Below are 380,000 nucleotides of genomic sequence, written 5' to 3'. Positions count from 1 at the left end.
CATTAAAACGTGACCGTCAAAGTCTATTCACTAGGACCCAAATCTCTCCAGGTCCCGCAAGCTTCGCCGCCCACGTTTCTCTTTCTTCTCATATTCAATTGTCAAAAAACAGACCACTTCAAAGCAGTCAAATAATCAAACTCCGAAACCACAAGGCCCCGAAACCAAACAAGCAATCCGCTCATTCCTTGATTTTCTTAGAACGAAAGACTTCGTCGCCAGCAGCGCCGCCGCCCTCGTTCAGTGAGCGGACTTATAAGAGAACCTCACCAAACAAGTCAACACACCCATCGTCAAAAAACTGACATTTTTCGTAACTAACTGATTTTAATAGATAGTTTTGGAGAAATGCGTCAGGGACAATGGGAGGGGCAGATTCTCTACCTGTTTTCGCGACGCACCGGACGGCGCCCCTTTCATACCTTATTGCAAATGACCTGAAGAGACCGGGCATTGGCCGGCAGGCCACTTGCCCGGCCTTTACATATGACTGTCAAAGCGCCAGTCCGTGCATTAGAAACGGCATATAGGACGCTTAACACCACGAGATCGCCGCAGGCCCTTTGCATGACCAGAACGCCCGTTCCCATAAAGACCGAATTGCCCGAACTTCCCGTCAGCGCCGTATTGGGGGATATTGCCCAGGTGTTAGCCGCAAAGAAGCGCGCAGTTCTTTCGGCTCCGCCGGGGGCGGGCAAGACCACGCTCGTGCCGCTTCATCTTTTACACGAGGACTGGCGGGGCGACGGCAAGATCATTCTTCTTGAACCACGCCGGCTCGCTGCCCGGGCTGCGGCCGGACGCATGGCCGAGCTGCTTCGTGAGAATGTCGGGGAAACCGTCGGTTATCGCATGCGGCTCGACAACCGCGTCTCCTCGAAAACCAGGATAGAGGTGGTGACCGAAGGTGTGTTTGCCCGGATGGTTCTCGATGACCCCGAGCTATCAGGCGTTTCCACGGTAATTTTCGACGAATTTCATGAGCGCTCGCTCGACGGCGATTTCGGGCTGGCGCTGGCGCTCGACGTACAGGCGGGGTTACGGGAGGATCTGTGCATTCTCGTGATGTCCGCCACGCTCGATGTGGAGAGTATCAGCGCGCTGATGGGCGACGCGCCGGTCATTCAGAGCCTTGGCCGGACGTTCCCGATCGACATTCGATATGAAGAACGGTGGCAAGGTATCCATGTCGATGAAAAAGTCGCCAAGGCGATTACAGAGGCCCACGCATCCGAAACCGGTTCGATTCTGGCCTTCCTGCCCGGCCAGGCGGAGATCACCCGCACAGCCTCGCGGCTGGAGGGACGCTTTCCTGATGATACGGACATTATCCCGCTTTACGGCAACCTGTCGCAAAAGGAGCAAGATGCCGCGATCAAGCCGGCACCGGGCGGACGGCGCAAGATCGTGCTTGCTACGTCAATCGCCGAGACATCCATTACCATCGATGGCGTGCGGGTGGTGATCGACAGCGGTCTGCAGCGATTGCCGGTCTTTGAGCCGGCGACCGGAATCACCAGACTGGAGACCGTGCGGGTGTCGCGGGCTTCCGCCGACCAGAGGGCCGGCCGCGCTGGGCGAACGGAGCCCGGCATTGCGATCCGGCTTTGGCATCAGGGGCAGACGGCGGCGCTCAATGCCTTTACGCCACCGCAAATTCTGGCGAGCGATCTTTCCGGTCTCGCCCTCGATCTCGCCCACTGGGGCGTTCACGACCCTTCCGCGCTCGCATTTCTCGATGCGCCGCCTGAAGCCGCACTGAAAGAATCGGTGGTGCTTCTCAAAAACCTCGGTGCCCTCGATGACGGCGGTGGGCTGACGCGACAAGGTCGTCTGATGCGCGGCCTTTCACTGCCGCCGCGGCTTGCAGCCATGGTGATTGCCTCGGCGGACGAAGGTGCCGGGAAAAAAGCGGCGATGCTCGCCGTCATGCTGACGGAACAGGGGCTGGGTGGCAACGACATCGATCTAGATGAAAGGCTGCGGCGCTTTTTTTCCGAGAGAAGTGAGAGAGCGCAGGCGGCGCGCAAGCTGGCATCGCGGCTGCTCGATGCTATCGGCTACAAGACCGCGAAGGCTGAAACGCCGAGCGAGGCCGGTGCTCTGCTGCTGCACGCCTATCCGGACAGGATTGCGCTTCAACGCGGCGCGCGGGGGCGTTACGTGATGGCCAATGGGCGGGGCGCGGAGCTGGCCGAGACCGAACGGCTGGCGGCGAGCAAAATGCTCGTCGTGGCCGATATTACCGGACGGGCGGCGCAGCCACGTGTTCTTGCGGCGGCGGCTATCGAAAGGGCTGATATAGAAGAGCGGATGCCGCATCTTATCGTCCAGCAGGAACAGTTGCTGTTCGACAAGGCGAGCGGTCAGGCGCGGGCGCGAAAAGTGACACGCCTTGGTGCCATCATTCTCGACGAGACACCCCTGCCCAGACCCGATGGCGAACAGGCGGCGCGGGCACTTGCCAATGGCGTCAGGGAATTCGGCCTCGACATTCTTCCATTTTCGAAAGAAACCCTGCAGCTGCGTGACAGGATCGGTTTTCTGAATGCCAGCATCGGCGATCCGTGGCCTGACGTTAGCGATGCGGCGCTGCTTGCACGGCTGGAGGAATGGTTCGTTCCTTTCCAGAACGGCGCCCGCAGCCTTCAGGACATCCGGCCCGGCAGCCTCTCCGAGGGAATCCTGTCGCTGGTGCCGCATGAGGTGGCACGAGATCTCGGGCGGCTGGCACCGACGCATTTCGAAGCGCCGACGGGTCAGCGGCACCCCATCCGTTACGACGCCAACGAACCGACGCTTTCCATTCGCGTACAGGAGCTTTTCGGACTGAAGGCCCACCCCGCCATTGCGCAGGGGCGCCTGCCGCTGCTCCTGGAATTGACCTCCCCGGCGCACAGGCCGATACAGACGACACGCGATCTTCCCGGTTTCTGGACGGGCTCGTGGAAGGATGTGCGGGCGGATATGCGCGGGCGGTATCCGCGCCATCCCTGGCCGGAGGATCCGGCCTCGGCCCTGCCGACCAGCCGTGCGAAACCGCGCGGGACGTGACGATGATGAAAAGGGTAAAGGAGAAGACGGTGGCTGGCCATCCGATCGAAACCACCAGGCTTGGCCGCGCCAGCCGCAGGATAAGGCTGCAGACCATCATCTGGCTGCGCTGGCTGGCGGTGGCCGGACAGACGGCGACGATCCTGTTTGTCGCTTTCGCGCTGAATTTTCCCCTGCCGCTTCTCGCCTGCGGACTTCTGATCGCGGCGCTGGCGCTTGCCAATCTGTTTCTCACCGCCCGTTTTCCGTCCACCTATCGTCTGGAGCCGTGGGAAGCGACATTGCTGCTCGCCTTCGACCTGCTGCAACTGACGGCACTGATCTATATTACCGGTGGACTTTCCAATCCCTTCGCGCCGCTGATCTGCGTGCAGGTCATCATCGCCTTTGCCTCGCAGCCGCTGCGGCATTCGCTCATCCTGCTCGGCTTTGCCGTCATCTGCTCGACGGCGATCGCCTTTTCGCCCTTTCCTGTCCCCTGGTACCCCGAAGAGGTTTTGCCGATCCAGCTTCTGCTGCATGTCGGCACCTGGGTTGCGATCATCGCCACCACCTCTTTCGCGGCCTTTTATGCCTATCGCGTTTCGCATGAAGCCAATCAGCTGGCTGATGCACTGGCGGCAACGGAGTTGGTGCTAGAGCGGGAAAAACACCTTTCCCAGCTCGACGGGCTGGCGGCAGCGGCAGCGCATGAGCTCGGCACGCCGCTTGCGACAATCAGCGTCGTCGCCAAGGAAATGGAACGGGAACTGGGGCATGATGAGAAATACGGCGAAGACATAGCGCTGCTGCGCAGCCAGAGCGAAAGATGCCGCGATATTCTGCGCCGGCTCACCTCGCTCTCCGCCGACAACGAGGAGCATATGAGCCGTCTGCCGCTTTCCTCGCTGATCGAGGAGGTGATGGCGCCGCATCGTGAGTTCGGCATTCGCCTGGAACTGGTGGAAAAGACTGGTCGTGCCGAGGAGCCGGTCGGTGTCCGCAACGCCGGCATTATCTACGGGCTGGGCAACCTCATCGAAAATGCCGTGGACTATGCGCGTGAGAAGGTGACCGTGACGGTGGATCACGATGCCCAGAACGTCGCCGTCATCATAGAGGATGACGGGCCGGGTTATGCCCATGACGTGCTTGCCCGTATCGGCGAGCCCTATGTGACCGAACGTCACAATGATACCCGCGCCGGCGGGCTTGGCCTTGGGCTTTTCATCGCCAAGACCTTGCTGGAGCGTTCCGGCGCGGCTGTTACCTTTGAAAATCGCGCATCAAGCAAAAGCGGGGCGCGGGTCACAATCGTCTGGCCTCGGGCGCTGATGGACGATAAAAGAAGCCGTTGACTTTACCATCCACGTTGAAGCGGCGATAAGAAGAAGAAAATCAAGCCGATGAAGTTGCCGGAAGGCCGGAAACATGAAGATTGAAGACCAGACCCCAGCCACCAGCAAACCGGTGGACGATATCGATCCCATCGGACCCGACAGATCGCTGCTGATCGTCGACGATGACGGCCCGTTTCTGCGCCGGCTTGCCCGGGCCATGGAAACACGCGGCTTTGCCGTCGATACTGCCGAGACGGTGAGCGAGGGCATTGCCCGCTCCAAGGCCGCGCCGCCGAAATATGCGGTCGTCGATTTGAGGCTTGCTGATGGCAACGGGCTGGAAGTGATCGAAGCCATCAGGCAGAACCGGGACGACACGCAGATCGTCGTTTTGACCGGCTACGGCAATATCGCCACCGCCGTGACCGCCGTGAAGCTCGGCGCGCTGGACTATCTCGCCAAACCCGCCGATGCGGACGATGTCTTTAATGCTCTGACACAGCGCAAGGGTGAAAAGACCGAGGTTCCCGAAAACCCGATGTCGGCAGACCGCGTGCGCTGGGAGCATATTCAGCGGGTTTATGAAATGTGCGAGCGCAATGTTTCGGAAACGGCGCGTCGGCTCAACATGCATCGGCGCACCCTTCAGCGCATTCTCGCGAAACGCGCTCCGAAGTGAAGCATTTCCAGTAAAAGTGCGCAGTGGTTTTACGTCCGGATAATGGGCTGGAACCGAAAGCTATTCCCCGAAACTGCGCCCGGTCGTCCATTCAGCCAACATAAGCCGGGTTGCAGCGGTTCTTGAAAAATCCAGCATTACCGATTTGCGGGTCGCCGGCGGCAATTTGTGCTCCGGCGCATCTCGCAGCATGTGTGCTCCATAGCCATCCGAGAGGATCAGCCCACATTCCTCAGGGAATATGTCGGTCGGAACTTCCGGATGAGTGGCGAAAAATAGCCGGTCGCAATGCAGGCGATAATCCGGCCATTTACGATCGACGCGGAAATCCTCGATCGAGGATTTGATTTCGATGATCCAGATTTCACCCTTGGCCGACAGGCTAATGAGATCGGCTCTGCGTCCGCTCGCAAGCGGCAGTTCCGGCAGAACCGAATGGCGCATCTCATGCAACAGCACCTGTACGCCGCGACGTACCAGCATCGCCTTGTCCGACTGGCGGCCGTCGATTAACGGATTATTGTTGGTAAAGGAAAGAATAGTCATGGATAAAGGCTGCTGAAGCGTTTGGCCTATTGTTGCAAAAAGGCAATCAACCGGCAATTTTAAAGGCGTTGCCGTTTCGCGGCTGCACAATGGCTTGCCAAGTGCGACTTAATGGAAAATAACCGATTTATCCAATTAAGCCTACTCCTTCGCACAATTTGGCGAATTTTCCGCGAGAACGACATGCGCATCCGCACCCCATTGACCCTACTCGGTCTGACGGCAGCACTGGCACTGGCCGGCTGCGCCGAAACGACTTCCCAATCCTCCGCTCCGACCTCCGGCAAGATCGCGGCGTCAGTGCCGGTTGCTGACCCCGTTCCGGCGAAGGTCGAAACGGTCCAGATTTTCAACGATGTCTACGGTCCCGTGACCGATGCGGGTTATGCGCTGCCGGCCATTCCGATCAATCGCGTGAATGAGAAGTACCGCCGCCAGATCGTCGAGTTCCAGACATCCGAGCGTCCCGGCACCATCATCGTCAATACGCGCGATCGTTACCTCTATTATATCATGTCCGGTAACCGCGCTGTGCGTTACGGCATTGGCGTCGGCAAGGCGGGTTTTGCCTGGGCCGGTGAAGCCTATGTGGCCTGGAAGCAGGAATGGCCGATGTGGCACCCGCCGAAGGAAATGGCCGACCGCAAGCCGGAAGTAGCGAAATATGTCGAGGCCGGCATGGGCCCGGGCCTTTCCAACCCACTCGGCGCGCGCGCCATGTATCTCTTCAACGAAAAGGGACAGGACACGCTGTTCCGCATCCACGGTTCGCCCGAATGGGCTTCGATCGGCACTGCTGCCTCTTCGGGCTGCATCCGCATGATCAACCAGGATGTGATCGATCTCTATAGCCGCGTCCGCCCCGGCCGCAGCACCAAGGTCGTCGTGATCCAGTAAGGGTTACATCAGATCAAGAAAAAGCCGCCGAGGATTTTCCCGGCGGCTTTTTTGTTTATGGAAACGCTAGAGAATTTCCGGTGAAAACGGGATCACCTGCAATGCTCTATCTCTTTTGTTTTCAGCATTTCCGGACGTAAAACCGCTAAGCACTCTTACCGGAAATGCCAGGAGGCGGCTTCAGGCCACCTGCTTCGCTTTCAGCTCCAGACGGCGGCGGTGCAGAACCGGTTCAGTGTAACCGTTCGGCTGTTCACGGCCCTTCAGCACCAGCTCGACAGCAGCCTGGAAAGCCACCGATCCATCGAAATCCGACGCCATCGGCAGATAGGCCGGATCGCCGGCATTCTGCGCGTCCACCACGGCGGCCATACGCTTCATGGTCTCGATGATCTGAGCCTCCGTCACCACGCCGTGGCGCAGCCAGTTCGCCATGTGCTGGGCGGAAATGCGCAGCGTGGCGCGGTCCTCCATCAGGCCAATATTGTTGATGTCAGGCACCTTGGAGCAGCCGACACCCTGATCGACCCAGCGAACGACATAACCGAGAATGCCCTGGGCGTTATTATCAAGCTCGCGCTGGATTTCCTCCGGCGTCCAGTTGGGACGCGGTGCGACCGGCACCGACAGGATATCGGAGAGCTTTGCGCGACCACGGCTTTTCAGGCTTTCCTGAACGGCTGCGACGTCGACCTTATGGTAATGCGTGGCGTGCAACGTCGCCGCCGTCGGCGACGGCACCCAGGCGGTATTGGCGCCGGCTTTCGGATGCGCGATCTTCTGCTCCAGCATGGCAGCCATCAGGTCCGGCATGGCCCACATGCCCTTGCCGATCTGGGCGTGGCCGGAGAGACCGCATTCGAGGCCAATATCGACGTTCCAGTTCTCATAAGCCGCGATCCATGCAGCCTGTTTCATGTCGCCCTTGCGGATCATGGGGCCTGCTTCCATAGAGGTATGGATTTCGTCGCCGGTGCGATCGAGGAAGCCGGTATTGATGAAGACTACGCGATCCTTCGCCGCGCGAATGCTTTCCTTGAGGTTGACGGTGGTGCGGCGCTCCTCATCCATAATGCCCATTTTCATGGTGTTCGGCGCCATGCCCACAAGATTTTCGACGCGGGCGAATATCTCGTTGGCGAAAGCAACCTCTTCCGGTCCGTGCATCTTCGGTTTGACGACATACATGGAGCCGGCGCGGGAATTCTGGCGTCGTCCGGACGGGCCGACATCGTAAAGCGCGATCAGCGCCGTCACGACGGCATCCATAATGCCTTCCGGCACGTCGCGGCCATCCCTGTCGAGGATCGCCGGATTGGTCATGAGATGACCGACATTGCGCACCAGCATCAGGGAACGGCCCGGCAGCGTGAGCGCGGAACCATCGGGAGCGGTATAATAACGATCCGGGTTGAGGCGGCGGGTGAAAGTGTTGCCGCCCTTGGAGACGGCTTCCGTCAAATCGCCGCGCATCAGGCCAAGCCAGTTGCCGTAAACCAGCACCTTGTCCTCGGCATCGACGGCGGCGACAGAATCCTCGCAATCCATGATAGTCGTCAGCGCCGATTCGAGGATGACGTCCGATATGCCTGCTCTATCGCTTTTGCCGATTTCGGTCGAGGGATCGATGACGATTTCCGTGTGCAGACCGTTCTTGCCGAGCAGGATCGTGGCGGGCTTTGCCGCTTCACCGCTAAAACCCTTGAATTGAGCTGCATCCTTGAGTCCCGTCGTGACAGCACCGATGGCAAGCTGCAACAGGCCGTCAACGATTTTGAAGCCTATGACGTCGGACCAGCTTCCGGTCTCGAGCGGTGCGGATTCATCAAGGAAGTTGCGCGCCCAGGCGATGACCTTGTCGCCACGCTTCGGATTGTAACCCCTGCCCTTTTCCGCACCATCAGCATCAGAAATGGCGTCCGTGCCGTAGAGCGCATCATAAAGCGAGCCCCAGCGGGCATTGGCGGCGTTCAGCGCATAACGCGCATTCATGACGGGAACAACGAGCTGCGGACCGGCGACGACGGCAATTTCCGGGTCGACATTGCTGGTTTCCACCTTGAAGCCGGGACCTTCCGGCAGCAGGTAGCCGATCTCCTTGAGGAAGGCCTCATAGGCATCGAAATCCGAGGGAGCGCCGTTCTCACGGTACCAACCATCGATTTTTTCCTGCAGCGCATCGCGCTTGGCAAGCAGTTCACGATTCTTCGGAGAAAGCTCATGGACGATGGCCGAAAAACCCTCAAAGAAGGTCTCGCTGTCCAGACCTGTGCCCGGAAGCACCTCGTCCGTCAAAAAGGCATACAGCCTGTCGTCAATGGAAAGACCGAATTTATCCGTGCGGCTCACATGCGCCTCCTTATATTCTGAAGGCATAGATTGGACGCTGAGGCGGTCGCTCGTCAATCGCGGCATCCAGCCAAATATTATTTCCTTTTTGGAAACAATATGGCGGATAATAGTCTTTTTCTACAAAAGCGCCTGCAGATCCTTGATGCGGTCGTTCACCAGCCAGCCGTAATAATTTTCTTCCGGCAATAGCGGCTGCTCGCCGCCTCCGGCGCGTTGGCGGTTCTTCTGTGCAAGCGCAGCCGCACGCTGCTGCGAACCGCCGACATTATAAAGCGTGGAGGTCACACCAGGATTCTTCGAAATATCCATGTCGGCGATCGATCGGTAGTCGTCGATCGACTTGCGGATGGAGGCTGCCATGAAGGCGAGCGAGCGGTCCGGATCCATGATAGCCGTATAAACGGCAGTGGCATCGTTTTCATCCAGCTTTTCGTAACCGGAGGTTCTCGACACCATGTCGGACAGCATCAGCGCCGTTAGCGGGTTGATCTGGCCGAGACCGAAGGTCTGGCCGGCATAAAATGGCTGGAAGAAAACGGCGCTGAAACGGTTGTTCGGATAGGCCACGCCGTCGACGGTCTTACCACGGAAGCTGTCGTCCCAGACATCTTCGCGGCAGTTCCAGAGGCTGTAGGAATCCTTCTTCGCCTGGCATTTGGAAAATTGCGCATGCGTCAGAAACTGCGCAATCGTCTCATCCTTGTAGCCGAAGCGGAAACTGCTACCGGCATAGGAGGCCGCCTTGACGTAATAGGACTGCAGACGGTCATAGGCATCGACATTATAGGTGTGTTCGCCGACGATCGCGCCGACCATATGAATTGGATCGATGCCGTAGCGTCCGGCGGTCGACTTGATCTTGGCGATCAGCGCCTTGTCGGAGGACAAAAGGTCGATCACCTTCTGGTACTTGCGTTCGAAAGAGCTGTTGGACGCCTTGGTTCTGCGGGCGGAAGCGCCGGGAACACCCGGCTGTTCGGCATTGCGATTGCCCGGGGGAACAACCGTCGCGGCCTCGGCATAAGAAGACGAAACGGCGGAAACCGCCAGAGCCACGACAAATGCCAGAAGAATTTTGCGCACGAGCGACTGCCTTTTCTCGAGCCGGCCCTTCCCGGCATGACAAGCGGGAAAACCGGATCATTCCACGAAAGCGGTTCCAACCGGAATGCAGCCCTTCCCATAAACAAAATGCGGGCTGAATGCGAGATGAGGCAGATAAAATAAAAGAGTGCGGCAAATATGGCCGCACTCTTCTTTCGTTGTCCCTGAAGTCTTCAGAGAATGTAACGCGACAAATCCGTATCGGCGGCAAGATCGCCGACATGTTTTTTGACGTATTCCTGATCAATGTTGACGGCGGAGCCACCACGATCCGGTGCGTTGAAGGAGATCTCGTCGAGAACGCGCTCCATCACAGTCTGCAGGCGGCGCGCACCGATGTTTTCGACCGATGAGTTGAGATGAACGGCGACATCGGCCAGTGCATCGATGGCGTCATCTGTGAAATCGAGATCAAGTTCTTCCGTTGCCATCAGCGCCTTGTACTGGCGGATAAGGCTTGCTTCCGTCTCGGTGAGGATACGGCGGAAATCCTCCTTAGTCAGCGGCTTCAACTCGACGCGGATCGGCAGGCGACCCTGAAGCTCCGGCAGAAGATCCGACGGCTTCGCCACATGGAAGGCTCCAGAGGCGATGAAGAGAACATGGTCGGTTTTGACAGGGCCATATTTCGTCGAAACCGTCGTGCCTTCTACAAGCGGCAGGAGATCGCGCTGCACACCCTCGCGGGAGACGCCGGCGCCCATGCCGCCATCGCGGGCGGCGATCTTGTCGATCTCGTCGAGGAAGACGATGCCGTCATTTTCCACCGACTTCACCGCCTCGCGCTGGATCATTTCATTATCCAGCAGCTTGTCGGATTCGTCGCGGACAAGATCGGTATAGGACTTCGAGACCGTGGTGCGCACCTTCTTGGTACGTCCGCCCATAGCCTTGCCGAACATTTCCGACAGGTTCAGCACGCCGATATTGGCGCCCGGCATGCCGGGAATTTCGAAACCGGGCATGCCCGAGCCGCTATCCGCCACCTCGATATCGATTTCCTTGTCGTCCAGCTCACCGTCGCGCAGCTTTTTGCGGAAGCTCTCACGCGTGCCCGGCGATGCGGTCGAGCCAACAAGTGCATCAAGCACCCGTTCCTCGGCGCTCTGATGCGCTTTGGCCTGGACTTCGGCGCGCTTCTTTTCGCGCACGAGACCGATACCGATCTCCACCAGATCGCGGATGATCTGCTCGACATCGCGGCCGACATAACCGACTTCGGTGAATTTGGTGGCTTCGACCTTGATGAAAGGCGCGCCGGCCAGCTTGGCGAGGCGGCGGGAAATCTCCGTCTTGCCGACACCGGTCGGCCCGATCATCAGAATGTTTTTTGGCATGACTTCGTCGCGCAGGCTCTCATCGAGCTGCTGGCGGCGCCAGCGGTTGCGGAGCGCAATCGCGACCGCACGTTTTGCATCATGCTGGCCGATGATGTGGCGGTCGAGTTCCGAGACGATCTCCCGGGGAGAAAAAGTGGTCATTCTATCCTCTCGGCTTTCCTGCTCCGGCCGGCCATTCCGGCCCGGCCCACAGGACCCTTGGGTGAGAAATGGGGGTGAGAAATTCGCTTATTCGGCGTCGAGCGTTTCGACGACGAGATTATGGTTGGTATAAACGCAGATATCGGCGGCGATATCGAGCGACTGGCGCGCTACCTCTTCGGCCGACTTGTCCGTGTCCATCATGGCGCGGGCGGCGGCGAAGGCATAGTTGCCGCCGGAGCCGATGGCGATTGCGCCGTGTTCCGGTTCCAGCACATCCCCATTACCGGTGATGGCAAGCGTGGTCGATTTATCGGCCACCAGCATCATCGCTTCGAGATTGCGCAGATATTTGTCCGTGCGCCAGTCCTTCGCAAGCTCCACGGCGGCGCGCATCAACTGGCCGGGATATTGCTCAAGCTTCTTTTCGAGACGGTCGAGCAGCGTGAAGGCATCCGCCGTCGCACCGGCAAAACCGGCAATCACCTCACCCTTGCCGATACGGCGAACTTTGCGGGCATTGCCCTTCATGACGGTCTGGCCAAGGCTTACCTGCCCGTCGCCAGCCATGACGACCTTGCCGCCCTTCCTGACTGTAATAATTGTTGTCATCAAACACCTGTCTGCCCTGACGGGCCTGGGGTTAACGGGCCGGGACACGGCCCTCTGCGGTTCTATGTAAGTTTGCTTTTCACGATTGCAATCTTCGGGGCGACGCACCGTTTTCGGCCCGTCACGCAAGACGATGGAACAACTGGATATTTGTGTCCCGTGCTGATAAGGAACGGCAACATTTTCACGGAGCGGCCAAAATGGCAGAACGTAAAGGCGAGATTATCCGCAAGACCAACGAAACCTCGGTTTCGGTCCGCGTGGATGTCGACGGCACCGGCAAATCGAAAATTTCCACCGGCGTGGGATTTTTCGACCATATGCTGGACCAGCTCAGCCGCCATTCGCTGATCGACATGGACATCGAAGTTCAGGGCGACCTGCATATTGATGACCACCACACCGTGGAAGATACCGGCATCGCCATCGGCCAGGCAATTGCCAAGGCGCTGGGCGACCGGCGTGGGATTACCCGTTACGCCTCGCTCGATCTGGCCATGGACGAGACGATGACCAAGGCTGCCGTCGATATTTCCGGTCGGCCGTTCCTTGTGTGGAACGTCAATTTCTCCGCGCCGAAGATCGGCACCTTCGATACCGAACTGGTGCGCGAGTTCTTTCAGGCACTCGCGCAGAATGCCGGCATTACGCTGCATATCCTGAACCATTACGGCGCCAACAACCACCATATCGCCGAAACGTGCTTCAAGGCCGTTGCCCGCGTTCTTCGCACGGCAACCGAGATCGACCCCCGGCAGGCAGGCCGCGTTCCCTCGACCAAGGGTATGCTGGCCTGACGCCAAAGCTGTCAGGAAGCCCATGACAAGCTATCTCGTTCTGGAAGCCCCCAACGGGCCGGACAGGGACCACAAGACGACCCGCTTCATTGCAGACCGTTTCGTCTGGCTGGCACTGATTGCGCCTTGGTTATGGCTTGCCGTCAACCGGCTGTGGCTGACGACGGCGGTTGTTGTCATTGCCACGCTTGTGGCCGGGCAAATCTCAATGTTAGCCGGATTCGAACCCGTCGGCATTCTCCTTGGTTTCGCCATCGGGCTTATCACGGCGCTGGAGGGGCGTGATTTTCTCGTCCGGCACCTGATCCGCAAAGGCTGGACGCTGACTTCGGTCATTTCCGCCCCTGATCTTTCGAGCGCGGAAGATATATATTTCTCCAGTCTCTCCGAAAACGCCGACAAGGCGGAACAGTTGTCCCAGCCGGTCTGGACCACTTCTGCGCAAAAGAGCGGCGGCAAAAACTTCGTCGACGATCCCGCCGGATCGTTTCTTTTCGACTTGAATGGAAGGCGCTGACATGCGTGTCGCGATTATCGACTACGGTTCGGGCAATTTGCGTTCGGCCACCAAAGCTTTCGAGCGTGCCGCCCGCGAGGCTGGCATCGACGCAACCATCGATCTGACCGACAAGCCGGATCACGTCGCCTCGGCGGACCGTATCGTTCTGCCGGGCGTCGGTGCCTATGCGGATTGCAGTGCGGGTCTGAATGCCGTGCCCGGTATGCACGAGGCGCTCATCGAAGCCGTCGAGAAAAAAGCCCATCCTTTCCTCGGCATCTGCGTCGGCATGCAGCTGATGTCCTCACGCGGACTGGAAAAGACCGTCAGCACCGGGCTCGGCTGGATCGAAGGGGACGTCGTGGAAATGACGCCGTCCGATCCTACTCTTAAAATCCCGCAGATCGGCTGGAATACGCTGGAAATCCGCCACGCGCACCCGCTGTTCGACGGCATAAAGACCGGTGCGGATGGGCTGCATGCCTATTTCGTGCATTCCTATCATCTGGCGGCCAAGCACTCGACTGACGTCATCGCCACCACCAGTTATGGTGGCGCGATGACGGCTTTCGTCGGCCGCGACAACATGGCGGGCGCGCAGTTCCACCCGGAAAAAAGCCAGACGCTCGGCCTTGCCCTGATTTCCAATTTCCTGCGCTGGAAGCCCTGACATGATTCTTTTTCCCGCAATCGATCTCAAAGACGGTGAGTGCGTTCGCCTGAAACTCGGCGATATGGAGGAGGCAACCGTCTATAACGAGGACCCCGGTGCGCAGGCGAAGGCCTTCGAGGACCAGGGCTTCGAATGGCTGCATGTGGTTGATCTCAACGGCGCTTTTGCCGGTGAGACAGTCAATGGTGCAGCGGTTGATGCCATTTTGAAATCCACGAAAAACCCGGTGCAGCTGGGCGGCGGTATTCGCACACTCGACCATATCGAGGCTTGGCTCAGCCGTGGGCTTGCCCGCGTCATTCTCGGCACCGTGGCAGTGCGCGATCCGGTTCTGGTCATCGAAGCCTGCAAGCGTTTCCCCGGCCAGGTCGCCGTCGGCATCGACGCCAAAGGCGGCAAGGTGGCGGTGGAAGGCTGGGCGGAAGCCTCCGAACTCGGTGTCATCGAACTTGCCAAACGTTTCGAAGGCGCTGGCGTTGCCGCCATCATCTATACCGATATCGATCGTGACGGCATTCTGGCCGGCATCAACTGGGCCTCAACGCTGGAACTGGCGGATGCCGTCTCTATCCCGGTTATCGCTTCCGGCGGCCTTGCCTCCATCGATGATATCAAGCGCATGCTGCAGCCGGATGCCGCAAAGCTCGAGGGTGCGATTTCAGGCCGTGCGCTTTACGACGGGCGTATCGACCCCACCGAAGCGCTTGACCTCATCAAGGCCGCGAAGGAGGTACGTGCATGACCCTCAAAGCCCGCATTATTCCCTGCCTCGACGTGAAAGACGGCCGTGTCGTCAAGGGTGTGAACTTCGTCGACCTGATCGATGCCGGCGACCCGGTCGAGGCAGCAAAAGCCTATGATGCGGCGGGTGCGGATGAACTCTGCTTCCTCGACATCACCGCGTCCTCGGACAATCGCGACACCATCTTCGATGTCGTCTCGCGCACTGCGGACCATTGCTTCATGCCGGTGACGGTCGGTGGCGGGGTTCGCAGCGTCGCGGATATTCGCAAGCTGCTCCTCTGCGGCGCGGACAAGGTCTCGATCAATTCCGCAGCCGTCAAGGATCCCGATTTCGTTGCACAGGCAGCCGACAAATTCGGCAACCAGTGCATCGTCGTTTCCATCGACGCCAAGCGAGTTTCGAAAGATGGCGAAGCTGGCCGCTGGGAAATCTTTACCCATGGCGGACGCCAGCCGACCGGCATCGACGCCGTGGAATTTGCCATCAAGATGGTTGAACGGGGTGCCGGCGAATTGCTTGTCACCTCGATGGACCGCGACGGCACCAAGAGCGGTTATGATATCGGCCTGACGCGCAGCATTGCCGATCAGGTTCGCGTGCCCGTCATCGCCTCGGGCGGCGTTGGTACGCTTGATGATCTGGTGGCGGGTGTTCGCGATGGCCACGCGACGGCAGTGCTTGCCGCTTCCATCTTCCACTTCGGCACCTATTCGATCGGCGAAGCCAAGAGCTACATGGCCGAGCATGGCATTGCCATGCGTCTCGATTGATTGCAGGAACATCCCATGAGCGCATTTTCCCTTTCCGATCTGGAACGCATCGTCGCGAAGCGTGCCGCTGCATCCCCTGATGAATCCTGGACGGCAAAGCTGGTTGCTGCCGGCCAGGAGCGCGCAGCAAAGAAGCTGGGCGAAGAAGCGGTTGAAGCCGTCATCGCTGCCATCGCACAGGATCGCGACGGGCTTAAAAACGAAGCAGCCGACCTGCTTTACCATCTGCTGGTGGTGCTGAAGATCGCCGACATTCCCTTGAGCGATGTTTTTGCCGAGTTGGAGCGCCGCACAGGTCAGACCGGCCTTGCGGAAAAGGCGGCGAGGCCGACACCATGAAGATCGAGGCAGGCAGCGGGGAGAGAGGCATGCCAGGCACACTCGATCATTTTCGTGCGGACGAATATTCGCCCTACCACTTCTTCAGTTCCGAAGAATGGGCCAAATTCCGCGCCGACACGCCACTGACGCTTTCCGCCGATGAGGTGAAGCGGCTGCGATCGCTGGATGACCCCATCGATCTGGATGAAGTGCGGCGCATTTACCTGTCGCTGTCGCGCCTCCTTTCATCGCATGTGGAAGCGTCGCAGCTGCTTTTCGAACAGCGCAACCGCTTTTTGAATATGGGGAATGTCAACAAGACGCCCTTCGTCATCGGCATTGCCGGATCGGTGGCCGTTGGCAAATCGACGACAGCGCGTATCCTGAAAGAGCTTCTGGCCCGCTGGCCTTCCAGCCCGAAGGTCGATCTCATCACCACCGACGGGTTTCTTTACCCGAACGAGGTGCTGCGGCGCGAAAACCTGATGGAGCGCAAGGGCTTTCCGGAAAGCTACGATATCGGCGCGCTTCTGCGCTTTCTTTCGGCGATCAAGGCGGGCCAGCCAAATGTAAAGGCTCCGCGTTATTCGCACCTGACCTATGACGTGTTGCCGAACGAATTCACCGTCATCGACCAGCCGGATATCCTGATCTTCGAAGGCATCAACGTGCTGCAATCCCGTGACTTGCCAGCGGGCGGGCGCATCGTGCCGATCGTTTCCGACTTCTTCGATTTCTCGATCTATATCGATGCCGATGAGGATTTCATTCACAACTGGTACGTGAACCGGTTCATGAACCTGAGACAGACCGCCTTCCGCGACCCGAACTCATTCTTCAACCGGTACGCGTCGATCAGCGAAGAGGCGGCACTCAGCATTGCCGAAGGGCTCTGGCAGAACATCAACCTGAAGAACCTGCGCCAGAACATCGTGCCGACGCGCCCGCGCGCCGATCTTATTCTGCGCAAGGGAGAGAACCACCTGATAGATACGGTGGCGCTGCGAAAGCTCTGACAAACTGGGTGCTTGCGGGTTAATCGCCCGAGGGTTTGCCGCGCATTTTCTTGATATCGGAACGACCGGATTTTGCCTTGAGGCGGCGTTCGACAGATCCCTTGGTGGGTTTGGTGGCCTTGCGCACCGGCGGCGGCGGGGCGGCAGCTTCCAGTATCAGCTCCTTCAGCCGCTCGCGCGCATCTTCACGATTGCGCTCCTGACTTCGAAACCGGCTGGCCTCGATCATCAGCACACCCTCTTTCGAAACACGTCGACCGCCAAGCCTGAGGGCATTGGCCTTCACCCGATCCGAGAGGGACGGTGAATTGGCAATATCGAAAAACAGCTGAACCGCCGTCGAGACCTTGTTGACGTTCTGGCCGCCCGGCCCGCCGGCCAGCACGAATTGCTCCGTCAGCTCCCAGCCGGCGATGGTGATACGGTTGCTGATGTAAAGCGGGTCGCTGGCCATGATCTTTCTCCGCGCCGGTGATGCCACAGAACGCAAAAAATGAAAACAGCGGACAAAACGAAAGAATCCGGCAAAAAGAAACCCGGCACTGGGCCGGGTTCCCTCCTCCTCACGAATGAGACTTTATTCATTCGGCCGCGAGCAGAAGGCCCGGGGCTGCATCGCGAACCTTGCTGTCGACGTGATCTTCGAACTTGGTGAAGTTCGAAACGAACATCGATACCAGCTTCTTCGCCTGCGCGTCGTAAGCTGCGCCATCGGCCCAGGTGGAACGTGGATCAAGGATCGCACCATCGACGCCGTCGAGCGACAGCGGCACGGCGAAACCGAAATTCGCATCGGTACGGAATTGCGCATTCTTCAGGTCGCCGGTAAGTGCGGCGGTCAGAAGTGCGCGCGTTGCCTTGATGGGCATACGCTTGCCGATGCCATAGGCGCCGCCGGTCCAGCCGGTATTGACCAGCCAGCAATCGACGCCGTGCTTGCCGATCAGCTCACGCAGCAGGTTGCCGTATTCCGCCGGATGACGCGGCATGAAGGGTGCACCGAAGCAGGTCGAGAATGTCGCTTCCGGCTCGGTCACGCCCTTTTCCGTGCCGGCAACCTTGGCGGTGTAACCGGAGAGGAAGTGGTACATGGCCTGTTCCGGCGTCAGCCGCGCGATCGGCGGCAGCACGCCGAAGGCATCCGCCGTCAGCATGATGATCGTCTTCGGATGGCCGGCAATGCCGGTTTCCGATGCATTCGGAATGAAGTGCAGCGGATAGGCGCTGCGGGTGTTTTCCGTCAGCGAATTGTCGTTGAAATCAGGAACCCGGCTTTCATCCAGCACGACGTTTTCGAGAACCGTGCCGAAACGGTTGGTCGCGGCATAGATTTCCGGCTCGGCCTCGGACGAAAGCTTGATCGCCTTGGCATAACAGCCGCCCTCGAAGTTGAAGATGCCGTGTTCGCCCCAACCATGTTCGTCATCGCCGATCAGCGTGCGCGCCGGGTCGGCGGAGAGCGTGGTCTTGCCGGTGCCGGAGAGGCCGAAGAACACGGCGGAGTCACCCTCAGGACCGACATTGGCCGAGCAATGCATCGGCATCACGCCCTTGGCCGGCAGCAGGTAGTTCAGCACCGTGAAGACCGACTTCTTGTTTTCACCGGCATAGGACGTGCCGCCGATGAGCACCAGGCCATTCGTCAGATCGCAGGCAATGACCGTTTCCGTGCGAACGCCGTGACGGGCCGGATCAGCCTTGAAGCTTGGCAGGTTGATGATGGTGAGCTTCTGGCTGAAGCCCGAAAGCATCTCCCGCTTCGGCCGGATCAGCAGATTGCGGATGAACAGCGAATGCCAGGCAAGCTCGGTGACGACGCGGGTCGGCAGCGCATTTTCCTCATCGGCGCCGCCGATCAGGTCCTGCACGTAAAGCGTCTTGCCGGCGGCATGGGCCAGCATGTCCTGACGCAGCAGCTCGAAATTTTCCGGCGACAGCGGCTTGTTGTTGTCCCACCAGATGGTGTTCTCGGTGGAAGCATCACGAACGACGAATTTATCCTTCGGCGAGCGGCCCGTATGCTGGCCGGTGACGGCGCGCAGCGCGCCGTCGATGGTCAGTTCGGCTTCGCCGTTACGGATCGCGTGTTCGTATAATTCGCTCTCATTGAGGTTATAAAAGACGCGGGAGGCCTCGCCCAGTCCGAGTTCCGCAACTCCATTGGCAGGATTATGAACCCCAAGCTCGTTCATGACGCGTTCCTTGTAAATGACGATAAGGCCGTTGAAATTTTCACGGAAAATACGTGGCAGCTTTTGGAAACGCAAGAGCCTGACTTTAAAAAACTTAGTGATTTCAATATATTAATCGATTTAAAAGATTTTATTTCTTTTTAAATCGGTTGAAGACGCATTAAAATCCAGCCGCAGGGTTTTTACGAAATTCTCTCGCCGCACCCCAGCGATTTCAGGGCGAGTTTTCCTTTGCCACAATTTGTTCCACCTTTATACTCAAGAGAGTGGCTCGCGGCGCGCAACCTGGCTGGGTGGATGTCGGGAGTTACGAGAAAATGACGATGGAGACCAACTACATGCAGACGATCGCGCTTGTCGACGATGACCGGAATATTCTCACTTCGGTATCGATCGCGCTCGAAGCCGAAGGCTACCGGGTCGAAACGTATACGGACGGCGCCTCCGCGCTTGACGGGTTGATCGCCCGTCCGCCGCAGCTCGCCATTTTCGATATTAAGATGCCCCGCATGGACGGCATGGAGCTTTTGCGACGCCTTCGCCAGAAATCGGATATTCCCGTTATCTTCCTCACCTCGAAGGATGAGGAGATCGACGAATTGTTCGGCCTGAAGATGGGTGCAGACGATTTCATCACAAAGCCCTTTTCGCAGCGCCTTCTGGTGGAACGCGTCAAGGCCATCCTGCGCCGCGCCAGCAGCCGTGAGGCGTCCGCTGCAACCGGCGGCACGCTGAAGCCGACCGCGGACCAGCAGGCGCGCACGCTGGAGCGTGGACAGCTCGCCATGGACCAGGAACGCCACACCTGCACCTGGAAGGGTGAGCCGGTGACGCTGACCGTGACCGAATTCCTCATCCTGCATTCGCTTGCACAGCGGCCGGGCGTGGTGAAAAGCCGCGACGCGTTGATGGATGCCGCCTATGACGAACAGGTCTATGTGGACGACCGCACCATCGACAGCCACATCAAGCGCCTTCGCAAGAAGTTCAAACTGGTCGATGGCGACTTCGATATGATTGAAACGCTTTATGGCGTAGGATATCGCTTCCGCGAAGCGGCTTAAAGAAGCCGACTCAAGCAGAAGGGACCGCCCGAACCGGGCGGTGAGGACTTTAATACGTGTTGAAGAAAACGCCGGAAACCGTCTCGGACAGTGACGATGCCGAAGAACGCGGCAGCGAACGCCGCCATCGTATCCATCCGCTGACGATCATCCGGCGCATTTTCGGCAATGCGGTGTTTTCCAGCCTCACGCGCCGTATCCTCTTCTTCAATGTCGCCGCGACCGTGGTTCTGGTCGGCGGCATTCTCTACCTCAACCAATTCCGTGAAGGGCTGATCGACGCGCGCGTGGAAAGCCTGTTGACGCAGGGCGAAATCATCGCCGGCGCGGTCTCCGCTTCCGCCTCGGTCGATACCAACTCGATCACCATCAATCCGGAAAAGCTGCTCGAATTGCAGGCGGGACAGAGCATCACCCCTGCCCCCAATGATGAGGATCTGAGTTTCCCGATCAACCCGGAGCGGGTGGCGCCGGTTTTGCGGCGGCTGATTTCGCCGACACGCACGCGCGCGCGGCTGTTCGATGCCGATGCAAACCTGCTGCTCGATTCTCGCCACCTTTATTCACGCGGACAGGTTCTGCGCTTCGATCTGCCGCCGGTGACGCCGGAAACCCAGACCTGGGGCGACTGGTTCACCAGCATGTTCAACCGCATGCTGCAGCCGAGCAGCCTGCCGCAATACAAGGAAGCGCCGGGTGGCGATGGCTCGATCTATCCGGAAGTGATGAATGCGCTGACAGGTGTTCGCGGCGCGGTCGTGCGCGTGACTGAAAAGGGCGAGCTGATCGTTTCGGTCGCCGTGCCGGTTCAGCGCTTCCGAGCGGTGCTAGGCGTATTGCTTTTGTCCACCCAGGCGGGTGATATCGACAAAATCGTGCATGCGGAGCGCCTTGCCATCATGCGCGTCTTCGGCATCGCCACGCTGGTCAATATCGTGTTGTCACTGCTTTTATCCTCCACCATCGCCACGCCGCTAAGACGCCTTTCGGCGGCCGCGATCCGCGTGCGCCGCGGGGCGAGAACGCGTGAGGAAATACCGGATTTCTCGGCCCGCCAGGATGAGATCGGCAACCTCTCCATAGCATTGCGTGAAATGACGACGGCGCTCTACGACCGTATCGACGCCATCGAAAGTTTCGCCGCCGATGTCAGCCACGAACTCAAGAACCCGCTGACCTCGCTGCGCAGCGCCGTGGAAACCCTGCCACGCGCCAAGACCGAAGAGTCCAAACAGCGGCTGACCGAAATCATCTTCCATGACGTTCGGCGCCTCGATCGCCTGATCAGCGATATTTCGGACGCGTCGCGCCTCGATGCCGAGCTGGCGCGCGCCGATGCTTCGCCGCTCGACCTCGATGTGCTGATGAAGGGTCTGGTGGACATATCCCGCCAGATCAGCACCAAGAAAAAGAGCGTGGCGATCGATTACGTCGCCGACCGGAAGGCTGGAGCCAAAACCTCTTTCGTGGTGAACGGTCACGATCTTCGTATCGGGCAGATTGTCACCAACCTTATCGAGAATGCACGTTCTTTCGTTTCGGAGGAAAGCGGCCGCATCACCGTGCGCCTTTCCCGCCACAAGGACCGCTGCATCGTGCAGGTGGAAGACAACGGTCCCGGCATTCAGGCAGAAGATATCGACCGGATTTTCGAGCGGTTTTACACCGACCGGCCGGCCAGCGAAGGTTTCGGCCAGAATTCCGGCCTTGGCCTTTCCATCAGCCGCCAGATCGCGGAAGCCCATGGCGGCAGCCTCCGGGCGGAAAACGTGGTCGACAAATACGGCGTGATATCAGGCGCGCGCTTCACCCTGTCGCTGCCGGCGGCCGAAACCCATGAACGCTGAACGCTTCAACCTGCATGCGACCGCCATCGTCGTCGACAACACCGGCATCCTCTTCACGGGTCCGTCGGGAAGCGGCAAGAGCGAGCTCGCCTTCAGCTTCCTGACAGAGGCGGAACGGTGCGGATTGCCGGCGGCCCTGATCGCGGACGATCAGATTTTCGTGTATCGCGACGGCGAAACCATCATCGCCGAGCGGCCGGAAGCAATCGCCGGACTACTGGAATTGCGCGGCAGCGGCATTGTTTCCGTCAAAAGCGTCCCGAGTGGTATACTACATTTCGCCGTCACAACAGTTCTTTCACCGGAAAATCCAAGACTTCCCGAAGATGACGAAGCGTTGTTAATGCCCTGCGGTGGGCATCTTCGGCTTCTGCGTATTCCCCTCTCCAGTCTTGTGCCCTATGGAAAGTTTGCTGCACTTGCTCAGAATCTTTTTAAAACGAATGTGAAGTGACCGTGATTCAGGCGATTTTAGGCTTGCGATTCGCATTTTCCTCATCAAGATGAAATCCCACCGATGGACAGGATTGCCGCGTTGCGATAGTCGGCAATGAGAGTGCGTGTGCAAGGGAGCATTTCATGATCGGACTAGTGCTTGTCACCCATGGCAAGCTGGCTGAGGAGTTTCGCCATGCGTTGGAGCATGTCGTCGGTCCCCAGAAATTGATCGAGACGGTCTGTATCGGTCCCGAAGACGACATGGATCAGCGCCGGCAGGATATCATCGACGCCGTCGCGCGCGCCAATGATGGCAACGGCGTCATCATTCTGACTGACATGTTCGGTGGCACGCCGTCCAATCTCGCGATCTCAGTCATGAATAACGGCAATGTCGAAGTCATCGCCGGGGTCAATCTTCCCATGCTTATCAAGCTTGCAGGCGTTCGCAGCGAAGATAATATGGACAAGGCCCTTCAGGATGCGTCCGATGCCGGCCGCAAATATATCAACGTCGCCAGCCGCGTTTTAAGCGGCAAATAAGAAGTCAGCCCATGTCGCCTCTCTCCCGGGAATTGCCCATCATCAACAAGCGCGGTCTCCACGCTCGGGCATCCGCGAAGTTCGTGCAGATGGTCGAGGGTTTCGACGCCACGATCACGGTTTCCAAGGACGGCATGACCGTTGGCGGCACATCCATCATGGGCCTGATGATGCTGGCGGCAAGCCCCGGATGCAGCGTCTATGTCGAGGCGAGTGGCAATCAGGCGGTAGAGGCGCTGGCCGCACTGGAAGCGCTGGTCGCCAACCGCTTCGGAGAAGAGGCCTGAGACCGCCCCATATAAAGACATAAAGACTTCTTTATATCATTATTGCCAGATCGGTTGTGGCCTGCTAAACCGCTGCTACGTTTAAGAGCCGGGCCGTCAGGCGCGGCGTTTCTGATCTGGAGAACCTTATGAGCCTTGAGAAGGACTACATCGTCGCCGACATCAACCTTGCCGCATTCGGCCGCAAGGAGCTGGACATCGCCGAAACCGAAATGCCGGGCCTGATGTCCTGCCGCAAGGAGTTCGGTGAAAGCAAGCCGCTGAAGGGCGCACGTATCACCGGCTCTCTTCACATGACGATCCAGACCGGCGTTCTCATCGAAACGCTCAAAGAACTGGGCGCGGAAATCCGCTGGGCCTCCTGCAACATCTTTTCGACCCAGGACCATGCGGCAGCGGCCATTGCAGCAGCCGGCATTCCGGTCTTCGCCGTCAAGGGTGAAAGCCTGACGGAATATTGGGAATATACCGACAAGATCTTCCAGTGGACCGATGGCGGTCTCTCCAACATGATCCTCGATGATGGCGGCGATGCCACCATGTACATCCTGCTTGGCGCACGCGCCGAAGCCGGTGAGGATGTGCTTTCCAACCCGGGTTCGGAAGAAGAGGAAATCCTCTTCGCGCAGATCAACAAGCGCCTCAAGGCTTCCCCCGGCTGGTTCACCAAACAGCGTGATGCGCTGAAGGGCGTGACGGAAGAAACGACGACCGGCGTTCATCGTTTGTACGATCTCGCCAAGAAGGGCCTGCTGCCCTTCCCGGCCATCAACGTCAACGACAGCGTTACCAAGTCGAAGTTCGACAACAAATACGGCTGCAAGGAATCGCTCGTCGACGGCATTCGCCGTGCAACCGACGTGATGATGGCCGGCAAGGTTGCCGTGGTCTGCGGTTACGGCGATGTGGGCAAGGGTTCCGCGGCCTCGCTGCAGGGCGCCGGCGCCCGCGTGAAGGTCACAGAAATCGACCCTATCTGCGCACTTCAGGCCGCGATGGACGGTTTCGAGGTGGTTCGCCTGGAGGACGTGGTTTCCTCCGCCGATATCTTCATCACCACCACCGGCAACAAGGACGTGATCCGCATCGAGCATATGCGCGAGATGAAGGACATGGCTATCGTCGGTAACATCGGCCACTTCGACAATGAAATTCAGGTCGCCTCGCTGCGTAACCTGAAGTGGACGAACATCAAGCCGCAGGTCGACATGATCGAGTTCCCGAAGGGCAACCGCATCATCCTGCTTTCCGAAGGCCGCCTGCTGAACCTTGGCAATGCCACCGGTCACCCGTCCTTCGTCATGTCGGCATCCTTCACCAACCAGGTGCTTGGCCAGATCGAGCTTTTCACCAAGCCGGGTGAATACAAGAACGAAGTTTACGTGCTGCCGAAGCACCTCGATGAGAAGGTCGCGCGCCTCCACCTCGAGAAGCTCGGTGTGCGGCTAACCGAACTTTCCGACCTTCAGGCAGATTATATCGGCATCTCCAAGCAGGGTCCGTTTAAGGCTGAACACTACAGATATTAATATCATAGTTAATATCCACTGAAATTACACAATATCTAGATGCCGTGCGCTTGACAAAGCGCGCGGCATCTTTTTTGCGCGCTCCCTTCCCGCAGATTTATGAAGACGGTATTGTCATCGGACTTGATTCGGACACACCAAAGGGCGGCGTGGACGAAATGGGATGTCTTGTCGAAGATGCGGCACATAGGACGGAGACAGACCGGGGATGACGGTTCACAATTCGGATCTGCGCGAGCAGACAGTTCAACGCGTTGAAAACACGCACGCAAGCGTGGCATCAAGCACGCAGGCGTTGGAGCGTTTCTGCGTCTTTCCGGATGGAAAACCGACGCCCACTTTTTCTGGAAATGCTTTGGCACGTTGCCGGCTGGTAATCCGCGCGATCCGGACCGGTTTTTCGCGGGCGCGTATCCTGCTTTCGGGTACGGTTCTCACCGGCTCGAGCACCGTTGCGATGGCCCAGGACGGCCTTGTGGCAAAGACCAGCGCACGGCTGTTCTCGTCTGGAGAAACCATCACCTATTCGCTTTTCGTCGGTATGCTTTCGGCAACGCTGTTTTCCGTCGTCTGGCTGGTGCGCCAGCGCGGCAATATCGAGGCGGAAAGCAGCGAATACCGTCAGGCACTCGCGCAATCCCACCACAAGATCGCGAAATACGAGGCGCTGATCTCCGATAAGAGCCGCCGCATCGTCATCTGGGATGGCGTGGATAAACGCCCGGAATTTCTGGGACAGCTGCCGGCCGAGACCGGTGTGCCGCAGGCGGACCAGGATTTTCTGGCATTCGGCCGCTGGCTGAAACCGGCATCCGCGGGCCACCTTGAAAAATCCATCGAGAAACTGCGCAGCCACGCCCAGAGCTTCGATCTGACCATCGAGACGCAGCGCGGCGAAGTGATTGAAGTTCAGGGACGTGTATCCGGCGGCAACGCCTTTGCGCGCTTCATCGCGCTCAACAATCTCCGCGCCGAACTCGCCGAATTGCAGGTGGAACGCGAGCGTCTGCTTGCCTCCGTATCGACATTTCAGGAACTTCTCGATTCCATCGAACAGCCCGTCTGGCGGCGTAATGGCGAGGGTGAACTCACCTGGGTCAACCACGCTTATGCCCATGCGGTGGATGCGCGAAATGCCGAGCAGGCCGTTCAGGAAAAGCGCGAACTTCTGAACACGGTTACCCGACAGAAGATACGCGCGGCCGCGACGCCGGAATCGCCCTATCACGACCGCATTTCGACAGTCGTTTCCGGTAACCGCAGCTTCTTCGACGTTGTCGACATCAAGACAGCGGGCGGATCAGCTGGTATCGCCATCGATGCCACCGAAGCGGAAACCATCCGCGAAGAACTCAAGCGAGTTCTGAAAAGCCACGCCGAAACGCTCGATCATCTGGCGACGCCCGTTGCCATTTTTGACGGCCGGCAGCGGCTGCAATTCTACAATCAGGCTTTTGCCAGCCTGTGGGGCTTCGATCTGGTTCTCCTCGAATCCGGCCCTGACAATTCCGAGCTTCTCGACAGGTTGCGTAGCGCCGGCAAATTGCCCGAGCAGCTGAACTGGAAGAACTGGAAGGAAACGGCGCTTTCCTTCTACCGGTCGCTCGATACCAAGACGGATCTCTGGCACCTGCCCAACGGCCAGACCCTGCGGGTGATCGCCACGGCCCATCCGCAAGGTGGCGCGACCTGGGTTTTCGAGAACCTGACCGAGCAGGTCGACCTGCAGATGCGCTATAACACCCTGGTGAAGGTGCAGGGCGAAACCATCGACCATCTGGCCGAAGGTGTCGCCGTGTTCGGCGCAGACGGGCGCATTCGCCTCTCCAACCCGGCATTCCGGGCTCTCTGGGGCGTGACGGCCGATGAGGCGGAAACAGGCACGCATATTCGCGCAATCGAAACCGCCTGCGCTCAATCCTATGATGGGCCGGATGGCTGGCGCGCCTTCAGCCAGTTCATCACCAGCTTCGATGACGAACGGCCATCGCGGCAGGGCACGCTCGAACTGCTTTCCGGTCTCGTGCTCGATTATGCGATCATTCCGCTTCCCGACGCTCAGACCATGCTGACCTTTGTCAATATGACGGACAGCGTGCGCGCCGAGCGGGCGCTCAAGGAAAAGAACGACGCGCTTCTGAAGGCCGATGAACTGAAGAACGATTTCGTGCAGCATGTTTCCTACGAGCTGCGCTCGCCGCTGACCAATATCATCGGCTTCACCGATCTCCTGAAGACGCCCGGCATCGGCCAATTGACGGAACGGCAGGCGGAATATCTCGACCATATTTCCACCTCGTCTTCGGTTCTCCTGACCATCGTCAACGATATTCTCGATCTCGCGACCGTCGATGCCGGCATCATGCAGCTCAATTATTCGGATAATGATCTGAACGAGCTGCTCGACGATGTTTCGGTGCAGATCGCCGACCGGCTGCAGGAAAGCGGTATTTCGCTCGAGATCGTCGCGCCTGCCCATCTCGGCAGTCTGGTGGCGGATCACCAGCGGTTGAAGCAGATTCTCATCAAGCTCCTGACCAATGCGATCAACTTCGCACCCGAAGGTTCCTCCGTGCAGCTCTCCTGCCAGCGCAGCGAAGGCGACTTCGTATTCTCCGTTGCAGATAAGGGTCCGGGCATTCCCGAAGACATGCTGAAGAGCGTGTTCGACCGCTTTGCGACGCGTGGCAATGGCGGACGGCGCACCGGTGCAGGGCTCGGTCTTTCCATCGTGGAAAGCTTCGTCAGCCTGCATCATGGCACCGTCAGCATCGACAGTCGGCCCGGCAACGGCACCATCGTCACCTGCCGCATTCCCTCCGCCACACTGCCGCACTCCATCGCCGCAGAATGAGCAAAGACATCTTGCCGATCACCATTTCGCTGGCGGGAGAAAAGGACACCATAAGGCTCGGTGAAGACCTGGCCCTGGCCCTGAAACCCGGCGATTGCCTGGCGCTGATCGGCGATCTCGGCGCCGGCAAATCAACGCTCGCCCGCGCCTTCATCCGGGCGATGGCGGATGAGCCCGATCTTGAGGTTCCAAGCCCCACCTTCACCATCATCCAGACCTATGCCACCCGCATCCCCGTCGCCCATCTCGATCTCTACCGGCTTTCGGATGTTTCGGAGCTGGATGAACTCGGCATTGACGAGATGCTGGAGGACGGTGTCTGCCTGATCGAGTGGCCCGACATCGCCGCTGAGGTTCTGCCACCGGAACAGACGATCACCCTGCAGCTGACACATTCGGGTGAAGGTCGCGTGGCCGTGATAGAGGCGCCGGCACAACAGAAAGCGCGGCTCGACCGTGTTTTCGCCATTCGTGAATTCCTGGCGAAAAACGGCAGAGGCGATGCGACTCGCCGTTTCCTGAGCGGTGATGCCTCCACACGCGCCTATGAAACGATCTCGACCGATGGCCCCGACCTTATTCTGATGGACTGGCGGCGCCCCATGAGGGGAGCGATCGTTGCGGACGGCAAAACTTACGCGGAAATCGTCCATCTTGCCCAGGATGCGCGCTCCTTCGTGGCAATCGGCGATTATCTGCGAAACAGCGGTTTCCGTGCGCCGGAGATTCTGGCCGCGGATATCGATCAGGGCATTCTCCTTCTGGAGGATCTCGGACGGGAGGGTGTACTTGCTGCAGATGGCACACCGATAGAAGAACGTTATCTTCAAAGTGTCGCCTGTCTCGCCGCCCTTCATCAGACACCGTGCCCGGCGTTGCTGCCGATGCGTGATGGCAGCACCTACGACATTCCTTCCTTCGACCGGCAAGCGATGAAGATCGAAGTCTCGCTGCTGGTGGAATGGTATCTGCCCCACAAGCGCGGCAAAGCGCTCACCGATGGCGAGAAGCAGGATTATTACGTCATCTGGGACGGCCTGATCGATGCGCTCGCCGGCTGCGAAACGGGACTTCTGCTGCGTGACTTCCATTCGCCGAATATTCTCTGGCAGGCGCAGAATAGCGGCATCGGCCAAGTTGGCCTGATCGATTTTCAGGATGCGATGATTGGCCCCACCGCCTATGATCTCGCTTCCATCGTGCAGGATGCGCGGGTCACCATCCCCCCCGAACTACAAACACGCCTCATGTCGCATTATCTCGACAGCAGAAAAGCGACGCCCGCTTTCGATGAGGCCACATTCCTCAAGGCTTTCGCCATCATGTCGGCGCAGCGCAACTGCAAGCTTGCAGGCATCTGGGTGAGGCTGTTGGAACGGGACAAGAAACCCGGTTATATGAAACATATGCCGCGGACGTTCCGTTATCTCGCTGACGCGCTTTCGCATCCCGAACTCGCGCCACTCCGGGAATGGTGTGTCCGTATGGGCATGGACTTTAACGACTAACACGGTTGACCACGATGACGATCAAAAACGCGATGGTGCTGGCCGCCGGGCTTGGCACGCGCATGCGCCCGATCACGGATACGATCCCGAAGCCGCTTGTGAAGATCGCCGGCAAGCCGATGATCGATTACGCGCTCGACGCCCTTGTCGAAGCCGGGGCTGAAACCATCGTCGTCAATGTGCATCACCATGCCGAACAGATGATCTCCCACCTTGGACATCGCACCGATGCGGAAATTCTGATCTCGGATGAACGCACGCAGCTGATGAATTCCGGCGGTGGGCTCGCAAAAGGCCTGAAGCTTCTGAAACCCGGCCCGGTCTTCGTCATGAACGCGGATCTTTTCTGGATTGGTGAGCGGCTGAACGCCGTCAGCAACCTGCGCAAGCTAGCTCAATTCCTTGACCCGGCGCGTATGGACATGGCGCTGCTTTGCGTCGACATGGATCGCACCACCGGCCACAACGGCAAGAGGGATTTCAACCTTGCCGGCGAGGGAAAGCTGACGCGCTATCGCGATGGAGACGCTAATCCGGTGGTTTATGCCGGCGCCATCGCCATGGACTCGCGGCTGCTTGACGATGCACCGGCGGACGCTTTCAACCTTAATATCTATTTCGACCGCGCCATTGAAAAAGACCGGCTTTTCGGCCTGTCGCTGGATGGCCACTGGATCACCGTGGGAACGCCTGACGCGATTGACGATGCGGAAAGCATCATCCGGCAATTCAGAGAAAAACGTTTCGCATGACGCTCACCCACCACGCAAAGCGCGTCCTGACGATCGCTGCGGGAACACCGTTTCTCAAAACGCTCGCGGAAACGCTGTGTGACGGGCGGCTGACAGCCGGCTATAGATATGATCCGACCGATCCTCTTTCGCTTGCGAGCGTGACGATCTATGTGCCGACGCGGCGCTCTGCGCGCGTGCTGCGCTCCGAATTCGTCGATCTTCTGGGCGGCCGATCCGCCATTCTGCCGCTGATCCGGCCTCTGGGTGAAACGGATGACGATAGCGGTTTCTTCGATATCGAAAATCCCGAGATCATGGATCTGGCGCCACCGATTTCCGGCACCGGCCGGCAGATCGAACTGGCGCGCCTCATTCTCGCCTGGCGCAACAGCCTGCCCGACGCCATCCGGGCGATCCATTCGGATTCACCGCTCGTCGCTCCCGCCAGCCCCGCGGATGCCATCTGGCTGGCGCGTGCGCTCGGCGAGGTGATCGATGCGATGGATACCGAAGAAAAGGACTGGGAAGCGCTGCAGCATCTCGATACCGGCGAACATGCGCAATGGTGGCAGCTGACGGCGGATTTCCTGAAGATCGCCAGCGTCTTCTGGCCAGCGCGGCTTGCAGAACTCAACCGTTCCTCCGCGGGCCGGCATCGCAACGCCATCCTGCGGGCAGAGGCGGACCGGCTTGCCAACCTGCCGGATACGGGGCCGATCATCGTGGCTGGCTCCACGGGCTCCATTCCGGCCGCCGCCGATCTCATCGCCGCCGTCGCAGCCCTGCCGCAGGGAACCGTTGTGCTTCCGGGGCTCGATCTTGCGATGTCCGAAGAACAGTGGCAGGCGATTGCCGAGGACCCCACCGATCCTTCGAGCCGCACCCATCCGCAATATGGGCTTTATATGCTGCTGCAGAAGCTCGGCATGTTCCGCGACGAGGTGGTTCAGATCGGCGCCCTCGACCGTGATCTCGAAAAGCGCGCGGCCGTATTTTCGGCAGCACTCGCACCCGCCAAGTCCACAAGCGACTGGAACGGCTGGCGCGAAGGCCGGGATCCCGGATTTTTCGATGAAGCCTTCGCAGCGGCCACATTGATCGAGGCCGCCAATCAGCGTGAAGAGGCGACCGCCATCGCGGTGGCGCTCCGGCTGGCGCTGGAGGCCCCGGGTCCTGGGCGGCCGTCTCAGGCGGCACTGATAACGCCCGACCGCGGACTGGCGCGGCGGGTCGCGACGGAGTTGCAACGTTTTGGCATCGAGGCAGACGATTCGGCCGGGACGCCGCTTTCCGCCACGCCGCAGGCAGGGCTGACACAACTGGCGCTGGAAGCCATTCTCAGGCCCGGAGACCCGGTGCCAATCATTTCGCTCCTGAAGCATCCCCTCGCCCGCTTCGGGCTTTCCGGTGACGCTTTTACCAAGGCCTCGAAAGCGCTGGAACTGATCGCTCTGCGCGGTGGCCGCGTCGAAACCGAAATAGGCAATCTCGAAGTGGTTCTGGACGCGCAGCTTCTGGCCCAGCGTGACAACAGGCACCCGCCCGCCTGGCGGGTGGCGCTGCCGGAGGGAAGTGTTGATGCGGCCCGCGATCTGGCCCGGCGGATCGCCATCGCTACGGAGCCACTCGGCTCCGCGTTCATCCGTCGTGACCGCTCCGGGCGCGCCTTCACCGATAAATTGCCGCTTTCCGATTGGGCTGGGCGGACAGGCCGAGTGATCGAGGCCATCTGTGCCGACGACAGCAATGATCTGGCCGCATTGTGGTCTGGCGAGGCGGGAGACAAACTCTCAAGTCTCTTTGCGGAACTGATGGAGAGCGGCGACATCCTCGACGCGGACGGGCCGCAATGGATCGATATTTTTGCAGCGCTGGTGGCAGGCGAATCGATCAAGCCGCGTTCCATGCGCCATCCGCGCATTTTCATCTTCGGCGCGCTGGAGGCACGGCTGCAAAGCGTCGACACCGTCGTCATCGGTGGTCTCAATGAAGGGCTCTGGCCGGGCCAGACGGCCAATAATCCGTTCCTGTCCCGCAGCATGAAGACCGCCATCGGGCTGGAGCCGCCGGAACGGCGCATCGGCCAGCTCGCGCATGACTTCGAGATGGCGAACGGCACCCGGCAGATCTTTTACACCCGGGCGCTGAGGCAGGGCTCCACCCCCGCCGTCGCCTCCCGCTGGCTGCAAAGGCTCCTGGCTCTGGGTGGCGAGAATTTCGCCGAACAACTGAGGAAGCGCGGCGAGACCTATCGCCATTGGGCAGGTCTGATGGATGAGAGCATCGATCAGGAGACGGTAAAGCGCCCTGCCCCCAAACCGCCGGCTGATCTGCAGCCGAAGAGCTACTCCTTCAGCGAAGTAGGGCGGCTGCGGCGGGATCCCTATGCGATCTATGCGCGGCGCATCCTGAAGCTCGATCCGCTCGATCCGTTCAACCGCGACCCGACCGCCGCCGATCGCGGCACGCTTTATCACGGGATTATTGAGCGCTATTCCCGTGAGGGGCATATTCCCGGCACACCGGCCTCGCTTGAGGCGATGCAACGCATTCTCGACGACTGTTTCGACGCGGAAAACCTGCCTGTGCATGTGGATGTCATCTGGCGTCCGCGTTTTGCGGCGGTGGCCCGCGCCTTCATCGATTGGGAGAAAGAACGGCACCCCTCCATCCGCCGCAGCTTCTTCGAAGCACGGGCCGGGCAGGAGATCGCCGAGGCGGGCATCCGGCTGACCGGCGTTGCCGACCGTATCGACATCAAGACCAGCGGCCAGGCGGATATTATCGACTACAAGACCGGTCTTGCTCCATCAGTCAATCAGGCGCGAGCGTTGCTCGACCCGCAGCTGGCGCTGGAAGCGGCGGCACTGATGCGCGGTGCCTTCCGCGAAACAGGTTCGCCCACGCCCGAAAACCTCATCTATGTACGCCTGCGGCCGGGAGACCGATTTTTTGCCGATCAGGTGAATAACGAACATTCCAACCGAAGCGGCAAGAGACCGCCGAAATCCGCTATCGAACTGGCAACGGAATCGATCGACCAGCTTGCCAAATTCGTGCGCTCGCTGCGCGACGGTGAAAACGGTTTCGCCTCCCGGCTGGTGCCGGAAGAGCAGCAATCCTATGGCGGGGAATATGACCACCTCGCCCGCGTTTCAGAATGGTCGACGGCGGAACCGGGAGACGGCGATGACGATTGATCCCATCGACGCCGGACCTGCCGCCGATACACCTGAAAGCTGGATCGACTGGACCAGTGCCCGGCAGCGGCTTGCCTCCGATCCCGCAAGCTCGGCCTGGGTGTCGGCCAATGCCGGCTCCGGCAAGACCCATGTTTTGACCCAGCGCGTCATCCGCCTGCTTCTGGCCGGGTGCCGCCCCTCGGCGATCCTCTGCCTCACCTATACCAAGGCCGCAGCATCGGAAATGTCGAGCCGCGTGTTCGACAGGCTGGCGGAATGGGCAACGTTGCCGGATTCCGATCTCAAGGACCGCATCACCGCCATCGAAGGCAAGGTGCCGGATCGCATAAAGCTCGCCGAAGCACGGCGGCTGTTCGCCAAGGCGCTGGAAACACCGGGCGGGCTGAAAATCCAGACCATCCACGCTTTTTGCGAAGCCCTGCTGCACCAGTTCCCGCTGGAGGCCAATGTCGCCGGCCATTTCTCGGTTCTCGATGATCGCGCCGCCACCACGCTTCTGGCCGAGGCGCGCCGTTCGCTTCTGACGGCGGTTTCGACTGAGGACGACGCGGAATTGGCGCAGGCGCTCGCCTATGTGCTCGATCTTGCCGATGAAAGCGGCCTGGAAGCGCTGCTTTCCGCCATCATCGCCAATCGCAGCGCGCTTCGCTCTTTCCTGCACGAGGCAAAACAGTCGGTCGGCCTTGATGCCCGTTTGCGGCAGGAGATGCAGATTGCTGCCGGGGAGACCGAGGAAACGGCGGCTGAAGCCTTCTGGCCCCTGCCCGGTCTTTCCGGGTTGGCACTCGACACTTACCTCACGCTTGCGGATGAGGTGGGAGGATCGCGTGTCATCGAGGTCGCTTATGCGCTCCGGGAAGCAAAACGGCAGATGGACCCGGTGCGGCGGATGGAATTCATCGAAGTCGCGCTGCTGACGGCCAAGGGCGAGAAAAAATCGGACGCCTATGTCATCAACAAGGGCATGCAGAAATTTGCACCTGATCTCGTTGATGCGCTGACGCTGGCCCGCGACCATGTCGTGGCCTGCCGCAATCGCTATCGTCTGGTGCGCATGCTGGTGGCAACTAAAAGTGCCCTTGTGCTGGCCGAACGGTTGATCGGCGATTTCGAAGACCTGAAAAAGCAGCGAAGCCAGCTCGATTTTGAAGATCTGATCGAGCGCGCCGCCAATCTGCTCAATCGCGATACGGCAGGTGCATGGGTGCATTACAAGCTGGATCAGGGCATCGACCATATTCTGGTCGACGAGGCGCAGGACACCAGCCCGGTGCAATGGTCAATCATCCAGTCGCTGGCAGCGGATTTCTTCAACGGTGAAAGCGCCCGCATGGGGCGGCGCACACTCTTTGCCGTGGGTGACGAAAAACAGTCGATCTATTCCTTTCAGGGCGCGCGACCGGAACGGTTCTCGCAGGAGCGCGATGAGACCAAAAGGCGTGTCGATCAGGTGGAGCAGGCCTTCCACCGCATCCGCCTGCCGCTCTCCTTCCGCTCCACTGAAGATGTGCTGGCTGCCGTCGATCAGGTCTTTTCAGACCCGAAAAACGCGAGCGGCCTCAGCGCCGACAATGAGCCCGTCGAACACCGTTCCAACCGCGCCGGCCATCCCGGCACCGTGGAAGTGTGGGATATGGTGGCACCGGAAACCACCGAAGATGAAGAGGACTGGACCGCCCCCTTCGACGCGCTGCGGGAAAGCGCGCCGGCCACCATCGTCGCCCGGCGTATCGCCGCGCGCATTGCCGATATGATCGGAAACGAAACCATCATCGAAAAGGGCGTGGAGCGCACCGTCGAACCCGGCGATATTCTCGTGCTTGTCAGAAAACGCGCTGCCTTCGTCAACGCGCTGACCCGCGAGTTGAAGCGGCGTAAGAACATTCCCGTTGCCGGTGCCGACCGCCTCCGCCTGACCGATCACATCGCCGTGCAGGATCTTCTGGCGCTCGGCCGGTTCGTGGTGCTGCCGGAGGATGATCTTTCGCTGGCGGCCCTGCTGAAGAGCCCGCTTTTCAACCTGACGGAAGACGATGTCTTCGAGATCGCCGCGACGCGATCCGAGACGGAGAGTGTGTGGCAGAGGCTGCAAGTCCTTTCAGGCGAAGAAACCAGCCGTCTATCCATCGTCACCGACAAACTTCGGCATTTCATATCACTGTCGAAAACCGCCACGGTGCATGATTTTTTCGCGGCGGTTCTGACCCTGCATGACGGCCGCAAAAAATTTCTTGGCCGTCTTGGCAACGAGGCGAGCGACGTTCTCGACGAGTTCCTCTCCTTCGCGCTGGATCACGAAAGAACCGGCCTGCCCGGTCTTCAGGCTTTTCTCTCGGTTCTGGAGACCGATTCACCTGAAGTGAAGCGCGAGCAGGACAAGGATCGCGGCGAAGTGCGCATCATGACCGTGCATGCGTCCAAGGGGCTTGAAGCACCGGTGGTCTTTGTCGTGGATGGTGGCTCGAAGGCCTTCAACCACAGCCATGTGCCGAAACTGCGCTTCGTGGAGGGGGATGGCGATGCCTTTCCGGTCTGGCTGCCCGGCAGCGGTTTTTCCAATCATCTCATTCGCTCGGATGAGGAACGCCTGAAAACGGCCGCGGAAGATGAATATCGTCGGCTGCTTTATGTGGCGATGACCCGCGCCGCCGATCATCTTGTCGTCTGCGGTTATCGCGGCCAGAAGGAAAATCCCGAATGCTGGCACGCTATCGTCAAGGTGGCGCTTGCGGAAAATCAGGATCATTGCCAGCCGCAGCTGTTCAGCGCCGATGGCGAGGAATGGCAGGGGCTTGTCTGGCGTAAGTCCGAAGCACGCCCGGCACTTGCACCGCACAAGCCCGCAGAACCCCGGCAGGAAGAAGACCACACGCTTCCGCCGGGCCTTCTTGCCCCCCTGCCCGCCCTGCCCTCCCTGCCAAGGCCGCTCAGCCCATCGGGCGCGGGAACCATCATTGATGACGGTGCGGACGATCTGGCCGTGCGTTCACCGCTGTTCGGAGAAAAAACCGAGGCCTCCAGCCTTGCCCTGCAACGGGGTAAGCTGGTGCATCGAATGCTGCAGGCCCTGCCGGATTTTGCGGAAAGCGAGCGGGAAGAGGCAGCCCGGCGTTATGCCGAGCGCGCAGCGCGTTTCTGGCCCGCCACTGAGCGGGAACATTTGATCCAGGCGGTTTTGCGGGTCCTCTCCGAACCAGCGGTTCAGCCAGCCTTTTCCGCCAACAGCCGTGCGGAAGTGTCGATTATGGGCACGATGACCCTCGGCCGGCAGCACTATGCCGTCTCCGGCCGCATCGACCGGCTGGCGGTGGAGGGTGATCGGGTCATTCTGGTCGATTACAAGACAAACCGCGTGCCGCCGCGCGAAGCACGCGAGCTTCCCTTCTCGCACGTCGCGCAGCTTGCCATTTATCGCGAAATTCTGGCGCCGCTTTACCCCGGCAAGGAATTTGTCTGTGCGCTGATTTATACGGAAAGTGCCGCTTTTGTGCGGGTTGACGACGATGCCATGGCAGAGGCCCTTGCCGCAATAAAGACAAAGTGAGATACCGGGGCATTGAAATTTCGACGCGCCCGCATCACATCGATAGCGGAAAAGATTTACTGAAAGGAGAGCCAGATATGGCTACCGTAAAAGTCGATGCCGCCAACTTCCAGTCCGAAGTCCTCGAATCCGCCGAACCCGTCGTGGTGGATTTCTGGGCCGAGTGGTGCGGTCCGTGCAAGATGATCGCGCCGAGCCTTGAGGAAATTTCCTCCGAGCTGGCTGGCAAGGTCAAAGTTGCGAAGCTCAACATCGACGAAAACCCGGAGCTGGCCGCTCAGTTCGGCGTTCGCTCGATCCCGACGCTTGCCATATTCAAGGGTGGCGAAGTGGCTGATATCAAGGTAGGTGCTGCACCCAAGACAGCGCTTTCCGCCTGGATTTCCAGCGCTGCTTAAGCCGTTTTTATGGAATGAAAAAAGCCCGGCATGATCGCCGGGCTTTTTTATTGGGGAACGGTACCGTTGAAAGCAAGGGCGTTTCCGGCAAGATAAAGCGATCCGCCGATAAGGATGCGCGGCGGCGGTCCTTCGGGATCTACACGGCGCGACAATTCTTCCAGAGCATGGGTCAGCGTCGATGTGGGCGCGGCCACCAGACCGGCATCAAAAGCGGCATGGGCAAGCACGACAGGGTCGATCGCCGCATCCGTGCCGCCTATCGGCACGGTGAAGACATATTCGGCAATATCGGCGAAAGCCTTGAAATAACCTACCGGGTCCTTGGTATTGATCATGCCAGCGATGATGAAGAGTGGGCGCGGCGTCTTTTCCTCAAAACCTGCCATGGCCTCGGCAATCACCTCACCCGCGCCGGGGTTGTGACCGCCATCGATCCAGATCTCGGCACCCTTCGGGGCGATTTCAGCGATTTTGCCGGTCAGGATGCGCTGAAGACGGCCGGGCCATTCCACTGAAGTCATGGCCTTTTCGATCATCCGCTCCGTCACTTCGAAACCGGCTGCTTTCACGGCGCGGATCGCTGCGGCAGCGTTAGCGAGCTGATGGCGGCCGGGAAGACGCGGCAACGGCGCATCGGCCAAGCCGAATTCATCCTGGTAGACCATGCGGCCGAATTCTTCATGGGCGGAAAAATCCTGTCCGTAGACAGAAACCGGGCAACCAAGCCGCTCGGCCGTAGCGACGAGCGTTTCACGCGCCGCATCATATTCCTGATGGCCGATGACGACGGGCGAACCCTTTTTCATGATGCCAGCCTTTTCGGCGGCAATCAGTTCCACGCGGTCGCCGAGATAAGCTTCATGGTCGAGCGAAATCGGCATGATGATGGAAACGGCAGGGCTATTGATCACATTGGTGGCATCGAAGCGACCGCCCAGTCCAACCTCGACGATCGCAGCATCAGCGGGATGCTCCGAAAAAAGCAGGAACATGACAGCCGTCAAAATTTCAAAAACGGTGATCTTCTGCCCATCGTTCGCGACTTCGATGCGACGCAGGGCGTCCGCGAAGACAGCGTCTTCAACAAAGCGGCCCCTCTCCCCGGCAACGCCGAGACGATAGCGCTCATGCCAGTTGACGAGATGCGGCTTGGTATGGACATGAACAGGAAGTCCGGCCGCTTCCAGCAAAGCCCGGCAAAAGGCGCTAACGGAACCCTTGCCATTGGTGCCCGCCACATGGATCACCGGCGGCATTCTGTTTTGCGGATTGCCGAGTTTTTCGAGAAGACGGGAAATTCTGTCGAGTGAAAGATCAAACCCTTTGGGGTGAAGCTGCATCAGCTCCTCAATGATCTTTTCGGCCTCACCGATCGCGGGCTTCGTCATGTCTTCCGTTCGCCTTTCAGGCGTTTTGTTTGCCATTTGTCCGCTGCCCCAAAAATGAAATCAGGCAACGTATAGCATCATCCCGAAGGCAGTTTATGCCTCCGGGCGACATATTTTTTTCCTCAGGCCGAAGCGGCCAGCGGAACGACGGCGTTCGCGTTATCGGCAGGCGCCTTGGTCATGATCTTGAGCATGCTGGCCAGCGTGTCCGGGATTTCGCGACGATCGATGACCATATCCACCATGCCGTGTTCCAGCAGGTATTCGGAGGTCTGGAAGCCTTCCGGCAGCTTTTCGCGAATGGTCTGCTCGATGACACGCTTGCCGGCAAAGCAGATTTCCGCGCCCGGCTCGGCAATATGGACATCGCCCAGCATGGCGTAGGAAGCCGTGACACCGCCCGTGGTCGGGTTGGTCAGAACCACGATATACGGCATGCCTGCCTCTTTCAGCATATTCACCGCAACCGTGGTGCGCGGTAGTTGCATCAGCGACAGAATGCCTTCCTGCATACGGGCGCCACCCGAGGCCGGGAACATGACGAGCGGGCAACGCTCCGAGATGGCGCGCTCGAAAGCCTTGACGATCGCTTCGCCGGCGGCAATGCCGAGCGAGCCGGCCATGAACTGGAATTCATGCACGACGGCGACGATCTTCAGGCCTTTCAGAAGACCAACGCCGGCAAGGATCGTATCTTCCTGCTCGGTCTTTGCGCGGCTGTCGCGCAGGCGATCGGTGTATTTCTTGGAATCGCGGAATTTCAGCGGGTCCTGTGCCACTTTAGGCTGGGCCAAGGCCTCATAGATGCCACCATCAAAAAGATCGGCAAGGCGCGCCTTGGCCGGCATCTTCATGTGGTAACCGGAAGCCGGGATGACCCACTTGTTGTCTTCCAGATCCTTGTGGAAGACCATCTCGCCCGTTTCCGGGCACTTGATCCACAGGTTCTCCGGAACCTCCGGGCGGCGGCCAAGCATGGAATTGATCCGCGGCCGAACGTAATTGGTGATCCAGTTCAACTGTCTACTCCTGACTGGGCCGCGCGCTTATTCCGCAGCGGCGAGGCGCGATGCACGCACGCCCGTTGAAAGTCCTTTTACCAGCGTCGTAACGGCCGGCACGGTGTCGGCGGTCGCCTGCCCGTCCTTGGTCAGGCTGCCCGCAATCTGGTTGACGATGGCTGAACCCACCACCACACCATCCGCCACGGCACCGATCGCCTTCGCATGATCGGCCGTCTTGACGCCAAAACCGACACAAACCGGCAGTTCCGTATGCGCCTTGATACGACCGACAGCGCCCGAGATCAACGAGGGATCGGGAAGTGCTGAGCCGGTGATACCGTTCATCGAGACGTAATATACGAAACCTGAGGTATTTTTAAGGACGGCCGGCAGGCGCTTGCCATCCGTGGTCGGCGTTGCCAGACGGATGAAATTGATGCCGCGCGCAAGCGCCGGAATGCAGAGTTCATCGTCCATTTCCGGCGGCAGGTCGACCACGATCAGGCCATCGATGCCACTGGCAATTGCGTCGTCCAGAAACTTTTCAACGCCATAGATATAGATCGGATTATAATAGCCCATCATCACGATCGGCGTTGCATTATCTTGCTTGCGGAACTCGCGGGCGAGATCGAGCGTGGTCTTCAGTGTCTGTCCACCCTTCAGCGCGCGCTGGCCGGCCAGCTGAATGGCCGGGCCATCCGCCATGGGATCGGAAAACGGCATGCCGAGTTCGATAACGTCGGCGCCTGCTTCCGGCAGTGCCTTCATGATGCCAAGCGAGGTCTGGAAATCCGGGTCGCCGCCCATGAAATAGGTGATCAGGGCGGGGCGATTTTCAGCGCGCAGATCGGCAAAGCGCTTGTCCATACGTGCAGTCATGATCTTATACATCCATTCCAAGGAACTTGCTGACGGTGTGGACATCCTTGTCGCCACGGCCGGAAAGGTTCATCAGGATGATTTCATCCTTGCCCATTTTTGGCGCGCGCTTGATGACTTCGGCCAGCGCATGGCTCGGCTCCAGCGCCGGAATGATGCCTTCGAGGCGGGTCAACATCTGGAAGGCGTCCAATGCCTCGTGGTCCATGATCGGCACATATTCGACGCGGCCGATATCGTTCAGCCAGGAATGTTCAGGCCCGATGCCGGGATAGTCAAGACCTGCGGAAATCGAATGACCTTCCTTGATCTGGCCGTCCTCATCCTGCAGCAGATAGGTGCGGTTGCCATGCAGCACGCCGGGCGAACCGGCGGTGATCGAGGCACAGTGTTCTTCGCCAGACAGGCCTTTGCCACCGGCTTCGACGGCAACGATACGCACGCTCTTGTCATCAAGGAAAGGATGGAAAATGCCGATGGCGTTCGATCCACCGCCGACGGCCGCGATAACCATATCCGGCAGGCGGCCTTCCGCCTCCAGCATCTGCGCCTTGGCTTCCTCGCCGATAACTGCCTGGAAATCACGGACCATTTCCGGATAGGGATGCGGGCCGGCTGCGGTGCCAATCAGGTAATAGGTATCCTCGACATTGGTGACCCAGTCACGCAGTGCCTCGTTCATGGCGTCCTTGAGCGTGCCATGGCCGGCCGTGACCGGCTTCACCTCGGCGCCGAGAAGCTTCATGCGAAATACGTTCGGGGCCTGACGGGCGACATCAGTGGCGCCCATATAAACCACGCAAGGCAGGCCGAAACGTGCAGCAACCGTGGCCGAGGCAACGCCGTGCTGGCCGGCACCGGTTTCGGCAATGATGCGGGTCTTGCCCATGCGCTTGGCAAGCAGGATCTGGCCGAGACAATTGTTGATCTTGTGCGAGCCGGTATGGTTCAACTCTTCGCGCTTGAAATAAATCTTCGCGCCGCCAAGTTCCGCCGTGAGACGCTCCGCGAAATAAAGCGGGCTCGGGCGGCCGGTGTAATGCGTGCCGAGATATTTCAGTTCGGCCTGAAACTCGGGATCGCTCTTGGCCTTGTCCCATTCCGCCTGCAAATCCAGGATAAGCGGCATCAGCGTTTCGGCAACGAAGCGTCCTCCGTAAATGCCGAAGCGGCCGTCCTCATCGGGACCAGCACGAAAAGAATTGGGTGTTGGCGCGTCGTTCACTTCAAACTCCCTTTGGGCCTTTCGACCAATCATTCACCACATCGAAAAATGCGTCGATCTTGGACAAATCCTTGACGCCCGGCGCGCTTTCAACACCAGACGACAAATCTAGTCCGCTCGCCCGGGTTTCCGCCAGAGCCTCGGCGACATTGTCCTTATTCAGCCCCCCGGAAAGCATGTAATCCACACTTTCGTCAAGTGAGCGCAGGATCGTCCAGTCGAACGAGACGCCGTTGCCGCCAGGCAGATCAGAACCGGCAGGCGCCTTGGCATCCAGCAGGAAACGGTCGGCTATGCCAATATAAGGCTCTATTTTGGCAAGATCCGCGGCATCGCGAATGGAAATCGCCTTCATCACCGGCAGGCCGTAAAGCGCCTTGATATGCAGCAGCCGCTCCGGGCTTTCGCTGCCATGCAATTGCAGAATATCCGGCCTGACAAGATCGACGATTTCATCGAGATAATCATTATCAGCATCGACAGTGACGGCAACCACTTTGGCGGCGCCACGGGCGGCTTCGGCCAACCGGCCGGCAAGGTCCGGCTCGATATAGCGGGGGCTTTTTTCAAAGAAAATAAAACCGACATGGGACGCACCGCGCCGGACGACGCGCTCCAGCGTTTCCGGTGTCTTCAATCCGCAAATCTTGATATCCGGTTTCATACCCGCGACCTGACATGAAATGCGACAAGAGTCGAGCCAAATCGCATCCCTTTTCGATGGAATGTTTCACGTGAATCCAGATGGCGATGCACGCCGCCAGTTTCAATCGAAATCGATGGCGTGCAGTTTGGAGCCATGACGTTTCAGCCATTCCTTGGCTTCACTTGTGTGTGGACAGAGCTTTTCACACAGCGCCCAGAATTTCGGGCCATGGTTCATTTCGCTCAGATGCGCGACCTCATGGGCAGCGAGATAATCGATGACCCTGTCCGGAGCCATGACGATACGCCACGAAAAGCTCAAATTTCCATCATGGGAGCAGGAACCCCAGCGGCTGCGTGTATCCTTCATGCTGATGGACCGCACCGGCCGGCCGGCAGCGCGGGCGTGAATGGCGACCAGACGTTCCAGATCGGCCTTTGCTTCCTTTTTCAGGAAGGTCGCGATCCGCCGTCTCAGATGCTCCGGCGCGCCGCTGACTTTCAGAACAGCCACACCATCAGCGTCTTTCCCGATGTGGGTCAGGCCCCTCAGGCTGCCGGTGTGCTCGATGCGATGAGAGATGCCTCTGATATCGATGGTCCCACCGGGACGAAGACCGTCATCAGGGCTGAACTTCAGAAGCTTGCCTTCCAGCCAGCCCTGGTGTCTTTCGAGAAAGTCATCTACCTGACGGTGATGCAGGCCCATCGGGATCGTCAGCTTCAGCGCCCGACCGCCCGGTTCGATGCGCAATGTGATGCGCGTTGCCCGCGGGTTTTCCCTGACCGTGATCGGCACTTGCCGTCCCGCAACGGAAACGGTGCGCTGGCTCGGCACGACCTTTTTGGGCGCCGGTGACTTCAGGGATTTTCTGAGGAGCGAAAACATGAAGCCTTCATAACCGATTCGTCCATCCCTTGGCCATGCAAATGCGCGGCACCACCTGCCGTTTCACGCTTAGGCCATCTGGTGTTTGCCGATGAAATCCAGCATGCGCGGCACGATTTCCTTGCGGAAGCGCGAACCGTTGAAGACGCCATAGTGCCCCACATCCGGCTGCATGTAGTGGGCGCGCTTGTCTTCAGGGATGTTCCGGCAAAGATCATGCGCCGCCTTTGTCTGGCCGACACCGGAGATATCGTCATTCTCGCCTTCGACCGTGAATAACGCGACATTGTGGATCGCGGTAGGATCAACCGCCCTGCCCCGGTGCAGCATGTTTCCCTTCGGAAGCGCATGGTCGATGAAGACGGTTTCCACCGTCTGGAGATAGAATTCCGCCGTCAGGTCCATGACAGCAAGATATTCATCGTAAAACTCGCGGTGTTTTTCGGCGGAATCGCCGTCATTCTTGACGAGGTTCAGGTAAAAATCCTTATGCGCCGTCATGTGCTTGTCGAGGTTCATCGACATGAAACCCGATAGCTGCAGGAAACCCGGATAGACATTACGCCCGAAAGCCGGCTGCGGCCACGGCACCTGCATGACGACATTGTCGCGAAACCATTCGATCGGCTTGGCCGTGGCAAGACCGTTGACGGCGGTGGGGTTGATGCGCGTATCGATCGGTCCGCCCATCAGCGTCATGGAGGCCGGCGCAAACGTGTCGCCATCCGCCTCCATCAGGGAAACGGCAGCCAGAACCGGCACGGATGGCTGGCAGACGGCGACCACATGGGCGCCGGGGCCGATATGCCGCAGCATCTCGATGACATAGTCGATATAATCGTCGAGGTCGAAGGTTCCCTCAGTTGCCGGTACGATACGGGCATCGGCCCAATCGGTGATGTAAATATCGGCCGAGGGCAACAGGGCTTCCACCGTCCCGCGCAGCAGAGTCGCATAGTGGCCGGACATCGGCGCGACGAGCAAGACTTTCGGATCCGGCTTGCGGGTCGGCTCCAGGTCGCGGTTAAAATGAACAAGGCTGCAGAACGGGCGCGACCAGACGGTCTCTTCTGTGACAGCAATGGTCTGGTCATCGACGACGGTGGAGCGGAGGCCGAATTCCGGCTTGACGTAACGGCGCGTCAGACGTTCGAAAACCTCGAAACCGGCATCGAGGCTTCTGCCGAAAGCGGTGCTGGACAGCGGATTGAGAGGATTGTTGCAGGCCTGGCGCATCATGTCCGCGCCGGCACGCAGCGGCGCCATGGCCGCATGGTTCATTTCATAGAGGTGGTAGAACACTGATGACGCCTCCCTCGCGATCACGCTCTTTTTCTGACCATAGCAGCTTTTCGCAGGTGCACAAAATTTAAGGCGCCAGCGGTTTCCCGCCGGCGCCTCACTTTTCGTTGAATGCCTGCCGGCGATCAGATGTCAGCGACGAAAGTCTGCTTCTGGGAACCGAGGCCCTCGATGCCGAGTTCCACGATGTCACCAGTCTTCAGGTAACGCGGCGGCTTTTGGCCCATGCCGACGCCGGGAGGGGTGCCGGTGGAAATGACATCGCCGGGATGCAGCGACATGAACTGGCTGAGATAGGAGACAACGTGGGCGACGCCGTAAACCATTGTCTTGCTGGAACCGTCCTGCATGGTCTGGCCATTGACCTTCAGCCACATGCCGAGGTTCTGCGGATCCGTGATTTCGTCCTTCGTCACCAGCCAGGGGCCGATGGGGCCGAAAGTGTCGCAGGACTTGCCCTTTGTCCACTGACCTGCACGTTCTGTCTGGAAGGCGCGCTCGGAAACGTCGTGCGATACGCAATAACCGGCGACATAATCGAGGGCGTCCGCTTCCGAGACGTATTTCGCGGTCTTGCCGATGACGACGCCAAGCTCGACTTCCCAGTCGGTCTTTTCCGAGCCGCGCGGAATGGTGACGTTATCGTTCGGACCGACGATGGCCGAGGTCGCCTTCATGAAAATGACCGGTTCCGGCGGTACGGTAGCACCCGTTTCAGCCGCATGGTCGGAGAAGTTGAGGCCGATGCAGATGAATTTTCCGGTACCCGCAACGCAGGCGCCAATGCGCTCTTCGCTCAACACCGGCAGGGTGGCGAGGTTGATCGCGGCGATCTTCTTGAGACCCTCGGGAGAAATCGCGTCGCCGCCGATATCTTTCACATGGGCGGACAGATCGCGGACTTTTCCTTCCGCATCGAGAATGGCTGGTTTTTCCTGGCCGGGCTGGCCAACACGCATCAATTTCATGGAACTCTCTCCCGGTTGTCAGACAAGGTGATGCATATATGAACGATGCATTCATACTTGTCACCCCTTGACTGCGCCAAGTTTCGAAAAATACCTTTTCCTTCCCGGCAATCAAAAGGACATCGCCCGTGACGAATAGCAATAACAGGCAATCCGAATATCCCGTCGATCCCCTCTTCCTCGACCGCTGGTCTCCGCGCGCCTTCGATGGCAGCCCTATGCCGAAAGAGCATCTGTTGACCATTCTCGACGCGGCCCACTGGGCGCCATCCGCCTCCAACCATCAACCGTGGCGTTTCGTTTATGCCCATAAGGACAGCGAAGACTGGCCACTCTTCGTGGACCTGTTGATGGAGGGAAACCAGAAGTGGGCGAAGAACGCCTCCGTGCTGCTTTTCGTCATCTCCCGCGACCACACCATTTCGCGCGAAGGCGAGAAGAAGTCATCCGCCACTCACTCCTTCGATGCCGGCGCAGCCTGGTTCTCGCTCGCCATGCAAGCTCATCTGCTTGGCTATCATGCGCATGGGATGGGCGGTATCTTCAAAGACCGGATCGTCGAAAAGCTTGATATCCCTGATGGCTTCAAGGTGGAGGCCGGGGTTGCGATCGGGACGCTGACGGATAAATCCATTCTTCCCGATGATCTGGCGGAGCGCGAGGTGCCCAGCAAGCGCGTACCTCTGGCAGATGTCGCTTTCGAAGGCCGCTTCACCGGCAAGGCCGATTAATCTCGCCCGACACCATCAAACAAAAGGCCCGGCGGAAATTCACCGCCGGGCCTTTTGTTAAATTTTCGTTTCACGTGAATCGTTACGCGAAACACCCCACAGGATTAAATGTCGAGGTTGGCGACATTCAACGCATTTTCCTGAATGAAGTCGCGGCGCGGCTCCACTTCATCGCCCATCAGGCGGGCGAACAGGCCATCGGCATCGGTCGCGTCGTTCACCCTCACCTGCAGCAGCGAGCGGACATTGGCGTCGAGCGTGGTTTCCCACAGCTGCTCAGCATTCATCTCGCCGAGGCCCTTATAACGCTGCATGGAAAGGCCTTTGCGGCCGGCGGCGAAAATCGCATCCAGAAGCGCGCGTGGTCCGGCCAGCTCCATGCTGCCATCCTTGCGCTGCAGAACCGGCGGCGTCGCGTAGATATCGCGGGTGCGCGCTACCAGCTGATCGATATGGCGCGCATCGGCTGAACCGAGCAGGCCCATATCCAGCGTCGAGATTTCCTTGACGCCGCGTACCATGCGCTCGAAGCGCAGGCCGCCATCCTCCAGAACTACGCCCGACCAGCCGCGCTCGGTTTCTTCCGCAATCATGTCCAGACGCCGGGCCACTTCGGCAACGGTTTCCTGAGCACGGGCCGAATCGGCCGAAAGCTCCGGGTTCAGCGCGCCGGCAATGGCCGCCTGTTCCACGATCGAGCGGCTGTAGCGGGAATGCAGACCATCGATCAGCGAGCGCATGCGCAGCGCATCGAGAATGACTTCGCGCAGATCGGCGCCGACTCGGACCTCACCGGTGCCGAGCGTCAGTGACGCTTCCTCGATACCCATGGAGATCAGGTATTCTTCCAGCGCCTTCTCATCCTTCAGGTACTGCACGGATTTACCGCGCGTCACCTTATAAAGTGGCGGCTGGGCGATATAGAGATGGCCGCGCTCGATCAGTTCCGGCATCTGGCGGAAGAAGAAGGTCAATAGTAGGGTACGGATGTGGGCGCCGTCGACGTCAGCATCCGTCATGATGATGATCTTGTGGTAACGCAGCTTGTCGGCATTGAACTCGTCCTTGCCGATCGATGTGCCGAGCGCGGTAATCAGCGTGCCGATTTCCTGGCTGGACAACATCTTATCGAAACGGGCGCGCTCCACGTTGAGAATCTTCCCGCGAAGCGGCAGGATGGCCTGCGTTTCACGCGAGCGGCCTTGCTTGGCGGAACCACCGGCGGAGTCGCCCTCGACGAGAAAGAGTTCGGATTTGGCCGGATCGCGCTCCGAGCAATCGGCAAGCTTGCCGGGCAGAGAAGCGATATCGAGCGCGCCTTTGCGGCGCGTCAATTCGCGAGCCTTGCGGGCGGCTTCACGGGCGACGGCCGCTTCCACAACCTTGCCGATGAGTATCTTCGCTTCGGAAGGGTGCTCTTCGAGCCAGGTGGAGAGCGCTTCGTTAACGAGGCTTTCCACGACCGGTCGCACTTCCGACGAAACGAGCTTGTCCTTCGTCTGCGAGGAAAACTTGGGATCGGGAACCTTGACCGAAAGAATGGCCGTCAGGCCTTCACGGCAGTCCTCACCCTGCAGGCTCACCTTTTCTCTTTTCATGATGCCGGATGTGTCGGCATAGGAGGTGACCTGGCGGGTAAGCGCCGCGCGGAAACCGGCCATATGGGTGCCACCATCGCGCTGGGGAATGTTGTTGGTGAAGCAGAGCACATTCTCGTGGTAGCTGTCGTTCCACCACAGCGCGACTTCGACGGTGATACCGTCCTTCTCGCTGTGAATGGCGATGGGTTTGTCCACCAGCGGCTTCTTGGCGCGGTCGAGATAACGGACGAAGGCTTCGAGGCCGCCGTCATACAGCAATTCCTGCTGCTTGACGTCCGAGTGGCGTTTGTCGGTGAGCAGGATACGGACGCCGGAATTCAGGAACGCGAGTTCGCGCAGGCGATGCTCCAGCGTGCCGTAATCATAATCCGTCATGGTGAAGGTTTGCGGGCTGGCCAGGAAGGTGACTTCCGTGCCGGACCGGCCTTCATATTCGCCGATGACCGACAGCGGCGCATCGGCAACGCCGTGGGTGAAGCCGATTTCGTGCAGTTTGCCATTGCGGCGGATTCTGAGCTTCAGCCAGACGGAAAGAGCGTTCACCACCGAAACACCAACGCCGTGCAGACCACCGGAAACCTTATAGGAGTTCTGGTCGAATTTGCCGCCCGCATGAAGCTGGGTCATGATGACTTCGGCGGCGGAAACGCCTTCGGAGGAATGGATGTCGGTCGGAATGCCGCGTCCGTTATCGGTCACCGTCACGGAACCGTCGGCATTCAGCGTCACTGTTACCAGATCGGCATGGCCGGCGAGCGCCTCATCGATGGCGTTGTCGACGACTTCGTAGACCATGTGATGCAGGCCGGAACCGTCATCGGTATCGCCGATATACATGCCGGGCCGTTTGCGCACGGCATCAAGGCCCTTGAGGACCTTGATCGAATCGGCTCCATATTCCGCGTTCGCGCCGACTTCGCTTGACGATGTTTCGGTCATAAGTACTCTTTCCAAAGTTTTCTCGGGCCAGGCGTTTCAGTGAGAAGGCCTGAAGCCAGCGAATCACTCAAATCCGACATGCGACTATAGAAATTCTACACCCAATCCCAAAGGCCGCATGCTTCAGGATGCTGAATAAAGCAGGGGATAGAGGGGTTTCAATCGCAAGAACGGCTTTTTTGCAGCACGGCTGACAGTTCCTCTACCACACTCGGCGGCAGCTTGCGAATATCCCGTGCGAGACGGTTGGCGAAAGCCGTATATTGCGGCGGCAGGCCCACCGTATCGATCACCACCTTCGGGTCTGACGAACCGGCCAGAAAGAACAATTCCTCCGCCTCATCCCAGATGATGTTGAAATAACCGGCAATGCGCTGCAGCAGATCGAAGCTCGGTTTGCCCCGCTTGCCATGCTCCAGCGCCGAAAGATAGGCCGGTGACACACCGATTGCCGCGGCCATTTCCTTCTGCGTCACGCCCTTGCGTTCACGAAGCTGCCGCACGGCCTCCGCAAAAGGCGTCATGATTTTTCACCGCGCCGCCGCGAAAGCCGCACATAAAGCGCACCGTCACCGCCATGATTGGCCGACGCATCCTCATAGGACGAAATCAGGTAGCGATATTCCGGTTTGGCGAACCACATTGGCACTGCCCTTTTCAGCGCACCATCGCTACCGATGGAACGCCCCTTGCCGGTGATGACCAGCACATGGCGAAGGCCTCGTTCATGCGCCCGCAGCAGGAAATCCAGGAGCACCGCATGGGCTTCGCTCTGGAACATGCCGTGCAGATCGATCCGCCCTTCCAGCGGCAACCGGCCACGGGTGAGCTTGCGCTTGACCGGCTTTTCCATCGGCTGATGGGTCTTCGGCTTTTTATCCGGTGACGCAGGCAGTGCTTCCGCCGTCTCCACAATCATGCGCGGAAATGCGCTTTTACCAGTTTGCGGAACGCTGGGTTCCAGCGGATGTTCTTCTACATCGTCGAAAGCCAGCAAATCTTCCAGCCTGCCGGAAATCGGCCGCGTGGTTTTTACGACCCTTCCCCACAGAACGCGTTCTTCCTTGCCGAGCTTGCGACTGCCTTTCATCGCCGATACCTTTCCGCAGCAATCCGCGGCAGCAGTATATAAAAATCGGCTTCGTTGCGCACCGTGCCGGCAAGCTCTCCCGCTTCGAAACCCGAGCCGGTGAAAATATCGCCGCGCGCCGGGCCGACAATGGCCGAGCCGGTATCCAGCGCCAGCATCAGCCGGGCGAATGGTTTTCCATCGTCCAGATGGGTCAGCGTCGGCGCGTGGATGAAGAAGGGCAGGCCGAAGGTGTGGATCAGCCTGTCGACCGCAAGCGCACGGCCCGCAACCAGCGGCACCTTGGCGGCGGCGATCGGCCCCATGTCCAGACCGGCGACATCCGCCTCCCGGAAAAAAATGTAGGAGCGGTTGTGCCACAGCACCCCGTCCACCTCATCCGGATGGTCGCCGAGCCATTGGCGGATCGTCTGCATCGAGATTGTTTTCGGATCGAGCTCACCGCGGTCGAGAAGCAGCCGGCCGATCGGCGAAAAGGCATGCCCGGCCTTGGCCGCGTAGGTGATCCGCTTTATCGCGCCATCCGGAAATACCAGACGCGCCGCACCCTGCACGTGGACAAAGAAGAGGTCGACCTTCGATCTTGCCCAGGCAATCTCAAGACCCCTGCCCCGCAGACACCCTTCATCGATGGCGCGGCGATCGGGAAAATAGGAAATGCCCTCTTCATCCGCCTTGCCGAAAGCATAGGACGGATCAAAACCATCCGGCCGGTTAGCATCGTTAATATCCACCAGATCCGGCGGCCGGCGGTAGATCGGATAACGCCACACATCATCTGGCGTGGCGGAGACTTCCAGTTCGGGCTCGTAAAAAGCGGTCACGAAACCGCTTTTGCCCTGAGCCGGAGAAATCCTGAAAGGCACAGAATTGGTTTCGAAAAACTGGCGCGCCTGCTCCGGGCTGTTTACCTGGCTTCTTTCGGCGAGCTCCAGAAGTGAAACCAGCTCCGCCGCCGTTATCCCGAGCGCTCCGGTCCGGTAGGGTTTCGCATTATGAAGATGCGACAGGATCGTTGCCATCGCCGGAAAAAGCTTGCGGGGGTCGTCCTGCCCCCATCCGGGCAGATCGCGGAAAGAAACCTCGTCGATCGAAAAGGGCGTATTCATTGCTCGGATTCGGTGGCGATCAGCTTCCAGTTCGGATCGCGCGAGCGGATGTCGCGCGAGAAGGTCCAGATGTCATCCACCTCCGCAACCGCATCCGGGTCGCCATCCACCAGCTTGCCGTCCTTGTCATAGGTCGCCGAAATCAGCTGGCTGACAATCCTCAGCGTCACCTGCACTTCGGAATCGCGAACGCCCGCCTGGGTGATGTCGGCCTTCTCGATGCCAACGAATGTGGATTTCACCACTTCGCCACGGCTTTCCCGTTCGGAGATCGCCGCCTCGAAACCGTCAAACACCTCCTTCGACAGAAGGTTCTTCAGTGTCTTGCGGTCGCCGTCGGCAAAACCCATGACGATCATTTCGTAAGCCATGCGAGCACCGTTCAGGAATTCCTTGGGCCTGAAGGACGGGTCCTTGGTCATCACATCGCGCAGCGATGCATTGAGTGGGGTGTCAGCAGGGGCAAGCGCGTCTGCCTCGGCAAAGCGGTTGTCTTCTTCCGCCTCGCCGCGTTTCGGCAAGGTCACGACCTTGTTATCGTCAGCGACGGGCCCCTTTGCCACATCACGGGGGCTATAGGGGTCGAATGGCGGCTTTTCATTGCCGGTGCGGCGGCCAAGGACACTGCGCAGCTGAAAGAAGATCAGCACCGCTGCAACGAGAAAAAACAATGTGATAAAGTCGCTAAAGCCCATGTTTTACCAAAACCGCCATTTAAAATCAAAAACCTCACCATCATATAGTCTGCATCTTATCATCATTCAAATGTGCAGATTCAATCATTGGTGTCCCGGGAACCGGCAATCTGCCAGAGATGCACACGCAAGGCTAGAAGATGCGTTTTTCCTTTCTCCCCATCGTCATCCTGATGATGCCCATTCTCGAAATTGCCGGCTTCATCATCGTCGGCAAGGCGATCGGTCTATGGCTGACATTGGCGCTCATCCTGTTCACGTCATTCCTGGGGTTACTCATACTGCGCCTCGGCGGCATCGGCATGGTGCGAAATCTTCAGGCTGCGGGCCGCACTGGCGCGCAGCCGGCGGATGAGCTCGTTAACGGGGCCATGCGCGTCGTCGCAGGCATCCTGCTCATCATTCCCGGTTTCATCACAGATATTCTCGGCCTCCTGCTTCTATCGCCGGCCATTCGCCGGTTTTTCTGGAAAGCCTTCGGCCCGCGTGTCGTCGTTTCTGGCTCATTCAGGCAGTCCGGCCCCCAGCAAGGTGACTATTCCGGATTTCGTAATGGCCCCGGGCCTGCGGGCGATTCGAAGGTGGTGGATCTAGACGAAGAGGAGTTTCACCGCGAGGGCCCGAAGGACTCTCCCTGGTCGAACAGGCCTGATGATCGTGACCTTCCCAAACCCTGACGACCGCGTGGAATGGATGGCGATGACGCGATCACGAAGGGTTGTAAGCCCCGGGTCGAAATGATAGACCGCCTTCCACGAATTCACGCCGCGAGGAACCGTAATGACCGCTGAAAATGGCGCACAGGGCGCAGTTAGCCCTTCTCTCAATATTCTTGCCCAGTACATCAAGGATCTCTCTTTCGAAAATCCGGGTGCTCCTCGTTCGCTGCAGGGCCGTGAGAATGCGCCGGCGATCAACATCAACGTCAATGTCAACGCAAACCCGATCTCCGGTTCGGATTTCGACGTTGTGCTGACGCTGAATGCGGAAGCCAAGGATGGCGACAAGGTTCTGTTCGCGGCCGAGCTGGTTTATGGCGGCGTGTTCCGCATTGCCGGCTTCCCGCAGGAACACATGCTGCCGGTCCTCTTCATCGAGTGCCCGCGCCTGCTCTTCCCCTTCGCCCGCCAGATCATTGCCGATGTCACCCGCAATGGCGGTTTCCCGCCGCTGATGATCGACCCGATCGATTTCTCGCAAATGTTTGCGCAGCGCGTTGCCGAAGAACAGGCCAAGGCCCAGGTTCAGGCTGTCCCGAACTAAACGGGCACGCACCGCTTTTCATTGCAGACAAACAAAACCCGGGTTCTTCGCCCGGGTTTTTCTTTGGCCGAGTTGACATTTCAAAGTCTGGGCACGCTTCAGTTCTGGTAGCGGTTCCAGATCGCCTTATCGCCCATGCCGAGAACGAGTTTGCCGTGGGCCGCGACCGTTTCCGCATCCAGCCTCGAGGGCAGAGCACTTGGCCTTCGCAATGGCTCAAGGGGCAAGTCTTCTTCAACGACAATCGTTTCTTGCCTTGCGGCAGAGCCGAAACCGAGCGCCGTCTGGCGACCGCCGATCATTTCAATATAGACTTCGGCCAGAAGTTCGGAGTCGAGCAGCGCCCCGTGTTTGGTGCGATGGGAATTATCGATACCATAACGCCGGCAAAGCGCATCCAGCGAATTCGGCCCCATCGGGTTCTTGCGACGGGCGAGTGAAAGCGTGTCCGTCACCAGCTCGGCGGAAACCGGGTCGATGCCAAGACGCGCGAATTCCGCATTGATGAAGCCCATATCGAAGGTCGCATTATGCGCCACCCAGCGCGCGCCGTCGAAGAAGTCACGGATCTGGTCGACGACTTCTGCGAATTTCGGTTTGTCCTTCAGAAATTCATCGGTGATGCCGTGAACGGCAAGCGCGTCTGGATGAACCTTGCGATCCTCCGGGCTGATATAAAGATGCAGCGTGCGACCAGTGGGAAAATGATTGATCAGTTCGATGCCGCCGATTTCGATCACGCGGTCCAGCTTCGATTCGAGGCCCGTGGTTTCCGTATCGAAAATGATCTCACGCATTCATCTCTCCGCGGCGCGACTCAAGCGCCCAGTTTCTGCAGAATTTCTTTTACCTGATCCCGTGCCGCTTCGACACCATTTCCCGAATCGACGACAAAATCGGCGCGCTGGCGCTTTTCCGCATCCGGCATCTGCCGGGCAAGGATCATTTCGAATTTCTCCTCCGTCATGCCGGGCCGGGATAAAACGCGCTCGCGCTGGATTTCCGGCGAGCAACTCACCACCACAACTTTATCGACGCGGCCTTCCGCCCCCGTTTCAAACAGCAAGGGTATGTCGAGCAGCGCAAAAGCCCGATCGTCTTTCCTTGCCTTTGCCAGAAAGGCCTCCTGTTTGTTACGCACCAGCGGATGAACGATCTCTTCCAGCCTGGTAAAATTAGCCGGATTCTTCCGCAAGATATCACCGAGTTTCTGCCGGTCGACCATGCCGGACATGGTAGTACCTGGAAAAGCAGCCTCAATCAGCGGAACGGCTTCCGCACGATAAAGCCCGTGCACGACCTCATCGGAATCAAGAACTGGAACACCCTCTTCGGCGAAGAGCTTCGCCGTCGTGGTTTTTCCCATTCCAATCGAGCCGGTGAGACCGATGACGATCATCAATGTTTCTCCATATCCGCGATGATCAGGGAGCGAAGGGTTTTATCCACCTCGGGCATCCTGCCGAACCATCGCCTGAAACCGGGTTTTGCCTGATGAAGCAACATGCCGAGCCCATCGACGGTTGCGATGCCCTGCTCTTGCGCCATGTTGAGGATCGGCGTTTTCAACGGCACGTAGACGATATCGGTCACCACCGCATTGGCAGCGAGCTGCGAAAAATCGAGGCGCGGCGCTTCGGTTCCATCCATTCCGAGCGATGTCGTATTCACGAACAGCCCGGCGCCCTGCATCACCTCCTGAAGCGCCGCCTGAGCATGGGAAAAGACCCGGGGGCCAAAGCGGTCGGCCAGTTCACGAGCGCGCTCGACCGTGCGGTTCACGACGTGAATTTCCGCGACACCCCGATCACGCAGCGACTGAATGACGGCCCGGCTTGCGCCGCCGGCACCGAAAACCACCGCGCGGTCGGTCTTATCCCAGCCCGGATGCCGCTCGTCCAGGTTCGAGACGAAACCGTAACCATCCGTATTGGTAGCGTGGAGTTTACCCTCCTCCATCCAGATGGTGTTGGCGGCGCCGAGTTCTTCCGCCAGGGCATCGGGGCGATCCGCCAACCGGTAAGCCGCCTCCTTGTGCGGAATGGTGACGTTGCCACCCACCGCTGTACCCGGCTTGCCTTCCTTCAGCGTTGCAATGAAATTCGGGAAATCGTCTGGAGAGACCTCAACGGCCTTATAGGAACCAGCGATACCGAATTTTTTCAGCCAATAGGAATGGATGATTGGCGACCGGGAATGCTTGATCGGGTAGCCGACAACGAAGGCATTTATAGTTAATGTTTCACGTGAATCAGCCATCGATGACATCCATGTCGCGTAGTTTCGCTAAAAGAGGCAGAAGCGGCAGGCCGAGGATTGTGAAATAATCCCCCTCGATGGAGTTAAATAGCTGGATTCCTTCGCCTTCAAGCTGGTAAGCGCCGACGCTGCTGAGCGCCTTTTCTCCCACCCGCTGCAGGTGACGGGACACAAACTCAGCACTCAAGATTCGAACGGCGAGCTCTGCACAGGAAACGGTCTGCCAGACCACCTCGCCCTTTTGAACGAGAGCAGCCGCGCTGTTCAGACGATGGATCTTGCCGGACAATGACAGCAGATGCGTTGCGGCTTCCGCCATGGTTTTTGGCTTGTGATAAACGCGTGTGCCGAGCGCCATGGTCTGGTCGCAGCCAAGGACCAGCGCTTCCGGATGGAGCGCACTGACTGCAAGAGCCTTGGCCCGCGCAAGTTCCAGCGCAACTTCTTCGGGGCTGGCGCCGTCTCGTTCCAGTTGCTCATCAAGCGCACGCTCATCAATATCCGCGGGTATTGCCGAAAATGTCAGCCCCGCATTGCGCATCAGCATCTGCCGGGATGCGCTGGATGAGGCGAGGATCAACTCTTGTTTCATCAACTGTCTGCTCCTGATGATGCGATTCGGATTATCGCGTCCTCGGGCGCAGGGCAAGGATCGCCGCGGCTGTTTCCTCGATGGAACGGCGCGTGACATCGATCAGCGGCCAATTGTTGCGGGCGCAGAGCGCACGCGCATATTTCAGCTCTTCCATGATGGTCGCGCGATCCGTGTAACGGCCACCGTCAAATCCGCCGGTTGTACCCAGTTCCCGGTTCTCACGAACCTGCGATATGCGATCCGATGTCGCGACGAGACCGACGATCAACGGCCGGGTCGCGGCATATAGGCTTTCGGGCAAAGGCACATTGGGAACGACCGGGATATTGGCAGTCTTTATGCCCCTGTTAGCAAGATAGATGCTGGTTGGTGTTTTCGACGTGCGGCTGATGCCTATGATGACGACATCCGCATCGTCATAGGTCTCCGGCATCTGCCCGTCATCATGGTCCATGGCGAAATTCAGTGCTTCGATCCGCGCGAAATAATCGGCATTCAATGCGTGTTGCGCACCCACCCGCCGCCTGGACGGCGCGCCGAGATATGTCTGGAAGATGCCGATGATTGGTTCGAGAACGTTGACGCAGGGCACACCAATCGCATGGCAGCGCAAATCCAGGAATTCGGCCAGCTGCTGGTCAACGATCGTATAAAGAACAATGCCGGGCTCCTTGTCGATGAGATCGATGACCTGTGCGAGCTGCTTCTGGTTGCGGATCATCGGATAGACATGTTCCACCGGCATGGATGTATGGAACTGCGCCGAGACGGCACGGCCTGCCGACATCAGAGTCTCTCCCGTCGAGTCCGAAATCAGGTGCAGATGGAAGAAGCTTTTTTTGTTCTCCACGCTGTTTTTCTCCCCCTGTTGATAAACCGGGACAAATCTCCGAATTGTCCGACGGGCCGAGCCGCGGGGTGAATAAGGTGGTGTTTTTCCACAATCTGCAAGTGGCGTCTCTCGTCTTTACGGCGCCTGTGAATTACTGGAATAAGACGGAACTGTTCAAAATTTCCCCCAGATTGTCCACAGATTCGAGGAACTTTTGTAAGGAAATAACTATTTGAAATTATTTATCTAATTCCTGTTTTCCCAATTATCCGCAAATACTTGCCCTGTCGGTATCATCAGGCACTGTTGATATATCTTCGCTGCGGCATTTCGACTGGAATGATTTTAATCCTTGCTACCCACAGACTCTAAGAAATAGAAAATCTTTTAAATCTCTTTGTTTTTATTTTTTAGAAGCTGGGTGCCATGAGCGAACGCAAGGTTATGACTGTTTTGAACGGGAAGACGGTTACGCCGCCGCCAATATGGCTGATGCGCCAGGCTGGGCGTTATCTTCCGGAGTATCGGGAAACGCGTAAGAGTGCCGGAAGTTTCCTGGATCTCTGTTATAATCCCGAGCTGGCGAGCGAAGTGACCCTTCAGCCCATTCGCCGGTTCGGGCTGGATGCGGCCATCCTCTTTTCCGATATTCTTGTCATTCCCGACGCGCTTCATCGCAATGTGTCCTTCAGCGAAGGCAAGGGCCCGGCCATGGATCCGATCGATGTGAGCGGTATCGAAAAGCTCGATGCGTCTGATGTCATGGCGCATCTTTCGCCCGTTTTCGAAACGGTGTCGCGGCTGCGCACCTCATTGCCGAATGAAACGACGCTTCTCGGTTTTTGCGGCGCGCCCTGGACGGTTGCGACCTATATGATCGCCGGGCATGGGACGCCGGACCAGGCGCCGGCGCGGCTGTTCGGTTATCAGGAACCGGCCGCGATGAAAAAGCTGCTGGCTTTCCTCGCTGAGGTCTCAGCCGATTATCTGGTGGCGCAGATCGATGCCGGCGCCGACGCGGTTCAGATCTTCGATTCCTGGGCTGGCGTGCTCGGCGAAAATGAATTCGAGGAATATGCGATCAAGCCGGTCGCCAGGATTATAGCGTCTGTGTGCGCCCGCCGACCTTCGGCAAAGATCATCGCTTTCGCCAAGGGCGCTGGTTATCTGCTGAGGGATTATCGCCGCAAGACGGGTGCTGACGCCATTGGCCTCGATTGGTCCGTGCCGTTGAGCTTCGCCCGGGATTTGCAGAAGGAAGGCCCGGTGCAGGGTAATCTTGACCCGATGCTGATGGTAGCCGGTGGCAAAGCCTTGCAGGATGGCATCGATGCCGTGCTGCAGTCGCTTGGGCAGGGTCCGCTGATCTTCAATCTCGGCCATGGCATCACCCCGCAAGCAGACCCGGAAAACGTCACCCGGCTGGTGCAGCGGGTGCGCTCGGTTGGGGGTGCTGGATGAGCGAGGAAAAACAGACCTCGGCCCGCTCCGGAAACAAGGCGGCCTTGCGTGCTGGCGTCGCACTCGGTGTCTTTGCCGCTTTCATCGCGCTGCTGTTTTACGCCGATCCCGCCGATCTCTATCTCTGGATCAAGGCGCTGCATATCATCGCCGTGATCTCATGGATGGCTGCGATTTTTTACCTGCCGCGGCTTTTTATCTATCACACCGATGCCCCCGTCGGTTCTCAGCAATCCGAAACCTTCAAGGTAATGGAGCAGCGGCTGATCAGGGTCATCATGAACCCGGCTATGATGATATCCTGGACATTGGGGCTATATCTCGCATGGTCGGTTTATGGTTTTTCCGGCGGCTGGCTGCATGCGAAGATCGGGCTGGTCGTGCTTCTGACCGCCACCCATGTTTATTTCAGCCGCAGCGCGAAACGTTTTGCGCGGGACGAAAATACAAGACCGGCCCGTCACTGGCGGTTGATGAACGAAGTTCCGACCGTTCTGATGATCCTGATTGTCATACTTGTGGTTGTGAAACCCTTTGGTTAAGACGGTGCGACGATAAATTTCGCGGAATTCGTGCTTTCCTCTTGCAGCGGCCGTGTTCAATCGCTATTTTCAGTCCACTCATCTTCGTGGCATGTGAATTATTCAGTCATCTGCGGTATCTCCACAGCATCTGATTCGCGAACACGCCCTCCCCCGACATTACATTATCAAACGGTCTTCCCTTCATGGCTGAAATGAAGCTTCAGGAACTTAAGAGCAAATCGCCTACCGACTTGCTGACTTTTGCCGAATCCCTGGAAGTTGAAAATGCGAGCACCATGCGCAAGCAGGAGCTCATGTTCGCAATCCTCAAGATTCTCGCGAGCCAGGACGTCGAAATCATCGGCGAAGGCGTCGTTGAAGTCCTTCAGGACGGATTCGGGTTCCTGCGTTCTGCAAACGCAAATTACCTGCCCGGTCCAGACGACATCTATATTTCGCCCTCGCAGATCCGCCGCTTCTCGCTGAAGACCGGTGACACTGTTGAGGGACCGATCCGTGGTCCGAAGGAAGGCGAAAGATATTTCGCACTTCTCAAGGTCAATACGATCAATTTCGACGACCCGGAAAAAATTCGTCACAAGGTTCACTTCGACAATCTGACGCCGCTTTACCCGAATGAGCGCTTCAAGATGGAACTGGAAGTTCCGACATCGAAGGATCTGTCGTCGCGCGTTATCGACCTCGTCGCACCGCTCGGCAAGGGCCAGCGCGGGTTGATCGTGGCGCCGCCGCGTACCGGTAAGACGGTACTGTTGCAGAACATTGCTCATTCCATCACGGCGAACCATCCGGAATGCTACTTGATCGTTCTGCTGATCGACGAGCGTCCGGAAGAAGTGACCGACATGCAGCGTTCGGTGAAGGGTGAGGTTGTGTCCTCCACCTTCGACGAACCGGCTGTACGCCACGTCCAGGTCGCCGAAATGGTCATCGAAAAGGCGAAGCGTCTGGTCGAGCATGGCCGTGACGTCGTCATCCTGCTCGATTCCATCACGCGCCTTGGCCGCGCCTACAACACCGTTGTTCCCTCCTCCGGCAAGGTTCTGACCGGTGGTGTGGATGCCAACGCCCTGCAGCGCCCGAAGCGTTTCTTTGGTGCTGCGCGTAACATCGAAGAAGGTGGCTCGCTGACAATTATTGCGACTGCGCTTATCGATACCGGTAGCCGCATGGATGAAGTCATCTTTGAAGAATTCAAGGGCACCGGCAACTCGGAAATCGTGCTTGATCGCAAGGTTGCCGACAAGCGTATCTTCCCGGCACTGGATATTCTGAAATCCGGTACGCGTAAGGAAGATTTGCTGGTGCCGCGTCAGGACCTGCAGAAGATTTTCGTTCTTCGCCGCATTTTGGCGCCGATGGGAACGATGGACGCCATCGAATTCCTGATCGACAAGCTGAAGCAGACGAAGACCAATTCGGATTTCTTCGAATCGATGAATACCTGATCCGAATTTTAGTCGGATTCATCATAAGAGCTTTAAAGCCGTATCCGTTCATTCGGGTGCGGCTTGACTGTTTTAGACCGAGGTAAACCATGCTAGCTTCCGCCGATACGATTTATGCGCTGTCCAGCGGTGCACTGCCGGCTGGTGTCGCGGTTATCAGAATCAGCGGCGCAAAGGCGCTTGATGCTCTGGAGATGCTGACTGGCCGGGAGTTTCCTTCACCACGAAAAGCGAGCCTCTGTTCGATTCGGAATCGAAACAATGAGATCATCGACCAGGGCCTGGTGATTGTCTTTCCGGCTCCGAATTCCTTTACCGGTGAAAATTGCGTCGAAATTCACAGCCACGGTAGTCGCGCGGTCATGGCTTCCATTTTCGCCGAGCTTGACAATCTCGAAGGATTGCGGCCCGCGGAGGCAGGCGAGTTTTCCCGCAGAGCCTTTGAGAATGGCAAGATGGACCTGCTGGAGGTTGAGGGCCTGGCCGACCTGTTGCAGGCGGAAACGGAAATGCAGCGGCGTCTGGCGGTGGAGCAGAGCAGCGGCCAGCTATCAGCTCTCTATGACGGCTGGGCCAATCGCCTGACCCGTGCCCGCGCCCTGATCGAGGCGGAACTGGATTTCGCCGACGAGGAAGACGTGCCAGACTCTGTTGCTACTCAGGTTTGGGAGGCAATGGCGGCGCTAAAGGGCGAGATCAATGCTCACCTCCAGGGCGGCGGGAATGGCGAAATCATCCGCGACGGTTTCAAGGTTGCGCTTGTAGGCGAACCGAACGCGGGTAAATCCACCTTGCTTAACGCATTGAGCGGTCGTGACGTGGCAATCGTTACCGACATTGCCGGCACGACGCGGGACGTTTTAAGCGTCGATATCAATCTGGACGGATATCTGGTGCGGATATTCGATACGGCGGGAATTCGCGAGACACAGGATGTTGTGGAGCAGGAAGGCGTGCGGCGTGCAGTTCTGACCGCGGAAACTGCAGATCTCATTTTAATCCTGCAGGATAATGATTCGACCCCGAAACAATCTATCGGCTCGTTCGATAATCAGAGATCCTTGCGGGTGAGGACAAAAACAGCGCTCCGCTCACGCGCGTCTGATTATAAATTTGATCTCTTGGTCTCAGCAAAAGAAGGCATTGGGCTGGATGAACTGCGTGGAGCCCTCAAGCGGGAGATAGAAAGACGGGTCGGTGCCGGCCAGACACTGGTTCCCGCCCGCGCGCGTCATAAAAAACGACTTGAAGAGACGCTGAATTATGTTAGTGATGCGCTCGATTCTGAGACCCTGGACCTTGCGATAAGGTCGGAATATCTAAGGCTCGCCGCAACATCGCTCGGACGGATCACCGGCCGCGTTGATGTGGAAGATTTGCTGGGCGTGATCTTCTCGGAATTCTGCATAGGAAAATGATTCACGTGAAACATCGGCACTCTGTATGGTGATGTCGATGAATTAGAACAGGGCGCAGCAATATGCATCAGTCATTCGATGTCATTGTTATTGGTGGTGGTCATGCGGGCAGCGAAGCTGCGGCGGCCGCTGCGCGACATGGTGCAAAAACCGCTCTTGTTACCCACAAGCGTGAGACAATCGGGGTCATGTCCTGTAATCCAGCGATCGGTGGCTTGGGAAAGGGGCATCTCGTTCGTGAGATCGATGCGCTGGACGGATTGATGGGCAGGGTCGCAGATGTTGCGGGCATTCAATTCCGTATGCTCAACCGGAAAAAGGGTCCGGCCGTTCGTGGGCCTCGCACGCAAGCTGACCGCCGGCTCTATCGTGAAGCGATGCAGCGGGAAATCGATGCTATTGATAATCTGACAATTATCGAGGGCGATGCTTTTGATATTGAAATGGACAATGATCGGGTCGCTGCAGTTATCATGAAAAACGGTAGCCGGATTCGTAGCGGCGCCGTGGTGCTCACCAGCGGGACTTTTCTGCGCGGTCTTATCCATATCGGTTCCGAAAAGATTCCAGCCGGCCGCGTTGGCGAAATGCCCTCTCTCGGCCTTTCTGACACGCTATCGCGTCTTGGTCTCGCAATGGGTCGGCTCAAAACCGGCACTCCCGCCCGTTTGGATGGACGTACAATCGATTGGAATGCGGTAGATCGGCAGGCAGCTGATGAGGATCCGGTCCCGTTCTCATTTATGACGGCCCATATTCTTAATCCGCAAATCGAATGTGGTGTGACCCGCACGACCCCGGCAGGTCACAAGATCATCCAGGATAATATTCACCTCTCTGCCATGTATTCCGGGCAGATCGAAGGCGTTGGCCCGCGTTATTGCCCGTCAATCGAGGATAAGATTACCCGTTTCGGGGAACGGGACGGCCACCAGATATTTTTGGAGCCGGAAGGCCTCGATGATCATACCATTTATCCCAATGGTATTTCGACATCCCTGCCCGCTTTTGTTCAGGAGCAATTTATCCGGACGATACCAGGCCTTGAACAGGTTACGATTCTGCAGCCGGGTTATGCGATCGAATATGATTACGTCGATCCCCGGGAGCTGAAACCGTCTCTTGAGTGCCGCAGGATTCCGGGGCTGTTTCTGGCTGGTCAGATCAACGGCACGACTGGTTATGAAGAGGCGGGCGCCCAGGGTCTTGTTGCTGGTCTGAATGCCTCGCTTTATGCCGGCAGTGCCGATCCGCTTCATTTTAGCCGGACAGAATCTTATATCGGCGTGATGATCGACGACCTGACATCCAAGGGCGTCAGCGAACCATATCGTATGTTTACGTCAAGGGCGGAGTATCGTCTTTCCCTGCGCGTGGATAATGCCGATCTCCGACTGACACCCGTCGCCCAGAAGGCAGGTATTCTAGGACGAGAGCGCCAGCAGCGCTTTACAGACTTCTTGTCCGATCTTGATAGCGGTCGTGCGTTGATGAAAGAGCTCTCCATCAGCCCGTCCCAGGCGGCCAAGCAAGGTTTGAAACTCAATCAGGATGGTCAGCGTCGTTCCGTTTATGAGCTGCTTGCCTATCCTGACATGACACTGCAGGCGCTCACAGAACATTGGCCTGAACTCAACAGGCTTAACGCTAAGGTCGCGGAGGTCTTGCAGATTGAAGCGAGCTACGCCGTTTATATGCAACGGCAGAGCGCTGATATTGTCGATATCAAAAGGGATGAAGACAGAAAAATCCCTGACGATTTCGACTTTCAAAGTCTGTCCGGCCTCTCCAACGAGCTTAAACAAAAGCTGGAAAAAGCCCGCCCGGAGAATATTGCACAGGCCGCTCGTGTTGACGGCATGACGCCAGCTGCGATATCGCTGCTGCTCGCACTTCTGCGGAAAGGTACCGCAACGCGAAGTGAACAATTGCGCATGCACCAATAGCGAGTCGGATTATGAAGATAAACGGCCAGAGTGTTTCACGTGAAACACAGGAGAGGCTCGAGCATTTTGTCGAGTTTTTCAAGAAGTGGAATAAGACCACGAATCTGGTAGCGCCCTCCACGCTGACGGAGCTTTGGAGCCGGCATGTTGCTGATAGCGCGCAAATCTTCCAGCTTTCTCCTCAACCAAAAAAATGGATTGATCTCGGCAGCGGCGGTGGGTTTCCCGGTGTCATCACGGCGATTTTCTTGGCAGAACTAGGCGACGGTTGGGTCGATCTGGTGGAAAGCAACAATAAGAAGGCTGCATTTTTGCGAATCGCTCTTAAGGAAACCGGCGCCAGAGGTGCGGTTCATCCTGTCAGAATCGAGACGGCGTCGGAAATTATAACAACTTGTGATGCCGTTTCCGCCCGTGCCCTTGCAGATCTGGATTTGCTTTTTGAGTATATTCATCCCTGGGCGCAGAATAATCCCAATCTCAAGGCTTATTTTAATAAAGGCCGGGATTATGATTCTGAAGTGCAGAAAGCGCATGGTCGCTGGCAGTTTGATCTGATAAAACATCGGAGTGCCATTGAGGCAGATTCTGTTGTTCTTGAAATCAGCAACCTCGTTTTGAGACGCTGACAAGCTGGCCAGGTGCGGCATGACCTTTGAAAAAAACCGAATTATCGCAGTTGCGAACCAGAAAGGCGGCGTTGGCAAGACAACAACCGCTATCAATCTGGCGACCGCGCTTGCGGCTATTGGTGAGCGTGTGCTGATCATCGACCTGGACCCGCAGGGCAATGCGAGTACTGGGCTCGGAATTGACCGCAAAGAGCGCAAGCTTTCTTCCTATGATCTTCTGGTAGGAGAACATGGGATTGCGGAGGTTGCTGTACCCACGGCGGTGCCGAATCTCGATATCGTGCCCTCCACAATGGATTTGCTCGGTTTCGAGATGCAGGTCGCGAATGTCGCAAACCGCGTTTTCCTGCTGCGTGCGGCAATGGAAACGCCGGAAGCCAGAGGCTATTCCTATATTCTGGTTGATTGCCCGCCATCTTTCAATCTTTTGACGATGAATGCGATGACGGCCGCGCATTCTGTGCTGGTGCCGCTGCAATGCGAGTTCTTTGCCCTGGAAGGTCTCAGTCAGCTGCTGGACACGGTTAGCCAGATACGCGGCTCGGTCAACCCGCAGCTTGATATACAGGGCATCGTTTTGACGATGTTCGATGCGCGGAACAATCTCGCGCAACAGGTCGTTTCGGATGTGCGTAGCCATCTTGGCGAGAAGGTTTACCATACCCTCATTCCGCGCAACGTTCGTGTGTCGGAAGCGCCGTCCTATGGTAAGCCGGCCATTCTCTATGACCTGAAATGCGCCGGCAGTCAGGCCTATTTGCAACTGGCATCCGAAGTGATCCAGAGAGAGCGCCTGCGCAAAGCCGCCTGACATTTGCGGACTGTATGGAGTAATATCTTATGAGTGATGATCTTTCGAAGCGTCGATTAGGGCGCGGTCTTGCCGCATTGATCGGTGAAATGGATCAGCCCGTGCCGGTCGGCGAGCCTCAGCGCGCGGTTAACGCTGATCGTACCATTCCGATCGAATTTATCGCCCGAAGCCACAGAAACCCGCGGCGCCATTTCGATGAAAACGAGCTGCAGGATCTTGCCGCCTCCATCCGACAACACGGAATCGTTCAGCCAGTAGTAGTGAGAACGGTTGGAGTCAACCGATACGAGATTATCGCCGGTGAGCGCCGCTGGCGCGCGGCACAGCTGGCTGGTTTTACCGACGTCCCCGTTATTGTTCGCGATGTGGATGATCGTACTGCTCTGGAACTTGCCATCGTCGAAAACGTCCAGCGTTCCGACCTCAATCCGCTTGAAGAGGCGATGGGTTACGAACAGCTGATCGCCGAACATGGTTATACGCAGAATGATCTCGGCGAAATCATCGGTAAGAGCCGAAGCCATGTTGCCAATAGTCTGCGGCTTCTCAAGCTGCCCGATCCGGTCCGGGATATGCTGGCGGATGGTTCGCTTTCCGCCGGTCACGCGCGCGCGCTGGTCTCCACTTCCGATCCGGCGACTCTGGCACGCACGATTGTTTCCAAGGGACTTTCGGTGCGTGATGCCGAACGTCTGGCGCAAAACGATATCAAATCGCAGGGTGAGATTGCTGAAAAGCGTCCGGCTGGGGAAAAGGATTCGGATACGATTGCGCTCGAACGCAGTCTTTCAGACGCTCTTGGCCTCGATGTGAAAATCAGCCACAAGGGTGGATCGGGGCAGATTCGTATCGGTTACCGCACACTTGAACAGCTTGAAGCCGTCTGCCGGCTGCTGGAGCAGAAATAATTAAATATCTGTTTTAATTGATAAATACCCGCCAAAGGTGGGTATTTTCGTTTTGCGGCCCTCAAAAATCGATAGCCCTGCCTTTTATTTCGTAATCACCAAAACGAACGGGTTCTGCGCCACCGCGACCGCCAGTCTCCGGCGGCAATTGAAGATCAGCCTGCTGCTGGCGCCGTTCTTCCGCTTCCTCCAGCGCTCGCTGCGCTGCGGGCGAAAGTCGCCTCACCTGCTCCGCGCCCTCTTCGGCACCATTGTCATTATCTGCATTCTGCATGAAATCCTCCCAATGACGGGATATTGAAATATGTTTGCCGCTTACCAGATTATATAATCTAAGGGGTTTTATAAACCCCACAATATTTCAGGCGAGAGAAGGAGAGTTCAACGGATGAACATGATGCGCACGGCAATGCTTCTGGCCTTCATGACCGCATTGTTCATGGGTGTCGGTTTTCTGATCGGCGGTAAAGGCGGCATGATGATAGCGCTGCTGATTGCGGCCGGTATGAACCTTTTTTCCTATTGGAATTCGGACAAGATGGTCCTTTCGGCCTATCGCGCCCGGGAGATCGATGAGGTGAATGCGCCTGAGTTTTTTAACATGATACGGGATCTCTCGCAGAATGCGGGTCTGCCCATGCCGAAGGTCTATATTTACGACAGTCCGCAGCCAAACGCCTTCGCGACGGGTCGAAATCCTGAGAACGCCGCTGTTGCGGCGTCGACCGGACTGCTGGAGCGTTTGACGCCCGAGGAAGTGGCCGGCGTCATGGCGCATGAACTCGCCCATGTGCAGAACCGCGATACCCTGACCATGACAATCACCGCCACGCTCGCGGGTGCGATCTCCATGCTCGGCAATTTTGCCTTCTTCTTTGGCGGCAACAGGGAGAACAACAATAACCCCTTGGGCTTCATCGGTGTGCTGGTGGCGATGATAGTGGCGCCGCTTGCGGCAATGCTGGTGCAGATGGCTATCAGTCGCACCCGGGAATATTCTGCCGACCGGCGCGGCGCGGAAATCTGCGGCAACCCGCTCTGGCTTGCCTCTGCCCTGCAGAAGATTTCAGGCATGGCACAGCAAATTCACAATGACGATGCTGAGCGGAATCCGGCAACGGCGCATATGTTCATCATCAATCCGCTCTCCGGCGAGCGTATGGACAATCTTTTTTCCACCCATCCGAACACGGAAAACCGCGTGGCGGCGCTGCGCGCGATGGCGCAGGAGTTTTCTCCGCGAGCATCGACGCCGCCGCCATCGGGTGATAGACCGGTGCGCAAATCAGGTTCCGTTCCCAAAACGGGCTGGGGACGAGGCAATGAAAACGAGCGCAAGGGGCCGTGGTCTTGACATCCGATATTCAGAATAAGCCGGCGCGGTCCAGAAAACCGAAGCCAGCGCACGCAAGGGGCCGTGAAGACGGCCCTTCGTCTTTCGAGGACAAGCCGGGTCTTGCAGCGCGCATTGCTGCCACCCGCATTCTCGCGGCCGTTCTGGAAAAAAAGACCTCGATGGATGGGATGCTCGACAGCGAAAACGGCAATCCCGTCTATCGTGCCTTGTCGCTTGCTGACCGGGCACTGGTGAGGGCGATCGTCAATAGTGCGCTTCGTCACCTCCCGCGCATCGAGGCGGCATTGTCGATGTTGTTGGATGGGCCATTGCCGCAAGGCGCGCGGTCGCTGCATCACGTCCTCGTCGTTGGTGCTGCGCAGATGCTTTACCTCGATGTACCGGATCATTCCGCTGTCGATCTCGCCGTGGAGCAGGCGCATCGCGATCCGCGCAACCGGCGTTTCGTCAAGCTCGTCAATGCCGTGCTTCGGAGGCTCGGCCGTGAAAAAGCGGAGATCGAAAAGGCTATCGCTGACGTTCCAGTCTTGCCAGACTGGTTCTATGCGCGGCTTGTTTCGGCTTATGGCGATGAGGTGGCTCAAAGGATCTCGCAAGCGCAGCTGACACCGTCCTGCATTGACCTGACGGTGAAGGCCGATCCCGCTCTTTGGGCGGAAAAACTGGGTGGCACGCTTATGCCGAATGGCAGCGTGCGTCTGGGTGAATTCGAAGGCCAGATCCCCTCGCTCGACGGTTTCGCCGAGGGCGCATGGTGGGTTCAGGATCTCGCAGCCAGCATGCCGGTAAGGCTGCTGGGCGATATCTGCGGCAAGCGCGTCGCCGATCTTTGCGCTGCCCCCGGCGGCAAGACCGCCCAGCTTGCGCTGGCGGGCGCCAGGGTAACGGCGCTGGATCAGTCCGGCAACCGTCTTCGCCGCCTTCGGGAAAATCTCGACCGACTTGGTCTCCATGCCGAAACGGTGGAGGCCAATATGCTGAAATACCAGCCGGACGAGCTTTTCGACGCCGTGCTGCTCGATGCACCCTGTTCGTCAACCGGGACTTTGCGCAAGCATCCCGACGTCTGCTGGACGAAAGACGAGAACGACATTGCCAAACTTGCGGCACTTCAGGGCCAGATGCTGCGACATGCGCTAACGCTCGTCGGGCCGGGGGGCCTCGTGGTCTTTTCCAACTGCTCGCTCGATCCTTCCGAAGGGGAAGAGATGATTGCCGAGGTTCTGGCGGAAAACCCTGATGTGGAGCGTGTTGTCGTCCACAGGGAAGACTGGCCCGGAATGGAAGCGGCCATCAGCGCTGCGGGTGATCTTCGCACGACCCCGGATATGTTCGGTGGCGTCGATGGGTTTTTTAGCAGTGTCTTGCGTAAGAAGTAGAAAAAAGCCAAGCTCTCGCGAATCATTAGATATTTATCGAAAACGTTCCGATCATCGCGGTTCACTGATAAAAACAAAACATGTGAAACGGGAAACACAGCTTGTTAGGGTCCTTCGCAGGCAGCATGAATGCCGCCGGTCTTCTTTCGCGGATGGCTTATCGTCATCTGTGTGTCGGCCTTACCCCGTTGCGTCTGCATCTATCGCGATTCACCAACCGCGTGCCCACTGGCCTGGTGGCTGCACCCACCGATCTGAGAGCGATCGATCCCTATTTTGCCGAGGAGTTGTTGCGCGGTCGCATCGCGCTTGCCGGGCGCGTCGTTGAAACAGGCGGCGCTTCGCCGTTTCAGGTAGATTACCCTTCAGCAGTTTTTGAAGAACGGCTGCAAGCATTCACCTGGCTGCGGCACATTCGTTCCGATAAATCGAGCGAGGCCTGCAAGCGTGCGCGTCGCATCGTTGCCGAGTGGATGGTGTTGCATGGCAAGCGCGTTACGGGCACGGCCTGGTCACCTGACATTGCGGCGCAGAGGCTGATAGCCTGGCTCTCGCATTCTCCCGTGGTTTTATACGAGGCCGATGCGGGCTTTTATCGCCGTTTCCTGAAGAGCCTCGCCTTTCATGTGCGTTACCTCGAGCGGATCGTCAAACATGCGCCGGATGGTGAAGCGCGGCTGCGGATCAGAATAGCGCTTGCGATGGCCTCCATCGCCATGCCCACACGGCTGTCACGGATCAACCGGAACGGAACGAAGCTGGCTCAGGAAATGGAACGCCAGATTCTCCCCGATGGCGGGCATGTTTCCCGCAATCCAAGGGTTATGCTGGATCTCCTGCTGGATCTCCTGCCGCTGCGGCAAAGTTATATTAATCTTGGCCATGACCTGCCCTCCGGACTGGTGCCGGCGATAGACCGCATGTTTCCGGCGATCCGGTTCTTCCGGCACCAGGGCGGCGATCTTGCGCTGTTTAACGGCGCCACGGCGACGCTCGCCAACGAGCTTGTTTCCGTGCTGCGTTATGATGAAACGGCCGGCCGGCCTTCCAAGGTCCTGACGGATGTGAATTACCATCGGCTCGCGACAGATGAGACTGTTATCATCGTGGACACCGGTTATCCCGGTTCAGCGGAACTGTCGCGCAGCGCCCATTCGGGGTGTCTCTCTTTCGAAATGTCCTGCGGTAAGAACCGGTTTATCGTCAATTCCGGGTTTCCGCGTAATGCCGCACCGGAATATCAGCGCGCCAGCCGTTCCACGGCGGCGCATTCCACCGTCACGCTTGCCGACACTTCGTCCTGCAGATTGTCGCGCTCGAGGTTGCTTGGCCCGATCATGGTTTCGGGCGTCAGCCAGGTCGATAGCCGACGTGGAACGGATGCAAATGGCAATGACATCCTTTGGGCGTCGCATGATGGTTATTTGCAGAATTTCGGCTGCTACCATGAGCGGGAAATAGAATTGAATGCGGCGGGCACCAAGATAAAGGGCCGAGACCTGCTTCGCGCTGACGAAACCGTGGCGAAAGCGCAATTGCAATCCGTGTCAGCGGTTTCCCGTTTTCACATCCACCCCCATATCCAGCTACACCAGCGGGATGAGGAGTCGGTTTATCTGGAGGCCGCGGATGGCACCACCTGGCTGTTTTCGGCGCCCGGACTGGAGCTTTTCGTGACCGATGATGTCTTCATGGCGGATGCATCCGGCATGCGTCCTTCGCAGCAGATCGAATTACCCTTCAATCTCGTCAATACCCGGGAAATCCGCTGGCTCATCGAACGCATGGGCTGACGGCTTTTAGGCCAGGCAGGGTAAAAACCGCCATAGTTTTTGCCGTTCGGCATCCTCGCTGTTTATTAATGCGGTAAGCTGTGTTAACGCGGCGGCAATCGCTGGATCATTCCCCTTCCAGCCTGTCCTCCCTATTATACGGAGTATGCCCGATGGCCGTGGTGTCCAAGAAAATTCCCGCCCCCGATAAGGTCAAGATTCGTACGGCGCTTCTTTCCGTGTCCGACAAGACCGATATTATCGAGTTGGCAACGGTACTCTCCAAGCTCGGCGTCAAGCTCCTGTCGACTGGCGGTACGGCAAAGGCCATTGCCGAAGCGGGCCTTGCGGTCACGGATGTCTCCGACGTCACCAATTTTCCCGAGATCATGGATGGCCGCGTCAAGACGCTGCATCCCAATGTTCATGGCGGGCTTCTGGCAATCCGCGACGATGCCGAGCATGTCGAGGCCATGAAGGCGCATGGTATCGAGGCGATCGATCTTTCCGTGATCAATCTCTATCCGTTTGAGGAAGTGCGCGCCAAGGGCGGCGATTATCCGACGACGGTTGAGAATATCGATATTGGCGGCCCGGCGATGATCCGCGCTTCCGCCAAGAACCATGCCTATGTCACCGTTGTTACCGACCCTTCCGACTACCCTGCGCTGGTGGAAGCCCTGCAGGCCGATGACGGACAGACCTCCTATGCGCTGCGCCAGCGTTTTGCCGCCAAGGCCTATGCCCGCACGGCTGCTTATGATGCCGTGATTTCCAACTGGTTTGCCGAAGCACTGGCGATCGAGACGCCTCATTACCGCGCCATCGGCGGTGTGTTGAAAGAAAAGATGCGTTATGGTGAAAACCCGCATCAGAGCGCCGGTTTCTACCTGACCGGTGAAAAGCGCCCCGGCGTTGCAACGGCGACGCTTCTCCAGGGCAAGCAGCTCTCCTACAACAACATCAATGATACCGATGCGGCTTACGAGCTGGTGGCGGAGTTCCTGCCGGAAAATGCGCCGGCCGTTGCCATCATCAAACACGCCAATCCCTGTGGCGTTGCGACCGGCCCTACCCTTGCAGAAGCCTATCGGCGGGCGCTGGCATGCGATTCCGTTTCCGCCTTTGGCGGCGTCATTGCGCTCAACCGCACGCTCGATGCGGAAACGGCGGAAGAGATCGTCAAGCTCTTCACCGAAGTCATCATCGCGCCTGACGTGACCGAAGAGGCCAAGTCCATCATCGCCCGCAAGCCCAACCTGCGCCTTCTGGCCGCCGGTGGCCTGCCAGACCCGCGCGCGGCTGGCCTCACAGCGAAAACCGTTTCCGGTGGCCTGCTGGTGCAGAGCCGTGACAATGGCATGGTCGAGGATCTCGAACTCAAGGTCGTAACCAAGCGTGCACCAACGGCGCAAGAGCTTGAGGACATGAAGTTCGCTTTCAAGATCGCCAAGCATGTGAAATCCAATGCTGTGATCTATGCGAAGGACGGTCAGACGGCGGGTATCGGCGCTGGCCAGATGAGCCGTGTGGATTCCGCCCGCATCGCCGCCCAGAAGGCGGAAGATGCAGCCAAGGCTCTTGGCCTTGCCGAACCATTGACGCGCGGCTCTGCCGTTGCGTCGGAAGCCTTTTATCCGTTTGCGGATGGTTTGCTTGCTGCAATCGCTGCGGGCGCCACCGCTGTCATCCAGCCGGGTGGCTCCATGCGCGATCAGGACGTGATCGACGCTGCAAACGAGCATAATGTGGCTATGGTCTTCACCGGCATGCGCCACTTCCGCCATTAAGCGCGCGATATAGACAGAAATGACGAAGGCCCGGAAAGTGATTTCCGGGCCTTTTGTTTCACGTGGGACAGTCGTTGGTGTTGCGGTTTCAGGTCACCGCGCCGACCTGCCACGGCACAAATTCATTGTCGCCGTAGTCATAAATTTCGCTCACCGTCTTGTCGCCGGAAGCGACCGCCAGAATATGCTCGAAGATTCGTTTGCCGGATTCTTCGATGGTTTCCGTTCCGGTGACGATCTCACCGCAGTTGATATCCATGTCTTCCTTCATGTGTTCATACATTTCGGAATTGGTGGCGATCTTGATGCAGGGAGAGGGCTTGAAACCTGAAACCGAGCCACGGCCGGTGGTGAAACAGATGACGTTGCAGCCGCCGGCGACCTGGCCGGTGACGGCAACAGGGTCATAGCCGGGTGTATCCATGAAGACGAAGCCTTGCTCCGTCACGGTCTCGGCAAATTCATAAACCGCCTTCAGCGGCATGGAGCCACCCTTGGCGACCGCGCCCAGCGATTTCTCCAGAATGGTAGTCAGGCCGCCGAGCTTGTTGCCGTGCGAAGGATTGTTGTTGAGTTCGTCGCCATTGCGGGCGGTATAGTCCCGCCACCAGTCGATGCGCTGCAGCAGTTTTTCGGCGACCGCAGGTGTGACGGCGCGTTTGGTCAGCAGGTGCTCCGCGCCGTAGATTTCGGGCGTTTCGGAAAGCACGGTCGTGCCGCCATTGCGGACGATAAGGTCGGATGCATAACCCAGAGCCGGATTGGCGGAGATGCCGGAATATCCATCCGAGCCGCCACATTCCAGTGCGACCTTCAGCTTGGAAAGCGGTTGCTCGGTGCGGCGGGCGGCGTTCACCATCGGCAGCATCGCCTTGATTTCTGTGATTGCCGCATCGATGGTCTTACGGGTGCCGCCATGCTGCTGGATGGTCATGGTGCGCAGCCGTTCGCCCTCTTCCATCTTGTAATGTTCGAGGATGGGGGCAATCTGGTTGGTTTCGCAGCCGAGGCCGATCAGCAGAATGCCGCCGAAATTCGGATGGCGCGCATACCCCTGAATGGTGCGGATCAGAAGGCGGTAACCTTCCGACTTGGTATTCAGCGCACAGCCGCCACCGTGGGTCAGCGCCACGACGCCATCGACATTGTCGAAGCCGTCCAAACCGCCCTGTTTGTTGAAATAGTCGGCGATGTAGCGCGACACAGTGGCGGAACAGTTCACCGAGGCGATGACGCCGATATAGTTGCGTGTGCCAACGCCGCCGAGACCACGGTCATAACCCATGAAGGTCCGGCGCTCGGCTTCCGGCACCATGCCCTTTTCCTCGATGTCGACGCTGAACTGATGCGCATGTTCTGACGGCACCATGGCGAGATTGTGCAGGTGCACATGCCGGCCAGCTTCAATGTCCTGGGTCGCGATGCCGATGACCTGCCCGTATTTCAGCACCTCGTCTCCGGATTTGATGAGTTTGAGGGCTACCTTGTGCCCGCGTCCGATCAGCTCGAGTGCCGCCAGATCACCCCTGCCCGTCGCTCCGCCAGCTGGGATAGACCGACGCGCCACCGCGACATTGTCGTTGGCGTTCAGCAAAATGGTTGCCTCGGAATTCTCACTCACGGGTTTTCCTCCTCCCGGTACATTGCCTGCTATGTTTGTCATTCAGCTATCCACCCAGCGGCGTTTCGAACCTTCCAGATGGATATGCATGGCGGCCTGCGCCAGCAGCGGATCCTTGAGTTCCAGCGCCGCCAGAATAGCTTCGTGCTCCTGCAGGGCGCGGGTCCAGGTGTCGCGATCTTCAAATTTGACGCGAAGCTGGGCTGAAATGGGGCTGTGGCGCTCATCGAAGAGGTTGGCCACCAGTCTCGCCAGAACGCTGTTGCCGGATTGCTCGGCAATGGTCACGTGAAACAGGCGATCCTGATCGAGGGGTTTGCGGCCAGCCTCGATTTCCTTTTGCATGGTGTTGAGAATCTGACGGAGGGCCGCGATCGTCTCATCGGTCATCCGGCTGGCTGCCAGCACGATGGTCGCCCCCTCCAGCGCGGCTCGCGCCTGCATCAGTTCGGAAGGGCTGTCTCCCAGCGACTTGGTGTGATGGGTCGTCTGAAGCGCTTCGGTAGATACATAGACGCCGGAACCCATGCGAATTTCGACGGTGTTGTCGATTTCAAGCGCAATCAGCGCCTCACGCAACGAGGGTCTCGACACGCCGAGTTTCTGTGCCAGTTCCCGTTCGGCGGGAAGCCGCGTTCCGGGCAGAAATTCACCCACGTCGATGAGTTCGCGTATCTGATCCGCAATCTGCTGATACAGCCTGCGCGGTTCCGCTATTTTGGCCTGACCACTCATGTGTTTTTTACTGAAGCCTTCGTGATACTTATATTTGGCCTTACCGTAACGTCAAGCGTGCCAATACGCAAGAAATTACTTAAATAATTGAAAATACGATGTTATTATGAATTTTCTTGTACTGACTTTCCGTTGCCTCCAAAGCGCGTCTTCAATTTTTGACCTAATTGGCTTGACCATTATAAAAAACCGGCCTAACCATTTGCCCTGTTCAAGGCCCCCGGTGGAGCGGGGAACAGGGTGGAGGTTTCCAGATGTCGCAGGGCGCATCGACAATTCGGGGCGATTTTTCGCCTGAGGAGATGGCGCGTGCGGAGCGTTCGGTCCTTCTGCGTCTCGAGAACATCAGCAAGGAATTTCCAGGCGTAAAAGCGCTGTCGAACGTTCATTTCGATCTGCGCAGCGGCGAAGTGCATGCCGTCTGCGGCGAGAATGGCGCGGGAAAATCGACACTGATGAAGATCATCAGCGGTGTCTACCAGCCGAGTGAAGGAACGATCCTGCACAAAGGCGAGAAGGTGCAATATGCATCGCCGCTGCAATCCGAAGCGGCCGGCATCGCCATCATCCATCAGGAACTCAACCTTGTTCCGCATCTTTCCGTTGCCGAGAACATTTATCTGGCGCGTGAGCCGCGCCGGGGTTTTCTCGTGGACCGCAAGAAACTGCGACTCGATGCCAAACGCTGTCTCGACCGGCTGGGGGTCGATATCAACCCCGACCAGCTGGTCCGCAGTCTTTCCGTCGCGCAATGTCAGATGGTGGAAATCGCCAAGGCGCTCTCTCTTGATGCCGAAGTGCTGATCATGGACGAGCCGACCTCCTCGCTGACCGAGCAGGAAACCCGGCTTCTGTTCAAGGTTATCCGCGATCTCAAGGCCTCCGGCGTCGGTATCGTTTATATTTCCCATCGTCTCGATGAGATGGCCGAGATCGTCGATCGCGTGACGATCCTGCGCGACGGACGTTATATCTCAACCGACGATTTCGCCTCGATCACTGTTGATGACATTGTCACGCGTATGGTCGGGCGTTCGCTGGAAGACAAATTCCCCGAACGCACCTCGCGCCCGACGGATGATATTCTCTTTTCCGTCGAAGGGCTGACGCGCAATGGCGTGTTCAGTGACGTCAGTTTTTCACTGCGGCGTGGCGAAATCTTAGGTTTTGCCGGACTTATGGGCGCGGGACGAACGGAAGTTGCGCGGGCAATCTTCGGGGCCGATCCGCTCGATGCGGGTAAGATCGTTTTCAACGGGCGCGAACTTTCGATCGGCTCGCCGCAGGACGCTATCGAGGAAGGCATTGCCTATCTCTCGGAAGATCGCAAAAGCGATGGCCTCGCCATCAAGATGTCGGTGGCGGCCAATACGACGCTCGCCAATCTCGGCGAGGTTTCCAACCGTTTCGGGCTGATCGATTTCAAGAAGCATGACGATGTGGCGAAGCGTTACGTCGATCTGCTGAATATCCGCACTCCCTCGATCGATCAGACCGTGCGGCTGCTTTCGGGTGGCAACCAGCAGAAAATCATCATCGGCAAATGGCTGTTCCGGCAGTCGCGCGTGCTGTTCTTCGACGAGCCGACGCGCGGCATCGATGTTGGCGCGAAGTTTGCGATCTACAAGATCATGGACGAACTGGCCGCGCAGGGCATCGGCGTCATTCTCATCAGTTCGGAACTGCCGGAAATTCTGGGACTGACGGATCGTATTGCGGTGTTCCATCAGGGCCGTATCACCGGCGTGCTCGAAACCGCCAAGACCAATCAAGAAGAAATCATGCGGTATGCGTCCGGTTACGGCCGGGCCGCGCAGTGAGGAACGACATGGCCAATATTGCAGAACCCAAGAAGGGCTTCGCCGTCAGCGATCGCCAGAAGGACATCATCCAGAAATTTGCGGCGCTCGGCAGCCTCTTTGCGCTGGTCGCGGTCTTCTCCGCGACCAGTAACGCCTTCTTCACCGTCAATAATGGCATGACGATCGCGCTGCAGGTGACTTCTATTGCGCTGCTCGGCATTGGTGCCACCTGTGTCATCATCACCGGCGGCATCGATCTTTCCGTCGGTTCGGTGCTTGCGCTTGCCGGCGTCGTTGCCGCCCTTGCGGTGAAGGAACTCGGCATGCCGGTGCCCATCGGCATGTTGCTCGGCATTCTGACGGGGTCGCTTTGTGGCCTCATCAACGGTCTTCTGGTGACGCGCTTCAAGCTGCCGCCCTTCATCGCCACTCTTGGCATGATGCTGATTGCCCGCGGTGTGGCCCTGCAGATCACCGGTGCGCGCGCCGTATCCGGCCTTGGCGAGTCCTTCGGCGAACTCGGCAATGGCGCACTCTTCCGCATCGTCACTATCGGTGACGATGGCTTTCCGAATGTCGTGTTTCCCGGCATTCCCTATCCGGTCATCCTGATGGTGGTGATTGCGCTTGCGGTTTCCTTCATGCTCAACCGATCCATCCTCGGCCGCCACATCTATGCCGTGGGTTCCAATGCGGATGCTGCCCGGCTTTCCGGCGTCAACGTCGCCCGCGTTACCAATTTCACCTACATCCTGTCCGGCACGCTCGCCGGGCTGACGGGCTGCGTGTTGATGTCGCGCCTCGTTACCGCCCAGCCGAACGAAGGTGTGATGTATGAGCTGGACGCCATTGCCAGCGCGGTCATCGGCGGCACGTCGCTGATCGGCGGCGTGGGCACGATTTCCGGCACGGCCATCGGCGCCTTTGTCATCGGCATTTTGCGTAACGGCCTCAATATGAACGGCGTTTCCGCCTTCACGCAACAGATCATCATCGGCCTCGTCATTCTGGTCACCGTTTGGATCGACCAGCTGCGCAACCGCCGCTGATCAAAAGGGCTGCGGACCCTTTCCGCAAACAAGATCGGCTGGGGAGGCCCGGATGCCGACATCACGGAGGAAGAAATGAAGAAAATTACGACTGCCCTTCTGACATCCGCAATCGCGCTGTGGAGCGTTTCCACCGTGCAGGCCGGTGAAATCGCCGTTATCGTCAAGACCGTCAACTCCACCTTCTGGCAGAACGTCCAGAAGGGCGCTGACGCGGCGATGAAGAACTCTTCCGGCAACACCATGACCTTCCAGGGCCCGGCTGCCGAATCGGCGATTGCCGACCAGGTCAACATGGTCGAAAACGCCATCAACCGTAAGGTTGCGGGTATCGTTCTGGCGCCTTCCGATCCGGATGCGCTGGTGCCTGCCGTCAAGAAGGCCTGGGAAGCCCGTATCCCGGTGGTCCTGATCGACTCTCAGCTCGCCAAGGGCTCTGAGCAATATTATCAGTCGTTCCTGGCGACCGACAACAAGAAAGCCGGCGAACTGGCAGCGCAGGCGCTGATCGACAAGGTCGGCACGGAAGGCAAGATTGCCGTCATGTCCTATGTCGCCGGTGCCGGTTCCGAAATCGGCCGTGTCGGCGGTTTCACCGATTACATCCAGATGCATTCGAAGCTTCAGATCGTTGGCCCGTTCTATTCGCAGTCGCAGATGGCGACGGCGCTGAACCAGACCACCGACGTGCTGGCCGCCAATTCCGACCTGAAGGGCATTTTCGGCGCCAATGAGCCGACCGCCATTGGTGTTGGTCGCGCGCTTGCCCAGTCCGGCAAGGCCGGCAAGGTCATCGCCATGGGCTTCGACGGTAACCAGGACCTGCAGAGCTTCGTCAAGGACGGCACGCTGGCCGGCATCGTGGTTCAGGGTTCGTACCAGATGGGTGAAAAGGGCGTGGAAACCGTGACCAAGCTCATCAACAAGGAAAAGGTTGAGAAGTTCGTCGATACCGGCGTCGTTGTTGTCACCAAGGACAATATCGAAAAGCCTGAGGCCAAGAACGTGCTTTACTGATACTGACGGCGCGCCGCCGAAGGGTGGCGCGCCTCATCACCTGCGTGCGGTTTAACCCACCGCTCCATTTCAAGAATTCGGGAAGTGCCTGCGATGAAAGTCTCCGATACACGTCAATTGCCGAACCGTCCGGTAGAGGTCACAATCATGGGCCTTGGTTGCGCCCAGATGGGCAATCTCTACCGTGTTACGCCCTATGAGGAATCCAAGGGTGCGTTCGACAAGGCGTGGGAAAGCGGCATGCGCTATTTCGATACCGCGCCGTTTTATGGCTATACGCGCTCGGAGCGTCGCCTAGGCACCATGGTGACCGAGCATGACCGCGGCGACTATACGCTCAGCACCAAGGTCGGCCGTGTGATGGTGCCGGATGAGACCGTGGGCCCGGAGGAGGATGCCTATATTGCGCCCCTGCCGTTCCGCCCGGTCTATGATTATTCCTATGACGGCATTTTGCGGTCCTTCGAGGCAAGCCAGCAGCGGCTGGGTATCTTGAAGCCGGATATTCTTTATGTGCATGATATCGGTTCCCATACCCATGGCGAAAAGCACCAACACTATTGGGAGCAGCTGACCACCGGCGGCGGGTTCCGCGCGCTTGGCAAACTGCGCGACGAAGGATCGACCGGGGCAGTCGGCCTTGGCGTCAACGAGTGGGAAATCATCAACGACGCCATGGATGTCTTCGATATCGACGTCGCCATGCTGGCCGGCCGTTATACGCTGCTCGAACAGCAAAGCCTTGCTTTCATGAACCGCTGCGCTGAAAGCGGCGTAGCCATCATTGTCGCAGGCGCTTTCAATTCGGGCATTCTGGCTGGCAACCGCAAATTCAACTATGCCGATGCGCCTGCCGATATCCTTAAGCGCGTGGATGCGCTGCACAGCGTATGTGAGGAGCAGGGTGTCTCGCTGCAGGCCGCCGCGCTGCAGTTTCCGCTTGCCCATCCGGCGTCGGTCACGGTCGTTTCAGGTGCGCGCAATGCGCAGCAGCTCGCCGCCAATATCGAGTGGTTCGAACAGTCCATCCCGGATGAATTCTGGTCGGAGTTGCATAAGCGCGGCTTGATTGCCGACGGTGCGCCCGTGCCGGGCGGAGAGGTCTGAGGCAATGCTCATCGACGCCCACCAGCATTTCTGGCTGATGAAGGATCACGCCGGGCAATGGCCGCCGCCATCGCTGGCCGCTATCTACCGGGATTTTCTTCCTACCGATCTGTCGCCATTGCTGACGGCCGCCGGGGTTTCTGGCACGGTGCTCGTGCAGACGATGGAGACGGCGGACGACACGGATTTCATGCTGGAGCTTGCTGAAAACACCGATTTCATCAAGGGCGTTGTCGGCTGGGTGGATATGAAGTCTGCCGAAATGACCGAGGAGATCGCCCGCCGGGCGAAACATCCTGCCTTCAAAGGCGTGCGCCCCATGCTGCAGGGTATGGAAGACGTCGCTTGGATAGACGATCCCGCGCTGGACGCTGCCGTTGAAGCGCTTGTGAAGCACGGTCTGGTGTTTGACGCGCTGATTCTACCGCCCAATCTGCCGCATCTCCTCTCCTTCGCGCGCCGGCATCCCGAGTTGCCAATCGTGATCGATCATGGCGCGAAGCCTCTGATTGCCACTGGTCAATATAGTGACTGGCGGCGCGATATGGCGGCTCTCTCTGCCCTTCGCAATGTCCATTGCAAGCTATCTGGCCTGCTTACCGAGCGTGGTGAGCAGCGTCCGGAAGCGGTGCGGCCCTATGCCGAGACCATTCTGGACCTATTCGGGGGCGATCGGGCGATCTTCGGCAGTGACTGGCCCGTGCTGCGCCTTGCGGGTGACTATCAGGGCTGGCTGGATTTCTGCCGTGACATCGTGCCGGCCAAGGACCATGCGGCAGTTTTCGGCGGCAACGCCATTCGTTTTTACTCCCTTACTGACAGGTGATGCATGCTGGCGATTTTCTGTGACACTCCCGGTCAACTAACCGCCAAGGATCTGCCGCAACCCGTGCGCGGCGAAGGTGAAGTGCTGGTGCGTATTCGCCGGATCGGCGTTTGCGGTACGGATCTGCATATCTTCACCGGCAACCAGCCCTATCTTTCCTATCCGCGGATCATGGGTCACGAACTTTCCGGCACGGTTGAGGAGGCACCCGCTGGCAGCCACCTTTCCGCTGGCGATGTGGTGACCATAATTCCCTATATGTCCTGCGGGAAATGCAATGCCTGCCTGAAGGGTAAGAGCAATTGCTGCCGCAATATCGGGGTGCTTGGCGTTCATCGCGATGGCGGCATGGTGGAATATCTGAGCGTGCCGCAGCAATTCGTGCTGAAGGCGGAGGGGCTGAGCCTCGACCAAGCAGCCATGACGGAATTTCTGGCGATCGGTGGCCATGCGGTGCGTCGGGGTGCCGTCGAAAAAGGGCAAAGGGTCCTGATCGTCGGTGCCGGCCCGATCGGCATGGCGGTTGCTGTCTTTGCGGTTCTCGATGGCGCGGAAGTGACGATGATCGACGGTCGCACCGACCGGCTGGATTTCTGCAAGGACCACCTCGGTGTCGCTCATACGGTCGCCCTCGGCGACGGTGACACGGATCGTCTGTCCGACATCACCGCTGGCGATTTCTTCGATGCGGTTTTTGATGCGACCGGCAATCCGAAAGCCATGGAGCGCGGTTTCTCCTTCGTCGGTCACGGCGGCTCCTATGTTCTGGTGTCCATCGTCGCCAGCGATATCAGCTTCAACGACCCGGAATTTCACAAGCGCGAGACGACGCTGCTCGGCAGCCGCAACGCGACGCCTGATGATTTCGAGCGAGTGCTTCGCGCCTTGCGCGAAGGGAAAGTGCCGGAGGCGCTGATCACCCATCGCATGACACTTGCCGATGTTCCCTCGAAGTTCGCCGGCCTGACCGATCCGAAAGCCGGAGTCATCAAGGGCATGGTGGAGGTCGCATGACACCCGATACGCCCATCCTGCAATTCGGCACCAGCCGCTTTCTTCTCGCCCATGCGGATCTGTTCGTTTCGCAGGCGCTCGATAGTGGCGAGGCGCTGGGCCGCATTGCAATCGTCCAGACGACCGGCAATGCCGAGAGCCTGAAGCGCGTTGCGGCGCTGAACAGCGGCGCACCCTACCCCGTGCGTATTCGCGGTATCAGCGATGGGCAGGAAGTTGACGAGGAAATTCAAGGCAAGGCAGTCGCGCGGGCTTTGACCGCGGCGACCGATTGGGCCGCGGTGCGCCGTCTCGCCTGTGTGGCCGAGGTCATTCTATCCAACACGGGCGATCGTGGTTATGAGCTGGATTCGGGCGACGGACCCGAGCTTGCCGCCGATTTCACCATCGTGCCGAAAAGCTTTCCGGCGAAGCTTTGCATGCTGCTGCTGGAGCGTTTTGAGCTTAATCCGGAAGCGCCCGTCTCGATTTTCCCCTGCGAGCTCGTGCCGCGCAACGGCGAAAAGCTGAGCCAAGTCATTCGCCGGCTTGCAGACGAATGGCAATTGCCGGCGGGTTTTGCCTTCTATCTGAATGAGAAGTGCCGTTTCGCCAATAGTCTGGTGGACCGCATCGTCTCCGAGCCGATCGATCCTGTCGGCGCCGAGGCGGAACCCTATGCACTCTGGGCGATCGAGAAACAGGAAGGTCTCGTCCTTCCCTGTACCCACCCCGCGGTGGTGCTGACAGATGATCTCGACCACTATGAAAAACTGAAGTTGTTCCTGCTCAATCTCGGTCACTCCTATCTGGCGGAGCGCTGGGTGCAGGATGCACGCTCGAAGGACGAGACGGTGCGGCAGGCCATGGCCGACGACGCTCTGGTGGCGGATATGGAAGCGCTCTGGCACGACGAGGTTCTGCCGGTCTTTGCAGCTGAAGGCATGGGAGACGAGGCGAAAGCCTATATCGGCCTGTTGCGGGAGCGTTTGCGCAATCCCTTTCTCGCGCATCGCCTTGCCGATATCGCCGGCAACCATGACGAAAAGAAGCGCCGCCGTTTTGCCCCGGTCATTGCCGCCGCCGAAAGGCTGGAATTGAAACTGCCGCAGTCGAAGCTGCGGGCGGCGCTTGCCGCCATCAAGCAATAATGGAGTTTTTCATGCAGCGCATGGGCATGGTCATCGGCGTCAAGCCTGAGATGATCGCGGAATATAAAAGGCTGCACGCCGCGGTCTGGCCGGAGGTTCTGGCATTGATCAGCGAAAGCAACATTCGCAACTACACGATCTTCCTGCGCGAGCCGGAAAATCTGCTGTTCGGCTACTGGGAATATCACGGCAGCGATTTCAGCGCCGATATGGCGAAGATAGCTGCAAGCCCAAAGAACCAGGAGTGGTGGTCTTTCACCATTCCCTGCCAGCAACCACTCGAAAGCCGCAAGGAAGGTGAGTGGTGGGCAATGATGGAAGAAACCTTCCACCTCGATTGAACGATTTTCTTTGACTCTGACCGCGAGTAACCGGCCATGACCAAAATTACAGATCTGCGTGTTTTCGACCTGCGTTTCCCGACCTCTCAAAGCCTCGACGGTTCGGATGCGATGAACCCCGACCCGGATTATTCGGCGGCTTACGTCATTCTGGATACGGACGAGCCGGGCCTGAAGGGCCATGGCCTGACCTTCACCATTGGCCGTGGCAATGACATTTGCTGCATGGCCATCGAAGCGATGCGCCATCTGGTCGTCGGCACCGATCTTGCTACTGTCACTGAAAACCCCGGCAAATATTGGCGGCATCTCACCAGCGATAGCCAGCTGCGCTGGATCGGCCCGGATAAGGGCGCGATGCATCTCGCTACCGGCGCAGTGGTCAACGCGGTGTGGGATTTGCTGGCCAAGAAGGCCGGCAAGCCGGTCTGGCAGCTTGTTGCCGATATGAGCCCGGAAGAGATCGCCGATATCGTTGATTATCGGTACCTCACCGACGTGCTGACCCGCGATGATGCGCTGGCGATCCTCAGAAGGGCCGAAGCGGGCAAGAAGGAACGCATCGAGACACTGAAGAACGAGGGTTATGCCTGCTATACGACGTCGGCCGGCTGGCTGGGTTACGACGACGCCAAGCTTCGCCGTCTCTGCCAGGAGGCAATCGATGCCGGTTTCAACCATGTGAAGATGAAGGTCGGCCGCGATCTGGAGGACGACATCCGTCGTCTCACCATTGCCCGTGAAGTGATTGGCCCTGATCGTTACCTGATGATCGACGCCAACCAGGTATGGGAAGTGGATCAGGCGATCGAGTGGGTGAATAAGCTCGCCTTTTCCAAGCCCTTCTTCATCGAAGAGCCGACCAGCCCGGATGATATCGCCGGCCATCGCAAGATTCGCGCCGCCATCGGCTCGGTGAAGGTGGCAACCGGGGAAATGTGCCAGAACCGCATCATGTTCAAGCAGTTCATCGCCGAAGGCGCGATTGATGTCGTGCAGATCGACAGCTGCCGCATGGGCGGCCTGAACGAGGTACTGGCGGTTCTGCTGATTGCTGCCAAATACAATCTGCCGGTCTGGCCGCATGCGGGTGGCGTCGGCCTTTGCGAATATGTGCAGCACCTGTCGATGATCGACTATCTCGTGGTGTCAGGCACCAAGGAAGGCCGCGTGATCGAATATGTCGACCATCTGCATGAGCACTTCATCGAGCCCTGCGATATCCGCAACGCGGCTTATATGCCGCCGAAGCTGCCGGGCTTCTCCATTGAAATGAAGCCGGAGTCGATCGAGCCCTACACTTTCGAGGAGTGATCGAAAGATCGCAGCGCCTCTTCGAGACGCTGCCACTCCGCTTCGCTGCCGGGAAGGCCGAAACGCATGTCATCAGGCCTTTCGTCAAAGATACGCACCAGAATGCCCTGACGGCCGAGATGCTCGAACAGTACCCCGGCGCGCTCGTCCCGCACCAGCGTGAAGAGGGACGTGCCGCCGGCGATTTTCAGTCCCGCCTTTTCCAACAGCTCGTTCATGCGCCTTGCTTCCTCCGCAAGCCGCAGACGCATGGATGATTGCCACTCCCTGTCCGTCAAAGCTTCGGTCGCGATATGCAGTGCCGGACCGGAAACGGCCCAGGGGCCAAGCCTTGCTTCCAGTTCGGCAGCGATCTCGGGATGCGCAATTGCGAAACCCAAACGCACGCCGGCCATGCCGTAAAATTTACCGAAGGATCGCAGGATCGCCAGCGCTTCGCCATTGGTTGCATCCGCAAGGCTTTCGGCGCTGCCCGTTTCGATGAAGGCTTCGTCCACGACGAGCAGACCGCCTTTGCGGCCCATCTCTCCCGCTAGCGCGAGTAAAGCTTCGCGGTCTGTAATGCGGCCATCGGGATTGTTGGGATTGACCACCACCGCATAGCCGGAAGCCGAGAGATCGCCGATGTTTTCCACTTCGGTGACGGTAAGCCCCGCCATGCGGGCGGTGCGGGCATGTTCCGCATAGGCAGGTGAAAGCACGGCACCGTTTTGGGCTCCACGATTGATGGCGATTTGCGCCAGCAGAGGCATCAACATCTGGGTGCCGGGAGAGAGCGTCACATGCTGCGCGGAAGGCGCGCCGAAATGGGCCGCCGCCAGCTGTTTCAGCTCCTCGGTGGCGCCGGGTTCCGGCAGGCGGGCGAATGCGCTGGCGGGAATGGGCGAATGTGGATAGGAGTGCGGGTTGATCCCGGTCGAAAGGTCGATCCACGGTTCAGGTACTTGCCCAAACATCAGGCGTGCCTTGCCGAGATTGCCGCCGTGAGGGATCTCTCCTTGAGCTTTTTCTGGTACTGTCTCGCCCATGTTCTTTGCTCTCGCTTTCCTGTCTCTCGTAATCGAACGACTGACCGGCTATCCAGACTGGCTGTTCAAACGCATCGGCCACCCCGTCACCTGGATCGGTTCGCTTATCGCGCTCATTGACAAAAAATGGAACCGGGAGCGCGCGTCATTTTCTCAGCGCAAAGCCGCAGGTGTTGCGGCGCTGGTTGTTTTTGTCGGGCTGACGGTGATCCTTGCATGGTTTGCGCAATCGGTTCTGCTCGTTCTGCCCTTCGGACTCTTGGCTGTGGCGATATTCGGCGCGTCGCTTCCGGCGCAGAAAAGTCTGGAACAGCATGTGGAGGCTGTCGCCACGGCTCTGGAGCGCGAGGGGGTGGAAGGCGGCCGCAAGGCGGTGTCGATGATCGTCGGGCGCGATCCGCAAAAGCTAGATGAGGCAGCGATCTGCCGGGCGGCGATCGAAAGTCTCGCCGAGAATTTTTCCGATGGCATCGTCGCTCCTGCCTTCTGGCTCGGATTTCTGGGCCTGCCTGGTGGTGCGGCTTACAAGGCGATCAATACGGCAGACAGCATGATCGGTCATCGTTCGCCCCGCCATGAGGCCTTCGGCTGGGCCTCGGCCCGGCTGGATGATCTCGTTAATCTACCGGCCTCAAGGCTGAGCGGCAGCCTGTTTGTGGTCGCCGCTTTTTTTGTCGAAGGCGCGTCGCCAAAAGCGGCCATTGCCGCGATCCGTCGCGATGCGCGCCACCATCGCTCTCCCAACGCCGGCTGGCCGGAGGCGGCGCTTGCCGGTGCTCTCGGTTTTGCCCTTGCCGGGCCGCGTTCTTATGGCGGACAGATGATCGAGGCGCGTTTCATGGGCGAAGGCGGGAGGTCCGCACTGGTTGCCGGTGATATTCGCAAGGCACTGCGGCTGACGCGGATCGCCGACCTGTTGCTGATCAGCCTGTTCGGACTTCTGGCGATCCTTATCGCGCTATAGCAAGCAGCCTGTCGAGATCGAGGTGTTGCTCCATATGCGCAGCCAGACGGTCGAGAATCGCATCAACCTGCGCATCATAGTTCAGGTCCGTGCCTTGCCCGCCGAGTCGCTCCAGCCATGCGCTGCGCTGGCGGTCATCCGCAAAAAGACCGTGAATATAGGTGCCGAAGACGCGGCCATCGGGTGAGATGGTACCATCGTTGTGCCCGTCGATCGTCGAAAACACCAGACTACCCGCTATTCCCGTGGTTTCACCGACATGCATTTCGTAGCCGGATAAACCAACGCCGTCGAAACTCGTGCCACGAACGGAAACGAGCCGTTTGTCGCTCGTCAAAACCGTGTCGACGTCCAGCAGGCCGAGCCCCTCGACAGTCGCCGGCGGTCCCTCGATGCCGTCAGGATCGGCAACGGTTTTTCCAAGCATCTGATAACCGCCGCAAAGGCCGAGAACGTAGCCGCCGCGTCTCACATGCGCCTTTATGTCAATGTCCAGGCCCGCATCTTTCAGCACGGCGAGATCGGCAATGGTCGATTTCGAGCCGCACAGCAAAACCAAACGGCAATCGGCGGGGATCGTCTCACCTGGGCGGACCCGGATCAGTTCCACATCCGGCTCCATGTCGAGGGGATCGAGATCGTCGAAATTGGAAATATGCGGCAGGATCGGCACGGCGATGCGGATTTTTGCGCCGGGCTTCCGTTGGGCTGGGCCGGAAAGCCCCAGAGCATCCTCCGCCGGCAGTTTCGCCGCATCGGAAAAATGCGGCAGCAGCCCTATGGAGGACCAACCGGTCTTTTCCGCAATCATCCGCATGCCATCGGAAAACAGCGCCGGATCGCCGCGAAATCGGTTGACGATGAAACCTTCGATCATCGCCGCGTCATCGTCGTCGAGCACCTCTCTGGTGCCGACGAGGCTGGCGATGACACCACCGCGGTCGATATCGCCGATCAGGATCACTGGCGCATCGGCCGCTCGGGCAAAACCCATATTGGCGATGTCATTGGCGCGGAGGTTTATTTCCGAGGCGCTGCCTGCCCCTTCCACCAGCACCAGATCGGCCAGTTGTTTCAAGTGCTCGAAACTATCAAGCACGCGCGGCATCAGCCCGGCCTTCATGTGCTGATAATCGGCCGCCTTGGCGTTGCCGACGATCTTGCCCTGCACTACCACCTGTGCGCCGGTTTCGCTCTGCGGCTTCAGGAGCACCGGGTTCATGTGTACGGAAAGCGGCACGCCCGCTGCCCGCGCCTGTAGCGCCTGCGCACGGCCGATCTCGCCACCATCCGCGGTAACTGCGGCATTGTTCGACATGTTCTGCGGCTTGAACGGCATGACGGCGAGGCCGCGCCGGGTGAATGCACGGGCAAGGCCGGCCACCATCAGCGATTTGCCGACATCGGAGCCGGTTCCCTGAAACATCAGCACTCGTGCTGCCATGTCAGAATTCTATCCCGGCTTGGGCCTTCACGCCCGCCTTGAAGTGATGTTTCACCAGCGTCATTTCCGTCACCATATCGGCGGCGTCGATCAGGGATTGCTTCGCGTTACGACCGGTCACGATGACATGCAGATCGGGCCTGCGACTGGAGAGCGTTTCGACAACTTCTTCCAGCGGCAGGTAATCATAGCGCAAAGCGATGTTCAGCTCGTCGAGGAGCAGAAGACCGATTGTTTGATCGGCCATCAGGGCCTTGGCCTCTTCCCAGGCCTTTGCCGCGGCCGCGACATCGCGTTTGAGGTCCTGCGTGTCCCAAGTGAAGCCCTCCCCCATGGTGCGCCAGACGACCTTGTCGCCGAAGAGTGTCAAGGCCTGCTGCTCTCCCGTCGACCATGCACCCTTGATGAATTGCACGACGCCAACTCGCCGCCCGGTGCCGAGCATGCGCAAGGCGAGGCCGAAAGCGGCCGTGGACTTGCCTTTGCCGGGGCCGGTATTGATCATCAGCAGCCCTTTTTCGATGGTCTTTTCCGCAACTTCGGCGTCCTGCACCGTCTTGCGGTTGACCATTTTCTGCCGGTGGCGTTCGGCTTCGCTGTCGCCGATGTCGCGGGTCATCGCTCGTTCCTTCTCATCCTGCGGCGCGAGACCTTGTGCCCCGGCCATTCGGAGCGGCGACTATACTCAATTTGCCGCACCCGGCAATGCGCCGGTCACGGGCACGCGGCATTGACCCTCACACCCGTTCAGCCTAAGGGTAAGCGACTGACGGTCTTTTCCCGGCAACGGGAAAAGCTAAGAGGGAACACGGTTCCGCCCTGAGAAAGGGCCATTCCGTGGCTGCCCCCGCAACTGTAAGCGGTAAGCCCGCACCGTAAAGCCACTGAACCTTTATGATCGGTTCGGGAAGGCGGTGACAGGGTGTTGATAGCCGCAAGCCAGGAGACCTGCCGTTTCAGGAAAAAGCGTCTGCCGGGCGGGGTGCTCCGGTCAGTCGGTCAGATCGAACAGCGGGTTTGCGCCTGTCGCACACCGTTTTCGATAGCCGCACCCCGATGAATTTTAACGTGGCGCGGGAACGGGACGGTTTGGATATTTCAGCGACATCTTCAGGTTCAAACGGGAACCCGCAGGACGAAACCGCGCCGGACGTTACCGTCTTCGTATGCCGCAGTTGTCGCGATGATGTCGATCCCAATGCCGAACCGCGCCCCGGTTCGCGTCTTGCCGATGCCGTCATTGAAAAGGCGCAGGAGAGCGGCATTGCCGTTCGCTCTGTTAATTGCCTTGCCAATTGCAAGCGTGGTCTCAGCGCCGTTCTGCGCAGCGCCGATGGCTGGTCTTATGTGTTTGGCGGGCTGACGCCCGGTGATGCGGAAGACCTGCTGACCGGCGCTCGGCTGCTTTCCGCCGCCCCCGATGGCCTGATGCCCTGGCGTGGCCGCCCCGAACCCCTAAAGCGCGGCATGCTGGCGCGCATTCCCCCATTCGATTTTACCGAGGAGAGATCATGAGCACCCTTCTGGACCGCGTTCCCTGCACCATCGTCACCGGCTTTCTGGGCGCCGGAAAAACCACGCTGCTGCGCGGCCTTCTCGAAAAGCTTGACGGCAAGCGGCTCGCCATCATCGTCAATGAATTCGGCGATATCGGCATTGATGGCGAAATTCTGAAAGGCTGCGGCATTGAAAGCTGCCCGGAGGAAAACATCGTCGAGCTGGCCAATGGCTGCATCTGCTGCACGGTGGCGGATGATTTCCAGCCCGCCATCGAACAAATCCTTAGCCGCCAGCCGAAGGTGGAGCATATTCTCATTGAGACCTCCGGCCTTGCCCTGCCGAAGCCCCTGGTGCAGGCCTTCCAGTGGCCGGCCATCAAAAGCCGCGTGACTGTCGATGCCGTGGTCGCCGTGGTGGATGGTGCGGCTCTGGCCGAAGGTCAGGTCGCCCACGACATGGAAGCGCTTGCTGCCCAGCGTGCCAACGACGAAGCGCTCGACCATGACGATCCGGTCGAAGAGGTCTTCGAAGATCAGGTCGCCTGCGCCGATCTTATCGTGCTCACCAAGGCCGATCTTCTCGACGATGCCGGCCTCGAGAAGGCCAAGGCCCATATCCTCGAACATCTGCCAAAGGCGGCGAAGATCGTTGTCGCTTCGAATGGTGCCATCGATCCGGCCGTGCTGATCGGTCTCGGCCTTGCGGTGGAAGAGGATATTGAAAACCGCCGCACCCATCATGATGGTGAACTCGACCACGAACATGATGATTTCGACAGCTTCGTCGTCGACCTGCCGGCCGTTACCGATCCGGAGGCGCTCGCAGCCCGTATCGCGCAGACGGCCGCTGCCGAGAATGTGCTGCGCATCAAGGGCTTCATCGAAGTCGCCACTAAGCCCATGCGTCTGCAGGTGCAGGCTGTCGGCAGCCGCGTCAACCACTACTACGACCGCCCCTGGGCGGCGGGTGAAGAGCGCCGCAGCCGTCTCGTCGTCATCGGCGAAAAGGGCATTAACCGCGAAAAGATCGAACAGATGCTGGCCGCCTGACATAAGCCATTTGCGCATTGTCCGGACGCAAAACCGCTGCGCACTTTTACTGGAAATGCTTTAGATGCATATTCTCGCCACCACATCCTCGTCTCTGGACGACTTGATCGAGCCGGTTGATCTCAACCAGCCTCGCTCGGATGTGGTGGCGCTGTCTTTTTCGGCAAGCGATCTTGCCGGGCTTGAGCGGGCTTGGCGGCAGGCGGGAGATCTCCCGTCCCTCTCCGCCGCGAACCTGTCCGAACTTCGACATCCGATGTCGGTCGATCTCTGGATCGAAAAAACGGCGGAACATGCCCGCGTTATTCTTATCCGGATTCTCGGTGGCGCGGAGCGCTGGCGCTATGGGGTCGATCAGCTGGCTATTCTGGCGCGCAGGCGGGGCATCAAGCTTCTGCTTTTGCCCGGGGAGTGCAGCGAAAGGGATGAAAAGCTCGAAGCGGCCTCTACCGTCGATAAGCCCATGCTGGCTTCCGTTCTCTCCTTCTTTCGCGAAGGTGGAAGAGAGAATATGGGCCGTCTGGCCGCTGGCTTGGCTGTTCTGGCGGATCGAGGAGAATGGCCGGATATAAAGGCCGAACCCCTGCCGAAAGCCGGCTTCTATCGGCCGGATCTGGGTGTCGCGGGGCAGGACGAGGCTTGTGCCGGGTTTCCTGCCGGTGCGTCTGTTCTGCCCATTCTCTTTTACCGCTCCATGCTTCTGGCGGAAGATGCTGCACCCGTCGATGCGCTGTTTCAGGCGCTCTCTGCGCGCGGGTTTGCACCCCTGCCGATTTTCGTCAGCGGGTTGAAGGACGGGGAAGCGATCCGTTTTCTTGAAACGGTGCTGCCCGCTCTCCAGCCCGCCGCCATCATCGCCGCTACGGCCTTTGCCAGCCATACGGATGATAGGGGCGAGACGTTGTTCGACCGTCTCGGCGTTCCGGTTTTCCAGGCGGTGATGGCGACCACCCGGCGCGTCGGCTGGGTGGAAAACGCGCGCGGCCTCAATCCGTCCGATCTTGCCATGCATGTCGTCTTGCCTGAATTGGACGGGCGGATTCTCACCGGGGCGATTTCGTTCAAACAAGCGCGGACGGATGGCGGTGTCAGTCTTGTGAATGTGCCGGAGGCGGATCGTATCGAGCAGGTGGCGAACCGCATCGCGGCCTTTCTGCGAATGAAATCTGCGCCACCGCGGGATCGCCGCATCGTCATTCTGATGCCGGATTATCCCGGTGCCGCGCCGGGGCGCACCGGTTATGCCGTTGGTCTCGATGTGCCGCAAAGCGTGCTGGAAATGCTGCGCGATCTCGCCGATGCCGGTTATGCGGTGGAGGAGATTCCTGAAACAGCGCGGGCGCTGCTCGATCGTATCGAGAGCCAGGAAGCGACCGTCGATCTTTCCACCTATCGGGATTTTTTTGCGGGTTTGACTGAGACCGCCTCCAGCTCGGTGAATGCGACGTGGGGAGCTGCGGAACAGGACGACGCTTTCGCCGACGGCACCTTCCGTTTTCGCGTTGCCCGCTTCGGCCAGGTCTTCGTAGCGCTCGCGCCGGATCGGGGGCGGAACGAGGATCGTCGGGTGGATTATCACGACCCTGCCATGCCGCCACGCCACGCGCTCGTTGCCTTCGGCGCATGGATGCAAAGTGTTGTGGCGGCGCATGCCATCGTGCATGTGGGCGCGCATGGCACGCTGGAATGGTTGCCGGGCAAGACGGTTGCGCTTTCCCGCGATTGTTTCCCGGAAATCGTCACCGGCCCGCTGCCGGTGGTCTATCCGTTCATCGTCTCCAACCCCGGTGAAGCGGCGGTGGCAAAACGGCGGATTGCTGCCGTCACCATCGGCCATGTTCCACCGGTGCTTGTCAATGCCGGGCTTTCGCCGCAACAGTTGGCGCTGGAACAGCTGGTCGATGAATATGCGCAGGCGGATGGCCTTGATCGCCGCCGCCGTGACCGGCTGGCGAAGCTGATCGTTGAAAAGGCGCTGGAAACCGGGCTGGCGGCCGAGGCGGGCGTTGGCGCGAAGGATGATGCCGATAAGGCCCTTTCACGCATCGATGCCTTTCTCTGCGACCTCAAGGATTTTGCCATCAAGGACGGCCAGCATGTTTTCGGCCGTTCCCCCGAAGGGGAGGCGGATCCTCTCCGGCTTCAGAGCGCGAAGGCTGAGAAAGCCGCGGTGCTTGCGGCGCTCGATGGCCGGCACATCGCCTCCGGTCCTTCCGGCGCGCCGGCGCGAGGGCGTCTCGATGTGCTGCCCACCGGCCGCAACCTTTATGCCGCCGATCCCCGCACCATGCCGACGCCGACAGCTTTCGAGCTCGGCCGCATGGCGGGCGAAGAAGTGCTTCGCCATCATCTGCAGTCCCATGGTGATTGGCCGAAACATCTGGTGTTCGATCTCTGGGGCAGCGCCAGCCTTCGCAACGGCGGCGAGGATGTGGCGCAGGCGCTGCATCTGATGGGGGCAAGGCCGATCCATGATCCTGCCACGGGCCGGGTCACCGGCATTGAGGTTCTGCCACCCGCGAGCCTCGGCCGCCCGCGGGTCGATGTGACTTTTCGAATTTCCGGCCTGTTCCGCGATATGTTTCCGGCGCTCATCGCGCTTCTCGATGCCGCTGCCAAGGCAGTTGCGCGGCGGGACGAAGCGCCGGGCGACAATCCGCTGGCGGAAGAGGCGGCAGCGCTTGGGCATATCCCTGCGCGCATCTTCGGTTCCGCACCCGGAACCTATGGTGCCGGTATCGAGGAAAAGCTTGCCAGTGGTGCGTGGGATGAACGCGAGGAGCTGGGGCAGGCCTATCTCGATGCGGCGAACCATGCATTTGGCGGCGCCGATGGCCTCGAGATCTTCGAGGATACCGGCTTTACGGAACTGGTGCGCCGGGCCGATCTTCTGGTTCATACCGGCGACGATCCCGGTCGCGATCTTCTCGACGGCTCTTCGGATGTCGCCTTTATCGGCGGTTTTTCCGCCGCGAAGGCAGCACTTGGCGGTATCGCGGATATCGTCGCACTGGATACGACCGATCCGGCACGCCCGCGTGCGAGATCTATGACACAGGCGCTGACGCGGGTGGTGCGCGCCCGCGCCGTCAATCCGCGTTTCATTGCCGGACAGATGCGGCACGGCCCACGCGGGGCGGCGGAATTTGCGGAAACGGTGGACCGGCTGGTCGGCTTTGCCGAAACCACCCATACGGTATCCTCCTTGCTGATCGAGGCGCTTTACGATGCCTATTTCGGCAATGAGGAAGTCCGCGATTTCATCCTGCGGGAAAATCCGAAGGCGGCCGAGGTGATGGCCGCGCGCTTTTTATCCGCCCGCCGCCGCGGCCTGTGGCACAGCCGCCGCAATGCGGTGGATGCGGAGCTGGAAATGCTGATCCTGCCTCGATCCGAAAGGATAGGTGCATGATGGCGGCCGCTGCCGATCCCATTCAGCCATTTGGCCGCCGTGGTTGGTGCCCGGCCTTGTCCGCCCCCATGCAAACCGGCGACGGTTTTTTGTCGCGGGTTGCTTTCGAGGCGGATATCTCGCCCCGTGCGATGGTGACGCTTTGCGGTCTCGCCGAGCGCTACGGCAACGGGTTGATCGACATTACGGCGCGCGGAAGCCTGCAATTTCGTGGCCTGACGCCGGAAAGCGCCTGTGCCCTCGAAAAAGATGTTCTGGCGCTTGATCTGCCACTACGCGAAGGGCTTGCGGTCGAGACTTCGCCGCTTGCCGGTCGGGATGATGCGGAAATAGCAGATGGCCGTTTTCTCGCCGAGGAGATCAGAAACGGCGCTGGCGCCCTGGCGCTGCATGACAAACTCGCGGCTAAAACCTCTGTTGTCATCGATGGCGGCGGACGCCTCGCAATGGGCGATTTGCTGGCCGATATTCGTTTGAAAGCAATCCGGCTGGAAGGTCGGACCTTCTGGCAACTGCTTGTTGGCGGGCCGGAAAGCAAAGCGTTGAAGGCGGGGCTGGTTGAGCCGGTTGCGGCGGCCGCTGTGGTTCTGTCACTTCTTGGTTTTCTGGCCCAAAAGGGACCGTTTGCCCGCGGCCGCGATCTGGATCAGCAAACGGTGACGGCGATTTGCGGTGAGCGTCTGCTGGGTTGGGGAAGCGGGGGCGAAGCCCGGACCCCTTCGTTGCCCTTGGGTTTGATGATGACGGGAGAGAGCCGCTTCGCCGTTGGTGTCGCGCCTGCTTTTGGACAGGTTCGAGGTGCCGACTTGGCGCATCTCTGCGAGCGGGCTGACACGTTCGGTATCGAGGCTCTGCGTCTATCGTTAAACCATAGCCTGCTATTTTTTGGATCGTTGTCGGCCTGTGAGGCTTTGCGTGAGGCAGCGGTGGCCTCCGGCTTCGTCACGATGGCCGGCGATGCGCGGTCCTCCATCGCCGTCTGTCCCGGCGCGCCGGGCTGTGCTTCGGCTTTCCTTCCCACGCACGACCTGGCGGGTTTTGCTGCCGAAGAATGTACCGCGTTGCTGGACGGTTCCTTCACGCTGCATGTTTCCGGCTGCGGCAAGGGCTGTGCACATCCCGCCCCTTCGCTCTTCACTCTCGCGGGTACTTCGGATGGCCTGGCATTCTCGATTTCCGGCCGCGCCGGTGACCCGCCAGAAGGGATTTTGCCCTTCGAGCAACAGAAGACCGCGCTTTCGCGGCTTGCCCGTCTTTACGAAAAAGAACATAAGCCCGGTGAAAACGCCGCCATCTTTTTTGCCCGCCTGGGCCGGGAGGAAATCGGTGCGGCGCTTCGACAGGATAACCAATGACCGACTATGATTATATTCGCGATGGCAACGCGATCTATGAGCGCTCTTTCGCCATTATTCGCGAAGAAGCGGATTTATCCGCCTTTACCGCAGAGCAGGCGGATATCGCCATTCGCATGATCCACGCCTGCGGGCAGGTGGAGGCGGCAGGCCATTTCCGCTTCTCGCCGGATTTCGTTTCGGCCGCGCGCGGCGCCTTGCTTGCCGGCAAACCCGTTCTGTGTGATGCGCAAATGGTTGCCCATGGCGTGACGCATGCAAGACTTCCGGCTGATAATGCTGTCATCTGCACGCTTCGCGATCCACGCACGCCGGAGCTTGCAAAAAACATCGGCAACACCCGCTCGGCTGCTGCGCTCGATCTCTGGGCGGATTATCTCGACGGTGCCTTGGTCGCTATAGGCAACGCGCCAACGGCTTTGTTTTATCTTCTGGAAATGCTGGAAAAAGGCGGCCCGCGTCCGGCTGCCATCATCGGTATGCCGGTTGGTTTTGTCGGTGCGGCGGAATCGAAAGATGCGCTGGAGGCAAGTGCGCTTGGCATTCCCTATGCTATCGTCAAGGGACGTTTGGGCGGCTCGGCCATGACGGCCGCCGCCATCAACGCGGTTGCGAGGGCGGGCCTGTGAGTGCTGCGCTTTTTGAACATGCCAAGGGTAAGCTTGTCGGCGTCGGCACTGGTCCGGGTGATCCTGAGCTGCTGACGCTGAAAGCCGTGCGCGCCATCGAAAATGCCGATGTTCTCGCCTTTTTCTGCAAGAAGGGCAGCGCCGGCAATGGCCGTGGCATTGTCGAAGCCTTTATTCGACCCGGCACGCTTGAAATGCCGCTGGTCTATCCCGTCACTGTCGAAAGCGACAAGAACGGCGAAGATTATCGCGGCGCGATTGCTGGATTCTTTGATCAGTCCGCGAAGGATATTGCCGTGCATCTCGATGCCGGGCGCAATGTGGCCGTGCTCTCTGAAGGCGATCCGCTGTTTTACGGCTCCTATATGCATCTCCATCTGCGGCTTGCGCCGTCCTATGAGGCGGAAGTCGTCGCCGGCATCACCGCCATGTCCGGTTGCTGGTCCATGGCCGGCCTGCCGCTCGTGCAGGGCGACGATATTCTGAGCGTGCTTCCCGGCACGCTGGCAGAAGAGGTGCTCGCGGAGCGACTTTCCGGCACGGATGGCGCCGTGATCATGAAGGTCGGCCGCAATCTGCCGAAAATCCGCCGCGCGCTGGAAGTGGCCGGCAAGCTCGAAGAGGCGCTGTATGTCGAGCGCGGCACCATGGCGAACAGCCACGCGGTGCGGCTCATCGAGCGTGATGCCTCGCCCGCGCCCTATTTTTCGCTGGTTCTGGTACCAGGCTGGAAAACCAGGCCAGCAGGGAGCGAAGGGTCATGACCGGCAAACTCGTTGTTATCGGCCTTGGTCCCGGCAACGGAAATCAGGTGACGCCTGAGGCGCTGGCCGCTGTCGAGTCATCGGAAGATTTTTTCGGTTACATCCCCTATCTCGACCGCCTTTCGCTTGGGCCTCACCAGCGGCGTCATGCTTCCGACAATCGTGAGGAAATCTCCCGCGCCGAACAGGCGCTCACGCTTGCGGCCGAAGGCGGCAACGTCTGCGTGGTGTCAGGCGGTGATCCCGGTGTTTTCGCCATGGCGGCGGCGATTTGCGAGGCGATTGAAAACGGCCCTCTCGAATGGCGTGACATCGACTTTTCCGTCGTGCCTGGTGTGACCGCCATGCTCGCCGTCGCTGCAAAGGCCGGTGCGCCACTCGGCCATGATTTCTGCGCCATTTCGCTTTCAGATAACCTCAAGCCCTGGGGCATTATCGAAAAACGGCTGATTGCAGCGGCCGAAGCCGGATTCGTGATGGCTTTCTACAATCCTGTTAGCAAGGCGCGGCCGCACCAGCTTTCTACCGCCTTCGACCTGTTGCGCAAACATTTGCCCGGCTCGGTACCGGTGATATTCGGCCGCGCCGCAGGCCGGGTTGATGAACGTATTCGGGTGGTGCCCCTGTCGGAGGCGTCGAGCGACATGGCCGACATGGCCACCTGCATCATCGTCGGCTCGGTGGAAACCCGCCTGATCGCGCGTTCCGGCAAGGAACCGATCGTTTATTCGCCACGGTTTTCGAAAAGGGAAAGCTGATGGCGTATGGCGGTGAGCGCAGTGGCGATATCCGGCACGGTCACATTATTCGCGGGCGTATCGTTCAATTGTTGCGGCCGTTCGATCATGATGACCGGCAGGCCGAGCCGTCTCGCTGCTTCGATCTTGCCGTAACTGGCGCTGCCGCCCGAGTTTTTCGATATCACCACCTCGATGCGGTTTTCCTCCAGCATGCGGATTTCATCTTCCGTTACGAAAGGACCACGCGCGGTGATATAGCGCGCATCCGGGGCCCTCAGCGGCGGTTCCACCGGGTCGACGCTGCGGATGAGATAACTGTGCTGAGGTGCTGCTTCGAAAGGAAGAAGCTCCTGACGGCCAAGCGCCAGAAACACACGTTTGCCCGTAGTGCCCAGCGCGGTGACGGCCTGTCCGACGGTGTGGACGCTCTGCCATGTGTCACCCGGCTGACGCGGCCAGACGGGACGCGAGAGCACGACCAGTGGTATATTGGCAAGCCTTGCCGCCTCGACGGCATTGGCGGAAATTCTGGCCGCATAGGGATGAGTGGCGTCCACGAGAATATCGAAACCCTCTGCGCGAATGAAATCCGCCAGTCCTGCCGCGCCACCAAACCCGCCGCTGCGCATCGGCACGGGCTGTTCCACCGGCGAGAGCGTGCGCCCGGCCATGGACAGCAGAATTCGGTAGCCGGAGTCTTCCGCCAGCCGGCCGGCCAGAATGCGGGCATCCGCCGTGCCGCCAAGGATGAGTATGGAGCGTGTCATGACATCTGAATATTCCGGAACGGCAAAGGCTTCCACTGAAAAGAACGAAAAGCCGTGGCTGTCCATTGTCGGTATAGGCGAGGACGGGCTTCAGGGGCTGGGTGAAAATGCGCGTCAGGCGATAGAGGCAGCCGAGGTGGTTTTCGGCGGCAAACGCCATCTGGAACTGGCGGCTGGGGCCATTCGCGGCGAAGCGCGGGCCTGGCCGGTGCCGTTTGATGTGGACATGAACGATGTTCTCGCATTGCGCGGCCGCCTGGTGTGTGTGCTGGCATCGGGCGATCCGTTCTTCTATGGTGCGGGGGTCACGCTTCTGCGGCGGATTCCGGCGGAGGAAACGGCTTGTTATCCCTCGCCTTCCGCCTTTTCGCTGGCCGCCTCGCGGCTTGGCTGGGCCCTGCAATCGGCCGAATGCGTTTCGCTGCATGGGCGCTCAATCGATCTGTTGCGGCCACATCTGCATCATGGCGCGCGGATCATCGCGCTGACGTCTGATGAGCGCGACCCAGCCTTGATTGCCCGGCTGCTGTCCGATGCCGGCTTCGGCCGTTCGGAATTCATCCTGCTTGAAGCATTGGGCGGAGACCGGGAAAAGCGACGGCAAATCCGGGCTGCTGATTTTGGCTTTGAAGATATTGATCCGCTCAATGTCGTCGCGATCGAGGTCGTGGCGGATGAGGGTGCGCGCCTCCTGCCTTTTGCTCACGGGCTTGATGACGGCCTGTTTGAACATGACGGGCAGATCACCAAGCGCGAAATCCGCGCGGTGACGCTTTCGTCACTCGCCCCCCGTCGGGGAGAACTGCTGTGGGATATTGGTGCGGGCTCCGGCTCGATCGGCATCGAATGGATGTTGTCGCATCCTTCGCTGCGCGCCATCGCCATCGAGCAGCATCCGGAAAGGGCTGAGCGGATTGCCCGCAATGCTGACGCTTTTGGTGTTCCGGGGCTTGAGGTCATGATCGGCACGGCTCCGGCGGCTTTTGAAGGCTTGTCTTCACCGGATGCGATCTTTATTGGCGGCGGCGGCAGTGAGACGGGTGTGCTGGAGGCCGCCATGGATGCTCTGAAACCGGGCGGGCGGCTGGTGGCCAATGCGGTGACGCTGGAAATGGAAGCGGTATTGCTTGCTGCCCATGCGAAATTCGGCGGGTCGATGATCCGGCTGGAAGTTTCGCGGGCTGCTGCTGTCGGTTCCATGTCCGGCTGGCGTCCGGCTATGCCGGTGACACAATGGAGCTGGGTCAAGCCATGGTGACCGTGGCTGGCATAGGCTGCCGCAAAGGTGCCGCCTCGGACGCGATCATTGCGGCTGTGCGGGCGGCGGAGCGTGCTTTTGGCGTGACGGTTGACTATCTGGCGACTGCGCCGCTAAAGGCCGACGAGGCCGGCCTTGCGGAGGCGGCGAAGGGTCTGTCTCTGTCGCTTGAAATCGTGGCGCAGGAACGGCTTGAAGCGGTTGCCGCCGAGACAATGACATTTTCACAGGCCAGCCTCGATCACTCAGGTTCGCCAAGCGTCAGCGAAGCGGCAGCACTTGCTGCTGCTGGTGCAGGCGCAAGGCTGGTCGCGCCACGCCTCGTGGTCGGTGACGTCACTGTGGCTATCGCAATGACGCACCACGCGCCGCATGGTAGCTGCAGCGCCATTGAATACGGAGAACAAGAATGACGGTTCATTTCATTGGCGCTGGTCCGGGCGCTGCCGATCTCATCACGGTGCGCGGGCGCGATCTTATCGCGGCCTGCCCGGTCTGCCTTTACGCCGGTTCGCTGGTTCCGAAGGCCTTGATCGATTATTGCCCACCGGGTGCACGCATTGTCGATACGGCAGCACTTTCGCTTGACGAGATCGAGGCGGAGTTCGTGGCGGCCGCCAAGGCTGGCAAGGATGTCGCGCGGTTGCATTCCGGCGATCTTTCGGTCTGGAGCGCCATGGGCGAGCAGATCCGCCGCCTGGAGCGCCTGGGTCTCGATTATACCGTCACCCCCGGTGTGCCCTCCTTCGCTGCCGCTGCTGCCACCCTGCAGCGGGAGCTGACGGTGCCGGAAGTGGCGCAGAGCCTGGTGCTGACCCGTATTTCCGGCCGCGCTTCAAAAATGCCTGAGGGTGAGACATTGAAGGGTTTCGGCGCGACAGGCGCGACACTCGCCATTCATCTCGCCATCCATGCCATCGGCAAGGTGGTGGAGGAACTGACACCGCTTTATGGCTCCGATTGCCCGGTCGCCATTGTCGTGCGTGCCTCCTGGCCGGATGAACGGATCATTCGTGGCACGCTTTTTGATATCGAGGGCAAGCTTGTGGCCGAGCCGGTGGAACGTACGGCGCTGATCTTCGTCGGGCGTGGTCTGGCCTCAACGGATTTCCGCGAAAGTGCGCTTTATAGCACCGATTATGTACGCCGGTTCCGGTCCGCGAAGGAGGATGCTGCGGGCTGATGCGACGGCGTGGAGGTGGTGCGCCCCTTGAGTGCACCCTGACGGTCAAACACCAGAATATCGAGCGCGATCGCCGGCGTTTTCAGTGCCGCGGCGGCGGTCACCCAGGCTTTTTCCGCCACGACCGCGCCGAGGTCTATTCCTACGCTTTCGGCAAGCTGAAAGGCGTGCGCGACCATGTTGGCCTGACGGATGGCAACGGCGAGATTGTCATCCCCTCCCGCCTCGGTGGCCAATGCCGCCAATGCTTCAAGGTCGGCAAGGCCCTTTTTGGAGTGTACGTCGAGCATGCCCTGGGCGAGCTTGGTCATCTTGGCAACGCCACCGGCGATCGTTACCCGCTCGACCGGGTGGCTGCGCAGATATTTCAGCATGCCGCCGATGAAATCGCCCATGTCGATCAGCGCGGTTTCCGGCAGGTCGTAAACGGCTTGGCCGGCCTTTTCGGATGTATTGCCGGTGGCGCCCAGAACATGGGTGCAGCCGGTCGCCCGCGCCACGTCGATGCCGCGCCAGATGGAGTGAATCCAGGCCGAGCAGGAAAAGGGAATGACAACGCCGGTGGTGCCGAGAATAGAAATGCCGCCGAGGATTCCAAGCCTGCCATTCAGGGTTTTTTCTGCCAGTTTCTCGCCGTCGCGGACGGAAATCTCGACCTCGAAATCGGCATTCTCGCCGGCCACTTCGCGAATGGCGGTCTCGATCATCCTGCGCGGAACGGGGTTTATCGCGGGTTCTCCCGGTGGCAGGGGCAGGCCCGGCCTCGTGATGATGCCGACGCCCTTGCCGGCCCTGAAAGTGATGCCGCTTCCCGGTTCGCCCCGTCTGACCGTGCTTTCGATCAGCGCGCCATGGGTGACGTCAGGATCGTCGCCGGCATCCTTGACAACGCCGGCGCGCGCGAAGTTCTCACCTTTTTCCTCGGTGGCGAGGGAAAATGCCGGCCTCGCGCCGCTTGGAAGTTCCACGTCTACAGGGTAAGGAAACTCGCCGGTCAGAAGGGCGGCGCAAGCCGCCTTCGTGGCGGCTGCCGCGCAGGTGCCCGTGGTCCAGCCGCGGCGAAGGGTCTTTCCATCCGTTTCCATATGCATTCCTATAGCCGGGACGGCTTTTTCCGTCATCGTTAAAAAGCAGCCAAGAACAATGTCGATACCGCAGATTTTGAACAGCATCGCCGCAAAAGGTCCGGTCTTTGAAGCCGGCCACGTTTGGCTCGCGGGCGCGGGGCCGGGCGATGTGCGGTATCTGACGCTCGAAGTGGCGCTCGCGCTGTCGCAGGCCGATATCATCGTGCGTGATGCGCTGGTGAGCGATGATGTCGTGGCGCTCGGTCCGCAGGCGGAAGTCGTCTTTGCCGGCAAGCGTGGCGGCAAGCCCTCCGCGACGCAGGATGACATTACCGCGTCGCTGATCGATTTTGCTCTGCAGGGCAAAAAGGTGCTGCGGCTGAAGGGCGGCGATCCCTTTATTTTCGGGCGTGGCGGCGAAGAGGCGGAGGCGCTTGTCCATGCCGGCATTCCGTTTCGCATATTGCCGGGCATGACCTCGTCGTTTACCGCGCTCGCTTCGGCACGCATTCCTGCCACCATGCGCGGCATGAGCCGCGCCGTGACGCTCGCTACCGGCCACGCGGCGGGCACCGAACAGGATCTCGACTGGCTGGCACTGGCGAAAACGCAGGAACCTATCGTCGTTTATATGGGGCTGAAGAATATCGGCACTATTGCCGGTCTTCTGATGCAGGGCGGACGTTCGGGAAAAACGCCGGTCGCCGTCATCATGTCGGCAACTACTGCGCAAGAACGGATTTTCATCGGTACATTGCAAAGCATAGCTGACGATGCAAAGCGGGAAAGCTTCGAAGCGCCGGCTTTGATTATTATCGGCGAGATTGTTTCGATGCGGGATCGTCTTGGAGTGTCGGGCTCATGACGGCGCGGGCAATCATCATCGGCGCGCCGCGCTCGGGCTCCGGCAAGACCAGTGTGACCATCGGCCTGCTCCGGGCCTTTGCGCGCCGCGGGGTGAAGGTGCGCGGCATCAAGACGGGGCCGGATTACATCGATCCCGGTTTTCATGCCTTCGCCACCGGCACATCCGGTCTCAATCTAGATAGCTGGGCCATGCAGCCGGACCTGCTGCGACATCTGTTTTCGCAGCAGACCGAGGATGCGGAACTCATTCTCATCGAAAGCGCCATGGGCCTGTTCGACGGTATTCCCATGGCGGAAAACCGCACCGGCTCGGCGGCGGATCTGGCGCGGTTGTTCGGCATTCCGGTGCTGCTGGTGCTGGATGTCTCCGGCCAGTCGCAGACGGCGGCTGCCATTGCGCATGGTTTCGCCCACTACGATCCCGATGTCACCATGGGAGCGGTGGTGTTGAACCGGGCCGGCAGCGAAAGGCACCGGACGCTGTGCACCGAAGCCATCGAAAAAATCGGTCTGCCGGTTGTCGGCTGCGTTCTGCGTGATCCTTCCCTCATCCTGCCGGAGCGACACCTGGGGCTGGTGCAGGCGAGCGAACATCCGGAAATTGACGCCCATATAGACCGGCTCGCGGATGTGATGGAAAAATCCATCGATCTTGATGCCTTGTTTTCGCTTGCCGCGCCGGTGGATATGCCCTGCGGTTCGGCGGAGGCGGCGATTGCGCCGCCCGGTCAGCGCATCGCGCTGGCGGAAGATGCGGCCTTCACCTTCCTTTATCCGCATCTCAGGAAGCATTGGCGTGCGGCCGGGGCAGAGATCGTGCCGTTTTCGCCGCTCGCCGATGAGGCGCCCGATGAGAGCTGCGATATTTGCTGGCTGCCGGGTGGCTATCCCGAGCTTTTTGCCGGAAAACTTGCCGCTGCTGTCGGCTTCAAGGCGGGTATTGCCCGTTTTGCAGAGACAAAGCCGGTGCATGGCGAGTGTGGCGGTTACATGGTGCTCGGTGAGGGGCTGGAGGATGCGGATGGCGTGACCCATGCCATGACTGGTCTCCTGTCGCACGCCACGAGCTTTGCGACGCGCAAGATGAATCTGGGCTATCGGCAGGCCACGATTGCGGCAGACAGCCCGCTCGGCATGGCGGGGGACGTTCTGCGCGGCCATGAGTTTCATTATGCCCGGGTCACCGATCCCGGCCGTGATGAGCCCTTCGCCCATATGGCTGACGGGCAGGGTCGCCCGCTCGGGCCATCCGGCGGCAGGAGAGGTTTTGTCTCGGGCACGTTCTTCCATGCAATCGCCAGAGGCGGTTGATCGTTTGCGGTTCCGGTCGGGGTGACCTGCGGCAAAGTGGAGCAAGCTGCGAAAGTTTCTAGGCTCCGATCACGGGAAAGTGCTATAGGTCTCTTCATGGGATATGAAAAAGCGGAGTGAGCTCCGGTTATCCATATCCGGTGAAGCGCGACGGGACCTTAAACCGCTTCAAATTTCCCGGTCCGAAGCTGTTATCGCGCATTTTATTTCGAGCGTGCCTGCCATGATGAAACCCGGATTTTTTCTCTCTGCCGCTCTCGCTGCAGCCATTCTGCTGGCTCCTTTGGGCACCGGGGTCGACGGCATTGCCGCCCATGGCGGTGAAGATTATGCGACGCTGGAAAAGCTTGGCGCGGTCCTCTTTGACGATCACAATCTTTCGATGAACCGCACCATGGCCTGTTCCACCTGCCATATGCAGGCGGCCGGGTTTTCCGATGCACGGGAGAGCGAAAAGGTCGGGCGGGATGTATCGCTTGGCGATGACGGGACTTCTCTTGGCGACCGCAACGCGCCAACCGCGGCTTACGCGAAGTTCACGCCGCCTTTCGGCAAGAACGCGGCGGGAGAGTATGTCGGCGGGCAATTCTGGGATGGCCGCGCCTCCCTGCTGGAAGATCAGGCGGGCGGGCCACCGCTCAATCCCGTCGAAATGGGCATGCCGGACAAGGCGGCTGTCGTTAAAAGGCTCAGGGAGAACCCCGATTACGTCGCGGCCTTTGGGACGCAGTTCGGCAAAGATGTGTTCCAGAGCGATGAAACGGCCTATGCCGCGATGACCAAGGCGCTGGCGAGCTTCGAGCGCTCGGACGAATTTTCCACCTTCGATTCCAAATATGACCGCTTCCTGCGCGGCGAGGAAAAGCTGACCGATCAGGAGGAGCTGGGCCGCGTTCTGATTTCGTCGACGCAGTTCACCAATTGCAATACCTGCCACGAAATCCGTGGTGCCAAGGGTCTGGAAGACGGCCTCTTTACCAACCACAAATATTTCAACATCGGTGTTCCCGCCAATACATCCGTCAGGGCTGTGAACGGCTCGAAGCCGGATGCTGTCGATCTCGGGCTGGCGCAGAACCCGGCCGTTGCCGGCGATCCAGCCCAGCGGGGCAAGTTCAAGGTGCCGACGTTGCGCAACGTCGCCGTGACCGGTCCTTACATGCACAATGGCGTGTTCAGGGACCTGCGCACAGTGGTGCTGTTCTATGTAAAATATAAGAGCAAGAAGCCCAGCCGTCAGATCAATCCGGAAACCGGCAAGACGTGGGATGCACCCGAGGTGCCCGAGAATATCGCCATGACGGAACTGACATCGGCACCGGCGCTGGACGACAAGCGGGTGGATGCCATCGTGGCATTTCTGAAGACGCTGACCGACCGTCGTTACGAGCATCTTCTGCCAAAGGAGGACGGGCAGACGGCGATGCCCCCTGCCCAGCCCGTTTCAAGCGTTACGCCGAAAGCGCCTTGAATTCGGCGAGAACCGCGTCACCCATGTCAGACGTGCCGACCTGACGGCAACCATCGGCCATGATGTCGGCGGTGCGGATGCCCTTGTCCAGCACGTTGGCGATCGCCGCCTCGAGCTTGGTGGCTTCATCCACCATGTTGAACGAGTAGCGCAGGCACATGGCGAAGGACGCGATCATGGCGATCGGGTTGGCGATGCCCTTGCCGGCGATGTCAGGAGCCGAACCGTGCACCGGCTCATACATGGCCTTGCGCTTGCCGGTCTTGGCATCAGGTGCGCCGAGCGAGGCCGAGGGCAACATGCCGAGCGAGCCTGTCAGCATGGCGGCCACGTCGGAGAGCATGTCGCCGAAGAGGTTGTCGGTGACGATCACGTCGAACTGCTTGGGCTTGCGCACCAGCTGCATGCCGCCGGCATCGGCTAGCATATGTTCTAGCTGCACGTCCTTGTATTTGGCCGCGTGGGTTTCGGTGACGACCTGGTTCCACAAAACGCCTGATTTCATGACGTTGCGCTTTTCCATCGAGCAGACGCGGTTGTCGCGGGTGCGGGCCAGTTCGAAAGCGACGCTGGCGATGCGCTCGATCTCGAAGGTGTCGTAGATCTGCGTGTCGATACCGCGCTTCTGGCCGTTGCCGAGATCGATGATCTGCTTCGGTTCACCGAAATAGACGCCGCCGGTCAGTTCGCGAACGATGAGGATATCGAGACCTTCGACCAGTTCCGGCTTCAGCGAGGAGGCGGCGGCGAGCGCCGGATAGCAGATCGCAGGGCGCAGGTTGGCGAAAAGTTCGAGGTCCTTGCGCAGGCGCAGCAGACCCGCTTCCGGGCGATGCTCATAGGGAACGCCGTCCCACTTCGGGCCGCCAACGGCACCGAACAGGATTGCATCGGCGGCAAGCGCCTTTTCCATGTCCGCATCGGAAATCGCGACGCCATGCGCGTCGTAAGCGGAACCGCCGACGAGGCCCTCAGAAACGGTGAAGCCGGCATTGTGCGCGCTGTTCATATATTCGATCAGCTTGCGGACCTCAGTCATGGCTTCAGGGCCGATACCATCACCGGGGAGCAGGAAAAGCGAACGGACTGTCATGAGAACCCTCCTTGGGCGGCGCGCCGGAAAACATCACGAAGGGTTTTCGATGGCGGCGAGCGCGGCGTCAAACTCGTTCCGTCCTGCGCATGCCAAGTCGTATCGCAGCCGGACGGGATCGAGGGCTTCTTATCTCCGCCTCAAAGGCTTTTCAAGCAAAGCAAAAGCCGATCCGGTACTGTTTGGTACGGGATCGGCTATTTTTTAAAGAGCGGAAATGTGATCAGGCCCAGGGACGGACCGAGGCGTTCGCCTTTTCGAACGTGTCGATAGCGCCCGCGTGTTCCAGTGTTAGGCCGATATCGTCGAGACCGTTCAGCATGCAGTGTCGCTTGAATTCGTCGATCTCGAAGGTGATCGTGCCACCATCCGGGCCGCTGATTTCCTGGCGCTCCAGATCGATGGAGAGAACGGCGTTCGAGCCGCGCGAGGCGTCGTCCAGCAGCTTTTCGAGGTTCTCTGGGCTGACGACAACCGGCAGGATGCCGTTCTTGAAACAGTTACTGTAGAAGATGTCGGCGAAGCTGGTGGAGATGACGCAGCGGATGCCGAAATCGAGCAGTGCCCATGGTGCGTGTTCGCGCGACGAGCCGCAGCCGAAATTGTCACCGGCAACAAGAATCTGGGCGTTCTGGTAGGCGGGCTTGTTCAGCACGAAATCGGGATTGGGCGAACCGTCTTCGAGATAACGGGATTCGGCGAAAAGACCCTTGCCGAGACCGGTGCGCTTGATGGTCTTCAGATAATCTTTCGGAATGATCATGTCGGTGTCGATATTGACGACCGGCATGGGCGCGGCGACGCCCGTCAGCTTGGTGAATTTTTCCATCTGTCGCTTCCCGTGTTTCCCTTGAACAAAATCTGGCACTGACAAAAGCCTGCCGGATGTTTTCTCAGGGGAAATACTGCAAAACCAGGCGCTTTAGAAGCGCAAATACTCATTCTTCGGTACGCCCGTCAGGCGTTATCGCATCCTGACTGGATTACACGATCTCAGAGATCGATAATTGTGCCCTTGCCGTCGTTCCAGACACGCATGTCGCGCTGGTTACGAGGCTTGACCGGAATGGGGGCCGGCTTCAGACGCGCGGAAAGAAGGCGGGCGGCACTCAGGACCGCAAGCACACCAATGAAAGCTACCGTCAGCGACGCGGTGAAAAGAGCGACCATCGCCAGAATGGCAATTCCAGATGCGGCGATGAAAAACGAACGTATGCCTTGCATGATCCAAACCTTTCTATCGAGACGAATGTGGGCCTTCTTCTACCGGCTTGCAAGATGATTCAGTGGATTGTCAGCTTGCAGATGTCACAAAAGCTTGACACAAGTGCGGCATCGTCAATTTTTCCGAAAATATTTCCGTGAGACCACGTCGTTCCCTGCTGTCAGTTCCGGCCATCAATATCCGGGCACTCGAAAAAATCCGGGAGCTCGATTGTGATGGCGTGATCCTCGATCTGGAGGATTCGGTTGCGCCCGACATGAAGGGCAAGGCGCGGGAAAATCTGGAAAAGCTGTTCTCCGGTTCGTCTTTCGACGGAAGGGAAACCGTTATCCGCATCAATCCGCTTTCGACACCTGATGGAAAGGCAGATCTGCAGCTTGTGCTTTCATGCCGGCCAGATGCGGTTTTATTGCCGAAGGTGGAGCAGCCTTCCGATATTCATGACGTGGCCGATCTTCTGGCCGAGGCGGACGCGCCCGAGCATCTGAAAATCTGGGCGATGATCGAGACACCGCTTGGTGTCTTGAATGCCGCCTCAATTGCCGACGCTGCCCATACGCCGAATGCCCGTCTTGCCGCTTTTGTCATCGGGCTCAACGATCTACGCAAGGAAACGCATGTCCCACGCCTTCCCGGCCGCACCTATCTCGTGCCGTGGATGATGCAGGTGATTCTTGCCGCGCGGGCCTACGGGCTCGATGTTATCGACAGCGTCTCGAATGATTTTCGCGATATCGAGGCTTTCGAAGCCGAATGCGAACAGGGGCGCGCCATGGGCTTCGATGGCAAGATGCTGATCCATCCGGCCCAGATCGAAGCGGCCAACCGGCACTTCGGTCCGGATGAGGCGACGCTTGCGGAAGCACGCGCGATTATTGCCGCTTTCGCAAAACCGGAATCTGCGGAACTGAACATCATCAACATGAACGGTCAGATGATCGAACGGCTGCATGTGGGGCAAGCCGAAAGGCTGGTCGCCATGGCCGATATCATCGCGCAAAGAAAGGCAAAAAAGACGTGAAGGTCTATCGTTTCATAACCGGTCCCGACGACGCAAAATTCTGTCACCGGGTCACCGAAGCCCTGAACAAGGGATGGGAACTTGCGGGTTCACCGAGCTATGCCTTCAACGCCGCAAGCGGTGTGATGCATTGCGGCCAGGCCGTGACCAAGGTCGTCGAAGGCAAGGAATACCATCCGGACATGAAGCTCGGCGAGCAATAAGACGCAACGCGGCGGGCCTATCGCTCCGCCGCGGCCTCGTCCGCGCTTTCTTCGATCCGCTCCATGTCGTCATCCGACAGGCCGAAATGGTGGCCGATTTCATGGATAAGGACGTGGGTGATGATATCGCCAAGCGTTTCCTCGTTCTCGGCCCAATAATCGAGAATGGGACGGCGATAGAGCGTGATGCGGTTTATCATCTCGCCCGTTTCCATGGTGAAACGTTCGGAAATACCGCGCCCTTCGAAGAGACCGAGAAGATCGAAGGGTGTTTCAAGCGCCATGTCTTCGAAGACGTCATCGGTCGGAAAATCGGCGATCTCGATGATGAGATCCTTCGTCAGTGCGCGAAATTCCTCCGGCAGGTGGCCATATGCCTCAATCGCAAGCGACTCGAAGGCGGAAAGTGTCGGCGCGTGGCGGTCCCGCCAATCGTCGGTCTGGTCTATGCGGGCCATTTCTGCTCCTTGTTGGAAGGCCCATATAAACACTTGCGGGGCAAATTTCGAGACCCGTCTGCTTCACCCGCCGAAAAAGCATGAAATTCTTGGCGTTACAGTTACTTTTCAAGCCGTCGTCATCTTGACATAAACAGGCGTCTCGCGTAATCGGCACCCAAATTGGTGGCGTAGTGCGCCCTCCGTTTATTCCGCCCCTTAAAAGGCGGCTTCACCGGCAGACATTCAAAGGGACTTCTGTCCTAACGGGTTTCTACCAAATTCCGACTGATAAAAAGACGGCCAGCTTGCATTTGCGGGCAGAGCCGGAACGAACATGAAAGGATAAACAATGTTCGCAGTCATCAAGACCGGCGGTAAGCAGTACCGCGTAGCGGCCGACGCCGTGCTGACCATCGAAAAGCTGGAAGCCGAGGCAGGCGCAACTGTAGAATTCACCGAAGTTCTCGTGATCGGCGAAGGCGCCGACGCTCAGTTCGGTGCTCCCTTTGTCAAGGGTGCTATCGTCAAGGCTGAAGTTGTCGAGCACAATCGCGGCAAGAAGGTCATCGCCTTCAAGAAGCGTCGTCGTCAGAACTCCAAGCGTTCGCGCGGCCATCGTCAGCATCACACTGTCGTCCGCATCACGGACATCGTTGCTGCCTGATCGGCGCGACACGGGAAACAAGGTTTAAAGGAGAACTCCAATGGCACACAAAAAAGCTGGCGGTTCCTCGCGTAACGGTCGCGATTCCGAATCCAAGCGCCTTGGCGTAAAGAAGTTCGGCGGCGAAGCTGTCATTCCAGGCAACATTATTCTGCGCCAGCGCGGCACGCAGTGGCATCCGGGCGCCAATGTTGGCATCGGCAAGGACCACACGATTTTCGCACTGACCGCAGGTAACGTGAACTTCCGTACGAAGGCCAATGGCCGCGTATTCGTATCCGTGGCTCCGAAAGCGGAAGCCGCAGAATAAGCCGGTAAGCGTCATATGCAGCCGGTGTCCCATCGACCCGGCTGAGACGTATCAGGTTCAGTCAAGAAAACAGGGGAGATGGGGCACCACCCAACTCCCCTTTTTCTTTACCCCCAAGGAGGGACTGAACCATGCAAGCTGAATTGTTGAGGGTTGACCAATCACGGTCACCCGAAGAGCGGCCGAGGCCCGATCGGTCGAGGAGCGATTGCCCCGTTTTACTGTCGCAGAGGCTGGTTTTACGCAAGCCTCACGAAGAAGACATCGACGCCCTTGCCCATCTTGCCAACAATGCCAATATCGCGACCATGGTATCGCGTATGCCGCACCCGTACACGGCCAAAGACGCCGCGGACTTCGTGCGACGCTCCAAAGCTGGCGAGATTGGCAAGTGCGTCTATGCGATTACCCGCATGGACAATGGCGAGTTTTTAGGCTGCTGCGCGCTCGAACCCCAGGAAGACGAAAAGACGCTGGAAATCGGTTACTGGCTAGGGGAGCCCTACTGGAACCGCGGCTACATGACCGAAGCGGCGCATGCGCTGATCGACATGGCCTTCCGCACGCGTGAAATCGACCACATCGATGCCCGTTGCCGGGTCACCAACATTGGCTCGCGCCGCGTCATCCAGAAATGCGGTTTCCAGTTCCAGGGCTCCGGCATGGTCGGTTCGCTGGCGCTCGGCGGCATGGTGCCCGTCGAATGGTACCGGCTTGACCGGAAGACGTGGGTTTCGCTGAAGAGCTGGGGGGACATGGGATGAGCGCGCTCGAACTGACCCGTCGCCGGACTGCTACGACCATGGCACCGCCCGGCCCCTGCCCCGTCGTCGAGACGTCGCGTCTGGTGCTGCGCCCGCAACGGCTTTCCGATGCCGGCAGCATCGCGGAATCGCTCGGTGATTTCGCCGTGACCAGAATGCTCGCCCGCGTCCCCGCGCCCTATCACAAGCAGGATGCGCTGGAATGGCTGGTTTTGCGCACCTCCGGCACCCTACCCGACTGGGATTTCGCCATCACCAGTGGTGACGATACCCTGATCGGCGTTGTCTCGGTGGAGTTGCGGCACGGCGAGTGGCATCTCGGCTACTGGCTGAACCGCTTTTACTGGGGCAAGGGCTACATGACCGAGGCGGTAGCCGCCGTGGTCGAGCGGTTCTTCCGTCGCATGCCGGGGGTGACCCTTCATTCCGGCGTGTTCGCGGATAACCCCGCTTCGTTGCGTGTGCAGGAAAAACTTGGCTTCCGGGTGACCGGCTGCCACCAGATCTACGCCACGGCGCGCGCCACCATGGTGGCGCATATCGATACGGTGATCACGGCTGAGGATTTCATCCGGCTGCACCGCTGACACTGAGGAGCCTCGGGCCGAAAACAGAGAGAGTTTTCGGCCCGAGGCATTAAACGAAGCCGGTTTGAAGCAGACCGGCCTTGTCCCGCGCAGGGGCTTGCCGCACGATAGTCTTTGACGTTGCGGAGAAGCGCTTGTATTCGAAACGACGATATTTTTGTTTGGCGCGGCACGATTGGTTGGTGCGCCCGCAAACCGACAGAACGGCAGTCCGATGAAATTTCTCGATGAAGCAAAAGTCTATATCAAGTCCGGTGATGGCGGCGCGGGCGCCGTGTCGTTCCGGCGCGAAAAATTCATCGAGTTCGGCGGCCCTGACGGCGGTGATGGCGGACGCGGCGGCGACGTCTGGGTGGAAGTGGTCAATGGCCTTAACACGCTGATCGACTTTCGCTTCCAGCAGCATTTCAAGGCTTCTATCGGACAGCATGGCATGGGCAAGACCCGCACCGGTGCCAAGGGTTCGGATGTCGTGCTGAAAGTGCCTGTTGGTACCCAGATTTTCGAGGAAGACAATGAAACGCTGATCATGGACCTTACGAAGGAAGGTCAGCGCTTTCGTCTTGCTGCCGGCGGCAATGGCGGTTTCGGCAATGCCTACTTCAAGTCGTCCACCAATCAGGCGCCTACCCATGCCAATCCGGGCCTGGCAGGTGAGGAAAAAACCATCTGGCTGCGGCTTAAGCTGATTGCTGATGCCGGTCTCGTTGGTCTGCCGAATGCGGGTAAATCCACATTCCTGGCGACCGTGACCCGTGCGCGTCCGAAGATCGCCAATTATCCCTTTACCACGCTGCATCCCAACCTTGGCGTTGCGACCATCGACGGTCGTGAATTCGTGCTGGCCGACATTCCCGGTCTTATCGAAGGCGCGCATGAGGGTGTCGGCATCGGCGACCGCTTCCTCGGCCACGTGGAGCGCACGCGTGTGCTGCTGCACCTCGTCTCCGCCCAGGAAGAAAAAGTCGGCAAGGCCTATAAGACGGTCAAGGCCGAGCTGGATGCTTACGGCGGTGGGCTGACCGACAAGCCGGAAATCGTGGCGCTGTCGCAGATTGACGTGCTGGACGAGAAAGAACTGAAGAAAAAGGCGAAGGAACTGGAAAAGGCCTGCGGCCGTCCGCCGCTCCTGCTATCCGCTGCCGCCCATATCGGCATGACGGAAGCACTGCGCGCCCTTCGGGACATCATCGTTTCGGCAAGCAATGGCGGCGATACCGCCCTTCCAGACCGGTCGATGCCGCATGAGAGCGAGGTCGAGGAAGAGGACGACCGCCTATGAGCCTGACGCGCAAGCCGCTGGCGAGCCACCACCGGATCGTCATCAAGATCGGTTCGGCGCTTCTGGTGGACCGGAAAAGCGGCCTGAAGAAAGACTGGCTGGATGCCATCTGCGAGGATATCGCCGCGCTGAAAAAAAACGGCGCGGATGTCCAGGTCGTGTCTTCTGGCGCCATTGCGCTTGGCCGCACCGTGCTCGGCCTGCCTTCCGGTGCACTGAAGCTGGAAGAAAGCCAGGCGGCGGCGGCAGTCGGCCAGATTGCGCTGGCGCGGGCATGGTCGGAAAGCCTGTCGCGGCACGAGATCGTTGCCGGTCAGATTCTGCTGACGCTATCCGATACCGAGGAGCGTCGGCGTTATCTCAACGCGCGTGCCACCATCAATCAGCTTTTGAAGATCGGCGCCATTCCGATCATCAATGAAAACGACACGGTGGCGACCACCGAAATCCGTTATGGCGACAATGACCGTCTGGCCGCGCGCGTGGCTACGATGACGGGTGCCGATCTCCTGGTGCTGTTGTCGGATATTGACGGGCTCTACACCGCCCCACCGCATCTCGATCCCGATGCGAAATTTCTCGAGACGATTGCCGATATCACGCCTGAAATCGAAGCCATGGCGGGTGGGGCGGCCTCCGAGCTTTCGCGCGGCGGCATGCGCACCAAGATCGATGCGGGCAAGATCGCGACCGCTGCCGGGTGCGGCATGATCATCGCTTCGGGCAAGACGCTCAATCCGCTGAAGGCAATCGAAAACGGCGCGCGCTCCTCGTGGTTCGCGCCGTCGGGCACGCCGGTGACGGCGCGCAAGACCTGGATTGCTGGGCAATTGCAGCCGGCCGGCGAAATCCATGTGGATGCCGGGGCCGAAAAGGCGCTTTATGCTGGGAAAAGCCTGCTTCCCGCTGGCGTGCGGCAGGTGAAGGGCAATTTCGGACGCGGCGATGCCATTGCCATCATGGGCGCTGAAGGCCGTGAAGTCGCTCGTGGTCTTGCGGGTTACGATGCAGAGGAAGCGCGCCTTATCATCGGCCACAAGTCCAACGAGATCGAGACGATCCTCGGTTATGTCGGACGGGCGGCGATGATCCATCGCGACGACCTTGTGATGACCGGTGCTGCCGTCAAAGTGAAACATGCAAAGAAGGATGAGGTCCATGCCTGAACAGGCCGTGAAGCAGAGCCATGATATCGATGCGCTGATGATGACCATCGGCGCTCAGGCGAAAGCTGCTTCGCGACCGTTGTCCATTGCCGGCACGGACCAGAAGAACCGTGCGCTGCTTGCCATGGCATCTGCCATCGAGGCTTCGAAGGAGGCGATCCTTGCCGCGAACGGTAAGGATCTGGCCGCTGCGGAAAGCGCCGGCCTTGCCGCTTCGTTCGTCGACAGGCTGACACTCAACGATGCGCGCATCGCCGGCATTGCCGAAGGCATCCGCTCGGTTGCCGCGCTGGCCGATCCGGTGGGTGAAGTCATCGCCGCCTGGGATCGCCCCAACGGGCTGAAAATCGAGCGCGTGCGCACGCCGCTCGGCGTTATCGGCGTGATCTACGAAAGCCGCCCGAATGTGACGGCGGATGCGGGCGCGCTGTGCCTCAAGGCCGGCAACGCCGTGATCCTGCGCGGCGGCTCGGATTCGCAACATTCATCGCGTGCTATCCATGCCTGTCTCGTGCAGGGCCTGAGGATCGCCGGTCTTCCGGAGAATGCCATTCAACTCGTGCCGGTAACCGACCGTGCCGCTGTCGGTGCGCTTCTCAGCGGCTTGAACGGCACGGTCGATGTCATCGTGCCGCGCGGCGGCAAAAGCCTGGTGGCGCGGGTGCAGTCTGAAGCCCGTGTGCCGGTCTTCGCGCATCTGGAAGGCATCTGCCATATCTATGTCGACAAATCCGCTGATCTCGACATGGCAAAAGCCATCGTCGTGAATGCAAAGATGCGCCGCACCGGCATTTGCGGGGCGGCCGAAACCCTGCTGGTGGATGCGTCTGCCGCCTCCACTCATCTCGAGCCAGTCGTCAAAGCCCTGCTTGACGCGGGTTGCGAAGTACGCGGTTCGCAGGCGGTTCGTAATGTGGTTGAGGGGCTGGAGGCCGCTACGGAAGAGGACTGGCGCACCGAATATCTCGATGCGATCATTTCGGTTGCCGTGGTGGACGGTATTTCAGGTGCGATCGATCATATCGGCACCTATTCCTCCAACCATACCGAGGCGGTGATCGCAGAAGACCCTCAAGTGGTCGAGCGTTTCTTCAACGAGCTCGATTCGGCCATTCTGCTGCATAATGCCTCGACGCAATTTGCCGATGGCGGCGAATTCGGCATGGGTGCGGAAATCGGCATCGCCACCGGCAAGATGCATGCGCGCGGCCCTGTCGGCGTCGAGCAGCTCACTTCGTTCAAATACCGTGTGCATGGCACCGGCCAGACACGGACCTGATATTTGCCGACTGAGAAGCGCCTTGACCGACGTTATCTCACCATGCCGCATGCGGAGCGCGGCATGGTTGTTGGCCTGTTCGGCGGCTCTTTCAATCCGCCGCATGCCGGCCATGCGTTGGTGGCCGAGATCGCGCTGCGCCGCTTGGGTCTCGACCAGCTCTGGTGGATGGTCACACCGGGCAATCCGCTGAAAAGCCGTTCCGAACTGGCGTCCCTTGAAAACCGTATAGCTGCCTGCGAAAAACTCGTGAGTGATCCGCGCATCAAGGTAACGGCCTTCGAAAAATCGCTGGGCATCAGCTATACGGCCAATACGCTTGCCAAGGTGAAGGCGAAAAATCCGCATGTTCGCTTCATCTGGATCATGGGGGCCGACAATCTAAAAAGCTTCCACCGCTGGCAGAAATGGCGAGAGATTGCCGAGACCTTTCCCATTGCGGTGATCGACCGGCCGGGTTCCACGCTGTCCTATCTCTCCTCCACCATGGCGCAGGCTTTCAGCCAGGCGCGGATAGACGAGGACGATGCGGGGGTTTTATGGAAAAAACGGGCTCCCGCCTGGGTCTTTATCCACGGTCCGCGTTCGACGCTCAGCTCCACGGCACTGCGCAATAATCACAAATGATGTATGCGGCGGTCGTTGAAGGGTCCATATCTTGAAAAGTTAATGCTTTGATGCCACCTTCATAAAGCGGCGCAGAGAATCGCGTCGCCCAGTATCTGTTTTGTCATTCTTGGAAAGGGAAAACCTCTGACAACAGTACACACCAAGGGAAAAGCATTTGTTGCTATCCCGAAGGGCCAGGACAGTGGCGACGATGCCGCCGATCATGCCCTCGAAACCGTCCTCGCGAGCCTCGAGGACTCCAAGGCTGAAGATATCGTATCTCTCAACATTGCCGGAAAATCGGCGCTTGCTGACTACATGGTCGTAGTCTCCGGGCGATCGAACAGGCACGTTTCGGCGATTTGCGAACATCTTCTCAAGGATATGAAGGATGAGGGGTTCGGCAACGCCCGCGTCGAAGGTCTGGAGACCGGAGACTGGGTGCTGATCGATGCCGGCGATGTCATCGTTCATGTGTTCCGTCCGGAAATCCGCGCCTTCTACAACATTGAAAAAATGTGGGCGACGCCGGAAATGTCGGAAGAAACGCTGCATTGATGCGGTGAGCCTTTGATCGAGTGCATCGTGTTTGCCGAAGGTCACGCCTGACTTCGGAAAAGGTGTCTCTGGCCGGAAATCAGACCGGCCGCATAGGAATCCACAGGCTATGCTGTTAAGAGCGGGACCCTGTTGGTCACGACGAATGCAGGTTTGCGATGCGGATTTCAATTTTTGCGGTGGGACGGCTGAAATCCGGCCCTGAAAAGGATCTTGCGGCCCGTTATATCGAGCGTCTGGCCAAGACCGGCCCGGCGATCGGGCTGGAGTTTTCCCGGGTGATCGAGGTGGGCGAAAGCCGTGCTTCCAATGCCGAGACCCGCAAGCGCGAAGAGGCGGCGATGCTGGAAAAACATCTGGCTGACGGCCCAGTCCTCGTCTTGCTGGACGAGCGCGGGAAAGCCCTTGATAGTCCTGCCTTCGCTTCGTTTTTTGGCGATCTGCGCGATAGCGGCAAGCGTGACCTCGTGATCGCCATAGGCGGGGCAGACGGGCTCGATCCCGCGCTTTACGACAAGGCGACGGCGGTTCTCAATCTCGGCAAGCTGACCTGGCCGCATCAGATCGTTCGTATCCTGATTGCCGAACAGCTTTACCGCGCCGTCACCATCCTTTCCGGCCATCCCTACCACCGCGTTTGAACGGGTTTCGATTCCAAAAATCGTCTCAATTTCAACATGAAACTCCGCAACACCGCTGGCTGCAAGGGACTTTGACGGCAGCCTTTTTCAGGCCCCTTGGAAGATCGCGACAAAATCCGTAATATCGGCGCTTCCGCTTCGGCAGCAAAGAAAGTTCAAATGGATACTGAGCCTCAACGACAACGGCACGCTGCCCTTGCGGGCGCGGTTATTGCTGCTTTCGTTTTAGGTGGTAGCCCTGTTCATGCGCGTGATGATGCGGGAGCCGTTCCTGCGGCGACCGACGATTCGTCCCCCGCCGCGCTTCAGGCGCTGGAAAAGCGTCGGGATCAGAACCGGCAGGATCTGGAAGAGCTGGTCGACAGCATCGGCCTCTCGGAGGACAAGACAAGGACGCTCGAGGAAAGCATCGCTTCCCTCAATCAGGACAGCGCCCGCATCCGCGAAGAACTGATCGCATCGGCCGCCCGGCGCAAAGCGCTGGAAGCCAAGATCAGTGACGGCGAAGATCGTCTGGCCAAGCTTTCTGTGCGCGAGGATGACGTCAAGGCATCGCTGCGGGAAAGACGTGGCGTGCTGGCGGAGGTTCTGGCGGCGTTGCAGCGAATGGGCAGAAACCCGCCCCCCGCCCTTCTTGTTTCGCCGGAAGACGCGCTTGCTTCGGTCCGTAGTGCCATTCTTCTCGGCGCAGTCGTGCCCGGCATTCGTGGTGAAACCGACAAGCTGGTCGCCGCTCTCAAAGAATTGACCGATGTCAGGCAGGCAATCGCTCGCGAAAAGGATGATCTTACGGGTATGATGACGGCAAGTCTGGAAGAGGAAAAACGCCTCGACCTGCTGATTGCCGAAAACGACCGCAAGAACACCCAGACGGCGGCGCAGCTGGAGGCGGAACGCAAGCGATCTGAAGAGCTTGCGGGCAAGGCGACGAGCCTTGAGGGACTGGTTAGCTCGCTTGAAGGCGAGATTACCTCGGTGCGTGAGGCGATGGAAAAGGCGCGGGCGGAAGAGCAGCGCCTGGCCCGTCTTTCCGAAGCGGAACGCGAGAAGGAGCGTGCTGCGGCCGAGGCCGGAATGCCCGATAAAAACCGCATTGCGCCCGCATATCCCTTCGCGAGTTTGAAGGGAAAGCTGGAGCTTCCGGTTACCGGCGAGGTGTTGCGGCGCTTCGGCGATGCGGATGGTACGGGCCACTTTTCCAAGGGAATTGTTGTGGCGAGCGGACCAGAAGCCATCGTGACAGCGCCTGCGGATGGCTTCGTGGTGTTTGCCGGAGATTTTCGCAGTTACGGCCGGATGATCATCCTCAATACGGGTAACGGATATCATGTGGTGATGACGGGCATGGACAATGTGAGGACGCGACAGGGCATGTTTGTGTTCTCCGGAGAGCCCATCGCCTCCATGGGTGCAAAAAGAGTAGCGAGTGCAGCAGCATTGGCGCTGGAAACCGACCGGCCAACGCTCTACATTGAGTTCAGGAAAGATGGTGTGCCGGTTGATTCCCAACCATGGTGGACCGCAAAAAATACCGGAAGGGCGCACAATGATTCGTAAGGTTTCGCTTCTCCTTATCGGTGGGCTTATGGGCGCCACGGCGATGAGCGTGATTTATTCGGCGAGCATGCCGGCACAGGCGGCCGGGCCTTCGACCTATAAGGAACTGTCGATTTTTGGCGACGTGTTCGAACGCGTGCGCGCACAATATGTGACGCCGCCCGATGACGAGAAGCTGGTTGAAAATGCCATTAACGGCATGCTCAGCTCGCTCGATCCGCATTCGAGCTTCATGAATGCCAAGGATGCCAACGACATGCGCACTCAGACCAAGGGTGAGTTCGGCGGTCTTGGCATCGAAGTGACCATGGAGAACGAGCTGGTCAAGGTCATCTCGCCGATGGACGACACACCGGCTTCGCGTGCAGGCATTCTCGCCGGTGACTATATTTCGGAAATCGACGGTACGCCGGTTCGCGGCCTGAAGCTGGAACAGGCCGTCGAAAAGATGCGCGGTGCCGTCAAGACGCCGATCAAGCTGACGGTGATCCGCAAGGGTGCCGACAAGCCGCTCGAATTCACCGTCGTGCGTGACGTGATTGCCGTGCGGGCCGTCAAGTCTCGCGTCGAGGGGGACAATGTCGGTTATCTGCGCGTCATCTCCTTTACCGAGAAGACCTATGACGATCTCGAAAAGGCGATCAAGAAGATCAAGGCGGATGTGCCGGCCGACAAGCTGAAGGGCTATGTCCTCGACCTGCGCCTCAACCCCGGTGGTCTGCTCGATCAGGCGATCAATGTCTCCGACGCTTTCCTCGAGCGCGGTGAGGTTGTTTCGACCCGTGGCCGCAATCCCGATGAGACTCGCCGCTTCAATGCGACGGCCGGCGATCTGACCGATGGCAAACCGGTGATCGTGCTCGTCAACGGCGGTTCGGCTTCGGCTTCGGAAATCGTCGCGGGTGCGTTGCAGGATCTGCGTCGTGCGACCGTGGTCGGTACGCGCTCCTTCGGTAAGGGTTCGGTGCAGACGATCATTCCGCTCGGTGAAGCGGGCGCGTTGCGCCTGACCACGGCGCTTTATTACACGCCGTCGGGCAAGTCGATCCAGGGTACGGGCATCGAGCCCGATATCAAGGTGGAGCAGCCGTTGCCGGCAGAATTGCAGGGCCGTGTGACGGCTGAAGGCGAATCCAGCCTTTCCGGTCACATCAAAGGCCAGAGCGAGACCGACGAGGGTTCTGGTTCTTCCGCCTACGTCCCGCCGGAAGCAAAGGACGACATCCAGCTCAACTATGCGCTGGACCTGTTGCGCGGTGCCAAGACGGATCCGTCTTTCCCGCCGAACCCGGACAAGGCTGTGGTCAACAAGCAGTAAGATGATGCGCTGGTTCGCCGGCGCGTTCTCTCCATTGCCCAACCATTTGGACGGACTGTTTATTGTCTTCGGACCTGCGAAAACCGCTTCTGGGTCGTCAGAAAAAAAGCGCCGGTATCAACCGGCGCTTTTCCGTCATTACGCTTCTGTCTGTGCTTGCCGTTCTGTCGATCGGTGGCCTGTCCATCTACACGGCGCTGTCGCCCGGTAATCTGCAGAAAACGGCGGCCGGACCGGATGGACAGCCGCAGCTTGCCGAAAAGGCCCCTGAAAAGGCCCAGGTCGATGTGCCTGCTGCTGGTGACACCGCCGGGCTGCAGCCGCAAAGCGGTCGCTCCGGCGCCAATATCAATCGGGCGACTTTGCCCGATGGTAATGTCGTATCGGTTTATTCTCCCCGGCCCCGTGACAGTGACGGCCCTGTGCTGATGAGCGGCCAGACCTATGGCCAGGATCCGCGCATGGCGACGCGGCCCAATGAGGAGCTGCTGGAGGAAACCACCTTCGGTCAATTGCCCGTTGTCGGCACGGATGGCCTGCGGCCGATGGAGCAATATGCGCGGCCATGGTCCGGCGCACGCGGCACCCGGGTGGCAATTGTGGTCGGCGGTCTCGGTCTCAGCCAGACAGGTTCGCAAAAGGCGATCCGGGATCTGCCGCCGGAGGTAACGCTTGGTTTTGCCGCCAGCGGCAACAGCCTGCAGCGCTGGATGCAGGACGCGCGCCGTGAGGGGCATGAGATCCTTCTGCAGATACCGCTGGAACCCTTCGGTTATCCCGGCACCAACCCCGGTCCTGACACCTTGCTGGCGGGCGACCCTGCCAAGGTCAATATTGACCGGCTGCATCGCTCCATGGCGAAAATCACCAATTATACCGGCGTCATGAATTATCTTGGCGGGCGTTTCCTGGCCGAACAGTCCGCGCTGGAGCCGGTCATGCGAGATATCGGCAAACGTGGATTGCTGTTTCTGGATGATGGCTCCTCGGCGCAGTCGCTGAGCGGCGGGATTGCGAAAGCCATTTCCGCGCCGCAGGGTTTCGCGGATGTTCTGCTTGACGGTGAAGTCACCGAAGCCTCCATTCTGCGTAAGCTGGACGATCTGGAGCGGATTGCGCGCCGCAACGGCCAGGCGATCGGGGTGGCCTCGGCATTCGATGAGAGCATTGCGGCGATCTCGAAATGGTCACGCGAGGCTGGTGGGCGCGGCATCGAGATTGTCGGCATTTCTGCGCTTGTTTCTGGGCAGGCGGGGCAGTAAACCTTGCCTGCGTCCGTTTCCGGCGCTGAGACAGTGCGGGTTTCCCATGACAATCAAAGCAGAAGATTTGCCTTACCGTCCCTGTGCGGGAATAATGGTTTTGAACGCTCAGGGCCTCGTCTGGGCCGGCCGGCGCATCAAGGAGGGCAACTCCGAATATGATGGCTCGCCGCAATTGTGGCAGATGCCGCAGGGTGGCATCGATGATGGCGAACGGCCTTTGACGGCTGCCATTCGTGAACTCTACGAAGAGACGGGCATGAAGACTGTGACCCTGCTTGCGGAGGCGAGCGACTGGATTCACTATGATCTGCCGCCCGAACTGATCGGTATCGGCCTCAGGGGCAAATATCGCGGCCAGGCGCAGCGCTGGTTCGCGTTCCGCTTTGAGGGTGATGAAAGCGAAATCCAGATCGATCCGCCGCCCACCGGACATTCGGCCGAATTCGACGCCTGGGACTGGAAGCCGATGGAAAGTCTTCCGGAACTGATCGTGCCCTTCAAGCGGGCGGTCTATGAAAAGGTCGTGGCAGAGTTCCAGCACCTTTCCGGCAAATAAAAAAGGCGGCCAAGGCCGCCTTTTTCGTTCTGGCGCCAGTGCTTATTCCGCTTCGTTGGCAGAATCGGCGTTGAGCTGGCCGTATTTTTCCGCGCCGATCTTGCCGAGCAGCTCGAGCTGGGTTTCGAGGAAGTCGATATGGCCTTCCTCGTCGATCAGCAGGGCTTCGAACAGCTTCATGGAGACGTAGTCTCCAGCCTCGGAACAGATATCACGCGATTTCTTGTAGGAAGTCCGTGCGTCATATTCGCCAGCCAGGTCGGCTTCAAGCACTTCCTTGACGTTCTGGCCGATGCGCAGCGGAGCCAGAGTCTGGAGGTTGGGATGACCTTCCAGGAAGATAATACGATCAATGATCTTGTCGGCGTGCTGCATCTCTTCGATGGATTCGGCACGCTCCTTCTTTGCGAGCTTGGTGAAACCCCAATCATTCAGAAGCCGGTAGTGAAGCCAATACTGGTTTACTGCACCGAGTTCTAGAAAAAGGGCTTCGTTAAGCCGCTCGATGACTTTTGTGTCGCCTTTCAATGTCCGCTCTCCTGTTCTCTTCATGGAATCGCTTCAAGCGGGACATAAAATCAAAAACATCGGCCTCAGTCGAGTGGCGACGGGCGTGATATTCTTCCGTGGTTTTGATGATCAGGTCGACAACGGTCGGAAAACAGCCGCAGCAGCGACCGCGTTTTTCCATGGCATGATACACTTTTGCAGGAACGATAAGCTGCCAACAGTCCTCATCGAGGAGTTCGTTGATGACGTCCCGGATATCGTGATCGGTAATGTAATTGCAGCTGCAAACCAGCATGATGGACTGCCTGTATGACGCAACACGTTGTTTTCATTCTTAAACCAAAACAGGACAGCAAATGTCAAGAAAAACCTCCAATAGTGCGACGGCAAGCTCTCTAGACTCGTTCTAAACTATACGAAAACCCTCGTATTTTCATTGGTTTAGCAGTTGCTTATTGCGGTATTCTGCGTTCAAGTTTTTGTGCGCAACAAAATATCCAGCATCATTATCACGAAAATTTTACCATCGGCGTCCGGCCGGATGGTGAGGACGGGCTGTCTCAGGCGAAATATTGCCCGCCATTGGCTGTCATCGTGGAGCCGGTGATGAAACCCGCCTCGTCCGACACGAGAAACAGGACGCAACGCGCGATTTCTTCCGGTTCACCCAGGCGTCCGACGGGAATTTGCGGCACGATCCGTTCCGCCAGAACCTTTTCCGGTATCGCCCGCACCATCTCCGTGCCGATATAGCCGGGGCAGATGGCATTGACGGTGATGTTGCGGCTGGCGCCTTCCTGGGCAAGCGCTTTGGTGAAGCCGATATCACCCGCTTTCGAGGCGGAATAATTGACCTGTCCCGCCTGTCCTTTCTGGCCGTTGATGGAGGAAATGTTGACGATGCGGCCGAAGCCGCGCTCGCGCATGCCCGGCCAGACGGGGTGTGTCATGTTGAAGACGCCGGTGAGGTTGGTGTCGATCACCTCTCGCCATTGCTGCGGCGACATCTTGTGAAACATCGCGTCGCGGGTGATGCCCGCATTATTGACGAGCACTTCGACCGGTCCGAAGGTTTTCTCAACCTTCGTTATGCCGTCGACGCAGGCGTCATAATCGCGAACATCCCACTGAAACGCCGGGATGCCGGTTTCTTTCTGGAATGCTTCGGCCCTGTCCGTCGTGAAGGCGTAGTTGACGGCCACGCGGTAGCCGGCTGCCTGCAGGGCGCGGGCGATTGCAGCACCTATGCCGCTCGTCCCGCCGGAAATCAAAGCAACCCGGCTCATATCGGCCTCCATGACCTGTCAACGAAGCGCCTCAACATGCTAGCGCTCCCAACTATTGCGGAACTCGTTCGTTGTGCTCAACGGCCATAGAAATACGGCCAATGGGAGGCCGCTTCTACCCTATTGTCTGGCGAATCGGAATTGCTTTTGGGAAGCCGTTCGAGGGTTTTTAGAGCGCCTCGATGCACATGGCGACACCCATGCCGCCGCCGATGCAGAGCGTTGCGAGACCCTTCGACACGTTGCGGCGACGCATTTCGAAAATCAGGGTGTTCAGGACGCGAGCGCCGGAAGCGCCGATTGGATGGCCGATGGCAATCGCCCCACCATTGACGTTGACGATGTCAGGGTTAAGGCCCAGCTCGCGCACGACCGCGCAGGATTGGGCGGCAAAGGCCTCGTTGGCCTCGACAAGGCCGATATCGTTTATCGACCAGCCGGCTTTGGCCAGCGCCTTGCGGGAGGCGGGGATGGGACCGGTGCCCATGATCTGCGGATCAACGCCGGCCGTTGCCCAGGAGGCTATGCGCGCCAGCGGTTTGATGCCGCGCTTTGCCGCTTGCTGTTCCGACATCAGAAGCGTGGCGGCTGCGCCGTCATTCAGGCCGGAGGCGTTACCGGCCGTGACCGTGCCTTCCTTGTCGAAGGCGGGACGCAGCTTGGCCATGGTTTCGAGCGATGCGCCATGACGGATATGTTCGTCCGCATCGATGACGATATCGGCCTTGCGGCCCTTTACCGTGAAAGCCACGATCTCGTCAGTGAAGCGACCGGCGTTCTGCGCGGCTTCGGCCTTGTTCTGCGATGCGACTGCGAACTGGTCCTGCTCATCGCGGGAAAGCTGCCATTGGCGGGCGATGTTTTCGGCGGTGATGCCCATCGGGTATCCGTAAAAGGCGTCGGTCAGACCGTCCTTCATCATGGTATCGATCATCTTGAAGTCGCCCATCTTCACGCCGCCGCGTAGATGGGCGCAATGGGGCGCCATGGACATGGATTCCTGGCCGCCGGCGATGATGATGGCCGCATCCCCCGTCACGATCTGCTGCATGCCCAGCGCCACGGCGCGCAGGCCCGAACCGCAGAGCTGATTGATGCCGAAGGCAGTTGCCTCCTGCGGAATGCCGGCCTTCATTGCTGCCTGCCGCGCCGGGTTCTGCCCCTCGCCTGCCGTGAGCACCTGGCCGAGAATGACCTCATCCACTTCATTGGCCGCGATGCCGGCGCGTTCCAGCACCGCACTGATGACGGTGGCACCAAGTTCATGGGCGGGCGTGTTGGCGAAGTGGCCGTTGAAAGAGCCGACGGCGGTGCGCGCGGCGCTGGCAATCACGATTGAAGGCAGGGTCATTTCTCATCTCCTCACATGCGGGCGGAGACTGGCAAAGCTTTCAATACAAGTCAAATGCCGAAAGTTGCTTTAAAAGATGTTGCTAAATCACGTCGGAATCTTTCAAAAAATTGCTGCGCAAAAAACAAACTGTTGCGATGCACAAAACATTTGTCAGACAGCGTATTTTGCGCATACACTTTGCGCCGGGAAGAGCAAGAAAAACAAAAACAAGAAAATACCATCATCGCGAGGAGGCGGGCATGGCGAAACACGACGGCGAAACAATCATTAAAAAATACGCCAACCGGCGGCTCTATAATACCGGCACGAGCACGTATGTGACGCTCGACGACCTGGCGCAGATGGTTAAGCGCGGCGAGGACTTCAAGGTTCAAGACGCCAAGTCGTCTGAGGATATCACCCACGCGGTGCTGACGCAGATCATCGTCGAACAGGAGGCCAAAACCGGCAATACGCTGCTGCCGACGGCGTTTCTGCGGCAATTGATCTCCTACTACGGCGACCAGATGCAGATGGTCGTGCCGACATTTCTCGAACATTCGATGAAAACATTCTCCGATCAGCAGAGCCAGATGCAGGAGCATATGGCCAAAGCTTTCGGTGACGGTTCGCTTGCCCGCAACTTCCAGGCGCCGCTGCAGATGATGGAGGAGCAGATTCGCCGCAACACGGAACTCTTCCGGCAGGCGATGCAGGGTTTTACGCCTTTCGCAATGCCGCAGGCGCCGAAGGAAACCCGCAAGCCGAATGCGTCCGAAATCGATGAGCTGAAGGCGCAACTGCGCGCATTGCAGCAAAAACTCGACCAGCTCTGATCCTGTCTTTCGGGCCGATGCTGGATTGAACAACCGCATCGGCTGCTGCTCCAGACTTTCAGCCTGCCGTTTTCTCCGGCACGCGCAGCAGAAGCAGAAACCCAGCCCCCAGGAACACGATGAGCGTCGCCATGCCGATATGGGCGGAGCCGCTTATAGTGGTTGCTATGGAAAACGACACCGTTGCCATGAAACTCGTGGCGCGCCCGGAAAGCGCATAGATGCCGAAATAACGGCCCGCTTCCGCCACGGTGATATTGCGCGCGAGATAAGAGCGTGACGAGGCCTGGACGGGGCCGAAGGCAAGGCCGATCAGCACGCCATAGAGCAGATAGGCTTTTTCCGCGCCTGTCGCGAAGATGCCGCCATTATCCGCGGTCGATAATTGCACCCAGCCGAACAGGGTGGAGCCCTTTTCCGTGGAGACGATGCCGATGGTGGCCAGCAGCAGCAGCACCAGGCTGATGAGGATGGTGATGCGCGAGCCGAGTTTCTGATCGAGTCGCCCGGCGGCAAAACAGCCCGCGATGGCAACGACATTGAGCAGGATGCCGAAGAGACCGATTTCCATCGTCGCCCAGCCGAACATGCCGGCGGCAAAGGCCCCGCCGAGGATGAGCACGCCATTGACGCCATCCTGATAAAGCATGCGCGCGATCAGGAACCGCAACAGCACGGGGCGGTAACGGAGTTCGCGGAGCGTAATCTTCAGTTCCCCAAGTCCAGAGCGGATCGCGGCTGCAAAGGGCAGACCCTTTTCGGCATCGGGGGTCAACAGGAACATCGGCAGAATGAAGACGAGATACCAGAGGGCGGCAAGCGGTCCGGTTATTCTGGCATCCTCGCCGGTGGCGGGGTCGAGACCGAAAAGCGGTTTGATGCCGGCAATCGTCAGCCCCGTCTGCGGGTTGGCGGCGAGAAGCGTCACCACGGCAATCAGCACCACCATGCCGCCGAGATAACCGAGCCCCCAGGCAAGATTGGAGATGCGTCCGACATTTTGCGGATTGGTCAGTCGCGGCATCATGGAATCGTTGAAGACAATCGAGAATTCCGCGGCGATGGAAGCGAGGATCATGCAGATGATGGGTAGGATGATCGGCGACCCCGGCGCTGCAAACCAGAGGAAAAACAGGCTGACGATCTTGATGACGGCAAAAAAGGCGATCCACGGTTTGCGGGCGCCGGATTGATCGGCGATGGAGCCGAGGATGGGGGAGGAGAGGGCGATGATGATCGAAGAAACCGTCGCCATGTTGCTCCACGTCGCCTGCGCCGAAATTGGATCATCGGTGAGGCGGGCGACGAAATAAGGACCGAAAATGAAGGTGGTGACAACAGTGAAAAACGGCTGCGCCGCCCAGTCGAACATGACCCAGCCCCAGATGCCGCGTTTGGCAACCACTGTTTCCGCGTTCTGGGAGGGGACAGTCATTCATCGTCCTATCGGATAATCGGGAAGTTCGTGATGTTGGCCGTTCACGTCGTTGGTCGCCACCCGGATCGATGACCCGGATGACGTTTTTGAGATTCCGCTCAGCGTGCCTGAACAATATCGCCAAGCAGCCCCGCCGCCACGGTAAGGCGCGCGAGGTTGGTGTCGCCGCTTTCGCTGAGCGCGCCGAGCTCGGAGACGATGCGGTTGACGCGCACGCGGTCAGCCGCATACCAGGCCTGAACCGGGTCTTTTTCCTTCGCATACTCGGTGAGAGCCGAAATGACGATGCGGCGTCTTGATGAGGAAATCTGGTCCTGGCTGCGCAGGAGAGCCAGACTCTCATAATGATCCGCTGGTGTTATGCGCTGGCTGGCATCCAGCAGACGCGCAACACGGAAGGTCGAGGACACGGTGGCGTAGCTTTCGGCGGCGCGGGCAAGCGTTGTGCCGGCACTTTCGGCAATGCGCATGATTTCAGGCACATAAACCAGCAGGGAAAGCGTATCCAGCTCTTCCAGAAGAGCGGAGGGCACGCCTGCTATTTCCGTGACGCCAAGCTCGCGGCGATATTTCGCCGCTGCCGGCGACAGCGTCTTGATCGCGGTTTTCAGACGATCGATCTCGCTTGTCATGTCACCCGTTGCCGCACTGGCGCTGCCGGTTTGCAGGTAAAGCCTGCTTGCATCGGAGAAGATGCGGGTGATCGTTGCATAAAGCCCGTTCTGGACTTGGCCGCCGACCTTGCCGTCAAGTGCATCGACCTCCGCCCAAAGGCGCTTGAGACCGAAACCATCTTCAACAATGACTGCCGCTTTCACGACGTCTGCCGCCAATAGTCCGCTCGCATCGGCGAGTTTCTGCACGAAGCCCGGACCACCACGATTGACGACGGCATTGGCGAGCGCGGTTGCGACGATCTCGCGGTGCAGGCGATGCGCCTTGATATCATCAGCATAGTTCTTCTGCATCTTGGCCGGGAAATAGTCGAGCAGCAGATGCTGGAGATAGGGCTCATCCGGAAGCGGGCTTGCCACCAGCGCATCGAACAGTGTCAGCTTGGCATAGGAGAGAAGCACACCAATTTCCGGCCGGGTCAGCGGTTTGCCGGAGGCATACCTCTCGCTGAATTCGGCATTGTTAGGCAGGGTTTCCACCTTGCGATTCAGCTGCCCTGTTGCCTCCAGCGCACCCATCAGGCGGCCGAGCTCCTCACGGTTCGCCAGTCCCAGCCGCTCCGTCAGCGAGATCGCCAGCGATTGCAGATAGTTGTTGCGCAGCACCAGCTGCGCCACATCAGGCGTCATGGAAGCGAGAAGCTGGTTGCGTTTCGACATCGGCAGGCGACCGCTATTGACGGCGGAAGCGAGTGCGATCTTGATGTTCACCTCGACGTCGGAGGAGTTGACGCCTGCCGAATTGTCGATGGCGTCGGAGTTGCAACGCCCGCCCGCAAGCGCATAGGCAATTCGGCCCTTCTGGGTGATACCGAGATTGGCGCCTTCGCCGATGACCTTGGCGCGCAGCTCCGTGGCGTTGACGCGGATCGGGTCGTTTGCCCTGTCACCCACCTCGGCGTTGGTTTCCACCGCCGCCTTGATGTAGGTGCCGATGCCGCCGAACCAGAGGAGATCGGTCGGCGCCTTCAGAATGGCGGTCATGATCTCGAAGGGTGTGGCGACAGACTTGTCGAGGCCGATGGCGGCCACGGCTTCCGGCGTTAACGTCACCGATTTTTCGGAACGCGAGATGATCATCGCGCCGGCCGAGAGGGTCGAGCGATCATAATCCTGCCAGCTGGAACGCGGCAGTTCGAAAAGCCGCTTGCGTTCGGCAAAGGATTTGTCGGTATCCGGGTCTGGATCGATGAAGATATCGCGGTGATCAAAGGCCGCGATCAGCCTGATCTTTTCCGACAGCAGCATGCCATTGCCGAAAACGTCGCCGGACATGTCGCCCACACCGGACACGGTGAATGGCGAGGTCTGGATATCGGTATCCATTTCACGGAAATGGCGCTTTACCGTTTCCCATGCGCCACGGGCGGTGATGCCCATCTTCTTGTGGTCATAACCGGCGGAACCACCCGATGCGAAGGCATCGTCCAGCCAGAAACCGGCTTCATGGGCAAGACCGTTCGCCGTATCGGAGAAGGTGGCCGTTCCCTTGTCGGCGGCAACGACGAAATAGGGGTCGTCGCCATCCAGCCTCAGTGTATCGGCCGGCGGCACGATGGCGTCGTCAACGATATTGTCGGTGATCGAGAGCAGGGTGCGGATGTAGGTCTTGTAGGCCTCGCGACCGGCATTAAAGACCTCGTCGCGGGAGCCGCCGGCGGGCAGGTTCTTCGGGAAGAAGCCGCCCTTGGCACCGACAGGCACGATGACCGCGTTCTTCACCTGCTGCGCCTTGACGAGGCCGAGCACTTCGGTGCGGTAGTCCTGGCCACGATCCGACCAGCGCAGACCGCCGCGCGCCACCTTGCCGAAGCGCAGATGTACGCCTTCGACCTCGGTGCCGTAAACGAAGATTTCGCGGAAGGGGCGGGGATCGGGCAGGCCATCCAGGTGTTTCGGATCGAACTTGAATGCCAGGAGGTCACGTGGGGTGCCGTCGGCATTCTTCTGGAAGTAGTTGGTGCGCAGCGTCGCATCGATGGCGTTGACGTAACGCCGCAGCGTGCGGTCCTCATCGAGATTGGGGACGCCGCTCAGCGCCGCTTCAATCGCCTTGTGAATCTCCGCGAGTTTCTTCACCCGCTTCTTTTCTTCGATAGACGGATCGAAGCCAGCCTTGAATAGCGCAAAAATATTCCGGGAAATGTCAGGGTATTTATAGAGCGTTTCGGAAATGTGCTCCTGCGAATAAACGATGCCGGTCTGGCGCAGATAACGGGCATAGGCACGCAGCACGGAGACTTCGCGCACGTTCAGGCCGCAGGCAAGGATCAGGCGGTTGAAGTTGTCATTGTCCACCTTACCGGAGAAGGCGGCAAGGAAGGCTTCCTCGAGTTTCGGTCCGTAGTGCGGGAGATCGAGCGTCGTGCCGGCAGCGATTGACAGTTCCATGTCATGCAGCACGATGTCGCGCTTTTCGCCTTCTGAAACGACACCAATATCGAAGGTGCGTTCGCTGATGACGTTGAAGCCGAGATTTTCAAGCAGGGGCACACGGCGTGAAAGCGGCAGGTGGCCGTCACGGTGGAAGATTTTCAGCGACAGCGTGTCGGCCGACTGGTCTTCCTGCTGGTAGAATTCAATGCGGACCGGCTCGCCATTGGCGGCCGCCAGAATGTCCGGCATGTCGCCGATCGCTTCTTCGGGCGTGAAGGCTTCCTGATAGGCCTGATCGACGTCCAGTACCGGCGCGCCCGGTTCGGAGAGGGCGACGAAATGGTCTATCCAGCGTGCCGCAATATCACTGACGGCATCTTCCAGCTTGTCCTGAGCGATGCGCGGCGTCTTGCCTTCCGTGCGGCCGACGATGAAGTGCACGCGGGCGACCGCCCCTTCGGGGAAGGCGGGATAATAGGCGGAGATATGCCCGTCATAAACCCTGCTCAGATAATCGCCGATCTTCTCGCGGACGTAAGAATTATATTCCTCACGCGGCACGAAGATGATGGCGGAGACGAAGCGGTCGAAACGGTCGATACGTGCGAGCACCCGCACGCGCGGACGATCGCTCAGTTCCATGATCTGCTCGATGAAGCGGATCAGAAGGTCGGTCTCGATCTGGAAGAGATCGTCACGCGGATAGGCTTCCAGCGTGTTTTGCAGGATACGGCCGGAATGGCTGTTGGGGTCGAAGCCAAAATGGCGCTCGACGTCGGCGACCTTGGCGCGCAGCAGCGGTATCTGCTTGACCGAGCGCGTATAGGCAGTGGCGGTGAAAAGGCCGACGATGCGCAATTCGCCGATGACATTGCCGTCCTCGTCAAAGCGCTTGATACCGATGTAATCCATATAGGCGCGGCGATGGACTATGGACTTCACATTGGCCTTGGTGACGATGAGGAAATCCGGACCGTCGAGGAAGGCGAGAATTTCAGGGGTTGTCGTCACCGCATTCTTGCCGAGACGCAGAACGCGCACATCCGGGTCGCTGAGGCTGCCGAGACCGACGCCATCACCGCGTTCGATCTTCGCGTTCTTTCCCTTGCCGGAATAGGTGTAGTCGCGCATGCCGAGGAAGGTGAAATTGTCGTTGCGGAGCCAGTTGAGGAATTCGACAGCTTCGGTACGTTCGGTCTTGCGCCGCGACGAGCCACGCTTCGACAATTCATCCAGCGCTTCATCGAGCTTCGCCAGCATCGGCCGCCAGTCGCGATAGGCGGATTGCACTTGTGTCAGCACGAAGCGCAGCCGCTCTTCCAGCGCTGAGGCGGCCTGCGGCGTCAGCGGCGCGATATGCAGCTGGATAAGGCTGATATTCTCAGCGGGATCGTCCTCGGGCTCGGCAAGGCGGTAACCGGCCTGCGCTTCGTCATCGCGAACGAGGATTGGGTGGACCGCCAGATAGAGACCGCGATAGCTGCTGGTGACTTCGCCCATCACGGAATCGTAAAGGAAGGGCATGTTGCGGCCGATAATCGTCAGAACCGTGACTGGAATATCCCGCGGCGAAACGCCTTCCACCGTGGTGATGCTGATGTGGGGCGCATCCCCGGTCCAGTGCGAAAGCGCCTCGAAACTGTGAGCCGCACTCGCTGCCAGCATCTCCGCGGAATAATATTCTATATCGTCGGCACTTGCCCTTCCATAAAGAATACCTGGATCAAGAAATTGGACATTTTCGGCAATTGCCTGCTGGCGCGCTTTTTCGATCTGTTTTTCGCGTTTTGGATTGTTTCTGTAGCCCATTTGACGTGGATTCCTCCAAAAATCACACTTTAATATAAAAAAGCACCGCCAATTTACGGATTTTGCCTTTTCAGTCGAATCGGATATTGGCGTGGAATTACGAAGAGTTTAAGAGGCTTTCGTGTTTCTTCAGTCGGTAAGTGAAATTTTTTTGCTTCTTTTGCCATGAGGGTCTGTCGCGAAGCATTTTACAGTATTTTAGCGGCTAAATTTTAGGCGGTTCTAGAGCTGCCATGTGATGTTGCGGCCACGGTCGAAGCAAATTATTGATTTGCACCTATTTTTGTGGTACACCAACGATACTGATCCACAGCGTGGCATTTGTGTGCCCAAAAACACCACGAAAGCAACACCTCTTTTGCACGCGGTTTCCGTGACATATCGAGCGTTTACGTTATCGAACCCCGTAAGACGGGTAGGTGTTTTTTTGCGTGCACGGCTGGACCAGTGCGGAGTCACCTGACGGTTCCCCCGTCTCATCAGGGCCTGACCGACCCAACCCCGGCATCCCCGGGTATGTAACAGGGAGTTTTTAGAACGAATGACGACCCAGCAGAAGAAATCTCCAGCACATCACGGCTTTAAAACCGGTGAAGCGATTGTGTATCCCGCTCATGGTGTCGGTACCATTTCTGCCATCGAGGAACAAGAAGTCGCCGGCATGAAGCTTGAGCTTTTTGTCATCGATTTCGAAAAAGACAAGATGCGTCTTAAGGTTCCCGTCGCCAAAGCCGTCAGCATCGGCATGCGCAAGCTTTCCGAAGGCGATTTTGTCGAGCGGGCGCTGAAAGTGGTGCAGGGCAAGGCGCGTGTGAAGCGGACCATGTGGTCGCGCCGCGCGCAGGAATATGATGCAAAGATCAATTCCGGCGATCTCATCGCGATTGCGGAAGTTGTACGCGATCTCTACCGCGCTGAAAACCAGCCGGAGCAGTCCTATTCCGAGCGTCAGCTTTACGAAGCTGCTCTCGACCGCATGGCGCGCGAAATCGCCGCCGTCAACAAGATGTCCGAAACCGAGGCTGTCCGCCTGGTGGAAGTCAACCTTGCCAAGGGCCCCAAGCGTGGCAAGACCGTTGAAGAGGACGATTCTCAGGACGAAGCCGCTTAATCACGGCCTTTTCCTTCTAAAAAAACCCGCCTTGATGGCGGGTTTTTTGTTGCTTGCGTGGCTGCATGCACATCACAGGATACGGATTTTCGTTCCCTTGCGCATATGGGGCAGGATGCGCCTGATGTCGCGGGGGTGGAGGGCAACGCAGCCCGCGGTCGGCTCGTATCCCGGCCGGATCATATGCATGAAGATCGCCGAGCCGCGGTTGCGGCTTCTCGAGGTGATATTCCAGTCCAACACGAGACAGATGTCATAGAGGCTATCCTTGCGCATCATTTCTTCATGGCTTGGCGTGAAGGGTGCCTTGACCAGCCTGTTGTAATTGGGATTGCGGGGCTCGTCGCACCACAGCATGGACTTTGACGTCCGTTGCATCGGCAATGCCGTTGCGGTCGCGGACATGCGATCGCCACGATAAAATCCGTGCAGCAGGCGGGTGATGGAAATCGGTGATTTCCCGTCTCCCTCGCGTTTCAGCATGGTGCGGCCATTACGCCCGATGGCGGCGGGAAAGGTGAGATGCCCAAGTTGGACGATCGCCCGGCTGATTTTCATGGGAGCCGGCCGAACCATGAGCGTCGATACGCGTTTACGTTGTTCTGGGGGAGGTTTGCTCATGTTTTTCACGAGATTTTGCTTTGCAGGTTATTTAACGTGAAGTCATAGCACTTCATCATGTGATGGCAATGGGTTGACCTTTTACCGGCAAATCGCTGAATTGGCTGACGATTAAAGTAAGAAAGGCTGAGAATCCGAATGACGGCTCGCACTATCCTTCTGGTGGACGATGACGACGATCTTCGGGAGACGCTGACCGAGCAATTATCTCCCTATGAGGAATTCTCGCTGTTGAGCGGCGCAAACGCCGCGCAGGCGATGCAGACTGCCAAAACCGCCCAGGTCGATCTCTTGATCATGGATGTAGGCCTTCCTGATATGGACGGCCGCGAAGCGGTGAAGCTGTTGCGCAAGGGCGGCTTCAAGGCACCGATCATCATGCTCACCGGGCACGACACCGATTCCGATACGATTCTGGGGCTGGAAGCAGGCGCAAACGACTACGTGACGAAGCCGTTCCGCTTCGCCGTGCTTCTTGCGCGCATCCGGGCGCAACTGCGCCAGTATGAACAGAGTGAGGACGCGGTTTTCACCGTCGGTCCTTATCAGTTCAAGCCCAGCCAGAAGCTGCTGACGACCGAAGACGGCAAGAAAATCCGTCTCACGGAAAAGGAAGCGGCGATCATCCGTTATCTCTACCGTGCCGGCAGCGCGGTGGTAACGCGCGATGTTCTGCTGGAAGAGGTCTGGGGTTACAATTCCGGTGTGACGACGCATACGCTCGAAACGCATGTCTATCGTTTGCGCCAGAAGATTGAACGGGATCCTTCCAACGCCGAAATCCTGGTGACCGAGAACGGTGGTTACAAGATCGTTCCCTGAGATCGGGCTCGTTCATCGCCGCAAAACTCACGCCGCGCCTCCTGAAAAGATGCGCGGCGTTTCAACGTCTTGTATTTTGACGACCGATATTGGAAAACCGCTATAGTAATGCAGGCGGCTTTCCGGAGTAGTGATCGACATGGCCTTGACGGACGATATCATTCTGCTGGGGCAAGTGCCGTTATTTGCGGGATTCAGCGACGATCAGTTGCGGCTTATCGCCTTCGGTGCGGAACGCCGCCGTGTATCGGCCGGGCAGACATTGTTCCGGGAACATTCGCCGGCTGAATGCGCCTTTGCCGTGACATCGGGTCATTTCGAACTGTTCACGGCTGGTAGAGATGGCAAACCCCTGTTGCAGGCAACGCCCGGCAAGGGTGCGCTGCTTTCGGAGCTCGCGCTTTTCACCCTCTGTGAAAGAAAGTTCACCGCCATTGCCGTGGAAGACTCCGAAGTCATCCGGATAACGCGCATCCTCTTTCACCGGCTGGTGGAGGAGTTTCCTGAGGTTGCCGATATCGTGTCGGCGCGTATTCGCGACAATATTGCGGCGCTGGCGGCGGGTGCAGCCCGTTTGCAGAACCGCTTCGTCTGAAGCCGGCTCTAGCGTTCAGAAGCGGAAATGAGCCGTGACGGGGACGTGGTCCGATGGCCGGTTCCAGCCGCGGGCTTCACGCAATATCTCGATTTTTTCAAGCGAGGAACCGAGGTCCTGTGAGGACCAGATATGGTCGAGACGGCGGCCGCGGTTAGCGGCTTCCCAATCCTTGGCGCGGTAGCTCCACCACGTATAGATCTTTTCCGTCTCCGGCACGTTCAGGCGCATCAGATCGAGCCAGTTGCCCTTCTTCATGATATCCAGCATGCCTTCGGTTTCGACGGGTGTATGGCTGACAATCTTCAGAAGCTGCTTATGTGACCACACGTCATTTTCGAGCGGTGCGATGTTGAGATCGCCGACGAGAATGGAGGAGGTCCCGGGCACGCCATCGGCGCGCAGTGCCTTCATTTCCTCGATGAAATCGAGCTTGTGGCCGAATTTCGGATTGATCGACCGATCCGGCTCGTCGCCGCCAGCCGGAACGTAGAAATTATGCAGCCGCACGCGGCGCGATCCGACCTGGAAAATCGCGGAAATATGCCTGGCATCGCCGATGCCGCAATAATCCTGCCTGTGGTCTTCGGTCAGCGGGATTTTCGAAGCGATCGCCACACCATGATAGCCTTTCTGACCATGGATGATGACGTGCTCGTAACCGAGCGCTTTCAGCGGTTTCATCGGAAACTCGCCATTCGGGCATTTCGTTTCCTGCAGGCAGAGAATGTCGGGTTTATAACGCACCAGAAACTGCTCGACGATCGGCATTCTGAGCCTGACCGAGTTGATGTTCCAGGTGGTTATCGAAAACGACATACATGGGCTCCGTTTCTATCGCCTTGAGGTAGAGCCTCAAGGTATGGTTTCGGGGCGCAGGCTTATAACATCGCGATGAAAACGGGAATGTGTTTTAGCGGCAAAATAAAAAAGGCGACCTGAGAGCCGCCTTTCGAAGAGCTTGTGTGGGCAAACAGCGTCAGCCGCGCTTGCGTACTTCCTCATAATTAATGTTGAAGACCCGTTCATCGAGGTTCACGCCGGTCTGGACGTTGAAGATCATGACTGTCGTGTCCTTGTTCTGGGCGTCGGTGGTCGTCCATTGCCTCAGATCGAAGGTTTTCGGATCGAACATCAGGGTAATGGTCGAATCGCCGAACACGCTCTTGTCGCCGAGGACAATGGTGGTCAGGTCGGATTCTTCCTTCACATCCCGGACCTTCTGGTTGCCGAGATCGATCTTGTCGGAGAGAAGCAGGCTGAGCGGGGTCTTCGAAAGCGGATAGAGATCCCATGTCTTCAGCTTCATGTTGCCGATGACGACATTCTTGCCATCGGAGATGACGCGCATGGGCGAGGGGTCTTCGTAATTGAAGCGAAGCTTGCCGGGCCGTTCAATGTAGAACTTGCCGCCGGTCTGTTCCCCGCGCGGGCCGAACTGCACGAATTCGCCCATCATGGTTTTGACCGAAGAGAAGTGATTGGCGATTTTCTGCGCGGTTGCGCCATTGCCGGCTGCTTGGGCAAATGCGTTAAGCGGCGACAGGCCGGCGATCACCGCAGCCATGGAAAATGCCGTCAGCACCCCACGCCGCGTCACGCCATTTTGCGCAGTGCTTGCATTGGCCGTTTCGCCGGTGGTCAGATCGTTCATTCTGTTCTCCTTCATCGCAGCGATTGTCCGCATAAAAGGCGGCGGCTTCATGACGTGAAAGCGTGTAATAACGCTTCGCAGCCCCGCTTGGTTGCGGATTTATCGCTCGATGATGTCTGCTTCTGTCGGTACGAGAATTTCGCGTTTTCCGGCATGGTTGGCGGGGCCGATAATGCCCTCCTGCTCCATGCGCTCGATTAGCGATGCGGCGCGGTTGTAACCGATGCCGAGACGGCGCTGCACATAGGAAGTGGAGGCTTTTCCATCGCGAAGAACGACGGCCACGGCCTGATCGTAGGGGTCTTCGGAATCGGAGAAGTTGCCAGCGCCAGCCGGACCGCTGCCAGCGCCGTCTTCGTCTTCTTCTTCGGTGATCGCTTCCAGATATTCCGGCGACCCTTGCGTCTTCAGATAGGCGACGATTTCTTCGACTTCATTGTCGGAGACGAAGGGACCGTGCACGCGCTGGATGCGTCCGCCGCCCGCCATATAGAGCATGTCGCCCATGCCGAGCAGCTGTTCAGCGCCCTGCTCGCCAAGAATCGTGCGGCTGTCGATCTTCGAGGTGACCTGGAACGAGATACGGGTCGGGAAGTTCGCCTTGATCGTACCGGTGATGACGTCGACGGACGGGCGCTGGGTGGCCATGATGACGTGGATGCCGGCGGCACGCGCCATCTGCGCCAGGCGCTGCACCGCGCCCTCGATGTCCTTGCCGGCCACCATCATCAGGTCGGCCATTTCGTCGATGATGACGACGATATAGGGCAGGGGCTTCAGATCGAATTCTTCCGTCTCGTACATCGCTTCGCCGGTCTGACGGTCGAAGCCGGTCTGCACCGTGCGGGTGAGGATTTCGCCCTTGTCCAGCGCCTGCTGCACACGGCTGTTGAAGCCGTCAATGTTGCGCACGCCGATCTTTGACATCTTCTTGTAGCGCTCTTCCATCTCCCGCACCGTCCATTTCAGGGCCACAACGGCCTTTTTCGGATCGGTGACAACGGGGGAAAGCAGATGCGGAATGCCGTCATAGATCGACAGTTCCAGCATTTTCGGGTCGATCATGATCAGGCGGCACTGTTCCGGCGACATGCGGTAAATAAGCGACAGGATCATCGTGTTGATGGCGACGGACTTGCCCGAACCCGTGGTGCCGGCGACGAGAAGATGCGGCATCTTGGCGAGATCGGCGATCACAGGTTCGCCACCGATGGTCTTGCCGAGCGCCATGGCGAGCTTGGCCTTGCTGTTTTCGAAATCACGGCTGCCGACCAGTTCTCGCAGGAACACGGTCTCACGCGTCTGGTTCGGCAGTTCGATGCCGATGGCATTGCGGCCGGGAACTACGGCGACGCGGGCGGCGATCGCGCTCATGGAGCGGGCAATATCGTCTGCAAGGCCGATGACGCGTGAAGACTTGATGCCGGGCGCGGGCTCCAGTTCGTAAAGTGTCACCACCGGGCCGGGGCGGACGTGGATGATCTCACCCTTGACGCCGAAATCCTCGAGGACGCCTTCCAGAAGACGAGCATTCTGTTCGAGCACTTCTTCGCTGAGCGTGTTGTCGCGCACGACATTCTTCGGTTCGGCCAGAAGATGGACGGTGGGCAGCTGAAAACCATCGGCGGCGATGAAAGAAGCCTGGGCCTCTCTTGCCACGCGCTCGCTTGGCTTGGGACGGGCGGAAGGCGCGGTTATTCTGGGCTGTCCACGTCCCGGGGCTTGCCGGGCAGTGAATTTATCGTCGGATTCGTCGTCAGAAAGAATGCCGTTCGGCAGCCGGCGTCCGTCCGCGTCGAAAGGCGGCTCGTCATCCGTGTCGTTGTCATGATCGAGCGCAATGGAGGGAGGCGACATTTGCCGGCGCGATGCGGCGCGTTCTTCGAAAGACGGTTCCGAGCGCTGGTCGAGACGATTGATCGCCGTCTTCAGGCGAGAGGGTTCGTTCAGGGTACCGAATTCATATTCGTTGAAATCATAGGGATGTTCGAATTCGGTGTGCAGCGATTTCGACTTCAGGCCGAACAGGCGGCGCAAGCGCGCCTGGGTGATGTACCAGTAATGCGCAATAGCGCCAAAGGCGAGCATGTTGGCGAAGAAGCCTTCGCCATCGTCCTCATCATCCTCTTCGGCTTCACGGGCAGCGCGGGCCTTGCTGGTGGCGACGGGCACAGCTTCCTCCCGCTCCAGCTCGTCGTCCAGACCGCCGACGATACCGGCGGCAAACAGCATGAGCCAGGCAGCGGGCGCCGCGAATATGACGCCGAGCACTGTGGCGATGGTGCCGGTGGGGTAAGCGCCGATGAAAAGTGCCGGGAAGCGCAGGATCATGTCACCAATGACGCCGCCGATGCCATTTGGAAGGGGCCATGTGACGGGTGCCGGAAAACAGCCGAGCGAGGCGGCGCAGACGATGGCGCCGGCAACCCATGCGACGAGACGGGCGGGTATGCGATTGAACTTGCGTCCGGCGATAAGCGCGATCGCCCAGGCGATGATGGGCAGGAATGCAATGATTGCGGAAAGACCGAGGAACTGCATGACGATATCGGCAAAGATCGCGCCGCTGTAACCCAGAAGATTGGTGGGCTGGTTCCCCGTGGCATAAGAGAGGCTCGGATCAGCGACATTCCATGTGGCGAGCGCGGCAATGCCGAGCGCAATCGTCGCCAAAAGAGCAAAACCGGCGAGAGCCATGATCTGACGCACGAAAAACGCCGTCAACACGAAGCGCGTGTGACGACCATCGAATGTCGGAGAATGCATTCTGCCCATGTCCCTGAACCCGTTGTTTTGTGGTTTCGGCAAGATCCGGCAGGGTAACCTGATCCCGGATTGACAGGGAAAACTAACCGCTCGCTGGTTAATGTCGTGTTAACCATGCGACTTTTTGAGGCCGAGCGCGGATTTGCGGCAAAGAAAAAGGCCCGCCGGAGCGGGCCTTCTTGCGGGAGAGGGGATGGAGAACCCCTTTTCCCTGATATCAGGAGTGGTAAGCGGCTTCGCCGTGGGTCGCGAGGTCGAGACCTTCGCGTTCGGCTTCGACCGGGACCCGAAGACCAACGATCACGTCGACGATCTTGTAGAGGATAGCCGAAACGACCGCGCACCAGACGATGGTGATGGCGACGGCAACGAACTGCGTCCAGAGCTGCGAGGAGATGGAGAAGTCGGCCTTGCCGGTGCCGCCAAGCAGCGGCGAGGTGAAGATGCCGGTGCCAAGGGCGCCGATGATGCCACCGATGCCGTGGACGCCGAAGACGTCGGCAGTATCATCATAACCGAACTTGTTCTTCACCACGGAGACGAAGAAGTAGCAGATCGGCGAAACGATGAGACCGAGAACGATCGCACCCATCGGGCCGACGGAGCCGGCAGCAGGCGTGACGGCAACGAGACCGGCGATCATGCCCGAAGCAGCACCCAGCATGGAGGCCTTGCCGCGGGTGAAGCTTTCAACCAGCGACCAGGAGACGATGGCTGCAGCGGTTGCGAGGAAGGTGTTCATGGTTGCGAGAACCGCACCGCCCGATGCCTCGAGGTTGGAGCCGGCGTTGAAGCCGAACCAGCCGAACCACAGCATGGCGGCGCCAACCAGCGTCAGCGTCATGGAGTGGGGAGCCATCATGTCCTTGCCGAAGCCGGTGCGCTTGCCAACCATGATCGCGCCGATCAGGCCAGCGATACCGGCATTGATGTGAACGACGGTGCCGCCGGCGAAGTCGAGGGCGCCCATGCCGAAGATCAGGCCGTTCGCGTCCCAGACCATGTGCGCGATCGGGAAGTAGACGAAGGTGGCCCACAGGATGGTGAAGAGGATGACAGCGGAGAACTTCACGCGTTCTGCAAAAGCACCGATGATCAGCGCCGGCGTGATGGCCGCAAAGGTCATCTGAAACGCGATGAAGGTGTATTCGTAGATCACGACACCCTGCGAGAAGGTGGCAGACGTGCTGTCAAGCGAAACGCCCGACAGGAACAGCTTGCCGAAGCCGCCGAAATAAGGACCGGTGCCGCCGCCGAAGGCGAAGGAGTAACCGTAGATGACCCACACCAGCATCATGACTGCGCCGATGACCGTGCACTGCATGAGAACGGAGAGCATGTTCTTGGTGCGGACCAGACCGCCGTAAAACAGCGCCAGACCAGGAATGATCATGAACAGCACGAGGATCGTTGCGATATACATGAAGGCGGTATCGGCTTTTTCCGGAACAGGAGCCGCTGCCGCTACTGCTGGCGCTGCATCCTGGGCAAAGGCGATGGCCGGGGCCATCAGGGCCGTTGCTGCGGCGCCCAGCTTGCCGAGCGTCAAAAACTTGTTGAGTTGCATAGTTGGAAAACTCCCCTGTCAGCCGTGCTTAAAGCGCTTCTGTGTTGGTTTCGCCGGTACGGATGCGCACGGCCTGTTCGATAGAGTAGACAAAGATCTTGCCGTCACCGATCTGCCCGGTCTTTGCCGCAGACGCGATCGCCTCGACGGCCTTGTCGACGACGTCGGATGGAACTGCGATCTCGATCTTCAGCTTGGGAAGGAAGCTCACCGCGTATTCCGTGCCGCGATAAATCTCGGTATGCCCCTTCTGACGTCCGTAACCCTTCACCTCGGTCACGGTCAGGCCCTGGATGCCGACGCCGGTGAGTGCTTCGCGCACCTCATCCAGCTTGAACGGCTTGATAATGGCCATCACAATTTTCATCTGGTTTCCCATCCTTTGTTTGTCCTCGGCATGGAGCCGACTCTCCTTGCCGCTGGCAGATCAGTAACAGCGACTGCGGACATACATTCAAAGGGCGTGCCAGTTTTGGTACAGGGGCGTAATTTATTGAAATATAAAGATTATATGACGGGCGTCTGAAAAAGGGGCATTTGTCGCCCAAAAAAGCGTCTATAAAATGTGCGATTTTTTAAAAAAGCGTATTATTTAATCATTTGCCCTTTTGCGGATCAAACCCTCCTGCGCAACGGAGGCGACGAGTTCACCCTGCCTGGTGAAAATATTGCCACGGGTGAGCCCCCGTGCGCCGGACGCGCTGGGGCTGTCCTGGGTGTAGAGCAGCCAGTCATCCAGCCGGCAGGGGCGGTGGAACCACATGGCGTGGTCGAGACTCGCCACCTGAATGGATGGATCGAAGATCGTCGTTCCATGGGCATAAAGCGAGGTGTCGAGCAGCGTCATGTCCGAGAGGTAGGCGAGAATGGCCGATTGCAGACGCGGATCAGCAGGCACCTCGCCGACGGCGCGAACCCAGATATCCTGCTGCGGCTCCAGCTTTTCCTTCGAGATGTAATGGGTCAGCGAAACCGGCCTTATCTCGATCGGCCGCTTGTTGCTCCAGTATTTACGGATCGATGCGGGCGCCTTGGCGAGGAAGGCCGCCTGCATCTGCTCCTCGCTCATCAGTTTTTCAGGCGGCGTCACATCAGGCATCTTGATCTGATGGTCGAAGCCGTCCTCGAAGATCTGAAATGACGCCGACATGGAAAAAATCGCCTTGCCGTGCTGGATGGCGACCACGCGGCGGGTGCAGAAGCTTGCGCCGTCGCGGATGCGCTCCACCTGGTAGACGATAGGCACCAGCGGATCGCCGGGGCGCATGAAATAAGCATGCAGCGAATGCACGAAACGGTCGTCATCCACGGTTCTTTGCGCGGCAATCAGGGCCTGTGCGATGACCTGGCCGCCAAAAACCCGCTGCCAGCCGATCTGCGGGCTTTCGCCCCGATAGAGGTTCTCTTCCAGCTTCTCGAGATCGAGCGTGGCAATGAGATTGACCATCGGGTCTGACGTTTGCGAAGGATGCGACATTTTTTCGGCCTGCTCCGGCTGTAGGAAGACGTCACATGGTCTATAGTGTGCCGATGATGTGTGCACAAGATTTGAGGAGAAGCGCGATGCTCGACGTGGTAGTTGCAGGTGGCGGATATGTGGGTCTTTCCGCTGCTGTTGCGATCAAGCAGGCGGCTCCGCACCTCAATGTACAGGTGATTGAAGCTGCTCCTGAGGATGTCTGGAAAAAGGATGTCCGGGCTTCCGCCGTCATTGCGGCGGCCACGCGCATGCTCGATGTTTTCGGCATATGGAACGAGATCGAGCCTGAGGCGCAGCCGATCCACAAGATGGTCGTCACCGATTCGAAGACCGCTGATCCCGTCCGCCCTGTCTTTCTGACCTTTGACGGCGCTGTGGAGGAGGGCAGGCCTTTTGCCCATATGGTGCCCAATGTTGCGATGGTGAGTGCACTGCGTGGCCTTTGCGAGCGTATTGGCATTAAAATCCGCCATGGTATCAGTGTTTCCGGTTTTACTGCGGGGCCGCAATCGACAGCGATCACCCTTTCCGACGGTACATCGCTGGAAGCGCGGTTGCTCATTGCCTGCGACGGTGTTCGCTCGGCTCTGCGGGATATGGCCGGTATCAAGACGGTGCATTGGGCCTATGACCAGTCCGGTATCGTCACGACCGTCGAGCACGAACGGCCGCATGAGGGCTGCGCGGAAGAGCATTTCCTGCCCTCCGGCCCCTTTGCCGTCCTGCCGTTGAAGGGAAACCGCTCCTCGCTTGTCTGGACCGAGCGCACGGCTGATGCCGACAGGCTGGTCGCCTCCGACGATCTTGTCTTCGACGAAGAGCTGGAGCGCCGGTTCGGCCACAAGCTCGGGCCCGTCAGTCCGGTCGGTCCACGACGTGCCTTTCCGCTGGGCCTGACGCTGGCGCGCTCATTCGTCGCGCCGCGTTTCGCGCTTGCAGGTGACGCGGCGCACGGCATTCATCCGATTTCCGGACAGGGCCTCAATCTCGGCTTCAAGGATGTAGCGGCGCTTGCCGAAACCGTGGTCGAGGCCGCCCGTCTCGGCCTCGATATTGGCTCTCTCAACGTTCTCGAGCGGTATCAGTCCTGGCGGCGTTTCGACACGTTGCGGATGGGTGTGACGACGGATGTGCTGAACCGGCTTTTCTCCAACGATGTCGGCCCCATCCGCGTCATGCGCGATTTCGGTCTGGGAGTGGTCGATCGGTTGCCGGGTCTCAAGTCCTATTTCATCGGTCAGGCCGCCGGTACGACGGATGCGAATGCGCCGCGCCTTCTTGCCGGCGAGGCGCTTTGACTGGGACCCTTCGCTAAGGGTGAATAGCGCCACCCGCAATTGTCGCTTGACAGGCCACTACGGTATTTTCCGGGAATGGAAAGCTGAATCCGGGCAAGGACTTACCCGGATTCACAATCTGGTATGGGGCATCAATTTTCCAACCAGATATTGCGGAGAACAAAAACGGAATCAGGGCGAGTCAGCGATTCGTATTCGATTCGTTCGCAGACTGTTCCGCAGCCGAATCGATTCCATCTTCGCCGGATTCTTTTTGAACCATCAAGTCGCTGAATCTGAACGGAAAATTCACCAGAGAAGCCCTCCTCCGCTACTTTGCGGATGAGGGCTATTGCCTTTGTCGGCGCGCATTGCCATGTGTGGTGCGTGCGGCCCGCATCCGGTGATGCCGGGCGGCACGGCAAGCAGATGAAGTCGATTCGCGGATGCTACGTTGAATTTTCGCCCCATGATCCTGAGCGGCCGCGGTGTCACGGCCGTTCTCGGCCCCACCAATACCGGCAAGACCCATTACGCGATCGAGCGGATGGTGGCGCATGGCAACGGTGTCATCGGCCTCCCACTGCGCCTTCTGGCGCGGGAGGTCTATACCCGTCTGGTTGAAAAGGTGGGGGCGCCGAATGTGGCGCTGATAACCGGCGAAGAAAAAATCTCACCGCCCAAAGCCAAATATTCCGTCTGCACCGTGGAAGCCATGCCGCGCGAGACGACCGCCGCCTTCGTCGCGATCGACGAGGTGCAGCTGGCCGGCGATCTTGAACGTGGCCATATCTTCACCGACCGGGTGCTGCATCTGCGCGGGCGGGAGGAAACGCTGCTTCTGGGTGCCGGCACGATGCGTCCGATCCTCGAAAAGCTGCTGCCGGGAATAACCGTGGTCGAGCGGCCGCGCCTGTCGCAGCTTTTTTATGCGGGCCAGAAGAAGATAACCCGCCTGCCGCAACGTACGGCGATCGTCGCCTTTTCGGCGGAAGAGGTCTATGCCATTGCCGAGCTGGTGCGACGCCAGCGCGGTGGCGCCGCCGTTGTAATGGGTGCGCTTTCGCCGCGCACGCGCAATGCGCAGGTGGGGCTCTACCAGTCGGGCGATGTGGAATATCTTGTCGCGACGGATGCCATCGGCATGGGTCTCAACCTTGATGTCGATCATGTCGCCTTCGCGCAGGACCGCAAATTCGACGGTTACCAGTTCCGCAACCTTAATCCGGGTGAAATCGGCCAGATTGCCGGTCGCGCCGGTCGTCATCTTCGCGATGGCACATTCGGCGTGACGGGGCGTGTCGATCCGTTCGATGACGAATTGGTCGAGCGCATCGAAACCCATCAGTTCGATGCGGTGAAGGTGCTGCAGTGGCGGACGAAAAACTTCGATTTTTCCTCCATTGCCAATCTGCGCCTGAGCCTTGATGCCGCGCCGACGATCCAGGGGCTTTCGCGCGCCCTGCCGGCGATCGACCAGCAGGCGCTGGAATATCTGTCGCGTTATCCTGAGATCATCGACGTAACGACAACGGATGCGCGGGTGGAAAAACTCTGGGAGGCCTGCGCGCTGCCCGATTATCGCCGCATCGCCCCCGCACAGCATGCCGATCTGATCTCCACGCTCTATTTCGATCTGGTCAAACGCGGGACCGTGAACGAAGATTTCATGGCCGAACAGGTGCGCCGTGCTGACCGAACAGATGGAGAGATCGATACCTTGTCTGCAAGGATTGCGCAGATCAGAACATGGACTTATGTATCGAACCGCCCAGGATGGCTTGCCGATCCGACACACTGGCAAGAAAAGACGCGGGAAATCGAGGATCGATTGTCCGATGCGCTACATGAAAGGTTGACGAAACGCTTTGTTGATCGCAGGACATCTGTGCTCATGAGGCGCCTGAGAGAGAATGCGATGCTTGAAGCTGAAATCAGTGTAAATGGTGATGTCTTCGTAGAAGGACATCACGTCGGCCAATTGGCCGGATTCCGGTTCACGCCGGTGTCGGGAATGGAAGGGCCGGATCAGAAGGCCGTGCAGGCTGCGTCGCAGAAGGCGCTGGCGCTGGAGTATGAGGCGCGCGCTGCGCGTCTGCATGCCAGCGGCAACGGCGATCTCGCTATGAGCTCCGATGGTCTGGTTCGCTGGCTTGGCGAGCCGGTTGCCCGCCTGGCGGCAGGCGATAACATCATGAAGCCGCGGGTAATCCTGCTGGCCGACGAGCAGTTGAGCGGCAATGCCCGCGATCATGCGCTGGCGCGCGTCGAACGTTTCGTCAATCATCAGATTGCGACCGTGCTGAAGCCGCTCGACGATATTTCGCGCGCCGAAGACCTTCAGGGTCTCGCAAAGGGACTGGCGTTCCAGCTGGTCGAAAATCTGGGCGTGCTGTTCCGCCGCGACGTCACCGAAGACGTGAAGTCGCTGGATCAGGATGCGCGCGCCTCCATGCGCCGCTACGGCGTGCGTTTTGGCGCTTATCACGTCTTTCTGCCCGCATTGCTGAAGCCGGCCCCGGCCGAGCTTGTCACGCTACTCTGGGCGCTGAAGAATGATGGTCTCGGCAAGCCGGGTTACGGCGATCTCATTCCGGTGCTGGCCGCCGGCCGCACCTCGGTCGTAACGGATGCGAGCTTCGAGCGGATGTTCTACAAGCTCGCCGGTTTCCGTTTCCTCGGAAAGCGCGCCGTGCGTATCGACATTCTCGAGCGTCTGGCCGATCTGATCCGTCCACTGTTGCAGTGGAAGCCCGGTCAGCAGCCGCGCCCGGAAGGCGCTTATGATGGCCGTCGTTTCACGACGACGACCGCCATGCTTTCCATTCTCGGCGCAACGCTCGACGACATGGAAGAAATCCTCAAGGGCCTCGGTTACCGTGCCGATCAGGTCACGGCGGAAGAGGCGCAGGCCTTCCTCGCCAGCCACGTTGGCGCCGCCGCTCCTGTCGCCGCAGAAGCGGTGACGGGCGAAGAGGAAAGCGCTGAGACCGAGCAGGACGAACCGGCTTCCGAACAACAGGAAACCGAAACGGCGGCTGTTGCTGAAGGCGACGCTTCCGAGGCGCCGGTCGCGGAAGCTGTCGGTGAAGAGGTTGCCGCAAGTGAGGCCGTGTCTGTCGAAGGTGCGGAGCCTTCCGAACCGAAGCCCGTTCTTCTGTGGCGTCCGGGTGGCCGCAACGAAAATCAGCGCGGCGAAAACCGTCGTCCCGGCCATCGCGGTCAGGCTCGTGAAGGCGCACGCGAGCAGGGCGAGCGTCGCGGCGAAGGCCGTCGCGACAATCGTGACGGTGCAAATCGCGACAATCCAAATCGCGACGGTGCAAATCGCGAAGCAGCCAATCGCGGTGGCGATGGTGAGCGCAAGCGTGACGGCGGTCGCCCCGATCGCGGCAACAACCGCAACAATGATCGCGGCGAGCGCAAGGACCGGCCGGAGCGCAACGACCGTGGCGGAAAGCCGCAGGGTCAGCAGCGCTTCGAAGCCAAGCCGCCGCGCAAGGAGAAGCCGATGGATCCGGATTCGCCTTTCGCAAAGCTCGCTGCGCTCAAGGAGCAGCTGAAGAAGTAAGCCCATGGGAAGCAACGAACAGCCACTGGAAAGCACGCGTCAGCGTCTGGACAAGTGGCTGTTCTTTGCTCGCATGGCCAAGTCCCGATCGCTGGCCCAGAGTTACATCCAGTCGGGCCATGTAAAGGTCAACGGCGCTCCCATCCGCCAGCCCAGCCACATGCTGAAGGTGGGGGATAGGCTGGACATCGGCTTTGAGCGGATGGACAAGGTACTCGTCGTCAAATCCGGCGGAGTGCGACGCGGACCTTATGAGGAAGCCCGGCTTCTTTATGACGACCAGACGCCACCGCGGAAGCCGTCCGACAGGTTGACCCCTCTCGAGCAGGCGCTGCGCGAGCCCGGCAGTGGGCGTCCGACCAAAAAAGAGCGCAGGGCGCTCGACAGGTTTCTGTCTGACAGTGACGGAAGCAAAGAATAGAATAAACCTCCAGGTCTGCCCCGTTTTTCAGAATTGTTATCCTTGCTATCTGCTGGCAAAGGCATTACGTCACTTGCGAAATTGCCCTGTCCGAATTCCGGGCGACGGCTTGTGTTCCGAAGCCCAAAGACCCGGCCTGCATATTCTGGAGTTCATCATGACATATGTCGTGACCGACAATTGCATCCGCTGCAAATATACCGATTGCGTTGAGGTCTGCCCTGTCGACTGCTTTTACGAGGGTGAAAATTTCCTCGCTATCAATCCCGATGAATGCATCGATTGCGGTGTGTGTGAACCGGAATGTCCTGCTGAGGCCATCAAGCCAGATACGGAGCCGGGTCTCGACAAGTGGTTGAAGATCAATACCGAATATGCGGCCATCTGGCCGAATATCACCATCAAGCGTGATCCGATGCCGGAAGCCAAGGAAATGGACGGGGTCGAAGGTAAGCTGGAGCTTTATTTCTCTGCTGAGCCCGGCAAGGGCGACTGAACCAGAACGTTTCTGGATCAAAATTCGAAAAGCCCTCGTTGCATCAGCACGAGGGCTTTTTTGTTTATCCACCGCGACCGGACTGAAGCGTGGTCGACAGTAACGTCAGAAGAGCCACGCTTTCCTCCAGGCTTTGCCGCTGGCGGCTTTGCAAGATGGCTGCCTGCAGACGGTTCATCTCACGGGCAATCGCCGCTGGCTGCCATGTCCGCAGCGCTCTTTCGATGATCGGTTTCCGGCGAAAATGGATATGGCGTCCGAGTGTCTGCATGACCTGGCCGGCCTGCTGCTTTTTCTCATCCATCTCGGCGCGCATCTGGTCGAGCAGCTGGAATTGCTTGAGGCATCCCTGCAGGACGAGGAAGATCGGCGTTTTCGATGAAATGATCTTCTGTGTGGCGTGGAAAAAGGCGTTCCTGTCGCCTTTCAGGATGGCGTCGACGGCATCGTCGGCCGAAACCGTGCTGGCATCGCCGATGATGGCCAGAATATCATCTTCCTCGATCACGTCGGCCCCGAGGCAATAGAGCGCCAGCTTGCGGATTTCGTTGCGCGAGGCGATACGGTCGCCGCCGAGCTGCTCGATCAGCCTTTGTCGTGCAGCCGGTGCAATGCGCAGATTATTGGCGGAGAGTTCCTGATCGATCAATGCGTTTAAGGAGCGCGCATCGTCCGCATAACAGGGGATTGCCGCGATGGAGCGCGCCGGCTCCGCTATCTTACGCAGCCCCGTGCCCTTTTTGATGTCGCCCGCTTCGATGATCAGGAAACTTGCTTCCGGCGGTGTGTCTGCCAGAATCTGAAGCGCATCCACCAGCGCCTTTTCAGCGGAGGCGCTTTTGACCCACACCAGTTTTTCGCCACCAAAAAGGCCGATGGCGTTCACTTCATCAAGCAGGCGGCCAGGGTCGCCCTGCAGATCGGATGCCGTCAGTTTCAGCGATGCGAAAGCGTCATCGGGGTCGATACCCGTCTTCTTGGCGATGAGGCCTGCCCGCTCCGATACCAGACCACGATCCGGTCCATAGAGTACAAAAACGCGAAAGCGCTCCGCCGGATTTTCGGCGAAGCGCTCGAACTCATGGGACTTTATCTCCGCCACGGCCGCCGCTCTCAGCGGCCGAGGGTGGCGGCGACATCAGTGCGGATGATTTCAGCCAGCTCGCGGGCCGCACGGTTTTCGGCGTCGCGGATCGCCCGGATCTTGGCGAATTCCTGCTGCGGCAGATCCACCTGCGCCGTCACGCTGCGGCGTGCGGAGCGCAGGATCTGACCGTCGGAGACGCGCGTCAGGACATATTGACCACTCATCACGACACGGCCCGGATAAGGACCGTCGTAATTGTTGTTCGCGCGGGTCGTCAGATCGTAGTTCTGCACCTCTGTGGTCGTGGCGCTCGAGCTTACGGCAATCTTGACATTATATTGCGCCGTGGCCGGTTCTCCTGCACCGCCGGACATCAGGAAGATCAGCTGGTTGCGTACTTCCAGCCCAGCCCGACCGCCGATCTGGGAGACGCTGACGGCCGCCAGCCTTTCCTTGGTTCCGGAAGCTTCGCCATAAAGCGGGCGCACCTGGCAGCCCGCCAGAAGACCAGCCATCATCACGACGGAAATTGCTGCCGCAACGCGGCTCCATCTCGAAAAAACGTCAGACAACAATGTTCACAATCCTCTGCGGAATCACGATGACTTTCTTGGGCTCGCCACCGGCAAGAATCGATTTGACGGCGTCCAGCTCAAGGGCAGCCGTGCGGACCACATCTTGATCCGCATCGCGCGCGATTGTCAATTCACCGCGCTTCTTGCCATTGACCTGCACGGGCATGACCACGTCGTTTTCCTCGACCAGCGAAGCCACGAAGGTCGGCCATGGCGTCTCAGCCACCAAGCCTTCATTGCCCAGCGCGGACCAGCATTCTTCCGCGAGATGCGGCGTCATGGGCGCGATGATGCGGATCAGGATTTCAACGGCGTCACGCGCGGCCGCCTTGACGTCATCAGGTTTGCCGCCGGCAGCGACATCCGCAAGCGGACCGGCGAGGGCATTGACCAGTTCATAGATGCGGGCGATGGCCTTGTTGAAGGCGAGCTTGTCCAGATCTTCCTGAACAGCCTTCAGCGTCTTGTGGGCTGCCTTGGAGGCTGCCAGTCCTTCGCCTTCGGTCGCCGGCTTCGCTTTCACACCCTTCAACTGTTCGGCGGCTTCACCGATGATGCGCCAGACACGCTGGACGAATCGGTTTGCACCTTCCACGCCGGCTTCGGACCAGATGACGTCGCGATCGGGTGGAGAATCCGAGAGGACGAAGAAGCGTGCGGTATCGGCGCCATAGGATGCGATGATATCGTCAGGGTCGACCACGTTCTTCTTCGACTTCGACATTTTTTCGATGGAGCCGATCTTAACCTCTTCGCCAGAAGAGAGCAGGAACGCCCGGCGCGTGCCGTCGTTTTCCTCGATCCTCAGTTCCGCAGGCGGCACCCATTCGCGCGTCAGGCCTTCACCGCGGCTATAGGTCTCGTGGACCACCATGCCCTGGGTAAACAGGCCCTTGAAGGGTTCCTTGACGCCGACATGACCTGTCTCGCGCATCGCGCGGGTGAAGAAGCGCGAATAGAGCAGGTGCAGGATGGCATGCTCGATGCCGCCGATATACTGGTCAACCGGCAGCCAGTGATTGGCAACTTTGGGGTCAGTCGGCTCGTCTTCCCACGGCGCTGTGAAGCGGGTGTAATACCAGCTGGAATCGACGAAGGTGTCCATCGTGTCGGTTTCGCGCCGAGCGTCATGGCCGCATTGCGGGCAGGAAACGTGACGCCAGGTGGGATGGCGATCCAGCGGGTTGCCGGGTACGTCGAAAGTCACATCATCGGGCAGCTTGACCGGCAGGTCCTTTTTCGGAACCGGCACCACGCCGCAGACTTCGCAGTGAATGACCGGGATCGGGCAGCCCCAGTAGCGTTGACGGGAAATGCCCCAGTCGCGCAGGCGGAAATTGACCTTACGCTCGGCCTGGGGTGCGTTGCCCAGCATCTCGGCCGACAGCTTCTGCACGACGGCTTCGAAGGCGTCAGCCGTCTTCATGCCGTTCAGGAAGCCGGAATTGATCATTACGCCGTCATCGGTGAAGGCGGTGTCTTCAACGGTGAAGCTTGCTGCGTCGGGACCTTCGGGTGCGACGACGGCGACGACCGGCAGACCGTATTTGCGAGCGAAGTCCAGATCACGCTGGTCACCCGAAGGGCAGCCGAAGATTGCGCCGGTGCCGTAATCCATCAATACGAAATTGGCGACGTAAACGGGCAGTTCCCAGCTGGGATCCAGCGGGTGCACGACCTTGACGCCGGTATCGATGCCCTTCTTTTCGGCGGTTTCCAGCGCTGCCAATGAGGTGCCATGGCGGCGGCATTCGTCGCAGAATTCGGCAATGGCAGGGTTGCTCGCCGACAGTTCCTTTGCAAGCGGATGGTCGGCGGCGATTGCCAGGAAGGACGCACCGAACAGCGTGTCGGGACGCGTTGTATAGACGGTAATGTCGGAGAAACCTTGCGGCGCCGTGTCAGCGACGGTCTGCCAGCGCAGCGACAGGCCTTCGGAACGGCCGATCCAGTTCTTCTGCATCAGGCGCACTTTTTCAGGCCACTGATCCAGTTCGTCCAGTTCGTCCAGCAGGTCCTGGCTGAAATCGGTGATGCGGAAGAACCATTGCGTCAGTTCGCGCTGTTCGACCAGTGCGCCGGAGCGCCAGCCGCGGCCGTCGATCACCTGCTCATTGGCCAGAACCGTGTGGTCGACCGGGTCCCAGTTGACCTTGGACTGCTTGCGGTAAACCAGACCCTTTTCCATGAAGTCGACGAACAGCGCCTGCTGGCGATGGTAATATTCCACATCGCAGGTGGCGAATTCGCGGGTCCAGTCCAGCGACAGGCCCATGGATTTCAGCTGGCCGCGCATGGTGGCGATGTTCTGGTAGGTCCAGTCCTTGGGATGGACCTTGTTCTGCATAGCCGCATTTTCAGCGGGCATGCCAAAGGCGTCCCAGCCCATCGGGTGCAGGACGTTGAAACCACGGGCGCGTTTGTAACGGGCGACGACGTCACCCATGGCGTAGTTGCGGACATGGCCCATATGGATGCGTCCCGAGGGATAGGGAAACATCTCTAGAACGTAATATTTCTCGCGCGGATCGCTGTTATCGGTGACGAAAACCTTGTCTTCGTTCCATTTCTGCTGCCAGCGCGGCTCGGCGTCGCGAGGATTGTAACGTTCGATGGCCATTATCTAAAATTCCGGGTATCGAGGGGAAAAATTTGCGCTGACCTTCACCATGAAACGACCGGGGCGTCAAGTTTGGCGGGGCATTCGGGCGTTCAATCTTGGCCAGCGTGCCTCAAATGGTGCTAAAGGCGCTTGGCATCAAGGCAATCGGCGTCTAGTTAGCGGTTTGAACGGTTTAAAAAAGGTCTTGTGATGGAAATCGAAGCACGTCTTGAGGATGTCAGGCAACGCATTGCGGATGTCGCGGAAAAATCCGGTCGCAAGGCGGCGGATGTTGCCTTGGTTGCGGTCTCCAAGACCTTCGATGCAGAAGCGATCCAGCCCGTCATCGATGCCGGCCAGCGCGTGTTTGGCGAAAACCGCGTGCAGGAAGCGCAGGGCAAGTGGCCTGCGCTCAAAGAAAAGACATCCGATATCGAGCTGCGTCTGATCGGACCGCTGCAATCCAACAAGGCGGCGGATGCCGTCGCGCTGTTTGACGTCGTCGAGAGTATCGACCGGGAAAAAATAGCTCGCGCGCTTTCCGAAGAATGCGCCAGACAGGGCCGCAGCCTGCGGTTTTTTGTGCAGGTCAACACCGGCCTTGAGCCGCAGAAGGCCGGCATCGATCCGCGTGAAACCGTCGCCTTCGTGGCTTTCTGCCGGGACGAATTGAAACTGCCGGTCGAGGGATTGATGTGCATTCCGCCGGCGGAGGAAAATCCGGGGCCGCATTTTGCGCTTCTGGCGAAGCTTGCCGGGCAATGCGGCCTTGAGAAGCTTTCCATGGGCATGTCCGGCGATTTTGAGACGGCCGTCGAATTCGGCGCGACCAGCGTGCGGGTCGGCTCGGCGATCTTCGGCAGCCGGTAAAACCCTGAAAACACAAAACCCGGCACTGCGGCCGGGTTTCAAATGTCGGAAAGACTTCGATCAGTATTGATCGTCCTCGTCTTCGTCCTTCGGTACGGACTTCAGCGAAGAAAGCTTCTTGAAGACGGCGTCGGCGTCGATCTGCTGTTCTTCCTCGCGCTGGTAGCTGTTGTAGTCCAGACCTTCCGTCGCCGTTGCCGGCTGCAGCGTGTTGCCAAGCTCTTCGGCGGTCGGCAACGGGCGGCCGCGAGAAGCGCGTTCGACTTCGAGGTCAAGATCGATCTGGCTGCAGAGGCCGAGCGTTACCGGATCCATCGGCGTCAGGTTGGCCGAATTCCAGTGGGTGCGGTCGCGAATCTGCTCGATGGTGGATTTGGTGGTGCCGACGAGGCGCGAAATCTGCGCGTCCTTCAGTTCCGGATGGTTGCGCACCAGCCAGAGAATGGCGTTCGGGCGGTCCTGGCGCTTGGAAACCGGCGTATAACGCGGGCCACGGCGTTTGGATTCCGGCACGCGCACCTTCGGCTCGGAAAGCTTGAGCTTGTGGTTGGGATTGCCTTCAGCGCGGGCGATCTCGTCGCGGGAAAGCTGTCCGGTCGCGATCGGATCGAGACCCTTGATGCCCTGCGCGGCTTCGCCGTCGGCAATCGCCTTGACTTCGAGCGGATGCAATTTGCAGAACGTGGCTATCTGGTCGAACGACAGCGCGGTGTTGTCGACCAGCCATACAGCAGTTGCCTTTGGCATGAGCAATTGTTGAGCCATAGATACAGTCCTTCTGTCCGTCCGCGCCGGGGTCGCGGGCGTGGTATCAACCACTGATTTCCGGGATATTGGCGCTCTATAACCGGATTGCATCATAATTGCAATTCTTTGCGAAACAAATGCCTTTGTCTAATTGCCGTCAGTCATTGACCTGCTATGAATTCACCACATGCCTGAGGTGGGAGTCTCAAGGCGCGCAACAAGACATACTTGGTTCAGGAGGAGTTCATGTCTGCCAAAATCTACCCGGTGCTCAAATCGGCGAAAGCCCGCACGCTCATCGACAATGAGCGTTACCAGAAATGGTATCAGGAGAGCGTCGAGGATCCGGAAAAATTCTGGGACAAGCACGGCCGGCGGATCGACTGGTTCAAGCCCTATACCAAGGTCAAGAACACCTCATTCAAGGGGCGTGTGCCGATCAAGTGGTTCGAGGATGGCCTGACGAACGTCTCCTATAACTGTATCGACCGGTATTTGAAGACGCATGGCGAGCGCACGGCGATCATCTGGGAAGGCGACAATCCCTATATCGACAAGAAGATCACCTATAACCAGCTCTATGATTATGTCTGCCGTCTGGCCAATGTGTTGAAGAAGCACGGCGTCAAGAAGGGTGACCGCGTCACCATCTACATGCCGATGATTCCCGAGGCGGCCTATGCCATGCTCGCCTGCGCCCGCATCGGCGCCGTGCATTCCGTCGTCTTTGGCGGCTTCTCGCCCGAAGCGCTGGCCGGTCGTATCGTTGACTGCGAATCGACCTTCGTCATCACCTGCGATGAAGGCGTTCGCGGCGGCAAGCCGATCCCGCTCAAGGAAAATACCGACAAGGCGATCGATATCGCCGCCAAGCAATATGTCATCGTCAACAAGGTTCTGGTCGTGCGCCGCACTGGCGGCAAGACCGGCTGGGCGCCCGGCCGCGACATCTGGTACCATCAGGAAATCGCCACCGTGAAGCCGGATTGCCCGCCGGTGAAGATGCGGGCGGAAGATCCGCTGTTCATCCTCTACACTTCAGGCTCCACCGGCAAGCCCAAGGGTGTGTTGCACACCACGGGCGGCTATCTCGTCTATACGTCGATGACGCATGAATATGTGTTCGATTACAAGGATGGTGAAGTCTTCTGGTGTACGGCCGATGTTGGCTGGGTTACCGGCCATTCCTACATCGTCTACGGGCCACTCGCCAATTGTGCGACAACGCTGATGTTCGAGGGTGTTCCCAACTTCCCGGATCAGGGGCGTTTCTGGGAGGTCATCGACAAGCACAAGGTCAATATCTTCTATACCGCGCCGACGGCGCTCCGATCGCTGATGGGGGCGGGCGACCAGTTCGTTCAGCGCTCGTCGCGCGAAAGCCTGCGGCTTCTCGGAACGGTGGGTGAGCCGATCAATCCGGAAGCGTGGGAGTGGTATTACCATGTGGTCGGCGAGGACAAGAGCCCGATCGTAGACACCTGGTGGCAGACGGAAACGGGCGGCATTCTCATCTCGCCGTTGCCGGGTGCGACCGATCTGAAGCCAGGGTCGGCAACAAGGCCGTTCTTCGGCGTGCAGCCGCAGCTTGTCGATGCCGAGGGCAATGTGCTGGAAGGGCCGGCGGACGGCAATCTCTGCATCATCGACAGCTGGCCGGGCCAGTCGCGGTCCGTTTATGGGGATCACCAGCGATTCGTCGACACCTACTTCTCGACCTACAAGGGCAAGTACTTCACCGGTGACGGCTGCCGGCGCGACGAGGACGGTTATTACTGGATCACAGGTCGCGTCGATGACGTGCTCAACGTCTCCGGCCACCGCCTAGGCACGGCCGAGGTAGAATCGGCACTGGTCTCGCATCATCAGGTTTCGGAAGCGGCGGTGGTCGGTTATCCGCACCCCATCAAGGGGCAGGGCATTTATTGTTATGTCACGCTGATGGCGGGGCAGAGTGGCGATTATGCGCTGCGCGAGGAGCTGGTAAAGCATGTGCGCAACGAGATCGGACCGGTTGCGACGCCCGACAAGATCCAGTTTGCGCCCGGCCTGCCGAAGACCCGCTCAGGCAAGATCATGCGGCGCATTCTGCGCAAAATCGCCGAGGACGATTTCGGTGCGCTTGGGGATACGTCGACGCTTGCCGATCCGGCGGTGGTGGAAGATCTCATCGCCAACCGCCAGAACCGCACGGCGTCCTGATCTTCTGGAAAGGCTGCTTCGGCAGCCTTTTCTTTCCGCAAACGAAAACACCCGGAAGCAAACTTCCGGGTGTTTTTTATTCAATACAGATAGGCTTACTGGCCGCGGATTTTCTTCAGGTCGGCCAGAACGGCGTCAACGACATCAGCGCCGATTTCAGCCTTGTGCTTTTCGTAAACGACCATCGACTTTTCGCGGATACGGGTCTGCTCTTCCGGAGACAGCGTGTTGACCTCGAGGCCGGCAGCCTTGATCTTTTCCAGCGACTTCTGGTTCAGTTCGCGGATGACCTTGCGCTCTTCATCGCGACCGACGACTGCGCATTCACGCAGGGCCGTCTGTTCTTCGGGCGTGTAGCTGTCGAAGATCGGCTTGGAGAAGAGGAAGAGGAACGGCGTGTAGGCGTGGTTCGTCTCGGTGACGTATTTCTGCACCTCGTAGAACTTGGAGGTGTCGATCGTCACATAGGGGTTTTCCTGCGCGTCGATCGCATTGGTTTCAAGTGCTGAGAACACTTCACCAAAAGCCATCGGCGTTGCATTGGCGCCGAGGTTCTGGAAGGTGTCGAGGAAGATGTTGTTCTGCATCACGCGGACCTTGAGGCCCGAGAAATCTTCCCACTTGTTCACGGCGTGCTTGGAGTTGGAAAGGTTGCGGAAGCCGTTCTCCCAGTAGGCCAGGTTCACGAGGCCCTGTTCTTCCAGCTTCTTGTTCATCATGTCGCCAAAGGCGCCGTCCATCACGGCATCGGCTTCTTTGTCATTGGCAAAGAGGAACGGCAGGTCGAAGACGCCGAGCGACGGAATGAGACCGACGAGCGGCGAGGACGATGTGACGACGGCTTCCTGAACGCCGGAGCGCAGGGCCTGCGTCGCCTGAAGGTCGCCGCCGAGAGCGCCACCCCAGAATGCCGTCAGCTTCAGCTTGCCGCCCGACTTGTCGTCGAGGCAGGCCTGCATGGCCTTGATGCCGTTGCCGACAGGATGGTCCTGGTTGATGCCGTTCGAAACACGGATGTTGCGGCTGTTGAATTCGGCCATTGCCGGGGCAGCGGCGCCAACGGCGAAGGCGATTGCCGTGGTGGTCAGAAGAAGCTTTCTCATAATATCCTCCCTTGGATTGTGGTCGAGAAGCGGTTGCGGATTAACGAAGGTACTGCAGCGGAACCAGAACGATGTCCGGGAAAATCACCAGCAATGCCAGCACGATGGTCTCGGCGACGAGGAACGGCCAGACACCGACCGTGACCTTGCCGAGCGGGATGCGGCCGACGCCTGAGACGACGTTCAGCACGACGCCAACCGGTGGGGTGATCAGGCCGATCGCGTTATTGATGATGAAGAGGACGCCGAAATAGACCGGATCGATGCCAGCCTGCTTGACGATCGGCATCAGGACAGGCGTCAGGATCAGGATGGTCGGGGTCAGGTCGAGCGCGGTGCCGACGATGAAAACCAGAACCATCATGGCGGCCATCAACAGCATCGGGCGGTCGATCAGCGGCTCGATATAGCCCGCGACTTCGTTCGGAATGTTTGCAGCCGTGATGAGCCATGCCGAGACGAGTGCGGCGCAGACCAGGAACATGATGATCGAGGTGCTCTTGGCGGCGCGCAGCAGGACGTGGAAGAGGTCTGCAGGCTTCAGCTCGCGATAGATGACCATGCCGACGAAGAGGGCGTAGGCGGCAGCGACGACGGCAGCTTCCGTCGGCGTCATGATGCCGGCCTTGATACCGCCCAGAATGATGACCGGCATGCCGAGCGCCCAGCCGGCACGCGCTGTAACCAGCAGGCGTTCCTTGCCAGACGTTTTTGGCAAAGGCTGTACGTTGTCCTTACGAACCACAATCAGCCATGCGATAATAAGCGATGCACCCATCATGATACCGGGTACGATACCGGCAAGGAAAAGCTGGGTGATCGAGACGTTGGCGGCGACGCCGAAGACGATGAAGGCCATGGAGGGCGGAATGACCGGGGCAATGATGCCGCCCGCAGCAATCAGGCCGCCGGAGCGCGGAATGTTGTAACCGGCTTTCGCCATCATCGGGATGAGGATTGCGGCAAGGGCTGCGGTGTCGGCAGCGGCCGAACCGGAGATGCTGGCCATGATGATGGCCGCGACGATCGCCACGATGCCGAGGCCGCCACGGATATGGCCGACGAGCGCAATCGCAAAATCGATGATACGGCGGGAAAGACCACCGGAGTTCATCAGTTCACCGGCCAGAATGAAGAAGGGGATGGCGAGCAGCGTGAAGGTATCCGCGCCCGAAATCATGTTCTGGGCGATGATCGCCGTGTTGAACATGCCCACGTACCACATTAGCACGACGCCGCAGAACATCAGCGAGAAAGCGACGGGAACGCCAATCGCCATGGCTCCGAGAAGAGAGCCGACAAAAACGAAAAGTGTCATGGTATCAGCGCTCCGAAAGCTGTTCGATCGTGAGGTTCTCGCCGGCGAACTGGGCGATTTCGTCCTCTGTCACGCCGCCCGTCACATACCGATAAAGGCGTTCAAGGGCGATGATGAACATCAGGCCGCCGGTGAACATGCCGATGCCGTAGACCCAGATCATCGACAGCTTGGTGACAGGGGCGTGCATGCTGGCATTGATGGCGGACTGTTTCCAAGTTCCCCAGAAGAAGATGGCGGAACAGCCCAGAATGATGATATTCGACACGATCATGCAGACGATGCGGGCGCGGCGCGACAGGAACATCACGAGCGTTTCGATGCCCATGTGGCTGTTTTCGCGGAAGGTCAGAACGGCGCCGAGGAAGGTCAGCCACACGAAGAAATAACGCGACAGCTCTTCCGAGACGTTGATGCCGGAATTCATCGTGTAACGCATGACGACGTTGACGAAGACCATGATCGACATGCCGGCGAGCAGCAGGACGAGAATGATTTCGAGAATCCGGTAAAAGAGATTGATGGTCTTTTGCATTTTCCCCTCCCGAAGAAATATCTGGAGCATTTTCAGCGAAGGATCGCCTTCAATACTCCACCTATTGGTTTTCGCAATTCTGGGTGCAAAACCGAAATGCGGTTTTGCGGGATTGCCTAGAGCAGTCCGCGTTTCGCCAGGTTGCGCATCAGGGCCACGGTGCCGAATGTCCATTCCGGGCATTCGTCAGTCGTCGTTACCCAGTTGATCAGCTTGCCGAGCTTGGGTGTCGAGATTTCGACGCGGTCGCCCTTGGAGTGGGTGAAGCCGAGACCCGGGCCATGGCGGTCCTTGACCGGCGCGAACATCGTGCCAAGGAAGAAGACGGCGCCATCTGGATATTGATGGTTGCGGTTCAAGAGCTGGGACGCAAGGTTTTCCGGCGTGCGGCTGATTGCCTGCATCGCGCTGACGCCCGTCATGGTGAAACCGTCTTCGCCCTCGACCAGAAGCGAGATCTGCGACTTCTTCACGTCTTCAATGGTGAAATTGCCATCGAACAGGCGAATGAAAGGACCGATCGCGCAGGATGCGTTGTTGTCCTTCGCCTTGCTGAGCAGGAGGGCGGAGCGGCCTTCGAAATCGCGCAGGTTGACGTCGTTGCCGAGCGTCGCGCCAACGATGCGGCCATCGGAAGCGATGGCAAGCACCACTTCCGGCTCCGGGTTGTTCCACTGCGATTTCGGGTGAACGCCGATCAGCGCGCCGCAGCCGACGGAGGCCATAGCCTGCGCCTTGGAGAAGATTTCCGCATCCGGGCCGATACCAACTTCCAGATATTGCGACCAGAGGCCCATTTCCTGGAGCAGTTTCTTCACTTCAGCGGCTTTTTCCGAACCGGCCTCAAGTCCCTTCAGATTGTCGCCGAGAACCGGAGCGAGCCGTCCGCGGATTTCCTGCGCGCGCAGCGGATCACCCTTGGCCTGCTCCTCGATCACTCGTTCCAGCATGCTGTCGGCAAAGGTGACGCCGGCGGCCTTGACGGCTTGAATGTCGTTGGGGGCAAGAAGCTCGCCAGCGGAACCGTCCAGAAACGCGTCAAGCGCGCCGAGCGCGACGAAAGTGCTGGTGTCGGCAAGCTGCTCCACCAGATCCGTCTTTTCCAGAAGTTCGGACATGGTGGGGGAAAGCGAGGTGAGGTCATAAAGCACGCCGCCCTTGAGCAGCACGGGGCAGGGCCCGCCTTCGCTTTTCGACCAGACGCGGCCGACGAGCAGCGCGTTTTCGAAATCGTCAGGCAAAATTGCGGTAGCGTCGATGGACCTTGTGCCGGTCATATAGTCCTCCCCTTCAGCATCCCACAGGCCGCCTCCTGCGGTCTTATTGTCTGGATGTCTGACAACCTAATCTCATTCTTCTTAGTATGACTTTTGCGGCGAGTCTAGCGGTGCATCAGACAAAAATTCGCCTTATTCGCCATCGCCATCCAACAAATGCGGCAAAGCTGTCCTATAGCTTCAATACCAACGGCGTCCAAAGATCAGAAGATGTCGAGATCAATGTTCAGCCGTCGGGCGGCGCCTAAAATGTGCTGACGCATGGCATCTCGCGCCAGCGCAACATTTCGCGATGCAATGGCGTCCCGCAGCACGACATGCTCGTTTATGGTAATTTCCAGGATTTCGCCGTAAACGGCCCGCGAAAAAGCGGTATTGATGGCCGAACTAATGCGTTGGGCAATGAAGCCAAGAAAAATCAGGAAATATTCATTACCGGTGGCTTGCGCCATGGTGCGATGGAAATCGAGATCAGCTTCGACCCCGTCCTTGGACCATTCGATAGCATTGCGCATGCCGTAAATGGCCTTGTCGAACTTTTCCAGATGTTCGGGTTTGTGATGTAATGCCGCAAGGCCTGCGGCATCGATCTCCAGCGACATCCGAAGTTGCATCAGGTCTCGGAAGTTTTCGGGATCGTTCAGGGTGGATTGCTCGATCCGGATCGACAATCGTTGCCGCGGATCGGTTACAAAAGCGCCTACCCCTTGCCGGGTTTCAACGAAACCTTCGTTGCGCAGTTGCGCGATCGCCTCGCGTATGACCGAGCGGCTGACGCCGAAGGTTTTCGCGAGAACATGTTCCGTCGGCAGCCTGTCGCCCGGCCCGAGTTTCGAATCATTGATTTCGCGGGCGATCTCCGTGGCGATACGGCCGGGCAGATGATCGTTGCGATGTATCTGATTGAACTCCAGCGTCATGATTGCTCCCGTTCCCCAGAAACGATTGGTTCGTTTTTCCGCGGCAGCGACTTCCTCCTTCGCCGCCAGCGGGTTTTCAAAGGCGGCGTGTTCAAGCCGCCTTTGTTATTTCTCGATTAGCTATCCGGTTGCAGGGTTATCTGGCAACCGGGATTCATTCGCAAATCGGGATCGAAGACATTTTTCAAACCCGTGATCATCCGACGCTGCACATCCGATAGCCGGCTTTCGAAATCGGAGCGTTTCAGGCGGCCAATGCCGTGTTCGGCACTGATGCTGCCGACGTAACGGTCGAGGACTTCGTTCACGAGTGTCTTGGACTTGTAGATAAAGGCCTCACGCTCCTCCAGTGTTGCGCCGTTGGGCGGCAGCACGTTGAGGTGGACATTGCCGTCTCCGACGTGACCGTAGGAAACCGCAAGGCATTCGGGGAGTTTTTCCGCCAGTTCGGCTTCCGCCTCGGCCACGAAAGCCGCGAGTTTGGAGAGCGGCACCGAGATATCGGTGCGCATATGGCTGCCGCGCAGCGCCTGGCCTTCGTTCATGCCTTCGCGGAACAGCCAGAGCGACTGCGCCTGTGCGCGGGAGGAGGCGATGACGCCGTCCAGCACCAGGCCATCTTCCATCACGCCCTCGAGGAAACGCCCCATAAGGTCGGCCGTATCCACCAGCCCTGAGCCGGAAATCTCCATCAGCACATAAGCGGGATAATCGCCGGCGATCGGCATCTTCAGATCGGGAATAGCTTCGATCGCCAGCGTGAAGGCGACGGGCGGCATGAATTCGAATGCGGACATGAGGTCGCAGCATTCGCGGCGGGCGCGGCGGTAAAGCTTTATGGCGTCATCAAGCGAATTGAGGCCGAGCAGCGCCGTCTCGACATGTTCGGGATTGGGGTAAAGCTTTACGGCAACGGCGGTGATGATGCCGAGGGTTCCTTCCGCACCGATGAAAAGCTGCTTCAGGTCAATGCCGCGATTGTCCTTGCGCAGGGTCGACAGGCCGTTCCAGATGGTGCCATCCGGCAGCACCACTTCAAGACCCAAAACCAGTTCGCGGGTCATGCCATAACGCAGGACATTGATGCCGCCGGCATTGGTGGAGACGTTGCCACCAATGCGGCAACTGCCCTGCGCGCCAAGCGAGAGCGGGAAAAACATGCCCTTGTCCTGAACCGCATCCTTGAATTCCGAGAGGATGCAGCCGGCTTCGACCACGGCCGAAAAATCGTCGCTGTCTATGGTGCGGATGGCGTTCATACGCTCAAGGCTTAGCACGACCTGGTGTTTGGGCGCATCGGGAATGCCGCCGAGCACCAGCCCGGTATTTCCGCCCTGGGGAATGATGGCGAGGCCGAGTTCGGCGCAGGCGAGCACCGTATCGGACACTTCCTTGGTTGAGCGGGGGCGGATGACGGCCACGGCCGAGCTGGTGACGTCGCCGTGCCAGTCGCGGCAATAACGCAGCATGTCTTCCTGAGAGGTCAACAGTAGAGCCTCACCCAGCCTGTTCTTCAACGAGAACCGCAATTCCTCGATATCGTGTTCGCTCAATTCCACCCTCTCCGTCCAATCCGCCCTAAAATACCCACGCAAGAGTCTTTCGCCCTTGCTTTTACCGGTTTGTGAAAAATACTATTTTCAATCGGATCATATAAGGTTATCAGACAACCTTACAAGCTAATTTATCGGTCACTAGGCCGATGGTGATTTTCGGTCCCGGGAGAATGGCCGGGACATAGAGGAGGAAGACATGCATATCGCAATCATCGGCGCCGCAGGCATGGTTGGCCGCAAGCTGACGCAGCGTCTCGTCAAGGACGGATCGCTCGGCGGCAAGCCGGTCGAGAAGTTCACGCTCATCGACGTGTTCCAGCCTGAAGCTCCCGCCGGCTTTTCCGGTGCAGTCGACGCGCGGGCGGCCGATCTCTCGGCGCCGGGCGAAGCCGAAAAGCTGGTCGAAGCCCGTCCCGATGTCATCTTCCATCTTGCCGCCATCGTCTCCGGCGAAGCCGAGCTTGATTTCGACAAGGGCTACCGCATCAATCTCGATGGCACGCGTTATCTCTTCGACGCCATCCGCATCGCCAATGGCAAGGATGGCTACAAGCCGCGCGTGGTCTTCACCTCGTCGATCGCCGTCTTCGGTGCGCCGCTTCCCTATCCGATCCCGGATGAATTCCACACCACGCCGCTGACCAGCTATGGCACGCAAAAGGCGATCTGCGAGTTGCTGCTTTCCGACTACAGCCGCCGCGGTTTCTTTGACGGTATCGGCATTCGTCTGCCGACAATCTGCATTCGTCCCGGCAAGCCCAATGCTGCCGCCTCCGGCTTCTTCTCCAATATCCTGCGCGAGCCGCTGGTCGGCCAGGAAGCGGTTCTGCCGGTTCCGGAGAGCATTCGCCACTGGCATGCCTCGCCGCGTTCCGCCGTCGGTTTCCTTATCCATGGTGCGATGATCGACGTGGAAAAGGTCGGCCCGCGCCGCAACCTTTCCATGCCGGGCCTCAGCGCCACCGTTGGCGAACAGATCGAGGCGCTGCGCAAGGTTGCCGGTGAAAAGGCCGTTGCGCTCATCCGCCGTGAACCGAATGAGATGATCATGCGCATGTGCGAAGGCTGGGCACCCGGCTTCGAAGCAAAGCGCGCCCGCGAGCTCGGCTTTACGGCTGAAAGCTCGTTTGAAGAGATCATTCAGGTTCATATTGAGGACGAGCTGGGAGGTTCACTGAAATGAGTGTCGGCGGGGAGGAGAAGAAGCGGTCTGTCGCCTTTATCGGCACGGGCCTGATGGGCGGGCCGATGGCCCGGCGTTTGCTGGGTGCCGGCTTTTCGGTCAAGGTCTGGAACCGCAGCGTCAATAAGGCGCAGGCACTGGTTGCCGATGGTGCCGTTCTGGCGGCCTCTCCGGCGGAGGCCGCAAGGGGTGCCGATATCGTCATCACCATGCTGAGCGATGGCAATGCCGTGGGCGAAGTGCTGTTCGAGGCGGGCGTGGCCGAAGCGCTGGCAAAAGGTGCCGTCGTGATCGACAGCAGTTCGATTGCGCCGCCTATTGCGCGCGAACACTCTTCCCGCCTACAGGCAATGGGTATTCATCACGTCGATGCACCGGTTTCCGGTGGTGTGCCCGGTGCAACGGCTGGCACGCTTGCCATTATGGCGGGCGGTGACGAGGCATTGATATCTGGACTTGCGGATGTCTTCGCGCCGATGGGCCGGCTCACCTATGTCGGCCCTTCGGGGGCGGGCCAGCTTTGCAAGCTCGCCAACCAGCAGATTGTCGCCATTACCATCGGCGCCGTTGCCGAAGCGATGATGCTGGTGGAAGCGGGCGGCGCCTCCCGTGAAGGGTTTCGCAATGCCATACGCGGTGGTTTTGCCGAAAGCCGGATCCTGGAACTGCATGGCGAACGCATGGTGAAGCGCAATTTCGTGCCGGGCGGTCCGTCAAAGTTCCAGCTCAAGGATCTGAACGGCGTGCTGGCGACGGCCAAGGATCTCGCTCTCACCCTGCCGCTTACCCAACAGGTCACGCGGGAATTCGATGATTTCGTCGGTGATGGCGGGGCGGATATCGATCATAGCGGCATCCTGCTCTACCTCGAAAAACTCAACAATCGTGAACAGGGCTGAGGCGGGCTGATGAGCGACAACAAGACACCCATGCGCCGCCTGCGATCCCAGGACTGGTTCGATAACCCCGATCATCTCGACATGACGGCGCTCTATCTGGAGCGCTTCATGAATTACGGGGTGACGCCGGAAGAGTTGCGCTCCGGCAAGCCTGTCATCGGCATTGCGCAGAGCGGCAGTGATCTGACGCCCTGCAACCGGGTCCATGTGGAACTGGTCAAGCGGGTGAGAGATGGTATCCGCGATGCGGGCGGTATCCCGATCGAGTTTCCGACCCATCCGATGTTCGAAAACTGCAAGCGCCCAACGGCGGCGCTTGATCGCAATCTCGCTTATCTCAGCCTCGTGGAAGTGCTTTACGGCTACCCGCTCGATGGTGTCGTTCTGACAACCGGCTGCGACAAGACCACGCCTTCGGCGCTGATGGCGGCGAGCACGGTCGATATTCCTGCTATCGTGCTTTCCGGCGGGCCGATGCTCGACGGGTATCATGACGGCGATCTGGTCGGTTCCGGCACCGTCATCTGGCGCATGCGCCGCAAATATGGCGCGGGCGAAATCACTCGCGAGGAGTTTTTGCAGGCAGCGCTGGAATCGGCTCCGTCGGTCGGGCATTGCAACACCATGGGCACCGCATCCACCATGAATGCCATGGCGGAAGCGCTCGGCATGTCGCTCACCGGCTGCGGCGCTATCCCGGCCGCTTACCGCGAGCGTGGCCAGATGGCCTATCGCACCGGCCGTCGTGCCGTCGAACTGGTCATCGAGAATATCAAGCCTTCCGACATCATGACACGCGAAGCGTTCCTGAATGCGATCCGCGTCAACTCGGCGATTGGCGGTTCCACCAACGCGCAGCCGCATCTGGCGGCGATGGCGAAACATGCCGGTGTCGAGCTTCGCGAAGAGGACTGGCAGGCTCACGGCTACGATATTCCGCTGTTGGCCAATGTCCAGCCGGCCGGCAAATGGCTGGGCGAAAAATATCACCGCGCCGGTGGTACGCCCGCCATCATGTGGGAGCTTCTGCAGGCGGGCAAGCTCGACGGAAGCTGTCCGACCGTGACCGGCAAGACGATGGCGGAAAATCTGGACGGGCGTGAATCGACCGACCGCGACGTGATCCTGCCCTATGACAAGCCGCTCAAGGAGCGCGCCGGTTTCCTCGTTCTCAAGGGCAATCTTTTCGATTTCGCCATCATGAAGACGAGCGTGATCTCGGCGGAGTTCCGCCAGCGTTACCTCAGCGAGCCGGGCCGCGAGGGGGTATTCGAAGGCAAGTGCGTCGTATTCGATGGTTCGGAGGATTATCACGCCCGCATCAACGAGCCGTCGCTGGATATTGACGAGCGCACCATTCTTGTCATTCGTGGCGCGGGGCCGCTCGGCTGGCCGGGTTCGGCCGAGGTCGTCAACATGCAGCCACCGGATGCGCTTCTGAAAAAGGGCATTACCAGCCTGCCGACGATCGGCGACGGTCGGCAGTCGGGAACGGCGGACAGCCCGTCGATCCTCAATGCTTCCCCGGAAAGTGCGGCGGGGGGCGGGCTGGCACGGCTGCGCACCGGCGATGTGATCCGCATCGACTTCAACAAGGGCGAATGCAACGCCCTGGTGCCGCAAGCCGAGCTGGATGCCCGCAAGGCCGACGGTATTCCTGCCGTGCCTGCGGATGCAACGCCGTGGCAGCGTATCTATCGTCAATCGGTGACCCAGCTTTCCGATGGCGCGGTTCTGGAAGGGGCGGCGGATTTCCGTCGGATCGCCGAAAAAATGCCCCGGCACAATCACTGACCGAATATGACAAAATCCCCGGCCAGCACCGGGGATTTTTCTTTTGGAGGCGGTTTCGCATTTGATCACGACCTCCTAATGTAGCCTGAGATTCCGCATTAGATCCGCTTACCGGGGGCAGGGCATGACAGATATTTCGATGATCGAGGCGGCGCGTGAGCGCATCGGCAACCATGCGGTGCGAACACCGCTGCTCACATCGCCTTTTCTCGACGAGATTGCCGGGCGAAAGTTATTCGTAAAGGCGGAATGCCTGCAAAGGACGGGATCCTTCAAGTTTCGCGGCGGCTGGTCGGCGGTATCCGGCTTGCCGGCGGATGTGCGCGCCAAGGGTGTGATCGCCTTTTCCTCCGGCAACCATGCGCAGGGCGTGGCGCTCGCGGCCCGCCTGCATGGCATTCCCGCCGTCATCATCATGCCCTCGGATGCGCCGAAGATCAAAATCGACAATACCCGCGCCTATGGCGCCGAGGTGGTGCTTTACGACCGGGCGAATGAAGACCGTGACGCCATTGGCAACCGGTTGTCGAGCGAGCGCGGTCTGACCCTGATCAGGCCTTACGATGAACCGCTGGTGATTGCGGGGCAGGGGACTGTCGGGCTGGAAATCGCTGAGCAGGGCGCCGAACTCGGTATTGGTACTGCCGAGGTTCTGGTGCCTTGCGGCGGCGGCGGCCTCACCTCCGGCATCTCTCTTGCACTCGATGCGAAAGCGCGAAATTATAAGGTCAGGACGGCAGAACCGGAGCGTTTCGATGACGTGGCGCGCTCCCTTGCGGCGGGCAAGATCGAGCGGAATGCGACGACATCGGGTTCGATCTGTGATGCAATCGTCACGCCGCAGCCTGGCAATATCACCTTTCCCATCATGGCAGGGCTTTGCGGGAAAGGTATCGCCGTCAGCGAGGAGGAAGCGTTGAGGGCCATGGTGCTCGCCTTCAACCGGCTGAAGGTCGTTATCGAGCCGGGTGGTGCTGTTGCGCTTGCCGCAGCGCTTTTTCATGGCAAGGAACTGGAAAGCGAAACCGTGATTGCAGTTGCCTCCGGCGGCAATGTCGATCCCGGGATCATGGCAGACGCTCTGTCACGCTTCGGTTGATATCAGGCCTCCAACCGTGCGGCGATCTCGCCGGCAATCGCCAGCGAGGCGGTCAAACCGGGGCTTTCTATGCCGAACAGATTGACGAGGCCGGGAAGACCATGGGTTTCCGGCCCATCGATGCGAAAGTCCATGGCTGGTTCGTCCGGTCCGGAAATCTTCGGGCGGATACCGGAATAGGCAGGGGCCAGCGCGTGTTCCGGCAGCCCCGGCCAATAACGCCTTATGGCGTCGCCGAAACCCTCCATGCGGCGGGGATCAACGGCATAGTCGATGGTATCAACCCATTCCACATCCGGCCCGAACCGGGCCTGACCGGCGAGATCCAGCGTCAGGTGCACACCAAGACCGTGGGTGTGCGGTGCAGGATAGATCAACCGTGAAAAAGGCGATTTGCCTGTCAGCGAGAAATAGCTGCCCTTGGCGAAACGTGCCTGCGGGATCGCCTCTGACGGCAGCCCCTCGATCATGGCTGCCGCCATCGGCGCGGCAAGGCCGGCGGAATTTATGAGCAGCCGGCATGTGAGGCTGACGGGTTCTTTGCCGCCGACATGGACCCGGAAACCGTCGCTCATCGCCTCCGCCCGTTCGAACGGCGCGTTGAGCGCAAGGGCCGCGCCATGGTCTTCCGCCTCGCCAAGCAGTGCCAGCATATAGCCGTGGCTGTCGATGATGCCCGTCGAGGGTGAGAGCAGGGCTGAGCTGCAGGCAAGGGCAGGCTCGAGTGAAAGCGCGTGTCGTTGGTCGATCAGCTCCAGATCGTCGCAGCCATTGGCTTTGCCTTTTGCGCCGAGGGCAACGAGCAGGGGCGTTTCGTCATCGCTCGTGGCGACGATGAGTTTACCGCAATGGCGGTGCGCAACGCCGTGGCTCTCGCAAAAGTCATAAAGCCGCTGCCTGCCCTCGACACAGAGCCTCGCCTTGAGGCTTCCGGCTGGATAATAAAGCCCCGCATGGATGACTTCGCTATTGCGGGACGAAGTGGCCGAACCGAATTCCGTTTCGCTTTCCAGAATGATAACGGAAAGGCCGTGCATCGACAATTCGCGGGCCGTCGCAAGCCCGATCACGCCCGCTCCGATGATGATGGCGTCGATGTCAGTCATGTCTTCCTGTCCGCGGAAGGGCCGTTTGAACCAACTCCCTCCCGACGCGTTAATAGTCCGCGATGGGTAGATTGATGCTTGTTGGGAGGCAAGTGACGACCCCTATTTTTCCCAATTGGCACTTCTTATGGAATTTTATCTCTACTGAAACAGTGGGGAATAAAGCTATTCTCTACCCCAGATGAGCAATGCCCGTTTCAAGGGCCGAGCAGGAAGGGAGTGTACAATGTCTTATTCCAAGGCAGGAAAAGTAAAAGACTTTGTTTCGCAGCCCCAGTCGCCTCGCAACTGGAGAGATTCCGTTCATGCGGCTCTTGTCGGCGTGTGCATGGCCTTCGTTGCTGCTGTCATATTCGGTCTCGTTCCCTGATCCTCCCTGGTTTTCAGGCAAGTTGAGAATAAAGGCCGGCCGCTCCTCCGACCGGCCTTTTTATGTTTATCGCGCCTTCAGATAATCCTCCGCCAGATCCACCCAGAAGGTGGTTCCGATCGGCAGAATTTCGTCGTTGAAATCGAATTTCGGATGGTGCAGTGGCGGATCGTTATCGGTGCGCGCGGTGCCGAGGAAGAAATAGCAGCCCGGCCGCTTCTCGAGCATATAGGCGAAGTCTTCGGCACCCATCGATGGACGCTTCATTTCCAGAACCTTCTCCGGTCCGGCAAAACGACGGGCGAGATCGGCGACATAATCCGTCTCCGCCTTGTGATTGACGGTTGCGTTATAACCGCGCTCGTAATCGATGGTGACGCTCATGCCGTAGCTTGCTGCCTGGCCTTCGGCGATGGCCCGGATACGCTTTTCCAGCTCGTCGCGCACGCCCGGATCGAAGGAGCGGATGGTCAGCAACATCTCTGCCGTTTCGGGAATGACGTTGCTCGCCATGCCAGCATGGAATGCGCCAACGGTCACGACCGCCGACAGTTGCGGGTGGATATTGCGGGACACCACCGTCTGCAACGCCATGATGATGCTCGCGCCGGCAACGATGGGATCGGCCGCATCCTGCGGTTCGGCGCCGTGGCCGCCATAACCTCTGACAGTGATTTTGCATTCGTCGACGGCGGCAAGGATCGGCCCGTCGCGCAGCACGAATTGTCCGAAGGGCAGGCCGGGATCATTATGCAGGGCAAAGACTGCATCGCACGGGAAGCGCTCGAACAGGCCGTCTTCGATCATGATGCGGGCGCCGCCGAAATTTTCCTCGGCCGGCTGGAAAATCAGATGCAGGGTGCCATCGAAATTCCTGCGTTCGGCGATGATCTTCGCCGCTCCGAGCAGCATGGCCGTGTGGCCATCGTGACCGCAGGCGTGCATGACGCCCTGATGGGTGCTGGCATAGTCCGCCCCGGTTTCCTCGTGGATCGGCAGTGCGTCGATGTCGGCGCGAATGCCGAGCGCGCGGGTGCTGTCACCGTTTCGGAGCGTCGCGACGATGCCGGTCCCGGCAAGCCCGCGCGTCACCTCGTAGCCCATTTCCACCAGCTGTTCGGCAATGAAATCCGACGTCTTGAATTCCGAAAGACCGATCTCGGGGTGGCGGTGCAGATGGCGGCGGATCGCCACCACGTCTGGCATATGGTTGGCAAAGGAGGCGATGTTTGCGGTCTGTCTGGTCATTTTCGAAGTCCCCGGCTAGGCCGTTCTGTCTCGGTGTATTTCCCATCGGACATATCAGCATATAAATTTATTCTAAAGTGCTCTTCGCCATGGCGAAAGCCCTTGAAATTCGGCGCTTGCATCGCATCGCCACAGGTGGCATGGAACTATTGACGTCCTGGGGCATTAGCTCCTTTCGGATGTAGCGCAGGCTTTATCGGCCCCGCGTTGCCCTTCAGGTGTCAAAGGGGGACTATCGGACGTTGCGCCAACAATTTTCGCCGTGGGGGAAGGTGAGAAATCCGGTGGGAACGGCTTTGCCGGGCCGGAGGACAAAATTTTCCTGTCGTCGAAACCCCGTTGTTCGCACTAATGCCCGGCTTTGCAGGGAGATGCGACGGACTGCGCCGCCAAATGCCATGCCTGAGGATATTCACCGTTTGACGATCCGCTTCCTGCGGCGGCTCTGCCGGTTCACCGAAGGTTCAGGATAAGTCATAAATATAGCGTGGCCCGATTTCGTGCGCGTTCCCGCCGTGAACGAAATGCCGGTCAAGTCGAACAAGTTTCCATACAGTTCAGAATACGAGCCCGATGTCATTTCATATCACCCCGACCGCCGCCGCCCGTGATTCCGAGACGAAGCAGATCGATCACAACGATTCGATCCGTGCGTCCTATATGACGATCGAGGAACTGCATGATGCCGGTGCCGCGCTTTCCCGCGACGGTGCCGACAGTCTTCCCGGCTTCATGGAATTCGATTTCTTCGAGCGTCACCGCGAGAACGAAAAGGAAATCCTGCGGGTTTACCGCACGACGGCCGTCGACGCCGAAAATGGTGCAACGATCACGCCGGCGGCGGAATGGCTGCTCGACAACCACTACGTCATCGAAGAGGCGATTCAGGAAGTACGGCGCGATTTTCCGCGCAAATTCTATCGCCAGCTGCCGACGATGACAGTGGGCGGCGTGACCATTCCGCGCGTCATGGCGCTCGGCTGGCTGTATGTCGCGCATACCCACAGCACGGTTTCGCGTGAGAACATGACGGCGCTGGTGGATGGATACCAGACTTCGCAAACGCTGCAGATCGGCGAATTGTGGGCACTGCCCTCCATCATCCGCTTCGTCCTCATCGAAAATCTTCGCCGTATCTCCATCCGCGTCGAGCGCTCGCGCCGTATGCGCCAGAAGGCGAATGAGGTCGTCGACGAGATCATCCGGCTGAACGATGCCGAAGCGTCGGCCGCACTTCTGAAACAGGTCGATTCGCTGGTCGATGATCCGACCTTTGCGACGCAGTTCCTTTATCGTCTGCGTAACGGTTCGCAGACATCGGGCTTCGCTGTTGCCTGGCTCGAAGAGCGCCTGCATGCCGCCGGCACCGATGCCGAAAACGTCATGATGTCGGAACACAACCGCCTGGCGTCCGGCAATGTGACGATGGGCAACATCGTCAAGAGCCTGCGTGAAATCGACGATACCGAATGGTCGGTGTGGTTCGAGGAAGTCAGCCATATCGACAAGGTCCTGCGCGAGGAAACCGACTACGAGATTCTCGATTTCGGTTCGCGCAATACCTATCGTAACACGATCGAACTTCTGGCCCGCCGCTCACCCAGGACCGAAGTTGAGGTGGCGCGTGCCGCCGTCGAAATGGCGCGGTCCGATCTGCCGGCAGGCGCTGACGAGAACCATCGCGTCAATGTCGGTTCGGTGCTCGTCGGTCAGCGCCGCTTCGAGCTTGAAAAGGCGCTGGGGTATCGGCCGCTCGCATCGCAGCACATCGTCCGCTCGATGCGCAAGTTCAACTGGCTCGCCATCGCCGCGCCGGTGCTTCTCATCACGGCGGTCGCCATGCTCGCGGTCGGCTGGTTCCTCGCAAAGGCGGGCATGCCCTGGTATGTCGTCACTGCCTTCCTGCTGATGTTCGCATTGCCGGCATCCGAAGGCGCGACCGGCCTCTTCAACACGCTCGTCACCTTCTTCGTGAAGCCGTTCCGGCTCGTCGGATACGAATTCAAGAACGGCATCCCTGAGGACGCCCGCACATTGGTCGCCGTGCCCTGCATGCTGACCAGCCGCGACAGCGTCGACGAGATGATGCGCAATATCGAGGTGCATTATCTCGCTAATCCGCATGGCGAGATTTATTTCTCGCTCGTCAGCGACTGGCGTGATGCGCCATACGAGCAGTCCGATGAGGATCTCGAAATCCTCGACTATGCCAAGCGCGAGCTTGCGGCACTGAACAGCCGTTATGCCTTTGACGGCAAGACACGTTTTTACCTGCTGCATCGCCGCCGTATCTATAATTCGGCCGAAGAGTGCTGGATGGGCTGGGAGCGCAAGCGCGGCAAGTTGCATGAGCTGAACATGCTGCTGCGCGGCGACAAGGATACGACCTTCCTCGGCGGGGCGAATATCGTGCCGGCCGATGTCAAATATGTCATGACCCTTGATGCCGATACGCGCCTGATGCGCGACGCGGTGACCAAGCTCGTCGGCAAAATGCACCACCCGATCAACCGCCCCAAGATCGACCCGGTTTCCGGTCGTGTCGTGGAAGGTTACGGCCTGTTGCAGCCGCGTGTTACACCTTCGCTGACGACCGGCAAGGACGCTTCCGTCTTCCAACGCGTCTTTTCGATCAATCGCGGTATCGATCCTTATGTCTTCACCGTTTCCGACGTCTACCAGGATCTGACCTCCGAAGGCACCTTCACCGGCAAGGGTCTTTACGACGTGGACGCCTTCGAGGCGGCGCTGAAGGGCCGGATCGAAGAAAACTCCATCCTCAGCCACGATCTGCTCGAAGGCTCCTTCGCGCGTTGCGCGCTGGTGACCGATGTGGAACTGGTCGAGGATTTCCCGACCCGCTACGAGGTGGAAGTCTCGCGCCAGCACCGCTGGGCGCGTGGCGACTGGCAACTGCTTCCCTTCATCATTGACCGTGCCCGTGGCGTTACCGCCATCGGTCGCTGGAAGATGGTCGATAACCTGCGTCGCTCACTGACACCGATCGCCTGGTTCTTCGCCTCGATCCTCGGCTGGTATTTCATGGATCCGCTCGGCGCGCTGATCTGGCAGATCCTGCTGATCTTCTCGCTGTTTGTCGCGCCCACGCTCTCGTTGCTCTCCGGCCTTGTGCCGCGCTCCACCGACATCGTGCCGCAGGCGCATTTCCACACCATCTGGTCGGAAATCCGCGCCACCAATGCGCAGGTTGCGCTGCGTATCGTCTTCATTGCCGATGCCGCCTGCATGATGACGGATGCGATTGTGCGTTCGCTTTATCGCCTGCTCGTCAGCCACAAGCTGATGCTGGAATGGCGCACGGCCGCCAGCATGCAGTCCAGCGCACAGGGCAGCATCGTCGATTATTATCGCCAGATGTGGCATGCGCCTGTCGTGGCCATGCTCGGCCTGCTGTTTGCAGCGCTGCCGGGCGACAATGCCTTCCTGATTGGCATTCCCTTTACGCTGCTCTGGGTTCTGTCTCCGGCCGTTGCCTGGTATGTCAGCCAGTCGGCGGAAACCGAAGACCGGCTGTTCGTTTCCGAACACGTTTCCTTCGAACTGCGCAAGATCGCCCGCCGAACCTGGCGTTATTACGAGGCTTTCGTCACGCCGCAGGAAAACCACCTGCCGCCGGACAATTTCCAGGAAACGCCGGAGCCGATCGTTGCTTCGCGCACCTCGCCCACCAATATCGGCGTCTATCTGCTCTCCGTCATCTCGGCGCGCCAGTTCGGCTGGATCAGCTTTGCCGATACGCTGGAGCGGATCGAAAACACGATCCAGACCGTCGAAAAGATGGAGAAGCATCGTGGCCATCTCTACAACTGGTACCATACCGACACTTTGCAGACGCTTGGACCGCGTTATGTTTCGGCCGTGGACAGCGGCAACCTCGCCGGTCACCTGATTGCGGTTTCGTCTGCCTGCCGCGACTGGGCGGAAGCGCCGTCAGCCCATCTTCAGGGCAATCTGGATGGTATCGGTGATGTCGCCGGTATTCTGCGCGAAACGCTGAAAGCCCTGCCTGATAACCGCAAGACCCTGCGTCCGCTGCATCGCCGTCTCGAAGAGCGCATCATCGGCTTTTCCAATGCGCTGGCCTCCGTCAAGCGCGAGCATGAATTCGCCTCGATCCGCGTCATCAATCTTGCGGTGCTGGCACGCGATATCCAGAAGCTCGCAACCAATGTCGATCATGAGGTGAAGTCTGCGCAGAGCGCGGAAGTGACCCGCTGGGCGCAATTGCTGGTGGAATCCTGCGAAGCGCATATTTCCGACAGTGCCATCGACCTCACCAATATGGAGCCGCTGCGCCAGCGTCTGGCATCGCTGCGTGACCGCAGCCGCAATCTCGCTTTCTCGATGGATTTCACGTTCCTTTACCGCAAGGATCGTCGTCTTCTGTCGATCGGCTATCGCGTCGAAAGCAAGGAGCTGGACGAGGCCTGTTATGACCTTCTGGCCTCCGAATGCCGCCTGACCAGTCTGTTTGCCATCGCCAAGGGCGATCTACCGACCGAGCACTGGTACCGTCTCGGCCGCCAGGTCGTGCCGATCGGTGCGCAGGGTGCCTTGGTCTCCTGGTCGGGCTCGATGTTCGAATATCTGATGCCGCCGCTGGTCATGCAGGAGCGTCAGGGCGGCATCCTCAATCAGACCAACAATTTGATCGTCAAGGAACAGATGAACCACGGCCGCCGTCTCGGCACGCCTTGGGGCATTTCCGAAGCGGCATTCAACGCCCGCGATCACAACATGAACTACCAGTACACCAACTTCGGCGTACCGACGCTTGGCCTCAAGCGCGGCCTCGGCCAGAATGCGGTGATCGCGCCTTACGCCTCGATCCTCGCCAGCCAGTATGACCCTGACGGTGCATTGGAAAACCTCGACAAGCTGCGCAAGCTTGGCGCGCTCGGCCAGTATGGTTTCCACGATGCGGTGGACTTCACGCCGACACGCGTGCCTGACGGCAAGGTCTGCGCGGTGGTTTACAACTATTATGCCCACCACCATGGCATGTCGATTGCGGCCGTCGCCAACGTTGCCTTTGATGGCGTGTTACGCGAACTCTTCCACTCCGATCCGGTGATCGAGGCGGCCGAGCTGCTGCTGCAGGAAAAGGCACCGCGCGAAGTGCCGGTCATGAGCGCCAAATACGAGCCGGAAACCCCCGGCAAGGAACAGGCCGACCTCTTGCGTGCGGAAGTGCGCTCCATTGCCGATCCGGCGGTGCGCGACCGCGAAGTGGTGTTCCTCTCGAACGGACATTATTCGACCATGCTCACCTCGACGGGTGCCGGTTATTCGAAGTGGAACGGACAGGCGATTTCCCGCTGGAAGGCGGATCCGACCGACGATCGGTGGGGTACCTTCATCTTCCTGCGCGACACCACCAATGGACAATGGTGGAGTGCGACGGCGGAGCCGCGTGTCATCGAGGGTGAAAAGACCAAGACGATCTTCACCGACGACAAGGCAGAGTTCCACAAGACTATCGGTGATCTGCAGAGCGTGGTCGAGTGTATCGTCGCCACCGAGCATGACGCCGAAGGCCGCCGTATCACCCTGCTGAACGTCGGTTCCGAGGATCGCTACATCGAAGTGACCTCCTATATGGAGCCGGTCATCGCGTCTGAGGATGATGACAACGCTCATCCCCTCTTCTCACGCATGTTCGTGCAGACAGAAATCGGCCGCCGCGGTGACGTCATCCGCGCCTGGCGGAACCGCCGCAGCCCGAACGAGCCCGGCACCGTCATCGCGCATCTGGCCGCCGACAATGCCGGCCCGTCGCGCCCGACTGAGTTCGAAACGGATCGCGCCAAGTTCACTGGTCGCGGACGCTCGTTGCGCGAAGCGGCGGCATTCGATGCCGGTGCGACGCTCTCCAGCTCCGACGGTTTCACGCTGGATCCGATCCTGTCGCTGCGGCGCACCGTGCGCGTGCCGGCCGGCAAGAAGGTGAGCGTGATCTTCTGGACGATCGCCGCGCCGAGCCGCGAGGAAGTCGACAAGGCGATCGACCGTTACCGTCATCCGGATGCTTTCGCCCATGAACTCGTGCATGCCTGGACGCGCACGCAGGTGCAGATGCGCCATGTGGGCGTCACCTCGCAGCAGGCGGCCGCCTTCCAGCATCTCGGTCGTTATCTGACCTATCCCGACATGCATCTGCGTGCGGATTCGGAAACGCTGAAAACGGGCCTCGCCTCGCAGCGTGCCCTGTGGCCGCTTGCCATTTCGGGCGATTTCCCGATCTTCAGCCTGCGCATCAATGACGACATGGACATGGATATCGCCCGTGAGGCGCTGAGCGCCCACGAATATCTGCGTTCGCGCGGCGTGATCTTCGATCTCGTCATCGTCAACGAACGGGCTGCATCTTATGCACAGGACATGCAGCATGCGCTCGATCATATTTCCGAGACGCAGCGCCGCATCAATCCTGCTGATGGCGGTCGTCCGCACGTCTTCTCCGTGCGGCGAGATTTGATGGATGAAGAGACATGGAGTGCTCTTCTCGCCGCTTCCCGCGTCGTCCTGCATGTGCGCAACGGCAAGATTGTCGACCAGATCAACCGCGCGGTCTCGCTGTTTGCGGCCAATCGCGGTCCTGACGGCTCCTCTGATGCTGCGCAGGCCCGTCTGCCCGTGCCGGCCTTCCCGGTTGCGGAACCGGTCGAGGATGCGGGCGATCTCGATTTCTGGAACGGTTTCGGCGGCTTCGCCAAGAACGGCCAGGAATATGTGGTGCGCCTGAATGGCGGGCAGTCTACACCGCATCCATGGATCAACGTTATCTCGAATGAGAATTTCGGCTTCCATATTTCAGCCGAAGGCGCCGGTTTCAGCTGGAGCCGCAATTCACGCGACTACCAGTTGACACCCTGGACCAATGACCCGGTCATCAACCGGCCGGGCGAGGCCTTCTATGTCGCCGATGTGGAAACAGGAAAGCTTTATACGCCCTGTGCCGCGCTGTCGCGCGATCCCGAAGCCATGTTCGAAACCCGTCATGGTCTCGGTTATTCGATCCTGACCGGCGTGGCGGATACGCTCGAAGTCGAGCTGACGCAGACTGTTGACCGTGAAAAGCCGGTCAAGTTCTCGCAGGTCATCGTGCGCAACAAGGGTTCGAAAAGCCGCCGTCTGAAGGTCTATGCCTATGTGGAGTGGGTGCTCGGCAATAACGGCCAGAAATCCGCGCCATTCATCCTGAGCAGGCATGATGCAGGCAGCAACGCGATCTTTGCCTCGAACCCCTACAGCATCGACTATAGCGCCCGCACCTCGTTCCTGACACTCGACAGCGAGGCAAGCGGCTTTACCACCAGCCGCCGGGAATTCATCGGCCGCTTCGGTTCGGCGCAGGCCCCGCAGGGCATCGTGTCCGGCGCGGCGCTGAGCGGCACCACCGAGGTTGATGGTGATCCCTGCGCGGCGCTGATGCAGGAAATCCACCTGAAGCCGGGCGAAGAACGGCACATGACCTTCATTCTCGGCGATGCCGACAATGCGGAAGAGGCCGAAGCGCTGGTGAAAGATGCCCGCCAGGCGGACTTCCAGACGGTATTGGACGCGAGCAAGGCATTCTGGACGGGCTTTACCGGCCAGTTGCAGGTCTCTACGCCCGATGCCGGCTTCAACCACATGGTCAATAGCTGGCTGCCCTATCAGGCGCTGGCCTGCCGCATTCTGGCGCGCACCGCCTTTTACCAGTCGAGCGGCGCCTTCGGCTTCCGCGATCAGTTGCAGGATACGCTGGCATTCCTGCTCTATCAGCCGGATCTCGCCCGCACGCAGATCCTGCGCGCGGCAGGCCGCCAGTTCCCGGAAGGCGATGTGCAGCACTGGTGGTTGCCGCTGACGGGTGCCGGTGTCCGCACGACCATCTCCGATGACGTGGTCTGGCTCGCTTATGCCATCAACCAATATGTCTCGGCCACGGGCGATGCCGCCATCCTCGATGAAAGCATTCCTTTCCTCAAAGGGCCGGCATTGATGCCAGGTCAGCACGATGCTTTCTTCCAGCCGGAAACGAGTGAGAGATCTGCCACGCTTTACGAACATGCGGCGCTGGCGCTCGATCTTGCTATCCATCGCACCGGGGAGAACGGTTTGCCGCTGATTCTCGGCGGCGACTGGAACGACGGCATGAACCGTGTCGGCGTTGGCGGCAAGGGCACGAGCGTCTGGCTCGGCTGGTTCCTGGCCGGTGCGCTTCGTGATTTCATCGAGATCGCCGAGAAGCGCGGCGATACCGACCGGGTCGGGAAATGGGCCTCGCACCGGGAAAAGCTGCGCCATGTTCTCGAAACAGCCGGCTGGGACGGCAGCTATTACCGTCGCGGTTATTTCGATGACGGCACGCCGCTTGGTTCGGCCAGCAGCGAGGAATGCCAGATCGATTCGCTCGGCCAGAGCTGGAGCGTTCTCTCCGGCGAGGGCGAGGAAGGCCGGTCACGCCAGGCGATGGATGCCGTCATGGAGCATCTGGTCGATGAAAAGACCGGTATCATCCGGCTGTTCACACCGCCCTTCTCGCGTGCGTCGCACGATCCGGGTTACATCAAGGGATATCCGCCGGGTGTGCGGGAAAACGGCGGACAATATACCCATGCGGCGACCTGGGTGGTTCTTGCGCTTGCCAAGCAGGGCCGCGCGCAGGAGGCGTGGAACTGCTTCAAGCTGCTCAACCCGGTCAACCATGCGCTGGATGCGGCATCGTCGGAAACCTATCGGGTCGAACCCTATGTGGTGACCGCCGATGTTTACGGTGAAGGCGCCTATGCCGGCCGTGGCGGGTGGAGCTGGTACACTGGTTCTGCCGGTTGGCTCTATCGTGCCGCTGTCGAGGGTATTCTCGGCATCACCCGTACCGACGGCAAGCTTCATGTTTCGCCGTCGCTTCCGGAAGACTGGAGCGGTTTCTCGATCAGAATTACGCTCGACGGCAAGGCAAGAGACATCGCCGTCAGCCGGAAGGCTGGCACGGCGGACGTCTCCGTGTCCGTCGATGGTAAGGATCTGGCGGCCGGTGATGGGGTTATACCCTTCGACTGAGACGACATGTCTCTGTCCGCCTTTAGACACAGGCTCCTGCGGTGACGCAGGGGCCTGAATTTTTTGTGGGTGGCCTTTGCCTCTGTTTCGGCATTTTAACCGGACCCATAGGCTCGCTGCAGCCGCTTTCGAAGGCATTGGCTGAAAAGCAGCGGCAATAAGACCGGCGTCCACGAGAGGCATGATCAATGGTGCCGGATTGTCAGGTCACGATTGTCAATCACGTCGGGCAGAGACAGCGGTCGCAAGCGTGCCAAGCCCTAAAGATGTTCCACGACAGGAAGCCGGCATGTATGGTCCTTTTTAGAAAACGACCGTAACACTGGAGTTCCCATGGGTCTCTTGATGACATCGTGGGTCGGGGAGGAGGAGCTTTGCAGTTCAGCGCGTCTTTCACAGAAACCGCCCTGTTGGCATCGCTCGCCATTCTCTCCCTGGCGCTGTCGTGCTGGTTGGCACGCTATCCTCGCACAACGAGTGTTGGAATCCTGCTTGGCGTGCTTCTCGGGATTTTCGTATTCAACGCCGCAGCAGGTTTTGTTGCCTTCCTGGGAAATGTCCTTCCCTTCGGGCAGATAGATTTTTGGCTATCAAGCTTTTTGACCGGAATTTTCCGATAGGCAATTCCTGGCTCACCCGGTCCCCGGAAAGCGGGCAAAGAAAAAGGGCGGACAATGCTGCCCGCCCTTATCTTTGTTGCCTCGGCCAAGGCCTCAGGAGGCTATGGCCTTCGGTCGCGGCTGCTGACCTTCGTCTTCCGTCAGCAGGCCGCTGGTGCGCAGCAGCGAGGTGAAGCGGCCCCCGCGCTGGGTCAGTTCATCGAAAGTGCCCTTCTCGATGATCCGGCCCTGATCGAGGAACAGGACGAGATCGGCATCGCGGACCGTGGAAAGGCGGTGAGCGATGATGAAGGTCGTGCGGTTCTTTCGCAGCGCGTCCACGGCGGCCTTCACGCGGGCCTCGGTTTCCACGTCCAATGCACTGGTCGCCTCGTCGAGAACCAGAATAGGCGCGTTCTTCAGGATCGCACGGGCGATGGCGATACGCTGGCGCTCGCCGCCGGAAAGGCGGTTACCGCGCTCGCCCACCTGCGTCAGGTAGCCGTTGATGCGGCTGTCGATGAAATCCGTTGCCGCTGCCGCTGCTGCTGCTTCCACCACTTCCGCATCGGTGGCCGTTTCTCGGCCGAGGCGGATGTTTTCGCGGATGGAGCGGTTCAGCAGGCCGGCATCCTGGAACACGGTCGCGATGGAGTTGCGTAGCGAGTTTTTCGTCACCGTCGAAATATCGGTGCCGTCGATCAGAATCTGGCCGGAATCAGGGTCGTAGACACGTTGCAGAAGGTTGATCAGCGTGGTCTTACCGGCACCGGTCGGTCCGACGATCGCAACGGTCTCGCCGGCCTTGGCCGTAAACGAGACGTCGTGAACGCCCTGCTTGGTGTTGGCGAAACCGAAATTGATGTTGCGGAACTCCACGGTGCCCGAGACATTCGAGAGCTCGCGGGCATCGCCGGGCTCTTCCCGTTCCTTGACGGCATCCTCCAGCACGAAGAAGTCCTCGAGCTTGGCGCGGGCTTCGAAAATCTGCGTCACGAATTGCCGCATCTGGTCCAGACGGCCGATCAGGAGATTGGCGAAACCGATGAAGGCGATGACATCACCCACGCGCAATTCGCCGTTCTTGACCAGCACGGTGCCGATGACGAGGATGATCATCATCGAAACGGTGGAGGCAGTGCGGTTCAGCGCACTGGCGAAGGCCCACCAGTCGAGCACCGGATATTGCGCGCTCAGCAGCTTTTCGGTGAAGGATTTCAGCGCCTTCGTTTCAGCCTCGATGCGGTTGTAGCTGTGCAGCACCGACACGTTGCTGATGGAATCGCTGACATGGGCAAAAACGCTGTGATAATGCTCCTCGACTGAGGCCTGGCCGTCCTTGGTGCGGCCCATCACCCACTTGCCGATGAACCAATAGACGATGCCGAGGCCGATCAGGACGAAGCTCAGGCGCAGGTCCATGGCCATGGCGGTCGGGATGAGCAGCACCAGCGCCACGAAGGTGGCAAGATGCGTGCGCATGAATTCCAGCCACAGGCCGAACAGCGTTTCGCTGGCGCGCAGCAGCGTGTGCAGCGCATTGGACGTGCCGCGCAGATGATGCCAGGAGAGCGGCATCGAAATGATGCGCCCGAAAGCTTCCGTCAGCAGCGTTGCGCGCCGACCATGGGCCAGACGGTCTGCCTCGCGGGCGACCGCGACATAAGCGACGGTATTAAAGACGCCGAAACCCGCCCACAGAATAAGAATGGGCGTAACATTGGTGCCGGAGGAAATGGCGTCAATGATACGGCCGAACAGAACGGGTTCGGCGATGGTGATCGCTGCAAGAATGACGTTGGCGATGACGACAACGGCCACACGCCATTTATGAACGGTCAGATAGCGCAGAGCGCGTGTGTAAACCTGAAACAAGGTCAAATTTTCAATCCAGTCCGAGCGTCTTTTCAAGCGGTTGATTGTTCGGCCTCAACGCAATGCCACTTTAGCAAGGTTGCATGAGACGGCGAAATTTGTGTAATTATCGCTCTTTCTGTCTGAATGGCGGCTTAACAAATTGGCCCCCTGTGCGACCGAAAAAACGAACCCGATGTTTTCCGGGTGCCTGCCACCACAAGATTTCGCATCTTCGTTTCAGGGATTGCTAACGACGATATGTTCAATCTGAACCGAGCGGCGCCCGAGTAACATGACGTCATCGCGGGACCATGTCCTTCGTGCCATCTCCTCAAGCCAAGCCCGGATCCCGTGTCTTTATGCATGATATTCTTCACTTCATCTCTGCGTGTTCTCAGGCAGGAAGCGCCGACCGCGTTCGCTCCGAATTTGCCAAGCTCATTCGCGAATATGGTTTCGAGTATTTTCTCGTCAGCAGACGCATGACCGGGGAACTTGCCTCTGCCGGCCAGATTCTCGCAGAGCATCTTCCTGACGGCTGGCTGGAGGTATACAGAGCCAAGAAATACAATCTCGTTGATCCCGTCCGCAAGGTGATCGGCATGGTACACAAGCCGTTTCAGTGGAAAGAAGCGCTTGAGGGCCTGCCACGTGCGATGCATCGCAAAAGGGCAAGCGTGTTTTTTAACGATGCCGGGCGATACGGCCTGCAGGGCGGTTATGCCTTTCCCGTGCATGGCCGCGCGGGATTTATCGGTGCGGTCTTCATTGGGGGCCCAGATCGGCAATTGCCCTCCCTGCACGTCGAACTCCTCGATGCGGCCACCCGCGCCGTCTTCTGGCGGCTGCTCGATCTTTCCGGGCAGGCCCATGGCTTCAGCAACGCCCCTGACGTTTCCGCCCTCGAACTCACGCGACGCGAAATGGAGGTGCTGGCGCTGATGGCGGATGGCATGACCTCCACCGAAATCGGACGCCAGCTATCGATCTCAAACCACACGGTCGATTGGTACATCAACGGAATCCAGCGTCGTTTCAGCGCCAAGAACCGGCAGCACACCGTAGCGCTTGCTTTTCGCCACGGTCTGTTGAGCTAGCGCAAACAGGACAGTTCTCGCCGGAATTGCCCTTTCCAAGACTTGGTTTTGCTGCTTTATTCCGCAGTGCAGCAGAATTCTGTTTTGGCGTGTGGGGAGACCGTCTTGAAGATATCGAAAATACTTGTTGCCAACCGATCCGAAATTGCGATCCGCGTTTTCCGGGCAGCGAACGAGCTTGGGATCAAAACCGTTGCGATTTGGGCGGAAGAGGACAAGCTGTCTTTGCACCGCTTCAAGGCGGATGAATCCTATCAGGTCGGCAGGGGTCCGCATCTCGCCAAGGATATGGGGCCGATCGAGAGTTATCTTTCGATCGAGGAGGTTATCCGCGTGGCCAAGCTCTCCGGAGCGGATGCGATCCATCCCGGTTATGGTCTTCTGTCTGAAAGCCCTGAGTTCGTGGAGGCCTGCAACAAGGCCGGCATCACCTTCATCGGGCCGACACCGGACACGATGCGCCAGCTCGGCAACAAGGTCGCCGCCCGCAATCTGGCGATTTCGGTTGATGTCCCCGTTGTTCCTGCCACCAATCCTCTGCCTGACGATATCGCGGAAGTAGAGCGTATGGCCGAGGAAATCGGTTATCCCGTCATGCTGAAAGCCTCCTGGGGCGGCGGTGGCCGCGGCATGCGTGCTATTCGCAAAAGGGAAGATCTCGCCCGTGAGGTGACGGAAGCCAAGCGCGAGGCGAAGGCCGCCTTCGGCAAGGACGAGGTTTATCTGGAAAAGCTCGTCGAGCGCGCCCGCCATGTCGAGAGCCAGATTCTCGGCGATACGCATGGCAATGTCGTGCATCTGTTCGAGCGGGATTGTTCGATCCAGAGACGCAATCAAAAGGTCGTCGAGCGCGCGCCTGCACCGTATCTGTCAGAAGCGCAGCGCCAGGAACTGGCCGCCTATTCCCTGAAGATCGCAGCCGCGACCAACTACATCGGCGCCGGCACTGTCGAATATCTGATGGATGCCGATACCGGCAAATTCTACTTCATCGAGGTCAATCCGCGTATCCAGGTGGAGCATACCGTCACCGAAGTCGTGACCGGCATCGACATCGTCAAGGCGCAGATCCATATTCTCGAAGGAGCGGCCATCGGCACGGCGGAATCCGGCGTGCCCAAGCAGGAAGATATCCGCCTCAACGGCCATGCGCTGCAGTGCCGCATTACGACGGAAGACCCGGAACACAATTTCATTCCGGACTATGGCCGTATTACCGCCTATCGCTCGGCTTCCGGTTTCGGCATCCGTCTGGATGGCGGCACGTCCTATACCGGCGCCGTCATCACCCGCTATTACGATCCGCTGCTCGTCAAGGTCACGGCCTGGGCGCCGCAGCCGGATGAAGCGATCAGCCGCATGGATCGAGCGCTACGCGAATTCCGTATCCGCGGCGTTGCGACCAACCTGACCTTCCTCGAAGCCATCATCGGTCACGACAGTTTCCGCAACAACACCTATACGACGCGCTTCATCGATTCGACGCCGGAGCTGTTCGCGCAGGTCAAGCGTCAGGACCGCGCCACCAAGCTTCTGACCTATCTGGCCGATGTGACCGTCAACGGTCACCCGGAAACCAAGGGTCGTGCGAAGCCTGCGGACAAGGCGGCAAAGCCCATCGTGCCCTATATCGATGCGCCGACGCCTGACGGTACCAAGCAATTGCTGGACACGCTCGGCCCGAAGGGCTTTGCCGACTGGATGCGCAACGAAAAGCGCGTGCTGGTCACGGATACGACCATGCGCGACGGACACCAGTCGCTGCTGGCCACCCGCGTCCGTACCCATGATATCGCCCGCGTTGCCAGCGTTTATTCCAAGGCGCTGCCGCAGCTTCTGTCGCTGGAATGCTGGGGTGGTGCGACCTTCGACGTTTCCATGCGCTTCCTGACGGAAGACCCGTGGGAGCGCCTGTCGCTCATCCGCGAAGGTGCGCCGAACCTGCTGTTACAGATGCTTCTGCGTGGTGCCAACGGCGTCGGTTACAAGAACTATCCCGATAATGTCGTGAAGTATTTCGTCCGTCAGGCGGCAAGAGGCGGGGTCGATCTCTTCCGCGTCTTCGACTGCCTGAACTGGGTGGAGAACATGCGGGTGTCGATGGATGCGATTGCCGAGGAGAACAAGCTCTGCGAGGCAACCATCTGCTACACCGGCGATCTCCTGAATTCGGCACGTCCGAAATATGATCTCAAATATTATACCAACCTCGCTGTCGAGCTGGAAAAGGCCGGCGCCCATATCATCGCCGTCAAGGATATGGCGGGCCTGCTGAAACCGGCTGCCGCCAAGGTTCTGTTCAAGGCGTTGCGCGAGGCGACCGGTCTGCCGATCCACTTCCACACTCATGATACGTCGGGCATTTCCGCCGCGACCGTTCTTGCGGCCGTGGATGCTGGCGTCGACGCCGTCGATGCCGCGATGGATGCCTTCTCCGGCAATACGTCGCAGCCCTGCCTCGGCTCGATCGTGGAGGCACTCTCCGGATCGGAACGCGATACGGGTCTCGATACCGAATGGATTCGCCGCATTTCCTTCTATTGGGAAGCCGTGCGCAATCAATATGCAGCGTTCGAGAGCGACCTCAAAGGGCCTGCCTCGGAAGTCTATCTGCATGAAATGCCGGGTGGCCAGTTCACCAACCTCAAGGAACAGGCACGTTCGCTGGGTCTCGAAAGCCGCTGGCACGAGGTGGCGCAGGCCTATGCCGATGCCAACAGGATGTTCGGCGATATCGTCAAGGTGACGCCGTCCTCCAAGGTCGTCGGCGACATGGCGCTGATGATGGTGAGCCAGGACCTGACGGTGGCCGATGTCGAAAACCCTGACCGTGAAGTGTCCTTCCCGGACTCGGTGGTATCGATGCTGAAGGGCGATCTCGGTCAATCGCCGGGCGGCTGGCCGGAAGCGCTGCAGAAGAAGGCGCTGAAGGGTGAAAAGCCTTACACGGTTCGTCCGGGTTCGCTTCTGGAAGATGCCGATCTCGATGCCGAACGGAAGGTGATCGAGACCAAGCTGGAGCGCAAGGTCGATGACTTCGAGTTTGCCTCCTATCTGATGTATCCGAAGGTGTTCACCGATTTCGCGCTGACCGCGGAGACATACGGCCCGGTCTCCGTGCTGCCCACCCATGCCTATTTCTACGGCATGGAGGATGGTGAAGAGTTGTTTGCCGATATCGAACGCGGCAAGACGCTCGTCATCGTCAATCAGGCTTCGTCCGGCATTGACGATAAGGGCATGGTGACTGTGTTCTTCGAAATCAACGGCCAGCCACGCCGCATCAAGGTGCCGGATCGCGCCCATGGTGCCTCCGGCTCTGCGGTGCGCCGCAAGGCAGAACCCGGCAATGCGTCCCATATCGGCGCGCCGATGCCTGGTGTCATCAGCCGCGTCTTCATCAACCAGGGTCAGGAGGTCAAGGCCGGCGATGTGCTGCTCTCGATCGAGGCCATGAAGATGGAAACGGCGCTGCATGCCGAACGCGACGGCAAGATCGCTGAAGTTCTGGTGAAGCCCGGTGACCAGATCGATGCCAAGGACCTGCTGATCTCCTACGCCGAATAACGGCGTAGCTCATCAGCAATAGAGTTACAGATGCCCGCCTTCCCGGCGGGCGTTTTTTATTGCGCTCCGGCGGAAACTTGATTATGCATGTTTGTGCACGTTTATTCTTGTTTACGCATGAGTCCCGATGAGTGATCATTTTGTCAGTGAGCGGCAGGCGCTCATCCTAGCGCAGTTGCGGCAAAGTGGCCGTGTGCTGGCGCAGGATCTGGCCCAGAATTTCGGCGTTTCCGAAGACACGGTGCGCCGCGACCTGCGCGAGATGGCAGCGCGGGGGGAATGCCTTCGCGTTTATGGCGGAGCGCTGCTTTCCGACAGCACGACAGTACCGCTCAAAACCCGGATTACCGAGGATGCTGACCGCAAGGCCACGCTGGCGCGTGCCGTCGTTCCGCTCATTGAACCGGGCATGGTGGTTTTCATCGATGCCGGATCGACCAATCTTGCCATTGCACGAGCGATACCGGCCGGGCTCAATCTGACCGTGGTGACGAATACGCCCGCCATAGCCGCCGATCTGACGGGGCGTGCCGATATCGATCTGGTGCTGATTGGCGGCAAGGTCGATCCTGCCGTCGGTGCGGCGATCGATGCGATGGCGCTTCGGCAGCTTGAACTGATGCGGCCCGATCTGTGCGTGCTCGGTGTTTGCGGCGTTGCGGCCGAGACGGGCCTTTCGGCGGATGTCTTCGAGGATGCGGTGTTCAAGCGGCTTGCCTGTAGTGCCAGCCAGCGGGTCATCGCCGCCATCACCACGGAAAAGCTCGGCCATAAGGCTGCTTTCCACGTCCATGATTTTTCCCCACCGCTTTGCCTCGTGCTGGAACGGGATGCCGACCGTGCATTGGTCGAGTCGCTTTCGGCACAAGGCGTAGACGTTTATTGCGGCGAAGATGACGCTGCCCCGTTTTCTCATGGTCAAGTCTGAAGGATATTGCCGATGAATGGCCCCACGACATTTTCACCGACAGGCACTCGCTCATCCTATCTGACGCGGCACAGGCTTGGCGTTTCGCTGCTGTTTTTGATGAACGGCTTCATGATGGGGTCATGGGCACCGAAGATTCCGGAATTTGCCGCACGCCTGTCCCTCAGCGAAAGTGCGCTCGGCCTGATCATTCTGGTTTTCGGTATCGGTTCGCTGGTTTTCATGCCGATTGCCGGGTCGCAGATCGCCCGTTTCGGCTCGCGCACGGTGAGCCTTGTCACCGCCGCGATCTTCCTGCCGACGCTGCTTTTCATCTCTTGGGCCGGCACCGTCTGGGCAGGGGTGATTGCGGTTTTCCTGTTCGGCGGGCTGACGGGGGCGATGGATGTCGCCATGAATGCCAATGCCGTGGCGGTGGAGCGCGATATGCGCCGGGCGATCATGTCGTCCTGTCATGCTTTCTGGAGCCTCGGCGGCCTCATCGGGGCCGGTCTCGGCGGTTACCTCATCACTGCCATCGGCGTACAGGGTCACGCGATTGCACTCACCATCATCGCGCTCGTGCTTCTGGTCATTGCGTGGCCGCGGGTTCTGGCGGACCGTCCGCACCCTGAGGAGGAGCGCCCGAAAGGTGGCCTGCCACTGACACCGCTGCCCTGGATCATAGGTCTGATGGCGCTGTTCTCGATGATCCCGGAAGGGGCCATTCTCGACTGGGGTGCGCTTTATCTGCGCAATGAACTCGGTGCCTCGGTATCGCAGTCCGGTTTTGCCTTCGCAGCCTTTTCCATGACCATGGCGGCGATGCGGTTTGCCGGCGATCTGGTGCGTGACAAGTTCGGCGCGGTCAACACTCTGCGGTTCTGCTCGGCCATGTCGATCATCGGCCTCATCATTGCCGGTGTTGCGGGCAATTCCACCATCGCCATCATCGGTTTCGCGATTGCCGGCATCGGCATTTCCAATATGGTGCCAATTGCCTTTTCGGCCGCAGGCAATATGCCGGGGCTGGCACCGGGAATCGGCCTTTCGGTCGTTACCACCATGGGTTACTCCGGTATCTTGGTGGCACCGTCCGCCATCGGCTTCATTGCCGAACATACCGGCCTTGCCAGTGTCTTCATGGCGCTGCCTCTGCTGCATGTGGTGGTTTTGCTGCTTTCGCGGCTCGCTCGCCATGCGGATGGTGCGGGCAAGGAATAGGCGTCTCGAATTTTGCCATGATTGCGGTAAAGTAGAAGCTCCAGCGCGTTGGGTGTTGACAAGCAAGCCCCCTTGTTTCACCTCAATTGCAAGACCTTGCCGCAAGCTCCAGAGACCGCCATGAATTCACCTGCCGATTACGACCCGAAGCCCCGCCGCGCATCCGTCGCTGTCGACGTAGGCGGCGTTATCGTGGGAGGCGGTGCACCCGTCGTGGTGCAGTCGATGACCAATACCGATACGGCTGACATCGACGCCACCGTCCGCCAAGTGGCGGCACTTTTCCAGGCCGGTTCGGAAATGGTGCGCATTACCGTCGACCGAGACGAAAGTGCGGCCGCCGTGCCGAAAATCCGCGAGCGGCTGCTACGACTTGGCATGGACGTGCCGCTGATCGGTGATTTTCACTATATCGGCCACAAGCTTCTGGCCGATCATCCGGCCTGTGCAGAGGCGTTGGCCAAATATCGCATCAATCCCGGCAATGTCGGTTTCAAGGACAAGAAGGACAAGCAGTTCGGCGAAATCGTCGAAATGGCGATCCGTTATGACAAGCCCGTCCGCATCGGCGTCAACTGGGGGTCGCTCGATCAGGAACTGCTGACGACGCTGATGGACAGAAACAAGGAGCAGGGTTTTCCGCTCTCCGCCCGTCAGGTGACGCGGGAAGCCATCGTTCAGTCGGCACTGATTTCCGCCGAGCTTGCCGAAGAGATCGGCCTGCCGCGCAACCGCATCATCCTGTCGGCCAAGGTCAGTCAGGTGCAGGACCTGATCGCCGTTTATTCGATGCTGTCGGAACGATCCAACCACGCCCTGCATTTGGGCTTGACCGAGGCGGGCATGGGTTCGAAGGGCATCGTCGCTTCGTCAGCTGCCATGGGTTACGTGCTGCAGCATGGCATTGGCGATACGATCCGCGTATCTTTGACGCCTGAGCCGAATGGCGACCGCACCCGCGAGGTGCAGGTGGCGCAGGAACTGCTGCAGGTCATGGGCTTTCGGCAATTCATTCCTGTTGTTGCGGCATGTCCCGGCTGCGGGCGCACCACGTCCACGGTATTTCAGGAACTGGCGCAGAACATCCAGAACGACATTCGCAAGAACATGCCGATCTGGCGTGAGAAATATCCAGGGGTCGAGGCGCTCAACGTCGCCGTCATGGGCTGCATCGTCAACGGCCCCGGTGAAAGCAAACATGCCGATATCGGCATTTCACTGCCCGGAACCGGCGAAAGCCCGGCTGCACCTGTTTTCATCGATGGCGAAAAGGCTCTCACCCTGCGTGGTCCCAACATCGCCGCCGATTTTGAAGCGCTTGTGATCGATTACATCGAAAAGCGTTTTGGCCAGAAAGATGCGGCGGAGTAATGCGTAAGTTGCAACGGCCTGAATTTCACTGTCATACCTCCTGAACCTCTCGGAGCATCCAGAAAAATGATCAAAAAAATCGCGATCGTCGCCCTTTGCGGCACCTATCTTTCCGCCTGCACCACCACTGATCCCTATACGGGCGAGCAGAAGATGTCGAACACGGCCGGCGGTGCCGGCATCGGCGCTGTCGTTGGTGCTCTCGGTGGTTTGGCTGTCGGCGGCTCGCCGGTTGGTCGCCGCAACGCCGCGCTGATCGGTGCGGGCATCGGTGCTCTCGCTGGCGGCGCCATCGGCAACTACATGGACGGGCAGGAAGCCGAGCTTCGCGCCCAGCTTCAGGGAACCGGCGTTTCGGTGACCCGCCGCGGTGACAGCATCGTCCTCAACATGCCATCCAACATCACCTTTGCCACGGATCAGGACCAGGTCATTCCGCCGTTCTACCAGACGCTCGATTCTGTCGCCATCGTACTGAACAAGTTCAACCGTACGCTGATCGACATCAACGGCCACACCGATTCCACCGGCAGCCTGCAGCATAACCAGGCGCTCTCCGAGCGTCGTGCTGCCTCTGTCGCCAATTATCTCGGTGCACGCGGCGTCGACCAGCGCCGTATTTCGACGCTCGGCTTCGGCCCGTCTCAGCCGATTGCTTCGAATGCCACGTCGGATGGTCGTGCGCAGAACCGCCGCGTCGAAGTGCTGATTTCGCCGCTCAAGGGCTGATTGGATGATGAAAAGCTGAGAGGTCAGCTTTTCCGTTCGGCGATGAATCTTGCGGCCGCGATGAGAATCGCGGCCTTTTCGCCGTAGGGGGCAAGGAGTTCGCTGGCTTCCGCCACCTGCTCCTGAAGCTTTTCGCGTGCCCATGTTTCACCGCGTAAGGCCACCAGCGTGCCCTTGCCGCGTGCGGCATCCTTGCCGGTCGCCTTGCCCATAGTGGCGGCATCGGCGGTCAGATCCAGAAGATCGTCGGCAAGCTGGAAGGAAAGGCCAATCTTTTCGCCGAAGAGGCGCAGTCGCTGCCTTTCGACTTCATCGCTGCCAGCAATGATCGCGCCTGCCTCGCAGGCGAAACGCAGCAAGGCGCCGGTTTTCATAGCCTGCAATGTAATGATGCCGCCCTCATCAGGCGTTTTCTTTTCGGCGGCGAGATCAAGGGCCTGCCCGCCAGCCATGCCACCAATACCGGCGGCACGGGCGAGGGAGAGAACGAGGGCGGCCTTGCGCTCGGCCGCCAGCGGATTGTCATCCGAGGCGATGATGTCGAAAGCAAGCGTCAGCAGGCTGTCACCGGCGAGGATGGCGGTTGCCTCGTCAAATTTGCGGTGCACGGTCGGCTGGCCACGGCGCAGGTCGTCGTCGTCCATGGCTGGCAGATCGTCATGGACAAGCGAATAACAATGGAGGCATTCGAGTGCTGCGCCGACATAGAGGCCGGCTTCGGCATCTCCGCCCAGAAGGGCGACACTTTCGATAACGAGAAAAGGCCGCAGGCGTTTGCCGCCGTTCAGCACGCCATGGCGCATGGCCTCTAGCAGGTTTTGCGGGCGTGTGATCTCGTCCGCGCGTGCTTCGCCGGAAAGCAGGTGGCCAAGCAGCGCTTCGGTTTTCGCCGCGTTTTCGCGCAGCCGCGTTTCGAAATTCGTCATCTGAGCGTCCATGCGCGCTCTTTGGCATGCCGGGCGAATGCAGGCAAACCTTTTCGTGATTCCTGGGTCGCAACGGTGTGACCGGACTCGCCTTGAAGACGGCAATGGACTATGAAAGGCTTCAATTGGCGTGGGCGCGGGGACGGATATTGAGCAGTACGCCTGAAAGCGACGCAGAATACGCCGTGCTGGCGGAAGACCGGAGCAGTCCGAAGGTGGATTTTCGCACGTTGGCAAAGCGCATCATCATGACCTTGCTGGCTTTGCTGATCCTGCCCTATTTGCTGATCCCGGTTTATGCGTTGCCGTTCATCCGGCCTGTTTCAACGCTGATGCTTGCCGATCTCGTGACGCTCCAGGGTTATGACAGGCGCTGGGTGCCGCTTGAGGATATTTCGCCGCGCCTCGTGCAATCCGTGATGATGTCCGAGGATGGGCAATTCTGTTTTCACGGCGGTGTGGACTGGAACCAGATGCAGTCTGTGGTCAGCAATGCGCTGGATGGGGCCTCCACCCGCGGTGCCAGCACCATTCCGATGCAGACGGCCAAGAACCTGTTTTTATGGAACGGACGCTCATTCCTGCGCAAGGGACTGGAATTGCCGCTGGCAATCGCGGCTGATTTCGTCTGGTCGAAAAAGCGGATGATGGAGATCTATCTCAACGTCGCCGAATGGGGGCCGGGCATCTACGGTATCGAGGCGGCAGCCCAGCATCATTTCAAGATACCGGCTGCCAAGCTCAGCTCGCGTCAGGCGGCGTTGCTGGCCGTCTCCCTGCCCAATCCGATTGACCGGGTTGCGAGCAAACCCGGGCGCGGCCTGCAGCGGCTGGCCGGCCTTATCGAGCGTCGGGCCCGCGCCTCGGGCGGCTATGTCGGCTGCGTGCTGGACTGATCCTGCGTGCTTGACTGATCTCTGCCATCTGCCTCAGCCCTTCCTGAAAATATAATCCGTTTCCTGACGCAGCGTTTCGCCCGGCCGCAGGATGGCGTGCGGAAAATCCGGGTGATTGACGGCATCGGGCCAAATCTGCGTTTCAAGGCAGAAACCGGCGAAGGGGCCATAGTGGCGGCCATCGAGGCCCGGAACGGGAACGTCGAGCTTGAAGGCTGAATAGAACTGCACACCGGGCTCTGTCGTGTGGACTTCAAGGGCAATATCGGAGGCAGGTGAATAGGCGCGGGCGACCTTGCGCTTGGCGCGACGCTCGGGCGAAAGGCAGAAATTGTGGTCGTAGAGAACCTGTTCGCCATTCTCCTTGCGCCGCATCGGCGTCGGGTGGCGCAGGTCGAAGACGGTGCCTTCGACGGAGCGGATTTCGCCGGTCGGTATCTGCTGTTCGTTGGTCGGCAGGTAAAAGTCAGCGGCGATGCTGATCTCATGGCCAAGTGCGGTATCCGCGCCGTCGAGGTTGAAATAGGAGTGCTGGCACACATTGGCGATGGTCGGCTGGTCGGTCACCGTTTCATAAACAACCGAAAGCACGCCGCCATCGCGGATCGTATAGGTAGCAGTGACCGTGCAATTGCCGGGATAACCGGCGCGTCCATCGGGGTCGATAATCTGCAGGACGGCGTGGCTTTCGCCATGCTCCATCAGCATCCAGTTGCGCTTGCCCATGCCGTCGCTGCCGCCGTGCAGATGGGTCACGCCCTTTTCGTTCAGTTCTAGCTGGTATTCATGGCCGTCGATCGCGAACCTGCCGTTGCCGATACGGTTGGCATTGCGGCCGGGCGTGGCGCCGAAATAGGAGGAGTATTTGTAATCCTCGAATTTGTCGAAGCCAAGCACCAGCGGGGCCTGGTGGCCGTCAAGCCGCAGATCCTGGATAACAGCGCCCCAGGTGATGACTTTCGCCGTCAAACCGTCTTTCGAGATGGTGACGCGTTCGACCTTTTCGCCGGTCGCCGTGAAACCGAAATCTTCTCGTGCCGCACCGTCGCTCATCTTGTCATTCTCCCTGGTATCGCGAATTGCCGGGCGGACGTTGCGTCATTTTCCAGCAATTCGCAATCCTGTAGTTTACGCGGCCAGTTTCCCGATGGCTTGGGGGTCATAAGGCGTCGTCTGGTATATCTCGTTGATCCAGTTTCCGAAAAACAGATGGGCGTGGCTGCGCCAGCGGTTCAGCGGGGCAAGCTCCGGATCATTGTGCGGAAAATAATCATGAGGCAGCTTGATGGGGACACCGGAGTTCACATCACGGAAATATTCATCCGCAAGCGAAGTGGAATCATATTCAACGTGGTTAAACATATAGAGCCGATTTCCGGCTTTCTCATGCGCCAGGCACACGCCCATCTCGTCGGACTCCATCAGGATTTCCAGCTCGGGGTGTTTTTCGATATCGGCGCGGCGCACTTCCGTCCAACGCGACACCGGAACCTGAAAATCGTCTGAAAAACCGTTAAGGTAAATCGATGAGGGGCTAAGGTTGCGGTGGCGATAAACCCCGAAAGCCTTTTCCTTCAACTCGTATTTCCGCACCCCGTGGAAATGGTAGATGGCGGCCATTGCGCCCCAGCAGACATTCAGGGTCGAATGGACGTTGGTCTGCGTCCATTCGAAAATCTGCTGCATCTCGTTCCAGTAGGTCACGTCTTCATAATCTAGCAGTTCGATCGGTGCGCCGGTGATGATGAAGCCGTCGAACTTGCGGTGACGGACCTCTTCCCAGGTCTGGTAGAAGGAGAGGAGATGTTCTTCCGGCGTATTCTTGGCGCGGTGACCGCCGATGCGGATGAGCGACAATTCCACCTGCAGCGGCGAGGCGCCAACAAGACGTGCCATCTGGATTTCCGTCTTGATCTTGTTCGGCATGAGGTTCAGAAGCCCGATCTGGAGCGGGCGAATATCCTGCCGGATGGCCGCCGTTTCGGTCATGACCCGCACACCCTCATGAACGAGGGTCTCAAAGGCGGGAAGGGTATCGGGAATCTTGATTGGCATGTCGAACTCTCTTTTCGGATGACGTAAAGAACGTTGCGAAAACAAAAAAACCGGCAGCGAAATCGCGGCCGGTCCCAGGAAATTGCCCTTTTCCTCGACCCTTTAGCGACTTCTTTAAAGTGGCTGCAAGCCGGTCGGCAAATCACCACTGAGGCGTTTCATAATCCCGAAGCCGGCGAAAATCAATATAGGCTGATTTCATCGGGGTTTCGGCTTTCCATTTTCGGCCGAGGTGCGGTAAGGCAAGGCATGAACAAAGAGCGCTTCACCATTCTGCTTGGCGGCGATGTCGCGGTGACCGATCGTCTGAAACGGGCGGTCGTCAATAGCCGTGTGATTGCGGCCGATGGCGGCATGCGCCACGCCACGCCGCTCGGTCTCACGCCCGAACTGTGGGTCGGGGATTTCGATTCCGCCAGCCAAGAGCTGCTCGATGCCTGGCCGGATGTGACGCGGCAACCCTATCCGGCGGCAAAGGCCGTGACGGATGGTGAGATCGCGGTGTCCGAGGCACTGTCGCGTGGCGCGCATTCGCTGTTGCTGGTGGGAGCGCTCGGCGGCGCGCGAAGCGATCATGCGCTTCAGCACCTTCTTTATGCCGTGGCGCTGGCGGAGCGTGGTTTCGAGGTGACGCTGACCTCGGGTGAAGAAGAGGCGAGGCCGCTGCTTGCCGGTTCGCTCTCCATTGATCTTCCGGCTGGATCGCTGTTCTCGGTTGCCGGCTTCACCACCCTTGAAGGGCTCGATATCGGCAATGTCCGCTATCCACTTAACGATTTCGCGCTTGCTTTCGGTTCCTCCCGCACTATTTCCAATGTCGCGAATGGCGGCCCTGTGCATTTCTCGCTGAAAAGCGGCAAAGCCATCGTGCTCGCCCGCCCCTATGACCTGACCGGAGCCTGACGCCTTGGCACCCCCAATTCTGAAACTCGACGATATCAAGCTGACCTTCGGCGTGACCCCGTTGCTCGACGGCGCCAACCTCCAGGTGGAGCCCGGTGACCGCATCTGCCTTGTGGGGCGCAATGGCTCGGGCAAATCCACGCTGATGAAGATCGCCGCCGGCCTGGTCGAGGCACAGTCGGGCGAGGTTTTCCGGCACCCCGCGGCCACCATTCGTTATCTGGAACAGGCACCGGATTTTGCCGGTTACGCCACCGTTCAGGCCTATGCGGAATCGGGGCTCGGGCCGGGCGACGATCCCTATCGCGTGACCTATCTTCTCGAGCATCTGGGTCTTACCGGGCAGGAAAATCCGGAAAGCCTGTCAGGCGGTGAAGCGCGCCGTGTGGCGCTTGCCCGCGTGATGGCGCCGGAACCCGATATTCTGATGCTGGACGAGCCGACCAACCATCTGGACCTACCCACGATCGAATGGCTGGAAGGCGAGTTGCAGCAGACGCGCAGTGCGCTGGTGCTGATCTCGCACGACCGGCGCTTTTTGGAGAAGGTCTCGACCTCCACGGTGTGGCTCGATCGCGGTCAATCACGCCGTCTCAATCGCGGCTTTGCCCATTTCGAGGAATGGCGCGACAAGGTGCTGGAAGAGGAAGAACTGGAACAGCACAAGCTCGGCAAGGCCATCGAGCGTGAAGAGCACTGGATGCGCTACGGCGTGACCGCAAGGCGCAAGCGCAACATGCGCCGCGTTGGCGAGCTTCAGGCCATGCGTGCGGACTATCGCGGCCACAAGGGGCCGCAGGGTTCCGTGCAGGCGACCGTCACGGAAGGGCGGGAATCCGGCAAGCTGGTCATCGAGGCCGACGCCATCACCAAGGCTTATGGCGAGCGCGTGATCGTGGCGCCGTTCTCGCTCAGGGTTCATCGTGGAGATTGCATCGGCCTCGTCGGGCCGAACGGTGCGGGCAAGACGACGCTTCTGAAGATGCTGACGGGCGAGCTTGAGCCCGATAGTGGCACGGTGAAGCTTGGCACCAATCTGGAGATCGCCACGCTCGACCAGAAGCGCGAGGATCTCAATCCCAACGAAACGCTCGCGCATTATCTGACCGACGGCCGTGGTGATAATCTTCTCGTCAATGGCGAGGTGAAGCATGTGACGGGTTACATGAAGGACTTCCTGTTCCAGCCGGAGCAGGCGCGCACGCCCATCCGCAATCTCTCCGGCGGGGAGCGCGCCCGTCTTATCCTGGCGCGCATTCTGGCCCGGCCGACCAATCTTCTGATCCTCGACGAACCGACAAACGATCTCGATATTGAAACGCTCGATCTGTTGCAGGAGATCGTTGCCGGTTTTTCCGGCACGGTCATTCTCGTCAGCCACGACCGTGATTTTCTCGACCGCACCGTCACCTCCACCATCGCACCCGCCAATCCCGATCAGCCGGATGGGCGCTGGATCGAATATGCGGGCGGCTATTCGGACATGATGGCACAGCGCAAGGGTGCGGCGGACGAAAAACGCAAGGCCGAAAGGCAGGAAAAGGCCAAGGCCGTATCCTCAGCCTCGCCGTCGCAGGAGCCAGCGAAGGCCAAGGGCAAACTTTCCTTCAAGCAGAAATTCGCTCTCGAAAACCTCCCGAAGGAAATGGAAAAGACCCAGGAAGAGATCGCAAAACGCGAACAGCGCATGGCTGACCCGCAACTCTTTGCCAAGGATCAGGTCACTTTCAACAAGCTGGCGCAGGAAATGGAAAAGCTGCGCGAAAAGTTGGAAACCATGGAAGAGGAATGGCTGGAACTGGAGATGCTGCGCGAGGAACTTGAGAGCTGAAGCCAGGCACTCTCCGTTCGAGCAGTCCTTCGTCGGCCTTTGACAGGCAAGCGGAATTACCGTTCTATGACCCCGCTCGTTTGGAGGAGATCTGAAAATGCGCATGATTTTTGTCAATCTGCCGGTCAAGAATATCGAGGTGTCGAAAAGCTTCTTCACGGCCCTCGGTTTCAGTTTCAATCCGGAATATTCCGACGACCGCACGCTCTGCATGATCGTGGAGGAGAACATTTTCGTGATGCTTCTTCAGGAGGAACGGTTTCGGGATTTCATTAATGGCGATATCGCCGATGCCAAACAGAGCACCGAGGTTCTGACCTGCCTTTCCGCTGGAAGCCGGGAGGAGATCGACGGGATGATCGCAACCGCGCTTGCCTCCGGCGGTAGCAGCTGGAAGCCGGTTCAGGACCATGGCTTTATGTATGCCGGCAGCTTTCAGGATCCCGACGGTCACGTCTGGGAGCTGGTGCATATGACGGGACAGGGCTGATCTCGCCCATCTTGCCAATCACCGACGACGGGACTAAACCGTCATCTTGATCTAACGGGGTGTCTTCTGTGCTTTGTGCAGAAGGCTGAGAGGCTTGCCAACCCGAAGAACCTGATCCGGTTCATACCGGCGGAGGGATTAGACGGCTTAAAGGCAAGCGGCTATTCCTTCTCGTTTTTTGAGGAGATACCCGTGCGCCGTCGTCTTTTCCTGAATTCCGTCATTGCCGCCTCGCTGTTTCTGCCCGGTTTAGCCGCGGCGCAGGACAAGCCGGAACTGACCGTCTACACCTATGAAAGCTTCGTTTCCGAATGGGGCCCCGGCCCCAAGGTGAAGGAAGCCTTCGAGAAGGTTTGCGGCTGCACGGTCAATTTTGTCGGTGTCGCGGATGGCGTGGCGCTGCTCAATCGTCTGAAACTTGAAGGCGCAGGATCCAAGGCGGATGTGGTCGTTGGTCTCGATACCAATCTTGTCGCGGAAGCCAAACAGACCGGCCTTTTTGACGCCAGCGGCATCGATGTATCGGCTGCCAAGGTGCCGGGCGGTTACAAGGACGATGTTTTCGTACCCTATGATTATGGGCATTTCGCTGTGATCTATGACACGCAGGCGGTGAAAAACCCGCCGGCGAGCCTTAAAGAACTGGTGGAAGGCGACTCCGCGCAGAAGATCGCCATTCAGGACCCGCGTACCTCCACGCCTGGGCTTGGCCTGCTTTTGTGGGTAAAGTCGGTTTATGGCGACAAGGCGCCGGAGGCTTGGGCAAAGCTCAGGAAGCGCATTCTCACCGTCACGCCCGGCTGGTCGGAATCCTATGGCCTGTTCACCAAGGGAGAGGTGCCGATGGTGCTCTCCTACACCACCTCGCCCGCCTATCACATGGTCGCCGAAAAGTCGGACCGTTATCAGGCTGCGGCCTTTTCGGAAGGGCATTACATCCAGATCGAAGTGTCCGGCCTTCTCAAAAATGCGCCGCACAAGGAGCTGGCAAAGCAGTTTCTCGCTTTCACACTGACATCAGGTTTTCAGGATGCCATTCCCGAAAACAACTGGATGATGCCGGTTGCGGCAACGTCGGCGCCCTTGCCCGAGGCATTTTCCAAACTCGTCGTGCCGCAGAAGACCTTTCTGATGGATCCCGAAGAGGTGGCGAAGAACCGCAAGGCCTGGATCGACGAATGGCTTTCGGCCATGAGCATGAACTGAGGAAGAGGCACGCCCGCGCATGATGCTGCGTCGCGATTATCGGCGGTCGATCATTTTTGGGACGGCGGCTTTTGCCGCCGTTTTCCTGTTCATGGCGCTCGCGGTTTTCGCGCTATTGTCCTTTGATGCCGGCGCATCCGCCGCCGGTGTCATGGATGCCTATACGCTGCGCATCCTGCGCTTCACGCTGTACCAGGCGACGTTGTCCACCCTTTTGTCCATCGTTCTTGGCCTGCCCGTCGCTCTGGCGCTCGCCCGGCGGAAAGAGTTTCCCGGAAGGATTTGGATCATCCGGCTGATGGCGGTGCCGATGGGGCTGCCGGTGATCGTCGGCGCTTTCGGCATCATCACCATCTGGGGCAGGCAGGGCGTGCTGAATAGCGCGCTTGTTTTTGCCGGGGCGGATGAGCCTTTCAGCATTTACGGCCTTTCCGGCATTCTCATCGCTCACGTCTTCTTCAATCTGCCGCTTTGTGTGCGGCTGATGCTGGCGGGGCTGGAGCGTATTCCGGGGGAATATTGGCGCATGGCGGCAAGTCTCGGCATGGGGCCGGTTTCGGTTTTCCGTTTCATCGAATGGCCGGCGGTCTCGCGGCTCATTCCCGGCATTGCCGGGCTAGTTTTCATGCTGTGCGCCACCAGTTTCACGCTCGTGCTTCTTCTCGGCGGCGGGCCGGCGGCGACAACGCTGGAGGTGGCGATCTATCAGGCGCTGCGATTCGATTTCGATCCGCAGCGGGCGATTGCGCTTTCGGTTCTGCAGATCGTCCTCACCGCAGTCCTGCTCGGACTCCTTGCCTTTTTGCCATTGCCGGAAGCGGAAATCTCCTCGCTTGGTCGCAACATCCGCCGTTTCGACGGCAGAACTACAGGCGCGCGGCTGTGGGACGGTGCGGCAATCGTTTTTGCCGTCTTCCTGGTCGGGCTGCCGCTTGTCGCCATAGCTGTTTCGGGGCTGCAGGCCGATCTGTCGCGTCTGCTCATCGCGCCGATCTTCCTGCGTGCCGCGACGACCAGTCTTTTAATCGCCATGCTGTCGGCAATTCTCGTCGTCCTCTGCTGCATGGCGATCATCGGCGCACGCCAGGCCATCGGCTCCAGACGCCAGGTGGCGTGGCCTCTCGGCCTGCTTTCTGCCCTGCTTGGGGCGGGGTCGTCGCTGGTGCTGCTTGTTCCGCCCGTCGTGCTGGGAAGCGGATGGTTCCTGCTGTTGCGGGTGTTTGGTGATGTCAGTTTTTATGCGCCCGTTCTCGTGGCGCTCATCAATATGCTGATGGCCCTGCCGCTTGCCATGCGGGTGATGGAGCCGGCCTTCACCAGCCATTTTCTGCGCACTGGTCGCCTTTCCGCCAGTCTCGGGCTTCAGGGCTATTCGCGGCTGCGGTTTGCCGATCTGCCGGTTCTGTGGCGGCCCGTGCTGATGGCACTTTCTTTTGCCATGGCGCTATCGCTCGGCGATCTCGGGGCAGTTGCACTGTTCGGATCGGAAAATTTCGTGACCTTGCCCTGGCTGGTCTACAGCAATATGGGCAGCTATCGCACCAACGATGCGGCCGGTTATGCCTTCCTCCTCGGTGTCGTTTGCCTGCTGCTTGCGGCAGGCGGTACTTCACGGCAATCCCCATCAGCAAGGGCTGGTATATGACAGGCGATGATTTTGCCGTTGCGCTGGACAAGATCAGGCTGCGGCTCGGAACGCAGGACTTCGATCTCGGTTGCACCTTTCCGCAAGGTCAGGTGACTGCGGTTGTGGGTGCCTCCGGTTCGGGAAAATCGACGCTCCTCAATCTCGTTGCCGGTTTCGAGGTGCCAGATTTTGGCCGTGTGGTTATCCACGGACAGGACATGGCGGCATCGGACCCTTCGGAAAGGCCGGTTTCATCGATCTTTCAGGACAATAATCTTTTCGCCCATCTCGATATTTTCACCAATGTCGCTCTCGGAGTCAGCCCCGGCCTGAAATTGCGGGCGGAAGACCGGCAGAGGATCGAGGTGGCGCTGGCGCGCGTCGGTCTTGCGGGTTTCGACAAGCGCCTGCCGGGCACGCTTTCCGGCGGCGAAAGACAAAGGGCGGCGCTGGCGCGTGCGCTGGTGCGGCAAAAACCGGTCATGCTGCTCGATGAGCCCTTCGCCGCGCTTGATCCGGGACTGCGGGCGGGCATGACGGCTTTGCTTCTCGACTTGCACGCCGAAACAAAAAATACGGTGATTATTGTCACGCATCACCCCGACGACATAAAAAAGCTGGCGCAACGGGTGGTTTTTCTTGATCGCGGCCGCGTTGTCTATGCAGGCTCGACCGCAGATTTCTTCGCCACACAAAATGTGAAGGCGGTAGACAGTTTTCTGAATGGCTGATCGCCTTATTTTCGACGCGTGCCGCTGGCAATCGCTTTAGATAACTTCAATGGCGCTAATTTGCACTTGCCAGTTTCAAGTTGTTGCCCGAGAAAAGATGGGAATTATTGCGTTCTTCAGGAATATTCCGGACTTGATGGATCGTTTTTACCGTTTTGGCATTCATCGCCCGTTGGGGCGAATCTGTTATTCTGGTCTGCAATTAACGGATGATCAGGAACGTTAAGGGGCAGGCATAGAGAATGAAAAATAGCATGACTGCACAGCGGAGGCTTTTCTCCGGTTCAGGCCTTCGCCGTTCCGGCCGGCTTGCTGCGGCGTGGTCCGCGCTGACGGCGTCTGCCGTGCTGCTGTCATCGTGCCAGTCCCTGTTCAGCCCGGCCTACCAGTCCACATTGCGTCCCTCTGACAATCCGCAGACCGTGGAGCAGGTACAGAAGAACGATCCGCGTGCCCAGATGGGTGCGCGCGAACATCCGCGCATCGTGGCAAGTTATGGCGGCGAATATCGCGACGCCAAGACGGAGCGGCTGGTCGCCCGTATTGCCGGCGCGCTGACGGCTGTCTCGGAAAATCCGCAGCAATCCTATCGGATTACCATTCTCAATTCGCCCGCCATCAACGCTTTCGCCTTGCCCGGTGGATATCTTTACGTGACGCGCGGGCTTCTGGCGCTCGCCAATGACGCCTCGGAAGTGGCGGCCGTGCTGTCGCACGAGATGGGCCATGTGACCGCAAACCACGGCATCGAACGCCAGCGCCGCGAAGAGGCGGAGGTGATTGCCAGCCGCGTGGTTGCGGAAGTTCTGTCGAGCGATCTTGCGGGCAAGCAGGCGCTGGCCCGCGGCAAGCTGCGGCTTGCGGCCTTCTCCCGTCAGCAGGAATTGCAGGCGGACGTCATCGGCGTTCGCATGCTGGGCGAGGCCGGTTACGACCCCTATGCATCGCCACGCTTTCTGGATTCCATGGCGGCCTATGCACGGTTCTCCTCGGCCGATCCCGAAAACGACCAGAGCCTCGACTTCCTTTCCAGCCACCCCAACACGCCGCAGCGCATTGAGCTTGCGCGTCGTCACGCCCGTGCCTTCGGACAGGAAGGGCAGGTCGGGGACCGGGGCCGCGACTGGTTTCTGGATGGCATAGACGGCCTGCTTTACGGGGACAGCCCACAAGAGGGTTATGTCCGCGGCCAGACATTCCTGCATGGAACGCTGGGTATCCGTTTCGACGTGCCGGAAGGGTTCGTCATCGACAACAAGGTGGAGGCCGTTCTGGCGACTGGCCCGGGCGACATGGCCATCCGTTTCGATGGCGTGGCCGATCCGAAACAGACGAGCCTTGCCAATTACCTCACCAGCGGCTGGGTTGCCGGCCTGTTGCCGGAAACCGTCAAGGAAACGCAGATCAACGGTCTGGAGGCTGCGACAGCCCGCGCCAGCGCCGATAAATGGGATTTCGATGTGACCGTCATTCGTGTCGGTCAACAGATTTTCCGTTTCCTGACAGCGGTGCCGAAGGGCAATACCCAGCTCGATTCCATCGCCAATGTGCTGCGCACCAGCTTCCGTAAGATGACGCCGCAGGAGATTGCCTCGTTGAAGCCGCTCAGAGTACGCGTAGTGACTGTGAAGCCCGGTGAAACTGTGGCGACAATGGCGGCGCGGATGATGGGAACGGAGCGGAAGCTCGACATGTTCCGCATGATTAACGCAATGAGCGCCACGGCCACGCTTCAGCCCGGCCAGCGGGTCAAGATCATTTCGGAATAGAGCCAAAGAAAAACCCCGGATCGCTCCGGGGTTTTTTGTTGTCTGGCATCTTTTAGAATTATTGCCACTCGCGCACGTCGACGAAATGACCGGCGATTGCCGCAGCTGCAGCCATGGCCGGCGAGACGAGGTGGGTGCGGCTCTTATAGCCCTGACGGCCCTCGAAGTTGCGGTTCGAGGTGGAGGCACAGCGTTCGCCGGGCTTCAGGCGATCGTCATTCATGGCAAGGCACATGGAGCAGCCCGGTTCGCGCCATTCGAAACCAGCGTCGAGGAAAATCTTGTCCAGACCTTCCTTTTCCGCCTGTTCCTTGACGAGTCCGGAGCCGGGTACGATCATGGCCGAGACGGTGGAAGCCACCTTGCGGCCATCGACGATCTTTGCCGCCGCCCGCAGATCCTCGATGCGGCCATTGGTGCAGGAGCCGATGAAGACACGGTCGATGGCGATATCGGTGATGCGCGTACCGGGTTTCAGGCCCATATAGTCAAGCGCGCGCCACTTGGAGGTGCGCTTGTTTTCTTCCTCGATATCATCGGGATTGGGAACGATGCCTTCAACGGAGGTCACATCCTCCGGGGACGAACCCCAGGAGACAATTGGCGGCAGGTTGGCTGCATCGAGGATGACAACCTTGTCATAATGGGCGCCCTCATCGGATTTCAGCGTCTTCCAATATGCGATGGCCTGTTCCAGCGTCTCACCCTTCGGCGCACGCGGTTTGTCCTTGATGTAATCGAAAGTCGTTTCATCGGGTGCGATCAGACCGGCGCGGGCGCCGCCCTCGATGGTCATGTTGCAGACCGTCATGCGCCCTTCCATGGAGAGCGAGCGGATCGCCTCGCCAGCAAATTCGATCACATGGCCGGTGCCGCCGGCCGTGCCGATCTCGCCGATAATGGCAAGGATGATGTCCTTGGCGGTCACGCCTTCCGGAAGCTTGCCATCGACACGCACCAGCATGTTCTTGGCCTTTTTCTGGATCAGCGTCTGGGTGGCCAGAACATGCTCCACTTCCGACGTGCCGATACCGTGCGCCAGAGCGCCGAAAGCGCCGTGGGTGGAGGTGTGGCTATCGCCGCAGACGATCGTCATGCCGGGCAGGGTGAAGCCCTGCTCGGGGCCGACGATGTGGACGATGCCCTGGCGCTTGTCGCGCTCGGAATAATATTCGACACCGAACTCCTTGGCGTTCTGCGCAAGCGCTTCCACCTGAATGCGGCTTTCCTCGTTCTTGATGCCTTCCAGCCGGTCGGCTGTGGTCGGAACGTTATGGTCGACCACGGCGAGCGTGCGGGTCGGCGAATGCACGGGTCGGCCGGCAATGCGCAAACCTTCGAAGGCTTGCGGGCTCGTCACCTCATGCACGAGGTGACGGTCGATGTAGAGAAGACAGGTGCCGTCCGGGTCACGATTGACGACGTGGTCGTCCCAGATCTTGTCATATAAGGTGCGGGGTGCGCTCATGGCTCTATGCCTTGTCATGGAAAAGGGTAATCAGGGTTCAGAAAGGTGGTGGACAGCGGGTGCTGTCAGGCGAGCCTAAGTCGGCTGTTGAGCGCCCCGGAAATGCGCGCAAAGAACCGTGCCGGCAGACGCTTGTGGTCCTGCAGCACGTAAACATTCTGAGCGAGACATCCGAATTTAGATCCCATGGCAACTTTCATAGCAGATCGATGGTTTTACGGCAATATGAATGCTTGGGAGACGCGCCGAAGGATGGAATAGTTTCGTTCATATGCGCTGCACCACGGTTGGATCGCCTGCGCTGCAACGCTTTGCGATCGATATGGTGCGACGCAACTTGCCTATTTTGCGGCGCACATATAGATGGGTTCCCTTATCATTTGCATTCGACGAGAAATCGAAGGGAGGAAAGCACATGGTATCCGAAAAGGCCCTCATATCGAAGATCACCTGGCGGCTGATGCCGTTTCTTGGCCTTCTCTACCTCATCGCTTATATTGACCGCCAGAATGTCAGCTATGCCAAGCTGCAGATGGTCGATGCGCTGAGCCTGAGCGAATATGCCTACGGTCTTGGCGCTTCGCTGTTTTTCATCGGTTATTTCCTCTTCGAAGTGCCGAGCAACCTGTTCCTCAACCGTTTCGGCGCCAGCAAATGGTTTGCCCGCATTCTGGTTTCCTGGGGCGCCGTCACCATCGCGCTTGCCTATACGCAGAACGCCACGATGTTTTACATCCTGCGTTTCCTGCTCGGGCTTTGCGAAGCGGGCTTCTTCCCCGGCGTGCTGTTCCTCATGACGCTCTGGTTTCCGCGTGATTATCGCGGACGCATGATCGGGCTCTTCATGATCTTCAGCGCGCTCGCCAACGCGGTCGGTGCGCCGCTCGGCGGCATGCTGCTCGATCTCGATGGTTTCCTCGGTTATGCCGGATGGGAATGGGTCTTCCTGGCGACCGGCATACCTGCCGTCATCGCCGGCATCGTCACCTTCTTTTATCTGGATGACACGCCTGATAAGGCGAAGTTCCTCACCCAGGATGAGAAGGACTGGCTGAAGAACCGGCTGGCCGAAGAAAACAAGGGCATGGAAGAACATGCGGAAGACGGTTTCAAGGCTCTGGTCAACCCGCGCGTTCTGTTCATGGCGCTGTGCTATGTCGGATTTCCGCTGGCTGCTTATGGGCTTAGCTACTGGCTTCCGACGATCGTGAAGAGTTTTGGTGTTTCCAACACCACCAACGGCTTCATCAATATCATCCCCTGGATTATCGTCGCCATCGCCCTGTTCGTCGTGCCTTCCGCGGCCGACAAGGCGAAGAACAAGACGCCCTATATTGTTGGTCCGGCTTTCGTTGGCGCTTTCTGCCTGCTGATGTCGGCATTACTCAGCGATCCGGTGTTGCAGTTCGCCTTCCTTTGTGTCGCTGCCGCAGGTATCTTCGCCGGCCAGCCGGTGTTCTGGAGCCTGCCCGGCCGTTTCCTCAAGGGAGCGGGTGCGGCTGCGGGTATCGCCGCGATCAATTCCGTCGGCAATCTCGGTGGCTTCGTGGCGCAGAATGTCGTGCCGTGGATCAAGGATCAAACCGGCAGCACCATCGCGCCGATGTTCTTCCTTGCTTTTTGCCTCGCGCTTGCAGGGGTGCTGGTCATCATCGCAACGCGAAAAATGGGCAATCAGCTCAAGGCTGCCTGACTTTGGAAGATTGCGACAGCTGACGCGATTGCTCACAGTTGCACATATAAAAAATTGTGGCCCGGAGGTTTCCGGGCCACATTCATTTTAAGCGGCAATAGATGAGGTTCTCTTTGAGAGAATTATGCGGTGAACCAATCGTTACCGGTGAGGTGAACATTGGAAAGAATGATCTTCTCGCCCTTGTGGTCGCCAGAAACGTTGTAGCTGAGGATGGTGTCGTTGTCTTCGAACCTCACTGCCCAACTATCGATGGTCGTATTTACCAGCTTGAGCTTGTCCACGGCGGCGTTGAAACCATCGATCGTGTCAGTGACAATGCTCTTGGCCATATCACCGAGATTGAATACAAAGGTATCGGCGCCACCGCTTGCGATGATGTGATCGATTCCCTTGCCGCCGGTCACTAGCGACGAAGCCAAGTTCACACCGCTCAGGTCGATGGTGTCGTTACCTGCACCCGCGTCGATCTTGACGGACGTGAAGCTTCCGTCTGTGACGCCGGCACCGCCGTTAACGACATTGGTTCCGGCAGCGATACCGCCGGCACCAGCTTCGTTAAATGCAGTGCCAGCCTTCACGACAATCGTATCGTTACCGGCACCCGTATCGATGTTGAAGGCATTTACCCAGTTCTTGTCGTTGGAAACGACCGAAACGGTGACGGTGTCATTGCCTGCACCCGTCGAGATGTTGCCACGCTTGGCATTGGAAACGTCTACGTTGGACGAACCGGTGCCGCCGAGATGAACGTCGACCTGAACGAAATCCTTGAAGATAAGGTTTTCAGAGGTGTCTGACTGGGCAAGAGCGTTCTTTACCGAGTTCCATGCCGAAGACACGTCGAACTTAAAGGCGTTTGCGGACGCGTCGTAGCCAACATCAACCGTACCGCCAGCACCCGTGCCGGGAACCGACACGGAACCGACGTTGACACTGCCGGTTTCCATCGAGGAGCCATTCTTAACCTGGGCGGTCGATTCCGTGAGGAGCTTATAAGCTTCCTGATCAATGAGGCTTGTAAGCGAGGAAACCGAAGCGGCGCCGCCATTACCAAACGTTACTTTTAACGCCATTTTAAACTCCTATAAATTTTTGAGAAATCGATGAATTGAAATTAAGTTTCTGTTAATTGTTGCGGGTAACATTTAATACATAAAAAACCATAATACAATATAAGAAAACGGTATTTTCAAAAAAATCGCGTATTTGGTGTGTTGAAAATTTTTCTATTTTTTGCTTAATAAGTAAGAAACTATTCCTGCACGAAGGTCTTTTTGAGTCTGTCCTGGAATGGCTTCACAAAATAGGACAGAACACTTCTCTCGCTGGTCTGGATAAATACTTCCGCCGGCATGCCAGGATACAACTTCCCGCCAGGTAGATGCCCCATGCCAGCTTTGTTGGGTCTGATGCGCAGGACGTAATAAGATGTGCCAGTTCGGGAATCTGTCTGCAGATCAGGGGCGACGACAGCAACTTCCGCGCTCAAGTCCGGTGTCGTGCTTTGATTAAACGCCGTGAAGCGAACGGTGACCGGCTGCCCGACGTAAATCTGATCGATGTCTCGCGGCGTTATATTGGCTTCGATTGCAAGCTCATCCTTGTCAGGAACCACCAGCATCAGCACTTCACCGGGTTGGATGACGCCGTTTATGTTGTGCACTGAAAGTTGATAGATACGACCTGCAATCGGTGAGCGGATGTCGAGACGATCTAGCTGGTCGCGTGTTGCCGCCAGCCGTTCTTCATATTCGGCAACGGTTGCTTCGATCGATGTCAGATCTTTCGTGACTTCCGATTTTCGGTCTTCGTCGAGTTGAAGCAATTGCAGGTCCAGTTCGCTCAGCTTGCCCACGGTCTGCGCACGAGCCGCGATATATTGGCCCTGCTGACCTTCAAGATTGGAAAGCTGGCGCTTCAGGAGATTGAGGCGCTGGAGCGTGACGAGTCCTTTTTTCAAGAGCTCATCTGTCTTGGAGACATCTTCCTTCACAATGGCGAGTTCGTTTTCCGTGGCCTCAACCTGGACGTCGAGGCCGCGTGCCTCGTCGGCCAGTTGAAGCTTGCGTGTGGCAAGCTGCTTTTTCATGCCGATCAACGCGTTGCGACGACTGTTGAAAAGGTTCTGTTCGCTATTGATGAAGGTTTTGGCCGACTTCGAACTCGTCAGTGCCGTCAGGTCTTCGGTCACGGTGAAAGAGGGTTCTTCGGCAATCTCTGCCCGCAGGCGCGCCCGACGCGAATAGAGTTGCGCAAGCGTATTCTCAATAATTGAGAGGTTTGCCTGAACGACCGTGGCGCTCAGCCGTAACAGAATCTGACCAGCCGCGACCCTGTCGCCTTCGACGACATTGATCTCACTGACGATGCCGCCGGAAAGATGCTGGATTTTTTTGGAATTGCCTTCAACGACCACACGGCCCGTGGCCACCACGGCGCCGGCAAGCTTTGCGAAAGCCGCCCAGCCGCCCATTCCGACGAGAAGGCCGAGACCGAGAACGACCACGGCGGCCGAATGCCTGAGAATGGATGAATTCGTCGTACCGGTTTTTTCTGCATCAGCCATTTTCGCTCACCCGGTTTTCAATCTTGCGCGTTTCTTCCCCCTCGGGCACCTGGCGGATATTCTGCCGCAGGATTTGCGCAAGCACCTCTTCCTTGGTGCCGAAGCGCAGCATCCGGCCATTGCTCATCACCATCACCATATTGATGCTTTCGAGGGCGCTGGGGCGGTGTGCAATGACGACGACAATGCCGCCACGCGCCCTGATGTCGCCGATGGCATTGCGAAGCGCCGCCTCGCCTTCGCTGTCCAGGTTGGAATTCGGTTCATCGAGAAGGACGAAGAAGGGCTCGCCGAACAGCGCGCGGGCAAGGCCGATGCGCTGCTTCTGCCCGCCCGACAAAGCCTCGCCGCGATCGCCTATAGAGGTATCGTAGCCATTCGGCAGGTTGAGGATCAGCTCATGCACCTGAGCGGCCTTGGCGGCGGCAACGATCGATTCCGCAGTCGCATTGCGGTCGAAACGCGCGATGTTCTGCGCGACCGTTCCCGGCATCAGTTCCACCTGCTGGGGCATGTAGCCGATGGATTTGCCGAGGAACTCGAAGTCCCACTGGTTGAGTGCTGCTCCATCGAAGCGGACGGAGCCGCGCTCATAGGGCCAGATGCCGGTCATCAGACGCGCCAGGGTGGATTTGCCCGAGGCGCTTGGACCGATGATGCCGAGCCCATCGCCCGCATTCAGCGTGAAGGAGATGTCGGCGACCGTATCGCGCGCGCCATTCGGCGGGCCACCGGTGACACGATCGACGGCAACGGTAAATTGCGGACGCGGCAGGGAGAGCGGTGGGGCGGGCTCCGGCACAAGCTCCAAAAACTCGTTGACGCGTTTCCACCCCTGCCTGGCGGTCATGAAGCTGCGCCAGTTCGCGATCGCATGTTCGACAGGGCCGAGTGCCTTTGCAGAAAGGATCGATCCTGCGATGATGCTGCCTGCCGAGGCGTGGCCGTCGATGACAAGCACGGCGCCGATGGCCATGACGCCGGATTGCAACAACAGGCGGAATGTTCGCGACATGGCGCCGAGCATGCCTGCGGTATCTGACGTCGACAGGGTCACGGAGCGATATTTGGAGTGCAATTCGTCCCACATCGACGTCACCGCACCCATCATACCCATGGTCTTGATGGATTCGATGTTGCGCTGGCTGCTGCCGACAAGCACGTTTCTCTGGCCTCGCGCGGTATAGGCCTGCTTCGTTGCCCTTTCGGTCAGCCAATTGGTCAGAAGCGTCAGCACGACGAGAACCACGGCCCCGCCGAGCACCGCAAAACCGATCCAGGGATGCAGGGCAAAACAGATCAGGAGATAGATGGGCAGCCAGGGAATATCGAAAAAGGCTGCCGGGCCCGGTCCGGAGAGAAACTGGCGGATCTGATCGAGGTCACCGACGATCTGCAGCCCGTCGATCTTGCTGGAGGCGAGAAGCGGCGCGCTGATCGATGCCCTGAAAAGCTTCTGATTGAGCGCATCATCCATATTGTCGGAGATGCGCGCCAATATACGGCCTCGCAATGCGTCGAACCCCATCAGAAACGCGTAGAGAACGATTAGGAGAACGACCAAAGCCACAAGAGATGGAATGCTCTTGCTGGGCAAAATGCGATCGTAAACTTCCAGCATGAAAAGCGAGCCGGAAAGATTAAGGATGTTCATCAACGCGCTGGCGAGGCCAACCGCGAAAAAAGCGGACTTATTTTTTGTTAAAAAAGAATTAAATAAAAACATAATAACACCTAAAACAGCAAGAAAATTGCACAATAAAAGGGATTAGGCAATGCTATTCGAGGATGGGCTAAAACACCCGCCTGAAAAATCTAAGTAAATATCTGTTATCTGTTTGGAATCTGTTGGTTTATCCAGAAAAAAACTGAAGTGGGACCAGCAGACGGGAAGAAGCGACGGCGTTTCTTAAGGTTTCTGGCCCGCCGCCGTAATTCGGGCCAGGTATCCAATTGGCAGTTTGCGGCCTGCGGTTTGCGATTGGCAGCCTGAGACCACAAAAAAGGCGACCCGAAGGCCGCCTTTCGTGCATCCATCGAAATGGAAATCTTATTCCGCCGTAGCTTCTGCAGCCTTTGCTGCTTCTTCCGCTGCCTTGGCTTCTGCGGCTTCGGCTGCTGCCTTTTCGGCGGCGAGAGCCTGTGCTGCTGCTACCTTTTCAGCTTCCAGACGTGCCTTTTCTTCGGCAGCTGCCTGGCGTTCGGATTCGTTCAGCTTGCGGGCGCGCGTACCGGTGTTTTCAACGATACGGGCAGCCTTGCCGCGACGGTCGCGCAGGTAGTAGAGCTTCGCGCGGCGAACCTTACCACGGCGAACGATTTCAACGCCTTCGACCAGCGGGGAGTAGATCGGAAATACGCGCTCGACGCCTTCGCCATAGGAGATCTTGCGAACGGTGAAGCTTTCGGAAAGGCCGCCACCAGAACGGGCGATGCAAACGCCTTCGTAAGCCTGAACGCGGGTACGGTTACCTTCCGTCACACGAACGTTGACGCGCAGCGTGTCGCCCGGAGAAAACTCAGGCAGGGTGCGCTTTGCTTCGATCTTGGCAGCCTGTTCGGCTTCCAGCTGCTGAATGATATTGGTCATGTTAACCTCTGATTTCTTCTGAAACAGCCAGAGCGCTCAACGGTTCGCCTGTCGGTCAATGCCTTCAGACCATGCCTTGCGGCAGGAGCGGGTTCGCCATTCTTTGCTTGCGGTTAAAGGGGTAAACCCCAATTCCAAGCGCGCACATATACTAGCAAGCGCCATTTGTCATCCCTTTCGTGACAATATTTTATCAATTAAGCGCCGCGCTCCGGCAGTTGCGAAGCGGCTTGCTGCCGGATATGGGATGAGAACCTTGGGAGGGGCCATGTCAGTTTTCATCGTTCTCATGTTGTTTGCGACCGGTTTTTTGTCTGGTGTCGTTAATGCGATCGCCGGTGGCGGCACCTTCCTGACCTTCGGGGCAATGACGCTGGCAGGCTTGCCGCCTATCGTCGCCAATGCCACCTCGGCGATCGTGCAGTTTCCGGGCTACATCACCTCGGTGATCGCCTATGGGCCGGAAATCCGTGCTCATTGGCGCGAAGCGGTCTCGCTGTCTGTCGTTTCCGTCGTGGGCGGGCTTGCGGGGTCGCTTCTGCTGCTGTCGCTCGACAATCCTGCCTTCCGCCAGCTCGTGCCATGGTTGCTGCTGGCCGCCACGGCGGTTTTTGCTGCGGGCCCGTGGCTCAGGCCGAAGGCGAGTGCGGAGCGCTCTCCCGGCAATCTGCCGAGCCTCGTCTTTCAGGGGCTCGCTTCCATCTATGGCGGTTTTTTCGGGGCGGGCATGGGCATCATGATGCTCGCCATCCTCGGGATAACCTCCGGCGGCAGCTATCATCATCTGAACGCGCTAAAGAACCTGCTATCGGTGGTGATTGCCGTCATCGCCATTACGATCTTCGTCAGCGGCGGCGTCGTGTCCTGGTGGGCGGCGCTCATCATGTTTCCGGCGGCAGCACTTGGCGGCTATGTGGGCGTGCACACTGCAAGACGGGTGCCGCAATGGATCATCCGCTGGCTTGTCATTGCAGTCGGGCTAGTACTGACGGCCTATTATTTCGTCTCGGCCTGAGTTTTTTCCAGCAGATCCGGCCGTCTTTCCTTCGTCAGCGCCAGCGCCTGCTCGTGCCGCCACTTGTCGATAGCGGCGTGATTGCCTGACGTGAGGATGGCGGGAATATCGCGGCCTTCCCAGAGTTGCGGGCGGGTATAATGCGGATGCTCCAGCAACCCGCCCTCGAAGCTTTCATGCACGCCCGAGAGATCGTTGCCCATGACGCCCGGCAGGATGCGGACGACAGCATCCAGCAGCGTCAGCGCCGCCGGTTCGCCGCCGGAGAGAATGTAATCGCCGATCGATACTTCCTCCAGCCCGCGTGCCTCGATGACGCGCTGGTCCACGCCCTCGAAGCGGCCGCAGACGATGATCGCGCCGTCGCCGGCCGCCAGTTCGCGCACGCGGTTCTGGGACAGTGGTTTGCCGCGCGGGCTCATCAGCAGCCGTGGCCGGGTGTCGCCATTCGAAACATGATCGATGGCCGCGGCCAATACGTCGGGTTTCAGCACCATGCCGGCGCCGCCACCTGCCGGCGTATCATCGACGCTTCTGTGCCTGTCGGTGGCAAATTCGCGGATTTGTATGGGGTCCAGCGACCACTGCCCTCGCTCCAGCGCCTTGCCGGCTAGCGAATATTGGAGATGCCCCGGAAACATTTCCGGGTAGAGCGTCAGAACGGTCGCCTTGAAGGTCATGGATTTATTTCTTACCGAACGGCGACATGCCGTTTTGGTCCTTGTCGTCAGGATTGTCGATCAGGCCGGCGGCCATTGGGTCGATGAGAATGCGCCCGGCCTCCAGATCGATCTCCAGCACCGCAGCCTCGGAAAACGGAATGAGGGCAGGGCGGCGGCCGGCGCCTTTCAGTTCCAGCAGATCACCCGCGCCGAAATCGTAGACGGCGCTGACGGCGCCGTAGCTTTTTCCTTCGGCATCAACGGCTTCCAACCCTTCGAGATCGGCGTAATAGAATTCGTCATCGTCGAGTTCATCATCCGGCAGATTGTCGCGTTCAATGAAGAGTTCCAGCCCGTTCAGGCTTTCGGCCGCATTGCGATCGTTGATGCCACGGAAACGGACGACGACGACATTCTTGCCCTCGCGAACTTCCAGAATTTCAAAGACGCGGCCATCGGCGGTGACCAGATTGCCGTAATCGCCCAGCGCCATCGGGTCGTCCGTATAGGTGCTGACGCGGACTTCGCCGCGCAGGCCCTGCGCGCCGCCGATCTTTGCCATGAGTATCGGGTTTTCCAGCTTTGCCATCGGGCCGTCCGTCTTCTGGTGTTGGTTGCGTCAGCTTTAAGGTTTGTTGACGCCAAAATAAACAAAAAACGGGCGGCATGGAAAACCATGCCACCCGTTCTTCAAAAGTTTCCGTGCAGATTATTCTGCAGCAGAGGCTTCCGCAGCAGCAGCGGCTGCATCTTCAGCCTTCTGCTTCTTTTCAGCAACGCGTTCCAGAGCGCGCTTGCCCGGCAGCGCCTTTTCCGGGTTGCTGCGAGCGGCGCGCTCGGCAAGACCTGCCTCTGCGAGGAAGCGCAGAACGCGGTCGGTCGGCTGTGCGCCCTTGGCGATCCATTCCTTGATGAGGTCAGCCTTCAGCTCAACGCGCAGCGGGTTGTCCTTGGCAAGCATCGGGTTCCAGGAACCGACCTTCTCGAGGAAACGGCCGTCGCGGGGCGAACGGGCGTCAGCAACGACGATCTGGTAGTACGGGCGCTTCTTGGAACCACCGCGTGCGAGACGAATTTTCAGTGCCATTTGATTTACTCCTTAAGATGGCTTGTCCGCCGGTCAGGCGGTCTTTTCATGACCGCCATGTTCGGCGGCTATTGCTTCATGATGCCGGATGACTTCCTTGATGACGAAGTTTAAAAACTTCTCGGCGAAATCCGGGTCCAGATTGGCGTCCTTCGCAAGACGGCGAAGGCGTTCGATCTGGTATTCCTCGCGCGCCGGGTCGGCCGGCGGCAAACTGTATGTTGCCTTCAATACGCCCACCGCCTTGGTACAGCGGAAGCGTTCGGCAAGAATGTGAACCAGTGCGGCATCGATATTGTCGATCGACTGGCGGTATTCGGAAAGCTGGGCTTTCACCTCTGTATTGTTCATTGGCGTCACCCTCACTTCTTTTTCGGGAAACCAGGCAGGCCCGGCATGCCACCAAGACCCGGCAGCTTTGCCCCACCGAGACCGGGCAGTCCGCCAGGCAGACCACCCAAGCCAGGCATTGCACCCGGCTTGCCGAGACCGGCGGCTTCAGCCTGTTTCTGGAGCGCCTCAAGCTGCTTCGGATCGATGTTCGACAGATCAGGCATGCCGCCGCCCATCATGCCACCAAGACCCATCTTGCCGGCAAGGCCGCCCATCATCTGTTTCATGATGCCGCCTTTGCCCTTGCCGCCCATGGCCTTCATCATGTCGGCCATGCCGCGATGCATTTTCAAGAGCTTGTTGATTTCGGCGGCATCGGTGCCGGAGCCGGCGGCGATGCGCTTCTTGCGGCTGTGTTTCAGAATATCCGGATTGGCGCGCTCGGCCTTGGTCATGGAAGAGATGATGGCGATCTGGCGGTCGAACATCTTGTCGTTCATACCGGCCGAAGCCATCTTGTCCTTCATGCCGGCCATGCCGGGCATCAGTCCCATGATGCCGCCCATGCCGCCCATCTTCTTCATCTGACCAAGCTGGTCGGCCAGATCGTTGAGGTCGAACTTGCCCTTGGCCATCTTCTCGGCCATGGAGCGGGCTTTTTCCGCATCGATGTTTTCGGCGGCCTTTTCGACCAGCGAGACGATGTCGCCCATGCCGAGAATACGGTCGGCGATACGGCGCGGATGGAACTCGTCGAGTTCGTTCATGCGCTCGCCGATACCGATCAGCTTAATCGGCTTGCCGGTGACGGCGCGCATGGAAAGGGCCGCACCGCCGCGTCCGTCGCCGTCCATACGGGTAAGCACAAGGCCGGTGATGCCGACACGCTCATCGAAATTGCGCGCGAGGTTGACGGCGTCCTGACCGGTCAGCGAATCCGCTACCAGCAGGATTTCATGCGGGTTGGATTTCTTCTTGATGTCGGCCATTTCCAGCATCAAGGGTTCGTCGATGTGCGTGCGGCCGGCAGTATCGAGAATGACGACGTCGTGGCCGCCGAGTTTCGCAGCCTGTACGGCGCGTGCGGCGATATCTGTCGGCGACTGGCCGGCGATGATCGGCAGCGTATCGACGCCCGTCTGGACGCCGAGCTGGCGCAGCTGTTCCTGTGCGGCCGGACGACGCGTGTCGAGAGATGCCATCAGCACCTTCTTCTTGTCGCGGTCGGTCAGGCGCTTGGCGATCTTGCCAGTTGTGGTGGTTTTACCCGAGCCCTGCAGACCCACCATCATGATGACGACGGGGGCGGCCGCATGCAGGTCGATAGAAACGCCTTCGGTGCCAAGCATTTCGACAAGCTCGTCATGCACGATCTTGACGACCATCTGGCCGGGCTTGATGGATTTCAGAACCGCTGCGCCGACGGCCTTTTCACGCACCCTGTCGGTGAAGGAACGCACGACTTCCAGCGCCACGTCCGCTTCCAGAAGCGCACGGCGAACCTCGCGCAGGGCGGCGGCAACATCGGCTTCCGTCAGCGCGCCACGGCCGGTCAGTCCATTCAGAATGGAACCAAGGCGGTCCTGGAGGTTTTCAAACATCGTTTCTTCCTTCTTCGTTCCGGGGTTTCCGAAACGTCGGTGCTTTCGCTGGCAAAAACAAGACGCAAAGCCAAAAAGCACCCGAGGGCGCATCGCGCTGTCGGGTGTTGACCTCCGGGATCTCTTTATACCTTTTCGGGTCCCGGTCGGCGGCTTGGAGTCGTGAAACTGCCAGCTGATGGGCGGGATAAACAGGAAAGTGCGGGAAAAGTCAAGGCGGTGCCGGTTTCCGGCCGACGAAGCCCGCAAGTCATCTTTGCGTGATCGGCTACAGGCCTCTATTGGCAGCGCTTGAACGGGGTCATTGCGCTTCCTATACCTTTGTCATGAAACGTCGAAACTTTTTTCGTTTTTCCGCACTTGGCCTGCTCGCTCTGGCGGGCGGGGGCCTTTATGCACGCCGTTCGAGCGCTAGCGCCTATTATAGCGGCCCGATCTCCGATCATTTTGACGGAGTCCGCTTCTTCAATCCCGGCGGTACACCGCCTGGCAATTTCATGGGCCTTTTGAAATGGCGCTTTAATGGCGAGCGCGCCACATGGCCGGAAAGCTATCCGAGCCCGTTTCCCTTCGCGAAACCGGAGACCCGGATCGAAGGCAGGGATATCCGCGTCACCTTCGTCGGCCATGCCTCCTTTCTCATACAGACGGCGGGGCTGAATATTCTTGTTGATCCGGTGTGGTCGCAGCGCACCAGCCCGTTCAGCTTTGCCGGCCCCAAGCGGGTTAATCCGCCGGGCATCCGTTTCGAAGACCTGCCGCCCATCGATCTGGTACTGGTGACGCATAATCACTATGACCATCTGGATATGGAAACGCTGAAGCGCCTGCATGTGGCGCACAAGCCGCTTTTCATCACGCCGCTCGGCAATGACGCCGTCATCCGTACGGGCGTCGAGGCGGCGCGCATCAAGGTGGGGGACTGGGGCGATGTGGTGGAGACGGGTTCGGTGAAAATTCACTTCGAGCCGTGCCATCATTGGTCGGCGCGCGGTTTGAACGATCGACGCATGGCTCTCTGGGCTGCCTTCGTCCTCGAAACGCCCGGCGGCAAGATCTACCATATTGGCGATACCGGTTTCCACGAGGGTCTCAATTACGCTGCTGCTCGCAAGAAGCATGGCGAGTTCCGCCTCGCCAACCTGCCTTTCGGCGCTTACGAACCGCGCTGGTTCATGAAGGGCCAGCACCAGAACCCGGCAGAAGCCGTGGAGGGTATGAGGCTTTGCGCTGCGGCGCATGCCTGCGGCCACCATTGGGGTACGGTGCAGCTCACCGATGAGGCGGTGGATGCACCGCTTGCGGCTCTCAAGGCAGCACTGACGGAGCAGGGTGTGGAGGAGAGCCGTTTTCGGCCGATGCGCCCGGGTGAGGTTTTCGACGTGCCTTCCGCCTGAAGGCCGCCCCGTTTGCGCTGCAACAGTCTGGTAATTTGTCGGCCTTTCCGCCATATAGGGCGAAAGCGCGGGAAAATCCCGCATGCAAACCAGTTTCAGGCAGTTTTTAGGTTTAAGGCAATGGCGGACACGGTCGAATTTGCGAAGATGAACGGGCTTGGCAACAAGATCCTCGTTGTCGATATGCGCGGCCGCAAGGATATGGTCACGCCAGCGGCTGCCATCGCCCTCAATTCCAATCCCGCCACGCAGTTCGACCAGATCATGGCGATCCACGATCCACGTATCAGTGGCACGGATGCTTTCATCGATATTCTCAATTGTGATGGCACCAAGGCACAGGCTTGCGGCAACGGCACGCGCTGCGTGGTGCAGGCGCTGTCTTCCGAAACCGGCAAGACCAGCTTCACCTTCCAGACGGTCGCTGGCATTCTGAACGCCGTCGAGCATGAAGACGGCATGATATCGGTTGATATGGGCCTGCCGCGTTTCCGCTGGAGCGACATTCCGCTGTCTGAAGAATTCCACGATACGAGCCGCATCGAATTGCAGATCGGGCCGATCGATGCGCCGATCCTGCATTCGCCTGCGGTCATGTCCATGGGCAACCCGCATGCGATTTTCTGGGTTGATCGCGATCCGATGACGTTTGATCTCGAACGTTTCGGGCCGCTTCTCGAAAATCATCCGATGTTTCCGGAAAAGGCCAATATCACGCTGGCGCAGGTGATTTCCGACAGCGCGCTTCGCACCCGCACCTGGGAGCGCGGCGCGGGGTTGACGCTTGCCTGCGGTTCCGCCGCCTGTGCGTCGGCCGTTTCCGCTGCCCGCACCGGCCGTACCGGCCGAAAGGTCACCATCGATGTTGCCTCAAGCCCCATCCGCGTGCCGCTGACCATCGACTGGCGTGAGGATAACCACGTCGTCATGACCGGCCCGGCCGAATGGGAATGGTCGGGTTCCGTCGATCCCGTCACCGGCGTCTGGGCGCGGGATGCGGTCGAGCGGGGGGCTGTATGAGTGGCGTCGAGGTCATAACCTTCGGCTGCCGTCTCAACACCTATGAATCGGAAGTGATGCGGGCGGAGGCCGAAAAGGCGGGGCTCAACAATGCCGTGCTGGTCAATACCTGCGCCGTGACGGGCGAAGCGGTGCGGCAGGCGCGTCAGGCCATCCGCCGCGCCCGGCGGGATAATCCGCATGCACGCATCATCGTCACCGGCTGCGCCGCCCAGACGGAAAAGCAGACCTTCGCCGACATGCCGGAAGTGGATGCGGTGCTGGGCAACGAGGAAAAGCTGAAAAGCACCTCTTATCGCGCGCTGCCTGATTTTGGTGTCTCAGCGGAAGAAAAACTGCGCGTGAACGACATCATGAGCATCAAGGCGACCGCGCCGCAGATGGTGAAGCACATTGACGGGCATGTGCGCGCCTTCATTCAGGTGCAGAATGGCTGCGATCATCGCTGCACCTTCTGCATCATTCCCTATGGGCGCGGAAATTCGCGTTCCGTGCCGATGGGTGCGGTGGTGGATCAGGCCCGCAGGCTGACGGAAAGCGGCTATTGCGAAATCGTGCTGACCGGTGTGGATGCCACGAGTTATGGGGCTGATCTGCCGGGCGAACCGTCGCTCGGTTACCTCGCCAAGACATTGCTGAAGCAGGTGCCTGATATTATTCGTCTCCGGCTTTCCTCGATCGATAGTATTGAGGCAGATCATCATCTGATGGATCTGATTGCCGATGAGCCGCGTTTCATGCCGCATCTGCACCTGTCCCTCCAGCATGGCGACGACATGATCCTGAAACGCATGAAACGCCGTCATTTGCGGGCCGATGCCATTCGCTTCTGCAACGAGGTGCGATCGCTGAGGCCCGATATCGCCTTCGGTGCGGATATGATCGCCGGTTTCCCGACCGAAACGGAAGAGATGCTCGAAAACGCCGCGACGCTGGCGGAAGAATGCGACATTTCCAGCCTGCATGTCTTCCCCTACAGCCCGCGTGCCGGCACGCCAGCGGCGCGCATGCCGCAGCTGGACCGGGCGCTGGTGAAGGAGCGGGCGGCACGGCTTCGGGCGCGCGGCGAGGCGCTCAAGCAGGTGCATCTGCAAAACATGGTTGGTTCGGTGCAGACGGTCCTCGTCGAAAACAACGGTTTTGCCCATACCGACAATTTCACGCTGGTGGCAGCGCCTGATCTTGCCCCGCGCACTCTTGCGCAGGTTGCGATTACCGGCCACAACGGCAAACATCTGAACATGAAGCTTCTGGCGGCGGATGCGGCCTGAGGCGACCAAAGAGAAAAGACACGGGAACAACCATGGCCCTCGGCTTCATCAAAAAAGTCTTTTCGTTCGGCAAGGACAAGGCCGAAACGGAAGAGCGGCCGCAAGAGGATGCTGCGCTTGAGCGTGGCAATGAAAATGCCTCCTTCGAAGCCGCGCTGAGTGACGCTGAAGCGCATGACGCTGTCGACAAGGACCCGGTGTCCGAACTGGAGATGGAGACGGCCGGCGGGCCGGCTGCCGACGAGGCCGTCGATGTTGCCCCCGCTGAAGACGATGAGGAAGAGGACGCGCCGCTTCTTCCAGGCGCCGAGCTTTCCGGCGATATGGGTTTGGTGCCCTTATCCTTGCTTCAGGCGGAAGCCGCTGCCGAGGAGCAGGGGGAACCTTTGCCGGAACCCCTGGATGCCGGGCTCGATGCGGATGCGATGGATGCATTGCTCGATGAGGCGGAAGCCGCAAGCGCGGTCGAATCGCCTGCCATTCCTTCAGTCTTGCCCAAGGGCTTTTCATCGGCAAGCGAACGGGAGGAACCTGTTCCTGTCGCACCCCAGGTAAAATTGACCTGGTTCCAGCGCCTGCGGGCGGGTCTTGCCCGCACTTCGTCGCAGCTGACCACGCAGATTTCGGCCCTCTTCACCAAACGCAAGCTGGATGGGGATACGCTCGACGAGCTGGAAGATCTTCTCATCCAGTCCGATCTCGGCGTCGAGACCGCCATGCGCATCACCGGCGCCCTGTCTTCGGAACGCTACGGCAAGGATGTGAGCGGCGAGGATGTGGCGCGCATCATGGCGGGCGAGATCACCAAGGTTCTGAAGCCTGTTGCCAAGCCTCTGGAGCTCGATCTTTCGCACAAGCCGCATGTCATTCTCGTTGTCGGTGTGAACGGTACCGGCAAGACGACGACCATCGGCAAGCTTGCCGCCAAGCTTTCCGGCTCGGGTCTCAAGGTGATGCTGGCAGCTGGCGATACGTTCCGCGCCGCGGCGATCGAGCAGCTGAAGATATGGGCGGACCGCACGGGCTCGGAATTTATCGGCACCAAGCTCGGTGCGGATGCGGCGGGTCTTGCCTACGACGCTTACGAGCAGGCCCGGGCGCAGAAAAGTGATGTGCTCATCATCGATACGGCCGGCCGTTTGCAGAACAAGACTGAATTGATGGCGGAGCTGGAAAAGATCGTGCGCGTGCTCGGCAAGCTTGATCCGGATGCGCCGCATACCGTGCTGCAGACGCTGGATGCGACGACGGGACAGAACGCCATGAACCAGGTGGAGATATTCCGCAATGTTGCGGGTGTTTCGGGCCTGATTATGACAAAATTGGATGGCACGGCGCGGGGCGGTATCCTCGTCGCTATCGCTGCCAAACATAAGCTGCCGGTTTATTTCATCGGTGTGGGTGAAGGCGTTGAGGATCTGGAGCCCTTCGAGGCGGAAGATTTCGCCAAGGCCATTGCGGGAGTTTGAGTATGGATATTGAAAGCAATTCCAAGGAAAGCGAAAAGATGGTGGCGGAAATCAGCCCGCTGTTGAAATTCGTGCTCGAGCTTGGTCCGCTCATGGTGTTCTTTTTCGCCAATTCCCGGGGCGAATGGCTCGCTTCCACCTTCCCGGTGCTGACGGAATTCGGGGGTCCGATCTTCATCGCTACCGGCCTTTTCATGATCGCGACGGCCACCGCCTTGACCGTGTCCTGGATTTTGACGCGGAAGCTGCCGATCATGCCGCTAATATCTGGCATCGTGGTGTTCGTATTCGGCGCGCTGACGCTATGGCTGCAGAACGATACCTTCATCAAGATGAAACCGACCATCGTCAACACGCTGTTCGGTGTCATTCTGCTGGGCGGCCTGTTCTTTGGCCAGTCGCTGCTGGGTTACGTCTTCAATTCGGCCTTCAAGCTGACGGACGAGGGCTGGCGCAAGCTGACGCTGCGCTGGGGCGTGTTTTTCCTCTTTCTCGCGGTGCTGAACGAGGTGGTGTGGCGCATGTTCACCACCGATACCTGGGTGGCCTTCAAGGTGTGGGGCACGATGCCGATCACCATCATCTTCACCATGGCGCAAATGCCGCTCGTCATGCGCCATTCTGTCGAACCTCTCGGCAAGGACGAAAAATGACAGTTGCGGAAATGTCGGCTTCCCGTTCGCGTTCGCTTAGATGGTTCGGTGTGGCTGCCGGGCTGCTTCTGCTGCAGATCGTCATTCTCTACGCCATGGGCCGTATTCCCATCTGCGAATGCGGTTATGTGAAGCTGTTCGAGCCGGGCGTGAACACGCCGGGCAATTCCCAGCATTTGGCGGACTGGTATACGCCCTCGCATATCATTCACGGATTCCTGTTCTACTGGCTCGCCTGGCTGCTGTTCCGCAAAAAACCGTTTTCCATGCGGCTATCTTTCGCGGTTCTGATCGAGGCGGCGTGGGAACTTCTCGAAAATTCGCCTATTGTTATCGATCGTTACCGCACGGCGACCATGGCGCTGGGTTATACCGGCGACAGCATCCTGAATTCGGCGATGGACACAGTTTTCATGGCGCTGGGTTTCCTCTTTGCCGCGCGCGTGCCGGTATGGCTGACCGTCCTGATCGCCATCTTCTTCGAAATCTTCACGGGCTGGCTGATCCGCGATAATCTGACGCTGAACGTCGTGATGCTGGTCTGGCCCGTCGACGCGATCAAGGAATGGCAGAACGCGCTCCCGCAAATGTGAACTGGTCCATCGGAATTCCAGCCGGAAAGCCGCAAAAGCATCTTTTTATATGCAGGTTTTCTTAATGGCGTTCCGCTAACGTCGGGATACAAAGCTCGTCTCTTTCCCCGGCAGACCCCGTTGCAAGATAATTTCGCCTATCTTCTCCCCTTCATCATGCTGACATTCGGCGTGGTGTTCCTGTTCCTGCATAGGATCGGCCACGCTTCGGCGCGATATTGGGGTATCGGATATCTTGCGGCGGCTTTTGGTTTCGCCACACCTCTGGTGCTTGGCAGCCTGCCGTTCGAAGTCCAGGCGATTCTTTCGAACCTGTTGTTCTTCTCCGCCTTCTTCCTTTATGGCCACGCGCTGCTTACCCATTTCGAGCGGCCGCTTTATACCAAGGCGCGGCTGTCGATCGTGGCAGTGGCGGTATTGCTGGTCTCGTTCCATGTTTTCGTCACGCCGGATCTGAAACGCGAACTCGTCATCGGCGATCTCGTCTGCGCTCTGCTGCTCGCCTTTCCGGTCTGGCTCGTGCGCAAACGGCCCGTCGCGCTCGCTGACAGGCTGATGGTGGCCATCGCCTCGCTCGTGGTGCTGGAGACGCTGGTGCGCATCGGCATGCTGCTGGTAATGACGCCGGGTGGCTCGATGATCGAGCTCAGCGAATTCTTCGAGTCGGACTATGCTTTTTACATGCAGCTCGCCGCCAGCATCTTCGGCTTCCTGCTGGCACTGTCCGTGCTCGCAAGCCAGATTTCCGTCACCGTCGACCGTCACCTGCATGCGGCGGAACATGATCCGCTGACGGATGTGTTGAACCGCCGCGGTTTCGACCGGCGCGTTCCTGACTTTCGCAACGATACGCCTGACGGCGCGATCATCGCCTGCGACATAGACCACTTCAAGCGCATCAACGATGTTTACGGTCATGCGGCTGGCGATATCGTGCTTATCGGCCTTTCCGATCTCCTCAGGCGAAACGCGCCTGACGATGCGCTGGTGGCGCGTTTCGGTGGTGAGGAATTCGTGGTCTTCCTGCCCGGACAAACGGCTGCTGCGGCCGGTCAGCTTGCCAATGGCATGCGCACGGGTCTTTCGTCGCTCGACTGGCGCAACCGCGGCGTCACCAGCCAGATCACCGCAAGTTTCGGCGTCTCGGCTGTTGCGAGGGGCGATCATTCCATTCACGATGCCATCAAGCGGGCCGATGACAGTCTTTATGCCGCAAAGCGCGGCGGTCGCGATCAGGTCGTGCTGGAAGGCATACGTTTGCCTGCGGAAGGGCCTGCGCTCCGGGTTATTACCAAGGCGTGACATCCTTTTGGCGCGGCGGCTACTTTCCAGTCGCTGCCGCGATGGCCGGCAGCAGGTCAAGCTCTATGCTGCGGGCGTCGAAGGGCCCGACCTTTTTATAAAGGATCGTGCCATCGGCGCCGACCAGATAACTTTCGGGAATGCCATAAACACCCCAGTCGATTGCCGCCTTGCCGTTCGGATCGATGCCTATCGCGGCAAATGGATTACCGAGTTCGCCGAGGAAGCGCAGCGCATTGTCCGATTTGTCCTTGTAATTGATGCCGACGACGGTGATGCGGCTATCCTTTGACAATTCCTGAAGCAACGGGTGCTCTTGCCGGCAGGGAATGCACCAGGAAGCGAAAACATTGACCAGCGTCAGCTTGCCCTTGATAGCGGCGTCGGTGAGCGCCGGCAAGTTGGAGCCTTCCAGCGGCGGCAGTGACAAGGCGGGTGCCTTGGTGCCGATGAGTGCGGAGGGAATAGCGCTGATATCCAGCCCGTTCACGTCCTGATCGTAGAGCATCTTGCCGGCAATGAGGGCAAAACCACCAAACAGCAGAAGCGGCAGCAGCGCCAGCGCATAACGGGCGCGGCCCGTTGTTTTGGCCTTGGTGTCGTGGTCGGCCTGCGTCATTGCGCATCACCCGCGGAAGCGGCTCTCGCCCGGCGGCGAACGCCGGATGCTTCGAGTTGCTTCAGCTCCCGTTTGCGCGCCTGGCCATCAACGACGACCCAGGCGATGAGACAGAGAACGACAAGGCCGGTCGCCGCATAGGACATGCCGATATAAAAGGCGTGTGTCATCACCTCAGCCCTCCCGGTTGGCCATGCGCGCGGCAAGCCGCCGCTGCGCGGCCACGCGCCTGCGCCAGATTTCATTGCGCATGGCGGCGATGTGCAAGGTGAAGAACAGCAGCGTGAAACCGATCGCCATGGTCAGAAGCGGCCACAGAAACTCTGCATCGATGGCGGAACCGCCCATGCGGATGACGCTTGCCGGCTGGTGCAGCGTATTCCACCACTCGACCGAAAACTTGATGATCGGAATATTCACGAAACCGACGAGGATCAGCACGGCGCTGACACGGGCTGCTCTGGATGGGTCATCCATGGCGCGGTTGAGCGCTATCAGCCCGAGATACATCAGGAAAAGCACAAAAACGGAGGTGAGTCGCGCATCCCACACCCACCAGGTGCCCCACATCGGTTTGCCCCAGAGCGAGCCGGTGATGAGCGCAATCAGCGTGAAGGCAGCACCAATGGGGGCGGCGGCCTTGTGGCTGACATCCGCCAGCGGATGACGCCAGACGAGCGTCCCGATGGCAGAGACCGCCATGACCGAATAACACATCATCGCCAGCCAGGCAGAGGGCACATGCACATACATGATGCGCACGGTGTAACCCTGCTGGTAGTCACCATCAGTGGTGAAGGAGAGATAAAGACCAGCGGCCAGAACCAGCGCCGTGAGCCCAGCGAGCCAGGGCAGAATGCGCGCCGCCAGCGCCAGAAACCGGGTGGGGTTGGCGAGATCGCTGAATTTGGTGATGGTGAAGATCTGCTCGTTCATGCCGTTTGTTTAACCCGAGAATGGCCGTCCCGCAATTGATCCCTGTCAACAGGGGATCGTCCATCACGGTTTCGTCAATCCATAACATTGCGCAGTGCCAAAGCGGCAAAGAAAGGGCCGGTCACGGCTGAAAATAACGTGATCGCGCAGAGAATGAAAAATGGCGGCATGAAGGGCGCGGGGTCCTGCACCGCCGCATAGGAGGCGCTGACGCCGAAGATCAGCACCGGAATGGCGAGCGGCAGGACGAGGATGGAAACCAGAAGGCCACCTCGCGGCAGGGCAACGGCAACCGCCGCGCCCACCGCGCCGATGAAGGTGATGGCGGGTGAGCCGACGAGAAGCGTGAGCATCACGGCACCGATCGCCACCTCGTCCATGTTCATGAACAGGCCGAGCAATGGTGATGCCAGCACCAGCGGCAGCCCGGTTCCCACCCAATGCGCCAGACATTTGACGAAGACGGTCAGTACCAGCGGGGTTTCCTGCATCAGGATCAGATCGAGAGAGCCGTCATCCCGTTCAGCCTGAAACAGCCGGTCGAGGCCGAGAAGGGCGGACAGAAGCGCGCCGATCCAGACGATGGCGGGGCCGATGCGGGCGAGCAGGTTGAGATCGGGGCCGACGCCAAAGGGGATAACGGCAACCACGGTCATGAAGAACAGCACGCCGATCAGCGCACCGCCGCCGGCGCGGATGGAGAGTTTGATGTCGCGGAGGAAGAGGACGGTCATTGGGGTCGCTCCGCGTCTGGGGCCTTACCCCCCTTTGCCCTGCCGGGCATCTCCCCCTCAAGGACGGAGATCGATATGCGGATAAGTCTCGCCCATCTCAACGTTTGCGAATGAAGTGGTGGTAGCGCTTCCTGCCGATCTCCCCCCTTGAGGGGGAGATGCCCGGCAGGGCAGAGGGGGGTGGGCTCCGCGCACATCACCATCATGCCCAAGCCTCCACACCCGCAAACCCCGTCATCTGCAATTCCTGCGCCTTCTCCAGTCCCAGAGGCTGATGGGTCGCAGCCAGGACGATCCCGCCTTTTCCGAGGTGGCTTTTCACGAGATCGGTAAACATGGCGTCCGCAGCCCTGTCGAGCGCCGCCGTTGGCTCGTCGAGAATCCACACCGGCCGCCAGGCGACCAGGAGTTTCGCCATGGCAAAACGCCGCTGCTGGCCGGCCGAGAGATAACCGAAGGGCAGGTGGGTGATGCCGGCGAGACCGACGATCTCCGCTGCCTCATCGATGGCCACGCCCGTGCTGCCGGGAAAATCACCGAGAAAGTCCTTCCAGAAGCGCAGATTTTCCGCGACGGTCAGTTCGGTTTTCATCGCATTGCGATGGCCGAGATAATGGAAGGCCTCCGACGGCCGCATCTCGGCGTCTATTCCTTCGCCGGCTATCTTAACTCGCCCCTGTTCGGGACGCAGCAGGCCGGTCACCGTGCGCAGAAGCGTGGATTTTCCCGAGCCGTTGCGGCCGGTCAGTACCAGTGCCTCTCCGTCGCTTAACTTGAAGGAAATGTTCATGAATATGAAATCTTCGCCACGTCGCACGCCGAGATTTTCCGCCGTCAAATCCATGCTGCGATTCCGTTTCAGATTTCGTCGTCTCGATAAAAAAATCGATTAGCTTCGTGGAATGGTCTGGCACGTTTCTCCGAAATTATCTATATGGGTGTCAACCACGCCAGCGGCCGGCGTGAACATCATCTTGCGCCGGACTTGACGATTGCGAGGAGCAATTTTCACGTGCGGACAGCGGAAATGGTCGTACCCGCATCCTGATGTGCATGAGTGCATAGGTGTCCGCACGAACGTGTTGGCTATCAGTGTAAGCGGGGTTTTAATCCATGCCCAAGTCACTCGACAGTTTTCAATGTCGTTCCGTCCTTACCGTTGATGGTAAGGACTATGTCTATTTTAGCCTTCCCAAGGCTGAAGCCAATGGCCTGAAGGGTGTTTCCAAGCTGCCCTATTCCATGAAGGTTCTTCTGGAAAACCTGCTGCGTTTCGAGGATGGCCAGTCTGTCACCAAGGCGCACATCATTGCGGTTTCCGAATGGTTGAATAACAAGGGCCTGACCGAAACCGAAATTGCCTACCGCCCCGCCCGCGTTCTCATGCAGGACTTTACCGGCGTTCCCGCCGTGGTCGACCTTGCCGCCATGCGTGATGGCCTTAAGGCTCTCGGCGGCGATCCGGAAAAGATCAATCCGCTCGTTCCGGTCGACCTCGTCATCGACCACTCTGTTATCGTTGATGAATTCGGCACGCCGAACGCCTTTGCCCGCAACGTGGAACTCGAATATGAGCGCAACGGCGAGCGCTACCGCTTCCTGAAGTGGGGCCAGCAGGCGTTCAAGAACTTCCGCGTCGTTCCGCCCGGCACCGGCATATGTCACCAGGTCAACCTCGAATATCTCGGCCAGACCGTGTGGACGAAAGAAGAGGAAGGCGAAACGATCGCTTATCCGGACACCTGCGTCGGCACCGACAGCCACACGACCATGATCAACGGTCTCGGTGTTCTCGGCTGGGGTGTTGGTGGTATCGAGGCTGAGGCGGCCATGCTCGGCCAGCCGGTTTCCATGCTTCTGCCCGAGGTTATCGGCTTCAAGCTGACCGGCAAGGTGAAGGAAGGCGTCACCGCGACCGACCTCGTGCTGACCGTCGTGCAGATGCTGCGCAAGAAGGGCGTGGTTTCCAAGTTCGTCGAATTCTTCGGTCCCGGCCTTGATTCGATGTCTCTCGCCGACCGTGCGACCATCGGTAACATGGGCCCGGAATATGGTGCGACCTGCGGCTTCTTCCCGGTTGATGGCGAAACCATCAATTACCTGACGATGTCCGGCCGTGCCAAGGACCGTATCGCCCTCGTCGAAGCCTATTCGAAGGCACAGGACATGTGGCGCACCGGCGATGGTTCCGACCTCGTCTTCACCGATACGCTGGAACTCGATCTTGGTGACGTCGTGCCCTCCATGGCTGGCCCCAAGCGTCCGGAAGGCCGCCTGCCGCTTGAAACCATCGCGCCCAACTTCGCGACGGCACTTGAAAACGACTACAAGAAGCCCGGCCAGCTCAACAGCCGCTATGCGGTTGAAGGCGAAGCTTTCGATCTCGGCCATGGCGATGTGGCGATTGCCGCCATCACCTCCTGCACCAACACCTCCAACCCCTCGGTTCTTATCGCTGCCGGCCTTCTCGCCCGCAATGCGGTCGCCAAGGGGCTGAAGTCCAAGCCATGGGTGAAGACCTCGCTGGCACCGGGAAGCCAAGTCGTTGCCGAATATCTCGACAAGTCAGGTCTGCAGAAGGATCTCGATGCGATCGGTTTCAACCTCGTCGGTTTCGGCTGCACCACCTGCATCGGCAATTCCGGTCCACTGCCGCCTGCGATCTCCAAGACGATCAACGACAAGGGCCTGATCACATCAGGCGTTCTCTCGGGCAACCGCAACTTCGAAGGCCGTATTTCGCCTGACGTTCAGGCGAACTATCTGGCATCGCCGCCGCTCGTCGTGGCCTATGCCCTTGCCGGCACGGTCCAGAAAGATCTGACGAAGGAGCCGATCGGCGACGACCAGAACGGCAATCCTGTTTATCTCAAGGATATCTGGCCGACCTCGAAGGAAATCCAGGAATTCATCCTGAAATACGTCACCCGCGAGCTTTATGAAACGAAGTATGCCGACGTGTTCAAGGGTGATGCGAACTGGCAGGCCGTTCAGGTTCCGCCGGGCCAGACCTATGCCTGGGACGACCAGTCGACCTATGTCCAGAACCCGCCTTATTTCGTCGGCATGGGCAAAAAGGGCACCGGTCTCAAGAACATCAAGGGCGCGCGCGTCCTCGGTCTCTTCGGCGACAAGATCACCACCGACCATATTTCTCCGGCCGGTTCGATCAAGGCTGCATCGCCTGCCGGCGCCTATCTGACGGAGCACGGCGTTGCCGTGGCCGACTTCAACCAGTACGGCACGCGGCGTGGCAACCATGAAGTGATGATGCGCGGCACCTTCGCCAATATCCGCATCCGCAACCACATGCTTGGTCCGAACGGCAAGGAAGGTGGCTACACCATCCACTATCCGTCCAAGGAAGAGATGTCGATCTATGACGCTGCCATGAAATACAAGGCGGAAGGCGTTCCGCTCGTCATCTTTGCCGGTGTCGAATATGGTAACGGCTCGTCCCGCGACTGGGCGGCGAAGGGTACAAACCTGCTCGGCGTGAAGGCTGTGATTGCGCAGTCGTTCGAGCGTATCCACCGCTCCAACCTCGTCGGCATGGGTGTTGTTCCCTTCGTCTTCGAAGAGGGCACGACCTGGGCGAGCCTCGATCTCAAGGGAGACGAAGTCGTTGAGATCGATGGTCTCGAAGGCGAAATCAAGCCGCGTGAGAAGAAGATCGCCAAGATCACCTATAGCGACGGTTCGGTGAAGGAAGTTCCGCTTCTTTGCCGCATCGATACGCTGGACGAGGTAATCTACATGAACAATGGCGGCATTCTGCAGACCGTTCTTCGCGATCTGGCTGCCTAAAGCTTGAACGATTTAAGGCGCCGGGAGAAATCCCGGCGCCTTTCAATTTCTTGGTCTCGTTTTTTGTGATTGTCGCTCACCCCTTCGTGACTTTCTATTGAAGGGCAATAGACGTTATTTTCCGGTTTGCATCCCGGCAGGATTGATCTCATCAATTCGTCTGGATCTCTTCCGGACAAAGGTTTTTGTAATGCCGCTGAAATTCCCCCTGTCGATATGTCTTCTCGGCACGTTCCTTGTCACCTCCGCGCAGGCGCAGGAGGCCGTGAAAGGCGTCGTCGAATTGTTCACATCACAGGGATGCGCCTCCTGCCCGCCGGCGGATGAGGCCCTGCGCAAGATGATCCAGAAGGGTGATGTCGTCGGTCTTTCCTACCATGTCGATTATTGGAACTATCTCGGCTGGACAGATTCGTTGGCATCGAAGGAAAATACCGAACGGCAATATGGTTACATGCGCGCACTCGGCCGCAACGGGGTCTATACGCCGCAAGCCATTCTGAATGGTCGCGACCACGTCAAGGGTGCGGATGTCCGCGGGATTTACGACAGGCTCGATGCTTTCAAACGCGAAGGCCAGGGGCTGAACGTGCCGGTCTCGTCGAAATTTGCCGGTGACGAGGTGGAGATCGATATTGGCGCGGGCAATGGCAAGGCCGATGTCGTGGTCGCCTATTTCACGCGCGAGCAGACGGTAGATGTGCAGAAAGGCGAGAACCAGGGCAAAAAAATGTCCTACTGGCATAGCGTCTATGATGTGCAGACGGTCGGGATGTGGGATGGCTCACCGATGACGGTGAAGCTTCCGGCAAGTGTCGTGGCCAAGGTGAAAAAGGGTGGCTGTGCCGTGCTGTTGCAGACGGCTAATGCCAGCGGCGATCCGGCGGCTATCGTCGGCGCAAGTATTCTGCTGGGGAATGAAACACAGTAATCGCCACTCTGGCGATGGAAGATCCGATCCGGGCATTGGGGGCTGGGGGTAAAGGGTCAATGCACCGGACCGGGTCATCTTGGTGCCTAGGCATCAATTGACAATGAGACTATTCCACCCAATTCAGGCCATGGTTTGACCGAAATACGGCAGGCTCCCCTAAAATAGGTGCCTAAATGGTTACCAATTTTTACCTCTGCTTTTACGGCGTTAGCCTCTCTGCGGAGCTTTGGCAGCAGGTCCGGTCACGCCTCCTGCTTGCCCATTGCTGCCTGAAGCCTGTCAAACCCTCCCGATGGCGCAAGGCTTGCAATTTTGCTGCCTCAGGCTCACATTGCTCTGATGATTTGGGTGGATTCGGAGGTATTGGATGACCGATCAACCGGATGTGCAGCGGGTGCAGACCGCTTCACGCGACAATTCCACCGTTATCGATCTCCGTGAATATAAGACGAACAAGGACCCTTTGCCGGTCACTTTTCATCGCCGTGAGCTGGATGCGATTCTGCGTATCTACGGCCGCATGGTGGGGGAGGGAGAATGGCGTGACTACGCCATCGACCATCTGAAGGAGAAGGCGGTGTTTTCCGTCTTTAAACGTTCGGGTGAAATGCCGCTTTACAGGATCGAGAAGAACCCCAAGCTGGCGACGAAACAGGGCGCCTATTGCGTGGTGAATGTGGATGGCCGCATTCTCAAGCGCGGCCATGAGCTGCCGCAGGTTCTCAAGGTTTTCGACAAGGTTCTGAAGCTTATCGAGTGATTTTAACTGGCTGGTCTACCTCCGAGGGAGGGCAGGCAGGCTGACGTGAGGGGACTATTCCCCAAATAAAAAGGCGGCCGAAGGGCCGCCTTTCGCATGTTTGTCTCAAAGCCTCTCAGCCTTAGTCGTTGCGGTTACCGAGGAACTGCAGCAGGAAGGTGAAAAGGTTGATGAAGTCGAGATAGAGCGTCAGGGCGCCCATGATAGCCTTGCGGCCAGCCACGGCGACATCGTCGGCATCGAAATACATTTCCTTGATCTTCTGCGTGTCATAGGCGGTCAGGCCTGCGAAGATCAGTACGCCGATCGCCGAAATCGCGAACTGCAGGGCACCGGAACCAAGGAAAATATTGACGATGGAGGCGATGATGAGGCCGAACAGACCCATGATCAGGAACGAACCGATGCCGGAAAGGTCCTTCTTCGTCGTATAACCGTAAAGCGAGAGTGCGCCGAACGAAGCAGCGGTCACGAAGAATGTCTGTACGATGCTTCCTTCAGTATATCTGAGGAAGATCGAGGACAGCGACACGCCCATCAAAGCGGCATAAACCCAGAAGGTCGACTGAGCGGCGGAAACGCTCATGTTCTGAATGCGGAAGCTAAGGAAGAAGACCAGTCCGAGCGGTGCCAGCATGACGACCCAGCGCAGCGGAGACGCATAAACAAGGGCACCCAGGGAGGTCAGCATCTTGCCATTCGGCAGCGTTGCGACCGCGGCGGCGGGATCAGTTGTCGTGGCAAGCATGGCAAAGCCGAACGCCGCGACACCGGTGATGACCAGAGCCAGCGCCATCAGGTTGTAAACCTTCAGCATATAGGCGCGAAGACCTTCATCGATCATCGCACCAGACTGTGCACGCGTCTGCGCCATGCGGTTCTGGTAGTTATTGAAGTCAGCCATTGTTTCCTCTTTTGAGCTCCGTGATTGCTACGGTGTCGGGATACCTCCCGGGCGCCGCTGCGGAGCTTCAGCAAGCCTGCTCACGAATATGATGGCAGAACGTGTCCGATACAAGGCCTTTTACTGCCGAAAAGACACCATATGCGCGAAAAGCACTCACGTTTTGGCGATCATTACAAAGAATTAATCGTTAAAGTTAAGCGGCGCACAACCGATGATCATTCCCCCGCCTGCCGCAGAACCGGTGCCGCCTTCTGCCCGAGGATCCGCCACGTACCGATGAGACCGATCCCAACGGTCATGACGAGGGCAATGACAAGCGTGCCGATCGCCACATCCGGCAGGAAGGTGGATGGCAGTTTCATGATGCGGGCGACCACGAACCACGCGGAAACGCCGCCGGCAAAAAGCGCGAAGACGGCAGTTGCGAGGCCGAGCATCATATATTCATATGAGAAAGCGCGGATGAGCAGGTTTCGCGTGCCGCCCAGCGTTTTCAAGATAACCGCGTCATGGGTTCGGGCGCGGTTACCGGCGGCAAGGGCGCCGGCGAGCACCAGAACGGATGCGATGAGCGCAACGGCCGCCGCCGCGCGGATGGCGGTGGCGAGCTGGCCGACCAGCCGGTTGACGACATCAAGCGCGTCCTTCACGCGTACGCTGGTGATGGTTGGGTAGGTGTTGGTGACGGCGCGCAATATGCGGCCCTCGTCGCCGGCGGTTGCGGAAGGATCGGCAAGGGTCGCAAGCCAGGCATGCGGTGCGCCGCGGAAGGTATTGGGAGAAAACACCATGACGAAATTAATTGAGAGAGATTCCCACTCGACATTGCGCAGATTGGCGATCTTGGCAGTGATGCTGCGGCCGAGCACGTTGACGGTGACTTTATCACCGATCTTGAGGCCCAGATCCCCCGCCTCTTTCGCTGCGAAAGAGACCAGCGGTTCGCCGCTGTAATCCGGCTCCCACCATGTTCCCTCCGTCAGCGTCGCGTTTTCGGGCCTATTTTCCGAATAGGTTATGCCCCGGTCACCGCGCAACAGCCATCGTCCTCCCGGCGGCACCTCCATTTTCGTCACATCCGTGCCGTTCAGGGCCATGATACGGCCGCGCAGCATCGGCACTTCGGTCAGGGTTCCCTCGGGCGCTTCGCGCTTCACGAGGTCGCGGAAACCCTGAACTTCGCTGCCCTGAATATCCACGAAGAAGAAATTCGGCGCCTTTTCCGGCAGGCTGTCCGTGAGTTCGCGGCGCAGATTACCGTCGATCAGCGTCAGCGTGACGAGCAAAGTGAGGCCGAGGCCGAGGGATAGGACGACCGAGGGGGTAAGCGCGCCGGGGCGGTGAATATTGCCGATCGCCAGCCGAAGGGCGGCCGAATGAACGCGCGGACTGCGTTTGGCGATGGCCTTGACGCCCGAAGCCACCAGCCGCAGCACCACGAAGGCAAAAGCGATTGCGGCAAGGAACACCGAGGCGATGAAACGGTCTTCCGCCGAAAAAATGGCGAGTGCGGCGAGCGCCGCCAGAAGCAGGCCGGTTGCGGCGAGATAGGGCCAGGACGGCCAGCTGCCCTCTTCGAAACCCTGTTCGCGGAAAAGTGCCGTTGCCGGAACTTCACGCGCCTGCCCGAGCGGCACAATGGCGAAGGCGAGCGTCGTCAACAGGCCGAACAGGGCCGCGAGACCCAGCGCGCCGGGATAAAAGGCAAGCCCTTCCGGCACCGGCAGCACACCTTCCAGAAACCGCATGGCGACAAGCGGTGCGACGGCGCCGACCACAAGACCGATCACGATACCGACGGCGGCAATGAAGGCGATCTGGAAGAGATAGGTCATGGTGACCACGGAGGCCGGTGCGCCCAGGCATTTCAGCGAGGCGATCGTGGTGCGCTTGGAATCGAGAAAGGCGCGAACGGCGTTGGCGACGCCGACCCCGCCGACGATAAGGGCGGTGAGACCCACCAGCGTGAGGAATTGCGAAAAGCGGTTGACGTTTTCGGTGAGCGAGGGCGCTGCCCGGTCGCTGGTGCGAATGGACCAGCCGGCCTGGGGAAGGGCCTTGTTGGCTGCTTCGGTCATGGTTGCCCGCGCCGCCGGGTCGTTCAGCTTGATCTTGTAGGCATGTTCGACGAGGCTGCCCGTCTGGATGAGGCCCGAAGCGAAGAGGGCGTCGCGGCTGACGACAAGCCTCGGGGCAAAACCGAAACCATCGGATAGCGCATCCGGCTCGTCGACCACGGTGCCGGTCAATCTCAGCTTGGCATTGCCGAGCAGGATTTCATCACCGACCTTGATACCAAGCCGTTCCAGCAGAAGCGGTGCTGCGACGGCGCCATAGGTATCGCCGCTGCCGGCCAGAAGCTCGCCGAGTGGCCGATTTGGGTCGGCGACGAAGGTGCCAAAGAGCGGATAGCCGCTGTCAATGGCTTTCACCTCCGTCAGCGTCTGTTCGGAGCCGTCGGCAAGGCGGGCCATGGAACGCAGTCCGGTGGAAACAGCGACGGTTCCGAGGCCGTCGAGATAGGACCGCTCTTCTGCCGTCGCCTCCCTGTTACGCAGTTCGAAACGCACGTCCCCGGCCAGAATGGATTGGCCCTCGGTGGCAATGGCGCTGGTGACCGCGCGTGACACCGAGTTGACGGCGGCGATGGCGCCGGTTCCCAGCGAGATACAGGCGAGGAAAATATAAAAACCGCGCAAACCGCTACGAATTTCACGCCGGGCCAGCCTTGCGGCGTTTCTGATGTTGGTAAAGGACGGGAAAATGGAACCGATCATGCCGATACTGCCCGTGCCATCTGCGGGCGGGCGCTATCGCCCTCGATCTCGCCGGAGCGCACCTTGATCTGGCGCGAGCAGCGGGCGGCGAGCGACGGATCATGGGTGACGAGCACCATGGTCATGCCGCGCTCGGCCTGTTTGGCAAACAGAAGGTCGGCGATCTGTTTTCCGGTATCGGTATCGAGATTGCCGGTCGGTTCGTCGGCGATCAGCACGGCCGGTGAGGGGGCAAGCGCGCGGGCGATGGCGACACGCTGCTGCTCGCCGCCGGAAAGCTGACCGGGATAGTGGTTGAGACGTTCACCAAGCCCGACGGCGATGAGTTCTCGCTTGGCGATCTCGAAGGGATTGGGGGTATTGGCCAATTCCAGCGGAACCGCCACATTCTCCAGCGCCGTCATATTGGCGATGAGGTGGAAGGACTGGAACACAATGCCGATATTCCGGCCGCGAAAATCCGCCAGCGCATCTTCGCCGAGCTTGTGCAGTTGCGTATCCGCAATGACGATTTCACCACTGTCGAGCCGCTCCAGACCGGCAAGCACCATCAGCAAAGTCGATTTTCCCGAACCGGAAGGGCCGACGATACCGACCGCTTCCCCTTCGTCGATGGAAAGATCGATGTTCTTGAGAACGTGAACGGAGGCGGCGGCGTTACCGAGGGTGAGGTCGGCCTTCTTCAGCTTTATGATGCTTTTCGTCACAATTCTCGTTCCTATATAGGGTGATGAAGCGGTCTGGCGGTCGATGCGGTCGGTGTTTCAGACAATGTGAACCAAGTTAGGAAAGCCGTGATGAGATTTAAAGCTGCCCTGTTTCACTTCATCGTCATTCTCGCGGGCGCCTTCTCCGTCGCTTCCGCAGCGGCGCAGGAGCGGACATTGCAACTGGTTGGCTTCGGCGACAGCCTGATGGCCGGGTATCAGCTCCCCCCCACCGACAGCTATACGGCACAGCTTGAAGCTGCATTGAAGGCAAAGGGCATCAATGTCGCGATCACGAACGCCGGCGTCTCCGGTGATACCTCCTCCGGTGGTCTCGCCCGGTCGGAATGGTCGGTTCCCGATGGAACTGACGGGGTCATTCTGGAGCTCGGCGCCAATGACGCGCTGCGGGGCATTGCGCCGGAACAAACGGAAAAGAACCTCGATACCATTATTTCCGGTTTCCAGAAACGCAACATAGCCGTGCTGCTGGTCGGCATTATGGCGCCGCCGAATATGGGTGACGATTACGCCAAGCGGTTCAACCCGATCTTTCCAAGGCTGGCTAAAAAATACAACCTGCCGCTTTATCCCTTCTTTCTCGATGGCGTCGTGACGGATGATGCCTTGAAGCTCGAGGACAAGATGCACCCCAATACCAAAGGGGTGGCGGTGATGGTGGAGAAATCTTTGCCGGCTGTTGAAAGCTTCATCAAGACAATCGGTGCGCAAAAAAAATAAGCACTTGCGCCCATCTGCATTGCATGATTCGCTATGCTTGTTCTGCCAAAAGATTCGGGGAGCTCGCCATGCCGAGACTGTTTACCGCCCTCGAAATTCCGCGCAATGCGGCGATGAGCCTCTCATTGTTGCGCGGTGGTCTGCCGGGAGCCCGGTGGATCGATGTGGAGAATTATCACATAACCCTGCGTTTTATCGGTGACATCGACGGACGGACCGCCGATGAAGTCGTGGACAGGCTGGATCGGATCGAAAGACCGGAGTTCCAGCTTAATCTCACCGGCATTGGTTCCTTCGGCTCCAAGAAACCGCATTCCATCTGGGCGGGGGTTTCTCCCTCACCGGAAATGCATGCGCTGCAGGCGGAAGTCGAGCGAATTTGTCAGAGGATCGGCCTTCCACCCGATCCGCGCAAGTTCATGCCGCATGTCACGCTGGCGCGGCTGCGCTCCTCGCGTGTGGATGATGTGGTGCATTATCTTTCCGGACGCGGCAACTTCCGCACCTCGCCCTTCACGGTCGGCCGTTTTGTGCTGATGTCGTCGAAGGAATCGGTGGGCGGCGGCCCGTATGTCGTCGAGGAGGCTTTCCCGCTTCACGAGGCGCGGTCCAGCTCCATCTTTTCGAGCAACGATCTGCATCCTGCCAAGAGCATGTTATAGACATCAAGGAACCCGTCCTTGGCCCCGTAATAGGGATCGGGGACGTTCTCCCGGTAGCCTGCGGCATAATCCATGAAGAGATGGATTTTGTGCCGGTGCTTTTCGGGGCTCAGTTGAAGCAGGTTCGCCAGATTGTTTTCGTCCATGGCGAGGATGAGGTCGAAGGCCTCGAAATCAGCCCGCGTCACCTGTCTTGCCCGTTGTCGGGAAATATCGATGCCGTGTCGCCGCGCCATGGCGATAGATCGCGGATCGGGTGCGTCGCCCGTATGCCAGCCGCCGGTGCCGGCGGAATCAACGGTGATCCGGTCGGACACGCCTTCACCATCGGCGAGGTCAGTCAAAACCCCTTCGGCAAGCGGCGAGCGGCAGATATTGCCCATGCAGACGAAAAGAACGGTGATATGTTTCATGAACGATGCGTCGATCCGGTCGTTGAGGCGTTAGTGGTTATCAAGCGAGGTAAGATTCATGAAATATCCCAGACTCGAACCGGACGCCATCCGGCAGGCATTGTCGAAACTCGAGGGCTGGTCGCTGCGTGAGGACGGGGCGGCGATCGTTCGCTCCTTCAAGTTTTCGAGTTTTGCCGAAGCCTTCGGTTTCATGGCCGAGTCTGCTCTTGCGGCGGAAAAGCTCAATCATCATCCTGAATGGTCAAACGTCTATTCGCGCGTGAAAGTCTGCCTCACCACCCATGATTCACAGGGTGTGACCGAGCGGGATTTTCTTCTGGCCGAAGCCATGCAGAAGGCGGCTGCGGGCCGGGGGAATTGAACGACAGGCGTTTAATCCCATATAATAACCGTGACCGGAGGACCGTCGATCATGGATGATGTGAAAATCGGTGAAATTCTTCTGCCGGGTGAAACCGACAAGCAGCAGGAGCGTGAGAATGTCGTGCGCGCTAAATTCTGGCCCAAGCTGAAGCGGGTGATGACGAAGGTTCCCTTCGCGCGCGACGCGGCGGCGGCCTATTATTGCGCGATCGACCGTGACACGCCGTTGCGCGCAAAGGGTATTATTCTGGCTGCCCTTGCCTATTTCATCATGCCCATCGATGCGGTGCCGGACATGCTGGCGGTCGTCGGTTTTACCGATGATATCGCGGTCATCACCGCGGCGCTCGCCATGATCCGAGCCCATATCAAGATGGAACATTACGAGGCGGCTGACGCCATGCTGAAGCGACAGCAGGAAGCCGGGTAACGTCTCTGTGATGTGTCCGTCCGGCATAGCCCGGCGGGTGACAAATTCTTGCCTGAATTTATGTGTTTTACACACGAGGGAAGGGCGTGCCACGCCGTTCTCCTCAGGGCGTCGGGAAGTCGCCAATCTGTAACACCGCAGGACGTTTCCGGCATTTTATGCGTGTTGTTGACGGTTTGGTAACCGCTTTCCGACCACAATGAGAAAAGACGATCCGCACCTGAACGTGGCCGATCCAGAATCTGGGCTCGCCGCTGCTTCGGGCCAATGGAAGACAATAACCCGGCAGGAAATTCTATGTTTGTAAGAAGTGTAGCAACCGCAGCGGCCATTTTGCTGACCAGCGTCGGCGTAGCATCTGCACAGTCGCCCACGCGCATCCAGCAGTTCAATGCCTGGGGTGCCTATTCGTACAAATCGGGCAACAGCACCGTCTGCTACGTTCTTTCCATCCCCACCTCCAAGGAACCGGCAAGCGTTGACCACGGCGATATCTTCTTCATCGTCTCGCAGCGTCCTGGCCAGAACATCTCCTACGAGCCGCAGGCGATGGTTGGCTATACGCTGAAGCAGGGCTCCAAGGTCAATGTGACGATCGACAACAAGAACTTCGTCATGTTCACCAAGGACAAGGCTGCCTGGGTTGAAAACGCCGCTGAAGAGCCGGCTCTCGTCGCCGCTATGAAGGGCGGCAAGTCGATGACCGTCAAGGCGGTTTCCGGCCGCGGCACTGCGACGTCCTATTCCTATTCGCTGTCGGGCATTTCGGCTGCTTTCAAACAGATCGAGAGCTGCAAGTAATCCTGACGCTTTGTCAGATTTGTGATTGGCCGGTCCTCGACCGGCCATTTGCGTTTTTGCCAGTTTGATGCTAAAGGCGCGGCAACATTGACAGGCGGATGCGCGAAAAGTGCTCCGCCTTTGATTTTCTCGACATGCAGACGATTTTCCGCCTTTTCGACAGGCTGGTCGTGCGATGCATGGAACGATGGGATAACGTGATGTCCGTAATGCAAGCTCCTGCCGGCCTGGCAGTCAAAACCCCGTTGATCGCCAACAGCGATCTCATGTCCGGCAAGCCGACGCTGATCGGCCTGACGCGTGAGGAAATGGGCGAGGCGCTGGCCGAGATCGGTGTGCCGCAGAAGCAGGTGAAAATGCGCGTCAGCCAGTTGTGGAACTGGCTCTACGTGCGTGGCGTCTCCGATTTCGACAATATGACAAATGTCGCCAAGGAACTTCGCGAGAAGCTGAAAGCGGCCTTCACCATCGCCCGCCCGGAAATCGTCGAGGAGCAGATCTCCAATGACGGCACCCGCAAATGGCTGATGCGTTTTCCGCCGCGCGGCGCGGGCCGTCCCGTCGAGATCGAGACGGTCTATATTCCCGAAGAGGGACGCGGCACGTTGTGCATATCGAGCCAGGTGGGCTGTTCGCTGACCTGCTCTTTCTGTCACACCGGCACGCAGCGGCTGGTGCGCAACCTGACGGCGGAGGAAATTCTCTCCCAGCTTTTGCTCGCCCGCGACCGGCTGGGTGACTTCCCTGATGGGTCGACGCCGGTCGGCGCCTATGTGCCGAGCGAAGGCCGCAAGGTCTCCAACATCGTGATGATGGGCATGGGCGAGCCGCTCTATAATTTCGAGCATGTGAAGACCGCGCTTCTGATCGCCACCGACGGTGACGGCCTGTCGCTTTCCAAGCGGCGGGTGACGCTCTCCACATCAGGCGTCGTGCCGGAAATCTTTCGCACGGGTGACGAGATTGGCGTGATGCTGGCGATTTCGCTGCATGCGGTACGTGATGATCTGCGCGACATGCTGGTGCCGATCAACAAGAAATATCCGCTGAAGGAGCTGATCGAGGCTTGCCGCAACTATCCGGGTCTTTCCAATGCCCGCCGCATCACCTTCGAATACGTGATGCTGAAGGATGTCAATGACACCCTGGAAGACGCCAAGATGCTGGTTCAGCTTCTGAAGGGCGTTCCGGCCAAGATCAATCTCATTCCGTTCAATCCCTGGCCGGGTACGAATTACCAGTGCTCGGACTGGGCGCAGATCGAAAAATTCGCCGACTTCATCAATCAGGCGGGTTATGCGTCGCCGATCCGCACGCCGCGCGGCCGCGACATTCTCGCCGCCTGCGGCCAGTTGAAGTCGGAATCGGAACGCATGCGCAAGACTGAAAGACTGGCTTTTGAGGCAATGATGATCGCCAACCACGGCGCAGATGACTGAATAAGCCGCATTTGCCCCATAAAGCTGGTTTTCCGGCGGTTCTCCGATTGATTTCGGTCTGTCTTGTTCCTAGAAAGACGAAAACAGGGAACCAACAGGAGGATATCCATGCGCGCATTCATTCTGGCTCTCGCTGCCGCGAGCGCCATCGTTCTGCCGGCCAAGGCTGAAAACGTCACCGTTGCCGTCACCGCCATTGTTGAACATCCGGCGCTCGACGCCGCTCGTGATGGCGTCAAGGCTGCCCTTGCCGAAGCCGGTTACAAGGAAGGCGAGAACCTCAAGTTCCTTTATGAGTCCGCACAGGGCAATCCTGGCACCGCGGCGCAGATTGCGCGCCAGTTCGTCGGCGATGCCCCCGCCGTCATCGTGCCGATCTCCACGCCGTCGGCCCAGGCTGTCGTTGCGGCCACACGCGACATTCCGGTCGTCTTCACGGCTGTTTCCGATCCTGTCGGCGCACAGCTTATCAAGAGCATGGAAAAGCCCGGCGGCAACGTGACCGGCCTTTCCGACATGCTGCCGGTTGGCGAACATCTGGCGCTCATCAAGGAAATCTCTCCGAACGCCAAGTCCATCGGCTTCATCTACAACTCGGCCGAAGCCAACTCCGCCTCGACGCTCGCCCTGCTGAAGGCCGAAGCTGACAAGGCCGGCCTGAAGGTCATCGAATCCGTCGCCACCAAGTCCGCTGAAGTTCAGGGCGCAACCCGCGCGCTGGTCGGCAAGGCTGACGTGATCTACGTTCCGACCGACAATACCATTGTTTCCGCATTTGAAGCGGTAGCCGGTGTTGCCTCCGAGGCGAAGATCCCGCTTTACGCCGCCGATACGGATTCCGTTGCCCGTGGCGCGGTTGCAGCCCTCGGCTTCAACTATTTCGACGTTGGCAAGCAGACCGGCGCAGTCGTTGTTCGCATCCTCAAGGGCGAAAAGCCGGGCGATATTCCGGCCACCGTGGCTGTTGGTACGGATCTCGTCATCAACAAGAAGGTTGCCGAAAAAGTTGGCGTCACCTTCCCTGAAAGCGTGACGAAGCGCGCCACCAAGGTCATCGACTGAACCGAAACCAGACTGAATTGCGGGCGGCGGCATTCCGCCGCCCGTTTTACGTGGCACGAGACGGTGCCCGTATCCGCCTGATGGCGGCAATAACAAGGACATTACCGTGAGCCAAATCGCCTTCTGGGGTGCCGTGGAGCTGGGACTGGTCTTCGCTTTCGTGGCGATCGGCGTTTATCTCGCTTTCCGCGTACTTGATTTTCCTGACCTGACCGTGGACGGTTCGTTTCCGCTTGGCGCTGCCGTGGCTGCCGTGCTGATCATCGCCGGTCTGAATGCCTGGGTCGCGACGGCGATTGCCATGGTTGCCGGCGCTGCCGCGGGTATGGTGACCGCAACGCTCAACGTTCGTTTTAAAATCCTCAACCTGCTTGCCTCGATCCTGACGATGATCGCGCTGTTTTCCGTCAATCTCAGGGTGATGGGAAAGCCGAATGTGGCGCTGCTCAATCAGGACACGATGGTATCGCCGTTTTATGGCCTCGGCCTTTCCGAATATCTGGTGCGGCCGCTCTTCGTCGGCGTGCTGGTGCTGATCGCGGTCCTTCTCGTCTGGCGTTTTCTTGAAAGCGATGCGGGCCTCGCCATGCGGGCGACCGGCGCCAATGCGCGGATGGCGCGGGCGCAGGGTGTGAAGACCGGAAACCAGATCTATCTCGGCATGGCGCTTTCCAATGCGCTGGTGGCTCTCGGCGGCGCATTGTTTGCGCAGACCAATGGTTTTGCGGATGTGACCTCCGGTGTCGGTACCATCGTCGTCGGGCTTGCGGCCGTCATCATCGGTGAGACGCTGTTTGGCGCACGCGGCATCCTGATCGCGCTGATCGGCTGTGTCTTCGGCTCCATCGCCTATCGTCTCGCCATCCAGCTTGCCCTGTCGAGCGATGTGCTGGGTCTCAAGGCGTCCGATCTCAATTTCGTAACGGCGGTATTGGTGGCCATCGCATTGATCCTGCCGCGACTGCGCCGTGGGGGAGCAACATCGTGATTTCGCTTTCCGACATTCAGGTCGTCTTCGGGCGCGGCACGCCGCTGCAAAAGCAGGCGCTGGCCAAGATCGATCTCACCATCGAGGATGGTTCCTTCGTCACCGTTATCGGCTCCAATGGTGCGGGCAAATCCACACTTCTCGGTGTTCTGGCCGGCGATGTTCTGCCAACGGCGGGCAAGGTGATGATCGGCGGCGCCGATGTCACCCGCAAGCCGACCGCCAGCCGGGCGGGACGGGTGGCGCGCGTGTTTCAGGACCCGCTGGCGGGCAGCTGCGGTGCGCTCACCATCGAGGAGAACCTGGCGCTTGCGGCGTCTCGCGGCGAGCGTCGCGGGTTGTCGTCGGCGCTTGGACGCGGCAGGCGGGATTTCTTTAGGGAACGTATCGCTTCGCTTAACCTCGGTCTGGAAAATCGTCTGAAGGATCGTATGGACCTTCTGTCGGGTGGGCAGAGGCAGGCGGTTTCGCTTGTCATGGCGACGCTATCCGGTTCAGACGTGCTGCTCTTGGATGAACATACGGCGGCACTCGATCCCGGTATGGCGGAATTCGTGATGGAACTGACCCGCAAGGTTGTGTCGGAGCGCAAGCTGACGACCCTGATGGTCACCCATTCCATGCGTCAGGCGCTGGATTATGGTACGCGAACGATCATGTTGCATGCCGGTGAAATCGTGCTCGACGTCTCCGGTGACAGCCGCAAGGATCTCGAGGTCGAAGACCTGATCGAGATGTTCCGCAAGATACGCGGCCAGACGCTTGACGACGACGAACTGCTGATCGGCTGATTGCAAAAGGCGCCTTTGGGCGCCTTTTTATTTGCCCTCAGCGCGTTTGCGTGAAGAAAATCTTGACCGCGAAAAGCGAAAAGACGCCGGCGATCGTATAATCGAGTCCGCGCAGAACTTTCCGGTTGCGCTGCAGCCAGGCGGAAAGAACATCGGCGGCGACAACGATGCCGATGCCGATCGGCAGTGCCACGATGATGGACCAGATGCCGAGGAAGATCAGCTTGCCGGTGACGTGCGGATCGGTTGCGCTGACAAATTGCGGGAGGAAGGTCATGAAAAAGATGATGACCTTGGGGTTCAGCAGATTGACCCAGATGCCGTTCAGCAAGGCCGATTTCAGGGAGGCCTGTGCTTTTTCACCGGTGCTTTTCACCATCACGAAATCCGAGCCCTTGCGGATTGCCTGTATGGCGAGCCAGACCAGATAGGCCGCACCACCGGTTTTCAGGATCATGAAGGCGGTCGGCGAGGCGACGATGAGAGCCGCGACACCAAAAGCGACCAGCAACGTATGCACGGTGATGCCGATATTGGTTCCGACCAGCGTCATGAAGCCCGCCGCCCGGCCTTCGCGCAGCGAGCGGCTGATCCAGAGCGTCATGTCAGGCCCCGGCGTCACCGCCAGAAGCAGAATGGCAATGGTGAAGGCGATCAATGTTGGCAGGCTCGGAACGAAATCCATCGCGGCACCCGTAAAATCTGGAGAATGCGGTTGCTTAACGCGGTTTCGTGTTTCTGCCAATGTTTTTGAGCGATGACGCGCCTGCGAGGGGGAAATAGCCGCCGCACCCTTCTAGGCACGGCGGCTGGAGCTTCAGTTTTTAAGGAAGCTGGTGAAGGCGGCGGAATATTCCGTATGCCAGCGTGAGAGCGGCGGGCGGTTCTGGACGATGTCCTGGGCTGCCCAGAGAATGCGCTTCTCATCCGTCGGGCGGTCCACCTCGCCATCCGGGCAGAGAATGTAGAAATCGCCGCGGCCGATACTCTCGATCATGAAATCGACGGTTTGCTCGCCGGTCCAGGCACCCTGCGGCTTTTCGGTCCTGCCATGGGCGGTCAGGCCGGTGAAGACGAAGCCGGGGATCAGGAGATGGGCGGAAGCCGCGCCGTTCGGAATATTGCGCAATTCGTGCTGAAGCGCTTCCGTGAAGGTTTTCACACCGGACTTCGAGACGTTATAGGCCGGATCGCCCGGAGGCGTGGTGATGCCCTGTTTCGAGCCGGTATTGATGATCAGCGACGGTTCGCCATGGGTGATCATGCCCTGGCCGAAGACGCGGCTGCCATTCACGACGCCCATCAGATTGACGCCGATAATCTTTTCCCAATTGGCCTGCGGCCCGAAGATGGCGCTGCCCGGCTGGATGCCGGCATTGTTCATGAGAACGTGGACACGGCCGAAACGCTGGATCACGGCACGTTCCAGCGCCTCCAGCTCATCGAGTTTCGAGACATCGGTCGGTATGGCGACGATCTGCGCTTCGCCATCCTTGGCGATGTTTAGAATATCCGCATGCGCTGCGGCGAGTTTTTCGCCGTCGAGATCGACGAGCACGACGCTCATGCCGAAACCGGCGAATTTACGGGCGGCGGCTAATCCGATGCCGGACGCCGCCCCTGATATGACAGCGACATTATCTTCCTTGAATGCGGGGTGGATGGTCGTCATAGGTTTCTCCTTCGCGTCGTTTCTGCTGTTTCCAGCGGTTTGCAACGTTGCCTGAACCTGAGTGGCTTCATTCACGGTCTTCAAGTCGATCGCGCCGCTTTATGATAAAGCGCGAATTTTCTAAATGCATGTGACAATTGCTTCGTTCCCATCCGCGCGGCCGTTCGCCATCCGTCATCATGCGCGCCCATCAATTGTTTTGTCGCTTATCTCACGGAAAAGCGCTTCACACATTTCGGGTTGCACTGTAAAAGTGCCGAAATCCCAAGGAAATGGCGGTGCCCCGATGCCGTCATCATGCAGATGGACATCATTATGGCACTCCCGAAAGACGTTAAGAAAGTCGTTCTCGCCTATTCCGGCGGCCTCGACACCTCGATCATCCTGAAATGGCTTCAGACGGAACTCGGCGCCGAGGTCGTGACCTTCACCGCCGATCTCGGCCAGGGCGAAGAGCTTGAGCCGGCACGCAAGAAGGCTGAGATGCTGGGCATCAAGGAAATCTTCGTCGAGGACGTCCGCGAAGAGTTCGTGCGTGATTTCGTGTTTCCGATGTTCCGCGCCAATGCCGTTTATGAAGGCGTCTATCTGCTCGGCACGTCGATTGCCCGTCCGCTGATTTCCAAGCACCTGATCGAGATCGCCAAGAAGACCGGCGCTGACGCCATCGCCCATGGCGCCACCGGCAAGGGCAACGATCAGGTCCGTTTCGAGCTTTCGGCCTATGCACTGAACCCTGACATCAAGATCATTGCGCCCTGGCGCGACTGGACGTTCAAGAGCCGCACCGACCTCCTGAACTTCGCCGAACAGCACCAGATTCCGGTCGCCAAGGACAAGAAGGGCGAGGCGCCATTCTCCGTCGACGCCAACCTGCTGCACTCCTCTTCCGAGGGCAAGGTTCTGGAAGACCCGGCGGTGGAAGCGCCTGAATATGTGCATATGCGCACCATTTCCCCGGAAGCGGCTCCGGACAAGGCAACCGTCATCAAGGTCGGTTTCCGCAAGGGCGATGCCTGCTCCATCAACGGCGTTGAAATGTCGCCCGCGACACTTCTTGCCACGCTCAATAATTACGGCCGCGAAAACGGCATCGGCCGCCTCGATCTGGTCGAGAACCGTTTCGTCGGCATGAAGTCACGCGGCGTTTACGAGACGCCCGGCGGCACGATCCTGCTGGCAGCGCACCGCGCCATCGAATCCATCACACTCGACCGGGGTGCCGCGCATCTCAAGGACGATCTGATGCCGCGTTACGCTGAGCTTATCTATTACGGCTTCTGGTTTTCGCCGGAGCGCGAAATGCTGCAGGCCCTGATCGACAAGAGCCAGGAACATGTCGAAGGCGAAGTGACGCTGAAGCTCTACAAGGGCAATGTCATGGTAACCGGCCGCGAGAGCGAGAAGTCGCTGTATTCCGACGCGCTGGTGACCTTCGAGGATGACCACGGCGCTTACGACCAGAAGGATGCTGCTGGCTTCATCAAGCTCAATGCGCTGCGTCTTCGCACGCTCGCCAAGCGTAACCTCAACAAGTAATTCAGCTGACGTGAAGATTATGAAACCCGCGGGCGGTGACGCCGGCGGGTTTTTTCATGTCTTGCTTCTGGAGACGATGCGGAAGCCGATGTAGCTGGCAACAGCGGTGAATTCCATCACCGGGATGACGATGCCGAAGCCTGTCAAGGGTGAACCGATGAGCGAGGCAGCGGTGCCGCCCGCAAAACCCGATCCCATCTGGATGAAGCCCATCATCGCCGAGGCCGAGCCGGCAATATGCGGGAAGGGTGCAAGCGCTGCCGTTACCATTGAGGGTGTCAGCAAGGCGATACCGACCGTTGCGACCGCCACGGGTCCCATGATGGAAAAGAAGGACGGCGGTATCAGGAAGACCGACAGCAGGATGAGCAGACCGCCTGTTCCCGAAAAACAGAGGCCGAGCATGACCGAACGGCGATCACCCAGTCGCGGTGCGATGTACCGCAGGGCGATGGAGCCGAAGAAATAAGCGCCGGTCTGCATCAGCATGCCGATGCCGAAGGCGGTGGGTGTCATGCTAACCGTGTTGATGAGAATGAAGGTCAGCATGGTGGCCTGCGCATAAAGCGCGCCGATGGAACCGCCGAGCACGAGGGCGGCCAGAAGAAAGCGTGGTTCAGTCAGCAAGGTGCTATAGGCCGACAGGAGTCTACGGGGACGGATCAGGCTTTTGTCCGGGACCGTCGTTTCGCGCAGAAAAACCATGACGGACAAGATGGCGGCGGCGCCGAGACCGGCCATGAGGAAAAACACCGATTTCCAGCCGAAAGCCGCAAGCGAAAGCCCGCCGATCGTTGGTCCGAGGGCGGGGCCGACTGCCAGCATGATGCCGATGAGGTTCATGATGCTGGAGGCTTCCGCGCCGGTAAACTGGTCGCGTACGATTGCGCGTGCCACCGTCATGCCGACGGAGGCGCCGATGCCCTGAATGAGCCGCGCGAGGAGCAGCACTTCTATCGTCGGGGCAAAAATCGCCAGCAGTCCGCCGCCCAGAAAGACTGACAGGAAAACGAGGCTCGCCCTGCGCCGGCCAAAGGCATCGGAAGCAGGGCCGGCGAGCAGCTGCGCCAGGGCGAAACCGGCGAAATAAAGCGAGAGGCTGAGCTTTATCGCGGATTCATTCGTGGCGAAAACCCGCGTCAGTTCTGGCATAGCCGGCGTATAGATCGCCATGGAAATCGGCGCCAGCGCCGTCAGCAACGCGCCGAGAATGGCCGTGCGTTTTGTCGACATGATCGGTTCTGGCGTCATTGCGGTCAGCAGCTCTGGCCCGGCTGTTCCGGCTGGAGATTATCGCGAAGCGTCTGCAGGAAGCTGCGGAAAAGCGCAACTTCGTCCTCGTTCAAGCCACGCGTGGCGTGACGGACGAGTTCATCGATTTCCTGACGCACGGCTTCCAGCATGTCTGTGGAGTTTTTTGTCAGTACGATGCGTTTGGAGCGCCTGTCCTGCGGGTCCTGCTGGCGCTCGATCAGGTCGAGGGATTGCAGCTTGTCGAGATAGGCGCAGATCGTCATGGGCTCGATGCCCAGACGGGCGGCAATATCCGATTGCTTGCTGCCATCAACGACGGCAACCGTCAGCAACGCGCGTGCTTCGCCGGGGGTCAGGCCCAGTCCTGCTTCAGAAATTCGGCGCTCAAAAGCATTGTTCAGCAGGCGGGCGCCGCTGTTCAACAGAAATGCCAGTGAATCTTTTTCGCGTTTCGTGCCCATGCTTCGCCTTTTCGTAAGTCAGCCTTACTAAATTCCGGGCGATAATCAATGCTACGCGACCGATATTCTCGAAAATCGGCTCAACTATACGTCAGCTCCAGAGCAGGGCGGTCGGCGTTGGGGCTGATAATTGCCTCGGATTACAGGAGAAAGCGTCGGCATTTTCGACCTCCGCTTAGCATATTGAATTGACGCTAGAGGCATGCCCATATGGATTTTAATCGGAATCGCACAAGGAAGATGAAATGCCATTGAAGACCGCCCTTTATCCCGCGCTGGTTGACTGGAACGGCCATAATGGCCTGCCGAAATTCGATGCGGTCAAGGATGAGGATTTTGCGCCCGCTTTCGATGCCGCGCTTTTTTCCCATGAGCAGGAAATCGATGCGATTGCCGGAAATCCAGAGGCGCCGAGTTTCGAAAACACGGTGACCGCACTCGAAATTGCAGGTGACGAGCTCTCGCGTATCTCGTCGCTGTTCTGGAACAAAGCCGGTGCCAACACCAATGGTGTGATCCAGGCGCTCGAGCGGGAAATCGCGCCAAAGATGTCGCGGCATTATTCGAAGATCGGCATGAACGAAGCGCTGTTCAAGCGCATCGACACGCTGTGGGAAAAGCGCGAGGCGCTTGGGCTGACAGGCGAAGAAAAACGGGTTCTCGAACGCCATTGGAAAGGTTTTGTCCGCTCAGGTGCGAAATTGCCGAAAGAGCGGCAGGAGCGGCTGGCGGCCATCAATGAAGAGCTTGCCGGTCTCGGCGCGAAATTCGGCCAGAACGTGCTGGCGGATGAGAAGAGCTGGAAGCTTTTGCTTTCCACGGATGAAGAGCTTGCGGGCATCCCCGGCTTCCTGCGCGACGCTATGGCGGGGGCAGCCGGCGAGCACGGGGAGGACGGCAAATTTGCCGTTACCCTTTCCCGCTCGATCATCGAGCCCTTCCTCACCTTTTCAGAACGGCGCGACCTGCGCGAACAGGCATTCAAGGCCTGGGTGGCGCGGGGCGAGAACGGTGGCGAGACCGACAATCGCGAGATCGTCCGCTGCACCCTCGAACTGCGCGAGGAAAAGGCAAAACTTCTCGGTTATGCGAATTTCGCTGCCTATAAGCTCGATGATACGATGGCGAAGACGCCGGACGCGGTGAACGGTCTTCTCGGACAGGTCTGGGAAAAGGCTGTTCAACGGGCGGGAGAGGAAGAGGCTGAACTTGCCACCATTATCGCAGCGGAAGGCAAGAACCACGAGGTACTGCCGTGGGACTGGCGGCACTATGCCGAAAAGCTCCGCGCCCAGAAATTCAATTTCTCCGAGGCGGAACTCAAACCCTATCTACAGCTGGAGAAGATCATCGAAGCCTGTTTCGATGTAGCAGGGCGGCTGTTTGGAATTCGTGCCGTCGATGTGAAGGGCGTTGCGGGCTATCATCCGGACGTTCGGATTTTCGAAATCCGCGATGACAAGGGTAATCTCAAGGCCATGTTCCTCGGCGATTATTTCGCGCGCCCTTCGAAGCGATCCGGCGCATGGATGAGCTCTTTCCAGTCGCAGCACAAGCTGCCTTTGAAGAACGGCACGGTCGGTGAAATCCCGATCATCTATAATGTCTGCAATTTCGCGAAACCAGCCGAAGGAAAACCGGCGCTGCTTTCGCTCGACGATGCGCGCACGCTGTTCCATGAATTCGGCCACGCCTTGCATGGCATGTTGTCCGATGTCACCTATCCCTCGGTATCCGGAACGGGTGTCTCGCGCGATTTCGTCGAATTGCCGTCCCAGCTTTACGAACATTGGCTGACGGTGCCGGAAATTCTCGAAAAATACGCGCTGCACTATGAGACTGGTGCGTCGATGCCGAAGGCGCTGCTGGACAAGGTTCTGGCCGCGCAGACCTTCAATGCCGGTTTTAACACTGTGGAATTCACCTCTTCGGCGATCGTTGACATGGCGTTTCACACCCGTGACAGCGTTGCCGATCCGATGGCGACTCAAGGAGAAGTGCTGTCTGGCCTCAATATGCCGAAATCCATCGTCATGCGGCACGCGACGCCGCATTTCCAGCATGTGTTCTCGGGCGACGGTTATTCCGCCGGTTATTATTCCTACATGTGGTCGGAAGTTCTCGACGCCGATGCCTTTGCCGCCTTCGAGGAAACCGGCAATGCTTTTGATGGTGAGATGGCGCGCCGGCTGAAGGATAATATCTATTCCGTCGGGGGCTCGATTGATCCTGAAGAAGCCTATCTCGCGTTCCGCGGCAAGATGCCGAGCCCGGATGCGATGCTTTTGAAGCGCGGTCTCGTATAAGAGACTGTCATAATTCTCAGCTAGAACCTGAGCGCAGGGGGCTTATGACATGAGCCCCCCTTTCGCATTTGCAAAAAAAAGGTTATGAGCGCGCCAAACTAAATTGGCGCTTCTCCTCAATATAGCGCCCAACCTCAGAGATTTTGAACAATGGCACTTCGCAACATCGCGATCATCGCGCACGTTGACCATGGAAAAACGACGCTCGTGGACGAGCTTCTGAAGCAGTCCGGCTCGTTCCGCGATAACCAGCGCGTTGCAGAGCGCGTGATGGACAGCAACGACCTCGAAAAGGAACGCGGCATCACCATTCTCGCCAAGGCGACCTCGGTGGAGTGGAAGGGTGTTCGCATCAACATCGTCGACACCCCCGGCCACGCCGACTTCGGCGGCGAAGTCGAGCGTATCTTGTCGATGGTGGATGGCGCGATCGTTCTGGTCGATAGTTCCGAAGGCCCGATGCCGCAGACCAAGTTCGTGGTTTCCAAGGCGCTGAAGGTCGGTCTTCGCCCGATCGTTGCGATCAACAAGATCGACCGTCCGGATGGCCGTCATGAAGAAGTCATCAACGAAGTCTTCGACCTCTTTGCAAACCTCGACGCTACCGACGAGCAGCTCGACTTCCCGATCCTCTACGGTTCTGGTCGTGACGGCTGGATGAACGTCAACCCGGAAGGTCCGAAGGATCAGGGTCTCGCACCGCTGCTTGATCTGGTTCTCGAACATGTTCCGGAGCCCAAGGTCGAAGAAGGTCCGTTCCGTCTGATCGGCACGATCCTCGAAGCCAACCCCTTCCTCGGTCGTATCATTACCGGCCGTATCGCCTCTGGTTCCATCAAGCCGAACCAGGCCGTGAAGGTTCTGGGTCAGGACGGCAAGCTGATCGAAACTGGCCGTATTTCCAAGATCCTCGCCTTCCGCGGTATCGAGCGCACGGCCATCGAAGAAGCCCATGCCGGTGACATCGTTGCCATTGCCGGTCTTTCCAAGGGTACCGTTGCCGATACCTTCTGCGATCCGTCCGTCACCGAGGCGATGACCGCGCAGCCGATCGATCCGCCGACCGTCACCATGTCGTTCATCGTTAACGATAGCCCGCTCGCCGGCACCGAAGGCGACAAGGTTACCAGCCGCGTCATCCGCGACCGTCTGTTCAAGGAAGCCGAAGGCAACGTTGCGCTGAAGATCGAAGAGGCCGAAGGCAAGGATTCGTTCTTCGTTTCCGGCCGTGGCGAATTGCAGCTGGCGGTTCTGATCGAAACCATGCGTCGCGAAGGCTTCGAGCTTGCCGTTTCGCGTCCGCGCGTCGTGATGCACAAGGATGAGAACGGCACCCTGCTGGAGCCGATCGAAGAAGTCGTGATCGACGTTGACGAAGAGCATTCCGGCGTCGTCGTTCAGAAGATGTCGGAGCGCAAGGCTGAAATGGCCGAGCTTCGTCCTTCCGGCGGCAATCGCGTTCGTTTGAAGTTCTACGCTCCGACCCGTGGCCTGATCGGCTACCAGTCGGAACTGCTGACCGACACGCGCGGTACGGCCATCATGAACCGTCTGTTCCACGACTATCAGCCCTTCAAGGGCCAGATTGCCGGTCGCGTCAACGGCGTTCTCCTGTCCAATGGTTCGGGCGAGGCTGTTGCCTATGCCATGTTCAACCTGGAAGATCGCGGCCCGATGATCATCGAGCCGGGTGAGAAGGTTTATGCCGGCATGATCATCGGTATTCACACGCGCGACAACGATCTCGAAGTGAACGTGTTGAAGGGCAAGCAGCTGACCAACATCCGCGCCGCCGGCAAGGATGAAGCCGTCAAGCTGACGCCGCCGATCCGCATGACACTCGACCGCGCTCTTTCCTGGATTCAGGAAGACGAGTTGATGGAAGTGACGCCGAAGTCGATCCGTCTGCGCAAGATGTTCCTCGACGCTAACGACCGCAAGCGTTTTGAAAAGGCCAAGCTCGCAATCTGATTGCGGCTAGGCGGCACGAATTTGAAAAACCCGGCCTTGAGCCGGGTTTTTTTATGCTTTCGTTTTTATGTGTGCATGAGTCGAAAGGTGCTTGTGCGAAAGGTTAAGGATGCGTTAATTTTTCCTGGTCGTCCACATGAATAGGCTGTGGGTAAGCCTGCCGGCGTTAACCTTTATGACTGGCAAGTTTCCGCGGTCGGGGCCAGAATCGCGTTATGAAAACGTTATCCATCGATGTTCGCCGTGCCGAGCCGCATGATGCGCGTGCCATCTCCGAGGCGCACCGTCTGTCGTGGCAACAGGCCTATGCGGGGCTTATTCCGCACCGGCCGTTGACGCAGATGCTGGAGCGCCGCGGCGAAATCTGGTGGAAGAAGGCGACAAGAGGCTCTGCTACCATGCTGGTGGTGGAAGTGGCCGGTGTGGTTGCCGGATATGCGACGCTCGGTCTTAGCCGCGCGCGCGGGTTGCCGCATGACGGCGAGATCTACGAACTTTATCTGCGGCCGGAATATCAGGGCATCGGGCTCGGCTCGTTGCTGTTCACGGAGGCCCGCAGGCTGCTGACGTCGCTCGGCTGCAATGGCATCGTCGTTTGGTGCCTCGAAGACAGTGACGTCGCCAATCGATTCTTCCGTTCGCATGGGGGCCGCGACATTGCCGAAGGCATGGAAGATTTCGGCGGTAAGTCGCTACGCAAGGTCGGTTTCGTCTGGAACTGACAAGAGTTGCGGATGGATTACGTGATGGTATGGTTTTTTGCGGCCGCCATGCGTAATCGCGATAACCTCAAATCCGGCATTCTGTCTTATCCGCTCAAAGCCATGTTGCAATACGGCGACTTTCCCAGTATCGAAAACCAAATCCAACCCGTCGAATTGAGGGAAGCGAATGCGTATCGATGCAATTTCCATAGGCAAGAACCCGCCAGATGACATAAACGTTATCGTTGAAGTGCCGGTTGGCGGTCATCCTATCAAGTACGAGATGGACAAGGACGCGGGTGCGCTGATCGTCGATCGCTTCCTCTACACGCCGATGACCTATCCGGGTAACTATGGCTTCGTGCCGCATACCCTGTCCGACGATGGCGACCCGATCGATGTTCTCATCTGCAACACCCGTCCGCTGGTTCCCGGCTGCGTGATCAATGTCCGCCCCATCGGCGTGATGATCATGGAAGATGATGGCGGCAAGGACGAGAAAATCCTCGCCGTGCCGGCTCCGAAGCTGACGCAGCGTTACGACAAGGTCCATAACTACACCGACCTGCCGGAAATCACGCTGAAGCAGATCGAGCATTTCTTCGAGCACTACAAGGATCTGGAGCCCGGCAAGTGGGTGAAGATGGGCGGCTGGCAGGATGTCGACGTCGCCAAGAAGCTGATCGTCGAAGCCATCGAGCGTTACAAGACGCAGGGCTGATAGCCCTAGCCCGCCAGCTTTTTAAAGAGCTTTTCGAAATCCTCCGGGTCGGTATCGATCCGGAGGATTTTTTTGCGCGCTGTTTCGCCTGAGATGAAGGTAATGGAAGACTTGGGCAGGCCGAGTTTTTTTGCCAGCAAAACAATGAGGGCCTTGTTCGCCTTGCCGCCTTCCGGCACGGCGCTGACACGGGCTTTCAGATGCGCGTTTCCATCCGCATCCTGCTCCACGCCGTCAATCGCATCACGCCCGCCGTTCGGGGTCAGGCGAACGGACAGGCGGACATGATCATCGTGTTTTCGCCAGAGGCCGCTCAAACAGTCATCGGGTAAAGCGTGTTCCACATGAAGGAGCGGATGAAGAAGATGATCAGCAGCAGGATGATCGGCGAAATGTCGATACCGCCGAGATTGGGCAGAATGCGGCGGATGGGGCGCAGGGCCGGTTCCGTGACATTCACCAGGAAACTCCCGATGGCGTTCACGAACTGGTTGCGGGAATTGATGACGTTGAAGGCGTAAAGCCAGGAAAAAATAGCGCTGGCGATCAGCACCCACGTATAGAGGTTCAAGGCCAGATCGATGGTCTGAAACAGGGCAAGCATCAATATCTCCGTATCTTGGTTGCAAGACATTTAGACATTGACGCGTTAACCGGCAAGTGTTCCGCCAGATCGTAATGATCTTTGGTCTGATCGACCGGCGATCATCACAATCTGATTCAAGGCTTTGCGCGGGATTCCAGACGAAAGCCGCTCACACTTTTCGTCATGCTGCTGTTGAGGGCTGGCGATTCTTGTCATATCGCTCTATTGCAAAGCTCTCATCTTGTCTCGCGAGCAACCAGCCGATGTCGTCCCTGCCTTCTGCCGAAAACCGTTTTGGCGCATTCCGGCATAGTTCCTATCGCCGCTTCTTCAGCGCCCGGTTTTTTTCGGCCTTCGCCATCCAGATCGTCAGCGTTTCCGTTGGCTGGCAGATGTATGAGGTGACAGGCAACGCCTTTTATCTCGGCCTGATCGGTCTTTTTCAGTTTCTGCCGTCGCTGCTTCTGATCCTTGTCACGGGAACGGTCGCCGACCGGCACAATCGCCGGCGCATCATGGCGATATGTCTGTTGATGGCGGCGCTCTGCGCTGTGGCGCTCCTCGGTCTCACGCTGACGCACAGCTTTTCCCCCTGGCCGGTTTTCGCCATTCTCGTCGTCTTTGGCATTGAGCGGGCCTTCATGGGGCCGGCGGTTCAGTCGCTGGCGCCCAATCTCGTGCCCGTCGAAGATTTGCCGAACGCGATCGCCTGGAATTCGTCTTCCTGGCAGATGGCGTCGATCCTCGGCCCGGTTGCGGGTGGTCTGCTTTATGGCCTCGGTGCGTCCGTCGCCTATAGCGTGGCGTTCGTGCTGTTCATCGTGTCCGCAACGCTGGCGGTGGCGATCCGCAAGCCGGAACAACGCGGGCCGGCAAAAGCCATCAGCCTGGAAACCATGCTGGCCGGGTTCAAGTTCATCTCGCAGGAGAAGATCGTCCTCGGCGCGATCTCGCTCGACCTTTTCGCTGTCCTGCTGGGCGGTGCTGTCGCGTTGATGCCGATCTTTGCCAAGGAAGTGCTGACACTCGGGCCCTGGGGTCTCGGGCTTTTGCGCGCCGCTCCCGGCATCGGGGCGATCACGGTTGCGGTCATTCTGGCGTTCAAACCCATCCGGCACCATGCCGGTCTGCTGATGTTTGTCGGCGTCGGCCTCTTCGGTGTTTCCACCGTGGTCTTCGGGCTCTCGCAAACCGCGTGGCTGTCCATCGCAGCGCTGGTGGTCATGGGTGCATCGGACATGGTGTCGGTTTATGTGCGCGAGACCCTGATTGCGCTCTGGACACCGGATGAGGTGCGCGGCCGCGTGAATGCCGTGAACATGGTATTTGTCGGCGCATCGAACGAACTGGGTGAGTTCCGCGCCGGCACAATGGCCCATGTCGTGGGTGCTGTGCCGGCCGTCGTTATCGGCGGGGCAGGGACGCTTGCGGTGGCGGTTATCTGGGCGCTTGGTTTTACCAAGCTGCGCAAGATCGACAATCTGGACGCGCCTCAATGACCCCGTAAGGTCTCAGCGCTGCGCCTTGCCTTCAAAAACCAGATCGAGAAAATTGCCAAGCCATGCCCGGAGCGGTGTGTCGAACAGCATGCGGCCTTCCAGATGCTGGCTGCCGACCTGCGCATTGGGCATGCCGAAACGCTGCGCGCCGCGCACCACCCAGCTATGCATCATGGCGCGGGTGAGTTCGGCGTGAAACTGCAGACCCCAGGCATTTTTTCCGTAACGATAGGCCTGGTTGGGATAGGTCTCGCCTGAAGCCAGAAGCTCGGCGCCGCGCGGCAGTTCGAACCCCTCCTTGTGAAAATGATAGACCATCTTCGGCCAATGCGGCATCAAAAGCCGCCCGTGTTCGGTGGCGTGAAGTGGATACCAGCCGATTTCCACCTTGCCGTCCCTGTCTGCCTCCACCTTGCCGCCCAGATGTTTGGACAGCATCTGCGCGCCGAGACAGATGCCGAGAAAGGGCTTGTTTTCCTTCAGCGGCACCTTCAGCCAGTCGATTTCGGCTTTAACATAATCATGCGGGTCATTCGCGCTCATCGGGCCGCCGAAGATGATGGCACCGGCATGGCGTTCCAGCGTCTGTGGCAAATCATCACCCAGTGCGGGGCGTCTTATGTCGAGGCGGTACCCTTTTTCCACCAGTATCTGGCCGACGCGGCCGGGCGTGGAGCGTTCCTGATGCAGGACGACTAGCAGCGAAGGTTGTTCTCTCTGTTGCCTGGAGGGGTCAAACAGCATCGTCTTCGTTTTCGCTTTCTTCAGCGGGCCCGGACCTCGTGGCGGCCTGCTGACGTTGCAGAACCCTGTCGCGCACGGAAACACCAAGCAGATCGGCTACCCGCCAGATCACATGATCTTCCATTTCGCTTCGTTCGCCGTCAGCGTAAACAATATCCCATAATATTCCAATAAGCTCCACGCGCTGATCTTCATCGAGATGGCGGCGGATATCGGCGGTGAAGCGGTAATAATCGACGGCCTCCTTGCCGGCCTCCTGACCGGCGGTGAGAAGGGCATCGAGCTTGCCGCCATCGAGATGGTAATATTCATGCAGGATTTCACGCAGGCGGTGCCGCTCGCTTTTCGAGACGGTGCCATCCGCTTCCATTACCTGGAAACAGAGGGCGGCAACCGCTACCCTCAGATCATCAGGGCTGAAATCACCCGCATTCGGGCCGACGAGGTTCTGAATAAACGACTGTATTTGCTGGAACATCGATAGCCTGTTGGTCAGAAGAGTTTGAGCCGGGTCTTGGGTTCGGCTTCCGCGCCGGGTTTCTTGACACCCGGATCATCCGGCGCGCCACCGAAAAACGGCACGGCGTCCGCTTTTTTATCCGACGCATCGGTTCCCACCGGCGCTTCGATCGGGACGGGCTTATTCTCCTTCGCGGTAGATACGATCGGCTTCACCTCGATCGGCGTGGCCGGGGCGGGTTTCGGCTCCGCACGCGTCTCCGGGGCGGCTTCGACAATGATTGTCTTTACAGCCGGTTCGGCCCTTGCGGGCGCTGCGGCAATCGCGTTTTCGATTGTCAGGTCTTCGACGGGGCCTTCGAGCTGGCCAAAAGGCGCTTTCCATTCGAAGGCATCTAGACGGCCAGTGACGGGCGACACCGGCAACCATTTTTCCGAAACGATGCCATCGGCCACCCAGGCTGGATCACGCGGCGCGCGCAGTGCCTGTGCCATCCAGTAGCGCACCCGGCCCTGATCACCGGTTTCGGCCTCCTCGATGTCGGCCATCAGCAGGAAGATGCTTTCGCGTGGCTCGATCCGCGCGGCGGCCTCGGCCTTAGCCCGCGCCTTGGCGAATTCCTTGGCATCGAGCGCCGCCTGCGCCACGGCGAACAGCGATTCGATATTGTTGGGTTTCAGGCTTTCCAGCCGTTCGGCGCGTTTCAGCCGGTCTATGGCGGTATCGCCGCTGCGGGCGCGAACATAAAGCTGGGCGATCTGCGGATGCGGTTCGTTCTTCCACACGGGTTCCAGAACCGTGGCCGCCTTGCGCAGATTGTCTTCGCGCAGATAGGATTTTGCCGCGATCAGCGCGGCCGGAACGAGGCCCTTTGCGAGCTTGAGGGCATGTTTGGCATCCTCTCGCGCACTCACCGGATCGCTTTCCAGCTTTTCGCCGGCCTTGGCGGTGAGAAGCACGGCTTTCAGCCGTTCCGCTTCACCACGTTCGATCACGCTTGCCGCCTTCTGTTGGTCGAGCAGGCGGATGGCATCGTCCCATTGTCCGTTGCGACAACGGTTTTCCAGCGTCGCCTGCGCAGCCCACGGCAGATAGGGGGCCTTTTCCGCTGCATCCTCGGCATATTGCTGGGCGGCTTCATAAGCGCCCTGCCGGCGCGCCTCGATATAAAGGCCGCGAAGGCCAAGTTCTCGGGTTTCCGGGTCGCGGGCCATGGCCTCGAATTTGCGGCGCGCCTCGTCATATTTGCCTTCGATGAGATCAGCCTGCGCATCGAGCAGGTGGATCAGCGGCTCCTGATCGGCGCTGAGCAACCCCTGCGTGCGGGCTGTCATCTTGCGGGCGAGAATGGCATTGCCGGCGCCGGCGGCGATGAGGCCGGTGGACAGGGCCTGATAACCGCGGTCACGCTTGCGGGCGCGGAAATAGCGCCGGGCGGCATTGGGCGAGGTCCAGACGGCGTTGACGACCCACCAGACCAGCATGACGGCGGCAACCAGCGCCGCGATGATCGAGGCGGCGACCATCAGGCTCATTTCGATCAGCTGGCCCTGCCAGACGATGGAAAGCACGCCCGGCCTGTCCGCCAGCCAGGAGAAACCGAAACCGAGTGCCAGAACGATAACGGCGAAAGTCAGAATTCTGGTCATGCGCTTACCCCTGCCTGCCGGTGCTGGTGATGGCACGGTTCAACGTGCCGCCCACCAGATTTTCGACCTCGATACGCGCATCCAGAGATTTCTTGTAATCGGCGGATGCCGTCTTGGCCGCCTCGGGAAGCCCGTTCCATTCAAGAGCGGCACCCTGCAGATCGCCGTTGCGCAGCTTGTTCTCCATGCGCGCGATCATCGCGTCGGCTGTCTCACCCTCTATATTTCCAACCGGACGAACTTTCACCAGCGAAAAGGCGCTTTCGGTCAGGCGCTCCATGATGCCCTGATTGGGATCGGGCTGGTTGATGGCCGACAGCATCGCATTGGCGACATCAGGGAATTTCTGCATCAGCTCCGAACGCGACGGCACGCCCGTGGCGGCGAAGGATTGCAGCGATGCGATGGCCGGATCGTCAGGCGTCACCTTGGAGAGCGTGTCGAGTTCTGTGAGGAACGGTCCACCGCGATCGATCGCTGCCTTCAGTGCGGCCGATGCAATCGCACGGGCGACTTCGATATCGTCGCGTGGCTCGTTGAGCTTGGTTTCCGCATCCGCAAGGCGGCGCGTCAGTTCTGATGTGGCGGAGGCCTGTGCGGATCGCTCCGATTGCAGGGCAGCTTCCAGAGCGGTGACTTTTTCCGAAAGTCCATCCACCTGCGGCGCTCCACTCTTCGCGGCTTCCAGCGTTGCGATGCGCTGTTCCAGCGCCGATGTGTCTGCCCCCGGAGCATTGGCGAGCTGCTGCCGCAGGCCGCCGATATCGGATTTCAGGGCTGCGATTTCATCGCTTCCGGCTCTGCCTGCGGTAAAGGAAGGCAGAATGCCCGCATATTGCATGCTGCCGGCGGCGGCGAGTGCCACCAGGCCACCAACGATGCCGGCGGCTATCAGGCCCGAGGTTGCGGCCTGTTTACGTTCAGCCTGTTGTGGCGTGGAGGGTTTGGCCGGTCCAGATGAGGCGGTTGCCGCTGAGGGTTTTGCAGCGGCGGCGGCGCTGCCGGATGCGCTGGTGGAGGCTGTGGAGCCAAAGGCCGGTTTCGAAGCGGCTGCGGCAGCCGAAGAGGCGCTCGCCCCGTATGCGGTAGTTGCCGGTTTGGCATCGGCTTTTGGCGGTACGGCAGCTGGTGAAACGGACTCTTGTGGCTTGCCAGCAGGGCTTTCCGCCTTCGGTGCGGCAGGCGCTGAGTCCGTCTTGCCGACATTCGGTTCTGGCTCGAGGGGGGATTTTTTCGGCTGGTCCCAAACGGGTGCGGGATCGGCAGCGGTTGCTGCGGGCTTTGTTTCTTCTGCGCTCGGCTCTGCCTTAGCGGCCGGCGTTTGGTCACTGGGCTTGTCGTCCGTCCTGGCAGCGTCTCCCTCGGCAGAAATTGCTTTCACGTCTTTCGCGTCCAGGTCGATTGTGACCGGTTCGGCTTTGGACTTGGAGTGGCGTGGCGGCTTTCCCGATACCATGACAACCTCATTTCTGCCTGCAATACTCTAAACCTAGTCAGTGACGGCGGCAAAGGAAAGAGGTGAGGTCGAATTAGGTTCCAGAGTTATGGTGCAGAAGTTCGAACATCGCGGCTTCGCTCGGCTCTTCGGCGGCCTTGGCATTTGCGCGGAAGATTTCCGGAACCAGAGACAGCACGTTGCGGCTGATGCAGATGAATTTTGTCGCCGCCAGCGCCGTCGCGTATTTATCCGTCGATACACGACGGAAAAAGGCCCGCGCCGCTTCCGAGGAATAAAGCAGGACCATATCGGCGCTCGCGTCGAGAAGCGTCGTTTCGAGCGCGTTTTCGGAGATATCCGAGGCCAGCATCTCGTAACAGTCGACCGTTCTGAAGGGAATGTCCGCGGCGGCAAGGCCTTCCTCGAAGACGGAGCCACGCGGCCTGCCGGCGAGATAGAGCAACGGTTCTTCTTCAGTCAACAAAGCGCGGTGCTGTTTCACCAGCGCGGTCAGACCCAGAGCATCTCCCGAGGCGGTGAATATTTGCTCGAAGCCGGTTTTTTGCGCTGCTTCCGCCGTTGCCCCGCCGACGGCGAAAAGCGGTTTCGACAGACAGGGGGCAAGCTGTTCTTCGCACGTCGCCAGCGCCCGTAAGGCTTCGGCGCTGGTCACCGCGATAGCGCCAGCCGGATCGGACAGCGCCGCCACGGCGCGTTCGCCATGGTGGCAGGGGTGGAACAGCGGCAGAAGCACCGGCGCATGGCCAAGTGCTTCAAGCTTTGCGGCCGTCCTTTCGCCCGAACGCTGCGGCCGGGTGACGACGATCCGCATCGGCTCAGCTCCAGCCTTCGAAGAAATTGCTGCCCGCTTTGGCGCGTACCTCTTCCCCAGCCTTTTTCCCCAATATCAGTGCGTCCCTGCGGTTGCCGGAGATTTCGATGCCGTGGCTTGTCTGGCCGTCGGGGGTAAGGATCAGGCCGGAAAAATGCAGGTTATCACCTTCGCAGGTGGCGTAACCGGCAATGGGGGTACGACAAGAACCGTCAAGCGCTGCCAGAAAGGCACGCTCACAGGTCACGGCGTCATAGGTGGGCCTGTCGTTTACGGGAGCCAGCAATTCATCCATGCGGGCGTCACCGATGCGGCTCTCGACCCCGATCGCGCCTTGGGCCGGTGCGGGGGGAAATTCTTTCGGATCGAGAACTTCCGTCGGCACGTTGTCCTTGCCAAGCCGCTTCAGGCCGGCAAAGGCAAGAAGCGTCGCATCCGCCTGGCCTTCTTCGAGCTTGCGCAGACGAGTGTCGACCAGGCCGCGGAAAACGATGACGCTGAGGTCCGGGCGCAGGCGGCGGATCAGCGCCTGGCGGCGCAGAGATGCGGAGCCGACAACGGCGCCCTGCGGCAGCTCCAGAAGCTTCGGTGCCGTGCGACCAATGAAGGCGTCGCGCATGTCTTCACGCGGCAGGAAAGCTGAAAGATGCAAGCCCTCAGGCAAAACCGTCGGCATGTCCTTGGAGGAATGCACGGCGATATCGAGTTCGCCGGACAGGAGCTGGTTTTCCAGTTCCTCCGTGAACAGGCCCTTGCCGCCGATTTCCGACAAGGCGCGGTCGGTGATCCGGTCGCCCTTGGTGGAGAGCACGACGATTTCGAACATCTCTTCCGGAAGACCGTGTGCCGCCATCAGCCGGCTGCGGGTCTCATAAGCCTGCGCAAGCGCCAGCGGGCTGCCGCGTGTGCCGATTCGGAAAGGTTTTGTTTGCATCCGCGTCTATCCATTGTTACCGGAGTTGTCTTAGACCAACTCAGCGCATGATCGCAATGAACGAACAGATTTGATGACCCCCTTTCTTCGTATCCTCGGCATAGAGACAAGCTGTGACGAAACCGCTGCATCCATTGTGGTTCGGCATGCGGACGGGCGTGGCGAGATCGTCTCCGATGTCGTTTTGTCGCAGCTTGAGGAACACAGTGCCTATGGCGGTGTGGTGCCGGAAATTGCTGCGCGCGCCCATGTCGAGGCGCTGGACACGCTAGTGGAAGAAGCGCTGGATCAGGCGGGCGTCAAGCTTGCCGATGTCGACGCCATTGCCGCCACCTCCGGCCCCGGCCTCATCGGCGGCCTGCTGGTGGGGCTGATGACCGGCAAGGCCATCGCCAAGGCGGCCGGCAAACCGCTCTACGCCATCAATCATCTGGAAGGCCACGCGCTGACGGCGCGACTGACCGATGGTCTGTCTTTTCCCTATCTGATGCTGCTGGTTTCCGGCGGTCATACCCAGCTTGTGCTGGTGCGTGGCGTGGGCGACTACGAGCGCTGGGGCACCACCATCGATGACGCTTTGGGTGAAGCCTTCGACAAGACTGCGAAGCTTCTCGGCTTGCCTTATCCCGGCGGGCCAGCGGTTGAGAAGGCGGCGGCGAAGGGTGACCCGGACCGTTTTCCGTTGCCGCGCCCCATGGTCGGCGAAACCCGTTTGGATTTTTCCTTCTCCGGCCTGAAGACGGCGGTGCGGCAGGCCGCGACCGCCATCGCGCCGCTTTCGGAGCAGGATATTGCCGATATCTGCGCCTCCTTCCAGAAGGCGGTGTCGCGCACTCTGAAAGACCGTATCGGCCGTGGCCTTGCGCGTTTCAAAGAAGAATTTCCGCATCTCGATGGAGAACCGGCTCTTGTCGTGGCCGGCGGCGTAGCCGCCAACCAGGAAATCCGCCAGACCCTGCAGGCACTTTGCGATACACACGGCTTCCGCTTCGTCGCGCCGCCACACCGGCTTTGCACCGATAATGCTGCGATGATTGCCTGGGCGGGGCTGGAGCGCATGGCGGACGGCAGGCAAGCCGATGCGCTTGAGGTCGCGCCGCGCTCTCGCTGGCCGCTTGACGGTAGTGCGGAGACATTGATCGGTTTCGGTAAAAGGGGAGCCAAGGCCTGATGCAGCGGGAGAAAATCGTCGTCATCGGCGCCGGTGCCTTCGGAACCGCGCTTGCCGTCGTCATGGCGCTGGAAAACCGGCATGACGTGACCCTGCTCGGCCGCGATCCGTCGCTGATGGCCGATCTAAGGAATGAACGCGTACACGAGGCCGCGCTACCGGGTGTGGAGCTGCCGGATGCACTTGAATTCTCGGCCGAGCCTGACGTGTTGGCTGGCGCCAGTATCGTTTTGTTCGCCATGCCTTCGCAGGCCCATGCCGACGCCGCGCGGCACTATGGCCCTTATCTGGCTAGTGACTCTATCATCGTCACCTGCGCGAAGGGTATCGACCGCAGCTCCGGTCGGCTGCTGACGGAACTTCTGGAGGCGGAACTGCCGCATCATCCCATTGCGGTTCTGTCCGGTCCGGGCTTTGCTGCCGATATCGCGCGCGGCTTGCCGACCGCCATGGCGATTGCGGCAGAGGACGCCGCGGTTGCCGATCGGCTGGCGACCACGATTTCCGGCAGGACCTTCCGGCTTTATGCCTCGACAGACCGCATCGGCGTGCAGCTTGGCGGGGCGCTGAAGAATGTTCTCGCCATCGCCGCCGGTATCGTCGAAGGCGCGGGGCTCGGCGATTCCGCCCGGGCGGCGCTGATTTCGCGGGGGCTTGCCGAAATGTCTCGTCTCATCGTCGCCATGGGCGGCAAGGCCGATACGGTGCGCGGTCTTTCCGGCCTCGGCGATCTGGTGCTGACCGCCACCAGCCACCAGTCGCGCAACCTGCGTTTCGGCATCGCGCTTGGCCGGGGTGAGGGCAAGGACACGTCCGGCGGTCTCGTGGAGGGTGCCTTTGCGGCAGCCGTTGCCGCCCGGCTCGGCGAACACCACGCAATCGACATGCCGGTGACCGAGGCGGTGGCCGCAATTATCGATGGCAATCTGGATGTGGCGAGCGCCATGCAACAATTGATGACACGGCCGATCACCACCGAATGAGGTGAGGCGGTCGAATAATATTTTACGCATGTCCTGGTCCCAAACCGCTGACCCATTTGGGAGACATGCTCTAGCAAGGAGACGACAATGCTGTTTGCCTTTATCTGCAAGGACAAGCCCGGCCATCTGAACGTGCGCATGGAAACGCGCCCCGCCCATCTGGAACATCTGAACAAGCTGAATGCCGAGGGCACGCTAAAGATCGCCGGCCCGTTTCTGGATGCCGAAGGCAAGCCGAATGGTAGCCTCGTGATCGTGGAAGCCGCCGATATCGAGGCAGCGAAGGCTCTCGCCGATGCCGATCCCTATGCCAAGGCCGGCCTGTTCGAGAGCGTGGATGTGAAGCCCTATAACTGGGTCTTCAACAATCCGGGAGCGTGACCGGAGATGGCGAATTATTGGCTGTACAAGTCCGAGCCGTTCAAATGGTCGTGGGAAATGCAGAAGGCCAAGGGCGAGGCCGGCGAAGAATGGACCGGCGTGCGCAACTATCAGGCCCGCAACAACATGCGCGCCATGAAGATCGGCGACAAGGGTTTCTTCTATCACTCCAATGAAGGGCTGGATGTCGTCGGTATCGTCGAAGTCTGCGCCTTGTCGCATCCAGATTCGACTGCGGAGGGTGATCTGAAGTGGGATTGCGTTGATATCCGCGCCGTCTGCGATATGCCGCAGCCGGTTTCCCTGAAGGATGTGAAGGCAAACCCAAAGCTCGAAAAGATGTCGCTCGTCACCTCGATGCGGCTTTCCGTGCAGCCGGTGACGGAAGAGGAATATCTTGAGGTCTGCCGTATGGGCGGCCTTGCCAATCCGCCGAAATCGCCGGACTGATGTTTCGGTGAGGACCGATCCCGAACGCTTCATTCTCGAAAACACCGGCATCCTGCATCCGCCGCATGTGCCGGAACTGCGTCTGCATCTCGCCAGTGAGGCCCATGAGCTGTGGCTGAAGACGGAGGAGGAGCTGGAGGAGATCGGCCTGCCGCCGCCCTTCTGGGCCTTCGCCTGGGCAGGCGGGCAGGGTCTTGCCCGTTATGTTCTCGATCACCCTGAAAGCGTTTGCGGCAAGCGTGTGCTGGATTTCGCCAGTGGCTCCGGGCTAGTCGCCATCGCCGCAGCAAAGGCCGGTGCAGCCAAGGTTCTCGCTGCCGACATCGATCCGTGGACGGAAACGGCCATTCGGTTGAATGCGGCGCTCAATGGTGTGGATATCAGCTTTACGGGGCTCGACCTCGTCGGCAAGCCGGTCGATACCGATGTTCTCTTGGCTGGCGACGTGTTCTATGACCGCACTTTTGCGGATTTTCTCGTGCCGTGGTTTCTGGAGCTGACGGAGAAGGGCGTGATCGTGCTCGTCGGCGATCCGGGGCGAGCTTATCTGCCCAAAGAACGGCTTCGCGCCGAGGCGACCTATCAGGTGCCGGTGACGCGGGCGCTGGAAGACAGCGAGGTGAAGAAGACCACGGTGTGGCGTTTTATCTAATCAGCGCCTGATGATGCAGACGCCATGTTCGTAGGCGCAGGCATCGTCTGCGTTTTCGGCATGGACAGAGATGATCTTCGCCATGGGCGCAAGTTGCAGGCCCGCTCGATCCGTAATACCTTTTCGTGAAAATCCGCTGCTGATCGCGAAATAATTGCCGTTTCCACGCACCCGCAGGGCCGATATGCCACCGACATAGGTGCCGCCGGGCAGGGCGGATGGCAACCCATCGGTAGAGAAGCTTACCTCGGATTGATGATGCCGATATGGGTGGCGGCCATAAAAATCTTCTGCCGCTGCCGGTGGCACAAAGGTTAAAATGGCGCCTGCAACCATCATGATCAGGGCGGCGATTCGGCGCTGTAACATGAGCTTCATGCTCCGGTTTTATTGGTTAACCGCTCATAAATTACACCTTTTCTGAATTACGTAAAGGTAAATATTTTGAGGGCGTAAATCTTGGAAACGCTCGATTTTTTATTTTGACATGAAAAAATCCAAAAAAAATTCGTGAACCAATCGATTAAATTCGAATCGGTCATGAATGTGCTTGTGATGACGCCCCCATGTGATTAAACGTCGCGGTTGGTGCAATGCACATTCTTTCGTCATGTGCTGTTGCTTGGGGGCGTCCTGTCTGAATGGACGCACGGGAAAACGCCGCGAGGTTCTGATGGCGAATGTGACAAATAACCGGCCTCTGTCGCCGCATCTTCAAATTTACAAGCCTATCCCGACGATGGTTGCATCCATCGTGCACCGCATCACGGGCGGGGCGCTTTATTTCGGGACGCTTCTGGTCGCATGGTGGCTGATAGCGCTTGCTTCGGGCCCTGCCTATTACGACTGGGTCAACTGGGCGATGGGCACGATCATCGGCAGGCTCATCCTGATCGGCTATACCTGGGCTCTGGTTCACCACATGCTGGGCGGTCTTCGCCACTTCATGTGGGATTTGGGTCATGGCTTCGACAAGCACTTTACCACCAAGCTGGCAAAGGCCTCGTGGGTCGCGTCGATCTGTCTGACCGCGCTGATCTGGGTCATTGTGCTGATCGTGCGCTGAGGAGATTTTTCATGGATATGCGTACACCTCTCGGAAAGGTTCGCGGTCTCGGCTCCGCCAAGGAAGGCACCGACCATTTCCTGCGCCAGCGCGTCACCGCGGTCGCCAACGTTCCGCTGCTGATCTTCTTCGTGATCTTCCTCATCAAATATGCCGGCGCGCCCTATCCGGAAGTCGCCGCCGCGCTGTCGAACCCGCTCGTTGCGGTCATCATGGCGCTGGTGCTGGTTTCCGGCCTCATCCACATGAAGCTCGGCATGCAGGTCATTATCGAAGACTACATTCACGCCGAGGTTTTGAAGCTCGTTCTTCTGATGCTCAACACGTTTTTCGCGATTCTGATTGGCGGTCTTTCCATCTTCGCCATTCTGAAAATCGCATTCGCAGGATAAGTCCGCCATGGCATCGATCAGTTCACCTTCCCAGAATGGCAAGGCCTACACCTATGTCGATCACTCCTATGACGTGATCGTGGTGGGCGCCGGCGGCGCGGGTCTTCGCGCCACGCTCGGCATGGCCGAACAGGGTTTCAAGACCGCCTGCATCACCAAGGTTTTCCCCACACGCTCGCACACGGTGGCAGCGCAGGGCGGTATCGCCGCTTCGCTTACCAACATGACGCCTGACTGTTGGCAGTGGCACCTTTACGACACCGTAAAGGGCTCCGACTGGCTCGGCGACGTTGACGCGATGCAATATCTCGCCATGGAAGCGCCAAAGGCGGTCTATGAGCTGGAGCACTATGGCGTGCCCTTCTCGCGCAATGCCGAGGGCAAAATTTATCAGCGCCCGTTTGGCGGTCACATGCAGAATTACGGCGAAGGCCCGCCGGTACAGCGCACCTGTGCTGCCGCCGACCGTACCGGCCACGCCATTCTGCACACGCTTTATGGCCAGTCGCTGCGCCACAACGCTGAATTCTTCATCGAATATTTCGCGCTCGACCTGATCATGGCGCCGGATGGCCGTTGCACCGGCGTCGTTGCCTGGAACCTCGATGACGGCACGATCCATCGCTTCTCCGCCAAGATGGTGGTGCTGGCGACCGGCGGTTATGGCCGCGCTTATTTCTCGGCAACCTCGGCCCATACCTGCACCGGCGACGGCGGCGGCATGATCGCCCGTGCCGGCCTGCCGCTTCAGGATATGGAGTTCGTGCAGTTTCACCCGACCGGTATTTATGGCGCAGGCTGCCTCATCACCGAAGGCGCGCGTGGCGAAGGCGGTTACCTCGTCAATTCCGAAGGCGAGCGCTTCATGGAGCGTTATGCGCCATCGGCGAAGGACCTTGCCTCCCGTGACGTTGTCTCCCGCTGCATGACGATGGAAATCCGTGAGGGCCGCGGCGTCGGCAAGAACAAGGATCACATCTTCCTGCATCTGGATCACCTCGATCCGGCTATCCTGCATGAGCGTCTTCCGGGCATTTCCGAAAGCGCCAAGATTTTTGCCGGCGTGGACGTGACGCGCGAGCCCATCCCGGTTCTGCCGACGGTTCACTATAATATGGGCGGTATTCCGACCAACTATTGGGGTGAAGTGCTGAATGCCGATGCCAATAACCCGGAACGTATCGCGCCCGGTCTGATGGCCGTCGGCGAAGCCGGTTGCGCCTCGGTTCACGGTGCCAACCGCCTCGGCTCCAACTCGCTGATCGACCTCGTGGTCTTCGGCCGCGCCGCCGCTATTCGTGCAGCACAGGTCATCGACCGCGATGCGCCCGTTCCTGCGCTCGACATTGCGGCCTGCGACAAGATCATGGAGCGCTTCGACAGCCTGCGTTACGCCAACGGCTCGACGCCGACGGCGGTGCTGCGCGACAAGATGCAGCGCGCCATGCAGGACGATGCGGCCGTTTTCCGCACGCAGGAATCGCTGGAGAGCGGTTGCCAGCGTCTTTCCGCCATCTGGAAGGAGCTGCCGGACGTCAAGGTCACCGACCGTTCGATGGTCTGGAACTCCGATCTGGTCGAGACGCTCGAGCTGCACAACCTGATGGCGAACGCGATCACCACGGTCTATGGCGCTGAAGCGCGCAAGGAAAGCCGCGGTTCGCACGCCCGTGAGGATTTCGTCGATGGTCCGTTCGGCGGTCGCGACGACGTGAACTGGCGCAAGCACACGCTTGCCTGGGTCAGCCCCGAAGGGGACGTCAAACTCGACTATCGCCCGGTTCACACCGACCTGATCGCCGACGGCATCGATCCCAAAAAGATCGAGCCGAAGGCGCGCGTCTACTGATTTGAGGAACTGGATATGGTTGAACTCGCTCTCCCCAAGAATTCCCAGATCAGCGAAGGCAAGGTCTGGCCGAAGCCTGACGGTGCCAAGAATGTGCGCGAATACCGCATCTATCGCTGGAACCCGGATGACGGCCAGAACCCGCGCATCGATACCTACTACATCGATGTCGATGATTGCGGGCCGATGGTTCTCGATGCACTGCTTTACATCAAGAATAATATCGACCCGACGCTGACGCTGCGTCGCTCCTGCCGCGAAGGCATTTGTGGTTCCTGTGCGATGAACATCGACGGCACCAATACGCTTGCCTGCACCAAAGGTATGGAAGAGATCAAGGGTACGGTAAAGGTTTATCCGCTGCCGCATATGCCTGTCGTGAAGGACCTCGTTCCCGATCTGTCGAACTTCTACGCCCAGCACCGCTCCATCGAGCCCTGGCTGAAGACGGTTTCGCCGGCACCCGCCAAGGAATGGAAACAGAGCCATGAGGATCGTCAGAAGCTGGATGGTCTTTACGAGTGCATCCTATGCGCCTGCTGCTCCACCTCCTGTCCCAGCTACTGGTGGAATGGCGATCGTTACCTCGGTCCCGCCGTTCTGCTGCAGGCCTATCGCTGGCTGATCGACAGCCGCGATGAGGCAACCGGCGAGCGTCTCGACAATCTCGAGGACCCGTTCCGCCTTTATCGTTGCCACACCATCATGAACTGCGCGCAGGCCTGCCCGAAGGGCTTGAACCCGGCCAAGGCGATCGCGGAAATCAAGAAGATGATGGTCGAGCGTCGGGTCTAACGGCGATTCGCTTGAAAGAGAAAATCTATCCGGCCGCGGTCTCGACCGCGGCTCTTTTTACAACCGGGCCTGGGAAAAATTCGGTAAAAATCGACCGAAATGGTAATTATCCCGGCCATCGCTTGCGCAAGATAAGGCTTTGGTAATAATTCAGCCTTCTTGTTTGATCATGGTCTTTCCGGAAGCGAGAGAATCGGGAGCTTGATATGCAATTCAGATATGTGGTGACGGGCGTTGCGGTTGTGATGAGCCTTGCCGGTTGCCAACGTACCTCCTACGATTACAACAATAACGGCAGCAACAATCCCGGTTATACGCCGCCGTTGCAGGCGCAGCCGGTGCCCTCGGTCCAGTCCGGTGCTTTGCCGCCGCCCGGTGGCGCTTCTGGCAGCCAGTTCCCATCGGCGCCTGCATCCGCAGCACCTGGCGGCGTGAATGTCGCTTCTGCCGCTCCGCCGGCAACGGCGCTGGACGTGACCAAGGAATCCATGGTTGGCAACTGGCGCGTTTCCAATGGCGGCGCCAATTGCGACATGTTCCTGACGCTCACCAACCTCGGCAGCGGTTCGCGTGGCGGCACGCGCGGTTGCTCGGGTGAGCTGACGGCAATGGGCTCCTGGGAAGTGTCCGGCAAGATGGTCCTTTTCAAGAACCGTTCGGGTGACACGATCGGCCGCGTCTACAAGAGCGCCGATGCGCGCTTCGACGGCACGACCAATAGCGGCCAGCCACTCAGCCTCAGCCGATGAGCATGTCCGGTGCAGCCGGATCGCTTTCCTTGTTCTGAGCCATTCCATTCCTCGCGGGTGCTTTGCTGCGCCCGCGACCGGAGCGCTTTTTCATGAAGCCATTGCCTGATTACAATCATAGTGTCGTTGAACAGCTCAACGCATTGACGGCAGCTGGCACCTTGCAGGCCGATGCCGCCCAGCTTGGCGTCGCAGCCCATCTCGACCGTATCCTTGCCGATCTGAAAGCACGCAAGCCTGCCAAGAAAAAAAGCGCGCTCGGCTGGATGTTCGCGCGCAAGTCCGGCCCGGCCGCCGCAGTCAAGGGGCTCTATGTCTATGGCAGCGTCGGTCGCGGCAAGACGATGCTGATGGACATGTTTTACGAGATGGCGCCCGTCTCTTCGAAACGGCGTTGTCATTTCCACGAATTCATGGCGGATGTGCATAATCGCGTGCATGCGCACCGGCAGAAACTGAAGAATGGCGAGACCAAACAGGCCGATCCCATTCCACCCGTCGCGGCCCAGCTTCTGGCGGAAGCCGAACTTCTGTGCTTCGACGAGTTCACCGTCACGGATATTGCCGATGCGATGATCCTCGCCCGGCTGTTCAGCGAGCTTTTCGCCAATGGCTGCACATTGGTAACGACCTCCAACGTCGTGCCTGACAATCTCTACAAGGACGGGCTCAATCGCGGTCTGTTTCTGCCCTTCGTCGATCTGCTGAAGAAATATGTTGACGTGGTGACGCTGGACAGCCCGACAGACTACCGGATGGAGAAGCTGGAAAGCCTGCCGGTCTATATCACGCCGCTCGACGGTTCAGCGGATCAGGCGATGGATATGGCCTGGCGACACATGATTGCCGGTCACCTCGTTGCGCCGACCGAGATACCCATGAAGGGCCGTTCCATTCTGGTGCCGCGAGCCAGCGGCCGGGTTGCCCGTTTTTCCTTTTCCGATCTTTGCGAAAAGCCGCTCGGAGCTTCCGACTTTCTCGCCATCGCCAACCGTTTCGATACGGTCTTCATCGATCACATTCCGCTCCTGAATGCGGACAAACGTAACGAGACGAAGCGCTTCATTATCCTCATCGATGCGCTTTACGATCACAGCGTCAGGCTTTTCGCCTCTGCCGCCGCCATGCCGGAAGACCTGCTGGGCAAGCGCAAGGGAACAGAAGGTTTCGAGTTCGATCGCACCGCCTCGCGCCTGTTTGAAATGCGCAGTGCCGATTACCTGGCGCTCCACCATGAAAAGCGGCAGAAAGTTTGACACTTTCGTGACGTATTGTCTTACGTTTACGTAAGAAAATAATGATCTAAACGATTGAAAATACTCATCAGAAAAGAATCTGTTGCCAATTTTGGCCAATGGGGCTAATCGAAGTGCGACAATTTGGCTGCCGGTTTGGCGCGGTAAAATTGAATTGAAGCTCAAGAGGAAGCATTCGATGGCTCGCAAAAAAATTGCACTTATTGGTTCTGGCATGATCGGCGGCACACTGGCGCATCTCGCCAGCCTGAAGGAACTGGGCGATATCGTCCTCTTCGACATCGCCGACGGCATCCCGCAGGGCAAGGGTCTGGATATTGCCCAGTCCGGCCCGGTTGAAGGCTTCAATGCAAAGCTCTCCGGCGCTTCCGATTACGCCGCCATCGAAGGCGCAGACGTCTGCATCGTCACCGCAGGTGTCGCCCGCAAGCCCGGCATGAGCCGCGATGATCTTCTTGGCATCAACCTCAAGGTCATGGAACAGGTCGGCGCCGGCATCAAGAAATATGCTCCGAACGCTTTCGTGATCTGCATCACCAACCCGCTCGACGCCATGGTCTGGGCGCTGCAGAAGTTCTCCGGCCTGCCGAAGAACAAGGTCGTCGGCATGGCTGGCGTTCTCGACAGCGCACGCTTCCGCCTGTTCCTTGCCGAAGAATTCAACGTTTCGGTCCAGGACGTCACCGCCTTCGTTCTCGGCGGTCATGGCGACACCATGGTGCCGCTCGCCCGTTATTCCACCGTTGGCGGCGTTCCGCTTACCGATCTCGTCAAGATGGGCTGGTTGACCGCCGAACGTCTTGAGCAGATCATCCAGCGCACCCGTGACGGCGGCGCGGAAATCGTCGGCCTCTTGAAGACCGGCTCGGCCTATTACGCGCCGGCCGCTTCGGCTATCGAAATGGCCGAATCCTACCTCAAGGACAAGAAGCGCGTTCTGCCCGCTGCTGCCCACCTCTCGGGCCAGTATGGCGTAGACGACATGTATGTCGGCGTGCCCACCATCATCGGTGCCGGCGGTATCGAGCGCGTCATCGAGATCGAACTGAACAAGGAAGAAGAAGCCGCCTTCCAGAAATCCGTCGGCGCTGTCGCTGGTCTTTGCGAAGCCTGCATCAACATCGCTCCGTCGCTGAAGTCATAACTTCAAGCGGTTCCAAACAGGGATTATTCCATGAATATTCACGAATATCAGGCCAAGGCTCTTCTGAAGGGCTACGGCGCGCCGGTTGCTGAAGGCGTCGCCATCCTCAAGGTCGAAGAAGCCGAAGCTGCCGCAAAGCAGCTTCCCGGCCCGCTCTACGTCGTCAAGAGCCAGATCCATGCTGGCGGCCGCGGCAAGGGCAAGTTCAAGGAACTCGGCCCCGACGCCAAGGGCGGCGTTCGTCTGGCGAAGTCGATCGAGGAAGTCGTCTCCCATTCCAAGGACATGCTCGGCAACACGCTGGTAACAGCCCAGACGGGCGATGCCGGCAAGCAGGTCAACCGTCTCTACATCGAAGACGGCGCCGACATTGCCCGCGAACTCTATTGCTCGCTGCTGGTTGACCGTTCGGTCGGTCAGGTCGCATTCGTGGTTTCCACCGAAGGCGGCATGGATATCGAAGCTGTCGCCCACGACACGCCCGAAAAGATCCACACCATCGCCATCAACCCGGAAAAGGGCGTGAGCGACGCTGACGTTGCCGCAATCTCCAAGGCTCTCGAGCTTGACGGTGTTGCGGCCGAAGACGCCAAGGCGCTTTTCCCGATCCTCTACAAGGCCTTCAACGAGAAGGACATGGCTCTCCTCGAGATCAACCCGCTGATCGTCATGGAAAATGGCCATCTGCGCGTTCTCGACGCCAAGATGTCCTTCGACGGCAACGCGCTGTTCCGCCATGAAGACGTCAAGGCGCTGCGCGACGAGACCGAAGAAGACGCCAAGGAAATCGAAGCCTCCAAGTGGGACCTCGCTTACGTGGCGCTCGATGGCAACATCGGCTGCATGGTCAATGGTGCGGGTCTCGCCATGGCGACGATGGACATCATCAAGCTTTACGGCAAAGAGCCGGCAAACTTCTGTGACGTCGGCGGCGGCGCCGGCAAGGAGAAGGTTGCGGCAGCTTTCAAGATCATCACGGCTGACCCGAAGGTCGAGGGTATCCTCGTCAACATCTTCGGCGGCATCATGAAGTGCGACGTCATCGCCGAAGGTGTTATCGCCGCGGTGAAGGAAGTCGGTTTGCAGGTTCCGCTCGTTGTTCGCCTCGAAGGCACCAACGTCGAGCTTGGCAAGAAGCTTCTGAACGAATCGGGCCTTGCGATTACGGCTGCTGACGACCTGGACGACGCAGCCAAGAAGATCGTCGCGGCGATCAACGGCTAATTGAGGGACCGGAAATAATGTCTATTCTTGTAAATAAAGACACCAAGATCCTCGTTCAGGGTCTGACCGGCAAGACCGGTACCTTCCACACCGAACAGGCGCTTGCTTATTATGGCACGCAGATGGTCGGCGGTATTCACCCGAAGAAGGGTGGCGAAACCTGGACCGGTTCCAAGGGCGAAAGCCTGCCAATCTTCGCAACGGTTGCCGAAGCCAAGGAAAAGACCGGTGCAGATGCATCCGTGATCTATGTTCCGCCGGCAGGTGCAGCAGATGCGATCATCGAAGCCATCGAGGCTGAAATTCCGTTCATCACCTGCATCACCGAAGGTATTCCGGTGATGGACATGGTGCGCGTCAAGGCCCGCCTCGACCGTTCGAAGTCACGCCTGCTCGGCCCGAACTGCCCCGGCATCATGACGCCGGAAGAATGCAAGATCGGCATCATGCCGGGCTCCATCTTCCGCAAGGGTTCGGTCGGTATCGTTTCGCGCTCCGGCACGCTCACCTATGAAGCCGTGTTCCAGACCTCGAACGAAGGCCTCGGCCAGACGACCGCTGTCGGCATCGGCGGCGACCCGGTCAAGGGTACCGAGTTCATCGACATCCTGGAAATGTTCCTGGCCGACGACGCCACCCAGTCGATCATCATGATCGGCGAAATTGGCGGTTCGGCTGAAGAAGATGCGGCACAGTTCCTGATCGACGAAGCCAAGAAGGGCCGCAAGAAGCCGATGGCCGGCTTCATCGCGGGCCGTACGGCTCCGAAGGGCCGCACCATGGGCCATGCCGGCGCTGTCGTTTCTGGCGGCAAGGGCGACGCAGAGTCCAAGATCGCAGCCATGGAAGCAGCGGGCATCAAGGTTTCGCCTTCCCCGGCGCGCCTCGGCAAGACGCTGGTTGAAGTCCTCAAGGGCTGAGACCACATGAGACCGGTAACGGGCGGCGCGGCTTTAACGCTGCGCTGCCCGATGCCGCAAGAAGATAGACAGACGGCATACCGCCACGGCGGCAGACAGCAATAATCAAAGCGGCAGGCCGGTGAACGGCCCTAACGGCATCGAGGAGGCGGACGGACAAGTCCGCAGGAACACAATGGCAAGGCAAGAAGCGAACGAGCAGTTTCAGATCACGTCGTTTCTGGACGGCGCGAATGCAGCCTATATCGAGCAGCTCTATGCCCGGTACGAAGAGGATCCCTCTTCCGTGTCGCCGGAGTGGCAGAGCTTCTTCAAGGCACTTTCCGATAATCCGGAAGATGTGAAGAAGGCGGCCAAGGGCGCCTCCTGGAAGCGTGCCAACTGGCCGATCCCGGCAAATGGTGAACTGGTCTCCGCACTCGACGGCAACTGGGCCACGGTCGAAAAGGCCATTGAGAAAAAGGTCCAGGCGAAGGCTGAAGCCAAGAGCGCCGATACCGGCAAGCCCGTCAGCGAAGCGGAAGTGCTGCAAGCGACCCGTGACAGCGTTCGCGCCATCATGATGATCCGCGCCTACCGCATGCGCGGCCACCTGCACGCCAAGCTCGATCCGCTCGGCATCGCCAGCGCCGTCGAGGATTACAACGAGCTTTCGCCGAAGTCCTATGGCTTCGAGGAAAGCGACTACGACCGCAAGATTTTCATCGATAACGTGCTCGGCCTCGAATATGCGACCGTGCGCGAAATGGTCGAGATTCTCGAGCGTACCTATTGCTCGACGCTCGGCGTCGAATTCATGCACATGTCCAACCCGGAAGAAAAGGGCTGGATTCAGGAACGCATCGAAGGCCCGGACAAGGGTGTGGATTTCACGCCGGAAGGTAAGAAAGCCATTCTGTCCAAGCTGGTCGAAGCCGAAGGTTACGAGCAGTTCCTCGACGTGCGTTTCAAGGGCACCAAGCGTTTCGGCCTCGATGGCGGTGAATCGCTGATCCCGGCACTCGAGCAGATCATCAAGCGCGGCGGCCAGGACGGACTGGAAGAAGTCGTGCTCGGCATGGCCCACCGCGGTCGCCTGAACGTTCTGACCAACGTGATGGGCAAGCCGCACCGCGCCGTGTTCCACGAGTTTAAGGGCGGTTCGTTCAAGCCAGACGACGTTGAAGGTTCGGGTGACGTGAAGTACCATCTCGGTGCCTCCTCCGACCGCGAATTCGACGGCAACAAGGTTCACCTGTCGCTGACGGCCAACCCGTCGCACCTTGAAATCGTCAATCCTGTCGTCATGGGCAAGGCCCGCGCCAAGCAGGACCAACTGGCCAAGACATGGGACGGCGACATCATTCCGCTGTCCGAACGCGCCAAAGTGCTGCCGCTGCTTCTGCACGGCGATGCCGCTTTTGCGGGTCAGGGCGTGGTTGCCGAAATTCTCGGTCTTTCCGGCCTGCGTGGCCATCGCGTTGCCGGCACCATGCACTTCATCATCAACAACCAGATCGGCTTCACGACCAATCCGGCCTTCTCGCGCTCGTCGCCTTATCCGTCCGACGTTGCGAAGATGATCGAAGCGCCGATCTTCCACGTCAACGGTGACGATCCGGAAGCGGTGGTCTATGCGGCGAAGGTCGCGACCGAATATCGCATGAAGTTCCACAAGCCTGTCGTCATCGACATGTTCTGTTACCGCCGCTTCGGCCATAACGAAGGCGATGAGCCGGCGTTCACGCAGCCGAAGATGTACAAGGTTATCCGTGGCCACAAGACCGTCGCCCGCATCTATGCCGACCGCCTGATCGCGGAAGGCCTGATCACCGAGGGCGATTTCGAGAAGGTCAAGGCCGACTGGCGCGCTCATCTCGAGCAGGAGTTCGAGGCAGGCCAGTCCTACAAGCCGAACAAGGCCGACTGGCTGGATGGTCAATGGTCCGGCCTGCGCGCCGCCGACAATGCCGATGAGCAGCGTCGTGGCAAGACCGGCGTGCCGATGAAGCAGCTGAAGGAAATCGGCAAGAAGCTGTCGACCATTCCCGAAGGCTTCACCGCGCATCGCACGATCCAGCGTTTCATGGAAAACCGCTCGCAGATGATCGAGACGGGCGAAGGCATCGACTGGGCGATGGCGGAAGCGCTGGCTTTCGGTTCGCTCGTTGTTGACGGCCACAAGATCCGTCTTTCCGGTCAGGATTGCGAACGCGGCACCTTCTCGCAGCGCCACTCGGTTCTTTACGATCAGGAGACCGAAGAGCGTTACATCCCGCTGGCGAACCTCGCACCGACGCAGGCCCGTTACGAAGTCATCAACTCGATGCTTTCGGAAGAAGCCGTCCTCGGTTTCGAATATGGCTATTCGCTCGCCCGCCCGAATGCCCTGACGCTCTGGGAAGCCCAGTTCGGCGACTTCGCCAACGGCGCGCAGGTGGTGTTCGACCAGTTCATCTCCTCGGGTGAACGCAAGTGGCTGCGCATGTCCGGTCTCGTCTGCCTTCTGCCGCATGGTTATGAAGGCCAGGGTCCGGAACATTCGTCCGCCCGTCTGGAACGCTGGTTGCAGATGTGCGCCGAAGACAATATGCAGGTCGCTAATGTTACGACGCCGGCTAACTACTTCCATATCCTGCGCCGCCAGATGAAGCGTGACTTCCGCAAGCCGCTGATCCTGATGACGCCGAAGTCGTTGCTGCGTCACAAGCGCGCCACCTCGTCTCTGGCGGAACTGGCGGGCGAGTCCTCCTTCCACCGTCTCCTGTGGGACGATGCTGAAGTCATCAAGGACGGCCCGATCAAGCTGCAGAAGGATGCGAAGATCCGCCGTGTCGTCATGTGCGCCGGCAAGGTCTATTACGATCTTCTCGAAGAGCGTGAAAAGCGCGGTATCGACGACGTCTACCTGCTGCGCGTCGAACAGCTTTATCCGTTCCCGGCAAAGGCGCTCATCAACGAGCTTTCCCGTTTCCGCCACGCGGAAATGGTCTGGTGCCAGGAAGAGCCGAAGAACATGGGTTCGTGGTCGTTCATCGATCCTTACCTGGAGTGGGTTCTGGCGCATATCGACGCCAAGTACCAGAAGGTCCGTTACACGGGCCGTCCGGCGGCCGCCTCTCCGGCGACCGGCCTGATGTCCAAGCATCTGGCGCAGCTTGCTGCGTTCCTGGAAGACGCGCTGGGAGAGTGAGAACTCTCCCGCATCGCCCCGTAAAAAAGACACCCGAATAACGGAACTAGATCATGGCCACTGAAATCCGCGTACCAACCCTCGGCGAATCCGTCAGCGAAGCGACCGTCGGCACCTGGTTCAAGAAGGTCGGCGATACCGTCAAGGCCGACGAACCTCTCGTTGAACTCGAAACCGACAAGGTTACCGTCGAAGTCCCGGCACCCGCATCCGGCGTTCTCACCGAAATCGTCGCGCAGAACGGCGAGACCGTTGGTCTCGACGCGCTCCTCGGCCAGATCGCCGAAGGTGCTGCCGGCGCTGCGACTTCTGCACCTGCGGCAAAGCCTGCTGCGCCCGCCGCCGCACCGGCACCTGCCGCCGCCGTAGCCGCCGCTCCGGCTGGCAGCGCCATGCCGCCGGCACCCGCCGCTGGCAAGCTGCTTGCTGAAAACAACCTGTCTGCCGATCAGGTCGATGGTTCGGGCAAGCGTGGTCAGGTTCTGAAGGGCGACGTTCTTGCCGCTGTCGCCAAGGGCGTTTCGGCACCTGCCGCCGCACCGGCACCGGTTGCCGCCCCCCGTCCGGTTTCGGCCGAGCAGGATCAGGTTCGCGAAGAGCGCGTCAAGATGACCCGTCTGCGCCAGACGATCGCCCGCCGCCTGAAGGACGCGCAGAACACCGCCGCCATGCTCACCACTTACAACGAAGTGGACATGAGCGCGGTCATGGACCTTCGTAACCGCTACAAGGACGTGTTTGAAAAGAAGCACGGCGTCAAGCTTGGCTTCATGGGCTTCTTCACCAAGGCCGTGACCCACGCGCTGAAGGAGCTGCCTGCTGTCAACGCTGAAATCGACGGCACCGACATCATCTACAAGAACTATTGTCACGTCGGCATGGCTGTCGGCACCGACAAGGGCCTCGTCGTTCCTGTTATCCGTGATGCCGACCAGCTCTCCATCGCCGGCGTCGAAAAGGAACTCGGTCGCCTTGCCAAGGCAGCCCGTGACGGTTCGCTTGGCATGGCGGACATGCAGGGCGGCACCTTCACCATCACCAATGGTGGTGTCTACGGTTCGTTGATGTCCTCGCCGATCCTCAACGCACCGCAGTCGGGCATTCTCGGCATGCACAAGATCCAGGAGCGCCCGGTCGCCATCGGCGGTCAGGTCGTCATCCGCCCGATGATGTATCTTGCGCTCTCCTACGATCACCGTATCGTTGACGGCAAGGAAGCCGTGACCTTCCTCGTTCGCGTCAAGGAGAGCCTCGAAGATCCGGAACGTCTGGTTCTCGATCTCTGATCGCTCTTGCTTTTCCTTCCAGCGGGGCTTCAAGTGAACCCCGCTGGAAGACTACCCGGGAGAGCAGACGTGCAGCCGACATTTCTCGCCGCTTCGCCTTTTTTGCCGCTTATCGGTCTAAGCGTCCTTCTTCTCGTCGTGCATGTCCTGTTGCAGGGGATGACGGCGACCAGAGAATTGGGGCGCGAATGGAATGCCGGTCCGAGAGACGGTGAGCAGAAGCCACAGGGCAAGCTCTCCGGTCGCGCTTCGCGCGCATCGGCGAATTTCCGGGAGACCTATCCGGCTTTTCTGGCACTGGCTTTCGGCGTTATCATGGCGGGCGATCCCGTCGGAATTGCGCTTGTCGGCGCGTGGTTGTGGTTGATCTGCCGCATCATCTATATTCCGCTCTATCTGGCAGGCGTGCCCTATATCCGGTCTTTCGTCTGGTTGGGTTCAATGCTTGGACTTGCGCTGATGTTTGTCGTGTTGATGTTCTGAGGTCTGATGTGGTGCACCAATATCTTATCGAACTGACATCGCTGATGGCCATTTTCGCTTTCGCAATCGTATCGCCGGGCGCCGACCTTGCGATGGTCATGCGCCAGGCCATGGTGCATGGACGCAAGCAGGCCATCATCACAAGCTTCGGCGTCGGAACATCGCTGATGTTCCATGTTACCTATACGATCCTTGGACTTGGCCTCATCATTTCCCAGTCGATCTATCTCTTCAACATCGTCAAATGGCTCGGTGTCGCCTATCTGATCTATATCGGCATCAAGGCGCTGCGCGCCGGCAAGACCGAATTGCCGACGGCGGAAGGTGGTGAGGACGGCGTTCGAGCCAAAAGCGACCAGACCGGGCTCAAGGCCTTCACGCTCGGTTTTGCCGCAAACGCGCTCAATCCCAAACCGGTGTTCTTCTTCCTGTCGATCTTTTCGACGGTGGTTCACGCGCATACACCTGTTGGCATCAAGTTCGGATATGGGCTCGTCATGGCAAGCTGCCTTATCCTGTGGTTCGTCGGCGTCAGCCTGTTCATGACGACGCCGCGCATGCGCGGCGCATTTCAGCGCGCCAGCCAATGGATCGACCGTACCAGCGGCGTGGTCTTCATCGCACTCGGCATAAAACTCGCAACGGAAAAAGCGGCCTGAGTTTCAGGTCAAACGGAAGCAGGGCGGTTCAAATCCTGCCCGATATCAATCAGGAACAGAAACATGGCATATGATGTAGTTGTAATCGGAACGGGTCCCGGCGGTTATGTTTGCGCGGTCAAGGCGGCACAGCTCGGCCTTAAGGTCGCAGTGATCGAAAAGCGCGCGACCTATGGCGGCACCTGCCTCAATGTCGGCTGCATTCCTTCCAAGGCGTTGCTGCACGCTTCCGAAACCTTCGCGCATGTGGCCCACGGCGTTGATACGCTTGGTATCGAAGTCGCCGCTCCGAAGCTGAACCTCGAGAAGATGATGGGGCACAAGGATGGCGTGGTGAAGGCCAATGTCGATGGCGTCGCCTTCCTGTTCAAGAAGAACAAGATCGATGCCTTCCAGGGCGCCGGCAAGGTGGTTTCCGCCGGCAAGGTTTCCGTCACCAACGACAAGGGTGAGACACAGGAGATCGAAGCAAAGAACATCGTCATCGCCACCGGTTCTGATGTTGCCGGCATTCCGGGCGTTCAGGTCGATATCGATGAGACCGTCATCGTCTCCTCTACCGGTGCGATCGCTCTTTCCAAGGTTCCGGAAAAACTCATCGTTGTTGGCGGTGGCGTCATCGGCCTCGAGCTCGGTTCGGTCTGGTCGCGTCTCGGCGCCAAAGTTACCGTCGTCGAATATCTCGACAACATTCTCGGCGGCATGGATGGCGAGGTTTCCAAGCAGTCGCAGCGTCTGCTCGCCAAGCAGGGTCTCGATTTCAAGCTCGGCGCCAAGGTGACGGCCGTTGAAAAGACCGCTGCCGGTGCAAAGGTCGTATTCGAGCCGGTCAAGGGCGGCGCGGCTGAAACGCTGGAAGCTGATGTCGTGCTGATCTCCACTGGGCGCAAGCCCTACACCGAAGGTCTCGGCCTTGCGGAAGCCGGTGTTGTGCTCGACACCCGCGGGCGTGTCGAGATCGACGGACACTACAAGACCAATGTCGATGGCATCTATGCGATCGGCGATGTGGTGAAAGGCCCGATGCTGGCACACAAGGCGGAAGATGAGGGCGTTGCGCTTGCTGAAATCCTCGCCGGCCAGCGTGGCCATGTGAACTACGACGTCATTCCGGCCGTCGTTTATACGCAGCCGGAAATCGCTTCCGTCGGCAAGACAGAAGAGGAACTGAAGGCCGCTGGCATCGCCTACAAGGTCGGTAAGTTCCCGTTCACCGCCAATGGCCGCGCCCGCGCCATGCAGGTGACGGATGGTTTCGTGAAGATCCTCGCCGACAAGGAAACCGACCGGGTTCTCGGCGGCCATATCGTCGGCTTCGGCGCCGGCGAAATGATCCACGAGATCACCGTGCTGATGGAATTCGGCGGTTCTTCGGAAGATCTCGGCCGCACCTGCCACGCGCATCCGACCATGTCGGAAGCCGTGAAGGAAGCAGCACTTGCCACCTTCTTCAAGCCCATCCACATGTGATCGGCATCGAGACCGACGTTCGAATATTAAATTTCAGTCATCTGTTGAACCCCGGCTTGCCATGCAGGCCGGGGTTTCTCATACTCGTGCCATAGCCTGTCTAACCTTTTGATAAAAGGCAATAAAATGGCATCTTTCAGTCAAGTTTCCTTTTCCATTCCGCAGCGTGTCATTCACTGGGCAATGGCGCTTCTGATCTTCTTCAATCTGCTGTTTCCCGACGCCATGGCCCACGCTTACCGGCTGATGCGGCGGGGTGAGACGCTGACGCCGGACCAGATCTCTTCGGCCAATATCCATGCCTATGTCGGCTTTGCCATCCTGCTCCTTGCGGTTCTGCGTCTCTGTCTTCGCTTTTTCCAGGGCGTGCCGCCGCATCCGGCTGAAGAACCGCGTGCGTCGCAAATTGCCGCCAAGGCGGCCCACTTCACCTTTTATGTCCTGTTCTTCATTCTGCCGCTTTCCGGCATCGCTGCTTATTACTTCGGCATCGCAACGGCAGGAGAGCTGCATTCCGGTCCCTTCAAGGCTGTGATGTGGGTGCTGATCGCCGGCCATGTCGCAGCCGTTCTGGTTCACCAGTTCTACTGGCGCACCAATGTCCTGAAGCGCATGACGCACGGCTAGGGTCTGAGCGGCGGTTTGTCGCGTTTTCGGTTCGACGGAAAAAGACGATGGTGGCCCTTGCCGCACCGGGCGGCTGGGGTACAGAGATGCGAAACAACGAAGACATATTGCCGGGCGCCGACTGGTGCGATCGCTTTCAGGGTGAGATGATGACGCCGGGAATGACCTCGCTCGACGTGAGCAGGCTCCTTTTCGATCATCCTCCGGCATGGATTAGCGGGCTGATGGCACTTCGAAACCGCGTCGTTTCGCTTTTTGGGTTAAAAACAGTCGAGTTGGTAGCTGGCGCTTCGGCGGGCGGATTTCCGGTCCTGTCCTCCAGCCGGGAGCAGACCGTGCTGGGCTTCGATGACCGCCATCTCGATTTCCGGATCGTCGTTGACCTGGAAGAACAGGAATGCCGCCAGCTGGTGAGTGTCACCACCCTCGTGCGGCGCAAGAACCTGTTCGGGCGGCTCTATCTTTTTGCCGTCGGACCGTTTCACCGCCGTATCGTGCCGGCGACCATGCGGCCGTTCTGCACCGATGTCCGGCCTGTCAGCACCGAGACTGCGTGGTTCAGTCGACCCGCGTCAGGGTGAGGCCCTCTGCACGCAGCAGTTCGACAAGACCTTCCTCACCCGGCAGATGCAGTGCGCCGACGGCCATGAAGACATTGCCCTTGGCAAGCTCGGGGGTGGCCCTGTCGGCCATGACGTGATTGCGGTCGGTGATGATGCGTTGTTCGAAGGCGGCGTAGCCCTGTTCGCTTTCTGCCGCTGTCTTTTTTGGGTCGATGCTTTTCAGCATGGGCATGGTCATGCCGATATCGCCGGCGACATAGAGATCGGTCATGGTCGTCATCACGTCGTCCATGCGGTCGCCGAGTTCCAGCGTTTCGATCAGCGCCTGTAGATGGAATTCCATCGGCAGTTCGGACATGGCCGTCAGCTGCTCCACCATGGTCTCCAGCCCGACAAGCCGCTTTCCATCCGCAATCGCGTCTTCGGCCAGCTTCTTGTCGAGAAAGGAGAGACCGGTTGCCTTGCGGGCGAATTCGCAGGCGGGAAGGGCGACGAAGCTCGACAGCATCCAGGGCTTCATGCGCGAAACCGCATTCAGCGGAATGCCGCGTTCCCCAAGACCCTTTTCCAGGCGGGCGACATTTTCGGGCGACAGGATGTCGGTGATCGATTTGCCATCGAGAAACATGGTGAGTTCTGGTTTGCTCAGCAGCGATGCCGCGACCTTCTTGTCGTCGACGATTTCGTCCGACTCCACGATGACAGTCGCGGCCTTTTCGAAAGCGGGGCTGGCGGCGGTCGGCATTTCCAGAACGCGCGGATCGGTGACATGCATGGTACCGAGAAGATAGGACGGGGCCGTGCCTGCCTTTTCGATGCGCCAGAAATTGCCCTTACCGTTCGGAATGGCGGCCGCTTCCTGTTCGATCTTTGCGAAAGCTTGCGGATCGGTCTTGCGCATCTCCACGAGAATGTCGCTGCCCGTGCAGGTGATCTTCTGCTCCGCAGCCCCCGCTTCACTGAGTGACAGCAGGGTCATGAGCAGGATGGCGACGGCGGTGACATGCAGGGCCGCCAGCAGCCAGAGCAGGGCGTTGCCGGTCTTACCCATCAGGGTGGCGGTGAGATTTTCGGGTTTTATCAGGCTGTGCATCGGTCCAATCCGGTTCTTGTTCGTTTATAGAACGGCGGTTTGGACGTCTGGTTAATGTTTACGGTTAACCAATTCCTGCTTCAGGCACGTGGGTGGGCGTTGTCGTAGATTTCCAGCAGTCGTGCGGTATCGACGCCGGTATAGACCTGTGTTGTGGAGAGGCTCGCATGGCCAAGCAGTTCCTGAATGGTGCGCAGGTCCCCGCCGCCGGCCAGAAGATGGGTGGCGAAGGAATGGCGCAGCGCATGCGGGGTGGCGTTTTCCGGCAGGCCGAAAGCGCCGCGCAGCTTCTGCATTTCCCGCTGGATGATCGCGGGCTGAAGCTTGCCGCCTCGTGCGCCGAGGAACATCGGTTCGTCCGCGGCCAGAGCATAGGGACATAGCTTCCTGTAGGTATCGACCGCTTCCGTCACTACCGCAAGCAGCGGCACGATCCGCGTCTTGTTGCCTTTGCCGGTGATGCGCAGGCTGCGGGTGCCGGGTGGAAAATCGGCTGGCGTAAGACCCAATGCCTCGGAAATGCGCAGCCCGCAGCCATAAAGCAGCGAAAGGACCGCGGCATTGCGGGCGGCGATCCAGGGTTCTTCATTCAACTGTGCCTCGGCCGTGGTGATTTTCAGCGCCTGCCGGTCGGTGAGCGGTTTCGGCAGGGATTTCGGCTGTTTTGGCGCACGCATGGCGGTCGCACCCGCTGCGTTGACGAGGCCTTTCTTCTGCAGATGATGAAGAAGCGAGCGCAGTCCTGCCAGATGCCGGCCGAGCGAACGCGCGCCAGCGCCTTCCTTGCGCCGGTTGGCCAGAAAGGCGCGAAGATCGACAGGGCGCAGATCGGCTATATCTCTTATGGCCGCGGGCCTGCCGATATAGCCGGTGAGGAATGTCAGAAACTGGCGCGTGTCGCGCTCATAGGCCTCGACGGTGTTGTCGGCAAGGCGGCGCTCGCCGGCAAGGGTGGCGAGCCAGGACTGGCGCTCGTTCAGGAGATCGGGTTCGGCAAATGTCAGGATTTCGGTCACGCGGTACTCCATTCCATCCCCCGAAACTATGCTCTTATGGTCAGTATTTGGTTAAGAGGTGGACTTTGCCGGGCGCGCCCACTACACCCGGGCGGTTTCCTTTTTCCTGTCTCCGGGGCATGGTCGCCACATCATGGCAAAAGATTCGTCCGATCTGTTTGGGGCTCTGTTCGACCCGCCGTCGCCCACGCGTACGGTGCCCGTTCTCGTGCCCATGCCGGCGCCCGGGCCTTACAGCTATGCCGTGCCTGAGGATATGTTGGTGGAGACCGGCTCCATCGTTCAGGTGCCGCTTGGGCCACGACAGGTCTTTGGCGTGGTGTGGGACGAGGCCGGAGAAAAGAGCGTCGATCCGAAGAAGCTGCGGCCCATCACCAAGAGTTTCGAGTGCCCACCGCTGAAGGTGGAGATGCGCCGCTTCGTGGACTGGGTCGCTGCCTATACGCTGTCTCCGCCCGGCCTCGTGGCGCGCATGGCGCTGCGTGCGCCTGCCGCCTTCGATCCCGAACCGATGATCGAGGGGCTGCGGCTGACCGAAGGCAGGCCGGAGCGCCTGACTCCCGCCCGCGAGCGGGTAATGGAGCTGGCGGCCGAAGGCCAAGGCTGGACGAAGAGCGGACTTGCCCATGCGGCCGGCGTCTCGACCAGCGTCATCGACGGTCTCGTCAAGCAGGGCGTGTTCGAGACGGTCTTTCTGCCCGCGCCACCTGTCGTGGCCGAGCCCGACCCTGATTATGTCGAGCCACGTCTGGAAGGCCCGCAGAAACAGGCTGCCTCGGAGATACTTGAAGATGTGCGCAGGGGTGGCTTTCATGTCTCCCTGATCGACGGCGTAACGGGCTCGGGCAAGACCGAGGTTTATTTCGAAGCGGTGGCGGAAACTTTACGACAAGGCAAGCAGGTCCTTATCTTGCTGCCGGAAATCGCTCTGACGGCGGCGTTTCTTGAGCGTTTTCAGGATCGCTTCGGTGCGAAACCGGCGGAATGGCATTCGGATCTGTCGCCGCGCATGCGGGAAAAGGTCTGGCGGCAGGCGGTGACGGGCGAGGTGAAGGTGGTGGCCGGCGCGCGCTCGGCACTTTTTCTGCCGTTCGACAATCTCGGCCTTATCATCGTCGATGAAGAGCACGACCCGGCCTACAAGCAGGAAGACCGCGTCTTTTATAATGCCCGTGACATGGCTGTGGTGAGGGCGCGTATCGCCGAATTCCCTGTCGTGCTGGTTTCGGCCACGCCGTCGGTGGAAAGCCAGGTCAATGGCAGTTCGGGGCGTTACAACACCATCCACCTGCATACCCGCTTTGGCGATGCGGCGATGCCGGACCTGCATCTCGTCGATATGCGCCGCCATCCGCCAGAAAGGGGAGGGTTTCTCTCGCCCGTCCTGCTGCGCGGCATCGGCAAGACCATCGAAAAGGGCGAGCAGTCCCTGCTCTTTCTCAATCGTCGCGGTTATGCGCCGCTGACGCTCTGCCGGGTTTGCGGTCACCGTTTCCAGTGCCCGCAATGTTCCAGCTGGCTGGTGGAGCACCGCTTCCGCAATCAATTGCAGTGCCACCAGTGCGGACACAACGAGCCGACGCCCGACCATTGCCCGGAATGCGGCACCTTCGATCACTTGGTGGCCTGCGGGCCGGGGGTGGAGCGGATCGCCGAGGAGGTTGAGAAACATTTCCCCGAGGCCCGCACCATCGTGCTGTCTTCCGATCTCATGGGCGTCAAGCGACTGCGTCTGGAGCTTGAGGCAATCGTCAAGGGAGAGGCGGATATCGTCATCGGCACGCAGCTCGTCGCCAAGGGACATAATTTCCCGCTGATGACGCTCGTCGGCATCGTCGATGCCGATCTCGGCCTTGCCAATGGCGATCCGCGCGCGGCGGAGCGGACGTTCCAGTTGCTTTCGCAGGTGACCGGCCGTGCCGGACGAACGGGGTTGAAGAGCCATGGCCTGCTGCAGACCTACCAGCCGCAGCACCCGGTGATGCAGGCGATCGTCTCCGGTGACGCCTCGGCCTTTTATGAAAGGGAGATCGTCGAGCGGGAAAAGGCCGTTCTGCCGCCATTCGGCCGTCTCGCTTCGATTATCGTCTCCGCCGATACGCGCGCGGAGGCGGAAACCCATGCGCGTGGATTGCGGGCCGCGGCTCCGCAGGTCACCGGCATCATGCTTCTCGGCCCGGCGGAAGCGCCGTTGGCACTGATCCGTGGCCGTCACCGTTTTCGTCTGCTGGTGCACGGGCGGCGCAATTCCGACATGCAGTCTTTTCTTCGCACGCTTCTTGCCAGTGGCCCGAAGGAGCGTGGCAGCGTGCATGTGCAGCTCGATATCGATCCGCAAAGTTTCCTTTGAACTTTGCCAAAGAGGGCGTTTTCCCGCTGTCGTGACCGTGTCATAACGCGAGCGAACAACACAATGATTTGGGGAACGAGATGGAGTTTTATTTTCCGGCCGAGTTCGGCGAGCAACTGGCCTTCGGCGCGGCGGTGGTATCAGCCATCATCGGCCTGTTTTTCATGTTTGCGCCGGGGTTGACGCTTCGCGCCTTCGGTCTGCAGCCGGCCGGCGAGCGCAGGGATGGTTACGCGCTCGCGCGCTCGTCGCTTGCCGGCTTTTATCTCGGTCTCGGTGCTGCCGCGCTCCTTCTCGCCCAGCCCATGGTCTATCTCGCCTTTGGTGCGGCATTCGGCCTCAGCGTCTTCGGCGGCATTCTCTCCATGCTGTCGGATGGTGGCGCAACCATGCGGAATTTCTTACTTCTGGTTGTGCACTTTCTGCTGTCCGCACTCGCGTTGAGCTACGTCTTCGGGCTGGTCTGAAGCGGGCTTTTAGGCATTTGTGCCGCAGATACGCCGCATCCTGAGCGAAATCGGAAAATTTAAACGCATTCCCCCTTGCCCAAACGGCGCTTTCCGCTATTACGCGTGTTGCGAGTCCCGGCGTCCTATGCTAGACGGACCGCGAAATTGGGAAAAGGCAGGGGGGAATTCCGGTCTTTTTCGGGGAAATTGAAACGATTTCAAGAATTTGATGCGGTGGAGCCCCATCGCTGATGGTCTTGGACGATTAGCAGGGAAAAAGTGCCCGTGGCAGAGACCTCCCAGGGAACATCCGGTGTAGCGGAAAGGTATGCGTCGTCGCTTTTCGAGCTTGCTTTGGAAGCGGGTACGGTCGAAGCGGTTCAGGTCGAACTGGACAAGTTCGGCGCACTTCTCGACGAAAGCGACGATTTGAAGCGTCTGGTTGCGAGCCCGGTGTTTTCCGCCGAGGATCAATTCAAGGCAATCACCGCGATTTGCGAAAAGGCCGGCATCGCTGGTCTCGCTGTTAATTTCCTTAAGGTTGTTGCGAATAACCGCCGTCTCTTTGCCGTTCCCGGCATGATCCGCGCCTACCGCACCATTGCCTCCGCCCACCGCGGCGAAATCACCGCCGAGGTCACCTCGGCACATGCGCTCGACGAGGCGCAGGAAACTGAACTGAAAGCGGCGCTGAAGAGCGTTACCGGCAAGGATGTGACGATTTCCGTTACCGTCGATCCTTCGATCCTCGGTGGCCTGATCGTCAAGGTCGGTTCGCGCCAGATCGATACGTCTCTTCGCACCAAACTTTCCACCCTTAAGCTTGCACTGAAAGAGGTTGGCTGATGGATATCCGCGCCGCGGAAATTTCCGCAATTCTGAAAGATCAAATCAAAAATTTCGGCAACGAGGCGGAAGTCTCGGAAGTCGGTCAGGTGCTTTCCGTCGGTGACGGTATCGCCCGCGTTTATGGCCTCGACAATGTTCAGGCCGGCGAAATGGTCGAGTTTCCCGGCGGCATTCGCGGCATGGCGCTCAACCTCGAAGCCGACAACGTCGGTGTGGTTATCTTCGGCTCGGACCGTTCCATCAAGGAAGGCGACACCGTCAAGCGGACTGGCGCTATCGTTGACGTTCCCGTCGGTCCGGAACTGCTTGGCCGCGTCGTCGACGCGCTCGGCAACCCGATCGACGGCAAGGGCCCGATCAATGCCGCCAAGCGTTCGCGCGTTGACGTCAAGGCTCCCGGCATCATTCCGCGTAAGTCGGTCCATGAGCCGATGTCGACCGGCCTCAAGGCCATCGACGCGCTCATCCCGGTTGGCCGCGGCCAGCGCGAGCTCGTCATCGGCGACCGCCAGACCGGCAAGACCGCCATCATTCTCGACACGATCCTGAACCAGAAGGCCATTCACGACAATGGTCCTGACGGCGACAAGCTTTATTGCGTCTACGTCGCTATCGGTCAGAAGCGTTCGACCGTTGCCCAGTTCGTAAAGGTTCTGGAAGAACGCGGTGCGCTGCAGTACTCGATCATCGTTGCCGCAACGGCTTCCGATCCGGCTCCGATGCAGTACCTCGCTCCGTTTGCCGGTTGCGCCATGGGCGAATATTTCCGTGACAACGGCAAGCACGCTCTCATCGGTTACGACGACCTTTCCAAGCAGGCCGTTGCCTATCGTCAGATGTCGCTTCTGCTGCGTCGTCCTCCGGGCCGCGAAGCTTATCCGGGCGACGTTTTCTACCTTCACTCCCGTCTTCTCGAGCGCGCTGCAAAGCTCTCCGACGAAATGGGCGCTGGTTCGTTGACGGCACTGCCTGTTATCGAAACCCAGGGTAACGACGTTTCGGCCTTCATTCCGACCAACGTGATCTCGATCACCGACGGCCAGATCTTCCTCGAAACCGACCTGTTCTATCAGGGTATCCGTCCGGCTGTTAACGTCGGTCTGTCGGTTTCGCGTGTTGGTTCCGCCGCTCAGATCAAGGCGATGAAGCAGGTTGCCGGTTCGATCAAGGGTGAACTCGCCCAGTATCGCGAAATGGCTGCATTTGCTCAGTTCGGTTCGGACCTTGACGCTTCCACGCAGCGCCTGCTTAACCGCGGTGCCCGCCTGACAGAGCTTCTGAAGCAGCCGCAGTTCTCTCCGCTCAAGACGGAAGAGCAGGTTGCGGTGATCTTCGCTGGTGTCAACGGTTACCTTGACAAGATTCCGGTCGCACAGGTCGGCAAGTTCGAGCAGGGTTTCCTCTCCTACCTCCGCTCGGAAGGTAAGGCGATCCTCGACACCATCCGCACGGAAAAGGCTATCAGCGATGATACCAAGGGCAAGCTCAAGGGCGCTCTTGATAACTTCGCCAAGTCTTTCTCTTAAATCAGGGCTCTTTTACTCGGACGGATAACGGATGCCTTCACTAAAGGATCTGAAAAACCGCATTGCCTCCGTGAAGGCGACGCAGAAGATTACCAAGGCGATGAAAATGGTCGCCGCGGCGAAGCTTCGGCGCGCCCAGGAAGCTGCGGAGGCCGCCCGGCCTTATTCTCAGCGCATGAGCGCCGTTCTTGCCAACATCGCCACGGCGGTCGAGGCGGACGTTGCTCCGGCGCTGATGACCGGCACCGGCAAGGACGACGTGCATCTGCTCGTCGTCTGCACGGCTGAACGTGGTCTTTGCGGCGGTTTCAACTCGCAAATCGCCCGTTTTGCCCGCGATCAAGCCCGCAAGCTGATTTCCGAAGGCAAGACGGTCAAGATCATCACGGTCGGCAAGAAGGGTTACGACAGCCTTCGCCGCGAATTTGCATCGCTCATCATCGAGCGTATCGAACTGCGTGACGTGAAGAAGGTCGGCTTTGAAAACGCCGACCAGATCGCCAAGAAGGTGATCTCGCTCTTCAACGCGGGTGAATTCGACGTCTGCACGCTGATCTACTCGGAATTCAAGTCCGTCATCAGCCAGATCCCGACCGGCCTGCAGCTCATTCCGGCCGCAACGCCTGTTGTGGAAGCGGCTGAGACGACGCAGACCGCCGTCTACGAATATGAGCCGGATGCGGCTTCTATTCTGGAAGACCTTATTCCGCGCAACATTTCGGTTCAGGTTTTCCGGGCTCTGCTCGAAAACGTTGCCGGTGAAATGGGCGCCAAGATGAGCGCGATGGACAATGCAACGCGCAATGCCGGTGAGATGATCAACAAGCTGACGCTTTCCTATAACCGTCAGCGTCAGGCTCAGATCACCAAGGAACTCATTGAAATCATTTCGGGCGCGGAAGCGCTCTGAGGTAAGGAAAGAGGGTAAGGATAATGGCTAAGGCAGCTACCCCCAAGAAAACCGCAGCGGTGAACGGCGCGGGCAAGGTTACCCAGGTTATCGGCGCTGTTGTCGACGTGGCGTTCGAAGGCGAACTGCCTCCGATCCTGAACGCGCTCGAAACACAGAACAATGGCAACCGCCTCGTTCTGGAAGTCGCGCAGCATCTCGGCGAAAACGTCGTGCGCACGATCGCCATGGACTCGACCGAAGGTCTGGTTCGCGGTCAGTCCGTTGCTGACACGGGCGCACCGATCGAGGTTCCTGTTGGTCTGGAAACGCTCGGCCGCATCATGAACGTCATCGGCGAGCCGGTTGACGAAGCCGGTCCGATCGTAACGGCCAAGAAGCGCGCCATCCACCAGGACGCACCGTCTTACGTCGAGCAGTCGACGGAAGGCCAGATCCTCGTCACCGGCATCAAGGTCGTCGACCTTCTCGCTCCTTACGCCAAGGGCGGCAAGATCGGCCTCTTCGGCGGCGCCGGCGTGGGCAAGACGGTTCTCATCATGGAACTGATCAACAACGTCGCCAAGGCGCATGGTGGTTACTCGGTATTCGCCGGCGTGGGTGAGCGTACCCGCGAAGGCAACGACCTTTATCACGAAATGATCGAGTCGAACGTCAACAAGCTCGGTGGCGGCGAAGGCTCCAAGGCTGCGCTCGTGTACGGCCAGATGAACGAACCGCCGGGCGCCCGCGCTCGCGTCGCTCTGACCGGTCTGACGATCGCTGAAAACTTCCGTGATGAAGGCCAGGACGTTCTCTTCTTCGTGGACAACATCTTCCGCTTCACGCAGGCTGGTTCTGAAGTGTCGGCTCTGCTCGGCCGTATTCCTTCGGCCGTGGGTTACCAGCCGACGCTGGCAACCGACATGGGCCAGATGCAGGAACGCATCACCACCACGAACAAGGGTTCCATCACCTCGGTTCAGGCAATTTACGTTCCCGCCGACGACTTGACCGACCCGGCGCCGGCAACCTCGTTCGCGCATCTTGACGCAACGACGGTTCTGTCGCGTTCGATCGCTGAAAAGGGTATTTACCCGGCTGTTGACCCGCTCGACTCCACCTCGCGCATGCTCGACCCGATGATCGTCGGCGAGGAGCACTACGAAGTTGCCCGTAAGGTTCAGTCGACCCTGCAGCGCTACAAGTCTCTCCAGGACATCATCGCCATCCTCGGCATGGACGAACTGTCGGAAGAAGACAAGCTGACGGTTGCCCGCGCCCGCAAGATCGAGCGCTTCCTGTCGCAGCCGTTCTTCGTTGCTGAAGTCTTCACCGGTTCTCCGGGTAAGCTCGTCGCGCTCGAAGACACGATCAAGGGCTTCAAGGGCCTGGTCAACGGCGAATATGACAGCCTGCCGGAAGCAGCTTTCTACATGGTCGGTTCGATGGAAGAAGCCATCGAAAAGGCAAAGAAGCTGACTGCTGAAGCCGCCTGATTATAAATTGGTGGGCGCGTGGTTTTACCGCGCGCCTTCCGACCAATGACAGCGAAACCGAAATGGCTTTCGCCTGCGTTGTTAAAAGACAAGTCCGTGACGCCCGCGTAATTGAAAAGAAGTGAATAGCCATGGCTGACAGTTTCAAATTCGATCTCGTTTCCCCGGAGCGTCTGCTCGTTTCCGAAACGGTTACGGAAGTCGTCATCCCGGCTACGCTGGGTGAAATGACCGTTCTGGCCAATCATGCGCCGACGATGACCACGATCAAGCCGGGTCTGGTGACGGTGAAGTTCGCCTCTGGCGAAACGCACAAATACGTCGTGTTCGGCGGTTTTGCCGATATTCTTCCGACCGGCTGCACGCTTCTCGCCGAATCCGCTGTTTCGGCTGACGATATGTCTCCTGATACGCTGCAGAAGCGCATCGATGCGGCCAAGGCCGAAATCCAGGAAGGCAATCATCACCACGAGCATCTTACCAAGCTTGAAAAGCACCTCTATGAGCTGACGAACCTGCATGAGGTTCTCGTCGCTGCTTGAAAGCACCGGGCGGGTTCGAAAGAATGACTGCCCACAAAATATTTAAAACAGAAAGCGGCCGTTTCGGTCGCTTTTTTGTTTTCAGCTGTCTCCTGCTTCTTCCGCTTGGGATATGGCGGGTTGTCGCCCAAGGCACGTCACGCGGCATTGGCTCGCGTCTACCGAAATCGATTCCGATTTTTCAGGTGATGGGCTAGATGTGAAGACGAAGAGGAATACCGCTTTACCGGTCATAGATCGATGTGGTGGTGTGTTTTCCGTCATGGAGGAATGATCGTCGTGTCGGTAGAAGCAAGTTATCGAAGGGTTGCCAGAACCGCTTTGCGAGAGGGCACGCCTGCCACAGGTGAGCGTGCCGTGCCGGAAGAGGTGCCGGTTGCCTTTTCTTACGGTGGCAGCACCCATGCCGTGATGATGGCAAGCCCTGCCGATCTCATCGATTTTGCCGTCGGCTTCAGCCTCACCGAGGGCATCATATCGATGCTTTCCGAAATCCAGGCCATTGAAGTGGTCGAGGCGGGGCAGGGTTACGATGTCCAGGTGGATCTGACAGATGCCGAGGCCGATGCGCTGCGGGCAAGACGACGGCATATGGCAGGCCCGGTTGGCTGCGGTCTCTGTGGCATTGAATCGATAGAGCAGGCGGTTCGTGTCGTGCCGAATTTGAGCGGCGTGAAATCGTCTGTTCACGGCAATGACATCGTTGCGGCTGTGAAGGCCCTGAACGAGGCACAAACCCTCAATCGCGAAACAAGGGCTGTTCATGGTGCCGGGTTTTATAATCCGCGTGAGGGGCTTTTGGCGGCACGCGAAGATGTCGGCCGCCACAATGCGCTCGATAAATTGGCCGGTGCGGTGGTGAATGCGGGCATTTCCGCGGAGACGGGTATTGTGGCGGTTACCAGCCGCCTGTCGGTTGAGATGGTACAGAAGACGGCGATCCTCGGCTGTCCGGTTCTGGCGGCGATCTCCGCCCCCACGGCGCTCGCCATCGAGACTGCCGACAGAGCGGGCATCACGCTTGTTGCGTTGGTCCGGGGTGAAGACTTCGAAATCTTCACCCGTGCAGACCGTGTTATTCTGTAGCCTCGGCGGTTGGCTTCGACATAGGTGGGTTTAGAATTCCGCCCATTCGGCTGCTGCATTGCCATGTGCCCCTGCCGTGGCATATCGCGGCTGAGGTGTCGGCAGCCGGGTTATGCTGGCGCGTTTTTTGTCGATGGGCTGGGCAGATGATATCTGTCCGTCGCCGGATATTCTGAACTGTCGCAGCAATTCATAGAGGTTGTCAGCCTCACTGGCGAGACCGTGGCTGGCGGCAGTGGTTTCTTCCACCATGGCGGCGTTTTTCTGGGTCGCCTGATCCATGACGTTGACGGCCTGGTTGATTTCCCTCAGCCCGTTTGCCTGTTCGCGCGATGCCTCGACGATTGCCGAGACATTTATGTCGATTTCGCCCATCTGCGACTGAATGTCCCGCAAGGCCTCGCCAGTTCTGCCGACGAGATCGACGCCATTGGCGACCTGTTCGCGGGAGGTGTTGATGAGCGATTTGATCTCCTTGGCCGCGACGGCGGAGCGTTGCGCCAGCTCGCGCACTTCCTGCGCCACAACGGCGAATCCCTTACCGGCCTCCCCGGCGCGGGCGGCTTCGACGCCTGCATTCAGCGCTAGAAGATTGGTCTGGAAGGCAATGTCGTCGATCACGCCGATGATGTTGGTGATTTCGCCGGAGGAACGCGAAATCGCGTCCATGGCGGAAATTGCCTGCTGAACGACGTCGCCGGAATGTTCGGCATGTTCTCTCGTCCGCAGCACCAGCTTGCCCGCTTCGCCGGCACGCTGGCTGGCATCGGTCACGGTGGTGGTGATTTCCTCCAGCGCTGCCGCAGTTTCTTCCAGCGAGGCCGCCTGCTGTTCGGTGCGTTGCGAAAGTTGATCGGCGGCTATGCGGATTTCGCCAGAGCCGGAGGCGATTGTCGAGGCATTGTGGGAGATCGTCTGCATGGTGGCCTGCAGCTTGCCGACGACCTCATTAAAGTCCGCACGCAGCTTCTCCATGCTGGGCACGAAGCTGGTGTCGAGGCGCTGCACGAGGTCGCCCGCGGCCAGCGCCTGCAAGGCATCGGCAAGCACGGTGATGGCGCTCATGCGCGGGGTCACGTCGGTGGCGAATTTCACCACTTTCACGACTTTTCCCGCCTCATCCAGGACCGGGTTGTAGGCGGCCTGGATCCATATTTCCTTGCCGTTCTTTCCATAGCGGACAAATTCGTCCGAAATGAACTCTCCCGATGCCAGCCGTTGCCAGAAATTGGCGTAAGCCGCGGATGCGGTATAGGCCGGATCGCAGAACATGCGATGGTGTTTGCCCTCGATTTCCTTCAGGTCGTAGTTCACCGTTGTGCAGAAGTTCGGATTGGCGGTGATGATCGTACCGTCAGGGAAAAACTCGATGGTGGCCTGAGAGCGGGATAACGCCTCCAGCTTACCTGCATCTTCGACGGCCTTGATCCTCTTGGCGGTGATGTCGGTCGCGATCTTGACGACCTTGTAGGGTTTGCCCGAACGGAAGACAGGGTTGTAGGATGCTTCGATCCAGACGGCTGATCCATCCTTGCGGATGCGGCGATACTCTTTCGCCTGAAACTCGCCTCGTGCAAGAGATTCCCAGAACTCCTGATAGGCGTGCGATGCAGCAATCTCCCGGTCGCAGAAGATGCGATGGTGCTTGCCGACGATTTCTGCGAGATCGTAACCCAGCGCCATGCAGAAATTGCGGTTTGCGGTGAGAATATTACCCTTGAGATCGAATTCTATGACCGCCTGCGATCTGGATATCGCATCGAGCATATTTCGGTTATCTGCGCTTTTCCCTAACCCCAGCATTAACGTCCCCCAAATATCGGTCCACGGGGCGGCTCGCCGCACCCAAGGTGTGGCCCGCGCCGTATCATGTTGAACAACGAACAGGTTTTGCCGCCATGGGCAGCAATGCAGGCACTTGCGACTTTACGGCCTTCGTCAGCTATCGGACCCTGGTGAGATATGACGCGGGTGAGGTTACTGTTAGTTGGCTTTTAATATTAGATATCTATAATATTAAAATGTTCTTATTTAAGTTGTGGGGCGCGCGGGAAACAAAAACCGCCGGGGGTGCTCCGGCGGTCTGGTTCTGTTGTCGATGATAGCAGTGAAACGCTTGCGTCAGACTGTCATCGCCTGATCAGGCGGCAAGATCTTCGGCTTCGGTTCCCTTGAACATCTTTGCGAGGTTCAGGAAGCAGATCATTCCGTGTTCGTTGGCAATGATGCCTTCGGAATAGGACTTGTCGAAAGACGCCGAGATTTCCGGAACCGGCTGTACCTGGTTCGCCGGGATCGTGAGGATGTCCGAAACGCGGTCAACCAGCATGCCGATGACCATGTTGTGCACTTCGGCTACCACGATGGCGCTTCGTTCATTGGCGACGGTGCTCTTCATGCCGAGCTTGTGGGCCAGATCGATGATCGGAATGACCGAGCCGCGCAGGTTCATGACGCCGATGACGTCTTTCGGCGCGTGGGGAATGGGCGTGGAAGGCGCCCAGCCGCGGATTTCGCGGATGGTCGTCGTCTTCACGCAGAACTCCTGATCATGCAGGCGGAATGCGATGATTTCGAGCGTCTCACCGCCAAAATTGGTAGAGTTAATCATTGCCATCAGAATTCTTCCCAATGCTCGCTGTGGAGGCCGGCGCAAGTGCACCGACACTTGCATGTGCGAATTTGGCGTTCTGCCTGGTGCCTGAACAGCCGGAAATACCATTTCCGTCTTCAATGGAAGATTCGTATCATGAGATGGTTTCGCAAACCTAAATGCGGAGCCGTCTCAATATTCCTTCTCGTAAAATATCCCGGCCGCACCTTCGCCATTGCCGCCCGCTTCGCCGCGCAATTTCACGCCGCGCCCGACATCGAGGTTGATGATCGCCTTTGCACCGGATTCGCCGCTCTGCTGCAGCTCAAGATAGGTTCTTTCATTGAGATATTTGCCGGCGGAAACGCGGGCCTGTCCCTCGGAATCCGTGGAAATATCGAGATCGTCGACACCGAGATTGCTTCGGAGCTTGTCGAACAGCGAGGTTGAGCGTCCGCCGGCGAGCTGGGCGGCGGCATCGGCCAGCCGCGCGATCTGCAGCGCGGAGAGCTTCGACATGGACTGTCCGAAGATCAGCTGCGCCATCACCTCATCCTGCGGCAGCGCCGGGGCGGAGGAGAAGGCAAAGGTCGGGTCGTTGGCATTGCCGGAAACGGATACGGTGACCGTGGTCGAACCCACCGTCGAATCCGCCTTCATATCGAGAACCGGGACAAGGCCGCCGCCAAAGGTGATATTGCCTGTCGTGAAATCCAGGCGGCGGGTGAGGATTTCCAGCCGGCCGCGGCGCATTTCAAAGCCGCCGGAGATGACGGGAACGGCGGCCGTGCCGCGGATGGTCAGATTGCCCGTCAGTTCCGCATCAATGCCGCGGCCGCGCACGAAGATGCCGCTCGGCGCATTCACCTGCAGATCCAGATTGATGGTGGAGGAGCTTCCGCTTCCGCCCTGGTCCGCTCCGAGCGCCTTGGCCTGAGCGCGTACCTTTGGCGGTGCGTTCTTGTGCTTGACGTCGATTTCCGTCAGCGAGGCCGGAAGTTTCTCCGGAATGGTGATGGCGCTTCTGTCGAGCGTCAGGTTGCCACCGAGCACTGGCGAATTCAGCAGTGGCCCTTTCAGCGTCAGCGTGCCGCTCACCACCGTCGTTACCAGCGTACCGTCATTATAACCGGCGCGATCGAGCGTGATCGAAATATCGGCGGGGAAACCCGAGCCGCCGGCAATGCCGACGCTGCCGGTTCCTGAGATCGTTCCACCGCCGGCGAGTTTGCCCGTCAATCTGGAAATGACGGCACGGTCGCGGTCAAACGTGATCGTTGCGCCCAGGCCATTGATCGTCAGGTTCCGGCGCACATCCGTCAGGCGCGTGCCATCGGTGGTGATGCTGCCGGTCACCACAGGTGCGGATGCAGTGCCGGAGATCTTGACGTCGATGGCGGCGGTGCCATCCACATCAAGGCCCTGTGCGGCGGTTTGTGCTGCAACGGCGCTGAAAGGCAGCCGGCCGGAAAATGCCATGGAAAGTGGACGATTGCCGGCGATGCCGAGCGAGCCGCCGCCGGAAAGCGACATGCCGCCTTGACCGGTCACGTCAGTGTCGATCTGCAAGTTGCCGCCGACAAACCGGCCATTCGCCTTGATACCAAGGGCGGCAAGCCCGGCGGCACGCGTCTGCGCAACCTCGGCATTGTCCCAGTTCAGATTATAATCGACCGAGGGGTCGGATGCCGCGCCCTTGGCGTTGACGGTACCGGATATGCTGCCCGCTGCATCCAGCCCGGCGGCAAAGGCGTTTGCCAAGTTTGCGGGAAGCGCGCGGATATCGGCCTTGATATCGAGGGTCGAACCGGCGGTGCCGTTGACCTCAACGCGACCATCGCCCGTGATGATGGTCAGATCGGTGATGCGGGCCGTACCATTCTGGATGGCGATGGTGCTTGGTTTTTCAAGCCGTACTGGAATTCCCTTGGGGGCGGCCGAAAAGGCGTCGACCCGCACGGTCATGGGTGAACCGCCGGTATCGGCGCTGCCTTTCACCACCAGAGGCGCATTGTCATAGCGGCCGTTGACATCGAACGCAGTCGTTGTGCCCGAATGTCCGATGGTGGCATTCAGGCCTGAAATCGCGGCCGTGCCGGCATTGACGCTGTCGGCGCTGATCTTGCCGTTGATGGCGAGAGCCTTGATGTCATCGATCGAAATATCGGCGGCCAGTTTTGAAATCGTTGTCGTGCCCTGGCGGATATTGCCGCCATTTGCCTTTATCGTCGCGGCGATCTTGCCATTGACGTTGCTCAGCGCGATATCGCCGGCAATATCGCCATCCGCCTGCTGGGCGGCCAGTGCGGCCAGCAGGGCGAGATCGGGGAAATTGAAGGAGAGATTGCCCGTCGGCAGGAACTGCTGCGAAAATTGCAGCTTCCCGTCCAGAATGTTGCGGCCCACCGCGACATGAAGTTCGGGTATTGCCGTGCCGTTCTCGGTCTGCACCACATTGGCGTTGGCGTCGATCTTCTGCCGGTCGAGGCTGCCGCTGGCCGTCAGCTTTGCCTGTGGTGCGGCCGGGTCGGCCTTGCCGGAGGCAGTGACCTTCAATGTTTCGAGTTTTCGTCCGGCAAGGATGGCGCTTTCGGAACTCAGGGTCACGTTGAAATCAGGGGCGGCGAGCGCGCCGCTGGCTTCGATTGCAAAATCGGCGATGCCCTTCGCCTGCGGCGTCAGCTTTTCGAGTGCCGGGAATTTACCCTTGAGGTCGGCGCTTAGTGCATCATTTTCGAGGCTGACATTACCAGCCGCCTCGATCGTTCCTGACTTGATGACGAGGTTCTCGATACTGGTGCGTCCACCGATGATCAGGTCGATGTCGCCCTGGAGGGCGATGGTGGTGTCGAATTTTTCCGCGAGTGCCGGTGGAAGCGTGGCGGGTAACGCGAAGAGCTGAACGCTTGACGTCAGGCGGTTATCAGTGAGATCGAAACTGCCGTTTAGCGTGCCGCCGACGCTGGCGCTTTCCAGCGTTGCGCCGTTAAAACCGATGGCGGAAGAGGTAAGACTGAGCGGCGCCTTGATGGTAAGAGGCGCGCGTACCAGCCGGTCGATATCTGGACTGACGAAGGATGATTGCGCGACGGACAGGACGGTAGCGATCGTGCCGCTGCGGTTGGCGATATTGAGATCGGCGCTCTCGGCGGTCAGTTTGACATCGTCAAGCCGCCCCTGTGGCAGCGCGAGGCTGCGCAGGGAAATCGTGGTGTTGAGGTGTGCGGCATCCGCACCACCCTTCAGGGAAAGATCGAGGCCGTTGATGAGGGCCTGAATTTCACCATTGCCGAGTGGCCAGCGGAAATCCACGGGGCCGGCGGTGCCGATGAGATTGGCGGCCAAATCGTTCTGACCATTCGGATCGACGGTGCCTGATGCCGTCAGCAGCAACGCACCGGTCTCAAGCGTACTGCTGCCGATTTCGATGCGGCCCTGCGGGTAGAGTGTGGCATTCGCGTCGAGTTTCGTCTCACCGGCAAAAAGCTGACGGAACGCAGGTGGCAGCAGCAGATCGGGCTGGCCGCCGCCTGCAATCTCTATACGGCGCGTTCCGTCGTCGCCAAGGAGATGACGGCCGGTAACGTTGACCACCGCATTGCCGGCGACATTGCCGCGCAGGGTGCCCGTCCAGCTGGAAAGTGGGCCTTCGCCATTGAGGTCTATCGCCACCGCAGGCGTGCCGGGGAGCGAAAGCAGTGTGGCGAGCAGGCCGCCTTCGGGTTCCTTCATCTCGGCTTTCAGCTTCAGCACGTTCTCATTCGGCAGGAATGCAACGTCGGCATTGACCTCCGCATCCACTGCATTTCGCCTGTGAGCGGTGAGCGAAAGCCGCATGTCGTCCTGGGCGGCCTTGAGGTTGCCTTCCGCCGTCAAGTCGAAGGCGCGGCCGAGAAGCGATTGCCCAAGGCTGATATCCGGGAAGCTGAAATTATCGATGACGATTTCAATAGGAAGGGAAGAACCGCCGGAGCTCTTGCCTGTCGTCTGCTGGGCCGGCAGCGGTTGGCGCTCCACATCGATCGATCCGGCCGAGACATGGTCAGCATGGAAGGTGCCGGCAAGCAGTGACAGTGGCGACCAGTCGACGGCAATCTGGTTCAGGCGGGCATAGGGGCCCTGCCGATCTGAAAGCGTGACGTTATCGAGCCGCAGGCGGCCGGTCAGAAGGCCGCCCGGAGGAGAAATCTCGATCGTCTGATCGGGTGTCGATACGAGCGATGAAATCTGGTTTGCGGCAATCCGGGCGCCCATCGGCGTAAAACCGACGAACAGAACCGCAAGCAACACCAGCACCACGCAGCAGAGTGCAGCGTAGCCTAGCCATTTCAGCAATCGAATCAACGTTTTCATCAAGGGTAATCTACACTCTGTTGCAAGGGTGTTCGACTGCGGCGTTTAAAAAGACTGGCCGATGCCAGCATAAATGCCGAAATTGTTGCCGCCGTCGTATTTTTCGAGCGGCATGGCGACATCGAGACGCAGAGGCCCGAAGGGCGTCGCGTAACGCAGGCCGATACCGGCACCGGCCCGGATATCGGAGAAATCGGGTGTTACCCCATCAGAAACGACGCCGGCGTCGAAAAACGGCACAAGGCCGATGGTATCGGTGACCTTGATGCGGGCCTCAACGGAGCCAACCACGTAGGAGCGGCCGCCAGTCGCATCGCCCGCCGCATTATAGGGCGAAATCTCCTGGTAGCTATAGCCGCGCACCGATCCGCCGCCACCGGCGAAAAAGCGGCGGGTGGTCGGTATATCCTGTAGATCGCTGCCGCCCACCAGAACACCGCCGGAGAGCTTTCCTGCCATGATCAACCGGTCTTCGGCACCAAGTCCCTTATAGCCGGTGATAGAGCCTTCGAAAGAGGAGAAGAACGTGCCATTGAGCGCTTCATAGCTTGGCTTGGCGGCCAAGGATGCGCGAAAACCTTCGGTCGGATTAAGCTTATCGTCGCGCGTGTCGCGCACAAATTCCAGCGGTATCGAGGTCGTCAGATATTCGTTTTTGCCGAATGCATCTTCGGTATCGGCCCATTGGACCTCCAGACCCGCGGCGGCTGTGTCCGTATCGTTCAGTTCGTAGGCGAAACCCGCCGTGCCCGTCAGCGTTTTGGCCCTGTAGGTGTCCGGGTTTTCGGTCTTGGCAATCAGGCTGGTCTTGAACGTCGTGCGGGGGTTGAACATCCCCGGCTTGGTGAAGGTAATGCCCGCCGAATAATCCATGCCTTCGACGCTGGATGCCTCTGCGATACGCGAGACAGAGCCTTCGATGCGCAGTGATTCCGCCTGTCCGAAGAGGTTACGGTGACCCCAATATCCTTGAAGCCCGATACCTTCGGTCGTCGAATATTGAGCGCCGACGCCAAAATAACGGTGCTTGCCTTCGGATACTTCGATGGTGAGCGGAATGGTTCCGTCGCGGGCAAGCGTCCCCGCCTCCTTGATCGTCAGGCTGGAAAAGACGCCGAGCTGGCGCAGGCGGTCGGCGGCTTTGCGCAGCTTTTCCGGTGAATAGGGCTCGCCGCCATTAAGGCGCGAATAACGGCGGATGAAGTCGCCATCGACGGTTTTTTCACCGGTGACGGTGACTGTGCCGAGCGGCGCAACGGGGCCACCTTCAGCTGCCATCGTAATGTCGACCGTATTCGTCGCGTGGTTTGCGACCGCCTCGCGTTTCGTCAGTTTCGCGAGCGGCCGGCCTTCCGCCTTCAGATCATCGATCAGCTTGTTGCCGGCGCGGATAATTGCCAGAGACCCGGCATCACCGCCGGCGATCAGGCCGTATTCATCAAGATTGCGGCCCGTTACATCGCCTTCAAGGCGAACGTTGCCGAGGGTAAATTTCGGGCCCGGCGTTACCGTTATGACCACGGGTACAGGCGTGCTGTGATCGAAAACCGGGTTGGGAGGCAGGTCATCAACGTTCTTTCCGGCCACGGTCACGTTGACGATGCCGCCATAACGGGCGTTTTCATAAAGTGCCGCGATCAGCCTGTCCCTGTCGTCTCGCGCCTTTATCAGAAGGCCGAGATCGCCGGAGGCAGGTTTGTCCTTGTCGGCCAGAAGAAGCGAGCTGTTTTCCAGACTGCTCTTCAGGGACTTGTCGGCGTCGGCCGCGTCAAGCGTGACGGCATATTTGACCGGGTTGATAACTTCGACCTCCGGTTCTTCCGAACCCCAGAGGCGCATGCCGAACAGTTTGAAGGCGAAAGCATCACGGGCAAACGCCGGATACAGGGCGAACGTCAAAGCAACCGCAAGCGCGGTGCCAGCTTTCCGATACGCAATACCTGTCTTCGGGTTAGTTCGTGTTCTTCGCATAAGCTGCTTTATGGTTGAGCATTTATTGTCGCCCTAACCCGTTTCCTGTCCGTTAACATTGCAATTTAATCATAAATAAACGGCTTTGAGGACCCTCGCGCTGATGTTTTGCCGCCATTAACGCAAAAAGCCCCGGGTGACCGGGGCTTCTGTGCAACTGTATATCGTGCAGCGATTAGCGGCAACGTGCCGTGTAACGCTGGCCATACTGGTCGCGATAATAGCAATAGCCCGGCTCGGAAGCGTTACCGATCAGAGCACCGCCCACGCCGCCGATGGCTGCGCCAACTGCTGCGCCACGAACGTTACCAGTGACCGCACCACCGATAACAGCGCCGGAAACGGCACCGATCGAAGCACCCTTTTCGGTCTGCGTGCAGCTTGCAAGCGACAGGCCGACCAGCGCAAATATGATTGCCTTTTTCATGAAACTCTCTCCAACGTTACAATGAGCTCTTCGGCTCGGTAGGCGTCCCATATTTATCTGCGGCGACTGCTACCTCCGACCGCCACAGATAACTAACAATTCGATGTCGTTTAGGGAAGCCTCGTCTTTCGGCATTCCTTCGAGCGTAAATCGATTGCGTGCCAGACAACGGCGCCACGCGGAAAAGGTTCCAAATCTCTCGGTTTTTTGATGTGAATCAATTTTGCACTTTTCATAAGCGTCTATAAACGGTTTATTGGAATGGTTCAAAACAACGGCGAATTGACGCAGACGTGGTTAAAGTGGCCCGAAAGGGTTGACGGTCCCGGTGTCGGAGCGGAAAACGGTCTGGTCAATTCTGGAGCATGGCATGGACTTCGAGGCATTTTTTACGACGGAACTGCAAAGCCTGCATTCTGAGGGACGTTATCGCGTTTTTGCGGATATCGAACGCCAGCAGGGCAATTTTCCCCGCGCGACACGGTACAATGCCAATGGCGATCGCAAGGACGTAACCGTCTGGTGCTCCAACGACTATCTCGGCATGGGCCAGAACCCGAAAGTCATCGAAGCAATGAAAGCCGCCATCGATCACTGTGGCGCGGGTGCGGGAGGCACCCGGAACATTTCTGGCACCAACCATTATCATGTCCTGCTGGAGCAGGAACTCGCCGATCTGCACGGCAAGGAATCAGCCCTGATTTTCACGTCGGGTTATGTTTCCAACTGGGCAACCCTCGGCACGCTCGGCCAGAAAATTCCGGGCCTCATCATCTTCTCCGACGCGCTCAACCACGCATCGATGATCGAGGGCATTCGTTACGGTCGTTGCGAGCGGGTGATCTGGAAACACAACGATCTCGAAGATCTCGAAGCGAAGCTTAAGGCTGCCGATCCCAGTGCGCCGAAGCTGATTGCCTTTGAATCCGTCTATTCTATGGATGGCGATATCGCGCCGATCAGGGAAATCTGCGATCTGGCCGACCGTTACGGCGCCATGACCTATCTCGACGAAGTCCATGCCGTCGGCATGTACGGCCCGCGCGGTGGCGGCATTGCCGAGCGCGAAGGCCTGATGGATCGTCTCACGATCATCGAGGGTACACTTGGCAAAGCCTTCGGCGTGATGGGCGGTTATATCACCGGCTCCACCGCAGTCTGCGATTTCATCCGTTCTTTCGCATCCGGCTTCATCTTCACGACGGCCCTGCCACCGTCGCTTGCCGCCGGCGCTATCGCGTCGATCCAGCATCTGAAGGCTAGCCCCTTTGAGCGCGCGCGTCATCAGGATCGGGTCCGCAAGCTGCGCGGTCTTCTCGATGCCCGCGGCATTCCGCATATGGACAATCCAAGCCACATCGTGCCGGTCATGGTCGGCGATGCCGCCAAGTGCAAGTGGATTTCGGATATCCTGCTCGACAATCACGGCGTCTATGTGCAGCCGATCAATTACCCGACCGTGCCGCGCAAGACAGAGCGCCTGCGTATTACACCGACACCGCTGCACACTGATGCCGATATCGAGCAGCTTGTCGGTGCGCTGCATCAGCTCTGGTCGCATTGCGCACTGGCGCGTGCGGTGGCTTAAGGCAGCCGTTCAGATTGAAGAGGTCAGGGCCGCGTTCACGCGGCCTTTTCTTTTGTGGCGATGAGTTCCAGTGCATGGCGGCGGGCCTCTTCGTCTGCCGAAAAAACGTCGTCCATCGTCTCGGCGGTGCGGCCGTCATGCATACGGTCCATCACCGTTTCAACAATTTCGGCCATGTCGAGAAAACCGATGCCACCAGCGACGAAGGCATGAAAGGCGGTCTCCTCGGCTGCGTTCAGGGCCGCGCCCTGCAAACCGCCGCGCTCCAGCGCCATGCGCGCGAGCCGTAGCGCCGGGAAGCGGGCTTCGTCCGGTGCTTCGAAATCGAGCCGCGCCAGTTTCGCGAAATCCAGGCGCTCGACGCTCAGATTGCCGCGCTCAGGATAGGTGAGGGCATAGGAGATGGCGGTGCGCATGTCGGGAGAGCCGAGCTGCGCGATATAGGAGCCGTCAGTGTAGCCAACCATCGAATGGATGATCGATTGTGGATGGACAATCACGTCCACCTGATCAGGCCTGAGATCGAAGAGATATTTCGCCTCGATCATTTCCAGGCCCTTGTTGAACATAGAGGCACTGCCGATCGAGACCTTCAGCCCCATCGACCAGTTGGGATGGGCGCGGGCGATATCCGCCGTGACGTTGGACATCTCGTCCCGCGACCAGGTGCGGAACGGCCCGCCGGAAGCCGTCAGCACGATGCGTTCCACCGCCTGTTTGTGTTCACCCGTCAGGCACTGGAAGATTGCGCTGTGTTCGCTGTCGACCGGGATCAGCCGGCCGCCGCCCTGTTTGACCGTGCGCAGAAAAACATCGCCCGCCGAAACGAGGCATTCCTTGTTGGCAAGTGCAATATCGGCACCACGCCGGGCGGCCGTCAGTGTCGGGGCGAGGCCGGGGGTGCCGGCAATCGCGGCCATCACCCAGCCGGCATCCATCGAGGCTGCCTCTTCAAGGCCGGCTATGCCCGCCGCGACCTTGATGCCGGTGCCTGCCAGCGCCGATTTCAGCGCTTCATATTTATCATCGTCCGCAGTGACCGCGAGCTGCGCGCCAAATTCCCGCGCCTGTTCGGCCAGAAGCGCGATGTTTCCCGCGCCGGTCAGCGCCATGATCTCGAACCCGTCGCGGCCACCCAGCTGACGCACTACATCCAGAGTATTGGTACCGATCGAACCCGTCGAACCCAATATGGTCAGCTTGCGTGGCACTTCACTGGCATTCGTCATCTTCAGCCCGTCGGTTTTATTTGGCAGATTTAGGCTCTACTCGCGAAAACCCGCCATAACAAGGACAAAGCCCAGGCTATTGTTTTTGTGAGGCGCAAAGCCATATGCAAGAAAAAGACAAGAGGATGTTGATGCGACGTTTCGTGGTTTCCAGCGGCTGGATTTTTGCGGCAAGCCTTGTGCTGGTTCTGGTCTTCATTCCTTTCGATCCGCGCCTTTCCGAAACCGCGCAGGCACTGCCGGGCCGAATAGTCACCTTCAATCGCGCGATTACCGATTTCGGAACCTTCCGTTGGATGCTTTACTCCACGGGCGCGCTCGCCATTCTTGCTTATGTTGCCGCGCGTGTCCTGCAGGCGCAGACCTATGGCGGGCGGCTGAGAACGGCGTGGCGGCTTCTCGCTTATTTTTTCCTGACGATCGGCACGGCGAGTATTCTCGTCCATACGCTGAAATTCCTGATCGGGCGGGCGCGGCCGGAGCTTTTTCTGGAAATGGGCGCCTACAGCCTCACGCCTTTTACCGGCGACAATCTTTATGAGAGTTTCCCTTCAGGCCATTCGACGGCTGCCGGGGCGTTTTTCGGTGTTTTCGCCATGCTGATGCCGCGCTTCCGCTGGGCGTTCCTGCTGCTTGCGCTCGTGATCGGCGTTTCGCGTGTCATCGTCGGTGCGCATTATCCAAGCGATGTCGCAGCCGGGCTGCTGCTCGGCCTGTGGACGGCCATGGCCTTCGCCTTTATCTTTGCCCGGTTCGAAATGCTGTTCCGTTTCGACGCACAGGGCTGGCCGCAGCCGAAGAATGCAAGCCCTCCGGCGGCTGAAATAAGATAAAGACATTTAACGGGACGGGATGGGGCGAGGGTGATGGAAGACGCGAAAGCCGGGCATGAAAAGGACGGCAGAGCCGTTCAGAACATCCGCACCTGTGTTGCCGTGGCCGGTGGCGGACCGGCAGGCATGATGCTCGGCCTGCTGCTCGCCCGCAGCGGTATCGATGTTGTCGTCGTCGAGAAACACGGGGATTTTCTGCGCGATTTTCGTGGCGACACCATCCATCCTTCCACGCTTGAACTGATGGAACAGCTCGGTTTCATCGAGGAGTTCTTAAGCCTTCCGCATACACGCGCGCCGCGGCTGAACGCGGTTATCGGTGGCGAGCGTGTGACGATTGCGGATTTTTCCCGCCTGCCCGTCCGGCACCGTTTCATCGCCTTCATGCCGCAATGGGATTTTCTCAATTTCATCGTCGGCAAGGCAGGGCAATATGAAAATTTCCGCCTGCTGATGAATGCGCCGGTCACCGGCCTTATCGAACGGGACGGGCGCGTCGGCGGCCTCACCGTCGAAACGCCTGACGGCGTCTTCGAGATCGCTGCCGATCTGGTGGTCGGTGCGGATGGCCGCAACTCCATCGTTCGCGAGGCGGCAGGGCTCGAGGTCCAGCGCTTCGGCATCCCGACGGAGGTGCTGTGGCTGCGCCTTTCGAAACAGCCTGACGATCCGACCGAAACCATGGGGCATGCTGGTTCGCGACAGGGTTTCGTGATGATCAACCGGGGTGACTACTGGCAATGCGGTTATGTGGTGCGCAAGGGATTTTTCGCGGACATAAAGCTGGAGGGGATCGAAGCCTTCCGGGACAGGGTCGCGGAAATCTGCCCTTTCCCACGCGAAAGGCTCGATGAAATCAAGAGCTGGGACGATGTGCATCTCCTGACCGTTCGTATCGACCGTCTGAAGCGCTGGTGGAAACCCGGCCTGATCTGCATCGGCGATGCGGCCCATGCCATGTCGCCCGTCGGCGGCGTAGGCGTCAATCTGGCCATTCAGGATGCGGTTGCCGCCGCCAATATATTGGTGCCGGTGCTGGTGTCCGGCCGGGCCATTCGTGACGAGGACCTCGCCGCAATCGAAAAGCGACGGTCCTTCCCGACAAAAGCCACGCAGTTTCTGCAGCGGCTGATGCGTATCGGTCGCAAGAAAGGGCAAGAGGAAAGAGCGGAAAAGCCCAAAGGCCCGCCTGCCTTCGTGCGGGCGATCATTCGATTTCCGCTTCTTTCCCATCTGACTGGCCGGCTGGTGGGGTTGGGTTTCCGACGGGAAAAGATCGAGACGCTGTGAGGGTCGTCAGGACGGGCGGGCGATCTCCTGCGCATATTTCAACCCGATAACGGCTGACCCGATCAGACCCGGCTCGATGCGGCAGATGGCGGGCACGACCAGTGGACGGTTGAAGCGCCGGAGAATGCGGCTCCTGACTGCTTCATCCAATGCAGCGAGAAGCTCCCGCGAGTTCGAAAGCCCGCCGCCCACCGGCACAATGGTCGCGCCGGTAACATTGATCACCATCGCCAGCGGCGAGGCGAGAATATCGATGAGGACATCGATGGTTCTGGCGGCTTTTGCGTCGCCCGCCTGCCAGGCGGCGATAATATCCTCGCTGGTCATCTCCTGCCGGTGCAGGTGCGCATGCAGTTTTTCCATGCCTCGCGCGCTGCCGATGGCGTCGACACAGCCGGTGAGGCCACAGCCGCATTCGAAGCGGGGCAGCGAGACCGGCGGATTGCCGGCTGATGTCGCGGCCACGGGACCATGGCCCCATTCGCCGGCAAAACCGCCATGGCTGTTGATGAGCTTGCCATCGATCACCAGCCCGCCGCCGACACCGGTTCCAAGGATGACGCCGAAAACCACGCGGTGGCCCTGACCCGAGCCGATTTCCGATTCGGCGATCACGAAGCAATCCGCGTCATTGGACACGATGACGGGAAGGTTGAGGGCTTTTTCCAACTCGTCCTTCAAGACCCGGCCATGAATGCTCGGAATATTGGCAACGGTGGCCTTGCCGGTGTCGGGATCGATGACCCCGGCAATCGACAACGAAACGCAACCGGGCGTGCCGCCGCTCGCATCGATGACGGATTTGAGGCCGGCGGCGAAGTCTTCGAAACTGGTTTTCGGCGTTGGTATGCGTGGCACGGGGCGAATGTCGTCCGGGGCATGGGCAATCGCGCCCTTGATGGTCGTTCCGCCAATATCGAAACAAACGATCATGGTTCACACTCCGGAATGCACGGCATCGTAGGTTTTTTCTCCGCCAATCCAGGTCGAATGCATCTGGAGGCCGGGCGTCAGCACAACAAAATCGGCATCGAAGCCGGGCAGGAGTTTTCCCTTGCCCGATGCGCCGACGGCCTGTGCAGGATAGGCGGATGCCATTCTCAAAGCTTCCTCCAACGGCGTGTCCAGCTTTTCATACATGAAGCGGACGCAGGAGAGCATGTCGATATCCGCCCCAGCCAGCGTGCCGTCTTCAAGTGTCAGTCGGCCGCCATTGCGATAGACGCGTCTGCCATTAAGTTCGAAACCATCGTCATCCGTGCCGATGGTCGACATGGCGTCGGTGACGAGGAAAATCCGGCCCGGGCTATTCTTGGCGCGTAGCGCAATGCCGATGGCGGCGGGATCGACATGAAATCCGTCAGCGATTAGCCCGCAATCCAGCCCGCCATTCGAAAGGGCGGCGCCAACCAGACCCGGTTCGCGATGGCCAAGCGGGCTCATGGCGTTAAAAAGATGTGTCACCATGGAAGCGCCGGCCTCGATATAGGCCGTCGCAACATCAAGGCCGGTATCGGTATGGCCGAGACTGACCACGATGCCGGCTTTTCTCAGCGCTGCGACCTGTTCCTCGGTGACGTTCTCAGGGGCAATGGTCGTCATCACGAAGGCCAGTTCCGCCTTGCAGCCGATCAGAACGGCAAGATCGGCCGTCTCCATCTTGCGGATAAGTGCCGGATCATGTGTCCCCTTGCGTGCGACGGAAAGATGCGGTCCTTCGAAATGCAGGCCCAGAAAGCCCGGCACCTGCGTCTTGCCGGCGGCAATACCGGCCTGCGCTGCTTTCGAGGTTACATCCGGTCGGTCGGTAATGAGCGTGACCATCAGCGCCGTTGTGCCGAACCTGGCGTGAGCGGAACAGATGCGGGCAATGCCTTCGACATTCGGCTGGTTGTTGAACATCACCCCGCCGCCGCCATTGACCTGGAGATCGATGAATCCAGGCGCGATCAGCAGTCCCTTCACATCGATCATCTCGGCTTCGGCTGGCACGCTATCTGAGATGGCAGCAACATGCCCGTCACCGACCACGAGCACTCTGCCCTCGTGCCATGCGGCGCCGTCGAAAATGCGGGCGCCAACAAATGCCTTGATGCCGCTCATTGGGTTTCCGTTACCTTCTTCAATGCCACGGGTGCATCCGGGTTGAAGCCGCGTGCGCGGGATAATTGTTCGATAAAGCCGTAAAACGGCGCAATCAGCAGCAATGCATCGGTCAGCGGGTGGTTGGTCTCCACGAAGGGCAGGGGCTTGGCCGGGCTGCCCTTTGTGGAGGTGACGAAAACATTCGCACCTTTATTGGCAAGGCTTGCGGCGATATCCGTGACCGACGTCTCGGCACGGTCGCGGGCGGCAAAGGCGATGACGGGGAATTGCGGCGCCACCAGCGAGACCGGGCCATGCATGACCTCGGCCGAGGAATAGGCTTCGGCATGCAGCTCGCAGGTTTCCTTGCATTTCAGCGCAGCTTCTGCGGCAATGGCGAGCGCCGGACCGCGGCCCAGCATGTAAAGCGATTCTTCGCCCTTCACCGCCTCGCCGATGTGGCTCCAATCGAGCGCGATGGCCTTGGCGAAATTCTGCGGCAGGGCGCTGACGGCCCTGGCAAGCAGGCTGTCTTCCGTCCATTCGGCAAGGATAGCCAGACCGGCAACGATGGAATTGACGAAGGATTTGGTCGCTGCAACCGCCTTTTCCGGCCCCGCCTGGATATTGATGGCGTGGTCGGCCGCCTCACCCAGGGGGGATGGCAGGGTGTTGACGAGCGAGAAGGTGAGCGCGCCGCCCTTGCGGGCGCTTTGTGCGAGGGCAACGATGTCAGGGCTCTTGCCGGATTGCGAGACGGCGAAGGCTGCTGCCCGTTCCAGCCGCAGTTTCGTCTGATAGATGGAGGCGAGGGAAGGCCCGAGCGAGGCGACCGGCAGACCGGTCTGCAATTCGATGGCATATTTCAGAAAATGTGCGGCATGATCGGAGGAGCCGCGGGCAATGGTAACGACGACTGCCGGGTCACGGGCCTTCAACTTGCTGCCGGCCTCCAGGAAGTCGGTCTTGGCATTGTCCAGCAGGCGGGCGACAGCATCGGGAATCTCATCGATTTCCTGGCGCATCAGGGTTGTCATCGTTTCATGTCCTTGATCAATGTTTTACTCTGGACCCATCGTCAGTTCGGCGACAAGGTCGTAGGCATCACTGCGGTAAAGCGCGAGGGATATTTCCATGAGGCGCCCGCTTTCGAGATAGGCCATGCGCTGAACGGAAAGCGCTGCCGAGCCCAGCGGGACCCCAAGCAGAAGGGTTTCCTCATCCGTGAGATTGCGGGCCGAGATGCGCTGAATGGCGCGCACGGGGCGAATGCCGCTCTTTTCAAGCTCCAGATAAAGCGAATTTTCGACGAGTTGCGGATCGGGCAGAATATCCCCCGGCAGGCTGGTGACTTCCAGCGCGATCGGCTGGTCATTGGCAAGACGCAGGCGCGTGAGCCGTGCCACCATGGCGGACTGGGAAAGGCCGAGTGTCATCATCTCATCGCCGGTGGGGTGGAAAAGACCCCTGTCCAGCCATTGGGTGCTTGCCGTCATGCCGCGCCGGCGCATGTCCTCGGTAAAGGAGGTGAGCTTGGTCAGCGGCTGTTGCATGCGGGTGATGGGCTTGACGACAAAGGTGCCCGAACCATGCCGGCGAACGAGAAGGCCGTCGCGGACGAGATCATCCACCGCCTTGCGCACCGTGACGCGGCTGACGCAGGCGCTTTCGGCAATGTCGCGTTCCGGCGGCAGGGCGTCGCCATGCTTCAGGCGGCCGCCATTGATGGCGTCTTCGATCGTCTGGCGCAATTTCAGGTACAGCGGACCGCCGCCTGATTGCAGGTCCTCCAGATTAAGCGCTGCCCCGTTCATCCATAACCTCTGTCACAATCCGATATGGCTGCTTCTGGCTATACCACAGAAGACGCGATCGGCAATACCAAAATAGAACCATTAGCGAACTTGTATGATTAATCGGAGCTTTTTTCGTTCAAATGCCTTAAATTAAGGCCTTGTGATCGAAATATCCGCATTAACCAAAAAAATTTTCCCATTGCCGTAATTGCTCTAGACGATTGGCATTTTTTTGGTATTGTTTTGGCATCGGTTGCCGGTGAATAGCTGTTGCGCGTCCCGCTGGCCTGGAAGAATCGGTATCTTATCCGCGACTTGCCAGAGTAAATCGAATTTTGCTTGACCGTTCTGAAAACTAATTTCATCATGGTCAGAAATTATCGCAGATAACTGAATAACCAGCACAGAAATGGTTGCTTCTGCGAAAATTATTTACGAGTGAGCAGGGAACAAAGTTCATGAAGGTGGGAATTATCGGACTCGGATTCCGTCTCGGTTATCTGGGCTACGTTTTTCACGAGATCGACAAGGATTTCGAGATCGTCGGTTATGTCGATCCTCATCCGGCAGGTCTGCCGGGTTTGCAGGAAAAGGGCATTTCTGCCGGCAAGGTCTATGACAGCCCGGAAGCGCTGATCGCCGGCGAAAAATTCGATCTCCTGATGATCGGCTCGCCGAACCACATGCATCTGGAGCATATCCGCATCGGGCTTGAAGCGGGTTGCACCATTTTTTCTGAAAAACCCATCGTCGTCAGCATCGAGGAAAGCCTCGAGCTCGCCCGGTTGCTCAACAAGCACGGCCATGAGCGGCTGCTGGTCGGCCTCGTCCTGCGTTATTCGCCGCTTTACCGCGATCTGCGCGCCGCGCAGGCTGAAGGCAAGCTGGGTGAGGTCGTCTCCATCGAGGCTTCCGAACATATTCCGCCCTATCATGGCGCATTCTTCATGCGCGACTGGCGGCGTTACGAGAATTATTCCGGCTCCTTCATGCTGGAAAAATGCTGCCACGATCTCGATCTCTATAATGGCGTGGTTGGTGCCCGGCCGCGTTTCGTGTCGAGCTTCGGCGGGCGCAAGAGCTTCACGCCGGCGAACGCGCCGCAGAATGACGGCATCAACGACATGGAGGTCTACCATCGCAAGCCGAGCGGCTGGATGGGCTCCGACAAGGTCTTCGACAGCGATGGTGACATCATCGATTACCAGACGGCAATCGTCGAATATGAAAATGGCGCGTCGCTCGCCTTCCATACCAATCTCAACGTTCCCGACGATTTCCGCCGTTTCTGCGTCATCGGTGCAAAGGGCATGGCCGAGGGCGATTTCGTGCGCGGTTTCCTGAACGTTCACAATGCCCGCACCAATGAAAAAACCGTCGCCAAGACCTATTCTGCGGCAACCACGCTCTCGCAGCATTATGGCGCGGATGAGCAGATGGCCGAGGATGTGATCGCCCATATCGTCAGGGCTGCGCCCTTGCCAGTTTCCGCGCTCGACGCGATCGAGGCCGGCATTCTGGCGCTTGCCATGGATGAAGCGCGCCATGGCCGCAAGGTGGTCGATCTCAAACCGGTGTGGGAGGAGTACGATCTTGCGCTGCACGGTCAGCCTAAATCCCCCGCCGTGAAATCGGCTTGAGGAGGGCTGCGTAATGGATGCAAAACGCAGCGCAGTCATCTTCGCCTGGTTTCTTCTTCTACCGGCGCTTTTCTACATCACACTGATCGTCGCCTATCCGCTCGTCGACACATTCATCCTGTCTTTCACCGATGCGTCGCTTAAAAAAGTGACGAATTGGGTCGGCTTCATCAATTACGAGAAAATCTTCAACGCGACTTTTGCCGATGTCATCACGCGGACCTTTGTCTGGACGTTCTTTTCCGTCTCGATAAAGATGATCATCGGCACATTTGGTGCAGTGCTGTTGAACTCCGCCGTTCCCGGCCGTGCGCTGTTTCGCATCCTGACCATGCCGCCATGGATCGTGCCGATGGCTATCGGCATCTTCATGTGGGGCTGGATGTATAACGGCCAGTTCGGCATGATTTCCGGGGTGCTGCAGAATCTCGGCCTGGTGGACGGCCCGGTTGCTTTTCTTGCCTATGGCAGGACCGCCTTCTGGGCGACGATCGTCACCGATGTGTGGATCGGCGTGCCGATGGTGACGCTTTATCTTTTGGCCGCAATCCAGTCCATTCCGCAGGATCTCTACGAGGCAGCGTGGACGGACGGTGCCAGCCGCTCCTATCGCTTCCGTCGTATCACGCTGCCGCTGATGCTGCCGGCCATGATCACCATGTCGGTCCTATCACTGATTTCGACGTTCAATTCCTTCGATATCATCTGGATCCTCACGCGTGGTGGTCCGAACGGCGAAACCACAACGATGATCATCGACACCTACAAGACGGCGATAGGCGCTTATAAATATGGTGAAGGTGCAGCGCGCGCGGTACTCATCTGCATCTTCCTGTCGATCTTCACCTTCTTCTATTTCCGCATCACCCGCCGTTTCTCGCAGGAGGCCACGCGATGACCGACAGACATGCGAGGATCAACCGCTACACCTGGTATGAAATGGTCGGAATCTATTGCGGTATCGCCGTGTTCCTGGCCTTCGTGCTGGCGCCCTTCGTCGAAGGCTTTCTGGTGTCGCTGAAGCCGCTCAGCCTGCTGTTTTCTTCACCCTACAGGTTCTGGCCGGAGAACGGTTCCTTCGAGGCCTACCGGACGATGTGGGTGAGCGTGCCGGGTTTCGCGCTTTATATTTTCAATTCGTTCTTCATTGCGGGTTCGATCACCCTGATCGTGCTTGTGCTCGTCATTCCCGCCTCTTATGCCTTCGCGCGTTTCGAGTTCAGGGGAGCCGGCCTGTTACTCGGAATATTCCTGGCGGTGAAGATGTTCTCCGGCGCAGTGCTGCTCATCCCGCTGTTTCGGTTGATGCGGTCCATCGGGGTGCTGAACACCTATTTCGCGATGATCATTCCCGGTGTCGCTTTCATCATCCCCACCGGCATCCTGCTTCTCGTGACCTATATGCGCCGTATCCCGCGGGAGTTGGAGGAAGCGGCCTATGTGGATGGGGCGAGCAGGCTCTATACGCTTCGCAGGGTAGTTTTGCCGATCGCAACCCCGGGCATTGCCGTTGTCGCGATCTCCTCCTTCATCGAGGCCTATGCGCAGCAATTCATCTACGCGCTGACCTTCAACTCAAAGACGGAATACATGCCACTGCCGGTGGGGCTCTTTGCCTATTTCGGCCGGCAGGAGGTCGTCTGGAACGAACTGATGGCGGCGAGCTTCGTGGGCATCGCACCGGCGATGATCGCGATCTTCCTGATGCAACGATATCTCGTCGGCGGGCTGACCGCCGGCGCGGTGAAATAAGCAATAACCGGAACGACTACCAAAACGGGAGACTAAATATGGCACTGAAACATTACGGATTGGCGCTCTGCGCTTTCGCATTTGCCGGTTCCACCGCCCTTGGCACGGTGGTGGCACATGCCGCCGACAAGGAGATCAGCTGGATCTATTGCGGCGACAAGATGGACCCCATCCATGAAAAATACATCAAGGAATGGGAAGGCAAGAACGCAGGCTGGAAAGTCGTGCCTGAGGTTGTCGGCTGGGAGCAATGCCAGGACAAGGCCACCACGCTTGCAGCCGCCGGCACGCCGGTTTCCATGGCCTATGTCGGTTCGCGCACGCTGAAGCAGTTCGCGCAGAACGATCTGATCGTTCCGGTGCCGATGACCGAAGACGAAAAGAAAACCTATTACCCCAACATCGTCGACACGGTCACCTTCGAGGACACGCAATGGGGTGTGCCGGTCGCTTTCTCGACCAAGGCGCTCTACTGGAACAAGGACCTGTTCAAGCAGGCCGGTCTCGATCCGGAAACACCGCCGAAGACCTGGGCTGAAGAGATCGCCTTTGCCAAGCAGATCAAGGAAAAGACCGGTATCGCCGGTTACGGCCTGCCCGCCAAGACCTTCGACAACACCATGCACCAGTTCATGCACTGGGTTTACACCAATAACGGCAAAGTCATCGATGGTGACAAGATCACCGTCGACAGCCCGCAGGTTCTTGCAGCCCTGAAGGCCTACAAAGACATCACGCCTTACTCCGTTGAAGGTCCGACGGCCTATGAGCAGAATGAAATCCGCGCCATCTTCCTCGATGGCAAGGTCGGCATGATTCAGGCCGGTTCGGGTGCTGCAACCCGTCTGCAGGCAACGAAGATCAACTGGGGCATCGCAACCCTGCCGCTTGGCCCTGAAGCCAAGGGTCCCGGCACGCTGCTCATCACCGACAGCCTCGCCATCTTCAAGGGAACCGGCGTGGAAGAAAAGGCGACCGAATTCGCCAAGTTCATCACCTCTCCCGGCCCGCAGGGCGAATACGAGTTGCAGGGCGGCGCTGGTCTCACCCCGCTTCGTCCGTCGCCGAAGGTTGATGAGTTCATCGCCAAGGATCCCTTCTGGAAGCCGCTGATCGACGGTATCGCCTACGGTGGTCCCGAGCCGCTCTTCACCGACTACAAGGGCTTCCAGGACGTGATGATCGAGATGGTGCAGTCTGTCGTGACCGGCAAGGCAACACCGGAAGATGCCGCAAAGAAGGCATCCGCCGCTCTCGAGCAGTACAAATAATTCCTCATGAATACGGATGCGGGCGCAAGGCCGCCCGCATCCGGTCAATTTCGCCGCGGGAATTCCTGCGCTCTTTCTGGCGCTCCCTCCCGTGTCTTTCAACGGTTCCGATCCGGTGTGGTTTTGTACCTGTTTCGGACCATCTCTGAACGTGGCCGGATGTCGGCCACTGACGGGAGAGGCAAGTCTTGGGTCAGCTTTATCTCAACAACGTCCGCAAGAACTATGGACATTTCGAAGTCATCAAGGGCGTTCAGCTCGACATCAGGGATGGCGAGTTCGTCGTTTTTGTCGGCCCTTCGGGATGCGGCAAATCCACATTGCTGCGCATGATCGCCGGCCTTGAGGAGATTTCCGCCGGTGACGTCGTCATAAACGGCGTGAAGGTCAATGAGTTGCCGCCGGTCAAGCGCGGCATCGCCATGGTGTTCCAGTCCTATGCGCTTTATCCGCATATGACGGTTTTTGAAAACATCGCATTTCCCCTGCGTGTCGAGAAGATGGCGGAGGAAAAGATCAAGCAGAAGGTCGAGGGTGTCGCGAAGATTCTCCAGCTCGACCAGCGTCTGCAGCAGCGCCCCGGCAATTTGTCCGGCGGCCAGCGCCAGCGCGTGGCGATCGGCCGGGCCATCGTTCGCGAGCCGAAGATATTCCTGTTCGACGAGCCGCTTTCGAACCTCGATGCGGCGCTTCGCGCCGATATGCGCATCGAATTGACCAATCTTCACAAGACGCTGAAAGCGACGATGATCTATGTCACCCATGATCAGGTGGAAGCCATGACCATGGCCGACCGTATCGTGGTGTTGAATGCCGGTGAAATCGCCCAGGTCGGCGCGCCGCTCGAGCTTTACCACAAGCCAGCGAACCTGTTCGTGGCGGGCTTCATTGGCAATCCGAAAATGAATTTCCTGAAGGTCACCTGCAAATCGGTCAGCGCCGAGGGCGTGACGGTGGCCTATGAGGACCAGACGATCACCGTGCCGGTGGAGCCTCGTGCCGGTCTTGAGGGCAAGCAGCTGACGCTCGGCATTCGTCCGGAACATACCGGTCTCGAAGCAGCCGATCTCAACATCAAGGTCGCGCCGAGCGTTATCGAGCGCCTTGGGGTGAATACCATTGCTTATGGGGTCGCCCCGACGGGTGAGAATTATTGCGCTCTGCTTCCCGGCTCCGCGCCTGTCGTCGTGGATGAGCCGATCGTCACCGGCATCAAGGCTTCGGATTGCCATCTGTTCGATGAAAGCGGCATTGCTCTCGATCGTCGAGTCGACCTGTCAGTCCTCAAGCTGATTCAATAGGAACGGAGCCGGGCCATGCATTCTGTCGTTTTATGCCCGGCTTTTCCTGATGCGATCCGTTTTCGGCGCTTTTTGTCCGTCGTCCCGAGGCGAAAAGACAACGCCGGGCTTTTGGCCCGGCGTTCAAGGTTCTCTTGCGTGCCGGCTCGATCACGGCATGGGGTTGGGCATGTAGCCGGTAAAGCCGCTGATCTTCCAGCGGCCCTGATGCAGCCGGCAATAATAGAGTGTTTGCCATTTCATGGCGTCGAAGCTGCCGTCGGCCTTGCGAAGCCCGCCGTCGAACTTCTTGCGAACCAGCGCGGTCTCGCCTTCCAGTTCGATTTCTTCCAGCGTGGTGGTGGTGAAGATCGCATGGCGCGGGTCTTCGGAAAATTGCTGGGTCTGGAAATCCTTCGCCTGTTTCAGCCATTCGTCGCGATAGGCGGCGAGCGAGGGGAAGGACAGGCGCCAGTTGTCCGGGTTTGCATCGCGATTGGCATTGATACCGAGGAAACCGTCCTCGACGAAATCATCCGCGACCTTCGACCAGTCGGCAGCGAGGAAGGCATCGATATCGCGCGTCACCAGCATCTCCCAGATGGAATGGCGGGCGGTGTCGGTTTCGGGAAAGGGGTTTTTGAAGGGATCACGCATGGCCTGGGTCCGTTGTTGAAATTATTTTCAAGATTTGGAGATTTCTCTGGTGAATATTGTTGGCATATGCTCATCTCGCAATCAACAGAGAAAATGATTTTCAAATCAAAGGCATCCGTCATGTCGTCGAGGGGACGAAACATGGTCGATTCGTGGGTCTATGCGGTTGACGGGCGCGCTTTATTAGGGTGCATCGGCAAAGGGGCCAAGCATTAAGTTTTGGCGGAACGGAGACCGGTGAGCATGGATATTTTCGCAAGGATACAGGACGACAAGGGGCAGTTCTCGCAGTCAGAACGGCGGATTGCCGATATTCTGGTTTCGGACTTCGAATTCGCCGTCAATGCGTCTATTATCGAGCTTGCAGCCCGCGCAGAAGTCTCGCCGCCGACGGTGACGCGGTTCTGCCGTCGTCTCGGTTGCCAGAGCTTTTCGGACTTCAAGGTCAGCCTTGCCAAGACGGCCTATGTGGGTGTCCGGTATCTCACATCAGAGCCTTCCAGCACCGGCCCTTCCGATGTCGCGGAAGAGGTGTTGGCAAAGGCGCAGGAAGCGCTGTTCCTGCTGCACAAAACACTCGATCCCGCGCTCGCCGATGAAGCGGCGGTCAAGATTGCCAATAGCGGCATGATCTATGCCTTCGGCGCGGGCGGCAATTCCTCGATGATCGCTTCGGAAATCCAGAACCGGCTGTTTCGGCTGGGTTTGCGTGTTTCGACCAGCGCCGATCACAGCATGCAGCTGATGATGACGGCAGCGGCGCGCAAGGAAGACGTGATTATCGGTTCGTCCTTTTCCGGTCGCAACATGGAACTGGTGAAGTGTTTCCGACTGGCGCGCGAAATGGGGGTCACCACCATCGCACTTACCCAGAGCGACACGCCGGTCGCCGCCGCGGCCGATATGGTGGTGGCCGTTAATGTGCCCGAAGGGAACAATATCTTCCGCCCGACTTCGTCCCGTTACGCCTATCTGGCCGCCGTCGATATTCTTGCGACGCTCGCTGCCTATCAGCAGCGGCAGAGATCGATGGTGACGCTGCGTCACATCAAGCAGCAGCTGGTGGAGCATCGTGACCCGGACGACAAGCAATTGCTCGGTGACTGAGGGCGAGAAAAAAATACAGGCAGTTTCGCCGGAGACCCCTGTGGTGGGTCGGAAAGTTTCAAGGGAGTTGTAAAGGTGATGAACGACAGGAAAGACCAGCTCGCCATCGTAACCGGTGCGGCAGGGGATATTGGCCGGGCGATTGCTGCGGCACTTTCTGAAAGCCATAAAAAGGTGGTGCTGGTCGATATCGATGCCGACGCCCTGTCCGATGCGCTTTACAAGCTTTCCGGTCCGGGCTTCGTTGCCAAGACCTGTGATGTCACCGATCCGCAGGATCTTGAGCGGCTGGCCGCCGAGGTCGCGGAACTGGGCGAAGTCGCCACCCTCGTCAATAATGCCGGTGCGGCACGGGCCGTCAGCCTGCACGACACAACGGCTGAAATCTGGCGCAAGGACAATGCGCTCAATCTGGAAGCGCCGTTTCTCTGCTTCAGGGCTTTCGAGGAGGCGTTGAAGCGCACCGAAGGCTCTGTCATCAATATCACATCCGTCAATGGCATGGCTGTGTTCGGCCATCCGGCCTATAGCGCGGCAAAGGCCGGGTTGATCCATCTGACCAAGCTGATCGCCGTCGAATACGGCAAATTCGGTATTCGTTCCAATGCCGTCGCGCCGGGCACCGTGCGCACGCAGGCATGGGAGGCGCGCGCTGCCACCAATCCCCAGGTCTTCGAGGAAGCCAAGCACTGGTATCCGCTGCAGCGGATCGTCAGACCCGAGGATGTGGCCAATGCGGTTGCTTTTCTCGCCGGCCCGCAGGCTGCCGCCATCAGCGGCGTGTGCCTGCCGGTTGATTGTGGGCTGACGGCGGGGCAGGCGCCGCTCGCCCGGACATTTTCGCAATCCGAACACTACTGACCGAAGCCCTCTAACGGGTTCAATGCGCAATAAAGGGGAGCATCATGGCGCTCGCACAGTATCGTCTCGAAAATTCATGGCATCCGCTCGCTGAGTCGGCATCCGGCGGTTTCACCTTCACGCTGGTCAATCTATCCCACGAACCGCTGAAGGATTTTCGCATCGTTTATACGTCGCTCACGCGCACTGTGGACAAGCCGGTGTGCGGCAACGCCATCTATCTGCGTCGCAACGCCAATTTCCATGAATTTGCACCCCCATCCGGTTTCGTGCTGGAGCCGGGCAAATCCTGGCGCTTCACCGTCGATGGCCTGTTGAGACCTGCCCGGCATCGCACGGACGGTGCAAAATCCGCCTATGTCAGCCTTGCCGATGGCACACATCGCGCCGTGGATGTGGGTGACCTGATGCTGGATGGGCGCCACAGCGAGCCGGCGCCGGTGCTGCTTCCCGAAGGCAAGCTCGATCTGCCCTTCGCCATCCAGCCCTGGCCAGCTGAAATCGATGCCGAACCGGGTGAAGGCTTTCCCGTAGCACTTTTCCCGATGGAGGACGCCAGGGCGGAGGAAGTGCTTGCGGTGGAAACAGTGCTGTCGCTGTTCCGCAGGCTCTTTGCCGTCGGGCATGTGCCTTTCAGCCTTGCGCCGGTGCATGAGGGAAAACCGCTGCGTTTCAAGCAGCATAGCGGGCTCGAAGCGGAAGGTTACCGCATCGCTTTTTCCAACGAAGCCGTCACCGTGGAATATTCCGCCGCTGCCGGCCTGCAATATGGCCTGACGGTTCTGGCGCAGCTGCTGCATGGCGCTCGCATCGATCCGAAATTCCGTTTCCCGGCCTCCGGCACTATCAGCGATGCGCCGCGGTATAGCTGGCGCGGCTGCCATCTCGATGTTTCGCGGCAATTCTATCCGACAGGCGATGTCCTGCGGCTCATCGATATTCTCGCATGGCTGCGCATGAACCGCTTCCATTGGCACCTGACGGATGACGAAGCGTGGCGTCTGGAAATAAAGGCCTATCCGCTGCTCACTACCATCGGCGCGACGCGTGGCCCGGATGCACCGCTTCTACCGCAGCTCGGCAATGGCGCGGAACCGGTTTCCGGTTATTACACGCAGGATGACGTGCGTCTGGTCGTGGCGCATGCGGCGGCGTTGAATGTCGAAATCGTGCCGGAGGTGGATATTCCCGGTCACAGCACCGCGGCTCTTGTTGCCTATCCGGAGCTGACGGACGGGCAGGAAGCGCCGGACAGCTATCGCTCGGTGCAGGGATATCCCAATAACGCGCTCAACCCGGCCATCGAGCCGACCTATGAGTTCCTCGGCAAGATTTTCGACGAGATGGTGGAGCTGTTCCCGTCGCGGCTCATCCATATCGGCGGCGACGAGGTTGCGGATGGCTCGTGGCTCGCCTCGCCACTGGCCAAGGCGCTGATGGAAAAAGAGGGGCTGGACGGCACCTTCGGTATCCAGTCCTATTTCATGAAACGCATTCAGGGGATGCTGCATGAGCGCGGCCGCCAGCTTGCCGGCTGGGACGAGGTGTCCCATGGTGGCGGCGTCGATCCCGCTGGAACATTGCTGATGGCATGGCAGAAGCCAGAAGTCGGGCTTGAGCTTGCAAGGCAGGGGTATGACGTGGTTATGACGCCGGGTCAGGCCTATTATCTCGACATGGTGCAGGACGAAGCCTGGCAGGAGCCCGGCGCAAGCTGGGCCGGCACGGTTCCGCCGTCGCATACCTATGCTTATGAGGCGGTCGGCGATTTCCCTGACGAATTGAAGGAGCGGATGAAGGGTGTTCAGGCCTGTATCTGGTCCGAACATTTTCTCAACCGTGCCTATTTCAACCATCTGGTTTTCCCAAGGCTGCCGGCCATTGCCGAGGCGGCATGGACGCCAAAGGCGCAGAAGGACTGGCTGCGGTTTTCCGCTATCGTTCCCTTGAACCCGGTTTATTGAGGGGAAGGCGAGATGCGTATTGCCGTTGGTGGAATCCATACCGAATGCAGCACCTATTCCCCTGTTCTGATGGGGCAGGAGGATTTTCGCGTCTTTCGGGGCTTGGTGCTTCTGGAGGCCGAATATTTCAATTTCCTCGGGGAAGGCGGAGCGGAGGTATTGCCGCTTCTGCACGCCCGCGCCGTGCCGGGTGGCCCGGTGTCACGTGCGGCCTATGACGCATTCAAGCAGGAGTTTCTCGAACGCCTGAAGGCCTCGTTGCCGCTGGACGGGCTTTATCTCGCCATGCATGGTGCGATGAATGTCGAGGGCATGGATGATGCGGAAGGCGACTGGATTTCCAGTGCCCGCGCCGTGGTCGGGCCGGATGTCGTGGTTTCTGCTAGCTACGACCTGCACGGTAATGTCAGCCAGACCATCATCGACCAGCTGGATATATTTGCCGGCTACCGAACTGCGCCGCATATCGATGTGCGTGAGACGATGGTGCGGGCTTGGATGATGCTGCTGAAGGCCTTAAAAACGGGAGAAAAGCCCGGCGTGGCCTGGGCGAAAATTCCCGTTCTGCTGCCGGGTGAAAAGACCTCCACGGAAGACGAGCCTGCCAAAAGCCTCTATGCCGTTCTGCCGGATCACGATGCGCGGCCCGGCATATGGGATGCAAATTTCATGATCGGTTACGTCTGGGCCGATGAACCTCGGGCAACCGCTTGTGCGGTGGTGACGGGAACCGACAAAGCCGCCGCGAAAGCGGTTGCCAACGAGATCGCGCAATCCTACTGGAATGCGCGGCAGGATTTTCGTTTCGGGCCTGTGACGGAGCCGCTCGACGCCATCATGGATATTGCGGAGAAAACGACTAGCCGGCCGATCATTCTCGCCGACTCCGGCGACAACCCGACTGGCGGCGGGGTGGGTGACCGCGCCGATGTTCTTTCGGCGCTGATTGAGCGTAATTGGCAGGGCGCTCTTCTGGGCGGCATCACCGACCGGCCTGCTGTCGAGGCCTGCTTTGCGGCAGGCGAGGGCGCACACCTTTCCCTGAAGATAGGCGGCAGTCTCGATCCGCAAAGCCCGTCCGTCACCGTCGAAGCTCAGGTTTTGAAATTGGACGACCCCGGTGCTGCCGATCAGCAGCAGGCGGTGGTCGCCATCGACGGCATCACGGTCATTCTGGCGGCGCGACGCCGGCCCTATCACATGATTTCGGATTTCACCCGTCTGGGCTTCGATCCAAAAGAGGTCAGGCTGCTGGTCGTCAAGTCAGGTTATCTTTCGCCGGAGCTTGCGCCCATCGCCAACCCCAATCTCATGGCGCTGACGGAAGGGGTTATCAATCAGGATATCGAAAACCTTCCCAATCATCGCCGGTCCGGCGATTTTTACCCTTGGAAGCCGGATTTCGACTATACACCCGAACCCATCCTTTCGACCCGCTGGCAATGACAGCGGTTCGGTAGTTTTTACCCCAGCGATCCGGCGGGGCCGGATCATCTCAGGCGAATATCCATGCCGTCGGCTCTTTCCATCGTCATCAACAATCCGTCGATCCGCATCGGGGCGCTCGCCATCCTGTTTTTCGGCTTTTCGAATGCGGCGACCGCGCCCTATCAGGCGGTCATCGGCATTCGTGAAATCGGGCTGAGCAACAGCGTCTACTCGCTGTTGATGCTGTTTGCCGCCGTTATCAATGTCAGCGCCAGCGTCTTGATGGGCATCGTCGCCGACAGACTGGGCGAATATCGCAAGCCTATGCTGCTCATCGCGCTCTTCGGTGTCAGCGGTTATATGCTGGTTTATCTGATCGGCAACGCCACGGCTTTCGTCAGTGCCAAGCTTATTCTGCTGCCGATTTTCGGGGCGATGAACTCGCTGATCTTCGCACATGTGCGCGCTGATGCCCGCAATCTTTCAACGGGCGACATGATCGCCGTGAATTCGATCATGCGGGCGACCATCTCGCTGTCCTGGGTACTGGTACCCGGCATTGTCGGCATTTTTCTGGTGAATTCCGGCAATATGCTTCTGGCGTTCCTGTTTTCGGGTATCTGTGCGCTCATTTGTTTCCTGCTGGTTGCTTTCTGTCTGCCACGCGCGGCCACGCCGGCGGTCGTCAATAATGAAGCGCGCTTCGGCCTCATGGCTTCCCTTGCGGAAATCGGATCGCGGCGGGTGCTTTTGCGGATTATCGCCATCGCCCTGATCTGCTCCATGCTGCATCTGAATGATTCCATCCGCTCACTCATCATCACCGGACAGGCAAAGGGTACGGTTGCGGATATCGGTATCGTCGCGGGCATCGTCGCCGCGCTGGAAATTGTCTTCATTCTCCTCTGGGGCTGGATCGAAAAGAAGGTGCCGCAGACGCTGACGCTCGCGGCGGGTGCGGTGCTTTACGCCATCTATCTCATCCTGCAGGGGCTCGCTTCCGCGCCGTGGCACATCTACGCACAGACCGTCATCAGCGCGCTCGGTGCCGCCGCCATCATCAGCATTCCCATCACCTATCTGCAAGAGTTGATCGCCGATCGCCCGGGGCTCGGAAGCTCGCTGATCGCGGTCAATATCTTCCTCGGCGCCGGTCTCGGTGCGCTGATTTTTGCCGTTGGAACCCTGGTCTCCAGCTATTCGGGGACGTCGATACTGGGTGCGATCGTCGGTCTGGGCGGTGTTTACATGCTCTACACGCTTGATGGGACCGGCCGCCGCAGGTAACGGCCACCCTATGAAAGAGGTACCAATGATTCTCGAGATTTGCGTGGACGATGTGGCCGGTCTGGAAGCGGCTGTCAGGGGCGGGGCCGACCGGATCGAGCTTTGTGCGGCGCTGTCCGGCGGCGGCGTGACGCCATCGGCGGGGTTCATGCAGCGGGCTGCGGCCTATGGATTGCCGGTGAGTGTCATGATCAGGTCGCGCGCCGGGGATTTCGTGTTCACGCACGACGAGGCCGATGTGATGAAACGCGATATCGATGCGGCACGCGCCGCAGGGCTTTCAGGCGTTGTACTCGGCGCATCGCGTGGCGATGGCTCGCTTGATATGGCTTTGCTTGAAGACTTGCGCCGTCACGCCGACGGAATGGATGCGACGCTGCACCGGGCGTTCGATGTCGCGCCGGATATGGAAGAGGCCCTGGAGGCTGCCATTTCGCTTGGTTTTCCACGCATCCTGACCTCCGGCGGCGCGCGTTCGGCGCTTGAGGGCATAGAGACGCTGGCACACCTGTCGGAGCTTGCCAAAGGCCGGATCGTCATCATGCCTGGAGCGGGTGTGCGTCCGCAAAGCGTTCAGGTTTTGCTGGATCGTTTTCCGATCACGGAAATCCACGCGTCCTGTTCCGCCGTCCCGTTTTATGATCCGGAAAGCAGCGTGGCGAAGCTCGGTTTCACCGGCGCGGGGCGCAAGGCGACGGATGAGGCCGCCGTGCGCGAATTAAAGTCGATCCTCAGCGCTCATCATAAAGGCGGCGCAACGCTCTAGCGGTGCCGGCCGCGCCATCGAGATCGAGGTGGATCTTGTCCGGTTCCGGCAGCGCCAATGCCGCCTTGATTGCATCGGCCATGGACTGCGCGGAGATGTGTTTTTCCTCAAGCACCTGCGCCAGCCCTAGTCGCGCCAGCCGTTCCGCGCGGGCGCTCTGTTCCGTTTCGCCACCGGCCGCGAATGGGATCAGGAGCGAGCGGCATTTCGCCTGGAGAATATCACACACGGTATTGTAACCCGCCTGTGAGACCGAAAGCCGTGCACCGGCAAGCAGGCTTGCGAAATCCTTGCGGAAGCGGAAGACGGAGACATTGTTCGGCGCTTTGGCCGAGATCGCATCGAAATCTGCCTGCGGCATGTTGGGACCGGTGACGAGGCACCAGCTTTTGATGCCAGCGAGCAGCGGCGCCGCTTCAAGGGCTGCCCGGATGAGGGCTGCACCGACGGCGCCGCCGCCCGCGGAAACGACGATATCGAATTTTTCAGCAGGCTCCGGCGGTCGCTGCGGGGCGACGAGCCCGGTATAGACAATGCGCTGGCTAATTTCGCCGGCGAGGGGGAACGTGTCTTCCAGCCGGGCGAAATCGGGATCGCCGTGCACGAGCACTGCGTCGAAATGTTTCTTCACCAGGGATACGGTCTCTTCGTCCCGGCCGGGCTTGGTCTTTTCCTGGAGGATATCACGCAGCGATGTCATGACGAGCGGGCGTGGTTCGCTGTCCTCGATCTCGTCCAGCAGCGGCAGCAATTCGAAGCGCACCTGTCTGCGGCCGAAGGGGAAAGCCTCGATGATGACGATATCGGGCTTTGCGCCGTGATAGGCGCCGATCAGCATGTCGGTTCTGAGGTTCTTGAAAGTGTTGTCCACCGGCTTGCCGGAACTGTCGACCAGGCCGGAAAAGCTGCCATCGCTGACGGCGATTGGTGGTAGTTCGACATGACGGATGCCCTCGCCCGGAAAGCCCGGAACCGGGGTGCCGCCGGTGACCAGAACGACATCGAAACCATCCGCCTGCAAGGCATTGGCAACGCGGCTGGCGCGGGCAATATGGCCGATGCCGAGAAGATGCTGCACGTAAAAGAAAACGGAAGGACGCTTTTCCATCGCGGTCATGGTGTCTTTTCCCACTCGGTCTTAAACAGAGCCTTCAACTCGGCGATGCTGGTGCGGTGGTCGAAAGCCGTTCTTACACGGTTTTCGGCGGCAGCGCCCAGACGCTGGCGCAATTGCGGATCGGTGATGGCGGTGCGCAGCGCTTCTGCGAAGGCTGCCGGATTTTCCGGTTCCGTCAGCAGGCCGTTTTCGCCATTCACGAAGAACTCCGGGATGCCTGATATATTGGTGGAAATGCAGGTCAGCGCCTGGCTCGCGGCCTCCACCAGCACATTGGGAAGACCGTCGCGGTCGCCATCGCTGGTGATGCGGCAGGCAAGTGCGAAGAGGTCCGCCTCGCGGTAATTTTCCAGCACCTGCTTCTGCTCCATGGCACCGGTCCAGACGATCCTGTCGGCAATGCCGAGTTCGTCGGCCAGTTTTTTCAGCGCGGAGAGTTCGTCGCCACCGCCGATATGGGTGAAGCGCCAATGGATTGTCTGGGGAAGCGAAGAGAGCGCCCGCAGCAGAATATCGATGCCTTTTTTCTTGACCGCACGACCGACGCTTAAAATCCTGACCGGATCATCAGCGGTTGACCCGTCTCTTGCGGGGCGCGGTCCATCGAAATGCGGGAAACGGGTGAGATCGAGCCCGTGATAGCTCAGATGCACATTCTGCTTTGCGCCGGAGAGCGCCTGCAGATGCTGAAAACCGCCGGCAGTGCAGGTCACGGCCCAGCGGGCGCTTTGCAGCTTGGCCGCGAGGTCGCGGTCGCTGGAGGTCCAGATGTCCTTGGCATGGGCGGAAATCGTCCACGGTGTGCCTGTTATGAGATGGGTGTAAGCGGCAACGGAGGCGGGCGTGTGGATGAAATGAACATGCAGCCATTCGGCATCCACAGGCCATTCATGGGCCAGAACCGCGGCCTGCCCGAAACGGCGAAAGCGGTTGCGGCTGAGATCATGCGGCAGGTCGCTGAAAAACCGGCGAAGTGCCTTGGTAAAGCCCGGCTTTTTACGGCAGGCCCATAGCGCCTTCAGAACCCGCAGGGGCTCCTCATGCAGATATTCCGGCAGATATGTGACGGGCGCGCGGATTTCATCGTGAACGGGGTGGCGCTTCTTGTCCGTCGGACGGCGCATGGACATGAGTTCGAGTTCCAGCCCGGCCTTTTCGAGCCCCAGAAGCTCCTGGGCGATGAAAGTCTCGGACAGGCGCGGATAGCCCTTGAGGAGAACCACGATTTTTTTTGTATCGGTCACGTTGCGCGTGTCTCTTTTGAAGCAGTGTTGGTTGGGAAGCCGATCACGCGGTGAGCGTAATCGGTGCCTTCTCGCTCTCGTGCGGCAGCCATTCCGCAATCCGACGCGATATGTTTTCCAGACCGTCGAGCTTCAGATTCTGGGAGTTGACGGAAGGAGGCGCGCGGTTGGGCAGGGCTTTGAGAGCCTCTGCCATTTTTGCGGGGTTCTCTGCGTCTTCCGGCAAAAGCATGTCGAAAAGGCCAAGCTCCGATGCGCGGGTGGCGCGGATGAGCTGCTCTTCCCGCGGCACCGTGCGGGGCACGACGAGAGCGGGTTTGTCGAAGGACAATATTTCGCAGACGGTGTTGTAGCCGCCCATCGAGACAACGGCCTGGGCCCCGGCGACGAGGTCTTCCATGCGGTTGTCGAATTCGATGATCTCGATATGCGGGATATCGGCAACGCTGCTCATGAAGCGCTGGCGCTGATCCGCGGGCATATAGGGGCCGAGCACGACAAGCGCTTTATGCGTCAGTTCCGGGTCATGGTGATAGGCGTTGATGACGTCATCTATCAGTTCACTGCCATCGCCGCCGCCGCCGGTGGTGATGAGAAGATAATCGCCTTCCGGCCGGTGTGCCACGGTTTCGGCCTGGGTTTTGGATCGTTGCAGGAAACCGACGAAATCCATCTTGTCGCGCACGGTCTGCGGAACGTCGAGCCCTGTCAGCGGGTCGTGGAAATCCGGCGGGCCGTAGACCCAGACATGGTCATAGAACTGGCCGATCTTGGTCATGACGTTGTTGCGCTTCCACTCGGCCTCGAGCAGTTGCGGGGCATCCATGACGTCGCGCAGGCCAATGACGAGCTTGGTGCCCTGTCCCTTGAGATAGGCAAGCGTTTCCTCCACCTCGCCGCGCAGGCCCATGGGCTCCTTGTCGACGATGAAGATGTCAGGCTGGAAGCTCTCGGCGGTGTGATAAATGATGGATCGGCGCATCTTCAGCGTTTCCTGGAGATCGATATGCCTGTCCATCGAGGTGTATTCGCCGTTGCGCAGCTTGATGACGCTCGGGATTTTCACGAAATCGACGCGGGCGCGATAATCGAATGCACCGGCAATGGTCGCGCCCGATATGATGAGGACGTTGAGGCCACGATAATCCTCCACCAGCGCATGCGCGATGGTGCGACACCGTCGCAGATGGCCGAGCCCGAAGGAATCATGGCTGTACATGAGAATGCGCGCGTCGTTCAAACGAGGGCTCATGGGCCACACCTCTTTTTGCCTTCCACAAAAAAGGCGATGGCTGAAGGGCAATAGATCAAGGTGTATTCCATTTTATCTGAAGGGGTCCGCAGCATCACGTAGTCCGTCGCCGAAGAAATTAAAGGCCAGAATGACGAGAACGACCGGGATCGTCGGGATGAGAAGCCACGGATATAGCGCAATGACGCTGACGCTGCGCGCCTCCGTGAGCAGAATTCCCCAACTTGTGATCGGTGGCCTGAGACCGAGGCCGAGGAAGCTCAGGGCGGTCTCGCCGAGAATCATGCCGGGTATCGTCAGGGTGGCCGAGGCGATGAGATGTGACATGAAGCCGGGGATAAGGTGTCTGCCAATGATGCGCGGTGTGCCGGCACCCATCAATTGCGCAGATAAAACATAGTCTTCCTCGCGAAGCGCCAGAAGCTTCGAGCGCACGGCGCGTGCAAGTCCAGTCCAGTCCAGCATGCCGAGAATGATGGTGATGCCGAGATACACGAGGATCGGGCTCCAGGTCACCGGCATGATGGCCGCCAGCGCCAGCCAGAGAGGAATGCTGGGGATGGATTGCAGCACCTCGATGATGCGCTGGACAATCAGGTCAAAGGTGCCGCCGCGATAGCCCGCCAGACCGCCGATCACAATCCCGAGAACGAAGCTCATGGCAACACCGAGAAGACCGATGGTCAGCGAGATGCGCGCGCCGTAGATAATCCGCGACAGCACATCGCGCCCCAGCCTGTCAGTGCCGAGCAGGAACATTTCACCGCCTTCGGCCGGGCATACAAAGTGGGTTCTGCCCTCAAACATGCCCCAGAAGCGATAGGTATCGCCCTTGCAGAAGAAGCGCAGCGGCTGGATATCCGTCGGCACATCCCGGTAGACGCGCCTCAGATTGTCCATGTCGAGCGTCATTTCCCGGCCATAAACGAAGGGACCGACAAATTTTCCGTCGTCGAAGAGGTGGATAGCCTGCGGCGGCGCGTAGATATGCTCGATATTGCGGGTATGAAGATTGTAAGGGGCGAGGAACTCGCTGATCAGGATCGAAAGATAGATCAGCGCCAGAAACGCGCCGGACCACACAGCGATCTTGTGCTGGCGGAATTGCCACCACATCAGCTTCAGCTGTGATGCCTTGCTGAAGGCCGCCATTCCAGAGGTGTTGGGTTCGATGAGCGACGGGTCGAAGGGTGCCGTCGAGACGTAATGGGGCAGGGCTTCGCCTGATTTCGGAATGGATGAAGTCATTTGACGTTACCACCTCCGAAGCGGATGCGCGGGTCGAGTATGGCAAGGGCGATATCCGACACCAGAACGCCGATCACCGTCAGGAAAGCCAGGAACATCAGGAACGAGCCGGCAAGATACATATCCTGGCTTTGCAAAGCCCGGATGAGCATTGGGCCAGTGGTTTCGAGCGACAGGACGACGGCGGTGATTTCCGCGCCTGAGATGATGGCGGGCAGGATCGAGCCGATATCCGAAATGAAGAAATTCAGCGCCATGCGCAGCGGATATTTGATCAGCACCTTAAAGGGGTGCAGCCCCTTGGCGCGGGCTGTCACCACATATTGTTTCTGCAACTCGTCCAGCAGATTGGCGCGCAGGCGGCGGATCATGCCGGCCGTGCCTGCCGTTCCGATGATGAGGACGGGAATCCAGATATGTTCGAGGATCGATTTGAACTTCGCCCAGCTCATCGCCTGGTTCAGATATTCCCGGTCCATCAGATGGCCGATGGAGATGCCGAACCAGATATTGGCGAAATACATCAGGATCAGTGCCAGCATGAAATTGGGGATGGCAATGCCGAGCAGGCCGAGGAAGGTGAGCCCGTAATCTCCCCAGCTGTATTTATGCGTGGCGGAATAGATGCCGATCGGAAAGGCAAGAATCCAGGTGACGATGATGGTGACGAAGGAGACCAGAACCGTCAGCCAGAGGCGGTCTCCCACCACATCGCTGACCGGCAGCTGATATTCGAAGGAATAACCGAAATCGCCGACCAGCATGCCGGTCGCCCAGCGGAAATAGCGGATCGGTGCCGGCTGATCGAAACCGTAACGGGTGCGCAATTCCTCGATTTCGGCAAGGTTTGCCGTCTCACCCATCGCGCGCAGCTCGGCGACGTAGCTTTCGAAATAATCGCCCGGCGGCAGTTCGATGATGGTGAAGACCAGCATTGAGATCAGGATCAGCGTGGGGATCATGACGAGGATGCGCTTGATTATATACCGCAGCATATCAGGCGTCTCCGTCATACCAGAAGGCATCCGGCATATAGACGCCGAGATAGGATGTGGGCTCATAACCGAAAAGCGCCTTGTCCGGCACATTTCGCATGCGTTTGACATGGACGACGGGTTGCAGCGCGCCGTTGACGATGCCGATCGAAAACACCTGCTGGGTATAAATACCGAGCATTTCCAGCCAGATCGCCTCCCGTTCTTCCTCGGTGACGCTTCTGCGCCATTTTTTGAGGAGATCAAGAAGATGCGCCGCCTCCGGCAGGTCGGGCTCCTTGCCCTCGCGGCCGCCGGACAGATAATGAATGCCCCAGACCGGCCATTGCAGCTGATCGTCGCCGGTGGGCGCGAGACCGGAAGGCAGCATATCAGGTGTGGGCACGCCATTGTCCATGCCCATCCATACCGACATCAGCACCTCGCCGCCCATGGCGCGCTTGCGGAAGACGTCGCGCTGGGTGGGGCGCACCGAAACCGCAATGCCGATATGCCGCCAGTGATCCGTCACCAGTTCCATGACATCGGTTTCGAGTGTACTTTCGCCTGTCGTTTCGACGATGATATAGGCGGGTCGACCATCCGGCAGGAGCCGAAGGCCGGCATTGTCGCGCTTGTCGAAACCCGCTTCATCGAGCAGCCTGTTGGCCGCCGCACGATCGAAAGCGCTCCAGGCGTCCGCAAATTCCTGCCGGTAAAGCGGACTTTCCGGGAGCACGGTGTCGGCGCTTTCCTTGGCCAATCCGTAAAAGCAGACCATGTTGATTTCATGCCGGTTGATCGCGAGCGACAGGGCGCGGCGCACGCGCACGTCCTGGAAAGCGGTGCGCCAGACCGGATCGGCGCAATTGAGATTGGGCAGCAGCGCGATGCGCGAGCCTTGAGAGCGTTTGTAGAGATTGACCTTCAGGGGGAAACGCTTTTCCGCATCCTTCAGGAAAGTGTAATCGGCGAAATCGAGGCCGAAATATTGCAGGTCGCTATCGCCCGATGCCGTTTTGGCCGAGATGATATCGGAGGAGGTGACGTTCAGCAGGAAACGGTCGAGATAAGGCAGCTGCAGGCCGTTTTCGTCGACGCGGTGATAATAGGGGTTGCGCTCGAACACGAATTGCTCGGCCGGCGGCGAGGTCGTGTTTCGCCATGCGTCGAGCGTCGGCAAAGCGGGGTTCTCCGGCCGGACCTGCCGTGACATCTTGATATGAAGCCCGCTCCAGTCATCCGCCTTGTTCTTCTTGATGAGCTTGGCGAGATTTTCCGCGGTCTGATATTTGACGTGGAACTGCTTCATGTAAGCGGCGGGAAGGAACAGCCGCGCAGGCGAGGCCGCCGCGAGCTTTGCCAGGAAATCCGGGTTCGGGCCTTCCCAGGTGTAACGCACCGTCAGCCGGTCGACGACTTCGATCAGCGGTGGATTATTGTTGACCAGAAGTTCGATCGGCGGACCGCCCTTGTGAATTTCCTTGTTGAGGGCGACATCCTCCCAGAAGTATCGGAAATCCTCGGAAGTGAAGTCGCTGCCATCGGACCATTTGTGGCCCTCGCGCAGCTTGAAGGTGAAGATGCGCTCTTCCTGAACCTCGTAGCTTTCGAGGATGTCCGGATGCAGTTCGAATTTTTCGTCATAACCGACAAGGCGGGCATAGTTGCTGATCGGCATGAGCCGGATGTCACGCTGGCCGCCAATGAGCATGCGCACCGAGCCGCCATGTTTTCCTGGCTCGCGGCCAAGCGCTTTCATGTCGATGACGCGCGGGTTTTTCGGCAGGCGCTCGGCCACGTCGGGCAATTCGCCCTTTTCGCGTTTGTCCTTGAAATAGGCCGGGTCGACATAGGCGGCGCGCGCATAGGCCGGCAGGAAAACGGAGGCCAGCAAGGCGAGCGTGGTGCGGCGCGTGATCAAGGGCGAAGCTCCCGGATATCGGCATTGCCGTTGGCAAGGACGAAATGGCCTTCGCCGAGATCGGCTGATATCATCTCGCAATCACCCTCGTCCCGGAACTGCTTGCCCCAGTCGAATTTGCCTGTCGCGCTGATCTTGCCGATGGTGCGGAAATCGAGCGGACGATCGAGATCGGGGAAAGGCACGGCGGCCAGCAGGGATTTCGTATAGGGGTGAACCGGGGAGCGCATCAGGATTTCGCGCGGTGCCAGTTCCACGATACGGCCCTCGCACATCACGGCCACGCGGTCTGCCATATAGTCCACCACTGCGAGATTATGCGAGATGAAGAGATAGGTGAGCCCGAGATCCTGCTGCAAATCCTTCAGCAGATTGAGGATCTGCGCCTGCACCGAGACATCGAGAGCGGAGACGGGTTCATCGCAGATCAGCAATTCGGGACCGAGCGCCAGGGCGCGGGCAATGCCGATACGCTGCCTCTGGCCGCCGGAGAAACTATGGGGATAGCGGTTCAGCGCGCTTTCGCCGAGGCCGATGGCCCTGACGAGACCACGGACTTTTTCCGCGCGGTATTTCGCATCGCCCCGCCCGTGGATTTCGAGCGGCTCGCTCAGGATATTGCCGACGGTCATGCGGGGAGACAGCGATGAAATCGGGTCCTGGAAGACCATCTGTATCTTCGACCGCAGCTCTTTGAGATCACCGTCCTTCGCATTGAGGACGTCGATATCGCCTTCCGGCCGGTGAAAGGTTATCGAACCCTCATCCGGCCGGACGGCGCGCATGAGGATTTTACTGACGGTGGTCTTGCCGCTGCCGCTTTCGCCGACCAGCCCGAGGCATTCGCCGCGACAGATTTCAAAACTGACGCTGTTGACCGCCTTCGTGGCATTGGCGTCGCTTTTGCGGAACCAGCTGGATTTGCGGGTCGTGAAGGTCTTGCTGATGTCATCGACGGTCAGAAGCGGGCCGGGGGTTTTGTTGACCGCGGCGGTCTTTTTGCCGACGAGGCTTTCGTGGTCCACCTTGATTTCGCGCAGCGCCTTCAGCCTTTCGCCGGGCTTCATGTCGAAATGCGGTACGGCGGCCATCAGGCCCTTGAGATAGGGATGGCCCGGCGCCTTGAAAATGTCATCGACCGTGCCAGCTTCCATGATCTCGCCCTGATAGATCACGGCCACTTCGTCGGCGATGTTGGCGACAACACCGAGATCGTGGGTGATGAGCAGCATGCTCATGTTCAGCCGGCTCTGGAGATCGCGCAGCAGCTTGAGGATTTGTGCCTGTATCGTCACATCCAGCGCGGTTGTCGGCTCATCCGCAATCAAAAGTGCAGGCCGACAGATGAGCGCCATGGCGATCATGGCACGCTGGCGCATGCCGCCCGACAGTTCGAAGGGATACATGTTCACGACCTTCTTGGGTTTGGAAAACCCTACGAGATCGAGCGTTTCATACATTTTTTCCGCGCGCTCTGCCGGCGACAGGATGCTGTGGATTCTGAGCGCTTCATCGATCTGGTTGCCGATGGTGTGCAGCGGCGAAAAGGAGGTCATGGGCTCCTGAAAAATCAGACCGATGCGATTGCCACGGATCGAGCGGATTTCCCGGCCGTCCTTCGGCAATTGCAGCAGATCGATGGGGCCGGCGGCGGCGTTTTCAGGGTCGGTAAACAGCACGCGGCCGTTCACACGCGCCGTCTTGGGATGGATCCCCATGATGGTCTGGCCGATGACGGACTTTCCCGAGCCGGATTCGCCGACAAGAGCCGTCACTTTTCCCGGGAGAATGCGCAGGCTGGTATCCCTGACGGCATCAATGGTGCCGCCCATGAGAGAAAAAGAGACCCGCAGATTTTCAATACGGAGCAAATCTGCGCCAGCGCTCATGCCAAAAGGTTCCTTGCCGTCTCTTTATCTTGCCTTGTGACAATTGTTCAGGAGGGCTTAAACTCACGTTATCGCAGGGTTTGTTGTCTGTCTATGCCTCTGAAACATTGAATTGTTTAGCAAATTCAAAGCCGGCTTCCGAAATGTGGCGGCTTGCCCGACCGTGCATGTTTGGTGCTATGTTAACGGGCGCTTTGGAACGAGGATCCATGTCCGACAAGAAATATTACGACGCTCAGCTCGATAAGGCCCGGCAGTTGCAAAATGAAGGGCAATATGCGGAAGCAGACGCGCTTCTCTTATCGTTGGTTGCAGCAAAGGACGCGCATCTGATGGGCGAGCGAACTGTGCTCGGCCTGCCGCGCCGGCTGCATGCCGCGCGGCTGCGCCTCGCCAAGGCCGAAGGCGATCTGGTTGCTAGGATCGGTTATCAATATACGCTGGTTCCGCCGCCGGATATGCTGGCAAAATATACGCAGTTTTCCGCCGAAGACCGGCGCATGATCAATCTCAAAAGCCGGGAGGATGTGCCGCGGCTCATTCACCAGATATGGATCGGGGAAAAAGCGCCGCCGATATCGGTCAAAGCCTGGGCCGCCCATGCCGCGCGGCATGGTTACGACTATCGACTCTGGCGGGAGGCAGATCTTGAGCGGGAGGGTGTGTTTTCGAATGCCATCTTTAACAGGATGCTCAGTGAGGGCGATTATCCCGGCGCGGTGGACGTGGCGCGTTACATCCTGCTGGAGCGTTTTGGCGGTATCTATCTCGACTGCGACTGGTATCCGGCGCGCGACGATAGGAGTTTCGATGCTTTCGTGCCTCTGGCAGGGCTGACGGCGTTTGACGAAAAAACGCCGCGCGATACGGGGCAGGGGAGCATGCTGCTTGCCAATTCCTTCATTGCTGCCCCAGCCGGACATCCGGTCTTTCGCAAGATGCTCGATTCCTTTCCAGGGATCATCGAGGAAATGCCGCGTGCGCCGGCCTGGTGGTCGACCGGTCCGCTGATCTTCACCGTCATCGCCCGGGCGGGCAGTATCAGCCTTGCGCCGGCGTCGTTTGTCGCCGTGACCCTTGCCGACCGCGCACCGCTGGAGGAGGTGGAGGCGATCAGGCGGGAACTTGCCACGCAGGACAGCGGGATGCTGATCGCCTGGAAGTCATGGTGATATCTCGTTGACGAGATCGTTCGAGGAACGCCAGCGGGCGGCGGGATGCCCTGTCGTCACCTCGAAAAGCTGCCGCAGGAAGCGCCAGACAGTATCGTCATGCACAAGATGATGGGTGAGGATACCGGTCGTGCCGCCCTCTTCGGCGGTGCGCAGTATGCGGGCTGCGGTCTCGGAAAACAGGATATCATTGTCACGGCCGCCGCGGCTGCCGTGCCAGTCGATGACATCGACATGGGTGTTCAGGCACGGCGGCACGGTGTTTTTCTCGGGGCCGAAGACGGATAAAGCGCGATATCCGATATCCGCCAAACTCGTCACGATACCGGCATCGACACGATTCCACGGCGGCACCAGCATCGGCACAAGACGCCTGCCATGCAGGTCGTGGAGCTTATCCAGTCCGGATTGCAATTCATCAAGCACGATGGCCGGGTCGCGATGCGGCCCGAGTTCCTGTTTCTTTTCCTTGTCCCCGGCGTAATTCACATGTGACCAGCCATGGACGGCGACGTCAGCAATATCCGAGGCATCCAGATGTGTCGCAAGCTTATCCGTCGTCATCTCGGGAATGACCGCGAGCGTAACAGGGACGGAAAAGCTACCGCAAAGATCAAGCAGTATGTCGAGAGCGAGCGTCGGTTCCACCGCATCGTCGTCCCGCAGCCAGAGATCGGCCTTTATGCCGCGCCGACTGCATTCATCCAGTGCCGCGGTGAGTTTTTTCAGACTCATGATCTTCGTGCCTTTGCCTGCAAAAGAATTTGGTTCAGCGTCGTTGCGGCGTTTTCCAGAGATCGTTCATTGATGACGAACTGGCGGGCCGCTTTTGCCAGCTCCTCACGCTGTCTGTCATCGCCGAGCAGGGTCCTGATTGCCTCGGCGTAAGCGGCTGTATCATTTTCCGGTGTCAGTAATCCTGTCGTGCCGGATTTTACCACCTCGGGAACGCCGGCGACTTTTTCGGCCACGACAGGCAGACCGGCGGCCTGCGCTTCGAGATAGGCGAGACCATAGGCCTCGCCATGACCCGGCCAGACATAAAGGGAAGCTTTTGAAAGAAGTGTCGCGATTTCTGTCGGGCTTTTTTCCCCGTGCCAGCCAAGGCGATGATCGGGAAACGCGCTGAACATCGTCTCCACGGCCGCGCGTTCCGGGCCGTCGCCGATGATATCCAGCGTCCAGTCGAGAGTCTCAGGCAGTAAAGCCAGCGCTTCGGACAGGGTACGATAGCTCGAGAGCTTGTCGCCCGCCCGCATCATGGCGACGGTGATCAGCCTTGCGGGCTCCGGCCGGGGTATGTTGCTGAGAAATGCCCCGGCGTCGATGAATGGTGGCAATATCGCCCATTGCAGGGTGGGGGAAGCGCGCACAAGCCCTTCACGGTCCCGCGCGGTGAAGCAGATATTGACCGCGGCCCCGTTCAATGCGGCGAGCAACCCGTCCTGAATCGCCTGCCAGCCCATGCCGTTGCGTTTCGGCGAATAGGATGCCTCTGCAGTCACATATGCGATGCCGAAACGGTGCACGAGTTCCGGGCCGAGCAAATCCGGAGCCTTGTAATAGGGGTGATAACAAAACCAGAGGTCCGGTGCGCCCTCCTGCCGCCAGCGCTCCGCTATCGCTTCGATTTCGCGTCCCGCCTCATCGATCAGCGCTGGCCGCGCCGGATCGTCCGGCTGTTTCAGAAAGCTGCGCAGTTCCGAGGCGACGAAAACCTCATGGCCAGCCATCGTCATCGCTTTCATCAAAAGTCGGGCCATCAGCCGGTCGCCGGAGGGAACGGGATGGTAGGGTGACTTGAGCGGCGAATAAAAGGCGATCTTCATGCGGATGGTTGTGCGTCGCCTGCGGCTTGGGCGTCAACCGGAATTTGAAAGGGCCGAGCCTTGACAGGTCGGTCATTCTTGCCCAACTGAAAGGCATCTTTTGCACATGCGCGGAGCGTGACACGCTTTGACTTCCCCAGACATTTCCCGGACCCTGCTTTCCAGCATCGAAAACAAAAGCGCCAAAGCGGGGGTGATCGGCCTCGGCTATGTCGGCCTGCCGCTTGCCATGACGGTCGCTAAGGCCGGTTTCAAGGTCGTCGGTTTCGACATCGACCCCGGTAAAATTACCGCGATCGAAGCGGGCCGCAGCTATATCGAGGCGGTTTCCGATGAGGTGCTGGCAAGTGTGCGGCAGGATGACGGTTTCGTTGCCACCAGCGATTTTTTGAGGCTGGCCGAATGCGATGTGATCGCCATTTGCGTGCCGACGCCGCTGACGAAATATCGCGAGCCGGACCTTTCTTATGTCGAAAAGACCTGCCGGGATATTGCCGCACATCTGCGCAAGGGGCAGCTCGTGGTGCTGGAATCGACCACCTATCCTGGCACGACCGACGGGGTGGTGAAGACCATTCTGGAGAGCACCGGCCTCGTCTCTGGCGTCGATTTCTTCATCGGCTTTTCGCCCGAGCGGGAAGATCCGGGCAATCGCGATTTCGAGACCTCGACCATTCCGAAGGTTGTCGCCGGTGACGGCGAGGCTGCCGGAAAGCTGATGGCCGCCTTCTACGGCTCAGTGGTGAAGAAGATCGTTCCGGTTTCGACCAATGCCACGGCCGAGGCGGTGAAAATCACCGAAAACGTCTTCCGTGCCGTCAATATCGCGCTCGTCAACGAACTCAAGGTCGTCTACGAGGCGATGGGCATCGACATATGGGAAGTGATCGACGCGGCAAAAACCAAGCCGTTCGGTTTCATGCCGTTTTATCCCGGTCCCGGTCTCGGCGGTCATTGCATACCGATCGACCCTTTCTACCTCACCTGGAAATCGCGCGAATATGAATTGCCGACGCGGTTCATCGAGCTTGCCGGCGAAATCAATACCGGCATGCCGCGCCATGTCGTCGGGCGGGTTGCTGAAGCGCTGGATATCCATTCGGGGAAGGCGCTCAGCCGCTCGAAAGTGCTGGTCGTCGGTCTCGCTTACAAGAAAAACGTGCCCGACATTCGCGAAAGTCCGTCGCTGAAGCTCTTGGAGCTTATTCAGGAGCGCGGTGGCGATGCGGCCTATTTCGATCCCTATGTGGCGGAAATCCCGAAAACCCGGGAATATAGCCACCTTATGGGCATGAAATCCATATTCTGGGACAGGGAGACCATCGGCAGCTTCGATGCCGTTCTTGTCGCGACGGATCACGACAATGTCGACTATGCCGCGCTTAGCGACTGGGCGCCGCTGATCATCGATACACGAAATGTCTTCGCGCGCCGGGATATCGCCGCAAAACACATCATCAAGGCCTGATATTATGAGCAGACTGGACAGTTTCATTCGCCGTTTGAGCGCACAGCGCGATATCCTCAACCATGTCGAGGCCGATCTCGATCTGCCCGATCAGGGCGCGCTCATGGAAATCGGGCTTGGAAACGGGCGCACTTTCAATCACCTGCGGGAACTGTTTCCCAACCGCCGTATCATCGCTTTTGACAGGGCCATGGGTGCTCATGCCTCTTCCGTTCCGGCGGTAGAGGATCTCGTGATCGGTGAAATCTCGCAAACCGCTCCGGCCTTCATCGGCACGGACGCGGCGATGGTGCATGCCGATATCGGCACGGGTTATCCGGAAAAGGACGCGGTTACGCTCACATGGTTGCCCGATCTTGCCGCGGGCATGCTGGCAAAAGGCGGTATCGCCATCAGCGGTCTGCCGCTCGACCATGCCATGCTGAAACCGCTGCCGGTGCCGGAAAGCGTGCCGACGGATCGCTATTTTCTCTATCGCAAGATTTGACGGTGGACCGCCCGACGACAAAAGCGCCGTGACTGTCTCATAGATAACGCTCGCTCTCTTCTCTTGAGAGCAGATACACTTTCATCTGCGAGTTTCGTCCGCGAATGGCGATGTTTTCGCTTCTGAGATCGGCAATATCCTGTCCTGCCTGGATGATGGCCGGTTCGGAAACGACGATGGCGGCGCCGAATTCCTTGGCCTTGGATTCGAGCCGGCTTGCCACATTCACGGTATCGCCTATGGCTGTCAGGGTTTTTGCCGCGCCATATCCCATCACGCCGACGATGCTCGGGCCGGAGTGAATGCCAACCACCACTTCCAGGCGGACGGCGAATTGTTTCTCCAACCCTTCGTTCAGGATGGCGATATCCCGCAATATGGTTGCGGCTGCCTTCATGGCGTTGCGGCAGGCCCGGTCCGTATCCTCGCCAAGTCCAAAAAGGGCCATGGCGCCATCGCCGATGAATTTGTCGAGATGACCATCGGCCTGTTCGACGGCCTGGCCGACGATGGTGAAGTAGCGGTTCAAAAGGAAGACCACATCATAGGGCAGCTTCGCTTCCGACAGCGTGGTGAAATTGCGCAGATCGCAGAAGAGAATGGCGATTTCCTCTTCCCGACCGGGGCGGGCCGACTGCGCATCCGCGGGCAGATCGCTTTGCTGGGGCGGTGAAACGAGAAGCGCGATGTCGAGATCGCTGGTGGGGCGCAACTGACAACCGAGCCGCACGTCCGAATCGGCGTGGATACGCCGGAGCGTGGTCTGCTCGATATCTCCGGGTGGCGGAAGCGGGCCTTTGCTGTTCAGAACCTTGACGCGACAGGTCGAGCAGCGCCCCTTGCCGCCACAGACCGAGTAATGCGGGATGCCCGCGAGCCTGCTGGCTTCCAGAATACTGAAGCCGGCCGGAATACGCGCCTGCACGCCCTGTTCATAGTGGATTTCAATCGCGGTCAGCCTTTGCCGGAAGCTTCGCACACCACGCAAAACGAAGACCAGCATCACCGCGCCGGCGAAAATTGCCTCGGTCGCACCTGTGATGAACCGGATCCGCGTTTCCATCTCCCTTTGCAGCGGCAGTTCGTCTCTCTGGATAGTGTTATCCGTAAGCCCCGGAGGAAGTGCATATTTCCGATCCACCTCTTCCAGCCAGCGGCCCGCATCGCTGAAGCCCAGCAAGGCCAGAAGCGGCAGCATCACAGCCACCGTCATGAACAGCCCGGCGATTTTCGGATACCAGTCGCGGTATCGCAGCCAGAAATAGAGGCCGATGCATCCGTGGGTCCAGATGACAATCAATGCGAGGCTCTGCCACGCGCCGCTGACCGGATTGTTTATCCACAGCCTCCGGATGACGGAATAATAACCGACGTCGATGCCATAAAGCATATGTGAGGCGCGGATATTGACCGCATGGCCGATGATTAGAAACGGGATCGACAGTCCGAATATGACCTGAAGCGCCTCGCGAAGCGGCATGCGCAATGTCCTGCGCAGATAAAGCGAGCGCAGTACAAGGCAGACATGCACCACGACCGACCCGTAAAAAAGCAGACTGCTGACAGGATTGAGCCAGATCAGGCTGAACCATTTCCGCGCCCGTTCGGCCGTGTCGATGGAGATGAGTGCAAGGGAATGATTGGAGAGGTGGGAAAAAACGAAAGCAAATATGATGAGGCCGGATGCGATCCGGGCGCGTCTTAAATTGGTTTCCGAAAAGAAACGGATCATGCAAATCCCATCAAATGGCCGCTCGGTATAGAATCATCATGCAATAGGGGTGGCTCTATCTTAGATCGTCTCGCCGAATTTCCGGGCGGAAAAACGGGATATGCGTGTCTTGCAAATACCTTAAATGCAGGCCGGCTCATGGCAATATCGTGGAGCAATTGATCGGCAGCGGTCAATTGTGCGTGTTCGCATACAATCGTGGTGAGGAATGTTCCACCGCCAGATCGAAAAACGGTCGAAGGCCGCCCCACACCGAGGTCTGATGAGGATCAGATTTCGATGACCTGACCGTCCATCGCCGCGAATGCGCCGCTGAATTCGGCTTTCGCCTGCTTTTCGATATCGTCCAGCTCCTCGTCGCTGCGGCTCGGAGCGTGGTGGATGAAGCCGACATTTTTTGCGTCGGCAAGTTTGGCAAGGCGGATTGCCTGTTGCCAGGAGGAATGGCCATAACCGCGGTAAAGGCCCATTTCCTCATCGGTGAACATGGCGTCATAGAGGAAGAGATCGACATCCCTGATGAGATCAAGAACGGTTTCGTCGATGCTGGAGGGCTCATGTTCGGTGTCGGTGATGATGGCCAGCGACTTACCTTCCCAGTCCAGCCGGTATCCGATGGCATTGCCGGGATGGTTGAGCATTCCGGTTCTGATCGACAGGCCGGGGTGGACATCGAGCACGTCGCCCGCCTTGAAGTCACGGGTGGCGATCTTTGCGCAGCAAATCTCCAAGGGCACGGGGAACCAGGGAGGGCTCATGAAATTCTTGAGCATTTCCCGGGTGGTCATGCTTCCGGCCAGATGGCCCGACCAGATGGCGACATCGTTGGAGCTGTTATAAAAGGGCTTGAAATAGGGAAAGCCGACGATGTGGTCGTAGTGACAGTGCGAGAAGAACAGGTTGACGTCGGTAATGCCTTCCGCCCGCAGGGCAAGACCAGCGGGATGCAGGCCGGAACCGGCATCGAACAAAAGAACGTGATCACCGCATCTCACCTCGATGCAGATGGTATTCCCGCCGTATTTTCGGAAGTTTTCACCTGAAACGGGAAGCGTTCCCCGCGCACCCCAGATCTTTACCCGAAAATTTCTATTACTTTCCCGACTTCTCGTGTCGGAATCGAACGCCATGGCACACCCCAATAACAACGGAATCTTGCACGCTTTCCTCCCATGAAAGCCCGTTGTTTCTATAGATTCTTATATCCGCACATTTCTGGCGGGCCCCTTTACCCCTTATTCAGTCAGCATTTCATTTATATTGCAATAGTACGACATTTATTTTTCCAATATCGCCATTCAAGGTAGCAAGGAATTGTCGTTTATGTCTTGGCGCCTGCGCGCGCTTTGCTCAGTTCCGCCGTCGTCTGGGTAAGGCGTTCGGCGAGAACGCGCATGACCTTTATGGTGATGTCGGGGAAATCGGACATGAGCTTGAAGAACTGTTCCTTGCCGATGCGCAGGGCTTCCACATTGGTGGAGGCACGAATGGTCGCGGTTCTGACGCTGTCACAGAGAATGGCGATTTCACCGACGATGGCGTTGCCGGTCATTTCCGCCACTTTCAGCGTGCCCGATGGGGAATCGACCAGAACATCCACTTTTCCAGTCAGGAGAACATAGGCCGCATCGCCGACATCTCCCTGCCGAAACAGTGTATCGCCAGCGTGATAGGACACCCGGTCGGATGCGAATGCGAGCAGCTTGAGTTTGGATGGTTCCATTTCCGAGAAAAACGGGACCCTTTTCAACATCTGAATTTCGTCTTTAAACAGCATTGCCTTACCCTGTTCTTGTTCCACCTCGGTCACATTCTTGGATTTATGTCGCGACCATGTCCTTGAATGTACCGTTTTCCTCGGCGAGAGTCTCGTAACTTCCGTCAGCCGTGATCAGGCCCTGATGAACGACGATCACCCGCTCGAACATGCGTGAGAGGTGCGCATTCGACAGAACCCACACGATCGAGGGGTTATTGTTATTCTGTTTCAGGAGTGTGATGACCCGTTCGACAATTTCCTCCTGCTGTCGGGGATCAAGACCGGGAAGGGGGCGGTTGAAGACGTAATAATCGGATTTGCGGATCAGCGCCCGCGCGAGATTGAGCTTCTGGCGCTGAAGCGGTCCAAGCCGCTTGCCGCCGGCACCCAGGTTGAAATCCAGCCCCACCGCCAACACGCGCTCATAGACGCCCTGCTTGCGCATGACATCCGCGACAATGCGGGTAATGCGCCGCGAGGCGTCGGTATAGCGATGGCTCACCTTGCCGAAGAGAATATTATCCAGAAGGCTGGTGGCGCTCATGTATTTGGTCGGATCGTAGATTTCGATCACGTTTTTCAGGCTGTCGGGCAGGTTTTCGTGGAACATGTGCCGAACTTCGACGATCCGGTTCATGATTTCCGGTGACAGCAGGCCGAAACGCTGGCGAGGTTCTATGTAGAAGAAGCTCAGCCGCAGCATCGCGCGCTTTTCGCTTTCATTGGCCTCGTCGAAACTCTTTCCCTGAAGCCGTTGCATCATCTGCTGATAGACTGGAATGTCATCGGGCGTCATAAAGGTGAGCTGCTGGAAGAAGGGGTGGTCTCCCGGCAGGTCGGCAAAGATTTCCACGATGTTTTCGGCAATCGTGTATCCCATTTCGAACAGTGTTTTGACGAGGCCGGTTTCGCGCATCAGCGATCGGAAATAGTCGCTCTCGATGACGGTCCTGATCGTCTGGGAAGAATCCCGCATGGTGCCGAACAACAGGTTTTCACCGACCGTCGCTTCGCTATTGTAGCTCTCCAGTTCGAAGGGTGCGATGAGGCCGCTCAGATTTTCCTTTTCGAGTTCGGCGCGCAGCACATGCCGCAGTTCCACGATGCGGGCGGCAAGATGCAGATCGGTCAGAGGATCGATCGACGAGCGCAGGGCAAATTCCAGAATATCCTGTGACAATTCCACGCTGTCGAGCACGGCCAGAACGGCCTGGATGAGGTTCTCCGGCTTGCCGTCGCCGGCCGGGCTTGAGGCGTAGTCGATCCATTCGCTGTTGATGTCGATCAGCGGATTGCCCGCCATCTTGGCTTCGCGGATTTCCCACTTGCGATGCTCCAGCGCAGCGCCTTCGTAGTTCTTTTCCGCAAGCGGCGCATGTTTGAGGCCGTAAAGAAGATTGTCCTTCAGGCTGGCGTGGAAAAAATAACTGTCCGACGAGACATAGGAAATTCGCCGCCCGGTGAGCGACTCCGGCAGTTCCAATATGTCGACATCGTTGATGCTGACCTTGCCCGAAGTTGGCCAGAGCGTGCGGCCGATCGCATCCGCCAGCGCCTCGGCGCCCGAGCCGCCGACGATGGCGATCACCTCGCCCGGCTCGATCTTGAGCGACGCCTGCTCCAAAAGCCGGCTGCCGCTATCATCCTCGAGCGTCAGATTGGCGATGACGAGCGGCGCGGTGATTGCCGCGACGGTTCCCGGGGACAGTTTCTGCACCTTGTCGTCGATCATGTTCGGCGTATTGAACTGTTCGAAGACCTGCTCGTATTTCACCTGGACATCCTGTCGCGCCTGATCCCAGTCGATCAGTTCCTTCAGCGGTCCCGGCAGTTCCTTATAGGCGTTGATGACGGCGACCAACTGGCCGACATCAAGGCTGCCCTTAAGGGTCAGATAACCACCGAGCGCATAAAAGAAGAAGGGCGTGAGCTGCGCGAGGAAGTTATTGATAAACTTGACCAGAAACTTCCACTGGTAGAGATCGTAACGGATCTTGAAGATGTCGCCGAGCCGGTGTGAGGCATCGGCGCGCTCGAAATTAGATGTGTCATAGGCGTGGATGGTGCCGATGCCATCGACCATCTCGCCGATACGTCCGGCAAGCTGGCGCGCGCTCAACTGCCGCTGGCGGCCAAGTTCGATGAGGCGGCGGCGCATTTTGGGGATGATGCCGACCTGTATGGCGGCCATGAAAGCCGCGATCAGACCGAGCCATAAATTCTGCACGAGAATGAAGAAGAGCGCGGAGAGTGCCTGGCCGCCGAGAAGCGCCGGCTGTACGAAGGCATCGCCGGTAAAGCCGCCGAGCGGTTCCACCTCGTCCTTCACCATACTGGAGATTTCAGCGCCTTTTACCCGCTTGAAATGCGTGGGCGGGAAACGCAAAATCCGGTCAATAAGTTCGAAACGTATACGCCTGAGAAGCCGCTCGCCAAGGCGGCCCTTGTAGGTGTTGATGTAATATTTGAAGAGCCCGTTGATGATGACGAGTGCAAGGAATGTCAGGCTGAGCCCCATCAGCATCGACATGCGGTTGAGTTCGATCCCGGGGAAGAGCGTCACGGTGCCCCAATAGGGAATATCGACCGTGAGATGCATGAAGAGCTGCGTTGCGTTCGCCCCTTCGAAGCCGTCCCCTTGGATAGGCCCGTTGACGATCTGTTTGGGCAGATCGAAGGCGAGAAAATAGGGGATCATGGACAGGGCCACGATCAGCAGAATGAAAAGCTGCTGCCGCCTCGTGTGCGACCAGATATAACGCGTAAGGCTTTGTTCCATATAAAACTTCTATGACCTGGCGGGCGAGGCCCGGCGTGTTGGTTTGCGCGGTGTCTAGACAATCCGGTGGCCGGGTGGCGCAACCTCCTCCTGCAAATAGGTGTGGGACTCGCTATTTATCAGTATATTCAAGCGGTTTCGAGCAAAATAGCGGGCCTGTCGAGACTTGTCCGTTACCCCGGCGATTGTTTTGCAACGTGTGGGTGGCTGGCGATATAAATACGACTATATTTTTAGAGTTCTCTAATATTGTTGTTTTTATTGTAGAACAGGCGTTAAGACGCTTCGATATAATGATCCCGTAATGGTTGAGCCGGATACTGGCGCAATGATGGCAAGGTCGATGGCGATAGATATCTCAGAGCGTACAGGCAGCGATCCGTCTCTTGATGCATTGTCGCTTTCCGGCATCGGCCTGGATGGGGCGATTGCACATCCCGTCTCTTTTGACGGGCTGGCTGGAATTTTCCATCCCGCACGCAGGGATGTGAGGCAGGCCCATGCCGTTCTTTTCGTCAGTCCCTGGGGCATGGAGGAGCTGTGCAGCCGCAAGTTTCAGCGGGTTCTGGCCGAGACGTTGGCGGCTCGCGGCGTTGCGAGCCTGCGATTTGACTATCTCGGCGCGGGTGATGCCTTCGATCCTGAAGATGCGGGTCGTGTAGCGGACTGGCTTTCCGACACGCGTGCTGCATTCGCTTATCTGAAGCGTCTTTCCGGATGCGCGGAGGTGATGGTCGTTGCGCAGGGGCTCGGCTGCCTGATCGCGGCGCAGGCGCTTGCCGATGTGGCGGGCACCGGTTCCATGGCGTTTCTGGCGCCTGTCGTTTCCGGCCGTGCCTATCTGCGCGAACTGGCGATGTGGTCATCCATGATTGATGACGGCCTTGGCCTCCGGCCCGGTCAACGTCTCGCGGAGGCGGGAGCGATTGCGGGCATGACCATGCCTGAAGGAGTTGCGGATGCGGTCAAGAAGGCCAATCTTGCCAATCTCGTGGCCGCTCCGGCGCGCACCATTCTGGTCCTGTCGCGACCCGGTCGCGTGACCGATGCCGATTTCGCCAAACATCTCTCTGCAATCGGCTGTGAGGTGGAGGAGGCAGCGTTTTCCGGCTATGACGATCTCGTTTCCAGCCCCACACTCTCGAAAATTTCAGGTGATGTGGTGAACCGGCTGGTGGATTGGGTTCTGTCTCAAACCCATGCCGAAAGCCCCGCCAATACCGGGGAGGATATCATCCTCAATGCCCCGCAGCGCGGCCGTGGTTTCATCGAGCAGTCGGTGCAGTTTGGCGACGGCGGGCGGCTCTTCGGTGTCTTTTGCGGGCCGCATGACGGGGAGGTCGTGTCTTCGGTTCTCCTGCTGGGCGCTGCCTATGATCGGCATGCAGGTTGGGGCAGGCTCTCCGTACAGATGGCCCGTGCTTTGGCGCGCGAAGGCGTTGCCTCATTGCGCTTCGACGCTGCAAATATTGCCGATAGTCCGCCCGTCAAAAACGCGCCCGATCAGGTTCTTTACGATGCCGCGCAGAATGACGACGTGGCCGCCGCACTGGATTTTCTCGGCACGCGGGGCAAGGGGCCCTTCATTGCAGCGGGCCGGTGCAGCGGCGCCTATCTCGCTTTTAACGGTGCGCTTGCCGATGATCGGATCGGGGCCGTGGTCGCGGTCAATCCAGTTGTTTTCCACTGGCGCAAGGGGCGTTCGGTGGACGAGGCGCTGCATAAGCGGCCGCGTTCCTTCGGGGAATACAGCCAGCGTTTTCGCCAGGGTGCGACATTCAAGCGTCTCATCAGCGGCGATGTCGATGTGGCAAGCGCCGGGCTGAACATCCTCAAGGCGACGATGAAGCGGCTTTCGACAAAAACGTCAAGGTTGTTTCGCAGGGGCAGCGAGGAAGGGCGGGCCGTCTTCGGCGCTTTCGATAGGCTGAAGGCGAAGAATACCGCCGTCCATCTGCTCTATAGCGACAACGACGATGGCCTCGAGCATTTCCAGTATTATTTCGATGCCGACGGTGACGGGCTGGCGGCCTATCGCAACGTGTCGCTGACCATCATTCCCGATGCCGATCACAATCTCTCAACACCGGAAGCGAAGATAATCTATATCGAAACGGTGAAGCGGCTGGCTCTAGAACGAAAACCGCCGGCTGGAGCCCAGTGACACGACCTCTCCGGAGGGAGGGGCTTCGGTTGTGGCGGTCTCCGGTAAAAGGCCGATTTTTCTGGCCTCGCCAGGGCCGAGATGGAACCAGCTTTCGCAGGCGCGGTAGCCCTCTGCCGTGATATGGACAGATTGCGCCAGCCGGTCCGTGCCGATTTCGAGGGACCAGTGGCCGTTTGTTTCGCTGATTGCGACCTGAAGGTTTGCGGCATGCAGCGCCTTTTTCCGGCCGAGCGGAAAATTGAAGGCGTCGGCGATGACATGCCCGGTCGCAATATCCCGAAGGCGGGCGATTGTCACATCGTGGGATGGCGGGCCGAAGCGGTAGGCATAGGTCGTATCGAAAAAAGCGCCGAACAGGTCGGTTGCGGCAATCGTCTGGCTCTCTCGCGGCAACAGCGCGAGGGGCCGTTTGGCGTGAACGACGGGCTGTACACCTTCGCGCAGGCAGGTCAGCTCCAGCATGGCATTCAGGCTGTCGCCGGTCTCGTTGAGGATGTGAATGTCGAGCCCGTTGGTGCCTTCGTCGGAAAGGCTGACCTGAACGGGGCGGAACGCTCTTTTCAGCGCATGCCAGACGGATTTGGGCCGGCCGGCGGCATCGATGATACCCCAGCCTGCACCTGGAACAAGATCCTGCAGCGTCCAGACCAAAGCGCCCTGACAGGAAGAGCCGCTGCGCCGCCATTCGGCGAACGTCGCCTCCATCACCTCGGCCGTCGCGGCGCGCGACATGTCGAGATAAAGGGCGCCGTCTTCCCGCCGCAGCACATCCGGTTCGGCCTCGTAAAGCAGCTTCAGATAATGATCGCGGACATCCTCGAAATCCCAGGAAGCGCCGCGGTCACGCGGTGTTCGCGCTTTCCAGCGCGGATCGTGAACGGCCACGCCGGGAAGATATCTGTCCAGCGTCTCCTGTTCCGGAATATTGGCGAAGGCGAGACATTCGGCGGCGAAACGCAGATCGGCGCGGCGGGCATCTTCCAATGGCCGGCAATAGGCGCCAACGCCGTAATAGTGGCCCACGCCGGCATTGGGGAAGAAGGGCAAAGCGCCGCCGGAAGGGGAATTGGCAACATAGGCCGCATCCGGCCGCTTTTCGGCGACCAGTTCCGGCAGGATTTCTTCGGTCAGTGTGCCCTTCCATATCTGTTCCGGCAAGCCGAGCATCGCGCCCTGCTGGTACATTTCACTGCCGCCGCAGAAAATGGCAAACGATGGAGAAAGTGCCGTCGATTCGAGGAGTTGCTCGATTTCCATAACGATATGCTGACGAAGGCCATCGTCCTTCGCCGGGTAATCGAAATTGGCAAGCATGGCATCCTGCCAGACCATGATGCCAAGTTCGTCGCAAAGCGCGAAGAATTCCGGCGTCTCATAGGCCATGGTGCCGCCCACGCGGATCATGTTCATGCCGGCTTCCGCGGCTTTCTTTAGCCATGGCTCGTAGTCCGGCCGTGTTCCCGGCAGGCGCACAATATCGGCCGTCGTCCAGACCGCACCGCGGCAGAAGACCGGCTGACCGTTTACCTTGAGGCCGAAACCATTGCCGTCTTCGCCGTGATCGATCTCCACCTGGCGGAAGCCGGTGCGTCCGAGCCTGTGTTGGTTGCCGTCCAACTCCAGAACGACGTCGTGCAGCGCGGGCCTGCCATGGGTGTGCGGCCACCAGAGTTCGACGCCGGGAATGATGAGTTCGCCGAGGAGTTTGCCGTCTTCAGCCTTCGAAAGATTGATGCTGTAACCAGCACAAATCAGCCGTGCGGACTGTATATCGCGGTTCGCTTGAAGAACGATGCTGACCTTTCCCGTGCCGGTATCGTCAAGCGAAGACCGTAGGGTGCACAGCACGCCGTCCTGTTTGATGAGGCTGATAGGTCGCCACGGGCCTGCGGAATGGATTTCCGGGCACCAGCCGGGCATATAGCCAAGCGCCGTGGTACGGATCAGCCGCAGCCCCTGCGTATTCATCATCTGCGGCCGCCAGCGAGCGCGGGGACCGGGTTTTTCAAGCCGGGGTGCCAGCGCCCGGAAGCAGATCGAAAGCTCGTCTGCGCCTGTCATCTGGACCGGCACTTCCAGCCTTTCGAACATGCTTTGGCTCGCGGCAATCAGCTCACCGTTGAAGAAGATCTCGGCAATGGTGGAAAGACCATCGAAGCGCAGGATGGCCCGTTCCCGGGCGTCTGAAATCATCGTCAGCCGATACCAGGCGTCCCTGTCATTTAGGGCGACGGGGGCAAGGCGATCGAATTTCCCGGCCGCTTCCAACGCTTGCGCCACGGTGCCGGGAACGGAGACATGAAGGCTTTCGAGCGACGCCGGAATATCGGACGGGGTCTCGCAGGCATCGGCGGGCGTTAGTGTCAGCGTCCAGCCTTCACTCAACACTTCTTCGCTTTCGCCGGGAAGATAGGTCCTCACGCCGCCTCGCTGGCATCAGATAGTTTTTCGCCAAGGCTTTCCATTAAACCATCCCATGCATCGGCGGCTGGTTCGAGCACGGTGGCCAGCGCATCGAACTTACGACGCGTGACGGCGCGGGCAAGCTGGAATTGCACGGTCTTGGCAACCTCCGAGATCTTGAGCGCGTGGTCTCTCGCTTCAGAAAAACCTTGCTTGTCCAGCCATTCGAGGTGGCTTGCCGCCAGTTCGAAATTGGCGCCGAGCTGCCGCAGCGTGTTGAAGGCGTATTTGTGGAAGAAGCCGAAGGGCCTGTCGGCAACCCTTTCCACCTGGGCCGGAAACACTTTTGCAAAAGCCCGGACCGGGTTGGCGGAAGGGCGCCTGGAAAAATGAAACTTCAAGAGCCGTTCGGCCGTCTTGCGAATATGCGCCGGTGAAGGATTGCTGTCTGCGAATTTGGCAAATTCGGTATAGGGCAGAAACGGCGGGTCGGTCTCGGCCAGATGATGCTGGAAGAGCCCGTCAAAATCCTCACCAGAGAGATAAAAAAAGCCGGCATTGTGGAAATAGTCCAGTTCCCGCTTTTCGAGATCGAGCCGGTTGATGGCGACGGTGGTCTTGCCGTGCTCCTTCTGATAGCCGACCCCATGGGTGTCGGGCATATAGAAGCTGTCCATCTCGATCAGGCAGATGCGGCCGCGCTCCAACTGCGTCGCGATGTGGTCTTCCACTTTGTCGAAGATTGCAAGTTCGGTGGCGCGAACGCCATAAAGGGCTTCGAGGTCTTCCAGCGGCACCTTGAAAAAGGTGAACTGGTCACCCTCGAAATCCTGCGTCAGTGTAAAACCGAACATGGCCTCCGGGGATAAGCCTTTTGAGGCCAGCACTTCGATCCATAAATCGATGTAGCAATTGGTCTCCGGCCACATTCTTTCGGAGGAATGAAGCGGATGCTGCACATAGGTGTTGGGATCGAGGCCCGGAAAAATCTGCCGCATGGATAATCAGCCCCAGAGAGTTTCCACGACCTTTGCAGGCCATTTCTTCACGTCGAGACCGTGATGGGCAAACAGTGCGAGTGCGATGCGCTCAAGGCCGAAACCGACGCAGGCGGTATGGGCGACATCGCCATTCGCGAGGTTCAGACCCCATTTCTGGCCGAAGGCATCCTGATGGTAATTGAAGCTCATGCAGGCTGTCGGGTTCGTCGTTGATGTGATCGGGATCAGCAGTTCGAATTTCAGGTTCTGATCGCGCTGGTTGTTGGCGAGCATCTTGCCGGCACGGCCGAAGAAGGGATCGTTGGCGATATCGATGGTGACGTCGAGCCCGACTGCTTTCATCATCTCGACGCCGCGATCCATCCAGGTCTGGCGGAATTCGGTGACGTCGGACTCAGTGCCCATGCAGACATATTCGCGCATGCGGAAAAGCTGCTGGCGGGCGGGATCCTTGGAGGGTTCATGGCGGAAGCAATAGGACTGGATGTCATAGAGACCGCCGCCGGCGGGAAGGGCACCACGTTTGGCGATCGTCGGATAGAGCGGGTAGCAGGCCGCCGGCGTCAGCACGATGTCGGTGGCTTTCTGGTCCTTGGTCCAGTCGCCACCCTCATCCATTGATTTCAGCAGGCTGACATGGTCGAGTTCGCAGCCGCAGAAGGAATGGACCGTGCCGGCGAGCTGCGGAAAGCTCTTCATGTAACCGCTCTTTTCGAAATAGGCGCGGTTGATTCCGGGCGGAAAACGGATCGCTTCAGCGCCGTCGGCGCCACCCGTGCGGTCGATCAGCCGCTCGAATGCGGCAATGACGTCCTCGAACTGGCCGCTGCGTCCATAAAGACCGTCCACACCCGTTTCAATCAGCAGGCCTTCTTCGAACAGTCGATCGAGGAACGATGTTTGCATGTCCATGGTCTTATCCCAAGAGGCTGGTGTCCTGCCTGTGAACCAGCAGGAGATTGGCGGAATTGCCGAGAATACGGTCATTGGAAATCATTAGCCGGGCGGAATGCGCGTCGCGCAGATGCCGGCCGAGACTATAGGGCGTGCCGTTCTTGTAGCCCATGATGCCGCAGACCAGCATGGCGTGATCGATGATCTCAAGAATGGTTTCCGAAGAGCAGATTTTCACATTGTTCATCGCCACCGCGAAGGCCATGGACATCAGCTTTTCGGGATCGCTCTTGGTGTCCTCGTAGGCCTTGATGCCGGCGACGATGTTGGATTTGACCACCTGCAGTTTGGTGGAAACCTCGGCAAGGCGGATCGCGCCGGGAGGGGCGGTGCCGGGCGATTTGCGCGCCGCGGCTCTGACAAAGGATTGCGCGCGCAGCACGGCGTCCGAGGCGATGCCATACCAGACGGCGCTCCACAGGAGATGCGAGCTTGCAAGCATGGATTGCGCGGCGATTTCCGCGAAAGGCTTCGGGAAAATCTGTGCGGCCGGCGCTTCGCCGCGAAACAGGAAACCGTCCGAACAGGTGCCACGCATGCCGAGCGTATCCCAGACATGGGTCTTTTCAAGCGTGTACTGATTTTTCAGGAAGACGGTCATCACCTGATCGGCGGGTGCGGCATCCTTGTGGGCGCGTGAGGTGATGAGGATCGCATCGGCATTGCTGCCGTAGGAAATGACGGTGGCATCCTTTTCCAGCCGACAGCTGTCTCCTTCGACCTCGATCGCGCAGATGGAGTTGCGCAGATTGCCGCCAATGCCGCCTTCGGTGGTCGCGGAGCCGAGCAGTAGCTGTTCGCCGGCAACGCGGCGCATAAAACCCGGATGCCAGGTGCTGTCGACCCCATGTTCCACCAGGCTGGACAGCTTGATGTGGTGCATGGCGAAAATCATTGCGGTTGCCGAACAGGCCTGGCCGAGCCGGGCGCAGATATCGGCGATCTCTTGAATGGAGGCGCCTTCGCCGCCGAGTGAGGAGGGCACCTGAATGCCGAGGAGACGTTCGTGGCGCAAGGCATCGACGGCTTCCTGCGGGAAGCGGCCGGTGACATCCACGTCATCCGCATGCTTTGCGGCAATGGTCGCGACACGGCCCGCGCGCGCGGACAGCGTTTCATCCTGCGGCGCTACGGTCACGTTCATCAGGCAGCCTCTTTACCATCCAGAATGAGCTTAACGGTGTCTTCAATGGCCTTGATGCTGGCGAAAGACTTGCGGTTCAACAGGTTGTCGGGGAATTCGATATCGAATGCTTCTTCGATACCCAACATCAGTTGTACGGATGCGAAGGAAGAGAGGCCTGCCGCATAAAGATCTGCTTCATCTGCAATCGTATCGACGGGGGTGGGAAGCTGGCCGAATTTTGCCAGTATTTCACGAATAGTCGCATTCATTCCGACGTATCTCCAATGAAATCAACATTAGGAAGGTTTGTGCTTATCGTTATGCCGCAAACGATAATATTCACCTAAACCGTTAGGTTAATTACAACTAACGGCAGCATGCGTCATTCCCGCACCTTTGCCAAGCGTTGATGAGCGGCCTTGACAAAAGGCGGGCAGTGTCTTTTGCTGTGGCCATTCACCAGGGGTGTCCCGTCAAGGGGCTGAGATTCTGCTTTCATGCGCAGTGACCCGTTGAACCTGATCCAGTTCATACTGGCGTAGGGACGGTGCAAAGACCTGATGTCGGGCAGGCGCATGGCGCCGTGAGTCGGCACTTCGGTATTTTCCATCATTCCGGCTCGAACTGGGTCTCCACAGTCAAACTTTGGAGCCTCAAGATGAATATCGTTGCCAAGACCATCCCGCTTGTCGTCACCACCGGGCCGCATGCCGCTTCCACGAAAATCCATAAACCGGGAATTTTGCATCCGCATATTCGCGTGCCGATGCGCGAGATCGCGGTGCACCCAACGGCGGGCGAACCGCCGGTGACGGTGTATGATTCCTCCGGTCCCTATACCGATCCCAGCCACCCCGTCCTGATCGAAAACGGTCTCCCGCGCCTGCGTCATGACTGGGTCGTGGCGCGCGGTGATGTCGAGGCTTATGAGGGACGGCACGTCAAGCCGGAGGATAACGGCTTTGCCACCGGCGAACGCCTGACGCCGGAGTTTTCCGTGCGCCACCAGCCGCTGAAAGCGACGATGGGCAAAGCGGTGACGCAGCTTGCCTATGCGCGGGCCGGCATCATCACGCCGGAAATGGAATTCATCGCCATCCGCGAAAATCTCGGGCGCGAGGCGGCGAAGGAAAAGCTTGCGCGTGACGGCGAGAGTTTCGGCGCGCATATCCCTGACTATGTCACGGCGGAATTCGTGCGTCAGGAAGTGGCATCGGGTCGCGCCATCATTCCCGCCAATATCAACCACCCGGAACTTGAGCCGATGATCATCGGCCGCAATTTTCTGGTGAAGATCAACGCCAATATCGGCAATTCCGCCGTCACCTCCTCCATGGCGGAAGAGGTGGAGAAGATGGTCTGGGCCATCCGCTGGGGTGCGGATACCGTCATGGATCTCTCAACCGGCCGCAACATCCACAATATCCGCGAATGGATCATCCGCAATTCGCCGGTGCCGATCGGCACGGTGCCGCTTTATCAGGCGCTGGAGAAGGTCAACGGTATTGCTGAAGACCTCAACTGGGAGGTGTTTCGCGATACGCTGATCGAGCAGGCGGAGCAGGGGGTGGATTATTTCACCATCCATGCCGGGGTGCGGCTGCATTACATTCCACTCACCGTCAACCGTGTCACCGGCATCGTCTCGCGGGGCGGTTCGATCATGGCCAAGTGGTGTCTGCATCACCACAAGGAAAGTTTCCTCTATGAGCACTTCGAGGAGATTTGCGACATCTGCCGCGCTTATGACGTCTCCTTCTCGCTGGGTGACGGCCTGCGTCCCGGCTCGATTGCCGACGCCAATGATGCGGCGCAGTTTGCCGAGCTGGAGACGCTGGGCGAGTTGACGCAGATCGCCTGGGCCAGGGATTGCCAGGTAATGATCGAAGGCCCCGGCCATGTGCCGATGCACAAGATCAAGGAAAACATGGACAAACAGCTGAAGACCTGCGGCGAGGCGCCTTTCTATACGCTTGGGCCGCTCACGACGGATATCGCGCCCGGTTACGACCACATCACCTCAGGCATCGGGGCGGCGATGATCGGCTGGTTCGGCACGGCAATGCTCTGCTATGTCACGCCGAAGGAACATCTCGGTCTGCCTGACCGCAACGACGTGAAGGTCGGTGTCATCACCTACAAGATCGCCGCCCACGCCGCCGATCTTGCCAAGGGCCATCCGGCCGCGCAGGTACGGGACGATGCGCTGTCGCGCGCGAGGTTCGAGTTCCGCTGGGAAGACCAGTTCAACCTGTCGCTCGACCCGGATACCGCGCGTTCCTTCCATGATGAGACCCTGCCGAAAGAGGCTCACAAGGTTGCGCATTTCTGCTCCATGTGCGGGCCGAAATTCTGCTCGATGCGGATTTCCCACGATATCCGTGCCGAGGCGCAGAAGGAGGGACTGGAAGCCATGGCCGCCCGCTTCAAGGAGGGTGGCGAGCTTTATATGCCGCTGCCGACGCCCGCGAGCGCTGAATAAAATGCGTGTTCTCGTCAAGGGAACGGGGGTCGCCGGTTTGACGGCGGCCTTCGAACTGGCACGGAGTGGCGTCACCGTGGAGGTTTCGGAGTGCCATGCCAAACCGTCCCGCGGCGCGTCCTTTTTTGCAGGCGGCATGCTGGCGCCCTGGTGTGAGCGTGAAAGCGCGGAAGAGGCGGTTCTGACACTCGGCCAGGCGGCGCTTGACTGGTGGGATGAAGCGACGCTCGGCCTTGTGGTCCGCAACGGCACGCTGGTGGTCGCGCCCGCCCGTGACAAAGCGGAGCTTTCGCGTTTTGCATCGCGGACCAGCGGTTATCGCTGGGTGGACGAGGCCGAAATCGCCGATCTCGAGCCCGATCTTGCAGGCCGCTACCGGTCCGCGCTCTATTTTCCGGATGAGGGGCATCTCGATCCGCGCCTTGCGCTTGCATCGCTGTATCAACGGCTTTGCAGCATGGGTGTGCGGTTTCATATGGGTGTACCCGTGGATGAACGGCCGTTCGACCGGGTGGTGGATTGCACCGGGCCTGCGGCAGTGGGCAAGATTCCCCGCCTTCGTGGTGTGCGGGGAGAGATGCTCTATCTCGCCACGTCGGAGGTTTCTCTCTCCCGTCCCGTCCGGCTGCTGCATCCGCGCATTCCGCTCTACGTCGTGCCGCGCGAGCCCGGCCGTTTCATGGTGGGCGCGACGATGATCGAGACGGAGGACGCGGGGGCAATTTCCGCCCGTTCGATGATGGAATTCCTCAATGCCGCCTATGCCGTGCACCCGGCCTTCGCGGAAGCGGAGATCATCGAGACCGGCACGGGCGTGCGTCCCGCCTATCCCGACAATCTGCCAAAAGTCACCGAGGATGGCCGGACCATCTTCATCAACGGCGCGCACCGGCATGGCTTTCTGCTCTCACCGGCCATGGCGCGGCAGGCGGCGCGGATTATTTGCCAAAATCTATCTCAAAAGGAACAGGATCATGAAACTTCTTGTCAATGGCGACGAGCTTGACGTCGTCGCTGAAACGCTGGCTCGTCTGCTCGCCAGCCTCGATTACGAAGGCGACTGGCTGGCGACGGCGGTCAATGGTGATCTGGTGCATTCGGAAGAACGCGCCAATTATGTGCTGAAGGCTTTCGATCGCGTCGAAATCCTCTCGCCGATGCAGGGAGGCTGAGGCCATGTTGACGCTTTATGGCCGCAAGGTCTCGTCCCGTCTTCTCCTCGGCACGGCGCGGTATCCATCGCCTGCCGTGCTCGCGGATGCGGTGCGGGCGAGCGATACGGATATTCTGACGATTTCGCTACGCCGGGAAATGGCAGGCGGCAAGAAAGGCGGTCAGTTCTTCGAGCTGATCCGCGAACTGGACCGTCACATTCTGCCCAATACCGCCGGGTGCCACACCGTCAAGGAAGCGGTGCTGACCGCGAAGATGGCGCGGGAGGTGTTTCGCACCAACTGGATCAAGCTGGAGGTTATCGGTCATCATGATACGTTGCAGCCCGATGTCTTCGCGCTTGTCGAGGCTGCGAAAATCCTCTGTGGCGAGGGGTTTGAGGTCTTTCCTTATATGACGGATGATCTCGTCGTCGCCGAAAAGCTGCTGGAGGCCGGCTGCAGGGTGCTGATGCCTTGGTGCGCGCCGATCGGCAGCGCCATGGGGCCGCTCAATCTGACGGCGCTGAAATCGATGCGGGCGCGGTTTCCCGAAGTACCACTGATCGTGGATGCCGGTATCGGCCGGCCCTCCCATGCGGTGACCGTGATGGAGCTTGGTTACGATGCCGTTCTCCTCAACACGGCGGTTGCGGGTGCGGGCGACCCAGTCGGCATGGCGGAGGCTTTTGCCCGCGCCATAGAGGCAGGCCATCAGGCGTATCTTTCGGGGCCGCTGGAGCCACGAGACATGGCCGTTCCTTCGACCCCTGTTATCGGGACGGCGGTTTTCTCCTGATCGCCGCTTTCCGCCAAGGTCGGGCATGTCACCTTTTGCGTTGACAGTGTCCCGTGGCGGCGGGATACCGGGAGTAAAGGGGAACAGCATGGCGGCACACAACAATCTTCTCACGGATATCGACGGTATTCTGGTCGGCAATGTCACCGATCTCTCCCTCGGCTCCGGCGTTACGGCGATTGTTTTCGAAAAGCCTGCCGTTGCTTCCGGTTCGGTTCTCGGCGGTGCGCCCGGCGGGCGCGATACCGGCCTGCTGGACCCGTCCATGACGGTTGAAACGGTGGATGCACTGGTACTTTCCGGTGGCTCCGCCTTTGGGCTGGATGCGGCGGGCGGTGTTCAGGCCGGATTACGTGAGATCGGTCGTGGCTTGCAGGTGGGCTCCACCCGTGTGCCCATCGTGCCGCAGGCGATCCTCATGGATATGTTGAATGGCGGGAATAAGGATTGGGGGCTGCATTCGCCCTATCGTGAGATGGGATATGCGGCTTTCAAGGCGGCGGGCCGTGACCCTTTCGAACTTGGAACGGCGGGTGCAGGAACGGGCGCGACGACCGCGACTTTCAAGGGCGGGCTCGGTTCGGCAAGCGCCATCAGTTCTGGCGGATACAAGGTTGCGGCAATCGTTGCCGTCAATGCCCTTGGTTCCGCAACCGTCGGCACGAGCCGCCATTTCTGGTCAGCACCTTTTGAAGTGCATGGCGAATTCGGCGATCACGGTTTTCCCGCTCGTTTTACAGCGGATGATACGGCGCTTCGCCTCAAGGGCGTCAATCTCACCGCGACGACCATCGGCGCCGTGGTAACCGATGCGGTGCTCACCAAGGCGCAGACCCATCGCCTCTCCATCATGGCGCATGACGGGCTTGCGCGTGCGGTTCTGCCCGCCCATCTGCCGAGCGATGGCGACACCATGTTCGCGGCCGCGACTGGTGACAAACCTCTGGAGGGCGGCGCTCATTTTGCCGAGCTTTGCTATCTCGCGACAATAGTGATGGCGCGGGCGGTGGCGCGCGGCGTCTATGAGGCGACGGCGTTACCTGTGGATGGGGCGCAGAGGGCCTATCGTGACATTCATGGCCGGGGTTTTTGAACCATGAGCGAGAAACGCCTGCCACTGAAACCCGTTCTCCGCATCGATTTTCCACCCGGAGAGCGTCTGGGGCACGGCAAGGTCGAGTTGATGCAATTGATTGCCGAGACGGGATCGATCTCCGCCGCCGGTCGGGCAATGGACATGTCCTATCGACGCGCATGGCTGCTGGTGGATGCGCTGAACCACATGTTCAGGCAGCCGGTGATCTGTTCCCAGCGCGGCGGCAAGCAGGGCGGCGGTGCGGCACTGACTGTCTTCGGCACCGCATTGCTGGAGCGTTATCGTGACATGGAAGAGCGGATGAACGAGGCCCTGCGCGGGGATATCGACTGGCTGGAGGCCAACCGCAACCCGCAAGATGCGCTCAATAGGGATCGAGAGCCGCCGACTTTATGATCGCATGAACCGGTTTGCCGGGTTCCAGATGCAGTCGCTCGCGGGAGAGGTCGGTGATGCGCGACTGGATAATATCACCGCCGCAATCCACCTGTATCGTCACCATTCCGTCTTCGCTCTCCGAGATACCGGCGACATGGCCTTCGAGAATGTTGAGCGCACTGAGACCCTCGGGTTTTACCAGAGCCAGCATGACATCACGTGCAGGTATCAGCACCCGTGCAGGGGTGCCGGCTGTTGCCTTTTTTGCCGGAACCTGCAGGAGCGCCGCATTGAGCCTGACGGCGGCAAGCCCGTGTCTTTCATCGAAGCTTTCGATGTTTCCTGAAAGGATGCTGCCTGCTTCCCGGCGCTCGAGATGGGTGCTGAAATCGGGTCTCGACAGCACCTCGGATGCTTTTCCCTCAGCCTCCACCTTGCCGTCTTTCATCACCACGACGCGGTCGGCGAGGCGGGCGACTTCCTGGATGGAATGGCTGACATAAACGATCGGGATGTTCGTCTCGTCGCGCAACCGCTCGAGATAGGGAATGATCTCGGCTTTGCGCTGCTCGTCCAGCGAGGCGAGCGGTTCGTCCATCAGCAGCAGTCTTGGCGATGAGAGTAGTGCGCGACCGATGGCGACACGCTGTTTTTCCCCGCCGGAGAGCCTGTTCGGGCGACGCTGCAGAAGATGGCCGATGCCGAGCATGTCGATGATGCGGTCGTCATTCGCATTTGTGTCTTTGCCCGCGGCGAACCATCTGCCGTATCGCAGGTTCTGCGCCACGCTGAGATGCGGGAAGAGTCGCGCCTCCTGAAAGACATAACCGAAGCGGCGTTTATGGGCCGGCAGAAACAGCCGTTTTCCGCTATCGGCCAATACTTCGCCGTCGAGTGAAACTTTTCCTTCATCCGGCCGCAGCAGGCCGGCAATGATGCGGATCATCGATGTCTTGCCGGAGCCCGAGCGCCCGAAAAGTGCGGTCACACCGCCTTCGGAGGTGAAGGACGCGTCGAGTTCGAAAGCGCCGAGGCGGTGACGGGTAGAGACTGAAAGCGTCATTCCATGCTCACCCGTTTGCCGATGATGCGGGCCAGAAACTCCGAGACGAGCAACGCGAGCATGGAAATGATGACCGAGACAATGGTGAGGCGCAACGCGCCGGCATCGCCGCCCGGCACCTGCGTGAAGGTGTAGATGGCGGCGGACAACGTCTGGGTCTCGCCCGGAATATTGGACACGAAGGTGATGGTCGCACCGAATTCGCCCATGGCCTTGGCGAAAGCGAGGATCATGCCGGCGATGATGCCGGGCAGCGTCAGTGGCAGGGTGACGGTGAGGAACACCCAGAGCGGGCTTGCCCCCAATGTTCCCGCCGCCTCTTCCAGCTTGCGGTCCACCGCTTCGATGGAGAGACGGATGGAGCGCACCATCAGCGGAAAGGCCATGACGGCGCAGGCAAGTGCCGCACCTGTCCAGCGAAAGGAAAAAACAATGCCAAACCAGCTATCGAGAAATTGGCCGATTGCGCCTCTGCGGCCGAAGAGGACCAGCAGCAGAAAGCCGGTGACGACGGGTGGCAGAATGAGGGGCAGGTGGACGATGCCGTTGAGCAGCGATTTGCCCCAGAAGCGGCCGCGCGCCAGCGCCACGGCCACAGCGATGCCGAAGGGCAGGCTGGCAAACATGGCGATGGAGGACACCCACAGGCTGAGCCTGATTGCCGTCCATTCTTCAGGGCTGAGTGTCCACCAATGCAATGCCATATCCTGCAATCATCATGTTTCATGGCCCGCCGGAAAGCGGGGCCTGAAGCAAGCTTATTTCAAAACGGTAAAGCCTTGCTTTTCGAAGAAGGGCGTCGCCTTCGCGGACTTCAGGAAATCCAGATAGGACTTCGCTGCCGGAGATTTTGCTTCCGAAAGAATGGCAACCGGGTAGATGATCGGCGGATGGCTGTCTTCCGGGAAGGTGCCGACGATTTTCACGCCGGGATCGGCGGCGGCGTCGGTCTGGTAGACGATGCCATAGGGGGCTTCGCCGCGCGAGACGAGTAGTAGTGCTGCGCGCACGCTCTCTGCGCTGGCGACTTTCTTTTCGACCGAGGACCAGACGCCGAGTTTTTCCAGCGCGGCCTTGCCGTATTTACCAGCAGGAACGGAATCGACTGCACCCATGGCGAGGCGGCCATCGCCGACGAGAGCCGCAAGATCGAAGCCCTGCTTGATATCGACCGGCTTTGCCTTGTCTGCGGGCGCGACGAGAACGATGCGATTGCCGAGAAGATTGGAGCGGCTGTCGCCATTGATCAGCTTCTTGTCGGCGACATAGTCCATCCATGCGAGGTCGGCAGAGATGAAAATATCCGCAGGCGCGCCCTGTTCGATCTGCTTGGCGAGCGCTGAGCTTGCGGCATAAGAAACCGTCGCTTCGTTGCCGCTTTCCTTGGCCCATTCCGCATTGATGGCGTCGAGCGCATTTTTCATGCTCGCGGCGGCAAACACCGTAACCTTTTCGGCGGCATGGGCCGGAACAGCCACAAAGGAGGCCGCCATCCAGAAGGATGTGGCGGCGGCAATGGTTTTGAAGAAGCTGCGGCGCATAAGTCTCATGATGTCCCCCAGGGTCAGATGTATTCCGATGAATATAACGATAGGCCTATAGGGCAATCATTATATTTTCAAGGATATATCGATGCGATGAGGAAAGAGGTCGCTGTGAGTGTTTATGCAGAGGGATGATCAAGGTCAAAAAGCTTTCCGTCGTCATGCTCGGGCTTGTCCCGAGCATCTGCAACGCCTTGATTTTATTGGACGTGATTAGATCCTTGGGACAAGCCCAAGGATTGTTTGTTGCTTTCCGGGTATTGTCGGTGCGGGACTGCGGGCCCTTCACAGCCCGCAGTCCCGGCGGCGGGCGACCGTCCAAGGATCGGGATCACGCCCGACGTCATCAAGGTTCCCTGCCGCCTTTGCTTCACCGCTTGGAGAGTTGATTGGGCCGCTGATCGCCACGCCCGCAAACAATCCGAAGCCTGCAAAGGATAGCAGACCTATGGACTTTTTGCACACGCCACCCCTTCGATGCCTCGGTGTCGATGTCGCCAAGGACAGTCTCGTCGCCAGCGAGGGTAGCCGCATCCTGACCGTCGACAACAACCGCTGCGGCGTCCGCGCGCTGCTCAAGACGATGCGGCCGGATTTCGTCATCTGCGAACCGACCGGCGGATACGAGCTCATGCTGCTGGAGGAATGCCTCAAAGTGGGCATTGCCTGCCATCGCGCCGATGTGATGAAGCTCAAAGCCTATATCCGTTCGCTGGGAACGCTTGGCAAAAGCGACGCCATCGACGCCAGACAGATGGCTGCCTATGGCTGCGAGCGTTGGGCGAGGTTGCCGCTATGGCATGCGCCGGATGCCGATGAGGTGGAATTGCAGGTGTTGGTGCGGCGCAGGACCGATCTGGTGGCGCTCAGGGTAGCCGAGCAGAACCGCTCTAAAGCCCCTGGCGCAAAGGCTATCGCAGCCTCGTTCAAGGCCATGCTCGGTGCCATCCAGCGCCAGATCGACGCCCTCGATGGCCAAATCGCAGCGCTCGTCGAAAGAAGCGACAGGCTTGCCAGGCGCATCCGTATCTGCACCACGGTCAGCGGCGTCGGAACCCTAAGCGCTGCAAACCTGATCGCCCAGCTGCCGGAACTCGGCTCCCTGCATCGCCGCCAGGCCGCAGCCCTTGCCGGAACCGCTCCCCATCCCAGCGAAAGCGGAAACGCCAAAGGTCGACGGCGACAGCGCGGCGGAAGACCCCAGGCCAAAACCGCATTGTTCATGCCCGCAATGTGTGCAGCACAGGGAAAGGGACAGTTCGCCCCCTTCTACGAACGCCTCATCCGAAACGGAAAACCGCCCATCGTCGCTATCGCCGCAACCATGCGAAAGATCGTCGTGACCATAAACGCAAGGCTCAGGGACGACTTGTTACAACAGAGTTGATGACGTCGAGTTTGAGGGCAGGTTTTTCCTTATCAAGGCCGCCCGCTCTGCCTGATCAAAAACGCTCGCCGGCGAAATGGGCGATCTGTGCGCCCGCCTCGTAATAGGCTTCCTTCACGGCGCGCAAAGCCTGTGCTTTCGGTTCCGTCACCGGCAAGGGCAGATCGGCTTCGGCGATTTCGCCGAGAATATGCTGGGCAATCACCTTGCCGAAGGCCGTCCCCGGCGCGATGCCGCGGCCGTTGTAACCTGAGAAGCCGACGACATTCTCCGCGAATTTATGGAAGCGTGGCACGGCATTGTCCGTCATGCCGATCTGGCCATACCATTCACATTCGAATTCCGTGTCACCCAGCTGCGGGAAAAGCCGCTTCAGCGAGCGTTTCGCCCAGGCACGATGAATGGCGGCGCCGGTGCCACGCAGTGCACCGACACTGCCGAAGACGAGCCGACCGGCCTTGTCCATACGGAAGGATGACAGGATTTCCTTCGTATCCCAGCAGCCCTGCCGACCGGGCAGGATGCTTTTCTGAAGGTTGTCGCTGAGCGGCCTGGTCGCGAAATTGAAATAGGGCAAGTAAACCTGTTCCTCGCGGATAATCTGCCAGGGGCCGGTGCTGTAGGCCTCGGTTGCGACGACAATCCATTTTGCCGTTACCGATCCTTCCGGCGTTTTCACCACCCATTTTGCGCCGTTGCGGCCGGTTTCGTTGACCGGGCTTGCTGTATGCAGCCGGACGCCCGCCTTTAGTGCTGCGCCGGCAAGGCCACGAACATAGGCCAGTGGCTGGATCGTGCCGGCGCGGCTGTCGAGAAGCGCACCGGAATAGGCGGTGCTGCCGATATAGCTCGCTGTCTCGTCAGCATCGAGAACTCGAACCGGCGCGCCTCTCGCCGACCATTGTTCGCAACGCTTACGGATTTCAGCGAGGCCTTTTTCACCGACGGCGCAATGCAAAGTCCCATTTTTCTCGATCTCGCAGGGAATGCCGTGTTTTTCCACCAGTTCGCGGACGAGAAGCGGCGCATCGCCCAGAAGATCGAGAAGCCGTTCGCCGTAGGTCTCGCCCAGCACATCGGGAAGCTCTTTGGGCATGACCCACATGCCGCCATTGATGAGGCCGACATTACGCCCCGCGCCGCCAAAACCGATCTCTTTCGCTTCCAGCAGGATGACGTCGAGACCACGTTCGGCAAGATGCAGCGCGGCGGATTGTCCGGTGAAACCACCGCCGACGACCACGACGTCGGCAACCGCATCGCCTTCCAGCGCCGGTGTCACGGGCGGCTGCGGCGCGGTCTTTTCCCAGAGGCCATGCGTGCGCGGGTCGTTATACATCGTTCCACCATAGTGCGGGCGAGTTCATTTGATTTGCGTATGAGTGACAAGCCCTTGTTTATGAGACTTTACAAGCCAGTCTGTCTGTTGAATATCGACATATCGTCAAGAGTTCATTCCGTGAGGGAATATGGTTCTGCCGCCGCGCCGTTTTCTGCCGTCGCTTTCGCTGCTGGCGGCTTTCGAGGCCGCATCGCGCACCGGCAGCGTTACCGCAGCGGCAAGGGAGCTCGGCCTGACACAGGGTGCGGTCAGCCGGCAGATTCTGGCGCTTGAAGAGCAGCTTGGTGTGGCACTGTTCCTGCGTGAACGGCAGACCATCCGCTTGACCCGGGCGGGGGAAGGTTACGCGCGGGAAATCCGCGAGGCTTTGCGGCGTATTTCGACGGCGTCCCTCAATCTGCGCGCCAATCCGGATGGTGGCACGCTCAATCTCAGCGTGCTGCCCAGCTTCGGCACACGCTGGCTGGTGCCCCGCCTTCCGGATTTCATCGCCCGGCATCCCGGCATTTCGGTCAATCTTCTGACGCGGTCGTCGCTGTTCGATTTCCGCACCGATACCGTCGATGCGGCGATCCATTTCGGTTTGCCGCATTGGCCGGGCACCGAACTGGTTTTCCTGATGCATGAAAAGGTCATTCCGGTGTGTAGCCCGGCTTTCAAGGAACTTTACGGGCTTTCTCGGCCGGATGATCTGCTGCATGTACCACTCCTGCACATGACAACCCGGCCGGACGCCTGGGAACAATGGTTTCGCAGCCATGATGTGCGTTTCGACAATGTGCACGGCATGCTGTTCGATCAGTTCACGACGATTGCCGAGGCGTCGAGCGCTGGCGTCGGGGCTTCGCTTGTGCCGTCCTTCATGATCGAGGAGGAATTGCGAAGCGGCCGTCTGGTCTCAGCCGTTGCGGGGGAAGTGGAAAGCGACGAAGCCTATTATCTTGCCTGCATGCCGGACCGCGCGACCTATCCGCCCCTTGAAAGTTTCCGGCGCTGGATCGTTTCTCAGGCCGCAATCGGCAGGGATGTCGCCGGTGAAGACTTTTCGGCGTAAATCGGGGACGGTCTTGCAAGAGCGCCGCGGCTAAGCCAATAGTGCGCCATGACGTGTGGCGGACGGCGCCACGCACCGCAAATTCCAATACGGGAGGTGTCCGTGAAGCCCATTTTTGTTCAGCTTCAATGCGAGCCCGGCAAGACCTATGATGTCGCCGATGCCATTTATAAAACAGAACTCGTTTCCGAGCTTTATTCCACCAGCGGCGAATATGATCTGATGCTGAAAATCTATCTTCCGCAGGAGGAAGATATCGGCAAATTCATCAATCAGCATATCGTCAATATTCCCGGCATCGTCCGTTCGCTGACGACGCTGACCTTCACCGCGTTCTGACTCTATTCCGATCCTTTGACAGGACATCCGCGTGGAGGGAAAGCCTTTTCAGCGTAAAGACTTGGTGGCGAGTGGCAGCCTTAAGGCTTGTTGCGGGCAACAGGAATGAGGGAAGAATTTGGAGCGTCAGGAAGGCCGTATACACAGCCCTTGGCTCCAATCCTGATTTACAGGTACTTTTTCAGCTCACTGCATCAGAACTTTTGAGACGTCGCGAATGGCTTGTGGTCAGCCGCTCAGACGAATTGATACACTAAAAGCGCGCCATCGACCCCGTGTTCGGGATACGATATCGGGCGCGCTTTGGTTTTGACGGGGACGTGGCAGCGATTGCGTAACGGGTTTCCCGCATCAGGCCGCGGCCAGATTCCGGCTGCGCACCAGATCGCGGATCGCGATGCGCACGTCGTCGGCGCTGTCGAACTTCTGTTCGTCCAGGTCGTGAACGTGGAACTTCACCGCGATGAACTTCAGCCGGTCGTTGTCCGGTATGACGATGCCGACGGGTTCGCCAGCGAATTCAATAACTTGCTTTTGCATAGGTATACTCCCGCTGTGGCTCATTAACACAGCATGTTGTCGAACTGATTTTCAGAAAATTGAGACCGTCAGGTCACATTCGACAGCAGCGGGAACACGTGGATTTAAATCCAGCATTCCAGGACACAAGACCAAGGATTGCGTTGATGTTGATATGTTTTGACATGACACACTCCCTGTATTGGTGTTGGCCCAGAATCAGGAGACTCGTTCTCCAGTTCCACACTGATAATCCAGACCAGCACTAAAATCAATGCTGATTGTTATAGGTAGAATATTTTTCTTTATGATGACAGGAGAGGGGCGGAAATGTGAAATTTTTGTTTTCGTGGGAAGCCGCCGCGAAAAGCCCGGCGTGGCGAGCTTTTTATGCTTTTTTTTAATAGCTGCCGGATGTCGCCGGCGGGTAAATATGATCGTTTCCGTTGAAGTCGGAGACGGAGTAACAGCCATCGCGGGTTTTTTCGGCCGCATTTCGGCCGATCATGGCCTTGCCGTGACCGCCGGGGATGTCGAGAACATAGGTCGGCTGGCAAAGACCGGAGACATGCCCGCGCAAGGCGGAAACGATTCGCTGCCCCTCTTCGATCGTCAACCGGAAATGGCTTGTGCCCGGGGCAAGATCGGGATGGTGCAGATAATAGGGCTTGATACGGTTTTCGACAAAGCTGCGCATCAGGTCGGCCAGAACCGCCGGATCATCGTTGATGCCCTTCAAAAGAACGGTCTGGCTGACCATGGCTATGCCTGCATCGATCAACCGTGCGCAGGCGTTGCTGGCAGCGTCGCCGAGTTCGCGGGCGTGATTGGCATGCAGGGCGACATAGGTGGTTTTGCCGCTCGCCTTCAATGCTTCGATCAGTGGCGCGTCAATGCGATCGGGATCGACAACCGGCACGCGGGTATGGAAACGGACGATCTTGACGTGCGGTATGTCCCTTAGCCGTTTCATCAGGTCTGACAATCGTCGTGGCGAGAGCACCAGAGGATCGCCACCGGTGAGGATGACCTCCCAGATAGCCGGGTTCTCTTTTATATAGGCGAATGCAGCGTCCAGTTCTTCCGGGCTCATCATCCCGTTGCCCTGCGGGCCGACCATTTCGCGGCGGAAACAGAAACGGCAATAGACCGGGCAAACATGCACCGCCTTCAAAAGCACGCGGTCGGGATAACGGTGAACGATGCCGTGGACGGGGCTATGGGCGTCGTCGCCGATCGGATCGTCGCGTTCTTCGGGAAGATGGACGAGTTCGGCGAGGTCAGGCACAAATTGCCGGGCGATCGGATCCTGCGGATCGTGACTATCCATCAGCCCGGCAACCGCTGGCGTGATGGCGAGCGCATAACGCTGCGTCACCGCGCGCAGGCCCTCAAGCGCCTCTGCTTCGATCAGCCCCGCTTCGAGCAGCGCTTCCGGTGTCTTGATGGTTTCAAACCTTGTCATCGTCCATATTCCGCGACGGGCGCCCACATGACGAGATCGATGCGGGGTGCGCCGGTTGCCAACATCACCAGCCGGTCGAAACCGAGCGCTATGCCGCTTGCCGGGGGCATGGTCGCAAGTGCGGCCAGAAAATCCTCGTCCAGTGGATAGGTCTCTCCATAAACCCGCTGTTTCTCGGCCATCTCCATTTCGAAACGGCGTCTCTGTTCGGCAGCATCGGTCAATTCACCGAAGGCATTGGCAAGTTCCACGCCGCAGGCATAAAGCTCGAAGCGTTCCGCCACTCGGGCATCGCCAGGCGATTTGCGGGCAAGGGCCGCTTCGCTGGTGGGATATTCATCAAGAATGGTTGCGTGGCCGAAACCGAGTTCCGGCTCCACCCGCTCGACGATGACGCGGCTGAACATATCCGCCCAGGTATCGTCATCGGCCACACGAATGCCGGCATTGGTGAGGCTTGCGGCGAGGTGCCGTTCATCCGTTTCGCCATTGCGGCCGATGGTCGCCAGAAGATCGATACCGGCATAACGTTCGAAGGCCTCGGCAACGCTCAGACGTTCCGGCTCGAGGAAGGGATCGACGCTGCGGCCGCGATAGGTGAAATGTTTCGTCCCGGTTGTTTCGGCCGCAAGCGCCAGAAGATTGGCGCTGTCCTTCATCAGGCTCTCATAGGTTTCGCCGACCCTATACCATTCCAGCATGGTGAATTCCGGGTGGTGCAGGGGGCCTCTTTCCCGGTTCCTGTAAACATGAGCGAAACAGGAAATGCGTTTTTCACCGGCGGCGAGCAGCTTTTTGCAGGCGAATTCCGGCGAGGTATGGAGATAGAGCGGCACGGCCTCGCCGCCCGGCGTCAGGCCCTCGGTGGCAAAGGCGTGCAGATGCGCTTCATTGCCGGGGGAAACCTGCAGGGTGGCAGTGTCGACTTCGAGAAAATCGGCACGCGCGAAATAGCCGCGGAAGGCCGACTGGATCGCGTTGCGGCCAAGGAGAAAAGCGCGGCGATCGGCGTGGACATCAGGTGTCCACCAGGGCGACATTGTCTCGTTGCTTGCGCGCATCGTCTGTTCTTTTCCGTCTTCTCTGCGGCGCCCGATTGCGGGGAAACAGTCCGCAAAACGCCTGAATGCATCATTTAAAGCAATTCCGGGCGGAAAACCGCTAGGCACTCTTCCGCGAATTGCTGTAGAAGGCTGGCAATTCGCGCGGATTTAAGGTAGTTGCGCCCCAGAAAAAAGACAAAACGTCTGCCGGGGCCGGTGCTGCCGCGCAGTCCTTTACGACGCATTTCATCGAGTTACAAGGAAGTCATATGGTCAAGGTTATCGCCTCATCCGTCCGCAAGGGCAATGTTCTCGACGTGGACGGCAAGCTTTACGTCGTTCTCACCGCGCAGAACTTCCACCCGGGCAAGGGTACGCCGGTCACGCAGGTGGACATGCGCCGCATCGTTGATGGCACGAAGGTCTCCGAGCGCTGGCGCACCACCGAGCAGGTCGAGCGGGCTTTCGTCGAAGACCTGAACTTCCAGTTCCTTTATGAAGATGGCGAAGGCTTCCACTTCATGAACCCTGAGAACTACGATCAGGTCGTGGTCGATGTCGAGACGATGGGTGACCAGAAGGCCTATCTGCAGGAAGGCATGACCTGCGTTCTTTCCATTCACGAAGGCAATCCGCTGGCTGTCGAACTGCCGCGTCATGTCACGCTGGAAATCGTGGAAACGGAACCGGTTGTGAAGGGCCAGACGGCTTCTTCTTCCTACAAGCCGGCAATTCTCTCCAATGGCATCCGCACGATGGTTCCGCCGCATATCGATGCCGGCATCCGCGTGGTCATCGCAACGGAAGACAATTCCTACGTCGAGCGCGCCAAGAACTGAGCCTGAAGGCTGGGTAAGCACAAAGCACCGGGCGACCGGTGCTTTTTTTATTTTGTGACGTGAAATAACAAAAAGCCCGCGTCGAAACGCGGGCTCTTTGTTTGTCTTTTTTGGCGCTGGTTACATACGCTTGGCAGCAACAGCAGCGGCGATCGTCGGACCACCCTTCGATGTGGCCGTCTGGCCAACGGCGTAACCGCCGCCGAGTGCAACGCTCAATGCTACGTAATCCTGCGCCGCCTGCTGGATGGCCGTTGCAAGCTGTGACTGGGCGTCGGAGACGTTACGCTGGGCGTCGAGAACATCAAGGAGCGAGGACGCGCCGTCGCGATAGCTGGCGGTCGCCAGCGAGAGCGCCTCCTGATAGGAGGAAACGGTTCTGCGATACGCACTGACAGTCTGCTGATCGCGATTAAGCGCAGTCAGGGCGTTTTCGACTTCTTCCACCGCATTCAGAACGGTCGCCTTCCAGGCAAGGTACTGTTCACGGGCAACGGACTTCTGGATGTCAACGCCAGCGCGCAGTCTTCCGCCATCAAGGATCGGCAGCGTGATCGAAGGGCCAAAGCCCCAGCCATTGGACGTGCCGCTCGCACCATTGCTGATTTTGGTGAAGCTCGGGGTAATCGAACCGCTCAGCGTGATGCTTGGATAGAGCTGCGCCTCTGCAACGCCAATATCCGCCACCGCAGCCGCGAGCTGGCGTTCAGCAACGCGGATATCCGGTCTGTTGCGAATAAGGTCGGCCGGAATACCAGTACGCGGAATGGTGCGGGCAACAGGCTGGCGCGCGCCTCTTTGAAGCTCCATCACAAGCGAGTCGGCTGGCATGCCGAGCAAGGTTGCGATGCGATGTGCCGCACGACGGAAATTCGTTTCCAGAGCAGGCATCTGAGCCAGGGTGGAATTGACGAGACCTTCCGACTGAACGACATCCAGGCGGGAGGCCGCGCCGGCGTCAAGCTGCAGCTTCGTCAGGCTGAGTGTCTCGCGACGGGATCCCAGGTTCTGACGGGCGATCTCAAGGCGCTCCTGATAATAGCGCACGTCGATGTAGGCAGACGTAACAGCGGAGATCAAGGTGAGGCGCTGAACGTTGGCCGTTGCGTAGGCAGCATCGAGCGATGCTCCCGCACTTTCCTGAGCGCGACGGTATTGGCCGAACAGGTCCAGCAACCAGCCGACGTTGAAAGCATTGCTCGTCGTGTTGGTGACGTTATCGTTCGTGGAAGGCAGGCTTCCGCCGCTGCCCTGGGTCTGGTGACGGAATGTGGAGGTCAGGCTCGGTAGAGAGCCCGCGCCAGCAACGGTAATGTTGGATTGAGCCTGATTGATGCGCTCGATCGCCTGCAGAACCGTCAGGTTCTGCGTGAGGCCGGTGGAAACATAACCATTGAGGCGGCTGTCGTTGAATGCATTCCACCATGCCACGGTGCTGATGTCGCCATTACTGGTTTTTCCGGCTTCCGCAAACTTGCCCGGCAATTGAATTTCCGGCGTCTGGTGGTCTGGCCCGACAACACAGCCTGAAAGCAGCAGCATTGTCAGGGGAAGAGTGGCGCGAATAGACAGCATGTAATTTTCCCAATTCTTAGGTTGGCTTACCGAGCGCGGCTTGCTGACAAATGGGCTGCGCGGTCGATATGCCGTAGAAACGTGCATTAGCCAAATCGGCTACATTTCTAGCAGCGTATTAACGGTTGGCACAGCCCATTTTTGTTTTGTTAACGCCTTGAAAGGCGGCGAATGATGACGAAAAAGGACGGAACGAAGAAAATTCCGAGCAGTGTTGCAGAAAGCATACCACCCAGAACCCCAATACCGATTGCATTTTGTGCGGCTGAACCCGCTCCGGTTGCGATTGCGAGAGGCACGACGCCGAGGATGAAGGCAAGCGATGTCATGATGATCGGGCGCAGGCGTAGCTTCGCTGCCTCCAGCGCCGCTTCCACCAGACTTAACCCATGCTCCTGCCTCTCCTTGGCGAATTCGACGATGAGGATCGCGTTTTTCGCGGCAAGGCCGATGGTCGTCAGCAGGCCAACCTTGAAGTAGACGTCGTTCGTCTGGCCGAAGAAATGGGCCGCAGTCAAGGCACCGAGGACGCCCACCGGGACGGCCAGGATGACCGAGAAGGGGATCGACCAGCTTTCATAGAGGGCAGCAAGGCAAAGGAACACGATGAGAACCGACAGCGCGTAAAGCATCGGCGCCTGTGAACCGGAAAGTCGCTCCTGATAGGAAATGCCCTGCCACGCCACGGTGTAACCGCCCGGCAGGCTTGCCGTCAGACGTTCCATCTCGTCCATGGCTTCACCGGAGGCCACGCCCGTGCCCGCGGTACCTTCCAGCGAGATCGCGCCTGTACCGTTGAAGCGGGCGAGAGACGGCGGCGCGTTGACCCACTTCACCTCGCTGAAGGAGGAGAATGGCACCATCTCGCCGGTGGTATTGCGGGCATACCAATATTTCAGGTCGTCCGGCTGCATGCGATAGGGCGCGTCACCCTGGACATAGACGGGCTTGAGTTCGCCGTTCAGGGTGAAGTCATTGACATCCCGGCCGGCAAAGATCGTCGACAGCATGAGGTTCACGGAGGACAGATCGACGCCCATGGCTCCCATCTTCTCCTGATCGAGAACGATCTTCATCTGGGTTTCATTGTCCTGGCTGTCGCTTCGAAGCGAGCTGATCTTCGGATTGCCTGTCGCAAGCGCGATCAGTTCCTTCGATGAGGCGGTCAGGGCATCGGTGCCGTTGCGGCCGCTATCCACGAGATACATCGAGAAACCGCTCGAGGTGCCCATGCCCTGAATGGCCGGTGGCAGAAGCGGGAACACCTGCGCATCGCGGAAACCGAAGAAGGTGCCCATGGCGCGCTGCACAATGGCACCGGCATGTTGATCGGGCGCGGTTCGTTCAGCGAAATCCTTGAGTTTGGTGAAGACGATGGCGTTGTTCTGGCCGGAACCGCTGAAGCTGAAACCCAGCACGCCGAAAACCGATTCGACATTGGCAGCTTCTTTTTCGCGGAAGTAGTTTTCGACCTGCTTGACCACCTCGTTGGTGCGTTCGATGTTGGAGCCGGTCGGCGTCTGGATGATCGTCAGAAGCACGCCCTGGTCTTCCTGCGGCAGGAACGAGCTCGGCAGCTTGCTGAAGAACCAGACGCAGCCACCGATGACGACCGCGAAAATGATCATCACGCGCAGCGGACGCTTGAGCAGATACCCGATGGACGACACATAACCGTCCGTCGTTTTGCCAAAGCCGCGGTTGAACCATGCGCCCGGTCCACGCTTTTTCTTATGGTGGTCGATCGGCTTCAGCATGGTGGCGCAAAGCGCCGGCGTCAGAACGATGGCGACCACGGCGGACAGCAGCATGGCCGACACGATGGTGATCGAGAACTGGCGATAGATGATGCCGGTTGATCCACCGAAGAAAGCCATCGGAATGAACACGGCGGTCAGGACGAGCGCGATGCCGATGATCGCACCGGTGATCTCGCCCATCGACTTTTCGGTCGCCTCGACCGGTGACAGGCCCTCTTCCGACATGATGCGCTCGACGTTTTCAACGACGACGATGGCGTCATCGACGAGAAGGCCGATCGCAAGAACCATGGCGAACATGGTTAGCGTATTGATCGAGTAGCCTGTCAATGCCAGCACGCCGAATGTTCCCAACAGAACCACCGGCACGGCGATCATCGGAATGAATGTGGCCCTGAGGTTTTGCAGGAACACCAGAAGCACGACGAAGACGAGGATGATCGCCTCGATCAGCGTATGCACCACTTTCTCGATCGACAGCTTTACGAAGGGCGTCGTGTCGTAGGGATATTCGATCGAAACGCCTTCCGGCAGCGAGCCTTCGACATTGGTCAGAGCCGCTTTCACGCGCGCTGCCGTGTCGAGCGCGTTCGCACCGGTGGCGAGGTTGACCGCGAAACCGGCCGAAGGGCGGCCGTTGGAGCGGGAATCGCCGCCATAGGTTTCCTGGCCGATCTCGATGCGGGCAACGTCGCTGAGGCGGACCGTTGCGCCGTCCTTTTCGACTTTGAGGATGACCTTCTCGAAATCTGCGACAGTGGTGAGCTGGCTCTGCGCCGTTACCGTCACGTTGAGCTGCTGGCCCTTGACGGCCGGTACGGCGCCGAGTGAGCCGACCGAAACCTGGGTGTTCTGGCTTTGAATGGCGCCGGTAACGTCGGCCGTGGTCAGCTGGTATTTGTTGAGCTTGAACGGATCCAGCCAGATGCGCATCGCATATTCGGAACCGAAGACGTTGATGCTGCCCACGCCTTCGAGACGCTTGATCTGGTCTTCGACACGCGAGGAGAACACGTCGCCGAGATCGGCCGAGTTGCGCTTGCCGTCGGTGGAGATCAACGCGCCGACCATCAGAATGCTCGATGTGGACCGGCTGACCTGCAGACCCTGCTGCTGCACGGTATCGGGCAATTGTGACTGGACGAGCTGCAGCTTGTTCTGCACCTGAACCTGCGCGATGTCGGGCAGGATGCTGTTACCGAAGGTCAATGTCACTTCGGCGCTGCCCGTTGAGGACGACGAGGTCATATAGGTGAGGTCGTCGAGGCCGGTCATGCCGTCCTCGATGATGGTCGTCACCGATTTTTCGACGGTTTCGGCACTGGCGCCATTATAGGTAGCGCTGACGCGCACCGTCGTTGGCGCGATATCAGGGTACTGCGAAATCGACAGCGTCCAGATCGCAAGGGCGCCGCCCAGCATGATGACGATGGCGATAACCCATGCAAAAACGGGGCGCCGGATGAAGAAATGGGCCATGGCAGTCCTGCCTTACCTTTTACGAGCTTCGACCGAGGGTTTCGTGCTCATGCTTATTTCGTGGGGGCGGCGGCAGGCGGAGCTTGCTGCGGCAGAACGACGATACCGCGATCGTCGATGGTCACTTCAACCGGTGCGACAGTCGCGCCTTCGGCAATCCACTGGAAGCCGTCGACGATGAGCTTGTCGCCATCCTTGACGTTTTCCGTCACCAGCCAGGCATTGCCCGATTGCTGGCTGGACGGGAAGGTGCGGGTTTCCACCTTGTTTTCCGCCGTCACGAATTTCGCGGTCAGTTCGCCGCTGGCGTTGCGGCTCGCGGCGCGTTGCGGAATGCGGAAGCCCTTTTCCTTGCCGATGGTCAGCGTGGCACGGACATAGGTGCCGGGAAGCAGAAGATCATCAGGGTTTTCGAACAGGGCACGGATGGAGAAGGTGCCCGTGGTTTCGCTCACCGCCATGTCGGACATGTCGATCTTGCCGTCATGCTTATATTCAGTGCCGTCTTCCAGCGTCAGATGGATGCCGGTCTCCTTCGTGTCGCCACCGAGCTGACCAGAGGAGATTGCCTTTTTAAGACGCAGAAGATTGGTGCTGGATTCCATCAGGTCGATATAGATCGGATCGATGCGGCGCAGCGTCGTCAAGGCCGTGGTCTGGTTTGCCGTCACCACGTTGCCGATGCTGAAGGCGGTTGCGCTGGTAATGCCGTCGAAAGGCGCGCGGACTTTAGTGAGATCGAGGTTGATTTCCGCCGTTTCCAGCGCCGCCTTGGTCTGGGCCACATCGGCTTGCGCCTGCAGCAGCGTCACCTTGGCGTTTTCATATTCGATCTGCGTCGCACCGCTGTTGACCAGCCGCTCGTAGCGCGCAAGGTTTGCCTGGGCGCTCGGAACGCTGGCTTCCGCCTTCGCCACGCTTGCCTTGGCCTGTGCCACTTCCGCCAGATAGGTGTTGTCCTCGATCTGGTAGAGAACGTCGCCCTGCTTGACTTCGCTGCCTTCCTTGAAGGGAATTTCGCGGATGATGCCGGTCACGCGCGGGCGGATTTCCGCCGTCTGGAACGCGCTGGCGCGGCCGGGAAGAACGGTGGTCAAAGGATATTCGCTGGTCTTCATAACGATGACGCTGACCGGAGACGGCGGACGCCCGGCACCCTGGCCGGCGGTCTTGCTGCTTTCGCCGCCATCGCTGCATCCCGCCAGAACCGCGGTTACACACAGAGAAGCAAATAGGGGTAAAATACGTCGGCTCATCGTTCTTCCCTGCGTATCGGTCGCATTCAACTATAAGCGCAATGTCGCTCGGCGGATGCGCGTCCGGAAACAGACACGACAGGCGAAGGCCTTGAAAGGGACCCGATTCGCTTATTCTGTCCGGACCGCCACGCGCATAGAAGCGCAGGCTTATGCGCTTCGCAAGCAATTGCGAGAAGGTGACGTAAATTGGGAATCGTCACTTAGCAAGCGGATTGCGTAATCCCGCATCGATTAAATCGATGAGTTGATCGCAACGTGTTGCCAAATTGCCGATATCTTCCCGTGCGATGAGGACGGGATGGATGACGCTCGTCAGGGCGTGGAGCACGGTTTCCGCCAGCACGGGAATGTCGGTGGCGGTATAGAGCCCCGCCCCGACGCCGTCCCGAATGATTTCCGCCAGCAATTTCGCGATGACGGACTTATAATAGTCGCCGCATTTCATGTCCTGCTTGGCGGTCATCAGGATCATCTCGAAGACATAGGGATTTTTATTGAGATCCTGGTGGTGCTGCTCCATCAGGTTGCGCGCAAGATGACGCAACCTGTCAAGCGGTGCATGGCTCTTGTCGAGCGGACAGATCTGCCGTTCGAAAACGCCGATTTGTCCGAAGCCGATGGCATCGACGAGCGCATTCTTCGAGCTAAAATGTTTGAAGACATTGGCGGGAGACATGTTCAGTGCCGCGGCGATATCGGCAATCGCCACCGCATTGAAACCGCGCTCGCGGAAAAGCTCTTCGGCCTTGGCAAGAATGTCCCGCCGGGTTTCCTCGGCGGAACGGCGAGGCCGGCGCCGCACGGGAAGGTCACTTTTCCTGTCGCCCTTTCTCACCTGATCAATCGTTTTGTTCACGGGTCAGACTCCGGGGAAGAACGGCTCCAGATTCCGGCGTACTCTCGCCAACGGCGTCTCGCCGCTGTTGTCGGGAACGAAGCGCTGTCCGGTGATGCGTTCATAAGCATCAATATAGACCTTCGAGGTCTGCAGGACGAGATCCTCAGGAATTTCGGGAACAGCGTCCTTGTAGGGGTCGCAGCGTTCGGCAACCCAGGCTCTTACGAAATCCTTGTCGAAGCTCGCCGGCCGCTTTCCCTCGCGGAAGCTCTCGTCATAGCTGTCAGCCATCCAGTAACGGCTGCTGTCAGGTGTGTGGATTTCGTCGGCCAGAATGATCGTGCCATTTTCATCGGTGCCGAATTCATATTTCGTATCGACGAGAATAAGGCCCTGCTTTGCGGCAATCTCCTGACCGTGCTTGAACAGCGCCAGCGCATAACGGGACAGCGTATCCCACTGTTCCTGCGTCAGGAGTTTCTTCTCCACGATCTCGTAAGGCGTCAACGGCTCGTCGTGACCGCCGTCAAAGGCTTTGCTTGTCGGTGTGATGACCGGCTCGGGCAGAATCTGGTTGTCCTTCATCCCGTCAGGTAGGCTCATGCCGTACATCTGCCGTTCGCCCTTCTTATAGAGGGTGAGGATCGAGGTGCCGGTCGTGCCGGCCAGATAACCGCGGACCACCACTTCGACCGGCAATATATCCAGCCTCTTGCCGATGACGACATTCGGGTCGGGAT

332 protein-coding genes and 4 riboswitches (1 of these 336 cut by a window edge) are annotated in these 380,000 nt (G+C 59.1%); of the genes, 191 read left to right on the top strand and 141 right to left on the bottom strand.

The genetic code is table 11. The annotated features are described in order from the left end of the window. The first annotated feature begins 567 nt into the window (after window positions 1-567). The 3 genes from hrpB to GSF67_RS13600 all read left to right on the top strand — a co-directional run bounded on the left by hrpB (window position 568) and on the right by GSF67_RS13600 (window position 5,052). Window positions 568-3,054 (top strand): ATP-dependent helicase HrpB, encoded by a 2,487-nt coding sequence (gene hrpB, locus GSF67_RS13610; RefSeq protein ID WP_006311126.1) that lies wholly within the window; start codon window positions 568-570, stop codon window positions 3,052-3,054. A 29-nt stretch (window positions 3,055-3,083) separates the two neighbouring features. Continuing rightward, complete coding sequence (gene actS, locus GSF67_RS13605; protein WP_083815759.1) at window positions 3,084-4,391, top strand: two-component system sensor histidine kinase ActS; 1,308 nt, start codon at window positions 3,084-3,086, stop codon at window positions 4,389-4,391. A 73-nt stretch (window positions 4,392-4,464) separates the two neighbouring features. Next, window positions 4,465-5,052 carry an ActR/PrrA/RegA family redox response regulator transcription factor gene (locus GSF67_RS13600; RefSeq protein WP_006311124.1) on the top strand — a complete coding sequence of 196 codons (588 nt, stop codon included), beginning with the start codon at window positions 4,465-4,467 and terminating at the stop codon, window positions 5,050-5,052. Between the two features lie 60 nt (window positions 5,053-5,112). On the opposite strand, the gene GSF67_RS13595 is transcribed toward GSF67_RS13600, so the two are convergent. Then, a complete protein-coding gene (locus tag GSF67_RS13595; protein WP_006311123.1) occupies window positions 5,113-5,598 on the bottom strand; it encodes an MmcB family DNA repair protein in 486 nt (161 codons plus the stop codon). A gap of 183 nt (window positions 5,599-5,781) precedes the next feature. Here GSF67_RS13595 and GSF67_RS13590 point away from each other — a divergent pair, with 183 nt between their 5' ends. After that, the gene (locus GSF67_RS13590) at window positions 5,782-6,495 is read left to right on the top strand and encodes a L,D-transpeptidase (protein ID WP_006311122.1); all 714 of its coding nucleotides are present in this window, start codon (window positions 5,782-5,784) and stop codon (window positions 6,493-6,495) included. A gap of 180 nt (window positions 6,496-6,675) precedes the next feature. On the opposite strand, the gene GSF67_RS13585 is transcribed toward GSF67_RS13590, so the two are convergent. From GSF67_RS13585 to hslV, 4 genes are all read right to left on the bottom strand, one after another. Beyond that, window positions 6,676-8,844, bottom strand: a complete 2,169-nt coding sequence (locus tag GSF67_RS13585; RefSeq protein ID WP_035214743.1) for a malate synthase G — start codon at window positions 8,842-8,844, stop codon at window positions 6,676-6,678. 120 nt (window positions 8,845-8,964) lie between these two features. Beyond that, window positions 8,965-9,930, bottom strand: a complete 966-nt coding sequence (locus tag GSF67_RS13580; RefSeq protein WP_006311118.1) for a DUF1402 family protein — start codon at window positions 9,928-9,930, stop codon at window positions 8,965-8,967. Window positions 9,931-10,124: 194 nt separating this feature from the next. Then, window positions 10,125-11,432: an ATP-dependent protease ATPase subunit HslU gene (gene hslU / locus GSF67_RS13575; RefSeq protein ID WP_006311117.1), complete on the bottom strand. Its 1,308-nt coding sequence runs from the start codon at window positions 11,430-11,432 to the stop codon at window positions 10,125-10,127. 87 nt (window positions 11,433-11,519) lie between these two features. Beyond that, on the bottom strand, window positions 11,520-12,044 hold the full coding sequence (gene hslV, locus GSF67_RS13570) for an ATP-dependent protease subunit HslV (protein ID WP_003521197.1): 525 nt from the start codon (window positions 12,042-12,044) through the stop codon (window positions 11,520-11,522). A 200-nt stretch (window positions 12,045-12,244) separates the two neighbouring features. Here hslV and hisB point away from each other — a divergent pair, with 200 nt between their 5' ends. From hisB to coaA, 7 genes are read left to right on the top strand one after another with little or no spacing between them, the layout of a single operon-like run. Beyond that, window positions 12,245-12,841, top strand: coding sequence for an imidazoleglycerol-phosphate dehydratase HisB (gene hisB, locus GSF67_RS13565; protein WP_006311115.1), 597 nt, complete (start codon window positions 12,245-12,247; stop codon window positions 12,839-12,841). Between the two features lie 22 nt (window positions 12,842-12,863). Further along, window positions 12,864-13,358: a DUF2628 domain-containing protein gene (locus GSF67_RS13560; protein WP_006311114.1), complete on the top strand. Its 495-nt coding sequence runs from the start codon at window positions 12,864-12,866 to the stop codon at window positions 13,356-13,358. A 1-nt stretch (window position 13,359) separates the two neighbouring features. Next, window positions 13,360-14,010, top strand: a complete 651-nt coding sequence (gene hisH / locus GSF67_RS13555) for an imidazole glycerol phosphate synthase subunit HisH (RefSeq protein WP_035214720.1) — start codon at window positions 13,360-13,362, stop codon at window positions 14,008-14,010. A gap of 1 nt (window position 14,011) precedes the next feature. Continuing rightward, window positions 14,012-14,755 carry a 1-(5-phosphoribosyl)-5-[(5-phosphoribosylamino)methylideneamino]imidazole-4-carboxamide isomerase gene (gene hisA, locus GSF67_RS13550; protein WP_006311112.1) on the top strand — a complete coding sequence of 248 codons (744 nt, stop codon included), beginning with the start codon at window positions 14,012-14,014 and terminating at the stop codon, window positions 14,753-14,755. After that, the gene (gene hisF, locus GSF67_RS13545) at window positions 14,752-15,528 is read left to right on the top strand and encodes an imidazole glycerol phosphate synthase subunit HisF (RefSeq protein WP_006311111.1); all 777 of its coding nucleotides are present in this window, start codon (window positions 14,752-14,754) and stop codon (window positions 15,526-15,528) included. Before hisA ends, hisF begins: the two co-directional genes overlap by 4 nt. 15 nt (window positions 15,529-15,543) lie before the next feature. After that, window positions 15,544-15,867 carry a phosphoribosyl-ATP diphosphatase gene (locus GSF67_RS13540; protein ID WP_006311110.1) on the top strand — a complete coding sequence of 108 codons (324 nt, stop codon included), beginning with the start codon at window positions 15,544-15,546 and terminating at the stop codon, window positions 15,865-15,867. Continuing rightward, window positions 15,864-16,865 carry a type I pantothenate kinase gene (gene coaA, locus GSF67_RS13535; protein WP_006311109.1) on the top strand — a complete coding sequence of 334 codons (1,002 nt, stop codon included), beginning with the start codon at window positions 15,864-15,866 and terminating at the stop codon, window positions 16,863-16,865. The genes GSF67_RS13540 and coaA overlap by 4 nt, the downstream gene beginning before the upstream one ends. A 19-nt stretch (window positions 16,866-16,884) precedes the next feature. Here the strand turns inward: coaA and arfB are convergent, their stop codons facing one another. Together arfB and GSF67_RS13525 are read right to left on the bottom strand one after the other, a co-directional pair. Continuing rightward, entirely contained in the window at window positions 16,885-17,319 is a 435-nt protein-coding gene (gene arfB, locus GSF67_RS13530; protein WP_006311108.1) for an alternative ribosome rescue aminoacyl-tRNA hydrolase ArfB, read from the bottom strand. Between the two features lie 127 nt (window positions 17,320-17,446). Continuing rightward, window positions 17,447-19,057 carry a phosphoenolpyruvate carboxykinase gene (locus tag GSF67_RS13525; protein ID WP_035214741.1) on the bottom strand — a complete coding sequence of 537 codons (1,611 nt, stop codon included), beginning with the start codon at window positions 19,055-19,057 and terminating at the stop codon, window positions 17,447-17,449. Between the two features lie 338 nt (window positions 19,058-19,395). Here GSF67_RS13525 and chvI point away from each other — a divergent pair, with 338 nt between their 5' ends. From chvI to trxA, 12 genes are all read left to right on the top strand, one after another. Beyond that, window positions 19,396-20,121 carry a two-component system response regulator ChvI gene (gene chvI / locus GSF67_RS13520; RefSeq protein WP_010970615.1) on the top strand — a complete coding sequence of 242 codons (726 nt, stop codon included), beginning with the start codon at window positions 19,396-19,398 and terminating at the stop codon, window positions 20,119-20,121. Window positions 20,122-20,177: 56 nt separating this feature from the next. Beyond that, window positions 20,178-21,968 (top strand): two-component system sensor histidine kinase ChvG, encoded by a 1,791-nt coding sequence (gene chvG / locus GSF67_RS13515; protein ID WP_006311105.1) that lies wholly within the window; start codon window positions 20,178-20,180, stop codon window positions 21,966-21,968. Then, window positions 21,958-22,422, top strand: coding sequence for an HPr kinase/phosphorylase (locus GSF67_RS13510; RefSeq protein ID WP_006311104.1), 465 nt, complete (start codon window positions 21,958-21,960; stop codon window positions 22,420-22,422). Before chvG ends, GSF67_RS13510 begins: the two co-directional genes overlap by 11 nt. A 125-nt stretch (window positions 22,423-22,547) precedes the next feature. Further along, window positions 22,548-22,949, top strand: coding sequence for a PTS sugar transporter subunit IIA (locus tag GSF67_RS13505; RefSeq protein WP_003505374.1), 402 nt, complete (start codon window positions 22,548-22,550; stop codon window positions 22,947-22,949). 11 nt (window positions 22,950-22,960) lie between these two features. Next, window positions 22,961-23,236: an HPr family phosphocarrier protein gene (locus GSF67_RS13500; RefSeq protein ID WP_006311103.1), complete on the top strand. Its 276-nt coding sequence runs from the start codon at window positions 22,961-22,963 to the stop codon at window positions 23,234-23,236. Window positions 23,237-23,364: 128 nt separating this feature from the next. Further along, window positions 23,365-24,765 carry an adenosylhomocysteinase gene (gene ahcY / locus GSF67_RS13495; protein ID WP_006311102.1) on the top strand — a complete coding sequence of 467 codons (1,401 nt, stop codon included), beginning with the start codon at window positions 23,365-23,367 and terminating at the stop codon, window positions 24,763-24,765. 208 nt (window positions 24,766-24,973) lie between these two features. Beyond that, entirely contained in the window at window positions 24,974-27,619 is a 2,646-nt protein-coding gene (locus GSF67_RS13490; RefSeq protein ID WP_006311101.1) for a PAS domain-containing sensor histidine kinase, read from the top strand. Beyond that, window positions 27,616-29,127: a bifunctional tRNA (adenosine(37)-N6)-threonylcarbamoyltransferase complex ATPase subunit type 1 TsaE/phosphotransferase gene (locus GSF67_RS13485; RefSeq protein WP_006311100.1), complete on the top strand. Its 1,512-nt coding sequence runs from the start codon at window positions 27,616-27,618 to the stop codon at window positions 29,125-29,127. Before GSF67_RS13490 ends, GSF67_RS13485 begins: the two co-directional genes overlap by 4 nt. 14 nt (window positions 29,128-29,141) lie before the next feature. Next, window positions 29,142-29,879, top strand: a complete 738-nt coding sequence (locus GSF67_RS13480; RefSeq protein ID WP_006311099.1) for a nucleotidyltransferase family protein — start codon at window positions 29,142-29,144, stop codon at window positions 29,877-29,879. After that, window positions 29,876-33,061 (top strand): double-strand break repair protein AddB, encoded by a 3,186-nt coding sequence (addB, locus tag GSF67_RS13475; protein WP_006311097.1) that lies wholly within the window; start codon window positions 29,876-29,878, stop codon window positions 33,059-33,061. Before GSF67_RS13480 ends, addB begins: the two co-directional genes overlap by 4 nt. Next, window positions 33,051-36,608: a double-strand break repair helicase AddA gene (gene addA / locus GSF67_RS13470; RefSeq protein WP_006311095.1), complete on the top strand. Its 3,558-nt coding sequence runs from the start codon at window positions 33,051-33,053 to the stop codon at window positions 36,606-36,608. The genes addB and addA overlap by 11 nt, the downstream gene beginning before the upstream one ends. A gap of 77 nt (window positions 36,609-36,685) precedes the next feature. Further along, a complete protein-coding gene (trxA, locus tag GSF67_RS13465) occupies window positions 36,686-37,006 on the top strand; it encodes a thioredoxin (protein WP_006311093.1) in 321 nt (106 codons plus the stop codon). Between the two features lie 47 nt (window positions 37,007-37,053). On the opposite strand, the gene GSF67_RS13460 is transcribed toward trxA, so the two are convergent. The 8 genes from GSF67_RS13460 to GSF67_RS13425 form a co-directional block, all read right to left on the bottom strand. Beyond that, on the bottom strand, window positions 37,054-38,433 hold the full coding sequence (locus tag GSF67_RS13460) for a folylpolyglutamate synthase/dihydrofolate synthase family protein (RefSeq protein ID WP_006311091.1): 1,380 nt from the start codon (window positions 38,431-38,433) through the stop codon (window positions 37,054-37,056). Between the two features lie 86 nt (window positions 38,434-38,519). Then, window positions 38,520-39,416, bottom strand: a complete 897-nt coding sequence (accD, locus tag GSF67_RS13455) for an acetyl-CoA carboxylase, carboxyltransferase subunit beta (RefSeq protein ID WP_006311090.1) — start codon at window positions 39,414-39,416, stop codon at window positions 38,520-38,522. 27 nt (window positions 39,417-39,443) lie between these two features. Continuing rightward, window positions 39,444-40,283: a tryptophan synthase subunit alpha gene (trpA, locus tag GSF67_RS13450; RefSeq protein WP_035214740.1), complete on the bottom strand. Its 840-nt coding sequence runs from the start codon at window positions 40,281-40,283 to the stop codon at window positions 39,444-39,446. A 4-nt stretch (window positions 40,284-40,287) separates the two neighbouring features. Beyond that, window positions 40,288-41,508 (bottom strand): tryptophan synthase subunit beta, encoded by a 1,221-nt coding sequence (trpB, locus tag GSF67_RS13445; protein WP_006311088.1) that lies wholly within the window; start codon window positions 41,506-41,508, stop codon window positions 40,288-40,290. Window position 41,509: 1 nt separating this feature from the next. Continuing rightward, complete coding sequence (locus GSF67_RS13440; protein ID WP_006311086.1) at window positions 41,510-42,172, bottom strand: phosphoribosylanthranilate isomerase; 663 nt, start codon at window positions 42,170-42,172, stop codon at window positions 41,510-41,512. Between the two features lie 102 nt (window positions 42,173-42,274). Then, window positions 42,275-43,042 carry a M48 family metallopeptidase gene (locus GSF67_RS13435; protein WP_006311085.1) on the bottom strand — a complete coding sequence of 256 codons (768 nt, stop codon included), beginning with the start codon at window positions 43,040-43,042 and terminating at the stop codon, window positions 42,275-42,277. Window positions 43,043-43,111: 69 nt separating this feature from the next. Beyond that, window positions 43,112-44,344 (bottom strand): polyhydroxyalkanoate depolymerase, encoded by a 1,233-nt coding sequence (locus GSF67_RS13430; protein WP_006311084.1) that lies wholly within the window; start codon window positions 44,342-44,344, stop codon window positions 43,112-43,114. A gap of 125 nt (window positions 44,345-44,469) precedes the next feature. Continuing rightward, window positions 44,470-45,312, bottom strand: coding sequence for a fumarylacetoacetate hydrolase family protein (locus GSF67_RS13425; protein WP_006311083.1), 843 nt, complete (start codon window positions 45,310-45,312; stop codon window positions 44,470-44,472). A 128-nt stretch (window positions 45,313-45,440) separates the two neighbouring features. Between GSF67_RS13425 and GSF67_RS13420 the strand changes: the two genes are divergently transcribed. Beyond that, window positions 45,441-46,043: a nitroreductase family protein gene (locus tag GSF67_RS13420; RefSeq protein ID WP_006311082.1), complete on the top strand. Its 603-nt coding sequence runs from the start codon at window positions 45,441-45,443 to the stop codon at window positions 46,041-46,043. A gap of 104 nt (window positions 46,044-46,147) precedes the next feature. Here GSF67_RS13420 and gyrB read toward each other — a convergent pair whose 3' ends face one another. The 5 genes from gyrB to GSF67_RS13395 all read right to left on the bottom strand — a co-directional run bounded on the left by gyrB (window position 46,148) and on the right by GSF67_RS13395 (window position 51,477). Continuing rightward, complete coding sequence (gene gyrB, locus GSF67_RS13415; RefSeq protein WP_006311081.1) at window positions 46,148-48,583, bottom strand: DNA topoisomerase (ATP-hydrolyzing) subunit B; 2,436 nt, start codon at window positions 48,581-48,583, stop codon at window positions 46,148-46,150. 158 nt (window positions 48,584-48,741) lie between these two features. After that, window positions 48,742-49,107, bottom strand: a complete 366-nt coding sequence (locus tag GSF67_RS13410) for a helix-turn-helix domain-containing protein (RefSeq protein ID WP_006311080.1) — start codon at window positions 49,105-49,107, stop codon at window positions 48,742-48,744. Beyond that, window positions 49,104-49,673 carry a Smr/MutS family protein gene (locus tag GSF67_RS13405; protein WP_006311079.1) on the bottom strand — a complete coding sequence of 190 codons (570 nt, stop codon included), beginning with the start codon at window positions 49,671-49,673 and terminating at the stop codon, window positions 49,104-49,106. The genes GSF67_RS13410 and GSF67_RS13405 overlap by 4 nt, the downstream gene beginning before the upstream one ends. Continuing rightward, a complete protein-coding gene (locus tag GSF67_RS13400) occupies window positions 49,670-50,782 on the bottom strand; it encodes a murein transglycosylase A (protein ID WP_006311078.1) in 1,113 nt (370 codons plus the stop codon). Before GSF67_RS13400 ends, GSF67_RS13405 begins: the two co-directional genes overlap by 4 nt. Further along, window positions 50,779-51,477: a Tim44/TimA family putative adaptor protein gene (locus GSF67_RS13395; protein ID WP_006311077.1), complete on the bottom strand. Its 699-nt coding sequence runs from the start codon at window positions 51,475-51,477 to the stop codon at window positions 50,779-50,781. Before GSF67_RS13395 ends, GSF67_RS13400 begins: the two co-directional genes overlap by 4 nt. 140 nt (window positions 51,478-51,617) lie before the next feature. Here GSF67_RS13395 and GSF67_RS13390 point away from each other — a divergent pair, with 140 nt between their 5' ends. Both GSF67_RS13390 and secB read left to right on the top strand, forming a co-directional pair. Then, entirely contained in the window at window positions 51,618-52,154 is a 537-nt protein-coding gene (locus GSF67_RS13390; protein ID WP_006311076.1) for an FxsA family protein, read from the top strand. A 103-nt stretch (window positions 52,155-52,257) separates the two neighbouring features. Further along, window positions 52,258-52,740, top strand: coding sequence for a protein-export chaperone SecB (secB, locus tag GSF67_RS13385; RefSeq protein WP_006311075.1), 483 nt, complete (start codon window positions 52,258-52,260; stop codon window positions 52,738-52,740). A 98-nt stretch (window positions 52,741-52,838) separates the two neighbouring features. Here the strand turns inward: secB and dnaQ are convergent, their stop codons facing one another. The 5 genes from dnaQ to GSF67_RS13360 are packed head-to-tail and all read right to left on the bottom strand — an operon-like array spanning window position 52,839 to window position 56,444. Continuing rightward, a complete protein-coding gene (dnaQ, locus tag GSF67_RS13380; RefSeq protein ID WP_006311074.1) occupies window positions 52,839-53,537 on the bottom strand; it encodes a DNA polymerase III subunit epsilon in 699 nt (232 codons plus the stop codon). A gap of 20 nt (window positions 53,538-53,557) precedes the next feature. After that, the gene (coaE, locus tag GSF67_RS13375; RefSeq protein WP_006311073.1) at window positions 53,558-54,139 is read right to left on the bottom strand and encodes a dephospho-CoA kinase; all 582 of its coding nucleotides are present in this window, start codon (window positions 54,137-54,139) and stop codon (window positions 53,558-53,560) included. Beyond that, window positions 54,139-54,999 (bottom strand): shikimate dehydrogenase, encoded by an 861-nt coding sequence (locus tag GSF67_RS13370; RefSeq protein WP_006311072.1) that lies wholly within the window; start codon window positions 54,997-54,999, stop codon window positions 54,139-54,141. Before GSF67_RS13370 ends, coaE begins: the two co-directional genes overlap by 1 nt. Next, the gene (actR, locus tag GSF67_RS13365; RefSeq protein WP_006311071.1) at window positions 54,992-55,591 is read right to left on the bottom strand and encodes a two-component system response regulator ActR; all 600 of its coding nucleotides are present in this window, start codon (window positions 55,589-55,591) and stop codon (window positions 54,992-54,994) included. Before actR ends, GSF67_RS13370 begins: the two co-directional genes overlap by 8 nt. Before the next feature lie 31 nt (window positions 55,592-55,622). After that, on the bottom strand, window positions 55,623-56,444 hold the full coding sequence (locus GSF67_RS13360) for a pyruvate, water dikinase regulatory protein (RefSeq protein WP_006311070.1): 822 nt from the start codon (window positions 56,442-56,444) through the stop codon (window positions 55,623-55,625). Window positions 56,445-56,852: 408 nt separating this feature from the next. On the opposite strand from GSF67_RS13360, the gene hemE reads away from it, so the two are divergent. From hemE to GSF67_RS13320, 8 genes are all read left to right on the top strand, one after another. Beyond that, window positions 56,853-57,887, top strand: coding sequence for a uroporphyrinogen decarboxylase (hemE, locus tag GSF67_RS13355; protein ID WP_006311069.1), 1,035 nt, complete (start codon window positions 56,853-56,855; stop codon window positions 57,885-57,887). Beyond that, entirely contained in the window at window positions 57,884-58,429 is a 546-nt protein-coding gene (gene hemJ, locus GSF67_RS13350) for a protoporphyrinogen oxidase HemJ (protein ID WP_006311068.1), read from the top strand. The genes hemE and hemJ overlap by 4 nt, the downstream gene beginning before the upstream one ends. A gap of 185 nt (window positions 58,430-58,614) precedes the next feature. Continuing rightward, window positions 58,615-59,880, top strand: a complete 1,266-nt coding sequence (gene rho / locus GSF67_RS13345; RefSeq protein ID WP_006311067.1) for a transcription termination factor Rho — start codon at window positions 58,615-58,617, stop codon at window positions 59,878-59,880. Window positions 59,881-59,969: 89 nt separating this feature from the next. Further along, window positions 59,970-61,298: a tRNA uridine-5-carboxymethylaminomethyl(34) synthesis GTPase MnmE gene (gene mnmE / locus GSF67_RS13340; protein WP_006311066.1), complete on the top strand. Its 1,329-nt coding sequence runs from the start codon at window positions 59,970-59,972 to the stop codon at window positions 61,296-61,298. Window positions 61,299-61,360: 62 nt separating this feature from the next. Next, window positions 61,361-63,244, top strand: a complete 1,884-nt coding sequence (gene mnmG, locus GSF67_RS13335) for a tRNA uridine-5-carboxymethylaminomethyl(34) synthesis enzyme MnmG (protein WP_006311063.1) — start codon at window positions 61,361-61,363, stop codon at window positions 63,242-63,244. 11 nt (window positions 63,245-63,255) lie between these two features. Then, on the top strand, window positions 63,256-63,873 hold the full coding sequence (rsmG, locus tag GSF67_RS13330; RefSeq protein WP_006311062.1) for a 16S rRNA (guanine(527)-N(7))-methyltransferase RsmG: 618 nt from the start codon (window positions 63,256-63,258) through the stop codon (window positions 63,871-63,873). A 19-nt stretch (window positions 63,874-63,892) separates the two neighbouring features. Beyond that, window positions 63,893-64,687, top strand: coding sequence for a ParA family protein (locus tag GSF67_RS13325; RefSeq protein WP_006311061.1), 795 nt, complete (start codon window positions 63,893-63,895; stop codon window positions 64,685-64,687). A gap of 29 nt (window positions 64,688-64,716) precedes the next feature. Next, a complete protein-coding gene (locus tag GSF67_RS13320) occupies window positions 64,717-65,598 on the top strand; it encodes a ParB/RepB/Spo0J family partition protein (protein ID WP_006311060.1) in 882 nt (293 codons plus the stop codon). 61 nt (window positions 65,599-65,659) lie between these two features. On the opposite strand, the gene GSF67_RS13315 is transcribed toward GSF67_RS13320, so the two are convergent. Beyond that, window positions 65,660-65,872 carry a DUF1674 domain-containing protein gene (locus GSF67_RS13315; protein ID WP_006311059.1) on the bottom strand — a complete coding sequence of 71 codons (213 nt, stop codon included), beginning with the start codon at window positions 65,870-65,872 and terminating at the stop codon, window positions 65,660-65,662. Window positions 65,873-65,986: 114 nt separating this feature from the next. Between GSF67_RS13315 and htpX the strand changes: the two genes are divergently transcribed. The 4 genes from htpX to purH all read left to right on the top strand — a co-directional run bounded on the left by htpX (window position 65,987) and on the right by purH (window position 71,896). Further along, on the top strand, window positions 65,987-66,952 hold the full coding sequence (gene htpX / locus GSF67_RS13310; RefSeq protein ID WP_006311058.1) for a zinc metalloprotease HtpX: 966 nt from the start codon (window positions 65,987-65,989) through the stop codon (window positions 66,950-66,952). Next, complete coding sequence (locus GSF67_RS13305; RefSeq protein ID WP_006311057.1) at window positions 66,949-68,334, top strand: RsmB/NOP family class I SAM-dependent RNA methyltransferase; 1,386 nt, start codon at window positions 66,949-66,951, stop codon at window positions 68,332-68,334. The genes htpX and GSF67_RS13305 overlap by 4 nt, the downstream gene beginning before the upstream one ends. 125 nt (window positions 68,335-68,459) lie before the next feature. Beyond that, window positions 68,460-70,127 carry a heparinase II/III family protein gene (locus GSF67_RS13300; protein ID WP_006311056.1) on the top strand — a complete coding sequence of 556 codons (1,668 nt, stop codon included), beginning with the start codon at window positions 68,460-68,462 and terminating at the stop codon, window positions 70,125-70,127. Window positions 70,128-70,279: 152 nt separating this feature from the next. Further along, on the top strand, window positions 70,280-71,896 hold the full coding sequence (purH, locus tag GSF67_RS13295; protein ID WP_006311048.1) for a bifunctional phosphoribosylaminoimidazolecarboxamide formyltransferase/IMP cyclohydrolase: 1,617 nt from the start codon (window positions 70,280-70,282) through the stop codon (window positions 71,894-71,896). Window positions 71,897-71,984: 88 nt separating this feature from the next. Here the strand turns inward: purH and GSF67_RS13290 are convergent, their stop codons facing one another. Both GSF67_RS13290 and GSF67_RS13285 read right to left on the bottom strand, forming a co-directional pair. Next, window positions 71,985-73,517 carry a UxaA family hydrolase gene (locus GSF67_RS13290; RefSeq protein WP_006311047.1) on the bottom strand — a complete coding sequence of 511 codons (1,533 nt, stop codon included), beginning with the start codon at window positions 73,515-73,517 and terminating at the stop codon, window positions 71,985-71,987. Window positions 73,518-73,559: 42 nt separating this feature from the next. Beyond that, window positions 73,560-74,252 carry a FadR/GntR family transcriptional regulator gene (locus tag GSF67_RS13285; RefSeq protein WP_006311046.1) on the bottom strand — a complete coding sequence of 231 codons (693 nt, stop codon included), beginning with the start codon at window positions 74,250-74,252 and terminating at the stop codon, window positions 73,560-73,562. Between the two features lie 254 nt (window positions 74,253-74,506). Here GSF67_RS13285 and GSF67_RS13280 point away from each other — a divergent pair, with 254 nt between their 5' ends. The 9 genes from GSF67_RS13280 to GSF67_RS13240 all read left to right on the top strand — a co-directional run bounded on the left by GSF67_RS13280 (window position 74,507) and on the right by GSF67_RS13240 (window position 83,852). Further along, window positions 74,507-76,072 (top strand): sugar ABC transporter ATP-binding protein, encoded by a 1,566-nt coding sequence (locus GSF67_RS13280; protein ID WP_006311045.1) that lies wholly within the window; start codon window positions 74,507-74,509, stop codon window positions 76,070-76,072. 8 nt (window positions 76,073-76,080) lie between these two features. Next, a complete protein-coding gene (locus tag GSF67_RS13275; RefSeq protein WP_006311044.1) occupies window positions 76,081-77,103 on the top strand; it encodes an ABC transporter permease in 1,023 nt (340 codons plus the stop codon). 75 nt (window positions 77,104-77,178) lie between these two features. Beyond that, a complete protein-coding gene (locus tag GSF67_RS13270) occupies window positions 77,179-78,120 on the top strand; it encodes an ABC transporter substrate-binding protein (protein ID WP_006311043.1) in 942 nt (313 codons plus the stop codon). A 93-nt stretch (window positions 78,121-78,213) separates the two neighbouring features. After that, window positions 78,214-79,227 (top strand): aldo/keto reductase, encoded by a 1,014-nt coding sequence (locus GSF67_RS13265; protein ID WP_006311042.1) that lies wholly within the window; start codon window positions 78,214-78,216, stop codon window positions 79,225-79,227. A 4-nt stretch (window positions 79,228-79,231) separates the two neighbouring features. Then, window positions 79,232-80,053 (top strand): amidohydrolase, encoded by an 822-nt coding sequence (locus GSF67_RS13260; RefSeq protein WP_006311041.1) that lies wholly within the window; start codon window positions 79,232-79,234, stop codon window positions 80,051-80,053. A 3-nt stretch (window positions 80,054-80,056) separates the two neighbouring features. Beyond that, window positions 80,057-81,067, top strand: a complete 1,011-nt coding sequence (locus GSF67_RS13255; protein ID WP_006311040.1) for a zinc-binding alcohol dehydrogenase family protein — start codon at window positions 80,057-80,059, stop codon at window positions 81,065-81,067. Further along, a complete protein-coding gene (locus GSF67_RS13250) occupies window positions 81,064-82,197 on the top strand; it encodes a mannitol dehydrogenase family protein (RefSeq protein ID WP_006311039.1) in 1,134 nt (377 codons plus the stop codon). The genes GSF67_RS13255 and GSF67_RS13250 overlap by 4 nt, the downstream gene beginning before the upstream one ends. A gap of 11 nt (window positions 82,198-82,208) precedes the next feature. Next, entirely contained in the window at window positions 82,209-82,538 is a 330-nt protein-coding gene (locus tag GSF67_RS13245; RefSeq protein ID WP_010972585.1) for an L-rhamnose mutarotase, read from the top strand. 36 nt (window positions 82,539-82,574) lie between these two features. Next, a complete protein-coding gene (locus GSF67_RS13240) occupies window positions 82,575-83,852 on the top strand; it encodes an L-fuconate dehydratase (RefSeq protein ID WP_006311020.1) in 1,278 nt (425 codons plus the stop codon). Here GSF67_RS13240 and cobD read toward each other — a convergent pair. After that, window positions 83,834-84,880, bottom strand: coding sequence for a threonine-phosphate decarboxylase CobD (gene cobD / locus GSF67_RS13235; protein WP_006311018.1), 1,047 nt, complete (start codon window positions 84,878-84,880; stop codon window positions 83,834-83,836). The genes GSF67_RS13240 and cobD overlap by 19 nt on opposite strands. Here cobD and cbiB point away from each other — a divergent pair. Then, window positions 84,879-85,844 (top strand): adenosylcobinamide-phosphate synthase CbiB, encoded by a 966-nt coding sequence (gene cbiB / locus GSF67_RS13230; RefSeq protein WP_006311019.1) that lies wholly within the window; start codon window positions 84,879-84,881, stop codon window positions 85,842-85,844. The two genes, cobD and cbiB, sit on opposite strands and share 2 nt — an antisense overlap. On the opposite strand, the gene GSF67_RS13225 is transcribed toward cbiB, so the two are convergent. Together GSF67_RS13225 and cobO are read right to left on the bottom strand one after the other, a co-directional pair. After that, complete coding sequence (locus GSF67_RS13225; protein ID WP_121651332.1) at window positions 85,831-87,288, bottom strand: cobyric acid synthase; 1,458 nt, start codon at window positions 87,286-87,288, stop codon at window positions 85,831-85,833. The genes cbiB and GSF67_RS13225 overlap by 14 nt on opposite strands. A gap of 1 nt (window position 87,289) precedes the next feature. Beyond that, on the bottom strand, window positions 87,290-87,907 hold the full coding sequence (cobO, locus tag GSF67_RS13220; protein ID WP_006311016.1) for a cob(I)yrinic acid a,c-diamide adenosyltransferase: 618 nt from the start codon (window positions 87,905-87,907) through the stop codon (window positions 87,290-87,292). Between the two features lie 134 nt (window positions 87,908-88,041). After that, a riboswitch (cobalamin riboswitch) is annotated at window positions 88,042-88,259 on the top strand. 118 nt (window positions 88,260-88,377) lie between these two features. On the opposite strand from cobO, the gene GSF67_RS13215 reads away from it, so the two are divergent. The 7 genes from GSF67_RS13215 (at window position 88,378) to GSF67_RS13185 (ending at window position 96,755) form a co-directional block, all read left to right on the top strand. Continuing rightward, a complete protein-coding gene (locus tag GSF67_RS13215; protein ID WP_035214737.1) occupies window positions 88,378-88,803 on the top strand; it encodes a DUF1636 family protein in 426 nt (141 codons plus the stop codon). Further along, on the top strand, window positions 88,800-89,837 hold the full coding sequence (gene cobW, locus GSF67_RS13210; protein ID WP_006311014.1) for a cobalamin biosynthesis protein CobW: 1,038 nt from the start codon (window positions 88,800-88,802) through the stop codon (window positions 89,835-89,837). The genes GSF67_RS13215 and cobW overlap by 4 nt, the downstream gene beginning before the upstream one ends. A gap of 64 nt (window positions 89,838-89,901) precedes the next feature. Further along, complete coding sequence (gene cobN / locus GSF67_RS13205) at window positions 89,902-93,249, top strand: cobaltochelatase subunit CobN (RefSeq protein WP_006311013.1); 3,348 nt, start codon at window positions 89,902-89,904, stop codon at window positions 93,247-93,249. Continuing rightward, the gene (gene cobG, locus GSF67_RS13200) at window positions 93,249-94,604 is read left to right on the top strand and encodes a precorrin-3B synthase (RefSeq protein ID WP_035214736.1); all 1,356 of its coding nucleotides are present in this window, start codon (window positions 93,249-93,251) and stop codon (window positions 94,602-94,604) included. The genes cobN and cobG overlap by 1 nt, the downstream gene beginning before the upstream one ends. Next, on the top strand, window positions 94,601-95,233 hold the full coding sequence (locus GSF67_RS13195) for a precorrin-8X methylmutase (protein ID WP_006311011.1): 633 nt from the start codon (window positions 94,601-94,603) through the stop codon (window positions 95,231-95,233). Before cobG ends, GSF67_RS13195 begins: the two co-directional genes overlap by 4 nt. Next, complete coding sequence (locus GSF67_RS13190; protein WP_006311009.1) at window positions 95,230-95,997, top strand: precorrin-2 C(20)-methyltransferase; 768 nt, start codon at window positions 95,230-95,232, stop codon at window positions 95,995-95,997. The genes GSF67_RS13195 and GSF67_RS13190 overlap by 4 nt, the downstream gene beginning before the upstream one ends. Next, window positions 95,994-96,755 carry a precorrin-3B C(17)-methyltransferase gene (locus GSF67_RS13185; protein WP_006311008.1) on the top strand — a complete coding sequence of 254 codons (762 nt, stop codon included), beginning with the start codon at window positions 95,994-95,996 and terminating at the stop codon, window positions 96,753-96,755. Before GSF67_RS13190 ends, GSF67_RS13185 begins: the two co-directional genes overlap by 4 nt. Here the strand turns inward: GSF67_RS13185 and GSF67_RS13180 are convergent. Then, window positions 96,722-97,504, bottom strand: coding sequence for a cobalt-precorrin-6A reductase (locus GSF67_RS13180; RefSeq protein WP_006311006.1), 783 nt, complete (start codon window positions 97,502-97,504; stop codon window positions 96,722-96,724). The genes GSF67_RS13185 and GSF67_RS13180 overlap by 34 nt on opposite strands. On the opposite strand from GSF67_RS13180, the gene GSF67_RS13175 reads away from it, so the two are divergent. The 3 genes from GSF67_RS13175 to cobM are packed head-to-tail and all read left to right on the top strand — an operon-like array spanning window position 97,503 to window position 99,945. Beyond that, entirely contained in the window at window positions 97,503-98,762 is a 1,260-nt protein-coding gene (locus GSF67_RS13175; protein WP_006311007.1) for a bifunctional cobalt-precorrin-7 (C(5))-methyltransferase/cobalt-precorrin-6B (C(15))-methyltransferase, read from the top strand. The two genes, GSF67_RS13180 and GSF67_RS13175, sit on opposite strands and share 2 nt — an antisense overlap. After that, on the top strand, window positions 98,756-99,175 hold the full coding sequence (locus GSF67_RS13170; RefSeq protein WP_006311005.1) for a cobalamin biosynthesis protein: 420 nt from the start codon (window positions 98,756-98,758) through the stop codon (window positions 99,173-99,175). The genes GSF67_RS13175 and GSF67_RS13170 overlap by 7 nt, the downstream gene beginning before the upstream one ends. Then, complete coding sequence (cobM, locus tag GSF67_RS13165; RefSeq protein ID WP_006311004.1) at window positions 99,172-99,945, top strand: precorrin-4 C(11)-methyltransferase; 774 nt, start codon at window positions 99,172-99,174, stop codon at window positions 99,943-99,945. The genes GSF67_RS13170 and cobM overlap by 4 nt, the downstream gene beginning before the upstream one ends. Here cobM and GSF67_RS13160 read toward each other — a convergent pair. Then, window positions 99,900-101,030 (bottom strand): cobalt-precorrin-5B (C(1))-methyltransferase, encoded by a 1,131-nt coding sequence (locus tag GSF67_RS13160; protein ID WP_035214735.1) that lies wholly within the window; start codon window positions 101,028-101,030, stop codon window positions 99,900-99,902. The genes cobM and GSF67_RS13160 overlap by 46 nt on opposite strands. Window positions 101,031-101,088: 58 nt before the next feature. Between GSF67_RS13160 and cobA the strand changes: the two genes are divergently transcribed. From cobA to GSF67_RS13145, 3 genes are all read left to right on the top strand, one after another. Continuing rightward, window positions 101,089-101,877 (top strand): uroporphyrinogen-III C-methyltransferase, encoded by a 789-nt coding sequence (gene cobA, locus GSF67_RS13155; RefSeq protein WP_006311002.1) that lies wholly within the window; start codon window positions 101,089-101,091, stop codon window positions 101,875-101,877. Further along, entirely contained in the window at window positions 101,874-103,190 is a 1,317-nt protein-coding gene (locus GSF67_RS13150) for a cobyrinate a,c-diamide synthase (RefSeq protein WP_006311001.1), read from the top strand. Before cobA ends, GSF67_RS13150 begins: the two co-directional genes overlap by 4 nt. A gap of 223 nt (window positions 103,191-103,413) precedes the next feature. After that, window positions 103,414-104,661 (top strand): cytochrome-c peroxidase, encoded by a 1,248-nt coding sequence (locus tag GSF67_RS13145; RefSeq protein ID WP_006311000.1) that lies wholly within the window; start codon window positions 103,414-103,416, stop codon window positions 104,659-104,661. Here the strand turns inward: GSF67_RS13145 and leuB are convergent. The 3 genes from leuB to GSF67_RS13130 all read right to left on the bottom strand — a co-directional run bounded on the left by leuB (window position 104,642) and on the right by GSF67_RS13130 (window position 106,978). Next, window positions 104,642-105,754, bottom strand: a complete 1,113-nt coding sequence (gene leuB / locus GSF67_RS13140) for a 3-isopropylmalate dehydrogenase (protein WP_006310999.1) — start codon at window positions 105,752-105,754, stop codon at window positions 104,642-104,644. The two genes, GSF67_RS13145 and leuB, sit on opposite strands and share 20 nt — an antisense overlap. A 223-nt stretch (window positions 105,755-105,977) precedes the next feature. Beyond that, on the bottom strand, window positions 105,978-106,583 hold the full coding sequence (gene leuD, locus GSF67_RS13135; protein ID WP_006310996.1) for a 3-isopropylmalate dehydratase small subunit: 606 nt from the start codon (window positions 106,581-106,583) through the stop codon (window positions 105,978-105,980). A 164-nt stretch (window positions 106,584-106,747) separates the two neighbouring features. Then, entirely contained in the window at window positions 106,748-106,978 is a 231-nt protein-coding gene (locus GSF67_RS13130) for a hypothetical protein (protein ID WP_006310995.1), read from the bottom strand. A 110-nt stretch (window positions 106,979-107,088) separates the two neighbouring features. On the opposite strand from GSF67_RS13130, the gene GSF67_RS13125 reads away from it, so the two are divergent. Both GSF67_RS13125 and GSF67_RS13120 read left to right on the top strand, forming a co-directional pair. Continuing rightward, entirely contained in the window at window positions 107,089-108,000 is a 912-nt protein-coding gene (locus GSF67_RS13125) for a CoA ester lyase (protein ID WP_035214714.1), read from the top strand. Then, a complete protein-coding gene (locus tag GSF67_RS13120) occupies window positions 107,997-108,203 on the top strand; it encodes a DUF1737 domain-containing protein (RefSeq protein WP_003505258.1) in 207 nt (68 codons plus the stop codon). The genes GSF67_RS13125 and GSF67_RS13120 overlap by 4 nt, the downstream gene beginning before the upstream one ends. Before the next feature lie 17 nt (window positions 108,204-108,220). On the opposite strand, the gene GSF67_RS13115 is transcribed toward GSF67_RS13120, so the two are convergent. Beyond that, the gene (locus GSF67_RS13115) at window positions 108,221-108,661 is read right to left on the bottom strand and encodes a metallopeptidase family protein (protein ID WP_006310993.1); all 441 of its coding nucleotides are present in this window, start codon (window positions 108,659-108,661) and stop codon (window positions 108,221-108,223) included. Window positions 108,662-108,992: 331 nt separating this feature from the next. Here GSF67_RS13115 and rplU point away from each other — a divergent pair, with 331 nt between their 5' ends. The 14 genes from rplU to GSF67_RS13045 all read left to right on the top strand — a co-directional run bounded on the left by rplU (window position 108,993) and on the right by GSF67_RS13045 (window position 121,199). Further along, window positions 108,993-109,307 carry a 50S ribosomal protein L21 gene (rplU, locus tag GSF67_RS13110; protein WP_003516451.1) on the top strand — a complete coding sequence of 105 codons (315 nt, stop codon included), beginning with the start codon at window positions 108,993-108,995 and terminating at the stop codon, window positions 109,305-109,307. Between the two features lie 40 nt (window positions 109,308-109,347). Continuing rightward, window positions 109,348-109,617, top strand: coding sequence for a 50S ribosomal protein L27 (gene rpmA, locus GSF67_RS13105; RefSeq protein WP_003492686.1), 270 nt, complete (start codon window positions 109,348-109,350; stop codon window positions 109,615-109,617). 131 nt (window positions 109,618-109,748) lie between these two features. After that, on the top strand, window positions 109,749-110,381 hold the full coding sequence (locus GSF67_RS13100) for a GNAT family N-acetyltransferase (protein WP_006310979.1): 633 nt from the start codon (window positions 109,749-109,751) through the stop codon (window positions 110,379-110,381). Next, window positions 110,378-110,968, top strand: a complete 591-nt coding sequence (locus tag GSF67_RS13095; protein WP_006310972.1) for a GNAT family N-acetyltransferase — start codon at window positions 110,378-110,380, stop codon at window positions 110,966-110,968. Before GSF67_RS13100 ends, GSF67_RS13095 begins: the two co-directional genes overlap by 4 nt. 214 nt (window positions 110,969-111,182) lie before the next feature. Continuing rightward, window positions 111,183-112,250: a GTPase ObgE gene (gene obgE / locus GSF67_RS13090; RefSeq protein ID WP_006310970.1), complete on the top strand. Its 1,068-nt coding sequence runs from the start codon at window positions 111,183-111,185 to the stop codon at window positions 112,248-112,250. Then, a complete protein-coding gene (gene proB, locus GSF67_RS13085) occupies window positions 112,247-113,416 on the top strand; it encodes a glutamate 5-kinase (RefSeq protein WP_006310969.1) in 1,170 nt (389 codons plus the stop codon). The genes obgE and proB overlap by 4 nt, the downstream gene beginning before the upstream one ends. Beyond that, window positions 113,409-114,695 (top strand): glutamate-5-semialdehyde dehydrogenase, encoded by a 1,287-nt coding sequence (locus GSF67_RS13080; protein WP_006310968.1) that lies wholly within the window; start codon window positions 113,409-113,411, stop codon window positions 114,693-114,695. The genes proB and GSF67_RS13080 overlap by 8 nt, the downstream gene beginning before the upstream one ends. 3 nt (window positions 114,696-114,698) lie before the next feature. Continuing rightward, window positions 114,699-115,322: a nicotinate-nucleotide adenylyltransferase gene (locus GSF67_RS13075; RefSeq protein WP_176072027.1), complete on the top strand. Its 624-nt coding sequence runs from the start codon at window positions 114,699-114,701 to the stop codon at window positions 115,320-115,322. 93 nt (window positions 115,323-115,415) lie between these two features. Next, entirely contained in the window at window positions 115,416-115,862 is a 447-nt protein-coding gene (rsfS, locus tag GSF67_RS13070) for a ribosome silencing factor (protein ID WP_035214713.1), read from the top strand. 158 nt (window positions 115,863-116,020) lie between these two features. Further along, window positions 116,021-116,503: a 23S rRNA (pseudouridine(1915)-N(3))-methyltransferase RlmH gene (rlmH, locus tag GSF67_RS13065; RefSeq protein WP_006310964.1), complete on the top strand. Its 483-nt coding sequence runs from the start codon at window positions 116,021-116,023 to the stop codon at window positions 116,501-116,503. A gap of 159 nt (window positions 116,504-116,662) precedes the next feature. Next, the gene (locus GSF67_RS13060) at window positions 116,663-118,060 is read left to right on the top strand and encodes a murein hydrolase activator EnvC (protein ID WP_010972557.1); all 1,398 of its coding nucleotides are present in this window, start codon (window positions 116,663-116,665) and stop codon (window positions 118,058-118,060) included. Continuing rightward, window positions 118,050-119,378: a S41 family peptidase gene (locus GSF67_RS13055; protein ID WP_006310962.1), complete on the top strand. Its 1,329-nt coding sequence runs from the start codon at window positions 118,050-118,052 to the stop codon at window positions 119,376-119,378. The genes GSF67_RS13060 and GSF67_RS13055 overlap by 11 nt, the downstream gene beginning before the upstream one ends. A 62-nt stretch (window positions 119,379-119,440) precedes the next feature. Next, window positions 119,441-120,640, top strand: a complete 1,200-nt coding sequence (locus GSF67_RS13050) for a divergent polysaccharide deacetylase family protein (protein ID WP_006310961.1) — start codon at window positions 119,441-119,443, stop codon at window positions 120,638-120,640. A 46-nt stretch (window positions 120,641-120,686) separates the two neighbouring features. Further along, window positions 120,687-121,199, top strand: coding sequence for an RNA pyrophosphohydrolase (locus tag GSF67_RS13045; RefSeq protein ID WP_010972555.1), 513 nt, complete (start codon window positions 120,687-120,689; stop codon window positions 121,197-121,199). Window positions 121,200-121,241: 42 nt separating this feature from the next. On the opposite strand, the gene bfr is transcribed toward GSF67_RS13045, so the two are convergent. The 4 genes from bfr to GSF67_RS13025 form a co-directional block, all read right to left on the bottom strand. Beyond that, the gene (bfr, locus tag GSF67_RS13040; RefSeq protein ID WP_006310955.1) at window positions 121,242-121,727 is read right to left on the bottom strand and encodes a bacterioferritin; all 486 of its coding nucleotides are present in this window, start codon (window positions 121,725-121,727) and stop codon (window positions 121,242-121,244) included. Further along, complete coding sequence (locus GSF67_RS13035; RefSeq protein WP_006310953.1) at window positions 121,693-122,004, bottom strand: bacterioferritin-associated ferredoxin; 312 nt, start codon at window positions 122,002-122,004, stop codon at window positions 121,693-121,695. The genes bfr and GSF67_RS13035 overlap by 35 nt, the downstream gene beginning before the upstream one ends. A 265-nt stretch (window positions 122,005-122,269) precedes the next feature. Further along, complete coding sequence (gene phbB / locus GSF67_RS13030) at window positions 122,270-122,995, bottom strand: acetoacetyl-CoA reductase (protein WP_035214733.1); 726 nt, start codon at window positions 122,993-122,995, stop codon at window positions 122,270-122,272. Between the two features lie 169 nt (window positions 122,996-123,164). Further along, window positions 123,165-124,346 carry an acetyl-CoA C-acetyltransferase gene (locus GSF67_RS13025; RefSeq protein WP_006310951.1) on the bottom strand — a complete coding sequence of 394 codons (1,182 nt, stop codon included), beginning with the start codon at window positions 124,344-124,346 and terminating at the stop codon, window positions 123,165-123,167. 242 nt (window positions 124,347-124,588) lie between these two features. Between GSF67_RS13025 and phaR the strand changes: the two genes are divergently transcribed. Continuing rightward, window positions 124,589-125,164 (top strand): polyhydroxyalkanoate synthesis repressor PhaR, encoded by a 576-nt coding sequence (gene phaR / locus GSF67_RS13020; RefSeq protein ID WP_003520279.1) that lies wholly within the window; start codon window positions 124,589-124,591, stop codon window positions 125,162-125,164. A gap of 58 nt (window positions 125,165-125,222) precedes the next feature. On the opposite strand, the gene GSF67_RS13015 is transcribed toward phaR, so the two are convergent. After that, entirely contained in the window at window positions 125,223-126,599 is a 1,377-nt protein-coding gene (locus GSF67_RS13015) for an MFS transporter (RefSeq protein ID WP_006310948.1), read from the bottom strand. Window positions 126,600-126,700: 101 nt separating this feature from the next. Further along, window positions 126,701-131,461 (bottom strand): NAD-glutamate dehydrogenase, encoded by a 4,761-nt coding sequence (locus tag GSF67_RS13010; RefSeq protein WP_006310947.1) that lies wholly within the window; start codon window positions 131,459-131,461, stop codon window positions 126,701-126,703. A gap of 541 nt (window positions 131,462-132,002) precedes the next feature. Between GSF67_RS13010 and GSF67_RS13005 the strand changes: the two genes are divergently transcribed. Further along, window positions 132,003-132,572: a CarD family transcriptional regulator gene (locus tag GSF67_RS13005; protein ID WP_003505223.1), complete on the top strand. Its 570-nt coding sequence runs from the start codon at window positions 132,003-132,005 to the stop codon at window positions 132,570-132,572. 72 nt (window positions 132,573-132,644) lie between these two features. Here the strand turns inward: GSF67_RS13005 and GSF67_RS13000 are convergent, their stop codons facing one another. Further along, window positions 132,645-133,148: a L,D-transpeptidase gene (locus tag GSF67_RS13000; RefSeq protein WP_128821962.1), complete on the bottom strand. Its 504-nt coding sequence runs from the start codon at window positions 133,146-133,148 to the stop codon at window positions 132,645-132,647. A gap of 183 nt (window positions 133,149-133,331) precedes the next feature. On the opposite strand from GSF67_RS13000, the gene GSF67_RS12995 reads away from it, so the two are divergent. Both GSF67_RS12995 and GSF67_RS12990 read left to right on the top strand, forming a co-directional pair. Further along, window positions 133,332-134,015, top strand: coding sequence for a response regulator transcription factor (locus GSF67_RS12995; protein WP_003492637.1), 684 nt, complete (start codon window positions 133,332-133,334; stop codon window positions 134,013-134,015). Between the two features lie 139 nt (window positions 134,016-134,154). Continuing rightward, window positions 134,155-134,610: a cyclic nucleotide-binding domain-containing protein gene (locus GSF67_RS12990; RefSeq protein ID WP_006310945.1), complete on the top strand. Its 456-nt coding sequence runs from the start codon at window positions 134,155-134,157 to the stop codon at window positions 134,608-134,610. A 15-nt stretch (window positions 134,611-134,625) separates the two neighbouring features. Here the strand turns inward: GSF67_RS12990 and GSF67_RS12985 are convergent, their stop codons facing one another. From GSF67_RS12985 to tesB, 6 genes are all read right to left on the bottom strand, one after another. After that, on the bottom strand, window positions 134,626-135,429 hold the full coding sequence (locus GSF67_RS12985; protein ID WP_006310943.1) for an exodeoxyribonuclease III: 804 nt from the start codon (window positions 135,427-135,429) through the stop codon (window positions 134,626-134,628). A 160-nt stretch (window positions 135,430-135,589) separates the two neighbouring features. Continuing rightward, entirely contained in the window at window positions 135,590-136,315 is a 726-nt protein-coding gene (locus GSF67_RS12980; protein WP_006310942.1) for an outer membrane lipoprotein carrier protein LolA, read from the bottom strand. Between the two features lie 48 nt (window positions 136,316-136,363). Next, window positions 136,364-139,030 carry a DNA translocase FtsK gene (locus tag GSF67_RS12975; RefSeq protein WP_035214732.1) on the bottom strand — a complete coding sequence of 889 codons (2,667 nt, stop codon included), beginning with the start codon at window positions 139,028-139,030 and terminating at the stop codon, window positions 136,364-136,366. Between the two features lie 217 nt (window positions 139,031-139,247). After that, window positions 139,248-140,597 carry an ammonium transporter gene (locus tag GSF67_RS12970; protein ID WP_006310939.1) on the bottom strand — a complete coding sequence of 450 codons (1,350 nt, stop codon included), beginning with the start codon at window positions 140,595-140,597 and terminating at the stop codon, window positions 139,248-139,250. 28 nt (window positions 140,598-140,625) lie between these two features. Then, a complete protein-coding gene (locus tag GSF67_RS12965; protein WP_004444057.1) occupies window positions 140,626-140,976 on the bottom strand; it encodes a P-II family nitrogen regulator in 351 nt (116 codons plus the stop codon). 213 nt (window positions 140,977-141,189) lie between these two features. Further along, window positions 141,190-142,074: an acyl-CoA thioesterase II gene (gene tesB / locus GSF67_RS12960; RefSeq protein ID WP_006310938.1), complete on the bottom strand. Its 885-nt coding sequence runs from the start codon at window positions 142,072-142,074 to the stop codon at window positions 141,190-141,192. Between tesB and GSF67_RS12955 the strand changes: the two genes are divergently transcribed. From GSF67_RS12955 to fdxA, 4 genes are all read left to right on the top strand, one after another. Beyond that, the gene (locus tag GSF67_RS12955; RefSeq protein ID WP_371814444.1) at window positions 142,050-143,375 is read left to right on the top strand and encodes a ubiquinone biosynthesis hydroxylase; all 1,326 of its coding nucleotides are present in this window, start codon (window positions 142,050-142,052) and stop codon (window positions 143,373-143,375) included. The two genes, tesB and GSF67_RS12955, sit on opposite strands and share 25 nt — an antisense overlap. A gap of 448 nt (window positions 143,376-143,823) precedes the next feature. After that, on the top strand, window positions 143,824-146,925 hold the full coding sequence (locus GSF67_RS12950; protein ID WP_006310935.1) for a helicase-related protein: 3,102 nt from the start codon (window positions 143,824-143,826) through the stop codon (window positions 146,923-146,925). A 4-nt stretch (window positions 146,926-146,929) separates the two neighbouring features. After that, window positions 146,930-147,346, top strand: coding sequence for an RNA-binding S4 domain-containing protein (locus GSF67_RS12945; RefSeq protein ID WP_006310934.1), 417 nt, complete (start codon window positions 146,930-146,932; stop codon window positions 147,344-147,346). Between the two features lie 157 nt (window positions 147,347-147,503). Next, complete coding sequence (gene fdxA / locus GSF67_RS12940) at window positions 147,504-147,842, top strand: ferredoxin FdxA (protein WP_010972540.1); 339 nt, start codon at window positions 147,504-147,506, stop codon at window positions 147,840-147,842. 64 nt (window positions 147,843-147,906) lie between these two features. On the opposite strand, the gene holA is transcribed toward fdxA, so the two are convergent. Genes holA through leuS form a run of 3 tightly spaced genes read right to left on the bottom strand, consistent with a single transcriptional unit; the run spans window position 147,907 to window position 152,124 of the window. Next, window positions 147,907-148,944: a DNA polymerase III subunit delta gene (gene holA, locus GSF67_RS12935; RefSeq protein ID WP_006310932.1), complete on the bottom strand. Its 1,038-nt coding sequence runs from the start codon at window positions 148,942-148,944 to the stop codon at window positions 147,907-147,909. Window positions 148,945-148,955: 11 nt separating this feature from the next. Continuing rightward, the gene (locus tag GSF67_RS12930; RefSeq protein ID WP_050813467.1) at window positions 148,956-149,501 is read right to left on the bottom strand and encodes an LPS assembly lipoprotein LptE; all 546 of its coding nucleotides are present in this window, start codon (window positions 149,499-149,501) and stop codon (window positions 148,956-148,958) included. Further along, a complete protein-coding gene (leuS, locus tag GSF67_RS12925) occupies window positions 149,494-152,124 on the bottom strand; it encodes a leucine--tRNA ligase (protein ID WP_006310930.1) in 2,631 nt (876 codons plus the stop codon). Before leuS ends, GSF67_RS12930 begins: the two co-directional genes overlap by 8 nt. Before the next feature lie 192 nt (window positions 152,125-152,316). Here leuS and GSF67_RS12920 point away from each other — a divergent pair, with 192 nt between their 5' ends. Next, a complete protein-coding gene (locus GSF67_RS12920; protein ID WP_006310929.1) occupies window positions 152,317-152,976 on the top strand; it encodes a YggS family pyridoxal phosphate-dependent enzyme in 660 nt (219 codons plus the stop codon). Between the two features lie 60 nt (window positions 152,977-153,036). Here the strand turns inward: GSF67_RS12920 and GSF67_RS12915 are convergent, their stop codons facing one another. After that, window positions 153,037-153,741, bottom strand: a complete 705-nt coding sequence (locus GSF67_RS12915; RefSeq protein WP_006310928.1) for a DUF1013 domain-containing protein — start codon at window positions 153,739-153,741, stop codon at window positions 153,037-153,039. A 228-nt stretch (window positions 153,742-153,969) separates the two neighbouring features. Here GSF67_RS12915 and acs point away from each other — a divergent pair, with 228 nt between their 5' ends. Beyond that, window positions 153,970-155,925, top strand: a complete 1,956-nt coding sequence (acs, locus tag GSF67_RS12910; RefSeq protein ID WP_006310927.1) for an acetate--CoA ligase — start codon at window positions 153,970-153,972, stop codon at window positions 155,923-155,925. Window positions 155,926-156,020: 95 nt separating this feature from the next. Here acs and GSF67_RS12905 read toward each other — a convergent pair whose 3' ends face one another. From GSF67_RS12905 to GSF67_RS12880, 6 genes are all read right to left on the bottom strand, one after another. Continuing rightward, on the bottom strand, window positions 156,021-157,028 hold the full coding sequence (locus GSF67_RS12905) for a TRAP transporter substrate-binding protein (RefSeq protein ID WP_006310926.1): 1,008 nt from the start codon (window positions 157,026-157,028) through the stop codon (window positions 156,021-156,023). Window positions 157,029-157,068: 40 nt separating this feature from the next. Next, window positions 157,069-158,346 (bottom strand): TRAP transporter large permease, encoded by a 1,278-nt coding sequence (locus tag GSF67_RS12900; protein ID WP_006310925.1) that lies wholly within the window; start codon window positions 158,344-158,346, stop codon window positions 157,069-157,071. A gap of 4 nt (window positions 158,347-158,350) precedes the next feature. After that, window positions 158,351-158,881 carry a TRAP transporter small permease gene (locus GSF67_RS12895; protein WP_006310923.1) on the bottom strand — a complete coding sequence of 177 codons (531 nt, stop codon included), beginning with the start codon at window positions 158,879-158,881 and terminating at the stop codon, window positions 158,351-158,353. Between the two features lie 116 nt (window positions 158,882-158,997). Then, window positions 158,998-160,158 (bottom strand): fumarylacetoacetate hydrolase family protein, encoded by a 1,161-nt coding sequence (locus tag GSF67_RS12890; RefSeq protein WP_006310922.1) that lies wholly within the window; start codon window positions 160,156-160,158, stop codon window positions 158,998-159,000. 203 nt (window positions 160,159-160,361) lie between these two features. Next, a complete protein-coding gene (locus GSF67_RS12885; protein WP_006310920.1) occupies window positions 160,362-161,078 on the bottom strand; it encodes a FadR/GntR family transcriptional regulator in 717 nt (238 codons plus the stop codon). A gap of 116 nt (window positions 161,079-161,194) precedes the next feature. Further along, complete coding sequence (locus GSF67_RS12880) at window positions 161,195-162,637, bottom strand: FAD-binding oxidoreductase (RefSeq protein ID WP_035214710.1); 1,443 nt, start codon at window positions 162,635-162,637, stop codon at window positions 161,195-161,197. 193 nt (window positions 162,638-162,830) lie between these two features. Here GSF67_RS12880 and denD point away from each other — a divergent pair, with 193 nt between their 5' ends. The 4 genes from denD to GSF67_RS12860 all read left to right on the top strand — a co-directional run bounded on the left by denD (window position 162,831) and on the right by GSF67_RS12860 (window position 167,609). Next, a complete protein-coding gene (gene denD, locus GSF67_RS12875; RefSeq protein ID WP_006310918.1) occupies window positions 162,831-163,817 on the top strand; it encodes a D-erythronate dehydrogenase in 987 nt (328 codons plus the stop codon). Further along, a complete protein-coding gene (locus GSF67_RS12870) occupies window positions 163,814-164,716 on the top strand; it encodes an NAD(P)-dependent oxidoreductase (RefSeq protein ID WP_006310917.1) in 903 nt (300 codons plus the stop codon). Before denD ends, GSF67_RS12870 begins: the two co-directional genes overlap by 4 nt. A 9-nt stretch (window positions 164,717-164,725) precedes the next feature. Further along, a complete protein-coding gene (locus GSF67_RS12865; protein ID WP_006310916.1) occupies window positions 164,726-166,510 on the top strand; it encodes an IlvD/Edd family dehydratase in 1,785 nt (594 codons plus the stop codon). 124 nt (window positions 166,511-166,634) lie between these two features. After that, entirely contained in the window at window positions 166,635-167,609 is a 975-nt protein-coding gene (locus GSF67_RS12860; protein ID WP_006310915.1) for a threonine/serine dehydratase, read from the top strand. A 2-nt stretch (window positions 167,610-167,611) separates the two neighbouring features. Here the strand turns inward: GSF67_RS12860 and GSF67_RS12855 are convergent, their stop codons facing one another. Together GSF67_RS12855 and GSF67_RS12850 are read right to left on the bottom strand one after the other, a co-directional pair. Next, on the bottom strand, window positions 167,612-168,715 hold the full coding sequence (locus tag GSF67_RS12855) for an NAD(P)/FAD-dependent oxidoreductase (RefSeq protein ID WP_006310914.1): 1,104 nt from the start codon (window positions 168,713-168,715) through the stop codon (window positions 167,612-167,614). A 436-nt stretch (window positions 168,716-169,151) separates the two neighbouring features. Continuing rightward, window positions 169,152-170,333, bottom strand: a complete 1,182-nt coding sequence (locus GSF67_RS12850) for a M20 aminoacylase family protein (protein WP_006310912.1) — start codon at window positions 170,331-170,333, stop codon at window positions 169,152-169,154. Between the two features lie 573 nt (window positions 170,334-170,906). Here GSF67_RS12850 and GSF67_RS12845 point away from each other — a divergent pair. Continuing rightward, a complete protein-coding gene (locus GSF67_RS12845; RefSeq protein WP_006310909.1) occupies window positions 170,907-179,402 on the top strand; it encodes a GH36-type glycosyl hydrolase domain-containing protein in 8,496 nt (2,831 codons plus the stop codon). Between the two features lie 374 nt (window positions 179,403-179,776). Next, the gene (locus GSF67_RS12840; protein ID WP_006310907.1) at window positions 179,777-180,022 is read left to right on the top strand and encodes a hypothetical protein; all 246 of its coding nucleotides are present in this window, start codon (window positions 179,777-179,779) and stop codon (window positions 180,020-180,022) included. A gap of 93 nt (window positions 180,023-180,115) precedes the next feature. Here the strand turns inward: GSF67_RS12840 and GSF67_RS12835 are convergent, their stop codons facing one another. Beyond that, window positions 180,116-181,882 carry a glucan ABC transporter ATP-binding protein/ permease gene (locus GSF67_RS12835; RefSeq protein WP_010972522.1) on the bottom strand — a complete coding sequence of 589 codons (1,767 nt, stop codon included), beginning with the start codon at window positions 181,880-181,882 and terminating at the stop codon, window positions 180,116-180,118. A 335-nt stretch (window positions 181,883-182,217) separates the two neighbouring features. On the opposite strand from GSF67_RS12835, the gene GSF67_RS12830 reads away from it, so the two are divergent. From GSF67_RS12830 to GSF67_RS12805, 6 genes are all read left to right on the top strand, one after another. Then, window positions 182,218-182,955 (top strand): LuxR family transcriptional regulator, encoded by a 738-nt coding sequence (locus tag GSF67_RS12830; protein WP_006310905.1) that lies wholly within the window; start codon window positions 182,218-182,220, stop codon window positions 182,953-182,955. Between the two features lie 105 nt (window positions 182,956-183,060). Continuing rightward, a complete protein-coding gene (gene pyc, locus GSF67_RS12825) occupies window positions 183,061-186,522 on the top strand; it encodes a pyruvate carboxylase (protein WP_006310904.1) in 3,462 nt (1,153 codons plus the stop codon). A gap of 127 nt (window positions 186,523-186,649) precedes the next feature. Continuing rightward, window positions 186,650-187,450, top strand: a complete 801-nt coding sequence (locus GSF67_RS12820) for a DeoR/GlpR family DNA-binding transcription regulator (protein WP_006310903.1) — start codon at window positions 186,650-186,652, stop codon at window positions 187,448-187,450. Between the two features lie 12 nt (window positions 187,451-187,462). Further along, a complete protein-coding gene (locus tag GSF67_RS12815) occupies window positions 187,463-188,653 on the top strand; it encodes an MFS transporter (RefSeq protein WP_006310902.1) in 1,191 nt (396 codons plus the stop codon). Between the two features lie 120 nt (window positions 188,654-188,773). Then, the gene (ispG, locus tag GSF67_RS12810; RefSeq protein WP_010972519.1) at window positions 188,774-190,024 is read left to right on the top strand and encodes a flavodoxin-dependent (E)-4-hydroxy-3-methylbut-2-enyl-diphosphate synthase; all 1,251 of its coding nucleotides are present in this window, start codon (window positions 188,774-188,776) and stop codon (window positions 190,022-190,024) included. A 66-nt stretch (window positions 190,025-190,090) separates the two neighbouring features. After that, the gene (locus GSF67_RS12805) at window positions 190,091-190,753 is read left to right on the top strand and encodes an OmpA family protein (RefSeq protein ID WP_006310900.1); all 663 of its coding nucleotides are present in this window, start codon (window positions 190,091-190,093) and stop codon (window positions 190,751-190,753) included. Between the two features lie 23 nt (window positions 190,754-190,776). On the opposite strand, the gene GSF67_RS12800 is transcribed toward GSF67_RS12805, so the two are convergent. After that, complete coding sequence (locus GSF67_RS12800) at window positions 190,777-191,691, bottom strand: polyprenyl synthetase family protein (protein WP_006310899.1); 915 nt, start codon at window positions 191,689-191,691, stop codon at window positions 190,777-190,779. A gap of 236 nt (window positions 191,692-191,927) precedes the next feature. On the opposite strand from GSF67_RS12800, the gene mtgA reads away from it, so the two are divergent. After that, a complete protein-coding gene (gene mtgA / locus GSF67_RS12795; RefSeq protein WP_370363052.1) occupies window positions 191,928-192,575 on the top strand; it encodes a monofunctional biosynthetic peptidoglycan transglycosylase in 648 nt (215 codons plus the stop codon). Window positions 192,576-192,608: 33 nt separating this feature from the next. Here the strand turns inward: mtgA and GSF67_RS12790 are convergent, their stop codons facing one another. Together GSF67_RS12790 and metA are read right to left on the bottom strand one after the other, a co-directional pair. Continuing rightward, window positions 192,609-193,628 carry an aldose epimerase family protein gene (locus GSF67_RS12790; RefSeq protein ID WP_006310896.1) on the bottom strand — a complete coding sequence of 340 codons (1,020 nt, stop codon included), beginning with the start codon at window positions 193,626-193,628 and terminating at the stop codon, window positions 192,609-192,611. A gap of 75 nt (window positions 193,629-193,703) precedes the next feature. Further along, a complete protein-coding gene (gene metA, locus GSF67_RS12785) occupies window positions 193,704-194,630 on the bottom strand; it encodes a homoserine O-succinyltransferase (protein ID WP_006310895.1) in 927 nt (308 codons plus the stop codon). Window positions 194,631-194,712: 82 nt separating this feature from the next. Continuing rightward, a riboswitch (SAM riboswitch) is annotated at window positions 194,713-194,789 on the bottom strand. A 90-nt stretch (window positions 194,790-194,879) separates the two neighbouring features. Here metA and GSF67_RS12780 point away from each other — a divergent pair. The 7 genes from GSF67_RS12780 to GSF67_RS12750 all read left to right on the top strand — a co-directional run bounded on the left by GSF67_RS12780 (window position 194,880) and on the right by GSF67_RS12750 (window position 203,187). After that, the gene (locus tag GSF67_RS12780) at window positions 194,880-195,533 is read left to right on the top strand and encodes a thiamine diphosphokinase (protein ID WP_035214709.1); all 654 of its coding nucleotides are present in this window, start codon (window positions 194,880-194,882) and stop codon (window positions 195,531-195,533) included. A 4-nt stretch (window positions 195,534-195,537) separates the two neighbouring features. Beyond that, complete coding sequence (locus GSF67_RS12775; RefSeq protein ID WP_006310893.1) at window positions 195,538-197,364, top strand: ABC-F family ATP-binding cassette domain-containing protein; 1,827 nt, start codon at window positions 195,538-195,540, stop codon at window positions 197,362-197,364. Between the two features lie 97 nt (window positions 197,365-197,461). Continuing rightward, entirely contained in the window at window positions 197,462-197,854 is a 393-nt protein-coding gene (locus GSF67_RS12770) for a VOC family protein (RefSeq protein ID WP_006310892.1), read from the top strand. Between the two features lie 45 nt (window positions 197,855-197,899). After that, window positions 197,900-198,009: riboswitch (TPP riboswitch) on the top strand. A 37-nt stretch (window positions 198,010-198,046) separates the two neighbouring features. After that, complete coding sequence (thiB, locus tag GSF67_RS12765) at window positions 198,047-199,060, top strand: thiamine ABC transporter substrate binding subunit (RefSeq protein WP_035214708.1); 1,014 nt, start codon at window positions 198,047-198,049, stop codon at window positions 199,058-199,060. A 19-nt stretch (window positions 199,061-199,079) separates the two neighbouring features. Then, window positions 199,080-200,705 (top strand): thiamine/thiamine pyrophosphate ABC transporter permease ThiP, encoded by a 1,626-nt coding sequence (gene thiP, locus GSF67_RS12760; protein ID WP_006310890.1) that lies wholly within the window; start codon window positions 199,080-199,082, stop codon window positions 200,703-200,705. Next, the gene (locus GSF67_RS12755) at window positions 200,702-201,418 is read left to right on the top strand and encodes a thiamine ABC transporter ATP-binding protein (protein ID WP_006310889.1); all 717 of its coding nucleotides are present in this window, start codon (window positions 200,702-200,704) and stop codon (window positions 201,416-201,418) included. Before thiP ends, GSF67_RS12755 begins: the two co-directional genes overlap by 4 nt. Window positions 201,419-201,672: 254 nt before the next feature. Next, window positions 201,673-203,187, top strand: a complete 1,515-nt coding sequence (locus tag GSF67_RS12750; RefSeq protein WP_006310888.1) for a M48 family metalloprotease — start codon at window positions 201,673-201,675, stop codon at window positions 203,185-203,187. A gap of 58 nt (window positions 203,188-203,245) precedes the next feature. Here the strand turns inward: GSF67_RS12750 and leuC are convergent, their stop codons facing one another. Continuing rightward, a complete protein-coding gene (gene leuC / locus GSF67_RS12745) occupies window positions 203,246-204,655 on the bottom strand; it encodes a 3-isopropylmalate dehydratase large subunit (protein WP_006310887.1) in 1,410 nt (469 codons plus the stop codon). A 415-nt stretch (window positions 204,656-205,070) separates the two neighbouring features. Between leuC and GSF67_RS12740 the strand changes: the two genes are divergently transcribed. Beyond that, window positions 205,071-206,348 carry an MFS transporter gene (locus GSF67_RS12740; protein ID WP_006310884.1) on the top strand — a complete coding sequence of 426 codons (1,278 nt, stop codon included), beginning with the start codon at window positions 205,071-205,073 and terminating at the stop codon, window positions 206,346-206,348. A gap of 122 nt (window positions 206,349-206,470) precedes the next feature. Here GSF67_RS12740 and GSF67_RS12735 read toward each other — a convergent pair whose 3' ends face one another. From GSF67_RS12735 to rplS, 4 genes are all read right to left on the bottom strand, one after another. Continuing rightward, entirely contained in the window at window positions 206,471-207,424 is a 954-nt protein-coding gene (locus GSF67_RS12735; protein WP_006310883.1) for a M10 family metallopeptidase C-terminal domain-containing protein, read from the bottom strand. A gap of 179 nt (window positions 207,425-207,603) precedes the next feature. Further along, a complete protein-coding gene (locus GSF67_RS12730; protein WP_006310882.1) occupies window positions 207,604-208,917 on the bottom strand; it encodes an HlyD family type I secretion periplasmic adaptor subunit in 1,314 nt (437 codons plus the stop codon). After that, window positions 208,910-210,643 carry a type I secretion system permease/ATPase gene (locus GSF67_RS12725; RefSeq protein ID WP_006310881.1) on the bottom strand — a complete coding sequence of 578 codons (1,734 nt, stop codon included), beginning with the start codon at window positions 210,641-210,643 and terminating at the stop codon, window positions 208,910-208,912. Before GSF67_RS12725 ends, GSF67_RS12730 begins: the two co-directional genes overlap by 8 nt. A 324-nt stretch (window positions 210,644-210,967) precedes the next feature. After that, entirely contained in the window at window positions 210,968-211,507 is a 540-nt protein-coding gene (rplS, locus tag GSF67_RS12720; protein WP_006310880.1) for a 50S ribosomal protein L19, read from the bottom strand. A 268-nt stretch (window positions 211,508-211,775) separates the two neighbouring features. Here rplS and GSF67_RS12715 point away from each other — a divergent pair, with 268 nt between their 5' ends. Further along, on the top strand, window positions 211,776-212,522 hold the full coding sequence (locus tag GSF67_RS12715; RefSeq protein WP_006310879.1) for a sulfite exporter TauE/SafE family protein: 747 nt from the start codon (window positions 211,776-211,778) through the stop codon (window positions 212,520-212,522). On the opposite strand, the gene trmD is transcribed toward GSF67_RS12715, so the two are convergent. From trmD to ffh, 5 genes are all read right to left on the bottom strand, one after another. Further along, window positions 212,504-213,202 carry a tRNA (guanosine(37)-N1)-methyltransferase TrmD gene (gene trmD / locus GSF67_RS12710; RefSeq protein ID WP_006310878.1) on the bottom strand — a complete coding sequence of 233 codons (699 nt, stop codon included), beginning with the start codon at window positions 213,200-213,202 and terminating at the stop codon, window positions 212,504-212,506. The two genes, GSF67_RS12715 and trmD, sit on opposite strands and share 19 nt — an antisense overlap. A gap of 4 nt (window positions 213,203-213,206) precedes the next feature. Beyond that, window positions 213,207-213,773, bottom strand: a complete 567-nt coding sequence (gene rimM / locus GSF67_RS12705; RefSeq protein ID WP_006310877.1) for a ribosome maturation factor RimM — start codon at window positions 213,771-213,773, stop codon at window positions 213,207-213,209. Between the two features lie 120 nt (window positions 213,774-213,893). Then, window positions 213,894-214,271, bottom strand: coding sequence for a 30S ribosomal protein S16 (rpsP, locus tag GSF67_RS12700; protein ID WP_006310876.1), 378 nt, complete (start codon window positions 214,269-214,271; stop codon window positions 213,894-213,896). Between the two features lie 33 nt (window positions 214,272-214,304). After that, complete coding sequence (locus GSF67_RS12695) at window positions 214,305-214,622, bottom strand: chorismate mutase (RefSeq protein WP_006310875.1); 318 nt, start codon at window positions 214,620-214,622, stop codon at window positions 214,305-214,307. 11 nt (window positions 214,623-214,633) lie between these two features. Continuing rightward, window positions 214,634-216,205, bottom strand: coding sequence for a signal recognition particle protein (gene ffh / locus GSF67_RS12690; protein WP_006310874.1), 1,572 nt, complete (start codon window positions 216,203-216,205; stop codon window positions 214,634-214,636). A gap of 326 nt (window positions 216,206-216,531) precedes the next feature. Here ffh and GSF67_RS12685 point away from each other — a divergent pair, with 326 nt between their 5' ends. From GSF67_RS12685 to GSF67_RS12655, 7 genes are all read left to right on the top strand, one after another. After that, window positions 216,532-217,602, top strand: coding sequence for an MBL fold metallo-hydrolase (locus tag GSF67_RS12685; protein WP_083815718.1), 1,071 nt, complete (start codon window positions 216,532-216,534; stop codon window positions 217,600-217,602). A gap of 120 nt (window positions 217,603-217,722) precedes the next feature. Then, complete coding sequence (gene dapF / locus GSF67_RS12680; protein WP_006310872.1) at window positions 217,723-218,622, top strand: diaminopimelate epimerase; 900 nt, start codon at window positions 217,723-217,725, stop codon at window positions 218,620-218,622. Then, on the top strand, window positions 218,619-219,893 hold the full coding sequence (gene mtaB / locus GSF67_RS12675; RefSeq protein ID WP_006310871.1) for a tRNA (N(6)-L-threonylcarbamoyladenosine(37)-C(2))-methylthiotransferase MtaB: 1,275 nt from the start codon (window positions 218,619-218,621) through the stop codon (window positions 219,891-219,893). The genes dapF and mtaB overlap by 4 nt, the downstream gene beginning before the upstream one ends. Window positions 219,894-219,925: 32 nt before the next feature. After that, the gene (gene ftsY, locus GSF67_RS12670) at window positions 219,926-221,362 is read left to right on the top strand and encodes a signal recognition particle-docking protein FtsY (protein WP_006310870.1); all 1,437 of its coding nucleotides are present in this window, start codon (window positions 219,926-219,928) and stop codon (window positions 221,360-221,362) included. Window positions 221,363-221,364: 2 nt separating this feature from the next. Further along, complete coding sequence (locus GSF67_RS12665; protein WP_006310869.1) at window positions 221,365-222,015, top strand: septation protein A; 651 nt, start codon at window positions 221,365-221,367, stop codon at window positions 222,013-222,015. Further along, window positions 222,012-222,608 (top strand): DUF2585 domain-containing protein, encoded by a 597-nt coding sequence (locus GSF67_RS12660; RefSeq protein ID WP_006310868.1) that lies wholly within the window; start codon window positions 222,012-222,014, stop codon window positions 222,606-222,608. Before GSF67_RS12665 ends, GSF67_RS12660 begins: the two co-directional genes overlap by 4 nt. Before the next feature lie 120 nt (window positions 222,609-222,728). Further along, window positions 222,729-223,910: a diguanylate cyclase gene (locus tag GSF67_RS12655; protein WP_006310867.1), complete on the top strand. Its 1,182-nt coding sequence runs from the start codon at window positions 222,729-222,731 to the stop codon at window positions 223,908-223,910. Between the two features lie 19 nt (window positions 223,911-223,929). Here the strand turns inward: GSF67_RS12655 and GSF67_RS12650 are convergent, their stop codons facing one another. From GSF67_RS12650 to ccmA, 5 genes are all read right to left on the bottom strand, one after another. Continuing rightward, window positions 223,930-224,529: a DsbE family thiol:disulfide interchange protein gene (locus GSF67_RS12650; protein WP_006310866.1), complete on the bottom strand. Its 600-nt coding sequence runs from the start codon at window positions 224,527-224,529 to the stop codon at window positions 223,930-223,932. Beyond that, window positions 224,526-224,699, bottom strand: a complete 174-nt coding sequence (gene ccmD / locus GSF67_RS12645; RefSeq protein WP_006310865.1) for a heme exporter protein CcmD — start codon at window positions 224,697-224,699, stop codon at window positions 224,526-224,528. The genes GSF67_RS12650 and ccmD overlap by 4 nt, the downstream gene beginning before the upstream one ends. A 4-nt stretch (window positions 224,700-224,703) precedes the next feature. Beyond that, window positions 224,704-225,465 (bottom strand): heme ABC transporter permease, encoded by a 762-nt coding sequence (locus tag GSF67_RS12640; protein ID WP_006310864.1) that lies wholly within the window; start codon window positions 225,463-225,465, stop codon window positions 224,704-224,706. Between the two features lie 74 nt (window positions 225,466-225,539). Continuing rightward, complete coding sequence (gene ccmB, locus GSF67_RS12635) at window positions 225,540-226,199, bottom strand: heme exporter protein CcmB (RefSeq protein ID WP_006310863.1); 660 nt, start codon at window positions 226,197-226,199, stop codon at window positions 225,540-225,542. A gap of 202 nt (window positions 226,200-226,401) precedes the next feature. Further along, on the bottom strand, window positions 226,402-227,043 hold the full coding sequence (ccmA, locus tag GSF67_RS12630; protein WP_006310861.1) for a heme ABC exporter ATP-binding protein CcmA: 642 nt from the start codon (window positions 227,041-227,043) through the stop codon (window positions 226,402-226,404). A 269-nt stretch (window positions 227,044-227,312) separates the two neighbouring features. Here ccmA and acnA point away from each other — a divergent pair, with 269 nt between their 5' ends. The 3 genes from acnA (at window position 227,313) to GSF67_RS12615 (ending at window position 231,700) form a co-directional block, all read left to right on the top strand. Beyond that, the gene (gene acnA / locus GSF67_RS12625) at window positions 227,313-230,006 is read left to right on the top strand and encodes an aconitate hydratase AcnA (RefSeq protein ID WP_006310860.1); all 2,694 of its coding nucleotides are present in this window, start codon (window positions 227,313-227,315) and stop codon (window positions 230,004-230,006) included. Between the two features lie 190 nt (window positions 230,007-230,196). Next, a complete protein-coding gene (locus GSF67_RS12620) occupies window positions 230,197-230,937 on the top strand; it encodes a thioredoxin family protein (protein WP_006310859.1) in 741 nt (246 codons plus the stop codon). Between the two features lie 370 nt (window positions 230,938-231,307). Then, on the top strand, window positions 231,308-231,700 hold the full coding sequence (locus GSF67_RS12615) for a DUF2794 domain-containing protein (RefSeq protein WP_006310858.1): 393 nt from the start codon (window positions 231,308-231,310) through the stop codon (window positions 231,698-231,700). Window positions 231,701-231,821: 121 nt separating this feature from the next. Here GSF67_RS12615 and GSF67_RS12610 read toward each other — a convergent pair whose 3' ends face one another. The 3 genes from GSF67_RS12610 to GSF67_RS12600 all read right to left on the bottom strand — a co-directional run bounded on the left by GSF67_RS12610 (window position 231,822) and on the right by GSF67_RS12600 (window position 236,091). Further along, window positions 231,822-232,604: a Bax inhibitor-1/YccA family protein gene (locus GSF67_RS12610; protein ID WP_006310857.1), complete on the bottom strand. Its 783-nt coding sequence runs from the start codon at window positions 232,602-232,604 to the stop codon at window positions 231,822-231,824. Between the two features lie 218 nt (window positions 232,605-232,822). Next, a complete protein-coding gene (locus GSF67_RS12605; RefSeq protein ID WP_006310855.1) occupies window positions 232,823-235,384 on the bottom strand; it encodes an ABC transporter permease in 2,562 nt (853 codons plus the stop codon). Beyond that, a complete protein-coding gene (locus tag GSF67_RS12600; RefSeq protein WP_006310854.1) occupies window positions 235,381-236,091 on the bottom strand; it encodes an ABC transporter ATP-binding protein in 711 nt (236 codons plus the stop codon). The genes GSF67_RS12605 and GSF67_RS12600 overlap by 4 nt, the downstream gene beginning before the upstream one ends. 90 nt (window positions 236,092-236,181) lie before the next feature. On the opposite strand from GSF67_RS12600, the gene GSF67_RS12595 reads away from it, so the two are divergent. Both GSF67_RS12595 and thpR read left to right on the top strand, forming a co-directional pair. After that, the gene (locus tag GSF67_RS12595; RefSeq protein ID WP_006310853.1) at window positions 236,182-236,832 is read left to right on the top strand and encodes an arylesterase; all 651 of its coding nucleotides are present in this window, start codon (window positions 236,182-236,184) and stop codon (window positions 236,830-236,832) included. Window positions 236,833-236,900: 68 nt separating this feature from the next. Further along, window positions 236,901-237,494: an RNA 2',3'-cyclic phosphodiesterase gene (thpR, locus tag GSF67_RS12590; protein WP_010972484.1), complete on the top strand. Its 594-nt coding sequence runs from the start codon at window positions 236,901-236,903 to the stop codon at window positions 237,492-237,494. On the opposite strand, the gene GSF67_RS12585 is transcribed toward thpR, so the two are convergent. Beyond that, a complete protein-coding gene (locus tag GSF67_RS12585) occupies window positions 237,428-237,907 on the bottom strand; it encodes a low molecular weight protein-tyrosine-phosphatase (RefSeq protein ID WP_006310846.1) in 480 nt (159 codons plus the stop codon). The two genes, thpR and GSF67_RS12585, sit on opposite strands and share 67 nt — an antisense overlap. Window positions 237,908-237,965: 58 nt before the next feature. Between GSF67_RS12585 and GSF67_RS12580 the strand changes: the two genes are divergently transcribed. The 7 genes from GSF67_RS12580 (at window position 237,966) to GSF67_RS12550 (ending at window position 243,784) form a co-directional block, all read left to right on the top strand. Further along, the gene (locus GSF67_RS12580) at window positions 237,966-238,271 is read left to right on the top strand and encodes a 4a-hydroxytetrahydrobiopterin dehydratase (RefSeq protein ID WP_006310845.1); all 306 of its coding nucleotides are present in this window, start codon (window positions 237,966-237,968) and stop codon (window positions 238,269-238,271) included. A gap of 51 nt (window positions 238,272-238,322) precedes the next feature. Beyond that, window positions 238,323-238,703, top strand: coding sequence for a YkvA family protein (locus GSF67_RS12575; RefSeq protein ID WP_006310844.1), 381 nt, complete (start codon window positions 238,323-238,325; stop codon window positions 238,701-238,703). A gap of 297 nt (window positions 238,704-239,000) precedes the next feature. Continuing rightward, window positions 239,001-239,504, top strand: a complete 504-nt coding sequence (locus GSF67_RS12570) for an invasion associated locus B family protein (RefSeq protein ID WP_006310843.1) — start codon at window positions 239,001-239,003, stop codon at window positions 239,502-239,504. Window positions 239,505-239,770: 266 nt separating this feature from the next. Beyond that, window positions 239,771-240,943 carry a 23S rRNA (adenine(2503)-C(2))-methyltransferase RlmN gene (rlmN, locus tag GSF67_RS12565; RefSeq protein WP_083815738.1) on the top strand — a complete coding sequence of 391 codons (1,173 nt, stop codon included), beginning with the start codon at window positions 239,771-239,773 and terminating at the stop codon, window positions 240,941-240,943. Window positions 240,944-241,051: 108 nt separating this feature from the next. Continuing rightward, the gene (locus tag GSF67_RS12560) at window positions 241,052-242,005 is read left to right on the top strand and encodes an ABC transporter substrate-binding protein (protein ID WP_006310837.1); all 954 of its coding nucleotides are present in this window, start codon (window positions 241,052-241,054) and stop codon (window positions 242,003-242,005) included. A gap of 106 nt (window positions 242,006-242,111) precedes the next feature. Continuing rightward, complete coding sequence (locus GSF67_RS12555) at window positions 242,112-242,993, top strand: ABC transporter permease (RefSeq protein ID WP_006310836.1); 882 nt, start codon at window positions 242,112-242,114, stop codon at window positions 242,991-242,993. Further along, complete coding sequence (locus GSF67_RS12550; RefSeq protein ID WP_006310835.1) at window positions 242,990-243,784, top strand: ABC transporter ATP-binding protein; 795 nt, start codon at window positions 242,990-242,992, stop codon at window positions 243,782-243,784. The genes GSF67_RS12555 and GSF67_RS12550 overlap by 4 nt, the downstream gene beginning before the upstream one ends. A 37-nt stretch (window positions 243,785-243,821) precedes the next feature. Here GSF67_RS12550 and GSF67_RS12545 read toward each other — a convergent pair whose 3' ends face one another. Next, a complete protein-coding gene (locus GSF67_RS12545) occupies window positions 243,822-244,469 on the bottom strand; it encodes a LysE family translocator (protein ID WP_006310834.1) in 648 nt (215 codons plus the stop codon). A 132-nt stretch (window positions 244,470-244,601) separates the two neighbouring features. Continuing rightward, entirely contained in the window at window positions 244,602-245,456 is an 855-nt protein-coding gene (locus tag GSF67_RS12540) for an SDR family NAD(P)-dependent oxidoreductase (RefSeq protein ID WP_006310833.1), read from the bottom strand. A 315-nt stretch (window positions 245,457-245,771) separates the two neighbouring features. Here GSF67_RS12540 and GSF67_RS12535 point away from each other — a divergent pair, with 315 nt between their 5' ends. Continuing rightward, window positions 245,772-246,995: an argininosuccinate synthase gene (locus tag GSF67_RS12535; protein WP_010972477.1), complete on the top strand. Its 1,224-nt coding sequence runs from the start codon at window positions 245,772-245,774 to the stop codon at window positions 246,993-246,995. 54 nt (window positions 246,996-247,049) lie between these two features. Here the strand turns inward: GSF67_RS12535 and GSF67_RS12530 are convergent, their stop codons facing one another. Together GSF67_RS12530 and GSF67_RS12525 are read right to left on the bottom strand one after the other, a co-directional pair. Further along, on the bottom strand, window positions 247,050-248,246 hold the full coding sequence (locus GSF67_RS12530) for a multidrug effflux MFS transporter (protein WP_006310830.1): 1,197 nt from the start codon (window positions 248,244-248,246) through the stop codon (window positions 247,050-247,052). Window positions 248,247-248,251: 5 nt separating this feature from the next. Beyond that, window positions 248,252-248,710, bottom strand: a complete 459-nt coding sequence (locus GSF67_RS12525) for a MarR family winged helix-turn-helix transcriptional regulator (protein ID WP_006310829.1) — start codon at window positions 248,708-248,710, stop codon at window positions 248,252-248,254. A 245-nt stretch (window positions 248,711-248,955) separates the two neighbouring features. On the opposite strand from GSF67_RS12525, the gene GSF67_RS12520 reads away from it, so the two are divergent. The 4 genes from GSF67_RS12520 (at window position 248,956) to ppa (ending at window position 254,412) form a co-directional block, all read left to right on the top strand. After that, window positions 248,956-251,016: a M3 family metallopeptidase gene (locus GSF67_RS12520; RefSeq protein WP_006310828.1), complete on the top strand. Its 2,061-nt coding sequence runs from the start codon at window positions 248,956-248,958 to the stop codon at window positions 251,014-251,016. Between the two features lie 150 nt (window positions 251,017-251,166). Next, entirely contained in the window at window positions 251,167-252,987 is a 1,821-nt protein-coding gene (typA, locus tag GSF67_RS12515) for a translational GTPase TypA (RefSeq protein WP_006310827.1), read from the top strand. A 215-nt stretch (window positions 252,988-253,202) separates the two neighbouring features. Further along, window positions 253,203-253,709: a GNAT family N-acetyltransferase gene (locus GSF67_RS12510; RefSeq protein WP_006310825.1), complete on the top strand. Its 507-nt coding sequence runs from the start codon at window positions 253,203-253,205 to the stop codon at window positions 253,707-253,709. Between the two features lie 169 nt (window positions 253,710-253,878). Beyond that, the gene (gene ppa, locus GSF67_RS12505) at window positions 253,879-254,412 is read left to right on the top strand and encodes an inorganic diphosphatase (protein ID WP_006310823.1); all 534 of its coding nucleotides are present in this window, start codon (window positions 253,879-253,881) and stop codon (window positions 254,410-254,412) included. A 5-nt stretch (window positions 254,413-254,417) separates the two neighbouring features. Here ppa and GSF67_RS12500 read toward each other — a convergent pair whose 3' ends face one another. Both GSF67_RS12500 and GSF67_RS12495 read right to left on the bottom strand, forming a co-directional pair. Then, on the bottom strand, window positions 254,418-254,729 hold the full coding sequence (locus GSF67_RS12500; protein ID WP_006310821.1) for a DUF167 domain-containing protein: 312 nt from the start codon (window positions 254,727-254,729) through the stop codon (window positions 254,418-254,420). Continuing rightward, window positions 254,726-255,016: a YggT family protein gene (locus GSF67_RS12495; RefSeq protein WP_003492418.1), complete on the bottom strand. Its 291-nt coding sequence runs from the start codon at window positions 255,014-255,016 to the stop codon at window positions 254,726-254,728. Before GSF67_RS12495 ends, GSF67_RS12500 begins: the two co-directional genes overlap by 4 nt. A 245-nt stretch (window positions 255,017-255,261) precedes the next feature. On the opposite strand from GSF67_RS12495, the gene GSF67_RS12490 reads away from it, so the two are divergent. Further along, window positions 255,262-256,497 (top strand): MFS transporter, encoded by a 1,236-nt coding sequence (locus tag GSF67_RS12490; protein ID WP_006310820.1) that lies wholly within the window; start codon window positions 255,262-255,264, stop codon window positions 256,495-256,497. 12 nt (window positions 256,498-256,509) lie between these two features. Here the strand turns inward: GSF67_RS12490 and GSF67_RS12485 are convergent, their stop codons facing one another. The 6 genes from GSF67_RS12485 to hemC form a co-directional block, all read right to left on the bottom strand. Next, window positions 256,510-257,241, bottom strand: a complete 732-nt coding sequence (locus tag GSF67_RS12485) for a glutamine amidotransferase (RefSeq protein WP_006310819.1) — start codon at window positions 257,239-257,241, stop codon at window positions 256,510-256,512. Continuing rightward, window positions 257,231-257,719, bottom strand: a complete 489-nt coding sequence (locus tag GSF67_RS12480) for a TerB family tellurite resistance protein (protein ID WP_006310818.1) — start codon at window positions 257,717-257,719, stop codon at window positions 257,231-257,233. Before GSF67_RS12480 ends, GSF67_RS12485 begins: the two co-directional genes overlap by 11 nt. 14 nt (window positions 257,720-257,733) lie before the next feature. Further along, window positions 257,734-259,350 carry a heme biosynthesis protein HemY gene (locus GSF67_RS12475; protein WP_006310817.1) on the bottom strand — a complete coding sequence of 539 codons (1,617 nt, stop codon included), beginning with the start codon at window positions 259,348-259,350 and terminating at the stop codon, window positions 257,734-257,736. Window positions 259,351-259,354: 4 nt separating this feature from the next. After that, window positions 259,355-260,806, bottom strand: a complete 1,452-nt coding sequence (locus tag GSF67_RS12470; RefSeq protein WP_006310815.1) for a COG4223 family protein — start codon at window positions 260,804-260,806, stop codon at window positions 259,355-259,357. Between the two features lie 73 nt (window positions 260,807-260,879). Beyond that, the gene (locus tag GSF67_RS12465; RefSeq protein ID WP_006310814.1) at window positions 260,880-261,620 is read right to left on the bottom strand and encodes a uroporphyrinogen-III synthase; all 741 of its coding nucleotides are present in this window, start codon (window positions 261,618-261,620) and stop codon (window positions 260,880-260,882) included. 4 nt (window positions 261,621-261,624) lie between these two features. Beyond that, the gene (gene hemC / locus GSF67_RS12460) at window positions 261,625-262,554 is read right to left on the bottom strand and encodes a hydroxymethylbilane synthase (protein ID WP_006310813.1); all 930 of its coding nucleotides are present in this window, start codon (window positions 262,552-262,554) and stop codon (window positions 261,625-261,627) included. Between the two features lie 73 nt (window positions 262,555-262,627). Here hemC and tsaD point away from each other — a divergent pair, with 73 nt between their 5' ends. The 5 genes from tsaD (at window position 262,628) to GSF67_RS12435 (ending at window position 266,191) form a co-directional block, all read left to right on the top strand. Next, the gene (tsaD, locus tag GSF67_RS12455) at window positions 262,628-263,725 is read left to right on the top strand and encodes a tRNA (adenosine(37)-N6)-threonylcarbamoyltransferase complex transferase subunit TsaD (RefSeq protein WP_006310812.1); all 1,098 of its coding nucleotides are present in this window, start codon (window positions 262,628-262,630) and stop codon (window positions 263,723-263,725) included. Beyond that, a complete protein-coding gene (locus GSF67_RS12450) occupies window positions 263,725-264,708 on the top strand; it encodes an NAD(P)H-dependent glycerol-3-phosphate dehydrogenase (protein WP_006310802.1) in 984 nt (327 codons plus the stop codon). Before tsaD ends, GSF67_RS12450 begins: the two co-directional genes overlap by 1 nt. Window positions 264,709-264,795: 87 nt before the next feature. Continuing rightward, the gene (locus tag GSF67_RS12445) at window positions 264,796-265,089 is read left to right on the top strand and encodes a YciI-like protein (protein WP_006310800.1); all 294 of its coding nucleotides are present in this window, start codon (window positions 264,796-264,798) and stop codon (window positions 265,087-265,089) included. 6 nt (window positions 265,090-265,095) lie between these two features. Continuing rightward, complete coding sequence (locus GSF67_RS12440) at window positions 265,096-265,539, top strand: EVE domain-containing protein (protein WP_003492407.1); 444 nt, start codon at window positions 265,096-265,098, stop codon at window positions 265,537-265,539. Window positions 265,540-265,546: 7 nt separating this feature from the next. Next, window positions 265,547-266,191, top strand: coding sequence for a methyltransferase (locus GSF67_RS12435; RefSeq protein WP_006310799.1), 645 nt, complete (start codon window positions 265,547-265,549; stop codon window positions 266,189-266,191). Here GSF67_RS12435 and GSF67_RS12430 read toward each other — a convergent pair whose 3' ends face one another. After that, window positions 266,192-266,560, bottom strand: a complete 369-nt coding sequence (locus GSF67_RS12430; protein ID WP_035214706.1) for a hypothetical protein — start codon at window positions 266,558-266,560, stop codon at window positions 266,192-266,194. Between the two features lie 304 nt (window positions 266,561-266,864). Here GSF67_RS12430 and sdhC point away from each other — a divergent pair, with 304 nt between their 5' ends. From sdhC to GSF67_RS12350, 16 genes are all read left to right on the top strand, one after another. After that, window positions 266,865-267,257, top strand: a complete 393-nt coding sequence (gene sdhC / locus GSF67_RS12425) for a succinate dehydrogenase, cytochrome b556 subunit (RefSeq protein WP_006310797.1) — start codon at window positions 266,865-266,867, stop codon at window positions 267,255-267,257. A gap of 11 nt (window positions 267,258-267,268) precedes the next feature. Next, the gene (sdhD, locus tag GSF67_RS12420; protein WP_006310796.1) at window positions 267,269-267,649 is read left to right on the top strand and encodes a succinate dehydrogenase, hydrophobic membrane anchor protein; all 381 of its coding nucleotides are present in this window, start codon (window positions 267,269-267,271) and stop codon (window positions 267,647-267,649) included. Between the two features lie 7 nt (window positions 267,650-267,656). Beyond that, a complete protein-coding gene (gene sdhA / locus GSF67_RS12415; protein WP_006310795.1) occupies window positions 267,657-269,498 on the top strand; it encodes a succinate dehydrogenase flavoprotein subunit in 1,842 nt (613 codons plus the stop codon). Between the two features lie 15 nt (window positions 269,499-269,513). Further along, on the top strand, window positions 269,514-270,293 hold the full coding sequence (locus GSF67_RS12410) for a succinate dehydrogenase iron-sulfur subunit (protein WP_006310794.1): 780 nt from the start codon (window positions 269,514-269,516) through the stop codon (window positions 270,291-270,293). A 206-nt stretch (window positions 270,294-270,499) separates the two neighbouring features. Beyond that, on the top strand, window positions 270,500-271,042 hold the full coding sequence (locus tag GSF67_RS12405; RefSeq protein ID WP_006310792.1) for a protease inhibitor Inh/omp19 family protein: 543 nt from the start codon (window positions 270,500-270,502) through the stop codon (window positions 271,040-271,042). 92 nt (window positions 271,043-271,134) lie between these two features. Continuing rightward, window positions 271,135-272,298, top strand: coding sequence for a cell division protein ZapE (gene zapE / locus GSF67_RS12400; RefSeq protein WP_006310790.1), 1,164 nt, complete (start codon window positions 271,135-271,137; stop codon window positions 272,296-272,298). 178 nt (window positions 272,299-272,476) lie between these two features. Continuing rightward, window positions 272,477-273,442 carry a malate dehydrogenase gene (gene mdh, locus GSF67_RS12395; protein ID WP_006310789.1) on the top strand — a complete coding sequence of 322 codons (966 nt, stop codon included), beginning with the start codon at window positions 272,477-272,479 and terminating at the stop codon, window positions 273,440-273,442. Between the two features lie 30 nt (window positions 273,443-273,472). Further along, on the top strand, window positions 273,473-274,666 hold the full coding sequence (sucC, locus tag GSF67_RS12390; protein WP_006310788.1) for an ADP-forming succinate--CoA ligase subunit beta: 1,194 nt from the start codon (window positions 273,473-273,475) through the stop codon (window positions 274,664-274,666). A gap of 17 nt (window positions 274,667-274,683) precedes the next feature. Next, window positions 274,684-275,586: a succinate--CoA ligase subunit alpha gene (sucD, locus tag GSF67_RS12385; RefSeq protein WP_006310787.1), complete on the top strand. Its 903-nt coding sequence runs from the start codon at window positions 274,684-274,686 to the stop codon at window positions 275,584-275,586. A gap of 175 nt (window positions 275,587-275,761) precedes the next feature. Next, window positions 275,762-278,758: a 2-oxoglutarate dehydrogenase E1 component gene (locus tag GSF67_RS12380; RefSeq protein WP_006310786.1), complete on the top strand. Its 2,997-nt coding sequence runs from the start codon at window positions 275,762-275,764 to the stop codon at window positions 278,756-278,758. Window positions 278,759-278,811: 53 nt separating this feature from the next. Beyond that, complete coding sequence (gene odhB / locus GSF67_RS12375) at window positions 278,812-280,044, top strand: 2-oxoglutarate dehydrogenase complex dihydrolipoyllysine-residue succinyltransferase (protein ID WP_006310784.1); 1,233 nt, start codon at window positions 278,812-278,814, stop codon at window positions 280,042-280,044. 69 nt (window positions 280,045-280,113) lie between these two features. Beyond that, window positions 280,114-280,527, top strand: a complete 414-nt coding sequence (locus tag GSF67_RS12370; RefSeq protein WP_006310783.1) for an MAPEG family protein — start codon at window positions 280,114-280,116, stop codon at window positions 280,525-280,527. Window positions 280,528-280,538: 11 nt separating this feature from the next. Continuing rightward, complete coding sequence (locus GSF67_RS12365) at window positions 280,539-281,186, top strand: LysE family translocator (RefSeq protein WP_035214727.1); 648 nt, start codon at window positions 280,539-280,541, stop codon at window positions 281,184-281,186. Window positions 281,187-281,249: 63 nt separating this feature from the next. Continuing rightward, window positions 281,250-282,656, top strand: a complete 1,407-nt coding sequence (gene lpdA / locus GSF67_RS12360) for a dihydrolipoyl dehydrogenase (protein ID WP_006310781.1) — start codon at window positions 281,250-281,252, stop codon at window positions 282,654-282,656. A gap of 126 nt (window positions 282,657-282,782) precedes the next feature. Continuing rightward, the gene (locus GSF67_RS12355) at window positions 282,783-283,283 is read left to right on the top strand and encodes a cytochrome b (protein WP_006310780.1); all 501 of its coding nucleotides are present in this window, start codon (window positions 282,783-282,785) and stop codon (window positions 283,281-283,283) included. Window positions 283,284-283,369: 86 nt separating this feature from the next. Beyond that, a complete protein-coding gene (locus GSF67_RS12350) occupies window positions 283,370-283,864 on the top strand; it encodes a DUF2867 domain-containing protein (RefSeq protein ID WP_035214725.1) in 495 nt (164 codons plus the stop codon). On the opposite strand, the gene GSF67_RS12345 is transcribed toward GSF67_RS12350, so the two are convergent. Together GSF67_RS12345 and GSF67_RS12340 are read right to left on the bottom strand one after the other, a co-directional pair. Next, window positions 283,842-284,939, bottom strand: coding sequence for a TraB/GumN family protein (locus GSF67_RS12345; protein ID WP_006310778.1), 1,098 nt, complete (start codon window positions 284,937-284,939; stop codon window positions 283,842-283,844). The two genes, GSF67_RS12350 and GSF67_RS12345, sit on opposite strands and share 23 nt — an antisense overlap. 80 nt (window positions 284,940-285,019) lie before the next feature. Further along, a complete protein-coding gene (locus tag GSF67_RS12340; protein ID WP_006310777.1) occupies window positions 285,020-285,967 on the bottom strand; it encodes a tyrosine recombinase XerC in 948 nt (315 codons plus the stop codon). 121 nt (window positions 285,968-286,088) lie between these two features. On the opposite strand from GSF67_RS12340, the gene GSF67_RS12335 reads away from it, so the two are divergent. The 8 genes from GSF67_RS12335 to fdhD all read left to right on the top strand — a co-directional run bounded on the left by GSF67_RS12335 (window position 286,089) and on the right by fdhD (window position 295,145). After that, window positions 286,089-288,305 (top strand): primosomal protein N', encoded by a 2,217-nt coding sequence (locus GSF67_RS12335; RefSeq protein WP_035214705.1) that lies wholly within the window; start codon window positions 286,089-286,091, stop codon window positions 288,303-288,305. An 80-nt stretch (window positions 288,306-288,385) separates the two neighbouring features. Continuing rightward, entirely contained in the window at window positions 288,386-288,772 is a 387-nt protein-coding gene (locus GSF67_RS12330; protein WP_006310775.1) for a phage infection protein, read from the top strand. Window positions 288,773-289,033: 261 nt separating this feature from the next. Continuing rightward, window positions 289,034-289,600, top strand: coding sequence for a F0F1 ATP synthase subunit delta (locus tag GSF67_RS12325; RefSeq protein ID WP_176072026.1), 567 nt, complete (start codon window positions 289,034-289,036; stop codon window positions 289,598-289,600). After that, window positions 289,600-291,129, top strand: coding sequence for a F0F1 ATP synthase subunit alpha (atpA, locus tag GSF67_RS12320; protein ID WP_006310773.1), 1,530 nt, complete (start codon window positions 289,600-289,602; stop codon window positions 291,127-291,129). Before GSF67_RS12325 ends, atpA begins: the two co-directional genes overlap by 1 nt. Before the next feature lie 31 nt (window positions 291,130-291,160). Continuing rightward, on the top strand, window positions 291,161-292,039 hold the full coding sequence (locus GSF67_RS12315; RefSeq protein WP_006310772.1) for a F0F1 ATP synthase subunit gamma: 879 nt from the start codon (window positions 291,161-291,163) through the stop codon (window positions 292,037-292,039). 23 nt (window positions 292,040-292,062) lie between these two features. Further along, the gene (gene atpD, locus GSF67_RS12310) at window positions 292,063-293,517 is read left to right on the top strand and encodes a F0F1 ATP synthase subunit beta (protein WP_006310767.1); all 1,455 of its coding nucleotides are present in this window, start codon (window positions 292,063-292,065) and stop codon (window positions 293,515-293,517) included. A gap of 131 nt (window positions 293,518-293,648) precedes the next feature. Further along, a complete protein-coding gene (locus GSF67_RS12305) occupies window positions 293,649-294,059 on the top strand; it encodes a F0F1 ATP synthase subunit epsilon (protein WP_006310765.1) in 411 nt (136 codons plus the stop codon). 270 nt (window positions 294,060-294,329) lie between these two features. After that, window positions 294,330-295,145, top strand: a complete 816-nt coding sequence (gene fdhD, locus GSF67_RS12300) for a formate dehydrogenase accessory sulfurtransferase FdhD (RefSeq protein WP_083815712.1) — start codon at window positions 294,330-294,332, stop codon at window positions 295,143-295,145. Window positions 295,146-295,175: 30 nt separating this feature from the next. On the opposite strand, the gene GSF67_RS12295 is transcribed toward fdhD, so the two are convergent. From GSF67_RS12295 to GSF67_RS12275, 5 genes are all read right to left on the bottom strand, one after another. Then, window positions 295,176-296,912, bottom strand: coding sequence for a methyl-accepting chemotaxis protein (locus GSF67_RS12295; RefSeq protein ID WP_006310761.1), 1,737 nt, complete (start codon window positions 296,910-296,912; stop codon window positions 295,176-295,178). A gap of 373 nt (window positions 296,913-297,285) precedes the next feature. Continuing rightward, the gene (locus tag GSF67_RS12290; RefSeq protein WP_003504949.1) at window positions 297,286-297,762 is read right to left on the bottom strand and encodes a chemotaxis protein CheW; all 477 of its coding nucleotides are present in this window, start codon (window positions 297,760-297,762) and stop codon (window positions 297,286-297,288) included. 168 nt (window positions 297,763-297,930) lie between these two features. Then, window positions 297,931-302,091: a translocation/assembly module TamB domain-containing protein gene (locus GSF67_RS12285; protein WP_035214703.1), complete on the bottom strand. Its 4,161-nt coding sequence runs from the start codon at window positions 302,089-302,091 to the stop codon at window positions 297,931-297,933. A gap of 45 nt (window positions 302,092-302,136) precedes the next feature. Continuing rightward, complete coding sequence (locus GSF67_RS12280; RefSeq protein ID WP_050813466.1) at window positions 302,137-304,062, bottom strand: autotransporter assembly complex family protein; 1,926 nt, start codon at window positions 304,060-304,062, stop codon at window positions 302,137-302,139. A 175-nt stretch (window positions 304,063-304,237) separates the two neighbouring features. Next, window positions 304,238-304,489: a YMGG-like glycine zipper-containing protein gene (locus tag GSF67_RS12275; protein ID WP_004443753.1), complete on the bottom strand. Its 252-nt coding sequence runs from the start codon at window positions 304,487-304,489 to the stop codon at window positions 304,238-304,240. Between the two features lie 370 nt (window positions 304,490-304,859). Here GSF67_RS12275 and hemA point away from each other — a divergent pair, with 370 nt between their 5' ends. Beyond that, window positions 304,860-306,077, top strand: a complete 1,218-nt coding sequence (gene hemA / locus GSF67_RS12270; protein ID WP_006310757.1) for a 5-aminolevulinate synthase — start codon at window positions 304,860-304,862, stop codon at window positions 306,075-306,077. Window positions 306,078-306,112: 35 nt separating this feature from the next. Here the strand turns inward: hemA and dxr are convergent, their stop codons facing one another. Further along, window positions 306,113-307,306, bottom strand: a complete 1,194-nt coding sequence (gene dxr / locus GSF67_RS12265) for a 1-deoxy-D-xylulose-5-phosphate reductoisomerase (RefSeq protein ID WP_006310756.1) — start codon at window positions 307,304-307,306, stop codon at window positions 306,113-306,115. A gap of 131 nt (window positions 307,307-307,437) precedes the next feature. Between dxr and GSF67_RS12260 the strand changes: the two genes are divergently transcribed. Together GSF67_RS12260 and GSF67_RS12255 are read left to right on the top strand one after the other, a co-directional pair. After that, window positions 307,438-308,139 carry a phosphatase PAP2 family protein gene (locus tag GSF67_RS12260; RefSeq protein ID WP_035214722.1) on the top strand — a complete coding sequence of 234 codons (702 nt, stop codon included), beginning with the start codon at window positions 307,438-307,440 and terminating at the stop codon, window positions 308,137-308,139. A 33-nt stretch (window positions 308,140-308,172) separates the two neighbouring features. Further along, the gene (locus tag GSF67_RS12255; RefSeq protein ID WP_006310754.1) at window positions 308,173-309,429 is read left to right on the top strand and encodes an FAD-dependent oxidoreductase; all 1,257 of its coding nucleotides are present in this window, start codon (window positions 308,173-308,175) and stop codon (window positions 309,427-309,429) included. A gap of 6 nt (window positions 309,430-309,435) precedes the next feature. Here GSF67_RS12255 and GSF67_RS12250 read toward each other — a convergent pair whose 3' ends face one another. From GSF67_RS12250 to GSF67_RS12235, 4 genes are read right to left on the bottom strand one after another with little or no spacing between them, the layout of a single operon-like run. Beyond that, window positions 309,436-310,362: an ROK family protein gene (locus tag GSF67_RS12250; protein ID WP_006310753.1), complete on the bottom strand. Its 927-nt coding sequence runs from the start codon at window positions 310,360-310,362 to the stop codon at window positions 309,436-309,438. A 3-nt stretch (window positions 310,363-310,365) separates the two neighbouring features. Further along, complete coding sequence (gene nagA / locus GSF67_RS12245; protein ID WP_006310752.1) at window positions 310,366-311,532, bottom strand: N-acetylglucosamine-6-phosphate deacetylase; 1,167 nt, start codon at window positions 311,530-311,532, stop codon at window positions 310,366-310,368. Continuing rightward, window positions 311,529-312,551, bottom strand: a complete 1,023-nt coding sequence (locus GSF67_RS12240) for an SIS domain-containing protein (protein ID WP_006310751.1) — start codon at window positions 312,549-312,551, stop codon at window positions 311,529-311,531. Before GSF67_RS12240 ends, nagA begins: the two co-directional genes overlap by 4 nt. Window positions 312,552-312,575: 24 nt before the next feature. Beyond that, on the bottom strand, window positions 312,576-313,328 hold the full coding sequence (locus tag GSF67_RS12235; RefSeq protein ID WP_006310750.1) for a GntR family transcriptional regulator: 753 nt from the start codon (window positions 313,326-313,328) through the stop codon (window positions 312,576-312,578). A 440-nt stretch (window positions 313,329-313,768) separates the two neighbouring features. Between GSF67_RS12235 and GSF67_RS12230 the strand changes: the two genes are divergently transcribed. The 5 genes from GSF67_RS12230 to GSF67_RS12210 all read left to right on the top strand — a co-directional run bounded on the left by GSF67_RS12230 (window position 313,769) and on the right by GSF67_RS12210 (window position 319,274). Continuing rightward, on the top strand, window positions 313,769-314,950 hold the full coding sequence (locus GSF67_RS12230) for a Gfo/Idh/MocA family protein (RefSeq protein ID WP_006310749.1): 1,182 nt from the start codon (window positions 313,769-313,771) through the stop codon (window positions 314,948-314,950). Between the two features lie 13 nt (window positions 314,951-314,963). Next, a complete protein-coding gene (locus tag GSF67_RS12225) occupies window positions 314,964-315,848 on the top strand; it encodes a carbohydrate ABC transporter permease (protein WP_006310748.1) in 885 nt (294 codons plus the stop codon). Further along, window positions 315,845-316,702, top strand: a complete 858-nt coding sequence (locus GSF67_RS12220; protein ID WP_006310747.1) for a carbohydrate ABC transporter permease — start codon at window positions 315,845-315,847, stop codon at window positions 316,700-316,702. Before GSF67_RS12225 ends, GSF67_RS12220 begins: the two co-directional genes overlap by 4 nt. Window positions 316,703-316,740: 38 nt before the next feature. Continuing rightward, window positions 316,741-317,973 carry an extracellular solute-binding protein gene (locus GSF67_RS12215; protein WP_006310746.1) on the top strand — a complete coding sequence of 411 codons (1,233 nt, stop codon included), beginning with the start codon at window positions 316,741-316,743 and terminating at the stop codon, window positions 317,971-317,973. 188 nt (window positions 317,974-318,161) lie between these two features. Beyond that, window positions 318,162-319,274 carry an ABC transporter ATP-binding protein gene (locus GSF67_RS12210; protein WP_006310745.1) on the top strand — a complete coding sequence of 371 codons (1,113 nt, stop codon included), beginning with the start codon at window positions 318,162-318,164 and terminating at the stop codon, window positions 319,272-319,274. A 150-nt stretch (window positions 319,275-319,424) separates the two neighbouring features. On the opposite strand, the gene GSF67_RS12205 is transcribed toward GSF67_RS12210, so the two are convergent. After that, window positions 319,425-319,910 carry a hypothetical protein gene (locus GSF67_RS12205; RefSeq protein WP_006310743.1) on the bottom strand — a complete coding sequence of 162 codons (486 nt, stop codon included), beginning with the start codon at window positions 319,908-319,910 and terminating at the stop codon, window positions 319,425-319,427. 243 nt (window positions 319,911-320,153) lie between these two features. Between GSF67_RS12205 and GSF67_RS12200 the strand changes: the two genes are divergently transcribed. From GSF67_RS12200 to GSF67_RS12175, 6 genes are all read left to right on the top strand, one after another. After that, complete coding sequence (locus GSF67_RS12200; protein ID WP_006310742.1) at window positions 320,154-321,017, top strand: MurR/RpiR family transcriptional regulator; 864 nt, start codon at window positions 320,154-320,156, stop codon at window positions 321,015-321,017. 78 nt (window positions 321,018-321,095) lie between these two features. Further along, window positions 321,096-321,878: an SDR family oxidoreductase gene (locus GSF67_RS12195; protein ID WP_006310741.1), complete on the top strand. Its 783-nt coding sequence runs from the start codon at window positions 321,096-321,098 to the stop codon at window positions 321,876-321,878. Between the two features lie 44 nt (window positions 321,879-321,922). Then, complete coding sequence (locus GSF67_RS12190) at window positions 321,923-323,842, top strand: beta-N-acetylhexosaminidase (RefSeq protein WP_006310740.1); 1,920 nt, start codon at window positions 321,923-321,925, stop codon at window positions 323,840-323,842. Window positions 323,843-323,854: 12 nt separating this feature from the next. After that, window positions 323,855-325,288 carry a M81 family metallopeptidase gene (locus tag GSF67_RS12185; protein ID WP_006310739.1) on the top strand — a complete coding sequence of 478 codons (1,434 nt, stop codon included), beginning with the start codon at window positions 323,855-323,857 and terminating at the stop codon, window positions 325,286-325,288. A gap of 63 nt (window positions 325,289-325,351) precedes the next feature. Continuing rightward, the gene (locus GSF67_RS12180; protein WP_006310738.1) at window positions 325,352-326,557 is read left to right on the top strand and encodes an MFS transporter; all 1,206 of its coding nucleotides are present in this window, start codon (window positions 325,352-325,354) and stop codon (window positions 326,555-326,557) included. 25 nt (window positions 326,558-326,582) lie between these two features. Next, window positions 326,583-327,323: a copper homeostasis protein CutC gene (locus GSF67_RS12175; protein ID WP_006310737.1), complete on the top strand. Its 741-nt coding sequence runs from the start codon at window positions 326,583-326,585 to the stop codon at window positions 327,321-327,323. Here the strand turns inward: GSF67_RS12175 and GSF67_RS12170 are convergent. The 7 genes from GSF67_RS12170 to GSF67_RS12140 all read right to left on the bottom strand — a co-directional run bounded on the left by GSF67_RS12170 (window position 327,289) and on the right by GSF67_RS12140 (window position 336,971). Next, window positions 327,289-328,440, bottom strand: coding sequence for a glycosyltransferase family protein (locus tag GSF67_RS12170; RefSeq protein WP_006310736.1), 1,152 nt, complete (start codon window positions 328,438-328,440; stop codon window positions 327,289-327,291). The two genes, GSF67_RS12175 and GSF67_RS12170, sit on opposite strands and share 35 nt — an antisense overlap. Continuing rightward, entirely contained in the window at window positions 328,437-329,684 is a 1,248-nt protein-coding gene (locus GSF67_RS12165) for a glycosyltransferase (protein ID WP_006310735.1), read from the bottom strand. The genes GSF67_RS12170 and GSF67_RS12165 overlap by 4 nt, the downstream gene beginning before the upstream one ends. A gap of 43 nt (window positions 329,685-329,727) precedes the next feature. After that, window positions 329,728-330,936: a glycosyltransferase family protein gene (locus tag GSF67_RS12160; protein ID WP_006310733.1), complete on the bottom strand. Its 1,209-nt coding sequence runs from the start codon at window positions 330,934-330,936 to the stop codon at window positions 329,728-329,730. Between the two features lie 72 nt (window positions 330,937-331,008). Next, window positions 331,009-332,184, bottom strand: coding sequence for an ABC transporter permease (locus GSF67_RS12155; RefSeq protein ID WP_006310732.1), 1,176 nt, complete (start codon window positions 332,182-332,184; stop codon window positions 331,009-331,011). Next, window positions 332,181-333,179 (bottom strand): ABC transporter permease, encoded by a 999-nt coding sequence (locus tag GSF67_RS12150; protein WP_010972421.1) that lies wholly within the window; start codon window positions 333,177-333,179, stop codon window positions 332,181-332,183. The genes GSF67_RS12155 and GSF67_RS12150 overlap by 4 nt, the downstream gene beginning before the upstream one ends. Window position 333,180: 1 nt before the next feature. Further along, window positions 333,181-335,082, bottom strand: a complete 1,902-nt coding sequence (locus GSF67_RS12145) for an ABC transporter substrate-binding protein (protein ID WP_006310730.1) — start codon at window positions 335,080-335,082, stop codon at window positions 333,181-333,183. Next, the gene (locus GSF67_RS12140; protein ID WP_006310729.1) at window positions 335,079-336,971 is read right to left on the bottom strand and encodes an ABC transporter ATP-binding protein; all 1,893 of its coding nucleotides are present in this window, start codon (window positions 336,969-336,971) and stop codon (window positions 335,079-335,081) included. The genes GSF67_RS12145 and GSF67_RS12140 overlap by 4 nt, the downstream gene beginning before the upstream one ends. A 209-nt stretch (window positions 336,972-337,180) precedes the next feature. Here GSF67_RS12140 and GSF67_RS12135 point away from each other — a divergent pair, with 209 nt between their 5' ends. Next, window positions 337,181-338,143, top strand: coding sequence for a glycosyltransferase family 32 protein (locus GSF67_RS12135; protein WP_006310728.1), 963 nt, complete (start codon window positions 337,181-337,183; stop codon window positions 338,141-338,143). Here GSF67_RS12135 and GSF67_RS12130 read toward each other — a convergent pair. Next, complete coding sequence (locus GSF67_RS12130; protein WP_006310727.1) at window positions 338,135-338,878, bottom strand: polysaccharide deacetylase family protein; 744 nt, start codon at window positions 338,876-338,878, stop codon at window positions 338,135-338,137. The genes GSF67_RS12135 and GSF67_RS12130 overlap by 9 nt on opposite strands. Next, entirely contained in the window at window positions 338,875-339,972 is a 1,098-nt protein-coding gene (locus GSF67_RS12125; RefSeq protein WP_006310726.1) for a glycosyltransferase family 4 protein, read from the bottom strand. The genes GSF67_RS12130 and GSF67_RS12125 overlap by 4 nt, the downstream gene beginning before the upstream one ends. Window positions 339,973-340,099: 127 nt before the next feature. Here GSF67_RS12125 and GSF67_RS12120 point away from each other — a divergent pair, with 127 nt between their 5' ends. Together GSF67_RS12120 and GSF67_RS12115 are read left to right on the top strand one after the other, a co-directional pair. Next, window positions 340,100-341,440: a nucleotide sugar dehydrogenase gene (locus GSF67_RS12120; protein ID WP_006310725.1), complete on the top strand. Its 1,341-nt coding sequence runs from the start codon at window positions 340,100-340,102 to the stop codon at window positions 341,438-341,440. Window positions 341,441-341,444: 4 nt separating this feature from the next. Beyond that, a complete protein-coding gene (locus GSF67_RS12115; protein ID WP_006310724.1) occupies window positions 341,445-341,927 on the top strand; it encodes a class I SAM-dependent methyltransferase in 483 nt (160 codons plus the stop codon). Window positions 341,928-341,964: 37 nt separating this feature from the next. On the opposite strand, the gene GSF67_RS12110 is transcribed toward GSF67_RS12115, so the two are convergent. The 4 genes from GSF67_RS12110 to GSF67_RS12095 form a co-directional block, all read right to left on the bottom strand. Beyond that, window positions 341,965-343,659: an adenylate/guanylate cyclase domain-containing protein gene (locus GSF67_RS12110; protein WP_006310723.1), complete on the bottom strand. Its 1,695-nt coding sequence runs from the start codon at window positions 343,657-343,659 to the stop codon at window positions 341,965-341,967. Between the two features lie 269 nt (window positions 343,660-343,928). Further along, complete coding sequence (locus GSF67_RS12105; RefSeq protein ID WP_050813465.1) at window positions 343,929-344,789, bottom strand: MBL fold metallo-hydrolase; 861 nt, start codon at window positions 344,787-344,789, stop codon at window positions 343,929-343,931. A 191-nt stretch (window positions 344,790-344,980) separates the two neighbouring features. Then, on the bottom strand, window positions 344,981-345,436 hold the full coding sequence (locus GSF67_RS12100) for a cyclic nucleotide-binding domain-containing protein (RefSeq protein WP_006310720.1): 456 nt from the start codon (window positions 345,434-345,436) through the stop codon (window positions 344,981-344,983). A 43-nt stretch (window positions 345,437-345,479) separates the two neighbouring features. Continuing rightward, a complete protein-coding gene (locus GSF67_RS12095) occupies window positions 345,480-348,197 on the bottom strand; it encodes an ABC transporter ATP-binding protein (RefSeq protein WP_006310719.1) in 2,718 nt (905 codons plus the stop codon). A gap of 343 nt (window positions 348,198-348,540) precedes the next feature. Between GSF67_RS12095 and GSF67_RS12090 the strand changes: the two genes are divergently transcribed. Continuing rightward, a complete protein-coding gene (locus GSF67_RS12090) occupies window positions 348,541-350,361 on the top strand; it encodes an alpha/beta hydrolase family protein (RefSeq protein ID WP_176072025.1) in 1,821 nt (606 codons plus the stop codon). Here the strand turns inward: GSF67_RS12090 and GSF67_RS12085 are convergent. Genes GSF67_RS12085 through GSF67_RS12065 form a run of 5 tightly spaced genes read right to left on the bottom strand, consistent with a single transcriptional unit; the run spans window position 350,329 to window position 356,117 of the window. Further along, entirely contained in the window at window positions 350,329-352,785 is a 2,457-nt protein-coding gene (locus GSF67_RS12085) for a glycoside hydrolase family 2 protein (RefSeq protein WP_006310717.1), read from the bottom strand. The genes GSF67_RS12090 and GSF67_RS12085 overlap by 33 nt on opposite strands. After that, on the bottom strand, window positions 352,782-353,765 hold the full coding sequence (locus tag GSF67_RS12080) for a DUF1839 family protein (RefSeq protein WP_006310716.1): 984 nt from the start codon (window positions 353,763-353,765) through the stop codon (window positions 352,782-352,784). Before GSF67_RS12080 ends, GSF67_RS12085 begins: the two co-directional genes overlap by 4 nt. 6 nt (window positions 353,766-353,771) lie before the next feature. After that, complete coding sequence (locus GSF67_RS12075; protein ID WP_006310715.1) at window positions 353,772-354,680, bottom strand: amino acid--[acyl-carrier-protein] ligase; 909 nt, start codon at window positions 354,678-354,680, stop codon at window positions 353,772-353,774. Between the two features lie 4 nt (window positions 354,681-354,684). After that, window positions 354,685-355,866, bottom strand: a complete 1,182-nt coding sequence (locus tag GSF67_RS12070) for an acyl-CoA dehydrogenase family protein (protein ID WP_006310714.1) — start codon at window positions 355,864-355,866, stop codon at window positions 354,685-354,687. Further along, window positions 355,866-356,117: an acyl carrier protein gene (locus tag GSF67_RS12065; RefSeq protein ID WP_003504852.1), complete on the bottom strand. Its 252-nt coding sequence runs from the start codon at window positions 356,115-356,117 to the stop codon at window positions 355,866-355,868. Before GSF67_RS12065 ends, GSF67_RS12070 begins: the two co-directional genes overlap by 1 nt. A 182-nt stretch (window positions 356,118-356,299) precedes the next feature. Then, window positions 356,300-356,411: riboswitch (TPP riboswitch) on the top strand. A 95-nt stretch (window positions 356,412-356,506) separates the two neighbouring features. Here GSF67_RS12065 and thiC point away from each other — a divergent pair. The 6 genes from thiC to GSF67_RS12035 all read left to right on the top strand — a co-directional run bounded on the left by thiC (window position 356,507) and on the right by GSF67_RS12035 (window position 361,772). Further along, a complete protein-coding gene (thiC, locus tag GSF67_RS12060; RefSeq protein WP_006310712.1) occupies window positions 356,507-358,330 on the top strand; it encodes a phosphomethylpyrimidine synthase ThiC in 1,824 nt (607 codons plus the stop codon). Between the two features lies 1 nt (window position 358,331). Continuing rightward, window positions 358,332-359,336, top strand: a complete 1,005-nt coding sequence (gene thiO, locus GSF67_RS12055) for a glycine oxidase ThiO (RefSeq protein WP_006310711.1) — start codon at window positions 358,332-358,334, stop codon at window positions 359,334-359,336. Further along, a complete protein-coding gene (gene thiS, locus GSF67_RS12050; RefSeq protein ID WP_006310710.1) occupies window positions 359,305-359,502 on the top strand; it encodes a sulfur carrier protein ThiS in 198 nt (65 codons plus the stop codon). The genes thiO and thiS overlap by 32 nt, the downstream gene beginning before the upstream one ends. 4 nt (window positions 359,503-359,506) lie before the next feature. After that, the gene (locus tag GSF67_RS12045; protein ID WP_006310709.1) at window positions 359,507-360,280 is read left to right on the top strand and encodes a thiazole synthase; all 774 of its coding nucleotides are present in this window, start codon (window positions 359,507-359,509) and stop codon (window positions 360,278-360,280) included. A gap of 88 nt (window positions 360,281-360,368) precedes the next feature. Continuing rightward, window positions 360,369-361,373 (top strand): P1 family peptidase, encoded by a 1,005-nt coding sequence (locus tag GSF67_RS12040; protein ID WP_006310708.1) that lies wholly within the window; start codon window positions 360,369-360,371, stop codon window positions 361,371-361,373. 3 nt (window positions 361,374-361,376) lie between these two features. After that, a complete protein-coding gene (locus GSF67_RS12035; protein WP_006310707.1) occupies window positions 361,377-361,772 on the top strand; it encodes a winged helix-turn-helix domain-containing protein in 396 nt (131 codons plus the stop codon). Here the strand turns inward: GSF67_RS12035 and modC are convergent. Genes modC through modA form a run of 3 tightly spaced genes read right to left on the bottom strand, consistent with a single transcriptional unit; the run spans window position 361,741 to window position 364,367 of the window. Next, window positions 361,741-362,817, bottom strand: a complete 1,077-nt coding sequence (modC, locus tag GSF67_RS12030) for a molybdenum ABC transporter ATP-binding protein (protein WP_006310706.1) — start codon at window positions 362,815-362,817, stop codon at window positions 361,741-361,743. The two genes, GSF67_RS12035 and modC, sit on opposite strands and share 32 nt — an antisense overlap. Then, a complete protein-coding gene (gene modB, locus GSF67_RS12025; protein WP_035214701.1) occupies window positions 362,814-363,521 on the bottom strand; it encodes a molybdate ABC transporter permease subunit in 708 nt (235 codons plus the stop codon). The genes modC and modB overlap by 4 nt, the downstream gene beginning before the upstream one ends. Window positions 363,522-363,575: 54 nt before the next feature. After that, on the bottom strand, window positions 363,576-364,367 hold the full coding sequence (gene modA / locus GSF67_RS12020; protein ID WP_035214721.1) for a molybdate ABC transporter substrate-binding protein: 792 nt from the start codon (window positions 364,365-364,367) through the stop codon (window positions 363,576-363,578). A gap of 442 nt (window positions 364,368-364,809) precedes the next feature. Between modA and GSF67_RS12015 the strand changes: the two genes are divergently transcribed. Further along, window positions 364,810-365,748, top strand: coding sequence for an IS110 family transposase (locus tag GSF67_RS12015; protein ID WP_006314745.1), 939 nt, complete (start codon window positions 364,810-364,812; stop codon window positions 365,746-365,748). A gap of 55 nt (window positions 365,749-365,803) precedes the next feature. On the opposite strand, the gene GSF67_RS12010 is transcribed toward GSF67_RS12015, so the two are convergent. Further along, window positions 365,804-367,087: an FAD-binding oxidoreductase gene (locus GSF67_RS12010; RefSeq protein ID WP_006313968.1), complete on the bottom strand. Its 1,284-nt coding sequence runs from the start codon at window positions 367,085-367,087 to the stop codon at window positions 365,804-365,806. A 130-nt stretch (window positions 367,088-367,217) separates the two neighbouring features. Between GSF67_RS12010 and GSF67_RS12005 the strand changes: the two genes are divergently transcribed. Further along, on the top strand, window positions 367,218-368,144 hold the full coding sequence (locus GSF67_RS12005) for a LysR family transcriptional regulator (protein WP_006313967.1): 927 nt from the start codon (window positions 367,218-367,220) through the stop codon (window positions 368,142-368,144). Between the two features lie 102 nt (window positions 368,145-368,246). Then, window positions 368,247-368,483: an Lrp/AsnC ligand binding domain-containing protein gene (locus tag GSF67_RS12000; RefSeq protein WP_006313966.1), complete on the top strand. Its 237-nt coding sequence runs from the start codon at window positions 368,247-368,249 to the stop codon at window positions 368,481-368,483. Between the two features lie 351 nt (window positions 368,484-368,834). On the opposite strand, the gene GSF67_RS11995 is transcribed toward GSF67_RS12000, so the two are convergent. The 3 genes from GSF67_RS11995 to epmA all read right to left on the bottom strand — a co-directional run bounded on the left by GSF67_RS11995 (window position 368,835) and on the right by epmA (window position 371,528). Beyond that, window positions 368,835-369,023, bottom strand: a complete 189-nt coding sequence (locus tag GSF67_RS11995) for a hypothetical protein (protein ID WP_006313965.1) — start codon at window positions 369,021-369,023, stop codon at window positions 368,835-368,837. Between the two features lie 379 nt (window positions 369,024-369,402). After that, window positions 369,403-370,467 (bottom strand): lysine-2,3-aminomutase-like protein, encoded by a 1,065-nt coding sequence (locus tag GSF67_RS11990; protein ID WP_006313964.1) that lies wholly within the window; start codon window positions 370,465-370,467, stop codon window positions 369,403-369,405. Continuing rightward, window positions 370,464-371,528: an EF-P lysine aminoacylase EpmA gene (epmA, locus tag GSF67_RS11985; RefSeq protein ID WP_006313962.1), complete on the bottom strand. Its 1,065-nt coding sequence runs from the start codon at window positions 371,526-371,528 to the stop codon at window positions 370,464-370,466. The genes GSF67_RS11990 and epmA overlap by 4 nt, the downstream gene beginning before the upstream one ends. Window positions 371,529-371,779: 251 nt before the next feature. Between epmA and efp the strand changes: the two genes are divergently transcribed. Further along, window positions 371,780-372,349, top strand: coding sequence for an elongation factor P (gene efp / locus GSF67_RS11980; RefSeq protein WP_006313960.1), 570 nt, complete (start codon window positions 371,780-371,782; stop codon window positions 372,347-372,349). 120 nt (window positions 372,350-372,469) lie between these two features. Here the strand turns inward: efp and GSF67_RS11975 are convergent, their stop codons facing one another. From GSF67_RS11975 to GSF67_RS11955, 5 genes are all read right to left on the bottom strand, one after another. Then, window positions 372,470-373,924, bottom strand: a complete 1,455-nt coding sequence (locus GSF67_RS11975; RefSeq protein ID WP_128821960.1) for an efflux transporter outer membrane subunit — start codon at window positions 373,922-373,924, stop codon at window positions 372,470-372,472. Between the two features lie 149 nt (window positions 373,925-374,073). Beyond that, window positions 374,074-377,163 (bottom strand): efflux RND transporter permease subunit, encoded by a 3,090-nt coding sequence (locus GSF67_RS11970; protein ID WP_006314911.1) that lies wholly within the window; start codon window positions 377,161-377,163, stop codon window positions 374,074-374,076. Window positions 377,164-377,216: 53 nt separating this feature from the next. Beyond that, window positions 377,217-378,419: an efflux RND transporter periplasmic adaptor subunit gene (locus GSF67_RS11965; protein ID WP_006314912.1), complete on the bottom strand. Its 1,203-nt coding sequence runs from the start codon at window positions 378,417-378,419 to the stop codon at window positions 377,217-377,219. Window positions 378,420-378,618: 199 nt separating this feature from the next. Then, a complete protein-coding gene (gene ameR, locus GSF67_RS11960) occupies window positions 378,619-379,278 on the bottom strand; it encodes a TetR family transcriptional regulator AmeR (RefSeq protein ID WP_006314914.1) in 660 nt (219 codons plus the stop codon). Between the two features lie 3 nt (window positions 379,279-379,281). Next, on the bottom strand, window positions 379,282-380,000 hold the 3' portion of the coding sequence (locus GSF67_RS11955; protein WP_006314916.1) for a phosphoribosylaminoimidazolesuccinocarboxamide synthase. Its footprint extends 232 nt past the window's final position; the window shows 719 of its 951 coding nt (coding positions 233-951); the start codon falls outside the window, past its right edge; the stop codon is at window positions 379,282-379,284.

This window comes from Agrobacterium sp. CGMCC 11546 (assembly GCF_013365515.1).
In the GTDB taxonomy this organism is placed as follows: Bacteria; Pseudomonadota; Alphaproteobacteria; order Rhizobiales; family Rhizobiaceae; genus Agrobacterium; species Agrobacterium fabrum.
This window is presented reverse-complemented; position numbering and strand designations above follow the sequence as displayed.

Excerpts from the sequence above, each read along its gene's own strand:
- hrpB (WP_006311126.1), top strand. The coding sequence starts at position 568 with ATGACCAGAACGCCCGTTCCCATAAAGACCGAATTGCCCGAACTTCCC.
- GSF67_RS13600 (WP_006311124.1), top strand. The coding sequence starts at position 4,465 with ATGAAGATTGAAGACCAGACCCCAGCCACCAGCAAACCGGTGGACGAT.
- GSF67_RS13595 (WP_006311123.1), bottom strand. The coding sequence starts at position 5,598 with ATGACTATTCTTTCCTTTACCAACAATAATCCGTTAATCGACGGCCGC.
- GSF67_RS13590 (WP_006311122.1), top strand. The coding sequence starts at position 5,782 with ATGCGCATCCGCACCCCATTGACCCTACTCGGTCTGACGGCAGCACTG.
- hslU (WP_006311117.1), bottom strand. The coding sequence starts at position 11,432 with ATGACCACTTTTTCTCCCCGGGAGATCGTCTCGGAACTCGACCGCCAC.
- hslV (WP_003521197.1), bottom strand. The coding sequence starts at position 12,044 with ATGACAACAATTATTACAGTCAGGAAGGGCGGCAAGGTCGTCATGGCT.
- hisB (WP_006311115.1), top strand. The coding sequence starts at position 12,245 with ATGGCAGAACGTAAAGGCGAGATTATCCGCAAGACCAACGAAACCTCG.
- GSF67_RS13560 (WP_006311114.1), top strand. The coding sequence starts at position 12,864 with ATGACAAGCTATCTCGTTCTGGAAGCCCCCAACGGGCCGGACAGGGAC.
- hisH (WP_035214720.1), top strand. The coding sequence starts at position 13,360 with ATGCGTGTCGCGATTATCGACTACGGTTCGGGCAATTTGCGTTCGGCC.
- hisA (WP_006311112.1), top strand. The coding sequence starts at position 14,012 with ATGATTCTTTTTCCCGCAATCGATCTCAAAGACGGTGAGTGCGTTCGC.
- hisF (WP_006311111.1), top strand. The coding sequence starts at position 14,752 with ATGACCCTCAAAGCCCGCATTATTCCCTGCCTCGACGTGAAAGACGGC.
- GSF67_RS13540 (WP_006311110.1), top strand. The coding sequence starts at position 15,544 with ATGAGCGCATTTTCCCTTTCCGATCTGGAACGCATCGTCGCGAAGCGT.
- coaA (WP_006311109.1), top strand. The coding sequence starts at position 15,864 with ATGAAGATCGAGGCAGGCAGCGGGGAGAGAGGCATGCCAGGCACACTC.
- arfB (WP_006311108.1), bottom strand. The coding sequence starts at position 17,319 with ATGGCCAGCGACCCGCTTTACATCAGCAACCGTATCACCATCGCCGGC.
- GSF67_RS13525 (WP_035214741.1), bottom strand. The coding sequence starts at position 19,057 with ATGAACGAGCTTGGGGTTCATAATCCTGCCAATGGAGTTGCGGAACTC.
- chvI (WP_010970615.1), top strand. The coding sequence starts at position 19,396 with ATGCAGACGATCGCGCTTGTCGACGATGACCGGAATATTCTCACTTCG.
- GSF67_RS13510 (WP_006311104.1), top strand. The coding sequence starts at position 21,958 with ATGAACGCTGAACGCTTCAACCTGCATGCGACCGCCATCGTCGTCGAC.
- GSF67_RS13505 (WP_003505374.1), top strand. The coding sequence starts at position 22,548 with ATGATCGGACTAGTGCTTGTCACCCATGGCAAGCTGGCTGAGGAGTTT.
- GSF67_RS13500 (WP_006311103.1), top strand. The coding sequence starts at position 22,961 with ATGTCGCCTCTCTCCCGGGAATTGCCCATCATCAACAAGCGCGGTCTC.
- ahcY (WP_006311102.1), top strand. The coding sequence starts at position 23,365 with ATGAGCCTTGAGAAGGACTACATCGTCGCCGACATCAACCTTGCCGCA.
- GSF67_RS13490 (WP_006311101.1), top strand. The coding sequence starts at position 24,974 with ATGACGGTTCACAATTCGGATCTGCGCGAGCAGACAGTTCAACGCGTT.
- GSF67_RS13485 (WP_006311100.1), top strand. The coding sequence starts at position 27,616 with ATGAGCAAAGACATCTTGCCGATCACCATTTCGCTGGCGGGAGAAAAG.
- GSF67_RS13480 (WP_006311099.1), top strand. The coding sequence starts at position 29,142 with ATGACGATCAAAAACGCGATGGTGCTGGCCGCCGGGCTTGGCACGCGC.
- addB (WP_006311097.1), top strand. The coding sequence starts at position 29,876 with ATGACGCTCACCCACCACGCAAAGCGCGTCCTGACGATCGCTGCGGGA.
- addA (WP_006311095.1), top strand. The coding sequence starts at position 33,051 with ATGACGATTGATCCCATCGACGCCGGACCTGCCGCCGATACACCTGAA.
- trxA (WP_006311093.1), top strand. The coding sequence starts at position 36,686 with ATGGCTACCGTAAAAGTCGATGCCGCCAACTTCCAGTCCGAAGTCCTC.
- GSF67_RS13460 (WP_006311091.1), bottom strand. The coding sequence starts at position 38,433 with ATGGCAAACAAAACGCCTGAAAGGCGAACGGAAGACATGACGAAGCCC.
- trpA (WP_035214740.1), bottom strand. The coding sequence starts at position 40,283 with ATGACTGCACGTATGGACAAGCGCTTTGCCGATCTGCGCGCTGAAAAT.
- GSF67_RS13440 (WP_006311086.1), bottom strand. The coding sequence starts at position 42,172 with ATGAAACCGGATATCAAGATTTGCGGATTGAAGACACCGGAAACGCTG.
- GSF67_RS13435 (WP_006311085.1), bottom strand. The coding sequence starts at position 43,042 with ATGTTTTCGCTCCTCAGAAAATCCCTGAAGTCACCGGCGCCCAAAAAG.
- GSF67_RS13425 (WP_006311083.1), bottom strand. The coding sequence starts at position 45,312 with ATGAAATTGATGCGTGTTGGCCAGCCCGGCCAGGAAAAACCAGCCATT.
- gyrB (WP_006311081.1), bottom strand. The coding sequence starts at position 48,583 with ATGACCGAAACATCGTCAAGCGAAGTCGGCGCGAACGCGGAATATGGA.
- GSF67_RS13410 (WP_006311080.1), bottom strand. The coding sequence starts at position 49,107 with ATGACGCCTTTTGCGGAGGCCGTGCGGCAGCTTCGTGAACGCAAGGGC.
- GSF67_RS13405 (WP_006311079.1), bottom strand. The coding sequence starts at position 49,673 with ATGAAAGGCAGTCGCAAGCTCGGCAAGGAAGAACGCGTTCTGTGGGGA.
- GSF67_RS13400 (WP_006311078.1), bottom strand. The coding sequence starts at position 50,782 with ATGAATACGCCCTTTTCGATCGACGAGGTTTCTTTCCGCGATCTGCCC.
- GSF67_RS13395 (WP_006311077.1), bottom strand. The coding sequence starts at position 51,477 with ATGGGCTTTAGCGACTTTATCACATTGTTTTTTCTCGTTGCAGCGGTG.
- GSF67_RS13390 (WP_006311076.1), top strand. The coding sequence starts at position 51,618 with ATGCGTTTTTCCTTTCTCCCCATCGTCATCCTGATGATGCCCATTCTC.
- secB (WP_006311075.1), top strand. The coding sequence starts at position 52,258 with ATGACCGCTGAAAATGGCGCACAGGGCGCAGTTAGCCCTTCTCTCAAT.
- dnaQ (WP_006311074.1), bottom strand. The coding sequence starts at position 53,537 with ATGCGTGAGATCATTTTCGATACGGAAACCACGGGCCTCGAATCGAAG.
- coaE (WP_006311073.1), bottom strand. The coding sequence starts at position 54,139 with ATGATCGTCATCGGTCTCACCGGCTCGATTGGAATGGGAAAAACCACG.
- GSF67_RS13370 (WP_006311072.1), bottom strand. The coding sequence starts at position 54,999 with ATGGCTGATTCACGTGAAACATTAACTATAAATGCCTTCGTTGTCGGC.
- actR (WP_006311071.1), bottom strand. The coding sequence starts at position 55,591 with ATGAAACAAGAGTTGATCCTCGCCTCATCCAGCGCATCCCGGCAGATG.
- hemE (WP_006311069.1), top strand. The coding sequence starts at position 56,853 with ATGAGCGAACGCAAGGTTATGACTGTTTTGAACGGGAAGACGGTTACG.
- hemJ (WP_006311068.1), top strand. The coding sequence starts at position 57,884 with ATGAGCGAGGAAAAACAGACCTCGGCCCGCTCCGGAAACAAGGCGGCC.
- rho (WP_006311067.1), top strand. The coding sequence starts at position 58,615 with ATGGCTGAAATGAAGCTTCAGGAACTTAAGAGCAAATCGCCTACCGAC.
- mnmE (WP_006311066.1), top strand. The coding sequence starts at position 59,970 with ATGCTAGCTTCCGCCGATACGATTTATGCGCTGTCCAGCGGTGCACTG.
- mnmG (WP_006311063.1), top strand. The coding sequence starts at position 61,361 with ATGCATCAGTCATTCGATGTCATTGTTATTGGTGGTGGTCATGCGGGC.
- rsmG (WP_006311062.1), top strand. The coding sequence starts at position 63,256 with ATGAAGATAAACGGCCAGAGTGTTTCACGTGAAACACAGGAGAGGCTC.
- GSF67_RS13325 (WP_006311061.1), top strand. The coding sequence starts at position 63,893 with ATGACCTTTGAAAAAAACCGAATTATCGCAGTTGCGAACCAGAAAGGC.
- GSF67_RS13320 (WP_006311060.1), top strand. The coding sequence starts at position 64,717 with ATGAGTGATGATCTTTCGAAGCGTCGATTAGGGCGCGGTCTTGCCGCA.
- GSF67_RS13315 (WP_006311059.1), bottom strand. The coding sequence starts at position 65,872 with ATGCAGAATGCAGATAATGACAATGGTGCCGAAGAGGGCGCGGAGCAG.
- htpX (WP_006311058.1), top strand. The coding sequence starts at position 65,987 with ATGAACATGATGCGCACGGCAATGCTTCTGGCCTTCATGACCGCATTG.
- GSF67_RS13300 (WP_006311056.1), top strand. The coding sequence starts at position 68,460 with ATGAATGCCGCCGGTCTTCTTTCGCGGATGGCTTATCGTCATCTGTGT.
- purH (WP_006311048.1), top strand. The coding sequence starts at position 70,280 with ATGGCCGTGGTGTCCAAGAAAATTCCCGCCCCCGATAAGGTCAAGATT.
- GSF67_RS13285 (WP_006311046.1), bottom strand. The coding sequence starts at position 74,252 with ATGAGTGGTCAGGCCAAAATAGCGGAACCGCGCAGGCTGTATCAGCAG.
- GSF67_RS13280 (WP_006311045.1), top strand. The coding sequence starts at position 74,507 with ATGTCGCAGGGCGCATCGACAATTCGGGGCGATTTTTCGCCTGAGGAG.
- GSF67_RS13275 (WP_006311044.1), top strand. The coding sequence starts at position 76,081 with ATGGCCAATATTGCAGAACCCAAGAAGGGCTTCGCCGTCAGCGATCGC.
- GSF67_RS13270 (WP_006311043.1), top strand. The coding sequence starts at position 77,179 with ATGAAGAAAATTACGACTGCCCTTCTGACATCCGCAATCGCGCTGTGG.
- GSF67_RS13265 (WP_006311042.1), top strand. The coding sequence starts at position 78,214 with ATGAAAGTCTCCGATACACGTCAATTGCCGAACCGTCCGGTAGAGGTC.
- GSF67_RS13260 (WP_006311041.1), top strand. The coding sequence starts at position 79,232 with ATGCTCATCGACGCCCACCAGCATTTCTGGCTGATGAAGGATCACGCC.
- GSF67_RS13255 (WP_006311040.1), top strand. The coding sequence starts at position 80,057 with ATGCTGGCGATTTTCTGTGACACTCCCGGTCAACTAACCGCCAAGGAT.
- GSF67_RS13250 (WP_006311039.1), top strand. The coding sequence starts at position 81,064 with ATGACACCCGATACGCCCATCCTGCAATTCGGCACCAGCCGCTTTCTT.
- GSF67_RS13245 (WP_010972585.1), top strand. The coding sequence starts at position 82,209 with ATGCAGCGCATGGGCATGGTCATCGGCGTCAAGCCTGAGATGATCGCG.
- GSF67_RS13240 (WP_006311020.1), top strand. The coding sequence starts at position 82,575 with ATGACCAAAATTACAGATCTGCGTGTTTTCGACCTGCGTTTCCCGACC.
- cbiB (WP_006311019.1), top strand. The coding sequence starts at position 84,879 with ATGTTCTTTGCTCTCGCTTTCCTGTCTCTCGTAATCGAACGACTGACC.
- cobD (WP_006311018.1), bottom strand. The coding sequence starts at position 84,880 with ATGGGCGAGACAGTACCAGAAAAAGCTCAAGGAGAGATCCCTCACGGC.
- GSF67_RS13225 (WP_121651332.1), bottom strand. The coding sequence starts at position 87,288 with ATGGCAGCACGAGTGCTGATGTTTCAGGGAACCGGCTCCGATGTCGGC.
- cobO (WP_006311016.1), bottom strand. The coding sequence starts at position 87,907 with ATGACCCGCGACATCGGCGACAGCGAAGCCGAACGCCACCGGCAGAAA.
- cobW (WP_006311014.1), top strand. The coding sequence starts at position 88,800 with ATGAGCACCCTTCTGGACCGCGTTCCCTGCACCATCGTCACCGGCTTT.
- cobN (WP_006311013.1), top strand. The coding sequence starts at position 89,902 with ATGCATATTCTCGCCACCACATCCTCGTCTCTGGACGACTTGATCGAG.
- cobG (WP_035214736.1), top strand. The coding sequence starts at position 93,249 with ATGGCGGCCGCTGCCGATCCCATTCAGCCATTTGGCCGCCGTGGTTGG.
- GSF67_RS13195 (WP_006311011.1), top strand. The coding sequence starts at position 94,601 with ATGACCGACTATGATTATATTCGCGATGGCAACGCGATCTATGAGCGC.
- GSF67_RS13185 (WP_006311008.1), top strand. The coding sequence starts at position 95,994 with ATGACCGGCAAACTCGTTGTTATCGGCCTTGGTCCCGGCAACGGAAAT.
- GSF67_RS13175 (WP_006311007.1), top strand. The coding sequence starts at position 97,503 with ATGACATCTGAATATTCCGGAACGGCAAAGGCTTCCACTGAAAAGAAC.
- GSF67_RS13180 (WP_006311006.1), bottom strand. The coding sequence starts at position 97,504 with ATGACACGCTCCATACTCATCCTTGGCGGCACGGCGGATGCCCGCATT.
- GSF67_RS13170 (WP_006311005.1), top strand. The coding sequence starts at position 98,756 with ATGGTGACCGTGGCTGGCATAGGCTGCCGCAAAGGTGCCGCCTCGGAC.
- cobM (WP_006311004.1), top strand. The coding sequence starts at position 99,172 with ATGACGGTTCATTTCATTGGCGCTGGTCCGGGCGCTGCCGATCTCATC.
- GSF67_RS13160 (WP_035214735.1), bottom strand. The coding sequence starts at position 101,030 with ATGGAAACGGATGGAAAGACCCTTCGCCGCGGCTGGACCACGGGCACC.
- cobA (WP_006311002.1), top strand. The coding sequence starts at position 101,089 with ATGTCGATACCGCAGATTTTGAACAGCATCGCCGCAAAAGGTCCGGTC.
- GSF67_RS13150 (WP_006311001.1), top strand. The coding sequence starts at position 101,874 with ATGACGGCGCGGGCAATCATCATCGGCGCGCCGCGCTCGGGCTCCGGC.
- GSF67_RS13145 (WP_006311000.1), top strand. The coding sequence starts at position 103,414 with ATGATGAAACCCGGATTTTTTCTCTCTGCCGCTCTCGCTGCAGCCATT.
- leuB (WP_006310999.1), bottom strand. The coding sequence starts at position 105,754 with ATGACAGTCCGTTCGCTTTTCCTGCTCCCCGGTGATGGTATCGGCCCT.
- leuD (WP_006310996.1), bottom strand. The coding sequence starts at position 106,583 with ATGGAAAAATTCACCAAGCTGACGGGCGTCGCCGCGCCCATGCCGGTC.
- GSF67_RS13130 (WP_006310995.1), bottom strand. The coding sequence starts at position 106,978 with ATGCAAGGCATACGTTCGTTTTTCATCGCCGCATCTGGAATTGCCATT.
- GSF67_RS13115 (WP_006310993.1), bottom strand. The coding sequence starts at position 108,661 with ATGGCCCGCATAGACCAGACCGACGATTGGCGGGACCGCCACGCGCCG.
- rplU (WP_003516451.1), top strand. The coding sequence starts at position 108,993 with ATGTTCGCAGTCATCAAGACCGGCGGTAAGCAGTACCGCGTAGCGGCC.
- rpmA (WP_003492686.1), top strand. The coding sequence starts at position 109,348 with ATGGCACACAAAAAAGCTGGCGGTTCCTCGCGTAACGGTCGCGATTCC.
- GSF67_RS13100 (WP_006310979.1), top strand. The coding sequence starts at position 109,749 with ATGCAAGCTGAATTGTTGAGGGTTGACCAATCACGGTCACCCGAAGAG.
- GSF67_RS13095 (WP_006310972.1), top strand. The coding sequence starts at position 110,378 with ATGAGCGCGCTCGAACTGACCCGTCGCCGGACTGCTACGACCATGGCA.
- obgE (WP_006310970.1), top strand. The coding sequence starts at position 111,183 with ATGAAATTTCTCGATGAAGCAAAAGTCTATATCAAGTCCGGTGATGGC.
- proB (WP_006310969.1), top strand. The coding sequence starts at position 112,247 with ATGAGCCTGACGCGCAAGCCGCTGGCGAGCCACCACCGGATCGTCATC.
- GSF67_RS13080 (WP_006310968.1), top strand. The coding sequence starts at position 113,409 with ATGCCTGAACAGGCCGTGAAGCAGAGCCATGATATCGATGCGCTGATG.
- rlmH (WP_006310964.1), top strand. The coding sequence starts at position 116,021 with ATGCGGATTTCAATTTTTGCGGTGGGACGGCTGAAATCCGGCCCTGAA.
- GSF67_RS13060 (WP_010972557.1), top strand. The coding sequence starts at position 116,663 with ATGGATACTGAGCCTCAACGACAACGGCACGCTGCCCTTGCGGGCGCG.
- GSF67_RS13055 (WP_006310962.1), top strand. The coding sequence starts at position 118,050 with ATGATTCGTAAGGTTTCGCTTCTCCTTATCGGTGGGCTTATGGGCGCC.
- GSF67_RS13045 (WP_010972555.1), top strand. The coding sequence starts at position 120,687 with ATGACAATCAAAGCAGAAGATTTGCCTTACCGTCCCTGTGCGGGAATA.
- GSF67_RS13035 (WP_006310953.1), bottom strand. The coding sequence starts at position 122,004 with ATGCTGGTTTGCAGCTGCAATTACATTACCGATCACGATATCCGGGAC.
- phbB (WP_035214733.1), bottom strand. The coding sequence starts at position 122,995 with ATGAGCCGGGTTGCTTTGATTTCCGGCGGGACGAGCGGCATAGGTGCT.
- GSF67_RS13025 (WP_006310951.1), bottom strand. The coding sequence starts at position 124,346 with ATGACCCTGCCTTCAATCGTGATTGCCAGCGCCGCGCGCACCGCCGTC.
- phaR (WP_003520279.1), top strand. The coding sequence starts at position 124,589 with ATGGCGAAACACGACGGCGAAACAATCATTAAAAAATACGCCAACCGG.
- GSF67_RS13015 (WP_006310948.1), bottom strand. The coding sequence starts at position 126,599 with ATGACTGTCCCCTCCCAGAACGCGGAAACAGTGGTTGCCAAACGCGGC.
- GSF67_RS13010 (WP_006310947.1), bottom strand. The coding sequence starts at position 131,461 with ATGGGCTACAGAAACAATCCAAAACGCGAAAAACAGATCGAAAAAGCG.
- GSF67_RS13005 (WP_003505223.1), top strand. The coding sequence starts at position 132,003 with ATGACGACCCAGCAGAAGAAATCTCCAGCACATCACGGCTTTAAAACC.
- GSF67_RS13000 (WP_128821962.1), bottom strand. The coding sequence starts at position 133,148 with ATGGTTCGGCCGGCTCCCATGAAAATCAGCCGGGCGATCGTCCAACTT.
- GSF67_RS12995 (WP_003492637.1), top strand. The coding sequence starts at position 133,332 with ATGACGGCTCGCACTATCCTTCTGGTGGACGATGACGACGATCTTCGG.
- GSF67_RS12990 (WP_006310945.1), top strand. The coding sequence starts at position 134,155 with ATGGCCTTGACGGACGATATCATTCTGCTGGGGCAAGTGCCGTTATTT.
- GSF67_RS12985 (WP_006310943.1), bottom strand. The coding sequence starts at position 135,429 with ATGTCGTTTTCGATAACCACCTGGAACATCAACTCGGTCAGGCTCAGA.
- GSF67_RS12980 (WP_006310942.1), bottom strand. The coding sequence starts at position 136,315 with ATGAAGCCGCCGCCTTTTATGCGGACAATCGCTGCGATGAAGGAGAAC.
- GSF67_RS12975 (WP_035214732.1), bottom strand. The coding sequence starts at position 139,030 with ATGCATTCTCCGACATTCGATGGTCGTCACACGCGCTTCGTGTTGACG.
- GSF67_RS12970 (WP_006310939.1), bottom strand. The coding sequence starts at position 140,597 with ATGCAACTCAACAAGTTTTTGACGCTCGGCAAGCTGGGCGCCGCAGCA.
- GSF67_RS12965 (WP_004444057.1), bottom strand. The coding sequence starts at position 140,976 with ATGGGAAACCAGATGAAAATTGTGATGGCCATTATCAAGCCGTTCAAG.
- tesB (WP_006310938.1), bottom strand. The coding sequence starts at position 142,074 with ATGTCGCATCCTTCGCAAACGTCAGACCCGATGGTCAATCTCATTGCC.
- GSF67_RS12950 (WP_006310935.1), top strand. The coding sequence starts at position 143,824 with ATGATCCTGAGCGGCCGCGGTGTCACGGCCGTTCTCGGCCCCACCAAT.
- GSF67_RS12945 (WP_006310934.1), top strand. The coding sequence starts at position 146,930 with ATGGGAAGCAACGAACAGCCACTGGAAAGCACGCGTCAGCGTCTGGAC.
- fdxA (WP_010972540.1), top strand. The coding sequence starts at position 147,504 with ATGACATATGTCGTGACCGACAATTGCATCCGCTGCAAATATACCGAT.
- leuS (WP_006310930.1), bottom strand. The coding sequence starts at position 152,124 with ATGGCCATCGAACGTTACAATCCTCGCGACGCCGAGCCGCGCTGGCAG.
- GSF67_RS12920 (WP_006310929.1), top strand. The coding sequence starts at position 152,317 with ATGGAAATCGAAGCACGTCTTGAGGATGTCAGGCAACGCATTGCGGAT.
- GSF67_RS12915 (WP_006310928.1), bottom strand. The coding sequence starts at position 153,741 with ATGGCTCAACAATTGCTCATGCCAAAGGCAACTGCTGTATGGCTGGTC.
- acs (WP_006310927.1), top strand. The coding sequence starts at position 153,970 with ATGTCTGCCAAAATCTACCCGGTGCTCAAATCGGCGAAAGCCCGCACG.
- GSF67_RS12905 (WP_006310926.1), bottom strand. The coding sequence starts at position 157,028 with ATGAGAAAGCTTCTTCTGACCACCACGGCAATCGCCTTCGCCGTTGGC.
- GSF67_RS12900 (WP_006310925.1), bottom strand. The coding sequence starts at position 158,346 with ATGACACTTTTCGTTTTTGTCGGCTCTCTTCTCGGAGCCATGGCGATT.
- GSF67_RS12895 (WP_006310923.1), bottom strand. The coding sequence starts at position 158,881 with ATGCAAAAGACCATCAATCTCTTTTACCGGATTCTCGAAATCATTCTC.
- GSF67_RS12890 (WP_006310922.1), bottom strand. The coding sequence starts at position 160,158 with ATGACCGGCACAAGGTCCATCGACGCTACCGCAATTTTGCCTGACGAT.
- GSF67_RS12885 (WP_006310920.1), bottom strand. The coding sequence starts at position 161,078 with ATGACGCTGGAGTTCAATCAGATACATCGCAACGATCATCTGCCCGGC.
- denD (WP_006310918.1), top strand. The coding sequence starts at position 162,831 with ATGCATATCGCAATCATCGGCGCCGCAGGCATGGTTGGCCGCAAGCTG.
- GSF67_RS12870 (WP_006310917.1), top strand. The coding sequence starts at position 163,814 with ATGAGTGTCGGCGGGGAGGAGAAGAAGCGGTCTGTCGCCTTTATCGGC.
- GSF67_RS12865 (WP_006310916.1), top strand. The coding sequence starts at position 164,726 with ATGAGCGACAACAAGACACCCATGCGCCGCCTGCGATCCCAGGACTGG.
- GSF67_RS12860 (WP_006310915.1), top strand. The coding sequence starts at position 166,635 with ATGACAGATATTTCGATGATCGAGGCGGCGCGTGAGCGCATCGGCAAC.
- GSF67_RS12855 (WP_006310914.1), bottom strand. The coding sequence starts at position 168,715 with ATGACTGACATCGACGCCATCATCATCGGAGCGGGCGTGATCGGGCTT.
- GSF67_RS12850 (WP_006310912.1), bottom strand. The coding sequence starts at position 170,333 with ATGACCAGACAGACCGCAAACATCGCCTCCTTTGCCAACCATATGCCA.
- GSF67_RS12845 (WP_006310909.1), top strand. The coding sequence starts at position 170,907 with ATGTCATTTCATATCACCCCGACCGCCGCCGCCCGTGATTCCGAGACG.
- GSF67_RS12830 (WP_006310905.1), top strand. The coding sequence starts at position 182,218 with ATGCATGATATTCTTCACTTCATCTCTGCGTGTTCTCAGGCAGGAAGC.
- GSF67_RS12820 (WP_006310903.1), top strand. The coding sequence starts at position 186,650 with ATGAGTGATCATTTTGTCAGTGAGCGGCAGGCGCTCATCCTAGCGCAG.
- GSF67_RS12815 (WP_006310902.1), top strand. The coding sequence starts at position 187,463 with ATGAATGGCCCCACGACATTTTCACCGACAGGCACTCGCTCATCCTAT.
- ispG (WP_010972519.1), top strand. The coding sequence starts at position 188,774 with ATGAATTCACCTGCCGATTACGACCCGAAGCCCCGCCGCGCATCCGTC.
- GSF67_RS12805 (WP_006310900.1), top strand. The coding sequence starts at position 190,091 with ATGATCAAAAAAATCGCGATCGTCGCCCTTTGCGGCACCTATCTTTCC.
- GSF67_RS12800 (WP_006310899.1), bottom strand. The coding sequence starts at position 191,691 with ATGGACGCTCAGATGACGAATTTCGAAACGCGGCTGCGCGAAAACGCG.
- mtgA (WP_370363052.1), top strand. The coding sequence starts at position 191,928 with ATGACCTTGCTGGCTTTGCTGATCCTGCCCTATTTGCTGATCCCGGTT.
- GSF67_RS12790 (WP_006310896.1), bottom strand. The coding sequence starts at position 193,628 with ATGAGCGACGGTGCGGCACGAGAAGATTTCGGTTTCACGGCGACCGGC.
- metA (WP_006310895.1), bottom strand. The coding sequence starts at position 194,630 with ATGCCAATCAAGATTCCCGATACCCTTCCCGCCTTTGAGACCCTCGTT.
- GSF67_RS12780 (WP_035214709.1), top strand. The coding sequence starts at position 194,880 with ATGAACAAAGAGCGCTTCACCATTCTGCTTGGCGGCGATGTCGCGGTG.
- GSF67_RS12770 (WP_006310892.1), top strand. The coding sequence starts at position 197,462 with ATGCGCATGATTTTTGTCAATCTGCCGGTCAAGAATATCGAGGTGTCG.
- thiP (WP_006310890.1), top strand. The coding sequence starts at position 199,080 with ATGATGCTGCGTCGCGATTATCGGCGGTCGATCATTTTTGGGACGGCG.
- GSF67_RS12755 (WP_006310889.1), top strand. The coding sequence starts at position 200,702 with ATGACAGGCGATGATTTTGCCGTTGCGCTGGACAAGATCAGGCTGCGG.
- GSF67_RS12750 (WP_006310888.1), top strand. The coding sequence starts at position 201,673 with ATGACTGCACAGCGGAGGCTTTTCTCCGGTTCAGGCCTTCGCCGTTCC.
- leuC (WP_006310887.1), bottom strand. The coding sequence starts at position 204,655 with ATGAGCGCACCCCGCACCTTATATGACAAGATCTGGGACGACCACGTC.
- GSF67_RS12740 (WP_006310884.1), top strand. The coding sequence starts at position 205,071 with ATGGTATCCGAAAAGGCCCTCATATCGAAGATCACCTGGCGGCTGATG.
- GSF67_RS12735 (WP_006310883.1), bottom strand. The coding sequence starts at position 207,424 with ATGGCGTTAAAAGTAACGTTTGGTAATGGCGGCGCCGCTTCGGTTTCC.
- GSF67_RS12730 (WP_006310882.1), bottom strand. The coding sequence starts at position 208,917 with ATGGCTGATGCAGAAAAAACCGGTACGACGAATTCATCCATTCTCAGG.
- GSF67_RS12725 (WP_006310881.1), bottom strand. The coding sequence starts at position 210,643 with ATGTTTTTATTTAATTCTTTTTTAACAAAAAATAAGTCCGCTTTTTTC.
- rplS (WP_006310880.1), bottom strand. The coding sequence starts at position 211,507 with ATGACCAATATCATTCAGCAGCTGGAAGCCGAACAGGCTGCCAAGATC.
- GSF67_RS12715 (WP_006310879.1), top strand. The coding sequence starts at position 211,776 with ATGTCAGTTTTCATCGTTCTCATGTTGTTTGCGACCGGTTTTTTGTCT.
- trmD (WP_006310878.1), bottom strand. The coding sequence starts at position 213,202 with ATGACCTTCAAGGCGACCGTTCTGACGCTCTACCCGGAAATGTTTCCG.
- rimM (WP_006310877.1), bottom strand. The coding sequence starts at position 213,773 with ATGGCAAAGCTGGAAAACCCGATACTCATGGCAAAGATCGGCGGCGCG.
- rpsP (WP_006310876.1), bottom strand. The coding sequence starts at position 214,271 with ATGGCACTGAAAATTCGTCTCGCACGCGGTGGTTCCAAGAAGCGCCCG.
- GSF67_RS12695 (WP_006310875.1), bottom strand. The coding sequence starts at position 214,622 with ATGAACAATACAGAGGTGAAAGCCCAGCTTTCCGAATACCGCCAGTCG.
- ffh (WP_006310874.1), bottom strand. The coding sequence starts at position 216,205 with ATGTTTGAAAACCTCCAGGACCGCCTTGGTTCCATTCTGAATGGACTG.
- GSF67_RS12685 (WP_083815718.1), top strand. The coding sequence starts at position 216,532 with ATGAAACGTCGAAACTTTTTTCGTTTTTCCGCACTTGGCCTGCTCGCT.
- dapF (WP_006310872.1), top strand. The coding sequence starts at position 217,723 with ATGGCGGACACGGTCGAATTTGCGAAGATGAACGGGCTTGGCAACAAG.
- mtaB (WP_006310871.1), top strand. The coding sequence starts at position 218,619 with ATGAGTGGCGTCGAGGTCATAACCTTCGGCTGCCGTCTCAACACCTAT.
- ftsY (WP_006310870.1), top strand. The coding sequence starts at position 219,926 with ATGGCCCTCGGCTTCATCAAAAAAGTCTTTTCGTTCGGCAAGGACAAG.
- GSF67_RS12665 (WP_006310869.1), top strand. The coding sequence starts at position 221,365 with ATGGATATTGAAAGCAATTCCAAGGAAAGCGAAAAGATGGTGGCGGAA.
- GSF67_RS12660 (WP_006310868.1), top strand. The coding sequence starts at position 222,012 with ATGACAGTTGCGGAAATGTCGGCTTCCCGTTCGCGTTCGCTTAGATGG.
- GSF67_RS12650 (WP_006310866.1), bottom strand. The coding sequence starts at position 224,529 with ATGACGCAGGCCGACCACGACACCAAGGCCAAAACAACGGGCCGCGCC.
- ccmD (WP_006310865.1), bottom strand. The coding sequence starts at position 224,699 with ATGACACACGCCTTTTATATCGGCATGTCCTATGCGGCGACCGGCCTT.
- GSF67_RS12640 (WP_006310864.1), bottom strand. The coding sequence starts at position 225,465 with ATGAACGAGCAGATCTTCACCATCACCAAATTCAGCGATCTCGCCAAC.
- ccmB (WP_006310863.1), bottom strand. The coding sequence starts at position 226,199 with ATGACCGTCCTCTTCCTCCGCGACATCAAACTCTCCATCCGCGCCGGC.
- ccmA (WP_006310861.1), bottom strand. The coding sequence starts at position 227,043 with ATGGATTTGACGGCGGAAAATCTCGGCGTGCGACGTGGCGAAGATTTC.
- acnA (WP_006310860.1), top strand. The coding sequence starts at position 227,313 with ATGCCCAAGTCACTCGACAGTTTTCAATGTCGTTCCGTCCTTACCGTT.
- GSF67_RS12620 (WP_006310859.1), top strand. The coding sequence starts at position 230,197 with ATGCCGCTGAAATTCCCCCTGTCGATATGTCTTCTCGGCACGTTCCTT.
- GSF67_RS12615 (WP_006310858.1), top strand. The coding sequence starts at position 231,308 with ATGACCGATCAACCGGATGTGCAGCGGGTGCAGACCGCTTCACGCGAC.
- GSF67_RS12610 (WP_006310857.1), bottom strand. The coding sequence starts at position 232,604 with ATGGCTGACTTCAATAACTACCAGAACCGCATGGCGCAGACGCGTGCA.
- GSF67_RS12605 (WP_006310855.1), bottom strand. The coding sequence starts at position 235,384 with ATGATCGGTTCCATTTTCCCGTCCTTTACCAACATCAGAAACGCCGCA.
- GSF67_RS12595 (WP_006310853.1), top strand. The coding sequence starts at position 236,182 with ATGAGATTTAAAGCTGCCCTGTTTCACTTCATCGTCATTCTCGCGGGC.
- thpR (WP_010972484.1), top strand. The coding sequence starts at position 236,901 with ATGCCGAGACTGTTTACCGCCCTCGAAATTCCGCGCAATGCGGCGATG.
- GSF67_RS12585 (WP_006310846.1), bottom strand. The coding sequence starts at position 237,907 with ATGAAACATATCACCGTTCTTTTCGTCTGCATGGGCAATATCTGCCGC.
- GSF67_RS12580 (WP_006310845.1), top strand. The coding sequence starts at position 237,966 with ATGAAATATCCCAGACTCGAACCGGACGCCATCCGGCAGGCATTGTCG.
- GSF67_RS12575 (WP_006310844.1), top strand. The coding sequence starts at position 238,323 with ATGGATGATGTGAAAATCGGTGAAATTCTTCTGCCGGGTGAAACCGAC.
- GSF67_RS12570 (WP_006310843.1), top strand. The coding sequence starts at position 239,001 with ATGTTTGTAAGAAGTGTAGCAACCGCAGCGGCCATTTTGCTGACCAGC.
- rlmN (WP_083815738.1), top strand. The coding sequence starts at position 239,771 with ATGTCCGGCAAGCCGACGCTGATCGGCCTGACGCGTGAGGAAATGGGC.
- GSF67_RS12560 (WP_006310837.1), top strand. The coding sequence starts at position 241,052 with ATGCGCGCATTCATTCTGGCTCTCGCTGCCGCGAGCGCCATCGTTCTG.
- GSF67_RS12545 (WP_006310834.1), bottom strand. The coding sequence starts at position 244,469 with ATGGATTTCGTTCCGAGCCTGCCAACATTGATCGCCTTCACCATTGCC.
- GSF67_RS12540 (WP_006310833.1), bottom strand. The coding sequence starts at position 245,456 with ATGACGACCATCCACCCCGCATTCAAGGAAGATAATGTCGCTGTCATA.
- GSF67_RS12535 (WP_010972477.1), top strand. The coding sequence starts at position 245,772 with ATGGCACTCCCGAAAGACGTTAAGAAAGTCGTTCTCGCCTATTCCGGC.
- GSF67_RS12530 (WP_006310830.1), bottom strand. The coding sequence starts at position 248,246 with ATGACGCCAGAACCGATCATGTCGACAAAACGCACGGCCATTCTCGGC.
- GSF67_RS12525 (WP_006310829.1), bottom strand. The coding sequence starts at position 248,710 with ATGGGCACGAAACGCGAAAAAGATTCACTGGCATTTCTGTTGAACAGC.
- GSF67_RS12520 (WP_006310828.1), top strand. The coding sequence starts at position 248,956 with ATGCCATTGAAGACCGCCCTTTATCCCGCGCTGGTTGACTGGAACGGC.
- typA (WP_006310827.1), top strand. The coding sequence starts at position 251,167 with ATGGCACTTCGCAACATCGCGATCATCGCGCACGTTGACCATGGAAAA.
- GSF67_RS12510 (WP_006310825.1), top strand. The coding sequence starts at position 253,203 with ATGAAAACGTTATCCATCGATGTTCGCCGTGCCGAGCCGCATGATGCG.
- ppa (WP_006310823.1), top strand. The coding sequence starts at position 253,879 with ATGCGTATCGATGCAATTTCCATAGGCAAGAACCCGCCAGATGACATA.
- GSF67_RS12495 (WP_003492418.1), bottom strand. The coding sequence starts at position 255,016 with ATGCTTGCCCTGTTTCAGACCATCGATCTGGCCTTGAACCTCTATACG.
- GSF67_RS12490 (WP_006310820.1), top strand. The coding sequence starts at position 255,262 with ATGTCGTCCCTGCCTTCTGCCGAAAACCGTTTTGGCGCATTCCGGCAT.
- GSF67_RS12485 (WP_006310819.1), bottom strand. The coding sequence starts at position 257,241 with ATGCTGTTTGACCCCTCCAGGCAACAGAGAGAACAACCTTCGCTGCTA.
- GSF67_RS12480 (WP_006310818.1), bottom strand. The coding sequence starts at position 257,719 with ATGTTCCAGCAAATACAGTCGTTTATTCAGAACCTCGTCGGCCCGAAT.
- GSF67_RS12475 (WP_006310817.1), bottom strand. The coding sequence starts at position 259,350 with ATGACCAGAATTCTGACTTTCGCCGTTATCGTTCTGGCACTCGGTTTC.
- GSF67_RS12470 (WP_006310815.1), bottom strand. The coding sequence starts at position 260,806 with ATGGTATCGGGAAAGCCGCCACGCCACTCCAAGTCCAAAGCCGAACCG.
- GSF67_RS12465 (WP_006310814.1), bottom strand. The coding sequence starts at position 261,620 with ATGCGGATCGTCGTCACCCGGCCGCAGCGTTCGGGCGAAAGGACGGCC.
- hemC (WP_006310813.1), bottom strand. The coding sequence starts at position 262,554 with ATGCAAACAAAACCTTTCCGAATCGGCACACGCGGCAGCCCGCTGGCG.
- tsaD (WP_006310812.1), top strand. The coding sequence starts at position 262,628 with ATGACCCCCTTTCTTCGTATCCTCGGCATAGAGACAAGCTGTGACGAA.
- GSF67_RS12450 (WP_006310802.1), top strand. The coding sequence starts at position 263,725 with ATGCAGCGGGAGAAAATCGTCGTCATCGGCGCCGGTGCCTTCGGAACC.
- GSF67_RS12445 (WP_006310800.1), top strand. The coding sequence starts at position 264,796 with ATGCTGTTTGCCTTTATCTGCAAGGACAAGCCCGGCCATCTGAACGTG.
- GSF67_RS12440 (WP_003492407.1), top strand. The coding sequence starts at position 265,096 with ATGGCGAATTATTGGCTGTACAAGTCCGAGCCGTTCAAATGGTCGTGG.
- GSF67_RS12430 (WP_035214706.1), bottom strand. The coding sequence starts at position 266,560 with ATGTTACAGCGCCGAATCGCCGCCCTGATCATGATGGTTGCAGGCGCC.
- sdhC (WP_006310797.1), top strand. The coding sequence starts at position 266,865 with ATGGCGAATGTGACAAATAACCGGCCTCTGTCGCCGCATCTTCAAATT.
- sdhD (WP_006310796.1), top strand. The coding sequence starts at position 267,269 with ATGGATATGCGTACACCTCTCGGAAAGGTTCGCGGTCTCGGCTCCGCC.
- sdhA (WP_006310795.1), top strand. The coding sequence starts at position 267,657 with ATGGCATCGATCAGTTCACCTTCCCAGAATGGCAAGGCCTACACCTAT.
- GSF67_RS12410 (WP_006310794.1), top strand. The coding sequence starts at position 269,514 with ATGGTTGAACTCGCTCTCCCCAAGAATTCCCAGATCAGCGAAGGCAAG.
- GSF67_RS12405 (WP_006310792.1), top strand. The coding sequence starts at position 270,500 with ATGCAATTCAGATATGTGGTGACGGGCGTTGCGGTTGTGATGAGCCTT.
- zapE (WP_006310790.1), top strand. The coding sequence starts at position 271,135 with ATGAAGCCATTGCCTGATTACAATCATAGTGTCGTTGAACAGCTCAAC.
- mdh (WP_006310789.1), top strand. The coding sequence starts at position 272,477 with ATGGCTCGCAAAAAAATTGCACTTATTGGTTCTGGCATGATCGGCGGC.
- sucC (WP_006310788.1), top strand. The coding sequence starts at position 273,473 with ATGAATATTCACGAATATCAGGCCAAGGCTCTTCTGAAGGGCTACGGC.
- sucD (WP_006310787.1), top strand. The coding sequence starts at position 274,684 with ATGTCTATTCTTGTAAATAAAGACACCAAGATCCTCGTTCAGGGTCTG.
- GSF67_RS12380 (WP_006310786.1), top strand. The coding sequence starts at position 275,762 with ATGGCAAGGCAAGAAGCGAACGAGCAGTTTCAGATCACGTCGTTTCTG.
- odhB (WP_006310784.1), top strand. The coding sequence starts at position 278,812 with ATGGCCACTGAAATCCGCGTACCAACCCTCGGCGAATCCGTCAGCGAA.
- lpdA (WP_006310781.1), top strand. The coding sequence starts at position 281,250 with ATGGCATATGATGTAGTTGTAATCGGAACGGGTCCCGGCGGTTATGTT.
- GSF67_RS12355 (WP_006310780.1), top strand. The coding sequence starts at position 282,783 with ATGGCATCTTTCAGTCAAGTTTCCTTTTCCATTCCGCAGCGTGTCATT.
- GSF67_RS12350 (WP_035214725.1), top strand. The coding sequence starts at position 283,370 with ATGCGAAACAACGAAGACATATTGCCGGGCGCCGACTGGTGCGATCGC.
- GSF67_RS12345 (WP_006310778.1), bottom strand. The coding sequence starts at position 284,939 with ATGCACAGCCTGATAAAACCCGAAAATCTCACCGCCACCCTGATGGGT.
- GSF67_RS12340 (WP_006310777.1), bottom strand. The coding sequence starts at position 285,967 with ATGGAGTACCGCGTGACCGAAATCCTGACATTTGCCGAACCCGATCTC.
- GSF67_RS12335 (WP_035214705.1), top strand. The coding sequence starts at position 286,089 with ATGGCAAAAGATTCGTCCGATCTGTTTGGGGCTCTGTTCGACCCGCCG.
- GSF67_RS12330 (WP_006310775.1), top strand. The coding sequence starts at position 288,386 with ATGGAGTTTTATTTTCCGGCCGAGTTCGGCGAGCAACTGGCCTTCGGC.
- atpA (WP_006310773.1), top strand. The coding sequence starts at position 289,600 with ATGGATATCCGCGCCGCGGAAATTTCCGCAATTCTGAAAGATCAAATC.
- GSF67_RS12315 (WP_006310772.1), top strand. The coding sequence starts at position 291,161 with ATGCCTTCACTAAAGGATCTGAAAAACCGCATTGCCTCCGTGAAGGCG.
- atpD (WP_006310767.1), top strand. The coding sequence starts at position 292,063 with ATGGCTAAGGCAGCTACCCCCAAGAAAACCGCAGCGGTGAACGGCGCG.
- GSF67_RS12305 (WP_006310765.1), top strand. The coding sequence starts at position 293,649 with ATGGCTGACAGTTTCAAATTCGATCTCGTTTCCCCGGAGCGTCTGCTC.
- fdhD (WP_083815712.1), top strand. The coding sequence starts at position 294,330 with ATGATCGTCGTGTCGGTAGAAGCAAGTTATCGAAGGGTTGCCAGAACC.
- GSF67_RS12295 (WP_006310761.1), bottom strand. The coding sequence starts at position 296,912 with ATGCTCGATGCGATATCCAGATCGCAGGCGGTCATAGAATTCGATCTC.
- GSF67_RS12290 (WP_003504949.1), bottom strand. The coding sequence starts at position 297,762 with ATGGCAATGATTAACTCTACCAATTTTGGCGGTGAGACGCTCGAAATC.
- GSF67_RS12285 (WP_035214703.1), bottom strand. The coding sequence starts at position 302,091 with ATGAAAACGTTGATTCGATTGCTGAAATGGCTAGGCTACGCTGCACTC.
- GSF67_RS12280 (WP_050813466.1), bottom strand. The coding sequence starts at position 304,062 with ATGCGAAGAACACGAACTAACCCGAAGACAGGTATTGCGTATCGGAAA.
- GSF67_RS12275 (WP_004443753.1), bottom strand. The coding sequence starts at position 304,489 with ATGAAAAAGGCAATCATATTTGCGCTGGTCGGCCTGTCGCTTGCAAGC.
- hemA (WP_006310757.1), top strand. The coding sequence starts at position 304,860 with ATGGACTTCGAGGCATTTTTTACGACGGAACTGCAAAGCCTGCATTCT.
- dxr (WP_006310756.1), bottom strand. The coding sequence starts at position 307,306 with ATGACGAATGCCAGTGAAGTGCCACGCAAGCTGACCATATTGGGTTCG.
- GSF67_RS12260 (WP_035214722.1), top strand. The coding sequence starts at position 307,438 with ATGCGACGTTTCGTGGTTTCCAGCGGCTGGATTTTTGCGGCAAGCCTT.
- GSF67_RS12255 (WP_006310754.1), top strand. The coding sequence starts at position 308,173 with ATGGAAGACGCGAAAGCCGGGCATGAAAAGGACGGCAGAGCCGTTCAG.
- GSF67_RS12250 (WP_006310753.1), bottom strand. The coding sequence starts at position 310,362 with ATGATCGTTTGTTTCGATATTGGCGGAACGACCATCAAGGGCGCGATT.
- nagA (WP_006310752.1), bottom strand. The coding sequence starts at position 311,532 with ATGAGCGGCATCAAGGCATTTGTTGGCGCCCGCATTTTCGACGGCGCC.
- GSF67_RS12240 (WP_006310751.1), bottom strand. The coding sequence starts at position 312,551 with ATGACAACCCTGATGCGCCAGGAAATCGATGAGATTCCCGATGCTGTC.
- GSF67_RS12235 (WP_006310750.1), bottom strand. The coding sequence starts at position 313,328 with ATGAACGGGGCAGCGCTTAATCTGGAGGACCTGCAATCAGGCGGCGGT.
- GSF67_RS12230 (WP_006310749.1), top strand. The coding sequence starts at position 313,769 with ATGAAGGTGGGAATTATCGGACTCGGATTCCGTCTCGGTTATCTGGGC.
- GSF67_RS12225 (WP_006310748.1), top strand. The coding sequence starts at position 314,964 with ATGGATGCAAAACGCAGCGCAGTCATCTTCGCCTGGTTTCTTCTTCTA.
- GSF67_RS12220 (WP_006310747.1), top strand. The coding sequence starts at position 315,845 with ATGACCGACAGACATGCGAGGATCAACCGCTACACCTGGTATGAAATG.
- GSF67_RS12215 (WP_006310746.1), top strand. The coding sequence starts at position 316,741 with ATGGCACTGAAACATTACGGATTGGCGCTCTGCGCTTTCGCATTTGCC.
- GSF67_RS12205 (WP_006310743.1), bottom strand. The coding sequence starts at position 319,910 with ATGCGTGATCCCTTCAAAAACCCCTTTCCCGAAACCGACACCGCCCGC.
- GSF67_RS12200 (WP_006310742.1), top strand. The coding sequence starts at position 320,154 with ATGGATATTTTCGCAAGGATACAGGACGACAAGGGGCAGTTCTCGCAG.
- GSF67_RS12195 (WP_006310741.1), top strand. The coding sequence starts at position 321,096 with ATGAACGACAGGAAAGACCAGCTCGCCATCGTAACCGGTGCGGCAGGG.
- GSF67_RS12190 (WP_006310740.1), top strand. The coding sequence starts at position 321,923 with ATGGCGCTCGCACAGTATCGTCTCGAAAATTCATGGCATCCGCTCGCT.
- GSF67_RS12185 (WP_006310739.1), top strand. The coding sequence starts at position 323,855 with ATGCGTATTGCCGTTGGTGGAATCCATACCGAATGCAGCACCTATTCC.
- GSF67_RS12180 (WP_006310738.1), top strand. The coding sequence starts at position 325,352 with ATGCCGTCGGCTCTTTCCATCGTCATCAACAATCCGTCGATCCGCATC.
- GSF67_RS12175 (WP_006310737.1), top strand. The coding sequence starts at position 326,583 with ATGATTCTCGAGATTTGCGTGGACGATGTGGCCGGTCTGGAAGCGGCT.
- GSF67_RS12170 (WP_006310736.1), bottom strand. The coding sequence starts at position 328,440 with ATGACCGCGATGGAAAAGCGTCCTTCCGTTTTCTTTTACGTGCAGCAT.
- GSF67_RS12160 (WP_006310733.1), bottom strand. The coding sequence starts at position 330,936 with ATGAGCCCTCGTTTGAACGACGCGCGCATTCTCATGTACAGCCATGAT.
- GSF67_RS12155 (WP_006310732.1), bottom strand. The coding sequence starts at position 332,184 with ATGACTTCATCCATTCCGAAATCAGGCGAAGCCCTGCCCCATTACGTC.
- GSF67_RS12150 (WP_010972421.1), bottom strand. The coding sequence starts at position 333,179 with ATGCTGCGGTATATAATCAAGCGCATCCTCGTCATGATCCCCACGCTG.
- GSF67_RS12140 (WP_006310729.1), bottom strand. The coding sequence starts at position 336,971 with ATGAGCGCTGGCGCAGATTTGCTCCGTATTGAAAATCTGCGGGTCTCT.
- GSF67_RS12135 (WP_006310728.1), top strand. The coding sequence starts at position 337,181 with ATGTCCGACAAGAAATATTACGACGCTCAGCTCGATAAGGCCCGGCAG.
- GSF67_RS12130 (WP_006310727.1), bottom strand. The coding sequence starts at position 338,878 with ATGAGTCTGAAAAAACTCACCGCGGCACTGGATGAATGCAGTCGGCGC.
- GSF67_RS12125 (WP_006310726.1), bottom strand. The coding sequence starts at position 339,972 with ATGAAGATCGCCTTTTATTCGCCGCTCAAGTCACCCTACCATCCCGTT.
- GSF67_RS12115 (WP_006310724.1), top strand. The coding sequence starts at position 341,445 with ATGAGCAGACTGGACAGTTTCATTCGCCGTTTGAGCGCACAGCGCGAT.
- GSF67_RS12110 (WP_006310723.1), bottom strand. The coding sequence starts at position 343,659 with ATGATCCGTTTCTTTTCGGAAACCAATTTAAGACGCGCCCGGATCGCA.
- GSF67_RS12105 (WP_050813465.1), bottom strand. The coding sequence starts at position 344,789 with ATGGCGTTCGATTCCGACACGAGAAGTCGGGAAAGTAATAGAAATTTT.
- GSF67_RS12100 (WP_006310720.1), bottom strand. The coding sequence starts at position 345,436 with ATGCTGTTTAAAGACGAAATTCAGATGTTGAAAAGGGTCCCGTTTTTC.
- GSF67_RS12095 (WP_006310719.1), bottom strand. The coding sequence starts at position 348,197 with ATGGAACAAAGCCTTACGCGTTATATCTGGTCGCACACGAGGCGGCAG.
- GSF67_RS12090 (WP_176072025.1), top strand. The coding sequence starts at position 348,541 with ATGGCGATAGATATCTCAGAGCGTACAGGCAGCGATCCGTCTCTTGAT.
- GSF67_RS12080 (WP_006310716.1), bottom strand. The coding sequence starts at position 353,765 with ATGCGGCAGATTTTTCCGGGCCTCGATCCCAACACCTATGTGCAGCAT.
- GSF67_RS12075 (WP_006310715.1), bottom strand. The coding sequence starts at position 354,680 with ATGGACATGCAAACATCGTTCCTCGATCGACTGTTCGAAGAAGGCCTG.
- GSF67_RS12070 (WP_006310714.1), bottom strand. The coding sequence starts at position 355,866 with ATGAACGTGACCGTAGCGCCGCAGGATGAAACGCTGTCCGCGCGCGCG.
- GSF67_RS12065 (WP_003504852.1), bottom strand. The coding sequence starts at position 356,117 with ATGAATGCGACTATTCGTGAAATACTGGCAAAATTCGGCCAGCTTCCC.
- thiC (WP_006310712.1), top strand. The coding sequence starts at position 356,507 with ATGAATATCGTTGCCAAGACCATCCCGCTTGTCGTCACCACCGGGCCG.
- thiO (WP_006310711.1), top strand. The coding sequence starts at position 358,332 with ATGCGTGTTCTCGTCAAGGGAACGGGGGTCGCCGGTTTGACGGCGGCC.
- thiS (WP_006310710.1), top strand. The coding sequence starts at position 359,305 with ATGAAACTTCTTGTCAATGGCGACGAGCTTGACGTCGTCGCTGAAACG.
- GSF67_RS12045 (WP_006310709.1), top strand. The coding sequence starts at position 359,507 with ATGTTGACGCTTTATGGCCGCAAGGTCTCGTCCCGTCTTCTCCTCGGC.
- GSF67_RS12040 (WP_006310708.1), top strand. The coding sequence starts at position 360,369 with ATGGCGGCACACAACAATCTTCTCACGGATATCGACGGTATTCTGGTC.
- GSF67_RS12035 (WP_006310707.1), top strand. The coding sequence starts at position 361,377 with ATGAGCGAGAAACGCCTGCCACTGAAACCCGTTCTCCGCATCGATTTT.
- modC (WP_006310706.1), bottom strand. The coding sequence starts at position 362,817 with ATGACGCTTTCAGTCTCTACCCGTCACCGCCTCGGCGCTTTCGAACTC.
- modB (WP_035214701.1), bottom strand. The coding sequence starts at position 363,521 with ATGGCATTGCATTGGTGGACACTCAGCCCTGAAGAATGGACGGCAATC.
- modA (WP_035214721.1), bottom strand. The coding sequence starts at position 364,367 with ATGAGACTTATGCGCCGCAGCTTCTTCAAAACCATTGCCGCCGCCACA.
- GSF67_RS12015 (WP_006314745.1), top strand. The coding sequence starts at position 364,810 with ATGGACTTTTTGCACACGCCACCCCTTCGATGCCTCGGTGTCGATGTC.
- GSF67_RS12010 (WP_006313968.1), bottom strand. The coding sequence starts at position 367,087 with ATGTATAACGACCCGCGCACGCATGGCCTCTGGGAAAAGACCGCGCCG.
- GSF67_RS12005 (WP_006313967.1), top strand. The coding sequence starts at position 367,218 with ATGGTTCTGCCGCCGCGCCGTTTTCTGCCGTCGCTTTCGCTGCTGGCG.
- GSF67_RS11995 (WP_006313965.1), bottom strand. The coding sequence starts at position 369,023 with ATGCAAAAGCAAGTTATTGAATTCGCTGGCGAACCCGTCGGCATCGTC.
- GSF67_RS11990 (WP_006313964.1), bottom strand. The coding sequence starts at position 370,467 with ATGACAAGGTTTGAAACCATCAAGACACCGGAAGCGCTGCTCGAAGCG.
- epmA (WP_006313962.1), bottom strand. The coding sequence starts at position 371,528 with ATGCGCGCAAGCAACGAGACAATGTCGCCCTGGTGGACACCTGATGTC.
- efp (WP_006313960.1), top strand. The coding sequence starts at position 371,780 with ATGGTCAAGGTTATCGCCTCATCCGTCCGCAAGGGCAATGTTCTCGAC.
- GSF67_RS11975 (WP_128821960.1), bottom strand. The coding sequence starts at position 373,924 with ATGCTGTCTATTCGCGCCACTCTTCCCCTGACAATGCTGCTGCTTTCA.
- GSF67_RS11970 (WP_006314911.1), bottom strand. The coding sequence starts at position 377,163 with ATGGCCCATTTCTTCATCCGGCGCCCCGTTTTTGCATGGGTTATCGCC.
- GSF67_RS11965 (WP_006314912.1), bottom strand. The coding sequence starts at position 378,419 with ATGAGCCGACGTATTTTACCCCTATTTGCTTCTCTGTGTGTAACCGCG.